Genomic DNA, 448124 nt, shown 5'->3' on the forward strand with positions numbered 1-448124 from the left:
TCGTCGGTACTGACTGGGGTAAACACCTATGCGTCGCGCTAGGGACAAAAAAAAGGCGCATGCCCGAGGCATGCGCCGTTTTCTGCGTGAAACGCTGGGGTCGCGTCAGACCACGATGGTCTGGGCCTCGCCCTCGGCACGTTCGCGGATCTCACCGATCTGCCACACGGCTTCGCCGGCGGCCTGCAGGTGGCGGATGGCGCGTTCGGCGTCTTCCTTGGCCACGATCACGACCATGCCAATACCGCAGTTGAACACGCGATGCATTTCGTCGTCCGCCACGCGGCCCTGCGCCTGCAGCCACTGGAACAGCGGCGGCAGCGTCCAGGCATCGCGCTGCAGCACGGCGGTCACGTTCTGCGCCAGCACGCGCGGCACGTTCTCGGTCAGGCCGCCGCCGGTGATGTGGGCCATGCCCTTGACTGGCAGGGTCTCGATCAGCGACAGCAGCGGCTTCACGTAGATGCGCGTCGGCGCCATGATCGCGTCCTGCAGGCGCTGGCCGTGGAAGTCGGCATTGAGGTCCGGCCTGGCCACCTCGATAATCTTGCGCACCAGCGAGTAGCCGTTGGAATGCGCACCCGACGAAGCCAGGCCCAGCACCACGTCGCCCGGGGTGATCGTGCTGCCGTCGATGATCTTCTTCTTCTCGACCGCGCCGACGGCAAAGCCGGCCAGGTCGTATTCGCCGTCCGGGTACATGCTCGGCATTTCGGCGGTCTCGCCGCCGATCAGCGCGCAGCCAGCCAGTTCGCAGCCGCGGGCGATGCCCTGGATCACGGTGGCGGCGGTGTCGACGTCCAGCTTGCCGCAGGCGAAGTAGTCCAGGAAGAACAGCGGCTCGGCGCCCTGCACCAGGATGTCGTTGACGCTCATCGCGACCAGGTCCTGGCCGACGGTGTCATGCCGGTTCAGCTGGAATGCCAGCTTGAGCTTGGTGCCCACGCCGTCGGTGCCCGACACCAGCACGGGCTCCTGGTACTTTTTCGACAGTTCGAACAGTGCGCCGAACCCGCCGATGCCGGCCATCACGCCTTCGCGCATGGTGCGCTTGGCAAACGGCTTGATGCGGTCGACCAGCGCGTCGCCCGCATCGATGTCAACACCGGCGTCGCGGTAGGAAAGGCCGGCCTGGCCGTCGGTCGGGGATGCGCTCATGGGAACCTGCTTGTCCTGGAGGAATAAAGGGAGGAACTAAAGTAACGAATACGGCGCTCGCGTAGCCGGGGCTTCTGTCGCAGCTTCCGTCGCTTGGCATCGGAAGGCGGGCGCGAGTCCAGTAGAATCGCAATTTTAACGGATAGAGGCCCCCGGCTTCCAGTTTCCGGCCAACTATGCCGAAAACCCGCCACGCCGCCTCTTGCCCAGATTATTTGATGAACGCCCCGCTGCTGAACCACGAGACCAAACGCATCCTGCTCTGGATCGCCGTGGCCGCCGCGCTGTTCGCCGCGATCATCGCGCTGGCGCCCGTGCTGACGCCATTCCTGTTCGCGTTCATCTTTGCCTATATCCTGAACCCAGGTGTGGACTGGCTGCAACGGCGCCGGGTGCCGCGCGCGATCGGCGTGACGCTGATGATCCTGCTGCTGACGGTGATCTGCGTGATGCTGGTGCTGCTGCTGATCGCGGTGCTCCAGCGCGAGATCCCGCAAGTGCGCGAGCAGTTGCCGATCCTGCTCAAGAAGCTCAATGCCGTGGTGTCGCCGCGCCTGGCGGAGTTTGGCGTGCGCATCCGCTTTGACTTCCCGGGGCTGCGCAACATGCTCTCGGACCGCTTCTCGGCCAGCCCGGAAGACCTGCTGGTGGTGTTGCTGAACTACGTCAAGATGTCGGGTTCGGCGCTGATCGAGGTGGCCGGCATCATCTTTATCGTGCCCATCGTCATGTTCTACCTGATGATGGACTGGCACATGGTGATGCGCCGCATCGAGGGCGTGGTGCCGCGCCGCTGGGTGCCCAAGGTGCGCGAGCTGACCAACGAGACCGATGCCCTGCTGTCGCAATACCTGCGCGGCCAGATCCTGGTGATGGTGATCCTGGCGGCCATCTATTCAATCGGGCTGACCATTGCCGGCTTCGATATCGGCGTGCCGGTCGGGGTGTTCACCGGGCTGGCGGTCTTTATCCCGTATATCGGCTTCGGCGTCGGGCTGGTCATGGCGATCCTGGCGGCGATGCTGCAGTTCGGCAACTGGTACGGCCTGGGCGCGGTGGCGGTGGTGTACGGCTTCGGCCAGTTCATCGAGAGCTTCTACCTGACGCCGCGGCTGGTGGGCGAGCGCATCGGGCTGCACCCGCTGGTGGTGATCTTCGCGCTGCTCGCCTTCGGCCAGTTGTTCGGCTTCTTCGGCGTGCTGCTGGCGCTGCCGACCTGCGCCGTGCTGCTGGTCGGCGCGCGCCAGCTGCGCCGGGTTTACCTGGCCAGCGACCTGTACCGAAAATAACGGTTGCCAATACGGCACCATTGCCCCGACGCCACCCCGCAAGTTAGCCATACGTCATGTCTTCGCGTCCAAACAAGCAACTGTCGCTCGAACTGGGCAGCCCGCCGCCTTCGACCTTCGAGAATTTCGTGGTGGCGTCCAACCGCGAGCCGGTGCAGCGCCTGCACGAACTACCCGCCGCGGTCGCGCAGGAGCGCGCCACCGACCGGCTGGTCTACCTGTGGGGCGAGGTCGGCTGCGGCCGCACCCACCTGCTGCACGCGGTCTGCGAGGCCGCGCCGCAGCATGGCATCCGCTCGCGCTACCTGAGCCCGCACCACCCGTTGTCCGACTTCCTGTTCGACCCCTGGTGCCAGCTCTACACCGTCGACGACGTCGAACTGCTGGACGAAGCGCGCCAGATCGCGGTGTTCTCCCTGTATAACGAGGTGCGCGCCCACGTGCGCACCGCGCTGGTGGTCGCCGGCGGCCTGGCTCCGCGCGCCATGCCGGTACGCGAAGACCTGCGCACCCGCCTGGGCTGGGGCCTGGTGTACCAGGTCGCGCCACTGTCCGATGACGACAAGAAAGCCGCAGTGCTGCAAGCGGCACGCGAGCGCGGCCTGCAGCTGTCGCCCGAGATCACGCACTGGCTGGTCACGCGCCACTATCGCGACATGCCCAGCCTGATGGCGCTGCTCGACGCGCTCGATACTTACTCGCTGGAACGCAAGCGGCCGGTCACGCTGCCGCTGCTGCGCGAGATGTTCGCTGAATTCCGGGATTAGGCGCCGGCAACTTGCCGACCTGTTCCCGGTCCCCCCTCCTGCCTTAAGGTAAAATCGCGCCCCATGAATCTGGCACTCTTTGACCTCGACCACACCCTGATCCCGACCGACAGCGACCACGAATGGGGCCGCTTCCTGGTCCGCCTGGGCATCGTCGACGAGGAAATTTACCGGCAGAAGAACGACGAGTTCTACAACCACTACAAGGCGGGCACGCTGGATATCCAGGCGTTCCTGCGCTTCGCGCTGGGGCCGCTGGCGGCCAACCCGCGCGACAAGCTCGACGCCATGCGCGCGCGCTTCATGCATGAAGTGATCGACCCGGTCATCACGCCGCAGGCGCGCGCGCTGGTCTACAAGCACATCGAGGCCGGCGACCTGTGCGCGGTGGTGACCGCCACCAACAGCTTCGTCACGGCGCCGATCGCCGCCGCCTTCGGCATCAAGCACCTGATCGCGACCGAGCCCGCCACCATCGACGGCAAGCCGGAAAGCCAGTTCACCGGCGAGGTCTTCGGCGTGCCCAGCTTCCGCGAAGGCAAGATCACCCGCGTCGAAGCCTGGCTCAAGGCCCAGGGCGCGACCTGGGACAACTTCGAGACCACCACCTTCTACAGCGACTCGGCCAACGACCTGCCCCTGCTGGAAAAGGTCTCCGAACCGATCGCCACCAACCCGGACGATCGCCTGCGCCACCACGCCGCCGCAGCCGGCTGGCGCATCATGGATCTGTTCTGACGTGATCAAGAAGCTCATCACCCGGCTCCTGGGCAAACCCGGCCCCAAGCAGCGCCGCACCGGCCGCGCCCATACGCCGCGCATCGTCAACGTGGACGAACACCAGATCGACCCCACGCTGCTGTCGCGCAATGCCGTCAAGGTCACTTCCACGCTGCAGCAGGCCGGCTACCAGGCCTTTATCGTCGGTGGCGCCGTGCGCGACCTGCTGCTGGGCATCAAGCCCAAGGATTTCGACGTCGCGACCAACGCCACGCCCGAGCAGGTGCAGTCGCTGTTCCGCCGCTCGCGCATCATCGGCCGCCGCTTCCAGATCGTGCACGTGACCTTCTACGGCGGGCGCGAGCAAGAAATCATCGAGGTCTCGACCTTCCGCGCGCTGGTCGACGCCATCGCCAGCGAAACCCTGCCCGAAGGCCGCCGCCTGAAGCGCGCCGAGCTCGACAGCAAGACCCATGCGATCGACGCCTCGGGCCGCGTGCTGCGCGACAACGTGTGGGGCTCGCAGGCCGAAGACGCGGAACGCCGCGACTTCACCATCAACGCGATGTACTACGACCCGGCCGCGCAGACCGTGCATGACTACCATCACGGCATGGAAGACATCCGCGCGCGCACGCTGCGCATGATCGGCGACCCGGCCACGCGCTACCGCGAAGACCCGGTGCGGATGCTGCGCGTGGTGCGCTTCGCCGCCAAGACCGGCTTCGATATCGACGAGGCCACGCGCCACCCGGTCGCCGGCCTGGCCGAGCTGATCCACAACGTGCCGAGCGCGCGCCTGTTCGACGAGATGCTCAAGCTGCTGATGTCCGGCCACGCCTGGGCCTCGCTGCAGGAGTTGCGCAAGGCGGGCCTGCACAAGGGCCTGCTGCCGCTGCTGGACGTGGCGCTGGAGCAGCCCATGGGCCAGCGCTTCGTGCAGCTGGCGCTGGACAACACCGACCGCCGCGTGCAGGCCGGCAAGCCGGTTTCGCCCGGCTTCCTGTTCGCCGCGCTGCTGTGGCACCACGTGCTGCAGCGCTGGAACCAGCTGCGCGAGGAAGGCGAGCACGCCATCGCCGCGCTCAACAGCGCCATGGATTCGGTGCTGGAAAAGCAGACCGGCCAGCTCGCGATCCAGCGCCGCTTCGTCACCGACATGCGCGATATCTGGGGCATGCAGCCGCGCTTCGAGAAGCGTGTCGGCCGCATGCCGTTCCGCCTGCTGGAGTCGCCGCGCTTCCGCGCCGGCTACGATTTCCTGCATCTGCGCTGCCAGTCCGGCGAGCTGCCGGAAGAGCTCGCTGCCTGGTGGCAGGATTTCCAGAACGCCGAGCCGCATGAGCGCGAAGACCTGATCGACGCCGTGCGCGGTGCGCGGGGTCAGGGTGGCGGCCAGGGTAGTAGCCAGGGCAGTGGCCAGGGTGCGGAAGGCGAAGGTCCGGCGCGCAAGAAGCGCCGCCGACGCAGTCCGCGGAAATCGGATAAAGTTTCTTCCCGGAGCGACTCGGACGCGGGCCAGGCAGCACATGCCGGCCCCGGCCAGCCGGAGGAAACGTAAATGACTCTCGCCTTCATCGGCATCGGCGCAAATCTTGGCGATGCCCGCCAGGCCATCAAGGACGCCATCGTGTGCCTGGCCCAGCAGGTCGGCATCACGGTGCTGGCGCGTTCCTCGCTCTATCGCACCGCGCCGGTCGATGCCGGCGGCGACGACTACTACAACGCGGTGGTCAAGGTGCAGACCTCGTTCACCGCGCCGCAACTGCTGCGCATCTGCCACCACATCGAGGACCAGTTCGGCCGCGAGCGCCCGTTCCGCAACGCGCCGCGCACGCTCGACCTGGATCTGCTTGTGTTCGGCAACGAACAATACGACGACGAGCACCTGACCGTGCCGCACCCGCGCGTCACCGAGCGCGCCTTCACGCTGGTGCCACTGGTGGAACTGGACGCCGAGCTGTCGATCCCCGGGCGCGGCCGTGCCGCCGACTTCCTGGCCGGCGTGACGTCCCAGCGCATCGAGAAAGTCTCCACCTGCAAGTGCCTGCGCCTGCAGGCCGAGGGCGGGGCCGGCCGTACCGGCTGAGGCCACCGAGGCCATCCGCGCGAAGCGCCATGCTCGACCACCTGCGCCGCATCGTCGTCGAAGGCCCCGTCGGATCGGGCAAGACCTCGCTGGCCCAGCGCCTGGCGCGCACGCTGCAGGCGCAAGAGTTGCCTGACTGCGCGCGCCGCAGCCCCTTCCTGGAACCGTTCTACCGCGATCCCGCGCGCCACGCGCTGGCGATGCAGCTGTGGTGCCTGACCCAGCGCGCCGTGCAACTGCAGCAATGGCAGGCCGCGCTGCTGGCCGGCCAGCGCATGGTGAGCAATTTCCTGATGGCCAAGGACCGCCTGCACGCCTCGCTGACGCTCGCGCCGGACGAACTGGCGCTGTACGACGCCATTGCCGCGCGCTTCAGCCTGCCGCCACAGCGGGTCGACCTGGTCATCGTGCTGCAGGCCACGCCATCGCTGCTGCGCGAGCGCATCGTGCGCCGCGGCGAGCCGGGCGAGGCCGGTATCGACGAACACTACCTGCAGCGGCTGGCCGACGCCTACGGCGAACTGTTCCACCGCTACGACGAGGCCCCGGTGCTGGTCGTCGATACCGCCCACTTCAATCCGGTGGACAACGAGGACGATTTCCGTACACTACTGTCGCGCATTGAAAGCATGCGCGGCCGCAAGGCCTTTCTCAATCTCGCTGCGCCCTGACAGGCCCCGCCTGCCAGCCACAACACAATAACGACGGCAGCCGTTGCCCTGCGTGGTATCGCGGGTGGTCTAGCGGCACAACCCGCCGTCACCTTCGGGCACTGCCATGAGTTACCTCCTCGACCCCTCCCGCAAGACCATCACGATCCCCAAATTGCAGGCGATGCGCGACGCCGGCGAGAAAATCGCCATGCTGACCGCCTACGACTCCAGCTTCGCGGCGCTGCTCGATTACTGCGGCGTCGAGATGATCCTGGTCGGCGATTCGCTGGGCAATGTGATGCAGGGCCAGCAGACCACGCTGCCGGTCACGCTGGAACAGATGGCCTACCACACCGAATGCGTGGCGCGCGGCAACCAGACCGCCATGCTGGTGACCGACCTGCCGTTCGGCACCTACCCGACGCCGGAGACCGCATTCGCCAGCGCCGTCACGCTGATGAAGGCCGGCGCGCAGATGGTCAAGCTCGAAGGCGGCGACTGGCTCGCGCCCATCGTCAAGTTCCTGGTCGAGCGCAGCATCCCGGTGTGCGCGCATATCGGCCTGACGCCGCAGTCGGTGCATGCACTGGGCGGCTTCAAGGTGCAGGGCAAGACCGACGCGGGCGCCGCGCAGCTCAAGCGCGACGCGCTGGCGCTGCAGGAAGCGGGCGCGCAGGTGGTGCTGATGGAAGCGGTGCCGGCCAAGCTCGCCGGCGAGATCACGCAGCTGCTGAAGGTGCCGACCATCGGCATCGGCGCCGGCGTCGACTGCACCGGCCAGGTGCTGGTGCTGCAGGACATGATCAACGTCTACCCCGGCCGCAAGGCCAAGTTCGTGCGCAACTTCATGGAAGGCCAGACCTCGATCGAAGGCGCCGTGCGTGCCTACGTGGCCGCGGTCAAGGACGGCAGTTTCCCCGCTCCCGAGCACACCTTCTCCGCCTGACCCGGTGGAGATCGCTGCCGCCACCGCCGCCGCATTCCGCCTGCTCGGCAGCGGCGACGCGGGGCTGTGGTTCATCGTCTGGACCTCGCTGGCCATCGCGGTGCTGGGGCTGGCGATCGCCACCGTGCCCGCCATCGCCGCCGCCTGGCTGATCGCCACGCGGCAGTTCCCCGGGCGGCGCGCGGTGGTGGTGGTGGCGCAGGCCTTCCTCTCGTTCCCGACCGTGCTGGTCGGGCTGATCCTTTACCTCTTGCTGACGCGCCAGGGCCCGCTGGGCGGCCTGCACCTGCTGTTCACGCCGTCGGGCATGGTGCTGGGGCAGGCGGTGATCGGCTTCCCGGTGGTGCTGGCGTTTGCGCTGTCGACGCTGCAGGGTGCCGATGTGCGCCTGCGCGAAACGGCGTGGGTGCTGGGTGCCGGGCGCTGGCGCACCTTCTTCACGGTGCTGCGCGAGCTGCGCTTCGGGCTGATGGCAGCGGTGGTGGCGGGCTTCGGGCGCGTGATCGCCGAGGTCGGCTCGGCGCTGATGATCGGCGGCAATATCGAAGGCTCGACCCGCACCATCACCACCGCGATCGCGCTGGAAACCAGCAAGGGCGAATTCGCGCAGGGCATTGCGCTGGGCATCGTGCTGGTGGCGCTGGCGCTGCTGGTCAATATCGGCATGGCGTGGCTGCAGGGTGCGGGAGGGTTCCGGCGATGACAGCCTTATCCCAACCACCGGCATCCGCCTTGCTGACCGTGCGCGGGCTGGCCCGCACCATCGGCCTGCGCCGCCTGTTTGCCATCGACATGCTGGTGATCCCGCGCGCCGCCGCGATCGTGCTGACTGGCATGAATGGCGCCGGCAAGACCACGATGCTGCGCATGCTGGCCGGGCTGGAGCGCGCGCCGGGCGCCACCGTGCAATGGACCGATGCCAACGGCCAGCCCCACAGCGCGCCGCTCGATCCGCTGCCGCCAGCGGTGCGCCAGCGCATTGCCTATCTGCACCAGCACCCCTACCTGTTCCGCACCTCGGTCCGCGCGAACATCGCCTACGGCCTGCATGCGCGCCGCCTGCCGCACGACGAGATCGCACGGCGCGTTGGCGAGGCGCTGGGCTGGGCCGGTGTGTCGCACCTGCAGGACACCGCGCCCGAGCACCTGTCGGGCGGCGAGATCCAGCGCGTGGCGCTGGCACGCGCCAAGGTGCTGGAGCCTGAACTGCTGTTGCTCGACGAGCCGACCTCAAGCCTGGACGGCCATGCGCGCGAGCAGGTGATTGCGCTGGTCGGCGATTTGGCCGCGGAAGGCCGCACCGTGATCATGATCTGCCACGACCGCGAGCTGATCAACCTGCCGGGCGTGGTGCGCTGGAAGCTGGGCGACGGCGTGCTGGACACGCATCACCCGTAGTCGTCAGGCAAGCGTTGCCGGCATCGCGCCGCGCAGTGCATTGGCTACCACGACCGCGTCGGCACGCGCCAGCATGGCGCGCGTGATGACGCCCTCCTCCACCGCTTCGCCGGGCGCGCCCAGCGCTGCCCCGCCCTGTTCCAGCACCACCGCGCGCATCACGCCGGGCAGGATGTCGGCCGACAGCGGCGGCGTCAGCCAGCGGCCATCGACGCGGACGAAGACCGAGCTGCGCCCGCCTTCCAGCAGCTCGTCGCGGGTATTGAAGAACAGGCGGTCGAAGCCGCCGGCCCGCTCGGCGGCCTGCCAGCCGGCGTCGAAGACCGCGCGGGCGCTGGTCTTGTGGCGGCGCAGCGGATCGGCATCGGGCAGCGGCTGCGGCGCCAGGTCGACCGTGACCGGCCCGGGCAGCGGCACTACTGCCCCGCTGGCGAAGGCAAGCGTGCCGGCCTTGTCCAGCGCCACCCGCAGGCGCCAGGTGCCGGCGCCAAGCTGCGCGGCCCGCGCGGCCACCTCCGCCTGCGCGGCCCCGGCGTCGAAGGCAAACCCGAACGCACGGGCCGAGGCCCCAAGGCGCGCCAGGTGTCGGTCCGCGTGCAGGCATTCGCCGTCCTGCACGCGCATGGTCTCGAACAGGGTAAAGCCGGGATCGAGCCGCGTCAGGAAGCGCGCCTTCCAGCCGCATTCCGCGAATTCCCCGGCGGCCACGCTGTCGTGGACGATGCCGCCGCCGACGCCCATTTCGCCGGGACGCAGCCCGCTGGCCGCTGGCGGCGCCAGCACCAGCGTGCGGATCGCCACGGACAGTGCAAACGGCCCCATGGCGGCACCGGCTTGCGGGGCATCGATCCAGCCGATCGCGCCGGTGTACAGGCCGCGCGGCGTGCCTTCCAGCTCGGCGATGATTTCCATGGTGCGGCGCTTGGGTGCGCCGGTGATCGAGCCGCACGGGAACAGCGCCGCCATCAATGCACCGAAAGCGGTCCCGGCACGCGCCGTGGCAGTGACCGTGGAGGTCATCTGCAGCACCGCGCCGAAAGGCTGCACGGCAAAGCGCTCGGGCACCGCCACGCTGCCCGGCTGCGCGATGCGGCCCAGGTCGTTGCGCAGCAGGTCGACGATCATCACGTTCTCGGCGCGGTTCTTGGCATCGGCGGCCAGAGCCGCCGCGGCCTGCGCGTCGCGCTGCGCATCCCCCGAGCGCGGCGCGGTACCCTTCATCGGACGCGTCAGCAGGTGCCCGCCGCCGTCGTGGCGCACGAACAGCTCAGGCGACAGCGACAGCACCCAGCCATCGCCCGGCAGCCGCGCCAGCGTGCCGTAGGGCACCGGCTGGGCGGCGCGCAGCGCCGCGTACAGCGCTACCGGGTCGCCAAAGGCCTCAAAACGCAGGCGCTGGGTGTAGTTGACCTGGTAGGTGTCGCCGGCTTCGATCCACCGGTGGATGCGGGCGATGGCGTCGTCGAAGGCTTCGCGCGGGGTGTCGGAGGCGACGCCCATCAGGCCGGCCGGCGCTGGCGTAGCGTTGGCCTGAAGCCAGTCAGCCACGCCAGCGCCGTCGAGGCGGCGCAGTTGGCGGAACCAGAGCAGTCGCAACTCGCCGTCGTGGTACGGCATCGTACCGCCGGTGTGAACCGGGGCGTCGACCAGCGCGCCGCCGAACTCATAGGGGGCGAACAGCGTGGCGTGCCAGCCCTGGCGCCAGCCGTCGGCAAGCATCGCGTCGAGCCGGGCGGTATCGCTGCCGGCGGACAGCACGTCTTCGCGGAGGAAGCCGGTGTAGAGGCGCGATGCTGACTGCGCCGCCGGGGCGGTGGCGTCATCGAGAAGGACGAAGACCTCTCCTTCCGCTGAGGGCGTGCTCCCCTCTCCCGCTTGCGGGTGAGGGGCCTGGGGAGAGGGCGGGGGCTGGATGCTTGCTACCACGGGAAATCGTCAGGGAAAACGGACTGCCGGCATGGCCGGCATATAGCACTAGGATGCATTATCGCGCGCGGCGGGATGGTGGGCGATGGAGGAGCCCGCCCTTTCCCCACGGCCCCTCTCCCGCAGGCGACGCAGGCGGGAGAGGGGAGAAAACCGGCGGCTCCCTGAGGGACAGCATCGCCAAAAACAAAACCGGCCACGCTCGCACGTGGCCGGTCTCATGCCGCCAGGCCAGATCAGCTGAAGAAGCTCTTCACCTTATCCAGCCAGGATTGCTCCTGCGGGCTATGCCGCGAACCGCCCTCGTGCACGGAGCGGTCGAACTGGCGCAGCAGTTCCCTCTGCGCGTCGGTCAGCTTGACCGGCGTCTCCACGTTCACATGCACGTAGAGATCGCCCGGATAGCCCGAACGCACGCCCTTGATGCCCTTGCCGCGCAGGCGGAAGGTCTTGCCCGATTGCGTCGCCTCGGGCACCGGGAAGGTAGCCTTGCCGCTCAGCGTCGGCACTTCCAGGTCGCCGCCCAGCGCCGCGGTGGCGAAGGAGATCGGCATCTGGCAGTGCAGGTCGTCGCCGTCACGCTCGAACATCGGGTGCGGCTTGATGTGGACTTCCACGTACAGGTCGCCCGGCGGCCCGCCATTGATGCCCGGCTCGCCGTTGCCCGACGAGCGGATGCGCATGCCTTCGTCGATGCCCGCCGGGATCTTCACTTCCAGCGTCTTCTGAGACTTCAGCTTGCCCTGGCCGTGGCACTTGGTGCACGGCTTGGGAATGAACTTGCCGCTGCCGTGGCACTTCGGGCAGGTCTGCTGCATGGTGAAGAAGCCCTGCGACACGCGCACCTGGCCGGCGCCGTGGCAGGTCGGGCAGGTCTCGACGCTGGAGCCTGGCTCCGCGCCCTTGCCGTGGCAGTGGTCGCAGTCGTCCCAGTGCGGCACGCGGATCTGCGCCTCGTGGCCGTGCGCGGCCTGCTCCAGGCTGATCTCCATGCTGTAGCGCAGGTCGGCGCCACGATAGGCCTGCGGGCCGCCGCCGCTGCGGCGACCGCCCTGCTGCTGGCCGAAGATGTCGCCAAAGATGTCGCCGAAGGCCTCGGCGAAACCGCCGTAGCCCTGCGCGCCGCCGAAGCCGCCGGCCATGTTGGGGTCGACGCCGGCGTGGCCATACTGGTCATACGCCGCCTTCTTCTCCGGGTCGGAAAGCATCTCGTAGGCCTCTTTGACCTCCTTGAATTTTTCCTCGGCGACCTTGCCGTCCTTGCCCTCCGGATTGCGGTCCGGGTGGTACTTCATCGCGAGCTTGCGATAAGCCTTCTTGATCTCGTCGTCGCTCGCGTTCTTGCCTACCCCGAGCACTTCGTAATAGTCACGTTTTGCCATGGTGGCTCAAACCCTTTTGGCCGGCACGCGCATGCGGCGCGACACCGGCGAATAGCAAAAAAGCCGAGCGAGGCATCCGACGGCGGTTTCCCGCTGGGTCCGATGGCCGCGCCCGGCGTCGGGGCGGGAGCGGTGCCGGCCAGTGCCTGCACCGCCGCCCGCGTGTCCCGATTACTTCTTGTCGTTGACTTCCTTGAATTCGGCGTCCACAACGTTGTCGTCCTGCGGCTGGGCCTGCTGCTGCGCGCCGGCACCTGCCGCGCCCGCTGCACCTGCTGCGCCCTGCTCGCCGGCCTTGGCCTGCATGTCGGCGTAGACCTTTTCACCCAGCTTCTGGCTGACTTCGGACAGGGCGTTGACCTTGGCATCGATCTCGGCCTTGTCGCCGCCGCGGGCGGCGTCTTCCAGTTCCTTGATCGCGGCTTCGATCTTTTCCTTCTCGCCGGCTTCCAGCTTGTCACCGTATTCGGTGACTGCCTTCTTGGTCGAGTGGATCAGCGCGTCGGCCTGGTTGCGGGCATCAGCCAGCTCGCGGGCCTTCTTGTCTTCCTCGGCGTTAGCCTCGGCGTCCTTGACCATGCGCTGGATCTCGTCTTCCGACAGGCCCGAGTTCGCCTTGATGGTGATCCGGTTTTCCTTGCCGGTCGCCTTGTCCTTGGCGCCCACGTGCAGGATGCCGTTGGCGTCGATGTCGAACGAGACTTCGATCTGCGGCGTGCCGCGCGCTGCGGGCGGAATGCCTTCCAGGTTGAACTCGCCCAGCAGCTTGTTGCCCGAGGCCATTTCACGCTCGCCCTGGAACACCTTGATGGTCACCGCCGGCTGGTTGTCGTCGGCGGTCGAGAACACCTGCGCATGCTTGGTCGGGATGGTGGTGTTCTTGGTGATCATCTTGGTCATCACGCCACCCAGGGTCTCGATCCCCAGCGACAGCGGCGTCACGTCCAGCAGCAGCACGTCCTTGCGGTCGCCCGACAGCACCGAACCCTGGATCGCGGCACCGACGGCCACGGCTTCGTCCGGGTTCACGTCCTTGCGCGCTTCCTTGCCGAAGAACTCCTTGACCTGTTCCTGCACCTTGGGCATGCGGGTCATGCCGCCAACCAGGATCACGTCGTCGATATCGCTGACCTTGACGCCGGCGTCCTTGATCGCGGTGCGGCACGGCTCGATGGTGCGGGTGATCAGCTCTTCGACCAGCGATTCCAGCTTGGCGCGGGTGATCTTCAGGTTCAAGTGCTTCGGACCCGAGGCATCGGCCGTGATGTACGGCAGGTTGATCTCGGTCTGCTGCGAGCTCGACAGTTCGATCTTGGCCTTTTCAGCGGCTTCCTTCAGGCGCTGCAGCGCGAGCACGTCCTTGGACAGGTCGACGCCCTGGTCCTTCTTGAACTCGCCGATGATGTAGTCGATGATGCGCTGGTCGAAGTCTTCGCCGCCCAGGAAGGTATCGCCGTTGGTCGACAGCACTTCGAACTGCTTCTCGCCGTCAACGTCCGCGATCTCGATGATCGAGATGTCGAAGGTGCCGCCGCCGAGGTCATACACGGCGATCTTGCGGTCACCCTTCTCGTTCTTGTCCAGGCCGAAAGCCAGCGCGGCCGCGGTCGGCTCGTTGATGATGCGCTTGACGTCCAGGCCGGCGATGCGGCCGGCATCCTTGGTTGCCTGGCGCTGCGAGTCGTTGAAGTACGCCGGCACGGTGATCACGGCTTCGGTCACCGGCTCGCCGAGGTAGTCCTCGGCCGTCTTCTTCATCTTGCGCAGCACTTCGGCCGACACCTGCGGCGGGGCCAGCTTCTCGTCCCGCGCCGACACCCATGCGTCGCCGTTGTCGGCCTTGACGATGGAATACGGCATCAGGCCGATGTCCTTCTGGACTTCCTTCTCTTCGAACTTGCGGCCGATCAGGCGCTTGACCGCGTACAGCGTGTTACGCGGGTTGGTGACGGCCTGCCGCTTGGCCGGCGCACCGACCAGGATTTCGCCGTCTTCCATGTAGGCGATGATCGACGGGGTGGTGCGGGCGCCTTCCGAGTTTTCGATGACCTTGGGGGTGTTGCCCTCCATGATCGCGACGCAGCTATTGGTGGTACCGAGGTCGATACCGATGATCTTACCCATTATTCTCTCCTCTTGAGCCTTCGCTATCCGCGCGGCTGCAATTCAACCTGAGGCCGAAATGTGGCCGTCCGGGGTCTTTTCAAGGGCAGAAGCGGCAAATCCGAGTAATTTTCTCGGATTCTGCGTTTCCTCAAGGGCATTTGCGGCCGGGGCTTGAGCCAAAGCCCTCGGCCGACGACAAAAAATGCAGCCTGATCAACTTCCGGCGAATCAGCTTCCCTGCCGGTCGCGCTGCCACAGCACGTCAGAGCCGCCGCCAGCCCGGTTCAGCACCCGCGCCAGCACGAACATCAGGTCCGACAGCCGGTTCAGGTACTGGCGCGGCGCCTCGTTCAGCGGCTCGGCCGCGCCCAGCGCCACCAGCGCGCGCTCGGCGCGCCGGCACACGGTGCGGCACACGTGGGCCTGCGCCGCGGCGCGGCTGCCGCCGGGCAGGATGAATTCGGCCAGCCGCGGCAGGTTGGCGTTGTAGTCGGCCAGCCAGGTGTCGAGCTGCGCCACCTGCCCGGGCTTGAGCAGGGTGTAGCCGGGGATGGAAAGCTCGCCGCCCAGGTCGAACAGGTCGTGCTGGATATGCAGCAGCGCGGCGCGCACGTCGTCGGGAAGCGTCTCGGTCAGCAGCACGCCGACATGGCAGTTCAGCTCGTCGACGTCGCCGATGGCGGCGATGCGCAGGCTGTCCTTGCCGGTGCGGGTGCCGTCGCCCAGGCCGGTGGTGCCGGCGTCGCCGGTGCGGGTGGCAATCTTGGACAGGCGGTTGCCCATGCCGGTCTCCTCTTGGCTGGTATGCGTGTGGGGGGAAATGGCGCATTATCGCGCCGGAGCGCATGGATCCGCCATGCGTGCGAGGGTCCGCCGCCCCCCTACTTCGGTGCGGGTCCCGCTTGTGCGACTTCCCTGGGCGCCTTGCCTGTGCGGCTATCGGCCAGCCCGGCGCCGGCCAAGGGTGCATGAGCCGCCGCGCGGCGTAGAATGCCGTTATTCGCTCATTCGACAACCGGGTCGCGCCCCGCCTGCCTTTCCGGACCACAGGGCCGGAACGCCAACGCCGGCAACACCGCCGGCAACCTCGCCGCGCCGACCCGCCGGAGACCCGCATGAACCACCCCACGCCGCCCGCCGCGCTCGACCGCCGTCCCCTGCCGCCCGCCTTCAGCGAAGCGCTCGCGGCGCGCTTCGGCGAGCGCTTCACCACGTCGGCCGGCGTGCGCGAGCACCATGGGCGCGATGAATCGCCATTTCCGCCGGCCGCGCCGGACGCGGTCGTGTTCGCCCACAGCACCGACGAAGTCTCCGAGGTGGCGCGCCTGTGCAACCATCACGGCGTACCGCTGATCCCCTACGGCGCCGGCTCGTCCCTGGAAGGCCACCTGCTGGCCGTGGCCGGCGGCGTCAGCCTCGACCTGTCGCAGATGAACCGCGTGCTGGCGGTGCAGCCCGAGGACCTGACCGTGACCGTGCAGCCCGGCGTCACGCGCAAGCAGCTGAACCAGGAAATCAAGGACACCGGCCTGTTCTTCCCGATCGACCCGGGCGCGGATGCATCGCTGGGCGGCATGTGCGCGACGCGCGCCTCCGGGACCAACGCGGTGCGCTACGGCACCATGCGCGAGAACGTGCTGGCGCTGACCGTGGTGACCGCCGACGGCCGCGTGATCCGCACCGGCACGCACGCGCGCAAGTCATCGGCCGGCTACGACCTGACCCGCCTCTTCATCGGCAGCGAAGGCACGCTCGGCATCATCACCGAGGTCACGGTGCGGCTCTACCCGCAGCCGGAAGCGATCTCGGCCGCGGTGTGCGCCTTCCCGAGCATGGGCAGCGCGGTGCAGGCCGTGATCCAGACCATCCAGCTGGGCGTGCCGGTGGCGCGCGTAGAGTTTGTGGATGCGCTGGCGATCCGCGCCATCAACCGCCACGACAACCTGACGCTGCCGGAGACGCCGCACCTGTTCTTTGAATTCCACGGCACCGAGGCCGGCGTGCGCGAGCAGGCCGAGGCCGTGCAGCAGATCACCGCCGAGCACGGCGGCGAGGGCTTCGAGTGGGCCACGCGCCCCGAAGACCGCAGCCGGCTGTGGAACGCGCGCCATACCGCCTACTTTGCGATGCTGCAGCTCAAGCCCGGCTGCAAGTCGGTCACCACCGACGTGTGCGTGCCGATCTCGCGCCTGGCCGAGTGCGTGACCGAGACCGAGAAGGACCTGAACGCCTCGACCCTGCCCTGCCCGATCGTCGGCCACGTCGGCGACGGCAATTTCCACGTGGCGATCCTGGTCGACCCGGACAAGCCCGAGGAAATGGCCGAGGCCGAGGCCATCAACCAGCGCATCGTCGAACGCGCCCTGGCGATGGGCGGCACCTGCACCGGCGAGCACGGCGTGGGGCTGCACAAGCAGCGCTTCCTGGTGAAGGAGCACGGCGAGGATGCGCTCGACCTGATGCGCGTGATCAAGGACGCGCTCGATCCCAACCATATCCTCAACCCGGGCAAGATCTTCAGTGCCACGCGCGGCGGCGTGCACTGAACCGGCCTGGCATGGCATCCATGTTCAATCGCGTCCCGCCGCTGCACCTGCTGATCGCCTTCGAGGCTGCTGCGCGCCTGGGCAGCTTCGCGCGCGCGGCCGAGGAGCTGTCGGTCACGCCCAGCGCCGTATCGCACCGCATCAAGAACCTTGAGGAGCTGTGGGGCGAAGACCTGTTCGTGCGCACCAATGCCGCGCTGCGGCTGACCGCGGCCGGCACGCGCTACCTGCGCAACGTGCAGGACGCGCTCAAGTCGCTGAACGAGCTGGCGCGGCCCGAGTACAACAAGCTGCGCACGCGGCTGCGCGTGGCGATCCCGCCGACCTTCGGGCGCCAGCACCTGGTGCCGCGGCTGCCCGAGTTCGGCGCGCTGTACCCGCATATCGACCTGGAACTGCACCTGGCGATCCCATTCCTTGACGTCAAGGCCGAAGACACCGATGTCGAGATCCGCTACGGCACCGGCCGCTATCCTGACCTGAAGACCACCAAATTGCTGGTCGAGCCGGTGTTCCCGGCATGCGGGCGCGAATACTACGAGCGCGTCAACGGCCGCGCCATCACCAAACCCGAGCACCTGCACGGCCTGGTGCTGCTGCGCAGCCCGCTGGAGCCGTGGAAGCCGTGGTTCGAGACCGCCGGGCTGGACTGGCCCGAGCCGCAGACCGGGCCCCAGTTCAACGACATCGGCCTGATGCTGGAAGCGATCGCGTCCAACCAGGGCGTGGCGCTGGTGCGCCAGCGCATGGCGCGGCACTGGCTGTCGCTGGGGCAGATGGTGCGGCTGCTCGATATCGAATCGGTGTCGCCGCATGGCTATTACATCGTCGAGCGCGAGCAGGCGCCGCTGAAGCCCGAGGCGCGCTATTTCGTCGACTGGCTGCTGAGCCTGGACTGGTAGGAGACCGCCCGAATGCAGAACCTGGAGATCCGGCTGCTGACCCCCGCCGATGCCGAGGCCTTCCACGCGTTGCGCCTGCAAGGCCTGGCCGAGACGCCGGAAGCCTTTGCCGCCAGCCTGGAAGAAGAACAGGACCTGCCGCCCGACGCCGTGGCGCAGCGCCTTGCGCCGAGCAAAGACAAGGTGGTGTTCGGCGCCTTCGACGGCACCGCGCTCGCCGGCGTGGTTGGCGTGATGCGTGAGCCGCGGCGCAAGCACTGGCACAAGGCGTCGATCTCCGGCATGTACGTGGCGCCGGGCTGGCGCGACCGCAAGCTCGGCCGCGCGCTGATGGAGCGCGCGCTGGAGCAGGCCGCCGCCATGGAGGGCGTGCGCCAGGTGCTCCTGTGCGTCAATGCCGGCAGCGCGGGCGCGGTGCGGCTGTACGAATCGCTCGGCTTCGAGCGCTTCGGGCTGGAGCCGGACGCGTTGTATGTCGCGCCGCACTTCTACGACAAGCTCGACATGGTGCTACGGCTGCCGGCCTCGCCGCGCTGAGGCGGGGCGCCGCCTTTCCTGCACTCGCCGGCCGGTGCTACGCTGAAAGCGGGGCCGGTGCCTGCCTGGCCATGATGAGCATTTTTGATCGGCTTGCCATGCGGAATTCACGTGCCTGGTGGTGCCCGGGGCAAGAGGCCTGCGCTATAGTCAGCCGTCCGTCAGCCGTCCCCACGGCGGGCCGCCCGCCCGGCCCGACCAGAGTCCAGGAGTCGCCATGAATGCCCCGCACGAAGCCCAAACGCTAGCCCCCGCCAGCGCCGGCACGCAGGCCACCGCCGAAGGCCGCCGCAGCGCGCTGCTCGCCGGCCTGGCGCAGATCCTGCCCGATGCCGCGCTGCTGTCGAAGCCCGAGGACACCGTGCCCTACGAGTGCGACGGCCTGGCCGCGTACCGCCAGGTGCCGATGGCCGTGGCGCTGCCCGACACCGAGGAACAGGTCTGCGCCATCCTGCGCCTGTGCCACAAGCTGGGCGTACCGGTGGTGCCGCGAGGCGCCGGCACCAGCCTGTCCGGCGGCGCCATGCCGATCGCCGAGGGCCTGGTGCTGTCGCTGGCCAAGTTCAAGCGCATCCTGTCAGTCGACCCGTATTCGCGCACCGCGGTGGTCCAGCCGGGCGTGCGCAACCTGGCCATCTCCGATGCCGCCGCGCCCCACAACCTTTACTACGCGCCCGATCCCTCGTCGCAGATCGCCTGCACCATCGGCGGCAATGTCAGCGAAAACTCCGGCGGCGTGCATTGCCTGAAGTACGGCCTGACCGTGCACAACGTGCTGCGCGTGCGCGCCGTGACCATGGAAGGCGAGGTGGTGGTGTTCGGCTCGGATGCGCCCGATTCGCCCGGCCTGGACCTGCTGGCGGTACTGATCGGCTCCGAAGGCATGCTGGCCGTGGTCACCGAAGTCACCGTGCGGCTGATCCCCAAGCCGCAGCTGGCGCAGGTGATCATGGCGTGCTTCGACGACGTCGAGAAAGGCGGCAATGCGGTCGCAGACGTGATTGCCGCCGGCATCATCCCCGCCGGGCTGGAGATGATGGACAAGCCCGCCACCGCCGCGGTGGAAGAGTTCGTGCACGCCGGCTATGACCTCGATGCCGCCGCCATCCTGCTGTGCGAATCCGATGGCACGCCCGAAGAAGTGGCGGAAGAAATCGAACGCATGAGCGCGGTGCTGAAGGCGTCGGGCTGCACCCGCATCGTGGTCTCGCAGAACGAAGCCGAGCGCCTGCGCTTCTGGAGCGGCCGCAAGAACGCCTTTCCGGCCGCGGGCCGCATCTCGCCGGACTATTACTGCATGGACGGCACCATCCCGCGCAAGCATATCGGCACGCTGCTGCGGCGCATCGAAGAGATGGAGCGCAAGTACGCCCTGCGCTGCATCAACGTGTTCCATGCCGGCGACGGCAACATGCACCCGCTGATCCTGTTCGATGGCTCGGACCAGGACGAATGGCACCGTGCAGAGCTGTTCGGCTCCGACATCCTGGAAGCGTGCGTCGAGCTGGGCGGCACCGTCACCGGCGAACACGGCGTGGGCGTGGAGAAGCTCAACTCGATGTGCGTGCAGTTCTCGCCCAGCGAACGCGAGGCGTTCTTCGGCGTCAAGGCCGCCTTCGATCCGGCGCGGCTGCTGAACCCGGACAAGGCCATCCCCACGCTGGCGCGCTGCGCGGAATACGGCAAGATGCACGTCAGGAAGGGACTGCTGCCGCATCCGGACCTGCCGCGCTTCTGAAGCCCGCGCCATGGCCAACGAACGCCGACGCCAGCACCAGGAAGCGGTGGTCCGCCAGCGCCTGGGCCAGCCCGAAACCGGCTGGCGCCAGCGCTGGTACACCATCATCTTCGAGGCCGACACCCGCCAGGGGCGCATTTTCGACGTCGCGCTGCTGATCGCCATCGTCGCCAGCGTAATGGTGGTGATGCTCGACAGCCTGCCCGCCGTCCATGACCGGCTCGGCACGCTGTTCACTGTGCTGGAGTGGGGCTTCACGCTGATCTTCACGGCCGAGTACGTGATGCGCGTCCTGGTGGTGCGCCGGCCGTGGCGTTATGTCTTCAGCTTCTACGGGATCATCGACTTCATCTCGATCATGCCGACGTGGCTGGCGTTCTTCGTGCCGGAGCTGCACTTCCTGATCGACGTGCGCCTGCTGCGGCTGCTGCGCGTGTTCCGGATCCTGAAGCTGACGGTGTATTTCGAGGAAGCGGAGATCCTGTACAACGCGCTGATCAACAGCCGGCGCAAGATCTTCGTGTTCCTCGGCGCGGTGTTCATCATTACCGTGATCCTGGGCACGGTGATGTACGTGGTCGAAGGCCCCGAGCACGGTTTCCACAGCATTCCGCTCGCCATGTACTGGGCAGTGGTGACGCTGACCACCACGGGCTTCGGCGACATGGTGCCGAAGACGCCGCTGGGCCAGTTCATCACCTCGCTGACGATCCTGCTGGGCTACGGCATCATCGCCTTCCCCACCGGCATCGTCGGCGCCGAGCTGGCCGCGAGCATCCTGAAGAAGCCGCTGACCACGCGCACCTGTACCCATTGCCTGACCGAGGGCCACGAGCCCGACGCGAAGTACTGCAAGCACTGCGGCAGCTCGCTGCCGGCATACCAGAACGACAGGCCTGAAGTCCCCGGCGGCCGCGACGGCCCGACCGGAACCTGAGCCGCGCCAGAACAACATCCTCCTCACCACCCACGCATATGCAAGCCATCATCGACGCCTTCCGCGACGCCGTCAGGCAAGCCACCGAAACCCGCACGCCGCTGCGGCTGCGCGGTGGCGGCAGCAAGGACTTCTACGGCCAGGCGCCTGAAGGGCAGGTGCTGGACACGCGCGCCTACGCCGGCATCGTCGACTACGACCCGGCCGAGCTGGTGATCACCGCGCGCTGCGGCACGCCGCTGGCGGAAATCGAAGCCGCGCTGGCCGAGAAGCGCCAGGTGCTGGCGTTCGAGCCGCCCCACTTCGCGCTGCCCGGCCAGGCCAGCACCGCGACGCTGGGCGGCGCGGTGGCCGCGGGACTGTCGGGCCCGCGCCGGCAGTCGGTAGGCGCGCTGCGCGACTTCGTGCTGGGCGCGCAGCTGATGGATGGCAGCGGCGAGGTGATGAACTTCGGCGGGCAGGTGATGAAGAACGTGGCCGGCTACGATGTGTCGCGGCTGCTGGCGGGCTCGCTGGGTACGCTCGGGCTGGTGCTGGAAGTCTCGATCAAGGTGCTGCCCGCGCCGTTCGACGAGGCCACGCTGCGCTTCGAGCTGGCGCAGGCCGATGCGATCCGGCAGCTGAACCAGTGGGGCGGCCAGCCGCTGCCGCTGGCCGCATCGGCCTGGCATGACGGCGTGCTGCACGTGCGCCTGGCAGGCGCCACCGCGGCGGTGCGCGCCGCGTGCGCAAAGCTCGGAGGCGAGCGTGTCGATGCCAGCGTGGCCACCGCGCTGTGGCAGTCGCTGCGCGAACAGACCCACGCCTTCTTCGCGCCGGCGCACGCGGGCCGCGCGCTGTGGCGCCTGGCGGTGCCGCCGGTGGCCGCGCCGCTGGAACTGCCGGGCCAGCAACTGGTGGAATGGGGCGGCGGCCAGCGCTGGTGGCTGCCGGCCGATGGCGCCACCAGGACCGATGCCGAAAGCGTGCGCGCCGTGGCCCAGGCCGCCGGCGGCCACGCCACGCTGTTCCGCAACGGCGACAAGTCGGTGGGCGTCTTCACGCCGCTGGCCTCGCCGCTGGCGGCAATCCACCGGCGCCTGAAAGCGACGTTCGACCCAGCTGGCATCTTCAATCCGCAGCGCATGTATCCCGGACTCTGATCCGGTCCACCCAAGCGTTCCCACGCCCAGGCAAAGACCTCCCCACACCATGCAAACGACCCTGGCCGATTTTCTCCGCGACACGCCCGAAGGCGAGGAAGCCAAATCCATCGTCGGCAAATGCGTGCATTGCGGCTTCTGCACCGCCACGTGCCCGACGTATCAACTGCTCGGCGACGAACTCGACGGGCCGCGCGGGCGCATCTACCTGATGAAGCAGGTGCTGGAAGGCAATGCCATCAGCGAAAGCACGCGCCTGCACCTGGACCGCTGCCTGACCTGCCGCAACTGCGAATCGACCTGCCCGTCGGGCGTGCGCTATGGCCGTCTGGTCGATATCGGCCGCAAGATCGTCGACGACAAGCTCGAAGCCGAAGGCATCCAGCGCCCGGCCGGCCAGCGCATCGCACGCTGGGCGCTGCGCGAGGGGCTGACGCGCCCGAAGCTGTTCAGCACCGCGCTGCGCCTTGGCCAGATGGTGCGGCCGATCCTGCCGGGCGCGCTGCGCAACAAGGTGCCGGCGCTGTCGCAAGCCGCCGAGCCCGGCACCTGGCCCCGCAATGTCCACGCACGCAAGATGTTGTTGCTCGACGGTTGCGTGCAGCCGGCAATGTCGCCCAACATCAATGCCGCGACCGCGCGCGTGTTCGACCGTGTCGGCGTACAACTGGTGATGGCGCGCGAGGCGGGCTGTTGCGGCGCAATCCGCTTCCACACCGGCGACCATGAAGGCGGCCTCGACAATATGCGCCGCAATATCGATGCATGGTGGCCACATATCGAGGCCGGCGCCGAGGCCATCGTGATGACGGCCTCCGGCTGCGGCGCGATGGTCAAGGACTATGGGCACCTGCTGCGCAACGATCCCAAATACGCGGAACGTGCGCGCCGTGTCTCCGCGCTGACGCGCGACCTGTCCGAGATCCTGCCGGACTTCGCCGATGACCTGCGTGCGCTGGCCGGCGCCGTGCCGCGCGACAGCCGGCGCGTGGCCTACCACCCGCCCTGCACGCTGCAGCATGGCCAGCAGATCCGCGGCAAGGTGGAGGCGCTCTTGACCGGCCTCGGCGTGGAGGTCAAACTCTGCGCTGACAGCCACCTGTGCTGCGGCTCGGCGGGCACGTATTCAGTGCTGCAGCCGGAACTGGCCTACCGCCTGCGCGACGACAAGCTCGGCAAACTGCAGGCCACGCAGCCCGAAGCCATCGTGTCAGCCAATATCGGCTGCATCACGCACCTGCAAAGCGGTACCGATACGCCGGTGATGCACTGGGTCGAACTGGTCGACCGGATGCTGGGATAACATCCCCGGCCAGAGCAAGGCCGTGGTTGTCGCCTCTCTCCCGCTTGCGGGAGAGAGGAGGAAATGCGCAACCACGACCGCCCCCATGCTCCAGACCTTTGCCATCCTGCTGGTTTTCCAATCCGTCGGCGAGGTGATCAGCTACGCGCTGCGCCTGCCCGTGCCCGGCCCCGTGCTCGGCATGATCCTGCTGTTCGGCTGGCTCGTCTTTGACGACCGCCTGCTGCCCATTATCCAGGGCACCACCAGCGAACTGCTCAAGCACCTGTCGCTGCTGTTCGTCCCCGCGGGGGTCGGCATCATGGTCCACGCCAACCGCATCGAAGGCGAATGGATGCCGATCCTGGTGGCGCTGGTGATCTCCACCTGGCTCGCCATCGCCACTACCGCGGTGGTCACGCGCATGCTGATGCGCAAGCGCACCGACGCACCTGGCGCCGACGCGAAGGGAGAACAGGCATGATGACGCCACGCCTCAATGAGATCTGGGTCTACCTGGCCGCGAGCCCGCTGGTCGGGCTGACCGCCACGCTGCTCGCCTACGTCTTTGCCTTCCGCATCTACGAGAAGTCGCGCTTCTCGCCGCTGGCCAACCCGGTGATGATCGCTGTGGCGCTGCTGGTCACGGTGCTGACCGTCACCGGCACGCCGTACAAGACCTACTTCGACGGCGCGCAGTTCGTGCACTTCCTGCTCGGCCCCGCGACCGTGGCGCTGGCGGTGCCGCTGTACATGCAGCTGCCCAAGCTGCGCACCCATGTGTTCCCGCTGCTGGCCGGCCTGGTGGCAGGTTCGGTGGTGGCGGTGGTGTCGGCGGTCGGCATCGCCTGGCTGCTGGGTGCCTCGCCCGAGACCGTGCGCTCGCTGGCGCCCAAGTCCGTGACCATCCCGATCGCCATGGGCGTGGCCGAAAAGATCGGCGGCCTGCCGTCGCTGACCGCGGTGCTGGTAATGGCCACCGGCATCATCGGCGCGGTCAGCGCCACCAGCCTGCTGAACCTGCTGCGCATCCGCGACTACAGCGTGCGCGGCTTTGCCACCGGCGTTGCCGCGCATGGCATCGGCACCGCGCGCGCGTTCCAGGTGAACCAGGAAGCCGGCGCCTTCGCGGCACTCGGCATGGGCCTGAACGGCGTGCTGACCGCGATCCTGGTGCCGGTGATGGCAGCCTGGATGCCGCACTGACAGCCTCCTGACAGCACGCTGTCAGCAGCCCCCGCGCATGATGCGAGCTCCTCACTCCCCATCAACCGGAACCAAGGAGCCCGTCATGAGCAACCGTCTGATCAACTGGCTGGAGATCCCCGTCGTCGACATGGGCCGCGCCATCGGCTTTTACGAACAGGTCTTCGACACCAGGCTGCGCCGCGAGACCATGAGCCAGGTCGACATGGCCGTGTTCCCGCACCCCGATCCCGGCGGCGCGCTGGTCGCCGGCGAAGGCTACCGTCCCAGCAACTACTACGGCACGGTGCCCTACCTGCACGCGCCCGAGCTGGACACGCTGCTGGATCGCGCCGCGCGCGCCGGCGGCAAGACCGTGTTCGGCCCGCTGCGCCTGCCGGGCGAGATCGGCCGCATCGCCCATATCACCGACAGCGAAGGCAACCGCATCGGGCTGCACGAGCCTTTTGCCGGGTAAGGAAAGCCGCCACGAATGAGCCGCCGCGCCGACCGCCTCTTCCAGATCGTCCAGGTCCTGCGCGGCCGCCGCCTGACTACGGCGGCACTGCTGGCGCAGCGGCTCGGCGTATCGGAACGCACCGTCTACCGTGATATCCAGGCGCTGTCGCTGTCAGGGGTGCCGGTCGAAGGCGAGGCCGGAATCGGCTATCGGCTGCGCGCCGATTTCGATGTACCGCCGCTGATGTTCAGTGCCATGGAAGTGGAAGCGCTGGTGGCCGGCCTGCGGCTGCTGAAGGCCTGGGGCGGCGGCGCACTCGCGGCCGCGGCCGATCCGGCGCTGGAAAAGCTGGTCGCCGCGTTGCCGCCGCCACGCCGGCTTGCGGCGCAGCAAAGCCGCGTGTTCGCGCCCGAATACGTCAACCAGTCGCACGTGCGCGAGGCCTTCGACGTCGTACACGGCGCGCTGGGAGAGCAGAAGCTGCTGCTGCTCGACTACTGCGACGCGCAGCAGCGCATCACCGAACGCGTGGTGATGCCGCTGGGCCTGTTTTTCTGGGGCAATGCGTGGCTGCTGGCGGCGTGGTGCACCACGCGCTCGGACTACCGCAGCTTCCGCCTCGACCGCTGCCGCGCCATCCGCATGCTGGACGACCATTTCCACGAAACCCCGGACCGCTCGCTCAATGGCTTCCTGCGCGCGGTGCGCGCCAGCGGCGTGTAGGCTCAGGCTGCCGGATCGGACAGCAGCGTCTCGATATCCTTGCGCAGCTCTTCCGGCTTGGTGGTCGGCGCGTAGCGTTCGTACACCGTGCCGTCGCGCCGCACCAGGAACTTGGTGAAATTCCACTTGATGCCCTGCGTGCCCAGCACGCCGCGCTTCTCGGTGGTCAGCCAGCGATACAGCGGATGCGCCTCTTCGCCATTGACGTCGATCTTGCCGAACATCGGGAAGCTCACGCTGAAGCGCGACTCGCAGAACTGGCCGATCTGCTGCGCATCGCCGGGCTCCTGCTTGCCGAACTGGTTGCACGGAAAGCCCAGCACTTCCAGCCCGCGCTCCCGGTATTCGTCATAGAGCTTCTGCATGCCGGCATACTGCGGCGTGAACCCGCATTCACTGGCGGTGTTGACGATCAGCAGCACCTTGCCATGGAACCGCGACAGCGGCACCGGCTCGCCGGCCAGCGAACTGGCTTCAAACTGGTAGACATTGCTCATGGCTGGCTCCTGCGGAATCCTTGCACGTGGCCGAAGCATACGCCCATGCGCCGCCGCGTGCACGGCGTTCCGCCTCTATATGACGTTCAGGTGCTCGGTGCCTGCGCCGAGGTCGGTGTCCCTGGCGCGCGCGCTGTGCAGCTTGATCATCAGGCGCAGGTCATTGAGCGAATCTGCGTTGCGCAGCGCATCCTCATAGGTGATCTTGCCCTCCTCGTACAGGTCGAACAGCGCCTGGTCGAACGAGATCATGCCCTGCTCGCGCGATTTCTTGATGACTTCCTTCAGCTCGTGGATCTCGCCCTTGAAGATCAGGTCTGCCACCAGCGGCGTGCCGATCATGATTTCCACCGCCGGCACGCGGCCCTTGCGCCCGGCGCGCGGCAGCAGGCGCTGCGACACCATCGCCTTCAGGTTCAGCGACAGGTCGATCAGCAGCTGCTGGCGCTTTTCCTCGGGGAAGAAGTTGACCACGCGGTCGATCGCCTGGTTGGCATTGTTGGCGTGCAGCGTGGCCAGGCACAGGTGGCCGGTTTCGGCGTACTGCATCGCGTATTCCATGGTCTCGCGGTCGCGGATTTCGCCGATCAGGATCACGTCGGGCGCCTGGCGCAGCGTGTTCTTCAGCGCCACGTGCCAGGATTCCGTATCGATGCCGACCTCGCGCTGCGTGACGATGCAGTTCTGGTGCGCGTGCACGTATTCGATCGGATCCTCGATGGTGATGATGTGGCCATAGGACTGCGCATTGCGGTGGTCGAGCATGGCAGCCAGCGTGGTCGACTTGCCCGAGCCGGTCGCGCCGGTCACGATCACCAGCCCGCGCTTGGACATCACGATGTCGTGCAGCGTCGGGGGCAGGTCCAGGTCCGCCACGGACGGAATCCGCGTATTGATGGTCCGCACCACCATGCCGGCCTTGCCCTGCTGGATAAACGCCGACACGCGGAAGCGCCCGGCCTTGGGCGCGGTGATGGCGAAGTTGCATTCGCGGCTGGTATCGAAATCCTGCACCTGCCGCTCGTTCATCACCGAGCGCACCAGGCCCAGCGCCTGCGTCGGGTTCAGCGGCTGCTGCGACACCGGCGTGATCTTGCCGTCCACCTTGATCGCCGGCGGGAAGTCGGAAGTGATGAACAGGTCCGAGCCGCGGTTGCTGACCATCAGCTCCAGCAGGTCGTTGATGTACTTGGCGGCGGATTCGCGATCGAGCATGGCGGTGTCCTGCAGGAGTGCGGCCACCGCTTGCGTGCGGCGGCCTGGAGGCAAGGCGTAGGCGCGGGCGTCAGGGGCCTCGGGGGCCTCAGCCCATGAACGCGTCGGGGTTCTTCGCGATGGCGCGCGCGTCGTTGTAGCTGATGGCGCTGCGCTTGATCAGGTCCGACAGGCACTGGTCCAGCGTCTGCATGCCCAGCCCGCTGCTGGTCTGCATCATCGAGTACATCTGCGCGATCTTGTTCTCGCGGATCAGGTGCCGGATCGCCGGCGTGGCGATCATGATCTCGTGCGCGGCAGTGCGGCCGTTGCCGTCGCGGGTCTTCAGCAGTGTCTGCGAGATCACCGCTTCCAGCGATTCCGACAGCATGGTGCGCACCATGTCCTTCTCTTCCGGCGGGAACACGTCGACCACGCGGTCGATGGTCTTGGCCGCCGAGCTGGTGTGCAGCGTGCCGAAGACCAGGTGGCCGGTCTCGGCCGCGGTCAGCGCCAGGCGGATGGTCTCCAGGTCGCGCAACTCGCCCACAAGAATCACGTCCGGGTCCTCGCGCAGCGCCGAGCGCAGCGCATTGGCGAACGAATGCGTGTGCGGCCCCAGCTCGCGCTGGTTGATCAGGCTCTTCTTGGAGTTGTGGACGAATTCGATCGGGTCTTCCACCGTCAGGATGTGACCCATGTCGTTTTCATTGCGATGGTCGACCATCGCCGCCAGCGTGGTTGACTTGCCCGAGCCGGTCGGCCCGGTCACCAGCACCAGCCCGCGCGGTTTCATGCACAGGTCGGCGAACACCGCCGGCGCGCGCAGCTCTTCCAGCGTCAGGACCTTGGAGGGAATGGTACGGAACACCGCGGCGGCGCCGCGCTGGGTGTTGTAGGCATTGACCCGGAAGCGCGACAGGCCGGCGATCTCGAACGAGAAGTCGATCTCCAGCCGTTCTTCGTAGATCTTGCGCTGGGTGTCGCTCATGATGTCGTACACCATGGCGTGGACATCCTTGTGCGCCATCGCCGCGACATTGATCCGGCGCATGTCGCCGTGGATCCGGACCATCGGCGGCATGTCCGATGACAGATGAAGATCGGACGCCTTGTTCTTGACGGCGAAAGCCAATAGCTGCGCGATGTCCATCTATAATGACCCCACCCTGAAATAGTTATCAGTACTTTAAGTACTTCTTTTATATGTTCGCCGGATTATGTCTGTGATTGCCGCCAACTTGCAAGCCGTGAACCAGCGCATTGCGGCGGCGGCACAACAGGCTGGCAGGCAGCCCGGCGACATCGCCCTGCTGGCCGTTTCCAAGACCGTATCCGCCGACCGCGTACGCGCCGCCGCCGAGGCCGGACAGCTCGCCTTTGGCGAGAATTACGTCCAGGAAGGGGTAGAGAAAATCGCCGCGCTGGCCGAACTGCGCGGCCGGTTGCAGTGGCATTTCATCGGCCCGCTGCAAAGCAACAAGACCCGGTTGGTGGCGGAGCATTTCGACTGGGTGCATGCCATCGACCGGCTCAAGATCGCCGAGCGGCTGTCGGCGCAGCGCCCAGCCGGAATGGCGCCGCTGCAGGTCTGCCTGCAGGTCAATATCAGCGGCGAAGCCAGCAAGAGCGGCGTGGCGCCGGCCGAAGTGCCGGCACTGGCGCAGGCTGTGGCCGCGCTGCCCGGCCTGCGGCTACGGGGCCTGATGGCGATTCCCGAACCCGAAGACGATCCCGCCGCGCAACGTCGGCCGTTTGCCGCGATGCGCGCGCTGCTGGGCACCCTGCGCGAAAACGGGCTGGACCTCGACACGCTGTCGATGGGCATGTCGGGCGACATGGAAGCCGCCATCGCCGAGGGCGCCACCATGGTGCGCATCGGCACCGCGATCTTCGGTGCGCGCGGCTGAGCCGGCGCCAATATCAATCCAGACACTGCAGAGACACCCATGCTCGATACCCTCACCTTCGGCTTTCTCGGCGGCGGCAATATGGCCTCCGCGCTGATCGGCGGCCTGATCGCCCGCGGCGTTCCCGCTGGTTCGATTCGCGTGGTCGATCCTTTTCCTGAGGCGCAGCAGCGCCTGGCGCGAGATCTCGGCGTCCATGCCGCGGGGGCGCCGGACGCGGCGTTCGGCGCCAGTGATGTGCTGGTGCTGGCGGTCAAGCCGCAGCAGTTCCGCGAAGCCGCGGCGCAGCTGCTGCCCCACCTGACGGCCGGCGATGGCAACCTGGTGATCAGCGTGGCGGCCGGTATCCGCTTGCAGGACATGCAGCGCTGGCTGGGCGGGCGCAGCCGGGTGGTGCGGGCAATGCCGAATACGCCGGCGCTGGCGGGGATGGGGATGACTGGGCTGGCGGCGCCGGCCGGGTTGTCGTCGGGTGACCGGGATGTCGCCAGCGCGGTGGCGCAGGCGGTCGGCAAGTGTGTGTGGGTCGAGAATGATGCCCAGATCGACGGCGTCACCGCTATTTCGGGCAGCGGGCCGGCTTATGTCTTCTATTTCATCGAGGCGATGCAGCGGGCTGCGACTGAGCTGGGCTTGAGCGCCGAGCAGGGGCGCGAGCTGGCGGTTGAGACTTTCCGCGGTGCTGCGGCGCTGGCTGGGCAGTCTTCGGAGGCGGTTTCGACGCTGCGTGAACGGGTGACTTCAAAGGGCGGCACGACTTATGCCGCGCTGACGGCAATGGAGGCGGCTGGGATTGCTGATGCTTTCGTGCGCGCGATGCATGCTGCCGCGGCTCGGGGGGCGGAGATGGGGGCGGAGTTTGGTAAGGACTAGTGCTCGGGGGCTTTCGCTGCTGATGACATGCTGTCGGCCGTTGAACCGCCTGGTTCCGCCTTCCTGGGCGGGGCGCTGTTGATGACATGCTGTCGGCCGTTGGACCGCCTGGTTCCGCCCTGCTGGGCGGGGCGCTGTTGGTGACATGCTGTCGGACGTTGAACCGCCTGGTTCCGCCCTCCTGGGCGGGGGCGCTGTTGATGACATGCTGTCGGCCGTTGGAGCGCTTGGTTCCGCCCTCCTGGGCGGGTCACTTTTTGGCCGAGCGCCAAAAAGTAACCAAAAAGCGCGTCGCCTGCGGCTGGCTGAGCCAATTTGGCGCTTCCGGTCATATTGGCGATTTTGGTCTCAGTGAGGCGCGGTCGCGATTCCAACCTGCTACGCCAAGTGAGTGAGTGTGGGTGCCTGACGAATACCCACTTTTGAACAATCCCCAAGACGGACGTAGGCCGCCTGCTACCTGCGCTACGGCTGCGCTACGCGCGGCTCAGTCTCGCGGGTGAGGTGCCCGGGCAAGAACCCGCATCGCTTCGCTCGCTAGGAGTGGGGGCAATGGCCAGGGCAAGATCGGACGCGCTGCCACGTTAGGACCTGCGCGCAACGCAGCCGAAGGCGTCCCACCGATATGGCATGCAGCAGGCGGCCTACGCCCGGCATGGGGATCGTTCAATAACCGGTTAACGCCAGGCACAGGCCCTGAATCACCTGGCGTTAGCAGGTTCGAACGGGCACTCAAGCCAAACGGAAATCACCACCGCCCGAACCACCCACACCGCCAAATTGATAGCCAGCCGCTCAGGCGACGCGCTTTTTGGTTACTTTTTGGCGCTCGGCCAAAAAGTGACCCGCCCAGGAGGGCGGAACCCGGCGGTTCAACGGCCGACAGCATGTCATCAACAGCGAACCGCCCAGCAGGGCGGAACCAGGCGCCTCAACGGCCGACAGCATGTCACCAACAGCACGAGCCGTCAGCCATCCAAAGAAAATCACCCAACCACATAGGCCAAAGCCGTCCCCATAAACACACACGCCCCCAACCAATTGTTATGCCGGAAGGCAGCAAAACACCTCATCCGATCCCGCCCCCGGATAAGTGTGTAGTGATACCCCGCGCAAACACCCGCAGCAGCCAGCCCAACCCAATACGGCCATCCCAACCCCAGCAGCACCCCCGCCCAAGCCATCAGCAGCAAGAACGCCGCATAGCAGATCATGATCGCGACAACGTCAAACCGCCCAAACGTAATCGCCGAAGTCTTCATCCCGATCAGCAAATCATCATCCCGATCCACCATCGCATACGCCGTGTCATAGGCCACCGCCCAGAACACATTGGCCAGCAGCATCAGCCAGGCCACCAATGGCACCTGGCCCTGGATCGCGGCAAACGCCATCGGGATACCAAACCCAAACGCAATCCCGAGATAAGCCTGCGGAATCGCAAAGAACCGCTTGAAGAACGGATAAGTCCCCGCCACCACCGCCGCCACAACCGCTAGCCACTTGGTCAGGGCATTAAGCGGCAACACCAGCGCAAACGCCACCAGCGCCAGCACGGCAGCAACAGCCAATGCCTCCCACGCAGCAATCTTGCCTGCGGTCAGCGGCCGTTCCCTGGTCCGCTTCACATGCTTGTCAAAATCCCGATCCGCCCAGTCATTGATCGCGCATCCGGCCGACCGCATCAGGAACGTGCCCGCCACGAAAATCCAGAACAACCCCCACGACGGCGGCCCGCCGGCAGCCATCCACATTGCCCACAGCGTTGGCCACAGCAGCAGCAGCGTGCCGATCGGCTTGTCGATGCGCACCAGGCGCGCGTAGAGGGAAAGGCGTTCAAGCATGGGAGCGGGAGGCAACGGCGACAGGGACTGCACAGCGGGGATCCGGGAAGGAAGATTCAATGAAAACGCGCCGCAGCCCGGATGGCTGCAGCGCGCAATGCCGGCCGCTGCGTGGCAGCGGCCGGAAGTCGCACAGAGGCGTCAGGCGAGCATCGCGCGCAGCATCCACGCGGTCTTCTCGTGCGTTTGCATGCGCTGGGTCAGCAGGTCGGCCGACGGCTCGTCGCCGGCGGCGTCGATCACAGGGAAGAGCGAGCGCGCGGTGCGCACCACGGCTTCCTGGCCTTCGACCAGCTTGCGGATCATCTCGGTTGCCTCGGGCACGCCCTCTTCTTCGGCGATCGACGACAGGCGGGCGTATTCCTTGTACGTGCCCGGTGCCGGGTAGCCCAGCGCGCGAATGCGCTCGGCGATCGAATCCACGGCCAGCGCCAGTTCGGTGTACTGCGTCTCGAACATCAGATGCAGCGTATTGAACATGGGACCCGTCACGTTCCAGTGGAAGTTATGGGTCTTGAGGTAGAGGGTGTAGGTGTCTGCCAGCAGCTTGGACAGGCCTTCCGCGATCTTCTTGCGGTCCTTGTCGGAAATACCGATGTTCACGCTCATCTCATTCTTCTTTGCCATGGTAGGTACGCTCCGTTCTGGTAAAGCCACGAGGAGCGCCGCCGGAATTTCGGTCTTTGATGCTCCGGTCGGCGCGTTACCCGCATTATTGCATTAGCCGGCGATCCCGGCCAAACCCCGGGCTATCTCGACAAACATCACCGCAGCGCCGATCAGGATCACGGCGACGCCAACTTCCTTGCGCCACAGCTTGTGGCGCAACCGCGCGGCATCGGCGCGCTCGGGCTTGTCATGCCCGTCGTGCCACAGTTGCCGCCACTCGTCGATAAAGAACCGGATCATCGCCATGGTGATTCTCCCGGGCGCGGCAGCTATCGCGGGCCGCCGCGCCAGACTGGTTACTTCTGGTCAAGCGCGCGCTTCACGCCCTCGCCGTAGGCCGGGTCGGCCTTGGTGAAGTGCTCGATCTGCTTGCGCACGATCTCTTCCGGCACGCCCTGCATTGCCGCCGCGATATTGGCGAACAACCGCTGGCGCTGGCCTTCGTCGAACAGCCGGAACAGCGCGCCGGGCTGGCTGTAATAGTCCGTGTCGACGCGGTGGTCCCAGCGGTCGGCCGCGCCGTCGAGCGCCAGCGGCGGCTCGATCGCGCGTTCGCTGGCGCCATAGGCGCTCTCGCGGTTCGGCTCGTAGTTCAGCTTGCCGCCCTGGTTGCCGTCCACGCGCATCGCGCCGTCGCGGTGGAAGGTGTTGTGGAACGGGCATTTCGGCGCGTTCACCGGGATCTGGTGGTGGTTGATGCCCAGCCGGTAGCGCTGCGTGTCGCCGTACGAGAACAGGCGCCCCTGCAGCATCTTGTCGGGCGAGAAGCCAATGCCCGGCACGATATTGGCTGGATTCATCGCCACCTGCTCGACCTCGGCAAAATAATTGTCCGGGTTGCGGTTCAGTTCCAGCACGCCCACGTCGATCAGCGGGTAGTCCTGGTGCGGCCAGACCTTGGTCAGGTCGAACGGGTGGATGTGGTACCTGGCCGCATCCGCTTCCGGCATGACCTGCACGCGCAGGTTCCAGCGCGGGAAGTTGCCCTGCTCGATGTTCCCGAACAGGTCGCGCTGCGCGCTCTCGCGGTCGCTCGCCACCACCTTGGCCGCCTCTTCATTGGTCCAGTTGGCAATGCCCTGCTGCGACTTGAAATGGAACTTGACGTAGAAGCGTTCGTTATTGGCGTTGATGAATGAATACGTATGCGAGCCAAAGCCATGGATCTGGCGATAGTTCTGCGGCAGGCCGCGGTCGCTCATCAGGATGGTGACCTGGTGCAGCGATTCAGGATGGCGCGACCAGAAATCCCACACCGCGACCGGATCGCGCAGGTTGGTGCGCGGGTTGCGCTTCTGCGTATGGATAAAGTCAGGGAACTTGAGCGGATCGCGCACGAAGAACACTGGCGTGTTGTTGCCGACCACGTCCCAGTTGCCTTCATCGGTATAGAACTTGACAGAGAAGCCGCGCACGTCGCGCTCGGCATCGGCCGCCCCGCGCTCGCCGGCGACGGTCGAGAAGCGGATGAACAGCGGCGTTTCCTTACCGACTTCGGCAAAGATCGAGGCCTTGGTGTATTTCGTGATGTCGTGCGTGACGCGGAACGTGCCATAGGCGCCGGAGCCTTTGGCGTGCACGCGCCGCTCGGGAATGACTTCACGGTCGAAGTGGGCCAGTTTTTCGAGGAACCAGACATCCTGCAACAGCATCGGGCCGCGCGGGCCGGCGGTCTGCGAGTTCTGGTTGTCGGCAACGGGTGCGCCGGCTGCAGTGGTGAGAGTGTCCTTCTTGCTCATCTATTCCTCTTGTTGTGGGTAGGCTGGAAGAGATCGCCGCGTCAGTTCGCGGCGGCATAGGAGGCAAGGCAATCGAGCAGGAAGCGCTTCATGCGGACAGAAAAGGGGCGCGCTTTGTTATTGCTTGTCGTGGACTGGGCGCTGGTGCTCATGATCGGCTCCTTGCCTGGTTCGATGCAGTTTGCATCGACCAAACCCAGTCTACAAATAAACTATTACATTGAGAATTTAATTATTTATACCTATGTATTAGGTCAAATCTATTCGACTTTTGTCGAGCTTATGCCGGCTAGAAGTGACGAACCGAGGACAAGTTCCTGAAAGGCCGTATTGCAGCGGCGGAAAAAACAAAGGCCGCAGCGGAAATCCCGCTGCGGCCTTGTCTTTGTGTCTGGTGGTGACTCAGGCGGCTTCGGCCAGCTCCTTGGCATCGAGCTTGCGCACGCCGGGCAAGTCGCAGGCGGCCACGGCAGTGGCCAGGGCTTCCATCGCCGGCAGGCGGGTGAAGCTCTTGCGCCAGGCCAGCACCACGCGGCGGTCGGGCACCGGGTCGGCAAACGGCACGTACGAAAGCATGTCGCCCTTGGCCTTCAGGTCGGGAACCGAGGTACGCGGCAGCACGGTAATGCCAACCCCGCTGGCCACCATATGGCGAATGGTTTCCAGCGACGAGCCTTCGAAAGTCTTCTGGATCCCGTCTGCGGCCTGCGAGAAGCGCGACAGCTCCGGGCACACGCCCAGCACGTGGTCGCGGAAACAGTGGCCGCTGCCCAGCAGCAACATGGTCTGCCGCTTCAGCTCGTCCGGGTCGATCGAGCGTGCTTCGGCGAGCTGGTGGCCGCGCGGCACGGCGACCACGAAGGGCTCGTCGTAGAGCGGGCGCACGGTCAGGCCGGAATCGGGGAACGGCTCGGCCATCACCGCGCAATCGATCTCGCCCTGCTTGAGCAGTTCGATCAGCTTGTGCGTGTAGTTCTCCTGCAGCATCAGCGGCATCTGCGGCACGGTCCCGATCATCTGCTTGACCAGCGACGGCAGCAGGTACGGCCCGATGGTGTAGATCACGCCCACGCGCAGCGGCCCGGCCAGCGGGTCCTTGCCCTGCTTGGCGATCTCGCGGATGGCCATGGTCTGTTCGAGCACGCGCTGGGCCTGCGCCACGATCTGTTCGCCAATATTAGTCACCGACACCTCGGAGGTGCCGCGCTCGAAGATCTGCACGTTGAGTTCGTCTTCCAGCTTCTTGATGGCGACCGACAGCGTCGGCTGCGACACGAAGCAGGCTTCGGCGGCCCGGCCGAAATGGCGCTCGCGCGCCACGGCGACGATGTACTTGAGTTCGGTGAGCGTCATGACTTATCAATTCCGGGTAGGCGATAGATTTTACCTTCGATTGCCGGTTCTGTCAGAGCGCCCCTGCGATTCGTGCGGTATGCGTACGATGCCGCACAGGGGAACGCTGTCAGGCCTTCAGGTAGTGCTCGCGCCCGCCCAGCCAGCGCGACAGATGGGCTTCGACCGCCTCGGGGAACTGCGCCAGCATCAGCTCGGCCGCCTCCTGTGCATACTCGACCAGCCATGCGTCCGTCTCAAGATCGGCAAAACGCAACATGGCTTCGCCTGACTGGCGCGCGCCAAGGAATTCACCCGGGCCGCGGATTTCCAGGTCGCGGCGCGCGATCTCGAAACCATCGGTGGTCTCGCGCATGGTCGCCAGCCGCTCGCGCGCGGTGGGCGACAGCGGCGCCTGGTACATCAGCAGGCACACCGATTCGGCGCTGCCCCGCCCTACCCGGCCGCGCAGCTGGTGCAATTGCGCCAGGCCGAAGCGCTCGGCATGCTCGATCACCATCAGCGAGGCATTGGGCACGTCTACGCCCACCTCGATCACCGTGGTGGCGACCAGCACCTGCATGCGGTTGGCGCTGAAGTCATCCATCACCGAGGCCTTCTCGGCCGGCGGCAGGCGGCCGTGTACCAGCCCGACGCGCAGGTCGGGCAGCGCGGCGATCAGCGTCTCATAGGTCTCGACCGCGGTCTGCAGCTGCAATGCCTCGCTTTCCTCGATCAGCGGACAAACCCAGTAGACCTGACGGCCCTCGGCAGCGGCGTGATGGATGCGCGCGATCACTTCGTCGCGCCGCTCGTCGTTGACGAGGCGCGTGACGATCGGCGTGCGGCCCGGCGGCAGTTCATCGATCACGGATACGTCGAGGTCCGCGTAATACGTCATGGCAAGCGTGCGCGGGATCGGCGTGGCCGACATCATCAGCTGGTGCGGCACGGTGTCGGGCGCCGGCACATCGGACGCGCCGGCCTTGCCGCGCAATGCCAGCCGCTGGGCCACGCCAAAGCGGTGCTGTTCGTCGACCACCGACAGGCCGAGCCTGGCGAAGCGCACCGTGTCCTGGATCAGCGCGTGCGTGCCGATCACCAGTTGCGCCTCGCCCGATTCCACGCGCGCCGCGGCCTCGCGCTTCTCGCGCGCCTTCAGGCTGCCGGCCAGCCAGACCACCGGAACGCCGAGCGGCTCCAGCCACGCCGACAGCTTGCGGAAGTGCTGCTCGGCCAGGATTTCGGTCGGCGCCATCAGCGCGGCCTGGTAGCCGGCGTCGATCGCCTGGCACGCCGCCAGCGCGGCAACGATGGTCTTGCCGCTGCCCACGTCGCCCTGCAACAGCCGGTGCATCGGGTGCGGGCGTGCCATGTCGGCGGCGATCTCGGCCACCACGCGTTCCTGCGCACCGGTCAGGCGGAACGGGAGTGCCGCCAGGAAGCGCGTCAGCAGGCCACCTTCACGGGGCGGCATGGTCGGCGCGGTCTTTTCGCGCCGCGCGGCGTGCGCGCGCCGCAGCGAAATCTGCTGCGCCAGCAGTTCGTCGAACTTGATGCGCTGCCAGGCCGGGTGCGAACGGTCGGCCAGCGCTGCTTCGCTTTCTTCAGGAGGCGGCGCATGCAGCAGGCGCAGGCAGTCGGCCAGCGGGCGCAGCTGCAGGCGCGCCAGCGGGCCCTGCAGCACCGGCCGCGGCAGCGTCTCGGGCATCGGCGTGCGCGACAGCGCGCCGCCGATCGCCTTGCGCAGGTAGGCCTGCGCGATGCCGGCGGTGGACGGATACACCGGCGTCAGCCGGTCCGGCAGCGCTTCGCCCTCCACCACCGGGCGCACCGTCGGGTGGACCATCTCGGCGCCGAAGAAGCCGCCGCGGATCTCGCCGCGCACGCGCAACCGCACGCCTTCGGCCATCTGCTTGGTCTGGCTGCCGTAGAAGTTGAGGAAACGCAGCGTCAGCTCGCCGGACTCGTCGGCGATCTTGACCACCAGCTGGCGGCGCGGGCGGAACGTGACTTCGTTGGAGATGACCTCGCCTTCCACCTGCGCTGGCTGGCCGAGCCCCGCGCGGCGGACCGCGTCGGCAATCGGCGCCAGGGTGGTCTCGTCCTCGTAGCGCATCGGCAGGTGCAGCACCAGATCGACCGGGCGGCGCAGGCCGAGCTTGGCGAGGCGGGCTGCCGCGGAGGAAGTGGCGGATGACGTGGCGGAGGAGGTGGCGGATGCCGCGGGCTTGCCCTTGCCCTCCCCGGCCTTGCCGCGCGCGGGTGCGCTCGCCTCCTTGGCGGCATCGGCTGACAGGTCGGTCGTTTCGGTGGCGGTTCCGGGCATCGGCAGCGAAGACTGGTGGCAACGGACGGCTGGCACGGGGCGGGAGCGCAGGCAAATAGCCGTTATCACGCCCGGCCCGGCGGCAAGCACGCCCGTGGCCTTACAATATCGGATTCGCCGATTGTACCCATGCCGGCTGCCACCACGGGCGGCGAGTGCCGCTTTGTGCCTCGCTTTCCGACCCGTCGCAGGCCCCGCGCGCCGTTTCCACGATGTTGACGCTTTCCGATTTCGATTTTCCGCTGCCGCCAGAACTGATCGCCCAGAGCGCGCTGCCTGACCGCAGCGCCAGCCGGCTGCTGGTGGTGGAACGGGTCGCACCCGCCGATACCACCGATGCGGTGCGCCTGGTCGACCGTGCCTTCAGTGACATCGTCGACTACCTCCGCCCCGAAGACCTGCTGGTCTTCAACGACACGCGCGTGATCAAGGCACGCTTCTTCGGCCACAAGCCCAGCGGCGGCAAGGTCGAGGTGCTGGTCGAGCGCGTGCTGGACGCGCATACCGTGCTGGCCCAGGTACGCGCCTCCAAGACGCCCGCCGAGGGCAGCGCGCTGCACCTGGCCGACGACGCCTTCGCGGTGACGGTTGGGCCGCGCGTGGACCAGTTCTTCACGCTGCGCTTCCCCGAGCCGGCGCTCGACCTGATCGAGCGCTTTGGCCGCCTGCCGCTGCCGCCTTACATCACGCACGATCCCGACGCCTACGACGAAACCCGCTACCAGACTGTCTACGCGCGCAATCCGGGCGCCGTGGCGGCGCCGACCGCTGGCCTGCATTTCGACGACGCGCTATTCGCCCGCCTCGATGCCGCCGGCGTTCGCCGCGCCTTCCTGACGCTGCACGTGGGTGCCGGCACCTTCCAGCCGGTGCGCACCGAGAACCTGGCCGAGCACAAGATGCACTCGGAGTGGTACGCCGTCTCCGAGGCACTGGCCCAGGCCGTGCGCGAGACCCGCGCCCGCGGGGGCCGCGTGATCGCGGTCGGCACCACGTCGCTGCGCGCACTGGAATCGGCCGCGCAGCCTGACGGCGCGCTGGCCGCCGGCAGCGGCGACACCGATATCTTCATCACCCCGGGCTACCGTTTCCGGCTGGTCGATGCCCTGATCACCAACTTCCACCTGCCCAAGTCGACGCTGCTGATGCTGGTGTCGGCGCTGGCCGGCGTGGAAGCCATCCGCGCCACCTACCGCCATGCGGTCGAGCAGCGCTACCGCTTCTTCAGCTACGGCGACGCGATGCTGCTGACGCGCCGGAATGATGCCGATACCGCAGATACCGCAGATACCGCGGCCTGAACCCTGACACAAGCCATGCTCAACTTCGAACTCCTCACCACCGACGGCAATGCCCGCCGCGGCCGCGTCACGCTGAACCACGGCGTGGTCGAGACCCCGATCTTCATGCCGGTGGGCACGTATGGCTCGGTCAAGGCGATGTCGCCGCTGGAACTCAAAGAGATCGACGCGCATATCATCCTGGGCAATACCTTCCACCTTTGGCTGCGCCCGGGCCTGGAAGTGGTCAACGCCCATCAGGGCCTGCACAAGTTTATCGGCTGGGATAAGCCAATCCTGACCGATTCCGGCGGTTTCCAGGTATTTTCACTGGGCGATCTGCGCAAGATCACTGAAGATGGCGTCACGTTCGCGTCGCCGGTCAATGGCGACAAGCTCTTCCTGTCGCCCGAGATCTCGATGCAGATCCAGCGCACGCTGAACTCGGACATCGTGATGCAGTTCGACGAGTGCACGCCGTACGAGATCGACGGCCGCCCCGCCACGCACGAGGAAGCGGCCAAGTCGATGCGCATGAGCCTGCGCTGGGCCAAGCGCTCGCGCGACGAATTCGAGCGGCTGGCCAATCCCAATGCGCTGTTCGGCATTGTCCAGGGCGGCATGTACGAGGACCTGCGCGACGAATCGCTGGCAGGCCTGTCGGAGCTGGATTTCCACGGCTTTGCCATCGGCGGCCTGTCTGTCGGCGAGCCCAAGGAAGACATGATGCGCGTGCTCGAGCACGTGGCGCCCCGCCTGCCGGCCAACAAGCCGCACTACCTGATGGGCGTGGGCACGCCCGAGGACCTGGTCGCGGGCGTCGCCGCCGGCGTCGACATGTTCGACTGCGTGATGCCGACCCGCAACGCGCGCAACGGCTGGCTGTTTACCCGCTTCGGCGACGTCAAGATCAAGAACGCCGTGCACCGCAACGACCCGCGCCCGCTCGACGAAAGCTGCGCCTGCTACACCTGCCGCAATTTCTCGCGCGCCTACCTGCACCACCTGCACCGGGTCGGCGAGATCCTGGGCGCGCGGCTGAACACGATCCACAACCTGCACTATTACCTGCAGTTGATGCGCGAGGTGCGCGAGTCGATCGAGCAGCACCGCTTTGCCGACTTCCGCCGCCAGTTTGCGTCCGACCGCGCCCGCGGCACGCAGTGAAATCGATGCAGCGGCGCGAACTTTCGCGCCGCCGCCGGTCGAATACCGGGGTTGCCTGCGGACGGCTTGCGTTACCCGGCGCACTGCCCGCCGGCACGTGCCGCGAGTCGCCCTGAAAGCACCCCGAAGAAACCCGCATTCCGCCCTAGAATGCCAAAGGGGGCAAGATGCGAATGGTAGAATGATCGATTACTTGACTGACTTTGTGACGGAGAATCAACGTGCTGATTTCTAACGCATTTGCCCAGACCGCCGGTTCCGGCGGCGCGGCTGGCGGCCTGATGAGCTTCCTGCCCATCATCCTGATGTTTGGTGTGCTGTGGTTCATCATGATCCGCCCCCAAATGAAGCGCCAGAAAGAATCGAAGGCAATGCTCGAAGCACTGGCCAAGAACGACGAAGTCGTCACCGCCGGCGGCATCCTGGGCCGTGTGACCAAGGTCACCGACCAGTACGTCAGCCTGGAAATCGCGGAAGGCACCGAAATCACCGTCCAGAAGAACGCCGTGACCACGGTGCTGCCGAAGGGTTCGCTGAAGGCGCTCTGATCCGCCGATCGCCCCGATCGACTAAGCGACTCCCGCCTTTGTCTTTTCCGGCATGCCCGTTCGCGCATGCCCCGGCAGCCGCCTGATCCAGCCCGCCAGAGCCTCCGTGGCTCCGTTGAGTGGCTGCCAGGCGGCTGTTTGCCAAACCGGTTCGGCCCCGCCGACGTGGCGCGCCACGCCTGCGCCGGCCCCGCCAACCGCTGAATGACTGGCCCGAGATGAATCGTTATCCGCTTTGGAAATACCTCGTGATCCTGGTGGCGCTGACCATCGGCATCCTTTACACCTTGCCGAACTTCTTCGGCGAGGCACCCGCCGTGCAGGTGTCGTCGGGCAAGGCCACGGTCAAGGTCGACCTGTCCATGCAGAAGCAGGTCGAAGAGATCCTGGCGCAGAACCAGCTGCAGCCTGATGGCGTGTTCTTTGACATTTCCGGCCAGTCCGGCTCGGTCAAGGCACGCTTCCGCACCACCGACGAGCAGCTCAAGGCCAAGGACGTGCTGTCGCGCACGCTCAACCCCGACGCCGCCGACCCCGCCTACGTGGTCGCGCTGAACCTGCTGTCGGGTTCGCCGCGCTGGCTGACCTCGCTGCACGCGCTGCCGATGTACCTGGGCCTGGACCTGCGCGGCGGCGTGCACTTCCTGCTGCAGGTCGACATGAAGGACGCCGTCGACAAAAAGCTCGACAGCCTGGCCGGCGACGCGCGCACGCTGCTGCGCGACAAGAATATCCGCCATGGCGGCATCGACCGCGACGGCGAGCGCCTGACGGTGCGCTTCAACAACGCCGAAGATGCCAACCGCGCGCGGCCCATCCTGGCCGACAACCTGCGCGAAGTGGCCTTCGCCATGGACGGCAACAATATCGTCGGCACCTTCACCGAAGCCGCCCGCAAGGCGGTTCAGGACGCTGCCGTCAAGCAGAACATCACCACGCTGCACAACCGCGTCAACGAACTGGGCGTGGCCGAGCCGGTGATCCAGCAGCAAGGCGCCGACCGTATCGTGGTGCAGCTGCCGGGCGTGCAGGACACCGCCAAGGCCAAGGACATCATCGGCCGCACCGCCACGCTGGAAGCGCGCCTGGTGGACAACGACGCGCCGCGCAGCCCGCGCCCGGGCGACCCGGTCCCGTTCGGCAGCGAGCTGTTCACGCAAGGCAATGGCGCCCCGGTCGTGCTGAAGAAGCAGGTCATCTTCACCGGCGACCGCATCGAAAGCGCCTCGGCCGGCTTCGACCAGAACCAGCAGCCTTCGGTCAACATCAAGCTCGACGCCCAGGGCGGCCGGGTCCTGCGCGACGTCTCGCGCGAGAACCTGAAGAAGCCGATGGCGATCGTGCTGTTCGAGAAGGGCAAGGGCGAAGTGCTGACGGTGGCGACGATCCAGTCCGAACTGGGTTCGAGCTTCCAGATCACCGGCTCCTACTCCACCGAAGCCGCCAACGACCTGGCCCTGCTGCTGCGCGCCGGCTCGCTGGCCGCGCCGATGGAGATCATCGAAGAGCGCACCATCGGCCCGTCGCTGGGTGCCGACAACATCCAGAAGGGTTTTGACTCGGTCGCCTACGGCTTTGCCGCCATCGCCGTGTTCATGATCCTGTACTACATGCTGTTCGGCGTGTTCTCGGTGGTGGCGCTGGGCGTGAACCTGCTGCTGCTGATCGCGGTGCTGTCGATGCTGCAAGCCACGCTGACGCTGCCGGGCATCGCCGCTATCGCGCTGGTGCTGGGCATGGCCATCGACGCCAACGTGCTGATCAACGAGCGTATCCGCGAGGAGTTGCGCGCCGGGGCATCGCCGCAGATGGCAATCGCGGTCGGCTTCGAGCGCGCCTGGGCCACCATCCTGGACTCGAACGTGACCACGCTGATCGCCGGCCTGGCGCTGCTTGCCTTCGGCTCGGGCCCGGTGCGCGGCTTTGCCGTGGTGCACTGCCTGGGCATCCTGACCTCGATGTTCTCGGCGGTGTTCTTCAACCGCGGCCTGGTCAACCTCTGGTACGGCCGCAAGAAGAAGCTGCAGAGCGTGGCCATCGGCCAGATCTGGAAGCCGGGCAACGCCACTGACACGCCGGTCGCCAAGTAAGCGACCCGCACCGTCGATCAGCAACAACCAGCAGTACTGAACAGGATTCAACATGGAATTCTTCCGCATCCGGCGCGACATTCCGTTCATGAAGCACGCGTTGGTCTTCAACGTGATCTCCTTCGTGACGTTTGCCGCGGCCGTGTTCTTCCTCTGGCAAAAGGGCCTGCACCTGTCGATCGAATTCACCGGCGGCACGGTGATGGAGGTCAGCTACCAGCAGGCGGCCGACCTGGAAAAGATCCGCGGCCAGGTGGGCAAGCTGGGCTATACCGACGTGCAGGTGCAGAACTTCGGCACCTCGCGCGACGTGATGATCCGCCTGCCGCTGCAGAAGGGCCCGGACGGCAAGCCAGTCACCTCGGCCCAGCAGAGCGAGCAGGTGATGGGCGCGCTGCAGGCCGCCTCGCCCGACGTCAAGCTGCAACGGGTCGAGTTCGTCGGCCCGCAGGTGGGCAAGGAGCTGGCCACCGACGGCCTGCTGGCGCTGCTGTGCGTGGTGGCGGGTATCGTGATCTACCTGTCGTTCCGCTTTGAATGGAAGTTCGCGGTGGCGGGCATCATCGCCAACCTGCACGACATCGTCATCATCCTGGGCTTCTTCGCCTACTTCCAGTGGGAGTTCTCGCTGTCGGTGCTGGCGGCGATCCTGGCGGTGCTGGGTTACTCGGTCAACGAATCGGTCGTTATCTTCGACCGGATCCGCGAGGCCTTCCGCAAGTACCGCAAGATGACCACCCACGAGGTCATCGACCACGCGATCACCAGCACCATGTCGCGAACCATCATCACCCACGGCTCGACCGAGATGATGGTGCTGTCGATGTTCTTCTTCGGCGGCCCGACGCTGCACTACTTCGCGCTGGCGCTGACGGTGGGTATCCTGTTCGGTATCTATTCGTCGGTGTTCGTGGCCGCGGCGCTGGCCATGTGGCTGGGCGTGAAGCGCGAGGACCTGGTCAAGGGCGAAAAGAAGGGAGAGTCGACCGACCGGAACGATCCGAACTTCGGGGCGCAGGCCTGACGGTCCGCTGCTACGACAAAGAAAATGGCGCCCCGCGGGGCGCCATTTTTATTGGGGCGGATGCAACCGTATCAGGCCTGCTCCGAGAACCGCTCGATCCACGCCGCCAGCCGGTCGGCCGCGAACGTCTCCGTGCGCGGCGCTGCCCGGCACAGGATGGTGTTCCCATCGCGCGCGAACTGCAATGCGCCGCCGGCCTCGTCCAGCCACAGCAGGCTGGCCAGCCAGGCCGCGTGATGGGGCGACACCGGCGTGCCCACCGGCTGCGCCAGGAACTCGGCCAGCGCAGCCGGCGTGGTCCACACCACGGCATCGCCGTCGCGGCGCACCACGTCACTGCCCAGCGCGTCGGCAATGACCACGACCGCGTCAGCCGCGCCCTTGCCCGCGTTGGCACTGCGCAGCGCCGCCAGCCGAATGCCCACGGCATGGCCAAAGCTGCCGCTGCGCTCGGACTCGGCGCGCACCAGGTCGGCATAGTCCATGCGCTGCCAGTCCGGGTCGGCGTTTTTGGCGCCGGCCAGGTCGGCCGCCGCCAGGTAGGTTTCGACCGGCTGGAAGCGGCCCGGGCCGATCAGGCTGGCGCACAGCGCATGCAGCATGCCGATCCGGGTGGCCACGGTCTGTGTCTGCAGCACCGCCAGTTTCTCGCGCACCAGCTGGTCGCGCTCCTTGCGCAGGCCCGCCAGCTCCAGCGCCTGCTTCAGTTCCATGCGCAGCGCGGTGATGTCCCACGGCTTCTTGATATAGCGGTGGATCTGGCCCTGGTTGACCGCCTCTACGGTCTGGTCCAGCTCGGAATAGGCCGTGGTCAGTATGCGCACGATATGCGGGTAGCGTTCGCGCGCATAGCGCAGCAGTTCATTGCCGTATTCGCCGGGCATGCGCTGGTCGGACACCAGCACCGCGAGGCTGTCGGCATGGGCGTCAAGCAGCGCCTTGCCCTCCTCCACCGAGCCGCCGGTCACCACCGGAGCCAGCGCCCCGATGGCGCGCTGGAAATACTTCACGGCGGTTGCTTCGTCATCGACGAACAGAATCGCCGGGGGTGGTGCCTGGGTGGCATTCGGTTCGCTCATCGGTCACTCCTAATCATTCGATTCTTGAAACTTGGAAAGTCCAGCGTCACGGTCGTGCCGGCGCCGGACGCGGATGCGATCCGGATGCCGCCGCCAAAGGACTGCATGACGCGGTTGCAAAAAATCATGCCCAGGCCGCTGCCGCCGGCACCGGCATGGGTGGTCACGGGATCGACCAGCAGGCGCTCCATCACCTCGGGCGGGATGCCGGGGCCGTTGTCGCTGATGTGGATTTCCTGGTGCGGCTGGGCCACCACCACGAAGCGCAGCGCCGGCGACGGCGTGCCGGCGAGCGCGCGCAGCGCGTTGCTCATCACCGACGACAGCACCAGCGCCACGCAGTTGGGCAGCGTCTGCACCGGGAAATCGCCGTGCATCTCGACCTGCACCCACTGGCGCTGGCCGCCGGAGAACGGGTAGGTATCGAGCAGCGACGCCACCAGCGCACCCGCGCTGACTTCGGCGCCGGGCTCGGGCCGCGCCGGCTTGCTGCCGGCACTGTTGCGCACCGACTGCAGGAATGACGACAGCACCGCCAGGCAATATTGCGCGTTGTCGTGCATGGCGCTGGCGGCCTGGCCGATCTCGCCCTGGCGCTGCTCGCTGTATTCGCCCGCGACCCGGCTTTCGATGCCTCGCGCGAAGTTGGCGATGGCCGCCAGCGGCGTGTTCAGCTCGTGCGCCAGGAAGGCCAGGGTCTCGTCGATCGCCATCAGCCGGTGCTGGCGCAGCGCGCGTTCGCGGTGGCGCTCGCCGGCCAGGCGCAGCACTTCGCGCACGTGGGCCACGCTCAGCGGCTTTTCAAGGATGCGGAAAACCTCGCCACTGTTGACCGTCTGCAGCAGCATGTCCTTGTCGGCATACGCCGTCACCAGGATGCGCACGATCTGCGGGTAAAGCTGCGCCACTTCGCGCAGCAGTTCGCCGCCATCGCGGCCGGGCATGCGGAAGTCGGTCACCAGGACGGCGATGCGCTGGCCATCGGTGGCGAGCGTGGCGATCGCCTCGTCGGCACTGGCAGCCAGCAGTACCTCATACTCCGAGCCCACTGCGCGCGCGAAATACTTGCGCGCCATATCCTCGTCGTCGACGTAAAGCAGGGTCGGCCGCGCTTGCTGCACCTCGGTCAGGGCACTCATGACGGCTTACTCCGCGCGCGGCAGGTCGAAGCTGAACGCGGCCCACTGCCCCAGCTCGCTCTCGGCGAAGAGCTGGCCGCCATGGCGCTCGATCACGGCGTAGCTGATCGACAGTCCCAGCCCCAGGCCCTGCCCCACGTCGCGCGTGGTGAAGAAGGGCTCGAACACGCGCGCCAGGTTTTCCTCGGCGATGCCGGGGCCGTTGTCGCGCACCGTGACGTGGAGCCGGCTGTCGGCCCAGCGCACCGTGGTATGGATCGCCGGCGCGGCCGTGCCGGCCTTGCGCATGGCCAGCGCGGCGTTGGAGAAGAGGTTGATCAGCACGCCGATGACCGCGGCCTCGTCGCCCAGCACCAGGGTGTCGCCCGGCAACTCGCGCGTCACCTTGACGCCGCGCAGTTCGTGCGCGGTCAGGCGGATCGACGAATCGAGCGCCTTCTCGAACAGGAACGGCGTGCCCTCCACCTCCGCACCCGGCTTGCGGTAGGCGAAGGTCTTCAGGTCGGACACGATATGCTGGATGCGCTGCATGCCCTGCTTGGCATCGACCAGGCATTCGGTCAGCGATTCGCTCTCCTTGGCCTGCGGCTCTTCCATCGCCACCTCGATCGCCATCAGGCAGAAGTTGACGGGGTTGTTGACCTCATGCAGCAGCCCGGCCGCCAGCGTACCGATCGCGGCCATCTTTTCCTGCTGCAGCATCTGGCCCTTGATGTCGACCAGCTTGCGGTTGATCACTTCCAGCTCGGCGTTCTTCTCGGCCACTTCCGCTTTCAGGCGGAACAGGATGAAACGCGCGCGCTCGTTAAAGAAGGTATAGACCCCGCTGGCCGCCGCCGCGAACAACAGGAACAGCGAGTTGACGATGAAGGTACCCATCGGCTCGATGCCCCCGGCGTGGAACAGGCACGCCAGCACGTACAGCAGGTACGAAAGCAGGCCAAAGACCAGGTTCTGCCACAGCCCGAACGGCAGCGCGATGCCCGAGGCGAAGATCGCCAGGTTCAGGCCGACGTAGTAAGGCGACTGCACCCCTTCGGTCTGCGAGATCATCCACGCGATCATGATCTGCGGCAGCAGCAGCCAGGTCAGCGTCAGCCAGGGCGCGAACCGGCGCCCGATGGCGCTGTACAGCATCACCACCACGCCCGCGATCAGCAGCGACACCACCACGCGCGCCACCGCGAATGCCAGCTGCTGCTGCGGATACTGGCCGTAGTCGAGCCCGACGCCGAGCAGGACCAGCACGATCGCGGTATAGGCGCCGCCGCGGCTGAACGCCAGGCGGAAGTCGGCCAGCTCGGACTGGTAGCCGGCGTAAAGTTGGTTGGTGCTCATGGGGTGGTCCGTCCGGACAGCCTCATTCAATGGTGGCTTCGGCAAAGACGTTGACGCCGGTGGGGTCGACGTAGATGCGGTGCGAATGTGAGTTCTCCGGCAGCAGCTGGGCCATGCCAGCGTCGTCGCGGTAAATCAGGTACCACTCGAGCAGGTGCTCCATGCCAAATTTCTCTGGATTGTTGGCATGCACGTTGGTGACCAGTACCTGGCCGCCCGAACGCGAACGCGAAGCGAAATACGCCAGCAGCCTCGTGCAGACCTTGTCCGACAGGTAATCGAACAGCCCCGCGCAGTAGACCGAGTCAAACTCCCGCGCACTGATATCGTCAGGCGAGATGCGGCGCTTGAGCAGTTCGTGCACCGACTGGTGCACCATTTCTACCGACACCTTGCGCCCGGCACCGGCGGCCGCGCTTTCGATCGAGCTGCGGGTGTAGTCCAGCGTCTCTTCGCTGAAGTCGACCAGCTGGAACGACAGCAGCTCGGGGTTGGGATACTCGCGCACGAAACGCTGGATCTCGAAGGCCGGCCCGCAGCCTACGTTGAGCACGCGGAACGGGCGGCCGGCGGCACGCGCACGCTCCGCCTGGCGCGTCAGGAAGTCGACCAGCAGGTCGATGCGGTTGCGGTGCGCGGTCGCCACCGCCGCCTTCAGGAAGGCGGTGTTGACGATCTGGAAGTAGGTGGTCGGGCCCTGCTGCGGATCGCTCAGGATCTGGTTGACCATCTCGTAGTCGCCGGCGTAGCCCAGCGGCTTGGTGAAGGTCCGGTACACGAACGGCGCGCGCAGCAGCAGCGGGTGCAGCGCGGACTGGGCGTAGGTGCGGTGCACCGGCGCGATTTCCGGGTCCACGCGCTCGGCCTCGCCCTCGAGCCAGTCGAGGTAGGTCTTGGTCTTGACCATGATCGGCGTGGCCAGCTCGTAGAACACGTCATCGCGCAGCTTGCCGTCTTTCTTCGGCAGCGATTCGGTCAGGTCGACCTGCTCGACCCAGCGCGACACCTCGGACAGGAACGCGCGCATCTCGTTGACCACGATCTGGTAGTCGCGCCGGATATTGAAGCGCGTATCCCAGTCCTGCACGAACAGCTCGGCTTCGCGCGCGACCGACTTGGGCTCGTTGTTCAGGTCGGTCAGCTCGCGCCATTCGTCGATCAGCGTCAGCGATACCACCGCGGTCAGGCCGGTGTTCACCAGGCTCATCACCACGGCCTTGCCTTGATAGGCGTTCTTGGCGCCCATGCGGACGCTGAGCTCGCTCAGCACCTCGCTGACCTGCACGATCGAATACGGATTGTAGATTTCCATCACCAGAGACTTTCTCTGGAGATTGATGATCGTGCCCCGCACCTGCTCGCCCTGCGAGTTGCGGAAACTAACTACCGGATCGATTTGCGTTTTGGAATACACGGTATTGCGCCAGGGAAATCCGAGAAACGCTGCGGGCCATACTGCATGGGCGGGACGGCCGGGTACAGCAGGAGGGGCGAGGGGATCGCGCGGAAGGCTACCGGTATCGGGATGTGCAGCGAATGCTCATAAGGATGCGCTATAGCCTGTTTGGCGGGCGGCGGCCTCGCCCTGTGCGGGAGAGCACCGACAAGCCCGGATCGTCTGGAATTGCCGCGGCCCATTGTACTGTGGCAATTGGGCGACGTACAACAAAGTGCCTTTACCGTCCCCTCTTGAGACGGGGTCGGCTACAGGATACCTAAAACCATGAAAAAAGGCCGGCGATTGCCGGCCTTGTGTCGTTTTATGCGAGCGGCCCATCGCGGGCCAACCCACGGCGCACTTACTCCGCGCGCACGCCTTCCACCTGGATGGCAAGCTTGACCTCAGGCTTGAAGCCCATCTTCACGCCGTAGTCCAGGCCGAAATCGGCGCGGTTGAACTCACCCACGGCATCGGCGCCGCAAGCTTCGCGCTTGAGCATCGGGTGCTGGATGCACTTGAATTCGCGGATTTCCAGCTTGACCGGCTTGGACACGCCACGCAGCGTCAGCACGCCTTCCACTTCGGTCGGCACGTCGCCCTTGAACTTGCTGAACTTGCCCTTGTAGGTCGCTTCGGGGAAGGCTTCCACGTTGAACATGTCCGGGCCCTTGGCGTGCTGGTTCAGCTTCGCATTGCCGAAATCGATCGAAGCCGGATCGATCTTGACCTCGATGGTACCGGCCCTGGCGGCACGGTCCAGCGTGACGGTGCCGCTGGACTTGTCGAACTTGCCGCGCCACGTCGACAGGCCGCCCAGGTGGTCGGCCTCGAAGCTCGGGTAGGTATGGGTCGGATCGAGGTTGTACGTCACGGTATTGGCCGAAGCCACGCCGAAGGCGGCGGTTGCGGAAATGGCCGCGACGGCGGCAACGACGGAACGCAGTTTCATGGGATCTCCCGACAAAAGCAGGTTAAACAGGTTAGCGGAACGTTCTTGGTATTAACGTCCTGGTACGTCAGCGGATTGCCGGCCTTACTTCTTGGCCTGCACGATACGGAACTTGATCTGAACGTCGTCGGCCACCACCGATGTGTCCTTCCACTCGCCGTCGCCGATATTGAAGACGGTGCGCTTGATCGGCAGCGCGCCCTCGAACACCTGGCTGGCGCCTTCCTGGCGGTAGGTGGCCGGCACCACCACGTCGACGGTCTTGCCCTTGATGGTCAGCTTGCCGGCGACGTCATACTTGCCCGGCGTGCCGTTCTTGATGCTGGTGGACTGGAACACGGCCTTGGGGTACTTGGCCGCGTCGAACCACTCCTTGCCCTTCACTTCCTTGGTGGTCTCGGCGTCGCCGATCTCGAAGCTGGCGACGTCGATCTCGACCTTGGCCGACGAGGTGGCAAGCTTGGCGGGGTCGAAATCGACCTGAGCGTCGAACTTCTTGAACTTGCCTTCCATTGGCACGCCAATCTGGCGCGCCACGGCGGTCACCGAGCTCTTGGCCGCGTCGACCTGGGCCCAGGCCAGGTTGGCGGCGATGCCGGCGGCTGCCAGCACGGCTGCCACGGTGGCGTTGATGGCCAGCGAGCCGCGGCGGGAATGGCGATTCATCTTCAATGACTCCTGTCAGGTTCGAGTTTCGGCGCACGGCGCCGCGGTACGGAGAAATTCGGCGCAGTCAGCGCAGGAACGGCAGCATCCGGCCCAGCGTGCCGTCGCGGTCGACGAACTGGTGCTTCACCGCCGCCGCCGCATGGACAACGACCACGGCGGCCATCAGGTAGTTCAGCCAGACATGCGCAAACTTGAGCACTTCCTTCAGTTCGTCGCTCTTCTCGATCAGCGCCGGCATCTTCCACAGGCCCAGGTAGACCACCGGCACGCCAGCCGCCGAACTGTAGAGATAGCCGCTGATGGGAACGATCACGATCAGCAGGTACAGCAAATGGTGCGCCCCGGCGGCGGCCCTGGCCTGCCAGGCCGGCGTGCCGGGCGCAACCGGCGGCGCCTGGTGCGTGGCGCGCCACAGCACCCTCAGCAGCGCCACGGCGAAGATCGTCACGCCCAGCCACTTGTGCCACGAATAGAGCTTCAGCTTGGTCGGCGTCAGCCCCGGAATGCCGGTCATGTACAGGCCGAGCCCGAACGCGCCGAAGATCGCCAGGGCGATGACCCAGTGCAGCGCGATGGCGGTGGCACCGTAGCCGGCCGGGGCATTGGCGGTAGAACGCATCTGTTTCCTCTCGCCCGCGTCATGGGCATTCACAAATTTGGGGACTCACCCTGGGATTGGATCCGCTGGAGCGCTGAAGATTCTCGCATTATTGCGGCGGGAAGTGCGCTCATGCAGGACAGTCCTTCATTAAGTTATTCAAATGCTTTGAAGCGACATTCTGCCGCAAGCGCCACAACGCCGCAGAGCGGGTTGCCAGTTGGCGCAACCAGGTGCCACCAAAGCAAAAAAGCCATCCTGGCGGATGGCTTTTTCTGGGCTGTGCCGGCGTCTGCGGCCGGCGGATGTGACGTCAGATGCGCTCAGCGAGCGAAACTGCCTTGCCGATGTAGCTGCCCGGCGTCATGTCGAGTAGCAGCTTCTTGGCATCGTCAGGGATGGCCAGGCCGTTGATGAAGGTCTGCAGCGCCTCGCGCGAGATGCCCTTGCCGCGGGTCAGCTCCTTGAGCTGCTCGTACGGGTTGGGCACGCCAAAGCGGCGCATCACGGTCTGCACCGGCTCGGCCAGCACTTCCCAGCAGTTGTCGAGGTCTTCGTCGAGGCGCTCGGGATTGGTTTCCAGCTTGCCCAGGCCGCGCAGGCAGGCCTCGTAGGCCAGCAGGCTGTAGCCGAAGGCCACGCCGATATTGCGCAGCACGGTCGAATCGGTCAGGTCACGCTGCCAGCGCGACACCGGCAGCTTTTCCGACAGGTGACGCAGCACTGCGTTGGCCAGGCCGACATTGCCTTCCGAATTCTCGAAATCGATCGGGTTGACCTTGTGCGGCATGGTCGACGAGCCGATTTCGCCGGCCTTGGTCTTCTGCTTGAAGTAACCCAGCGAGATATAGCCCCACACATCGCGGTTCAGGTCGAGCAGGATGGTATTGGCACGGGCAACCGCATCGAACAGCTCGGCCATGTAGTCGTGCGGCTCGATCTGGATGGTGTACGGGTTGAAGGTCAGGCCCAGGCGGGTCTCGATCACTTGCTTCGAGAAGGCTTCCCAGTCAAAGGTCGGGTACGCCGACAGGTGCGCGTTGTAGTTGCCCACCGCGCCGTTCATCTTGCCCAGCAGTTCGACCTGCTCGATGCGCCGGATCGCGCGCGCCAGGCGCGCGGCCACGTTGGCCATTTCCTTGCCCAGCGTGGTCGGGCTGGCCGGCTGGCCGTGGGTGCGCGACAGCATCGGCTGCGTGGCATTGAGCTTGGCCAGTTCCACCAGGCGGGCCTGCACGCGCTTGAGCGCCGGCACGATGACGCCGTCGCGGGCGCCCTTGAGCATCATGCCGTGCGAGGTGTTGTTGATGTCTTCCGAAGTGCAGGCGAAGTGGATGAACTCGCTGGCCGCTTCCAGCTCGGCATTGCCCTTGACCTGCTCCTTGAGCCAGTACTCGACCGCCTTCACGTCATGGTTGGTGACGGCTTCGATTTCCTTGATGCGGGCGGCATCGGCTTCGGAGAACTTGTCCACCAGCGCCAGCAGCGCGGCTTCGGAGGCGGCGGAGAACTTCGGCATGTCCGGCAGGCCGGCCTGGGCCAGCGCGATCAGCCAGTGCACCTCGACCTTGACGCGGTTGCGCATGAAGGCCGCCTCGGACAGCCATTCGCGCAGCGCGTCGGCCTTGGCGGCGTAGCGGCCATCGATCGGGGAAAGAGCGGTGAGCGGCGAAAGCGAAGAGGTGGTCATGCTGGAAACCGGGGAAAGGAAGGAATTAGGGGACGTACGGTGCGCGCCGCGGGGGCTGGCGCGTGTCAGCGTCGGATCGGCGGAAGCATCCGCCGGAAACAGGGGCGAAGCGCCCGATGCGCCGCACCGGCGGGTTCGCCCGCACGCGCGGCACCGGCGTCCGGCGCTGCGCAACGCGGGATTTTACCACCCCTGCCCCGGCTCGGGGGCAGCGGTCAAGTGCGTCCGCGGGGCATCGGTGCGCGACCCCGCATTCGTCCGGCACCGCAGGTATACTCGCGCACGCCGTTCCAGTAGCCTGTTATGAAGTGCATCGGGCAGCAGCGCACCCCGGCGCCGCTGCCACGCAGCAGACGATGCACTTCATAACAAGCTCAAGGGGAGAACATGAAGCTGTATGCGTCCCATACCAGTCCCTACGCGCGCAAGGTGCGCGTGGTGATGGCGGAAAAGAAAATCGACTACCAGCTGGTTGAAGAGGACGTCTGGTCGCCGGAATCCAGGATTGGTCAGTACAACCCCCTCGGCAAGGTGCCTTGCCTGGTGATGGAAGACGGCGGCGCCATCTACGATTCGCGCGTGATCGTCGAATATGTCGACACGTTGACGCCAGTCAGCCGGATGATCCCGCAAGGCGGGCGCGAACGACTGGAAGTGCGCTGCTGGGAAGCGCTGGCCGACGGCCTGCTCGACGCAGCGCTGCTGGCGCGCCTGGAAGTGACGCAGCGCGAGCCGCAAGAGCGCAGCGAGCGCTGGGTCAAGCGCCAGCTCGGCAAGATCGATGCGGCGCTGGCCGCCATGGCCAACGGCCTGGCCGACCGCCCCTTCTGCACCGGCACGCACTATTCGCTGGCAGATGTCGCGGTGGGCTGTGCACTGTCCTACCTGGATTTCCGCTTCCCCGACATCGCCTGGCGCGAGCGCCATCCCAACCTGGCGGGCCTGGAAGAAAAACTGTCGAAGCGGCAGTCGTTTATCGATACCGCGCCGCCGCGCGGTTGAAGCCCGCCTGCCCCAATGAAAAACACCCGCACGCAGCGGGTGTTTTTCATTCGACCGACGGCAGCGCTTACTGGATGATGCCGCCACCCAGGCACACGTCGCCGTCATACAGCACCGCCGACTGCCCCGGCGTGACGGCCCACTGCGCCTCGGCAAACCCCAGCTGCAGCGTGTCGCCGTCAGCGGCCTGCACGGTGCAGGCCGCGTCGCTCTGGCGATAGCGGGTCTTGGCCGCCATCGTGGCGCCCGCAGTCGGCGCCTCGCCGGCCACCCACGACAAATCTGACGCGGTCAGCACCGGCGTCAGCAGCCACGGGTGGTCGTGGCCCTGCACCACGTACAGCGTGTTGTTCTCCATATCCTTGCGCGCCACATACCAGGCATCGCCGTTGCCGTCGCGGCTGCCGCCCAAACCGATGCCCTTGCGCTGGCCAAGCGTATAGAACGCCAGCCCGATGTGCTCGCCCACGACCTTGCCCTCGGGCGTCTTCATCGGGCCCGGCCTGGTCGGCAGGTAGCGGTTCAGGAAATCGCGGAATGGCCGCTCGCCGATAAAGCAGATGCCGGTCGAATCCTTCTTCTTCGCGTTCGGCAGGCCGATCCCCGCGGCGATCTCGCGCACGCGGGTCTTGGGCATCTCGCCCAGCGGGAACAGCGTGCGCGACAGCTGCGCCTGGTTCAGCCGGTGCAGGAAATAGCTCTGGTCCTTGGTATGGTCGAGCGCCTTGAGCAGCTCGAAGCGCCCTGCCGCGTTCTGGCGCACGCGCGCATAGTGGCCGGTGGCAATAGTCTCGGCACCCAGCGACATGGCGTGGTCGAGGAAGGCCTTGAACTTGATCTCGGCATTGCACAGCACATCCGGGTTGGGCGTGCGTCCGGCCGAGTACTCGCGCAGGAAATCGGCGAAGACGCGGTCCTTGTACTCGGCGGCGAAGTTGACCGCCTCGACGTCGACGCCGATCAGGTCGGCCACCGACACCACGTCCAGCCAGTCCTGGCGCGTGGAGCAATACTCGCTGTCGTCATCGTCTTCCCAGTTCTTCATGAACAGGCCGATGACCTCGTAGCCCTGCTGCTTGAGCAGCCATGCGGTGACCGACGAATCGACCCCGCCCGACATGCCGACCACGACGCGCTTTCCGTTCCCCTGGCTGCTCACAACTTGACTCCCACGGACAACACAGACGGGTGCGTGTACAGCGCGTCCAGCGCGAAACGCTTGCCGGCCAGGTAATCGTCGACGCACGCCATCACCAGCGGCGAGCGGTGGCGTTCCGGGCACGCGCGGATCTCGTCGGCGCCCATCCAGACCGTGCGCACGATGCCGGTGTCGAGCTGGCGGCCCGCGTCGAGCGAGCCCAGGTCGCCGGTAAAGGCAAAGCGCACGTATGTGACATCCGTACCGGTGCGCGAAGACAGCGAGCGGCCCATGTAGCAGCCCAGCAACGCGCGCGGCTCGAAGGTGTGCGCGGTTTCTTCCAGGGTTTCGCGGATGACGGCGCGGATCAGGCTCTCGCCCGGGTCCAGGTGGCCGGCGGGCTGGTTCAGCCGCAGCCCTTCCGCGGTTTCCTCTTCGACCAGCAGGAAGCGTCCGCCGCGCTCGATCACGGCGGCAACGGTCACACTGGCATTCCAATCACGTGACATGATGCTCAATTTTTAGGCAATCCCGCATTTTACCGGTTGCCGGCGCATCGCGCAGCGGCATGCGCTTGCCGGCCGCCGTAGAGCCAACTGTTCGGAACTGTCCGGAAATTCTGTTGCCGCACCGCATCAATAACCGACCGACCGGTCACACCATTGCGCGTCAGATTCCTGTAAGCTGCGAAAAAATTGTGCGCTGCGGCCAAGCCGGCACGGCGAGCAACGGACCAGACGTCGGTCCGGCCAACCAGATTACGACGCCAGCTAAAGGAGAAATCGACGATGTACATCGGCATCCCGCAGGAGACGCGGGCAGGCGAGACTCGCGTCGCCGCCACCCCCGAGACGGTCAAGAAGTACGTCGCCCAGGGCCACAAGGTGGTCGTCCAGGCCGGCGCCGGCGTTCGCGCCAGCCAGCCCGACGGCGCATACGAGGCGGTCGGCGCCACCATCGGCACTGCCGCCGAAGCGCTGGGCGCACAGGTGGTGCTCAAGGTGCGCGCCCCGGACGACGCGGAACTGGCACAGATGAAGCCGGGGTCCGTGCTGGTGGGCATGCTCAACCCCTTCGATGCCGAGAACAACGCGCGCATGGCGGCGGCCAACGTGACCGCCTTCGCGCTCGAGGCCGCACCGCGCACCACGCGCGCGCAGAGCATGGACGTGCTCTCGTCGCAGGCCAATATCGCCGGCTACAAGGCCGTGCTGGTGGCCGCGCATCACTACCAGCGCTTCATGCCGATGCTGATGACCGCCGCCGGCACCGTCAAGGCCGCGCGCGTGCTGATCCTGGGCGCCGGCGTCGCCGGCCTGCAGGCGATCGCGACCGCCAAGCGCCTGGGCGCGGTGATCGAAGCGTCCGACGTGCGCCCCGCGGTCAAGGAACAGATCGAATCGCTCGGCGGCAAATTCCTCGACGTGCCGTTCCTGACCGACGAAGAGCGCGAGATCGCGCAAGGCGTGGGCGGCTATGCGCGCCCGATGCCGCCGGACTGGATGAAGCGCCAGGCCGAGCTGGTGCACCAGCGCGCGATCCAGGCCGACATCGTCATCACCACCGCGCTGATCCCGGGCCGCAAGGCCCCGGTGCTGCTGCAGGAAGCGACCGTGCAGCAGATGAAGCCGGGCTCGGTGGTGGTCGACCTGGCCGCCGCGCAGGGCGGCAACTGCCCGCTGACGGTGGCCGACGAAGTGGTCGAGCGCCACGGGGTCATCCTCATCGGCCATACCAACCTGGCCAGCATGGTGGCGGCCGACGCCTCGGCGCTCTACGCGCGCAACGTGCTGGATTTCCTCAAGCTGGTCGTCGACAAGGATGGCCAGTTCACGCTCAACCTTGAAGACGACATCGTCGCCGCCTGCCTGATGTGCCGTGACGGCCAGGTCGTGCGCGAGGCGGCGTAATACCCGGGGCGCCCCGCGCGCCCGGTAGCTTTCGTCTCCCGCACGCGGGAGAGGGAGCACGCAATTGGTCATTCAGAGCCACTGGCCATTTGGTGCGCCGTAGTCAGCAATAAGAATCCAGTAGAAAACACGCTGCATCCCGGTTTCAAAGCAACGGAGGAGAAGTCGATGGAGATGGTGAACCACACGGTGATCAATTTGATCATCTTCGTGCTGGCGATCTACGTGGGCTACCACGTGGTCTGGACGGTCACGCCGGCCCTGCATACGCCCCTGATGGCGGTAACCAACGCGATCTCGGCCATCATCATCGTTGGCGCGATGCTCGCCGCGGGCCTGACCGAAGGCGCCACGGGCCGCATCATGGGCACGCTGGCGGTGGCATTGGCCGCGGTCAACGTGTTCGGCGGTTTCCTGGTCACCCAGCGCATGCTGGAGATGTTCAAGAAGAAAGAGCCGAAGGCCAAGGCGCCCGAAGCCAAGCAGGCACTGGCCAGGGAGGGCGCGTAATGGCAGCCGGCCTCGTCAGCATGAACCTCGTCACCCTGCTCTACCTGGTGGCTTCGGTCTGTTTCATCCAGGCGCTCAAGGGCCTGTCGCACCCGGCCTCGGCGCGCAAGGGCAATGCCTTCGGCATGATCGGCATGGCGATCGCGGTGGTCACCACGCTGGCCCTGATCATCAAGCTCAAGAATGAATTCCTGGCGGCCGGCACGGCGCAGTCGTCGGTGGGCTCCGGCCTGGCGCTGATCTTCGGCGCGCTGGTGGTGGGCGGCGGCATCGGCGCCTACGTGGCGCGCAAGGTGCAGATGACCAAGATGCCCGAACTGGTCGCGGCAATGCACTCGCTGATCGGTCTTGCGGCGGTGTTCATCGCCGTGGCCGCGGTGGCCGAGCCGGCCGCGTTCGGCATCACGCCGGCGGGCTCGCACCTGATCCCGCTGGGCAACCGGATCGAGCTGTTCATCGGCTGCTTCGTCGGTGCCATCACCTTCTCCGGTTCGGTGATCGCCTTCGGCAAGTTGGCCGGGCGCTACAAGTTCCGCCTGTTCCAGGGCGCGCCGGTGGTGTTTGCCGGCCAGCACTGGCTGAACCTGCTGCTGGCGGTGGCGATGTTGGGCTTCGGCGTGATCTTCTTCATGTCGCAGGACTGGCTGCCGTTCCTGATCATGCTGGCCATTGCCTTCGTGCTGGGCGTGCTGATCATCATCCCGATCGGCGGTGCCGACATGCCGGTTGTGGTGTCGATGCTGAACTCGTACTCGGGCTGGGCGGCGGCGGGCATCGGCTTCTCGCTGAACAACCCGATGCTGATCATCGCCGGCTCGCTGGTGGGATCGTCCGGTGCCATCCTCTCGTACATCATGTGCAAGGCGATGAACCGCTCGTTCTTCAACGTGATCCTGGGCGGTTTCGGCGGCGCGACGGCGGCGGCGGCAGCGGGCGACCAGCAGCAGCGCCCGGTCAAGTCGGGCTCCGCCGACGATGCCGCCTTCCTGATGGGCAACGCCGAGACCGTGATCATCGTGCCGGGCTACGGCCTGGCCGTGGCGCGCGCGCAGCACGCCCTGAAGGAACTGACCGAGAAGCTGGCCGAAAAGGGCGTGACCGTGAAGTACGCGATCCACCCGGTGGCTGGCCGCATGCCGGGCCACATGAACGTGCTGCTGGCCGAGGCCGAGGTGCCGTACGACCAGGTCTTCGAGATGGAAGACATCAACAGCGAGTTCGGCCAGGCCGACGTGGTGCTGGTGCTGGGCGCCAACGACGTGGTCAACCCGGCGGCCAAGACCGACCCCCAGTCGCCGATCGCCGGCATGCCGATCCTGGAGGCGTACAAGGCCAAGACCATCATCGTCAACAAGCGCTCGATGGCCGCCGGCTATGCCGGCCTGGACAACGAGCTGTTCTACATGGACAAGACCATGATGGTGTTCGGCGACGCCAAGAAGGTGGTCGAGGACATGTTCAAGGCAGTCGACTAAGACGGCCATGCCGGCAGGCGACCGGGCCTTCCCGGCCGCCTGCGGCGCCGTGCCTTGCAAGGCAGCCACGGCGCGCTATACTGGCCTGCGAATGCGCACGCCGGCTTGCCGAATGCGCCGAACCCCTGCCGGCCCCGACGCCAACGCATCATGACCTTCAACCCGCATGACCGGAACCTGTCGGTCTTCCATCACCCGGTCCTGACCGTCCTCGTCGACGACAGCAAATCGTTTATCGACAGCCTGGCGTTCCAGATGGATGCCTCGCGCGCGGTCATCACCTTCACCGACCCGCGTGAAGCGCTGCAATGGATCCGCGAGGCCTATGCCACCCGCTTCCCCGGCTTCCTGCCGGTGCGGGTCACGCATGACGACCTGACCTTCCTGACCGAGCGCCGCACCGTCCAGCTCGATATCGACCGGATCTATCGCCAGATCCACGATATCAACCGCTTCCTGCAGCCGGGCGTGATCGTGGTGGACTACTCGATGCCGCAGATGGACGGGCTGGAGTTCTGCCAGGCGCTGCAGGACCTGCCGTGCAAGACCATCCTGCTCACCGGTACCGCGGACGAAAGCATCGCCGTGCAGGGCTTCAACCACGGGCTGATCGACCGCTACGTCAAGAAGCACGACAGCAATATGGTGGAGCGGCTGGACCAGGAAATCGAAGCCATGCAGCACGCGTACTTCGCTACGCTGTCGCGCACGCTGCGCGAGTTGCTGACGCGGCATTCGTTCTCGTTCCTGTCCGACCCGGCCATGACCGAGCGGGTGCGCCAGCTCACGGCGCGCTACGGCTTTGTCGAGTACTACCTGTACCCCAACCCGGCCGGCATCCTGCTGTTGACTGCGCAAGGCCACGCCACGCTGATGGTGATCGAGACCCGCGCCGGCCTGATGAGCCAGGTGGAATCGGCCGAAGCCTACGACGCCCCCGCCGCGCTGATCGAAGGCCTGCGCGAGGGCCGCCTGATACCGTTCTTCTGGCCGGGCAACGGCATGTACACGCCGGCCTGCATCGACTGGGAACAATACTGCCTGCCGGCCGAGCGCTGTGAAGGCAACGAAGAGTTCTTCTACGCCCTGTTCGACCTGCCGCGCCACCTGCTGCAGGAGCCGGTGGTCAGCCTGCAGGGCTTCCTGGCCGATTTTTCCCGCAATTCCGAATCCTTGACCGGGCGCAAGCGCACCTGAACCCGGCCGGGCCTGCCGGGCCCAGAAAGGCGCTCAGTCCGCCTGCGGCGCCCGGTTGGTGCCGCGCACCATCTCGAACCGGAACAGCCGGCATTCGATATTGCCGTTGTAGAGTGGCGTGCGGCGCGATTCCTTCAGCCGCAGCCGGCGCGGGAAGCCCAGGTCGCCGGTAAAGACCCACGCCTGCCAGCCCGCGAAGTTCTGCTTGAGCGTCGTGGCGAAGGCATTGGCGAACTGGTTGGCGGCCGCCTCTTCCACCTCGTCGCGCGGCATTTCTTCCTCCGGCGAGCGCCGCTGCCCGCGCACCGCAATGCGCTCGCCGTACGGCGGGTTCATCAGCAGCAGGCCCGGCTCGTCGTACGGCGGCTGGATGAAACGCGCATCGACCTGCTTGGTGCGCGCCTCCCCCGGCAGGCCAGCACGCTGCCAGTTGGCCTGCGTGATCGCCAGCATGTCGGTCGAGATGTCCGATCCCACTACCTGCAGTTCATCCGCCGACGCCAGCATGCGCACGCGCTGGGCGTCGTCCTTGAGCTTCTGCCACGCCTTGCGGTCGACGCCCTTGAGCCATTCGAAGGCAAAGCTGCGGCTGCCGCCCGGGGCGATGCCCAGTGCCACCTGGGCGGCCTCGATCAGGAACGTGCCGCTGCCGCACATCGGATCGTAGAACGGCTGGAAGGTCTGCCCCGGCACCCAGCCCGCCAGGCGCAGGATGCCGGCGGCCAGGTTTTCCTTCAGTGGCGCCTCGCCCTTCTCGGTACGCCAGCCGCGCTTGAACAGGGGCTCGCCGGTGGTGTCGAGGTACAGCGTGCAGTCGCGCTCGGTCAGGTGGGCATAAATACGCACATCCGGGCTGACCGTGTCCACGCTCGGGCGCGCGCCCAGCCGATCGCGCATGGCATCGCACACGCCGTCCTTGACCCGCAGCGCGGTGAAATTGAGGCTGCGCAGCGGTGATTTGTGCGAAGTGATATCGACGCGCAGCGACTCGTCCGGCGAGAACCACTGCTCCCAGTGCACGCCGAGCGCCAGGTTGTAGATGTCGTCCTCGTGCCGGTAGCCGCGCGCAGCCACGCGCATCAGCACCCGGCTGGCGATGCGCGAATGCAGGTTGACCGCATAGGCGGCGGCCATTTCGCCGGAGAAATTGACCCCGCCCGGCACCTCCTGGTGCACCGTGAACGGAGCCAGCGCGGCCATGCCCGGCCGGGCGGCGATCTCGCGCAGTTCTTCGGCGAGGGCGCTCTCCAGGCCGCGCGGGCAAGGGGCAAAGAAGGCTTGGGTCATGGGTCAGGTTTCCTGCAAACAAAAACGTCCGCCGTAGCGGACGGGAGATATCCGATAGCTTAGTTCAAGCGGCGGCGAGCGCGCGCTCGAGGAATTCGAGCCGGTCCTGGCCCCAGAAGGGCTGGCCGTCAAACACATACCATGGCGCACCGAACACGCCGGCCGAGACCGCGTCCTGCGTGTTCTGCGCGTAGGCTGCCTGCACCGACTGGGCCTCGCTGGCCTTGACCAGGCCGGCGCCATCCAGTCCGGTCTCGTCGGCGATCTGCGCGAGCGTGGCGGCATCGGCAATGTTGCGCTGCTGCGCCCACACCGCCGCGCCGATCGCGCCGGTCAGCTGCAGCGCCCGCGCGGTGCCGTGCGCCAGTTGCGCGGCGATGATCAGCTTGCTGGCCGCATCGCCCGATACCGGGAAGAAGGTCGGCTCCGGGTTCAGCGGCAGGTCCAGGAATGCGCTCCAGCGCTTCAACTCAACCATCCGGTAGGCCTGGCGCTGCGGCGGGCGCTGCGCCAGCGGCAGTCCGCCGGAAACGGAGAACACCTTGCCCATGTCGCACGGCTTCAGGTTCACCTGCACGCCGTGGCGCTCGGCGATGGCGGTGAAGCGGGCATGGCCCATGTAGACGAACGGCGACTGCGGCGTCAGGTAGTAATCAACCAGCTTGCTCATCTCGATCTCGCAATTTGTGGAACGGCGCCCGGCTCAGAACGGCTTGACGACCACCAGGATCACCACCGCCAGCAGCACCAGCACCGGCAGTTCGTTGAACCAGCGATAAAACTTGTGCGAGCGCGCATTGCGCCCGCCTTCGAACTTGCGCAGCAGCACGCCGCAGCCATGGTGGTAGCCGATCAGTACCAGCACCAGTGCCAGCTTGGCATGCATCCAGCCCTGCCCGGTGCCGCGGCCGATGCCGTATCCCAGGTACAGCCACAGCCCGAACACCACCGCCGGCACCGCCAGCATGGTCATGAAGCGGAACAGCTTGCGCGCCATCAGCAGCAGGCGCTGGGTGCTGGTGGCGTCGGTCTCCATCGCCAGGTTGACGAAGATGCGCGGCAGGTAGAACAGGCCGGCGAACCACGAAACGACGAAGACGATATGCAGCGCTTTGACCCAGAGCATCGGCGGACAGACGTTGGCTTGCGGTTGTTATTGTTGTTGGCGGGCCGGCTTGAGGTCCGGCCTCAGGTCCGGATCTCGCCGTGGCCGAACACCACGTACTTCAGCGAGGTCAGCCCTTCCAGGCCCACCGGGCCGCGCGCGTGCAGCTTGTCGTTGGAAATGCCGATCTCCGCGCCCAGGCCGTATTCGAAACCGTCGGCGAAGCGGGTCGAGGCGTTGATCATCACGCTGGCCGAATCGACCTCGCGGATAAAGCGCATGCCCGCCGAGTAGTCCTCGGTGATGATCGAATCGGTGTGGTGCGAGCCGTATTCGTTGATATGCGCGATGGCGTCATCCAGGCCGGCGACGGTCTTGATGGCGAGGATCGGGGCCAGGTATTCCAGGCGCCAGTCTTCCTCGGCGGCATCGACCAGGCCGCTGAAGCCAGCGGCTTCCAGCGTGGCGCGGGTAGCCGGGCAGACGCGCAGTTCGACGCCCTTCTCCTGGTAGATGCGGCACAGCGGCGGTAGCGCGGTGGCGGCGATGTCGCGCGACACCAGCAGCGTTTCCATGGTGTTGCACGGCGCGTAGCGCTGGGTCTTGGCGTTGTCGCAGACGCGCACGGCCTTGTCCAGGTCGGCGGCGGCGTCGATGTAGACGTGGCAGATGCCGTCCAGGTGCTTGATCATCGGCACGCGCGCTTCTTCCATCAGGCGCGCGATCAGGCTCTTGCCGCCGCGCGGCACGATCACGTCGACAAATTCTGTCATGGTGATCAGGCGGCCGACCGCGGCGCGGTCGGTCGTCTCGATCACCTGCACGGCCTCGGGCGGCAGGCCGGCGGCGGCCAGGCCTTCGGCCACCAGCGCGGCCAGCGCGGTGTTCGATTCAATGGCTTCGGACCCACCGCGCAAGATGGTGGCGTTGCCCGACTTCAGGCACAGCGCCGCGGCATCGATGGTCACGTTCGGGCGCGACTCATAGATGATGCCGATCACGCCCAGCGGCACGCGCATCTGGCCAACCTGGATGCCGGTCGGGCGGAACTTCATGTTCGAGATCTCGCCGATCGGGTCGGCCAGCGCGCCGATCTGCTCCAGGCCGGCAGCCATGGTGGCGATGGCCTTGTCCGACAGCGTCAGGCGGTCGACGAAGGCAGCGTCCTGGCCCTTGGCGCGGGCACGCTCCACGTCGCGCGCATTGACGGCCTTGAGCTTGTCGGCATCGCGGCGGATGGCGGCGGCAATGGTCAGCAGCGCCTGGTTCTTGTCCGCCGTGGAGGCACGCGCCATCGCGCGCGACGCCGCGCGGGCCTGGCGGCCGACGCGGTCCATGTATTGGTTGAGGTCGAGCTCGTTCATGTCAGTGGCCGGGGGAAGGCCGTCAGTGTGTATGTCCGGGAGCAAACCCGGGGCGCTGCGGGATCAGCGCGCAATCATCAGCGCCAGTTGCTGCAAGCCGTCCCATGGCTCGGCCGGCAGTGGCGCGCCGCCCGGTGGCGGCAGGTCGTACAAGCCCTTGACCTGGCGGTCCAGCCGCGCGGCCAGCGCCAGCGCCGCTTCCAGCCGTGGCAGCTGCAGCCGCTGCGCGGCCTGCGGCACCAGGCGTTCGCGCGGGCCCCAGACGCGCAGTTCACGCATCAGCACACCCGCCGGCTTGCCGGCCGCAAGGCCTTGCCGGACCTTGGATAATACGCGAATTTCCTCGGTCAGCGCCCACAGCACCAGCACCGTGGCCTCGCCCTCGCCGCGCAGCCCTTCAAGCATGCGCACCAGGCGCGGCACGTCGCCCGACAGCATCGCCTCGGACAGCTTGAAGACGTCATAGCGAGCCACGTTCAGCACCGCGTCGTGGACCTGGTCGAAGCTCAGCTCGCCCGGCGGGTACAGCAGGCCCAGCTTCTGGATTTCCTGGTGCGCCGCCAGCAGGTTGCCTTCGACCTTGTCGGCGATGAACTGCAGCGCGCGCCGGCCAGCCTCGCCGCCCTCGACGCGCTGCTGCTGCAGCGCCAGCCGCTCGCCGACCCAGGCCGGCAGCCGCGTACGGTCCACCGTGTCGACCTTGATCGACACGCCGGCGCCTTCCAGCGCCTGGAACCACGCCGACTTGGAGGTGGCGAAATCGAGCCGCGGCAGCGTGACAATCAGCACCACGTCGGGCGACGGCTGCGCCGCCACCGCGCGCAGCGCCTCGCCGCCGTCCTTGCCGGGCTTGCCCGAAGGGATGCGCAGCTCGACGATCTTGCGGTCGCCGAACAGCGACATCGACTGCTGCGCCTCGACCAGCTGGCTCCAGTGGAAGCCGCGTTCGGCCACCAGCACCTCGCGCTCGGAGAACCCCGCTTCGCGCGCTGCGGCGCGCAGGCGGTCGACCGCCTCCAGCACCAGCAGGTGCTCGTCGCCATGCACCACGTACAGCGGCGCCAAACCCTTGGCCTTCGCCTGCTTCAGGTGCGCGTCGAGCCCGTCGAGCTTGAGTTGCATGCCGTAACTCTGCCCCGAGCTCAGATGGCCTTGACCGCGGCCAGCCGGCGCATCAGCTGCTGCACGATGTCGCGCTGCATGTCGCGGTACAGCTGCTGCTCTTCGTAGTCCTTGGCCAGCGTGTTGGCTTCGTTGTAGGTCAGGTCGCGCGTCAGCACCAGCTGCGACGGCGCGATCAGTTCCTTGCCGGCGGCATCGCGCAGGCGGAAGGTAAAGCGCTGCGTCAGGCGGTATTCGCGCACCACGCCCTCGGTCGTGATCGACAGGATGGACTTGGTGCGGGTGTCCTGCAGCACGTCCAGCAGCGCGTCAGCCTCTTTCTGGTCGGCCACCACCTGGGTGTCGGAGCCGCCTCGGATGGCGCGGCGCAGGTCCGCGCCCATCAGCGAATTGGGCGGAATCCCGATATAGAGCCGCTTGAACGCGAAGTCCGAATTGCCGCGCAGATGGAAGCCGCAGCCGGCCAGCAGGCCCGTTGCGGGCACCGCCAGCATCGCCGCGAGCGCCTTGCGGCGGCCCATGTTCAGTCGCTTCATTCTTGGCGATTCCTCAGTCAGGTTCCGGGCCGCTGACCCGTTACAGCACCACGTTCACCAGGCGGCCCGGCACCACCACGATCTTCTTGGGCGCCTTGCCTTCGGCAAACTTGGCCACGGTTTCGCTGCCGGCGGCAGCCGCCTCGATGGCGGCGCGGTCGGCGCTGGCCGGTACGGTGATGCTGCCGCGCACCTTGCCGTTGATCTGCAGCACCAGTTCGATCTCGCTGCGCACCAGCGCGGCTTCGTCGACCTGCGGCCACGGGGCGTCGAGCAGGTCGCCGGATTCGGCGGCGAAACCCAGTTGGTCCCAGAGGCCATGAGTGATGTGTGGCACCACCGGGTACAGCACGCGCAGCAGGATGCCGAAGCACTCGCGGCGCGCGGCCGGCGAAGCGGTCTTGGCGTCTTCCAGCGCGTTGAGCATCTTCATCGTGGCCGAGACCACGGTGTTGTACTGGATGCGCTGGTAGTCATAGTTGGCCTGCTTGAGCACGCCGTGGATCTCGCGGCGCAGCTCGGCGTCATCGGCTGTGATGGCACTGCCGGCGCCATCGCGCAGCGCGGCGGCGTTGGCGTAGCCGTAGTTCCACACGCGGCGCAGGAAGCGCGAGGCGCCCTCCACGCCCGAGCCGCTCCACTCCAGCTGCTGCTCGGGCGGCGCGGCGAACATCACGAACAGGCGCGCGGTATCGGCGCCGTACTGGTCGATCAGCGCCTGCGGGTCGATGCCGTTGTTCTTGGACTTCGACATCTTCTCGATGCCGCCGATCACCACCGGCTGGCCATCGGCCTTCAGCGTGGCGCCCACCGGGCGGCCGCGCTCGTCGGTCTGCACGTCGACGTCGGCCGGGTTGTACCAGTGCTTCTTGCCCGAGGGGTCTTCACGGTAGAAGGTCTCGTTCAGCACCATGCCCTGCGTCAGCAGGTTGGTGAACGGCTCGTCGAACCTGACCAGGCCCAGGTCGCGCATGACCTTGGTCCAGAAACGCGCGTACAGCAGGTGCAGAATCGCGTGCTCGATGCCGCCGATGTACTGGTCCATCGGCATCCAGTAGTCGTTGCGGGCATCGACCATGGTGGCCGCGTCCGGGCAGGTATAGCGCATGTAGTACCAGCACGAATCGATGAAGGTATCCATCGTGTCGGTCTCGCGGCGCGCCGGCTTGCCGCACGACGGGCAGGTGCACTGCAGGAAGCGCGGATCCTTGGCCAGCGGGTTGCCGGTGCCGTCCGGCACCAGGTCTTCGGGCAGCACCACCGGCAGGTCCTTCTCGGGGACCGGCACCACGCCGCAGCTGTCGCAGTGGATCAGCGGGATCGGCGTGCCCCAGTAGCGCTGGCGCGAAATGCCCCAGTCGCGCAGGCGCCAGGTGGTCTTCTTCTCGCCCAGGCCCATCCCGCCCAGGTCGGCGGCGATGGCTTCCACCGCGGCCTGGTAGCCCAGGCCGTCATACTTGCCGCTGTGGATGCAGGTGCCGTTTTCCTTGTCGCCGTACCATTCCTGCCAGGCTTCGGTCGAGTACGGCTGGCCCTTCACGTCGATCACTTGCTTGATCGGCAGGTTGTACTTGTTGGCGAAGGCGAAGTCGCGCTCGTCGTGCGCGGGCACGCCCATCACGGCGCCGTCGCCGTAGGTCATCAGCACGTAGTTGCCGACCCACACGTCGACCTTTTCGCCGGTCAGCGGGTGCACGACCTGCAGGCCGGTCGGCATGCCCTTCTTCTCCATGGTCGCCATGTCGGCTTCCATGACCGAGCCGTGCTTGCATTCGTCGATGAAGGCAGCCAGTTCGGGGTTGTTCAGCGCGGCGTGCGTGGCCAGCGGGTGCTCGGCGGCAACCGCGCAGAAGGTCACGCCCATGATGGTATCGGCGCGCGTGGTGAAGACGTAGAGCTTGCCGTCGTTGATCGGCTTGCCGTCCTCGCCCGGGATGCCATGGGTGAAGGCAAAGCGCACGCCCACGCTCTTGCCGATCCAGTTCTGCTGCATCACCTTGACGCGCTCGGGCCAGCCCAGGCCGTCGAGGTCGCCCAGCAGCTCCTCCGCATATTCGGTGATGCGCAGGTAGTACATCGGGATCTCGCGCTTTTCCACCACCGCGCCCGAGCGCCAGCCGCGGCCGTCGATGACCTGCTCGTTGGCCAGCACGGTCTGGTCGACCGGGTCCCAGTTGACGGTACCGGTCTTGCGGTAGGCGACGCCCTTTTCCAGCATCTTCAGGAACAGCCACTGGTTCCAGCGGTAATAGTCCGGGCTGCAGGTGGCGACCTCGCGCGACCAGTCGATCGCCAGGCCCATCGACTGCATCTGCTTCTTCATGTAAGCGATGTTGTCGTAGGTCCAGGCGGCCGGCGCCACGCCATTGTTCAGCGCCGCGTTTTCCGCCGGCATGCCGAAGGCGTCCCAGCCCATCGGCATCAGCACGTTGTTGCCGTTCATGCGCAGGTAGCGCGCCATCACGTCATTGATGGTGTAGTTGCGCACGTGGCCCATGTGCAGCTTGCCCGACGGGTACGGCAGCATCGAGCAGGCGTAGAACTTGGGCTTTTCCTTGCCGTCCGGGCCCGCTGCATGCTCCGACACGCGGTAGGCGTCGATGGCTTGCCAGTGCTGCTGGGCGGCTTGTTCTACGGCGGAAGGAAGATATTTGTCTTGCATGGTCGAGACAGCAGTCAGGTGCAACAATCAGGCAGCGTCTGCGCGGCAACTGGCCTGCCGGCATCCGGGAAGAATCGTTGGAAGGTAAGCGGCGGGCGCCTGTCTGGGCGCCCGCCCGGCGTGCAATGCTAAAGCAATCGATTATAACCGTGGCGGCACCCCTGGCCGCCCGGCGCGGCGCTTACTTCAGGCCCAGCACGTCCTGCATGTCGAACAGGCCGTTAGGCTTGTCGGCCAGGAAACGGGCCGAGCGCACGGCACCGTCGGCATACGACTGGCGGCTGGACGACTTGTGGCTGATCTCGATGCGCTCGCCGATGCCGGCGAACATCACGGTATGGTCGCCAACGATATCGCCGCCGCGGATGGTGGCGAAGCCGATCGAATTGGGGTCGCGCTCGCCGGTATGGCCTTCGCGGGCGTAGACGGCGCAGGTCTTCAGGTCGCGGCCGAGCGCATCAGCGATCACTTCGCCCATCTTCAGCGCAGTGCCCGACGGGGCGTCGACCTTGAAGCGGTGGTGGGCCTCGATCACCTCGATGTCATAGCCGGTCGACAGCAGCCTGGCGGCCACTTCCAGCAACTTGAAGGTGGCATTGACGCCAACGCTGAAGTTGGCGGCAAAGACGATGCCGATGGACTTGGCGGCTTCGGCCAGCGCGGCTTTGCCGGCATCGTCGAAGCCGGTGGTGCCGACCACCATCTTGACGCCCAGCTTCTTCGCCGCGGCCAGGTGAGCCAGCGTGCCTTCCGGACGGGTGAAATCGATCAGGCAGTCCGCGCCAGCCAGTCCGGCTTCCAGGTCCGCCGTGATCGCCACGCCGGTATTGCGGCCCAGGAACAGGCCCGCATCCTGGCCCAGCGCCGGCGAGCCCGGCAGATCCAGCGCGCCCGACAGTTTCACGCCCTCGGTGTTCAGCACTTGTTCGATCAGCATGCGGCCCATGCGGCCGGATGCGCCTGCGATGGCGATGTTCATGGTGTCTGGCTCAGTGGAATGTGCGCAATACGCGAAAAGTGAATGGGCCGGTCATGGCTGACCGGCCCGGAACAGATGGCAAGCCGCGGAAGACGGCTCAGTTCGATTTGGAGGCGTCGGCGGGCGCGGTGGCCTGGGCCGGGGCTGCGGCCGGCGGCGCTTCGGTCACGGGGGCCGCGGCGGCTGCGGGCGCGGGCGTCGCCGCGGGAGCGGCGGCCGGCTCGGTCGCCTGGCGCGGCACGAAATTTTCCACGGTGGTCTGCGGCTCGGCCTGGGCAGCGGCCGTGCTCGTGCTGCTGGTGGATACCTTGCCCGGGGTCTGGTCCTTCAGCGCCTTCTTCATGCCGTCAATCTCGGCGATCAGTTCGTATTCCGACGGCAGTTCGTCGCCGCCAAACTTGACCAGGCGGTCGCCATCGAAAACGACCGTATAGCGGCGCTGCTGCACCACGGGGGTATTGCCGCGGCGGAACGAGAACACGTAGTCCCAGCGGTTGGCGTGGAACACATCGGTCAGCAGCGGCGTGCCGAGCAGGAACTTGACCTGCTCGCGCGTCATGCCTTCGCGCAGTTGGGAAGCGGCCTCGCGGGACACGAAGTTGCCCTGCACGATATTGATCCGGTACGGCGTGATGGCGTTGGCTACCTTGCGCGAAGTGGAATCGTAGGCCGAGCAGGCGCCGGCCAGCAAAGCCGCGGCCAGCAGGGAGACAACCAGCGTCGGGCGCATGGCGGACGAACGGGTATAACGCATGTATCTCGCTTCCGGGAGGGAAAGGGAAAGTACGGAAAGTACCGCGGAAGTCCGGCGCAGCAAGCGCTGCAAGAGCCGGATAAACCACACGCGCACGGGGCGCCTGCCGCGGCAACCACACGGGGCCGACTGCAAATGCCTGAGGCGCGTTGCCCACATGGGACATGGCACCGCGAGCGACTTTTGCTGTCAAAACCCTTATGATTCAACTATCCAGACATTGTACTCTAGGGAGTCACGCCCATGCCGAGTCCGGCGGACCTCAAGAATATCGGCCTGAAGGCGACGGTGCCCAGGCTGAAGATTCTTGAAATTTTTCAGACCAGCGAACAGCGGCACCTGAGCGCGGAAGACGTCTACCGTATCCTGCTGAACGAGCATATGGATATCGGCCTTGCCACCGTCTACCGCGTGCTGACCCAGTTCGAACAGGCAGGCTTGCTGTCGCGCAACAATTTTGAATCTGGCAAGGCCATTTTCGAACTCAACGAAGGCAAGCACCACGACCACCTGGTGTGCCTCGATTGCGGCCGCGTCGAAGAATTCTTCGATTCCGAAATCGAGCAGCGCCAGCAAAGCATTGCGCGCGAGCGCGGCTTTACCTTGCAGGAACACGCACTGTCGCTCTACGGCAACTGCACTAAAACCAACTGTCCCCACAGACCCAAACGATAAGCCGGCGCACGCACCGCGTAGCGCCTCCGGCAAAACAAAAACCGGCGCCAGGCGCCGGTTTTTTTATGGGCTTGCGCCGGTCTCAGGGCTCGCGCAGCGTTTGCAGGTCTTGCTCGGCAACCACGCGCGACGGCCGCGACGGCGGCAGGCCGACGAACTCGCCCACCACCTGGCGGAACAGGTTGCGCGCCCATACCAGCATCGGATGGGTGTTGCGGCTGCGGTGCCAGAACATGTTCAGGCCGACCGTGGTGTTGAGTTCCGCCGGCAGCGGGAACGCCTTCAGGCCGTAGGTTTCGCAGGCCATGTCCTTGGTCAGCGCATTGACGGTGAAGATCATGTCGGTCTGCGCGGCCATCTCGGCCTGGGCGCGCCACGAATGCACCGTCAGCGTCGCATTGCGCTTGAGGCCGCGCTGCTGCAGCGCGTAGTCGAGCGGGATCAGCGACGGCGCCGGGCGGCCTGCGCCCCCCGAATGCGCCATGAAGATATGGCCGCAGTCCAGGTATTGCTCGAGCGTGCAGTGGTTCTTCAGCATCGGGTGGTTCTTGCGCGCGCAAACCCACAGGTTCAGCGATGTCACCATTTCCTCGACGATTTCCGGATGCCGGGTCGGGAACGGCGAGAATGCCACGTCCAGCTCATTGGCGCGCATCGACGACACGTCGGCTTCCCAGGAATGGGACTCGACCAGCTTGATATGCAGGTCCGGCGCCAGCTGCTTGATGCGCAGCACGAAGCGGTTGAACACCGTGTCGCCCAGCTCCGCGGCAAAACCGATGCTCAGCGTGCCAGTGGCCACCGCGGGATCGAAATTATCGGCGTCGCCTTCGTTGATCGACGACCACAGGTCCAGCATGTCGCGGATCTTGGGGCCCAGCTCCAGCGCGCGCGGCGTGGGCGTGAGACCGTGCGGAACGCGGATGAAGAGTGGATCGTCAAAGATCTCGCGCAACCGGCCCAGTGAATGTGACACCGCCGGCGCGGTCATATGCATCTTCTCCGCGACGTAAGTGGCGTTTCGCTTACTCAGCAGCTCGGTGAAGATCACTAGAAGCTTTGTGTCCACGTTCACCATGATCAGGCCCAGGTCAGATTTTTCTTAGCAAAGATGGCCCCACCACTTGCACTGGCTGCACATCAGATTTCAACGGCGTCTCGGTAGTGTAAGAGGAAAAAACAAGCTCGGAAAGCAAATTCGGCATTTTTGGAGCGCCGAGCCCTGTCATATTTCCGCAAAATAGTGCCATTTTTATGAATTTGGTCTCATATACGCTCATTTTCAGTCCGGCGAGACCCTCGCGCATCGGCGTATATTGGGTCGCCGTCCCATTTTTGTCATTCTTTTCCTAGGATGCGGATGCGTCCGCCATCATGCCTGACTCCCGAACCGACCATTCCCGCCTTCCTGTCGAACTGCCCAAGGCTTACCGGCTGCTCAACCACGGCCCTACCGTGCTGGTCAGCGCGGCCGCCGGCGGCAAGCGCAACATCATGGCCGCCGCATGGGCCATGCCGCTGGATTTCGCGCCGCCCAAGGTCGCGGTGGTGCTGGACAAGAGCACCTGGACGCGGCGCCTGCTGGAACAAAGCGGTGAATTCGTGCTGCAGGTGCCTACCGTCAGCCAGGTCGACCTGACCGAGGCGCTTGGCTCGAGCTCAGGGCTGGCGCTGCTGGAACAGGAAGGGACCGACAAGTTCGATGCCTACGGGCTGGGCACCTTTGCGGGGAACGTCGTCGGCGCCCCACTGCTGGAAGGCTGCGCAGCCTGGCTCGAGTGCCGGCTGTTGCCGGAACCGGCGACGCAGCAGACCTATGACCTGTTTCTCGGTGAGGTCGTAGCTGCGCATGCGGATTCGCGCGTGTTCAGCAACGGGCGTTGGCATTTCGAAGGCCACGACGCGCTGCGCACCATCCATCATGTCGCCGGCGGCCATTTCCTGGTAGACGGCGCCGCCGTCGACGCGCGGCCGCTGACATCACGCCCGGCTGGCTGAGTGGCCATCGCGCCCAAATAAAAAACGCGCCCGAAGGCGCGTTTTTTTACTGCAAGACTGCCGGATTACTTGGCCACCACGCGCGCCATTTCCAGGCACTTGTTCGAGTAGCCCCACTCGTTGTCGTACCAGCTCACGACCTTGATGAAGGTACCGTCCAGTGCGATGCCGGCTTCAGCGTCGAAGATCGAGGTGCGTGCATCGCCGCGGAAATCCGTGGCGACAACCTTGTCTTCGGTATAGCCCAGCACGCCCTTCAGCGCGCCCTGGCTCTGAGCCTTCATCTCGGCGCAGATTTCTTCGTACGATGCCGACTTTTCCAGTTCGACGGTCAGGTCGACCACGGACACGTCCGAGGTCGGCACGCGGAACGACATGCCGGTCAGCTTCTTGTTCAGCTGCGGAATCACCACGCCCACGGCCTTGGCAGCGCCGGTCGACGACGGGATGATGTTTTCCAGGATGCCGCGGCCGCCGCGCCAGTCCTTGTTGGACGGGCCGTCAACGGTCTTCTGCGTGGCGGTGGCAGCGTGCACGGTGGTCATCAGGCCGCGCTTGATGCCCCACTTGTCGTTCAGCACCTTGGCCACCGGTGCCAGGCAGTTGGTGGTGCAGCTGGCGTTCGAGACGATCGCTTCGCCCTTGTACGTTTCGTGGTTCACGCCGTACACGAACATCGGGGTGTCGTCCTTGGACGGGGCCGACATGATCACCTTCTTGGCGCCCGCGTCGATGTGCTTCTGTGCGCCTTCCTTGGTCAGGAAGATGCCGGTCGACTCGATCACCACGTCGGCGCCGACTTCGCCCCACTTCAGCTCGGCCGGATCCTTGACGGCGGTCAGGCGGATCTTCTTGCCGTTGACGACCAGGGTGTTGCCGTCGACCGACACTTCGCCGTCAAAGCGGCCGTGCACCGAGTCGTACTTCAGCATGTAAGCCAGGTAGTCGGGCTCGAGCAGGTCGTTGATGGCAACGACTTCGATGTCCTTGAAGTTGGCGGCGGCGGCGCGGAACACCATGCGTCCGATGCGGCCGAAGCCGTTGATGCCGATCTTGATGGTCATGACTGTCTCTCCTGAGGATCGATGAAAACCGGTGGGCGCCGCTGCTGCCGCGCGGCGCACCGCGCGACTCCAGCGCCCGGATGCTTAGATAAGGGTGTCTTTCACCGTACGCACGACGTTGTCGACGGTAAAGCCGAAGTGCTTGAACAGCACGCCGGCCGGCGCCGATTCGCCGAAGGTGTCGATGCCCACTACCGCTTGGACCTGGTACTTCCACCAGAAGTCCGTCACGCCCGCCTCGACCGCCACGCGCGGCACGCCGGCCGGCAGCACGCTGGCCTTGTAAGCGGTGTCCTGCTTGTCGAACACGGTGGTCGCCGGAACCGACACCACGCGCACGTGCACGCCTTCCGCAGCCAGGTGCTCGGCCGCGCCCACGGCCAGGCCTACTTCCGAGCCGGTCGCCAGGATCACGGCGTCCGGATTGCCGGTCTGCGGGTTGACGCTGTCGCGCAGCACGTAGCCGCCACGCGCGATATTGGCGCGGGTGGCGTCGTCGCGTTGCTGGAACGGCAGGTTCTGGCGGCTGAAGATCAGGCAGCTCGGGCCGTTCTCGCGGCGGATCGCCTCGGCCCAGGCCACGGCGGTCTCGGTGGTGTCGGCGGTACGCCAGACGTCCATGTTGGGGATCAGGCGCAGGCTGGCGACGTGCTCGATCGACTGGTGCGTCGGGCCGTCTTCGCCCAGGCCGATCGAATCATGGGTGAACACGAACAGCGAGCGGATCTTCATCAGCGCCGCCATGCGCAGGGCGTTGCGGCTGTAGTCCGAGAAGGTCAGGAAGGTGGCGCCGTAGGGGATGTAGCCACCATGCAGCGTGATGCCGTTCATGATGGCGCTCATGCCGAACTCGCGCACGCCGTAGTTGATGTGGTTGCCCCAGGCATCCACGCGCACGGCCTTGCTGCCGGACCAGTTGGTCAAGTTCGAGCCGGTCAGGTCGGCCGAGCCGCCGAGGAACTCGGGCAGCACCGGGCCGAAGGCCTCGATGGTGTTCTGGCTGGCCTTGCGGGTGGCGATGGTCTCGGACTTTTCCTCGCACTTGGCGATAAAGGCTTCGACGGCGGCATCGAACGAACCAGGCAGCTCGCCCTTCATGCGTCGGGTGAATTCGCCGGCTTCATACGGGTGGCGCTCGGCATAGGCGTCGAACAGTGCGGTCCAGGCCCGCTCCAGGGCCTGGCCGTTGGCCTTGGCGTCCCACGCGTCATAGACGTCGCCCGGCACTTCGAACGGGGCGTGGGCCCAGCCCAGCGCCTCGCGCGTGGCCAGCACTTCGGCGCCGCCCAGCGGGGCGCCGTGCACGTCATGGCCGCCTTCCTTGTTGGGCGCGCCCTTGCCGATCTTGGTGCGGCAGCAGATCAGGGTCGGCTTGTCGCTGGCCTTGGCCTGCGAGATCGCGAGGTCGACGGCGGTGACGTCATGGCCGTCGATGCCGCGGATCACGTTCCAGCCGTAGGCTTCGAAGCGCTTCGGGGTGTCGTCGTTGAACCAGTGCACGACGTCGCCGTCGATCGAGATGCCGTTGTCGTCCCACAGCGCAATCAGCTTGTTCAGCTTGAGCGTGCCGGCCAGCGAGCTGGCCTCGTGCGAGATGCCTTCCATCAGGCAGCCGTCGCCCAGGAAGACATAGGTGTGGTGGTTGACGATATCGAAGCCGGGGCGGTTGAATTCTTCGCCCAGCAGGCGTTCGGCCAGCGCCATGCCGACCGCGTTGGTGATGCCCTGGCCGAGCGGGCCGGTGGTGGTTTCCACGCCGGGGGTGATGCCATATTCCGGGTGGCCGGCGGTCTTGCTGTGCAGCTGGCGGAAGTTCTTCAGCTCTTCAACCGGCAGGTCGTACCCGCTCAGGTGCAGCAGCGCATAGATCAGCATCGAGCCATGGCCATTGGACAGCACGAAGCGGTCGCGGTCGGCCCAGTGCGGGTTGGCCGGGTTGTGCTTCAGGTGCCGGCCCCACAGCGCCACGGCGATATCCGCCATGCCCATCGGCGCACCGGGGTGGCCGGAGTTGGCCTGCTGGACGGCGTCCATGGCAAGCACGCGGATGGCATCGGCCATCAGCTTGGCGGGCTGGGAAGCAAAGGGACTCGTGGCGGGATGGGCTAGGGCGGACATTCGGGCGGTCTTGGACGTGAGCTTGGACGCGGCGGGCGTGAGCCTGTCGGCGGGAAAACCGCAATTTTAGCAGAAGCTAAGGGGTTTTCCGGACTCCCGGACACCGGCGGCGGGCATGCCTCGGGGATCACCCGCGGGCCGGGCGCGGGCCGCTGCACTGCACTTCGACAGCGCCGCGCCACGCGCGTAAGATGCACACTCGCACCGCGCGGCCCCGCTTAGTGACAGACAGCGACTGACCGCGCCGGGTTTCCCGCATGACAGGAGACGATCATGAGCAGACCGGCCAACACCCCCTGGCTCACCCCCTACCTGACCGTCGCCAACGGGCGCGACGCACTGGATTTCTACAGCCGCGCCTTCGGCTTTGCCGCCGGCAATGTGGTCGATGAAAACGGCGTCCCGACCCACGCCGAAATGCACTACCAGGGCGAACTGGTGGTGATGTTCGCACCCGAAGGCGCCTGGGGCAGCACCGCCCGCACGCCCCGCTCGCTGGGCGTGGAGTGCCCGCAAACCTTCTATGTCTACTGCGACGATGTCGACGCGATGCACCAGCGCGCGGTCGATGCCGGCGCTGTCAGCCTGATGGCCCCCGCCGACCAGTTCTGGGGCGACCGCTACTGCATGGTCGAAGATCCGGACGGCTACCGCTGGGGCTTCGGCAAGTCACTGGATCAGGACGGAGGCCAGGCAAGCTGATGGCCCCGCGTTTCTTTGTCGGCGGCGCGGAAGCAATCCTCGCCGCCGAAGCCGATTTCCCCCTGCCCGAACCGGTGGTACGCCACGCCCAGGTGTTGCGCCTGGCGCCCGGCGACGCCATCACGCTGTTCGACGGACGCGGCGGCAGCCACGCCGCCACCCTGCTTGAACTGGGCAAGCGCCATGCCGTGGCGCGCATCGGCGCGCACGACGCGGCCGAGGCCGAGCCGCCCTTCCGTGTCACGCTGGCGCAAGGTCTGGCCGGCGGCGACAAGATGGACTGGCTGATCGAGAAGGCAGTCGAACTCGGCGTTGCCGCGATCCAGCCGCTGCAGGCCAACCGCTCGGTGGTGCGCCTCACCGGCGAACGCGCGCAAAAGCGCCAGGCGCACTGGCAGGCGCTGGTGCAGGCCGCATGCGAACAATGCGGGCGCAATCGCTTGCCGGCAGTGGCCGCGGTCGCTAACTTTGAGACATGGCTGGCGCAGTCCGGCAGCGGCGCCGGGTCACGCCTGCTGGTGTCGCCGCGTGCGGAGCAATCGCTGCCGGTGTACGTGGCTGAGCGCCGCGAGGCATTGCTTGCCGATGGCGTCACGCTGCTGATCGGCCCGGAAGGCGGGCTGTCACCCGATGAGGAACAAGCAGCGCGGCAAGCCGGCTTTACCGGCGTGTCGCTCGGCCCGCGCATCCTGCGTACCGAGACCGCCGGGCTGGCCTGCCTGGCGACGCTCAACGCCGTGCTTGGCGGTTTCTGACGGCGGCGGCCATCCGGCCAGCGCCAACCTTGACTGAAGGAGTCGACCATGGGACTACTCGATAGCGTGCTGGGCGGCGTGCTTGGGCAACTGGGCAATACCCGCGGCGAAGACGGCAGCGCCGGCGGCGGCGGGCTCAACCCGAAGCTGATGATGGCGCTCGGGCTGCTGGCGATGCTGGCAATGCGCAACCGTGGCCAGGAAAGCGGCACCGCAGCGCCGGTCGACGATGGGCTGGGCGGCCTTGGCAGCCTCGGCGGCTTGCTGGGTGGCGTGCTCGGCGGCAATGCCAGCGCGCCCGGCGCCACCGGCGGGCTCGACCTGGGTTCCTTGCTGGGTGGTCTGCTTGGCGGCCAGGGCGGCGCCCCGGCCAACAGCCAGGCACTGGGCGCTGCCGCAGGCGGCATCGGCGCGCTGCACCAGATCCTGGCGCAAGCCGGGCTGGGCGAGCAGGTGGATTCGTGGATCGGTACCGGCGCCAACCAGCCGGTTACGCCGTCGGCGCTGAGTGACGCGCTGGGCGGAACCGGTGCGCTGGACACGCTGGCGCAATCGACCGGGATGTCGCAGGACGACGTGGCAGCGCAACTGAGCGAAGGGCTGCCCGAGCTGATCGACCGGCTGACACCGCACGGGCATGTCCCTGCACAAGAACAGCCATGAAAAGGGCCAACGGTGGGTGCACCCAACCGCCCAGCTAACCTAAGCGGGAAAGGAGAGCAAACCCGCAGTACGCAGAGCCTTCAAATGCAAAAAGCCCGCAATTGCGGGCTTTTTGCTTGATCAGGCCGGTCAGGCGAACGAGTAGAACACTCGGAACTGCACCTTGCGCTCGCCCCAGAACTCGGCAGCGTCGCGAAACACGTCGAGCAGCACCTCACGCGCCTCTTTGTCGAACTTCTGCGCGATCGGCAGGCCTTCCAGCACGATCACGAAACCCGGCTGCGGCCCGGCCTTGTAGATCAGGTCGGTCAGGCAATCCGCCAGCGCATCGAAGTTCTTGCCAAAATGCTTGGGGAAGATAAACGACGTTGCAATCGTTTCCAGGATTTCGGCCTTGCTGGCGCAATGCGCGCAGTTGGCATACAGGAAATGCTGGCCGAGATCCGCGGCCGCCTGGGCCAGCTCCGGCACGCGGAAGGCGCGGATTGACTGGACGATGTTCGGACGCACCGTCTTGAACAGGTTCATGGCCCCCTCGCTGGTGCCGTCAGCCCAGCCCTCACCGGCCGGCATGGCTACGGGCGCGTTCGCGGGCGGGAGTTTGTGCGTGAGCTCTTGGCGCTGCGGAATCATCAGCACGTTGTCGTATAGGTTCTGGGCCTGCTGCTGAGCCCGCTGCCAGCCATCTCCGGCGCCGCGCTCTTCGCGGGCGGCAAGGGCGTCGCCCAATCCGAAAATGTCAGTCATCATTTGAGTATCCGTTTGAAGCTGTTGTAGTGGTCTTCCGTGTAGTAACAATCGTTGGCAGCGCGCTGTTCCCCGCCGCATACGATCCGCCTGGCTCCCCGGTTCCGGCTTCTGGCGCTCTTTACCGTGTACTCGCGGTAGTACCCGCGATCTTTTTGCGGCAGGAGGCGTTCGTAGTTGCCGAACCTGGTTCCGTCCTTGTCATACGGGAACGGGCCGCCGGATTCGATGCGCTCCAGGGTCTGCCGTGCTTCGTTGGGCAACTGCTGCACTGCAATGGTTCCCATGCCTTCGGTCTGCGCCTGTCGCGCCAGCGCCGGCTGTGCCAGGGCCAGCACCAGCGCCGCGCCGGTCATCGACCGGGCCAGCATCCGCACTGCCTGCCGCATCAAAGGTACTTGGGAAACCACGTTGCTTGTCTTGTTGAACCGGAAATCGAGCCTGCCGCTGTTTGGGTAGACGATCTGTCCGGGCCACCCTGGCCGGCAACCTCGCGCGCCTTGTCATGCACGCGCCGGATGCCAACCGCACCGGGGCGCTCATGGCGAGCGCCTGTATCAAAGGCGTAAGGTTACGCGCATGCACGCAATTAATCAATCCCGGCCCTGTCGCCGCGGGAATTCCTCAATTGTTTCAATATGTTAGGCGTATGTGTGCGCATACTAACCATTATCGTCCAGTGACAAAAAAGCCGGGCGAACCCGGCTTTTCCGCAAGCTTGCAAGGCAGGTTGGCTTAACGCTTGGCAGCAGCGTCCACCACCACCAGCGAGGTCATGTTGACGATGCGGCGCACCGTTGCCGACGGCGTCAGGATGTGCACCGGCGCCTTCACGCCCAGCAGGATCGGGCCGATCGCCACGTTGTTGCCCGCGGCAACCTTGAGCAGGTTGTACGAGATATTGGCGGCGTCGATGTTCGGGCATACCAGCAGGTTGGCTTCGCCCTGCAGCGTGCTGTCCGGCACCAGCTGGTCGCGCAGCTTCTGGTCGAGCGCGCTGTCGCCGTGCATTTCACCGTCGACTTCAAGTTCCGGCGCGCGCTCGCGCAGGATGGCGAGCGTATCGCGCATCTTGCGGGCCGAAGGCGCCTCGGAGGAGCCGAAGTTGGAGTGCGACAGCAGGCCAACCTTGGGCTCGATACCGAAGCGCTTCAGTTCTTCGGCAGCCATCAGCGTGATCTCGGCCAGTTCCTCGGCGGTCGGGTCCACGTTGACGTGGGTGTCGACCAGGAAGATCTGGCGGCCCGGCAGCACCAGGCCGTTCATGGCCGCGTAGACCTTGCCGCTGCCGCCCAGCACCTGGTCGATGTAGCGAAGGTGCGCCGCGGTGGTGCTGACGGTGCCGCAGATCATGCCGTCCGCCTCGCCCTGCTTGACCAGCATGGCGCCGATCAGCGTGGTGCGGCGGCGCAGTTCCAGCTTGGCGTACTGGGGCGTGATGCCCTGGCGCGCCATCATGCGGTAATACGCGTCGGAGTAGTCGCGGAAACGCTCGTCGTGCTCGGGATTGACCACGGTGAAGTCCACGCCGGCGCGCAGGCGCAGGCCGAAACGCTCGATGCGGTGCTGCAGCACGGCCGGGCGGCCGATCAGGATCGGGTTGGCCAGCTTTTCATCGACGATCACCTGCACGGCGCGCAGCACGCGCTCTTCTTCGCCCTCGGCGAAGACGATGCGCTTCTTCTCCATTTCGACCTTGCGCGCAGCGGCGTAGATCGGCTTCATCAGCGTGCCCGAGTGGTACACGAACTGCTGCAGCTGCAGGCGGTAGGCGTCCATGTCCTCGATCGGACGGGCGGCCACGCCGGACTTCATCGCGGCTTCCGCCACGGCCGGCGCCACCTTGACGATCAGGCGCGGATCGAACGGCTTCGGGATCAGGTATTCCGGGCCGAACGACAGGTCCTGGATGCCATAGGCGGTGGCAACGATGTCGCTCTGCTCCTGGCGCGCCAGCTCGGCCAGCGCGTTGGCGGCGGCGATCTCCATCTCGCGCGTGATGGTGGTGGCGCCGCAATCCAGTGCACCACGGAAGATGAACGGGAAGCACAGGACGTTGTTGACCTGGTTCGGGTAGTCGGTACGGCCGGTGGCCATCACGGCGTCCGGGCGCACTTCCTTGACCAGCTCCGGCGCGATTTCCGGGTTCGGGTTGGCCAGTGCCAGCACCAGCGGCTTGTCGGCCATGCGCTGCACCATGTCCTGCTTGAGCACGCCTGCGGCGGACAGGCCCAGGAAAATGTCGGCGCCGTCGATGACTTCGCCCAGCTTGCGCTTGTCGGTCTTCTGCGAGAAACGGGCCTTTTCCGGGTCCATCAGCTCGGTACGGCCTTCATAGACCACGCCGGCCAGGTCGGTCACCCAGATGTTTTCGATCGGCAGCCCGATGTCGACCAGCAGGTCCAGGCAGGCCAGCGCGGCCGCGCCGGCGCCCGAGGCCACCAGCTTGACCTTCTTGATGTCCTTGCCGACCACCTTCAGGCCGTTGATGATGGCCGCGGCCACCACAATGGCGGTGCCGTGCTGATCATCATGGAAGACGGGGATCTTCATCTTCTCGCGCAGCTTGCGCTCGACGTAGAAGCACTCCGGTGCCTTGATGTCTTCCAGGTTGATGCCCCCGAAGGTCGGCTCCAGCGCGGCGATGATCTGGACCAGCTTCTCCGGGTCCTTCTCGTCGACTTCGATATCGAACACGTCGATACCGGCAAACTTCTTGAACAGGCCGGCCTTGCCTTCCATCACCGGCTTGGAGGCCGCGGCGCCGATGTCGCCCAGGCCCAGCACGGCGGTGCCGTTGGTAATCACGGCGACGAGGTTGCCGCGCGCGGTGTAGCGGAACGAGTTGGCCTGATCGACAACGATTTCTTCACAAGCGGCGGCCACGCCCGGCGAGTAGGCCAGGGCCAGGTCGCGCTGGTTCGACAGCGGCTTGGTCGGGGTGACGGAAATCTTGCCGGGGGTCGGAAACTCGTGATACTCGAGCGCCGCTTTGCGCAGCGCCTCACGCTGCTGCTGTTTCAGATCGTCTTGGGACGGGGACTGCTGAGGGCTGGTCATCGGCGCATTTTCCAATCGGTGGAGCCGTCATTGAACGTGGCGGGGACGATCGGCGGACCGGCTCCACGTGTCCGCCCTTCTCTTCCTTTGGAACCCAGCATTTTATATAGTGAAATACTATTTCACAATAAGCCTTTTGCTTGGGGCACCTTTGCGATTCGGTACAATATGCCCCATCCCACGGGGCAATACCAGCAAGCGTAGCGCCGCACGGCCCATGGCTGGTAACTCGCTGCGGTCACGGCTGTCATGCGCGGCAGTATCTTGCTGAAACGATGCCGGCGCCGCAACCTGATGCGCCCTTCCGAGTCCTTCCGTCCCTCCGGTGCCTGCCGGCCGGGCAAACCTCTGTCCACTGCCAGCTCGCCGCGATGTCCGACGCCCAGACCGCTCCGCCCGCCCCGCCCGCCCCGCTTTCCGAGTTCGACCTGATCCGCCGCTATTTCACGCGACCGGTGCATAAAGCCGCACTCGGCGTGGGCGACGACTGCGCCCTGATCGAAGGCCGCCCGGGCCACCACCTCGCCATCAGCACCGACATGCTGGTCAGCGGCCGCCATTTCTTCCCGGACGTTGCGCCGCGCGCGCTCGGCCACAAGGCGCTGGCGGTCAACCTGTCCGACCTTGCCGCGATGGGAGCCGAGCCGCGCGCGTTTACGCTGGCGCTGGCCCTGCCCGAGGCCGACCCCGCATGGCTGGCCGACCTGGCCGACGGCATGCTGGCGCTGGCCGACGCCCACGGCTGCGAACTGGTCGGCGGCGACACCACGCGCGGCCCGCTGACGTTGTCGCTGACGGTCTTTGGCGACGTCCCGCTTCGAACCGCGCTGCGCCGCGACGCGGCACGCCCGGGCGACGATATCTGGATTTCCGGCACGCTTGGCGACGCGCGCCTGGCGCTGGGCGACTGCCGTGGCGAATGGCTGCTGCCAGAGCCCGACTTCACCCGGGTACGCCCGCGCATGGATACGCCGACCCCGCGCGTGGCGCTGGGCATGGCGCTGCGCGGCGTGGCACATGCCGCACTCGATATCTCCGACGGCCTGATTGGCGACCTGGGCCATATCCTGGCCCGCTCGCAGGTCGGCGCGCTCGTCGATGTCGACGCCCTGCCGCGCTCGGCGGTGCTGGCCAGCCAGCCCGAAGCGATCCAGCGCGCATGCACGCTGGCTGGCGGCGACGACTACGAGCTGTGCTTCACCGCGCCGGCCGGCAACCGTGACGCCATCGCCGCGATCAGCGAGCGGCTTGCACTGCCGCTGACCCGCATCGGCGCGATCACGCCGGAGCCGGGCCTGCGCCTGGTCGACAGTGCCGGCAACCCGACCCGCTACACCGGCGCCAGCTTCGACCACTTCGCCTCCTCCTGACACGGGGGCACAGGCGTGTCATGATGCCGGCATCGGCGCGTGCCGCGCGGGAACGGGAGTCCCGCCTCCGGCAGCAGTAACAGCAGCAAGCCGGCCATAACCATAAGCAGCATCCGCATCACACGAGCCAACCTTGATGTCCACCACCCCCTCCGGAGCCGCCACGCGCGACCCCGCCATGACCCTGGAAGCCGGCCAGACCGTCAAGGTCACGCGCCCGACAGCGCGCTTCATGCTGGCCCATCCAGCCCACCTGATCGCCTTCGGCTTCGGCTCGGGCCTGTCGCCGGTCAGCCCCGGCACGGTCGGCACGCTTTACGCGTGGCTGTCGTTCGTGGTGGTGTCGCTGTGGATCGAGCCGACCACCTGGCTGTGGATCATCGGCGGCGGCTTCCTGGTGGGCCTGTGGGCCTGCGCCAGGACTGCCCGCGACATGGGCGTGCATGACCACGGCAGCATGGTGTGGGACGAAATCATCGCCTTCTGGCTGGTGCTGTCCTTTGTCACGCCGACCGGGTTCTGGGGGCAGTTCGCCGCCTTCCTGTGGTTCCGGCTGTTCGATATCGCCAAGCCGGCTCCGATCGGATACTACGACCGCACGCTCAAGGGCCCCGGCCTGCGCGGCGGGTTCGGCGTGATGTTCGACGACATCTTCGCGGCCTTCTATACCCTGCTGGTGTTCGCACTGTGGCGCTCGTTCTGAGCCCGGCCCATTCCAACAAACCCCTGAATTCATCATGTCAGTCAGCCGCCTGCTCGACCAGCTTGCCGTCCAGTCCGGCGTCGCCCTTGCCGAAAAATCCCTGATGCTGGCCACGGCCGAGTCCTGTACCGGTGGCCTGGTCGCCGCCGCCATCACGGATGTTTCGGGATCGTCCGGCTGGTTCGAGCGCGGCTTCGTCACCTATTCCAACGAAGCCAAGTCCACCATGCTGGGCGTGCCGGTCAAGCTGATCCGCGACCACGGCGCCGTCAGCGAAGAGGTCGCGCGCGCGATGGCGGAAGGCGCGCTGCTGAACAGCCGCGCGCAGGTCTCGCTGGCGATCACCGGCGTGGCCGGCCCCAATGGCGGCACGCCGGAAAAGCCGGTGGGCATGGTGTGCTTCGGCTGGAGCAACCGCATCACTACCCACACCGAGACCCAGCGCTTCCGCGGCGACCGGGGCCAGATCCGGCGCCAGGCGGCGGAGCACGCGATGCGGGGACTGGTGGAGTTGCTGCGCAACGAGGCCTGAGGGCGCTGCCGCTTCCTCTGGCGCCTCACGCGCCCAACAAAAAACCGCGCCAGCCCGGCGCGGTTTTTTTGTTGCTGCATTGTTGCCGTGATCAGCAGTTCAGCCGTGCCGATACCGGTTGATGGTCTCCCGCGTCTGCAGCGCGACATTCCGCGCCGCCGTCGCGAAATCCTTCTCGCGGCTGGCATACAGGATTGCCCGCGACGAGTTGATCATCATGCCGGTGCCATCCGCGGTCCGCCCCGCCTTCACCGTAGCCTCGATATCGCCGCCCTGTGCGCCGATGCCCGGGATCAGCAGCGGCATGTCGCCGACGATCTGGCGCACGCGCGCGATTTCGTTGGGAAAGGTGGCGCCGACCACCAGGCCCATCTGGCCGGTGGTGTTCCAGCGCTCGCGCGCGGCCTCGGCCACCAGCTGGTACAGCGGCTTGCCCTCGATTTGCAGGAACTGCACGTCGGAGCCGCCGGGGTTGGAAGTGCGACACAGCACGATCACGCCGCGGTCCGGGTAGGCTAGGTACGGCTGCATCGAATCGAAGCCCATGTACGGGCTGACCGTGACCGCGTCGGCCTGGTAGCGCTCGAATGCTTCCAGCGCATAGTGCTCGGCGGTCGAGCCGATATCGCCGCGCTTGGCGTCCAGGATCACCGGGATGCCAGGGTGGGCATCGTGGATGTAGTGGATCAACTGCTCGAGCTGGTCTTCGGCGCGCTGCGAGTGGAAATACGCGATCTGCGGCTTGAACGCGCAAACCAGGTCGGCGGTGGCATCGACGATCTCGCGGCAGAACGAGAAGATGGCGCCGCCTGCGCCGGTCAGGGACAGCGGCAGCTTCTGCGGGTCAGGATCGAGCCCGACGCAGAGAAGGGAGTCGTTGCGCTGCCAGGCGGCAGCAAGCTGCTCGATGAATGTCATGGGTACTCGAAAATATCCTGGTGGCGCCGGCGTCTCTTGGAACCCAAGGCAGGAACACAAGGCAGGAACCCAGGGCAAAGTCCCAGGCCGGCACGGTTGGCCGCAGCGGCGTGAAAACCTTTCATCCCTGCAGCATATGTCGTTTCCGGCAATTTTACCCGCTGCGTGCTATCGTTTTGCGCTTCCTCTCAAAACAAAGAGCGGCATCACGCACAGCCGCCACCCCTCCTGCATGTCTCTCGATCGCCGCGGTATTTTCCTGCTTGTCGTCCTGACCCTCGCCTGGGGCATCAACTGGCCCATCATGAAGGTCGGGGTGGCGCACTTTCCGCCCATGGGCTTCCGCCTGTTGTGCATGGCCGGCGGCGTGATCGCGCTGGGCCTGGCGCTGCGCCTGCGCGGCGATTCGCTGGCAGTGCCGCGGCGCGAATGGGGCACGGTGTTCCGGCTGGCGCTGCCCAACATGGTGGTTTGGCACCTGTTCGCGATCTGCGCCGTGAAGATGCTGTCGTCCGGGCGTGCCGCCATCCTCGGCTACACCATGCCGATCTGGGCCGTGGTGTGGGGGTTGGTCTTCTTCCGCGAGCGCATCAGCGGCTTTGCCTGGGTCGGCATCGGCTGCGCGCTGGCGGGCACCGTGCTGCTGCTTTCAGGCGAGATCGGCGCGCTGACCGGCAGTCCCGCCGGCACGCTGCTGATGCTGCTGGCCGCGGCCGGCTGGGGCTTCGGCACCCAGCTGATGAAGCGCACCCAGACCGACGTGCCGATCGGCGCGATGACCTTCTGGATGCTGCTGGCGACCCTGCCCTTCCTGCTCGCCGGCACGCTGCTGCTGGAGCACGGCTGGCGCATGCCGACCGCCGTCGAATGGGGCGCGATCGCCTACAACGCGGTGGTGGTCTTCGCCTTCTGCCACCTGGTCTGGTTCGGGCTGGCGCGCAGCCTGCCGCCGGTGGTGTCGAGCCTGTCGATCATGTTCATCCCCGTGGTCGGCGTCTTCTCGGGCATGTGGCTGCTGGGCGAGCAGCCGCACTGGCAGGACTACGCCGCCATCGTGCTGATGTTCATGGCCTTGTCTTCGGTGATGCTGGCGCCGCTGTTGTGGCGCCGGCTGCGCGGTACCCTGGGCTGAGGCCGCCGGCCCGGGGGCGGCGCGCGACGGCCGCGCCGGCTTCGCGGAGATTTCACTTAACAAGCGCCCCTTCGTTGGGCTACACTCGCGGCCATCACAATCCCGGAGAAATTACGTGGGCAGTAGCATCGGGTGTTCCAGTTGGCGCAGTCGTGCGGCCACTGCGAATGCCATGTCACTGCGGGCTGCGTAACGACGACCCGCCCGGAGCAACCCGGCTCCGCGCTTCGTCGGCCTTGCCCGCAGTCAGAACTGCGGGCGAGTGTCTTTCCGTGCCACCGGCGGCGCCTCCATGCGCGCCCTGCCGTGGCGGATCTTCCCTCTCCCGGCTAGCCAGCCAACCCAGGCAAACGCCATCGTCTTGTCCGCCCTGCCTCGCGCAGCCGCGGGACAGCGCGATCACGCTTGCCCGTGGCCCGGCCTTTCGCGGCTTGCCGCTGGGCCATGACGGGGCATGCGTAATACCTGGGATGCGGCGAGCCGCCTGCGCTTGTCTTCGCGCTTGTCATCGTTTTTCGTCGCAAATCAGCAATAAGGAATCCCGGGGATGATCAACCTGTTCGTCCTGCAGAAAGGCCGGCTTGCCCAGGAGCAAGTCGACGAGCGCAATGAGCTGCTGCAGCACAAGCCGATCTGGATCGATGTCGTCAATCCTGACGACGAAGAGCTGAACTGGATCAAGGAAGCCTACGGCGTCGCCCTTCCCGAACTGGAAGACCTGGGCGACCTGGAGGCGTCGGCGCGCTATTTCGAGGGCGAGGACGAGAATATCCATATCCGCACCGACTTCCTGCTCGACGAGGAAGAGGTCTCGCGCAACGTGCGCGTGGCCTTCGTGCTGACCAAGGACGTGCTGTTCTCCATCCACGACGAAGACCTGCCGGTGTTCCGGCTGGTGCGGCTGCGCGCGCGCATGCGTCCCGGCTCGGTGCGCAACGCCAAGGACGTGCTGATGGACCTCTACGCGACCGATGCGGAATACTCGGCCGACTCGATCGAGGAAGTCTACGAACGCCTGGAAGAAGCCAGCCGCCGCGTGCTGGCCGAGAACGTGACCGATGCCGCCGCGGCCGACGTGCTGGAAACCATCGCCCGCGAGGAAGACTTGAACGGCCGCATCCGCCGCAACGTGATGGACACGCGCCGCGCGGTGTCCTTCCTGATGCGCAGCCAGCTGCTGTCGGCCGAGCAGCAGGACGAGGCGCGCCAGATCCTGCGCGATATCGACTCGATCGAGAACCACACCGCGTTCCTGTTCGACAAGATCAACTTCCTGATGGATGCGACCGTCGGTTTCATCAACATCAACCAGAACAAGATCATCAAACTGTTCTCGGTGGTGTCGGTGGCATTGATGCCGCCCACGCTGATCGCGAGCATCTACGGCATGAACTTCAAGATCATGCCGGAACTGGACTGGGCCGCGGGCTATCCGTGGGCGATCGCGCTGATGGCGGTGTCGGCGGCGATTCCGCTGGTGTATTTCCGCCGCAAGGGCTGGCTGAGCTGAGGCACTGAGGCCCGTCGGGCCTCAGTCCGGCAACGTCGCCGCGCCCATCCGGCGCGCGATGATCCCCGCCTTGGCGCGGAAATTCACCCGCACGTTGGCGCAGTACTCTTTCTTGTCGAAACACTTGGGCGCCGGCAGCGCCGCCGCCAGCCGCGCGGACTGGCCGACGCTGAGCTTGTCGGCACTGGTGCGGAAGTAGTGCTGCGCCGCGGCCTGCGCGCCGAACACGCCCTCGCCCCACTCCACCGAGTTCAGGTAGATCTCGTAGATGCGCTGCTTGTCGAGCCAGAACTCAAGCATCCACGTGATCGCCAGCTCCTGCCCCTTGCGCAGGTAATGCTGCTCGGACGACAGGAACAGGTTCTTGGCCAGCTGCTGCGTGATGGTCGATGCGCCGCGCACGATGCGGCCGCGCTTCTTGTTGCGCTCCCAGGCATCGAGCATGGCATCGAGCTCGTAGCCGGGATGATTGACGAAGCCGGAATCCTCGCTGGCGATCACCGCGCGCTTGAGGTTGCGCGAGATGCGCTCATACGGCACCCACTCGCGTTCCAGCCCGCAGCTCCACAGGTTGAAACCGCACAGCCGCCAGCGCTCGGCACGCATGAAGGTTGTGCTGGACGGGTTGACGTATTGCCAGCTGGCAATCTGCACGAAGAAATACAACTGCATCGCCAGCACGCCCGCGACCACGCAGCCCAGCAAATAGCCGAGCCAGCGCAGCGGGTTCAGCACCGAGCCGGCGGAGGCAGCGCTGGCCGCGCGGTTGCGATTGGCCACGGCAGGCGACGCCCCGCTCAGCCCTTGCGTTCGGCCTGCAGCGCGTCGCGCAGCTCGGCCAGCACGGGAGCGGTGCGGGGACGTACGCCGCGCCAGATGTAGAAGGCTTCGGCAGCCTGCTCGACCAGCATGCCCAGGCCGTCGCTGGTGCGCGCGCCGCAGCGCGCGGCGAACTGCAGGAACACGGTCGGCTCGGCGCCGTACATCATGTCGTAGGCCAGCACGCCTTCGCCCAGCAGGAACTCGGGCAGCGGCGGCACTTCGCCGTGCAGGCTGCTCGACGAGGCGTTGATCACGATGTCGCAGGCCTCGTCCTCGGACAGGCCTTCCAGCGCATCGAGACCGCCGCCCCACAGCTCCACGCCGAACTGGTCGGCCGCTTCGACAAACTCTTCCAGCATGTCTGCGGCACGCGACGCGGTACGGTTGGCCACCACGATGCGCGACGGACGCGCTTCGATCAGCGGCAGCATCGCGCCCATGGCCGCGCCGCCCGCGCCCAGCAGCAGCACGCGCTTGCCTTCGACCAGCGTGTCGAGGTTGTCCTGGATATCGCGCACCAGGCCCACGCCGTCGGTGTTGTCGCCATGGATCAGGCCATCCTCGATCCACAGGGTGTTGACCGCGCCGGCGGCTTCGGCACGCTCGGTCAGGCGGTCGGCCAGGTCATAGGCCTCCAGCTTGAACGGCACCGTCACGTTGCAGCCGTAGCCGCCGTCGGCGAAGAACTTGCGCACGGTATCGGCAAACCCGTCCAGCGGTGCTTCAAGGCGGTCGTATTGCACGGCCTCGCCGGTCTGCTGCGCAAAGGCGGCGTGGATCGCGGGAGAGCGGCTGTGCGAGATCGGATTGCCGATCACCACATACTGGTCCGGCGTGTCCTGCTTGGTATCTGGCGTAGTGTCTGGAGTCATCATCAGCGTGCCTGCAGCCGGGTTTCCAGCCCGCTGCGCGAAAACTTGAAGGTGGAAATGACTTCCAGGATGTCCTGGCGCGCCGCCATTTCCGCGGTGAAGGCGCCGAACGGCGCAGCTGCGCGCACGATCGCCACGGCCTGGCGGTCCAGTGCGGGATCGCCCGAGCTCTTGACCACGTCGATGGCATCGATGTTGTAGCCGTCGCGGTTGTAGCCGAGCTTGCCGAGCCGGTTGACGTTGATCACCAGGATCAACTGGCCATACAGCGGCTTGCCGTTGCGTTGCGGGAAGTCAGTGGTGCCGCGCGCCTCGATCTTGCGGCGCAGCCGGTCGTAGTACTGCGCGTAGTCGACCGCCTGCGCGCTGGTGGCGGTCAGCTGGAAACGCTTGGGCCGCTTGGCGTAGTGCTCGAGGTTGCGGCCGATCTCGGCTTCGAGCTTGGCCATCTCGTCGGTTGAGGTGCGCTCGTCCTGGCCGCGCTGGGGATTGTCCTGGCGCTTCTCGCCGGGCTTGAGCGGCTGGCTGCGCACCGCCGGAGCGGGCTCGCGCGCTTGCGTCAGCAGGCGCTGCTGCTCCAGTTCGAGCTGGTCGACGCGGCGCTGCACCTGGCGCACCAGGTCGCCCTCCTGCGTCACGGTCTGCGCCGGCAGCGGCGTGGTGGCGCGCTGCAGGTCGTGGTCGCCGCCACCGTCCAGGTTGGCCTGCGCCAGCGCGGTAGGGTTGCGCGGCTTCTGCGCCGACTTGGCGTTGACCAGCACCACGTCCAGCGGCGAATCGGTGCGCTTGATCTCGAACACCTCGGGCGCTGCCACCCGCACCATCAGCAGCAGGGCATGCACGGCCACGGAAATGGCCAGCGCCTTGGCCAGCGTACTGCTGTTGTGCCACCTGGCGTGCCACCAGTGGCGGGGAGCGGCGAGTGCGGCGTTCACGATGGCGGGAATTTGGCTCGGAAGGTGCGAAGCGACAGGTGGACGAGCATTCCCGGCAAGCCGGGAATGCCGCTAGGCATTGTAAGTGAGCCCCGCCGATTTCCGAAGGCTTCAGCCGGCGGCGGTGCCGCCGGTGTCGCGCTCAGCCGACGGCTGCGCCGGCGCGTCGCCACCGGCGTCTGCGGCGGCCTCGTCCGAGACCCCTGCGGCCTGCTGGGCGGCCTGCTCTGCGGCGTCTTCCGCGGCGGCCTCGGCAGCGGCTTCGGCCGACACTTCAGCGGCTTCTTCGTCGCTTTCCAGCTCTTCTTCAGGCAACACGCCCTCGCCCGCAAAGATCTCCAGCACGCGGCAGGAGACTTCCAGCGTGATCTCGTCGGTCTCGCCGATCTCCAGCAGCACCTGGGTGCCACGCTGCGCCTGAACCAGTTCGGGCACGCGCGTGACCAGCGGGATCTCGGTAAAGCGCACCGCGCCTTCCTTGAGCACCGCGGCGACCAGGCGCTCGCGGTTCTCCTGCTTGAGCCAGCGCAGGCACCAGTAGCGCTCCATGGTCGACTGGTGGTCGGCATAGGCGGCATAAGTGCCTTCGAAGTCTGCCACGGCTGCCAGCAGGTCGGCGTCCTTGGGCTTGAACGGCGCCACCAGCTTGGCGGTCACGCCATGCTGCGCCACCGCCAGGATCTGCCACTGGTTGACCAGGTCGACGTAGCGGCGCAGCGGCGAGGTGCTCCACGCGTACTGGGCTACCCCCAAACCTTCATGCGGTGCCGGGTAGGTCTGCATGCGGGTGCGATGCATGCCCCACGCCTTCTGCGTGCGGTAGATGCCGGGCACGCCGTTGTCCGCCAGCAGCTTGCCCCACGTGCTGTTGGCCAGGATCATCAGCTCGGCCACGATCTTGTCCAGCGGCGACCCACGCTTGCGCTGCTCGATGCGCACGCGCTGGCTGCCGTCGGGCTGGTCGTCGAGGTAGAAGTTGAAGTCGGCGCGGTTGTGCGTCTCCGGGCGCAGGCCGCTGGCCAGGCGCGCCTTCTGGCGCTCGTCGTAGAGGTAGCCGGCGAAATGCCACAGCTGGGTCAGCGCCTCGCGGAACGGGTAGTCGCCGCTGCCGTCGGCGAGCGAGGCTTCGGTGATGACGTCGTCAAGCAGGTTATGGCGCAGGTTGGCGGCAATCGGCACCATCTCGGCGCGGGTCTCGCTGCCGGTGATCAGCCACACCGTCGGGTCCACCGTCACGTACAGCGACAGCGCCGGGCACACCCGGCCTTCCTGCAGCGTATAGCGCTCTACCACCGGGTCAGGCAGCATGGTGATCTTGTCGCCCGGGAAGTACACCGTTGACAGGCGCTGGCGTGCGATCACGTCGAGCGGCTCGCCGCGGCGGATGCCGAGCGCGGGCGCGGCGATATGGATGCCGATGCGCAGCTTGCCGTCGGGCAGCTTCGTCACCGACAGCGCATCGTCGATCTCGGTGGTGGTGACGTCGTCGATCGAGAACGCCTCGACCTCGGCCAGCGGCAGGTCGGCGGACGGCTCGGGCACGTCGGTATCGGGAAAGCCGGTGCCCTTGGGGAAGCACTCGGCGAGGAACTTGGCCTCGTGCAGCGCACGCGCGCTGGCGACGCCGCCGGCGGCCACCATCAGCCGCATCGGCGACATGCCGAGCGCGGTGCAGGCCGCGTCCATGGCCTTGTATTCCAGGCTGTTCTTGTCCGGCTTGAACAGCAGCTGCAGCACCTTGTTGCGGAACGATTCCGGCAGCGTCAGCGCCTTGAGCTGGTCTTCATATTCGGCCTGCACCAATGCCTGCTGGCGCTTGCGCTCGAGCGCGGCCAGCGCGGCCTTGAGCTGGTCCTCGGGCGCGCGCTGGTAGCGGCCACGCCCCTTGCGGCGGAAGTACACCGGGTTGCCGTGCAGCGCCATCGCAAGCGCCGCCTGCTGCACCGCGCCGGGCTCGGCGCCGTAGTACTCGGCGGCCAGCTCGGCGAAGCCGAACTCGGCCTCAGGGGCACATTCCCACAGGAAGTCCAGGTCGATCTCGGAAACCATGTCGCCGGTCTGGCGGACCAGCTCGATTGCCGACGGCTGCGCAAACTGCAGCAGCACGTCGCGCGACTTGACCTTGGTGCGCTTGCCGGCCGGCAGCTCCACCTGGTAAGCCTCGCCCTGCTGGTTCAGCACGGTGCCGGCGCGGATCTCGCCGCCTTCTTCGAACAGCAACTGCATCGATCGGTACTTTCAGAAATGCGCGGAACCGCATCGGGGCGCCAGGGTGGGCGCAGCGGCGGATCCTGTGGGAGAAATGGTGCGAACGGCATCGGCCCGCGGCGCGCTGCACGCCGCGCCGCGCCGTGGCCACAAGGCCAGGCCGCAGACCCGGAATGATACCGCACCGCCGCTGCGGACCCCGGCGGGCGCCCCGGCGCGGTGCACGCCGCAGGCGCCGGGGCCCGGGCCAGGAACGGCCAGAGCGACATGCCGCCGCTGGCCTCGATGGCGACGCCGTTGACGTAGCTGGCGTCGTCGCTGGCCAGGAAGGCGTAGATGCTGGCGATCTCGGCCGGCTCGGCCAGCCGGCGCAGCCAGCACGACGACTTCATGCCGTCGAGCACCTTGTCGGGCACGGTCTGCAGGATCTCGGTATTGACGAAGCCAGGACACACGGCATTGACGCGCACGCCCTTGGGGCCGAGCTCGCGCGCCCAGGTCTTGGTGAAGCCGATCACGCCGAACTTGCTGGCGGCGTAGTTGGTCTGGCCGAAGTTGCCGTACAGGCCGACCACGCTCGAAGCGTTCAGGATCACGCCCTTGCCCTGCTCCGTCATGATCGTGGCGACTGCCTGGGCGCAGTTGAAGACGCCCTTCAGGTTGACGTCGATCACGGCGTCGAACTGCGCCTCGGTCATCTTGGCCAGGCGCGCGTCCTTGGTGATGCCGGCGTTGTTGATCAGGATGTCGATGCGGCCGTGCGCGGCCAGCACCGCCGCCACCATGGCATCGACTTCCTCGCGGCGGGTCACGTCGACCCGGTACGCCGACACGCCGGTGCCGGTGCCGGCGAGCTGGCTGGCGGCTTCGCGCACGCGCTCTTCGTTGAGGTCGCACAGCACGACGATGGCGCCCTCGGCAGCGAAGCGCTGCGCGGTGGCAAAGCCAATGCCAGCGGCGGCACCGGTGATGATGGCAACCCGACCCTGCAGTTTCATCTTGTTATCTCTTTGATTTCGGTAGTGTGTGAAGCGATGGGGCCGCGGTCTGTGGTGCGCCGGAACATCGGTAGCGCAATCGCCTTGGTCCCCGGGGCTGGCCGTGCCAGCAAGTCTGGCAGGAAGACTTCTGTCACGAGCATCACGCCGTCGCCGCGCCTGAATACCGAGCGGCGCGCCGGCAGCATGGGCAGCGGCGCCATCGCCGGCAGCACGCGCTGCAGCGCCTGGCGCAATGGATGGTGCGGCAGCAGCCGCGCGAACTGGAACGGGTCGCGCGTCACAGCCGGATCGATGAACAGCCGCCCGCCCAGCGGACGCGCGCCCAGACCGCGCAGGAACGGCCAGTCGCGCCGCGCGTGGCGCAGGCGCACCACGGTGTGGGCAAAGACGGCGGGAATATCGTCGCAGATCAGCAGCACTTCGCGCGTCAGCGCCGGAACGCGGTCGTGCTGGCCCAGCACCTGCCACTCATCGGCAAGCGGCCGCAACGGGCGCTGCAGCAACTGCGCCACGCGGAAGCGCTCGGACGCGGCCACCAGCCGCGCGGTCAGCGAACCGTCGTCGCCGGTCACCCAGCGCCGCAGGTTGGGCGTGATCGCCACATCGAAAGCCAGGTGCGAACTCCAGCCGCAGCGGCGCGCGGACTGCGCGCTCATGCCGCGCCTGCGCTTGCAGGCACCTTGCCGCCCGGGCCGTAGCCGCAGAAGGCGAGCACTTCGTCGACGTAGTCGGCAAATTCGCTGATGCCGTGGTCGCTGCCCTCGATCACGCGAATATTCGCGCCGGGACAGGCGGCCACCATTTCACGGTAGTCCAGCACCTCGTCGCCGGTGGCGGCGAGCAGGCAGTAGCGCTCGGGGCGGCTGATGTTTTCCACGCGCAGGTCGAGCAGTTCCTGCAGGTGGCGGCGCTCGACCGTGATCGCGCCACCGCCGTGCCACAGCGGCTGCTCACCCAGATATTGCTCCAGGTCGGTCCACGGATGGATCGCCGGGTTCAGCAGCACAGTCTTGCAGCCATGGCGCTCGCCGAGCCAGCGGGCATAGAACCCGCCCAGCGACGAGCCGACGATGGCAACTTCCTGGTCGCCGCCAGCCTGGGCGGCGCGGATGGCAGCCTCTGCCTGGGCGATCGCCAGCGCCGGCGAGACATTGAGCTCGGGGCAGGCGTAGTAGCGGCCCACGCCCCACTGGCGCATGCGCTCCTGCACCAGCCGGGCCTTGAACGACTGCGGCGAGGAGCGGAATCCGTGCAGGTACAGCAGCATGGCGGTCCCCTGCGGCTCAGGCCGCCGCGGCCAGCGCGGCCAGCAGCTTCTGGTGCACGCCGCCGAAGCCGCCGTTGCTCATCACCAGCACGTGGTCGCCCGGCTGCGCCACGGCGCGCACGGACTGCACCAGCGCGCCCAGGTCCTGGAACGCGGCAGCCTTGTCGCCCAGCGGCGCCAGTGACTCGGCCAGGTCCCAGCCCAGCGCGTCCTTGCCAGCGGGGGCGCCGTAGCCGAACACCAGGTCGGCCTGCTCCAGGCTGGCCGGCAGCTGGGCTTTCATCACGCCCAGCTTCATGGTGTTCGAGCGCGGCTCCAGCACAGCCAGGATGCGGGCACTGCCGACACGGCGGCGCAGCCCTTCCAGGGTGGTCTGGATCGCGGTCGGGTGGTGGGCGAAGTCGTCGTAGACAGTCACGCCACCTACCTCGCCGCGCACCTCCATGCGGCGCTTGACGTTGGCGAAGCGCGACAGCGAAGCGATCGCCTGCTCCGCCGGCACGCCCACGTGACGTGCCGCGGCGATCGCCGCCAGCGCATTCATGCGGTTGTGCGTGCCCTGCAGGTCCCACACCACGGTGCCGGCCACGGCGTTGCCGAACCAGACGTCGAAGGCATCCTTGCCCGTCTGTGCGGAGTGCGCGGTGTGGGCGGCATCGCTCTCGCGCCAGTCGCCTACTCCGAACTGTTCGACCTCGCTCCAGCAGCCGCGCTCGAGCACGCGCGCCAGGCTTTCCTCGACGCCGTTGACGACCAGCCGGCCCTGCCCCGGCACGGTGCGCACCAGGTGGTGGAACTGCGTCTCGATCGCCGTGAGATCCGGGAAGATGTCGGCGTGATCGTATTCCAGGTTGTTCAGGATCGCGGTGCGCGGGCGGTAATGCACGAACTTGCTGCGCTTGTCGAAGAATGCGGTGTCGTACTCGTCGGCCTCGATCACGAAGAAATCGGATTCGGTCACTCGCGCCGAGATGCCGAAGTTCTGCGGCACGCCGCCTACCAGGAAGCCCGGGTTGTAGCCGGCATCCTCCAGGATCCAGGCCAGCATCGACGTGGTGGTGGTCTTGCCGTGCGTGCCGGCCACCGCCAGCACCCATTTGCGCGCCAGCACGTGCTCGCCCAGCCATTGCGGGCCAGACACATAAGGCAGGTTGCGGTCGAGGATGGCTTCCATCAGCGGATTGCCGCGCGAGACCACGTTGCCGATCACGAACAGATCGGGCTCCAGCGCCAGCTGGGCGGGGTCGAAGCCTTCGATCAGCTCGATGCCCTGCGCTTCCAGCTGGGTGCTCATCGGAGGATAGACATTGGCATCGCAGCCGGTGACGCGATGGCCGGCCTGCTTGGCCAGCACCGCCAGGCCGCCCATGAAGGTGCCGCAGATGCCAAGGATATGAATATGCATGGGTTCCCGGGAAGACATGAAGCCCGCAGGCTTGGGGACTCGGCACCCGGCGCTCGCGCGGCGGCAGCGTGGCCGCATGGTGATGGCAGGCCGGGCAGGAAGCCCTCGATTGTACCCGAGCGCGGGCGGCCTTCGCTGCACCGCGGCGCCCGGCTACGGTCCCGTGCAGCGCCCGGCGCGCGCTCCGGTATCATGGGGTAATGAGCCGACGTACCCCGCCCGACCCCACCCGCCTGCGCGAGGAGATCGCCCAGGCCGCCGCCCGCATGATCGCCGAGGACGGCGCCGACTACGCCACCGCCAAACGCAAGGCCGCGCGCCAGGTGCTGGGCGAGCAGCGCGTGCCCGGCGAGTGGCTGCCCGACAACGACCAGGTCGAGGCCGAAGTCCGCGCCTACCAGGCCCTGTTCCACGCCGACACCCAGCCGCGCGTGCTGGCCCTGATGCGCCGGGTGGCGCTGCTGGCCATGGAGGACCTGGCGCCGTTCCGGCCCTACCTGGTGGGTGCCGTGCTGAACGGCACCGCCACCGAGCACTCGGACATCTACCTGCAGTGCTTCTGCGACAGCGCCAAGGACGCCACGCTGCACCTGCTGAACGCCGGGGTCGACTTCGAAACCAGCGAAAGCCGTCACTTCGGCGGCCGCGCCGATGTCGAGACGCTCAGCTTCCTGTGGAAGGGCCAATGGCCTGACCGGCGCGAAGCGCGCCAGCTGGCCGGCGAGGTGCGCGCGGAACTTGGTGTGCCGGTCGGCATCCATATTGCACTGTATGATGCCATCGACGAACGCGGCGCCGTGCGCGCCGACGCCTCCGGACGGCCGGCCCGCGCGGACCTGCAGGCCGTACGCGCGCTGATCGGCGAAGATGCGGGCACCGGCCCGGCCGGAAGCCCGGCCTGAAACGCCGGCCGGCTAAGCTCGCCTACTAATACTCACCAGTCCAGCTTGCCCATGACTGACACCGTCTCCTCGCCCGTCCGCCGCTCCCGCCTCTGGCTGTGGATCGGCGTTGCCGTCGTCGCCTGCGTCGCGGGTGCCCTTGCCGGCCACTTCGTGTTCTCGCCCAAGCCGGCGAACGACCAGGCGGTGGAGGCGTTCTTCCAGGCGCGGCTGCCAGACCCTGCCGGCACCGAGCTGGACCTGGGCAAGCTGCGCGGCAAGACGCTGGTGGTGAACTTCTGGGCACCGTGGTGCGGCCCCTGCGTGGAAGAAATGCCCGAACTGACCGCGCTGCACGAGGAATACAAGAGCCGGCAAGTCGAGTTTGTCGGCATCGGTATTGATTCGGCCAGCAATATTCAGCAGTTCACCAAGAAGGTACCGGTCGCCTATCCGCTCGCGGTTGCCGGCTTCGCCGGCACGGAGCTGTCGCGCAACTTTGGCAACAGCGCCGGCGGCCTGCCCTATACCGTGGTCATCAACCCGGACGGCAGCGTAAAGTACCGCAAGATGGGCCGCGTTACCGCGGAAGAACTGCGCGCGGTGCTGCCGCGCACCTGAGTAAGTTCTTTCGGTATCTCCGGTCAATTTCGGATTTCTCTCGCGATTTGTTCCGTAATCGTAGTTAGCGACCGCGAAAGTGCTGAAAGCGTCGCCTTATGGGGCCCAGCGTCGCCAAGCCTTGTATCCCGCGCTAGACAAATCCCTCTAAGCTACGGTAATCTCCGCGCAATTTCGTTGATCTGGTCGAGCCGCCGTGACTGCAACCCGCTCCATCCGTCGCTCTGCCCGCTACCGCAAGGTGCTGGTCCTGCATGGGCCCAACCTGAACCTGCTGGGCACGCGGGAACCGGAGACCTACGGGTACACCACCCTCGCCGATATCGACGCAGCGCTGGCCGACCAAGCGGCAAAGGCCGGCATTTCCCTGGCTTCGTTCCAGTCCAACCATGAGGGGGCACTGGTCGACCGCATCCACGCCGCGCGCGAGGAAGCCGTCGATTTCATCATCATCAACCCCGCTGCCTACACGCACACCAGCGTGGCCCTGCGCGACGCGCTGGCCGGCGTGGCGATCCCTTTCGTGGAGGTCCACCTGTCCAACGTGCATCGCCGCGAGAGCTTCCGTCACCATTCCTATTTCTCCGACGTGGCTGTCGGGGTGGTCTGTGGGCTGGGATGGCAGGGATACCTGCTGGCACTCGACTATGCGCTTGCCCAGGAACAGCCGCCGCCAGGGAGCCCGGGGCGCTGACCCCTGCCACAATTTTTTGACGAACCTGCGCGCGCCGCCCGGCGGTCCGCGCCCGTTGCGCGTGCTTCGGCACGGCGGGCGCGGCTCTGTGGTGGCCGCCATAACGATTTCTTCCGCCGCAGCCCAGCGGGCAGCGGACCGGACAACCTGATTCAGGAGGATAAGAAGATGGACCTGCGCAAGCTGAAGACGCTCATCGACCTGGTGGCCGAATCCGGCATCTCCGAGCTGGAAGTCACCGAAGGCGACGGCAAGGTACGCATCGTCAAGCAACCGCCGCAAATCGTCGCCGCGCCGATGGCCATGCCCCAGCTGCAGGCACTGCCGGTCGCGCCGGCCGCTGCCCCGGTCGGCACGGCCGCCCCGGCAGCCGACCCGGTTGCGCAGCTGCCCGCCGGCCACATTGTGACCTCGCCGATGGTGGGCACGTTCTACCGTGCGCCGTCGCCGGGTGCCGCCGCGTTCGTCAATGTCGGCGATTCGGTCAAGGAAGGCCAGACCGTCTGCATCATCGAAGCCATGAAGCTGCTCAACGAGATCGAGTGCGACAAGGCCGGCGTCATCAAGGAAATCCTGGTCGAGAACGGCCAGGCGGTGGAATACGGCCAGCCCCTGTTCGTCATCGGCTAAGCCTGAAAGGCATGCCGCGCACAGCGCCGCCAACGGCCGCCCATGCGGCCGCAAGCACAGCACCGGCGCCGCCCTCCAAGGCGTTTCGTGACGCCTGGGACGTTGTGGGCATCGCGGCCCGTTCCGTGCAGTTCCATGCAGTTCCGCGCTTTAGTGCGGCCCGGCGGCCCGCCTGATGGCCGCGCGCCCGATGTGCCGTAGCGGCACGCAGCGGGACCGCTCCCGTTCTCGCAGAGAGAGACCATGTTTGAAAAAATTCTGATCGCGAACCGCGGCGAAATCGCTCTTCGCATCCAGCGCGCCTGCCGCGAACTGGGCATCAAGACGGTGGTGGTGTACTCCGAGGCCGACAAGGAGGCCAAATACGTGCGCCTGGCCGACGAAGCCGTCTGTATCGGCCCGGCCCCGTCGCCGCAGTCGTACCTGAACATGCCTGCCATCATCTCGGCCGCCGAAGTGACCGACGCGCAGGCCATCCACCCAGGCTACGGCTTCCTGTCGGAGAATTCCGACTTCGCCGAGCGCGTGGAGAAGTCCGGCTTCGTCTTCATCGGCCCGACCGCCGACAGCATCCGCCTGATGGGTGACAAGGTCTCGGCCAAGCAGGCCATGATCAAGGCCGGCGTGCCGTGCGTGCCGGGCTCGGACGGCGCCCTGCCCAGCGACCCGCAGGAGATCCTGGCGACCGCGCGTCGCGTGGGCTACCCGGTGATCATCAAGGCCGCCGGCGGCGGCGGTGGGCGCGGCATGCGCGTGGTGCACACCGAAGCCGCGCTGATCAACGCCGTCAACATGACGCGTGAAGAAGCCGGCCGTGCCTTCGGCAACCCCGAGGTCTACATGGAGAAGTTCCTGGAGAATCCGCGCCACGTGGAGATCCAGATCCTTGCCGACCAGCACAAGCAAGCCATCTGGCTGGGCGAGCGCGACTGCTCGATGCAGCGCCGCCACCAGAAGGTGATCGAGGAAGCCCCGGCGCCGCATATCCCGCGCCGCCTGATCGAGCGCATCGGCGATCGTTGCGCCGAGGCCTGCAAGAAGATGGGCTACCGCGGCGCCGGCACCTTCGAGTTCCTGTACGAGAACAACGAGTTCTACTTCATCGAGATGAACACGCGCGTGCAGGTCGAACACCCGGTCACCGAGATGATCACCGGCATCGACATCGTGCAGGAGCAGATCCGCATCGCCTTTGGCGAGAAGCTGCGTTTCCGCCAGAAGGACGTGCAGTTCCGCGGCCACTCGATCGAATGCCGCGTGAATGCCGAGGACCCGTTCAAGTTCACCCCGTCGCCGGGCCGCATCACCGCCTGGCACATGCCGGGCGGCCCCGGTGTACGCGTGGACTCGCACGCGTATGATGGCTACTTCGTGCCGCCCAACTACGACTCGATGATCGGCAAGATCATCACTTACGGCGCCACGCGCGAGCAGGCCATCGCCCGCATGCGCATCGCGCTGTCCGAAATGGTCGTGGACGGCATCCAGACCAATGTGCCGCTGCACCGAGAGCTGATGATGGACGCCAACTTCGTGGAAGGCGGCACCAGCATCCACTATCTGGAGCATCGGCTGGCGCAGCGCGAGAAGGCCGGCGGGGTCTGAGCGAACGCGCGCCGAACCAACCCGCAGTCAGCAAGGAAGCCCGTGGCATTTCAGGAATGTGTGATCGAAGTGGCGCAGGACCAGGCCGAAGCCTGGTCTGAAGCCCTGTTCGACCTCGGCGCGCTGTCGGTCTCGGTGGAAGACGCCGATGCCGATACGCCCGATGAGCAACCGCTTTTCGGCGAGCCCGGGCTCGAACCCAAGCAACTCGCGTGGAACCGCTCGCGCGTGGTGGCCCTGTTCGGCGACGATGCCGACCCCGCCGTGGTGGTGGCCGCAGCCGCCAACCAGCTTGGCATCGATCCGGTGCCGGCCTACGAACTGCGCGCGGTGGAAGACCAGGACTGGGTGCGCCTGACGCAATCGCAGTTCGAACCGATCCGCATAGGCGAGCGCATCTGGGTGGTGCCGTCGTGGCACGACGCGCCCGAGCCCGATGCGGTGGTGCTGGAACTGGATCCCGGCCTGGCCTTCGGCACCGGCAGCCATCCGACCACGCGGCTGTGCATGCAGTGGCTGGAGCAACACGTGGTGCCGGGCGAAACCGTGCTCGACTATGGCTGCGGCTCCGGCATCCTGGCGATCGTCGCACGCAAGCTCGGTGCGGGCGATACCGTCGGCATCGACATCGATCCCAACGCCGTGGAAGCGTCGCGCTACAACGCCGAGCGCAATCAGGTCGAGGCGTCGTTCGCGCTGCCTGAGTCGGTGTCTGAGGCCACTTATGACCTGGTGGTCGCCAATATCCTGTCCAATCCGCTCAAGCTGATGGCCGCGATGCTCAGCGCCCGCGTGCGCCAGGGCGGCCGGCTGGTGCTGTCCGGCGTGCTGGAGCGCCAGGCGGAAGAAGTTGCCGCCGCCTATGCGCCTTGGCTGCCGCTGACGGTATGGCGCGCCGAAGAAGGCTGGGTGTGCCTGCACGGCACCCGTCCCTGATCTGCGCCGATGGCCGCCGTCAAGCTTGTCACGCGCTGTCCGGCCTGCCGCACCGCCTTCCGGCTGGTCGCCGACCAGCTGCGCCTGCGCCAGGGCCTGGTGCGTTGCGGCCACTGCGAAACGGTGTTCGATGCGCGTGAGCACCTGATCGAGATTCCGTTGCCTGCGGGCAGCATCACGCCGCCGGCGCCCGCCGTAGCGGCGGCAACCACACCGCTTGCAGCCGCGCCAGCGTCCCCGCTGATAGCAGAGCCTTCCGGCCCAGGCGAGACCACCCCGGCACCGCAGCCGGCACCGCAGCCGGCACCGCAGCCGGCACCAACACCCTTCACTCCCACCATCGATCCCGGCTATGACGTGCCGGCGCTGGACGCGCCGACCATGCTCATGACCTCGCCCGAAGACCTGGACGTCCCTGCACCGGCAGAGATGGGCGAAGACGAGATCGAGCGTGCACTGCGCGAGGCCAACGAGGCCGTCGCCCAGCGCGATGCCCGCGAGGCGGAGCGGCAGGTCGATGTCGAGCCCGTGTCAGAGCAGGCTGCGGCAGAGGCCGGACCAGAAGCGGAAACTGAGGCGGAAACTGAGGCGGAAACTGAGGCGGAAACTGAGGCGGAAGCTGAGGAGAAAGCTGAGGAGAAAGCTGAGGAGAAAGCTGAGGCGGAAGCTGAAGCAGAGCCTGCGGGGGAACCTGCAGCGCAACTTGAAGTGCAGCCCGAGCCCGCGGCCGAACCGGAAGCGCACCGGGAGGCGCAGCCGCCGGAACATGAGCCGGAACGCGAAGCGACGCCCGCCAGTGCAACCACTACGCCTGCGCCACCGCAGCCGGCCACGCCGGAAGCCGCTGCGCCGGCATGGCCCGCGCTGAACCACAACGCACTCGATCATCCCGCGCTCGACGAGTCGGCAGCGATCGGCAAGACCACGGAAGCAGCAACGCCAGCGTCCCAGCCAGCCGCCGTGCCCGCGCCCGCGGCCATCCCGAGCGCCAGCGAATTCCTGCGCGCGGCGTCAGCGGATATCGGCCCGCCACCGCAGGCCCAGCCGCCCAAGGCAGACGCGCCCATCGCCGAGTTGTCGGACAGCGAAGCAGCCGAGCGCACCGACACCCGCGATACCGGCTCCGCCCGCGACGCCGGGCCCGCCCCCGACACCAGCCTGCCCATCAGCACGACCGGCGAAGCCGTCGCACGCGAGCAGACCACGCGCCGCTGGACCCGCACCGAAGCCCCGGCCGGCCCGGTCTTCGCTCCCGACTTCCTGCGCCACACCCGCGAACGCGAAAGCGAGCGTGCCCCAGCGCGCAGCCGCGGGCCGGCCCCGCGCACGCTCTGGTACGTCGCGGCAGCGGTGCTCGCGCTGGGCGCCGCGGTGCAAGCGGTATATCTCGCGCGCAGCCCACTCGCCGGACAGTTCCCGATGCTCCGCCCGGCACTGGAAGCCGCATGCGCGCCGTTCGGCTGCGACGTGCCGCCGTGGCGCGACATCGACGCGCTGCGCATCGAGACCTCGCAGCTGCAGCGGCTCGACGAAGGCGGCGACGCCTACCTGCTCGCCGTCACGCTGCGCAACCTGGGCCGCGCCACCACCGCGCTGCCTGCGATCGAGCTGGTGATGACAGACCTGCAGGACCAACTGCTGCTGCGACGTGTGCTGCAACCGGCGGATTACCTGGACCCTTCGCAAAAGGCCTTCGCCACGGAGGGTCTTCGCGCCGGCATGGAGCTGCCGGTTCGGGTACGATTCCGGACGCAGCAGGCGCCGTCCAACTACCGCGTGCTGATTTTTTATCCCTGAATTCCGCAGCCTGCTGCCGAACCGAATCCGAGTCCGGCGGCAAGCGGCGCCCCCCACCGGGGCATTGGCCGGCCAGGCGCCGGAAACTGAACCGGAAACCATCAGACATCAAGGAGTAGACATGAGCAACGTCACCCTCGGCGGTAACCCGATCGAAGTCGCAGGCAAGTTCCCGCAGGCTGGCGACAAGGCGCCCGCCTTCTCGCTGGTCGGCAAGGACCTGAAGGATGTCACGCTTGCCGACTTCGCCGGCAAGCGCAAGGTGCTGAACATCGTCCCGAGCCTGGACACGCCGGTGTGCCAGGCTTCGACCCGCAAGTTCAATGAAGCCGCGAGCGGCCTCGCCAACACCGTGGTGCTGACCATCTCGGCTGACCTGCCGTTCGCGATGGGCCGCTTCTGCACCACCGAAGGCCTGGCCAACGTGGTAACGCTGTCGACGATGCGCGGTGCCGACTTCAAGGGCAACTACGGCGTGGACATCAAGAGCGGCCCGCTGGCCGGCGTGACCGCGCGCGCGGTGGTGGTGCTCGACGAGAACGACACCGTCAAGTACGCCCAGCTGGTCCCGGAAATCAAGACCGAGCCGGACTACGAAGCCGCCCTGGCCGCGCTGAAGTAATCCGCGCTGCCTGAGGACAGCGGCCGCCCGCGCAACCGGGGCGGCCGTTTTCGCTTCATGCCTGACCGATCAGAATCGTCCCGCAAGGGATCCACACAACTAACGACCTACCACCTGGAGAGAGCATGGCCAGCCTGATCTGCGGCTCCGTCGCCTACGACACCATCATGACGTTCGACGGACGCTTCCGCGAACACATCCTGCCGGACCAGATCCATATGCTGAACGTCTCGTTCCTGGTGCCCGGCATGCGCCGCGAGTTCGGCGGCTGCGCCGGCAACATCGCCTACACGCTGAAGATGCTCGGCGGCGACCCGGTGGTGATGGCCACCGTCGGCACCGATGCCGAGCCCTACCTGGAATACCTGCGCAAGCTGGAGATCTCCACCAGCCACATCCGCGTGCTGCCTGAGACCTTCACGGCGCAGGCCATGATCACCACCGACCTGGACAACAACCAGATCACCGCCTTCCACCCTGGCGCAATGAGCCAGTCGCAGCTGAACAACGTCAAGGACGCACTCGGCGGTGGCAAGGCGCCGGCTCTGGGCATCGTCGCGCCGGACAGCCGCGAAGGCATGCTGCACCACGCGCGCCAGTTCGCCGAGGCCGGTGTTCCGTTCATCTTTGACCTGGGTCAGGCCATGCCGCTGTTCAACGGCGAAGACCTGCGGGAGTTCGTTGAACTCGCCAGTTACGTGACAGTCAACGACTACGAGGCGCAAGTCCTGCTGTCCCGCACCGCATGGACCAGCGCCGAGGTGGCTGCAAAGGTCCGTGCCTTCATCGTCACGCACGGCGAGCGCGGCGCCAGCATCTATGCCGATGGCCAGCAGTACGCGATCCCGGCGGTACAGGCCGAGCGCATCGTGGACCCGACCGGCTGTGGCGACGCCTTCCGAGGCGGCCTGCTCTACGGCATTGAAAACGGTTTAGACTGGGAAACGACCGGCCGCCTGGCATCGCTGATGGGGTCGATCAAGATCGCGCAGCAGGGTCCGCAGAATCACTGGTTGTCGCGCGAAGACATTGGCAACCGGTTCCAGTCTGCATTCGGGTACCGCTACGCCTGACCTGCGGCCAGCGCGTGGCATTCTTCGGGATCTGACATGAACCAAATGCTCCGTGGCGGCGCCGTTGCCGTCATTGCCATCGCCGCCCTGGTCGCAGGATGTGCGACGGAATCCAATTCCAACAGCATCTACAGCACCGGCCAGGCGCAGCGCGAGCAGACCGTGCGCTACGGCGTGGTCGAGGGCGTACGCGAAGTCGCCATCCAGCGCAGCCAGACCGGCGCGGGCACGCTCGCCGGCGGAGCCATCGGCGGTATCGCGGCCGGCAGCACCATCGGCGGCGGCAACGGTGCAGTGGCGGCGGGCATCCTCGGCGCGATACTGGGCGGCATCGCCGGCAGCGCTGCCGAGAACAAGATCAACGAGCGGCGGGGCCTGGAGATCACCGTGCGCCTCGAAAACGGTGAGATGCGCGCAATCACGCAGGAGGCCGACGAGGTCTTTCGTCCGGGCGAGCGTGTGCGCCTGCTGTCCTCGGGCGGCGTCACCCGCGTCACGCACTGAACCGCTGCGCCCGGCCGGGCGCCAGCATGCAGCGCATACAGGCGCCGCACCCGAAAGGGCCGCGGCGCCTTTTTTTTGATCAGGCACCAATGAAAAGACCCGCCGGGCCCGGGGCCATCGGCGGGTCTGCAAGACTGGCGTCTTGCTGACCAGATACGCGGTATCCGGTCATGCTGGCACGCACTGCGTGCCGTTGTGGTTCCGTACGGAACGCGTAAGGCCCACGCCGTGCGGCGCAGCTTACGGACGGTTGCCCGTCGGGAACGGCCAGGCAGCGGCCGGGTTCAACGCGGTCTTGGCAGCCGAAGCGGGAGCAACGGCAGGAGCAGCGGCAGGCTTCGCGGCAGCCTTCTTGGCAGCCGACTTCTTCGCAGCAGCCTTCTTTGCCGGAGCCTTCTTGGCAGCCGGCTTCTTGGCAGCTGCCTTCTTGGCCGGAGCCTTCTTGGCGGCGACCTTCTTGGTTGCAGCCTTCTTGGCCGGCGCGGCCTTCTTGGCGGCGACCTTCTTCACTGCGGCCTTCTTGGCCGGTGCTGCCTTCTTGGCGGCTACCTTCTTGGTTGCAACCTTCTTGGCGGCGACCTTCTTCACCGCGGCCTTCTTGGCAGGGGCCTTCTTGGCCGCAGCCTTCTTGGCCGGCGCTGCCTTCTTGGCGGCTACCTTCTTCACAGCGGCCTTCTTGGCCGGTGCCTTCTTGGCGGCCGGCGCCTTCTTGGCGGCTACCTTCTTGGCGGCTACCTTCTTGGTTGCGGCCTTCTTGGCCGGAGCGGCCTTCTTGGCGGCCGGCTTGGCGGCCTTCTTAGCCGCCGGCTTTTTCTTTGCAGCAGTTGCCATGGATAACTCCTTCACTAGAGAGTGAATATCGAATGACCTAAGTCTCAGGCGACCCGACCGACCCGAGACGCGATGCTACAGCGCAGCCCCAGTCGAGCGAGCGATTCATCGGCGCGCGGCCCGACTGCGGCTGCACGCTAATGAATTCGGTTGCAGGCGCACCGCCCATGGCGGTGACTTCGCGGCAGTTGCGGATCCGCAAGCGGGACCGGGGCACTTGCCGCGCCCTGGAATATTCGATCGGCCCGCACCGCCCGTTGGGTCGGCGCGCGGCCAGAAAAGAGGAGATATCGGACAGCAGGCCTGCGGTGCGGGCATGGCCTCGCGCACGGCAAGCGGCATTCATTCGGTGGTAGCTGGTCCAACCCGTCCATGGACCAAGGGAGACTGCACGCGTTCTAATAAGCCGGCTCGGCCAGGTCTGCGTCAAAGTTCTCGTGCTCCTCAGCTACAACCTCCATCACTGCATCGAAGCGCGCATCGCGCTCGTCGTTCCAATCTTGCTTCCTGCTTCTCTGCAATGAAGTGAGACTCTTGTCAAGGCGAATCATAATTCGTTTGCACGATGATGTTAAGAAAAAAGTGCAAAAAAACTTGCCTGCATGCAGCGCTCAAACTAGTTCTCTCGCACGTCGTCACGAAGACGTTGCCGATGGCATCGCGATGCATCGCTCGCACACTGGTTCGAAGGCGCGCTTCGCGTGTTCGCGCACGCGTCGCGACTCCCCTTCTCGACCCACACACGCGCAGCTTTTACACACCCGCACGACACCCGGTTACAACCGCGCAGCGCGCATCGCACGAGCACGCGCGCGCTGCTGCGCGCGTCATCGCGCTTTCCGATAACCCGCATGGACAAAGGCTTTCCGGGCGATGCCCCGATACGCGCGCGCCCTGCGCGTCGTTGCGCGCGCGCGTGAGCGCGCGCCTTGGCAACGCCTGGCGCGCCTCGTCGCCTGCATGCGTTACACGGTCGTCAGCGCGCACGCGTGACGCGCGTCCGGCTGACTGCGACGGCTTGCGTCACCGACGTCGCGCGAGCACGCCGGACAAACCGCCGAAGAGTGATGCGCGAACGCAACGGTTTGCATCGAAGCAACAGCGCGCGGGTCGCAAAGCGTTGCGATTGAGCAAAGCGGCGATGCGCGCGAAGCATCGAGGCAACACTCCGAGCGCATGTCGGACACAGCTGCGCCGACATCATCGCCACCGCTGCGCTCATCCATTCGGATGACATTCTTCACGCACCATCGATCGCTGCGCGCATCGCGCGATGCCGACTGTCCTGCCACGCTGCGCAGCGCTTGGCACTGGCTTGCGGAGCGCTTACCGATCGCTTGCCGATCTCGCCGCGAGAGTCCGGCAGTGTGCCGCATGCCCGCTTAGAGGAATGCTTCGGCGACGCGCCCGGCAGCCCGAATTGCTGCAACACAAAAACCCGCAAACGACGGCTGCATGCGGCTTCGCGAGCAGCACGCCAGCCGCGCGCCGGGGCTGTCAGCGAGACCGGCGCGGCATGCCGTGCGATTGCGGCGCGGCGGCTACGACAGTAGATTGGCGTGCGCGCCCGCCGCCCGGACTGCGCTGCTTCGACGCAAGCGGCAGCACCGCGCGGCGCATCGCACCGGCACCTGCCGGTGGCAACGAACCTCAAAGGAGACATCATGCGCAACTCATCCCACCTGGCCGCTGTCCGTTCGCTGGTTCATCCGGCATTGCGTGCCGCGGTGCTCGCCGCCGCCCTGCTCGGCAGCGCCGCCGCGATGGCGCAGGCCACGCCCAGCGGCATGTGGAAGACCATCGACGACAGCACCGGCAAGCCGCGCGGGCTGGTAGAGATCAGCGAGAAGAACGGCGTCTACAGCGGACGCCTGGTGAAGACCTTCGTCGAAGGCGATGGCAAGCCCAGGATCTGCGACAAGTGCACCGATGCGCGCAAGGACCAGCCCCTGATCGGCATGACCATCCTGACCGGCCTGCGCAAGACCGGCGACAACGAGTGGAGCGGCGGCGAGATTCTCGACCCGGAGAACGGCAAGGTCTACAAGAGCAAGCTGTCGCTCGCCGAGGAGGGCAACAAGCTCAACGTGCGCGGCTTCATCGGCATCAGCCTGATCGGCCGCACCCAGACCTGGGAACGCGACCACTGAGCGGCGGCGGCTCATGTGACTCAGGGTTTCTCCGCGGTCGCCGGCAACGCGCAGCGACGCGGCCGGAAAAAAAAACGGGCGGTTCTCACCGCCCGGTTTTTTTTGTCCTCGATACTGCGCTTTACATCCGGTACCGCAGCGTCGCCATCACGCTGCGCGGGGCACCGGGCATGTTCAGGTTGGGACTGGTGCCGTGCGCCGACACGATGTAGCCCTTGTCGAACAGGTTGTAGACGTTCAGCTGCGCCTCGAACGCGCCGCGGCGGTACCAGGCCATGGCGTCGGCAGTGACGTAGCCGGGCAGGGTCACGGTGTTGAGCGGATCGGCATAACGCGCGCCCACCAGGTTGACGCCGGCGCCCACGCCGAAGCCGTGGCCCAGGTCCTTGGTCACCCAAGCGTTGCCCGAGTGGCGCGGCGTAATGGTGGCACGCTTGCCTTGCAGCGCGGCGGTGGACTTGGTGATGGTGGCATCCAGGTAGGCGTAGCCTGCCAGCATGCGCCAACCACCGCCCAGTTCGGCCGCGCCGGAGAGTTCGATGCCGTCGGTGCGCTGCTCGCCGATCGGCAGCAGTGCCGTGTTGGTGGCGTTGGCCACCTTGATATTGCTGCGCTCCAGTCGGAACACCGAGATCGTGGTGCTGGCCTTGCCGTTCAGCCAGTCATACTTGGCGCCGACTTCGGTGTTGTTGGTGGTCTCCGGCGCCAGGTCGGCGTTGTTGGCCGCCAGCGCAAAGGCCTCGCCCGACGGCTGGAACGACTTGCTCCACGACACGTAGTACGACTGCGTCTTCGACGGCTGCCACACCAGGCCGGCGCGCGGGCTCCAGGCGGTATCGGTGCGCGACAGGTCGCGCTGGCCGGCGATCCGGTTCTTGGTCTCCTGCTGGAAATTGTCGTAGCGCACCCCGATCAGCGCCTTCCACTGCTCGCTGAACTTGATCATGTCCTGGGTATAGAACGCCAGGGTGTCGAAGACGCCCAGGTTCGAGGTCGTCGGGTTGCCCGGCGCCAGGCGCGGCAGAGTCGGCAGCACCGGATTGAACAGGTCGAAAGTGCCCGGGACCGGCTTGGTGTTGTTGACCTGGTCCTTGTTCTGTTGCCCGATCTCCATGCCGTACAGGATCTCGTGCTCCATGCCCAGGAAGGTGGCCTTCTGGATCAGGTCGGTCTGGTTGAACCAGCCATGTTCCTCGCGGCGGACATTGCCGTGGTTCATGGTCAGCGTGCGTGCCGCTTCGTTGACCGCAGCGGTCAGCGTGTTATTGCGGTCCAGCGAGTAGTGGTAGTAGCGCGTGGCGTTGCGGATCGACCAGTTCTCATTGAAGCGATGGTTGATCGTGGCGGTGCCGGAGAACACGCGCGATTGCGAGTAGTCGGCATCGCGCGCGTTGGCCGCGCCGTAGTAGCGCGAGGCCGGCACGTCGACCGGGCGGCCCTGGTAGGCCGGGATGCCGAAGTCGGTGACGCGACGGTCTTCCAGGTAGTCGGCCTGGAACAGCACGGTGGTCTCGGGCGCCACGCGCAGCTCGAGCGACGGCGCAATCGCCTTGCGGTCCAGGAACTGCTGCGAGCGGTAGCTGTTGGCCTTCTCCACGGCGCCGGTGATGCGGAACGCGGCGGCGCCATCGGCGAACACGCGGCCGACGTCGGCCTCGGCGCGGCGATCGGCCCACATGCCGTAGCTCAGCGCGAAATCGGTGACGTCGAGGCCAGGCTTCTTGGTCACGCGGTTGATCAGGCCACCGGCCGAGCCGCGGCCGTACAGCACCGCCGCCGGGCCCTTGACCACTTCGACGCGGTCCACATTGGACAGGTCGCGGAAGTACAGCGCGTCGTCGCGGATGCCATCGACGAACTGGTCGGCGATCGCGGTGAAGCCGCGGATCGAGACCTGGTCGCGCTGGCCGTCGCCGTGCGAGAACGACACGCCCGGCACGTTCTTCAGCGCATCCTGCATCGACGTGGCGTGCTGGTCGCGCATCACCTCCGCGGTGACCACGTTGACGGTCTGCGGAACGTCGCGCAGCGGCGCTTCGGTCTTGGTCGCGCTGACCGCGTTGGGCGGGTTATAGCCGGCGCCCAGCTCGCGGCTGACGTCGGCCTTGACGGTGACCTCGGGCAACTGCGCCGCTGCCGGCGGCGTGGCCTGGGCCCATGCCGCCATCGGTTGCAACACGAAGCTCCCTGCCACTGCGGCGCAGATCGGGTGAAGTTTTATTCTCATTTCCCTGTGATCGACTGTAATAATTTTTAAAAATGCGACGCATTATCGATTACACGGAATGGAGGGGTCAACGAGATTGCGAATTATTCCTATTCACTTCGGTCAGCGTTGTTTTGCGGTACGCGTTGACCGTGGGCAGTACGCTGGCGTTTGACTTGTGGGCTGACTCAGGCCAACTGCTCTACCAGCGCGTCGCGGGCTTCCGCAATGAACGGCGATTCGCGGCGGCGGGCGGGCAGCAGGAAGAACTCAGCTTCGGGAAGGCGCGGCAACCGGAGCCGAGCGACTGTGCCGCTGTCCAGCGGCGCGACGCCAGGCCCGATCGCCGACGCGTTCAGGCAGGACAACCCCAGTCCGGCTGCGAGCGCGAGATGCAAACCCGCCACGCCCGAGGCCGAGTGCGCGATCTCGAACGGCAGGCGCTTGCGCAGCAGCAGCTGCACCACGAACTGGTGCAGCGAGCAGGTGTCGGGCAGCAGCACCAGCGGTAGCGTGGCGGGCAAGGCGTCGGACTCGCCGGATGCCGCCACCCAGGCCAGCGGTTCGCGCCGCAACACGGTACCCCGCGTGCTCTTGCCCTGCGTGTCGCGGGCGCGCGGAAGGCGCATGCTCAGGCCGATATCGAAGGCATCCATCTCGGCGGCGGCATCAATCGCCGCGCTCTTCATCACCGTCACGTGCAGCCTCAGGTAGGGATAGCGTTCGCGCAGGCGCCGCAACATGCCGGCGATCTCGCCCGGACGGAAGTAGTCGGTGACGGCAAGCCGCAGCTCGCCCTCCAGCGCGTGCCCGCGCAGCTCCTGCAACGCCAGCTCGTTCAGCGCGAGGATGCGGCGCGCGTGCTCCAGCAGCCGCGCACCGGCCGGCGTCGGCACCGCGCCGTGCCGCCCGCGCGACAGCAGCGGCACGCCGGCGCGCTCTTCCAGCTTGCGCAACTGCTCGCTGACCGACGACTGCGACAGGAACAGCCGGGGCGCGGCGGCGGACAGGCTGCCGCTGTCGGCGACGGTGACGAAGGTGCGCAACTGGTCGGTTTCGAATCCACGCATGAGGGGGCTCCGGCAGGGATGCAAAGGCAGCGAAGGTGCCATTGTTACTTCGGAAGATCCGATGGATCACATCGGATATTCCCGCTTTTCCGATATTACTCCGACTCCTAACATGGCATCACCTGCCCACGAAACAAGGAGTCCGCCATGCCCCACATCGTCCTGCATCTCTCTGGCCAGCCCGACGCCGCCCTCACCCGCCGCAGCGCCGCTGCCATCGCCGACCTGACCGCGAGCGTGCTCGGCAAGAAGCGCGACGTGATTGCCATCACCGTCCACTACGTGCCGCACGACAGCTGGATCATCGCCGGCGTGCCGCTGTCAGAGCAGGGCCGCAATGCCTTCCATCTCGATATCAGCGTCACCGATGAGACCAACACCAAGGCCGAGAAGGCACAGTTCATCCAGGCTGTGTTCGAGACCATGGCGGGCCTGCTCGGCAACCTGCATCCCGTCTCTTATGTGCACGTGATCGATGCCCGCGCGGCGGCGTACGGCTATGGCGGCCGCACGCAGGAGTATCGACACCAGCACGGATGAAGCGCGCGTCGGCTTCAGGCCGGCGCTATCGGCGCTGAAATCGGGCTGTATTTTGTGACCGGACTGGCCTGAAGCAATCGCGCGGCCCGCGGCTTGTACATTTAGTGCGTTGTTAACTAGTGTGGTTGGGTGCCGCCGGCACCCAACCCGGCCACCCTGGAATCCGACGCATGAAACAGATCACCCTGCCCGACGGCGAGCGCATCCCCGCGCTCGGCATGGGAACGTGGAACATGGGCGAGACGCCCGCGGCGCGCGCCGAAGAGATCGCCACGCTGAGGCTGGGCCTGGACCTTGGCCTGCGGCTGGTCGATACCGCCGAGATGTACGGCGAGGGCCAGTCCGAGGAAATGATCGGCGAGGCCCTGGCCGGGCGGCGCGATGAGGCCTTCCTGGTCAGCAAGGTCTATCCGTTCAACGCCAGCCGCCGCGGCACCGTGCAGGCGTGCGAGCGCAGCCTGCGCCGGCTGCGCACCGACCGCATCGACCTGTATCTGTTGCACTGGCGCGGCGGGGTGCCGCTGGAAGAGACCGTCGCCGCCATGCAGGCCCTGCAGCGCGACGGCAAGATCCGCCACTGGGGCGTCAGCAACCTGGACCTGGCGGACCTGCAGGAGTTGTGGGACGCGCCCGGCGGCGAAGGCATGGCCACCAACCAGCTGCTATACAACCTGAGCCGGCGCGGCATCGAATGGGACCTGCTGCCGTGGCTGCGCCAGCGTGGCATCCCGGTGATGGCCTACTCGCCGATCGAGCAGTCACGGCTGCTGGGCAACCCGGGGCTGAAGCGCTTCGCGCGCGACCACGGCATGACCGCGGCGCAGGCGGCGCTGGCCTGGCTGCTGGCGCAGGACGGCGTCATCGCCATTCCCAAGACCGGCCAGCGCGAGCGCCTGCAGGAGAATATCGGCGCGCTGTCGCACCCGCTGTCGGCGGCCCAGCTGGCCGAACTCGACCGCATCTTCCCGCCGCCGGACGGGCCGGGGGCACTGGAGATGCTGTAAGCGCGCCCGCGGCGCGGCGTCAGTTCAGGCGCGACGCGTAGCGTTCGCGCTCGACGTAGCGCACCAGGTAGTTGCGCGCCTTGTCGCGAGTATCGGCAGTGACGCGCGCCGCTGCCTGGCGGGCGCTGCTCTTGCCGTGCGACGACGACATCTGACCGTCCAGGTAAGTGCGGAAAGCGTCGTGCATGGCGTTCAGGTCGGACTGGCATGCGGCCAGCGCCGCATTCGCCACGTCCTTCGACTGGCCCTTGGACGACAGGTTGTCGTCGGCCTTCTCCTTGACGCAGTCCATATATTTGGCGCGCAGCGCCTGCCAGCCGCTGCTGTCGGCGGTGGCGGCAGCGCTGGTGCTGTCGGCGGTGGGGCCGGGCGAGGGCGGGGAAGCGCACGCGGCGAGCAAGGCCAGTGGCAGGGCGGTAAGTAATTTTTTCATGCCTTGATGGTTCGATGCGGCGGTGCCGCATGGATGCGTGGTCGTTTCGGAAGCCGTCAAACTGCCACGAATGCCACGGTGAGGCTACCTCCGTCACAAATGGAAACGACTCGTCACCACGTGATCTTTTGTCCGAGTGCCTCTGGCGCCTATGCTTCAGAGACGACAACAACACCCAAGGAGAAAAGATGAAACGTCGAAACTTCCTGACCGCCGGTGCGGGCCTGGCCCTGGGCAGCCTGGCACTGGGTGCCTGCACCACCACGCCGCCCGACGCGCCGACCGACAAGGCGGCACGGCGGCGCGAACTCGACTCCGGCACCGAGGCCACGCTGTCGCGCCTGTATGGCTCGGTCAACGGCTCGCGTGAACTTGCCAGCCGCGCCCGCGGCATCCTGGTCTTCCCCAAGACGCTGTCGGCGGGCTTTATCGTCGGCGGCGAATATGGCGACGGCACGCTGCGCTCGGGCGGCGCCACGCGCGGCTATTACCGCCTGGTCTCCGGCTCGGTCGGCTGGCAGATCGGCGCGCAATCCAAGTCCGTGATCCTGATGTTCATGACGCAGGACGCGTACGACAAGTTCGTGCGCAGTGCAGGCTGGACCGCCGGCGTCGATGCCACCGTCGCGCTGGCGACAATTGGCGCCAATGGCGTGCTCGACACCAATACCGCGCAGCAGCCGATCGTCGGTTTCGTGATGACCAACGCCGGGCTGATGGCAGGCCTGAGCCTCGAAGGCAGCAAGATCACCCGGCTCGACCTGTAAGCGTCTGTCGCGGACTTGCGCCGCACGGCAGGACCGCCGTGCGGCAGCAGTTTTCGCGGCCGCGCGCCGCGAAGGGATAGAATTCGTCCCTTTGGCCGAATTCTCATGTGGTTCAAGAACCTGCAGGTCCATCGTTTCTCCGCTCCGTGGACGTCCGGCGCCGACGAGGTCGAAGCCAGCCTGGCAAAGCACGCCTTCTACTCCGGCACCAGCCTCGAAATGCAGACGCAAGGCTGGGCCTCGCCCCGTGACAACGGTCAGCTGGTCCATACCGTTGGCCGCCAGATGCTGCTGACGCTGCGCACCGAGAAAAAGCTGCTGCCGACCACCGTGGTCAACCAGGTCACGCGCGCACGCGCCGCGGAGATCGAGGAACAGCAAGGCTACAAGCCGGGCCGCAAGCAGATGAAGGAACTGAAGGAGCAGGTCACCGAGGAACTGCTGCCGCGCGCCTTCAGCATCCGCCGCGACACGCGCGTGTGGATCGACCCGGACAACGGCTGGCTGGCGATCGATGCCGCCGCCGCGGCCAAGGCCGATGAAGTGCGCGGCATGCTCTTCAAGGCACTGGACCCGCTGCCGCTGGTCAACCTGCATGTCAACCAGTCGCCCGTGGCCGCCATGACCGAATGGCTGGCCGGCGACGCCGCGCCGGGCGGTTTCACCGTCGACCAGGAAATCGAGCTGCAGTCCGGCAGCGAAAGCAAGGCCACGGTGCGCTACGTGCGCCATCCGCTCGATCCCGAAGACCTGCGCCGCCATATTGCCGCCGGCAAGCGCTGCACGCGCCTGGCGATGACCTGGAACGACCGCGTTTCGTTCGTGCTGACCGACGGGCTGGTGGTGAAGAAGGTGGCGCCGCTGGACGTGATCAAGGAACAGGCCGACGGCACCACGCATGACGAAGACGAGCGCTTCGATGCCGATTTCGCCATGATGGCCGGCGAGCTGTCCGGCCTGCTGGGCGACCTGACCGAAGCGCTGGGTGGCGAGCGCAAGAGCTAAGGCAGGCGGGGCGCACGTACTGAAGCAGTCGCGCGCCCTTCCCCGTCATTCCATCCAGTTGACCTTGGGGAAGCGGCCGGCAAACCCGTCCGGCATCGCCACCACCTGCTTGTTCACATAGTCGAAGAAGACAAAGCCCGACTTGGCCATCGCGATCAGGGCGCCGTCGGCCGGCCGCGTGATGCGGAAGATGATGTCGCCGCCGTACTTGTTGAAGTCCATCACGCCGACTTCGAACTGCAGCTGGTCGCGCGCATGCGCCTCGTTGCGGTACATGGTGGCGAGGTCGGTGACGATGATGCCTACGCCTTCCTGCCGCACGTCCTCGCTGCCGAATTCGTACAGGAAGCGCGCCCTCGCCTCGGAGATCATTGAGATCATCGAGTCATTGGCGAGATGGTTGGCCGAGTTGATGTCGGTCACGCGCACGGTGAGGTGCGTGGCGTAGCAGAACTGGTCGGCGGGCAGGTCGAGTTTGAGGCGGGCCATGGCGGAACTTGCAAGGATGGATCGGACGCCACCCGGCCGGGGCCGGCGGCGAGGCGCCCATCATAAGCCAAGCGCGGGTTCGGATTCTTGTGCCGCGGCGCTCAGGGATTGAGCGGCGGCAGCGCGTGGGCCGCGAGGCGCTGCGGATGTGGCGCGGCCGTGGTGGCATTGCGGCGCAGGGCTTCGGCCAGCGCCGAGCCGTCCCAGCGCCGCGAGGCGGCGTCCGCAGGACCGTACAGGCGACGCTCCAGCCCGGCCACGGCGCCGGCCAGCGCCGAATCCCCACTGGCTTCGGCCCATGCCGCCGGCGCCGTGCCATGTGTGGTCCGTACCCACGCTCCCAGCGCCCGGTAAGCCTCGACCGGGTCGCCGGCCTGGCAGGCCCCCAGCAACGCCTCCAGACGCGCACGGGCGCCTTCGGCGCGTGCCTGCCGGCGCGCGGCCAGCCGCTGCCGCCAGCGGTCCATGACGGGCCGCAGCCGGCGCCATGACACCGCCGCGGCCAGCATCCCGAGCAGCACTACCCCGGCCCACCCCAGCATGCGCCACGGCATGCCGCCTTCGCCCGGCAGCGCGCCGGCGGACGGACCACCCGGCGCGAGTGCGCCGCCGCCGCGCGCTGCGGCGACCACCACCCTGATCGCCGGCACCTCGGAATGCGCAGGCTGCCGCGTGGCTGCATCGAACCAGTCCACCGTCACCGGCGGCAGCGTGTAGGTGCCGCTTCGCTCAAACACATAGGTGAAGGTATCCACCCGCGTGCCGCCCGGCCCGGTGGCATCGCCGGCACCGCCGGCGTGGTCGGACAGCCGCGGATCGGCGCTGAACAGGCGCACCCCACGCAACGCCGGCACGTGCGGCGGGCGGATCATCATGGCCTGCGTCTGCGGCGCGAAAGTGGTTACGGTGCGCACCAGCGCGTCGCCCGCATGCAGGTACACGGCGCCATCCCTGGCGGCAGGGTCGAGCGCCTGCGTCACCGTCAGCCGGGCCACGGGCAGCAGCGGCCGGGCAGCCCCGGCGCCCTGCCCCGCAGTGCCAATCGCCCCACCGGCACCGGCGCGGATCCGCGTGGCGGGGAAGGTCACGCTGCCCTGGCGCGGCGCGCCATCTTCTCCGGCGTAGGTAAAACGCACGGTAGCCGCCGGCAGCTCGAAATCGCCGTCCTGCTCGGCCGTGAACGCATAGCGCTTGCGGATGCCGGCATAGGTGATGCCGTCGATGGTCTCGGTCGAGTTCTGCGCGCGCTCATCGGGCATGGTGATCACCGCGCCCGGCACCTGCAGCACCGGGAACGCCGGTGCCGACATGAAGAAATTCGGCGCCAGGATCGTCACGTCGATGGCGACCTGCTGGCCCACCAGCACCGGCTGCCTGGCGCCGACTTCAACCCGCACGCGCGGCTCCGCCGCGGCGTGCGCCAGCCACGGCAGCAGCAGAGCGCAAAGCAGCAGCCACCTCGCCAGCCGGGCCGTCATGGCTGCCCCTTCGATGCCGGCTGTGCCGACGGCGCGTGCTGCAGCGCGAACTTGCGTTGCAGCAGGTCGGTCGGCGAGGTCCGGATCGCGCGCATCCACATCTCGGCGTCCTGCGTGCGGCCGACCTGCATGGTCTGTCCGCCCTGCCGGGGCGGCCTGCCGGCGTCGTACTTGATCTCGTCCGGGGGCACGTCCGGCGGCTCCTCCTGATCGTCCGGATCCTTCTCCTTCGCCGGCTTTTGCCGGGCCAGCAGCTTCTCCATCAGCGCCAGGTTGGCGGCCGCCGCCGGCCATTGCGGCTGCCGCTTCAGCGCCTGCCGGTAGCGCGCCGCTGCCTGCGTGTACTGGCCCTGCCGCGCCAGCGCATTGCCCTGGTTGTAGTCCGACTGCGGCGAATCGACCAGCGCGAAGCTCTGCACCGCCTGTGCATACTGGCTGGCGCGGTATTGCGCGATACCGCGCCACATCGGATCGTCGAACAGCACGGCGGCCCGGGCAAAGTCGCCTTGCCCGAAGGCACGCCGGCCTTGCTGGTCATGGGTCAGCCACAGGTCGGCAAAACGCCACGGCCGCGTGCTGTCCGATGGCTGCGCTGGCTGCGCCTGCACGCCTGGCGGCGCCGCCAGCGCCACTGCCACCAGCAGGCTGGCGATCCAGCGCACCGTCCAGCCCTTGCGGAACCACAACGCGGCCAGCACGGCTATCGGCAGCGTCAGCCACCAGCCCTCGTCCTGCCAGCGGGTGCGGTCGGTGGCCTGCATCCGCTCCAGGTGGGCCTGCACATGGCGCTGCACCCAGGCAACGTCGTCGTCGCTGCCCGGCGTGAAGGTGGCGACCGGCACGCCGCTGTCGTCGCCGAAGCGCCTGAGTGCCGCCACATCCAGGCGGGCGAACATGCGTGCGCCGTCCTGCTCGACGAAACCGCCTTCGGCGTTGCGCAGCGGCCCGCCCTGCTCCGTGCCGATGGCAAGCACTACTGGCTGGCTGCGGCCGCCGGCGGCCTGCGCGCGGAAGGCGGCGGAGGCGGCAGGCTCGACCGCATCGGTGATGAACAGGATGGTGCCGGGCACCGGTTCGCGGGCCAGGTCTTTGTCGATGGTGCGCAGCGCCAGCGCCATGTCGCGGCCCGGCGCCGGCATGATGCGGGTCTGCAGCGCGTCGACAAAGGTCTGCAGCAGTTCGTTGTCGTCGGTCAGGGGCAGCACCAGGTGCGTCGACCCGGCGTACGCATAGATCGCGGTACGCCCGCCGTCGCGGCGCGCCAGCAGCGCCTTGACCTTGAGCTTCGCGCGCTCCAGCCGCGTCGGCGTGACATCGACCGCATCCATGGTGCGCGACAGGTCGATCGCGATGGCCAGCGGCGCCTTGTCGTCCAGGAACGGCGGCCGTTCCTGGCGCCAGGCCGGGCCCGCCAGCGCGATCGCGCCCAGCGCCAGCAGCAGCGCGGTCAGGTGCACGGGCCGCAGCGCCAGGTGGCGGCGCTCGCCCAGCATCAGCGCATCAAGCAGGTGCGGCGCGATGGCCTGGCGCCAGCGCCGGCGCACGTCGCCGCGGCGGCGCACCAGCCACACCAGCAGCACGGCGGGCAGCAGCACCAGCAGCCAGGCCGGCCGCAGGAAATGAAAATGGACGAGGCTGTCGGCCAGCGGCTGCATCAGCTGGCCTCCCCGGCATTGCCAGTCGGCCCGGCGGCGGCGGCATGGCGCGCGCGCGACAGCCACGCCACGCAGGCCAGCATCAGCAGCTGATACCCCAGCACGATCGCCACGGCCGCGCCCAGCGGCCACATGAACAGCTCGCGGCGGGGTCGCCACGACAAGGTCTTGTGCTGGTGCGGGGTGATCCGGTCCAGCGTCGCGTAGATGCCTTCCAGCCCCGCCTGGTCGGCGCCGAAGAAATAGCGCCCGCCGGTCTGCGCGGCAATGCGCTGCAGCACGCCCAGGTCTACCTTCTCCTCGCCGGCGGCATTGGGGTCGCCAATGCCAATGGTATGCACCTTGACACCCCGTTCCCGGGCGATGCCCGCGGCGCGCTCGGGCGGCATGCGGCTGGCGGTGTCGTTGCCGTCGGTCAGCACGATCAGCACCTTGTCGGCCGCTTCGCTGTGGTCGAACAGCTTGATGCCGAGGCCGATGGCATCGCCCAGCGCGGTGCTCGGCCCGGCCTCGCCCGGCAGCATCCCATCGATCAGCGTCTGCACCAGCCGATGGTCGAGCGTGAACGGCGCCAGCGGATACGGCGCGTCACCGAACACGATCAGGCCGATGCGGTCGCCCGGTCGCTTCGCGACGAAGCCGCTGACCACCTGCCGCACCGCCTGCACGCGCGGGATCAGCGCGCCGGAGGGGTCGCGGAAGTCGGGCGTGTCCATCGACTGCGACAGGTCCAGCGCGATCAGCAGGTCGCGCACCGGCTGCACCTTCTGCATTGGCGCTTCCAGGAACTGCGGCCTGGCCATGGCCGTCACCACCAGCGCCCAGGCCAGCGGCGCCAGCACGCGCTGCAGCCGGTTGCGGCGCGGCACCACCGCGCCCGGGGCGGGCGTCAGCCCGGCCGCGCTGGCGACCTCGCCAAAAAAGGGCAGGCGCACCGAGGCGCTTTCCTCGCGGTACGGCGGCAGCCACCACCATAGCAGCAGCGGCAATGGCAGCAGCACGAAAAGCCAGGGATATTCAAACTGGTACATGATGCCCGGTGATCCAGCGCCGGCACGCGCCGGCAACGGCCTCTACCTGCATGTCGGGCCACTGCGCCAGCGCCGCATCGCCGCGGTACTCGGCGTCCTGCACCAGCGCGGCCAGCAGTGGCGCTGTGTCCTGCGCACGGCCCGCGTGCGCCTGCAGGAAGGCGGCCCACTCGGCACCGGCGAGGCTGGCCACCTGCGTTCGCGGCCACGCGGCCAGCGCGGTGCGCTTGAGCAGCGCGGCCATCGCCTGCAGTGCCGCGGCACGGCTCGCCACGTCTTTGCCGGCGTCGGCGCGCAGGCGAGCCAGCTCGGCCAGCGCCTCGCGCCGGTAGCGGTTGGCCCGATGGCGCCGCCATGCGCGCCATCCGGCCCACGCGAGCGCCGCCAGCAGCACCGCACCGAGGATCGGCCAACCAATCGTCTGTGGTGCCCATGACGGCGGCGGCGGCATGGCCAGGTCGGCCAACTGGTGCAAGGTGGCAGCGCTGCCGGTATCACCCGGCGCAGTGCTGTGGGTCAGGCTCATGGCGCAGCCCCCGCGCGCTGGCGCACCGGCGCCTGCTGCAACGGCCGGCCCAGCAGCCGGCGCAGCTGCAGCGCCGTGTCCTCGGCCGCCGACAGCGGCAGCAGGGGCACGCCAATCGCATGGTGCCAGTCCAGCAGCTCACGGCCATGGGTATCGGCAAATTCGGCGATGCTGCGCCGCACCGCCGCCTGCCCGAACCCCAGTTCGACCTGTAGTTCGCCATCGCTGACCACCAGCTGCCCGGATGCCGGCAGCTCGCTCAGGAAGGGGTCGTGGACCAGCATGGTCAGCACGTCATTGCGCGCTGCCAGCGACAGCATCAGGTCGCGGGTGCGTGCATCGTGACCGTCGAAGTCGCTGATGACGATGACCAGGCAGTCATGGCTCCCCAGCCGCACGGCGCGGTCCAGCGCCGCGTTGAGCTGGCCGGCGGCGCGCCGCGCGGGTGCGTCGGGGCGCAACGCCTGGTTCAGGGTCGCGATGCCGCCCAGCAGCTGCTGCACCGCCTGGCGGCTGCGGCGCGGCCGGAATTCAGCGATCTGCGTGTCGCCAAACACCACGCCGCCGACGCGGTCGCCCTCGGCCAGCACGCGCCACGCCGCCAGCGCTGCGGCCTCGGCAGCACTGACGGACTTCATCGCGCGCCGGCTGCCAAAGAACATATTGATGCGCTGGTCCACCACCAGCAGCACCGGACGGTCTTTCTCCTCGCTATAGACGCGCACATGCGGCTTGCCGGTGCGCGCGGTCACGCGCCAGTCCATGCTGCGGATATCGTCGCCCGGCAGGTACAGGCGCAGCTCTTCGAAACTGAGCCCGCGCCCGCGCACGCGCGAGGCATGGCGACCGGCCAGAACGCTGTGCACCGGCTGGCGCGGCAGGAAATGGAAGTCGCGCGCGGCCACCTCCAGCGCGGCCAGCGCTGCCGCATCGACGCTGACGCCGAGCGTAGCTTGCGACGACGGCGCCTGTACTTCAGCCGGCGCGGCGCGGGCCAAGGCTCGGAATGGCAGTCGCATCGCTGTGATCGTCGCGGCGCTCAGGCCACCGCAACCTGCTGCACAAGGCGGTCGATCGCTGCGTCAGCGCCGATTCCGGCCGCATGCGCCTCATACGACAGGATCAGGCGATGGCGGAAGACATCATGCACCACCGCCTGCACGTCTTCTGGCGTAACGAAGTCACGACCGTGCAGCCACGCGTGCGCGCGCGCCACCTTGTCCAGCCCGATCGAGCCGCGCGGGCTGACGCCGATCTGGATCCACTTCGCCAGGTCATCGTCCACCGCCTTGGGTGCGCGCGTGGCCTGCACCAGCGCCACCACGTAGCGTGCCACCGCATCGCTGACATGGATGCCGTGGATTTCGGCGCGGGCGTTGAAGATCGACGCCGGTGCAAGCCGGATGGCATGGGCGGCGGCTGAGGCGCCCGCGGCACCGCCCTCTTCCTCGCGCGCCAACCGCACGATGTCGGCCTCGGCATCCGCCTCGGGGTAGCCCACGCTGACATGCATCAGGAAACGGTCCATCTGCGCCTCGGGCAGCGGATAGGTGCCCTCCTGCTCGATCGGGTTCTGCGTGGCCATCACCAGGAACAGCGGCTCGAGCTTGTGCGTGGTGCCGCTGACGGTGACCTGGCGCTCTTCCATGGCCTCCAGCAAGGCCGCCTGCACCTTGGCGGGCGAACGGTTGACCTCGTCGGCCAGCACCAGGTTGGCGAAAACCGGGCCTGGCTGGAAGCGGAACTCACCCTTGCCGCCCTCGGTGAAATACAGCTCCGAACCCGTGATATCCGCGGGCAGCAGGTCCGGCGTGAACTGGATGCGCGACAGCCGCGCGTCGAGGTTGCGCGCCAGCATCTTGATGGCGCGGGTCTTGGCCAGCCCCGGCAGCCCTTCCACCAGCAGGTGGCCATCGGCGAGCAGGCCCAGCAGCAGGCGTTCGATCATGCGCTGCTGCCCGACAATGGATTCGCCCATGCGCTGCTGCAGGGCCAGTACGTCGTCGCGGGCGCTCATGGCACGGTCCTCGGCACTGCCGGCGCGCCGCGAGTGGCGCCGCCACCGACGAACCAGGCGTAGTAGGGGTTGTCCGGGTCGGCGCGCATCACCTGCATGACATGGCTGGCCCAGCCTTCGCGGTCGCCGCGGTAGGCGTCGAGCCCGGCGCGGTAGAAGGTATGCAGGATCCGGCGCTCGCGTTGCACGTCTTGCCACAGCGCCTCGTCGGCGCCGGTCAGCGGTGGTTCGCTCTGCAGCGAGAGCAGCTTCGCCAGCGTTTCCGGGAAGGCCTCGCGCCGCACCCATCCGGCGTATTCGATGCGGGGCCGGTCGTCGGTCACGGCCGGCGCATCGGCGGCGTACCAGTCCAGTCCGGTGCGGTCTGTGACCCAGGTCGCCAGCAGCGCCGCCGGCGAGCGCACGCCCACGGCCTGCAGCGCGGCGGCCACCTCGGGCTGGGCAAAGCCGGCGCGGATGCGGGCCGCGTCCAGCGTCAGCGGCGACAGCGACCCGACCAGCATCATCTCGTGCAGCTCGGTGGTCCACAGCATCGCGTGCGGGAACACGTCGAGGAAGCTGCGCACCAGCATGCGTGTGTCCTCGTCGTTCTGCGTCGGCAGCGGCAGCCATTGCGCGACCAGCCCGCCGGGCTGCAGGCGCGCGGCCGCGAGCCGGTAGAAGTCAGTCGAGTACAGGCTGGCGACGCCCGCGGCGGACGGCGGCGGCGGCTCCAGCGTGATCAGGTCGTAGCGCTGCGGGCTCTGCAGCAGCTCGCGCCTGCCGTCGCGCAGGCGGACCTCCACGCGCCGGTCGGTCGCAACGTCGAAGTTGCCGGTGAACTTCGGCACTGCACGCGCGACCGGCGGCAGCAGCTCCGCCACCACGCGCCGCTCCAGCCCCGGCCAGGCCAGCGTCGCGCCCGCGGTGATGCCCGTGCCCAGCCCGATCACCAGCGTGGCCCTGGGCGTGCCGCCATGCACGATCAGCGGCAGCAGCGCCTGCAGCCGCATATAGCGCAGCGAAGTCATGGTATCGCCCGAATTGGAAACGCCCTGGATGTAGAGGCGCCGGAAGCGGTGGTGGGGCGAACTCTGCTCCACCACCGCCACAGTCGCGCCGCGCCCTTCCTCGTAGAACACCAGTTCGCCACCGCGCGCCCGTGCCAGCAGCGTGGCGAGCCGGTCCGCCGGCGCCAGCGCGGCGGCGATCACCGCCAGCACGCCGAGCATCGGCACGGCCCAGCGCGCCGCCGGCCGGATCCCGCTGCCGAGCGCCACGGCGATCACGCCGACCACGCCGGCGGCCACCGCCAGCAGCGCCAGCGTATGCACCAGCCCGATAAAGGGGACCAGCACAAACCCGGCCAGCGCCGAGCCGGCAATGCCGCCCAGCGTATTTAGCGCCACCACGCTGCCCACGCCAGCGCCGACATGGCGGCTGTCGACGCCCACGCGCAACACGAACGGGAAGGCGGCGCCGAGCAGCAGCGTCGGCAAGAACACCACGCATAGCGAAGCCAGCGCAAAGGTGGCGCAGGCGGCGGCGAGCGGACTGGCGGTCTGCGCCTGCACCCATGCCGACAGCACGCCCTGCGCGCGCAGCAGCCATTCGCCCAGCAGCAGCACTTCCAGCAGCGCCACCAGCCCGGCACCGGCCACCAGCAACCCGAATGCACCCCAGGGATCGCGAACCCGGTCGGCATACCGCGCGGCGAACGCGCTGCCAATGGCCAGCCCCGCCAGGTAAGTCGCCAGCACGACCGTGAAGGCGAAGCTGCGCGTGCTGATGAACTGCACGATCGCCTGCGACCACACCACTTCATAGCCGAGCGCGATGCCGCCGGCGGCTGCGTACAGCACCAGCGCCAGCCTGCCGTTGACAACGTCTCCCGCGACAGCGACGTCCCTCGGCCTGGCGGCTTGATCCGCTAGTGCAGCCGGCGTGCGCGAGGCCAGCCACCATGCCACCAGCGCAGCGGCACCGTTGAGCGCGCCCGCCACCATCGCGCTGCCCAGCATGCCAAGCAGCGGACCGAGCACGAAGCCCGCCAGCAACGTGCCGACGATGGCGCCCGCGGTATTGGCCGCATACAGGCGCCCGCCCTGCACCCCAACTCGCCCCATCACCGGCGCCAGCGCGCGAATAAGCACCGGCAGTGTCCCGCCCATGGCGGCGGCCGGCAGCATCACCAGCACTAGCGGCAGCGCCCATGCCAGCAAGCCAGCGCGCTGCTCCAGCCACGCGAACGGCGCCGCCGCATGGGCCAGCGCCACCGTCGCGCCGATGCCAAGCACCAGCACCGCCAGCTCCAGCCAGGCATACAAGCGCAGCGCATTGCCGTGGCGGTCCGCGATGCGGCCGAACAGCCAGCCGCCCAGCGCCAGCCCGGCAAAGAAAGCACTGACCGCAGTGGTGACCGCGTGTACGTCCACGCCCACCACCAGCGACAGCTGCCGGATCCAGACGATCTGGTAGATCAGCCCCACGATGCCAGAGGCAAACAGCAAAACGGCCGCCCAGAGCCAGGTCTGTTCGGCCGCGCCGGATTGCCGCGGCATCGATGCGGCAGGCGTTCCGGTACCGGCGGCATTGTTGCCATGTCGCCGGTTGCCGCCCTGTGCGGCGTGTAGTCTGTCCATGCATTGCACCGGTGGAGCCAGCGCCACGTGGCAAGGGGCGCCGGCTTATCCCAATCCCGGGCGCAAGGCGCCCGGCGCCTACTTCTTCTGTTCGCGCTGCCGGAAGGACTCGTCGATCTTCTTGTCGACCCGCTCCCGCACCTGGTCAATGCTGAAGCTGGCAGGCCGCTGGCTGGGCGGATAGTTGACGAAGGTCTCCAGAAACACCGATGCCTTCATCGTACCGATCTCGGTCAGGTACGCGTTCTTGGTCAGCCAGTCGTTGTACTGGTCAGAGACTATGTCGGCGCGCTCGTACGGATCCATGCGCAGGTTGAAGACCTTCGGCACGCGCAGGCATTTGAACGGATCCTGCCAGACCTGAAAGCCTCCCGGCGACGTCTGCTCGCAGAAGACGATCTTCCAGTCGCCATAGCGCATGGCAACCAGCGCACCGTCATCGTTGAAGTAATAGAACTCGTTGCGCGCGCTCTTGTTGGTCTGCCCGGTCAGCAACGGCAATTGGTTGAAGCCGTCCAGGTGCACCTTGAAGTTCTTGCCGCCGAGCGATGCACCCTTGAGCAGCCGGTCCTTGACGTCGCCGTCACCGGCGGCCGCCATCAGCGTCGGGAACCAGTCCATCCCGGAGAACATCTCGTTGGTCACCGTGCCCGGCCTGACCTTGCCCGGCCACCGGATCATCGCCGGCACGCGGAACGCACCTTCCCAGTTGGTGTCCTTCTCGCTGCGGAACGGCGTGGTTGCCGCGTCCGGCCAGGACCACTGGTTGGGGCCGTTGTCGGTCGTGTAGATCACGATGGTGTTGTCGGCCACCTTCAGGTCATCGAGCGTCTTGAGCAGCTTGCCGACGTCGCCGTCGTGCTCGATCATGCCGTCGGCATATTCGTTGCCGGGCATGCCGCTCTGCCCTTGCATGGAAGGCCGCACGTGCGTATAGGCGTGCATGCGCGTGGTGTTCATCCACACGAAAAAAGGCTTGCCGGCCTCGACCTGCTTGGTGATGAACTTCTGCGCGGCATCGGTGGTTTCGTCGTCGATGGTCTCCATGCGCTTGGTCGTAAGCGGACCGGTGTCCTCGATCTTGCCGTCGGCGGTGCTGTGCAACACCCCGCGCGGCGAGAAGTTCTTCACGAACGGGTCGTTCTTGTCCTTGGGCCAGTACGGGCGCTGCGGTTCCTCCTCGGCATTCAAGTGGTACAGGTTGCCGTAGAACTCGTCGAAGCCGTGCTTGGTCGGCAGGTATTCGTCGCGGTCGCCAAGGTGGTTCTTGCCGAACTGGCCGGTGGCGTAGCCCAGCGGCTTGAGCGCCTCGGCCAACGTCACGTCGCGTGCCTGCAGGCCCACGGTTGCGCCCGGCGCGCCTACCTTGGACAAGCCAGTGCGCAAGGGCGTCTGTCCCGTGATAAATGACGAGCGCCCCGCCGTGCAGCTGTTCTCCGCGTAGTAGTCGGTGAACATCATCCCTTCACGCGCGATGCGGTCGATGTTGGGCGTGCGGTAGCCCAACACGCCCATGCTGTAGGCGCTGATATTGGTCTGCCCGACATCGTCGCCGAAGATGACCAGGATATTGGGCTTCTTGTCTGAAGTGCCACCAGTCGCGGCCACCGGTGCCGAGGCGGTGCCGACGGGTGCCGACGCATCCGCAGGGGCCGGCAGGTGCGATTCGGCGGTCGGCTGTGCCGGCGTGGCGGGCGGTGCAGTTGCCGTGGCTGGCGCCTGCGGCGCTGGCTGCTGCGTGGCCGGCGCCTGCTGCGTGGGCTCGTCCGCCTTCTTGCACCCGGCGATGGCGGCGATTGCCACCGCCACCGCCGCCATGGCAAAGCGCGCGCCGCGCCTTGCCGGTGCTGAGTCTCTCATTCGCTGCATTGAAGCCTCCGATCGTCAAAACCAGTGGATTGCCGCCTTACTTCCCGGCGCCCGCCGCCGGATAGATCTGCTGCCAGTCCTGCTTCATGCTGACCACCGTCCAGCCCCTCGCCTGCGCCGCGTCGAGCGCCTTGTCCAGCTTGCCGACCTTGGACTGGCGGTCGTAGGCGAACTCGCGCTCGGCGTCGTCATGGCGCACCAGCACCGCCATGCGCGGGCCGTCGCCGCCGGTGGTGTACTCGAGCATCTGCAGGTCGCCGTCGGAATTGCCGACAGCAAGGATTGGCCGGCGGCCGATATGGCGGTAGATGCCGACCGGCTTGCCGGGGCCGTCATCGATAAAGTCGAGCTTGGGATCGCGCATCAGCACGGGCTTGCCGTCGCGCACCATGTAGCGCACCGCCTGGGACGACCCGATTACCTGCTCGGGCGGGATGCCGTAGATCTGCTGGCTCCAGGGCCGCATGAAATCGATGGTGCCGCCGGACACGATGTAGGTCTTGAAGCCGTTGGCGCGCAGGTAGGACAGCAGTTCGAGCTGCGGCTGGTAAACCAGCTCGGTATAGGGCCGGTTGAACTTGGGATGGCGTGCCTTGGCCAGCCAGTCGCGGATGGTGCGGTCGTACTCGTCCACGCTCATGCCGCTGTTGGCCGTGGCAATCAGCCCGAGCAGCTGCTTCTGGTTTGCCATCAGCGCGTCCATGTCGTTGGCCATCAGCGCCTTGAACGCGGCATTGCTGCGCCATTCCGGATGCTGAGGCGCGGCGGCCCGGACCTGGTCGAGCAGGAAGTAGAACTGGAAGTACAGCGGCTGCTCGCTCCACAGCGTGCCGTCGTTGTCGAACACGGCCACGCGCGCCTCGGGCGGCACGAAGCTGGGCGAGCCCGGGCTTGTCACGTCGGCCACGAACTTGAGCAGCGCCTGACGCGCAGCGCCATCGCGCCACGATGGCAAGGCCTGTTCGGCGGGCCGCGCCGCCTGAGTGGCAGTGGCCTGCGCCGTGGGTGCGGCCGGCGTGGCGGGCGTGGCGGGCGTGGTACACCCGGAAAGCTGCAGGCTGCCGAACGCCAGCGCGGCGCACAGTACGGCAATCGCCTTGCGCGAAGCGCCGGCGCCCGGCGCGCTATTAGCGGGCATGCTCATGATGCTTGCTCCTGTCTCGTGTCGCACCGGCCCGGCATCAGCGTGCCGCCGTCTGCGGCTGTCCGCCCATCGCCACCGGCGTCTCGCGGCGCATCTCGGTCCAGCGGCTGTCGTCCATCACCAGCCGGAAGCCAAGGTGCGACATGCTGTTGAAGGGATCCGTCCCGCGCCGGGCGCTGGGGCGGTAGCTCAAACAGAAGTCTTCGTTGCAGAGAAACGATCCCCCGCGCGTCACGCGCTTGGGGGCGTTGACAGGTACGCCAGGCTCGCTGGGATCCCACGAGGCCAGGGGGCCGACCGGGTTCTCGATCGGCTGCGCCTTGCCGGCTTCGCGCCGGAACTGGTCGGCGCGGTACCAGTCGGCGACCCATTGCCAGGCATTGCCGGTCATGTCGGACAGCCCGTAGCCGTTGGGTGGGAACGTGCCGACCGGGCTGGTGCCCAGCGCGCCGCCAGCCTTCGGGCTGACCACCTGGCTTACTACAGGGAACGGCTGGTTCTGCTGGCCCTGCCAGACGTTGGCCATCTGCTTGCCGGCGGGCGCGAACTGGTCGCCCCATGCGTAGGTGGCCTGCTCCAGCCCGCCACGCGCGGCAAATTCCCATTCCGCCTCGGTGGGCAGGCGCTTGCCCACCCATTTGGCGTAGGCCTGAGCGTCTTCGTACGACACCTGTACCACCGGATGATTGTCCTTGCCTTCGATCGAAGTACCGGGACCGCCCGGATGACGCCAGTCGGCGCCAGGCACGTAGCGCCACCAGCGCGAATAGTCCTGCAGCGGCACCGGACGCGGCGTGCCGACAAAGACCATGCCGCCGGCTACCATCGCGCTGTCGGGCGGCCGCGGCGTACCGGGAGGCAGCTGTACCCTCAGGGTTTCCCAGTCCGGCACCCGCTCCGCCGTGGTGACGTAGCGCGTGGTCTCGATGAATCTGCGGAACTCGGCATTGGTGACGTGGTGCTTGTCCATCCAGAAGGCATGCACGCGCACCTTGTGCGCCGGCTTCTCGTTGGCCTGCGCCATCTTGCTGTCGCTGCCCATCAGGAATTCGCCGCCGGGTACATGGACCATGCCAGGCGGGCCGCTCTTGCCGTCGCCTTCCACCACCCCGGGTGCCTTGCCGGAGCGCGACTGCGCGTACCACCAGCTGCCGCCCGCACCCGCCGCGATACCGGCACAGGCGAGCACGGCAACCAGGAATCTGCGGCGTCGCTGCGGCGCCGCAGCAGGGGCAGGCAGCGCTTGCGCCGGGCCGTGCGCCGGGGCCTGAGAGTGCAGCCCGTTGCGCTTGCCGGTTGCCATAGGACGTCCTCCGCCAAAGACAAAAAGGTGCAATCGTGCACCTGCGGGTATCGTCACAGAATGGGTATTGAAAAGGAATTTAGATTTCTCGCCGCGCGAGTTGAAAGATTTCACTGCGGCGATGTCATCAGTGTTTGCTCCTCGGGGTAAATACCGTCCCACTGTCTCGTCCATAGCGCCGATGTGCCGCGCCGGCAGCGGCCCGTACGCTGCCGTTTGCCATGCGCGCGAGTCGCGACAAGACAACCAGGACGTCACAACCAGGAGGAAACACCATGCAAGCTGACCGACGCAAAGCCCTGCAATGGCTGGGTGCCGGCTCCATCGCCGCCACGGCTTCGGCACTTGGCCTTGGCCATGCCCGGGCCCAGTCAGCCCAGTCCGCCATGCCGAACTATCCGTCGAAGCCGGTTCGGCTGGTCGTGCCCTACCCCCCGGGGGGCGCCACCGACGTGCTGGCACGCGCGCTCGGCGATCCGTTGAGCAAGCTGTGGCAACGTCCCGTGATCGTCGAGAACCGCCCGGGCGTCGGCGGCATGATCGGCGCCGACGTGGTGGCCAAGGCTGCGCCGGACGGCTACACCCTGCTGCTGGCGCTGCCCAGCCTGGTGCAGACGCCGTACATGGTGGCCAAGCCCCCGTTCGATCCGTTGCGCGACCTGACCGCCATCGGCCAGCTGTGCACCTCCAGCCTGGTGCTGACGGCCAACAGCGCCATGCCTCGCACGCTGCCCGAGGTGATCAGCCTGGCCAAGGCGCAGCCGAACAAGGTTTCCTACGGCACTTATGGCATCGGCACCGGCGCCCATCTCTATATGCAGGTGTTCACAACCGGGGCCGGGGCCGAGCTGCTGCACGTCCCGTACAAGAGGCCAGAAGGGGGTGTTTTCGATTATCTGAGCGTATGACAAGCGACGATCAATTACCCGGAAAGCCTTTATTTATGCGGGTTTCCGGCGATTTGTTCTCGTTGCGTGCGCTCTGGTGCGTGGCTATGCTTTTTTCAGACTCTTTTCAGACGAAGGAAAAAAGCCATGAGCCAGATCGACACCAAAGCCCGCCGCGCCGCCCTGGCGAGCCGCAGCGAACCCTACTACGACCGCCTCGCGCCGGGCCTGTTTATCGGCGTGCGCGTGCTGCCCGATGGCGTACAGACCTGGACTGCGCGCGCTCGCGACAAGGCCACCGGCAAGCAGCAATACAAGGCGCTCGGGACGCTGACCGACGCGACCGACGACAAGCGTTATGCCCGCGCCTGCGACCTCGCCCGCGAGTTTGGCAATACCGTCGCCGCTGGCCTCTCCGGCAAGCCGTTCACGATATCCGACGCCGTCACGAACTACGTCGCGAAGCTCGCGACCCGAAGCGAGGACGCCGCCGACCGCGCACGGCGCAGCCTTGCCCGTAGCGTGCTCGCCCATGCGACTCTGCCCGACATGCCGCTCGCCGAGCTCGACCGCAAGACCTGGGCCGCCTTTCGCGTCGGCTTGCTTGTCGTGCGGCCCAAGGACGGCGAGCCGCTCGACGAGGCGAAGCGCCGCGCTCGGGCGACCGCGACGCGCGACCTCACGTATGTCCGCGCCGCCCTCAATCATGCATACGACGAGGGGCACGTCGGCAGCCGGGACGCCTGGAGCCTCGGCGCGTTTGCGGACACGCACGCCCGCCGCACGCTCTTCCTGAGCCCCGAGCAGCGTCGCGCCCTGCTGGCCGCTGCCGGCGAGGAAATCCGCCCATTCGTGCGCGGCCTGTTGCTGAGCGCTTTCCGCCCCGGCGAGTTGGCCCGGCTGACCGTGGCCGACTTCGACGCGGCGGCCGGCCTCTGCAATTTGCGATGGAGCAAGACCGGCCCGCGTACCGTCGTGCTGCCGCCCGATGCCGTAAGGCTCTTTCGCGAGCAGTGCAAAGGCAAGTTGCCCGCCGCGCCGATCTTCGCGCGTGCCGACGGCTCAGGCTGGCAGGATGCCAACTTCTGGAACCCGCGCGTAAAGGCCGCAGGCAAGGCTGCCGGACTGCCTGACACGTTCTGCGCTTACGTGCTGCGACACACAGCAATCAGCGCCTTGCTCGAAGGGGGCGCCGGCGTGCTGCTCGTGGCTCGCTTGGCAGGCACGAGCCTCGATCAGATCAACAAGCACTACGGCCACCTGAGCGACCGCGTCGCGCGCGAGCAGCTCGGCAGGATCAAGATCGCGTAGCCCTCGTCGACGGTAGCGATAAGTGAGCCGGCCATCGAGCCGGCTTTTTTTGCAAAGATTTTTTCCTTTCGCCTTTTCGCCAACTTTTAGTTTTTCCGCATTATTGGGAGCGCATTTCAATATCCGGCCAAACTATATCAATAGAAAGCCAAACATGGCCACAGCGCGCCAACGATTCCGACGGCCTTCATAGGTTGCTCGTCCCTTAAAAACCCGGAAAGCCGCGCTGGTATTGGGTTTGCGGAGCAATTCTGTAAATTTGCAGAATTAATCTTTCACGCGCCAATCGAAAAATAGCTTTATGCCACGTTTGGCCTATTCGGCAGTCGTTTGTTGCGAGTGACTCGATACAACCTGGTTTGCATTGCGATAGAAGTCCGGCCTACAGTGTTTTCACGCGCATCAATAACTAACCGTGAGGGCCAATATGAAAACCCCTGTTGCCGCTATTCCCGTCAAGCGCAAGCCCGGCCGGCCCCGCAAGGCCGACACGATAGCCCAGGGCAACACCGCACTCGCGTCGCCCGTCATGATGGAAAGCCCGCCGCTGGTGCTGACCATTCGCGAAACGGCCACGATGCTCAGAATGTCGCGCTCGACGCTCGACAAGCTCGTGAGAAGCGGCAAAGGCCCGCGCGTGATCCGGCCGAGCGGCGGTATGCCGATGATTGCCCTCGACGACCTCAAATCGTGGCTGCGCCAATTGAGCGACGACGCCGAGCGCGAACGCCTCGCTACGCAACAGCGCGCCCAGGCCCAGGCCGCTCAGGCTGCTGCAACAGAGGCCGCCGCTGCTACCGCTGCCGCTCAGGTACGCCGCCCGCGTGGCCGCCCCCGCAAATACCCGCTGCCCCAACAGACCGCCGCAAGCACCGCCGCGTAACGGGTGCCGCCATGGTTCCGGCTTGGCTACAGAGCACGCATAACGCGCGTCTGCGTGGCAACGATCCGCCCGCGTCCTATCTTGCCCTCAGCCTGGGCCCGGCACTCGCGCGACGTTTCCCGACGCTTTACGTGCCCCGCACCTATTGGCCGCGCGCTGGCGATGACGTGTCGGCGCTCTTTGGCCTGGGCCTGGAGCTCGTCTTTACCGACGACGAGCCATACCGCCGACTGCGCGCTCTGGTCTGGTTGCTGCTGCAGGGCCGGCCTGCGCGCCTCGTCGCGATCAACCTCGACCGCCCCGCCTTCGTGACCCTGAAACGAGGCAGCGCGAGGGCCATGCTCAGGGACGGGGCACGTAAACCAAAAGAAAACCCAATGGGTTTTGAAGGTGAGGCCGCGCGATGAACTTCTACCGCTTCTTTATCCGCGATTTCGACGCCGACACGAAGGGATTGGACTTCACCCAGCACGGCGCCTACCGCAAGCTGCTCGATCTTTTTTTTGACACGGAATTGCCGCTAACTCGAAACCGACTGGGTTTGTATAAGTTGGTCGGCGCCACCAGGAAGGCCGAGCGCGAGGCCGTCGATTCCGTGCTGATTCAGTATTGGATCGAGACGGACGAGGGATGGGTTCAAAAGCGCGCCGCTCACGAACTCGCAAAGCTGCAAGAGCGCCGGAAAGTCGCACAGCAGAACGGTAAAGGGGGCGGGCGTCGATCAAAGGCACAAACCCAGTCGGTTATGGAAATGGCTCGGATGGAACCCGTTCCAGCAAACCCACTGGGTTTCGGCTACGGCCTCGCCGAATGGCCCGAAGAAAAACCCACTGGGTTAGAAACCGGAAACCCAATGGGTTCGCATTTTGAAACCTATCTACATAGTAAACCTAAAGACAAAACCTCACGCGCGCACGCGCACGCGCGAGAGGCCGGCGTCGATGGTTCGCCGGGCGCAGTCGAAAACCGGCTTGCAGAGAAGGGTTTGCCTGACGCCGTGCCTCGCGGCGAAAGCGCCGGGTTTGCCAGCGCCGCCCCTTTGCAAGCCTTCTCACCTACGCGTGCGCGTACCGACGAGGCCGGCGACGAAGTGACGGGCGCCGAGGGGATGAAATGAACGACCTCGACGCGGTGCGCCTCAAGCAAGGTCGCGAGTGGATTTGCCGCATGGCCGATCTTGAACGCTGGCCTGCCGATCAACGCGCGGCGGCGCTGGCCGAAGTCGACGCCGCACGCGGGCGGGCGCTCGATACCCTGGTCGAACGTCACCGCGCGCACCTGTGGCGCCTACTCAAAGCGCGCAACTTGGTGCCGCTCTATGGCGGCGTATCGAATCCGCGTTTGCATGGCGCGCTGCGTGACGAGCCGCCGCCCAGGAAACCGCGCGGCATCGCGCGTGCCTTGAAGCAACGCGACCTATTCGACGACAAGCCATGACCGACGATCCGTTCGTGCGTTGCTGCGAGACGTGCGCGAACTTCCGGCGCCGTCCTGATGGCCTGCCGCTGTGCATGGAGCCGCAGCGCAGTCATGCCGACGCCCAGGCGCAGCGCACCGCGCTCAGAGGCACCAACGCGTTATGCCGTTGCCCGCTATTCCAGCCGCAGCACGTCGCAGACAAGCCCGATGGAGAGAAACAATGATCCGCCCTGACAACCTGCCATTCCTGCCCGACGGCGCGCTCGTGCTCGTCGGGCGCTCGCCGACTGGCGGGCTGCGCATCGTGCTCGGGCCGGATGATGGCTACCCAGGCGAGCCCGTCGTCGTCAATGACAACCTCAGCGAGCTCGACATGCATGTCTGGTGCCGCTCGCTGGAAACTGTCCTTGCCGAGCACGGGACGCACCGATATCGCCTCGTGACCGTGCTCGATGCCGAAAGCACTAAGCGCCTGAATGCCGCGCTCAAACCCGAGAGACACCATGCATAGCACCATCGACGAACGTGGGCGCCGCGTGCTGCCCGACAACCTGGGCGACCTCGACGACGACGAACTGACGGCCGAGCTCGGCGAGACTTGCGGCGACGTGCAATTTTCCCTCGGCCATGTGGTGAGCGCTGTCGGTGCATTCGTGTCATCGTTTGGCGGCATAGTGCCGGCACTGCTCGCGCCCGACCAGTGCGACGACGAAGCATCGCGAGGTATTGCAATGGGCTCTGTCCTGGCCGAGTGGCAAGACGCGACGCAAGGCGACGCCGAGCGACTCTACGAATCGATGCGCTTGCTCGACCGCTTGATCGCCGAGCGCAATCGCCGCCTCGGCCTCAAGCATCGCGAGCCGAGCACGCCCGAGGAAATTGTCGCGAGTCTGTTCGGCATGCCGTCGCCGAAATCGTGAGCGTGAAGCACGACGACGGCGCGGCGCCAGTCATGGGCAGGGGGGGATATGCGCCGCGTACGCAATTTTTTGTCGACCGTGCGCCGCTCCGCAGAAAGCGAGAAGTCACACAGGCAAAAACCTCTCATAACGTGATGTTTTCGGCTACTCTCGAAACCATGTCGACCGGGTTTGATCGGCTCGGCATCGCCCTTGACCCGCACCGCACCCGGAGCCGTCATGCCCGCCATGTCACGCAAACACGCTAGGAACGCTGAGGCCAGCGCCGCCGTGCTCGAATGGGCCCCGCCCGAATGGTTGCCGCACGCTGCCGCCCAAGTCTGGCGCGAAGTGACGGCCGCCGCTGGCGCCGGGCATTTCAGCGCCTGCGATTGCGAAGTCTTGGCGGTTTTCTGCTGCCAGCAAGCCCGACTGCATGCGTTGCTCAGGGCGCAAGATCGCCTGCCGGCCCTGCCGCGCGACGTTGCGAAAGGGCAGAGCGGCGAGCGCCTCGGGGATGAGGTGCGCAAGCTCGCGCGGCAGCAAGAGGCGCTCGCCCGCTCGCTACGCCTGACGCCGATATCGCGGCGCGAACAGCGCGAGACTGACCACAGTTTGCCGCCGCCGCTCACGGCCAAGACGCGCCAGCGCGCCGCCGTCGTGGCGTTGCCGGGCGGACTGACGGAACAGGATTTGTTGCCATGAGCCTGCACGAGATTCGAGACGTGCCCGCGCCGATCCCGTGCCGGGACTGCTATATCCGGGCCCTGCAACGCGCGCGCCTGATGCCGGCCGGAGGGCGCCTGTCGGACTACTGCGAGCACATGAGCGGCGGCGTGTTGATTTCCGCGACCGTGGAACACGGCGCTATCGTTTCGTGGCAATACGCTGCGCCATGCAAGCCGCCCGAGGCCGACGCGGATATCGAGGGCGGCGTCAGTCGGGCCGCCTTTCGCAAGTTGGGTCGGCACGCGGCCTAAGATTGGCCTATGCTTCCGTCATCGGGCGCCGACGCTGTCTCGATGACATTCCCCCCAGGGCTGGCGCCGATGCTGCCGGCCCGAATCCTTGAAATCCCCCTGGCAACGGTCTGCCGGCCCAGGGCGCACTGAGGTTCATGCGCTCACGGCTTGCCCCGCTACGCCGCCGCGCTGACCCCCGATCAAAAAACCGCCGCCGCCTGTCGCGCGCCGGCCCCTTCTGTGGAGGGTTACGCCATGCAAAGCTGGCACGACTTGCCCGCGATACACCGGGCCAATCAACAATCCCTGCGAGACTGCCTGCGCCGTTGCGACGAGCTTTACGGCGCGCTGGCAGCGAATGACGACGTCGCCGCCGCCGATGCTATCGACGCCAGTTTGGCCGAGGACGAAGCGCGGGTTTGGACGAACGTCGACCACGGCGCCGCGTCGCTCGCATGCTGGCAATCGTTGGCCGCGCACTTGCGCCGGGGCGGCGAAATTTGCCACGGCGAGAGAGAGCCGAGCCTCTCCGCATCGGCAAGACTGCTGCGCTCCGCGCGCATGTCCGGTGCCGTCGATCAAGCCCGCGCCGATGGCGTGGCGACTGAGCTCGAAGCCATGGCCGATGCTGGCGCCAAACGTCTGCAAGCGATGACCGATGAGTTTCGCCGGCTGTGCCAAACACTCGACGTCGCGAGGGCCAACCAGCGCCTCGCATGGCTGCGACGTTGCGCCCTGGCAAACCCGGAGGCCAATTTCTCCGACGTGATTCGCGAAGTCGAAAAGCGCTACGCCGCTGCACGGCTCGCCTTTCAAACGTCTGGCAAGGGGGCCGCATCATGAGCTATGGGCAACCGACCTATGTGGGCGGCCTGGGCCATGCCGCCGCGCTTGACCCGTCGCGCCTCGATGCCTTGGAATCGGAAAACGAAGCGCTGCGCCGCGAGCTGTCCGACCTGTGGCAGCAAGTCTCGCAACTTCACGAACGCGAAGCGCCAGGGCCGGGCCCCATGCAAGCCGTCAATGCCATGAGGGCGGCCGTCGCCGATTTGACAAAGCGGCTCGACAAGCTCGAAGCCGATACGCCGAAATCGCTCAAGGCCGCGAGCGACGCCGCAACGACAGTCGCCGTCGACGCCGTCGCCCGCGCGTACGGCCCGCTGTTGGCCGACATGCGCGACGAGCTCGACAAGCTGCTACAGACCGCCGACGAAATCGGAAAGACGCTCGACGGACTCGGCCGCTCTCTCGACGACACCATTCGCTCGACGGCGAAACAGCACGACAGCATGGCCGCCCTGGCCTCGTGGCAAATCGACGTCGCTGCAAAGCATCTCGTCGAAGAGGCGAGGCGGCACGTCGGCGAATAGAGACACCCGCCCGCCGATGGGCGTTACCTGTCGGCGGGTTTGTAGTACCTGCGGCGCGTTGCCGCTCCTGGCTCGCGTGACACGTCCGTCTCGGGCGCCAGCACAAACCGGAGGAAATGCCTCGAATGGACTGACACCATGAAATCGATCCTGAAAGAACTCGCGGACAGCCGCGCACAACTGCAAGCCGCTCTCGACGAGGGCCGCGACGATGACGCCGACCGCTTGATGGTCGAAGTGAGGGCGCTACAGGAACGCGCCGCGCCGACCATCACGCGCCCGCCCATCGTGAAGCCAAACGGGCCGCTGCAACATTCGTTACGTAAGGCCAGCGCCGCGACGCCGCTGTACAAGGCGCTGGCCTCCATCGCACGCGGCCACATCGACAACGATTCGCCGCTGGCCGCTGCCGGCAAGCTGTACAAGGGCGAGGCGAAGGTGTTGGAGCTCGTCGACGCAATCGTGCGTGGCGTGCAGTCGCCCGCCGAGACGGGCAACGCCGCATGGGCCGGCGCGCTCACGCGCGAAATCTACGCCGGATTCTTGCGCGACCTGTCGGAGAAATCAGCCGCCGTCGCATTGCCGTTCGCGCACTACGACCTGAAAAACGGCGCGACCGTCAAGATTCCCTATCGCAAGCCCGACGTCGCGGGCGCGCTCGGCCTGCAAGGGTCATGGCATCGTGAAGGCGCCCCGATTCGCGTCGGCGCGATCACGCTCGGGCAGGCGACGCTGACGGGCTACACGCTGGCCGTGATTTCGACGTACACGAACGAGCTGCTGCGCATGTCCGCGCCGAACATCGAAACGCTTTGCCAACAGGCGATGCTCGACGATACGGCAAAGGCAATCGACGTCGCGTTTTTCGGCAGCGCTGCCGCCGTGGCGGGTTTGAATCCGGCCGGCATCACGAACGGCATTGCCGCCGGTGACACGGCCCCGAGCACGGGCGCCACGCCTGCCGCCGTGACGGCTGACCTCAAGGGCCGCATCGGCGCGCTGTTGGGCCACGGCCTCGGTGAGCGTGCTGCCTGGGTAATGTCGACAAGGAACGCCGTCAGCCTGGGCATGCTGCTCACGGCGACCGGCGTGCCGCAATTCCCCGAAATGGCAAACGGCATGTTGGCGACCTACCCGTACCTTAGCTCGCGCCATGTGCCCGACGACGTCGTGTTCTTGCTCGACCTCGACAGCATCGCACTGGCGACCGATCCGCCCGAGTTTGAAGCGAGCTCGTTTGCGACGTTGCACGAGGAAGCCGATCCTGCCGCCGTGGCGCCCATCATCGACGAGGGTGTGCCCCCAGTACCGGCCGCGCCCGTGCGCTCGTTGTACCAAACGTTCGCGAGCGCGCAGCGCATGATTTGGCCGATCACCTGGCTACGTCTGCGTGCCGGCTCCGTGCAGACGATTACGGCCGTCGCTTGGTAGTAACGTGATGACTCACGGTGGGCGCGGCGGCACTCCCGCGCCTTTTCCCTGGGGGCCCCGGCCCTCAGGGCCTTTTACCGGAGAAGAACATGGACACCGATGAATTTGACGATCTGCCGCGCGACGGCAACGTTGAGCGTGAAGTGAAATTTTTGTTGGCTCGCGTCTCCTGGGAGAGCCGGGGCCGCTACTGGCAAGCAATGGCGCCGCTCATTCGCATCGGCATTCGCAGGGGGCGCACTTGCGGTCGATGCTTGCGCGCGCTGGAGCGATTGCAAGCCGCCGCCGACCTGCCGGAGCCGCGCGAAGACTTGCGCCGCTGGTTTTTATTGAACTGCTGAAAGTGCTGGAAAATCCACTGTTCATTCGTGCAACGCCAAGTTGGTGGTAAGCCGAACAGATGTAGTTGCGCTGAAGTTCCAAAGTTGAGCCTGTGATCCTCCTGAAACTAAGAAGGTAGTAATGGGCCAGTTCAAGGCACTGACAAGTCTGCGACTGCTTCTCGCCCTTTGGGTGGTATGCAGACACTGGTTCCATATGTACGGCGTGGATGAACCATATTTTGACATTGGCTTCACCAGTACGTTTTTTGATCACGGCTATCTTGGAGTGGATGGCTTTTTTATTCTCAGCGGCTTTATCCTCACCTATAACTATGCTCCGGCATCAGGGCCGCCAAACTTGGATTGGAGAAAATTCATCGTAGCGCGGATCGCTCGGATCTATCCGGCATATATCGCCTGCCTTCTGATTTTTGCGGCTGCCGTGATTGTCCGCGACATGGTTCTGCATACTGACGCTCTGGGAAGCCCTGACTACACGCTTTCGAGCTTCGTTGTAGCGGTGTTCCTAGTGAGCGCATGGCGGTATGCTGGCCCGGCCGGATGGAACGACGTAGGCTGGTCTGTTAGCGCGGAATGGTTCGCCTATGTCATGTTTCCACTATTTCTGCTGGTGGCGCCTCGCCATAGTAAATCCCGAATTTTGCTGCTTGCTGGGTTTGCGCTAGCCGTGCTGGCGCTGGTGGAGGCAACATCGGCGGAACATCTTTCGCTCAGCGGTGGCGTTGCCCGATTGATTCCCGAATTCTTGCTGGGGGTGCTGATATGCCGTCTACGTCAGGCATTGCCTGAATACCATGGCTTTGCTCTCGGGGCGGTACTGTCCCTGATTGTCTGCGCCGTTGGTGTGGGACTTAACCTGGACACACTGTTCGTCGCCGGAGCGGCTGGACTGATTTTCTCTCTCTCATATGAGAAAGATGTGTTGACACGCGTCCTTTCTGTGGGAGTCTTGGTCTTTCTCGGCGAGGTGTCTTACTGCATTTACATTGTGCAGCGGATTCCCCAGTATCTCTTCACTTTTGCCAGAAGGAACTTGCCCGACTTGGCCGCGATGCCTGGCCCCGTGCAGGCGCTGTTGTTGTTAGTGCTGACCGTCGGCGCTGCGATCCTCCTCCACTATTTGATCGAAAAACCAATGCGGGTATGGATCAATCGCCGGTTTGGGCCGCGAAGGGGAGAGGTCGATCCGATCGCTCCCGGTCAGGTGCCGAAGTCAGTTCTTTCGATGCTCGATGCCCAAAGCCATCAACGCGGCAGCGCGCGCAGGACTCAGCAGGCATTGCTCGGCCTTCCCCGGAAATCGGCGAGCGCCGAGCCGCGAGACGGGGCTACAGGCTCATGAAAGCCCCCTGTCTCTAGGGAATCACCCGGCCCGGAAAAACCGCTCCTAGGGCCTCTATTCGCGTCGGGGCGTTCGCCCCCTTGCCCGGCATGCCGGCCGATTCTGTCGCGCGGCTACAACAGGGCCGGCAGACGTCACGAGAGCGCCGTCGACAGCCTCGAAGCCGCCCCGAGGGATTATTCAGAGTTTTCTGATGATTTTCAGATGGGGATTTTTCAGACGACCCGCAATCGCCCGCAAACCCGCGCCAGCATTGGGTTTGCGGGTTTCCGCATTTTCTGGAAAATGATCCGTACAAGGGCGAAGCACCGATCGCCACCGACCTGATCGGCGGCCAGATCTCGCTGGGCACGCTGTCGCCGATGACCGTGCGCCAGCACGCGCGCAGCGGCAAGCTGCAGCCGCTGGCCGTGACCGGCAACGCGCGCGCGCCGATGCTGCCCGACGTGCCCACCTTCCAGGAACTCGGCTACAAGGGGCTGGACGGCCCGGCCTGGCTGGGCCTGTTCACCACGGCCGGGACGCCGCAACCCATCGTCGAGAAGATTTCCGCGGATGTAGAGACGGTGATGGCTGCGGCCGATATCCGGCAACGCATGGCCGACCTCGGCTTGATCGTCAGGACTTCGCGCCCGGCCGCGTTTGCAGCGGTGGCGAAGGCCGACCAGGCTTACTGGGGGAATGTGATCAAGGAGTACAACATCCGGCTGGATTGAGCCGGTACTGCCTCAGACGCCGGAGTCGCGCCACCAGAATATGAGGGTGCCGACCTGCCATCAATCGTCTTTTTCGTCGCCCGTGGGGAAATGCACGCCGGCGCGCCGGGCCGCCAGCATGATGTGGCGTTCCATGGCGCGCTGGGCCTGTTCCGGCCGGCGCGCGGCGAGGGCTTCGATGATGGCGCTGTGCTCGGTGAAGGTGGCGTTGCGCGCGCCGCGCCGATAGTACGGCAGGCGCTGGCTCTCGCGCATTACCTCGGCGCTTTCGCGCAGGATCTCGCGAATCACCTGGTTGCCGGATACCGTCACGATCAGCGTATGGAATTCGTAATCGAGTTGCGACGCTTCGTCGTACGCATCGGCTTCGATCGCGCGCTGCATGGTGGCGGCGTTCTGGCGCAGTTCCTCGATTTCATCGGTGGAGATGGCCAACGCGGCAAGGCGAGCCGTCAGGCCTTCCAGCGCAAAGCGCAGCTGATAGATGTCAATCAGCGAATGCGTGGCCGCGAAACGCCAGGGCGGCGTCGCCTGCGCTTCCGCAGTGGGCGATACGGCGGTCACGTACACGCCCTTGCCCGGCCGCGCCATCACCACGCCCATCCCTTGCAGCGTGGAAATGGCTTCGCGCAACGATGCGCGGCTGATGCCGACCTTTGCCGCCAGCTCCCGCTGCGCGGGCAGCAGCGTGCCCACCGGGAAGATGCCGTCGCGCACCCATTGCTGGATGAGGCTGACGGCCTGGTTGGCAACGGAAGAGGAAGATCCGGTCATACGTAACGTGGTGGCAAATCGGCGGCGCGGGAGCGGTTGCCGGGAATTCTAGCCGACAAACCTGCCCCGTCCGCCGCTCGCCACGCGTGCGGCCGCGGCCTTTATTTGTTCACCAGCTTGGCCGGCACGGAATACGTCAGCAGCGCCCCGCAAAGCAGCACCCCGGCCAGCACGAACATGGCTGCGTCGGTGCTCTGCGTCGCATCCTTGATCAGGCCGATCATGAAGGGGCTGAGAAAGCCGGCCAGGTTGGCAAAGGAATTGATCAGCGCGATCCCCGCCGCAGCGCCCACGCCGGACAGGATCGACGTGGGCAGGCTCCAGAACAGCGGCGACGTCGCCAGGCTGCCGCCCGCGGCCAGCGCCAGTGCAGCCAGCGACAGCGCGGTGTTGTGGCTGAACACTGCGCTCAGCACCAGACCCGTGGCGGCGCAGCAGAACGGCACGATCAGGTGCCAGCGGCGCTCGCGCATGCGGTCGGAACTGCGGCTGACCAGGATCATCGATACCACCGCGACGCCGAACGGAATCGCGGTCAGCAGGCCCACGTCGAGCACGCTCTTCACGCCAGTTTGCTTGATCAGCGTCGGCAGCCAGAAAGTCAGGCCGTACTGGCCCATCACCGTGCAGAAGCAGATCAGCGTCATCTTCAGCACGCGCGCGTCAGTCACCAGGGTGCGCAGCGACATATGGGCGGACTTCTGCGCGTTCTCGGCGGCGATATTGCGCGCCAGCAGCGCCTTCTCGTCCTCGGTCAGCCAGCGTGCCGACTGGATGTTGTTGTCGAGATACCAGAGCACCGCCACGCCGACCAGCATCGATGGCACCGCTTCGATCAGGAACATCCACTGCCACCCTCGCAGGCCGTTGACGCCGTGCATGGCCTCCATGACCCAACCGGACAACGGCCCGCCGAAGATGCCGGAAATGGGGATCGCCGCCATGAACAACGCCACCATGCGCGCGCGCCGGTGCGACGGGAACCAGTACGTCAGGTACAGGATCATGCCCGGATAAAAGCCTGCCTCCGCCGCGCCCAGCAGGAAGCGCAGCACATAGAACTGCGTGGCGGTCTGCACGAACATCATGGCGGCGGAGATCAGGCTCCACAGGATCATGATGCGAGAGATGGTGGCCTTGGCGCCGATGCGGTGCATCAGCAGGTTGCTCGGCACCTCGAAGAAGAAGTAGCCGATGAAGAAGAGCCCCGCGCCCAGGCCATAGACGGCCTCGCTGAACTGCAGGTCGGCCAGCATGTTGAGCTTGGCAAAGCCGACATTGACGCGGTCCAGGTAGGCGACCACGTAGCACAGCATCAGGAACGGCAGCAGCCGCCAGGCCACCTTGCGGTACACCGCGTCCTCGCGGGCCTGCGCGTGGCCCTGCGGCAGGGCGAGCGCATCCGGCCCGGCCTGGGCGGTTTCGGTTGGGGTCATTGAGGGTCTCCTTGATTTTTTGGGGTCGGCGTGGGGCACAGGGCTGGTCGGCCGGGATGGCTTCCCACCTAGTCATACCGGTCTGACCAGTGATGGCGGAATGGTAGGGAGCGGAGATATGGCTGTCAAGGCAAGAACGCGTTGGGGAAATCCCTTTGGCTGATTGAAAATTCCGCAAACGCTTCTGTGATGCCTGGCTCGGCAACGACGACGCCAAAAAATTCGGGGCGAAGGGCACAGCCCTTGCGCACGCAGACGTCTTTCGCCACAATGCTTCAACTGGTCTGACCAGTCGCGACATACCGTACCGAAGAGCCGCCACGCAAGGAGACTCATGCCATCCCAAAGCCCGCCCTCGATCGACCCGCCCGCGTTGGTACGTTTGCGCCCGGAGCCCCTCAGCGCGGATGCGTTCGCGCCGTTCGGCGACGTCATCGCACCGCGCCCCGCCGGAGATCCCGCCGCATTCCCGATCAACGGCGGCATGGTCACGCGCCATCACGACCTCGCCACGGTGGAACTGGGCGGCGGCCGTGCCCTGATCAACCTGTTCGAGGCGCGCCCCTACACCTTCCCGATGGAGATCTCGATGATGGAGCGCCATCCGTGGGGTAGCCAGGCGTTCATCCCGCTGTCGGAGCGTCCTTTTGTAGTCGTGGTGGCGCCGCCCGGCGACGCGCTGGAGCCGTCGTCATTGCGGGCCTTCATCACCAACGGGCGACAAGGCGTGAACTATCGCACCGGGGTGTGGCACCACATGCTGCTGGCGCTTGGGGAGCCGTCGCTCTTTGCCGTGGTGGACCGTGGCGGTGACGGCAACAATTGCGATGAACTGCGGTTGGCGCAGCCACTGCTGCTTGAATTGCCAAGGTCAGCGCAAGACGGCTGACCGGAACTGCGCACCAGCAAGATACGAAGCGTTTCAGATAACGCCCGCTTCCCGCAGTGCGCGCAACTCGTTTGCGTCCAGTCCCAACGTTCCATAGACCAGCGCATTGTGCTCGCCCACGGCCGGACCGCAGCGCGGCGCGGCCGGTGCGTAGCCGGAGAACCGCGGCACCACGCACGGTGCCGGCACTGACCCAAGTTCGGCGTCCGGCAGGCGCACGATCGCCTCGCGCGCCTGCATCTGCGGATCTTCGACAATGTCGGCGATGCTGAACACCTTGCTGAACGGCACCTGGCAAGCCTCAAGCGCCAAAGCCGCGTCCGCGTACGGCCTGGCAGCAAACCAGGCTGCGATCTGCGCGTCGAGCGCGTCGAGATTGCGCACGCGGCCGGCGTTGGTGGCGTAGTCGGCCGCGCGCGCGAGCTGCGGCGCAGCCATCGCCTCTGCCAGGCGGCGGAAGGTGGCATCGGACGAGGCCACCACCGAGACCCAGACGTCATCCGAGGTCCGGTACATATTGGACGGTGCCGCATAGGTAGTTCGATTGCCCGCGCGCTGGCGCACGCGGCCCAGTTGCTCGTACTCCACCGCCAGCGGCTCCAGCAGCCGGAACAGTGCTTCAGTGGCCGCCAGGTCGATCTCGCGGCCGGGCAGGTCCGGCCGCGCGCGCCGCTCCGCCACTGCGGTGGCGATGGCAAAGGCGCCGAACAAGCCAGCGACCATGTCGCCTACCGGGTAGTTCATGTGCATCGGCCCGCTCTCCGGCGAGCCTGCCAGGTTGGTGAACCCGCTCATCGCTTCAAAGATCCGCGCAAACCCGGGCCGCTGCGCATACGGTCCGGTCTGGCCGAAGCCGGTCAGCCGCAATACCACCAGGCCGGGATTGGCAGCGCGCAGGGTCTCGATATCCAGCCCCCAGCGCGCCAGCGTGCCGGTGCGGAAGTTCTCGACCAGTACATCGAACTGCGGCAGCAGTTTCAGGAAGATCTCCTTGCCCCGCGGTGTGCGCACGTCCAGCGAGATGCCGCGCTTGCCGCGGTTGGTCACTTTCCAGTACAGCGCGTGCGCGTCGGTGACGGGCTCAAGCGAGCGCAGCGGATCGCTGCCATCGGGCAGTTCCAGCTTGACGACTTCGGCGCCCATGTCGCCGCACAGCGTGGCCGAGAACGGTGCCGCCACCACGGTGGCCATGTCCAGGATGCGCACGCCTGACAGCGGGCCGGCGCCGGCATCGGTGTGGGGGTTGCAAGGCGTTGCCGTCGGGGCGGCGTGGTCGGGTGATGCGTTCGGCATGGGATTTGTCTCTTCGTTTCGGGTTGGGCGCAGGTTGCTGCGATCCAAACTGACAGCCCCGCTCGCCAGGCGCAAGCACGGTTTCGCTGTGCGGAACCGTCGTGCTACAACATTGACGCACCCCCCTTACGGATCCGAGCATGAATGCCAACAGACCGCCGCCAGACATGGAACGCCCACCACTGCCCGGCCTTGCCAGCGCCGACGAACTCTCTACCGATCGCCAGTTCGCCACCAACCTGGCACGCGGACTGGATGTGCTGCGGGCGTTCACGCCGGGCAGCCCGGTCCTGGGCAATCAGGACATCGTGGCGCGGACCGGACTGCCCAAGGCGACGGTGTCACGCCTGACGTACACGCTCAGCCTGCTTGGCTTCCTGAGCCGGGTGCCGGGCAACCAGAAGTACCGGCTCGGCGCGGGCGTGCTGGCGCTGGCATATCCGATGCTTGCCGGGCTGGCCATCCGCCAGATCGCGCGGCCATATATGGAAGCCATCGCCCGCGAAACCGGGTGCACGGTGAACCTGGGAATGCGCGAGCGGCTGACGGTGGTGTACGTGGACAGCTGCCGTGTCGATCCGGGCAACGTGTACCAGCCCGACATCGGCAGTACGCGGCCCTTGCTGTCCACGTCGATCGGCCGCGCCGTGCTGCTGGCGTGCGGGGCGGAAGAACGCGCCGCGGTGCTGAACCGGCTGCGCGTGGAAGATGCCGAGCGCTTTGCGCGGGAGAAGCCGATGTGGACCGCGGAGCAGGCGCACTTTGCGGCGCATGGCTATTGCCTGAGCCGCGGCGAATGGCGGACGGACATCCATGCGATTGCCGTGCCGATCCGGCAGTCGCTGCATGAAGACCCGTTCGCGCTGAATTGCACCGTCGCCGCCGCGCGCGACCGTGACGACATGCTTGCGCGCACGGTCGCGCAGAAGTTGCGCGAAGGCGTCAGGCAGATCGAGCTGGCGTGCGCGCGTTGAGGTGACGACAAGCGGTGACGACAAGCGATGACGACAAGCGGGTATCGAACGAGACAGTAGCGTTGACGACGCCGCGGCAGTTGTAGCAAGGAGGCACCAAGCGATCCGGCGAGACCGCGGCCTTATCGGGACTATCGGGGACATCCCCCAGACCAGGAGACAAGATGCAACCCACTCAAACAGCGCGCCGGCGCCTGCTGGCCGCCATGTTCGGCTGCGCCGCGCTCGCGCCGGCCGTGGCCCTTGGCGCCGCCGACAGCGCCGACAGGTTCCCCGGCCACCCTATTCGCATCATCGTGCCGTTCTCGGCCGGCGGCGTGGTCGACACCGTCACCCGCGTCACCGCCGAGCGCATGGCCCAGGTGCTGCGCCAGCCTGTCATCGTCGAGAACCGCACCGGGGCGGGCGGCGCCATCGGCACCGACGTCGCCGCCAAGGCCGCACCGGACGGCTATACGCTGCTCGCCGTCAGTCCCAGCCACGTGGTCGGGCCGCTGCTCAACAGCGCGACCGCCTGGAAAGGCGCACGCGACTTTCGCGCGGTTGCCGGCTTTGGCGTGGTGCCCAACGTGATCGTGGTCCCGGCAGCGTCGCGCCTGCGCAGCCTGCCCGAATTGCTTGACGCCGCGCGCAGCCAGCCCGGTGTGCTGACCTATGCCAGCGCCGGCGTCGGTACCTCCAACCACCTCTCCGGCGAACTGCTCGCGCAAATGACCGAGGTCAAGCTGACCCATGTGCCATACAAGGGCCAGCCCGAGGCGCTGACGGACGTGCTGGGTGCGCGCGTGTCGATGATGGCGCTGACTGCGGCAATCGCCCGCCAGCAGGTCCAGAGCGGCAAGCTGCGTGCACTGGCCGTGACTTCCGCCAAACGGTCCGCAGCGTTGCCAGACGTTCCGACGGTTGCCGAAGTTGCGCGCCTGCCCGGCTATGAAGTAGGCGCGTGGTTCGGACTGGTCGCGCCACACGCCACGCCCGATGCCGTCGTGCGCAAGCTGGCCGACGCCGCGGCGCAGGCCGCCAACGATCCCGCCGTGGTCAGGCGCCTGGCCGACCTAGGCATGGACGTGGCCCCGCAATCCGCACCTGCCTTCGACCGCTATCTGGACAGCGAGTCGCAGAAGTGGACCCGCGTGCTGAAAACCGCCGGCATCACCGGCCAATAGCACCTGTCGCACCTGTCGTCCACAACGCAAGACACATCCCGCTCCTTCCCAGACACCTACCCACCTGACGCTCCCATGATCCGCGACGCCGCCCGCATGCAAGCCCTGCTTGCCGACCTCCGCCAGTTCGTCCTCGACACCTGCATCCCGCTCGAATCCGACATCGACCGCGACGACGTCATCCCTGAACCAGTGGTCGACGCCATGCGACAACTCGGATTGTTCGGACACAGCATCCCCGAAGCCTACGGCGGCGCGGGGCTGACGTCCGAAGAACTGACGCTCGTCAACATCGAAGTCTCGCAGGCCGCCACCGTCTTCCGAGCGCGCTTCGGTGGCAACACCGGTATCGCTTCCGAGTCGCTGGTCGTTGACGGCACCGAAGCGCAGAAGACGCGCTACCTGCCACGGCTTGCATCGGGCGAGCTGACCGGCTGCTTCGCGCTGACCGAGCCCGAGGCCGGATCCGACGCTACCGCGCTGCAGACGTCGGCCCGGCGCGACGGTGACCATTACGTGCTGAACGGCAGCAAATGCTTCATCACCAACGCACCGATCGCCGACCTGTTCACCGTGTTCGCCCGCACCGACTCCGATACCCCCGGCGCGCACGGCATCAGTGCCTTCCTGATCGAACGCGGCACGCCCGGCATCAGCACCGGCGAGCCGGAACGCAAGATGGGCCAGCACGGTTCCCCGGTGGGCGACGTCTACCTGCAGGAATGCCGCGTGCCGGCCACCGCCATCGTCGGCGGCCAGCCTGGCGTCGGCTTCAAGACGGCGATGAAGGCGCTCAACAAGCAGCGCATCAACCTGGCTGGCCTGTGCATCGGCCCTGCCATCCGCCTGGTGGACGAGATGGTGCGCTACGCCAGCCAGCGGCGCCAGTTCGGCAAGCCGATTGCCGATTACCAGCTGGTTCAGCAAATGATCGCCGACAGCAACACCGACATCCACGCCGCGCGCGCGCTGGTACTGGAAACCGCCCGTCGCCGCGATTGCGGCGAGGACGTGACCATGGAGGCATCGATGTGCAAGCTGTTCGCCTCTGAAATGTGCGGACGCGTGGCGGATCGCGCGGTGCAGATCTTTGGCGGGAGCGGCTATATGGCGCGTACCGTGGCGGAGCGGTTCTATCGCGACGTGCGGTTGTTCCGCTTGTATGAGGGAACCACGCAGATCCACCAGCTGAACATTGCCAAGCGGACGATGCAGGCGCGGGAGGGGGTGCTGGGACAGTGACTTTGCTTGCGGGCGACACGCCTGATGGCTGGGTTGGACTCGGCGCTTTAGGTCAGTACATGAAACGCACGGATCCGGCCTTCTCGCCCAAGGTGCCTGGCCACGCCAATCTTTCGGACATGATCCGTACCTATCCGGACCTGGTCCTGAACCAATTGAACGGTACGGGCTTCTGGGTCAGCCTGAGGTCGAAGCCTGATGGTCAGGAAGGCTAGACGGCAAACGAGCTGGCATGACAACTACAGGAACAATCTCGCAGGGGTCGCATGAAGACAATTTTGGTTCTGGCATTCATCGTCGCAATTCTTCTGATTGCGCTTCAAATATTGAGGGCAAGTGGCAACGACAGCTCCGCAAAGGGTTTCGCCTTTGCGCGCCGCTCGCCGTACATGCGTCAAGACGAAATCCAGCTCTACGTGCGCTTGTCCACGGCATTGAAGGACGCCCATGTCTTTCCGCAGCTGGCAATGTCGGCCTTCGTGCAGCATCGTGGCAAGGAACGGGCGGCACGGAATATGTTCGCCAAAAAGTCAAGCGATACGACTCCAAGGATGTCGATTTCACCGTGGTCTTGCGGGACTATATGTCCGTGGTTGCAACGCCCTCTTCGGTACAAGGCAAGGCACAGGGGGAGAATTCGGGTGGCGTTGCTCGAGCCGGCAAGCTTGAGGCGTGACCCGAATTACCGTTGACCGCCGAAGTCCGGCGACAGCGCGATCATGATTGCCTCGTCTGCCGAATACAGATCAGGAATCACAGCCTTCGTTACCGCGCCCAACGTCGACGCATAGATCCGTTGCGCCACATTGTCCGTCCGCGTCGTGACCATCACGCCTTTGATCCTTGCTCCGCGCTTCTCAAGCTCACGAGCGACCTGTGGCAATGACTGCCCGATAAGCGCGTGCGCAATGCCCCTGCCTCTGTTCTCGGGAAGCACCGCCATTTGTTCCAGCTCAAGGACAACTTCCTCCCGGAAGCCGCTTTTCTCAGTCCACTGGATGTAGCCGACGAGCCTCCCGTCTTCAACTGCGACAAAGTAACGGATACGTGGATAGGCGGCAGCGTTGCAGGATATCCAGAGCAGTGATTCCAGTTGACGCGGAAATGCGGCTTGATGAATCGCTGCGACATGCTCGATATCGCTGGCGACCAAAGGACGGATGGAAGGGACGTGGCTCATAAGGCTTGGGATTGCGCCCTGGATGCACCAACGGCTTTCTCGATGGCTGCATAGGTGACGGTCCGATTGGAAATCGCTGTCGGCCAGCGACATCATGCCACCGCGCATCGCCGGCGTACACCGGCCGAACGGATTCCTATGCGCAATAATGAAGGTGCCTGCCCCCTACCGAGACCGCCATGTCCGCACCATTGATCCACTCGGCACGCCTCGCGTTGATCCCCTTCTCCGGCGCCGATGCCGACGAAGCTTGGCGTTGCATCACGCCAACCCTGGCCCGCTATATGGAATGGGAACCCTCCCCATCTCCGGCAGCATTCCGCGACGTCTGGCAAGCGTGGCTGCCGGCCATGGACGACGGATCGGATTTTGTCTTTACCATCCGCCGCGCGAGTGACAGCCAATTCCTCGGACTGGCCGGGCTGCATCATGCTGATACCCCCGCGCCGGAATTCGGCATCTGGATCCGGGAAGACGCCCACGGCCACGGCTATGGAATGGAGGCCGTGCTGGCGGTGAAGGACTGGGCGATGGCTGCCCTGCAGCCGTCGCGGTTCATCTATCCGGTGGCGGAAGAGAATTGGGCAAGCCGGCGAATTCCGGAGGCGATGGGCGGCGTGGTAGTGGACAGCCAGCCTGCCCCGAAATATGTGCGGCTGATTTATGAAGTGCCAGTGCGGTAAAGCACACGCACAGCCGGATGCTGCCGAGGCCATGGAAGCCGCTTGATGGCAAACGACAATGGCCCGGTGCGAATCATTATTCGCACCGGGCCAGCCAGCACATTTAGCGCCCCTTCCAGTCCGGCTGGCGCCGGCCTACAAATGCCTCCACCCCTTCCCGGAAGTCTGCGCTCCCGTAGCACAAGCGCACGAGATCATCGGTATCGGCCACCGCCTCCACGGTCTGCCGCCGCAGTGCTTCCTTGACAACCGTTTGCGTAACAGGCGCCAGCGCGGCGAGCCGGTTGCATAGCGCAGCGACCTCGCTCTCCAGCGACTCGACAGCATAGACGCCTTCCAGGAATCCGCACGCCAACGCCGCATCGGCATCCAGGATCTGCGCCAGCAGCAGCATGCGCCGCACCGGTTGCAAGCCCCACGCCGCGCGCAGCTTGGCGAGGTTCAGCGCCGACAGCGTATTGCCGAGCGTCTTGGCAATCGGCACGCCGAACCGGGCCTTCGGCGTCGCCACGCGGAAATCACAGGCGGTCGCGATGGCCAGTCCGCCGCCCACCGCCCAGCCCTCGATGACGGCCACGGTCGGCATCGGCAGCCGTTCGACCAGGCGGATGCCTTCGTCGATGCGCGCTTCGTAGGCCACCCCGTCATCGCCACTCGAGAATTGCTGGAACTGCGCGATGTCAGTGCCCGCGACAAAGGCCTCCCCGCCTTCGCCGCGCAACACCACCACGCGCACGCCCGCGCTGCCATCCGCCGCGAGCGCGCGGCAGTGCGTGGCGAGTTGCTCGTACATCGCCCACGTCATCGCATTGCGCGCGGCCGGGCGGTCGAACGTCAGCGTCGCGACCTGCCCCTGCACCGTGAGTCGGACTTGCCCGTCACTGCCAGCGCCGTCTTCCCGCTGGCTCGACCCGGATTGACCGCCTCCCGGCGGCTGCGCGGCATTCATGCGCCGAACGCGCCGGCCGCGGCCAGCGACTGCTGTTCGTCCTTCGACAGGCCCAGCTCGGCCAGGATCTCTTCCGTATGCTGGCCCAGCAACGGCGGCGGACGGCGTACCTGCTGCGGCGTGCCGCCCATCTTCACCGCGAAGCCGATATTGGGCACCTTGCCCTCGATCGGATGATCGATCTCGATACGCATCTGGCGGTGACGGCCATGCTCGCTGTCGAAGGCCTGCGGGTAGGTCAGGATTGGACCAGCCGGGATACCGACTTCGAGCAGCTGGTCAATCCAGTAGTCTGCGGTCTGCATGGCGAAACTCTCTTCCAGCGCTGCGATCAATGGCTGCCGGTTGGCCAGCCGCAGCGCCACGGTGGCAAAGCGCTCATCCGCCAGCAGGTCTTGCCGGTCGAGCGTGTTGCACAACAGCTGCCACAGCTTCTGGTTGGTGGCGCCCATCACAAAGTAGCCGTCGGCGGCCTTCATCGCCTGGTAAGGCGCGCTCATGCGGTTGGCCGTGCCCAGCGGCTCGGGCTCGCGGCCCGTGCCCCAGTACTCGCAGGTGTCCCATACCGAGAATGCCAGCGCGGAGTCGAACAGCGACGCGTCGACATACTGCCCCTTCCCCGTCTCCTTGGCACCGATATAGGCCGACAGCATGCCGTAGGTCGCGAACAGCGCGCAGCCGATATCGGCCACCGGCACGCCAGCCTTCACCGGCGCGCCGCCGGGGTAGCCGGTGACGCTCATCACGCCCGACATCGCCTGCGCCATCAGGTCGAAGCCCGGCCGGCCGGCCCACGGCCCGCTCTGGCCGAAGCCCGAGATGCTGCAGTAGACCAGCTTCGGATTGATCTTGCTGAGCGTCTCGTAGTCGATCCCCAGGCGCTTCATCACGCCCGGGCGGTAATTCTCGACCAGGATGTCGGCCGATTCCGCCAGGCGATAGAGCACTTGCCGCCCAGACTCGGTCTTCAGGTCCAGCGTGACGCTGCGCTTGTTGCGGTTCATGTTGAGGAAGCCCATGCTGTCCGGGCCCTTCATCTTGAACCCCATCGAACCGCGCGTCTGGTCGCCGCCTTGTGGCGGTTCAATCTTGATCACGTCGGCGCCGAGGTCGGCCAGCAGCATGCAGGCGTAGGGTCCGGCCATGACCTGGCTGACGTCGAGCACGCGCACGCCGGACAGCGGCAGTTGTGTGGCAGGCGCTTGTGCGCCGGAATCGGTGAAATCAGTCATCGGGTGCTTCCAGGGAAATTCGACAAGTCGGCGTGCATGGGCGCGGCGGCTCCGCGCCATCAGCTCTCGGCCTTCACGCCGGCGTCCTTCACGACCTTGGCCCACTTGGTGGACTCGGACGCGATGAAGGCACCGAACTGCTGGTTGGTGCCGCCGGAGTCCTCGGCGCCAAAGCTCTTGAGCCGCTCGGCCACGTCGGGCATCGCCAGCACGCGGTTGACATCCGCGTTCATGCGCTGCACCAGCGCCGGCGACATGCCCTTCGGCCCCACCAGGCCGTACCACGATGCCGCGTCCAGGCCGGGAAAGCCAGATTCCGCCAGCGTCGGCACATTGGGGTGGCTGGCCGCGCGCTTGAGACGCGTCTGCGCGATCGCGATCACCTTGCCCTGCTGGATAAACGGCGTGGCAGCGGTCATCGTGTCGAACGCATAGTCGATCTGGCCGCCGATCAGGTCCGCCACCAGCGGACCCGAGCCCTTGTACGGGACATGCACCACGTCGATCTTGGCCTGCATCCGGAACATCTCCAGCGCCAGATGCTGCGCCGAGCCGATGCCGGACGAACCGAAGGAAATCTTCCCGGGCTTCTGCCGGCACAGCGCCACGATGTCCGAAACAGTCCGCACCTTCTGTTCCGGACGGCAGGTCAGCATATTGGGCGTGACGCCCACCATCGAAATCGGGGTGAAATCAGTGCGCGGGTCGTACTTGACGTCCAGCAGCGCCGGGGCGATCGCATGGCTGTTGACATGCGCCATCAGCAGCGTGGTGCCGTCAGCCGGCTGCTTGGCCACATAGGCGGCGGCGATCGCGCCGGTCGCGCCGGGCTTGTTTTCCACCAGCACGCTGGTATTCCACATGACCCCGAGCTTCTGCCCGATCACGCGCGCCAGCACGTCAGTGCCGCCACCGGGGGCAAAACCCACCACGATCCGCACCGGCCCATGCACGTCAGCGGCGGCGCGCGCCAGGCCGGGCATCGCCAGTCCGGCCGCTGCGGCCAGGATGAATTGTCTGCGCTGCATTGCGTGTCTCCGTAGTACTAATCGTTATGGAGCCATCTTCCGCAATGCGCGCGCCGCGGGCTATCGCTATTTTGGGGATTCTGGTTTCGCGTTTTGCGCAAGCACTTCCAGAACGCTGAGCGCGGCGGAGGAAAGTGCGCCATGGGGCCGGTGGCACAGGACGAATTGCCGCTGCGCCCAGTCTTCGGCGATCGGTAGCCGCACGAAGCGGCTGCCGCCTGCCACCTCGCGCGCAATGGCCTCCGGCATCACGCCGCCGCCCAGGTTCTGGGCGACCAGCGCGGCGATGCTATCGAAGCCGCCGACACGCATGCGCATATGGAGCACGCGGCCGGCTTCCTCGGCCAGACGTTCAAGGCCGATGGAAATGGCCGAGCTTTCGCCGAGGACGATCAGGTCGCAGTCGAGCACGGCTTCCGAGGTGACCTGCTTGCGCTTGGCCAACGCATGGCCGCGCGCGACCACCAGCACCAGCTTGTCGGTCCGGTAGGGCTTGGTCGGCAGGTCGACTACGCCGAGGCTGCCTTCGTAGATGCCAATATCCACGGTGCCGCGGCGCAGCGATTGCTGGACTTCCAGGCTGTTCATTTCCTGGAGGTCGATGCGGACGCCGGGGCAATCCGTGGCGCAACGCTGGATATCGAAGGGGAGGAACTGGATGACGGCGGATTTTGGGGCGGCTACGCGGACTACGCCGAGGTCGCCGCCGATGAAGGAGGCGGCGTCGTCCTGCATGCGCTGGACGGTGTGGGTGATGCCGCGGGCATGGGCTAACAGTGCGCGGCCGGCTTCGGTCAGGGCCATGCCGTGAGGGAGGCGTTCGAACAGGGAGACACCAAGTTGCGATTCCAGTTCGAGGATCCGGCGCGATGCCGCTGCCGCAGCCAGATGCAGGCGCTCCGCCCCTCGGGTAATGCTGCCCTGGTCAGCTACGGCGATGAAGAGTTGGATGGTGGTCAGGTCGAAGTGGAGGCGGGGTGTGCGCAAAGGGGCGGTGGACGTCACGATGGTCGGCGCTCAGGTGAGCGCGTTGCGGGGGCGATGCCGATTCTCCGACTATCGAATGGCGCAGACAATATAAATCTCCCACGTAGCCTCGCAAGCGTCGATGGCAATCAGATCGATGCCCCGCCTGCCCTTACAGCCATAGGGGTCCTGCGGCGCGATGAAAGCGGTTTGCGCAATCCTCGGCAGACACAGTCGCCTCGACCGCGGCGCCCAATTGCGACTTGCCGTTGCCACCATCTTCTGGAATTCGGCCATGACCAAGCTGGCAAACTGGGAGACGGCTGTCGAACTCTTCCGGCAGGAATACCGGGTGCCACTGGTACCGCCGGAACTGGCCGCCTACCTGTCAGTGTCCATCGAACTGGTGGCGCCTGTCCTGCTGGTGCTGGGCCTGGCAACCCGGCCCGTGGCGCTGATACTGCTCCGCATGACGACGGTGATCGAGATATTCGTCTATCCGCAGGCATGGCCCACGCATCTCCAGTGGGCGGCAATGCTGCTGGTCCTGCTGGCGCGCAGCGCGGGCAGGTTCTCGATTGACTGGCTGATTCGGCGGCGTGTCATGGGCTTGTCGGATCGTTGATCGGCGCGGGCCACACTCTCGGGCAACCCGGCTGCCTTTCGGCGGGGATACGCGATGCGCGACGTCAGCCTCGAATCCGTCCTGAGCTGCCCGCAGTGCTCAAAAGTCTGTCAGATGCACATCCATCCCACGGTGCCTGATCTGTGCCGCCGCTGCTGCAGGACTTGCGGCCAGCCTGACTGGCGCACCAACCCGGACAGGGCGCTTGATGCCGGGTGAACCGGCGCGGCCCAGTGCCACGCTCGCGCCGCGCCCGGACGTGCGGTACCAACGGCTTCAGAGCAGTTTGCATGCCTCGTCGAATTCCAGGCGGGGGCTGCGCGGAAACAGCTTGGCAGGATCGCCATAACCCAGATTGCACAGAAAGTTCGATTTCACATGGCTGTCCGGGAAATATTCGAGCTGGAAGGCATTCTCCTTGGGGTCCGCGGGAAAGAATTCATGATCGACTTTGGTGCTGTCGAAGCCGGACATCGGCCCGCAGTCGAGCCCCAGCGAGCGGGCCGCAATCATAAAGTACGCGCCCTGCAGGGAACTGTTCCGCCTTGCGGTGGTGAGCGCGAGTTCCGGCGTGTCGGTGAACCATGAGCGTGCGTCCGCATGCGGAAACAGCTTCGGCAGGAGTTCGTAGAACTTGATGTCATAGGCGATGATGGCGGTGACAGGCGCGGCCATGGTCTTTTCCACATTGCCCGGCGCCAGCGCAGGCAGCAGGCGCTGCTTGGCCTCGGGGGTACGCAGGAACAGAATGCGTGCGGGACAGCAGTTGGCGCTGGTCGGCCCCCATTTCATCAAGTCATAGAGCTGCCGCAGGGTCTCGTCGCTCACGGGCTTGTTCAGCCACGCGCTGTGCGTGCGAGCCTCCCGAAAGATCAGATCCATGCCTTCTTCACTCAAGCGCTTGTCCACGGTTGTCTCCTTGAAGTGGGATGGAACCACGCGGCTGCCCGACCGGATCGCCGCTTCTGTCCAGCATAGGTAACGCCTCGCGCCGCTGCGATGTCGCGGCGCCGGATGCTGCATAGACCCGAAGGACTTGCGGTAAGCGCCGGCTGGCGCAGGGCTCCGGTGTCTGAGGCGCCACTCCCGGGCAAGACCCGCCGCGATCCGCTCCAGGTGGCGATTGCCGGCCCTGATACGCAGGGCGATACTGGCGAACAGTTGGCGTCCCTGTGCCACGACAGATTGGGGGAGCAAATGGGCGAGAACGCAAAAGCACCAGCCGCCAGCCCCGCGCATGCTGGAGCGCCGTTCGCGGAACTACCGGGCCAGGTCGTGCTGGTACTGCAAGGCGGTGGCGCACTCGGCGCCTACCAGGTGGGCGTCTATCAGGCCCTGCATGAGGCGGGTCTCGAGCCGGAATGGGTGATCGGCACCTCGATCGGGGCAATCAACGGGGCCATCATCGCCGGCAATCCGCCAGAGCAGCGGCTCTCCCGCCTCAAGCAATTCTGGGACGGCGTTGCCTATCGCGGCGCTGCCGAAGGGAGCGGCGGCTTTCGACAAATCGAGGACTGGCTGCGGGTGCTGTCGGTCACAACCCGGGGCATTCCCTCGTTCTTCACCCCAAGCCCCGATGCCTGGTGGCTCGGCGTACGCGCCACTGTCGGCCTCGCCAGGGCGGCGTTCTACTCGACTTCGCCGCGCAACCTTGGCGCGGCTGGTCGACTTTGACTACCTGAATGCCAGGCAGACAAGGCTGACGGTCGGCACGGTCAGTGTCCGCAGCGGTCGCATGCGCTACTTCACCAACCGCGACACGCCGCTGAATATTGATCACGTGATGGCTTCGGCGGCATTCCCTCCCGGCTTCCCTTCCGTACAGGTCGAGGGCGAACACTACTGGGACGGCGGCATCTATTCGAACACGCCGCTGGAAGCGATTCTCGATGACCGCCCGCGCCACAGCTCGCTGATCTTCGCCGTGCAGCTTTGGCCCGCCAGCGGCCCGGAGCCCGACTCCATCTGGCAGGTGATGAGCCGGCTGCGGGATATCCAGTATTCCAGCCGGGCGGAATCCCACCTGGAGCGGCAGCGGCAGATCCACCGCCTGCGGCATGTGATCCGCGAACTGGGCAAGCACATTCCCGAAAGCGAACGCATGCAGGCCGACGTGCAGGAACTGCTCGGCTGGGGGTGTGGGACGACCATGCATGTGGTCGAGCTCGACGCGCCGCAACTCGACGGCAACGACATTCACCGCGATATCGACTTCTCCACGTGCGGGATCGAGCGCCGCTGGATGGCCGGGTACCAGGACACGCAACGCGCACTGGAGCGTGCCCCATGGCGCGGGCCGCTGGATCCGATAGAGGGGATTGCCGTGCATCGGGTCAGCACGGAGATGCCGGATGGGTGTGGTTGAACAGCATCGCGCCGGCCAGCCCGCAGACGAACGCCGCGAACATCAGGACGTAGCCGAGCGTGGCAGCGCGGCTCGCTGCTGCCGCCGTCTGCGCCGACACGGCCGCAGTGTCCGCTGCGATCAGGCGCGCGGCTTCCTCCAGCAGGCGCGCTGGCTCCCGGTCGCCTGCGGCCGGATCGAAATCTGCCACCTTGAACGCCTCGAAACCGTTTGTACCGTTCTGTATCGCGCCGCGGCGATGACACTTGACCCGACAAACCGGGCAGGCAAGCTTTACAGGCGAGATACACCAGTTTCCTTTAATGCTTTCCAAGGCCAGGCGGCGAGTTGCAACTCCGCCGGACCTCAAACCTACTCATTGCTAAAGGAAATCGATCATGACTACCAACATCACCAAGCGCTTTGTTCTCGCTATCGCCCTGGTTGCCGCTGCCGCCGGTGCACAAGCCGCAGGCCTGTCGCACATCGGCGCACGCGACCCGTTCACCGATGGCGCCCGTTCGGTCAGCGATGCACGTGACCCGTACACAGAAGGTGCCCGTTCGGTGCAGGAGCCGCGCAGCCCGTATGTCGACGGTGCGCGCAATGTGGATCCGTATTACGACGGCGCCCGCTTTGTGGCTGGCCTGGACCAGAAGTGGCCTTCGGACGCGCCTGCTCGCAACGTCGATCCCTATCTTGATGGCGCGCTGGTGTAACGCGCTGCTCATCAGTCGGATCACAATGATGCCCGCCTCCAGCAGTACGGCGGGCATCAAGGTTTTGCCGCAGGCGTGCCCCCGTCGCTACGCGCAGCACAACGTAACGCCTGCTGCGGATCGACGGGTCTCGAATCAACGCCCCTTGCTGGCCCCCCGCGATACCTCGTTCATCAAAAGCAACTCCATCCTCGCAGCATCAAAGCGCGCACACTCCGCCTTGAGCCACGTCGAGAATATGGCCGTGCGCCGATCCTCAGGATTACGAGAAAGCAGCATGTACCGCGCCGGCGCGCGTACGCGCTGGCCGAAGACATTCACCAGCCGTCCGCTCCTGATCTCGTCATAGACCAGCGCCGTACGCCCCATTGCCACCCCCTGGTGGTTCAACGCCGCGCTGATGGCAAGGCTCGACAGATTGAACTGCGGCCCCTCCAGATGCGCAATCCATGCCGGGTGAAACGCTTCAAGCCATGTGCGCCATTCCACGAACTCGGCTGCGCCGACCCATGGTGATGCGTCATGCAGCAACACGACGCCGTCGAGCGAAGCGCCATCAGATAACCCAGGATGCCGGGCGAGGTACTCGGGCGTGGCTACAGGAATCAGGTACTCATCCAGCAAGACGTCAGCGTGCAACTGGCTGTAGCGGACCGGGTCGTAACGCACTGCCACGTCAATGTCTTCCGCGTCCATTGATTGCCTGTCCAGCGACTGGAACTCGGCTTTCAGGCGCACGGACACATCCGGCTGCTCGCGGTGAAAGTCGGTCAGGCGCGGCATCAGCCATTGCAGCGCAAACGACGGCAGGCAATTGACCTGCAAAGGCGCGTTTGGCAGGCCGAGTCGCTGGATCGTCTGCTGGATCTCATGCAGCGCACGTGTCGTCGTCTCGAACAGCGCCTCGCCCTTTGGCGTCAGTTTCAGGTTGCGCGGCTGGCGCACGAAAAGAACGTAGCCGAGACGGTCTTCCAGATGGCGGATCTGCTGGCTCACCGCGCTTTGGGTGAGGCTCAGCGATTCGGCGGCCTTGGTGAAGCTCAGCAGGCGCCCCGCGGCTTCGAAACACCGCAGCGCCCCGAGAACAGAGGAATCGAGCTGCATACGTATTAGCCTGACTAATGCATGCGTTAGAAACGATCGCTATTTTTGCACGACTGCCGCGGCTACGATCACTGTCCATAGAGAAACTCCTTGGAGAAGGACGTGATGGCCTCCACGCCGTTCAACTGCGATCTATTAGCAAGACTTCAATCGAGACAGGCGCTGCTTTGGCTGAATCCGGGGTTGGGGCAACCCCTGCCGGCTTCCGCCCCATCGACGGATCTCATTGCATCGGCCGAGGCGCGTCTTGCGCGCTGTGCGCCGCTCATGGCGACGCTGTTTCCAGAACTGGCGCCAGGTGATGGCCAGGTGGAATCGCAACTGATGCCCGCCACCGCACTTCAAGACGCGATTGCCGGCAACGATGGCGCAGAGGGCGCATGGTTCATCAAGCGTGACGACGAGTTGCCGATTGCCGGCTCCATCAAGGCGCGCGGCGGCTTCCATGAAGTGCTGGCAATAGCCGAATCAATCGCGATCGAACACGGCATCCTCGAACCCGACGGTGATCGCCGTGTGCTGGCGACGGGGGCGGCGCGCGCGCTGTTCTCGCAATACTCGGTGACGGTCGGCAGCACCGGCAACCTAGGCCTGAGCATCGGCGTGATGGCGGCTGCGCTCGGGTTCGATGCGGTTGTGCATATGTCCGCGGACGCCAAGGCGTGGAAGAAGGACCGCCTGCGCAAACGCGGCGTGCGCGTGGTGGAACATGAAGGCGACTACGCGCAAGCCGTGGCAGCGGGCCGAGAGCAGGCGCTGGCGGCGCCACGCTGCCATTTTGTGGATGACGAGCGCTCCGCCATGCTCTTCTTCGGATATGCCGCCGCAGCACGCCACCTGGCGCGCCAACTTGCCGAAGCCGGCCGCCCCGTCGATGCCGCGCATCCGCTCTTCGTCTATCTGCCCTGCGGTGTCGGCGGCGCACCCGGTGGTATCACTTACGGGCTCAAGGCATTGTTCGGCGAACATGTGCACTGCTTCTTCGCCGAGCCCGTGGCCTCGCCGTGCGTACTGGTGCAGTTGGCCTCAGGTGCGCAAACACCCGTATCCGTCTACGACATCGGCCTGGATAACCGGACCGACGCCGATGGCCTCGCCGTCGGCCAGGCGTCCCATCTGGTCAGCCCGTTGATGGCCTCCCAACTCGCCGGCGTGTTCACCGTCCCCGACGATCGACTCTACGTTCAGTTGCTCGCGCTCAAGACGTCGATGGGCGTGGAAGTCGAACCTTCAGCGGCGGCCGGCATCGGAGGCCCGGGCTGGCTGCGTGGCTCACCCGAAGGCCAAGCATATGTGCGGGATCACGGATTGGACATGCGCGACGCCACGCATGTGATCTGGGCCACCGGTGGCTCGCTTGTCCCGCCCGAGGAGCTTCGCCGGTTCCAGGATTACGCCGCAGCGCTGGCCGGACATGCTTCTGGCGCAATGCAACAGGCAGCCTGACCCTCTTGTCGTCGCCCCCAACAATAAAAGGAGACACTTCCATGGACCAGCACGCCATGCTATCGCCCGATGTTCGGGGGCAGACTGAGACTTACGCATTTGAAGACGCCACCTACCGCAAGGTCGCCATGCGCTTCATCCCGTTCCTGATGCTGTGCTACGTCGTCGCGTATCTCGATCGCGTGAATATCGGCATCGCCAAGCTCAACATGCTGGCCGACCTGCAATTCAGCGAGGCAGCTTATGGGCTCGGCGCGGGGCTGTTCTTTATCGGCTACATGCTGTTCGAGGTGCCGAGCAACCTCATCATGCATCGTGTCGGGGCCCGACTCTGGATTGCCCGCATCATGATCTCCTGGGGCTTGCTCTCCGGACTCATGGCATTTGTCGCTACACCGTGGCAGTTCTACACGGTTCGCTTCCTGCTCGGCGTCGCCGAAGCCGGCTTCTACCCAGGCGTGATCCTCTATCTGACGTACTGGTTTCCGAATCGCCGCCGCGCCAAGGTCACGGCCATATTCCAGGCGGGCATTCCAATCGCCGGCTTGCTCGGCAGCCCTTTGTCGGGCTGGATCCTGGAGCGCTTTCACCTGGTCGGTGGTCACGCCGGCTGGCAATGGGTGTTTGTGCTCGAAGCCCTGCCGACGATCCCGCTGGCCATCGGCGTGCTGTGGATCCTGACGGATCGCGTCAAGGACGCCAAATGGCTGACACCCGCGCAACGGCAGTTGATCGAGAACGATATCGCGCAGGATGATCATGGCCGGGAACACATGCCACTGACCGGCATCCTGCGCGACATGCGGATCTGCAAGATCATCCTGATGACGTTTCCCGCGATGATGGCGTTGTACACACTCGGCTTCTACCTGCCCACGCTGATCAAGGATGCAGGGGCGGTCAGTGGCGTGCAGATCGGCCTGCTCAGCGCGATTCCGTATTGCGTGGCCGTGGTGGCCATGGTGCTGGTGGGGCGGAGTTCGGATCGGCATGGAGAGCGTCGCTGGCACCTTGCCGGCATCATGCTGGTGGGCGCTTTCGGGCTCGTGGCAAGCGTTTTCGCGGGGCAGAATCTCGTACTCGCCGTGATCTCGCTGTCGATCGCGGCGGCAGGGATCATCAGCTTCTCGCCGATCATGTGGACCTTGCCGACGGCATTCCTCGGCGGGGCAACGGCAGCGGCGTGCATCGGCGCGATCAACAGCCTGGCGAACCTTGGCGGCTTCGTCAGCCCGTACCTGATCGGCTGGATCCGCGACACATACCACAGCACCGCGCCGGCCATCTTTATCATCGCCGGCGCGCTTGTAGTCAGCGCCCTGATCGCCCTAAGCTTTGATCCAAAGAAGGTCAATCGCTGAGCGCACGCAAAACAATCTTTCCGGAGGCATTCCCGTGACTTCAGACCAATTGCCCGTCCGCCTGGCCGTTGCCGGACTCATCCACGAGACCAACACTTACGCCGCCGAATTCGCGGGCATGACGCCGCTGCGCGCGTTCGAGCAGTATCGGGGCGACGAAATCCTGGCGGCGTTCGACAAATCGAATCATCAGGTGGGCGGCTTTATCGAAGGCGCGCGCAGGACCGGCGCCACGCTCATTCCCACCTATGTCGGGCAGGCGACGCCCTCGGGCACGATCGAAGCCGGCGCGTATGCCGCCATAAAGCAAGACATCCTCGAAGGCATTCGCGCTGCGCTGCCGGTTGATGGCGTGCTGCTGGCCCTGCATGGCGCCGGTGTCGCCGACGGCACTGAAGACGTCGAAGGCGATCTGGCGCTTGCCGTTCGTGCGCTGGTCGGGCCGGGTGTCCCGATTGCCGCGGTCTACGATTTGCACGGCAACATGACGGACGCGATGCGCGACGCTTGCGACCTGACGTTGCCGTGCAAGCTGTATCCGCATACCGACTTCCATGACCGGGGCGTCGAAGCCGTCGAGCTGCTGCTTGAGATGATTCGGGGCGGGCTCACACCGGTCACCGCAATGCGACGCCTGCCGATGCTGCCGTACATCGTGACGACACAAGACGGGTTCATCCCGGCGGAAGTCAACGACGTTTGCCGGAAGCTGGCCGCACAGCCCGGCGTCATCGACTGCTCGTGGTTCCACGGTTTCCCCTACGCGGATATCGCGGCCCCCTGCCCGGCGGTCGTGTGCACCACAACCGGAGACGCCGCGCTTGCGCAGCGTTGCGTCGACGAAGTCGCGCAATGGATCTGGTCGCATCGCGAGGCATTCCGTCCGACGTTTCCGACCCCCGCACAGGGCGTCGCCCTTGCCTTGTCGGCGGCAGAGGGGCCCGTCGTTGTCAACGAGTACGCAGACAACCCGGGCGGCGGCACACCCGGAGACGGCACACATCTGCTGCGCGCGTTACTGGACGCCAATCCGCCCGCCGGCACGTGCTGCTTCGCGTCGATCAACGACGCTGCCGTGGTCGCACAAGCACAGCGCGCGGGTGTCGGGGCCACGATCAGGGTCTCACTGGGCGGCAAGCAAGGCCGCTTCCAGGGCGCGCCGATCGAGGCCGATGCCTATGTGAAATGCATCACGGACGGTCGGTTCGTGAATCGCGCCGGCGCGATGTTCGAAGGCCTTCGCTTCGACCTGGGCGCGATGTGTCGCCTGATCATCAATGGTGTCGATGTCATCGTGGCTTCGCGTGCGGAGCAGATCTTTGATGTCGAGCCGTTTGCACTGCATGGGGTGGATGTCACGGGGTACAAGATCGTTGCGATCAAGGGGGCCAACCACTTCCGTGCTGGATATCGGACGGTGGCTAAGCAAATCATTTCTGTCGACAGCGAGGGCTTGAGTACGGCTGCGATTGCGTCGTTTCCGCGTGAAAGGCTCGTCGGGGAATTCTGGCCTTTGTCGGACGAGGTTCAGTTCGATATCGGTGCCGATGTCGCATGAAAGAAGCAGGACGTCATCAACGAGTTGGGCGCCACCCCTGCGCAGCTGCTGCGGCTGCAGCGACGATCCGATGAGCAGGGCCACGCGCATGTGCGGCACGCGCCCGGCCTCCTCCGCCAGCCGACTGCGTAATCCTTCCGTGGATGTTTGACGTCTTGGCGTCCTAGCCGATGGAGCAGGCCATAGCGGTCGCGTATGGCGTGTCCTTATAGGTGATTGCCAGCGACAACGGTCCTGAGTAGCCTATTTCATCGTCAAGTGCTGAACACACTCTCGCAGCGGCCTTACCGCACCCGGACAGCTTGCGGTCATCCTCTCAGGAGCCGCCATGAAAATCAGATCCGCTGGCACACACGTTCGGACTATCAAGATTAGTCGGACACAATTCCCGGTTGTTCCAGGTAAAAGCAATAACTTCACTGGTCTACGGACGATCCCTTGGATTCGATTGCGAGGTGTTTGGTTGGAGCGGGCAGGATTCAGCGTCGGCCAATCCCTGAAGGTTAGAGTTCAGCGTCAGCGCATAGTTATTTGGGTGGGGTAATGTAGACAGTCAAATTGGTGGGCGCCGGCGACGGCCCCTACCCTTAGTCGCCATTTTTGAATCGCCGCGATCGACATCGCTCATACGCCGGGCCGCTACGTCCAGCAAAGAAAGTATCGTTATCGGAGAGGGGCGATGGCGGGATCTATCTTGCCGAAGCGGATCTCGACCCAATCGTCATTATCCTCCTCGTCCGTCTTGATTATCTCAATCGACTCTGGCAGGCGCCCTTCCATAAGATTGCGCAACACAACGGCCTGCAAGTGGTTCGGCTCCTGAGGCAATTTCCGCGCGGCTTCGATATGCTTGGCGCCGTTGTCCTGAAGTGACCGCAGACCCGCGAAGATCTCCGTAAATTCGCGCAGGCCGAGGCGCACTACATTTGATCCAGACATAGAATAGCCCCCGTGATGGCCTAAATCGTAACTATCTTCGCGAGCTCGACGCGCTCCGTTGACGGGCATCATCGCGGGCGTCGGGAAGTGCTTGATCATCTCCTGGAACAGACTAGTCAACTCGGGCTGGACGCCGCAGCCCTCGCGAACAAACAGGCTCGCGTCATTCTGCCGCACCGGCGGTGGGTAGGGTATAACGCCGTGCCGACTTTCATTGACGCTCAGGAGCAGCACGAAATCGACGGAAGAAAATTGCCGGAAGAACTCGGCGACGATCTGTTCGGTCGACACTCTGTCCCAGTTCGCCGATCGACTCGAGAGCGAGACGCAATCTCCGTCGCCGACGATGACTCCAGTGATACCGTCTGCGCCACGGAGCTGCACGGCCTTAGCCTTGAGCGCGCTATAGAGCGGATTCCGATCCTTGATCTTGGGCACATCATAGGTGGCAAAGCCGGCCGAGCTATAGGGCGACTTGGTCGGATCGATGGTGATGTCGAGACCGACATCGTCATCGTCGATCGAAATGCGCAGCGGATACTTCCCAGCGGTCATCTGCTCGCGAAGCTGCGGCACGATCGTCTGACTGACGAACTCCTGCAATTTCCCCCGAGGCGGAAGCAGCAGCACTGTGCGGACTCCGCGCTGCGTGCTCTCGTGCTTGGATCGAACGCGCAAATCGAGCCCCCCAATGGGCAACTTGAGTTTGTTCTTGGCGGCTTCGATCAGTTGACTTAGTTCATCATAGGGGTTGTCCTTGTCAAGACCTTCGTCCGAAGCCGCCGTCACATCGGCGATCATCCGCAGCGTGCCCCGTTTGAACAGGATGTCCGGCCGCCGTTGGGACGCCAGAGCCACCTCATTCTGGAGGTGACCGCATTTCGACAGGCCATGAAGCACTACCAACTCCCACATAGCCGCCACCCGATCCTTGCCGGCCCGGTTGAGACGCTCCGCCAGTTTATCGACCGCTTCACCATCCAGCACCCCGCGAATCTCATCGAGGCGGCGCTGAAGAGCCCGTCTCCGGTAGATCATGTCGACGGTCCCGATCCGAACGCGTAGCGATCGGCCAGTTCCCCCACGATCCGCTCCGCCTCCTGTGGATTTGCGTAGATGACCTGCTGCTCCAGCGGGCGAAGCCGTTGGTCCAGGATGACCCAACGGGATTGCTCCATGGATTGCTGCGTCAGGATCTCGGAGATGGAAGCGATGGCCGCGAGGGGCACAAGCGCGGTGACAAAAGCCCCATTCATGATGTCGCGCGTGCGGCGGTTCTGCAGGAAGTAATCGAGCGCCCATTGGAGCTTGCCGCGCTCGGGTTGCGTCGGATCATAGACGAAGGCCAGGATAGCGCGATTGCGGCGGCCGGCTTCCTCCGCAGCCGCTTCGAGCGATCCGAATGGCCTGTTCTCGCGGAAGATGTCTGCCTCAGGTGGCAGCGCATTGGGGTCGGTGAGCACTGTGCGGAGCCGCGCTGCCAGCCAAGTCAGGACCGCGTTCTGGAAATCATCACCATAGACCGGCTCGGCAAGTTCGGTACGATAGACGGTCTCCCCCGACAAGCGCAGGAGAAGCTCGTCTCCAGCGGGCACGATCTCATAGGTGACCGACAAGAGACGATCGGTGGACCCTGGGAGCGACCAGTACAGCGTGTTTTGACCGCCTTCGCCGGTGACGGCCCAGCCGGTCTGACTAATCGCCAGATTTCCGCCGACGGATTGCCGCACCTGATTGAAGACCTGCTGCACCTTACCGAGTGCGTCACTGAGCTTCGCGATCGTTGCCGTCAAGCGGCGGTTGGCGTTGGTGTCGAGCACTTCGCGGAGCGCGGCCAGGTCCTCGTCCGCTGATGAGCCGGGTGGTTGATCTTGCATCATCCTTTCCATTCGTTCGCGCATTGCTTGCACGCTGGTGAAGCGGTTCACCATGCGGGTGGCAAATGCATCATCGAAGAGAGCGAGGAGCCAAGCCAGTCGGGGTGATGCGCAGTGCTGGAGCTTTACCATCGCGCCCGTTCGCTGGTGCGGTAATCGGCCCTCGCTATCTTCAAGTACATCAGGATGGTCGCCGGTCAGCAAATAGAAGAGGATGCCCGCAGCAAAGCAGATGTCCGACCTGGGATCTTGTTTCGATACGCTGCCGGCCGACAACTCGGGAAGGCGCAGGAACCGGTTGCCGACCTCTTGCCAGTGCTCGGTCTGGAAGTCGATGTCGGCAAGATTGTGATAGCTGATCCCGAAATCGAGCAACCAGACGCGCGCCGAAGTACCGCCCTCGAGGATGATGTTGTCGGGCTTTACGTCGCGATGGACGCACCCCTGCGCATGGCAGGCCTGAAGGATATCGAGAAGGCGCGATGTGATCGTCACCGCCGTCTCGATTGATACCGACGCCTGCGACTCGCGCCACGATCGTAGCGTCGTTCCCACGATAAACTCGGTCACGATGAAAGGTGTGACGCTGTCATCTGCGTGTCGATGCGCGTTGCTCTCTATGAGCCTCGGGATGCGGTCGATGCCGAAGCTGTCATAGGCGGTCGCCTCACGGAAGAAACGAGCCCGACGCTCAGCAACATTCTTCGATTTGATGATCTTGAGAAAGCCGATTTTTCCGTCGGACCGACGTCGCGCGCGATAGGCTTCGCCTTGACCTCCGCCATCGAGCTCCTCAATCTTCTCCCAACGAGTTTTCCACGTTTGGTCATCGACCCACGATGATTGTTTCTCGATCATGCTCTGCCGCTACTTTCAGCTACGTTGGTAACTCGACCGATTCTGATGCATTTCCAAGCCAGTGACCAGTCTCTAGCGGGCTTCGTCTTGTGCTTCAACTCCAGCCTCGGTGAGATCAGATTGGACTTCGAAATTCAGAAATACAGAGCGCCGGGAGATAGCACCCATTCAGGGCAGGAGTAAGTCGCGACTGGTCGATACGCGTTGCTTACCATACCCCCAGATCGAGGGCAACCACGATGACCGTTCGTAAGCAGGTGTGGGACATTCGCCGAGTGCTGCCTTAACGTCCGCAAAGACCGACGGCCCGACGTTGGTCCCCTACGAAAGGATGACTGCTTGCTGAGTCGAACGTGCGCCTCACTGTCCGAACGAAGGGCCGGGAAAAGGTCGCTTGCTGGCCGATTGCAGCCACTTTTTATCTGGGTCGAGGCCATAAAAAATGGGAGCCATCAGCTCCCATTTTGCATCATTAGAAAAACTCAATCCCAGCTCAAAGCCCCGCCCGTCTGATACTCAATAACCCGAGTCTCAAAGAAGTTCCTCTCCTTCTTCAGATCGATCATCTCAGACATCCACGGGAACGGATTCTCCTCATTCGGGAACAGCTGATCCAGCCCAATCTGCTGGCAACGACGATTGCAGATGAACCGCAGATACGACTTGAACATCGGAGCATTCAGACCCAGCACGCCGCGCGGCATGGTGTCCTCCGCATAGCGATACTCCAGATCCACCGCCTTCTTGAACAGCTCCGTGATTTCGGCCTTGAATTCCGCCGTCCAAAGATGCGGATTCTCCAGCTTGATCTGATTAATCAAATCAATCCCAAAATTGCAGTGCAGTGACTCATCCCGCAGGATGTACTGATACTGCTCCGCAGCCCCAGTCATCTTGTTCTGCCGCCCCATCGCCAGGATCTGCGTGAAGCCCACATAGAAGAACAGCCCTTCCATGATGCAGGCAAACACGATCAGCGACTTCAGCAGCTTCTGGTCGTTTTCCGGCGTGCCGGTCTTGAACGACGGGTCGGTCAGCGTGTCGATGAACGGGATCAGGAACTCGTCCTTGTCGCGGATCGACTGCACTTCGTGGTACGCGTTGAAGATCTCGGCTTCGTTCAGGCCCAGCGATTCAACGATGTACTGGTAGGCGTGCGTGTGGATGGCCTCTTCAAAGGCCTGGCGCAGCAGGTACTGGCGGCATTCCGGCGCGGTGATCTGGCGGTAGGTGCCCAGCACGATGTTGTTGGCGGCCAGCGAGTCGGCCGTCACGAAGAAGCCCAGGTTGCGCTTGATGATGCGGCGCTCGTCTTCGGTCAGGCCGTTGGGGTCTTTCCACGTCGCAATATCGCGCGACATGTTGATTTCCTGCGGCATCCAGTGGTTGGCGCAGCCGGCCAGGTACTTTTCCCACGCCCACTTGTACTTGAACGGGACGAGCTGGTTGACGTCGGTCGAGCCGTTGATCACGCGCTTGTCGGCGGCGTTGACGCGGCGGTTGCTTTGCGCGGCGGCGGCGTTGGGATTGTTGCCCAGGATGCCGGCTTGCGTGGCGCTCGACGGCAGCACGCCTTGCTGGTCAGCGGTGGCAGCCGATGCAGCGGGTTGCAGGGCAGGCTGCGGTGCGGCCTGCGGGGTGGCTTGAACATCGTCGTCCCAGCTCAGCATGATGTGGTTCTCCGTGATTCGATTGGGGGCGCGGTGGTCAGAAATGACGGCTCACGTTGTGGTGGCGCCGGCCCTCTCCCCCGGCCCCTCTCCCGCTGGCGGGAGAGGGGTGCAAACCCCGGGGGTGGTTGGTTACTGCGTTAAGTCTCTACTGCCTGATTACTGGCAGGCTTCGCACTCTTCAAACCCAGGGTCACCCGGGCGCATCGTGCAGACCGCGCCTTCGGCTTCCGGCATGGCCGGGGCCGATGCAGCTGCGGCGTCCAGGCCGGAGCCGCTGTCGCTGCCCGACGACACCGCGTTCAGCGAACCGCGCGACACGGTGGACTTCTCCACGTGCGTGGCAGCCATGGTGCGCAGGTAGTACGTGGTCTTCAGGCCGCGCACCCATGCCAGCTTGTAGGTGTCGTCCAGCTTCTTGCCCGACGCGCCGGCCATGTAGATGTTCAGCGACTGGGCCTGGTCGATCCACTTCTGGCGGCGGCTGGCAGCTTCCACCAGCCAGGTCGGCTCGACTTCAAACGCCGTGGCGTAGATGTCGCGCAGGTCTTGCGGGATGCGGTCGATGCGCGACAGGGAGCCGTCGAAGTACTTCAGGTCGGCAACCATCACCTCGTCCCACAGGCCGCGTTCCTTCAGGTCGCGCACCAGGTAGTCGTTGACCACGGTGAACTCGCCCGACAGGTTGGATTTGACGTACAGGTTCTGGAAGGTCGGCTCGATGCAAGCGGACACGCCGATGATGTTCGAAATGGTCGCGGTCGGGGCGATCGCGATGCAGTTCGAGTTGCGCATGCCGTGCTGCTTGATGCGGGCGCGCAGGCTGTCCCAGTCCATGGTGCTGGACATGTCGACTTCCAGGTAGCCGCCGCGCTCTTCGGCCAGCAGCTTGAGCGAGTCCTGCGGCAGGATGCCGCGATCCCACAGCGAGCCGGTGTAGGTCTCGTAGCGGCCACGCTCTTCGGCCAGTTCGGTGGAGGCCTGGTAGGCGTAGTAGCACACGGCTTCCATCGAGGTGTCGGCGAACTTCACCGCGGCGTCGCTGGAGTACGGCGTGCGCAGCACGTGCAGGCAGTCCTGGAAGCCCATGATGCCCATGCCGACCGGACGGTGGCGCAGGTTGGAGTTGCGGGCCTTCTCGACAGCGTAGTAGTTGATGTCGATGACGTTGTCGAGCATGCGCATCGCGGTGCGCACGGTCTTCTGCAGCTTGGCGTGATCCAGCGCGTAGGTGCCGTCGGCCTGCCTGGCCAGGTGGGCGACCAGGTTGACCGAGCCCAGGTTGCAGACGGCGATCTCGCTCTCGTTGGTGTTGAGCGTGATTTCCGTGCACAGGTTGGAGCTGTGGACGACGCCGACGTGCTGCTGCGGGCTGCGGATGTTGCACGGATCCTTGAAGGTGATCCACGGGTGGCCGGTTTCGAACAGCATGCCCAGCATCTTGCGCCACAGTTGCAGCGCCGGAACCTTTTTGAACAGCTTCAGTTCGCCATTGGCAGCCTTGGCTTCATAGCCCAGGTAGGCGCGCTCGAATTCCTTGCCGACCTTGTCGTGCAGGTCCGGGCAGGTGGCGGGCGAGAACAGCGTCCATTCGCCGGCTTCCATCACGCGCTTCATGAACAGGTCCGGGATCCAGTTGGCCGTGTTCATGTCGTGGGTGCGGCGGCGGTCGTCGCCCGTGTTCTTGCGCAGCTCCAGGAATTCTTCGATGTCCAGGTGCCACGTTTCCAGGTAGGCGCAGACGGCGCCCTTGCGCTTGCCGCCCTGGTTCACGGCGACAGCGGTGTCGTTCACTACCTTCAGGAACGGGACCACGCCTTGCGACTTGCCGTTGGTGCCCTTGATGTGCGAGCCGAGTGCGCGCACGTTGGTCCAGTCATTGCCCAGTCCGCCCGCGAACTTGGACAGCAGCGCGTTTTCCTTCAGCGCTTCATAGATGCCTTCCAGGTCGTCCGACACGGTGGTCAGGTAGCACGACGACAGCTGCGAGCGGCGGGTGCCCGAGTTGAACAGGGTCGGCGTGGACGACATGAAGTCGAACGACGACAGCAGCTGGTAGAACTCGATGGCGCGCGCTTCGCGGTCCTTCTCGTTCAGCGCCAGGCCCATGGCCACGCGCATGAAGAAGGCCTGCGGCATTTCGATGCGGGCTTCATCGATATGCAGGAAGTAGCGGTCGTACAGGGTCTGCAGGCCCAGGTAGTTGAACTGGAAGTCGCGGCCGGCGTCCAGCGCGGCGCCCAGGCGGGCCAGGTCATAGGTGGCCAGCTTTTCGTCCAGCAGCTCGGCTTCGATGCCGCGGGCGATGAACTTCGGGAAGTACTCGGCGTAGCGGGCCGACATCTCCGTCTGGGTCACTTCGGCGCCCAGGATTTCCTTGCGGATGGTGTGCAGCAGGATACGGGCGGTGACCTGGCTGTAGGCCGGGTCCTTTTCGATCAAGGTACGCGCGGCCAGGATGGCGGAGTCGTACACCTGCGTCATCGGCACGCCTTCGTACAGGTTCTTCAGCGTTTCCTTCAGGATCGGCTCGGCGCTGACGGAATCGCCAAGGCCGGAGCAGGCGTTGTCGATCAGTGCATGCAGCGCGCCAATGTCCAGCGGCTTGGTCACGCCGGCATCGGTCACGTTGACCGAGAAGCCGCCTTCCTGCACGCGGGCCACGGCCTGGGCGCTGGCGCTGGCACGCTCCTGGGCGCGCTTCTCGCGGTACAGCACGTAGGCACGGGCCACTTCATGCTCGCCCGAGCGCATCAGGGCCAGCTCGACGTGGTCCTGCACGTCTTCGATATGGATGGCGCCACCGCTCGGGCGGCTGCGCACGAGGGCGCGCACCACGCTGTCGGTCAGCTGCTCGACGATCTCGCGCACGCGCGCGCTGGCAGCGCCCTGCCCGCCGTTGACGGCGAGGAAGGCCTTGGTCATGGCGACGTTGATCTTGGACGGCTCGAACGCCACCACGGCGCCATTACGACGGATGATCTTGTGATCCGGGTAGCTGGTGGAAGCGGCGCTGGAGGTCTGCTGTGCGTTCGATGCCTGGCTGGCAGCGCCGGCGGCGGCGCCACCCGTGGTGAGTTCGTTCTGGGCCGTTTGCATGTGAAGTCCTGTTTTTAGCCTGGATATAAGAGACAAAAGAGTCCCTGGCGAAATGCTGCGGAAAGAAGGATCCGTTTCGGTGTGACCGCGCACGGACAAACTGCCTTTGCGAGAACATTTCGCCAGGGACTCTCTGTGATTCGCCAGCCTTGCGGAGGTTTCCGGACGGGTTGCACACACTGTGCAACCGCCACCTCACACTTGGGCCAGCCCCCGGTTTGACTACTAGATATAGTGGGTGCTGCTGAAAACTGGGCTAAGTATAGTGAAACGAATCCGAATGACCAGTCTTGACAACCGCTATTTCGGGGTCGATCCGCGGTCGGGCTGGCGGGTGCGGCAGCGCCACATGCCCGGGAGCCTAGAACACACAAGGGTTTCAGAGAAACCGTTCGCAACTGCACATTTCACAAAAATTTTTTTGATTGTTGCGAGCATGCGATAGCCCCTTACCCGCTTGGGGTATGTGTGCCCAAAAAGGGGCGCACGACCACTGGGAACGACGTTACGAATTCATCACCCTGTGGTATGCCGATAGGGCAACATGCCTGGCGGCACGGCTGCACCGGCGGCGAAGCGGTCCCAGTCGAAATGCGGGCCGGGATCGGTCTTGCGTCCCGGGGCGATGTCGCTGTGGCCGGCGATCGCCCGCACCGGATAGGTTGCCATCAGAGCCGGCACCAGCGCGGCCACGGTGTCGTACTGGGCGGGGGTGAATGGCAGGTCGTCGCAGCCCTCGATCTCGATGCCGATCGAAAAGTCGTTGCAGCGCGTGCGGCCGAAGAAGTCGGACTGGCCGGCATGCCAGGCGCGCTGCGTGCACGGCACGAACTGCACCAGTTCGCCCTGCCGCGTCACCAGGAAGTGCGCGGACACCTGGACCTGGTGGATGGTGGCGAAGAACGGGTGCTTGTCCGGGTCGAGCCGGTTCTGGAAGAACGCCTCGATGTCGCCGCTGCCGAACTGGCCGGGCGGCAGGCTGATGTTGTGCAGCACCACCAGGTCCACCGGCATGCCGGGCGGGCGCTGGTCGAAATTGGGCGATGGCACGCGGCGGGCGGCGGGCACCCAGCCGTCTGCGTCGGGCAGGAAGGCTCGCGAGGGCGCGGGCGGGTTGGGCTGGCTCGGCCTGATCATGGCGTGCCCTCGCCCGCGCCGTCACCGGCGTTCTCTGCCACGCCGCGGTCGGCGGCGTCCATGGCTTCGCGGATGCCCAGCTGCTGGATGCGGTAGCGCAGCTGGCGCAGGTTCAGGCCCAGCAGCGGCGCGGCGGCGGTGCGGTTGAAATTGGTCTGCGCCAGCGCCTGCAGGATCAGTTCGCGCTCCACGGCTTCGAGCCGGGCGGTCAGGTCGATCGGGAAGACGATGCCGCGGCAGGCGCGCTCGGTGGCGTCGCCCGCGGGTTCGGGCTGGGCGGTGGACGGTGCGGCGGCCTGTGGTGCGGCAGCGGGTTCGGCCACCACTGCGGGCGTGGGCGCCGCCGCGGGCGGCATCGGCGCCCACATGCCCGGCGCGCCCCAGGGCGCGTACTGGGTCGCAGGCACCGGGGACGCCATCGTGGGCGCGGGCGCCATCAGCCCGGCGCCGGGCGCGCCGGCATCCAGCGGGCCGAGGTCGGCCACTTCGATCTGATCGCTCTCGGCAAAGGCGTAGGCGCGCTCGAGCAGGTTCTCCAGTTCGCGGACATTGCCCGGGAAGCGGTACGCGGCCAATTGCTCCAGCGCCGCGGGCGCCAGGCGCTTGGGATGCGGGTCGCCGTAGCGCACTGCCAGATGGTCCAGGATGGCGCGCGCCAGCACCGGGATGTCTTCGCCGCGCTCGCGCAGCGTGGGCATGCGCAGCGCCAGCACGTTCAGGCGGTAATACAAGTCCTGGCGGAACTGGCCGGCGGCGACCATTGCGGCCAGGTCCTTGTGGCTGGCGCACATCACGCGCACGTCGACGGCGTCTTCACGGCTGGCGCCGATCTTGCGCACGCGACGCTCCTGCAGCGCGCGCAGCAGCTTGACCTGCATCGCCAGCGGCAGGTCGGCCACCTCGTCGAGCAGCAGCGTGCCGCCGTTGGCGGCGTGAAAGAAGCCGCCGCGCTCGCCGTCGGCGCCGGTGAAGGCGCCTTTGACGTGGCCGAAGAACTCCGACTCCATCAGCGTCTCAGGGATGGCGCCGCAGTTGACCGCGATAAACGGGTGCGAGGCGCGCGCGCTGATTGCGTGGATGGCGCGCGCGGCGCGCTCCTTGCCGCTGCCGGATTCGCCGCTGATGACCACCGGCGCCATGCTGCGCGCCAGCCGCGACAGCGAGCGGCGCACCTCCTGCATGGCGGCGGAGTGGCCGGGCAGCAAGGCCGCGGCACGGTCGGCGGCGGCGTCCGCGCCGGCGCTGCCGCCGGCATCGGCTTCGGTGCTGTCGCGCTGCTGGCGGCCGAGCGCGTTGAGCACCAGGCTGCGCAGCTGCTCCAGCGAGACCGGCTTGGCGATGTAGTCGAAAGCGCCGGCCTTGAGCGCCTCGACGGCGTTGTCGGCGCTGCCGTAGGCGGTGATGACCGCCACCGGGATGCGCTCGGGCGCGGCCGACAGCTGCCGCACGATCTCGATGCCCAGGCCGTCGCCCAGCCGCATGTCGGTCAGCACCAGGCTGTAGCGGCCCTGCTCCAGCTTCTGCCGCGCCTCGGCCAGCGATCCGGCCAGCACCACGTCATGGCCCATGCGCCGGATGGAGATGTCGAGCAACTCGCGCAGGTCGGCCTCGTCGTCGATGACGAGGATGGGATCGGGCGTTCGGGATGGCATGGCGGTGGGTGTGGATGGACGGACGCCGCTCATGCGACGGCCGCGTCGGCGGTCTCGATGCGCAGCGTCAGCACGAAGGCCTTGGCCGGCAGTGTATCGCGCGCGGCCGCTGCCAGCACGCCGGTGCGCTCCACCAGCGCCGGTACCGAAACGGCGCCGTAGCGCACCTGCGCGTCGTTGGCGCCGCACAGCTCGCGCGCCATGAACAGGCCGAGGCCGGTGCCCTGCGCGTTGCTGGTGAAGAAAGGTTCGAACAGGCTGCGCTGGTGCTCGCGCGAGACCTCGGCGCCGTCGTTCCAGACGATCAGCTCGGCGTGGTGCTGGTCCAGCGCGTGCGCCAGCAGCCGGATCGAGCCGGGCAGCCGGCTGCAGTAGCGCCAGGCATTGTCGAGCAGGTTGCCCAGCACCTGTTGCAGCTGTGCGGCGTCGAACACCACTGGCTGGGCCACGTCCACGGTCAGGCGGATGGCGTTGGCATTGACGTCGGCGCGGCCGGCCGGGCGGGTCTCGCCGGCGCGCGGGCGGCGCGAACGCATTTCCAGGCGCCAGCGCTCGACGATCTCGGGCAGCGCCTGCGCCAGGTGCACGGTGCTGCGGCCGGTGCGCGGACGGCGCGACATCTGCAGCACGTCGGACACCACCTGGTCGAGCCGGCGCACGTTGTCGTTGATGATGCGCAGCAGGCGGGCGTCGATATCGACGTCGGCGCCGCCGGTGTTATCTGACCGCTCCGTGGCAACAGGCTCCTGCCGCGCGGAGTCGGCCAGCAGCTCGCTGGCCTGGCTGATGGCCGCCAGCGGGTTGCGGATCTGGTGTGCGATGCTGGCCACCAGGCGGCCCATCGCGGCCAGCTTTTCCTGCTGCACCTGTTCCGCGATGCGTTCCCAGCTTTCAATATGGACCAGCACGGTATCGCGCATCTCGCTGCGCAGCAGGGCTTCGTCTTCCTGCGACCAGGCCATGGCCTCGTTCTGCGCGATCGCCAGGCGCAGGCGGGCGGCGGCCTCGGGCGAGAGCTCGTTCCAGGCGGCGGTATCGAGTTGCGACGGCACCGTGCGCCCGTGCGCCAGCGTCGAGCGCAAACCCGCCAGCCCCGGCAGCACAAAGCGCAGCCGCAGCCGGGTGTGCTGCATGGTGCCGTCGGCCAGCGCGGCGCCGGTCGCCATCGGCAGCAGTTGCAGGATGCGCGGCACGTCGTCATTCCTGCGCAGCCAGTCGCGCAGCATTTCCATCAGCGGCTGCAGGCGCGGGATGCGGCGCAGGTCGAACAGCACGGCATCGCTGCCGCCGCCGCTGCCCTGCTCCGCCGACGCCCCAAGCCGGCGCGAATAGATCCGCTCATGCGCCTGCACGCCCAGCAGCACCACCGCCGCCGGGTTGGCCGCCACCACCGAGCCGTTGGCGCGCACCAGCATCACGCCATCCTGCATGTCATTGACCATCAGCCGGTTGACCAGCTGCTGCATGCGCAATTCCTGCTCGCGCGCCAGCGCCAGCCGCTCCTGCGCGATCTGGCGGTTGGCCAGCATATACATCAGCAGCGCCGCGATCATAAACACCAGGCCGAACAGGCCCGAGCCGAGCAGCCCGGCATCGGCCTGGCGCAGCAGGATGGTGTGCATGAAAGGGCCACCCATCACCACCAGCGCGGAGATCGACGCGGCAAAAAGCGCGAACGGCAGGCTGGTGAGCGCGCCAGCTTGGAGGGCGGGCAGCAGGAAGATCATGGCGAGCCCGTCGGCCTGGCCCTGGCTGGCGGGGTGGCCGATGGCGTGGAAGACCAGCGCCAGCAACGCCAGGTCGGCCAGCACCTGCACGCGCACCCGCAGGTGGAAATGGCGGCGCCACAGCGTGCCGGCGAGCATCGCCAGCGCAATGCCGAGGTAAGGCACGGCGACGGTCATGGCCGCCGCATGCTCGATGCCGGCCAACCCGAAGGACAGATCCGGCAGCAGCGAAGGCGGCAATGACGTGGGGGCAGGTTCGCCGCGCCGCATCAGCGCGTAGCCGAGCAGCAGCAGGCCCACGGCCACGCGGGTCCAGCAGAAATAGCGCAGCAGGCGCCAGTGGAATTCGGGCGGTTCGTCCTGGCGCCACAGGTGGGCCAGGCCGCGCCAGGCGTTCAGCCGCTGCCAGCCTGACAGCGCCGGTTCGGTCATGGACGCGCGCCGCCGTCGTCGGTGTGGCTGGCCTCGTCAGGCAGGTGGCTGCGGCGGCAGTAGTGCAAGCCGCGCCAGGCGATGGCGTCACCCATCGGCAGGTGTACGCCGCACTGGGCGCACTGGACCATCGGTTCGGCGTCGGCGGGCTGGCCGGCATTGGCATTGGCGTTGGCGCGGGCTGCGGCTTCGCTGGCTTGCTGCCGGGCCCGTTGCTGCGCCAGCCGCGCTTCGGCGCGGGCGCGCAGCCACCAGAAGACGCCCAGCACCACGGCCAGCAGGATCAGGATACGTGCCATGGGGTCTCAGAGACGGTGCAGGACCACTTCAATCACAAAGCGGCTGCCGACATAGGCCAGCAGCAGGATGCCGAACGAGGCGATGACCCAGCGCAGCGCCACCTTGCCGCGCCAGCCGCGGAAGATGCGCCCGGCCAGGATGCCGCCGAACATGGCCCACGAGATCAGCGCGAACACGGTCTTGTGGTCCATCCGGAAGGCGCGGCCGAACAGCTCTTCGGAGAACAGCAGGCCCGAGCCGATCGTCAGCGTCAGCAGCACGAAGCCGGCGCCGATCAGGCGGAACAGCAGCTTCTCCAGCGTCAGCAGCGGCGGCAGCAAATCCAGCCAGCGGCCCAGCCACTGGCTGGGTTGCGTGGCCTTGCCATCGGCCGGGCGCGCCGGCGCGTGGCGGAAACCGTGCAGCCGGCGCTCGGCCAGCAGCATCAGGAAGGCATGGAACGCCGCCAGTGTGAACAGCCCGTACGCCACGTTGGCGATGACGAAGTGCAGCTTGAACAGCGGCTGCGCCGCATAGCCCAGGATCTGCGAGCCGGGGAAGGCCAGCGGCATCAGGCTGGCGACCAGCGCGACGGGGATCACGATCAGCCCCAGCCCGGCCAGCGAGAAGAAGAAGCTCTCGATCCAGTAGATGCCCACGCCCAGCCACAGCATGGCCGACAGCGCGAAGGCAAAGCCGAACACCATGCGCTCGGCCGGGAAGATGGTTTCGTGCAGCAGCATGCCGTGGCTGGCCAGCGCCGCCAGCATCAGCACGTGCCACCACGCGGGCCGGCCCTCGCCGTGCGCGCCGCCCGCCGGTGGCAGGGCGTTGCCGGGGCCGCCGGCGACCAGCACGGCCGAGGCCGCGCCACCGGCTGGGCCGGCCTTGGCGGCAGTGGAGGCAACGCCGGCATGGCGCGTGGCCCAGCCGTGCCAGGCCAGGCCGCAATAGAGAAGTGCCGTCAGGGCATACAGTACAATGACCATTTGCGCAGTTTACCTTAGTGCCCACGGACGGTGGCGGCCGGTTGAACCGGTGCTCCAGCCCTGCAACAGGCACGGGCCTGCCCCGATTTCAGACCGAGCTCCTGCTCCGATATCTCCCCCGATTCCTGCCATGCTGGACAATCTCACTCAACGCCTGGCGCGTGTGGTCAAGACCATGCGCGGCGAGGCGCGCCTGACCGAGGCCAACACCGCCGAGATGCTGCGCGAAGTGCGCCTTGCCATGCTCGAAGCCGACGTGGCGCTGCCGGTCGTGCGCGAATTCATCGCCCGCGTCAAGGAAAAGGCGCTGGGCGAGGATGTGATCACCAGCCTGACGCCGGGCCAGGCGCTGGTCGGCGTGGTCCAGCGCGAGCTGACCTCGGTCATCGGCGGCGCCGAGGCCGCCGGCGGCAACAATAAGGAAGCCGAGCTGAACCTGGCCGTGCAGCCACCCGCCATCATCCTGATGGCCGGCCTGCAAGGTGCCGGCAAGACCACAACCGTCGGCAAGCTGGCCAAGTGGCTCAAGGAAAACAAGAAGAAGAAGGTGCTGACGGTCTCTTGCGACGTCTACCGCCCCGCCGCTATCGCCCAGCTGAAGACCGTTTCCGAGCAGGTCGGCGCTGATTTCTTCCCGTCGCAGCCGGACCAGAAGCCGGTCGATATCGCCCGCGCGGCGGTGGACTGGGCGCGCAAGCACTACCACGACGTGCTGATCGTCGATACGGCCGGCCGTCTGGGTATCGACGAGTTGATGATGCAGGAAATCGCCGCCCTGCACGCCGAGCTGAAGCCGGCCGAGACCCTGTTCGTGGTCGACGCCATGCTCGGCCAGGACGCGGTCAATACCGCCAAGGCCTTCAACGATACCCTGCCGCTGACCGGCGTGGTGCTGACCAAGCTGGACGGCGATGCGCGCGGCGGTGCCGCGCTGTCGGTGCGCCATATCACCGGCCGCCCGATCAAGTTCGTCGGCGTCGGCGAAAAGCTGGACGGGCTGGAGCCGTTCTACCCGGACCGCATGGCCCAGCGCATCCTGGGCATGGGCGACATCATGGCGCTGGTCGAGGAAGCCCAGCGCGGTGTCGACATGGAAGCGGCCGAGAAGCTGGCCAAGAAGATCAAGAAGACCGGCGATTTCGACCTGGAAGACTTCAAGGCGCAGATCGGCCAGATGAAGAAGATGGGCGGCATGGCCAGCCTGGTCGACAAGCTGCCGGCGCAGTTCGCCCAGCAGGCGCAGGGCGCCAACATGGACCAGGCCGAGAAACAGGTGGCCCGCATGGAAGGCATCATCAACAGCATGACGCCGGCCGAGCGCGCCAAGCCCGACCTGATCAAGGCCAGCCGCAAGCGCCGCATTGCCGCGGGCGCCGGCGTGCCGGTACAGGAGGTCAACCGCCTGCTGAACCAGTTCGACCAGATGCAATCCATGATGAAAAAGCTCAAGGGCGGCGGCATGATGAAGATGATGCGCCAGATGGGCGCGATGAAGGGCGGCATGAAGGGCCTCTTCAATCGTTGAGCCCGGGCTGCACTGCGATCCGCCTACCCCGCAAAGAACAGGAAAGACATCATGATGAGCGCCGTACAGGCCCGCGAACTGTGGGCCAACTCCGAAGAAATCGTCTCGGCCGAGGAAGTCCAGGCATCGCTGGACCGCATGGCCGCCGAGATCACCGCCAAGATGGGCGATGCCTTCCCGCTGGTGCTGTCCGTGATGGGCGGCGCGGTGGTGTTCACCGGCATGCTGCTGCCCAAGCTGGCGTTCCCGCTGGAGTTCGACTACATCCACCTCTCGCGCTACAACAACAAGACCGTTGGCGGCGAGATGCAGTGGCGCGTGGCCCCGCGCGAATCGGTCAAGGACCGCGTGGTGCTGGTGCTGGACGACATCCTGGATGAAGGCGAAACCATGGCCGCAATCCGGCAGCGCATCATGGACATGGGCGCCAGGGAATTCCACGCCGCGGTGCTGTGCGAGAAGACGCTGACCAAGCTCAAGCCGATGCACCCGGACTTCTGTGGTTTTACCGTGCCGGATCGCTATGTGTTCGGGTGCGGGATGGATGCCAAGGGATACTGGCGGAACCTGGGCGCGATTCGGGCGATGATCTGATCTTGCTGCACTGACGATTGCTCCCCTCTCCCGCGCGCGGGAGAGGGGTTGGGGGAGAGGACCGGCGCTTGCAAGAGCGACGGCCCTCGCTTCGTGGAGAATCCCGCCCTCTCCCCCTGCCCCTCTCCCGCAAGCGGGCCGCAAGCGGGCGAGGGGAGCAAAGCCATCGGTCAGCTTTGGTGCGACGCCAGGATCGGCCACAGGGAAGCCAGCAACAACACCGCCATCCCGATATTGAACGCCCGCAGCACCTTCGGCCGCGCCAGCCAGCGCCGCAGCGCCGAGCCACACAACGCCCACATCGCCACGCTGGGCAGGTTCACCACCCCGAAGATCCCGGCCAGCAGCAGCACGTTGAGCCACAGGTTGCCGTGCAGCACATAGGTGCTGCACGCGCCCACGGCCATCACCCACGCCTTGGGATTGACCCACTGGAACGCCGCCGCGGCCCAGAAGCCCATCGGCCGTGCCACCTGCTGGTCCTGCACGCCGCCGGCCGTGGCGAGCTTCCATGCCAGCCAGACCAGGTAGACAGTGGCCACCACGCGCAGCATCTGCCAGGTCCACGGGAAGGCGTGGAACAGCGACCCCAGCCCCAGCCCGACCAGCGCCACCATCAGCGCAAAGCCAATGCTGACGCCGAGCAGGTGCGGCACCGTGCGCAAGAACCCGAAGTTCACGCCGGAAGCCAGCAGCATCGTGTTATTCGGACCGGGGGTGATCGACGATACCAGCGCAAAGCCGGCAAAAGCGGCAAAGACACCGGTGCCGGCGGCGAGTTGGGATACTTCCATGACTGACTCCAGGGCGTTCAGGGAATCAGTCTACGGTCAGTCAGCGGTACAGTACCGGTACACTTTTTCAGCAAATTGCCAATACAGGATCGGCTGGGCATTCCACCGGCAAGGTCCCGATCGACGCGGTCATGCCTCGCTGCGATACGGCCGCTCGCGCAGCCACTTGGTCGCAATCCACTTTTCGCCTTCCGCGACCGGCAGGCCGGCGTGCAGCGTGCGCCCGTCCAGTGCGCCGTCGGGCAGCAGGTAGCTGAAGTAGACCGCGTTGCCCTTTACCGGCGCCACTTCCAGCCCGACGCGCGGGAACGCAGTGGCGCCGCCAGCCTCGGGCGTGTTCAGGTAGATCACAAGCGTGGCGATACGCTGGCCGCCTACGGTCAGCTGGCGGGCCTCGCCCGGCCGCTGCGGGTTGAAGTAGTCGAAGTGCGGCTGGTATTCGCCGCCGGGCTTGTAGTTGAGGATCTGCAGGCCTTCGCCGTGCTCGGCAGGCACGCCGGTGACCGCCGCGATGCGCGCCTCGATACGTTCGATCAGCGCATGCTCGCCCACCTGGAACATGGCGCCCATGCTGGTGCGGGCGTCGATCAGGTTCTCGTCGCCGGTGTCGGGATTGACCACCGGCGAGCGTGCCAGCCGGCCGCGCGACAGCGCCACCAGCGCGTCGCATTCGTCGGCGCTCAGCAATTGCTGGTACAGCCGGATCTGGGGCGAGGCGAGCCGGAACAGGATCGGCACCTGGCGATCGCCGCCGTCGGCCACGTAAGCCGTCGGGCGTGCAGCGGGGCCGGACGCGGCGCTTGCCACGGGCTTGGCCTGCGGGGCCGCAGCGCGTGCCGGCGCCTGCTTGTCCGGGTTGGCCGGCGCGATGTCGCCACCGAACGCCGCCGCCACGGCCCGGCGGGCAAAGGCGTCGTCATAGCCCGAACGCAGCATCGACAGCACCAGCGCATCGGCGCCGAAGCCCTGCGCGATATGCCGCGCCAGCCATTGCTCCAGCTCGGGCGAGGATTCGGTATAGCCGGTCTTGCCGGCCTTGCCGCCGGCAGCGGCTGCTTCGCGGATCATGACGGGTTGGCGACGCGGCGCGGCGAAAAAGGATTGCGCTCCGGTGGATCGGAGGGCAGCGCACGGGGGGCGCGCGCCGGCGCATTCTCCGGTTCGCCTGCGACAGTGACGGAAGCTTCGGAATACTGCCAGCGCTTCCACGCCGCCAGTACCGCATTGGGATATTCGGGGCGGCCGCGGCTGCCGTTGTAGCGGCCCAGCGCCAGATACAGATCGCCCTGCTCACGGTCCAGGTAGTGGCGCAGGATGGTGCAGCCGTAGCGCAGGTTGCTCTGCAGATGGAACAGCTTGCGCGGGTCGTTGTCGCCGATGGTGCGGACCCAGAACGGCATCACCTGCATCAGCCCGCGCGCGCCGGCCGAGCTGATCGCGTACTTGCGGAAATTGCTCTCGACCTGGACCAGGCCCAGCACCAGCGCTGGCTCCAGCCCGGCGCGCTTGGCCTCGTAGTAGGCGGTCTCGATCAATTCCACGCGCATATGCGGCTCAGGGATGCGCGAGGCCAGGCGCGAGGACATTTCGCCCAGCCATTTCAGGTAAGCCAGGCGCTCGCCGCCGGAAGCAAAGACCGGCCGCGTGGGCCGGTCGTCGGCAATCGCGGCGGCCAGCGCGCCGCGCACGGAATCGGCCAGGTCTTCTTCCTTCTGCGCGCCGGCATGCGCGGCCGCCGCGGCCAGCGCCAGCAGCAACCCGCCGGCAAGGCGGCGGGCGGCGGGCAGTGCGCGTGCGGCGCGCATCGGGCTCAGTTCGCCAGCTGGCTGCGCACGTGGCTGACCACGTCGGCCACACTGACGGGGGTGGCCTGTGCGTCACGCCGGGCCTGGTACTCGACCTTGCCTTCCTTCAGGCCGCGGTCGCCCACCACCACGCGGTGCGGCACGCCGATCAGTTCCCAGTCGGCGAACATCACGCCCGGGCGCTCGCCGCGGTTGTCGATGATGACGTCAACGCCGGCGGCCAGCAGTTCGGCGTGGATGCGGTCGGCCTCGGCCTTCACGGCTTCGGAGCGGTCGTAGCCCACCGGGCAGATCACCACCTCGAACGGCGCGATCGCGGCCGGCCAGATGATGCCGCGCTCGTCGAAATTCTGCTCGATCGCGGCGCCCAGGATGCGGGTGACGCCAATGCCGTAGCAGCCCATCTGCATCGGCTGGGTCTTGCCGTTCTCGTCCAGGAAGGTGGCGTTCATTGATTCCGAGTAACGCGTTCCCAGCATGAACACGTGGCCCACCTCGATGCCGCGGCAGATTTCCAGCTTGCCCTGGCCGTCCGGCGAGGCATCGCCCGCGACCACGTTGCGCAGGTCGGCGACGATCGGCTCGGGCAGGTCGCGGCCCCAGTTGACGCCGGTGAAGTGGTAGTCGCGGTAGTTGGCGCCGCAGACAAAGTCGCTCATGTTGGCGACGGTGCGGTCGGCCACCACCTTGACCGGCTTCTTCATGTCGATCGGACCGAGGTAGCCCGGGGGCGAGCCGAAGGCGTCGACGATCTCGTTCTCGGTGGCAAAGCGGAACTCGGCCAGCCCCGGCACCTTGGACGCCTTGACCTCGTTCAGCTCATGGTCGGCGCGGATCAGCAGCAGCCAGATCTGGGCGCCGGCTTCAGTGTCCGTGGCCAGCACGATCGACTTGACGTTGCGCTCCAGCGGAATGTTCAGGAATTCCGCCACCTGCTCGCACTTGACCTTCTCAGGCGTGAAGGTCTTGACCAGGTCTTCCTTCGGTGCGGCGCGCTCGGCCACCAGCGGCAGCGCCTCGGCGGCCTCCATGTTGGCGGCGTAGTCCGAGGTCGGGCAGTAGACGATGGCGTCTTCGCCGGTGTCGGCGATCACGTGGAATTCATGCGAGCCCGAGCCGCCGATGGCGCCGTTGTCGGCGGCCACGGCGCGGAATTCCAGCCCGAAGCGGCGGAAGATGCGCACATAGGCGTCGTACATGTTCTCGTACGACTTGCGCAGGCCGTCGGTGTCGCGGTCGAAGGAGTAGGCGTCCTTCATGGTGAACTCGCGCCCGCGCATGATGCCGAAGCGCGGCCGGCGCTCGTCGCGGAACTTGGTCTGGATCTGGTAGAAATTGAGCGGCAGCTGCTTGTAGCTGCGGATCTCGCTGCGGGCGATGTCGGTCACCACCTCTTCCGAGGTGGGCTGCACGGCGAAGTCGCGTTCGTGGCGATCCTTCAGGCGCAGCAGTTCGGGGCCCATCTTGTCCCAGCGGCCGGTCTCCTGCCACAGCTCGGCCGGCTGGATCACCGGCATGGCCAGCTCCACCGCGCCGGCGCGGTTCATTTCCTCGCGCACAATGTTCTCTACCTTGCGGATCACGCGCAGCCCGATCGGCATGTAGCTGTAGATGCCTGCGCCCAGCTTCTTGATCATGCCGGCGCGCATCATCAGTTTGTGCGACACGATTTCCGCGTCGGCGGGCGCTTCCTTGAGGGTGGAAATGAAGAATTGCGAGGCTTTCATCCGTAGCTTTCTCTCGAGGCCGCAACGCCGGCCCGGCCAATTCCGGGAGCGGCGGCACTGATTTGTCGCGCACGCGCCTGAAACTGCCCTTCTGCTCGGGGAAAACCACCATCCCCCCACAAGAGCCCAGCTGCGCGCTTCCTTTATAATCAGCGTAATTCTAAAGGATTCGAGGTGCAGTCATGCTCGATCGTGAAGGCTTTCGCCCGAACGTCGGCATCATCCTCCTCAACGCACGCAACGAGGTTTTCTGGGGCAAGCGAATCGGCGAACACTCCTGGCAGTTTCCGCAGGGTGGCATCAAGTACGGCGAGACGCCGGAACAGGCCATGTACCGCGAACTGCATGAGGAAACCGGCCTGCTTCCGGAGCACGTCAGGATCGTAGGTCGCACACGCGACTGGCTGCGTTACGAGGTGCCGGACAAGTTCATCCGCCGCGAAATCCGCGGCCATTACAGGGGCCAGAAACAAATCTGGTTCCTGCTCCGCATGGCGGGCAGGGACTGCGACATTCATCTTCGGGCAACCGACCATCCGGAGTTCGACGCCTGGCGCTGGAGCCACTACTGGGTGCCGCTGGATGCGGTGATCGAGTTCAAGCGCGATGTCTACCAGATGGCGCTGACGGAGTTGTCGCGCTTCCTGAACCGGCATCCGCGCGTGCCGCTCAGCCCCTATGGCACGCATGCGCACGGCCGCCATGGCGGCGTACATCGCGGCATTCCACCCGTGGTCGCCGGCCAGCCGGCAAATACTGCCGGTGCCGAAGTCGGCAACGCGGCAGCGCAAGAGACTGTTTCGCCGGCTGCGCCGGTTACCAACTCACGGAGTACTGATGACTAGTTGCACCGGCCCGGGCCGCCGCGGCGGCCTGACCGCTGCCGGATTGCTGCTTGCCGCCGCCACGCTGGCGCTGGCGGGCTGCAAGACCACCGGCAAGGAAATGGCGGAAGAAGAAAGTACCTGGCTCAATCCCTTCGCGCCCAAGACCTTCGAGGAAGCCAAGGCGATGCTGCCGGCGCCGCCGCAGGATGCCAACCTGGTGCCGTTCTCGGTATCCGGCACCGGAACGTTGTCGTTTGCTGTGGACAGCAAGTCGGTCTCGGTCGGCAAGGACAACGTGGTGCGCTACACCGTGGTCACCACCAGCCAGAGCGGCGCCCGCAACGTGACTTTCGAAGGCATGCGCTGCGATGCCTTCGAGCGCAAGCTCTACGCCACGCTGCCCAAGGGGGCCACCGAGTGGGTGCCCAACACCAGCGGCTACGGCGAGACCTGGCACCGCATGGAAGCCGGCGTGCGCAACGCCTATGCGGCCACGCTGGCCATCGAGTTCTTCTGCGAAGGCCGCACGGTGGCCGGCAAGCCGGAAGACATGGTGCGCGAACTGCAATCGCGGGCGCCCAGCCGGCGCTGAAGCGGGCGGCATCGGGATAAAAAAACGGCGGGACTGCCTGGCAGTTCCGCCGTTTTTCTTTGGCCGTTCCCGTAGCCGATCAGACCAGCACGAGGTTGTCGCGGTGGATCAGCTCGGGCTCGTTCAGGTGGCCGAGCACCGATTCGATCTCGGACGAAGGCTTGCGCGCGATCAGTCGCGCTTCCGCGCTGGAATAGTTGGTGATGCCGCGCGCCACTTCCTTGCCCTTCGGGTCGACGCAGGCGATCACCTCGCCGCGGGCGAATTCGCCCTGCACTTCCACCACGCCGATCGGCAGCAGCGACTTGCCGCCGCCGGTCAGCTTTTCGACCGCGCCGTTGTCGATCACCACGCGCCCGCGCAGCTGCAGGTGGTCGGCCATCCATTGCTTGCGCGCGGTCAGGCGGCCAGTCGGCGCCAGCAGCTGGGTGCCGATGCCCTCGCCCGCTGCCAGGCGCTCCAGCACGTTGGCCTCGCGCCCGGAGGCGATGGTGGTGTGCGCGCCGGACTTGGCGGCGCGCTTGGCCGCCAGGATCTTGGTCAGCATGCCGCCGCGCCCGATCGACGTGCCAGCGCCGCCGGCCATCGCTTCCAGCTCGGGCGTACCGGCCATGGCCTCGTCGACGAACTGAGCCGCCGGGTTCTTGCGCGGATCGGCGGTGTACAGGCCGCGCTGGTCGGTCAGGATCACCAGCGCGTCGCCCTCGATCAGGTTCGTCACCAGTGCGCCGAGCGTGTCGTTGTCGCCGAACTTGATTTCGTCGGTGACCACGGTGTCGTTCTCGTTGATGATCGGCACCACGCCGAGCGACAGCAGCGTCAGCAGCGTGGAACGCGCGTTCAGGTAGCGCTCGCGGTCGGCCAGGTCGGCGTGGGTCAGCAGCACTTGCGCGGTGCGGATGCCGTAGCGCGTGAACTGGCTCTCGTAGACCTGCGCCAGGCCCATCTGGCCGACGGCCGCAGCCGCCTGCAACTCGTGGATTTCCTTCGGCCGGCGCACCCAGCCCAGGCGCTGCATGCCTTCGGCGATGGCGCCGGAGCTGACCAGCACCACTTCCTTGCCCGCCACGCGCAGCCTGGCGATCTGCGATGCCCAGCGGGCGATGGCGTCGTAATCCAGTCCCTTGCCATCGTTGGTGACCAGGCTGGAGCCGACTTTGACGACGATGCGCTTTGCCTGCGCGATGACCGATTGCATGGCGGAATCCTGTCTCCGGAATTCGTTTCAGACCGTTGGTTTTGTTTATGCCTCGCGCTCGTCCTGGTCGACGTTATGCAGCCGATCGTCGAGCCGGATGTCCGGTTCGGCCAGCGCCGCGGCCTCTTCGGCCTTGATCGCCGCCAGATGGTCCTTGATCGCGTAGATCAGCTCGCGGCAACCTTCGCCGGTCAGCGCCGAGATCTGGAACACCGGACCCTTCCACTTGTAGCGCTTGAGGAAGTCCTTCACCTTCGTGGCGCGCTCTTCATCGGGCACCACGTCGAGCTTGTTCAGCACCAGCCAGCGCGGCTTGTCGTACAAGGTCTCGTCGTACTTCTTCAGCTCGTTGACGATGGCCTTGGCCTCGGCGACCGGGTCGACCGCCTCGTCGAACGGCGCCAGGTCGACAATATGCAGCAGCAGGCCGGTGCGCTGCAGGTGGCGCAGGAACTGGTGGCCCAGGCCCGCACCCTCGGCGGCGCCTTCGATCAGGCCGGGAATGTCGGCGACCACGAACGACTGCTCATGGTCCACGCGCACCACGCCCAGGTTGGGATGCAGCGTGGTGAACGGATAGTCCGCCACCTTGGGGCGCGCGTTGGAAATATGCGAAATAAACGTCGACTTGCCGGCATTGGGCATGCCCAGCAGACCGACGTCGGCCAGCACCTTCAGCTCGAGCCTGAGCATGCGGCGCTCGCCCGGCCTGCCGTCCACCTGCTGGCGCGGCGCGCGGTTGGTACTGGACTTGAAATGCAGGTTGCCCCAGCCGCCCATGCCGCCTTCGGCCAGGCACACGCGCTGGCCGTGCTCGGTCAGGTCGGCGATGACCTCGCCGCTGTCCATGTCGGTGATCAGCGTGCCGACCGGCATGCGCAGCGTGATGTCTTCGCCGGCAGCGCCGTAGCAGTCGGAGCCACGGCCGTTTTCGCCGTTCCTGGCCACGTGCTTTTTGGCGTAGCGGAAGTCGATCAGGGTATTGATATTGCGGTCCGCCTGCGCGAACACGCTGCCGCCCCGACCGCCGTCGCCACCATCCGGGCCGCCGAAGGGCACAAACTTCTCGCGCCGGAACGAGGCGCTGCCATTGCCGCCGTTGCCGGCGATGGCTTCGATTCGGGCTTCGTCGATGAACTTCATGATGGGTTTTCCGTGATGGATTGGCGGGTCCGCGGGACCGGCAGGCTCAGCGCGACGTGCGGCAAGACGCCGCATCATCCTGACTGGCCAAATGTTATTGTCGCCAGAAAAGAAAAAGCCCCGCAAGCGTTGCGGGGCCTTTCATCCTGCAAAGGCTGTTATCAGGCCGCCGGAACGACGCTGACTTGCTGCTTCTTGGCAGGGCCCTTGACGGCGAACTGCACGTGGCCGTCAACCAGGGCGAACAGCGTGTGGTCCTTGCCCACGCCGACGTTGTCGCCGGCATGCACGCGGGTACCGCGTTGGCGGATGATGATGCCGCCGGCGTTGATGGCCTGGCCACCAAACACCTTCACGCCCAGACGCTTCGATTCGGAATCACGGCCGTTCCGCGTGGAACCGCCGCCTTTTTTCTGTGCCATGTCTTACTCCTGTCGCTTTACCGGGTTACGCTCGATCGATCAGGCAACGATCGCTTCGATGCGCAGTTCGGTGTAATTCTGACGATGGCCCTGACGCTTCTGGTAGTGCTTGCGACGGCGCATCTTGAAGATCTTCACCTTGTCGTGACGACCTTGGGAGATAACGGTAGCTTTGACGGAAGCCCCGCTAACCAGCGGCGTACCAAACTTGATTTGGTCGCCGGCGCCCACTGCGAGCACCTGGTCGAGCGTGATTTCTGCGCCAATGTCTGCCGGTATCTGTTCTACTTTCAGTTTTTCGCCAGCAGCAACCTTGTATTGCTTGCCGCCGGTTTTTACGACCGCGTACATTGTCGAACCTCTCGGATGTGAATAAAACGCCGAATCCGCGCGATGCGGCCCCGGTTATCTCCCGCCGGCACTGACCCGCAAGGCGAGCGACTACCGGAGGAAACCGGGAATTGTAAACGAGATCAGGGAAAACCGCAAAGAAAACAGGCACATAGCCTGTGAGCGGCGCCACCGGCACAATCCGGCTGTCGCTGCGTCAGGTGAGATCGGCGAGGAGGAATCCCGCCAGTGCGGCAAACGCCACCCACCACGCGGTGCGGCGCAGCTGACGACGGGATACGGGCTTGTCCATGTCCGCATTATAGTGACGCCGGTCGCCGACGGGCTGCGCGCATACCCTGAGCCGCCGCCCGGCAAGAATGCGGGGCATGCGTAGAACGCCGCGTGCATCGCATATAATCGTCCGGTTTTGCGTAACGGTGATCATCTTGTCCCAGCCTTCCGCCACTGCCTTGCTTGCCCCGGTCGCTGCAGACATGCGCGCGGTTGATGCTGTCATCCGCCAGCGGCTGTCTTCAGAAGTCCCCCTGATCGAACAGATCGGTGAATACATCATCGGTGCCGGCGGCAAGCGCCTGCGCCCGGTGATCCTGCTGCTGACGGCGCGCGCGCTGGGCTATGACGGCAACCGGCACCACGAGCTGGCCGCCGTCGTGGAGTTCATCCACACCGCCACGCTGCTGCACGACGACGTCGTCGATGAATCCGAGCTGCGCCGCGGCCGCGACACCGCCAACGCGGTGTTCGGCAATGCCGCCAGCGTGCTGGTCGGCGACTTCCTCTACTCGCGCGCGTTCCAGATGATGGTCGATGCCGGCAGCATGCGCATCATGGAAATCCTGTCCAACGCGACCAACGTGATCGCCGAGGGCGAGGTGCTTCAGCTGCTGAACATGCACGACCCCGAGGTCACCGTCGAGCGCTACCTGCAGGTGATCCGCTACAAGACCGCCAAGCTGTTCGAGGCCGCCGCCCAGTTGGGCGCGGTGCTGGCCGGCGCCGACGCACAGATGGAAGAAGCCGCCGCCGAATACGGCCGCCGCATCGGCACCGCCTTCCAGCTGATCGACGACATGCTGGACTACACCGCCAGCGCGGAGCAGATGGGCAAGAACGCCGGCGACGACCTGCGCGAAGGCAAACCCACGCTGCCGCTGCTGCACCTGCTGGAGCACGGCACCGCGGAGCAGCGCCAGCTGGCGCGCGACGCCATCGTGCAGGGCGGCACCGAGCACTTCGACGCGGTCTTCGCGGCGATCCACGCCAGCGGCGCGCTCGAGGTCACCTTCGAGGCCGCGCGCCAGGAAGCGGAAGCCGCCGAGCGGGCCGCACAGCAGTTCCCGGATTCCTCACTGAAGGAAACGCTGATCCAGCTCTGCGCGTTCTCGCTGCAACGGCAGTCTTAAGGGATTCTCCGCCCCTCTTCCATTTCAGCAAAAACGCTGTTATAGTTATCTTCTTTGCTGCTGACGCCCAGCGCCGGTAGGCAAAAACAAATCGGGGTGTAGCTTAGCCTGGTAGAGCGCTACGTTCGGGACGTAGAGGCCGGAGGTTCGAATCCTCTCACCCCGACCAGATTTAAAAAGCCGAATCAACGAAAGTTGATTCGGCTTTTTATCTTTCAGATCAGCAATTCCTCACGGCTATCCTGCCCCCGCGCAAGTAGGGTTGCGCCCGTGTCGCGCAAACGCCAACACGTCCCGCCGTCGCCTTTACAAAAAGTGACCCCAGCGGCAAACTGGCCCGATCCCAAGACGTGGAACCGTCTCGTCCATCCCTGGCGGGCGGCCACTGCCCAACCACTGCGCACCTGTCATGACACTCGGTCTTGCCCTGACCCAGAGCCGGCGTATCGCGCCCGCCCTGCTTGCTCAGCTGGAGCAGGCCGCCCGTGAAAAGCAGTCCCAGTTGATCGACGAGATCGTCGGTAGCGGCACCATGAGCGCGCACGACCTCGCGCTGTTCGCGGCGGACAAATACCAGCTGCCGCTGCTGGACCTGAACCAGTACAACCTGACCAAGGTGCCGCCGGGCTTGGCGGGCAACCGGGAATTCCATGCGCACCGCCTGCTGCCGCTGGGCCGGCGCGAGAACCGGCTGGTGCTGGCAATGTCCGATCCGTCCAACCAGGCCGGGCTGGACGCGATCAAGGAAAAGTACAAGCTGCCGGTCGAAGCGGTGGTGGTCGAGCACGACAAGCTGATGAAGCACGTGCGCTCCGCCGGCGAGGCGCTGGGCACACTGAAGAACATCTCGCCGGTGCAGACCGAGCGCAAGATGATCGAGTACGACCCGGTGGCGGCCGCCAGCGCGCAGCGCAACCGCACTGCCGCCGATGCCATCGATGACGCCCCCGTGGTGCGCTTCCTGCAGAAGCTGCTGACCGAAGCCTTCCACCGCGGCGCGTCCGACCTGCATTTCGAGCCGTTCGAGACCTTCTACCGGATCCGCTTCCGCGTGGACGGCGTGCTGCAGGAGGTGGCAAGGCCGCCGCTGGATATCCGCGACAAGATCGCCACGCGCATCAAGGTGCTGTCCCGGCTGGATATTTCTGAAAAGCGCGTGCCGCAGGACGGGCGCATGAAGCTGCTGATCGCGCTGCCGAAGGACAACAAGGACAACAAGGACAACAAGGACAGCAAGGACGCGAAGGATCCCAAGGACAAGGACGTCAAGGAAACGGTCGAGAAGGCCGTCGATTTCCGCGTCTCGACGCTGCCGACGCTGTTCGGCGAGAAGATCGTGATGCGGATCCTGGAATCGTCGAGCGACAAGCTCGACATCGACCAGCTCGGCTACGAACCGCAGCAGAAGGCGCTGCTGCTGGACGTGATCAAGCGCCCGTACGGCATGGTACTGGTGACAGGCCCCACCGGCAGCGGCAAGACGGTGTCGCTGTACACCTTCCTGAACCTGCTGAACCAGGGCGACATCAATATCTCGACCGCCGAGGATCCGGCTGAAATCCAGCTGCCCGGCATCAACCAGGTCAACGTCAACGACAAGGCCGGCCTGACCTTCGCCGCGGCGCTGCGCTCGTTCCTGCGGCAGGATCCGGACATCATCATGGTCGGCGAAATCCGTGACCTGGAAACCGCCGATATCTCGATCAAGGCCGCGCAGACCGGCCACCTGGTGCTCTCGACGCTGCACACCAACGACGCGCCCACCACGCTGACGCGGCTGATGAACATGGGCGTGGCGCCGTTCAATATCGCCTCCAGCGTGCTGATGATCACCGCGCAGCGGCTGGCGCGGCGGCTGTGCACCTGCAAGCGCCCCGGCGAGCTGCCGCGCGAGACGCTGCGGGATGCGGGCTTCCGCGAACAGGACCTGGACGGCAGCTGGCAGCCCTACCACCCGGTCGGTTGCGAGCGCTGCAACGGCAGCGGCTACAAAGGCCGCTGCGGCATTTACCAGGTCATGCCGATCACCGAGGCGATGCAGCAGATCATCCTGTCGCACGGCACCGCCCTGCAGATCGCCGAGCAGGCGCGCAAGGACGGCGTGCTATCGTTGCGCGAGGCTGGGCTGCTGAAGGTCAGGCAGGGCGTAACATCACTCGAAGAGGTGCTGGCGACCACGAATACGTAGCAAGGCAGTCCAGTCACGACGCAAAAACGACGCAAAAACAACGTAAATACAAGACGTACCAGAAACGTCATTTACACCGGGGGTCAACAACATGGCGACGCGCGCACCAGCGGCGGGCGCCCGGACGGCAACACCGTCGCGGGCGAAATCAGGTAAGGGGCGCAAGGCCCCCACCCAGTACATCTTCGAATGGGAAGGCAAGGACCGCAAAGGCAAGACCTTCACCGGCGAACTGCGCGCGGAGAACCAGGCCGAGGTCACCGCCACGCTGCGCAAGCAGGGCCTGACCATCGTCAAGCTCAAGAAGCGCAAGGCCGCGCGCGGGCGCAAGATCACCGAGAAGGACATCGCCTATTTCACCCGGCAGCTGTCGACCATGCTGAAGGCGGGGATTCCGCTGCTGCAGTCGATCGACATCATCGCGCGCGGGCACGCCAATCCCAACTTCACGCAGTTGCTCTCCGAGATCCGCTTCGATATCGAATCGGGCAGCAGCATGGCGGCGGCGTTCCGGCGGCAGCCCAAGTACTTCGACACGCTCTACTGCAACCTGATCGATGCCGGCGAACAGGGCGGTATCCTGGATGCGCTGCTGGAGCGCCTGTCGCTCTACATGGAAAAGACCATCGCGCTGAAGGGCCAGATCAAGTCGGCGATGATCTACCCGATCGCGGTGCTGACCGTGGCCTTCGCCGTCACCGTGATCCTGATGCTGTTCGTGATCCCGGCGTTCAAGGGCGTGTTCTCCAGCTTCGGCGCCAACCTGCCCGCGCCGACGCTGCTGGTAATCGCCATCTCGGACTTTTTCGTGCAGTACTGGTACCTGGTCATCGGTGCGCCGGTGGCCGGCATCACGTTCTACCTGCGGGCGCGCAAGAAGTCAGAGAAAGTGCAGCGCTGGTCCGACCGCGCACTGCTGAAGCTGCCGATTTTCGGCAGCCTGTTCCGCAAGGCGGTGATCGCGCGCTGGACGCGTACGCTGGCGACCATGTTCGCCGCCGGTACGCCGCTGGTGGAATCGATGGAGTCGGTGGCGGGCGCCGCCGGCAACTGGGTCTACTACGACGCCACGCGCGAGATCGAACAATCGGTGCGCATCGGTACCAGCCTGACCAACGCCATGCAGGCCACCCACGTGTTCGACAACATGGTGCTGCAGATGACGCAGATCGGTGAAGAGTCCGGCGCGCTCGACAACATGCTGCTGAAGGTGGCCGAATTCTACGAGCGCGAGGTCGACGACGCCGTGGCCGCCATCTCCAGCCTGATCGAGCCGATCATCATCGTGGTGCTGGGCGTGCTGATCGGCGGCATGGTGGTGGCGATGTACCTGCCGATCTTCAAGCTGGGACAGGTGGTGTAAGCGATGGCGCTGGCGTATTCCGTTTCGCCGTTTCCCGCCGGTAGCGGGCAATTGCTGCAGGCGCTGGCGGCGCTGCCGCCTGCCTTCATGGTGGCGGTGACGGCCGTGCTGGGCCTGGTGGTGGGCAGTTTCCTCAATGTGGTGATCCACCGGCTGCCGCGCATGATGGAGCGCGACGAAGCCAACTATATCGCCGAGCTGCGCGGCGACCCGCTGCCTTACCCCGCCCGCTACAACCTGATGGTGCCACGCTCGGCCTGTCCGCATTGCGGCCACGCGATCGCGCCCTGGGAAAACGTGCCGGTGCTGAGCTGGCTGGCGCTGCGCGGGCGCTGCTCGGCCTGCAAGACACGGATCAGCATGCGCTATCCGCTGGTGGAACTGGCCTGCGGCGTGCTGAGCGCGCTGGTGGCGTGGCGCTTCGGCCCTGGCGCGCAGGCGTTGGCGGCGCTGGTGCTGGTCTGGGCACTGCTGGCGCTGACCCTGATCGATGCCGACACCCAGTTGCTGCCGGACCAGATCACGCTGCCGCTGCTGTGGCTGGGACTGGTGCTGAACCTGGGCGGGTGGTTCGTGCCACTGGCCGACGCTGTCATCGGCGCCGCCGCCGGCTACCTGGTGCTGTGGACGGCGTACTGGCTGTTCCGGCTGGTGCGCGGCAAGGAAGGCATGGGTTTCGGCGATTTCAAGCTGATGGCGGCCCTTGGAGCGTGGTTCGGCTGGCAGGCACTGCCGGCGCTGGTGCTGCTGTCGTCGGTGGCCGGCGTGGCGTTCGGGCTGGCCAGCATCGCGCTGCGCCGGCAGGATCGCGACACGCCCTTCCCCTTCGGCCCCTTCATCGCGCTGGCCGGGCTGGTGGTGCTGGTGTTCGGTCCCGGCGTGCTGCCGCTGACCTTGCTGCCTTGAAGCTGGTATCGTGACGGCAACATCGACAACTGGCCTTCACGGCATCCCCACATGCTGGAAATCGGACTGACCGGCGGCATCGGCAGCGGCAAGACCCGCGTGGCCGACATGTTCGCCGCGCGCGGCGCCGCGATCGTCGACACCGACCTGCTCGCCCACCAGATCACAGCCCCGGGCGGGCGCGCCATCCCGGCGCTGGTCGAAGCCTTTGGGCCTGAATGCCTGCGCGCTGACGGCGCCATGGATCGCGACGCGATGCGCGCGCTGGTGTTCGCCGACCCGGCCGCCAAGGCGCGCCTCGAAGGCATCACCCATCCGCTGATCCGCGCGCTGACCAACGAGCATGCCCAAGCAGTCCGCGACGCCGGCGAACATCCTTACCTGATCTATGTGGTGCCGCTGCTGGTCGAGTCCGGCTCATGGCGCGAGCGCGTGGGCCGCGTGCTGGTGGTCGACTGCACCGAAGCCACCCAGGTGGCGCGAGTGATGGCGCGCAACGGCTTCAGCCGCGAACAGGTGCAGGCGATCATGGCCAGGCAGGCCACGCGGCGCGCGCGGCTGGCATGTGCCGACGACGTCATCGACAACGACGGCCCGGTGGATGCGCTGGTGGCACAGGTGGATCGGCTCGACCGCTATTACCGCGAACTGTCGGCGTCCGGACAGGTCCATCCCGAAGCTGGCGCATGATGCGCGGGCGCGGTCATTCGGCACGCGGCGAACGCGTGTCCGACATTGTCCTCGGCCCGGGTCTCGCATAGAATGCGCTGGAACATGCCGGGAAATCGCCGCATACTGCGGGCATTGGACACCGCGGATCACTCCGACACGGTCCACCCAGCCCCTTCCGGCGTTCCCCGGGCCACATTCCGCACCGGGCCTGCTCATCTCACGGGGCCCGCCCGGCGCCCTGCACGGACATAGCTCTTGATTCTGTACGAATACCCTTTCAACGAACGCATCAGGACACTCCTGCGCCTGGAGGACCTGTTCGATCGGCTGGAATACTTCCTCGGCCAGGATCATCCCCAGCAGCACCATGTCGCGCTGACTACGCTGTTCGAGATCATTGAGGTGGCCGGCCGTGCCGACCTCAAGACCGACCTGATCAAGGAACTGGAACGCCAGCGCCAGGCGCTGGCGCCGCTGCGCGCCAACCCCCAGATCGACCAGGAAGCGCTGGACAGCGTGATCGGCGAAATCGAGCAGGGCATCGCCCTGCTCAACCAGACCGTGGGCAAGGCCGGGCAGCTGCTGACCGACAACGAGTGGCTGACCAGCATCCGCAGCCGCGCCATCATTCCCGGCGGCACCTGCGAGTTCGACCTGCCGGCCTACTACGCGTGGCAGCATCGTCCCGCGGAGGAGCGCCGCGCCGATATCCTGAAGTGGGCGCGCCCGCTGGTGTCGCTGCGCATGGGCACCACCATCGTGCTGCGCCTGCTGCGCGAAGCCGGCCAGAGCGGCAAGGTGATCGCCACCGGCGGCAGCTACCAGCAGATGCTGTCGGGCCGCAGCTACCAGCTGATGCAGGTGTGGCTGGATGATTCGCTGCTGGCCTTCATCCCTGAAATGAGCGCCAACAAGTACATGCTGTGGGTGCGCTTCACCCAGCAGGATGGTGACCTACGGCCCCGTTCGGTCGACGCGGATATCCCGTTCCTGCTGAAACTCTGTAATTTCTGAAGCCTGCGTCTTAAGCCATGCCCGCTGTCGTCAAATGTCCCACCTGTGGCACCGATGTGCCTTGGGTGACCGACAACAAATTCCGCCCGTTCTGTTCCGAGCGTTGCAAGCAAATCGATCTCGGTGCCTGGGCGTCCGAAAAGTACGTGATTGGCGGCAAGCCAGGCGAGACCCCCTCGCCTGACCTGCCTGGCGATGAGGACGACTGAGCCCCGCCTCGCCGTTGTATTCAGTGCGCCGCCGCCAGCACGCGGCGGTAGAACCCCAGGCACACCAGCACGAAGACCACCAGGCCCAGCCACTGCGCCGTCGCTTCAAAACCTGCGCCCACCAACGCCAGCAACGGTGTCCACGGCAAGCACGGCGGACGTCGTGAAGATGGCCAGCGCGATGGCGGACTTGCCGCCTTCCGGCGTATCCAGCAGGCCGTCCGCGGTGCCGAGCGCCAGGATCAGCAGCGAGACCAGGATCACCGCAATGATGCCGATGCCCGAGATCGGGCTGGCCGACGAACCGACCAGTCCTGCCAGGTGCCGGCCCAGGGTCTGAGCCCTAGGCTTCCTCGCCCAGCCATTGGACCACCGGAATGGTGGCCGGCAACAGCGGCGCGACCGTCACGGGCACCGTCTGCCAGGAAAAGGCCTGGCCTTCGCGGCCGACCGGGTCACCGCGCCAGGCAGTGACCTTGCAGAAATGCAGCCGCACATAGGCGTGCGGGTAGTCGTGCTCGAGCACATGCCAGCGCTCGCACGCGGTGATATCCAGTCCCAGCTCCTCATGCAGCTCGCGGGCGAGCGCGGCTTCCACGGTCTCGCCTGGCTCGAGCTTGCCGCCGGGGAATTCCCAGTAGCCTTCGTACGGCTTGCCCGCCGGGCGCTGCGCCAGCAGGAAGCGGCCATCCGGCTGCACCAGCACGCCGACCGCGACTTCGGTGACCTTGCGCGGCGGGTTGCCGGCGGTCCCTGCAGGCTTGTCCATCGGCGCGCTCATGCCTTTTCGTTGCCCGGCACGTCAGCGATATAGGGCTGGCCATGCTTGCCGCCCCAGTCGCGCGCGAACTGCCACGCCACCCGGCCCGAGCGCGAGCCGCGCTCCAGCGCCCACACCAGCGCGTCGCCGCGCGCCGCCGCGATGTCCTCTTCCGTGCAGCCGAAGTGCCTGAGCCAGTGGCCCACGATCGCCAGGTACTCATCCTGCTTGGGCGGGTAGAACGACAGCCACAGGCCGAAGCGCTCGGACAGCGAGATCTTCTCCTCGACCACTTCACCAGGATGGATTTCGCCGTCGTCGGTGTGGCGATAGGTCTCGTTGTCCTTCATGTACTCCGGCAGCAGGTGCCGGCGGTTGGACGTGGCGTAGATCAGCACATTGTCCGACTGCGCCGCGACAGAGCCGTCCAGCGCCGACTTCAGCGACTTGTAGCCCGATTCGCCCTCCTCGAACGACAGGTCGTCGCAGAAGATGACGAAGCGCTCGGGGCGCTGCGAGACCAGTTCGACGATATCGCCGAGGTCGCCCAGGTCATCCTTGTCGACTTCCACCAACCGCAGCCCGTCCTTGACGAAGGCATTCAGGCAAGCCTTGATCAGCGACGACTTGCCGGTGCCGCGCGCTCCGGTCAGCAGCACGTTGTTGGCCGGCAGCTTGCTCACGAACTGGCGCGTATTGGCAACGATGGCGTCTTTCTGGCGCTCGATGTTCTTCAGGTCGTCCAGGTGGATCGGCGGCAGCTGGCGCACCGGCTGCAGGTAGCCGATATTGCCGAACAGGCTCTGGCGCTTGCGCCAGCGGAACGCTACCGCCTCCTGCCAGTCCGCATCGTTCAGTTGCGGCGGCAGCCATTGTTCGAGGCGGGAGAGGAAGTTGTCGAGGCGGGCGGCGAGGTCGGACATGGCGAGGGCGTGGAATGTTTCATGCGCCCTGCCCGCGGTCGCGGGCAGGAGAGTTGCAGCTCAGGAACGATAATCGGCGTTGATCGACACGTAGTCGTGCGACAGGTCGCAGGTCCACACCGTGGCTTCGGCATTGCCACGGCCCAGCGCGATGCGCACCGTGATCTCGGCCTGCTTCATCACGCGCTGGCCGTCTTCCTCGCGGTAGTCGGGGTTGCGGCCGCCGTCGCGGGCGACCCAGACATCGTCCAGCCACAGGTTGACGCGGCCGACGTCCAGGTCATTGACGCCGGCGTAGCCCACTGCGGCCAGGATACGGCCCAGGTTGGGGTCCGAGGCATAGAACGCGGTCTTGACCAGCGGCGAATGCGCGACCGCATAGGCGATCTGGCGGCATTCGGCCACGTCCTTGCCGCCTTCCACGCGGATGGTCATCAGCTTGGTCGCGCCTTCGCCGTCGCGCACGATCATCTGCGCCAGTTCCTGGGCCAGGCCCGTCACCGCGTCGCGCAGCGCTTCAAAGGCCGGGCCTTCGGCACGGTCGACCGCGGCACCGGACTTGCCCGACGCGATCAGCACGAACGAATCGTTGGTCGAGGTATCGCCATCGATGGTGATGCTGTTGAACGAGTGGTCGGCCGCGTGCGCCACCAGCCCCTGCAGCACCGGCTGCGCCACCGCGGCGTCCATGGCGATAAAGCCCAGCATGGTCGCCATGTTCGGGCGGATCATGCCGGCGCCCTTGCTGATACCCGACAGCGTCACGGTCTTGCCGTCGATCTGCACGGTGCGCGACGCGACCTTGGGCTGCGTGTCAGTGGTCATGATCGCTTCCGCCGCACCCAGCCAGTTGTCAGCCTTGGCATTGGCGATGGCGGCGGGCAGCCCGGCCAGCAGGCGGTCCATCGGCAACTGCTCGAGGATCACGCCGGTCGAGAACGGCAGCACCTGGTCGGCATCGATGCCCAGCTGCGCAGCCAGCGCATCGCAGGTGGCGCGGGCGTTGGTCAGACCCTGCTCGCCGGTACCGGCGTTGGCATTGCCGGTGTTGACCACCAGCGCGCGGATGCCCTTGCCCGGCTTGTCCACGGCAGCAAGATGCTCCCGGCAGACCTGCACCGGCGCGGCGCAGAAGCGGTTGCTGGTGAAGACGCCGGCCACGGTGCTGCCTTCGGCCACGCGCACCACCAGCACGTCCTTGCGGTTGGGCTTGCGGATGCCCGCCTCGGCCCAGCCGAGCTCCACGCCGGCGACGGATTTCAGGTTCTCTGCCTGGGGCAGCGGAAGATTGACGGGCATGTAGGACTCCTCGATGTTCCTGCTCGCGACTTGCTTGTCTCAGACGAACATGCCCGCGAAGGGCGGGCATGTTCGTTTCCTCTTGCGCCACTCCCCGTGCTGCGGAAGCGGCGTCATACCGGGTACCCGGCGCGGCTCAGCTCAGCTGAGCTTGCCGTGGCACTGCTTGAACTTCTTGCCCGAGCCGCACGGGCACGGATCGTTGCGGCCGACCTTGGGCATGCCAGCCAGCGCCAGCTCGGCGGCGGCCATCGCGGCACCGGTGCGCGGCGACGGTGCTTCCTCGACCGGCTCGCGGCCTTCGGCGAACTCGTCGTGCTTGTACTGCACGTTCTCCAGGTGCGACAGGCCTTCCTCGATCTGCTCGGAAGCCTGTTCCAGTTCTTCCGGCGACTGGATCTGCACGTTGAAGGTGACGCGGGTGACTTCGTCCTTGATCACGTCCAGCAGGCGCGCGAACAGCTCGAACGACTCGCGCTTGTACTCCTGCTTGGGATCCTTCTGCGCATAGCCGCGCAGGTGGATGCCCTGGCGCAGGTGGTCCAGCGCGGCCAGGTGCTCGCGCCAGTGCGTGTCGATGCTCTGCAGCATGACCGAACGCTCGAAGCCGGCGAACGACTCGCGGCCGACCATCGCGACCTTGCCGTCGTAGCGCTCGGTTGCCGCCTTCATGATCTGGTCGAGCAGCTCTTCATCCTCGATGCTCTGCGCGCCCTCGATGGTCTGCGCCAGCGGCACTTCCATGCCCCAGTCCTCGCGCAGGCGCGTTTCCAGGCCGGCAATGTTCCACTGCTCTTCCATGGTGTCGGCCGGCACGTGATCGCGGAACAGCTCGATCAGCACGCCCTCGCGCAGGTTGGTGACCATCTCGCCGACGTCGTTGGCCTCAAGCACGTCGTTGCGCAGCTTGTAGATTTCCTTGCGCTGGTCGTTGGCAACGTCGTCGTACTGCAGCAGCTGCTTGCGGATGTCGAAGTTGCGGCCTTCCACCTTGCGCTGCGCCGATTCGATCGAGCGCGTGACAATGCCGGCTTCGATCGGCTCGCCTTCGGGCATCTTCAGGCGCTCCATGATCGCGCGCACGCGGTCGCCGGCGAAGATGCGCAGCAGCTGGTCGTCCAGCGACAGGTAGAAGCGCGACGAACCCGGGTCGCCCTGGCGGCCGGCGCGGCCGCGCAACTGGTTGTCGATACGTCGCGACTCGTGGCGCTCGGTGCCGACGATATGCAGGCCGCCGGCAGCCTTGACCTGCTCGTGCAGCGACTGCCATTCATCCTTGAGCTGCTGGATGCGCGCGGCCTTGTCGGCGTCGGACAGGTTCGGGTCCGCGTCGATAAAGCCCGACTGCTTCTCCACGTTGCCGCCCAACACGATGTCGGTACCGCGGCCCGCCATGTTGGTGGCGATGGTGATCATCTTGGGACGACCGGCCTGCGCCACGATCTCGGCTTCACGCGCGTGCTGCTTGGCGTTAAGCACCTGGTGCGGCAACTGTTCGCGGTCGAGCAGGCCCGACAGGTATTCCGAGGTCTCGATGGAGGTAGTGCCCACCAGCACCGGCTGGCCACGCTCGTAGCAGTCGCGGATATCGCGCACCACGGCGTCGTAGCGCTCCTTGCCGGTCTTGTAGATCTGGTCCTGCTGGTCCTTGCGCTGGGCCGGGCGGTTGGTCGGGATCACCACCACTTCCAGGCCGTAGATTTCCTGGAATTCGTACGCTTCGGTGTCAGCCGTACCGGTCATGCCGGCCAGCTTGGTGTACATGCGGAAGTAATTCTGGAAGGTGATGGTCGCCAGCGTCTGGTTCTCTTGCTGGACGGTCACGCCTTCCTTGGCTTCGACGGCCTGGTGCAGGCCATCGGACCAGCGGCGGCCGGTCATCAGGCGGCCGGTGAATTCGTCGACGATCACGACTTCGTCGTTCTGCACCACGTAGTGCTGGTCACGGTGGAACAGGCTGTGCGCGCGCAGGGCGGCGTACAGGTGGTGCATCAGCGTGATGTTCTGCGGCGCGTACAGCGACTCGCCTTCACCGATCAGGCCCTGCTGCGACAGGATCTCTTCGGCCTTCTCGTGGCCGGCTTCGGTCAGGTAGACCTGGTGGCCCTTCTCGTCGACGTAGTAATCGCCCGGCTTCTCGACGCCGGTGCCGTCGGCCTTTTCCTCGCCGATCTGGCGCTCGAGCAGCTTGGGGATGCCGTTCATGCGCTGGTACAGGTCGGTCTGGTTCTCGGCTTGACCGGAGATGATCAGCGGGGTGCGAGCCTCGTCGATCAGGATCGAATCCACTTCATCGACGATGGCGTAGTTCAGCGGCCGCTGCACCCGTTGCGACGGGTCGTAGACCATGTTGTCGCGCAGGTAGTCGAAGCCGAACTCGTTGTTGGTGCCGTAGGTGATGTCGGAGTTGTACGCCGCCTGCTTCTCGTCATGCGCCATCTGCGACAGGTTCACACCCACCGACAGACCCAGGAAGTTGTACAGCCGGCCCATCCACTCGGCATCGCGCTGGGCGAGGTAGTCGTTCACCGTCACCACGTGCACGCCCTTGCCGGTGATGGCGTTCAGGTACACGGCCAGCGTCGCGGTCAGCGTCTTGCCTTCGCCGGTGCGCATTTCGGCGATCTTGTTGTCGTTCAGCACCATGCCGCCGATCAGCTGCACGTCGAAGTGGCGCATCTTCATGACGCGCTTGCTGGCCTCGCGGCACACGGCAAAGGCCTCTGGCAGCAGGGCATCAAGCGACTCGCCGCCGGCGTGGCGCTGCCGGAAGGTCTCGGTCATGCCACGCAGCTCGTCGTCCGAGAGTTGCTCGAACTTCGGCTCCAGCGCATTGATCTGCGCCACCGTGCGGCGATATTGTTTGATCAGCCGCTCATTGCGGCTGCCGAAGACTTTCTTGAGAAGGCCCGTGATCATCGATTGCTTTCACCTGCGCGGGTCCGGGCTGACGCCCCTGGTAAGCGGGCTGCACCGGCGGCCGGGCGAGGAATGGATAGATTGGCGCAAAACGCCGAGTTTATCATGTGCCGGGGTCACGGCCGGAACGCGCCGGGCCTTGCCGTGCAAGGCTGCCAATGCCAGACACAGGCCAACGCAGGCCGACCCCGGCCCTCTGCTTGCAACAGTTTGGGGCAGGAGCGCCAGCTTCAATCCGCACCCGCCCCGGGCAGCCCCGCCGCCCCTTGCTAGAATGCAGCCATGCGCCGCTTCACCCACCACGCCCTGCAGACTGCTGCCGCCAAGCCGCTCAATGACTGGCTGGCCAAGTCCGGCCCGGTTTCCGGGCTGATGCAGACCGCGCGCCAGCTGGCCGTACTGGAGGCAGAAGTGCTGGCGCTGCTCCCGCCCGGCATGCGCGCCGGCATTGCCGTGGCCGGGGTCAAGCGCGACGCCGTCGACGCGAACGGCCAGGTGCTGCTGTTGCTGGCGGCACATGGCGCGGCCGCGGCGCGGGTGCGGCAGGTAGTGCCGACGCTGCTGGGACGGCTGCAGCAGCGCGGCTCGCAGATCACCTCCATCAGGGTGCGCGTACAGCCCGAGGTGCAGCGCCATGCGGACTGGGACACCGGTCCGGTCGAGCGCAAGCGCACCTGCGGACAGATGACGCCGACCGGACTCGCCAGCCTGGACCAGCTCGCCCGTAACCTGCCCGATTCGCCGCTGCGCGACGCGCTCAAGACACTGCTCTCGCATCACCGCTGAGCGTCCGACAGCAATTCCCGGACAAACAAGAAAGCCGACCCTCGGGTCGGCTTTTCGTTGCGTGGCGGGCAGGCAGCGCAGCTCAGGCAAAGGCCGGCTGTGCCTGCGGCAGGAAGGCGGCGGGCGCTTCCTCGACGCGATCGAACGTGACCAGTTCGTAGGCCTCCTGATCCGCCAGCAGCGCGCGCAGCAGCTGGTTGTTCAGTCCATGCCCCGACTTGTGCGCCACATAGGCCCCGATCAGCGGGTGCCCGACCACATACAGGTCGCCGATGGCATCGAGGATCTTGTGGCGCACGAATTCGTCGCCGTAGCGCAGTTCCTCGTTGTTCAGCATGCGGTGCTCGTCCAGCACGATGGCATTGTCCAGGCTGCCGCCGCGCGCCAGGCCCATCTCGCGCAGCGCCTCCACCTCATGGGCAAAGCCGAAGGTGCGGGCCCGGGCGATCTCGCGCACGTAGCTGGTATCGCCAAAATCGATCGAGAAGGTCTGGCCGGTCTTGTCGACCGCCGGATGACGGAAGTCGATGGTGAACGCCAGCTTGAAGCCGAAAAACGGCTCCAGCCGCGCGAACTTGTCGCCCTCGCGCACTTCCACCGGCTTCTTGACGCGGATGAAGGTCTTCAGCGCGTTCTGCTCTTCGATGCCGGCCGATTGCAGCAGGAACACGAAGGACGCGGCGCTGCCGTCCATGATCGGGATTTCCTCTGCGTCGACATCGACATAGAGGTTGTCGATGCCCAGGCCGGCGCAGGCCGACATCAGGTGCTCGACGGTCGAAACGCGCGCGCCATCCTTCTGCAGCACCGACGCCAGGCGCGTGTCGCCGATGGCCGACGCGGCCACGGGAATCTCGACGGCCTCGGGCAGGTCGACGCGGGTAAAGACGATGCCGGTGTCGGCCGCCGCGGGACGCAGGGTCAGCGTGACCTTGCGGCCCGAGTGCAGCCCGATGCCAACCGTCTTCACCAGGGATTTGATCGTGCGCTGTTTGAGCATGACAGCCTCAACTATTATAAAAATCTATCGTGGTGCTTTTTCTGATTAAGCGATTTTACCACCGCCGGGAAAGTGGTGCAGCCGGGTTTTGTTTCCGGCTGTTAACGCCGCGCCAAGATGTTGCGAATTATCCACGTTTACCCAGGCGACTGTATCAGCCGCGCAACGCAGCCAGCACGGCCTCGGCGCTGCTGACGCGGAATTCGCCGGGCGCTTCCACATCGAGCCGGGTCACAACACCATCGTCGATCACCATGGCGTAGCGCTTGGAGCGCACACCCATGCCGCGCGCCCCCAGGTCCTGGTCCAGACCCAGCGCACGCGTCCATTCCGCGCTGCCGTCAGCCATCATGCGCACTGTGCCGGCGACCTGCTGTTCGCGGCCCCACGCGCCCATGACAAAGGCGTCGTTGACCGACACGCACCACACTTCATCGACGCCCGCGGCACGCAGGTCCGCGGCGTGCGTCACGAAGCCCGGCACATGCTTGGCCGAGCAGGTCGGCGTGAACGCGCCGGGCAGCCCGAACACCACGATCTTGCGCCCGCGCACCAGGTCGGCGACGCGGAAGGCGTTGGGGCCGAGCGCACAGCCATTGCTCTCGGTATCAAAGAATTCCTGCAGGGTGGCGTCCGGGACGCGGGAACCGACGGTAATCATGGGGCGTGGTCTTCCTGGGTTTTCTGAAGGATAGGACGGATGCGAATCGGCTGCCCTGACGATTGTTGCATCGCACAGTCAGCAGGCAATCCCAAGATCATAGGCGCGGCGCCGGCGATGCAAAAGCCGGGTCACATCCGGTCGCATTCGATACACCTTGCTACAAAGACGTCCGCGCGACGCACCTTGGGGGTGCGCCGCGCGGACGGCGAGACATCCCGACCGGGGAGGCGGGAAACCAGTCCGGGGAGGCGGCCAGCGGCACGCCCTGCCCGGCGACGGGATGCGGGTTGTGGCGAACGATACGCCGATGCGGCAGGCGGCGCGGCGCCGCCGGCTGCCTGCCGGGTCACGTCAGTCCATGCAAGGCACGCGCGGATAGGGAGCGCGCGTGCATCGCGACAAGGCGACGCGATCCGTCAGGCGGCCGGTGGAGGCACCGATGCCGCGCCGTCCGGCGCTCAGTCTGCCTGCTTGCGCAGGAAGGCCGGAATATCGTACGTGTCCACACCCTTCTCCTGCAGCGCCGCCACGTGGGCAGACGCCGACTCGCGCGAGCTGCGCCACACCGCCGGCGTGTCCAGGTTGCTGTAGTCCGGCGAGCTGTGCTGCGCGGCAGTGGCGGCCATGTTGGCCATCATCTGCACCGGCATGTTGTCCGTGCCAGTCTTCAGCAGCGTCATCGGCTGCTGCTTCTTGGCCGAGCGGCCCAGGCCGGTCGCGACCACGGTCACGCGCAGCGCATCGCTCATCGAATCGTCGTACACCGTACCGAAGATCACGGTCGCATCTTCCGCGGCATAGCTGCGGATGGTGTTCATGACTTCCTTGGTTTCCGACAGCTTCAGCGAACGGCTGGCAGTGATGTTGACCAGCACGCCGCGCGCGCCGGACAGGTCCACGCCTTCCAGCAGCGGACTGGCAACGGCCTGCTCGGCCGCCAGGCGGGCGCGGTCCACGCCCGACACGGTAGCCGTCCCCATCATGGCCTTGCCCTGCTCGCCCATCACCGTCTTCACGTCTTCGAAGTCGACGTTCACCAGGCCGTCAACGTTGATGATCTCGGCAATGCCGGCCACCGCGTTGTGCAGCACGTCGTCGGCGCACTGGAAGCATGCGTCCATCTCGGCGTCGTCGCCCATCACTTCGAACAGCTTTTCGTTGAGCACCACGATCAGCGAGTCGACACTCGATTCCAGCTCGCTGGAGCCATGTTCGGCCACCTTGGCGCGGCGCGCGCCTTCGAACTCGAACGGCTTGCTGACCACGCCCACGGTCAGGATGCCCATCTCCTTGGCCACCTGCGCCACGATCGGCGCGGCACCGGTACCGGTACCGCCGCCCATGCCGGCAGTGATGAAGACCATGTGCGCGCCGCGAAGCGAGTCGGCGATCTGATCACGGGCCTGCTCGGCGCAGTTGCGGCCGACTTCCGGCTTGGCGCCAGCGCCCAGGCCCGTATTGCCGAGTTGCAGCACGCGCGAAGCGCTGGAACGCTTGAGCGCCTGGGCGTCGGTGTTCATGCAGATGAATTCGACGCCTTGCACGCCGCGGCTGATCATGTGCTGCACGGCGTTACCGCCCGCGCCGCCCACGCCAACCACTTTGATGACGGTGCCGTCCTGCACTTCCGTTTCGATCATGTCAAAGTCCATCACTGCCTCCGAGAAGAATCAGTCCCCATACGCTGCAGCCTCCCCGCCGCAACCCATGGTTCCTGAACAAAAAACCGTTAAGAAAAGAACCAGGAAACTTCACTCAACGCGCCAGCGCATGTCCGGTAGACAAAGCCACCAGCGCGTCGTTGCAACTTCAGCCGACAATTTCCGCATTCATCAGAAATTGCCGACGAACCATTCCTTCATGCGGGTCCACACTTGCTTGACCGACCCGCTCTGCACCGCCACCTTGCGCCCGCGCATCCGTTGCACGCGGCCTTCCAGCAGCAGGCCCATCACCGTTGCGTAGCGCGGGCTCTTCACCACCTCGTGCAGGTTGCCGCGATACTCCGGCACGCCTACGCGCACGGGCTTGAGGAAGATGTCCTCGCCCAGCTCGACCATGCCCGGCATCATCGCGGTACCGCCCGTGATGACCACGCCGGACGACAACAGTTCTTCATAGCCCGACTCGCGCACCACCTGGTGCACCAGCGAGTACAGCTCTTCGATGCGCGGCTCGATCACCGCGGCCAGCGCCTGGCGGCTGAGCGTGCGGGTGCCGCGGTCGCCTACGCCTGGCACCTCGATCATGTCTTCCGGGTCGGCGATGGCCTGCTTGGCGATGCCGTACTGCATCTTGATGTCCTCGGCATCGGGCGTCGGCGTACGCAGCGCCATGGCGATGTCGTTGGTGATCTGGTCGCCGGCGATGGGAATCACGGCCGTATGGCGGATCGCGCCTTCGCTGAAGATGGCGATGTCGGTGGTGCCGCCACCGATGTCGACCAGCACCACGCCCAGTTCTTTCTCGTCCTCGGTCAGCACCGCCAGGCTTGACGCCAGCGGCTGCAGGATCAGGTCGTGCACTTCCAGGCCGCAGCGGCGCACGCACTTGACGATGTTTTGCGCGGCGCTGACGGCGCCGGTGACGATATGCACCTTCACTTCCAGGCGGATGCCGCTCATGCCGATGGGCTCGCGCACGTCTTCCTGGCCGTCGATGATGAATTCCTGCGTCAGGATGTGCAGGATCTGCTGGTCGGTCGGGATATTGACCGCCTTGGCGGTCTCGATCACGCGCGCCACGTCGGTCTGCGTGACCTCCTTGTCCTTGATCGCCACCATGCCGCTGGAGTTGAAGCTGCGGATATGGCTGCCGGCAATGCCGGTAAAGACCTCCGAGATCTTGCAGTCGGCCATCAGCTCAGCCTCTTCCAGTGCTTTCTGGATCGACTGCACGGTGGCCTCGATATTGACCACGACCCCTTTCTTCAGACCCTTGGACTCCGACTGGCCCATCCCGATCACCTCGTAGCTGCCGTCGGGGCGCAGTTCTGCAACCACCGCCGCCACCTTCGAGGTGCCGATATCGAGACCGACCAACAGGTCCTTGTATTCCTTGCTCATCGGGTTTTCTCCGCGTTCTTGCTCTTCAGTCGCGTCGGATTGTTGTTGGAAGTACCGGAAACCGCTGCGCCTGCCTGCGTAGCCCGGGCCGCCTTCGCTGCCCGCTCCGCCTTCTCGGCCCGCACCGCCGCGGCGATTTGCGCCTCGGTCAGGAAGCGGGCGTTGGCGGCGCGGATGGCAAAACCGTTGGGATAACGCAGGTCGGCGTAGTCGATCTGCTTGCCCCACTGCTCGGTGACCTGCGGCCACGCAGCGACGAAACGCCTGACCCGCTGGTCCATCGCAGCGCGGTCCTCATCGTTCTGCTCGCGGCCAAGCTCGACCACCATGCCGTTGGACAGCTTGGCTCGCCAGGCATAGCGGCCCGACAGCGTCACTGCCAGCGGCTCGGTCTGCAGCGGCTTGAACCACTGGCGCATGACTTCGAGCTTCTCGATCACGTCGCCCTCGCTGTCCGGCGGCCCGTCCAGCGCCAGCAGCTGTGCGTCTTCTTCCGCCTCGGCGGTGTTGGCCACGAAGATCTCGCCGTAGGTATTGAGCAGGCGCCCGCTCTCCGCCGAACCCCAGGTCCCGAGCGCTTCGTGTTCTTCGACCTCCACGGCCAGGCCGTTAGGCCACTCGCGCCGGACGCTGGCGCGCCGCACCCACGGCACCGACTCGAACGCCTGCCGTGCCGCGTTCAGGTCCAGCGTGAAGAAGTTGCCCGACAGCTTGCCCAACGCGCTGGAGCGCACGCTGGGGGCGTTCACGTGGCGCAGCGCGCCGCCGTCCATCGGCGCGATCTCGACATGGGTGATGGCAAACACCGGCCGCTGCGCCAGCCATAGCAGGCCGGCCGCGAGCGCCATCAGCGCCACCACGGCGTACAGCGTGGTGGCGATCAGGTTGAGCAGGCGTGCGTTATGCCACATGGTTCAGGCGGGTTCCGGTCAGTTGCTGTGCTTGATTGCAGCGTTAATTCGTTATTCAGGCTTCCAGTGCTCGTTCGGGTGCAGGTCCAGCGTCGCGGCGGCCACCACCTGCAGCACGAAATCCTCGTAGCTGATGCCGACCGCGCGCGCCGCCATCGGCACCAGCGAATGGCCGGTCATGCCGGGCGAGGTATTCATCTCGAGCAGGAAAGGCTTGCCGTCGGCGCGCAGCATCACGTCGGCACGCGCCCACCCACGGCAGCCCAGTACGCGGTAAGACTGCACCGCCAGCGCCTGGACTTCTTTCTCGACTTCGGGGTCCAGCCCTGACGGACACAAGTATTGGGTATCGTCAGTAAAGTACTTATTTTGATAGTCGTAGTTGGCTTCGGGCGCGACGATGCGGATCACCGGCAGCGCTTCGGCGGTGTCGCCCTCGCCCACGATCGGGCAGGTCAGCTCGGCGCCGTCGACGAAAGTCTCGGCAATGACGTCGTTGTCCAGCGCCTCGGCCTTCTCGAACGCCTCCCGCATCTGGTCGGCCGCCGTCACCTTGGTCAGGCCGATCGACGAGCCTTCGCGCGCCGGCTTGACGATCAGCGGCAGGCCCAGCTCGGCAACCACGGCGTCGAAATCCGTATCGGCATGCAGCATGGCGAAGCGCGGCGTGGGCAGGTCATGCGTGGTCCACAGGCGCTTGGTGGCCTGCTTGTCCATCGCCAGCGCCGAGGCCAGCACGCCGCTGCCGGTGTAGGGCACGCCCAGTTGTTCCAGCAGGCCCTGGATGGTGCCGTCTTCGCCGTAGCGGCCGTGCAGCGCGATAAAGACGCGGTCGAATTTGGCCGCGGCCAGCTCGGCCACGCCTTGCAGGCCGGGGTCGAAGCCGTGCGCGTCGACGCCGCGCGACTTCAGCGCGGCCAGCACGCCGTTGCCGGACATCAGCGAGACCTCGCGCTCGGCCGAGCGGCCGCCGAACAGCACGCCGACCTTGCCCAGCGACCTGGGATCGATATTGGGATGGGCGACGAAGCTCATTGCTGGCCTCCCGCCTGTTGCGTCTGCTGGTGCGACACCAGTTGCCCCGGCACGCCGCCGATCGAACCGGCGCCCATTGTCACGACCACATCGCCGGGCCGGACAGCATTCAGGATGGCCTGCGGCATCTCTTCCATCTGCTCCACGAAAACAGGTTCTACCTTGCCGGCCACGCGCAACGCGCGGGTCAGCGCACGGCCGTCGGCGGCCACGATCGGGGTCTCGCCGGCGGCATAGACCTCGGACAGCAGCAGGGCATCGACAGTGCCCAGCACTTTGACGAAGTCTTCAAAACAATCCCGCGTGCGGGTGAAACGGTGCGGCTGGAACGCCAGCACCAGGCGGCGGCCGGGGAACGCGCCGCGCGCGGCAGCCAGCGTGGCGGCCATTTCCACCGGGTGGTGGCCGTAGTCGTCCACCAGCGTGAAGGTGCCGGCACCGTCGGTGGTCGCCACTTCGCCATAGCGCTGGAAGCGGCGGCCCACGCCGTGGAACTCGCGCAACGCCTTCACGATGGCGGCGTCGGGCACTTCCAGCTCGGTGGCGATGGCGATCGCGGCCAGCGCGTTCTGCACGTTGTGCATGCCGGGCAGGTTCAGCACGATTTCCAGCGGCGGCTCGGTATGGCCGTTGAGCTGGCGCAGCACGGTGAAGTGCATCTGGCCGTCGACGGCGCGCGCATCCACCGCGCGGATCTGCGCGTCTTCGGCAAACCCGTAGCGCACCACCGGCTTGGACACCAGCGGCAGGATCTCGCGCACATTGGGGTCGTCCACGCACAGCACGGCGATGCCGTAGAACGGCAGGCGCTGCGTGAATTCGATGAACGCCTGCTTGAGCCGGGCAAAGTCGTGCCCGTAGGTGTCCATGTGGTCGGCATCGATATTGGTGATGACCTCGATGACCGGGAACAGGTTCAGGAACGACGCGTCGGACTCATCCGCCTCGGCCACGATAAAGTCGCCGGTGCCCAGGCGCGCGTTGGCGCCGGCGGAGTTGAGCCGGCCGCCGATGACGAAGGTGGGATCCAGCCCGCCTTCGGCCAGCACCGATGCCACCAGGCTGGTGGTGGTGGTCTTGCCATGCGTGCCGGCGATGGCCACGCCCTGCTTCAGGCGCATCAGCTCGGCCAGCATCACCGCGCGCGGCACCACCGGGATGCGCTTGCTGCGGGCGGCCAGCACCTCGGGGTTGTCGCCGCTGACTGCGGTCGACACCACCACGGCGTTGGCGCCGGTCACGTTGGCCGCATCATGCCCGTGCATGACCGTGGCGCCCAGCGAGGCCAGGCGCCGCGTGGCGGCATTGCTGCCCACGTCGGAACCCGAGACCTTGTAGCCCAGGTTCAGCAGGACCTCGGCGATGCCGCTCATGCCGGCCCCGCCGATGCCCACGAAGTGGATGTTTTTGACGATATGCTTCATTAGATTGCTGCTTCGCTCACTTCAGTCCCTGGCCAGCTGGCTGCACACCTCGGCGACGCGCCGGGTTGCCTCAGGCTTGGCCAGTCCGCGCGCCAGGCGCGCCATGTCTTTCAGCTGCGGCCGGGTCAGGCTGGCGATGGTTTGCGCCAGGCCCTCGGCCGTCAGGTCTTGTTGCTGCACCAGCAGGGCCGCACCCTGGCTGGACAAAAACTTTGCGTTGGTGGTCTGGTGGTCGTCCACCGCGTGCGGGAACGGCACGAACAGCGCCGCCACGCCCGCCGCGGCTACTTCCGAGACCGTCATCGCGCCGGCGCGGCAGATCACGAGATCCGCATCGGCATAGGCGCGCGCCATGTCATCGATGAACGGCAGCGTCTGCGCCGGCACCTGCGCGGCCGTGTAGTTGGCGCGCAGGGTATCGATCTGTTTGGCGCCGGCCTGGTGCGTGACCACCGGGCGTTCACCTTCCGGCAGCAGCGCGATGGCCTTCGGCACCACCTCGTTCAGCGCGGCTGCGCCCAGGCTGCCGCCCACCACCAGGATGCGAAGCGGGCCGGTGCGCTGGTCGTAGCGCGACTCGGGCGCATCCAGGTGGGCCAGTTCCTCGCGCACCGGGTTGCCGGTCCATTCACCGCCGGGCAGCGTGTCCGGGAACGCGCACAGCACGCGGTCGGCCACCTTGGCCAGCACCTTGTTGGCCAGCCCGGCGATCGAGTTCTGCTCGTGCAGCACCAGCGGCCGTCCCAGCAGCGAGGCCATCATGCCGGCCGGGAAGGTGATATACCCGCCCATGCCCAGCACCACGTTCGGCCGCACCCGGCGCAGCGCGACGATGCTCTGCCAGAATGCGCGCAGCAGGTTCAGCGGCAGCAGGAACTTGGTCACGAGCCCCTTGCCACGCAGCCCGCCGAACTGGATGAATTCCATCGGGATGTCGTGCTTGGGCACCAGCGTGGCTTCCATTCCGCTGCGGTTGCCCAGCCAGACGATGTTCCAGCCCTGCTCGCGCAACGCATGCGCGACCGCCAGCCCCGGGAACACGTGTCCCCCGGTGCCGCCGGCCATCACGAGCAGGGTGCGCGGTGCGGTCATGCCTTGCCTCCGCGCGCCAGCACGCGATTGTGGCCGCGCTCGCCGCGCGTGGCTTCACCCACTTGCGGCATATTGTTTGTGAATCGCTGCGCGATGGTCATACCTTCCCTCCACGCATCAGCACGCGATTTTGGCTTCGGCCGCTGCGCTTAACTTCCTGCTGACGCAGGAAGTTAGCCTTCGCCGAAACCGTGTATTGCTGCGCTCCGGTCATACCTTCCCTCCGCGCATCAATACACGGTTTTCATAATCAATGCGCAGCAGGATCGCCAACGCCACGCAGTTCATCAAAATCCCCGAGCCGCCATAGCTCACCAGCGGCAGCGTCAGCCCCTTGGTCGGCAACAGGCCCAGGTTCACGCCCATGTTGATAAAGGTCTGCCAGCCGACCCACACGCCGATGCCCTTGGCCACCAGCCCGGCAAAGGTGCGGTCGAGTTGCAGCGCGGTGCGGCCGATATTGAAGGCACGGCGCACCAGCCAGTAGAACAGCACGATCACTACCAGCACACCGATAAAGCCGAATTCCTCGCCGATCACGGCGAGGATGAAGTCGGTATGCGCTTCGGGCAGGTAGTGCAGCTTCTCGATGCTGCCGCCCAGCCCCACCCCGGTCCACTCGCCGCGGCCGAAGGCAATCAGCGAGTGCGTCAGCTGGTAAGCCTTGCCCAGCGCATTGCTCTCTTCCCAGGGGTTCAGGTAGGCGAAGATCCGCTCTCGCCGCCACGGCGACGCCGTGATCAGCAGCGCGAACGCGCCCACCGCCACGCCGACCAGCCCGGCAAACAGCTTGCCGTTGATGCCGCCCAGGAACAGGATGCCCATCGCCACCGCCGCGATCACCAGGAAAGCGCCCATGTCGGGCTCCAGCAGCAGCAGCATGCCCACCACCACCACCGCCACGCCCATCGGCAGGAAGCCCTTGGCCACGGTCTGCATCCACTCCTGCTTGCGCACCGTATAGTTGGCCGCGTACAGCACCACCGCCAGCTTCATCAGCTCGGACGGCTGGAAATTCATCACGCCCAGCGGGATCCATCGGCGCGCGCCATTCACGCCCTTGCCGACAAAAGGCACCAGCACGATCACCAGCAGGATCAGCGCGACGATAAAAAGCTTGGGCGCATAGCGGTCCCACACCTTGACTGGAATCTGGAACGCCGCCAGCCCGACCGACAAGCCGATAAACAGCGCAAACGCATGCCGCATGAGGAAGTGGCTTTCGCGGTAATTGGCGTAGCGCGGCGAGTCCGGCAGCGCGATCGAGGCCGAAAAGACCATCACCAGGCCGAGCGCGAGCAGTACGATCGACACCCACAGCAGGGGCTGGTCGTACTCCATCATGCGCGAGCGCGTGGGCTTGACGCCCGATACCGCGTCACGCAGGCCACCCCAGGCATTGCCGATGGTGGCGCCGATAAAACCGCTGCGCTTGACCTGTGCGTCGCTCATGGCAGGATCCCCCGGGACAGGGCCAGTTCTTCCACCGCGGCGCGGAATACTTCGGCGCGGTGCACGTAGTTGCGGAACATATCCAGGCTGGCGCACGCGGGCGAGAGCAGCACCACGTCGCCGGATTCAGCCAGTTCAGCGGCCTTCGTTACCGCCTCTTCCAGCGTGGCGGCATCGACCAGGCTGGCGCCGCTGCCCTGCAGCGCATCGCGCAGCTCGGCGGCGGCGCGGCCGATCAGCACGACCGCGCGCGCGTACTGCGCCACCGGCGCGGCCAGCGGCGAGAAATCCTGGCCCTTGCCTTCACCGCCGGCGATCAGCACCACGCGCTTGTCCAGCCCCGACAGCGCGGCCACGGTCGCGCCGACGTTGGTGCCCTTGCTGTCGTCGAAGTACTCGACGTCGTCGATGGTGGCGACCCACTCCACCCGGTGCGGCTCGCCGCGGTACTCGCGCAGGCCGTGCAGCAATGCGTTCAGCGGCAGCTCGATGGCACGGCACAGCGCCAGCGCCGCCATGGCGTTGGTGGCGTTGTGCATGCCGCGGATATGCAGCGCGTCGGCCGGCATCAGGCGCTTGTGGCGCACGGGCACGGCTTCGTCGGTCGCTTCGACGGCCTTGCGGCGGCGCGGCTTGCCCTCCCCTTCCGCTTCCGAATCGGGCTCTGCCAGCACCAGCCAGGGCATGCCGCCCTCGCGCAGGATGCCGAAGCTGCCCGGCACTTCCGGCAGGTCGACGCCGAAGGTCACCGGCTTGCGGCCCGGGCGCGCCATGTCCAGCGTCAGGCGGTCATTGCGGTTCAGCACCTGCACGCACTGGCTGTCGGCCGGCCCGAAGATGCGCGCCTTGGACGCGGCGTAGGCTTCCATCGAACCGTGCCAGTCCAGGTGGTCCTGGGTCACGTTGAGTACGGTGGCCGCATGCGGCGCCAGGGTATGCGTGGTTTCCAGCTGGAAGCTCGACAGCTCCAGCACCCAGACGTCCGGCAGCGTGGCCGAGGCGATGCACGCCGACAGCTTGTCCAGCGCCGACGGGCTGATATTTCCCGCCACCGCCACGGTCTTGCCCGCGCGTTCGATCAGCCGGCCGGTCAGCGCGGTCGTGGTGGTCTTGCCATTGGTGCCGGTGATCGCCAGGAGCTTCGGGGCGTAGCCCGACCCGGCTTCCAGGTGCTTCAGCGCGCGCGCAAACAGCTCGATCTCGCCCCACACCGGGATGCCGCGCGCCTGCGCGGCGGCCAGCAATGCGCCGTTTCCGGCCTCCAGCGGCGACAGGCCCGGGCTGATCGCCACCAGTCCGATATCGTCGAGCAGCCCTTCGGTGAACGGGCCGCCCACGAACTCGGCCGAAGTCAGCTCGGCCTGCAGGAAGACAAGGTTGGCGGGCGCCTCGCGTGTGTCGGCCACGCGCACCGCGCAGCCGTTCAGGCCACACCAGCGCGCCATGGCCAGCCCCGACTCGCCGAGGCCCAGTACCAGCACATGAGGTTTTTGCAGCTCGCCAAACACTTCGATTCCTGCCTTTGAATTCCTGTATCTATATAGAGAGCGCCGCGGCCATCGCCATCGGCGCAACCATTAGCGCAACTTCAGCGTCGACAACCCGATCAGCACCAGCAGCATGGTGATGATCCAGAAGCGCACCGTGACCTGCGTTTCCTTCCAGCCGCTCAGCTCGAAATGGTGGTGCAGCGGCGCCATCCGGAACAGCCGCCTGCCCTCGCCGTAACGGCGCTTGGTGATCTTGAACCACGTCACCTGCGCCATCACCGACAGCGTTTCCACCACGAAGATGCCGCCCATCACGAACAGCACGATCTCCTGGCGCACGATCACCGCCACCGTGCCCAGCGCGCCGCCCAGTGCCAGCGCGCCCACGTCGCCCATGAACACCTGCGCCGGGTGCGCGTTGAACCAGAGGAAGGCCAGCCCCGCGCCGGCCAGCGCCGAGCAGAAGATCAGCAGTTCGCCCGCGCCCGGGATGTGCGGGAACAGCAGGTACTTGCTGTAGACCGAGCTGCCCATCACGTAGGCAAACACGCCCAGGCCGCCGCCGACCAGCACCACCGGCATGATCACCAGCCCGTCCAGCCCGTCGGTCAGGTTCACGGCGTTGCTCGAGCCCACGATCACCAGGTAGGTCAGCACGATGAAACCGGCCACGCCCAGCGGGTAGCTGATCTCCTTGAAGAAAGGCACGATCAGGTTGGACTTGTACGGCATGTCCAGCGACAGCCCGCCCTCGACCCAGTTCAGGAACAGCTCCCACACCCGCACGTTGCTGCTTTCCGACACCGAGAACGCCAGGTAGACGGCGGCCACCAGGCCGATCAGCGTCTGCCAGAAAAACTTTTCGCGGCTCGACATGCCGCGCGGGTCGCGATAGACCACCTTGCGGTAGTCGTCGACCCAGCCGATGGCGCCGTAGCCGAAGGTGACCAGCATCACCACCCAGATAAAGCGGTTGCCCCAGTCGCACCACAGCAGCGTCGAGACGGCGATCGATACGAGCACCAGCACGCCACCCATGGTCGGCGTGCCGGACTTGACCAGGTGCGTCTGCGGACCGATGGTGCGCACCGCCTGGCCGACCTTGAGTTCGGTCAGCTTGCGGATCACCCACGGGCCGAACGCGAGGCCGATCAGCAGCGCGGTGAGGTTGGCCATCACCGCGCGGAAAGTCAGGTAGTTGACGACCCGGAGGAAGCTGTAGTCGTTTTGCAGCCACTGGGCCAGAGCCAATAACATCGTGTTGTCTTCGTTAATGTGCGGAAGTGTCTGCGACCAGCGCGGCGACCATCCGTTCCATGCGCATGAAGCGCGATCCCTTCACCAGCACGGCGCCGGCTTGCGCCACCATGCCCCCGCTGTCTTCCTCCAAGGCCTTTGCCAGGTCTTCCGCGCTGCCGAAATGGCGTCCGTTGGCGCCGAACGCCCGCACCGCGTGCACGGCCAGTTCGCCGGTGGCCCACAGCGTGTCGATGCCGCGTGCCTGCGCGTAGGCGCCGATCTCTTCGTGGAAAGCCGGCCCCTGGTCGCCGACCTCGCCCATGTCGCCCAGCACCAGCACGCGCGGCGCGGCAAAGCCGGCCAGCACGTCGATGGCGGCGCGCATGGAATCTGGGTTGGCGTTGTAGGTGTCATCGATGACCACCGTGCCGCCCGGCGTGTACTTCACCTGCAGCCGGCCCTTGACCGCCTGGAAGCCGGCCAGGCCCGCCTGGATCGCCGGCACGCGTACGCCAGCGGCCAGCGCGCAGGCGATCGCCGCGAGCGCATTGCGCACGTTGTGCTCGCCCAGCAGTGCAAGCCTGACTTCAAACGCATGACCGGGCGCACGCACCTGCATCACCTGCGCGCCGTCGACCAGTGCCATGGTGGCGTGCACATCCGCGCGCTGCGAGGTGCCGAACGACAGCGCACGGCGCGCACCGGCGGCCTCGCGCCACACCGGCGCATAGGCACCGCCGCTTTCCTCGTCGAGCGGGAACACCGCCACGCCGTCCGCCGGCAAAGCAGCGATCGCGGCCGCGTGCTCTTGCGCCACGGCTTCCACGCTGACCATGAATTCCTGGTGCTCGCGCTGCGCGTTGGTGATGACCGCCACGGTGGGCTGGGCGATGCCGGCCAGGTAGACGGTCTCGCCCGGATGGTTCATGCCGAGCTCCAGCACCGCCAGCTTGTGGGTGGCGCGCAGGCGCAGAACCGTCAGCGGCAGGCCGATGTCGTTGTTCAGGTTGCCGCCGGTGGCCAGGCGATGGCCCTCGCCCACCGCCGCGGCGAAGATCGCCGCGATCATTTCCTTGACCGTGGTCTTGCCGTTGCTGCCGGTCACCGCCACCGCGGGCAGCGTGAACCGGCGGCGCCAGCCGGCGCCCAGTTCACCCAGCGCGATGCGGGTGTCGGGGGCGATGATGGCCGGAACGTGGGCGTAGTTGCCGGCATCCGCTTCGCGGCTGACCAGCACGGCGGCGGCGCCCCTGGCCACCACGTCGGCGATGAAATCATGCGCGTCGAAGCGCTCACCCCTGAGCGCGACGAACAGGTCGCCGGGCTCGACGGTACGGCTGTCGGTCTGCACGCGCGAGAACGCAACGGCGCCGTCGCCGGAAACGCGCGCGCCGGCGATCCAGCCGGCGGCGTCCTGCAAGGTGGTCATGGTGGTCTGGCTCATGCCGATACTCCACGGGTGGCAAGGGCCAGGCGGACATGCTCGCGGTCGGAGAACGGGCGCTTGCGCCCCTGGATTTCCTGGGTGGCCTCGTGGCCCTTGCCCGCCACCAGCACCACGTCGGCCGGAGCCGCGTGCCGGATGGCGTAAAGGATGGCAGCGGCGCGATCCTCGATCTGGCGGCCGCGCGCGCGGTCGGCCATGCCGTCGGCGATGGCGTCCAGGATCTCCTGCGGATCCTCGCCGCGCGGGTTGTCGCTGGTCAGGATGACGTCGTCGGCCAGGCGCTCGGCCACCGCGCCCATCAGCGGGCGCTTGATCGGGTCGCGGTCGCCGCCGCAGCCGAACACGCACCACAGGCGGCCATGGCGCGCCTGCGCCACCGGGCGCAGCGCGGCCAGCGTCTGTTCCAGCGCGTCGGGGGTGTGGGCGTAGTCGACCACGGCAAGCGGAGCCAGCGCGGCATCGCCACCATTGGCACCGAACAGTTCCATGCGGCCCTCGACCGGCGTCAGCGCGCGCAGCGCGGCCAGCGCCGCATCCCACGCCACGCCGTTGGCGAGCGCCGCGCCCAGCACCGCCAGCAGGTTGCTGACGTTGAAGGCGCCGATCATGGGCGTGGCCATCTCGGCGCTGCCGAAGCTGCCATCGATATGGAAAGCGGTGCCGTTGGGCGTGGCGCGCACGTTGGTGGCCCGCAGCCATTCGCCGCGCGGGCGGCGCACCGTGGCGGCGCCGGGGCCGTCGATGCCGTATTCGATCACGTGCGGCGCGGCGATCGCGGCCGCATTCGCCGCCAGCAGGCGCTGGCCCATGCCGTCGTCGCGGTTGACCACCGCGGTGCGCAGGCCGTCCCACTGGAACAGGCGCTGCTTTGCCGCCTCGTACTCGGCCATCGAGCCGTGGTAGTCGAGGTGGTCCTGCGTCAGGTTGGTCAGCACCGTTACCGAGAAATGCGTGCCGGCCACGCGCTCCTGCTCCAGGCCGTGCGAGGACACTTCCATCGCCACGGCACGGGCGCCGGCATCGTGCAGCCCCGCCAGGCTGGCCTGCAGCTGCACCGCGTCGGGCGTGGTAAAGCCGGTCGCCTGCAGTGCGCCGGGGAAGCCGGTACCGAGCGTGCCGACGGTCGCGCAAGGCGTGCCCGCGGCTTGCAGCACACGCGCCAGCCACTGGCTGCACGAGGTCTTGCCGTTGGTGCCGGTGATGCCGGTCACGGCCAGGCCGCGCACCGGGTTGCCGTGCCAGCCGGCGGCGATCGGGCCGGCGAGCTGGTGCAGGTTGCTGACCGCCAGGTGCGGCACGGTGTCGCCAAACGGCCAGTCGAAGCCGTCGGCCTCATAGACGATGGCGCCGGCACCGGCGGCGATGGCTTGCTGGATGTAGGGCCGGCCATCAGTAGCCAGGCGCTCGTTGCCGAGTACGTAGGCGAAGAACACATCGCCACGCGCCAGCCGCCGGGTATCGCCGGTCAGCTGCGCCGAAGCGGCCACATTGGTACGCAGCCAGGCCAGCGCGTTGCTGGCCTGGGTTGTTACCTCGAGCGGGAGCAAAGGCTTGGCCGTCATTGGGTCGCGCTCCACGGTTCGCTTTCCGGCACCTTGTCGCTGACCACCAGCTGGCGGATCGGCGAATCGGGCTGGACATTCAGTGCGCGCAGCGTGCCGCCGGTGATGGCGGCGAACGCCGGGCCGGCCACCAGGCCGCCGTAGTGGCTGCCGGCGGTGGGCTCGTCGACGCTGACGGCGACGATGATGCGCGGGTTGGACATCGGCGCCAGGCCGATGAACGAGGCGCGGTACTTGCTGCGGTTGTAGCCGCGGCCTTCATGCTTGTAGGCGGTGCCGGTCTTGCCACCGACGCGGTAGCCCATCACCTGGGCCTCGGGCGCGGTGCCGCCGGGCGCGGTCACGGTCTCCATCATGGCGCGCACATCGCGCGCCACCTGCGGCGTCAGGATGCGCTCGCCGGTGGCCGGTCCGTTGGTGCGGAACATGGTGACCGGGATCAGCTCGCCGTCATGCGCGAAGATGGTGTATGCATGCGCCATCTGGAACAACGACACCGACAGGCCGTAGCCGTACGACATGGTGGCCTGCTCGATCGGACGCCAGCTCTTGTACGGGCGCACGCGCCCCGCCACCGCTCCGGGAAAGCCGATCTTGGGCGCCTGGCCTAGGCCGATGCTGGTGTACATGTCCCACATCTCCTGCGGCTTCATCATCATCGCGATCTTGGTCGTGCCGATGTTGGACGACTTCTGGATCACGCCGCTGACGGTGAGGGCACCATAGTTGTGGGTATCGCTGATGGTGGCGCCTTCGAACTGGTACTTGCCGGTGGTGGTGATCACCGTAGACGGCGTCACGCGCTTGAGCTGCAGCGCCAGCCCTACCGTGATCGGCTTCATCATCGAGCCGGGCTCGAAGGTGTCGGTCAGCACGCGGTTGCGCAGCTGCTCGCCCGACAGCCGGGTGCGGTCGTTGGGGTTGTAGGTGGGCCAGTTGGCCAGCGCCAGCACCTCGCCGGTCTGGGCATCAAGCACCACCGCGCTGGCGGCCTTGGCCTTGTGCTTGTCGACCACGGCCTTGAGTTCGTTGTAGGCCAGGTACTGGATCTTGGCGTCGATCGACAGCTGGATATCCTCGCCGTCGCGCGGGGTCTTCAGGATGCCGATGTCCTCGACCACGCGGCCCAGGCGGTCCTTGATCACCTGGCGCGCGCCGGGGCGGCCGGCCAGGCCGGTCTCGCGCGCCAGTTCCACGCCTTCCTGGCCGCGGTCCTCGACGTTGGTGAAGCCGACGATATGCGCCATCGCCTCCCCTTCCGGGTAGAAGCGCTTGTACTCGCGGGTCTGGTGGATGCCCTCGATCTTGAGCGCGGCGATCTTGTCGGCGACATCGGGCAGCACCTGGCGCTTCAGGTAGACAAAGCCCTTGTCCTCCGACAGCTTCTTGCCGAGGTCCTTCTCGGACATCCCGAGCAGCTTGGCCAACTGGCGGATCTTGGCCAGCTCGACCTGGTTGGGAACGTCCTCGGGCACCGCCCAGATCGCCTTGACCGGCAGGCTGGTGGCCAGCACCAGGCCGTTGCGGTCGAGGATCTTGCCGCGCGTCGCCGGCAGCTCCAGCGTGCGCTGGAAGCGCTTCTTGCCCTCGGCCTCGTAGAACTGGTTGCCCGGACCCTGGATCCATGCGGCGCGCACCGCCAGCGCGGCAAAGGCCGCGAACATCAGGAACACCACCAGCTTGGAGCGCCACATCGGCAGGCGCAGCCCCAGCACCGGGCTGGCCGAGAACTGGCCGCTGCGCGGGCGCGACGGGGTGCCGTTGCCATTGCGGTTGCGGCCGGGCGGGTTGGGGCGGGCCATGCTCATCGGCGCGCCTCCGCGTCACTGGCCGCGGCCGGGGATTGCGCCGTGGCCGGTGGCAGCACGATGCCGGACAGGTACTGGGTCTTGCCGGGGTTGACCGGCGCCATCTTCAGTTGCGCGCGGGCCGCGTCGGCAATGCGCGCGCTCTTGCCCAGCGCGCTCTGCTGGTACTGCAGGCGCGACCAGTCGACGTCGAGCTGGCGCTCCTCGGACTGCGCCCGCTCCAGCGCCACGAACAGCGTGCGCGCCTGGTGCTGCGCGCTGACCAGCGACAGCGCGCACAGGATCAGCGCGGCCAGCAGGAAGAAGGTCAGGCGGTTCATGCAGCCCCGCCCTTGCCGGCGGCGGGCGCCAGCTTCTCTGCCACGCGCATCACGGCCGAGCGCGCGCGCGGGTTGGCGGCAACTTCCTCGGTGCCGGGCTTGAAACGGCCAAGCAGGCGCAGCGTGGGTTGCGGCAGGTCGGCCGCGCGCAGCGGCGCGCGGCGCAGGGCCGGGTCGGCATCCTGCTGGGGACGGGCGTGCGCCGCCATGAACCGCTTGACGATGCGGTCCTCCAGCGAATGGAAGCTGATCACCACCAGGCGTCCCCCTACCTGCAACAGGTCATAAGCCGCCTTCAGCCCTCTTTCGAGGTCCTCAAGCTCTTGATTGACGTGAATCCGTAGAGCCTGAAAGGTGCGGGTCGCAGGGTCCTGGCCCTTCTCGCGTGTTTTGACGGCTTTCGCCACGAGCGCGGCAAGGTCGGCAGTAGTGGCGATAGGTCCGCCATCGCCGGGTTCGCGCCGGCGAGCAACAATCGCCTTTGCAATCTGTACAGCAAACCGTTCTTCCCCATAGTCTCGTATCACCCTGGCAATGTCCTGCTCATCCGCCTGCGCCAGCCACTGCGCGGCGGTGATGCCGCGCGTGGTGTCCATGCGCATGTCCAGCGGGCCCTCGAAACGAAAGGAAAACCCCCTCGCCGCCTCATCGATCTGGGGCGAGCTGATCCCCAGGTCGAGCAGCACGCCAGCCACGTGGCCGCGCCCGGCAAGGCGCTCTGCCATGTCCGCAAAGCTGGCGTGCTCAATGGAGAAGCGGGCATCCCCGATGGTGCCCGCTTCTGCGATTGCTGCTGGGTCCTTGTCGAACGCGACCAGGGCCCCTTCTGGCCCCAGCCGGGCCAGTACCGCCCGGCTGTGCCCTCCCCTGCCGAAGGTGCCGTCCACGTAGACGCCGTCCGGGCGCCAGACCAGGGCGTCGACGGCCTCGTCCAGCAGCACGGTGCGATGGCGCAAGGCGGGGGTTGCCGGCGTTCCGGTAGGACTCATGACCTCTTCAGAAAGAGAAATTTTTCAATGCTTCGGGCATGCCTTGCGCCATCGCCTGCTGTTCCTTGGCGGCGTATGTCGCGGCATCCCATACTTCGAAATGGCTGCCCATGCCGAGCAGCATGACTTCTTTGTCGAGCATGGCGGCACTGCGCAGCTCCGGTGCGATCAGCACCCGGCCTGCGCCGTCCATTTCCACGTCGGCGGCGTTGCCCAGGAAGATGCGCTTCCACCAGTGCGCATCCATCGGCAGCGCTGCAATGCGCGTGCGGAAGGTTTCCCACTCGGGCCTCGGAAACAGCAGCAGGCAGCCATCCGGGTGCTTGGTCAGCGTCACCCGGCCCTCGGCCTGCTGTTGCAGCGCCTCGCGGTGCCTGGACGGAATGGACATCCGCCCCTTGGCATCCAGCGACAGCGCCGATGCTCCCTGAAACACGCTCGCTCCCGGTCCCTGCCCCCCGCCGATGACCCCTGGCAGATGGCAATCGCGTGAATCCCTCTGTTTCCGACTGTGACGAAATGATCCCACGGTCGGTTCGCAATTTCACACAAAAATACACTTCCTCACACTATTTCCCACTTTAGAGGAAGCGATTTGGGCGGTCAAGGCTGGTTGCAGGGCAGCAAAAGAGATTTTTTGAATCAGAACAATGACTTAGCGCGCACAGCTCACGCACCGTGCAAGTGAATCCTTAATGAAATGAAGATCTTAGGGAGGAAAGCAGAGAAACCACCTGAGAACTGCGGGAGGAGGACTGCCGGCGGGGGCGGGAAAGACTATCCCGCCGCCCGAGGGAAGGATACAACAATCGCCCGCCAGCGCCGGAAAATCAAGGGGCGGCAGGCAACCGCGAGCGCGGGGCGATGAGGCCGGGCGCGCAGACGCCGCGCTTCAGATGCGGTAGGCCGCGGTGGTCATCACGCGCGAGGCGCCGCGCATCAGCGCGCGCACCGGTGCGGGCAGCGGGATGCCGCCGGCATCGCGGGCGGCATCCCCATGGCGGATCTCGTCGTCGCGCATCTGCTGGAGGATGGCGCGCGAGCGGCCGTCCGTTGCAGGTAATCGATCCAGGTGGCCGCCGAGATGGTGCTCGACCTGGCGCTCGGTCTCGGCGACAAAGCCGAGGCTGACCTTGTCGCCGGCGCGGCCAGCGACCCAGCCGATCGCGAACGCTCCGGCATACCACAGCGGGTTGAGCAGGCTCGGGCGCGAGCCCAGTTCGCGCAGCCGCTCGGCGCACCACGCCAGATGGTCTTCTTCCTCGCGCGCGGCGGCGTCCATCTGCGCGCGCACGGTCGCGTTGCGCGCGGTCAGTTTCTGCGCCTGGTACAGGGCCTGGGCGCAAACCTCGCCGACATGGTTGATGCGCATCAGTCCGGCCACGTGGCGGCGCTCGTCGGCGCTCATCTGCTCGGTGTCCGGCACCAGTTGGTCGGCCGGGTTGGCGCGCGCGGAGCGGGTTGCCCCGGCAATGGCGCGCAGTGCCACGTCGAATTCTTTGATCAGGGTGTCCATGTCGCGGATGCGGATTGATCTTCTGGCTCCCGAGGCCCTGCCATGGCGGGGTACGCGCTGGCGGCGCGGCCCGCTACGACCGCCATCGGGATTACCCGCATTGTAGCTTGCCTCTAATTCGCGCCATCCCGCGCCACGCCTTGCATTGATGCGGCCCGCTAGTCAGAAACCCTGAGTTGTTAAAACCAGACAAGGGGGTTGCGCCCGAATGGTGAACGAAAAGTTGTTTGTTACAGTACTTCGCAACTTCTAAGGAAGTTTGACGCATGGGGGATGGAGACCAACAGGAGGTTCCCCCGGCCCGTCACCAATAATTCTTACAGTGGAGAACAACGAGCATGAAGAAATCGCTTCTGGCGCTGGCAGCGCTTGGCGCATTTACCGGGGCGGCGCAGGCCCAATCGAGCGTCACGCTCTACGGTGTGGTGGATGCCAACATCGAGTACGTGAGCAATATGTCGAGCGTCATCCCGTCGTCCGCCAACGGCTTTGCCACCGGCCCGGCTGAGAACCTCTTCCGCATGTCGTCGGGCGGCCTGTCCGGTTCGCGTTGGGGCCTGCGCGGCGTGGAAGACCTCGGTAGCGGCCTGAAGGCGCTGTTCGTGCTGGAAAGCGGTTTCGGCCTCGACAATGGCGGTCTGCAGCAAGGCGGCCGCCTCTTCGGCCGTCAGGCGTATGTCGGCCTGGAAAGCGACCAGGTCGGCCGCTTCACCTTCGGTCGCCAGTACACCTCGCTGTTCGACATGATGGCCAATTTCTCGCCGGCCGGCTATGCCACCCAGTACGAACCGGTGGTCGCGCAGCTGGGCCTGAACTTCCGGTCGGACAACACCGCCAAGTACACCGGCAAGTTCGGCCCGGTGACCGCGGTCGCGCATTGGTCGTTCGGCAATGGCATCACCGCAGCGAACACTGGCGAAGTCCCCGGCCAGTTCCGCCGCGACACCGGCTACGGTGCCGGCGTGGCGTGGGCAGCCGGCCCGTTCGGCATCAGCGGCGCCTATGACCAGTACAACCCGACCCTGAACGCCGCCGGCGGCACCGGCGAAGTCAAGAAGGCCGCGGTCGCTGCCAGCTATTCCTTTGGCCCGGCCAAGCTGATGGCCGGCTATCGCTGGGGCATGAGCAAGGCGCCGAACGACAATACGATTCTGAAGGACAACTACTACTGGGTCGGCGGCAACTACCAGGTCACCCCGGCACTGGGCCTGACGCTCGCGTACTACTACGACGACGTCAAGAACTTCAACCCGGCCGCCACCGGTGCCACCAACAACATCAAGAACCCCTGGCAGATCTCGTTCATCGCCGACTACAACCTGTCCAAGCGCACCGACGTGTACCTGACCACGGCCTTCTCGAAAAACGCCGGCCTGAACTTCGACACCTCGGCGATCAGCTTCGCCAACGGTTACTTCCTGGGTACCGGCGAAGACAAGATGATTGGCGCCGCCGTAGGTATCCGCCACAAGTTCTAAGCAAATCCCGCTTGAACTGGGAAGGCACCTCCGGGTGCCTTTTTTCATTGGCGGCCCCGCACCCACCCCATAGGGCATCACCTCATCGGCACCGCCGCGGGTGCCGACTAGAATGCACTGACCCACGCCGGCGCAAGGCGCGGCGCACAACACCAGGAGACCACGCATGCAACCCAATCGCCGGCGCGCCGTCGCGCTGCTGCTGTCTGCCAGCCTCGGCGCCATCGCCGCGCCGGCGGCGCTGGCCGCGGATCCGTATCCGTCCAAGCCGATCCGCCTGGTCGTGCCATTCGCCGCCGGCGGCACCACCGACATCCTGGCTCGCGCCGTCGCCGCGGAGCTGGCCAAGCTGCCGGGCTGGAACGTGGTGGTGGACAACAAGCCCGGCGCGGGCGGCAATATCGGTGCCGATATCGTCGCCAAGGCGGCGCCGGACGGCTATACGCTGCTGATGGGCACGGTCGGTACCCACGGCATCAACCAGTCGCTGTACGGCAAGCTGCCATTCGACCCCATCAAGGACTTTGCGCCCATCACCGAAGTGGCGGCAGTGCCAAACGTGCTGGTGGTCAACCCGGCGTTCGCGCAGCAGAACAAGATCGACAGCGTCAAGGACCTGATCGCCTACGCGCGTGCCAACCCCGGCAAGCTGAACATGGCCTCCAGCGGCAACGGCACGTCGATCCACCTGGCAGGCGAGCTGTTCAAGACGCAGACCAAGACCTTCATGGTCCATTTCCCGTACAAGGGCAGCGGGCCGGCGCTGACCGACCTGACCGGCGGCACCATGCAGGTGATGTTCGACAACCTGCCCTCGTCGATGGCGCTGATCAAGGCCGGCAAGCTCAAGGCGCTGGCCGTGACCAGCGCCAGGCCCTCGCCGGCGCTGCCGGGCGTGCCGACCATCGCGCAGGCTGCGGGCCTGCCGCAGTACGAGGCCAGCTCCTGGTTCGGCATGCTGGCGCCCGCCGGCACGCCGCCGGAGATCGTGCACCGCATCCAGCAGGAAGTGGCCAAGGCGCTCGGCGCGCCCGCGGTGCGCGAACGCCTGCAGGCACAGGGTGCCGAACCGGTCGGCAACACACCGGAGCAGTTCGCCGCGCTGATCCGCGCCGAGACCACCAAATGGGCCAAGGTGGTCAAGGATTCGGGCGCCAAGGTGGATTGACGCCGATTTGATTGCCGGCAGGGCGACCGTCCGCATCGCGCATATACTTGAGGCATCAAATGTTGGTTGCCGGCCCGATCCGGCAACCGCTGGCGGCGTTCGCCGCACACCTGCGCACCGTTGCACTGAAGATGCCAAACCTGTCTCCTGCCACCGGCGCCGAGAGCGCGCCGGTAGACCTTGAAACCCGTGCCGACCAGACCGAGCACGAAGACCTGCGCCTGTGGCTGCGGCTGCTGACCTGCACCAACCTGATCGAGGGCGACATCCGCTCGCGGCTGCGGCAGGAATTCGCCTGCACGCTGCCGCGCTTCGACCTGATGGCCCAGCTCGACCGCCACCCCGAAGGGCTGAAGATGGGTGAGCTGTCGCGCCGCATGATGGTCACGGGCGGCAACGTCACAGGCATTACCGACCAGCTGCAGCAGGAGGGGCTGGTTTCCCGCGAGGCGCTGCCCACCGACCGCCGCGCCTACCTGATCCGCCTGACGCCGGCCGGACGCGCGGCGTTCTCGCGCATGGCGCGCGCGCACGAGGCATGGATCGGGCAATTGTTCTCGGGGCTGGCCGAAACCGACCGGCGCGCGCTGTTCCGACTACTCGGCAGGCTCAAGAACGGCCTGATCTCGCCATGAAGACGCTACGCTACCTCACGCTGTGTGGCCTGCTGCCGCTCCTGGCTGCATGCAGCAGCACGCCGCAATCGCCGCAGGTGACCCCGGTGAATGCCACCATCAAGCTCGGCCGCGTGACCGAGCGGACCTTCCTGACACGGATGGACGTCGCGCAGGCGCCTGCCTACTATGGCAGCGGCACCAGTGTCGGCGTGGGTGCCGCGGGCGGTGGCGGTGGCGGCGGAGTGGGCGTGGGCTTTGCCTTCGACCTGAGCCGGCTGTTCAACCGCCCGGCGCCGGTGCAGCAGATCGACCTGTTCCAGTACAAGGTGCGGACCATGGATGGCGCGATGGTGTCGGCCAATGCGCCGGCGGCTCCGGGACTGGAGCCCGGCGCGTGCGTGCGGGTGATCTACCTGGACGGCAGTACGGATCCAAGGCTGGCGCCGTCGAACGAGTGCTGAGGCGCTGAAGCGGCAAAACAAACGGCCTCCGTTGCGGAGGCCGTTGTTGTTTGCGCAGGGACTGGCGCTCAGGCCGCCTTGCGGCTGTCGCGCAGTTCGCGGCGCAGGATCTTGCCGACGTTGGTCTTGGGCAGCTCGGTGCGGAACTCCACGTACTTCGGCCGCTTGTAGCCGGTCAGCCGCTCCTTGCAGAACTCGATCACGTCGGCTTCGGTCAGCGCCGGATCCTGCTTCACCACGAACAGCTTGACCACCTCGCCCGAGTGCGTGTCGGGCACGCCCACCGCGGCCACTTCCAGCACGCCCGGGCATTCGGCCACCACGCCTTCGACTTCGTTCGGATACACGTTGAAGCCCGACACCAGGATCATGTCCTTCTTGCGGTCGACGATCTTGGTGTAGCCGCGCTCGTCCATCACGCCGATATCGCCGGTCTTGAAGAAGCCGTCCTGGGCCATGACCTTGGCGGTCTCGTCCGGACGGTTCCAGTAGCCTGCCATCACTTGCGGGCCGCGGATGCAGATCTCGCCCGGCTGGCCCAGCGGCAGGTCCTTGCCGTCGTCGTCGCGGATCACCACTTCGGTGGAAGGCAGCGGCATACCGATGGTGCCGGAGAAGGCGTTGCTGTCGGTCGGGTTGCAGGTAGCCGACGGCGAGGTCTCGGACAGGCCGTAGCCCTCGATGATCGGGCAGCCGGTCTTGTCCAGCCACTTCTTTGCCACCGCTTCCTGCACCGCCATGCCGCCGCCGTTGGCCACGCGCAGGCCGGAGAAGTCAACCTTGGCGATCTCCGGGTTGTTGATCAGCGCGTTGTACAGCGTGTTCACCGCCGGGAACATGTGGAACTTGTACTTCTGCAGTTCCTTGATAAAGCCGGGGATATCGCGCGGATTGGGGATCAGCACGCTCATGCCGCCGCTGCGCATGCCCAGCAGGCAGCAGACCGTCAGCGCAAAGATGTGGTACAGCGGCAGCGCGGTAATGGTGACGACCTGGTCGATATGGCCGCCCTTGGCCAGCGCCGGCTGCATCCAGGCTTCGGACTGCAGCACGTTGGCGACCACGTTACGGTGCAGCAGCACGGCGCCCTTGCTCACGCCGGTGGTGCCGCCGGTGTATTGCAGGAAGGCGACATCGTCAGGTCCGGTGGTCGCCGGCTGCAACGTCAGCTTGCTGCCTTCGGCCAGCACGCTGTTGAAGCGCACGCAGTTGGGCAGCTCCCACTCCGGCACCATCTTCTTGACGTTGCGCACGACAAAATTGACGATCGCGCCTTTCAGCCCGCCCAGCATTTCGCCCATGCTCGCGACCACGACGTGCTTGACCGGCGTGCGGCCCAGCACCTGCTGCAGCGTGGCGGCGAAGTTCTCCAGGATGACGATGGCCTCGGCGCCGCTGTCCTTGAGCTGGTGCTCCAGCTCGCGCGGGGTGTACAGCGGGTTGACGTTGACCACGACAAAGCCGGCACGCAGCACCGCGGCCAGCACCACCGGGTATTGCAGCACATTGGGCATCATGATCGCCACGCGCGCGCCGGGGCGCAGCCCGCGCGACTGCAGCCACGCGGCAAAGCGCGACGACATCTGGTCGAGCTCGCCGTAGGTGATGGCCTTGTCCATGCAGACGAAGGCCTTGCGGTCGGCGTAGGTGCGGAAAGACGCTTCGAGCAGCTGGGCAAGCGTGCGGAACTGGCTGACATCGATCTCGGCAGGGACGCCGGCCGGGTAGTGTTTCAGCCAAATTCTTTCCATAGCACCGTCTCCTGATTTTCTGAATGGTCGTTCGATTTTTCCGAGATGCTAAACGGGCGCCCCGGTTAAAACAACAACTTAGACGAAGTCCTCGGGGCCATCGCACGACGCAATGCGCCCCTGACGGGCATTATGCGCCACCGGTGTCCCGGCGGCAGCGGGATAACCCCTAGGCCCGTGGGCTCATCTGCCTCAGGGCAAGACCAGTTTCATCATGTTGGTGGCGAGCTCATGCGCAAGCGCCTCGTCATCCATGCGGCCTGGCTGGTGCCACGTGTACATGAAGCCGACCACGCTGCCGATCGCATGCGCCGTCACGCGCGCATCGCCAAAGGCAAAGACGCCTTCGCGCTTGCCTTCTTCCAGCAGCGCGTAAAGGTCGCGGTAGAAGCCGCGCGCCATGCTGTCGAGCCAGGCCACGGTATCCGGGCGCAAATACTGGTTGTCGCGGAAGCTGAGCGTCGCGGGCACGTGGCAGGCAACGCAACGGCGCGCCATTTCCAGCAGGCAGGCAGGCAGCCGCTCCCGCACCGGCAGCGCCGGGTTGGCGGTCTCGCGGATCACGGGCAGGCAAGTCTGCGCCGACTCGCGGCACAGGATATCGAAGATCTCGTACTTGTCGGTGAAGTAGTAGTAGACCGCCGGCTTGGTCACGCCCAACGCGCGGCACAGGTCGTTCATGGTCATGCCGGGATAGCCCTTCGTATAGAAGAGCTGCGCGGCGGTATCGAGGATCTGGCGGCGGCGTGCCTCCTGGCGTTCGGCGATTTGCATGCGCGCCGGCACGGGCTCGGGCGTATCTTCAGGTGGGGCGGGGCTCTGTACGGTCGACATGATCGCAATTCTCGCATGGCGCAATGGACCGGAATGGGCCAGCTATCCGGCGCATTGGCGCCAGCGTGGGTCGCCATAGCATCATACCCATCGGTATATAAAGCAACGGGTACATACCCGGGCGGCAGCCGGGCGCGCGCCGGTACCGATCACTGCAAGAAGATCCTCACGCATGGACCGGGCCGGACCGCAACGCATGCCGCTGCCCGCGGGCGTGCGCCTACCGCGCCGACCTCCCAGGCTGACGATCTTGCAAGCAGGATCTGGGTGGCTCAGTTGGTCTCGGCCGCCTTGCCGCCCGCGGTCAGCGTATCGACGCGGGTCGCGGGCGGCGCCAGCCGGCGCAGCGCGGCCTCGCGCTCGGCGGCGGGCAGCGCGCCGATGCGGCCGGCTTCGGCATAGAAGCGGCGCCAGTCGCCATCGCACTGCACCAGCAGCGCGGTAAAGGCCGGCACCCATTGCTGGTAGGTCGCCACCGCCGCCAGGTGGGCATTGGTCAGCGACTGGTCGAACCAGCGGTCATAGCCGCTGTAGTTGCCCCACTCCACCTTGAGCCGCGCGTATTGGTCACGCATGTCGGCAAAGATCCTGGCCTTGCCCTCGCGCTTGGCTTCGTCGTCCAGCGGCGTCTGGTACAGCGCCGCCAGCCGGTCGCGCGTGCCGAGCAGCAGCGCGCGGAACTGCTGGCGGCGTGCGTCGTACTGGCGATAGCTGGCGCGCGCGTCCTCCGAGGCATCCTCGGCCAGCCAGCGCTCCACGCCGGCGGCTTCGACCGCGGTGGCAAAGGACTCGTTGAAGGCGGTGTCGTTGCGCACGTAGACCACCTGGTGCGCCAGCTCGTGGAAGATCAGCCGCGCCAGTTCGCCCTCCGGAAGGTAAACGAAGGTATTGAGCAGCGGGTCGTCGAAATAGCCCAGCGTCGAATAGGCGGGAATGCCCGCCACGTAGGCTTCCAGGCCGTCGCGGCGCAGGGCCTGCGCGTACTGCTCGGCATCGGCCTGCGCGTAGTAGCCCCGGTAGCTGATGCAGCCGACGATCGGGAAGCACCACTTGCGCAGCTCCATCGACAACTCGGGCGTGGCAAACACGCTCCACACCACGTAGGGCCGATGCAGGTTGGCGTAGCGGCGGTAGCTGCCGTTGTCGGGCAGCTGCAACTCGCGCGACGCATAGTCGCGGATGCGGCCGGCCAGCGCCAGCCGTTGCGCCAGGCGCGCGTCGTTGGCGTCGCGCGCGCTGGCAATGGCATCGTTGAGCGGCTGCGCCTGCGCCATCACGCCGAGGTGGCCACCGATCGACTGCGCGTAATATCCGACCGTGTCGCACCCGGCCGTCAGCAGGGCCAGTGCCGCCAGGCCCGTCGCCGCCAGGATTGCCGCCCCGCGCCGGCGGCCGGGCCGCTGCTTCATGCGGGAGCGACCGCCCCTTCGGCGCAGGCTTCCACCTGCACCAGGCAGTCGTAGAACACCGGCGCGCGGCCCAGGTCGGTCAGGCGCTGGCTGGTCAGCTCGTTGGCGTTCTTGCCGTCCGAGGCCAGCTTCTTCCACCAGATCGACAGTCCCACCACCAGTCCGCGCCGCGCGCGCTCGGTGACGCGGGCGCGCGCCACCATGCTGCCGCGGTCATTGAAGACGCGCACCATCGTGCCGTGCACGATGCCGCGCTCGGCGGCGTCGGCCGGATGGATGTCGAGGTGCGGCTCGCCTTCGGTGGCGCGCAGGCTGTCGACGTTGACGAAAGAGCTGTTGAGGAAATTGCGCGCCGGCGGCGAGATCATCGCCAGCGGATAGCGCGCCGCCAGTTCCGGCGCGGTCGACGGCGACTCGTACTGCGGCACGTAGGCAGGCAGCGGGTCGAAACCGTCGCGCGCCATCGGCTCGGAATAGAACTGGCATTTGCCGGATGCAGTCGGGAAGCCGCCGTCGGCAAACGGCGCCGGAGCCAGTGGCAGCTTCTGCCAGCCCTGCTCCTTCAGCGTGGCCCAGCTGATGCCGGCGGCGCGCGCATCGCCCGGCAGGATCGCCTGCGCGGCGATGTCCTCGTCGCTGTCCGTAAAGCACGGCTCGGTGAAGCCCATGCGCTGCGCCAGGCGGCGGAAGATCTCGGTATTGGGCAGCGCCTCGCCCATCGGGGCGATCGCGGCGTTGTTGGCGAGGAAATAGGTGTGGCCGTAGGCCTTGTGCACATCGGTGTGCTCAAGCTGCGTGGTGGCTGGCAGCAGGATGTCGGCATAGTCGGCGGTGTCGGTGCGGAAGTGCTCCAGCACGACGGTGAACAGGTCCTCGCGCGCAAAACCGGCCGCGACCCTGGACGACTCCGGCGCCACCGCGACCGGGTTGCTGTTGTAGACCATGACCGCCTCGATGCGCGGCGCGCCGGGCGCGGGGTCGGCCAACAGGGCATCGCCGATGGTGCTCATGTTGACCATGCGAGGCAACGTTTCCGGCCAGCCCGGCAGCAGGTCTGGCCGCTGCAGCGCAGCGTCGTCGATCGGGAAAAAGCCCGAGGTCGACAACTGCAGCCCGCCGGCCGCATGGCGCCACGCGCCCACCAGCGACGGCAGGCACGCCACCGCTCGCACCGCCTGGCCGCCGCCGTGCACGCGCTGCATGCCGTAGTTGAGGCGGATCGCCACCGGCTGGCGCTCGCGCACCGCCAGCTGGCCGTAGAGGCCTGCCAGCCACTCGACATCTTCCATCGGGATGCCGCAGATCTCGGCCACGCGCGCCGGCGGATAGGCCTGGGCGCGCTCGCGCAGCGCCTCGAAGCCCACCGTGTGGCGTTCGATGTAGTCATGGTCGAGCAGCCCATCGCGGACCAGAATATGGATCATCCCCAGTGCCAGCGCGCCGTCGGTACCGGGCATCGGCGCGATATGGCGATGGCATTTCTCGGCACTCAGCGATCGGTAGGGATCAATCGCCACCAGGGTCGCGCCGCGCCGCTTGGCTTCCTGCGCACGCGTCCAGAAATGCAGGTTGGAAGCAATCGGGTTGCCGCCCCAGATGATCACCAGCTTCGCATCGACCACGTGCTCCATGTCCATGCCGACGCTGGCGCCATAGGTGTAGCGCAACGCGGTGGCACCGGCGCTGGCGCAGATGGTGCGGTCCAGCCGCGACGCGCCCAGCTTGTGGAAGAAGCGCGCCGCCATGCTCTCGCCCTGCACCAGACCCATGGTGCCGGCATAGCTGTACGGGACGATGGCCTGCGGATCGCGCGCGGCGATGGCCTGCAGGCGCGTGGCGATGGTGTCGAGCGCTTCGTCCCAGGAGATCGGCGCGAACTTGCCCTCGCCCTTCCCGCCGATGCGCTTCATCGGCGTCAGCAGCCGGTCGGGGTGGTAGGTGCGTTCGGTGTAGCGCGATACCTTGGTGCACAGCACGCCCTGCGTGCCGGGGTGGTCCGGGTCGCCGGCCACCTTGATGGCGCGGCCGTCCTCGACGGTGACGAGCAAGGCACAGGTGTCGGGGCAGTCATGCGGGCAGGCGGCGCGGACGATGCGGGAAGCCATGGGATCTCCGGGGGCTGGCGGTCTGTCGTTATCTTTCGTTCGTTCGGAACGTGAGGTTTATGGCGCAGGCGCCCGGGTCGCGGGCCGGCGCCGCGCCGGCGCTGCGGCGCGTCCCCTCCGTGCGGGCGTGCGGGGCCAGGGCGGGGAGTATCTCGATCGGATTGTATTCGATATGATGTGCCGGCGCGCGGCCGGCACCACGCTGGCGGCGCGCTTGCCGCCCAATGCCGGCGCAGACCGGCCCATGGCGGCGAACGGGTAACCGAACCACTTTTTGCGGGGGTTTATGTTTTTCCGATCCGGGGTCAATGGCCGGCTTGCCGGCCTGCTGGTGGCGTGCGCCATCGGCACGGGCGGCGCATCCGGCGCTGCCATCGCCAACACCGCGGCAAGCGCCGCCACATCCGAGCACGGCGTCACCGCCGACTCCATCCTGCTGGGGCAGTCGGCCGCGCTGACCGGCCCCGCCGCGTCGCTTGGCAAGCAGATGAACGCGGGTGCACGGCTGTATTTCGACCACATCAACCAGCAGGGCGGCATTTATGGCCGCAAGATCCGGCTCGAGGCGCTCGACGACTACTACGAGCCCGAGCCGGCCGCCAAGAATACCCGGAAGCTGATCGAGGAAGACCGCGTCTTCGCGCTGTTCGGCTATGTCGGCACGCCCACCAGCCAGGCCGCGCTGCCGCTGGCGATCCAGGCCAGGGTGCCGTTCTTCGGCCCGTACACCGGCGCGCGCTCGGTGCGCGAGCCGCGCAGCCGCTACGTCTTCCACGTTCGCGCCGGCTACGGCGACGAAGCCATGGCGATCCTGCGCCAGATCCAGACCACCGGCCTGAAGCGCGTGGCCGTGGTCTACAACGACGATGCCTACGGCAAGGCCGAGCTGGAGGAGCTGGAACGCGCACTGAAGAGCGCCGCCGACAGCGGCGTGCAGCTGGTCGCGCGCGAAGCCGTGGTCCGCAATACGATGGAAATCGGTGACGCCATGCAGGGCGTGCTCAAGGCCAGCCCTGACACCGTGGTGATGATCAGCGCGTATCGCACCGCCGGCGCCTTCGTCAAGGAAGCGCTGCGCCGCGGCTACAACGGGCAGTTCTATAACGTCTCGTTCGTCGGCACGCAGGCGCTGGCCAACGAGGTCGGCGCGAAAGGCAGCGGTGTGATCATCTCGCAGGTGATGCCGCATCCGGGCAACGCGACGCTGCCGGTGGTGCGCGAATACCTGCGCCTGCTGCAGGCCGCGGGCAAGCCGAATGAGTTCGACTACGCCAGCATCGAGGGCTACATCGCCGCCAAGGCCTTTACCGACGGGCTGCGCCGCGCGGGCAAGGACCTGACGCGCGAGAAGCTGGTGACGGCGCTGGAATCGATGCGCAGCGTTGACCTGGGCGGGTTCGTCGTCAACTTCACGCCGGAGAACCATGTGGGATCGCGGTTCGTGGAGATGACGGTGATTAATTCGAAGGGGCAGGTGATCCGGTGAGGTGAGTTGTCCGGGCGCCTTGGTGTTCTCCCCTCTCCAGCAAGAGTAGCAAGAGGGAGAGGGGAGAAAAGCAACGGGATCGCACGTTCCCTCGCCCTACTTCATGTCATTCAAATGACAAGCCGAAAACCGCAGCGGCGCAATCTCCTTCAATACCGGCTGCTCCTCCTTGCAACGTGGCATCGCATACGGACAGCGCGGATGAAAGTGGCACCCCGGCGGCGGATTCAACGGTGATGGAATCTCGCCCTTGATCGCCACATAAGTCTTCTTGCCGACCTCCAGCTTCGGCGCTTCCGCCAGCAGTGCCTGCGTGTACGGATGGTTCGGCGCGGCGAACACATCCTCGGTCGGGGCCGACTCCACCACCCGTCCCAGGTACATGATCACCACGCGGTCGCTGATGTGCTTGACCACGCCAAGGTCGTGGCTGATGAACAGGTAGGTCAGGTTCAGCTCTTCGCGCAGCCGCATGAACAGGTTCAGCACCTGCGCCTGGATCGATACATCGAGCGCAGCCACCGATTCATCGCAGACCAGGAACTCCGGCTTCACCGCCAGCGCGCGCGCAATGCCGATGCGCGCGCGCTGCCCGCCCGAGAACTGGTGCGGGAAGCGGCGCAGCACGGTCGGGTCCATACCCACGCGCACCAGCATGTCCTCGACATAGCCTTTCTGCCTGCCACGGTCGACCATGCCGTGGACCACCGGCGCCTCGCCGACGATATCCAGCACGCGCAGCCGCGGATTGAGCGAGGCGTACGGGTCCTGGAAGATCATCTGGATCGCCAGCTGCTTCTCGCGGCGCTTGTCCGGCGGCAGGTGGTCGAGGTTGGTGCCGCGCCACAGCCGCTCGCCCTCGGTCAGCGTATGCAGCCCCACGGCCATGCGGCCCAGCGTGGACTTGCCGCAGCCGGATTCGCCGACCAGGCCCACGACTTCACCGGTGCGGATGCTCAGGTCAACCCGGTCGACCGCATGCACCACCTCTTCGCGGGCATGAGCGCCGAACAGGTTGGCGATGCGCGCCGCGGTGTCGAGCGACTTGACGAAGCGCTTGGACACGCCGCGCAACTCCAGCAGCGGAGCCGCCGGCGTCGGGTCGGCCGCGGCGTTCGCCATCGGTCGGGATTGCAGTTCAGTCGTGGTCATGCCGCCTCCTGGTTGGCCAGCACCGGATGGAAGCAGCGCAAGCGGCGGCCGTCGGCGGCAGTCTCCAGCGGCGGCTCGGTCTTGCACGCGGCGGTCGCGTACGGGCAGCGCTCGCGGAACGCGCAGCCGCCCGGCAGGTTCAGCAGCGATGGCGTCATCCCCGGGATCTGCCGCAGCGGCGCGCCGCGCGGGTTGCGCGACGGCGCCGAACCGATCAGGCCATGCGTGTACGGATGCTCGGGATTCTCCAGCACCTGGCGCACATCGCCGGCCTCCACGATCCTGCCGGCGTACATCACGCACACGGTGTCGGCCAGCCCGGCAACCACCGACAGGTCGTGCGTGATCCAGATCAGCGCCGTGCCGGATTCGCGGCACAGGGTCTGCATCTCGTACAGGATCTGGCCCTGGATGGTGACGTCGAGCGCCGTGGTCGGTTCGTCGGCAATGATCAGGTCGGGCTTGTTCAGCAGCGCGATCGCGATCGCCACGCGCTGGCGCATGCCGCCCGAGAACTGGTGCGGATAAGCCAGCAGGCGTTCGTCCGGCGAAGGGATGCCGACCCGCGCCAGCGCATTGCGCGCGCGCTCGCGCGCCACCGCCTTGCCGACGTTTTCGTGCGCCAGCACCGCCTCGATCATCTGCGTGTCGATGCGCAAGACCGGGTTGAGCGTCATCATCGGATCCTGGAAGATCATCGCGATGCGGTTGCCGCGCACGTCGCGCTGCTGCGCCGGCGTGAGCGCGCGCAGGTCGCGCGTGATGCCGTCGCGGCTCGTCAGTGCGATGCGTCCGTCGACGACCTTCCCGGGCGGGTCGATCAGGCCCATGATCGAGTAGCCGGTCATCGACTTGCCCGAACCGGACTCGCCCACCAGCCCCATGATCTCGCCGCGGCCCACGGAAAAGGACACGTCGTCGACGGCCTTGGCAATGCCGCCGCGCGTGTAGAAATGCGTCTTCAGGTTCTCTACGACCAGCGTAGGTTGTGCCATGTCGGTCTCCCGCGAGTTATTGCGTCTGCAGGCGCGGGTTGAGCACGTCGCGCAACTGGTCGGCGACCAGGTTCATCGCCACGATGGTGACCACCAGCGCGATGCCCGGGAAGAAGCTGATCCAGTACTTGCCCGACAGCATGTACTGCTGGCCGTTGGAGATCAGCGAGCCCAGCGACGGCTCGGTGACCGGCACGCCCAGTCCGAGGAATGACAGCGTCGCCTCCAGCGTGATCGCCGACGCCACCTGCAGCGCCGCGATCACGATCAGCGGCGGCAGGCAGTTGGGCAGCAGGTGGCGGAACATGATGCGGCGCGGCGGCAGGCCCAGGCAGGTGGCCGCCTCGATATACTCCTTGCGGCGCTCCACCAGCGCGGCGCTGCGCGTGGTGCGCGCGTAGTAGGCCCACTGCACGGCCACCAGCGCGATCACGATATTGCCGAGGCCCGGGCGCAGGAACGCCAGCAGGATCAGTGCCAGCAGGATCGGCGGGAACGACAGCTGCAGGTCGGCCACGCGCATGATGAAGGCCTCGGTGCGCCCGCCCAGGAAGCCTGCCAGCAGCCCCAGCGTGGCGCCCAGCAACAGCGCGATCACGGTGCTGACCACGCCCACGCCAATGCTGATGCGCAGCCCGTACATCACCGCGGACAGGATGTCGCGCCCCTGCTCGTCGGAGCCGAGCAGGAAGGTCATGCCGGTGCCGGCCTTCTCGCCCGGCGCCAGGCGCGCATCGAGCACGTCGAGCGTGGCCAGGTCATACGGGTTTTGCGGCGCCAGCCACGGCGCGAGGATCGCGATCAGGATGATGATGACCAGCGTGGCCAGCCCCGCCACCGCGATCTTGCTGGAGAAGAACTCCGCGGCAAAGCGGCGCCACGGCGACTGTTCGCGCGCAGCCGGCGGCGTGCCCGGCGGCGTCTTGTCTTGGGGTTCGGCGGTTACGGCACTCATGGCTCAGCCCTTGTTGTCGGCAATACGCACGCGCGGATCGAGCATGCTGTAGACGATGTCCACCAACAGGTTGATCAGGATGAACAGCGTCACGATCACCATCAGGTAGGCCACGATCACCGGCCGGTCCAGCAGCTGGATCGAGTCGATGATCAGCTTGCCCATGCCGGGCCAGGCAAAGATCGATTCAGTCACGATCGCGAACGCGATGATCGAGCCGAACTGCAGCGCGATCACCGTGACGATCGGGATGAGGATGTTCTTCAGCACATGCACGCCGACGATGCGCGTGTTGGACAGGCCCTTGGCGCGCGCGAACTTGACGTAGTCCTGCAGCATCGCCTCCTGCGTCCCGGCGCGCGTGAGCCGGATCACCATGGCGATATTCAGCAGCGACAGCGTCACCGCGGGCAGCACCAGGTGGCGGATGCCGTCGACGGTCAGGAAGCTGAGCGGGATGCCGAGCACGCGCACGGTCTCGCCGCGCCCGTTGGAAGGCAGCCAGCCGAGCTGCACCGCGAACACCATGATCAGCATCAGGCCGACCCAGAAGGTGGGCAGCGAGAAGCCCAGGATCGACACCGTCATGATCGACTTGCCCGCCACGCCGTTGGGCCGCAACCCGGCCCACAGCCCCAGCGGAATGCCCAGCACGATCGCCAGCAGGATCGCGCACACGGCCAGCTCCATGGTGGCCGGCATGCGCTCGAAGATCAGCTTGAGCGCCGGCGTGCCATGCGCGAACGAGGTACCCAGGTTGCCTTGCAACGCGTTCTGCAGGAACACCCAGTATTGCTCCCACAGCGGCTTGTCCAGGCCAAGCGCCGCGATGGTGCGCTTGATGTCCTCCTGGTCGGCCTGCGGGTTGATCAGGATGTCGACGGGATTGCCGATGGCAAAGACGCCGAGGAAAACCAGCAGCGACATGACGAAGAGCACCACTACGCTCTGCATCAGGCGCCGGATGATGAAGACCAGCATATTCAGACCACTATCCTTTCGCGCGTGAATGCGCACGCCGCCCGGGAGCGCCATGCGCTTCCAGGCGGCGCGGCAGCCATGCGCGGCACCGCGAACTCAGCAGCAGGCAGCCTGCTTGCCGGGGCTTGACTTACTGGGGCTTGAAGTTATGCGCGTAGGTGCGCTCGTCGGTACGCGGCACGTAGACGATGCCCTTCTGCGTGGCCCAGGTGGTCACCTGCTGGTGGATCGGGATGATACCGCCATCGTTGATCGCGATCGCGGTCGCCTCCTGCAGCATCTTGGAACGTTCGCCGTCATTGACGGTGGACAGGGCCTCCTCCAGCACTACGTCCATCTTCGGATTGCAGTACTCGCCCCAGTTGGTGGTGCCGAAGCCCTTCTTGCTGTCCTCGCACGCCAGCAGCGCACGCAACGGCGAGCTGACCTCGCCGGTCTGCGCACCCCAGCCGAGCAGGCCGAACGACCACTCATGCTTGATGCCCTTGGACGAATACGTCGCCATCGGCATGCCTTCGACCTTGGTGGCGATGCCGATGCGGGTCAGGTTCTGGGCGATGGTCTGCGCGATCTTCTCGTCGTTGACGTAGCGGTTGTTGGGCGTGTGCAGCGTCACGCCGAAGCCGTTCGGGTAGCCCGCCTGGGCCAGCAGCTTCTTGGCGCCCTCGGGGTCGTACTTGACCGTCTTCAGGTTGGGGTTGTAGCCGAACAGTGTGGGCGGCACCAGGTTGTTGGTCGGCTCGGACAGGCCTTCCATCAGCCGGTCCTTGATGCCCTGCCGGTTGATCGCCATGCTGATGGCGTTGCGCACGCGCGCATCCTTCAGCGGGTTCTTGTCCAGCGGCGCGCCTTCCTTGGTGGTGACGTAAGGCGACTTGTCGCGCTTGGTATCGAAGTACAGGTAGATCACGCGGTGCGAGATCTTGGAGAAGAACGACAGCTTGGGATCCTGCCGCACCTTGGGCAGGTCAGGCGTGGGCACGTTCTCGATCGCCTGCACGTCGCCCGACAGCAGCGCGGCCAGGCGCGTGGCCGGGTTGGGGATGAAGCGCAGCGTGGCCTTGTCCCATGCCGGCTTGGCGCCCCAGTAGCTGTCATTGCGCACCAGTTCGACCCGGTCGTCGCGCGCATAGCTGACGAACTTGAACGGGCCGGTGCCGATCATGCCCTTGCCCTGCGCGAAGTCATCCGAACCGAGCCCCTGCGTCGCCTTCTTCTGCACGATGAAGATCGACGTCAGGTCGTTCAGCATCAGCGGGTACGGCTTGTTCGTGGTCAGCTGGATCGTGTACTTGTCGATCACCTTCTTGTTGATGATCGCCTTGGTGTAGACGTCGAACTTGCCCGGGCTGTTCTGGATCGTCGCCGGGCGGTCCAGCGACCAGACGATGTCGTCCGTGGTCAGTTCGCTGCCATCATGGAACTTCACGCCCTTGCGGATGTTGAATTCCCAGGTCAGGTTGTTGACCAGCTTCCATGACTCGGCCAGGCCCGGGATGATGCGGCTGTCCGGGTCCATCTTCACCAGCGAGTCGAAGATGTGCTCCGATACGTTGATATTCGAGAACAGGTTGTAGAAGTGCGGATCCATCGAGGTCGGCGGCGAACTCATGGCCAGTTTGAGGTCCGCGGCCTGGGCGCTGCCGGACCATGCCAGGCCAAGGGCCCCGGCTACGGCGACAACACCGATTGCCTTCTTGAAAGTGCGAAGGGACATCGCGCAATTCTCCCTGTAGGAAGTGAAGCAGACGTTTAGGATCGGCAATGCGCGCGCGCCGCGGGTCACGCGGTCAGTCGCGCGCCGGCGCTGCTTTTTGGTGCGCTTGTTGGTCAGGTTACGCAGCGGAAAGCGGCAAATTGCCGGCCGGGCACTTCAAGCATGAACTGTTCCAGCAGTCGACATACGTCGGCAATGCGGGGAAACCCACAGCGTTTGGCATATTGCACCGCGCCATTCGCTCGATGGGGCACGAACCGGCGCATTTTGGCGCTTTTCCGATAGGCATCGTATGATCGGGGGTATCCGACGCCTACCCGGCTCGCCACGCCCAGACTCCGGCACCATGAAGCTCATCCCCGAAATCCTGCAGGCACAAGCCGAAATCCGCGAGATCCGCCGCGATATCCATGCCCATCCGGAACTCTGCTTCGAAGAACAGCGCACCGCCGATGTGGTTGCGCGCAACCTGGAATCGTGGGGCATCGAAGTGCATCGCGGCCTTGGCACCACCGGCCTGGTCGGCGTGATCCGCAACGGCAGCAGTGCGCGCACCATCGGCCTGCGCGCCGACATGGACGCCCTGCCGCTGCAAGAGGCCAACACCTTCGGCCACCGTTCGCAGCATGCCGGCAAGATGCATGCGTGCGGCCACGATGGCCATACCGCGATGCTGTTGGGTGCGGCACGTTACCTGGCGCAGCACAAGCCCTTCGATGGCACCGTGCATCTGATCTTCCAGCCGGCAGAGGAAGGCGGCGGCGGTGCGCGCGAGATGATCAAGGACGGATTGTTCTCGCGTTTCCCGTGCGATGCGGTATTCGGCGTGCACAACTGGCCGGGCATGCCAGTCGGCGCTTTCGGCACGCGCGCAGGCCCGCTGATGGCATCCAGCAATGAATTCCGCATCGTCGTGCGCGGCAAGGGCGCGCATGCGGCCATGCCGCACAATGGCAACGACCCGGTCTTCACCGCCGCGCAGATCGTCTCGGCGCTGCAAGGGATCATCACCCGCAACAAGCGCCCCATCGATACCGCTGTGATCTCGGTCACGCAGTTCCATGCCGGCGATGCGACCAATATCGTGCCGAACGAAGCCTGGATCGGCGGCACGGTGCGCACGTTCACCGTGCCGGTGCTCGACCTGATCGAGCGCCGCATGGAGGAAGTCTCCCGCGCCGTCGCGAGCGCGTTCGACTGCACCATCGACTACGAGTTCCACCGCAATTATCCGCCCACGATCAACACCGAAGCCGAAACCGGCTTCGCCATCACGGTGGCCGCCGAACTGGTGGGTGAGGCAAATGTCGACAGCAACGTCGAGCCGACCATGGGCGCCGAGGATTTTTCCTTCATGCTGCAGGAAAAGCCGGGCTGCTACCTGTTCCTCGGCAACGGCGACGGCGCGCACCGCGAAAGCGGGCATGGCATGGGGCCGTGCATGCTGCATAACCCCAGCTACGATTTCAACGACGAACTGCTGCCGGTCGGCTCGACCTTCTTCGTACGGCTGGTGGAGAAGTGGCTGGCACCTGCGTAAGAACAAGATCTCAAGGCGCAGCCTGCAGGCAGAATCGGTAACAGCGCATTCGCGCAAGACAGGGGGAGCATCTGCAATGGGCCGCTCGGCGCTCGATCGGGGGACGGCGCGCAGCTTTGCGCGCGTGGCGCTGGACAATATCCTGCGCCGCTATCCGTACAAGGTGGATCACATGATGTCCGCCGCCGGTGACGTGGCCGAGCCGGCGACCTGGCACCCGGCCTTCTGCGGCAGCTACGACTGGCATTCGAGCGTGCACATGCACTGGCTGCTGGTGCGGCTGCTGGCGCTGTACCCGGACCTGGAGGATGCAGCCGAGGTCTGCGATACGCTCGACGCACAACTGCGGCCGCAGCATATCGCGGTCGAACTGGACTATTTCCATCGGCCCGGTTCCCGGACCTTCGAACGCCCATATGGCTGGGGCTGGGTGCTGAAGCTGCAGGCCGAATTGCTGGCGCTGGCGCAGCAGGATCCGCGCGCCGCAGCATGGGCCGAGGCCTGCGCCCCGCTCGCCGCGCACCTGTCACGGCAACTGGCCGAGTTTCTCGACGCAGCCGATTTCCCGGTGCGTACCGGCACACACTTCAACAGCGCCTTTGCCTGCGTGATGGCGCTGGCCTACGCTCGCGCGGCGCAGGACACAACCTTGCGCCGCGCCATCGTGCGGCGCGCGCACCGCTGGTTCGGCCATGACCGCAGCTATCCGGCGCGCTATGAACCCGGAGGCGACGAATTCCTGTCTGGCGGGATGACCGAAGCCGTGCTGATGCATGCCGTCATGGACGACGGCGCGTTTGGGCAGTGGTGGGAGATGTTCGTACCAGGTCCGGCCGAACTGGCCAACTGGTTGACGCCGGTGGAAGTCGGCAACCGCAGCGACCCCAAGACATCACACCTGGACGGGCTCAACCTGTCGCGCGCATGGTGCTGGCGCTTGCTTGAGCCAGTATTGCCGGCCCCGCTGCGGCCGCAGGCCGTACGGGCGTGGTCAGACCATATCGAGGCGTCGTTGCCATATGCCATTGGCGGTGAGTACGTTTCTACGCACTGGCTGGCCTCGTTCGCGGTGCTGGCGATGGCCGAGCCGGTCGGCGGCTGACGCCGCCGGCGTTGGCGTCAGTCCAGCGCGATATCCCCGTACCAGGATTCCGCCTTGCTCTTGGTGTTGTCGGTATCAGTCATGATACCGACCGCGACCACCCGCCCGGGGTCGGTGCCGAATGCCTTGCGATAGTCGGCACGCAGGTCGCGCTCATGGCATCGCCACTCATTAGCGTGCTTAGTGCCGCTATCTACCACGATCATGCGCACACGGTCGGTATGCGGATTGGCCACCACCGAGCCCTCCGGACGCTTGCCGCCCCAGATGTACATCAGCGTGGCGTATGGCATTTCGCGGCCTGTGGTGAGCCGCGCCATCTCGTACATCAGCTGGTCTTTCAGCGGCAGGCTGCCCTTGTCGCCATCGAAGGCGACGAACAAGCGCAGCGGAGCGTCCTCCCTCGGACCGTGGCTGTTGTCAGCATTGCGGATGATGCCGCTGGTCTTCCAGCTCCACCGCACCATGCCGGGATCGCGGTCGTGCAGCGGCACATAGAGGCCAGACGCCGAACTCTCGGCCTGCGCATGGACAACGACGCGCTGGTCGATTTCGGCCATCGCATAGCGGGTGGGAATCTTGTTGCGGTTGATGGTCCACGGCTGCCAGCCGACTGGCAGCTGGCCCGCGCGTTGCGCCGCCGAGAATAGCGGCAGCGTGGCGAGGGTCGGCGGCACGGCGTCGGTCTCTTCGCCGTCTTCGCCTGCATCTGCTTCGGCGGCTCGGGCCTTGGCCGCTGCAAGGGGATCTGCCGGCGTGGCCGCAGCCAGCGCGCGCTGCTCGGTAGCGCGCTGCGCCTCGGCGTACGACGCCATGCGCTTGGCAAAAGCCTGGCAATCGACCGCCGAGATGCCGGCAGCCCGGGCCGAATCAGTTTCGGCAGTGGCCAAGCCTGTGGAACCAGGGGGATTGGATGCGCATCCTGCCAGCATCAGCGCGCTGGCGGCGCCAGTAAAAACCAGCCGAAACACCTTGGCCGTCATGTAACCCCTCGAATCCCGGAACCGGCCCTGCTTCCTGGGCAAGGACCTGTCAATTGCTCACTGCTTGCTGCTTGCTGCAAACGACTTCATGCCGTATGTGGGCACTTGGGAATCGAACATAGCAGAAGGCGTGTGGAGCAGGAATGCTGGGGTACCCGCGATGAAGCGGGAAAACAACGGGTATTTTTGCGCGGGTGCTGCTGCAGACATGTTGTCACCGGCAGCACTCGTAGCAAAACTCAAAACCCCAAAGCAAAAACCCCTCGCAGCACACGCTGTCGAGGGGTTTTGCACAATAAGAGCCTGGCGATGACCTACTTTCACACGGGTAATCCGCACTATCATCGGCGCGGAGCTGTTTCACGGTCCTGTTCGGGATGGGAAGGGGTGGTTCCAGCTCGCTATGGTCACCAGGCATAAGGGGGTGCAGCGCTGAGGTTGAGGTCAACGCTGCGAATCGGGATGTAGTCTTGGGTTGTGCGTATTGTGCCAACCGAGGGCACCGACACGATCACACACACCAGGTGAAACACACTGGTTATAGGATCAAGCCTTACGGGCAATTAGTACTGGTTAGCTTAACGCATTACTGCGCTTCCACACCCAGCCTATCAACGTCCTGGTCTCGAACGACCCTTCAAGGAGGTCAAGCCTCCAGGGAATCCTCATCTTCAGGCGAGTTTCCCGCTTAGATGCTTTCAGCGGTTATCTCTTCCGTACATAGCTACCCTGCGATGCCTCTGGCGAGACAACAGGTACACCAGCGGTACGTCCACTCCGGTCCTCTCGTACTAGGAGCAGCCCCCGTCAAGATTCCAACGCCCACGGCAGATAGGGACCAAACTGTCTCACGACGTTTTAAACCCAGCTCACGTACCTCTTTAAATGGCGAACAGCCATACCCTTGGGACCGGCTACAGCCCCAGGATGAGATGAGCCGACATCGAGGTGCCAAACACCGCCGTCGATATGAACTCTTGGGCGGTATCAGCCTGTTATCCCCAGAGTACCTTTTATCCGTTGAGCGATGGCCCTTCCATTCAGAACCACCGGATCACTATGTCCTGCTTTCGCACCTGCTCGACTTGTCGGTCTCGCAGTTAAGCACGCTTTTGCCATTGCACTTTAGGTACGATGTCCGACCGTACCAAGCGTACCTTCGAACTCCTCCGTTACACTTTGGGAGGAGACCGCCCCAGTCAAACTGCCTACCATGCACTGTCCCCGACCCGGATTCACGGGCCAAGGTTAGAACCTCAAACAAACCAGGGTGGTATTTCAAGGACGGCTCCACGTGAACTAGCGTCCACGCTTCAAAGCCTCCCACCTATCCTACACAGATCGGTTCAAAGTCCAATGCAAAGCTACAGTAAAGGTTCATGGGGTCTTTCCGTCTAGCCGCGGGGAGATTGCATCATCACAAACACTTCAACTTCGCTGAGTCTCGGGAGGAGACAGTGTGGCCATCGTTACGCCATTCGTGCAGGTCGGAACTTACCCGACAAGGAATTTCGCTACCTTAGGACCGTTATAGTTACGGCCGCCGTTTACCGGGACTTCAATCAAGAGCTTGCACCCCATCATTTAATCTTCCGGCACCGGGCAGGCGTCACACCCTATACGTCCACTTTCGTGTTTGCAGAGTGCTGTGTTTTTATTAAACAGTCGCAGCCACCATTTTATTGCAACCCCTTCACCCTTCTGGCGCAGGCCAGTCAAGCTACCAGGGCGTACCTTATCCCGAAGTTACGGTACCAATTTGCCGAGTTCCTTCTCCCGAGTTCTCTCAAGCGCCTTAGAATACTCATCTCGCCCACCTGTGTCGGTTTGCGGTACGGTCTCGTATGACTGAAGCTTAGAGGCTTTTCTTGGAACCACTTCCAATTGCTTCGCAGCACTAGGCCGCTCGCCCCACATCCTTGAATTCCGCGCCCGGATTTGCCTAAGCGCCTTCTCCAATGCAGGGACCGGGACTTCCAACACCCGGACAACCTTCCGCGATCCGTCCCCCCATCGCATCATACGACGGTGCAGGAATATTAACCTGCTTCCCATCAGCTACGCATCTCTGCCTCGCCTTAGGGGCCGACTCACCCTACGCCGATGAACGTTGCGTAGGAAACCTTGGGCTTACGGCGAGGGGGCCTTTCACCCCCTTTATCGCTACTCATGTCAGCATTCGCACTTCTGATACCTCCAGCATCCTTTACAAGACACCTTCACAGGCTTACAGAACGCTCTCCTACCACGCACATTGCTGTGCGTCCGCAGCTTCGGTATATAGCTTAGCCCCGTTACATCTTCCGCGCAGGACGACTCGATCAGTGAGCTATTACGCTTTCTTTAAAGGGTGGCTGCTTCTAAGCCAACCTCCTGACTGTTTTAGCCTTCCCACTTCGTTTCCCACTTAGCTATATTTGGGGACCTTAGCTGGCGGTCTGGGTTGTTTCCCTCTTGACACCGGACGTTAGCACCCGATGTCTGTCTCCCGTGATTGCACTCTTCGGTATTCGGAGTTTGCTATGGCGGGGTAATCAGCAATAGACCCCCCAACCATGACAGTGCTCTACCCCCGAAGGTGAGACACGAGGCACTACCTAAATAGTTTTCGGAGAGAACCAGCTATTTCCAGATTTGTTTAGCCTTTCACCCCTATCCACAGCTCATCCCCTAACTTTTCAACGTTAGTGGGTTCGGTCCTCCAGTACGTGTTACCGCACCTTCAACCTGGCCATGGATAGATCATCTGGTTTCGGGTCTACACCCAGCGACTCAACGCCCTGTTCGGACTCGCTTTCGCTACGCCTGCCCTAATCGGTTAAGCTTGCCACTGAATGTAAGTCGCTGACCCATTATACAAAAGGTACGCCGTCACCCGTTGCCAGGCTCCGACTGTTTGTATGCATGCGGTTTCAGGATCTATTTCACTCCCCTCCCGGGGTTCTTTTCGCCTTTCCCTCACGGTACTGGTTCACTATCGGTCGATCACGAGTATTTAGCCTTGGAGGATGGTCCCCCCATCTTCAGACAGGATTTCACGTGTCCCGCCCTACTTGTCGTACACCTAGTTCCACAACGCTGTTTTCGCATACAGGGCTATCACCTGCTACGGCCGGGCTTTCCATCCCGTTCTGCTAACAATGCTGCTAAAGAGTACAAGGCTGTTCCCATTTCGTTCGCCACTACTCTGGGAATCTCGGTTGATTTCTGTTCCTGCAGCTACTTAGATGTTTCAGTTCGCCGCGTTCGCTTCCCACACCTATGAATTCAGTGTGGGATGACCCATTCGGGCCGGGTTTCCCCATTCGGACATCTCCGGATCAAAGCTTGTTTGCCAGCTCCCCGAAGCTTTTCGCAGGCTACCGCGTCCTTCATCGCCTGTGATCGCCAAGGCATCCACCACATGCACTTGTTCGCTTGACCCTATAACAAGTGTGTCTCAAGCTTGCGCTCTATGACACCGCTCACTACAGGTTGAGTTCTCGCATTTGTGCCGTATTCCAAGTCATCTTTCGATCACTTAAATACATTTTGGTTGATACAATCACAACCCGGTATCGCGTTGGTACTGCAGCGTCTCATCAACGCTCGCGCGACACCTTTACTACATCCCATATTGTTAAAGAACAGCCGATCGTTCCGATCGCTTGGCAATGCCAAATGCAAACGCTCAATCCTAAGCGCTTGCATTTGACCACCAATCCAAGGTAACCAGGCCCATCGAAGCGATGGTGGAGGATGACGGGATCGAACCGACGACCCCCTGCTTGCAAAGCAGGTGCTCTCCCAGCTGAGCTAATCCCCCGCATGGATAACTTGGTGGGTCTGGTAGGACTTGAACCTACGACCCCCGCCTTATCAAGACGGTGCTCTAACCACCTGAGCTACAGACCCTTGGCTGTAACAGCAAACAAACCGATAAGTGTGAACGCTAGGCTTGAGACACAAGCCTCTAGAAAGGAGGTGATCCAGCCGCACCTTCCGATACGGCTACCTTGTTACGACTTCACCCCAGTCATGAACCCTGCCGTGGTAATCGCCCTCCTTGCGGTTAGGCTAACTACTTCTGGCAAAACCCACTCCCATGGTGTGACGGGCGGTGTGTACAAGACCCGGGAACGTATTCACCGCGGCATGCTGATCCGCGATTACTAGCGATTCCAGCTTCACGTAGTCGAGTTGCAGACTACGATCCGGACTACGATGCGTTTTCTGGGATTAGCTCCCCCTCGCGGGTTGGCAACCCTCTGTACGCACCATTGTATGACGTGTGAAGCCCTACCCATAAGGGCCATGAGGACTTGACGTCATCCCCACCTTCCTCCGGTTTGTCACCGGCAGTCTCTCTAGAGTGCTCTTGCGTAGCAACTAGAGACAAGGGTTGCGCTCGTTGCGGGACTTAACCCAACATCTCACGACACGAGCTGACGACAGCCATGCAGCACCTGTGTCCACTTTCCCTTTCGGGCACCTGATGCATCTCTGCTTCGTTAGTGGCATGTCAAGGGTAGGTAAGGTTTTTCGCGTTGCATCGAATTAATCCACATCATCCACCGCTTGTGCGGGTCCCCGTCAATTCCTTTGAGTTTTAATCTTGCGACCGTACTCCCCAGGCGGTCAACTTCACGCGTTAGCTACGTTACTGAAGAAATGAATCCCCAACAACTAGTTGACATCGTTTAGGGCGTGGACTACCAGGGTATCTAATCCTGTTTGCTCCCCACGCTTTCGTGCATGAGCGTCAGTGACGTCCCAGGGGGCTGCCTTCGCCATCGGTATTCCTCCACATCTCTACGCATTTCACTGCTACACGTGGAATTCTACCCCCCTCTGACATACTCTAGCCTGACAGTCACAAGCGCCATTCCCAAGTTAAGCTCGGGGATTTCACGCCTGTCTTATCAAACCGCCTGCGCACGCTTTACGCCCAGTAATTCCGATTAACGCTCGCACCCTACGTATTACCGCGGCTGCTGGCACGTAGTTAGCCGGTGCTTATTCTTCCGGTACCGTCATCGACCCCGGGTATTAACCAGAGCCATTTCTTTCCGGACAAAAGTGCTTTACAACCCGAAGGCCTTCTTCACACACGCGGCATTGCTGGATCAGGGTTGCCCCCATTGTCCAAAATTCCCCACTGCTGCCTCCCGTAGGAGTCTGGGCCGTGTCTCAGTCCCAGTGTGGCTGATCGTCCTCTCAGACCAGCTACTGATCGTCGCCTTGGTAGGCTCTTACCCCACCAACTAGCTAATCAGACATCGGCCGCTCCTGTCGCGCGAGGCCGTTACCGGTCCCCCGCTTTCACCCTCAGGTCGTATGCGGTATTAGCTAATCTTTCGACTAGTTATCCCCCACGACAGGGCACGTTCCGATGTATTACTCACCCGTTCGCCACTCGCCACCAGGCCGAAGCCCGTGCTGCCGTTCGACTTGCATGTGTAAGGCATGCCGCCAGCGTTCAATCTGAGCCAGGATCAAACTCTTCAGTTCAATCTCTGTGTGGAAGCCTCGCGGCTCCCTCGCTCTTTCGAGCGGTCGCTCACTCTCAGAAAACTGACTGACCAGATCCGAAGACCCAGTCACGTTTTGCTGTGCGAGCACTGTATAACTTGTGAAGCAGCACCGTCCGAAGACAGTGGCGTCCGCTACCCAGCGCCCACACTTATCGGTTGTTTGTTTGTTAAAGAACTTCGCTTCCCGGCTTTGCCGTTCAGCGCGCTGCGTTGTCTGCAGCAGAGAAACGAGATTATGCAGAACTTTCTTCGTTTCGTCAACCGTTTCAGCAAGCTTTTTTTGCTGCGGTCAGCGCTGCAAACTTCGCTGCGCCAACCTCCCGGTCGACCCCGCAACCCTTGCCAGTGCTGCCTTGCAGCGCTGCGTTGTGTGTTGCGAGGGGGCGAATATTAGGCCGGTTTCGTGGACCTTGCAACCTCTTTGTCACAGCACTCAGCTAGGGGTTCGCGTGATTATGTCGTAACCCCTTGAGCGACAAAGGAAAACCTCAAAATGGCCAGCGCGGCGGCGCTTGAATACCCCCGCGCGGCCGTCGGGTATTCCCCTATCAAGTTTTCAGCGATGCTGGAAATTGGGGGCGCGCTTCTCTACGAAAGCTGCCATGCCTTCCTTTTGGTCTTCACTGGCAAAGGTGGCATGGAACAGCCTGCGCTCGAAGTGCACGCCTTCGGCCAGCGTGGTCTCGTAGGCGGCGTTGACCGACTCCTTGATCATCATGACCACCGGCAAGGAGAACCCGGCGATGGTTTCGGCGGCGGCCAGCACTTCATCCAGCAGCTTGTCGGCCGGCACCACCCGCGACACCAGGCCCGAGCGCTCGGCTTCGGCGGCGTCCATCATGCGCGAGGTCAGGCACAGGTCCATCGCCTTGGCCTTGGACACCGCGCGCGGCAGGCGCTGGGTGCCGCCGGCGCCGGGCATGGTGCCGAGCTTCACTTCCGGCTGGCCGAACTTGGCCGAGTCCGCCGCGATGATGATGTCGCACATCATCGCCAGCTCGCAGCCGCCGCCCAGCGCGTAGCCGGCCACGCCGGCGATCACCGGCTTGCGGATCTTGCGGATGGTTTCCCAGTTGCGGGTGATGTAGTCGCCTTTGTAGACATCCATGAAGGAGTACTTGGCCATCATGCCGATATCGGCGCCGGCGGCGAAGGCGCGGTCGCTGCCGGTAATGACGATGGCGCCGATGCCCTCGTCCTGGTCGAATGCCGTCAGCGCGGCACCCAGCTCATCCATCAGCGCGTCGTTGAGCGCGTTCAGCGCCTTGGGGCGGTTCAGCGTAACCAGACCAACGCGGCCGCGCGTCTCGACCAGGATGTTTTCGTACGGCATGTCTTCTCCTATGTATTGGCAATCAAATGGCAGCGTCGCCACCGGCTGCGGGCTATTCTGCCACCTGTCGTGGCGTGGCGGCGCCAGGCCCGGCTTAAAGCATGTGCGCCAGGAATTCCCGGGTACGCGCATGGGCAGGCGCGCCGAACACCTCGGCGGGCGCGCCTTCCTCGAGGATCCTGCCCTCGTCCATGAACACGACGTGGTTGGCCACTTCGCGCGCAAACCCCATCTCATGCGTGACGACGAGCATGGTCATATGCTCTTCCGCCAGTTGCCGCATGGTGCGCAGGACTTCCCCGGTCAGTTCCGGATCGAGCGCGGAGGTCGGCTCGTCGAACAGCATGATGTCGGGCTCCATCGCCAGCGCGCGCGCAATCGCCACGCGCTGCTTCTGGCCGCCGGACAGGCGCGCCGGATAGTTGTCACGCTTGGCCAGCAGGCCGACCTTGCGCAGCAGTTCCTCGGCCTTGGGCACCGCCGCATCGCGCGACAGCCCCTTGACGGTCATGGGCGCCTCGATGATGTTCTGCAGCACCGTCATGTGCGGAAAAAGGTTGAACGACTGGAACACCATGCCCATCTTCCGGCAGATGCGGCGGACTTCCGTCTCCGGCACATATTTGGAGGCACCGTCGGGGCCAGCGGCCGCCAGCGATTCGCCTTCAATGTCGATGGTGCCGCGGTCGATCACCTCGAGATGGTTCAGGCAACGCAGCAATGTGCTCTTGCCCGAACCCGAGGGCCCGATCACCGCGGTGACATCGCCCTTGCGCAGCGTCAGCGAGACACCGCGCAGGACCTGCAGCGATCCGAACGACTTGAAGATGTCCCGCGCCGCGATCATGTTGCCGGGCGCGTGGTCAGGGATGGCGCCGTTCGGGCTAGTCATCATGTTTGGCATAGCGTTTTTCGAGATTCTGGAAGAACCAGGTCAGAATCAGCGTCATCACCAGGTAAAACAGCGCGGCGACCAGGAAAGGCGTGGTCGTGAAATCGCGCTGCACGATGCCGCGCGCGGTGCGCAGGATATCGTTGAGGGCCAGCACGTAGATCAGCGACGTGTCCTTGATCAGCGTAATGGTTTCGTTGCTGACCGGCGGCAGGACGCGGCTGACCATCTGCGGCAGCACGACCCGCCGCATGGTCTGGAAGTACGTCATGCCCAGCGCCTTGCTGGCTTCATACTGGCCACGGTCGACGGATTTGATCCCGGCGCGGAAGATTTCCGCGAAGTACGCGGCGTAGTTGAGCGCAAACGCCACCACGGCGGCGGGAAAATCGGGCAGCCTCACGCCGATGACCGGCACGAACGGCAGCGCGAAATAGATAAACAGCATCTGCAGCATCAGCGGCGTACCGCGCATCAGCCAGATGTAGCCATTGACCGCACCGCTCAGCAGCGGCCAGGACGAGATGCGCGCCAGCGCCAGCGCAAGCCCCAGCGGCACCGACAGGGCGAGCGTGATGACGAACAGGGTGAGCGTGACTTTCGCACCCTGCGCCAATGGCCCCAGTAGAGATAAGACGTAATCCATGTTCGCGCGAACAGAAGGAGGAAGGATTCCAGGCGGCGGGCCGTCGCGCGGCCAGCGCCCGAGTCCGGAAAGAAGCCGGCGCCCTGCCTGAACCGCGCGGGGCGCCGCGCAGCGCCTGGATTACTTGGTGATATCGGCGCCGAACCACTGGGTGGCGATGCGGGCGGCCGTGCCGTCCTGCTTCATCGAGGCCAGGGTCTTGTCCAGCTTGCCGAGCAGATCGGCGTCATCCTTGCGGACGCCGACGCCGTAGTCCTCGGTACCGAAGTTTTCTTCCAGCACGCGGTATTCGCCGGCACGCTTGCTGATCAGGTAGCGGCCCACCACTTCATCGACCACGATCGCGTCGAGGCGGCCGGCGGACAGGTCCATCAGCGCCGTCACGTTGTCGCCGAAGGTCTTGAGCTCCTTGAGGCTGGCGGCGATCTGGCTTTCCTTCTTGATCGCATCCACCGCGCTGCTGCCGTCCTGCGCGCCGACGATGCGGCCGGCCAGGTCCGCCTTGGCCTTCACCGGCGAATTGGTGCCGACGATGACGATCTGGTGATTGGTCATATAGGGCGCGGTGAAGCTGATGTTCTTCTTGCGCTCGTCGGTGATGGTCAGCCCGTTCCACAGCACGTCCACGCGCTTGCCGTTCAGCTCGGCTTCCTTGGCGCTCCAGTCGATGGGCTTGAATTCGACGGTCATGCCGAGACGGCGGCTGGCCTCTTTCGCCATATCGATATCGAAGCCGACCAGCTCGTTATTGGTATCGCGGAAGCCCATGGGCGGGAAATTGTCATCCAGGCCGACGATGATCTTTGTGACGGCGGCGCTGCCCGTGCCGGCGGCGGCCGGTGCGGATTCGTTCTTGCCGCACGCGGCGAACAGCGCCACGGACGAGACCAAAAGGAGTGCTGCGAACTTCTTCATAGGGAGATCCAGTGCGGAAATGAGGGAATCAGTGAAACAGTCTTGCGTGCCGGCGCGCAGACGGGCACCAGCGATGCTGCAATTGTTGTTGGCAGCGCGATTATAGAGCGACACGGGGTGCCGGCATTGCGGTCGCCATCCCGATTGCGGCCTTCGATCGCGGGTTAGTACTAATAAGGCACCCCGGTCCGCCGCCCTTACGCTGAGCGCATGGCTCACGCAGCCGGTAATTAGTGCTACCATTTGCCGACCGACTGGTCGGTTTATTTTAGCGGCGCCAGCCCCGCGCCGACCGCAAAGAACACCAGGCAGGAGACAAACATGCCCCCGATGTCCACGCCCGCTGGCCAGCCGGTCAGCCTCGATGCCGGCCCCATCCTGCTCCAGTGGCAGGGGCCCGTCGCGGTGATCACGCTGAACCGCCCCGACAAGCTCAACAGCTTTACCCGCGAGATGCACAAGGCGCTGCAGCAGGCGCTCGACCATGTCGAGGCAGGCGGCGCGCGGGCGCTGCTGCTGACCGGCGCCGGCCGTGGCTTCTGCGCCGGGCAGGACCTGGCCGACCTGGATTTCACGCCCGGACAGATGACCGACCTGGGCGAACTGATCGATACCTGGTTCAACCCGCTGATCCGCCGGCTGCAGGCGCTGCCGCTGCCGGTGGTGGCGGCGGTCAACGGCACCGCCGCCGGCGCCGGCGCCAACCTGGCGCTGGCCTGCGACATGGTGCTGGCCGCCCGTTCGGCCAACTTTATCCAGGCCTTCGTCAAGATCGGGCTGGTGCCGGATTCAGGCGGCACCTGGCTGCTGCCCAAGCGCATCGGCATGGCGCGCGCGCTGGGGCTGGCGATGACCGGCGAGCGCCTGTCCGCCGAGGAAGCCGAGAAATGGGGCCTGATCTGGGAAGCCATGGACGACCCGCTGCTGCCCGAGCAGGCGCTGGCGCTGGCCACGCACCTGGCCGCGCAGCCGACCCGGGCGCTGGCCGCGATCAAGCGCGCCATGTACGCCAGCGGCACCGCCACCCTCGATGCCCAGCTCGACCTGGAACGCGACCTGCAGCGTGACCTCGGCCAGTCCGCGGACTATGCGGAGGGCGTCAACGCCTTCCTGGAAAAGCGCGCCGCCCGCTTCACCGGCAAGTAGGCATTCCAGGCGCCCGCCGGCGCCACCCCGCCCCAAGGAGACAACGTTGCACAAGGACCCCCAGGCCCTCGCCGAAGCGGCCGCGGCCGCCATGTATGAAGCCGATACCTGCAGCCGCTGGCTCGGGATCACCGTCGAAGCGGTCCGCCCCGGCTATGCCCGGCTGACCATGCCGGTTCGCAACGAATTCCTGAACGGCCATGGCATCTGCCACGGCGGCCTGATGTTCACGCTGGCCGATTCAACCTTCGCGTTCGCCTGCAACAGCCATAACATCAATACCGTGGCAGCCGGCTGCAGCATCGAGTTCCTCAAACCCGTGCACGGCGGCGACGTGCTGACGGCCGAAGGCATCGAGCAGACCCTGTCGGGACGGCACGGCATCTACGACATCCGCGTGACCAATGCCGCGGGCGAGGTGGTAGCGATGTTCCGCGGCAAGTCGGCGCAGATCAAGGGACATGTCGTGCCGCCGGATGCCGTAGCCTGAACGCCGCCGCCCCCCAAGATAAAACGCCCCCCCGCGCAGGAGACGACATGAGCACGCGCCTGACCGATCTGCCCCTGGATCCGATCGAGACCGCCAGCCGCGCCGAGCTGCAGGCCCTGCAGCTGGAGCGGCTGAAGTGGTCGCTCCACCATGCCTACGCCAACTCGCCGGTGTACCGCCGCAAATTCGACGAGGCCGGCGTCCATCCCGACCAGCTGCAATCGCTGGCCGACCTGGCACGCTTTCCGTTCACCAGCAAGCAGGACCTGCGCGACAACTACCCGTTCGGCATGTTCGCCGTGCCGCAGGACCGGGTGGCGCGGGTGCATGCCTCGTCCGGTACCACCGGCAAGCCCACGGTGGTCGGCTACACGCTCCAGGACATTGATAACTGGGCGACGGTGATGGCGCGCTCGATCCGCGCCTCGGGCGCGCGCCGGGGCGACAAGGTACATATCAGCTATGGCTACGGCCTGTTCACCGGCGGGCTGGGCGCGCACTACGGCGTCGAGAAAGCTGGCCTGACGGCGATCCCGTTCGGCGGCGGCCAGACCGAGCGCCAGGTCCAGCTGATCCTGGACTTCAAGCCCGAGATCATCATGGTCACGCCCAGCTACATGCTGGCGATCGCCGATGAGTTCGAGCGCCAGGGCATCGACCCGGCCAGCAGCTCGCTGCGCGTGGGCATCTTCGGCGCCGAGCCCTGGACGCCGGAAATGCGGCTGGCGATCGAGAAGCGCATGGGCATCTCGGCAGTCGATATCTATGGACTGTCCGAGGTGATGGGCCCGGGCGTGGCCAACGAATGCGCCGAGACCAAGGACGGCCCGACCATCTGGGAAGACCACTTCTACCCGGAAATCATCGACCCGAATACCGGCGCGGTGCTGCCCGACGGCGAATTCGGCGAGCTGGTCTTTACCTCGCTGACCAAGGAAGCGATGCCGGTAGTGCGCTACCGGACCCGCGACCTGACCCGCTTGCTGCCAGGCACGGCGCGGCCCGCCTTCCGCCGCATGGAGAAGGTCACCGGCCGGACCGACGACATGATGATCGTGCGCGGCGTCAACGTGTTCCCGTCACAGATCGAGGAACTCATCCTGAAGCAGGCCGAACTGGCCCCGCACTACCAGTGCGTGCTGGGCAAGGACGGCCATATGGATACGCTGACGGTCCGTGTGGAATGCGCCCATGGCAGCGAGCCGGCGCGCGCGCAGGCCGCGCGAGAGCGGCTGGCGCACGAGATCAAGTCGTATATCGGGGTCACCGCCACGATCGAGGTGCTGCAGGAGGGCGGGATCGAGCGTTCGGTGGGGAAGGCGAAGCGGATCGTGGACCAGCGGCCACGGTGATTGCCACGGGATCAAAAAGGGACGCCGAGGCGTCCCTTTTGTTTGCCTGGGCGGCCAGTGACCTCAGCTGCGCGGCATCAGCACCCACATCCTGCCGCCCTGCTTCATCCGCCCCGCGGTCTCGCCCGCCGCATCGCCAGCGCCCCAGAAGAAGTCGGCGCGCACGCCGCCCTTGATGGCGCTGCCCGTGTCCTGCGCGAACATCAGCCGCTGGATCGGCTCGGTCGACAGCGGGCGCGTGGTCGACAGGAACACCGGCACCCCCAGCGGAATGGTGGCGGGATCGACCGCGATCGAGCGCTCGGCCGTCAGCGGCACGCCCAGCGCGCCCACCGGGCCGTCGTTGTTCGGCGGTAGTTCGCGGAAGAACACAAAGCGCGGGTTGACGTTCAGCATCTCGTCGACACGCCCGGGGTTGGCCCGCGCCCACGCCTTGATGCCTTGCATGGTGGCCTGCGCCGGCGTGATCTCGCCGCGGTCCAGCAGCCATTTGCCGAACGAGCGGAACGGCTGGTCGTTGGTGCCGCCGAAGCCGACCCGCATCAGGCTCCCGTCAGGCAGCCGGACCCGGCCCGAGCCCTGGATCTGCAGGAAGGCCGCCTCGACCGCGTCATCCACCCACACCAGCTCGTTGCCGCGCATGGCGGGGTTCTGCAGCAGTTCGGCGCGGGCCGGCATCGGGCGGTTGCCGAATTGCGCCGGCTTGCGGTACAGCGGCACCTGGAAGCGCCCCTGGCGCGTGCGCGAGCCGTGCAGGATGGGCTCGTAGTAGCCGGTGATCAGGCCGCTGTCGGTGCCGTCACCGTTAACCACCCGGAAGGGCTGGAAGTTGGTTTCGAAATAGGTGCGCATGGCGTTGAGGTCGCCCGCGTCGACCATCATGCCGGCGGCGCAGGCGCGGCTCCATTCGGCGCGCTTCTTCAGCGCCTGGCAGCTGGCCTGCAGCGCGGGCCAGGCGGCGCGCACGTCGTCCTGGCTCCAGCCGCCGATCTCGTTCCAGCTGGCGGCCTGCAGCTGGCCCTTCTGGGTCGACGAAGTGGGCGGCGTGGTGCCGGACGGGCCGGTCTCGATGCGCGGCGGGGGGCCGCTCATGCAGCCTGCCAGCAGCACGCCGGCGCCGGCCAGCGCCATCCAGGCGCGGGCACGGGCGCCGACGCGCGAGGTGAAACCAGGGAGAGAAATCGAAAGGGAATCCGCGTATGCCATCTTGCTTGTTGTTCAGTGTCCCGCGACCGGTGCCGGCCCGGCAGGGATCGCACCGGGCACTTGCTGCAGTTGCCCTACAATCCCACCGTCATCTGTCATTGCCACTGCCGCATCCGCCATGAGCAAGTTCTTCGAAGCCCATCCCATGCTGCTGTTCGCCCTGGAGGCCGGCGTGGCGCTGTTCCTGCTGATCTTTATCGTGGTCTGGACCATGGGCACAGCCAGAAAGAACCCACGCCCGACCCGCGCGCCCGACGACCACCCTTCGCGCCAGCCGGAGCCGTCGACGCAAGGCCAGCAAACGCCGTCGCAGGAACAGGACAGCGCGAAGCGCCCGTAGGTTCCCGGCTTCCCGGGCTGGACGCGCGCGCTCAGTGCAGCATGCGCGGCAGCACCAGCGCAAATTCGGGGATCGGCACCTCGAAGCGGTGACCGTCCTCGGCCACGCAGAAATATTCGCCCTTCATCGACCCGACCGGCGTCGAGATGGTGGCCCAGCTGGTGTACTCGAAATGCTCGCCCGGCTTCAGCAGCGGCTGGTGGCCCACCACGCCCAGGCCGGCGACTTCCTGCGTGCCGTTGTCGCTGTCGGTGATGATCCAGTGGCGCGAGATCAGCTGCGCCGCCACCTCGCCGGTGTTGTGGATGGTGATGGTGTAGGCGAAGGCATGGCGCCCGCGCTCGGGGTCGGACTGGTCCGGCAGGTACTGGGTGCGCACCGACACGGAGAAGGCGTACTCGCTCATCTTGGGCAGGGCCGGCGGCGGGAGCGGCCGGCAGGGAAATGGGTAGCCGCATTGTGCGGGATGGGCGCGGGACGGGCAAGAGCGCAGGCCGGGCGCCGGCCCGACGCGATCCCGTCCGGGCGGGCGTAGAATAGCGGTCTTTCAACGCCGTGCCGCCCGCCGTGCGCCCCGGCCGCCCCTAGCGGCGCCCCCGGCTCCGGCCCGCCGCAGCGGCGATAACAGCATTCCCTGCCTTCACCGCGCGCCATCCGCAGCTACCATGACCCAGCCCACCTTCCGCATCGCCCCGTCCATCCTGTCCGCCGACTTCGCCCGCCTGGGCGAGGAAGTCCGCCGCGTGACCGAGGCCGGCGCCGACTGGATCCACTTCGACGTGATGGACAACCATTACGTGCCCAACCTGACCGTGGGCCCGCTGGTGTGCGAGGCGATCCGTCCCCATGTGACCGCCCCCATCGACGTGCACCTGATGGTGCGCCCGGTGGACCGGATCATCCCGGACTTTGCCAAGGCCGGCGCCAATATCATCACCTTCCACCCGGAAGCCAGCGAACACGTCGACCGCTCGCTCGCGCTGATCCGCGATCACGGCTGCCAGGCCGGCCTGGTGTTCAACCCGGCCACGCCGCTGCACCACCTGGATCACGTGATGGACCGCCTGGACGTGATCCTGCTGATGTCGGTCAACCCGGGCTTCGGCGGCCAGTCGTTCATCCCCGAGACGCTGAACAAGCTGCGCGCCGTGCGCCAGCGCATCGACGAATACACGGCCCGCACCGGCCGCACCATCCTGCTGGAAGTGGACGGCGGCGTGAAGGTCGACAATATCGCCGAGATCGCCGCGGCCGGTGCCGACACTTTCGTGGCCGGTTCCGCCGTGTTCGGCAAGCCGGATGCGGACGGCGGCTACCGCGGCATCATCTCGGCACTGCGCGGCGAACTGGCCAAGGCCGGGCAATGACCGAAGGCCTGGCACTGCGCCGCACCGACTGGAGCGGCATCGAAGGGGTGATCGTCGACCTCGACGGCACCATGGTCGATACGGCGGGCGATTTCCACGCCTCGATCAACGCCATGCTGCTGTCGCTGGGCCGCCAGCACCCCAACCTGGGGCCGGTGGCGCCGATGTCCGGGCAGGAGATCGTCAGCTACGTCGGCAAGGGCTCGGAAAACCTGATCCGGCGCGTGCTGGACGCGCGCTTCTCGCCGCTGCACGCCAACAGCCTCTTTGCCGATGCCTACGCGCTGTATGACCGCGAGTACATCCGCATCAACGGGCAGTTCTCGCAGGTCTATCCCGGCGTGCGCGAAGGCCTGGCGGCGATGAAGGCGGCCGGGCTGCGGCTGGCCTGCGTGACCAACAAGCCCTACAGCTTCACCGAGCCGCTGCTGGCCAAGACCGGGCTGGCGCCGTATTTCGAGCTGGTCTACGGCGGCGACGCGTTCCAGCTGCGCAAGCCCGACCCGTTCCCGCTGCTCAAGGTGGCGGAGGTGTTCAGGCTGGATCCGTCGGCAATGGCGGCCCTTGGCGACTCGGAAAACGACGCCCAGGCAGCCCGCGCGGCGGGCATGGGCGTGCTGCTGGTGCCCTATGGCTACAACCATGGCAATCCTGTACAAGCCGTCGAAGCCGATGGTATAGTCGACACCATTGCCCACGCCGCAGCGCTGTTTGCGGCACACCGGGCAGGTCATCGCTGAGATCGGTCCAATACGGTCGATCTCAATACGGTCGGTCTCAAGATCGATCGCGACTGAAATCCCTGAACATTCAATGTTTCTCAACCGCAAACGCATCTCTTCTGGCAGTGATCGGCAGGCTTGGCCCTGGCGTCGCTGGCGCGCCTCCCAACAGGCGTAAAGTGCGTTCGCGAGTCTGCTGACGCGCCCTCTACCCGAGGGCGTCGTTACAACCGGCTGAGGGTTCAACCCCGTGCCGGGCATCCCACCCAAACCCGCCAAAAGCCAGCGCAGCGGAAATTCTCTGCTACGTTTAGCTCAAGAACGCGCCGCACGCCCTTCCCCGGCCGTGTGCAGTCTTGTCCGCAACTTGCCTGCACCACGGCCCGCCAAACGGGGCGGGTATCCATTCGCTCCAGCCTGATTGCCGAAATGCGGCGCCGCGCCCAACCTCACCCGCGCAGCGACGCCGCACAAAAGGACCGCAAGAGGACCGACATGACCGAACTGGAATTCAAATCGCTGGCCGACCAGGGCTACAACCGCATCCCGCTGATCGCCGAGGCCTTTGCCGACCTGGAAACGCCGCTGTCGCTGTACCTGAAGCTGGCCCAGTCGCAGACGCGCGGCGTCAACACCTTCCTGCTGGAATCGGTGGTCGGCGGCGAGCGCTTCGGGCGCTATTCCTTCATCGGCCTGCATGCCCGCACGCTGCTGCGCGCCTTTGGCGAGCGCACCGAGGTGGTGACCGACGGCAAGGTGGTGGAAACGCACGAAGGCAATCCGCTGGACTTCATCGCCGAGTTCGAAAGCCGCTTCAAGGTGGCGCTGCGCCCGGGCCTGCCCCGCTTTTGCGGCGGCCTGGCGGGCTACTTCGGCTATGACGCGGTGCGCTATATCGAGAAGAAGCTCGCGGGCACGCAGAAGCCCGACGACCTGAACCTGCCCGATATCCAGTTGCTGCTGTGCGAAGAACTGGCGGTAATCGACAACCTGTCGGGCAAGCTCTACCTGATCGTCTACGCCGACTCGACCACGCCCGAAGCGTATTCCCGTGCCCGCCAGCGCCTGCGCGAGCTGCGCATGAAGCTGCGCCAGCCGGTGGACGTGCCGGTGACCAGCCCGTCGGTGCAGACCGAGGTCTACCGAGAATTCGCCAAGGCGGACTACCTGAACGCCGTGCACAAGGCCAAGGAATACATCATGGCCGGCGACATGATGCAGGTGCAGGTCGGCCAGCGGCTGATGAAGCCCTACCGCGACTCGCCGCTGTCGCTGTACCGCGCGCTGCGTTCGCTGAACCCGTCGCCGTACATGTATTTCTATAACTTCGGCGATTTCCAGGTGGTGGGCGCCTCGCCGGAAATCCTGGTGCGCCAGGAAGAACGCAAGGTCGGCACCAATGGCGACACCCGCAGCGAACACATCGTCACCATCCGCCCGCTGGCCGGCACCCGCCCGCGCGGCAATACACCGGAGAAGGACGCCCAGCTCGCCACCGAGCTGCTGAACGATCCCAAGGAGATCGCCGAGCACGTGATGCTGATCGACCTGGCGCGCAACGATATCGGCCGCATCGCCGAGACCGGCTCGGTCAAGGTCACCGACAAGATGGTGATCGAGAAGTACTCGCACGTGCAGCACATCGTTAGCTCGGTCGAAGGCACCCTGCGTGAAGGCATGAGCAACCTGGACGTGCTGCGCGCGACCTTCCCGGCCGGCACGCTGTCGGGCGCGCCCAAGGTCCATGCGATGGAGATCATCGACGAACTGGAGCCGCGCAAGCGCGGCATCTACGGCGGCGCGGTGGGCTACCTGTCGTTCGGCGGCGAGATGGACCTCGCCATTGCCATCCGCACCGGCATCATCAAGGACGGCAACCTCTACGTGCAGGCCGCCGCCGGCATCGTTGCAGATTCGGATCCCGAAGCCGAATGGAGGGAAACCGAAGCCAAGGCGCGCGCCGTGATCCGCGCCGCCGAGCAGGTCCAGGATGGCCTGGACTCCGACATCTGAGAGAACAGGAGACAGACGCCATGCTGCTGATGATCGACAACTACGATTCGTTTACCTACAACCTGGTCCAATACTTTGGCGAACTGGGCGTGGACGTGCGCACCTACCGCAACGACGAGATCACCATTGAAGAGATCGAGTCGATGAAGCCCGACCATATCTGTGTCTCGCCCGGCCCGTGCAGCCCGAAGGAAGCCGGCATCTCGGTGGCGGCGCTGCAGCACTTTGCCGGCAAGGTGCCGATGCTGGGCGTGTGCCTGGGCCACCAGGCCATCGGCGAAGCCTTTGGCGGCAAGGTGATCCGCGCCAAGCAGGTCATGCACGGCAAGGTCAGCACCATCGAAACCACGCAGCAAGGCGTGTTCAGCGGGCTGCCCAAGCACTTCGACGTGACGCGCTATCATTCCCTCGCGATCGAGCGCGAGACCCTGCCCGATTGCCTGGAGATCACCGCCTGGACCCCGGACGGCGAAATCATGGGCGTGCGCCACAAGACGCTCGCCATCGAAGGCGTGCAGTTCCATCCCGAGTCGATCCTGTCCGAGCATGGCCATGCGATGCTGGCCAACTTCGTCAAGGCGCCGCGATGAGACTGCTAGATTCCGCGCCTGCCACCAGTCACCACGACCCGCACCACGCCATCCAGACCGTCAACGAGAACGCCATGATCACGCCGCAAGAAGCCCTGACGCGCTGCATCGAGCACCGCGAAATCTTCCATGACGAGATGCTGCACCTGATGCGGCAGATCATGCAGGGGCAGATCTCGCCGGTGATGGCCGCCGCGATCCTGACCGGCCTGCGCGTCAAGAAGGAAACCATCGGCGAGATCTCGGCCGCCGCGCAGGTGATGCGCGAGTTCGCCAACAAGGTCGTGGTGAAGGACCGCGAGAACTTCGTCGACATCGTCGGCACCGGCGGCGACGGCTCGCATACCTTCAATATCTCGACCGCTTCGATGTTCGTCGCGGCGGCGGCCGGCGCAAAGATCGCCAAGCACGGCAACCGTGGCGTCAGCTCCAAGTCGGGTAGCGCCGACGTGCTGGAAGCGCTGGGCGTCAACATCATGCTGACGCCCGGGCAGGTCGGCCAGTGCATCGAGCAGACCGGCATCGGCTTCATGTTTGCGCCCACGCACCACCCGGCGATGAAGAATGTCGCGCCGATCCGCAAGGAAATGGGCGTGCGCACCATCTTCAATATCCTGGGCCCGCTGACCAACCCGGCCGATGCGCCCAATATCCTGATGGGCGTGTTCCACCCTGACCTGGTCGGCATCCAGGTGCGCGTGATGCAGCGCCTGGGCGCCAAACACGCCATCGTCGTCTACGGCAAGGACGGCATGGACGAGGTCTCGCTGGGTGCCGCCACGCTGGTCGGCGAACTGAAGGACGGCGAGGTGCGCGAGTACGAGATCCACCCCGAGGACTTCGGCCTGTCGATGATCTCCAACCGCGGCCTGAAGGTGGCCGATGCGGGGGAATCGAAGGAGATGTTGCTCGAAGCACTGTCCAACGTGCCTGGCACGCCGCGCGAGATCGTGTCCCTGAACGCCGGCACCGCGCTGTACGCCGCCAATGTGGCCGATTCGGTCGAGGACGGCATCCGCCGCGCGCGCGAGGCCATCGCCAGCGGCGCGGCGCGCGAGAAGCTCGACCAGTTCGTCCACGCCACGCAGCAGTTCAAATAAGAGGCGCTGATATGTCCGATATCCTGGAAAAAATCCTGGCCGTGAAGGCCGACGAAGTGGCCGCCGCGCGCAAGAAGCGCGACCTGCCAAGCCTGCGCGCCGAGGCCGAGAGCCTGCGCAACGAAGCGGGTCTGGCGCCGCGCGGTTTCGAGCGCGCGCTGCGCGACAAGATCGCGGCCGGCCATGCCGGCGTGATCGCGGAGGTAAAGAAGGCCTCGCCGTCGAAGGGCGTGCTGCGCGAGAACTTCGTGCCCGAAGCCATCGCCGAGAGCTACGCCACGCACGGCGCGGCGTGCCTGTCGGTGCTGACTGACGTGAACTTCTTCCAGGGCCATGCCGATTACCTGAAACGCGCCCGCGGCGCCTGCCCGCTGCCTGCGCTGCGCAAGGACTTCATGGTCGACCTGTACCAGGTCTACGAGGCCCGCACCTGGGGCGCCGACTGCATCCTGCTGATCGTCGCCGCGCTGGATCCGGGCCTGATGGCCGAGCTGGAAGCCTGCGCGCTGGAACTCGGCATGGACGTGCTGGTGGAAGTGCATGGCGACGATGAGCTCGATGCCGCGCTGCGGCTGAAGACGCCGCTGCTGGGCGTGAACAACCGCAACCTGCGCACGTTCGAGGTGTCGCTGGACAACACGCTGGACCTGCTGCCGCATATGCAGGATGGCAAGCTGGTGGTGACCGAATCGGGCATCCTCGGGCCGGCCGACGTGAAGCGCATGCGCGATGCCAATGTGCATGCGTTCCTGGTGGGCGAGGCGTTCATGCGCGCACCGGATCCGGGCGTGGAGCTGGCGCGGTTGTTTGCCTGAGGGCCATTTTCCGGCGGTGCATTTAGCGCCGCCGCAGGTTTGCTCCCCTCTCCCGCGTGCGGGAGAGGGGACCGGCTGGTGGTGATTGAACAGACATCGCGCCAGCCACTCCAAACATTCCCCCCATGCCCCAGGAAATCGAACTCAAGCTCGCCGTCCCCGACGACGCCCTCGCCCCACTGGCCGCATGGCTCGACGCCAACGGCCAGCCACAGGGTGAAGCCACCCTGCTCAACGTCTACCTCGACACACCGGCGCGCGACCTGGCCCAGGCCCGCGCCGCGCTGCGACTGCGCCGCAAGGGCGCGCAATGGCTGCAGACGCTGAAGACCGCCGGCAGCAGCCAGGGCGGACTGGCCACGCGCCATGAATGGGAAACCGGGATCGCCGGCGAGGCCATCGAGCTGCAGACCTTTCCCGCTGAAGCGCAAACCGTGCTCGCGCCACTGGTCGGCAAGCTGGCACCGGTGTTCCGCACCGACTTCGTCCGCCGCACCTGGATAGTCACGCAGGACGACGCGCGTATCGAAGCGGCGCTGGACACCGGCACCATCACCGCCCCGGCCAGCGCCGTGCAGGAACGCATCCAGGAACTCGAACTGGAATGGCTCGACGGCGACGCCGCGCACGCGGCCGATGCCCTGCGCGCCTTCGCCGCTCGGCTTGCCGCCGTGGCCGCGCTGGTGCCTTCCGACCTCAGCAAAGCCGCGCGCGGCTACCGCCTGGCCGGAATCGCCGAAGGCGGGGCGTCATAATCGCGGCTTTGCCGCCAAGCATTCCTCACGCATGCAAGCTGATCTCTTCGCCGCCGAAGCGCCCCGCGCGTCCGGCGAGCCATCCCCCGCTGCCGGCCTGCAGGCCCAGGCCGATGCCCTCCCCGCCCCCTGGCGAGCGCTGCTGGCGCCCTGCACCACCGTGCCGGCCTGGCAGGAGCTGGCTGCCTTTGTCGACGGCGAACGCGCCGCCGGCAAGCCGGTGTTCCCGCACCACGTCTTCCATGCGCTGCACCTGACTCCGCCCGACGCGGTCAAGGTGGTGATCCTGGGCCAGGACCCGTATCACGGCACCGGCACGGTCGGCGGCATGGAGTTGCCGCAGGCGCATGGGCTGGCTTTCTCGGTGCCGGAAGGCATCAAGGTGCCGCCGAGCCTGCGCAACATCTTCAAGGAAATCGCCGCCGAGTTCGGCACGGATGGCACCTCTTCGCCCACCCCGCCGCGCACCTCGGGCAACCTGGAAGGCTGGGCGCGCCAGGGCGTGCTGCTGCTCAACACCGTGCTGACGGTCGAGCAGGGCCAGGCCGCAAGCCACGCGCGCCGCGGCTGGGAAGCGGTCACCGACTGCCTGATCCACGCGCTGGCGGCGAGCCGCCCGAACCTGGTGTTCATGCTGTGGGGCAGCCACGCCCAGGCCAAGAAGCCGCTGCTGGGCGACGGCCACCGCGTGCTGGAAGCGCCGCATCCCTCGCCGCTGTCGGCGCATCGCGGCTTCCTGGGCTGCGGCCACTTTCGCGAGGCCAACCACTGGCTGGAAGCGCACGGCCGCACCCCGGTCGACTGGACCGCCGCCTGATCCACTAGACCGTCGGCCGGAACTCGAAGCCGGCAAACTCCCCTTCCCCGGGCCCGACGTCGACAAACGTCACTTGCGCCGCCGGCGGGCCCGTTTCCATCCACGCCTGCAGCGCTTCCAGCTGCTTGACCGTGCCGTGCGCCATCACCTCGACGGTGCCGTCGACCCGGTTGCGCACCCAGCCGCCCAGCCCGAGTTCGTCCGCCGCGTCGGCGCAGGCGGCGCGATAGCCCACGCCCTGCACGCGCCCATGCGCGACCAGGCGCCAGGTTGCTTTCTTCATGGCCGTTTCCCCGTGAGCGCACGCGAGGGGTGCGCGATGTGTCATCGACACCAAGTAAACTAGACCGCCATGCCGGGCGTTACAAAGGGATGCGCGCCGCCCGGCGTGATCAGCGTGAAGCCGGCGGCATGCGGGTATTGCCGTTGTCCGCCGGGACCGCGAACCAGGGGCAGGCCACAAGCCTGTGCCTCCAAGCTCGATACAGCCCGAGAAGCGCCATGATGCCACCCGCCAACCGCCGCGCGGACCCGCCCGCGCCTGGCTTCGACAGCCAGCTGCTGCGCGCGCCGCCCAACCGCTTCGACCTGGCACTGCTGCCGATCATCCTGGCCGTGATCGTGATGGTCGCGTTCGCCGCGCAGCAGATGAATGCCCCGTTCCACCCCGACCGGCAACTGGCGGTGCACCTGGACGTGGCCTACCTGCCGTACTACCTGATGCGCACCAGCATCCGCATGCTGGCGGCGCTGGCGGCGTCGCTGCTGTTCTCGCTGGCGTTCGCCGCGCTGGCGTCGAAGAGCCGCACCGCCGAGAAGGTACTGGTGCCGGCGCTGGATATCCTGCAGTCGATCCCGGTGCTGGGCTTCCTGTCGATCACGGTGACGGGCTTTATCGCACTGTTCCCCGGCAATATCGCCGGCGTGGAATGCGCGGCGATCTTCGCCATCTTCACCTCGCAGGCGTGGAACATGGCGTTCAGCCTGTACCAGTCGTTCCGCACCATCCCGGGCGACCTGCTGGAGGCCGCTGCCATGTTCCGGCTCTCGCCATGGCAGCGTTTCTGGCGGCTGGAAGTGCCGTTCGCGATGCCGGGCCTGCTGTGGAACATGATGATGTCGATGTCGGGCGGCTGGTTCTTCGTGGTCGCGGCCGAGGCGATCTCGGTGTCGGGCCACGATATCCGCCTGCCCGGTATCGGCTCCTATATCGCGCTGGCGATCCAGCAGCAGGACCTGGCCGCGATCGGCTGGGCGATCCTGGCCATGCTGGTCGGCATCCTGCTGTACGACCAGCTGCTGTTCCGCCCGCTGGTCGCGTGGGCCGACCGCTTCCGCTTCGAAACGCTGGCGCAGGACAAGCTGCCGCAGTCATGGCTGCTGGACCTGCTGCGGCGCTCGGCGTGGGTCGGCGCACTGCTGGCGCAGGCCGCGGCGCTGGCCTCGCGCACGCTGGCGTGGGGCGCGCGCGGGCGCTCACATGCCCCCGCACAGCCTGCCGATCCGCGCCGCGCGCAGTGGTGGGGACGCGCGCGTGACGCGCTGATCGTGCTGGTGGCGCTGGCGGCGCTGGTGCGCATCGGCTATTTCGTCCACAGCGAAGTCGGCTGGGCCGAAGTGGCGCACGTGCTGTGGCTGGGCACCATCACCATGGTGCGCGTGGTGGTGCTGATCGCGCTGGCGGCGCTGGTGTGGGTGCCGATCGGCATCCGCATCGGCCTGAACCCCGACCTCGCGCGAGTCGCGCAGCCTGTGGCGCAGTTCCTGGCCGCGTTTCCGGCCAACCTGATGTTCCCGCTGGCGGTGATGCTGATTGCGCGCTTCGGGCTGAACCCCGAGATCTGGCTGAGCCCGCTGCTGATCTTCGGCACGCAGTGGTACATCCTGTTCAACGTGGTGGCTGGCGCCTCAGGCATCCCCATCGAGCTGAAGCTGGCGGCACGCAACTTCGGGCTGCGCGGCTGGCTGTTGTGGAAGCGCTTCCTGATCCCGGCGGTATTCCCCAGCCTGCTGACCGGGCTGGTCACTGCCGCCGGCGGCTCGTGGAATGCCAGCATCGTGTCCGAGTACGTGACCTGGGGCGACCGCACCATCGTCGCCACCGGGCTCGGCAGCTATATCGCCGAGACCACCGCGCGCGGCGACTTCCCGCGCATCGCGCTGGGCATCGGCGTGATGGCGTTGTTCGTGGTCGGCTTCAACCGGCTGCTGTGGAACCGCCTGTACCAACTCGCGCAAGAGCGCACCCGCTTGTAAGGCAACGATGGCAGAGAACACCCAACCCACCACCGCGGCTGCCGTGATCGAGTTGCGCGGCGTCGGCAAGATCTTCCGCACCGCCAGCCAGAGCGACCGCGCCGTGCTCGAAGGCGTCGACCTGACGCTGCGCGAGGGCGAGATCGTCGCCATGCTGGGCAAGTCGGGCTCGGGCAAGTCGACGCTGCTGCGCATCATGGCCGGGCTGGTCGGCGCCGACCGGGGCGAGGTGCGCTTCCGCGGCGAACGCCTTGCAGGCACCGCCGAGGGCATCGCCATGGTGTTCCAGTCGTTCGCGCTGTTCCCGTGGCTGACGGTGCAGCAGAACGTCGAGCTGGGCCTGGAAGCGCAAGGCGTGCCCAGGGCCGAGCGTGAGCGCCGCGCCGAGGCCGCGATCGACATGATCGGGCTGGCCGGCTTCAACAGCGCGCTGCCGCGCGAGCTGTCGGGCGGCATGCGCCAACGCGTGGGCATTGCGCGCGCGCTCGTGACCGAGCCCGACCTGCTGCTGATGGACGAAGCCTTCTCCGCGCTGGACGTGCTGACCGGCGAGACACTGCGCGACGAGATGCTGGCGCTGTGGGAAAGCGGCCGCGCCAATATCCGCAGCATCCTGATCGTGTCGCACAACATCGAAGAGGCGGTGATGATGGCCGACCGCATCGTGATCCTGTCGAGCGATCCCGGCCGGATCCGCGCCGAGGTCCCGGTCACGCTGCCGCGCCCGCGCAACCGCGACAGCGTGCAGGTGCGCGCGCTGGTCGACGAGATCTACGCGCTGATGACCGCGCCCGCCGCCGAGGCGCGCCTGCCGGCGCAGGCACCCGCGCGCCAGATCGGCTACCGGCTGCCGGACGCCGATATCAGCCAGATGGAAGCCATCCTCGACCTGCTGTGCGAGGCGCCCTTCCACTGCCGCGCCGACCTGCCGCACCTGGCCGACGAAGCCGGCCTGACCGACGACGACCTGCTGCCCGCGTGCGAGGCATTGCAGCTGGTCCGGCTGGTGTCGATCGAGGCCGGCGATATCGCCGCCACCGAGGCAGGCCGCGCTTACTATGCGGCCGAACCGCAGCAGCGCAAGGCGATCTTTGGCCGGCAGTTGCTCGCCAACGTCGCGCTGGCCGCGCATATCCGGCGCGAGCTGGTGGCGAGCGAAGCGGGCGAGATCGGCGAGGAACAGGTGCTCAATGAGCTGGAGCAGTTCCTGAAGCCGGCCGAGGCCGAGCGCGTGCTGAGCGTGGCGATTGGGTGGGGGCGGTACGGGGAGATCTTTGAGTACAGTTATAACAGCGGGATGCTGACCTTACCTGAGGACGAGATGCCGGCAGAAGGCGCCGCCGGCTGAACCCGGTTCAGTCGCGCGCCCGCATCGCGCGGCCGATCGCCCCCGTACGCAGCGCGATCTTGGCCGCATCCTCGCGCAGCGCGCGCAGCCGGCGCTCCAGCACCGCGTTGGCGGGACGGCCCGTGGAACTGGAAGTCGGTCCGGCATGCTCGCTCGACTCACCCGCAGCGGCAGCCTGCACCAGCGTGTCGGTGCGGCGCTTGTCCGCCGAGTCCGCCAGGCGCGCGCGCCGCTCGGCCGCCGCATCCTCCGCGGCTTCGGTGGCATCGGTGGCATCGGTGGCATCGGTGGCATCGGTGGCATCGGCCAGCACCGGCCCTGCCGCTACCGCCAGCGGTGCCTGCGCTTCGGCCACGACCGGGGCGCGCTCGCGGCGGACAAAGCCCGCTCCGCGCCCGCCGCCCCGCTCATCGGCATGCAGCTGCTCGCTGGCGAGCTGGAGGCTGTTGCGAGCCGCTTCGGTTGCCTGCTCGATGGCCGCCTCGGCGGCGGGGATATCCAGCTCATCGTAGTGCTGCCGCACCTGGATCCGCGCCGCCGCCACGTGCGCTGCCACCAGGTAGTTCTGCACGATAAAGCGGTTCAGGTTGTCCACCGCGCGATGCCGGCTCTTGGGCTCGTCCAGCATGCGCTGGAACGACCCGATCAGCGCGGACAGGGCATCCATGAATTGCTTGCGCTGCACGCGGTAGGCAAAGTCGTCCTTGGCCCGGCGCAGCAGCAGGTCGCGCGTGGCGGCGATATAGCGGCGGTTGGCCTGCAGCACGTTCTCCACCAGCTTGGGGATGGCGCGGTATTCCCAGCTCGGCAGCACAAAGCTGAACAGCGAGGCGATGATGCCGCCGATCACCGTATCGACCAGCCGCTCGCCCGCCACCGTCGGGCTGCCCGGCATCAGCAGGTTGATCTGGATGAGCACCTGGATGCAGGCCGCAATCGCGGTGTAGCGGTACTTGATGGTCACGAACGCGGCGCTCGCCACCAGCGACAGGAACAGCACGCCCAGCAGCACCAGCGGTTCGTCTACCACTTTCAGGATTCCCACCGCCACCACGCAGCCGATCAGCGTGCCGATCACGCGGTCGTTGTAGCGCTGCTTGGTCATGCTGAAGTTGGGCTTCAGGATGACGATGATGGTCAGCAGGATCCAGTAGCTGTGCGACACATACGGCAGGTGGTTGGTGATCCACAGCCCCAGCGCCACCGCCATCGACATGCGCAGGGCAAAGCGGAACGCCGGCGAGCGCCAGTGCAGGTTGTCGCGCAGCACGCCAAACTCATACTTCTGGCGCGTCAGGAACGGCGTCATGTCGCTGCCCGGCAGCACCTTGGCCGGCTCCACCGGCGTGCGCGAAGCCTCATGCAGCTGGCCGATCAGCGTGATCGCGCCGCGGATCATGTCGAGCGTCTCGGCCAGCGCGGTCATTGCGGCCGGATTGATGTGGTGGTGGCGCAGCTGCGCGATCTCGGCCTCGACCGCGCGCAGGCCTTCGCGGTATTCCACCGTCGCGTAGGAGCCGCGCCCGCGCGTGACCTCGTAGGCGATCTCTTCCACGTCCTTGCACATCAGCACCACCAGCCCGCGCAGGTGGTCCAGCACCGGCGTGCCGCCGAAGGTCTGGCGCAGCAGCGGGTAGTCGGTGTTGGTGGACAGCACGTACTCGTACAGGTCGAGCATGCGCAGGTGCACCTGCACCAGCAGCCCGTCATGCGGCGTGCGGTTGCCGCGCAGCACCAGGTCGCGCGCCGCCTGCTGGCGCTCGGCCACCACGATCTGCTGGCGCACCAGCTGGTTGAACCGGGCTTCGTAGTCGTTGCCGGCATCGTAGAAGCCGGCCTTGATCTCGAGGTAGCCGGCCAGCTCGTACAGCGACTCGGCCAGCACCTGCTGCCTGGTGCGGCGCTCGGTCAGCCAGCTCACCAGCATCGCGTAGCCGAGATAGGCCACCGCGCCGGCACTGAACTGCGCCGCATGCACCATCGCGCGCTCGACCACGAAGTCCTCGTTGATCGTGAGCGTCATCACGAACAGCGCGGCGAACTGCAGCGGCAAGGTCTTGTTGCCATACACCGTCATCATGGCGGCGAGGAACGTCACCAGCACCAGCACGAACGGCATCACCCGCGGGAACGGCGTGGTCAGCGCCACCACCAGCGTCACCGCGCTGCACAGCAGCACGCTCGCCAGCATCTCGTTGAACTTGTGACTCAGCGGGCTGGGCAGGTCCATCAGGCTGGTGCACAGCGCGCCCATCGACACCACCATCGCGGTGGGCAGGTCGGAGAAATGCAGCGCGATCAGCGTCGCGCCGATCACCCCGGTGGCCGAGCGCAGCCCCCGGTACACGTAGTGCGAATACAGGAAGGTGCGGGGGTCGTGCGCGTATTGCATGCGGCGGAGCGGCCGGGGCTGTGGCCAGGCTGTGGCTTAGGTTATGGGGATGGCTGCGCTACGTCACTGGCCCAGCCAGCGCGAACGCGCCGCATGCCGCCCGTCCGCCAGCTTGACCTTGAACTGCGCCGCGGGCTCGCGCGCCAGCGTGACCGGCAGCACCTGCAGCTCGTCGCGGCGGAAGGCGTGCAGGTCGATGCGGTCGCCGGTGCGGTAGCGTCCCAGCAGCTTGTCGACCTGGCCGGGCGCCACGCGCAGGCCGTCGATGGCTACCAGCAGGTCGCCGGCCGACAGGCCCGCGGCCTGCGCCGCGCCGCCGTCCAGCACCTGCGTGACGCGTACCCAGCCGTCGTCGGTCTTGACCTTGATGCCCAGCGCCGCGGTGCGCGACGGCTTCTGCGCCTCGGCCTTGACGCCGAAGTCCCTGAACAGCGCCGCCAGCGGCAGTTCGCCCGTGCCCTCGGTCAGCGAGCGCAGCAGGCCGCCCAGCTTCAGGCCGGTCACTTCGTCGAACAGCGCATAGACCTCGGGCTCGGTCACGCCGCGCTGCATCGCCCCGGGCGCATAGAAGCCGCGCCCGTAGCGGCGCCACAGCGCGCGCATGACATCGTCGAGCGAGCGGCGTCCGCGCGACTTGGCGCGGATGGTCAGGTCCAGCGCCAGCGCCACCAGCGAGCCCTTGGTGTAGTAGCTGACGATGGCGTTGGGCGCGTTCTCGTCCTGGCGGTAGTACTTGGTCCAGGCGTCGAACGAGCTTTCGGCCACGCTCTGCTTGGTGCGGCCGTTGCCGCGCAGCACGCCGTTCCAGGTCTTGCCCAGCATCTCCACGTACTGCGCCTCGGTCACGCAGCCCGAGCGCACCAGCACCAGGTCGTCGTAGTAGCTGGTGAAGCCCTCGAACAGCCACAGCAGCGGCGTGTAGGTTTCCTCGGCCAGCCGGTATGGCACGAACGCGGCGGGCTTGATGCGCTTGACGTTCCAGGTGTGGAAATATTCGTGGCTGCACAGGCCCAGGAAGGTGCGGTAACCCTCGCTGGTGTCGCTGTCGCCGCGCGCCGGCAGGTCGTTGCGCCCGCACATCAGCGCGGTGCTGGCGCGGTGCTCGAGGCCGCCATAGCCGTCGGTGGTCACCATCGTCATGAAGACGTAGCGGCGGTTGCTGTCCAGGAACGGCGCCTCGGCGCCGCGGGGTTCGAACAGGCGGATCTGGGTTTCGCAGATGCGCTTGAGGTCGCGGCACACGCGCTCGATATCGAGGTTGGGCACGCGGCCAGTGAAGACCACGTCGTGCTGCGCGCCGCAGGCGCGGAAGCTGGCGAGCTGGAAATTGCCCATTTCCACCGGGTGGTCGACCAGCTCGTCGTAGTCGGAAACCTGGTAGCGGCCAAAGCCGTAGCGCTTCGCGCCGTCGCGGCCCGGCGCTTCCGGCATTGCGGTGGCAACGCGCCAGCCGCGGTAAGCCTCGCCTTCCGGGGCGTGGATATCGACGGTGCAAGGCCGCTCGGCCTGGCCTTCGACGCACAGGAACACCGAACTGCCGTTGAAGAAGCCATGGGTGGCGTCCAGGTGCGCGGCGCGCACCGACAGGTCCCAGGCATAGACTTCGTAGCTCAGTGTCAGCGGGCCATCCGACAGGCTCACCGGCGCGGCCTGCCAGCCCTGCTTGTCGAGTTTGGTCAGCGGGACTTCGCGGCCGCCGGCATCGGCGCGGATGCGCACGATATGGCGGGCGAAGTCGCGGATCATGTAGCTGCCCGGGATCCACGCGGGCAGCGTAAAGCGCTGCCCGGCGGGATCGGGCTCGCTCACCGTGACGGTGACGGCAAACAGGTGCGCCTCAGGCGCAAGCGGGGCGATGGCGTAGCGGATCGGCGTCATGGGCAGGATTGTAACGTCGGCGCCCGCTGGCAACGCCGGCGCCCGGGACAGCAATACCGCTGCAAGGCGCCGGTCAGGCGCGATTGACGTCGACCACCACGCGACCGCGCATGCCGCCTTCCACGATCCTGCGGCCCGCTTCGATCGCCTCGGCCAGGCCGATCTCGCGCGTGATCGCGTTCAGGCGATCCGGCTCCAGGTCGCTCGCCAGCCGCTGCCAGGCGCGCTCGCGCAGCGGCATCGCCGCCATCACGCTGTCGATGCCGTGCAGCGTCACGCCGCGCAGGATGAACGGCGCCACCGAGGCCGGGAAGTCCATCCCCTGCGCCAGCCCGCATGCCGTCACCACGCCGCCGTAGCGCACCTGCGCACACGCATTGACCAGGGTATGCGAGCCGACCGAATCCACCACCGCGGCCCAGCGTTCCTTCTGCAGCGGCTTGCCGGGCACGCCCAGCTCGGCGCGATCGATGACCTCGGCGGCGCCCAGTGCCTTCAGGAAATCCGCCTCGCTGGTCTTGCCGGTCGACGCCACCACCTTGTAGCCCAGCTTGCTCAGCACCGAGATCGCGACCGAGCCCACCCCGCCGGAGGCGCCGGTCACCAGCACCTCGCCATCGCCCGGCCGCACCGGGCCGTTGACGCCGCCGCGCTCCAGCGCCAGCACCGACAGCATCGCGGTATAGCCGGCGGTGCCGATTGCCATGGCCTGGCGCGTGGTAAAGGCATCGGGCAGGCGCACCAGCCAGTCGCCCTTCAGCCGCGCGCGCTGCGCCAGGCAGCCCCAGTGGGTCTCGCCCACGCCGTAGCCGTTCAGCACCACCTTGTCGCCGGCGTGCCAGCGCGGGTTGGTCGATTCCAGCACCGTACCGGCGCCGTCGATGCCCGCCACCATCGGCCACTTGCGCACCACCGGCGAGCGGCCCGTGATCGCCAGGCCGTCCTTGAAGTTGATGGTGGAATAGTCCACCGCCACCAGCACATCGCCCCCGGCGGGCAGCTGCGCTTCGTCAAGCGTGGCCAGATTGGCCTGGGTGGCGCCGTCGGCCTGGGTCAGCAGCAATGCCTGGAACGTCATGGTGTCTCCTTGTCGCCTGGCGGCGATCGCCTGGAAATGATGGAAAGCGAAAAGCAGGACGGCCGGACAAGTCCGGCCGTCGATCGAGCCGGGTCAGGTCCGGCGCGCGCTTATTTCTTGATGCTGGCGAGCTTCTTCTCCAGCGTGGCGACGTCGGCCGCGCCCGGGATGCGGGTGCCGTCCATGAAGAACACCGCCGGCGTGCCGGTGACATTCATGCTCTGGCCCAGCGCCAGGTTCTCCTGCAGCGGCGTCTGGCAGCTGCCGTTGCCGGTCAACGCCACATGCTTGAGCATCCAGTCGCGCCACGCCTTGGTACGGTCGGCCGCGCACCAGACCTGCTTGGCCTTGGTCTCTGAGTCCGGCGACAGCACCGGGTACAGGAAGGTGTACACGGTGATGTTGTCCATCTGCTGGAAGGTCTGCTCGATGCGCTTGCAGTAGCCGCAGTTGGGATCGGAGAACACCGCGATCTGGCGGCTGCCGTCGCCCTTGCTCCACTTGATCGCGCGCGCCAGCGGCAGGTCCGACCACTTGATGCGGTTGATCTCGGCCATCCGCTCCTCGGTCAGGTTAGTGCCGGTGCGGGTGTCGATCATCTCGCCGTTGAGGATGTAGCGGCCGGTGCTGTCGGTATAGACCACCTGCCCGCCGATATTGGCCTCGAACAGGCCCGGCACCGGGGTCTTGGTGATGCTCTTTACCTCGGCACGGCCGCCCAGCACCTTCTGCAGCGACTCCTTGATGCGGTCGGTACCGGGTTCGCCAGCCGCCATGGCATGCAGGGCAAAGCCGGCCGCGGCCAGTCCGCCAACGACAGCGGTGACGGCGGCGCTGCGGACAGGGTGGCGGCGCAGAAATGGAAACATGTGGACTCCAGGGGGTATTCGATGTTCGTTCGGGGCGCGGCGGCGTCAGCCGAGCGCGCGCCCGATCAGGAAACGTTTGAGCAGCGGCTGGCCACCCACCGCGCGCATGCCGGTGTTGCGCACCACGCGGGCCACGCCGCCGGGCAGCGAGAACAGCCGGTGCAGCCCGTCGGTGGCCGCGGTCAGCGACAGCAGGTCGGTAGCGCGCGCGCGCTCGTAGCGGCGCAGCAGGCGCAGGTCGCCCTCGCTGCGGAAAGGTTCTTTGTCGGCCATCACGCGGCCAAGTTCCGCGACATCGCGCAGGCCCAGGTTCATGCCCTGCCCCGCCAGCGGGTGCACCACGTGCGCGGCGTCGCCGACCAGCGCCACGTGCGGCTGCACGAACTGGTCGGCGCGCTGCAGCACCAGCGGGAAGCCCTGCGCCGGTGTCACGCAGCGCAGCGTGCCGAACTGGCTGCCGACCGCGCCGGCGGCGCCCTGCATCACGGTGGCGGCGAGCGCCTCGGGCGACAGCCCCAGCAGGTCGCGCGCGTGCGCTTCGTCGGCCGACCAGACCATCGACACATGGTTGCCAGGAAGCGGCAGCAGCGCCAGCACCTCGCCATTGGCGGGCTCCTCGTCGGCCATCAGCTTTTCCGGCGCACCCAGGAACCACTGCCAGGCGGTCTCGTGGTGCGGACGCTCGCAGGCAAAGTTGGCGACCACGCCAAGCTGGCGGTACTTGCGCGTGCTGACGCCGATATGGCACTGCTGGCGCAGCCACGAGCGCGCGCCGTCGGCGCCGATCGCCAGCGCCGTGCGCAGCTTGCTGCCGTTGTCCAGCGTTAGCGTGATGCCTTCGGGATCGCGCTCGCATACGCTGGCGGTGCCGTCGTGCCAGGTCACCTGGTGCTGGAAGCCGAGCGCGGTGTCGAGCGCACGCTCGACATGGCTGGATTCGATGATCCATGCCAGTTGCGGCACCGCGGCGGCGTAGGCGGAGAAATGGAGGTCGCCGTCCACGCTGGGCGTGGTCTCGGCGGCGCTGACGTCGCCAAAGACACGCATGTCGCGCACCGGCTGGATACGCGACGGATCCAGCGCCTCCCACACGCGCATCTGTTCCAGCAGCGCGTGCGAGCTGGCGGAAAACGCATAGATACGGCTGTCCCAGTCCTGCGGCCCGGCGGCCGGCACGCGGCCGACGCCGCGGGGCGGCTTCGGCGCCACCAGCGCCACGTCCATGCCCTGCTGGGCCAGCAACAAGGCGCAGGACTTGCCGACGATGCCGCCACCGACGACGGCAACCTGGAAAGCGGAGGAATTGCGCGCAGAGCTGCGCGCGGACGCGTGGGATCGGGTCATGGCTGGATTATAGCCACGTCACTCCGGGGGCCTCCGGGCGGGACGGACGGGCGTTCATTATTTCTTCAGGTCATTAGGCTTATGACAAATCAATCGGTGCATAGAACCGAGTTCGGAAACACACAGCCTATATTGAAACGAAATGTTTCTGACCCGGGGACGAACCACCTGAAGGGAGGTGGAACAATGAAGAAGGCGCTTTGGATTGCCGCGGTGGGTTTCGCGGTTGCAGGGGGATCGGCTTTTGGAGGCACGACTGGCCCGCGGGACGTTTATTCCGATGGCGCCAAGATCTCCAAGTTCGATGTGTATTCGGATGGAGCACGCGTAACTGACCGGCGGGACGTGTTCCTGGATGGCGACAGGGTAATCGACAGGCGCGACATGTTTACGGACGGCGCCAAGGCCACGGATAAGCGGGATCAGTTCACGGACGGCGCATGAACGTCGTGAATCTCGATTGAGCGCAAGCGGCGCTCACGCAACGGCCAGGATGACTTCCTGGCCGTCTTGTTTTTGCATACGGTGCAAATCGCCCGCAAATCGCCCACCCCGCCAGCAACCCGCAGTCCCGATAGGGTTACAATTGCCGTTTTTCGTGGCAGACCCCGTACAGCCGTCGAGCGGCGCTCGATGTGACGTGTTTGTCTCGTCCGATGCAGTCCCGCGACTGGCGCGCCCAGTGCCCGTCGCCAGCCCGACCGGCTCCGGACCGCATCCTGCAAACCCTTGATTTTCCTAAGACAAGACCATGAGCCTCAAATGCGGCATCGTCGGCCTGCCCAACGTCGGCAAGTCCACGCTGTTCAATGCCCTGACCAAGGCCGGCATCGCCGCCGAAAACTATCCGTTCTGCACGATCGAGCCCAATGTCGGCGTGGTCGAAGTGCCGGATTCGAGGCTCGGCAAGCTGGCCGAGATCGTCAAGCCTGAGCGCATCCTGCCGGCCACCGTCGAGTTCGTCGACATCGCCGGCCTGGTGGCGGGCGCCTCCAAGGGCGAAGGCCTGGGCAACCAGTTCCTGGCCAACATCCGTGAAACCGACGCCATCACCCACGTGGTGCGCTGCTTCGAAGACGACAACGTGATCCACGTGGCCGGCAAGGTCGACCCGCTGTCGGACATCGAGGTCATCAACACCGAACTCGCGCTGGCCGACCTGGCCACCGTGGAAAAGGCCCTGGCCCGCTACATCAAGCCGGCCCGCGCTGGCGACAAGGAAGCGCTGCGGCTGGTTGGCGTGCTGGAAAAGGCGCAAGCCGTGCTCGACCAGGCCAAGGCCGTGCGCACGCTCGACCTGGCCCCGGAAGAATGGGATGCCATCCGCCCGTTCTGCCTGATCACGGCCAAGCCGACCATGTACGTCGCCAACGTGCGTGAAGACGGCTTCGAGAACAACCCGCACCTGGACGCGGTGCGCGAGTACGCCAAGCAGACCAATTCGCCGGTGGTGGCCGTGTGCGCCGCCATCGAAGCCGAGATTGCCGACCTGGACGACGCCGACAAGGCCGAATTCCTGGCCGACCTGGGCATGGAAGAACCGGGCCTGGACCGCGTGATCCGCGCCGGCTTCAAGCTGCTGGGCCTGCAGACCTACTTCACCGCGGGCGTGAAGGAAGTGCGCGCCTGGACCATCCACGTCGGCGACACCGCGCCCAAGGCGGCCGGCGTGATCCACACCGACTTCGAGCGCGGCTTTATCCGTGCGCAGACCATCGCCTTCGACGACTACATCACGTTCAAGGGCGAGACCGGCGCCAAGGAAGCCGGCAAGATGCGCGCGGAAGGCAAGGAATACGTGGTGAAAGATGGGGATGTGCTGAACTTCCTGTTCAACGTCTGAGCCTGCCCCCGACGACAAGAAACCCGGCGGTCTCGCGGGTTTCTTGTTTTCTGGCGTGCGCTGGGAAACAATCGCCGCCTCACAGCTTCTCCATCTCCTTCCCCCGCAGCCCCACCAGCAGCGCCTGGCCATCCGCCCCCACGCGGAACTCTCCAAACATGGCCCGGGCGAAGCGCTCGCCCTGCCCTTCCTGGAAGAAATACGCATCGGTCGACACCTGCACCTGCGCCCCGCCCCAGCGCGATCGCGCCGCCTGGAAGCGCAGCAACTGCTCGCCCACGCCCAGCTGGCCGCCGTCATGCAGCCGCACGAAGCTGGCCACGCCCTGTGCGTCGCGCCGGATCACGGCCACGCCGTCGCGCGGCGGGCGCTCCGCCGGCCCCTGTGCCGTGCGGATCTGGTTGCCGATGTCGAAATTCAGCGCCATGTAGTCGCCCTGCATCAGAGAGCGCGGATCGACCGGCGCGAGCCGCAGCAAGACGGTGTCGCCGCGTGCCAGCAGCGTTTCCTTGCCGGCGATGCCAACGGCGGCCAGCGTCAGGGTCAGTGCCCACGCGATCAGGATCCAGCGTTTCATGCGAACTCCTTGCCAGTGCGGCCGTGCAGCAGCCAGTATCGCCCGGCCAGCAACAGCACCCCCGCCGCGGCCAGCGTGACCGACTTGGCCAGCAGCGTCCAGTGAAGCGCGCTGTAGTACCAGATAAAGCCGATGGCAATGGCGGCGACGCCCAGGCCCATCCAGGCCAGGGAGGCCCGGCGCAGGGCCAGCCCCAGCGCGAGCGCACCGGCCACGACGGCGGGCGCCGCGGCCATCAGCGCGCCAAAGGCGAGCGTGCCGGCCAGCACGGCCGCCTGCATGGCGGGACCGACCGCGAGCCGGCGGCCTTCCGCCAGGGCAAAGCCGGCCAGCACCAGCGTCAGCAGCGCGCCCCCGACCCAGTGCGCGACCGACAGGTGGCCCGCCTCCGGATCGAACAGCCAGGCCATCGGATGGCTCATCCCGGTCACTACCAGCGCCATGGCGAGCGCGGCCAGCAGCGTGGCATCGGCGAGCGGCTCCAGCAGTGCATGCCGCCCTGCCGCGCACACGCGCGCTTCGGCCAGCGTGAAGCCGGTCACCAACGCGCAGCCCAGCGGCGCCAGCCAGCCGAACGACCACGTCAGCGCCAGCCAGTCATTGGCGGCCTCGTGCGGCAGTCCGAGATGCACGGCGCCCGCCAGCCCGATCCAGATGCCAAGCCCTGACAGCAGCCGGTGCAGCCGGTTGGGCACCAGCAAGACCAGCGCGCCTTCGAACAGCGCGATGCCGGCCCAGAATCCGGCAGTCTCGGTCACGCGCGTAAAGCCGAGCGCCTCGACCAATCCATACACCGCCATCCCCTGCCCGCACAAGCTGACCGCCAGCGCGAACTGGCTCGTTGCGATGCCGCCGCCACGCCAGAACAGCAAGGCGGCCAGCGCGATCATGGCAAGGCCGGTCACGGCCATGGCGACACCGTTCTCGCGCGCGGCCACGAACACCGTGCCGACCAGGAACATCTGGAAAAACAAGGCGCCAAGCCAGCCGGCCGCGCCCATCAGGCAGCGCACCGCCCACGGCGCATGGCTGTGTTCCGGGCATTCGCCCTGCACCGCTCCGCGCGCGGCCAGTTCCCGCCAGAGCCGTTGTTCGGTCTGCAAGGTGGTGCTCATGCCTGCTCCAGTTGGGAACGATAGGCGCGCATCAGCCACGCCGCCGCGCCAGCGGCAAGCCCGATGGTGACCAGCCCGAGCAGCAGGAATGCGCCGAAGTCGCCCTTGCCCTCGAACAGCAGCTTGCCGAGTCCGGCCACCACCAGCACGATACCCGTCAGGCAGGTCAGGCTCAGCACGACGATGTCGAAGGCGCGTTGCCGGTACCACCACGCCAGCCCGGCCAGCACGGCCACCGCAAGCACGAACGACGCGCCATCGAAGCGTTTGTCCAGCAAGCTGGTCAGACCCAGCGAGCCGGCCTGCACGCACGCCAGCGCCGCCAGCAAGCGGCTGCCGGTCTGTCCCCGGAAGCCCAGCCCGGGCGCGCGGGCCACCAGCAAGTGCCACAACGCCAGTTGCAGCAGCACCGCCCCCAGCAAGGCCAGCGTGGCGGTACGCAGGTAGCGGCTGTCGAACAGCAGCGCGAACAGGCCATCCATGCCGAAGCGGATGCTGAAGTAGCGCAGCAGCGCCACGTTGCCGACCACCAGCACCAGCCACCAGTGCGGCGCCGCGCGCGCCGCCAGTGCCCACGGCACCGCCAGCAGCGCCCACAGCGCGAACAGCTGCCAGGCGTCGGCGCCGGTCTGATAGGTCTGGCCGATCACTGCCAGCAGCACGCCGGACAGGGCCTGCGCGCCGCCCAGCGCGGCGCGGCCGGCCATGTCGCCGGGCGCGCGAAACCAGGCAAAGGCCGCCAGCAGCGTCACCGCGGCGGCCAGCAGGCCGAATTTGCTGAACTTGTGCAGCTCTTGCCAGTTGAAGGCAAAGAACACGACCACGCCCGCACACAGCAGCACGGTGCCGAGTGCGAGCAAGGCGCGGTCGAGCCAGCGCAGCCAGTCGGCCGGATGAGGCTCGGTAGCGCGCCAGGCCGGCGCTGCCGCGCCGGCGTCTAGCCGGCATTGGTCGCGCCACGCCGCCAGCGCCTGGCGCTGCGCGCGGCGTTCCGGCAGCGCGCCGGCGATCGGGGAGGGTTGCATGCGGTCGGGTCGCCACGCAGCCGGCGACGGAGTTGCGATCCGCTCACTCTAGCAAAGGCGCTGCGCCATTGCATCGGGGCGCATGCCGCAAGCGCCGCATCAGCGTGCGGGTTCCGAGCCGGCGCCGTGCGGCAGCGCACGCCGCTGCGACAGCCATCCCGAAAGCCACGCCGCCAGCATCGTGCCAGCGAGGAAGCCTGCCATGTCGATGCCGACATCGAGCCAGCGCGGATGACGGTTGATGGCAAACACCTGCAGCCCTTCGGTCAACAACGCCAGCCCCAGCAATACAGCACCGATGCGCCGCGCCGGCCACGCGATCAGGCGCGATGCCAGCAGCCATGCCATCGCTGTGAACAGCAGAAAATGCGCCAGCGACGACAGCGGGAACGGCGCGTGCAGGCTGCGCTCCAGCGTGTCGCGCATGCGGCCGGGGATCTGGGTGCCGACCAGCAGCACCGCCGCCAGCAAGCAGGTGGCGCACCACGCCAGCCGATGTCTCATGGACGCCCTCCTCCCAGCGCCGCGACCCGCGGGCGCTTTTTCATGTTGTGTTGCATGCCGCCGTGCATGCGCGCCTTGCTGTCTTTCGTGCTGTCTTTGTCCTGCGGGCTCTCTTGCCACGCGGGCAGCGCGGGCAAGGGCACGCGGCCCGCGCTGCCGCGCAGCAAGGCGCGCGTATCGGCCACGCGCGCCTTGTCATGGCGCGGCGACACGCCGTTGACGACGCCACCGACCACCACCGCGCCGCAGCGCCCGAGCTGGCTCAGCGCCTGCGCGGCGACCGACTGCGGGGTTTCCAGCGCGCGCATCAGCAGCAGCGTCGCGCCGGCGAGGTGGCAGACCAGCATGGCGTCGGCCACGGCCAGCACCGGCGGCGTGTCGACCAGCACCAGGTCGAAGCGCGACTCGGCCTCGGCCAGGATCCCGCGCAGGCGCGGCTGGCTGAGCAGCTCAGACGGGTTGGCGGGCAGCGTGCCGGCGCCGAGCAGCCACAGGCCGGATACCGCGGTGCGACATGTCGCCTCGCGCAGGGTGGCGTTGCCGGCCAGCACATCGGCAAGGCCCACACCGCAATCTGCGCCATCCATGCCGAACCAGCTGGCCAAAGAACCACGCCGCAGGTCGGCGTCGATGAGCAGCACGCGCAGCCCCGCGTCGGCGGCCAGTACGGCCAGGTTCGCCGCGGTGAAGGTCTTGCCTTCGCCGGCGCGGGCGCTGGTCAGCGCGACCACGCGCCGGCCATGGGGCGCCAGGCCCAGCTGCAGGGCCCCGCGCAGCATGCGCAGCCCTTCCACCGCCAGCACGTCCGGATGCTGGCAGGCCAGCAGGAACCGGTCGTGGCCGGCATGGCCGGCTTCGGCGCCGCCGCGCAGCGGCGCCACGACCGTGACCTCGCCGGCGGGCCTTGCCCCCGCTGCCGCCGTCCCACCCGTGCCCTCCGCTGAGCGCGCGCGCTGCCCGAGCCGGCGCTGCTCGTCGCTGAACATCACCTCGCAGATCACCGGCAGCGCCAGCCCGGCCTCGATGGTGCCGGCGGACGCCAGCTGCGCGGCGCGGCGCTGGCGCAGCATGGCCACGGCCAGTGCCAGCAACAGGCCCGCCGCGCCCGCCGCCGCGGCGACCAGCGCACGCGGCGGGCCAGCGGGAGCCACCGACGGTGTCGCCGCATCGAGCAGCAGCGCTTCGCTGCCGCCGTCGGCACGCGCCAGCGCCAGGCGCTGCGCCTGCCCGCGCAGCGACATGTAGGCGTCCTCGGCGACCTTGACATCGCGCGTCAGCGAGACCTGGTCGCGCTCGGCTTCGGACAGCCCTTGCAGGCGGCCGTCGAGGCTGCGGCGGTCGTTGCGCAACTGCTCGATCTGGTCGTCGATGGCACGCACCTCCTGGTTCTCCGGCGTGTAGTTCCGCAACAGCCGCGCGCGCTGGAGCCGCAATGCCGAGATCTGCCGCTGGTATTCGATGCTGCCGTGCAGGTAGGACTGCGCATCCTGGCTGGGCAGCAGTGTGCCGGCGCGCGCGCGGTGGCGCGCCAGCGCGCCTTCGGCCTGCTCCAGCTCGGCCCGCACGCGCGGCAGTTCTGTGGTGATGAAATCCAGCATGCGCCCTGCCTGTTCCTGGCGCTGATGCGCGAGCACGTGGGCGTACGAAGCGGCGATCGCATTCACTACTGCGCTGGCGCGCTGCGGATCGGTGTCGCGCCATGCGATCCGGACGGCTTCGCCGGATGGCTCGATGCGCAATGCCTCGGCCAGCGCGGCAGCCGCCGCGGCGCCATCGCGCCGCACCAGCGTGAACTGCGTGCCGGCGCGCGCCACCAGCACGGACAACTGCAGCGAGACCGCGCCGCGATGCGCCGGCGTACCCGACTGGCCTTCCAGCAACGTCTGCCCGTCGGGCGCCTCAAGGCGATAACGCTGTCCGCCCAGCGCAACCAGGCGCAAGGGCCGGTCGACCAGCGCCTCAGGCACCGTCAGCGCGGCCACCGACACGCGTTCGCCACCCCAGCCGTATGACGCCAATGCCGGCAGTGGCGCCGGCAACATTCCGTCGCCGGCGGGCTGCGCCAGCCACGACCACAGCGTGGCCAGCAGCGGAAGGCGCCGCGGCGCCGCTTCGATGTCGAGCCCGTGATCGTGCACCACCGGCGCCAGCACCGTGCGGCTGGCCAGCATGCCGGTGTCGAGCCCCGCACCGTTCTGCGCGCCAGGCCGCTGCGCCTGCCAGGGCATGGCCTCGCCGCGCGGCGCGCCGATGAGTACGTCGGCCCGGTAGCGCGGTGGCAACGACGCTGCATAGAGCGCACCCGCCAGCACGGCCGCCACCGTGGCGGCCGTGATCCAGCCAGCCTGCGCGCGCAGCGGCATCGCGCCGCGTACCGCCGCCATGCCGGCATGCGCCTCATGGACATGGGCATTCATACGCAGCTCCCCAGCGTGACAGCGTGGTCGGCATGGACTGACTGGTGGCCGTGCGCCGCCTCGATGGCAGCGGTATGCCCCGCCGGCGGCGGCAGCAAGCGGGCGTACTCCTGCCGGATCACGCGGTAGCATTCGCATCCCATCGCTTCCAGCCGGGCGCGGTCGAGCACGACAATGCGGCCCCGGCTGGTGGCAAGCAGGCCAAGCTCCTGCATGCGGCCGACCGCGGCGGCCACGCCTTCGCGGCGCACGCCAAGCCGGTCGGCGATACCCTGCTGGGTACTCAGCAACTCGCGCGAATGCATGCGCTCCAGCGTGAGCAGCAGCCAGCGGCACACCTGGTCGCTCAGCGGATGGTGGCGATTGCAGACCGCGACCTGCGCCACCTGCGTCAGCAGCGCCTGCACGTAAAGCAGGCTGGCACGGCGCATGGCGGCCGATTGCATGAAGGCATGCCGCATCAGCGCGGCCGGGATACGGTAGGCCAGCCCGGTGCAGCGTACTTCCACCCGATACGGCATCGAGTCGCCACCGGTCAGGATCGGCATGCCCACCAGCCCTTCCTTGCCGACCACCGCCACTTCAATCCCCGCGCCCGACTCGGACACGGCCAGCATCGACACCACCGCGGTCGTCGGGAAATGCACGTGGTGGATGCGCTGCCCCGCCTCGCTCAGCATCTGGCCGGCGCGCAGCTTGACCAGCTCCAGTTGTGCCGCCAGCGGATGGCAGTCCTCCTGCAACAGCGCGGCCAGCACATAGTTGCACTCCGGCCGTGAAAATTGGCTCTCCATGTCAACTCCCCGTTCTGCCTTGACGATGATTTCCTCGGTCCGCGGTGCTGCGCGCCGTTGGCGCGCGCCCGCGGTATGTTTTGCAATGCTGCGCATGGGCTCAGCGCGACAGCTCCTTGGTGAAGAACAGCGTCTGGATCGTCGGCGTGATCTGCTCAAGCACGCGGTTGAAGCGCACCGCATCCGAGGTCCCGACGTAGACCACATCGAGCGGTTCGAGCCGGAACTGCGTCGACAGCAGCAGCGCATCGACCTGGCTCATGTCGAGGCGGAACACCTCGGGCGTGGTGGGGCTGTCGCGCATGCCGCGGATGATGAAGATCTGGCGCGGGTCGGCGTAGCGCACGTCGATGCTGTTGACGCCGGCCAGCGCATCGGCCAGCGTCAGGCGGCCGCGGTTCATCAGCATCGAGGTGGGCTTGGCCACTTCGCCGAGGATGAAGATGCGGCTGCCCAGCCGGTCGGGAACGTTGACGATGTCGCCCGCCTGCAGCAGGAAGTCGCTGAAGCCGTTGCGGCGGTCGATCAGCGCTTCCAGGTCCAGTTCATAGACCTCGCTGCCTCGCGTCAGGCGCACCTTCTGCACGTCAGCCTCGGGCATGGTGCCGCCGGTGCGCGCCACCGCGTTGATCATCGTCAGTGGCACATCGGTAACCGGGATCGAGCCCGGATTGCGCACCAGGCCGGTCACGTCGACACGGCCGTGGCGATAGGCGATCACGCGTACGTCGACACGGGGATCGCGCAGGTCGCGCTCCAGCCCGCGCGTGATCATCCTGCGCACTTCCTCGATGGTGCGCCCGCCGACCCTGAGCACGCCCACCGGCGGATAGAACAGCTCGCCGCTGCGCGAGACGCGGAACCCGTTCTGGTCCAGCGGCAGCTGCGGCTGCGCTGCCTCGGTCGGCATCATCTGGGCGGCAGCGGGCGCGGCCGGCGCGGTCGAGCTGAGCTGCGGGTTGAACAGCACGGTCACGCCCAGCACGTCCTGCGGGCCAACCAGGTACTCGTAGCGTTCGATGCTGGTGCGCAGGTCCGTGCCGCGCGCCGGCGATACCTGGCTGTTCGACGCGAGCACGGCGTCGATCTGCGCGCGGATCACGTCGGCAGTGATCAATTGCACCGGGTAGGTCTGCGTGCCGGTCTTGGCGCGCAGGTTGTCATCCAGCCGGCTCCCGTCCAGCGCCGGTCCGGGCGCCCACGAGCACGCCGCCAGCGCACTCGCAAACAGGCCTGCGATCACGATCCGATAGCTCATGAGGGTTCTCCTTCCAGTGCGTCCGGTGCCGCCAGCGCATGCGCTTCACCCTGGGCCGGCGTGCCGGCCGCCGGCGCCACGCCGGCGGCGCGCGCCGTGTCGCCGAGGGTGCGCGCCAGGTGTTCGCTCAGCCGCAGCGCCAGCGCCGCGATAGTGATGGTGGGAAAGTTGGCGCCCACGGTCGGGAACACGGAACTGCCGGCCACATACAGGTTGCCGATGCCGTGCACGCGGCAGTTGCGGTCGACCACGCCCTGCCTGGGCGAGTCATGCATGCGGGTGGTGCCCATGTGGTGCCAGGTCCCTTCCAGCGACGCCGGCCACGGCTGGCCCTCGGTGGGCGGATCGAGCGTGACGCGGGCCACGCCGGTGCGCTCCAGCTCGTCCGCCAGCAGCCCGAAGGTGCGGTCGAAGGTGCGCTGCACCAGGCTGCCGACGCGCCAGTTCACGCGTACGCGCGGCATGCCCAGCCGATCACGCTGCTGCGACAGCGTCACGCGGCTCTCGGGATCGGGCGCAGCCTCGACGATGGCCTGCATGCGCACACCCGAGATCAGCGCACGCGGCTGCAGCAGCCGCGTCAGGCCAAAACCAACGGTATCCAACGGGTGCCTGGCCATGGTGAGCAGGTCGCGGCCGACGCGGTAGCCAGGCTGGTCCTTGCGCAGCAGCGCCTGCTTGGCGCGGATCAGCGCCTCGGCGCCGGCGCTGCCCTCGCCATAGAACATCGAGAAGAACCAGACCCGCGCATTGAGCAGCCGCTCGCGCGCGAGCACCTCCGGGCGCAGCGCGAACTGCGACGAGATCCGGGTGCCGTGCGCGCTGACGGCCGGATTCTGGTAGTGGTACTTGATGTCGTAGAGCTTGTTGCGCGACCATGCCTTGCTGAAATGCACCCAGCCCGACATCAGCCGCGGATGGTCCATGAAGTAGCGTCCGACCAGGTCGTTGCCATTGCCCAGGCCCGCCGGGCTGGCGCGGTTCGAGGCCAGCATCAGGCGCGCGTTCTCGATGCCGCCGGCGGCCAGCACGAAGCGCTGCGCCACCACGCGGAAGCGCTTGCCGCTGAGCGTGGCGACCGACAGGTGCGTGACCGCGCCGGCGTTCGCATCGGTCTCGACCGCGGTCACGTTGGCGTAGAGGAACACCTTGACGCGGCCGGCTGCGGCAAGCGTGTCGCGGTACAACTTGCCCAGGCGCGCCGGCGGGCTGAACTGCGAGATAGTGTCGCGGATGCTCGCGCCGCTCAGCGGCAGCCGCCGCACGTCGGCGCGGCCGATGGCCTGTTCCCACCACGCGGGCTCGAAGTTGTCAGGCCCCAGCCGCAGCAGCTCATGGGTGCGCGCGTAGTAGGGCCTGAGTTCATCGAGCCCGAACGGCCAGCCGCTGTGCGGCACCCACTCGCGGCGCTCCAGGTCCCACGGGTCCAGCGGCCTGCACCAGCCACCCCAGCAGTTGCTGCTGCCCCCGAGGTAGCGGCTGCGACTGCCGTCCGCGAAGGTGTAGGGCAGCCCGGCGTTTTCACCCCGGTACAAATCCCGGGTGTCTTCGTCCGGCTTGTAGCCGCCGCTTTCCAGCACGCAGGCATCGATACCCATGCGCTGCATCTGCAGCGCCAGCGTGATGCCCGCGACTCCCGCGCCCACGATGCACACGGTAGTGCGTATTGTCGTGTTCTGTTCGATTTGCCTTGCATCGACAAACATAGCGTCGCTCCCCTTTTTGCCCTTGCCTTGCACACCCGAAGCGGACGTGCGCGAGCCCCCGTCAAGACCATCACTTGCTGCGCCTGCCCTCCTTATCTTTTTTCTTCAACGCCTGTCGCCTGCACCACCCGAAGCAGGTCCGCCGCCATCGCTTCCACGGTGAAATGCCGCGCAAATACCGCGTGCGCGCGGGCCCGCATACGCGCATGCTGGGCCGGTGCCAGGGCGAACCAGGCTCGCAGCATCCCCGCCGTGCCATCCACGGTGTCTGGCGCTCCCATGCCCGCGCCGCCCTGTGCCACCTCGCGCCAGATGTTCACCTGCGTCGACAGCAGCGCCGGCAGGCCGCAACCGAGCGCCTCGGCGACAGCGATGCCAAAGTTCTCCTGGTGCGACGGCAGTACGAACACCTCGCTGGCGCGGAAGGCGCCCCACTTCATCTCGTCACGCAACATGCCCGGCCAGGTGATGCGGTCCGCGATGCCGCGCGCGGCGGCCTGTTCGCGCAGTGCGGCGGCCCAGCCCGCGCTGTCGGGACCGGCCATCACCAGGTGCGCGGCCGGCACTTGCGCGGCCTCGCGTGCGAACGCGTCGATCAGCAGGTCGCAGCCCTTCTTCGGGTGCAGGCGGCCCAGGAAGAGAATCAGGCGCTTGCCGCGCAGCGACGGGTACGCCGTGAGGAAGCGCTCGTCCAGGCTGCCGCCGTCGGCCGCATGCGCCGGCGGCGGCTCGCTGGTGCCGAAGCTGACCACGCGTTCGTTGGCGCGATACAGCCAGAAGGATTCGCGCGCGCGCCGGCGCTCTTCCTCCGCGGTGAACAGCACCGCGCGCGCGTCGCGCAGGACGCGGTATTCTGCCCACGGCCAGTACAGCCACTTCTTCAGGTGCTTGAGCGGATACGCGCGGCGAAACCACGGATCTAGCATCCCGTGCGGAAAGACGAAGTACGGCACCCCGCTGTCGCGCAGCGCCTGCCATGTCGCTAATCCGTGGTGCTGCCAGAGCCCATTGACGATGACCGCGGCGAAGCCCCGCGCATGCGCACGCAGCCACGGCACCAGCGCCGGGCAATAGCGGTAGCCGCCACGCGCCGGCCCCAACGCATGGACGGCGAGGCCGGTTTGTATCAGCCACGGCGCATCGGGCGCATCGAGCGTCAGGATCTCGACGCGATGGCCCTGCGCGGCCAGCGCGGCGGCGCTCTGGCGCACGCACTCGGCAGGCCCGCCCTGGCGCGGATCGAGCGATGGCAGCAGTTGCAGGATCTTCATGGACGGGGTCCTTGCAGGGTGAGGCGCGGCGCCGACGGGGCGGCCGCGCGGGCAGGTGGCAAGACCGGCAGCGAGACCGGCAGCCGGGGCGGCCGGGGTGGCTGCGGCGTGGCCGGCTGCATCGCCGGTGCGCGGGCAGCCGCCGGCGTCCCGCGGCGCACCCCCAGGCGCTGCAGCCGCATGCACGAGCCCACCAGCAGGCCCAGCGCCACGCCGTACACCAGGCCGGAGTAGCGCGGGCCCAGCGGGTTGCCGCCGATCGAGGTGGCCGGCAATGCCGCCAGTACCATCAGCGCGCGCCCCAGCACCGGCAGGTAGGGCGCATCCGGGGCATGTCGGCGCCAGCGCCGGTAGATCACCGCCCCGCGCCACAGTGCGAACAGCACCGCGAACGGCAGCGCCAGCCCGAACACCACGCCGCCGGCGAAGAGCTGGTAGACCCAGAAGTTGTGGCCGGCGGCCCATTCGTTGATGGCGTAGAACTCCTTCTCGCTCATCTGGCCCGACAGGGCCGTCAGGTAGTCGGGCGAGTAGCGGTAGTTGTGGCCGAAGCCCTTGCCAAGCAGCAGCGAGACCGTGCTGGCGGTGACCTGGTCCATCTGGTCCTTGATCTCTGCCAGCCGCGTCGCGGTGGTGGGATCGATGCCCGAGGCCGTTGCCTTGGCGGCCGAGATGCGCTGCTCCCAGTGCGCGGCCACGCTCGGGAACAATGCCGAGCCGATCACCACGGTGCCGCCGATCAGCGCGACCGTGATCACCATCGCGCGCGCCACCGACTTGAGCAACTGGCGCAGCGACGGCGCCCCCAGCCACGTCGCCAGGCAGAACAGCATGGCGGTGCCGACCAGCAGGCTGCGCGTCACGCTGAGCAGCTCGATCGCCACCGACAGCAGGAACAGCAGTAGCGTCAGCTTCGAAAAGCGCCGCGCGATCACGAACTCGTGCAGCAGCAGGCCCTGCAGCGCCAGGAACACCACCGACACGATGCGGAAGCGCACCGTTTCCAGCCCGCCGCCGATGGCCATGCCATAGCCGAAGCTGAACAGCAGCGAGATCACCATGCCGGTGAACATGGCCTTCTCGACCTGCACCAGCCGGTCCGTCTGCCACGGCCGGCAGGCGGCCAGGTAGCCGAACAGCATCAGCATGAACGGCAGCAGCACGCGCAAATAGTTGCCGAAATCATTGCCCTGCAGCAGCTGCGGCACCAGGCTGCCGGGCACCGTCAGCATCAGCGCGATGGTGACGGCGCTGCGCAACTGGCTGCCGCCGGCAAAGCGGGGCGCGGTCATCACCAGCACGATGGTGGCGGCAATGGCCGGCAGCGTCAGCAGGATCTGCGTGATGCGGCTGCCGTTCTCGTCGACGCTCTTGAAATCGACCGCCAGCGGGCACAGTGCCAGCCAGATCCAGAGGGTGATGAAGCGGTTGCGCATGCCCGCCTCCTAGCCCCGTACCGCGCTGGCCGGCAGCGCCCCACCGGCAGGCTCCGACAAAACGGGCGCCAGGCGCCGGCGCAGCCAGCGGCGCATCGGTTCCTCGTACCAGAGGAAGACCAGCACGCTCAGCGCCACCACGGCCGCCAGCACCAGCCACCCGTACGCCCGCGGCCAGCCGGCCAGCCACGCCAGCCGGCCCAGCGGCACATGAAGCAGGTACAGCGAGAAGCTGGCTTCGCCCAGCCGCACCAGCCAGCGCCGGTGCAGCAGGCCGAGCACGGGCCGCTGCAGCAGCGCCAGACCCAGGATCAGCGCACCGAATGCCGGCGCCTGCAGGTAGAAGGCCGGCCAGCGCCCCGGCGGCGAGAGCGCCTGCACCGCCAGCACCGCGACCAGTGCCAGCGCGGCGGCCGTCAGCAAGATGCCGAGGCGGTGGCGGGTATCCGCCGCGCGCGGCATCCGTGCATGCCATTGCGCGGCGCAGACGCCCAGCACGAATTCGAACAGATGCGTCAGCGGGAACTGCGCGACCAGGAAGCCCGAGCGCGATGGCGGCATGGCGGCCTCGGCCAGCGCGATCCACGCGCCTTGCAGCAGCCAAAGCAGCATGCACCAGCGCAGCAGCGCACGGCTGCCGCGCGCGCCGGCCCAGGCCAGCAGCGCCGGGAACAGGGCATAGAAGAAGGCCTCGCACGAAATGCTCCACGCGGGACCGTTCCACGGCTGGTTCAGTCCGGCGAACGGCAGCCACGCGGTCAGTGCCAGCACCTGGCACAGCAGGCTCGCCGCCAGCAGGGGCAGGTCCGGCCGCGCCAGCCCGTACCATTCGCGCAGCAGCATGGCGTCGCCACTGCGCAGCAGCCATGCGGTGACGGCCAGTGCCGGCACCAGCGACAGCAGCAGCACCGGCCAGATGCGCGCGACGCGGGCCGCATAGAAGGCGCGTGCGCCGCGGCCGTCCAGGCTGTCGCGATAGTTGTAGGCGAGCACGAAGCCCGACAGCACGAAGAACAGCGATACCGCCGGACGCCCGCCGTCGGCAGCCGCCACGAACCACGCCGGCACCGCGAGCAGGCCGATCTGGCCGAAATGGCACAGCACCACCGTCAGCGCCGCCAGGAAACGGATGCTGGTCAGTGCCGGCAGGTTGCCGGCCGGCACCGTGGCCGCGGGAACGGCGCGGGGCGGGTACCCGTCGGCTGGCGTCAGGGCACGCGCACACGGCGCGGCCGGCTCGATGGCTGGCATGAGCGCTCTCCTCCCGACGAAAACAGGCAGCCGGCCGGCGCGCGGCGCTGGCAGCGGGGCCATGGCATGTATGGCTCGCAGCCACCCGGGCAGCGGTGGCGGCGGCGTTCGGCGCGCGGACGTAGCTTGGACATGGCTTACTCCGCTTCCTCGGCGCGCAGCGCCGGCTGCGGCAACTCGGCGCCGGTCGCCGGCGCGGCCTCTCCAGCCGTACCGCCCGCGACCAGCGTGCGCAGCCGCGCCTCCAGCCGGCCCAGCACCACCGGCGCGGCCAGCGTGCTGGCCGCGTAGGCGCGTGCCGCGGCGCCCAGTTCGGCGCGTAGCGCGGCGTCGTTCGCCAGCCGGCGGATGGCGTGCGCCAGCGCGTCGGCATCCTCGGGCGGCACGGTCAGGCCACGGCCACTGAGCGCGGCGAACAGTTCGGTCCCGCCCTCGGCCATGGCGACGATGGCGCGCCCGCTGGCCAGCATGCCGGTCAGCTTGGACGGCATCACCAGGTCGGCGGCGCCGCCGCGCTGCGGCAGCACGTGGATGTCCGCCAGGTTCAGCAGTTCATTGAGGCGTTCGGCCGGCTGCAGCGGCAGGAAGCGGCAGTGCTCCAGGCCGGCGCAGTGCAGCTCCAGCTCGGCGCGGGCCGGGCCGTTGCCGCAGAACACGAAGACAATGTCGGGCTGGCCGGCCAGGGCCGCGGCCGCGCACATCAGCACGTCCAGGCCCTGCTTGGCGCCCATATTGCCCGCGTACAGCACCACCTTCTGGTTCGGCGCGATGCCAATCGCCTCGCGATACGCGCTGGGCCGGTCCAGCGGATGGATCGCATTGGCATCGACCCAGTTGGGCAGCAGCACCACGCGCGCCGCCGGTACGCCCTTGCGCACCGCCGCCTGGGTCATTTTTTCCGAGATGGTCGAGACCACGTCGAAGCCGCGCAGCAGCGCGCGCTCCACCGCCAGCGCCGCGCGGCGCGCGCGCGCACCGCGCAGCAGGCCAAGCTCGAACGCGGCATCCACTTCGTAGTCCTGCAGGTGCAGCCAGCCGATGGCACCGGTAAGCCGGGCCAGCAGCCAGCCGCCGGGTGCGCTCATCAGCCCCGGCGCGATCACCATCACCACATCCGGGCGCCACCAGCATTGCCCCAGAAGCGCCGGCAGCGCGGCCAGCGCGAAGCTGCCGAGGTGCAGCAGTCGATTGAGCCCGCCCGGGCGCCGCGGCACCCACAGCGGCACGCGCTGCACGCGCACGCCGGCGCGCTGCTCGCGCTGGTAGCGCCAGGCCGTGTAGCCCTCTTCGACCCGCCACGCCGGGTAGTACGGCGGGCCGCACACCACCCGCACCTCGTGGCCGGCCGCGGCGAGCGACTCGGCCATCTCGGCGGTGTACTTGCCGGTGCCGGTCAGCTCGGGCGCGTAGTTCTGCCCGCAGATGAGGATTTTCATTGGCTGCTCCGGTGGGCTTCGGCCTCGGCGACGGGGTGCGGCGCCGCGCGCGTCGTGCCACGCAGCAGGCTGACGCAGCCGCGGTCGATATGGGTGGCCGCCGCCGCCGGGTCGAAGCGGTGGATCAGTTCGATGCAGTGCAGCGCGGTGGCGCGGGTATCGGCGAACAGGCGCACCGCCTGGTCCAGCGCGGCCGCCAGCGCGGGCACGTCGCGCGGCGGCACCACCAGGCCGGTCTCGCCCTCGTGCACCAGCTCGGGCACGCAGCCGCAGTTGTCGCTGACCACCACCGGGCAGCCATGCGCCAGCGCTTCGTTCACCACCAGGCCCCAGGGCTCGCTGTAGCTGGGCAGCACCAGGCAGGTGGCGCGGTCATACTCGGCCTCGAGCGCGGCACCGTTGACGCTGCCCAGCAGCATCACGGCGCCATCGAGCCGCAGCGCGCCGATGCGCTCGCGCAGGCGCTCGTCCATCGGGCCGCTGCCGGCCACCCGCAGCGTGGCGGACGGCATCGACGGCAACAGGCTGGCGAAGGCCTCGAGCAGGGTATCCAGCCCCTTCTCCTCCGACAGCCGCCCCACATAGAGGAACACCGGCGCCTGCGGTTCAGGTGGCGGGGCGTCCGGGGCGTCCGCGGCATCCGGCGCTGCGGCCTTCGGCGTACGCGCCAGCAAGCGCCGCGCCAGCGCCTGTTCGGGTGTGTAGCCGGCCGGCAGCGCCGCGGCCTGGCACGGGATGAAGATGCGATCGCGCCGCGCCCCGAGCGACTCGAGGTATTCGCGGCTGCGCTCGCCGAAGCCGAAATAGCCCTGGCACAGCGCGAAGAACAGCCGCTTGGGCAGCGACGTCAGCAGGCGCCGCGGGCGATCGCGTCCGGTGGAATCGCAGAACACCGCGCGCCGCTTGCCGGTGACGATGCAGGCCAGCAGCATCGCCCAGAATTCCGGCAGGTGGTAGCCGGGAAGCACCACCACGCGGCTGTCCGAGCGCAGCACCTCGCCCACCAGCCGCAACGTCATCTTCCAGCGCGGCACGTCCTCGTAGCAGCCCTCGAAGAGCTGGCGCATCGGGTACTGGTGCACGCTGTAGTCGACCTCGGAAAAGCCCAGCCGCATGTGCTCGGTCTCCGCGATCTGCACGACGGTGTAGCGGATCGACCCCTGCCCGTGCAGCCGGTGCAGTGCCGAGAAAACCTGGCCCTTGTGGCGCGACCAGACAACGTTGTGGAAGATGGTGACTGAGCCCGACATGACGACTACCCCCTTGGTTTCGTACTGCCCGTTGCTTGCCCCGCCGCCCGTGGTGGGACGCCTCTGGGCCTTCCCGGCCCTTTCGAAAGTGTCTTGCTCCCTCCTCACGCCGCCGCGCTGTCCTGCCCCGCCTGCGCCGCCTGCGCCGCGGCGAATTCGCGCCAGGTACGGGCGATGCCCGCCTCCAGTCCGATCGATGCCTGCCACCCCAGGCCGGCCAGCCGCGACACGTCGAGCAGCTTGCGCGGCGTGCCGTCCGGCTTGCTGGTGTCGAACACCAGTTCGCCGCGGAACCCGGCGATGCGGCACACCATCGCGGCAAGCTCGCCGATCGGGACGTCCTTGCCCGTGCCGACGTTGAACACGCCGCCATCCGGGTCTTGCCGCAGCAGGAACAGCGTCGCCGCGGCCAGGTCGTCGACATGCAGGAACTCGCGCCGCGGCGTGCCGGTGCCCCATACCGACAGCGTGGCGGCGCCCTCGCTGACGGCGGCATGCGCCTTGCGGATCAGTGCCGGCAGCACGTGGCTGTTGGTCAGGTCGTAGTTGTCGTTGGGCCCGTACAGGTTGGTCGGCATCACCGACAGGTAGCGGGTGCCGTATTGCCGGTTGTAGGCCTCGCACAGCTTCAGCCCCGCGATCTTGGCGATGGCATAGGCTTCGTTGGTCGGCTCCAGCGGGCCGCTGAGCAGGTAGTCCTCGCGGATCGGCTGCGCGCAGTCACGCGGATAGATGCAGGACGAGCCGAAGAACACCAGCCGCCGCACGCCGGCCTCGAACGCGGCTTGGATCACGTTGATCTCGATCGCCAGGTTCTCGTACAGGAATGACGCCGGCCGCGAGGCATTGGCGACGATGCCGCCGACGCGCGCCGCCGCCAGCAGCACCACATCGACGGGCTGGCGCGCGAAGAAGCGGCGCACCGCGCCCTGGTCGGTCAGGTCCAGCTCGGCGCGCGCCGGCGTCAGCAACTGCGCGTAGCCCGCGGCGCGCAGCTGGCGTACCAGCGCCGAACCCACCATGCCGCGATGGCCGGCGACGTAGATCCTTGTCTGCTTGTCCATGGTCAGCGCCGCCCCCTCATTCGTGGTGTTCCAGCGTCTTGAAGCCGGCCAGCGTCACCAGCGCGTCGCGCCGCGCGATCTGGAAGTCCGCGCGCACCATTTCCTTGACCAGCGAGGAGAACGGTGTAGTCGGCTTCCAGCCCAGCTGCTCGCGCGCGCGGGTGGGATCGCCGAGCAGTGTCTCGACCTCGGTAGGCCGGAAATAGGCCGGGTCGACGCGCACGATCACCTTGCCGGGGGCCAGCTTCGTTTCCTTGCCTTGCACCCGTTCGACAATCCCCACCTCGTCGGCGCCCGTGCCCTCGAAGCGGATCGTCACACCCAGCTCGGCGGAGGCGTACTGCACGAACTCGCGCACGCTGTACTGCTCGCCGGTGGCGATGACGAAGTCCTCGGGCTGCTCCTGCTGCAGCATCAGCCACTGCATCTCCACGTAGTCACGCGCGTGGCCCCAGTCGCGCAGCGACGACAGGTTGCCGAGATAGAGCTCGTCCTGCAGCCCCACCGCGATACGCGCGATGGCGCGGGTGATCTTGCGCGTGACGAAGGTCTCGCCGCGCACCGGCGACTCGTGGTTGAACAGGATGCCGTTGCAGGCGTAGATGCCGTACGCCTCGCGGTAGTTGACCGTGATCCAGTATGCATAGAGCTTGGCGACCGCGTACGGGCTGCGCGGATAGAACGGCGTGGTCTCTTTCTGCGGCACCTCCTGCACCAGCCCGTACAGCTCGGAAGTGGAGGCCTGGTAGAAGCGCGTCTTGCGTTCCAGGCCGAGGATGCGGATCGCCTCCAGGATGCGCAGGGCGCCCAGGCCATCGGCATTGGCGGTGTACTCCGGCTCCTCGAACGACACCGCGACGTGGCTCTGCGCGGCCAGGTTGTAGATCTCGTCCGGCTCCACGCGCTGGATCACGCGCAGCACACTGGTGGCGTCGGTCAGGTCGCCGTAGTGCAGGAAAAAGCGCAGGTCCTGCTCATGCCGCTCGCGATACAGGTGGTCGATGCGGTCCGTGTTGAACAGCGACGTGCGGCGCTTGATGCCGTGCACCTCATAGCCCTTGTCGAGCAGCAACTCGGCCAGGTAGGAGCCATCCTGTCCGGTGATGCCAGTGATCAGTGCGACCTTGCGTTTCATTCCCGTTCTCCCTGCCGTGTTGAACTGCCGTGGATGCGTGAAGCCTGATGGTCGGCATGCGCGCCGCGCGTCATTGCGTCATTTGATGCCCCCGGCGCCGCCGTCGTTGCTGTAGTAGCCGGCATAGCCCGTTCCGAGCCGCAGCGGCGGCTTGGGCACGTCGGTCAGCAGCACGCCGCGCAGCGCTACGCCGCCGCTGGCCAGGCGCCGCACGGTCTCGCCGATCTCGCCGGCCGGATGCCGGCCGTGGCGCACCACCAGCAGCGTGGTGCCGGCGTAGCGGCCCAGCAGCGCGGCATCGGTGACTTCGAGCACCGGCGGGGTGTCGATGATCACCATGTCGTAACGGTGCGAAAAATGGTCGAGCAGCATGCCGAAGCGCTCGCTCATCAGCAGCTCGGCCGGATCCGGCGGCACGGTGCCGCGCGGCATCACGTCGAGCCCGGGAAGCACGTCGCGCGCCACCACGGCATCGAAGTCCTCGCCCATCAGCGCGTCGGCCAGGCCCGGCTGGTGGCGCAGCCCGAAGTGCGCATGCACGGCGCCGCGGCGCATGTCGCCGTCGATCATCAGCACGCGCCGCTGCCCCGCCGCCACCAGCGCGGCCAGGTTGACCGACAGGAACGACTTGCCGGCATCCTGGCGCGAGCCGGTCAGCATCACTACGTTGTTGCTGGCGTCGCGCAGCGCGTACTGCAGCGTGGTGCGCAGGCTGCGCACGCCTTCCACGGCGATGTCGTCGGGCGCGCGCGCCGCCAGCAGGCGCGGGCCGCGGCCGGCGCGGCCGTGGCTCAGTTCGCGCTGCAGGCGCAGCTGCATGCGGCTGCGCGGCACCACCGCGCACACCGGCACGCCGATGAGGCGCTCGATATCCTCGGGATGCTCCACGCCGCCGTACAGGGCCTTCTTCAGCAGCGCCAGCACGATCGCCGCGAGCATGCCCAGCCCGGCGCTGATCAGCACCAGCATGGCGCGCTGCGGGCGTACCGGCTCGTCGGCGGGCGCGGCGAAGTCGACCACGCGCACGCTGCCGACCTGGCCCGCCTTGACGACGCGCAGCTGCTGCGCGTTGTTGAGCAGGCTGGTGTAGAGCTCGGTATCGACGCGCACATCGCGCATCAGCCGCAGCGCGGTCTGCTCGGTGTCGGGCAGCAGCGACACGCTGCGCCGCAGCGCGTTCTGCTGCGCCGTCAGCGTGGCAATCTGCGCCTTGAGCGACACCACCGCCGGGTTGTTCTCGGTGTAGCGCGTGTTGTACTCGGCAAGCTGCGCCTCCATGGTGAGCAGCCGGCTCTTGTTGTCGACGATCTGCTGCAGCAGCAGGCGGCTTTCCTCGCCCAGGTTGACGGTGCCGAGCTTGTTGCGGAACGAGTTGTAGCGCTCTTCCGCCTGGTCCAGCTCCTTCCGCAGCACCGGCAGCTGCTGCTCCAGGAAGGCCAGCGTGTGCTCGGCTTCGGCCGAACGCCGACCGATGTCCTGCTGCACGAACTGGCGCGCAATGGTGTTGACGATCTCGGCGGTCAGCTTGGCGTCGGGCCCCTCCAGGCTGGCGCGGATGATGCCGGACTGCAGCGTGGTCTCGCCCACCGCCAGCGCGCGCTGGACCGACTCCACCGTGGCCAGCGTGGACGCGCGCGTCAGTTCGAACTGCGTGCCCGGGCGCCCGACCAGGTGGTCGATGCGCACGCGCACCGGCCCCAGGGTGCTGGCGCCGCCAGTCTCTTCGCCGACGCGGCCGTTGAGCACGAGCGCGCCGTCGGGATCGCGCAGGCTGTAGGTGCGCTCGGCCTCCACGGTCAGCACGAACGGCTTCCTGTAGTACTTGGCCGGGGTCTCGAACAGCGACATCTTGATCGACTCGCCGCCCCAGGCGTACTGCGGCATCCCGAAGCGCGCCGGCGCGGGGGTCTTGCCGGTATGGCGGCCTGCCAGCCAGCCGCCGATCACGGGCAGGTAGCGCGGCCGCGCCCCGATATCCAGGTGCAGCGTACGCACCGCGTCTTCCACCACCAGGCGCGAGCGGATCAGTTCGATCTCGGCGGCCGTGGACGACTTGGAATCGAAGATCGACGACAGCGACTGCAGCGCGTTCTGGTTGTTGGCATTGGCGTCGCCCTTGCTGTCCTCCACCTGGATCAGCGCGTCGGCACGATAGACCGGTTTGGCGATCATCGCGTAGACCGCGCCGCCGGCCAGCGCCAGCAGCGTGATCGCGGCGATCATGCGCCAGTTTTCCAGCAGCGTGACCAGGTAGTCGGACAGCCGCAGCTCGGGCGCCGGCGGCGCCTCGACGTATTGGGTCTCTAGCAGGTTTGGCATGGTGTCACGCATCCCCTTCCGCCGGCGGCGGGCGCCGGCGAATCCCCTCGGTTCAGTACGCGTTGCTGTGGAACAGGCCCTTGAAGATGGTGGCCGCGATGATCCGCATGTCCAGCCCGAAGGACCAGTTGACGAGGTAGTACAGGTCGTAGGCGATGCGCCCTTCCATCTTCTCGATGCGATCGGTCTCGCCGCGGTAGCCGTTCACCTGCGCCCAGCCGGTGATGCCCGGCTTGATGCGGTAGCGCTGGATATAGCCCGAGACCAGCTTGCCGTAGTGGTCGTCATGCTCCAGCGCGTGCGGGCGCGGGCCGACCACCGACATGTCGCCGCGCAGCACGTTGAAGAACTGCGGCAGCTCGTCCAGGCTGGTGCGGCGCAGGAAGGCGCCGACGCGGGTAATGCGCGGATCGCCGCGCGTGGCCTGTGTCAGTTGCCCGGCATGCTCGGCATGCACGCGCATCGAGCGGAACTTGTAGATGCGGAACACGCGCCCGTCCGCGCCCTTGCGCAGCTGCGAGAACAGCACCGGCCCGCGCGAAGACAGCTTGACCGCAACGGCGATCGCAGCCAGCAGCGGCGCCAGGCCCAGCAGCGCCAGCGCGGCGAAGAGCCGGTCGAAGACCTCCTTCTGCGCCAGCGCGGCGGGCGACATCGGCGACGCCGCCAGGTTGATCGCATGCATGCCGATCAGGTCGATCATGCCGCCATCGAACAACGCCACCGTGCGCAGGTCTGGCACGAAGCGGATATTGATCAGCTCGTCGCGAAAGGCCGCGACGAACTCCAGGATCTCGCGCTCCTGCGACAGCGGCAGCGCCAGCCACAGCTCATGGATCTTCTGGGTGCGCACGTAGCGGGCAAACGCGGCGCGGTCCTCGAATACCGGTACGCGCGCGCTCAGGCCGCCGGCGCCTGGCATCACGTTGAATGCCGCCGCCACGCGGAAGCCCGACGCCGGCGACGCCGCCACGCGCCGCATCACGGCGTTGCAATGCGCGCCGCTGCCGACCACCGCCACCTGGTGCAGGTTCATGCCGGCGCTGCGCATATGGCCCAGCACCATGTGAGCAAGGAGCCGCGACACGATCATCATGGCGCCGGTGCTGGCGGTCCAGTAAGCGAACCATAGCCGCGACACCAGGTCGAGCCGATGCACCGAGAACATCACCATCACGCCAAACAGCTGCACCAGCAGCCACGCCAGCGCGACCTGTCCGGCCAGCCCCAGCTTGGAGCGCCCGCGCCAGGACTCATAGATGCCAAAGGTGGGGAACAACGCGAGCGTGAACGCCGCGGACAGCGCGATGAACAGTTCGAACAGCGCACCCGGCTCGATCGCGTCAAAGCGAAACTGCGCGGCCATCAGCGCGCCCGCCAGTACCAGCGCCACGTCGAGCATGCGCGCCAGCAATCCTTCCAGCTTGACCATTTCCCGTCCTCCTGCCCGTCTGCCTGAACACCTGCCCTGCCTGCTGCCCGGCGGGCCCGCTCCCCGCTGCCCGCCGCTGCGTTGCTGCCACCTTGCCAACGCCTATCCGCAACGCCCGTAGTTGTCCTCGATGCGCACGATGTCGTCTTCGCCCAGGTAGCCGCCGGACTGGATCTCGATGATTTCCAGCGGCAGCTTCCCGGGGTTCTCCAGACGGTGCGCCACGCCGAGCGGGATATAGGTCGACTGGTTCTCCGCCAGCAGGAAGCTCTCGTCGCCGCGCGTGACACGCGCGGTGCCACTGACCACGACCCAGTGCTCGGCGCGGTGGTGATGCAGCTGCAGCGACAGCTGCGCGCCGGGCGCCACCACGATGCGCTTGACCTGGAAGCGCTCGCCGTGGTCGATCGAGTCATAGAAGCCCCACGGGCGGCGCACCTTGCGGTGGTCCGCGGCCTCGGGCGCGCGCTGTGCCTTGATCCGCTCGACCAGGCTCTTGACGTCCTGCACATGCGAGCGATCGGCCACCAGGACCGCATCCGCGGTCTCGACCACGACGATGTTGCTGGTGCCCACGCAGGCCACCAGGCGCCCGTCGGAGTAGGCATAGCTGGCGCTGGCACCCTCGAACACCACGCGGCCGCGGGCGGCGTTGCCGTCGACATCCTTCTCGGTGGCGTCCCACACGGCTTCCCACGATCCCAGGTCCGACCAGCCCGCGGCGAGCGGCACCACTACGCCGCGGCAAGGCGCGTCAGGCTGGTCGAGGCGCTCCATCACCGCATAGTCGATCGAGTCCGACGGGCACTGCATGAAGGACTGGCCCTCGGGCCTGAAGTACGGCGCCTGCAGCTTGCCGCCGATCACCGCGGTCATGCAGGCTTCGTAGATCGCCGGCTGCAGCGCCTGCAGCGCCCGCAGCCAGACCGTGGCGCGGACCACGAAGATGCCGCTGTTCCACCAGTACTGGCCGCTCTGCACATACTGCGCCGCCAGCTCCTGCGCGGGCTTCTCGACGAAGCGCGCGATGCCATGGGCACCGTCGCCGAGCGCCTCGCCCAGCCGGATGTAGCCGTAGCCGGTCTCGGGCCGCGTCGGCGGCACGCCCAGCGTCACCATCGCACCGCGCTCGGCGTGCTCGGCGGCGACGGCGATGGCGTGATGGAAAGCGGCGCCGTCGAGAATGGCGTGGTCGGCAGGCATCACCACCAGGATCACGTCTTCGCCCTTGCCCTGTGCCAGCCACGCGGCCACGGTCAGCGCGGGTGCCGTATTGCGCCGCGCGGGCTCGACCACCAGGCGCGCCTCGACGCCGGCTTTGGCCAGTTGCTCGGCAGTGGTGAAGCGGTGCTCCTCGCCGCAGGCGATGATGGCTTCGCGCACCACCTCGCGCTGCGCGCCGAAGCCGGACAGCCGGCGCAAGGTCGCCTGCAGCAGCGAGTCGGTGCCGACCAGGTCGATCAGTTGCTTGGGATAGTGCTCGCGCGACAGCGGCCACAGCCGCGTGCCGGCGCCGCCGGCCAGCACCACCGGCGCCAGGCGCAGCCGCTGCGCGCGTGGATGCGCGCCGCCGTCATCATCCTGGCCTTCGGGCTGCGCGGCCGCCACCGTGCCCGTCTCCACTTGCGTCGTCTTCAGCATGGTCAAGCCCTCCAATCTTCGACAAACTGGCGCGGCGCCGCGGGCGAGCTGCGCCCGCCGCGATGCTTCGCGGAACGTTTCACTGCCATGGGGTCAGGGTGCTGCGTGTGGCGGCGTGCGGCCTCAGCTGTCGGTGGCGGCCTTGTGCGCCTTGTTTACCTTGTCTGCCTTGCTGTCTGCCTTGTTGTCTGCCTTGTTGTCTGCCTTGTTGTCTGCCTTGTTGTCAGCCTTGTGGCGCTGGCGGAATTCGGTCGGTGACAGCGACAGGCGCTTGCGGAAGATCTTGGCCAGGCGGTCGCCGTTGCCCATGCCGGAGCGGCGCGCCACCTTGTCCACCGGCAACTCGGTCTCGGCCAGCAGCCCGCACGCGGTCTCGAGGCGGGCCTGCAGCAGGAAGTCGGAAGGGGTGGCCCCCATCTCCAGCTTGAAGCGGCGCAGGAAGTTGCGCTCGCTCATGGTCGCCACCTCGGCGGCGTCGGCGATCGAGACATCGTGTTCGCAGTTCTGCTGCAGCCAGCGCGCGGCCGCGCGGATCTTGTCGGCGGCGCTGGTCAGGCCGGCATCGGCCAGGCGCGGCAGGAGCTGGTCGGTCCAGGCCGGCAGCACGCGCTCGACCACCGCGCGGGCCACGTCCACGCCCAGGTCGCGCCGGATCACGGCGAGCGCGCCTTTCATCGATTCCAGGCGCATTTCGGTGTCATCGTTCGACGCCATCAGCGGCAGGTGCGGGCGCCGCGGCGCTGCGGCAGGATCGATCACGCCGGCGGCAACGAGCACCGCCCTGCCTTCGGCAATCGGGCGCACGCTGTCGGTGGTGGCGCAGGCGGCGCGCAGCCAGCACAGCAGGCGCGTGTCGCTGGCCGCGGCGCGGGCGCCCTCGCCGCCGGCAATGAAGAGCATGTCGAGGCCCGCGGGGCGGCGCGGGTCCAGACTGTCGGTCCAGACGCGCACCGCCGCGGAGCATGTCACGCTGCCACCCTCGACCGACAGGAAGCGCACGTCGTAGGTAATGCGGCGGCTGCCGCCGGCGGGTGCACCAATTTCGTTGGCGGTCTGGAACAGCTCCGCAACCAGTCCCGCACCAAGGAGCGAAAACCCCTCATAAAGCAGGATGCCGATGTGCCGCGCGTTGCCGCGGGTTGGGTTCAGAAAGGGTGTCGTGGAATAAACACTGGCTGCGGGCGGCTCGACGTGGGCGTACGGCATGATTTCCCCCAAATACCTCGTTGGTTTCTTTCTGGCGCGAAGCCCTTTGTATTGCACCGCATCATAGACATCAACGTTTCGGTTATTCCCGGACTGTCCGATTTCCGCGATGTCTTGGCGGAAGGCCTTGAACGCCTTCGCGCATTTTGCGCAACCCACTGTTGTTGCAGGGGTTTTTTCATGCAATACGCGACTCCCTCATTCGCATTCTCAGCGTGGTCGCGCCTTAGAAATCAATATAGTCGCTTCGTTGCAACGCAACATAAACGCACCAATTCGAACGTGAATAAAATCACACTAATACGTGATCTGGTGCATACTTAATTCACCAAGTGAGGCAAGGCGCTCATGGCTTTGGCGGGAAAGCAACGCTGCTCCGCACATGCCCCAAATCAAGGAAGCCGATTGAATCTGGTGCATCCGTGCCGGTTGTACCACTTGGCCGCGCTCACACCACGCCCAGCACTTCGTGTGCAATCGCCTGGTAGCGCCGCGCCGTATCCTGCAGCGTCAGTCCATCCAGGGGCCGCACGGCCCGCGGCTGCGCCAGTGCGCGCGCCAGCGCCTGCGCGTAAGCCCCGGCATCCGCGCAATCGACCAGTTGCACCGCATCGTGTCCGCGCGCGAACACAAACGCGGGAATCGCGCTGGCGACAACCGGGATGCCACTGGCCAGCGCCTCAAGAAAGGCGATGCTGTGCGCTTCCGATGCCGAGGGCATCGCGAATACCGATGCCTGCGCCAGCAGCCCGGGCACGTTGTCAGACGGACCGTTGATGCTGACCTTGCTGGCCAGGCCGAGCTGCGCGACCAGCGTCCGCACCTTGCCGTAGTACGCGGCGTCTTCGAACACCCCGTACAGCGCCAGCCGCGCCTGCGGCACCTGCTGCAGCAGCGCATGGAAGGCGCGCACGGTATGGAGCTGGTTCTTGACCGCGTCGTAGCGGCCTACCTGCAGCAGCAGGGGCGCGCCTTCCGGCGGCGCGATCGCCGGCAACCCGAAGCGGCTGATATCGACGCCATTGGGAATCACCGTCAGGCGCGGATGCGGGCCGACCTCGGCCAGGTAGTCGTGCACGTTGCTCTGGGCCACGCCCACCACCGCGCGGGCGCGCCGCGACAGCAGGCGCTCGGTCCAGCGGAACAGGTCGCGCTGGAAGTCATTGACCGCGGAGTGCATCACGTACACGACCGGCACGCGCGTGGGCAAGGCGCGCGCATAGAAAGCCGGGATGGTGGCGTGGGCAAAGACGATGTCCGGCCGCCAGCGGCGCATCACGCCGTGCAGGTTCCACAGCCGCGCCAGCGGGCGCTGCGCGCGCGGCGGGAAGCTGCACGCCACGCCGGCCGCGGCGAGCTGCGCCCGCAGCGGCGCGAAGTCAGCGTGGGCAGGCATCAGCGCCGCCACGGCCACGGTCTCGCCGCCGCGCTGCTGGTAAAGCGCGAGGTCACGCACCAGGATCTCCGCGCCCGACATGCGCGGCGACAGCACCAGATGAAGTATGCGCATTACTTGCTCCTCAAAGCGGCGGCCAGCATCCATGCCATGGCGCTGGCCAGTCCCAGGGTCATGGACCACGCGATCCCGGTGGCGCCCCACCAGTGCGTGGCCGGCGGCACGCAGACCAGCAGCACGCCCACCTGCACCACCGAGGCATGCGTGGCCACGCGTGGCGCGCCAATGGCGCGCAGGTATGCCACCAGCAGCGCGATCAGCGCGCCGATGGCCATGTTCAGCGTGAACACCCGGAACAGCGGCACTGCCTCCAGCCAGCCGGGGCCGAGCAGCAGAAGGAACAGCGGTGCCGCCACCAGGTTGAGCGCCACCACCGCCAGGGCCAGCGCAAGCGCGCCCAGGCCCAGCAGCCGGCGCAGCAGGCGCGGCGCGCTGCCGTCCTGCTGGCGGTGGCGCGCGGCAAAGGTGGGAAACAGGTATTGCGACATGGCGATGCCGGCGTCGGCCAGCAGCATCTGCGCCAGCTTGGATGACATCTGGTACGCGCCCAGCTGCGCCGGCCCCAGCAGCTTGCCGACCATCACCTTGTCGAACTGGTTGAGCAGCAGGTTGACCACGCTGGCTGCCCAGATCCAGCGGCTGAAGCCCAGGTAATGGCCGATGCCGGTCCAGCGCAGCCGCAGTGGCGGGCGCGGGCGCATGGTGGCCCAGGTCAGCACGCTCTTCAGCGTCTCGGCCGCAAGCAGGCCGATCACCACGCTGTAGGCACCGGCGCCGCCGAGCGCACAGCCGACGCTGATGGCGCAATCGGCCACCGCCACCGTGATCTCCAGCGCAGCGACCTGCCGGAAATTGCGCTCGCGGGTCACCACGTAATAGGCAGGCGAGGCCATGCCCCGCAGCAAGGGCAGCGCGGCGGCGAGCTGCAGCAACAGCAGCGCGCCGGCCAGGTGGAACTGCGCTTCCAGCAGCGGCGCCAGTCCGAGCAGCAGCAAGGCCACCAGCGCACCGCGGCAAACCAGCGCCGACCACACCGCGCCCAGCTCGGCCGGCGCCGGCGCGCGCTGGGCCTGGATGACCGCCTGCGGCAGGCCGGTGTCGCTGAGCGCCTCGGCAATCGCCACCGCCAGCAGCGCCACGCCGGCCACCCCCAGCGTCTCTGGCCCCAGCAACCGTCCCACTGCCAGGAACTTGACCGCGACCATGCCGCGCACCAGTGCCTGCTGCGCCAGCACCCATACGGCCGAACTGGCGCCGGGCCGCCGGCGCGGCAGCGCCGCCACGAATTTCAGCGTCTTGATCATGGAGCCTCGTCCCTGCCATGTACCGGACTCCACTAGAACGCGTCGCGGCCGCGGGCTTCCGCCATCGTCTAGCGCCTATCGGCCAGCCGCGCGTTGCAGGCTTGGGTCCGCCGGCGGGCGCTCTGCAGAATGGCGCTTGCCGACGCCAGCGCGCTGCTACGGTTGCCTCCATGGATAGCGATTCACAGCGATTCATAGCCATTCACAGCGATCCGCGCACGCCGACATCCACGAACGGCATCGGGCAACGCAGCGCCCGCAGCCGGCCACCAGGGAATGACCATGCCCGATGCCAGCCTCTTCATCATCGAACCTGACTTCTCCGGCCACCGCTGGCGCTACGTGGAGTGGGCGCTGCAGGCCTATGCCGAGGCGGGCCGGCATTGCGTGATGGTGACCGACGCCGCCAACCTCGGGCATCCGCTGGCACAGGCGCTGCAGTCCGGCCGCCATCCCGGCTGCACGCTGCTGGCACTGCCGCTGCCGCCCGACGCCGGACGCGGCGCCGGGCGCATCGCCTACGTCAGCTACTGGCGCATCTTCCGGCACCTGTACCGGCAGGCCTGCGCCGCGCACCGCGCAGGGCTGGTGCTGGTTCCCTATGCGGACTATTTCCTGTGGGCGCTGCCGCTGCTGGGGTCGCCGTTCGGCGCCACGCCGTGGCTCGGCATCACCATGCGCGCCGGCTTCCACCATCATCGCGTGGGCGTGCGCGCGCCGCGCCAGCCGCTGGTCAATGCGGTCAAGACCCTGCTCTTTCGCCGCGCGCTGCGCACGCCGGGGCTGAAGACGCTGCTGTCGATCGATCCCACCCTGCCCGCCTGGCATGGCGACCGCAGCGGCGCGGCGCTGACCTACCTCGCCGACCCGAGTCCCGACATGACGCCGGCCACGCGGGCGGCGGGACGAGCCCGGCTCGGGCTGACCCCGGACAGCGGCCCGGTGCTGCTGGTCTACGGTGCCATCACCGCGCGCAAGGGCATACGCGAACTGGTCTGCGCCCTTGCCACCCACCGCGCCGCGCCGCGGCTGGTGGTGGCCGGTGCCCAGGACGACGAGATCCGGGCGTGGCTGCCTGCCGCGGCCGCAGGCCTGTCGCCGCCGCCGCTGGTGCTGGACCGCTTCATCCCGGAGCCAGAGGAAGCGGACCTGTTCTCCGCCTGCGACGCGGTGTGGCTCGGCTACCAGGGCCACTACGGCATGAGCGGCGTGCTGGTACAGGCCTACCGCTTCGGCAAGCCAGTGCTGGCCACGGCGGACGGCCTGATCGGCTGGTTCTGCGGCGGCCGCGACCTGGGCCCGGTGATGGACGACCTGTCGCCCGTGGCCATCCATCGCGCGCTGGACCAGCTCATGCAACCGCCCTCGCCTTTACCCTCTCCCCGGCCGGCAGGCACCGGCTCGCATGCGCACCTGCTGGCGCGCCACACCGTCACCGAATTCAAACTGACGCTGCGCCGCGCGGCGGCATAGCCGCGGCGGCCCCGCGCGGGCCGCCCAGACCCGAGGAGCTGACCATGCCACTTCCACCTGCGGCGGGAACACCCGAGCCCGCACGCCTGCGCGAACTCGATTTCATTCGCGGCCTGGCCATCATTGCCGTGATGGGCATCCACTTCCATACGGTCAACACCGGCAGCACGCTGGTGTGGCTGCTGGAATATCCGCTGAAGAACTTCGGCCGCGAAGGCGTCACGCTGTTCTTCACGCTCAGCGGCTTCCTGGTCGGCGGCCTGCTGATGCGCGAGCTGTCCGAGCGCGGCACCATCGACGCGCGCCGCTTCATCATCCGCCGCATGTTCAAGATCTGGCCCGCCTACTACGCGCTGATCCTGTTCCACGCCATCGTCGGCCGTCACCCGCGCGACAGCTTCCTGCTGCAGAACGTGGTGCACCTGCAGAACTACATGGGCTCAAGCATTGCGCAGACCTGGAGCCTGGCGGTGGAGGAGCACTTTTACCTGCTGCTGCCGCCGGCCCTGCTGCTGGCGGCGCGCCTGCGCCTGGGACCGCGCACGCTGCTGTGCCTGCTCGGCGCCGCCTGCGTGGCGGTGCTGGCCGGACGCACCGTGGCGGTCGGCGCCGGCGAGATCCAGGCGGCCTACGTCTACACGCACTACCGCGTCGACAGCCTGCTGTTCGGCGTGATGCTGGCGATCCTGTACTGGCTCCTTCCCGGCCACTACCGCAAGCTGGCCACGCGGCGCGCCTGGCTGATGCTCGCGGTGGCCACGCTGCTGGTATGGCTGGTGTTCCTGCAGGACGAGATCACGGTCGAAGAAAGCATCGGCTTCACCATCCAGTCGATCGGCTTCAGCGCGCTGATCGTGCTGGTGCTGGAACATTCGGGCCGGCTGCGCGACACGTTCCCTTACCGCTGGGTGGCGTGGGTGGGGCTGTATTCCTACGGCATCTACCTGTGGCATACCGTCGCGCGCGCGCCCGGCAAGATCTTCATCGACACCGCGCTCGCGCACGGCGTGCCGCCGGTGGCAACGTGGGCGCTGGCCGTGGTGCTGCAGTTCGCCATCGCCATCTGCGCCGGCTACCTGACCACGCGCGCGGTGGAATTCCCGTTCCTGCGGCTGCGCGATGCGATCTTCCCCGACCGTCGCGCGGGCACCGAGCCAACGCCGCCGCGCGGCATGCAGCATCCGCTGCCCTAGTGAACATCGCGAACGTAGCAGCCGTGCATCGCCCGCCGGCATGGCACTAGTGCGCTGCCGCCAAAAGCTACGCCACGCGTGCCAATCACGCCGCGAGGCGCGTTGCGCCGCGAATGCCGGTCAATAATTTTCTGACGGGAACACAAGACTCGGCACCGAGACAGCCGCACGCCGGACAGCTCGATCCGGCGGCATATGAACGGGAGATCGAACATGGAAGGCGATGCAATCGCGCACCGGCCGGACGGCGCCACCCTGGCGCCTCCGGGCGGCAGCCGCATCATTGCGCTGGACCAGGCCGGCAAGGGCAACTACGAGCGCCGGCGCGGCCGGCTGGTCGAGGCACTGTGGTTCGTGCTGGAGGCAGCGGTCATCAACAACAAGCTGGTGCCCTTCTCCGCTGTGCGCGCGGGGCTGTTGCGCCTGTTCGGCGCGCGCATCGGCCGCGGCTGCCGTCTGATGCATCCGATCCGCGTCAAATATCCCTGGAACCTGGAAGTCGGCGATGCCTGCTGGTTCGGCGTCGATGTCTGGCTGTACAACCAGGACCGCATCCGCATCGGCTCGCACGTCTGCATCTCGCAAGGCAGCTTCCTCACCACCGGCTCGCACGCGGTCGACGGCAACATGGACCTGCAGGTCGCGCCGATCGTGATCGAGGACGGCGCGTGGATCACCTCGCGCTGCATCGTGCAGAAAGGCGTCACCATCGGGCGCTCGGCGGTGGTCACGCCGATGTCCGTGGTGCACCGCTCGCTCGCGCCCGCGGGCATCTACGGCGGCAATCCCTGCCGCTTCATCCGCAACCGCTTCGACGGCACCGGCCCCGAACGCAACGCACCCGACGCAGGCAACGCGTCCTGAGGAGACTGTCATGCGCGACCTGGCACATACGATCAGCGCCGAGCGCGGCCGCTCGATCGAGCTCGATTTCGTGCGCGGCGTGGCGATCATCATGGTGATGGGCATGCATTTCCACACCGTCACTACCGGCTACCCGCTGCTGGCCATGATCGAGTTCCCGCTCAAGCAGTACGGCCGCGAAGGCGTGAACCTGTTCTTCACGCTGAGCGGCTTCCTGGTCGGTGGCCTGCTGCTGCGGCAGTATGCGCAAGGCGGGCAGGTTGACGCGGGCCGCTTCATCATCCGCCGCATCTTCAAGATCTGGCCGGCGTATTACGCGCTGATCCTGTTCCACGTGCTGGTGGGCCGCCATCCGCCCGGCACCTTCCTCTACCAGAACCTGACGCACCTGCAGAACTACCTGGGCTCGTCGATCGCGCAGACCTGGAGCCTGGCGGTGGAGGAGCATTTCTACCTGCTGCTGCCCGCGCTGCTGTTGTTGCTCGGCCGCTGGCACGCCAGCGCCCGCGCCATCCTTTGGACGCTGGGCACGCTGTGCGCGGCGGTGCTGCTGGCGCGCTGCGCGGTAGCGGCAGGCAACCCGCATGCGGCCGCGTTCTACACGCAATACCGCATCGACAGCCTGCTGATGGGCGTGATGCTGGCCACGGTCTACTGGATGCTGCCCGACGCCTACCAGCGCCTGGCGCGCAACAAGGCGCTGCTGCTGGCGCTGGTGCTGGGGCTGGTGGCGTGGCTGGGCTGGTTGCAAAAGGCGCTGGCTGCCGAGGAAAGCGTCGGCTATACGATCCAGGCGATCGGCTTTGTCGCGCTGATCGTGCTGGTGCTGGAATACTCGGCGTCGCTGCGCAATGCGCGCCTCTATCGCGTGGTGGCATGGACCGGCGTCTACTCGTATGGCATCTACCTGTGGCATTCGCTGGCGCTTGCGCCCGGTGACTTCTTTATCCGCAAGGCGCTGGCCTTCGGCGCGCCGGTGCCGCTGGTGTGGGCCGCGGCGCTGGTGCTGCAGTTCGGGCTGGCCATCGGCATCGGCTTCGTGACCACGCGGGCGATCGAGTTTCCGTTCCTGCGGTTGCGCGATGCGCTGTTCCCGCCGCGGCAGCGCCGCGCGCCGGAAGCGGATGGCGGGACGGTGGAAGGGGCGGCTGCGATGCCGGGCAAGCGGCCGGCTGCCTGAGCAAATCGATCGAGCCAGCCGGTACGAGGGAAATGACGGGATGGAGGTGGCGCCGGCCGGGCAGCGATTCGTGCGAGCCGGCGTCGAAGGTGGGCTACTGCGGCACGTAGCCTTCCGGAGCGGTGGTGCGAGACTGGATCACGGAAGCGTTGGCTGACACCACGTAGAGTGGTGTTCCGGTCAGCTGCAGGTTGACCGTGCCATCGGTGTAGGGCACCGAGATTGCGTTGCCCATCATGTCGAGCACCGACACCTGGCCACTGGTGCCGGGCGCATCGACCCGCAGGCTGTACGGGATGCCGTAGGTGGTGCTGAAGCCCGCCGTCGCGTTCCAGTCCGCATTGTTGTGCGCCCACAGCGCGGTCACGACCTTGCCGCCACCCAGGCGCTGGAAGGCATAGCCGTAGGCGCCGGCAGGCAGGTCGGTCAGCGGGCCCAGCGTATTGGTGCCGTCGATCAGGCGCGTCATGGCCGCGACTGCCATGGCCGCCGGCTTGGGGCTGATCTGCGCCGGGCCGTAGCCGCCGTGCGCGTTCTCCAGGTCGAAGAACACGCCATAGCCGGCCTGGCCGCCGGCCTCGGGCGTGTCGCTGGCGTAGAAAACAAAGGTCACGTCGGCGCCCTCGCCCAGCAGGATCAGGTGCGTGCGCGCCACCACCGCGCCATGCCCGTACAGCACGTTGGGCGTGGGATAGGCCGGCCCGTAACGGGTGCCGATGTCATAGCTGATGCCAGTCTCGGTGACAAACAGGCGCGCGCCGCGCTTGAGCTGGCTGGCGACCGCGTGGCGCAGCTCGCGCATCGACGCTGGCAGCGCATTGGCGGCAGCGGCAGCGTCGCTGTCGCCCACCAGCCGTTCCGGCGGGTGCGATGGCGAAGTGCCGATGTCGTAGTAGCCGTGCACGCTGACGCCGTCCAGGTAGGACGCCAGCCCCTGCGGCACCAGCCGGTTCAGCCACTTGCTGTTCTCGCGCACCATCGCATTGGTGACACCCATCACGACAGCCGACGGGTCGGTCCCGTGGATGCCCTGCCAGGTGGCCCGGTACATCGCCACCAGGTTGGCATCGGTATCCAGCCACGGCAGGCCGCCGGCGTAGTCAGGCTCCCAGGTCACCTGGTAGTAGTTGGCCGACTGCGCCGGGAAGTACTGCCTGCGGATCCGGTCCGACTCCTGGCCCACGCGGCCCATGTAGTTCTGGTAATCCGCCAGCGACCTGGGCGCATAGCTGTGGGTCGCGGCGCCGGTCGGGCTGGCCCAGCCCGGGATGCCATCGAGCTGGATCAGCCGCATCAGGTCGCCGGGCTTGAAGAACCCGGCGAGCTGGTCCGCCTGCGCGGAAAACGTGTTGGGCCCGTTCGGCTCCATCTTGTACCAGTTGCGGTTGTCATTGACCCAACTCAGCCCCAGCGTGGTGTAGAGCGGCCGGTAGCCGTCGCCGGTGCAGCAGGCCTGTCCCGGCAGCAGGTAGGCCGCGCCTTGCCCGCCGAACCGGTGCAGGTCCTGGCGTGCGAACGTGGCGGCGGGCAGCACCGGCGACAGGTCGGGCAGCACGCCGAAGGTGGCGATGCCGTCGGGCCGCGTGCCGCGCGCGCGCAACCCGGTTTGTCCCGACCCCAGCGTGGCCGAGATGGCGAAATAGCCGGCCAGCGCCGACACGCATTCCAGCGTGGTGGTGCGCGCCCCGGCCGCTGCCGGGAAGCTGCCTTGCGCGCGCACGGTGCCCCAGGTGTCGGCGACCTGCCAGTTCACCACGTCGTCAGCGCCGGTGCGGGTAGTGATGTGCAGCTGGAAGGCTGCGCCCGCCGCCGCCATGCGGGTGCCGTCGCCGCCGGCGAAGTCGGCCTCGATGGCGTCGCCCGTGCCGCCCGCCGCCACGCTCGCGCCGGGCTTGTTGCAGCTGAGCACGGCGCGCGTGGGGCTGCCTGCGCTTGGCGTCGGCGCGGCGGGTTCGACGGTGTTGTTCGCATACCAGCAGCCCTTGGCGGCGCCGGGCGCGGGGTCGCCAAACACGCCGTTGTTGCAGCCCACGCCATCGGAGAAAGTCTTGGTCACGTACTGGGTGGTAGTGCCGTACTTGACCACGCGCGTGCCGGCGAAGCTGCAGAAACTGTTCTCGTTGCCGCAGGAGATCCAGCTGTTGTCCGTTGCCGCCGACGCCGCGGCCGCGTCATACCAGCAACTCTTGGCAGCGCCCGGTGCGGGGTCGCCGAAGACACCGTTGTCGCAGGGCGTGCCGCCGGTGAAGGACTTGATCACGTACTGGGTCTCGGTACCGTACTTGACCTGGTGGGTGCCGCTGAAGACGCAGGTCTTGTTCTCGGTCGCGCACAACGTCCACGCGTCTGTGGCTTCCACGGCCAGGCGCGCGCCGCCGCCCCCCTCGCCACCACCGCTGCCGCACCCGGACGGCACAAGCAGCAGCGAACACCACAGGAACAGGCTGGCGAACAGTGTGCGCAGGCGCGGCACAACTGCCGCGCTTGCGTTGGGGCTGGAACAGATCGTCATGGCTTCTCCATCGTTGGTCCCTGAGGTGATCGCTGAGCCGGTGCGTGGCGGGTGCGGTGGCAGCGCCGGCGCGTGCCAGCGGCGATGGATGCCGGGATGGTCGGGATGCCGCCGTGGCACCGGCAAGGTGTGCCGGGGTCCGGCCGGACAGGGGAAGGTCGCGCGGGCGCGGATCGGCGGCGTGCACGGTCGCCGCTCCGGCACTGTCCGGCCGGTCTCCGAAGCTTAGGCAGGGGCTGCCGGATCGATCGGCCAAAACCCTACCTCCAGCCGACGCACCGGCCAATGCGCTCCCGGTGGCCGAAATTGGCGAACAGTTGGCAGAACGCCACCCACCGCGCGCCATACGCTGCAATGACCGGCGCGTTGTTCACCCCGCGGGGGCGCCGGTGCCCAGCGTTCCAATCAAGAACAGGACAACGTCATGCACAAGGTCAAGAAAGCCGTGTTCCCGGTTGCCGGTCTCGGCACGCGATTCCTGCCGGCCACCAAGGCCAGCCCGAAAGAAATGCTGACAGTGGTGGACAAGCCGCTGATCCAGTACGCCGTGGAAGAGGCGATCGCCGCAGGCATCACCGAGCTGATTTTTGTCACCGGACGCAGCAAGCGCGCCATCGAAGACCATTTCGACAAGTCGTGCGAGATCGAGGCCGAACTGATGGCGCGCGGCAAGCAGCAGCTGCTGGACGTCGTGCGCAATATCAAGCCGTCGCATGTCGACTGCTTCTATGTGCGCCAGGCCGAGCCGCTCGGGCTGGGCCATGCCGTGCGCTGCGCCAGCAAGCTGGTGGGCGACGAACCGTTCGCGGTGATCCTGGCCGACGACCTGCTCGATGCGCCCACGCCGGTGCTCAGCCAGATGATCCGGGTGTTCGACCACTACCACAGCTCGGTCGTTGGCGTGGAGGAGATCGCGCCGGAAGACTCGCGCGCCTATGGCGTGGTCGCGGGCAAGCCCTGGGACGAGCGCGTGGTGAAGATGTCCGGCATCGTCGAGAAGCCCGCGCCGGAGCAGGCACCGTCGCGCCTCGGGGTGGTCGGCCGCTATGTGTTCACGCCGCGCATCCTTGAATACCTGCAGACGCTGACGCCGGGTGCCGGCGGCGAACTGCAGTTGACAGATGCGATCCAGGCATTGCTGGCCGAAGAACAGGTACTGGCTTACCGCTACCACGGCCGCCGTTTCGATTGCGGCAGCAAGCTGGGCTACCTGATGGCGACGGTGGAGTTCGCGCTGCGCCACGCCGAGGTGGCCGAGCCGTTCCGGCAATACCTGCATGACGAACACGCGCTGGCCTTGCCGGCCCACCTGGCCGCGCTGCCAGTTGCCGAAGGCGCCGCCATGGCGCAACCCGAGCCCGAATCCGCACGTGCCGGGGCGTCAAAGGCGGCGATCGCCGATGCCGCGCTTGCCGCCGCGGATGCCTAGTGTGCCGTGCGGCCGGACCCCCGCCGGCTGCCGCGGCGTGCAGGGCACTTGAGCCCGCCTTTGCGCGGGCGTCTTTTTTTGGCTGGCTTCGCGCGTTGCGTGGTGCTGATCTACTAGCGAAAATACGCGCGCGCGTTGTCGTGGACCGCTTCGTCCGCGAGGATCTGCGCCGGCGTCATCCAGCGGTATTCGCTGTGCTGGTCCGGCGGTGCGGCCAGCGCCATGCCGGGCACCTGCAAGGCATACGCCAGCACCACGTAATGCGTGCCGATGCCGGGCGCCCCGGCAAAGTTGTCGGGGTAGAAATGCTCGAAAGCGCCAAGCAGGCGCGCCGCGGCGCGCGGCATGTCGAGCCCCAGTTCATCCACCGCCACGCGCCGGAAGGCGTCGTCCAGGCGCTCGTCCTTGCGGATGCGGCCGCCCGGCACGAACCACGTGTCTTGCGCCGGCCGGTTCCTGCGGCGGCCCAGCAGGATGCGGCCGGCCGGCTCGGCCACCACCAGGTCGATGGCGACCAGCGGCGCGGTCCGCACTACGGAAAGGAAGTCGTCCTGGTTCAGCATGGCAGTGCAATCGCGGGGTGGTCACCACGGCAGTGTAAGTGGCAGTGCGCCCGCCGGGTGCGGTGGCAGGCGCCAGGATCCGGTCCGCGTCCGACAAAATTTGCGCAGGGCGGACGCCGCATGGCGCTAAGCTATCGGCTTTGCCACCGCCCCGCTGCAACCATGACCCTGGGAATCCTTGCCGCCATCCACGATGAAGTCGACGGCCTGGTGGCCGCCATGCGCCACGACGACAGCCGCGCCACGGTGCACACCATCGGCATGCGCGACTACTACGTCGGCAACCTGTACGGCCAGCCGTGCGTGCTGGTGCTGGCGCGCATGGGCAAGGTGGCGGCCTCGGCAACCACGGTCACGCTGATCCGGGAGTTCGGCGCCACCCAGGTGGTCTTCACCGGGCTGGCCGGCGGCGTCGGCGCCGATACCAGCGTGGGCGACATCGTCATCGCCGACCGCACCATCCAGCACGACCTCGACGCACGCCCGTTCTTCGGCCGCCATGAAGTGCCGCTGCTGGACCGCGCTGAATTCCCGGCCGACCCGGCGCTGACCGCGGAACTGGAAGGCGCGGCGGCGGATTTCCTGCGGCTCGACCTGGCCGCCGAGGTGCCGCCCGAGGTGCTGGCGCGCTTCGGCGTGGCCTCTCCGGCGCTGCACAAGGGCATGATCGCCAGCGGCGACCAGTTTATCGGCGCCCCGGCTGCGGTGGCGGAACTGCGCGGGCGCCTGCCCGGGCTGCTGGCGGTGGAGATGGAAGGCGCCGCGGTGGCGCAGGTTTGCCATGAATACGGCGTGCCGTACGCGGTCATGCGCACGGTTTCGGACCGGGCCGACGATACCGCCCATGTGGATTTCGCGGCATTCCTGAAGGAAGTGGCCAGCCACTATTCGAACGGCGTGCTGCGCCGGCTGCTGGCCGCGCGGGCCGAAGCGGATCCCGTGCGGACCTGACCTGGATCAAGCGGCGCGCAGATTCCCGACCGTCGCGTCAGTTCTGTTTTTACCGTCCGCGCGGCCGGACGGCACCCCAGACGCCCACCACGATCGCTGCGCCGGCGATCACAGCCAGCCAGCTGCCGAGCTGCCCGTCGATGAACAAGTGCAGTGCGCGGCCGCCGTAGAAAGCGGCTGCCGCACCCGCCGCGCCCAGCACCAGCGCGGCCGGCAGGGTCACGACGGGCCCTGCCGGATGCAGCCGGCGCGCCGCCAGTCCCACCAGCAAACCCACGATCAAGGTGCCCAGCATCCGCTTCTCCTGTGTAGCCTGAATCACAGCGGCGACCGGCCGCGCCGTAACAATACTTCAAACCTGCGCGCCTGCGACGCATACTGGGTATGCGCCTGCAATCTGTGGTGCCGGCGGTATAATGGCAACCGGTCCGGCCACGCCCCGGATCGTACCTGTCCCCAACAAATGCAACTGCTCGCGATCGGCATCAACCACACGACGGCACCTGTCTCGCTGCGCGAGCGGGTGGCGTTTCCGCTCGAGCAGATCAAGCCGGCTCTGGGCGCGTTGCGCGAGCACCTGTCCGGCCGCAGCGGCACCGAAGCCGCCATCCTCTCCACCTGCAACCGCACCGAGATCTACTGCGCCACCGACGTCCTGAAACCGGGCCAGGAAGGTTTCGAGCACACCCTGCGGTGGCTGTCGCAGCACCACAACGTGCCGGCCGGCGACCTGGCCCCGCACCTGTACGCGCTGCCGCAGTCCGAAGCGGTGCGCCATGCCTTCCGCGTGGCCAGCGGGCTGGATTCGATGGTGCTGGGCGAAACCCAGATCCTGGGCCAGCTCAAGGATGCCGTGCGCACCGCCGGCGAGGCGGGCTCGCTGGGGACGTACCTGAACCAGCTGTTCCAGCGCACCTTCGCGGTGGCCAAGGAAGTGCGCGGCCAGACCGAGATCGGCGCGCATTCCGTATCGATGGCCGCGGCCGCGGTGCGGCTGGCACAGCGGATTTTTGAAAGCGTCTCGACCCAGCGCGTGCTGTTTATCGGCGCGGGCGAGATGATCGAACTGTGCGCGACGCACTTTGCCGCGCAACAGCCGCGCCAGATCGTGGTGGCCAACCGCACCGTCGAGCGCGGCGAGAAGCTGGCCGAGCAACTGTCCGGCCAGGGCCTGACCGCGCAGGCGATCCGCCTGACCGACCTGGGCGAACGGCTGCATGAGTTCGACATCGTGGTGTCCTGCACCGCCAGCTCGCTGCCGATCATCGGCCTGGGCGCGGTGGAGCGCGCGGTCAAGCGCCGCAAGCACCGCCCGATCATGATGGTCGACCTGGCCGTGCCGCGCGACGTGGAACCGGAAGTCGCGCGCCTGGACGACGTCTTCCTGTACACCGTCGATGACCTCGGCGCGATCGTGCGCGAGGGCAACGCACTGCGCCAGGCCGCTGTCGCACAAGCCGAAGCCATCATAGAAAGCCGCGTGCAGAACTTCATGCACTGGCTGGAAACGCGCAGCGTGGTGCCAGTCATCCGCGAGCTGCAGACCAGCGGCGAGGCCATCCGCCAGGCCGAGCTGGAGCGCGCGCGCCGCATGCTGGCACGCGGCGACGACCCCGAGGCGGTGCTTGAAGCGCTGTCCGGCGCGCTGACCCGCAAGTTCCTGCACGGCCCGACCCACGCGCTGAACCACACCCAGGGCGAGGACCGCGAGGCGCTGCTGCGCCTGGTGCCGGGCCTGTTCCGCCACAGCAGCCACTCCGAGCGCTAGCCGCGCTCCCGTTGTGCCGCGCGCCGACCACGCCGGCACGCAGCCGCCGCCGGCATCCCGTCATCCGGCAGCCCCGGCCCTCCGTCCTACCCCAATTCCCCCGCATCCCGATGAAAGCCAGCATGCTTGCCAAGCTCGACCAACTGGCCGAGCGACTCGATGAAGTCAACGCCCTGCTCGCGCGCGAAGACGCGACCGCCAACATCGACCAGTACCGCAAGCTCAGCCGCGAGCATGCCGAGCTGTCGCCGGTGGCCGAGCAGTACGGGCAATATCGCCAGGCACAGGACGACCTGGGCACCGCGCAGGCGCTGCTGGACGATCCGGAGATGAAGGACTTCGCCGCCGACGAGATCGCCAGCGCGCGCGAGCGGCTGGAAGCGCTGGAACAGAGCCTGCAGCGCCTGCTGCTGCCCAAGGATCCCAACGACGACCGCAACCTGCTGCTCGAAATCCGCGCCGGCACCGGCGGCGAGGAAAGTGCGCTGTTCGCCGCCGACCTGCTGCGGATGTACACGCGTTATGCCGAGCGCCAGCGCTGGCAGGTCGAGATCATGAGCGAGTCCGAGTCTGACCTGGGCGGCTTCAGGGAAGTCATTGTGCGGATCGCCGGCGATGCCGCCTTTTCGAAGCTGAAGTTCGAATCCGGCGGCCATCGCGTGCAACGCGTGCCCGCCACCGAGGCGCAGGGGCGCATCCACACTTCCGCCTGCACGGTGGCGGTAATGCCGGAAGCCGACGAGGTCGGCGAGGTCGAGATCAACCCGGCCGACCTGCGCATCGACACCTTCCGCGCCTCGGGCGCCGGCGGCCAGCACGTGAACAAGACCGATTCGGCCGTGCGCCTGACCCACCTGCCCACCGGCATCGTGGTCGAGTGCCAGGACGACCGGTCGCAGCACCGCAACAAGGACAAGGCCATGAAGGTGCTGGCCGCGCGCATCAAGGACATGCAGACCCGCGCCGCCCAGGCAAAGGAAGCCAGCACGCGGCGCAACCTGATCGGCTCGGGCGACCGCAGCGACCGCATCCGCACCTACAACTTCCCGCAAGGCCGCGTGACCGACCACCGCATCAACCTGACGCTCTACAAGATCGACATGATCATGGACGGCGACATGAACGAACTGCTGTCGTCGCTGGCCGCGGAACACCAGGCAGACCAGCTGGCAGCGCTCGGCGAAGAGACCTGAGCGGCGCCCCGGCCGCTTCCTGCACGAACAGCGCGTAACGTCACACAAGACTTTGTATTTCTTGTAAATGCTTGAAACAGCACTGGTAGGGGTAAACGCGCTGTCTATAATCGATTTCGACCGGCAAACGGAGAATGGTGCCGGGTAAGTCTCTCCCAAAACACTTCCTAGGACGAAATCATGAAAAAACTGCTCGCGCTGTTGATGATCACCGCGGCCATGGCCGCTTGCAGCAAGAAGGAAGAAGCCCCCGCAGCTTCCAGCGCCGACAGCGCCATGCAAAGCGCCGCTGAATCGGCCAAGGCCGCCGCCAGCGACGCCGCGGCAGCAGCCAGCAGCGCTGCCGACGCCGCCAAGGCTGCCGCCAGCGATGCCGCTTCGAGCGCGCAGGTTGCCGCCGAGAAGGCCAAGGAAGAAGCCGGTAACGCCATGGCCAATGCCAAGCAGGCAGCCAAGGATGCCGTCAATGCCGGCGCCGACAAGGCCAAGGACAGCGTCAATAAGTAATCGTCCCGGCGGGGGCTTTATGCCGCCCGCCTCCGATGGGCGGTACACTTGGCGAAACGCCGGAAGTCCCGCCTCAAAGCCCCGCCAGGCCCTGCGCCGGTGGGGTTTTTTGTGGCCGGCAACAGAACCGTCCCTACCCGATGTCTTCCCCCGATACTGCCGCGCTACCGGCCACGCCAACGCTGCGCGAAGCCCAGACCCTCGCCGCCATGGTGGGCCTGCCCACGCTGGAAGCGCGCATGCTGCTGACGCACGTGACCGGGCTCAGCCGCACGCAACTGATCACGCGCGATACCGATACGCTCACGCTGGCCCAGCGCGATGCCTTTGCCACGCTGCTGGCGCGGCGGCTGGCGGGCGAGCCGATGGCCTACCTGATCGGCGAGCGCGAATTCTTCGGCCGCAAGTTCCGCGTCACGCCCGATGTACTGATCCCGCGCCCGGACACCGAGATCGCCGCCGAAGCCTCGCTGGCCCGGCTGGCCGACGTGCCCCGCCCGCTGGTGCTGGACCTGGGCACCGGCTCGGGCATACTGGCGGTGACGCTGGCGCGCGAACGCACCGATGCGCAGGTGTGGGCCACCGATATCTCGGCCGGCGCGCTGATGGTGGCGCAGGACAACGCCAGCGCGCTTGGCGCCGACCGCATCCACTTCCTGGTATCCGACTGGTACGCGGCGCTGCCGCCGGCGCTGCGCTTCCACCTGATCGTCAGCAACCCGCCCTATATCGCCGCGGGCGACCCGCACCTGGCCGAGGGCGACCTGCGCTTCGAGCCCATCGACGCGCTGACCGACCACCAGGATGGCCTGTCCGACCTGCGCAAGATTGTCGACGGTGCGGCGGAACGCTTGCTGCCGGGCGGCTGGCTGCTGATGGAGCACGGCTTCGACCAGGCGCAGGCCACGCGCGCGCTGCTGCAGGATGCCGGCTTCACCGACGTCTTCACCGCGCGCGACCTGGCTGGCCAGGAACGCTGCACCGGCGGACGCCGGTCCGGAGCGCAACCCTGAAGCCCGCCGGCGATTCCGGTAAAATCGCTGGCAGATTCCCGCCGTGCGCCTGGCCGCGCGGCATCCCTTCTCCCAGGCGGCGCCAGTTCGGCGGCGCCACCCAACCGAAAAGCAGACCATGAGCGACGTGCAGCAAAAGATCGACCAGATCGTCAAGGGCAACCCGGTAGTCCTGTTCATGAAGGGCACCGCGCAGTTCCCGATGTGCGGCTTCTCGGGCCGCGCCATCCAGATCCTGAAGGCCTGCGGCGTCGACGCGCCGACCACGGTCAATGTGCTGGACGACGACGGCATCCGCCAGGGCATCAAGGAATACGCCAACTGGCCGACCATCCCGCAGCTCTACGTGAACGGCGAGTTCGTCGGCGGCTCGGACATCATGATGGAGATGTACCAGAACGGCGAACTGCAAACCCTGCTGAAGGGCTGAGCCCGCCATGCCCGTGAGCGCCGCCCCGCCGGCAACGGCGGGGACCGTACCGCCGCGGCGGCTGATTGTCGCGATCACGGGCGCCACCGGCGCCATCTACGGCGTACGCCTGCTGCAGGTGCTGCGCGCGGCGCCCGGTGTGGAAACCCACCTGCTGATCTCGCCGGCCGGCGTGATGAACCTGCAGCACGAGCTGGACATCGGCCGTGCCGAGGTGGAAGCGCTGGCGCACGTCGTCCACAACGTGCGCGACATCGGCGCCACCATTGCCAGCGGCTCGTTCCGCGCGCACGCGATGGTGGTGGCGCCCTGCTCCATGCGCACGCTCGCAGCGATTGCGCATGGCCTGTCCGATAACCTGATCACGCGCGCCGCCGACGTCACGCTGAAAGAGCGGCGCAAGCTGGTCTTGATGGTGCGGGAAACGCCGCTGAACCTTGCGCACCTGCGCAATATGACGGCGGTGACGGAAATGGGCGGGATCGTGTTCCCGCCGGTGCCGGGCTTCTACCAGAAGCCGCAAAGCATTGCCGAGCTGGTGGACCATACGGTCGGCCGGGTGCTGGACCTGGTCGACCTGCCTGAGATCGGCCAGACGCTCACGCCCAGCTGGGGCGGGCTCAACGCCCGGCCCGGTGACGCGGCGAGCGGCAACTGAACGCTGCTGCCGGGCTCCCCGCCGTTGCTTCAATCCTGTCTACTTTGCCGCAACCTCCGGCAATCGCGGCCTTACCGTTGTCATTACCAGCGACGATAGCCACGGCCGTAGTAGCCGTAGCCGCCGTAGTAGTACGGCCGCGGCGCGACCACGACCGGCGCGGGGGCTACATAGACCGGCGCGGGTCCCAGGGCGGGGCCAGCGGGGGTGGGATAGACGGCGCAGCCGCCCAGCAGGGTGACCGAGGCCGCCGCGGCAGCCATTCCAATCGTCAGCAGTTTCATGGTGTGTTCCTAGGGGACCTCGCGGCCGGAAGCGGGCATGTGCCTGCCCTGCTGACGTTATACGGGCAGCTTGCGTAATACGGCGTCAAAGGCGTGTAAGGCTTGTTACCGTTCCCTACGGCGCCGGTGCCATCCCCCTCTCAGATCTCGAACTTTATCCCCTGCGCCAGCGGCAACGAGTCGCCGTAGTTGATGGTGTTGGTCGCCCGGCGCATATACCCCTTCCACGCATCCGATCCCGACTCGCGCCCGCCGCCGGTCGCCTTCTCGCCGCCAAAGGCGCCGCCGATCTCGGCGCCGCTGGTGCCGATATTGACGTTGGCGATGCCGCAGTCGCTGCCCGCCGATGACAGGAAGCGCTCGGCCTCGCGCATCGACTCGGTGAAGATGCACGACGACAGCCCGTGCGCGGCGGCATTGTTCAGCGCGATCGCTTCGTCGAAGCTGGTGTACGGCATCAGGTACAGGATCGGCGCGAAGGTCTCGGTCAGCATGGTGTCGTGCTGCACGTCGGTCATCACCAGCGCCGGCCGCACGTAGCAGGCGTGCGGGAAGCGCTCGGCCAGCAGCCGTTCGCCGCCGGTGACGATATTGCCTTGCGCGCGGCACGCGGCGAGCGCGTTGGCCATGGCATCGCCCGCGGCGTTGTCGATCAGCGGTCCGATCAGCGTGCCATCGTCAAGCGGGTCGCCGACCGGCAACCGGTCGAACACCGTGACCAGCCGGCTGGCCATGGTATCCATCAGGTCGGCATGGACGAAGCAGCGGCGCAGCGTGGTGCAGCGCTGGCCCGCCGTGCCCGCCGCGGCGAAGGTAATGGCCCGCACCGCCAGCTCGATATCGGCCGAAGGCGCGACGATGGCCGCGTTGTTGCCGCCCAGCTCCAGGATGCTGCGCTTGAACTGCCCGGCGCAGGCGATGCCGACCTCGCGGCCCATGCGGGTCGAGCCGGTCGCGCTGACCAGCCGCACCGCCGGGTGTTGCACCAGGTGGTTGCCGAGCATGCGCCCGCCCGGCATGACCGCGGTGATGCCGGCATGCTGCGGCGCGGCCGCGGCCAGCACGCGCTCAAGCAGCCCGTGCGCGGCGAGCGCGCACAGCGACGCCTTCTCCGACGGCTTCCACAGCACGCCGTTGCCGCACACCAGCGCCAGCGCCGCGTTCCACGCCCACACCGCCACCGGGAAATTGAAGGCCGAGATCACGCCGCACAGGCCGTACGGGTGCCAGGTCTCGCGCATCGCGTGTTGCGGGCGCTCGGAGGCGATGGTCAGCCCGTGCAGCTGGCGCGACAGGCCCACGGCGAAGTCGCAGATATCGATCATCTCCTGCACCTCGCCCAGCCCTTCCTGCAGGATCTTGCCGGTTTCCAGCGACACCAGCCGGCCGAGCGCGGGCTTGTGCTCGCGCAGCACTTCGCCGTAGCGCCGCACGATCTCGCCGCGCGCCGGTGCCGGCTGCAGCGCCCAGGTGCTCTGCGCCGCGTGCGCGCGTGCAACCAGCGCGTCGGCCTGCGCCGGCGTGCAGGCAGGCACATGGCCGATGGCCTCGCCGTCGACCGGCGAGCGCACCGTCACCGTGCCGGCCGGCGTGCCGTCCTGCCAGGGACGCGGCAGCCCCAGCGAATCCCAGCAGGCAGCAAACTCTTGCGCTTTCATACGAGGGTCTCCTGCAGCGGATGCTGCGTGTAGTGGCGGCCGAAGCGGTTGTTGAGGAAGGCGTCGAGCGGCATCGCCTCCTGGCGCACGAAGCCAGCCTGCGGCAGCGCGCCGGTGGCCACCATGTCCAGCGCGGTGCAGATGCCCGCCGCGGTGGTCAGCTGGATCGCGTTGACATGCCCGCCCTTGCCATCGACCCCGCCGATGCGCGTCGAGAACGATGCCTGCGTCAGCGGCCCGCGCCCGCGCTCGCCGCCGGCGGGGTAGCCGGTGGCCGTGGCGAACACGATCACCACGTCCTGCTCGGTCACCGGGATGGCGCGGTCGAAGATATCGCGCAGCCAGTCGCGCCGCTCGCGCAGGCGCAGGTCGTTGAGCAGCAGTTTCATCAGCGCGCAATGGCCGGGATAGCGGATGGACTTGTAGTCGACGTGGCGCGCACGCCCGGCCAGCGTCTCGGGCAGCGTGCCGAGGCCGCCAGATGTATTAAAGGCTTCGTACTCGATACCGTCCAGCGCGAAGCTCTCCAGCCCTTCCAGCGCCGGCAGTTCGACGCGGCGGCCGTCGACGATGGCTTCGCACGGGTTGCAGTACTCGTTGATCAGTCCCTCGGTGCTCCAGGTCAGGTTGTACTTGAGCGCGTTGCTGGGATAGCGCGGCAGCGCGCCGACCCGCATCTGCAGGTCCAGCAGCTCGCCTCCGCCACGCAGGAAGCGCCGCGCCAGGTCATGCCCGACCACGCCGATAAAGCCCGGCGCCAGCCCGCACTGCGGCATCAGTACCGAGCGCGCGTTCTGCGCCAGCTGGCGGATGGCGTGGGTAGCGGCCACGTCCTCGGTCAGGTCGAAGTAATGCACGCCCAGGCGGGCCGCGACCGAAGCCACGGCGATGGCGGCGTGGAACGGCAGCGCATTGAGCACCGCGTCGGCGCCGGCCAGCAGCGCGGCGCAGGTGCCCGGCTCGGTGGGATCGCCGGCGCGCGCCAGCACGCCGCGCGGCAGGCCGTCGAGGCGGCGCGCGTCGTGGTCGACCACGCTGACGCGGTAGTCGCCGCTGTCATGCAGCATCGCGGCAATGGTGCGCCCGATCTTGCCTGCGCCCAGCACCGCCACATGCAGCGGGCGGTTTGCCTTGGGCAGGTCTGGCGGGGCCTGCCGGCCCAGGTTCGAGGGTTGCATGGTGTCTCCGTCCACAAGAAAGGTTGTCCCGTGACTGGAGTATGGATATCGGCCGCGACGGAATGAAGGCACAAGAACGACGAAAACCCGCCATAATCGAACGAAACGACGAACCTGCCTGACGTTATGACCGAACTCGACGTGACCGACCGCCACCTGCTGTCGTTGCTGCAGGCCAACGCGCGCGAAAGTGCCGCCAACCTCGCCCGGCAGCTCGGGATCGCCCGCACCACCGTGGTCGCCCGTATTGCCCGGCTGGAGCGCAGCGGCGTGATCGCCGGCTATGGCGTGCGCCTGGGGCAGAAGATGGAAGACAACGTGATCCTGGCCTACTGCGGCCTGTCAGTGCAGCCCAAGGCCGCGCCGGCGATCCTGCGCGCGCTGCAGCGGCTGCCGGAGATCGAAGAGGTCAACTCGGTCAGCGGGCCGGTCGATTACCTGGTAGCGATCCGCTGCGACACGCACGACCGGCTCGACCGGTTGCTGGACGAGATCGGCATGCTCGACGGCGTCAACCACACCACCACCTCGATCGTGCTGGCGCGCAAGCTCGACCGCCGGCGCGCTGCCGGCTGACGCGGTATGCTCGCAGACCGAACAAGCCAAAGCGGAGATATCCAATGAGCAATACGATCCGTGTCGCCGTGGGCGGCGTGACCGGCTGGGCCGGCGGTGAACTGGCGCGCGGCGTGGCGCATGCCCCCGACATGGCACTGGTGGCAGGCCTGTCGCGCGGCGCCGCCGGCCAGCCGCTGGCGCAACTGACCGGCCATGCCGATACGCCGGGCGTGGCCGCCGCCAGCATCGACGCGCTGGGGCAGACACCCTATGACGTCTATGTCGAGTACACCAAGCCAGCCGTCGCCAAGCACAACATCCTTCAGGCGCTGGCGCATGGCGCGCACGTGGTGGTGGGCACCTCGGGGCTGACCGACGAGGACTACGCCGAGATCGACGCGGCCGCGCGCAAGGCCGAGCGCGGCGTGCTGGCTTGCGGCAATTTCGCCATCACCGTGGTGCTGCTGCAGAAGTTCGCCGAGATGGCGGCGCGCCACCTGGAACATTGGGAGATCATCGACTACGCCAAGGCCGGCAAGGTTGATGTGCCGTCCGGCACGGTCCGCGAGCTGGCATACCGGCTCGGCCAGGTCAAGACCGCCGCGCAGGCGGTGCCGGTGGACCAGGTCAACGGCCCGAAGGAAACCCGCGGCGCCACCATGTCGGGCACGCAAGTGCATGCGGTGCGGCTGCCGGGCTACCAGCTCGGCGTGGAGGTGATCTTCGGCGCCGACGGCCAGCGCCTGCACCTCAAGCACGAGGCCGGCGACGGCTCCAAGCCCTATGTCGCCGGCGCGCTGCTGGCGATCCGCAAGGTCCACACCGTGCGCGGCGTGGTGCGGGGGCTGGACAAGGTGATGGAAGGGCTGTGACGGCCAGAGACGGTCACAGCCTCGCCTGGCTTACCAGCTGCCGGGATTGACCGGCTTGGCAGGCGGCTTGGCGGCCGCCTTTTCGGTCTTTTCAGGCTTTTCAGACTTATCAGCCTTGCCCTTCGCCGCCGGCGCCGACGCGGGGTTCAGCTTGCCGGCCACCTCGGCATCCTTTTCGGCCATCAGCTCGCGCGCCTGCGGCAGCAGCATCTCGATGGTGCCGGTGGCGGGGTCTTCCGGCATCGCGTACAGCTCAACGGTCAGCGGCCGCTTCATCCAGCCGGCATGGATCGTCTTGACGGTCTTGCCGGCCTTGTCGCGCATCTCTTCCTGTTCCTGGCGGAACGGCTTGCCAAACAGCACGTTGAGGCTGTCGACGGCGGCCTGCTGCGAATTGGCGCCGGCGGTCGGCACTACCAGGCCGACCAGCGCATTGCGGTCGACAAAGGCCAGCACGTGCTGGCCGTCCATGAAGCCGGGGCGCTTGTCGCGCGGCACGCCCACCTGGCGCATCAGGCCGTCGCCCTTCAACTCCACGCAGAAGGCGGTCACGTCGCGGCCGTCGGGCGAGCGCTTGTCGGCGCAATCGGGCAGCGCGGGCAGCGGGTTGCCGATCTCGAGCATGCCCAGCAGCGGCGACAGTGCGCTGTTCTCGGTGCTGTTGGCTGCCTTGGCGGCCTTGGGTTCTGCAGGTGCGGCAGCGGGCTTGGCGGCGGGAGCGGCAATGGCGCCGGCGGCGCCCAGCAGGCCGGCAAGCGCCAGCCCGGCAACGGAAAATTTCAAATCAGACTCCTGGAAAACGGCTCCGGGTTGGAGCGCGCCCCGGCCGGGATGTTCCTCGGGTGCGGGTGCGGCGCCAGTCACGCATGACAACGGGGCCGGTGGCATGGGTGCCGCGCAAGCCACCCGTAAGCCACCGGATGCCTGCGGATCGGGGCGAGCGCTAGCTTAACCGATCGCCCCGGCGGCTCCTGCACATGCGGCGATAATGCGGCGACAGGCTGCGGCGCCAGGATGCCGCCCCGTCAAGCCGGCGCCTTGCGCACCAGTGCCAGCGCTTCGCGCCGGAACGCGTGGCCGGCCTGATGGTAGAACGGATGCGGCGAGAACTGCCGCGAGATAAACGAGGCCAGCAGCGATGCCGCAAGCAGGTACACGGTCAGGTCCTGCGTGCGCGTCATCTCCATCACGATCACGCTGGCGGTGATCGGCGCCTGCGTGGCCGCGGCCAGGAACGCCGCCATCGACACCAGCGCCAGCACGCGCGGTTCGGCCATGCCGGTGACGAACTGCGCCACGTTCTGGCCGATGCCCGCGCCGATGGCCAGCGCCGGGGTGAAGATCCCGCCCGGGATGCCAGCAAAGTACGACGCCACCGTCGCCACCAGCTTGGCGATGCCAAACCACAGCGTGGCATGCGATTCGCCGTTGATCAGCGCCGCGGCCTGCTCGTAGCCGGTGCCGAAGGTGGCGCCAGCGGTCGCCACGCCGAGGACGGCCACCACCAGTCCGCAGCCGAACGCGACCCACACCGGATGCTGCGTCGCCCAGTCACCCCAGCGTGCGGGCAGCAGCCCGGGCACGCCGCCCGCCAGCGCCTTGGCAAAGAAGCCGCCCAGCACGCCATTGAGCAGCGCGCACACCAGCACCGGGCCCCACGCGTTGCTCAACACCAGCATCGGCACCTTGACCACGAAATACGGGTTGTTGCCCAGTACCGCCAGCGACAGGAAGCCCGCGGTCAGCACGCCCGACAGCACCAGCCGGTCCCAGCGCACCGCGGTGCCGCGCCCCAGTTCCTCGATGGCGAAGACCACGCCGGCCAGCGGCGTATTGAATGCGGCCGCCAGCCCGCCGGCCGCGCCCGCGGCGATCAGCGCATTGGGATGGAAGCCAATGTGAAAGCGCAGCTTCTCCTGGCACCAGCGGCCCCACGCCAGCATGCCGGCGGCGCCGATCTGCACCGATGGCCCTTCGCGGCCCACCGAGGCGCCGGCCAGCAACGCCAGCGTGGTCAGCAACACCTTCCACATCGATTGCCGCAATGACACCAGCAGCGTCTGCGCCGGGCCATTCGGGGGCAGCGTGACCGCCGCGATCACCTGCGGGATGCCGCTGCCGCGCGCCTGCGGCGCGAAGCGGATGGTCAGCCAGCGCAGCGCGGCCAGGCCGAACGGCAGCATCACGAAAGCCAGCCACGGCGTGGCCTGGGTCAGATGGTGGTTCCAGCGCAGCGCCACCTCGGCGATCCACGCGAACACCAGCGAGAACAAGCCGACGCAGCCGGCACCGAACATGAACACCGTGTAGCGCAGCGTGGTGCGCGATATGCGGCCGGCCTGGCGCGACTTGCGCCGCGCGGCGACGCGGGCGCGGCGGCTGAGTTCATTGATGAGGCGGGGATCGGGGGGCCGCGCGGCAGGGTCAGGCTGGGCCGGGGCGCCCGGCCGCTGCGCCGGCTCCGTGGACGACGGATCGGCGGAATCGGGATCTTTGGGATCGGTGGGCTCGCGCTCGGTCATGACACTGGGGCGTTGCTGGGCCATCCGGCGCGGGCGTTGCTGGCGCGGCCGGCATCAGCGATGAACTATACGCCCAACGTTGCGGCGTGGGCCAAGGGTGGGCGGTGGCATGAGCGCTCCCCTCTCCCGCGAAGTGGGAGAGGGGTTGGGGGAGAGGGCCAGCGTGTCAACGAAGTGGAGCGGCATCGTGCTTGCCATGCGCCCTCCCTCTCCCCCGGGCCCTCTCCCGCAAGCGGGAGAGGGGAGCAAACCTTCTGAAAGCCAGCGTATTCAATCCAGCGAAATATTATTCGCCCGGATCACCTTCCCCCAATGCTCACGGTCCGCCTCGATATAGCGGTCGATCTCTGCCTGCGTGCGCGGCGGCTGCACGATCAGCCCGAGCGCGCTGAAGGTCGCGCGGAACTGCGGGTCCTTCAGCACGTGCGAAGCGGCTGCCTGCAGCTTGGCGACAGCATCAGGCGGGGTCTGCGCCGGCACCGCCAGCCCGAACCAGGTAGCGGCCTGGAAATCGGGATAGCCGCTCTCGGCCACGGTCGGCACATTGGGCAGCACCTCCAGCCGGGTGCGACCGGTGACCGCAAGCGCCTTGAGCTTGCCGGCCTTGATATGCGGCAGCGACGTGCTGACCACGTCGACCATCAACTGCACGTCGTTGGCAAGCAGCGCAGCCAGCGCCGGCGCGCTGCCGTTGTAGGGGACGTGGGTAACGTTGATGCCCAGTTCGCTCTTGAGCATCTCGGTGGCCAGCTGCAGGGCGTTGCCGAGCCCCACCGACGCATAGTTGAGCTTGCCGCCCGCCGACTTCGCGTAGGCCGCGAACTCCTTGATGTTGTTGGCCGGCACCTGCGTGTTGGTCACCACCACCAGCGGCGCCTCGGCACCGATCGTGAAGATCCTGAAGTCCTTGGGCGGATCGTAGGTGATCTTCTTGTACAGCATCGGGTTCAGCACCATGCTGCCGTTGGTGGCCAGCACCATGGTGTAGCCGTCGGCGGGCGCACGGGCCACGCTGTTGGTGCCGATCATGGTGGCGGCGCCGGGGCGGTTTTCCACCACCACGGTCTGGCCAAGCTGGCGCGACATGCCGTCGGCCAGCGCGCGCCCGAACTGGTCGGTCGAGCCGCCCGGCGTGTACGGCACCACCAGCTTGAGCGGCCGGTCCGGATAGGCGGCCAGCGCGGCGCCGCCCCACAATGCCAGCGCGCATCCGGCGCCGGCTGCCATCGCGGCGAGCCAGGCCCGCCGTCCTCTTCTGTCCTTGTGCATCGCGTCTCCTCGTGTGGTTATCTCTGTATTGCCGCGCTGCCCGGTGGACTCAGACGCGCCGCTGGCGGCCTTCCCAGTATCGGTCACGCAGCCGGCGCTTGGCGAGCTTGCCGGTCTCGTCGCGCGGCAGCTGCGGCTCGATCACGATGCTGCGCGGCACCTTGAAGCCCGACAGCCGCTGGCGCAGCCATTCGATCACCTCGGCTTCGCGGATTTCCACGCCGGGCATCGGCTGCACCATGCCGAGCAGGCGCTCGCCGTACTCGTCGTCGGGCACGCCGAACACCACGCAGTCGGCCACGCCGGGATAGCGCACCAGTTCGTGCTCGATCTCGGCCGGGTAGATGTTGACACCGCCGGAGATCACCATGTCCGAGGCGCGGTCGCAGATAAACAGGTAGCCGTCGGCATCGACGTAGCCCATGTCGCCCAGCGTTACCAGTCCGCCGCGGTCGATCGCGCGGCGCGCGGCGTCGTTGTTGCGGTAGCTGAAGTCGGGATAAGCGGGCTGGCGCACGTAGACCAGGCCGATCTCGCCCGGCGCGCACTCGCGGCCGTCTTCATCCAGGATGCGCAGTTGCGCGTCATCGACCGGGCGGCCGGCGGTGCCGGGGCGCGCGGCGGCGTCTGCCGGCGTGGCCACGGTGATCATGCCGGCCTCGCTGGAGGCATAGGTCTCGTGGATGATCGGGCCGAACCAGTCGAGCATGGCGCGCTTGACCTCCGGCGCGCACGGCGAGCCGGTCGAGGCCACGAAGCGCAGCGACGACAGGTCGTACTTTGCGCGCACCTCGGGCGGCAGCTTGAGCAGGCGCACGTACATGATCGGCACCAGGTAGATCACGTCGATGCGATGCTTTTCGACCAGCGCCAGCACCTGCTCGGCATCGAAGCGCGGTGTGATCACCAGGCGCTCGGCCATCTGCAGCGCGTTCTGGATAAACGAGCTTGGCGCGCTGTGGTACAGCGGCGCCGACATCAGCGCGCGGCAGCCCGGCTCGAGGCCGTAGGTCTGCCGCACCAGCGAGCGCGCGCGCTCCTGCTGCGCTTCCAGCTGGTCCAGCGGGACCGGAGCGCGTATCACGCCCTTGGGCCGGCCGGTGGTGCCTGAGGTGTAGGCCATATGGCCGCGCGGTGCCACGCGCGGACCATCGTAGGCGGGCTGCTGCGCCAGCCAGCCTTCATATTCGATCGCGCCCTCGGCGCTGCCGCCGACCGACAGTACGGTCATGCCCGCGGGCACCGCGTCACGCACCGCGGGCAGCAGGTCGGACTGGACCAGCAGCACCTTGGCGCCGCTGTCGGCCAGCAGGAAGCGCACTTCCTCGGCGGTGAAGTGCCAGTTGATCGGGCAGTAGTAGCAGCCGGCGGTGCGGCACGCGTTGACCACGTCGGCGTAGGCGGGATCATTGCGCAGCAGCACCGCGACCACGTCGCCCTGCTGAACGCCCAGCCGGCGCAGGCCGCCGGCGAGTTGCGCGCCGCGCGCCACCAGTTCGTCGGCGGTGCGGTGCATGTCTTCAAACCAGAGGTCCGTGGCCATCCGTTGTCTCCCTTTCTCGCTGAGCTGACTGACAGCTTGCCACTGTATCGGCGCGGCCCTGCATCGACAATCACGCGCAGCGGAATCACAATGTTGCGCCAGATTCGACAATCCCACAGGCAATCCCGGATGGACCTCAACCTGATCCAGGCCTTCGTCGACATCGTCGATGCCGGCAATCTTGCCGAAGCGGGCCGGCGGCGCGGCGTCACGCGTTCGCAGGTCAGCCGCCAGTTGCGCGAGCTGGAGCACCAGGCCGGCGCCCAGTTGCTGCGCCGGACCACACGTCGGCTGGAGCTGACCGAGCCCGGCCATGCGCTGTACCAGCACGGCGTACGCATCCTGCAGGAGGTGACTTCGGCGCAGGCGGAGATCGACAGCCTGGGCAAGACCTTGCGCGGCCATGTGCGCGTGAGCGTGCCGACCGGGCTGGGTGACGCCTATATCGCGCCATTGCTGCTGCGGTTCGCCAAGCTGCATCCCGGAATCACGCTGCGGGTGTTCTTTGCCAACCGGGTCAACGACCTGATCGCGGCCGAGATCGATGTGGCGCTGAAGGTCACTTCAACCCCGCCGCTGGACCACGTGGCACGGGAAATCTGCGACATACGCTGGCAACTGTACGCATCGCCAGAGTACCTCGCGACCATCCCGCCGGTCCGGGTGCCGCCGGACCTGGCCGGTTGCAGCTTCCTTTGCCCGCCCTATACGCCGCGCCAGTTCGCACTGTCGCTGTACCGCGAAGGCCAGCGCGTCGACGTGGCGCTGACGCCGACGCTGCAATCCGAGCACTTCCTGTTCCTGGCACGCGCGGTGCGGGAGGGGCATGGCATCGGCCTGCTGCCGGCCTATATCGGGTGGGAAGAAGTGCGCGCTGGCGAACTGGTGCCGGTACTGCCGGACTGGCGCCCTGAGGGCCTGGGCAACCGGCTCTTCATCATCACCACGCCCAACCTCCATCCGTCGATGGCAACGCGGGCGCTGATCGAATTCATGCGCGACGAACTGGGCAAGCTCGAAGTCTTCGCCGCCCCCTGAAGGCCGACCTAGACGTGCAGCCGGCCCCACGCCGGGAGCGGAATGGCCGATGATCGAACGAAATTGCGCGAGGTCCCGGCTAACTGGTGAACGAACTTTCATTCTGCAAGCTATGCTTCAGAACACTTGCAAATTGAAAGTAAGGCCGAACCCGCCATGCCCACCCCAACCGATTTCACTTCGATGCCCTGCCCGGTCGCCCGCTCCATGGCGGTGCTGGGCGAGCGCTGGGCCATCCTGGTGCTGCGCGAGGCCTTCTACGGCAGCACGCGCTTCGACGAGTTCGAACGCAACCTGGGCATCGCCCCCAACATCCTCAGCGCCCGGCTCAAGACGCTCGTGTCGCATGGCCTGCTGGCCCGCGTCACGCCAGACGGTGGTGGCCGCCACGTCTACCAGCTGACCGACAAGGGCCGTGACTTCTTCCCCGCCTATGTAGCGCTCAAGGCCTGGGCCGACCGCTGGATGACCGATGAAAAAGGTCCGCTGACGCTGCTGCAGGACCGTCGCACCGGCGAGGAAATCGCCGAGCCGGAGCTGGCACGCGCGGACGGTACGCCGATCACGCTGGACGACGTGCGCGTGCTGCCCGGCCCGGGCGCCGGCCGCTTCCTGCGGCGCCGCTTCGGCGAACCCGAGACCATCGGCCACGACGCGGAGCACGGCCATGAGTGAAACCCGTGCCTTGCCTGCCGGCACTGTCCCCACCGAGACCGTCCCCGCCACCGAACTCGCCCGGCGCATCGGCCGCCTGGCTGGCCCGACCGCGCTGATCGCGGTGCTGCAGGCCGTGGGCCAGCTGATCGAAACCTGGCTGGCCGCGCGCCAGGGCACCGCTGCGCTGGCCGGCTGGGCGGTGGTGCTGCCGTTTGCGCTGCTGCTGCAACAGATGTCGACCGGCGCCATGGGCGGCGGCGTGGTCGCGGCGATCGCGCGGGCGCTGGGCGCCAACAAGCGCGACGAAGCTTCGGAGCTGGTGATGCATGCGCTGCTGATTGCGGTCACGGCGGGGCTGGCCTTTGCCGTAGTGCTGGCCGGCTTTCCGCGCGGCGTGCTCGGTGCCGTGGCCGGCGCCACCGCCGCCGAAGCCGCTGCCACCTATGCGATCTGGCTGTTCGGCGCGGGGGCGATCCCGGCATGGCTGGCCAATACGCTGGCCTCGGTGCTGCGCGGCGGCGGCCGCCATGCGCTGGCGGCGCGTGTGCTGGCGCTGATGTGGGTGGCCTTCCCGGTGCTGGCGTGGCTGCTGGCCGAACCCGCCGGGATGGGGCTGGCCGGCATCGGCGCGGCGCTGGCGGCGGTCTCGTGGGCAGCGGCGCTGGCGATGGCGATCGTGGTCGCGCGCGGCGGCGCGGGTTTCGTGCCGGTGTTGCGGGTGCGGCCATCGTGGGCGCTGTTCTCGCGCATCCTGTCGGTGGGGCTGGTGGCGTGCGCGCTGGCTTCGGTGGCCAACCTGACCACCATCCTCGTCACCGCGCAACTGCGCCACCATGGCACCGCGGCGGTGGCCGCCTACGGGATCTCGGCGCGGCTGGAATTCCTGATGATTCCGCTCGCGTTCGGCGTGGGCTCGGCGCTGACGGCACTGGTCGGGCGTGCGGTCGGTGCCGGCGACTGGCATACGGCGCGCCGCACCGCCTGGGTGGGTGCCTTCCTCGCGTTGCTGATCGCGGGGACGGCGGGCGCAGCGGTGGGGCTTGCGCCAATGCAATTTGCCAGCCTGTTCAGCAGCGATGCCGAGGTGATCGCCATTGCCGCGCGCGCGCTGTCATGGGTGGGGCCGGCGTTTGGCGGCTTCGGGCTGGGCATGGCACTGTACTTTGCCTCGATGGGTGCCGGGCGCATGCGCTGGCCGGTTGCGGCGGGGCTGTGCCGGATCGCGCTGGCCGCCGGCGGAGGCTGGGTGCTGGCCAATGTGTTCGGGATGGGGCTGGACGGGCATTTCCTGGGGGTCGCGCTGGGCATTACCGCCTATGGCGTGGTGACGGCACTGGGCGTCAGGCAGGGGGAGTGGTCGGCGCGGTAGCGATGCCTTGCGCATACCACCGCTTTGCTCCCCTCTCCCGCCTGCGAGAGGGGCCGGGGGAGAGGGCGGGACTGTCAAAAGCTGACGTCCCGTGGGTTAAAACCGAAGGCCTTGCCTGGGGTGGTGCCTGGCTAGACCACCCCTCTCCCCAACCCTCTCCCCTGAGGGGCCTGAGGGGAGAGGGAGAACACCTTGCCTGGGCTAGCTCGGGCGGCTTGGGAGCACCCAAAACCGTCGGCTTCGGCTCTGGTTTTCACCTCGCCAACACCTTCGCATCCCCCTGCATCCCCGCCTCGCGCACGGCCTGCGGCACCGACGGCCAGCCGCCGCCCAGCGACTTGTACAGCGCCGCCGTGCTGGTAAGCACCTCGACCTGGCCCTGGATCGCCGCCAGTTGCGCATCGAACAGCTTCTCGCGCGCATTGGTGACCTCCAGGTAGCTCGAATACCCGCCCTCATACCGGGCAAATGCCTGGTCGGCATAGATAAACAGGCTCTGCTCCTGCCGGCGCAGGCTGCCCAGCCGCGTGCGGGTCTCGACGCCATTGGCCAGCGCGCTGTTCACATCCGCCAGCGCTGCGAGCACCGTGCCCTGGTAAGCAAACATGGCTTGGCTGCGCTGCGCGGACGCGGTCTGCACCTGCCCGCGGATGGCGCCGCCCTGGAAGATCGGCTGGGTCAGCCCCGCGCCGATCGCCCATACCCGCGACGCGCTGTCCCACAACGCGCCCGGCGACGCCGCCACGGCGCCGAACAGGCCGCTCAGGTTGACCGCTGGCAGGTAAAGCGCCTGCGCCGCGCCCAGCTGCGCATTGGCGGCGATGGCGATCTGCTCGGCCTGCAGCACATCGGGCCGGCGCGAAAGCAAGGCGGCCGGCAGGTCGGCCCCGACCGGCGGCGCCTGCAGCTCGTTGATCGGCTTGCCACGCTCGATCGGGCCCGGCGGCCGGCCCAGCAGCACCGACAGCGCGTTCTCGGTCTGCGCAATGCTGGCACGCAGCGGCGGGATCGAGCCCTCGGCCACGTAGTAGTCATTCTCGGCCTGCGCCAGTTCAAGCTGCGAAATCACGCCGCCTTCGTAGCGCTGGCGGAAGATATCCAGGCCACTCGCGCGCGACGCCAGCGTCTGCTGCGCGACGTCGAGCTGCGCATCGAGCCCGCGCAGCGTGGCATACCCCTGCACCACGGAAGCCGCCAGCGCCAGCACCACGCCGCGGCGCGCGTACTCGGCATTCCACAGGCTGGCCTCGGCCGCCTCGGCCTGCCGGCGGATGCGGCCCCACAGGTCGATTTCCCAGTTGGCGTTGGCCAGCAGCTGGTAGGTGTTGCCGGTGCCACTGCCGAACTGCGTGCTGTTCAGGCTGCCGATGCTCTGGCGCGCGGCCAACGCGGAAAGATTGAGCTGCGGGAAAAAGCCGGCGCGCGCCACCATCAGCTGGCCACGGAATTCGTCGATGCGCGCGGCAGCGATGCGGATATCGTAGTTGCCGGCCAGCGCCGCATCCACCAGCGCATTCAGCACCGGATCGTTGAACTGGTTCCACCAGTCGCTGTCGGCGGCGATCGCCAGCGCGCCGGTGTCGAGGCGGTACTGCGCCACCTCCGGGGTTTCCGGGCGCTGATAGTTGGGGCCGATGGCACAGCCGCCCAGCGCTGCCGCCGCGCTGGCCGCCAGCATCCACGCGCGCGGTCTCATAGCGTTTCTCCGGCAGACGGCGCGGTGGGTGGAGTGGTAGGTGGCTGCGGCGCATCGCCGGCCTTGGCGGCCTTTTTGGGCTTGCCTTCGGACATGCGCTCCAGGCCCCAGAAGAACATCGGGATAAAGAACAGCGCGATCACCGTCGCCCCGAGCATGCCGCCGATCACGCCCGTGCCGAGCGATTGCCGGCTGGCCGCCGAGGCGCCGCTGGCGATGGCCAGCGGCACGCAGCCCAGGATAAAGGCCAGCGAGGTCATGATGATCGGCCGCAGCCGCAGCTTGGACGCGTGGATGGCAGCATCGTAGGCGCTGAGCCCTTCCTTCTCGCGCATTTCCACCGCGAACTCGAAGATCAGGATCGCGTTCTTCGCCGCCAGCGCAATCAGCACGGTCAGGCCGATCTGGAAGTAGACGTCGTTCTCCATGCCGCGCATCAGGATGCCGAGCAGCGCGCCGAACAGCGCGAACGGCACGGCCAGCAGCACGCCGAGCGGCAGCGACCACTTCTCGTACTGCGCCGCCAGGATCAGGAACACCATCAGCAAGGCAAAGGCGAAGACGTAGACCGCGGTGGAGCCGGCGGTCTTTTCTTCATAAGCCTGGCCGCTCCAGGCATAGGCGTAGCCCGCCCCCAGCACCTCTTGCGCCACCTCCTCCATGGCCGAGATGGCCTGCCCCGAGCTGTAGCCCGGCGCGGCGTCGCCCATGACCTTGGCGGCCGGGAAGTTGTTGAAGCGTGTGACGATGTCCGCCCCCGGCACATACTTGGTGGAGGTCACCGCCTTGATCGGCACCATGTCGCCGTTATGGTTGCGCACGTAGACCTTGTCGAGGTCTTCCGGGCGCGAGCGGAACTCGGGCTCGGCCTGCAGGATCACCTGGAACAAGCGGCTGTTCTTCGGGAACTGGCTCACGTAGAGCGAGCCGAACATAGTCTGCAGCGCCGAATAGACGTTCTCGACCGGCACGCCCTGGGTCTCGGAGCGCTCCCGGTCGACTTCGACCAGGAACTGGCGCGAGCGCGAATTGATGGTGGAGTTCACGCCGGTCAGCTCCGGCCGCTGGCGGGCCTTGGCGATGAACTCGTGGACCTTCTGCTCCAGCTGCTGGTAAGTCCCGTCCGCGGTGCTCTGCAGCCAGAACTCGAAGCCGCCGGTGGTGCCCAGGCCCGGGATCGAAGGTGGATTCAGCGGGATCACGACGCCGTCCTGGTAGCGCGAGAATTCCCGCATCGACTTCTGGATCAGGTCGGCGGCGGACTCGCCCGCGCCACGTTCATGGAAGCCCTTGAGCGTGATGAACAGCGTGCCGGCATTGGCCTTGTTCTGCGAGTCGATCAGGCTGTAGCCATCGACCGTGGCCACCGATGACACGCCGGGCTGCTTGGACAGCCAGGATTCGGCCCGGCTCGACAGCGTCTGGGTGCGATCCAGGCTGGCCGCGTCCGGCATGACCACCGCGCCGAACAGATAGCCCTGGTCCTCCACTGGCAGGAACGAGGTCGGGATGCGCATGAACATGACCACGCTGACCGCCACCATCGCCAGGATGATGGCGATCGACATCACCGTGCGCCGGATCACGATCTGCAGCGACCTGTCATAGCCGGCAATGAGCCGGTCGAAGGAATTGTTGAACCAGGTGAAGAAGCGGTTCTTCTTGTGCTGGCCGGGCTTGAGCAGGATCGCCGCCATCGCTGGCGACAGCGTCAGTGCCACCACGCCGGACAGCACCACCGACACCGCGATGGTGATGGCGAACTGCTTGTACAACTGTCCGGTGATGCCCGACAGGAACGCCACCGGGATGAACACCGCCAGCAGCACCAGCACGATCGCGACCACCGGGCCGCTGACCTCGTCCATCGCCTTCTTGGCCGCCTCCTTGGGCGGCAGGTTGAACTCCGTCATGTTCCGCTCGACGTTTTCGATCACCACGATCGCGTCGTCGACCACGATGCCGATGGCCAGCACCATGCCGAACAAGGTCAGCATGTTGACCGAGAAGCCAAATGCGCTCATGCCAACGAAGGCGCCGATGATCGACACGGGCACGGCCAGGATCGGCACCAGCGTGGCGCGCAGGCTCTGCAGGAACAGGAACACCACCAGGATCACCAGGATCACCGCGTCGCGCAGCGTGTGCACCACCTCGTCGATCGACTCCTGCACGAACTCGGTGGTGTCGAGCGCGACCTCGTACTCCAGCCCCGGCGGAAAGCTCTTCTTCAGCTCCACCAGCGTGGACCGCACCTGCTTGGCCACATCCAGCGCATTGGCCCCCGGCTGCTGGTACACCGCCAGCAGCGTGGCGGTCTTGCCGTTGTAGCGGCTGCGCAGCGAGTAGTCCTTGGACCCGAGCTCGGCGCGGCCGATGTCCTTCAGACGCACCAGCGCGGCGTCGCCGGACTGCGCGCGCAGGATCATGTTGTCGAATTCGGCCGGCTCGGTCATGCGGCCCTTGGTGGCGATCGGGAAGGTCTGCTGCACCGGCCCGGTGGTCGGCGACTGGCCAATGCGTCCCGCGGAGAACTGCTGGTTCTGGTTGGCGACCGCGTTCTTGACGTCCTCGGTGGTGATGCCCAGCGACGCCATGCGGTCCGGCCGCAGCCAGATGCGCATGGCGTAGTCCGGGCTGCCGAAGATGGACGACTGGTTGGCGCCCGGAATGCGCTTGAGCGCATCCAGCACGTAGATATTGGCGTAGTTGCCGACGAAGGTCTGGTTGTAGCTGTTGTCGGGCGAATAGATGGCAATCACCATCATGAACGCCGACGACCGCTTCTGCACGGAGACGCCCTGTGCCGTCACGGCATCGGGCAGCGTGGGCAGCGCCAGGTTGACGCGGTTCTGCACATCCACCTGCGCGAGCTCGGGGTCGGTGCCGATCTCGAAATAGGTGGTCAGCGTCAGGTCGCCGGTCGAGGAACTCGTCGAGTTCATGTACATCATGCGATCCGCGCCGTTCACCTGCTGTTCGATCGGCGCGGCCACGTTCTGCGCCACCACCTCGGCGCTGGCCCCCGGGTACCGGGTCGTGACCGTGATGGACGGGGGCGTGATATCCGGGAACTGGGCGATCGGCAGCTTTGTCAGGGCCACCAGGCCGCCCACCGTGATGATGATGGACAGCACCGATGCGAAGATCGGCCGGTCGATAAAGAAATGGGCAAGCTTCATGGCTTGCTCCCGGTGGAGCCCGCTGCCTGCTGCGCGCCTGCTCCTGATGCAGCCGATGCAGCCGATGCGGCCGATGCAGCGGCAGGAGGCTCGCCAGCCGCGGGGTGGACACCGCTGGCCGCGCCGTGCGCGGCCAGCTCGGTCGCCGGCACGGCCTTGACCGGCGCGCCCGGCATCAGGCGCAGCAGACCGCTCACCGCCACGCGTTCACCGGCCTTCAGGCCCGAGCGCACCACCCAGTTGGAGCCGGTCCATTCGCCCACGTCGACCACGCGCTGCTGCGCCTTGTTGTCCGGGCCGATCACCCAGACCGTCTGCCCGCGCGGGCCTTGCACGATGGCTTCCTGCGGCACGGCAATGGCCTGCGTGCGCATCGCGCCATGCACCTTGACCCGCACAAACTGGCCCGGCCTCAGCGTGCCCTGCGGATTGGCGACCTCGGCGCGGACCAGGTAGGTGCCGGTTTCCTGGCTGAACGAGGCGTCGGCGAAAGCGATCTTGCCGTGGTGCGGAAACTCGGTCCCATCGGCCAGCACGATGACGATGTCGAAGGCTTCCTGCGCCGGGTACCGGATGGCCCCCGACTTCTCCGACGAACGGATCGACAGCACCTCGTTCTCGGACAGGCTGAAGTTGACCCACATCGGACTCAGCTTGGCGACATAGGTCAACAGGCTGTTGGTGGTATCGATATAGGAACCCACCTGCCGCTTGGCAAAGCTCGACAGGCCCGCCACCGGCGACTTGATCGTCGTGTAGCTCAGGTTCAGTTTGGCATTGATCACATTGGCGCGCGCCTGCTCCACCGCGGCTGCGGCCTCCTGCTCCTTGCCGGTGGCGTCATCCAGGTCGCGCTGGCTGAGGGCATTGCGCGCCGCCAGCGGGCGCACGCGGTTCAGGTCGGCGCGCGCGGTGTTCAGCCGCGCCTGCTGCTGCGCAAGTTCGGCCTCGGCCGCCTTCAGCGTGGCCTCGAAGGGCTTGGGATCCATCAGGAACAGGGTCTCGCCCGCCTTGACCAAAGCGCCTTCCGTATAGACCCGCTTCTCCAGGAAGCCATTGACCCGCGAGCGTATCTCCACCTGCTGCGAACTCTGGGTCTGGCCGACGAAGTCAAATATGAGCGGCACGTCTCGCAGCGCCACGGTGATGACGCCCACCTCGGCTGCCGGCGGCGCCACCGCTTCCTGTTTTTCCTTGCCGCATCCCGCCACCAGCAGCAGGGCCAGCAGGCCCGCCACGCCGCGCCCGTTGAGCATTGTCCTCACAAAACCTCCTCCGCTAGCAACCATGGCCGCCCCCGATGCCGGACGCAGCGGCGCGCGCCGCCGATCCTGTGCCTGTTCAGGCAGGTTAAGGCGCGCTCATGGACGCGCCAATTCAATCTTTCTTGTGCCCGTGTTTACTCATTTCGACAGCCGGGACGGGGCTGGTGGCTATGGTCCGAGCACCCGCCTCAGCGTCGGAATCCGCCATGGAAGCCACCCCCGCCCCGGAAGCCACCGCCCCCGCCACCGCCAAAGCGCCCCGCGCCCTGCCAATGCTGCGCCATGCCCTGCCAGCGCTGCTGGCCGACCTCGCGTGCCTGGCGCTGCGACTCCAGCCGGCTGGTGGCGTCGCTGTTCGGCTGCACCGGTTCCCAGCCGCCGGCGGTGTGCTTCTGCCAGCCGTCGTCGGTGTGCTGGTACACGGAGCCGTCGTGGCCGGCATAAACGTTGCCGTTGTTCCACACTACGGCGTTGTCCTTGCCCGGGTTGGCAACAAAGCCTCGGCTGGCGGCGCTGTGCTCGCCGGTCTGGGTGTTGCCGGCAATGCCGGCCTCGCCCGCGCCGATGCGGCCGGTCTGCGCGTTGTAGCCCGCCGCCTGGCGTCCGGCCGCGTAGTTGCCGGTATAGGTGTTGCCGGCCACGCCGCCACGCGCGGCCCCTTCGCTGCCGGTCGACGGATTGGCGAACGAGCCCTGGCGGCCGGCCGCGTAGTTGCCGGAATACGGGTTGAACGCCGCGCCGCGGCTGCCCTGGTAGCGCGCACCGGTCGCCGGGTTGAAGCCCGAGGCCGCGCTGCCGCGCCATTCGGTGCCGGTCCACGCGTTCCAGCCCTGCGCATGCGTCACCGTGCCCTGGCCCCAGCGGCCATAGAAGTTGGCCTGGTTCACGTTGACGTAGTTCCAGTTATACGGGGCGCCCCACCAGTACGGCCCCCAGTACGGCGACGCCGCGCCCCAGAACGCGCCCGCGGCGAAGCCGAAGGCAAACCCTTCGGCCATGCCGACGCCGAAGCCGGCGCCGTAGCCGTAGGTGACCGGGTAGCCGTAATAGACCGCGCCGACATAGGGCGGATACACATAGCCGGTGCCGTACACCACCGTGCCGTCGGGGCTGACCACCACGCCCATGTAGCCCGGCGTGTAGCCGACCACGACGGTTTCCGGCGTGACCGAGTAGATCCGCACATAGGTCACGTAGTAGAGCGGCGAGGTCGGCGGGATGGTGTAGATCGCCGACGGCACCTCTGTGGCGACGCGCCACGGTCCCGACGGTGCGGGCGCCGTGAACCAGACGCCATTGGCAACCGCGTAATAGTGGCTGGCATCGACCTCGATCACCGGCGTGCCGGTGTTGGCGGCATAGCTGAGCGAGGTGCCGGTGATCGGCGTGAAACGCGGCGTGCCGTCGTAGGCCACGGTCAGGCTGGCCTTGCTGCGCGAGACCGTGGCGGTCTGCGGGATGGTGGCGGCGATCTCGGCTTCGCGCGCCTGCGGCGTGCCCGGCACCGACACCAGCACGTTGGCCTTGGGATCGGTGGGCGGGATCCTGGCAAAGTCGGCCGGCAGCTCGCGGCCGGGCACGTATTCCCACGGCCCGGTCAGCATCGGCGCGCGGAACCAGCGGCCCGACAGCAGCACGTAATACTGGTTGGTGGCCGGGTCGACGAAGATGGCGTGATCGGCATTGGAGACCGTCAGCAGGCCCACGCCACTGACCGGCATCATCTGCGGCGCGCCGCTGGTGATGACCAGCTCGGTGGGCCGGGTGGCGAAAACGATAGCCGGCGCCCGCGCCGGACGCTTGCCGTCGGCGGGCAGCATCGCGTCCGGCTTCATGCCGGCGGCGGCCTTGGCGGCGGCATTCTCCAGCGCCTTCGGCACGGCGGTGATGGCCTCCCATGTGCCGCCTGCGGATTCGGAGCGGTACCAGTAGCCGGCGGCCTTCAGGTACAGCTCGCCGCCCGACTCGCGCAGCAACAGCGCACGGCTGTTGAGCGCGCGTTCATATTGCGTGCCGGGAACGGCGCGCCAGACCGGGTCGCCGTCGACCAGCACCAGCAGCGTCGGCGTGGTTGCAAACAGGATCTGCGGCCCATCGTTGCGGACCGGCACGCGGCCGGCTCGGGCGAGTTGCTGCGACACGGCATAGCTGGCCTGCAACTGGTCCAGCGGCACGGTCAGGCCGTTGGCCGGCAGCCGGGACACCAGCGCCTGGCGCACGCGGTCGACGGCGTCGGGCCTGGTCGGGACTTCCACGCTGTCGATGCGCAGCGCACTCAGCTGCACCAGCCCGGATGGCTTGTCGATATCGGCGGCGGCCGAAAAATGCACCACGCCATAGGTGGGCGAGCCGCCCTTCTCCCCTACGGCCACGGCGGCACGGCCCGACAGGCGGTTGCCATCCCAGGTCTCGACCTGCGGCTGGTACAGCTCGACATGGTCGTTGGCGGCGTCGAAATTGCGAGGCCAGGCCAGCGCTGCGGCCGAAGCCTGCGGCGGCGTAGCGGCCTGCGGCCCGAGTGGCGCAAGCGCGAGCCATGCCGCCACGATCAGGGCGCTGGTCTGCTTGAGGCGAAAAGGCATGGATCTCTCCGACGTGGAGGGCACGATGCTGCACAGCAATCGGCCCATGCTGCGAATCTAAATTAGGCCGGACAGGCGAACAATTGCATTTGAAAACATTCAGGGCGCTTGCAAAAAAGGACAGATCAGACCGTCACCGGGGCCGCCTGCATGCCTGATCCACCACGCCCTGCGGCGCCTGTTGGTTAGAAGACACTGAGCCCGCAGTGACGCGGCGCCTCAAGACGCAATGCGTCGTTGCGTCCGCCGGCAGCGGCCCGGTGTGCATCTTGCTTGGCTTGCCGGACGCCTTACACAGGCCACCGCCCTTGAAGCGACCGCGTCACGGCCTCATCTCCAATGTCTCCCTGGCTACCGCCGCGCCCCCATGCCCCCTCGCACCACGATCCTGACCGCCGCGCTGATCACGGCCCTGCTGCACGCCTACATCGGGCTGCGGCTGTTGCCGGCGATGCCCGTGCCGATGCTGGTCAAGACGTTTGCTGTCATCTGGCTCGCCCTGTCTTGCGCACTGCTGCCCGCCGGGCTGCTGGCGCGGCGCTTCAGCCAGCCGTGGGGGGACCGCATCTCCTGGATCGGCATGCTGGCAATGGGATTCTTCTCATCCCTGCTGGTGCTGACGCTGGCGCGTGACATCGCGCTGGCCGCCGCCTGGCTGGCCGGCAAGCTGCTCGGCTGGCAGGCCCCCGGACTGGTATCGGGCAGCGCGCTCGCCGTGCCGCTGCTGGCGCTGCTGGTCACGCTGGCCGGCTATATCAACGCCCGCCGCGTGGCGCGCGTGGTCGAGGTCGACGTGCCGGTGGCCGGCCTGCCCGAGGCACTGCACGGTTTCACCATCGCCCAGATCAGCGACATCCACGTCGGCCCCACCATCAAGCGGCCCTACCTCGACCGCATCGTCGACCGCGTCAACAGCCTGCAGCCCGACGCCGTGGCCATCACCGGCGACCTGGTCGACGGCACCGTGCGCGAACTGTCCGCGCACACCGCGCCGCTGGCGCGGCTGCAGGCGCGGCACGGCAGCTACTTCGTCACCGGCAACCATGAGTATTACGCCGGCGCACAGCCGTGGATCGACGAACTGCGCCGGCTCGGCCTGCGCGTGCTGATGAACGAGCACGTGGTGCTGCAGCACGGCGGTCACCCGCTGGTGCTGGCGGGCGTGACCGATTACTCCGCCGGCCGCTTCCATGAAAGCCACCGCAGCGACCCGCACCGTGCCATCGCCGGCGCTCCCGCGCAGGCTGGCGTGCGCGTGCTTTTAGCGCATCAGCCGCGCACGGCAGTGGCCGCGGCCGAGGCAGGGTTCGACCTGCAACTCTCCGGGCATACCCACGGCGGGCAGTTCTGGCCCTGGAACCTGTTCGTGCCAATGCAACAGCCGTACACCGCGGGGCTGGTGCGGCATGGGGCGATGTGGATTTATGTGAGCCGGGGGACGGGGTACTGGGGGCCGCCAAAGCGGTTCGGGGCGCCGTCGGAGATTACGCGGTTGCGGTTGGTGCGGGCGCAGGACTAACCCGCGCGAGCGGTTTGCACCCCTCTCTCACTGCGCTGGGGAGGGGAGAGTTCACGCGTGGCGGCAGCGTGCCGGTGCGCTCGCGAGCGTTACGGCCATAAAAAAACCAGGCCCGCAGACCTGGTTTCCTTTCACACTCAGCAGAACCTCACCGCGCGATCGGCTTATACCGGATCCGCTTCGGCTTGGCTCCTTCCTCGCCCAGCCGCTTCTTCTTGTCTGCTTCATACTCCTGGTAGTTGCCCGGGAAGAACTCCACATGCGAGTCGCCCTCGAACGCCAGGATGTGCGTCGCGATCCGATCCAGGAACCAGCGATCGTGCGAGATCACCATCACGCAGCCGGCGAACTCCAGCAGCGCGTCTTCCAGCGCGCGCAGCGTTTCCACGTCGAGGTCGTTCGACGGCTCATCCAGCAGCAGCACGTTGCCGCCGGCGATCAGCGTCTTGGCCATGTGCAGGCGGCCGCGTTCACCGCCCGACAGCGTGCCGACCTGCTTCTGCTGGTCGCCGCCCTTGAAGTTGAAGCGGCCGATATAGGCGCGCGACGGGGTTTCGTAACGGCCAACCGTCAGCACGTCGGCGCCGCCCGAGATCTCTTCGAACACGGTCTTGGTGCCGTCCAGCGCATCGCGGCTCTGGTCGACAAAGGCCATCTTCACGGTCGGCCCGATCTTGATCTCGCCGCTGTCCGGCTGTTCCTTGCCCGTGAGCATTTTGAAGAACGTCGACTTGCCGGCGCCGTTCGGGCCGATGATGCCGACGATGGCGCCCGGCGGCACCTTGAAGCTCAGGTTTTCGATCAGCATGCGGTCGCCGAAACCCTTGCTGACGTTGTCGAACTCGATCACTTCATTACCCAGGCGCTCGCCCACCGGGATGAAGATTTCCTGGGTTTCGTTGCGCTTCTGGTAGTCCTGGCTGTTCAGCTCGTCAAAGCGGGCCAGGCGCGCCTTGGACTTGGCCTGGCGGCCCTTGGGATTCTGGCGCACCCACTCCAGTTCCTTGTGCAGTGCCTTCTGGCGCGCCGATTCGCTGGCCTCTTCCTGCTTCAGGCGCGCTTCCTTCTGGTCCAGCCACGAGCTGTAGTTGCCCTTCCAGGGGATGCCCTGGCCGCGGTCCAGTTCAAGGATCCACTCGGCGGCGTTGTCGAGGAAGTAGCGGTCGTGGGTCACGGCCACCACGGTGCCCGGGAAGCGCGTCAGGAACTGCTCCAGCCAGTCCACCGATTCGGCATCCAGGTGGTTGGTCGGTTCGTCGAGCAGCAGCATGTCGGGGCGCGACAGCAGCAGGCGGCACAGCGCCACGCGGCGCTTTTCACCACCGGAGAGATGTTCGATCTTCGCGTCCCATGCCGGCAGGCGCAGCGCGTCGGCGGCGATCTCCAGCTGCAGCTCGGCGTTGTTGCCGTCGCTCGCGGCCAGGATAGCTTCGTACTTGGCCTGGTCGGCCGCCAGCGCGTCGAAGTCGGCGTCCGGCTCGGCATAGGCCGCATAGATCTCGTCGAGCTTCTTGCGCGCCTCGAACACGCCGCCCAGGGCTTCTTCCACCGACTCGCGCACGGTCTGCTCGGGGTTGAGCTGCGGTTCCTGCGGCAGGTAGCCGATGTTCAGGTTGGGCATCGGCGTGGCTTCGCCCTCGATCTCCTTGTCGAGGCCAGCCATGATCTTGAGCAGCGTGGACTTGCCCGAGCCGTTCAGGCCCAGCACGCCGATCTTGGCGCCGGGGAAGAACGACAGCGAGATGTCCTTCAGGATGTGACGCTTGGGCGGAACGATCTTGCCCACGCGATTCATGGTGAAAACGTACTGTGCCATGGGTGCGTGTTGGTGTTGGTGCGGGAATGGCGGGAGTGTATCAGGCACGCCGGGGCACGCAGCCGGCCCCAGCCAGCTTTGGCCCCCGCCGGTACAATGGCAGGTTCGATTTCCTGCTGACTTTCCAAGCCATCGCCATGAGCAAACCCGCCTTGACCCTGAAGTTCAAGTGCAAAAAGTGCACGAAACCCGTCACGCTGTACCTGCAGAAGACGTCGGCGTGCTCGCACATCACCCCGTACCAGGGCTTCTGCAAGTGCGGCGAGATGATGCGCCATGCCACCGGCGACAAGGACGCGGTCGAGTCCTTCGTCAATTCGCTGGACAACAGCTGGATGCATCACCATCACCACCACCACTAAGCAGTGGCTGCAGTGACCGAAACCTGGCGCCCCGCCGGCAAGGACCCGATGCGCTTCCTGGGCGGCTATCCGCCCGAAGTGCTCGACCAGGTGCGCGAGCTCGCCGCCGCTGGCCGCCTGGGCGACCATCTGTCGCGTCGCTATTCGCAGCGCCACGCCGTGCAGACCGATCGCGCGCTGTACGACTACGCCACCGAACTGAAGCAGGAATATCTGCGCAGCGCGCCGCCGCTGCACAAGGTCGGCTTCGATGCCACGCTCGACTCGGCCCACAAGGCCTTGGGCCTGCACACTGCCATCTCGCGCGTACAGGGCGGCAAGCTGAAGGCCAAGAAGGAAATCCGCGTGGCCTCGCTGTTCAAGGAAGCGCCGCCGGAATTCTTGCGCATGATCGTCGTGCACGAACTCTCGCACCTGAAAGAGAGCGACCACAACAAGGCCTTCTACCGGCTCTGCGAACACATGGAGCCGCGCTACCACCAGCTGGAGTTCGACACGCGCCTCTGGCTGGCGTGGCGCGAACTGGAGCGCGCGCAGAAGTTGTAGCGGCACGCGCTTCGTGCAGCGCAGCACACAAGATTCTTGACGACCCCGCGCGCGCCTATGTATAACGAGCGCGTGGGTAGAAGCGGTCGATTGGACAGCAGCGGTGCAATGCCGTGAGGTCCAACTGGAGATTGCTCACTGACGGAGTGTTTTCGTCGGTGGCGCAGTGGTCCAACGCTCCCCTGACAAAGACTCCCGAAAGCAGCATGCGATAACGATCCGGCCCGGAAGCCGCATGGTGTTGCGCGCGCCTTTCCGCCCCGATCCCCGCATGCGTGTCCAACCTAGTCATTGTTAGGGGATCTCCCATGATCATCGACACCAGCTGTTATCCGACGAACCTCGTCGACCTGGCCTGGCGCCACGACGGCGACCCGTTCACCGGCGAGCGCCTGATCCAGATGATGGACGGCCCGTTCACCATCAACGGCAAGCCGCGCCGCATCGACAAAGCCTTTATCCAGCCCCCGCAGGGCAACACCATCTACACCTACACCGACGGCGTGAAGTCCGGCAGCGAATCGATCGATGCCTACATGGCCTACACGGTCGAAATGGTGCAGAAGTACCCCGACCGCTTTATCGGCTGCTTCGTCTACAACCCGCGCTGCGGCGTGGAGCACGGCGTCAATGCGATCGAGCATTACGTGAAGAGGCTGGGCTTCAAGATGGTCCAGTTCCAGGCCAACATGCACGCCTACCGCCCGGACCGCGCGCTCGACTGGCTGCGCCCGGCGCTGCAGAAATGCGCCGAGCTGGGCGTGATGGTCAAGCTGCATACCGGCGACGGCCCCTACAGCATCCCGACCGAATGGGTGCCGATGATCAAGGAGTTCCCGACGGTGAACTTCATCATGGCCCACTTCGGCGTGCAGACCGGCGGCGTGTATTGCTTCGAGCCGTTCCAGATGGCGATGGACATGCCCAACGTGTACTGCGAATCAGGCTGGTGCCTGCAGTCGCGCATCGTCGAGTTTGCCAAGGTGCTGCCGAAACACAAGATCCTGTTCGGTTCCGACACGCCGCCCAACGAGCCCGGCATGTGGCTGCGCCTGCTGGAAGTGCTGTGCTTCGAGCCGCCGCAGGGCCTGAACCTGGATGAAGACACGCTGGAGGACTACCTGGGCAACAACGTCGCCCGGATGATCGGCCTGGAGCCGACGCCGGTCCCGCGCACGCTGGAAGAAGCGAAAGCGCGCCTGGCCGCCTGACCACGTCAGCGCCAACGACAACGGACTCCGGAGACAAGACATGATCATCGACACCCACCTGCATCCCACCAACCTCGTCGACGAAGCCTGGCGCCACACCGGCGAGCCCTTCACCGGCGAGCGCCTGCTCAAGATGATGGACGGCCCCTACATGATCAACGGCAAGCCGCGCCGCATCGACATGGGCTTTATCCAGCCGCCGCCGGGCAACACCGGCTACCGCGACGGCAACCGGCGCGGCCGCGAAGGCATCCGCGACTACATGGCCTACGTGGCCAGCCTGTGCCAGAAGTACCCCGACCGCTTTATCGGCAACTTCACCTTCAACCCGCGCTGGGGCCCGGAAGAAGGCGCGCAGGAGCTGGAATTCCATATCAGGGAATACGGCTTCAAGATGCTCAAGCTGCATGCCAACATGCACGGCTACCGCCCCGACCGCGCGCTCGACTGGCTGCGCCCGGCGATGAAGGTCTGCGCCAAATACAACATCGTGGTGCTGATCCATACCGGCGACGGCCCGTACACGATCCCGACGATGTTCTACCCGGTGATCCGTGAATTCCCGATGGTCAATTTCATCATCGGACACTTCGGCATCCAGACCGGCGGCAACTATTCGTTCGAGGCGTTCTGGATGGCGATGGATACGCCCAACGTGTATTGCGAATCGGGCTGGTGCTTCCAGTCGCGCATCGTCGAGTTCGCGCGCCAGCTGCCGCGCGACAAGATCGTGTTCGGCACCGACACGCCGCCGAACGAGCCCGGCATGTGGCTGCGCGAGCTGGAAATGCTGTGCGGCCCGGCGCCGCAGGGCATGGACCTGGACGAAGACGGGCTGGAAGACTACATGGGCAACAACATCGCCCGGCTGGTCGGCATCGAGCCTACCGCACCGCCCAGGACGCAGGCAGAGGCGCAGGCGCGGCTGAAGGATACCTACGCCAGCACGCGTTAAGACCTAGCTGTTCCGCAGGCAGGCATGGCACGGCGGCCGGGGAAATCCCAACTTCCCGGCCGCCGGGGCAGCCTTCGCCCTGGCCGACCCTGACCACAGGAGCCATTCATGAACTCGCCTTCAGCGCCCTTCGTTCCCACGTCGGGGCGCAAGCCTCTCCACGACACCTCTCAGGATTTCCACCAGTTCCTGGCCGCCTACCGCGAGGCCTTTCCCGAAGACGTATTGCATATCCGCGAACCGGTGGGCTCCGACCAGGACGCCACCGCGCTGGTGTGGGCGCTGGCCGCGCAAGGCCGCCATCCCGCGCTGGTGCTCGACCATGTCGACGGACTCGGCGTCCCGCTCGTCACCAACCTGTTCGCCTCGCGCGAGCGCGTGGGCCGCATGCTCGGCGGCGTGCCGCCCGCCGGCATCCATGCCGAATACCAGGCACGCAGCCGCCGCATGGTGGCGCCGCGCGTGCAGGACAGCGGCGCGGTGACCGGTCATGTCGAGACTCGCCATATCGATCTCCACACCATTCCCGCGATCAGGCACTTCGCCAGCGACCGCGGGCCCTACATCACCAATGCGATCCTGATCGCCGAGGATCCCGATACCGGCATCGGCAACGCCAGCTTCCATCGCTCGATGCTGCATTCGCCAACCGAGATCGCCACCAGCCTGCATTCGCGCGGTCACCTGTGGCGCATGCAGCAGCGCGCGGCGCAGCTGGGCAAGCCGCTGCCGGTGGCGATGGTGATCGGCGCGCATCCGCTGTTCATGCTGGCGGGCGCGGCACGGCTGCCGTTTGGCGTGGATGAGCGCCACGTTGCCGGCGGATTGTTCGGTGCGCCGCTGGAGGTGGTGCGCACGCCGCGCTATGGCATCCTGGTGCCGGCGCATGCCGAGATCGTGCTGGAAGGCGTGATCGACCCCGAGGCGCGCGTCGATGAAGGCCCGTTCGGCGAATTCACCGGCTATTCGTCGGACCGATCCACCAACAACCTGCTGCACGTGGAAAGCGTGATGCGCCGTACCGACGCGTGGCTGGTCGACGTGGTCGGCGGCAACTCGGCCGAGCACCTGAACCTGGGCCGCATTCCGCGCGAATCAGAGATGGTGGAGAAGCTGAAGGAGCGCTTTCCCAGCGTCACCGCCGTGCATTACCCGAGTTCGGGCACGCACTTCCACGCCTACGTCGCGCTACGCCAGAGCCGGCCCGGCGAAGCGCGGCAGGTCATGCTCGGGCTGCTCGGCTGGGACCCGTACCTGAAGACGGTGGTCGCGGTGGACGAGGACGTCGATATCACCCGTGACGAGGAAGTGTTGTGGGCGATGGCGACGCACTTGCAGCCGCATCTCGATGTGGTGGTGGTCGACGGGCTGCCGGGCAGCGCGCTCGATCCTTCCGCTTCCGGCGCGGGCACCACATCGCGCATGGGGCTGGATGCGACCCGCGGCCCCAACTTCGACGGCGTGCGCGCGCGCATCGACGCCGCCGCGATGGAACGTGCCGACGCGCTGCTGGCCCGCCTCGGCGTGCCGTAGGAGATAACCGAGGGGATAACCCCGGGATAACCCCATTGAAAAGGCGGATTCATCGTTAAACCCGATCGATAAATCCGCCTCATCAGTTGTACCCTCGCGCCGCGGCTGCCATGCTGGACACATATCCAGGACAGGCGCGGGCATCGCACGAGAAGGATGGCAACTGACCATCCCGCACAGGAAACTGCCGGCGACCTTGGCAACACGTAAGTGTCTCGGGCGCGACCGGCGTGCTACCGACCAAAGGAGACAGCATGACCCCCACCCTGCCTGCGCATGGGGCTGCCCCCGTGCATCCCGTCGACGAAGTCCTGCCCGCGCCCCGCTTGCTAGCCCTGGGCCTGCAACACGTGCTGGTGATGTATGCCGGCGCCATCGCCGTGCCGATGATCATCGGCGGCGCGCTCAAGCTGCCCAAGGACCAGGTCGCCTTCCTGATCGCCGCTGACCTGTTCTGCTGCGGCCTGGTGACGATGATCCAGAGCATCGGCATCTGGAAGGTCGGCATCCGCCTGCCGGTGATGATGGGCGTGACCTTCACCGCGATCGCACCGATCATCGCCACCGGCTCCAACCCGTCGCTGGGCCTGCCCGCCGTGTTCGGCGCGGTGATGGTGGCGGGCGTCTTCACCTGCTTTGCCGCGCCCTATGTCGGCAAGATGGTGCGCTGGTTTCCGCCGGTGGTGACCGGTACCGTGGTGCTGGTGATCGGCATCTCGCTGATGCGCGTGGGCATCAACTGGGCGGCGGGTGGCAATCCGACCATCAACACGGCAGCCGGTCCGGTGCCCAATCCCAACTTCGGCGTGCCGGTCAACATCGCTATCGCCACCGCGGTGTTGTGCACGGTGCTGGCGCTGGTCGCCTTTGCGCGCGGCTTCCTGTGCAATGTGGCGGTGCTGATCGGCATCGCGGTCGGCTTCCTGATCGCGCTGGCGATGGGCAAGGTCAGCTTCGACGGCCTGCACAACGCGCATTGGGTCGAGTTCATCACGCCCTTCCACTTCGGCTGGCCAACCTTCGACGCGATGACCGCGATCACGCTGTGCGTGGTGATGATGGTGATCATGATCGAGGGCGTGGGCCAGTTCCTGGCGCTGGGCGAGATCGTCGGCCGGCCGGTCGGGTCAGAGGACATCGCGCGCGGCCTGCGTGCCGATGGCGTCGGCGCGCTGGTGGGCGCGGTGTTCAACACCTTCACCTACACCTCCTACGCGCAGAACGTGGGGCTGGTGCAGGTGACGGGCGTGCGCAGCCGCTGGGTCTGCGCCACCGCGGGCGGCATCCTGATCGTGCTGGGCTGCCTGCCCAAGCTGTCGTTCTTTGCCGCGTCGATCCCGCAGTACGTGCTGGGCGGTGCGGCGCTGGTGATGTTCGGCATGGTCGCCGCGACCGGCGTGCGCATCCTCGGCCATGTGGATTTTGTCGAGAACAAGAAGAACGCCTATATCGTCGCGGTCAGCGTGGCGCTGGGGATGATCCCGCTGGTGTCGGACAAGTTCTTCTCGCAGATGCCGGAGTTGCTGGCCAAGTTCTGCCAGAACGGCATCCTGCTCGGCACGCTGACGGCGGTGCTGCTGAACCTGCTGTTCAACGCGCGCTCGCCGGCCCCCAGGCCCACGGGCTGGCGAAGGAACCGGCGTGAACATGTAGGCCGGCCTAGCCCAGCTTGCCGCGCTGCCGCATCAGCAGGTCGCGGAAGGCCTGCGCCGGCGGCGACAACGACCGGTCCGCGTGCACCAGCAGCGATATCTCGCGGTGGATCACCGGATCGGTCGGCATTACGGTGGCAAGGCCAAGCGCCGAAGTCAGGCGCGTGACTGCCGCACTCATTACCGCGATCCCCAATCCGGCATCGACCATTCCCACCATCGTCAGCGGCAGCAGGACTTCGTGCAGCCGTTGCAGCGCGATGCCGCGCGCAGCCAGCGCGGTGTCCAGGCAATCGCGGATCGGGTTGCCCTTGTGCGGCCCGATCACCGGGATGCTGGCCACGTCTTCCCAGCGCAGCGTCTTGCGCCGCCGCAGCGGATGGTCGGCCTGCATCACGATCACGAACGGGTCTTCCATCAGCCGGTGCGCACTCAGGTCTGGCTGGCCCTCGGGAATGGTGCCGATGCCGAAATCGACCTCGCCCGAGCTGACCATCTTGGGCACCTCATGCTCCGACACATCGTGCAGTTCCACCTTCACGCCCGGATGTCCGACGCAGAACTCGCGGATAAAGCGCGGCAGCATCAGCGCCGCCTGGATCGACGACGCCGCGATCGACACGCGCCCGCGTCCGAGCGTGCGCAGCTCGCTGGAGTTCTCGATCACGCTGTCGATATCCGCCACCGCCTTCTTGACCAGCGGCAGCAGCTCGGCGCCGGCCTGCGTGATGTGGAGCTGGCGTGTATGGCGGTCAAACAGTTTCAGGCCGAGATTGCCTTCCAGTTCATGGATCAGCGCGCTGACCGACGACTGCGACAGGTCCAGCTTCTCCGCGGCGCGCGTGAAATGGCGCTCCTGCGCCACGGCAATGAACGCGCGCAGCTGGCGCAGCGACACGTTCATGTTGCTGATGTTGGGCACGTTGTCTACCTCCGGGTTCCTGGCGTGCGCGCTCTTGTCGTTGAAACGGCGGCGCATCGAATTCAGAGGGTAACACGATCAATTAATCCATTTCGCTACCTTTACCGATGGAGCCCGTCCGCCCATCATGACCGCAACGGTTCGCGCCGCGTGCTGCATGCGGACGCCACCGGTGGCAAAGACCAGGAGGAGCGATGAGAGCGTTTGAATACTTCGAACCGGCCACGCTGGCGGAAGCCTCGGCCCTGCTGCACCGCTGCGGGGGCAAGGCCAGCGTGCTGGCCGGCGGCACGGACCTGCTCGTGCAGATCAAGGAGTCGGTGCGCAAGCCCGAGCAGGTCATCAACATCAAGAAGATCCCGGGCATGGACGTGCTGACGTTCGACCCGGTCAACGGCCTGCGCATCGGCGCGCTGGTGACGACGCGCGCGGTGGAAACTTCCAGCTTCGTGCAGCGCCACTACGCCAGCCTGGCCAAGGCGGTGACGGACTTCGCCTCGATCCAGGTGCGGCATCGCGCTACCGTGGTCGGCAATGTGTGCCGCGCGTCGCCGTCGGCGGATTCGATCGCGCCGCTGGTGGCGGATCGCGCTTCAGTGCACCTGTACGGCATGTCCGGTTCGCGCGAAGTGCGCGTGGAAGACTTCATCACCGGCGTCGGCAAGACCGCGATCGCACCCGACGAGATCGTCACGCGCATCACCGTGCCGGCGCCGCGTAGCAACACTGCCAAGGTCTACCTTAAGCATGGTCGCCGCGTGCAAATGGAACTGGCCACGGTGGGTGTGGCGGTGTCGCTGACGGTCGAAGGCGGCCGCTGCACCGACGTCGGCATCGTGCTCGCCGCCGTGGGACCGACGCCGGTACGCGCGGTACACGCCGAGAACCTGCTGCGCGAGCACCGCATCACCGACGCGCTGATCCTGCAGGCCGCCCATGCCGCCATGCGCGACGCGCGCCCGATCAGCGACGTGCGCGCCAGCGAAGCCTACCGCCGCCAGATGGTCTGCGTGCTCACGCGCCGCGCCCTGGAACAAGCCCTGCAGCAAGCCCTGGAGGCCGCAACATGCGAAAAATAATCGAACTCGTCATCAACGGCGAGCCGCGCGAACTGGCGGTGGAACCGCACGGCACGCTGCTCGACGCGCTGCGCAACGACGCCGGCCTGACCGGCACCAAGAAGGGCTGCGACGTCGGCGAATGCGGCTCCTGCACCGTCATCATCGATGGGCAGCCGATGAACGCGTGCCTGCTGCTGGCGCCCGAAGCGCACGGCTGCAGCATCACCACCATCGAAGGCGTCCAGCCTTCCCCTGACGTCGTGCATCCGATCCAGGAGCAGTTCATGCAGTGCGGCGCCGCGCAGTGCGGCTTCTGCACGCCGGGCTTCGTGGTGATGGCCAAGGCGCTGCTCGACGCGAACCCGCACCCCACGCGCGACGAGATCCGCTTTGCCATCGCCGGCAATATCTGCCGCTGCACCGGCTACACCAAGATCATCGAGGCCATCGAAAAGACTGCCGAGGCCATGGACCCGGACCACAACGCCTGCTGCAAGGCACGCGCCAGCGAGGAGGCATGATGACCCACGCCGTGATCGGACACAGCGTCAAGCGCACCGACCTGCTCGACAAGGTGACCGGCAATGCGAAGTACGTTGCCGACATGCCGTTCGCCGGGTTGCTGTTCGGAAAGCTAAAGCGTTGCGATGTCGCCCACGCCAGGATCCGCCGCATCGACACCACGCGCGCGCTGGCGCTGCCGGGCGTGAAGGCGGTGCTGACGCACGAGAACGTGCCGCGCGTGCTGCATGCCGGCTCGCCCCACCCGCGCTCCGCGTCGGTGACGTGCGACCAGTACATCCTCGACGATAAAGTGCGCTACTGGGGCGAAGGCGTCGCCGCGGTGGCCGCGACCAGCGAAGAGATCGCCGCGCGCGCGGTGGAATTGATCGAGGTGGAGTACGAGACGCTGCCAGCAGTCTTCACCACCGAGGATGCGCAACGCTCCGACGCGCCGCGTATTCACGACCGTGAGCCCGGCGGCAACCTGGTGCTGCCACCGGTGATCATCAAGCGCGGTGATGTGGAAGCGGGCTTTGCCGACGCCGACTTCATCATCGAAGGCATCTACGAAGGCGGCCGCCCCACCCCCGCCTACATGGAGCCGAACGTCTGCACCTGCAGTTGGGACGGCAACGGCAACCTGACGGTGTGGATCTCGACGCAGACCGCCTTCATGGTGCGCGGCATCATGGCCGAGGTGCTGGGCCTGCCGCTGCACAAGGTACGCGTGCTGGTCGACCATATGGGCGGCGGCTTCGGCGCCAAGCAGGACCTGTTCCAGCATGAGTTCCTGTGCGCACTGCTGGCACGCGAGACGCGTCGGCCGGTGCGGATGGAATACACGCGCGAGGAAACCTTCCTTGGTGGCCGCACGCGGCATCCCGCGAAGATCTGGCTGAAGCAGGGTTTCCGCAACGATGGCTCGATCACCGCGCGCCAGGCAAAGGTGGTGTTCAACTCCGGTGCGTATGGCTCGCATGGCCCGGGCGTGACCAATGTCGGCACCGCGGCAATGGTGTCCCTGTACCGCTGCGACAACGTGCTGCTCGAAGGCCGCTGCGTCTACACCAACAGCCCGATCGCCGGCGCCTTCCGCGGCTATGGCGTGGTGCAGACCTACTACGCGCTCGACGTGCAGATGGACGAAGCGGCCGAGCACCTCGGCCTCGACCCCGCCGAGCTGAAGCTGAAGAATGCCGTGCGCGAAGGCGATATCGCGCCGTCGAACCATCCGCTGATCGGGCACGGGCTGGAAGCCTGCATCGAGAAAGGAATGGAGATCGTCGACTGGCCGGCACTGCGGAACCGCGCACGCGATACCAGCGGGCCGATCTGCACCGGCTGGGGCGTGGGTTGCGAAATGCACGGCAGCAGCGCTTATCCCGGCATCAAGGAACAGGGCAACGCCATCATCAAGATGAACGAGGACGGCACGGTGGTACTGCTGACCGGCGCCGCTGGCCTGGGCACCGGCGCGCACACGGCGCTCGCGCAGATCGTTGCGGAGGAACTGACGGTGCCGTTCGAAGCGGTAGCAGTCGTGCACGGCGATACCGACGTGGTGCCGTGGGACATCGGCGCGTTTGCCAGCCACACCACCTACATGGTCGGCAAGGCGGCACAGATGGCGGCGGGCGAGATCAAGCGACAGTTGTTCGAGCGCGCGGCAAGGCTGCTCGAATGCGAGCCCGACGCGCTGACGCTGACCGCCGGCGTGATCGCCGTGCGCGACCGCGACGGCCCCACGCTGACGGTGCGAGAGGCCGTGATGCCGCGCAAGGGCATCCCCGCCGCGCAGCTGGTCGGCACCGCGACCTACCACCCGACCAAGTCGTACTCGTTCGCCGCGCACTTTGTTGAAGTCGCGGTCGACACCGAGACCGGCTTCATCACCGTGCAGCAGGTGGTGCCGGTGCATGACGTCGGCAAGGTGATCCATCCGGTGGCGGCAGCTGGACAGATCGAAGGCGGTATCCAGCAGGGCATCGGCCATACGCTGTACGAGGACTACCAGATCGACATGCGCACGGGCCGCTCGCTCAACGCCAACTTCGTCGACTACAAGATGCCGCTGGCGATGGACATGCCGGAGATCCGCACGGTGATCCTGGAAGCCGCGCCCGACCCCGGCGGCCCGTTCGGCGCCAAGGGCGTCGGCGAAGACCCGATCGTCGCGATCGGGCCCGCCATCGCCAATGCGGTGTTCGATGCCATCGGCGTGCGCTTCCGCCACTATCCGATCAAGCCCGAGCAAGTCTTGCAGGCACTGGCGGAGAAAGCCGCGAAGGAAGGCGTCACGCCATGACCCGCACGCAACGGCTGGTGGTCGCGATCACCGGCGCCAGCGGCGCGGTCTATGGCGTGCGCCTGCTCCAGGCTTTGAAGGCGCTGGACGCCTGGGAGACCCACCTGGTCTGCTCGCCGTCCGGCCTGCTCACCGCGCACCATGAACTGGGCCTGCAGCGCCCGCAGATCGAAGCCATGGCCGACGTCGCGCACAACGTGCGCGATATCGGCGCCACCATCGCCAGCGGCTCGTTCCGCTGCGATGGCATGGTGGTTGCGCCGTGCTCGATGCGCACGCTCGCCGCGATCGCCACCGGCCTTGCCGACAACCTCGTCACCCGCGCCGCCGACGTGATGCTCAAGGAGCGCCGCCGGCTGGTGCTGCTGGCGCGCGAGACGCCCTTCCACCTCGTGCACCTGCGCAACATGACCACGGTGACCGAGATGGGCGCCATCGTGCTGCCGCCGGTGCCGGCGTTCTATGCGCATCCGCAGTCGGTCGACGACATCGTCAACCACACCGTGGGGCGCGTGCTGGATCTGTTCGATGTGCCGCATGACGGACTGGTGGAACGGTGGGAGGGCATGCGCCCCAACGTCGCCACCGGCTGAGCACAAGATTCGCCCCGCCGCTCGCGGGGAACGCAGTACCCGACCCGGATTCAACCAGGAGACAACATGAACGCACCTGCCGTCGCACCACAGCCCCCCGTCCCGGTGACGATCCTGACCGGCTTCCTCGGCTCGGGCAAGACGACGCTGCTCAACCACATCCTGACGCAGAAGCACGGCCACCGCATCGCCGTGATCGAGAACGAGTTCGGCGAGGTCGACGTCGATTCGGACCTGGTGATGACGTCGGACGAGGAGATCTACCAGATGACCAATGGCTGCATCTGCTGCGTGGTCGATGTGCGCACGGACCTCGTGCGCATCCTGCAGAAGCTGCTGGAACGGCCCGAGCGCTTTGATCACATCCTGGTGGAGACCAGCGGGCTGGCGGACCCGACGCCGGTCGCCGCGACGTTTTTCATGGACAACGAAGTTGCGAAGCAAGTCACGCTGGACGGCATCCTGACGCTGGTCGATGCCGTGCATATCGAAGACCATCTCGACGACCCGCAACTGACCGGCTTCGACAACCAGGCCGTCGACCAGATCGTGGCGGCGGACCGCGTGATCCTCAACAAGACCGATCTCGTCAACGCGGCGCGGCTCGATGCACTGGAATCACGCATCCACAAGCTGAACGAAGGCGCGCAGATCCTGCGCTCCAACTTTGCGCAGGTGGATCTGACCAGGATCCTCGGCATCGGTGGCTTCACGCCGGGCACGGCGCAAATGGAGACGCACGATGACCATCACGATCATCATGACCATGTTTGCGACGCGCATTGCGACCATGCGCACGATGACGGCGCACCGCATGGCCACCGCCATGACCCGTCGGTGACTTCCGTGTCGCTGGTGTTCGACCAGCCCTTCGATCGCCAGCGGCTGGAACACGGGTTAAAGGCACTGCTGGCCGCGCAGGGCGACGATGTGTTCCGGATGAAGGGGATCGTCGCGGTCGATGGCGACGAGCGCCGCTATGTACTGCAGGCCGTGCACCGGCTGATGGATTTCCATCCGTCGGAGCCGTGGGACAACGAAGCGCCGCAGAGCAAGTTCGTCTTCATCGGCCGCCACCTCGACAAGCTGCGGCTGCAAACCCTGCTCGAGGTCTGCCTGCCCGTCGCGCAGGCGGCCTGACGCACCTCCGGACGCACCTCAGGCGCGCTGCGGGTCCTGCGATGCAGCCCGCAGCGTCTGCGACGGCAACTCGCCGAACTGGCGCCGGTACTCGCGCGAGAACAGGCTCAGGTGCGTGAAGCCGTGCCGTAGCGCGATCGCGCTGACCGTCCCCTTCCCTTGCCTTGCCTGCTGCAGGTCCGCGCGCGCGCCGTGCAGGCGCAATAGCCGCAGGTATTCCATTGGCGTGGTGTTCTTGCTCTTGCGGAAACCCAGCTGCAACGTGCGCGCCGACACCCCGCAATGCGCCGCGATCTGCTCCAGCGTCAGCGGCTGGTCGAGGTGCGAGCGCAGGTACGCGATCGCGCAGCGCACATAGTCCGGCAGCACCGCCTCGAAGCGGCGCGGCAGCATGTTGCCGTCCGCGGCAAAGCGGTCGAGCAGCAGCGTCGACAGCACGATGCGCTCGATGCTGCCGTCCACCGCCGGCACCGCCCCGCCCTCGCGCCGCACCCGCGTTTCCGCACGCAGGTAGCTGACCAGCGCCTGCCAGCGTTCGGCACGGCCATCGTTGGCTACCGGCTGCATGTCGAATTCGATCGGCGCGGGCGGATCGAAGCTGAACTGCTGGCGGAACGCCTCTTCGATCAGCTGGCGGCGCATCACCACACTGAAGCGCTCGCAGCCGGGGTCGAGCGACAGCGTGGTCGGCACGGTGGGCGAGAACACGAAGGTCGCGCCAGGCGGCATCTCGGTCGCACCGCGCGGCGTTTCCACGCGGCACGTGCCGGCCAGCACGGTCTGGATCACGAATTCGTCCTTGTTGGGCTGGGGCTCGATCTGGACGGCCTGGTTGTAGGCGATCGTGACCAGCGTCAGGCGGCCAATGGTGCAGGTGTCGATGCGGGCATCGAGTGCGGCATCGTTCTCTGCGGCACGCAGGCGCGTGGGGCCGAACACGCGGCCGGAGAGCGACTGGATGCGATCGAGATCGCCGCTAGGTGACATGTGATGGAAGACCGGGACATTAGGGGTTCTTGCCTGCGGCCGCGGCGGGCTCACGCCACAAGACATGCCAATCCTATTTCCCGCACTCGCAACAAGCAACCGGGAAACCCCTGATGCCTTACCCGCGCCTTTTGCGCACCCCATTGCGGCCGGATGCCACCGTCTTCGCAATAACGCTATAACCGCATGCCGCGCCCCGCTACTGTGCAACCATGCGCTGGCCAATGCGTCGCGCATGGCACCGTGACGGATCGAGCCCGGCGACAAGAGACCGGGCCAGCCGCCGCCGGCATGGCGCAACTCCCACACGCGGCAGGAGACACCCATCATGCAACCTGCGGTTCACCCAGTCGACCAGGTCCTGCCCGCGCGCGCCATGGCCTCGCTCGGCTTCCAGCACATGCTGGTCAGTTATCTCGGCGCCATCGCCGTGCCGATGATTGTGGCTGGCGCGCTCAAGATGACGCCGGCGCAAACCACCATGCTGATCAGCACCGCGCTGTTCACGTCAGGCATCGCCACGCTGCTGCAGACCGTCGGCTTCTGGAAGTTCGGCGTGCGGCTGCCGCTGATGCAGGGCGTGGCGTTCAGTTCGGTCGGGCCCGTGATCGCCATCGGCACCGATCCGTCGCTGGGCTTCAACGGCGTGTGCGGCGCGATCATCGCCGCGGGCGTGATCGCGATGTTCCTCGCACCGATCATCGGCAAGCTCAAGCGCTTTTTCCCGCCCGTGGTCAGCGGCTGCACCATCACCGCGGTGGGACTGTCCTTGTTCCCGGTTTCGTTTCACTGGTTTGGAGGCGGAAGGGGAGCGCCGGAATTCGGTGCTCCCGTCTTTTTCCTGGTCGCCTTCGGCGTGGTGGCACTGATCCTGTTCATCAATCGCCATGGCGGCGAGCTGGTGCGCAACCTGTCCGTGGTGATCGGCCTGCTGGTCGGCGGCGCGGTGGCCTGGATGCTGGGCATGGGCAACTTTGACGAAGTCGCGCGCGCGCCATGGTTCACCATGGTGACGCCGTTTGCCTTCGGCATGCCGGTCTTCGACATTGGCGCCATCGTCACCATGGTGATCGTGATGGTGGTGCAGATGGTGGAGTCGATGGGCCTGTTCGTCGCCGTGGGCGATATCGTCAAGCGCCCGCTGACCGAGCGCGATGCGACCAAGGGCCTGCGCGCCAACGGCCTGGCCAGTGCCATCGGCGGCATGTTCGCGGCGTTCCCGTACATCGCCTTCATGGAGAACGTGGGCCTGGTCATCGTCACCGGCGTGCGCAGCCGCTGGGTGGTGGCCACCTGCGGCGTGATGCTGTGCGCGGTCGCGCTGGTGCCCAAGATCGGCGCGCTGTTCGCGTCGATCCCGTCGGCGGCGCTGGGCGGTGCGACCATGGTGATGTTCGGGGTGGTGGTCGCGGCCGGCATCAAGACGCTGGGCGAGGTGGAGTACGAGCGCAAGCCCAACAACCTTTCCATCGTCGCCATCACGCTCGGCTGCGCGATGATGCCGGTAATGCTGCCTAATATGCTGGAGAAGCTGCCAGGCTTCCTGCAGCCGTTCGTCCACAGCAGTGTGATCATCGCCTGCGTGGTGTCCGTGCTGCTCAACCTGATTCTCAACGGCGTGCCCGCCCGTGAAGCCGACGAGCTGCCCGCCAATGCCGACAACGCCCAGGGGGTCTGAAAACATGGTGCAGAACACCACTTCCGTCTCGCCAGCCGGCGCGCTGCTGATCCGCAATGCCGCCGCCGTGATGACCGGCCGCGCGGGCGACGCCGCCCGCGCCGGCGCCGCCGACATCCGCATCCGCGACGGACGCATCGCCGAAATCGGCGCCGCGCTGCCGCGCCACGACTGCGAGGATGTGATCGACGCGACCGGCTGCGTGGTCTATCCGGGCTGGGTCAACACGCACCACCACCTGTTCCAGAACCTGCTGAAGGCCGTGCCGAGCGGGATGAACGCGGGACTGGAGCAATGGCTGGCATCGGTCGCCTATCCGCGGCTGGCGCGGTTCACGCCCGAGATCTTCCGCACCGCGGTGCGCCTCGGCATGGCCGAGCTGCTGCTGTCCGGCACCACCACCTGCGCCGACCACCACTACCTGTACCACCACGGCCACGGCGCGGAGACCGGCGAGGTGCTGTTCGAGGTCGCGGAGGAACTCGGCATGCGCCTGGTGCTGTGCCGCGGCGGCGCGATCCAGTCCGCCTCCGACCATCCCGGCATGCGCGCCACCGCGCTGGTGCCGGAGACGCTGGACGAGATGCTCACCGATATCGAGCGGCTGAAGGCGCGCTATCACGATGCCTCGGCCGATGGCCTGCGCCGCGTGGTGGTCGCACCGACCACGCCGACCTTCTCGCTGCCGCCGGTATTGCTGCGCGAGCTGGCGTCGTTCGCACGCGGGCTGGACCTGCGGCTGCATTCGCACCTGTCGGAAACGGACAACTATGTGCGTTTCTGCCGCGAGAAGTATCAATGCACGCCGGTGCAGTTTGTCGCCGACCATGACTGGCTCGGGCCCGACGTGTGGTTCGCGCACCTGGTCACGGTGAATCCGGAAGAGATCCGCATGCTGGCGGTGACCAATACCGGCATGGCGCACTGCCCGGTGAGCAATGCGCGGCTGGGCAGCGGCATCGCGCCGGTGCGGGCGATGGCGGATGCGGGGGTGCCGATCTCGCTGGGCGTGGATGGGGTGGCGTCGAATGAATCCGGCAGCATGGTGCACGAAGCCAACTTTGCGTGGCTGGTGCACCGGGCGCTGGGTGGGGCGGCGCAAACCCGCGTGGAGGAGGTCATCCACTGGGGCACCGCCGGCGGTGCGCGGGTGCTGGGATTGCCCGGGATCGGCACGCTGGCGCCAGGGCAATCGGCCGACCTGGCGATCTATGACGTCAGCGGGCTGCGCTTCCATGGCTTCCATGACATCGGCACGGCGCCGGTGGCGGCAGGCGAGCCGACGCCGGTGCGCGACGTGCTGGTGCGGGGGCGGCAGGTGGTGCGCGATGGTGCGGTCGTCGGGCTGGACCTGGAGAAGCTGCGGCGGGAGGCGCGGGAAGCGCTGGCGACGCTGGTGGATTAGGCGTCCGGCTATTTCCTGATGGGCGGCGTTGCTGCACCATGCGCCGTCCACATGGGAATGCGAACTGTCCTATCGAAATGCGAACGGCAACACGCGAGACTGACACGGTCATCGAACAACGGTGGCCGGGCGTGGAAGCCCGATTGCATTTCTACTCGGCGGCGTCATCGGCGCCGCCGATTCGCGTACGCGCTTGCTCCATGGCGGGCCGACACGAGGCAGCCGCAAGGCTGGCCGGCTTGGGAATGCACCGGTTCTTCCACCCTCGTCGTCAGGCCCGCCGCCCTCCCCTCGCATCGTGCGGCAGGCCTTCATCCAACGATCGGAGGTCATATGTCGGGAAACACGTTATCCACAGCGGCACGGCTGAATCTTGAATCATTGGCGGCGGGCATTGAAGGCGTGCTTGGCATGCTCGACCAGCTATGCGACACATCGGAAGGCTGCTTCAGTGCGCTTTGCCTGCTTCGTCTTCTGAGGGCGCAACTGGAAGACATATTGGCGGAAGTGCTTGCCGCCTGACGCCAGCGGCTGCCGAAGGTTTGCCAGCCCCACTGGCAAGCCCCTGCCCCCGCAAACTTACAGGAATCCGATCGAGAACCACGGCACCAGCGTCAGCAGCAACAGCGCAATGCACAACGCCGCCATATGCGGCCACACGCGCGGCATGGCAACGTCCGGCGACACGCGGCCGATGGCGCAGGCGGCATAGAAGCCCACGCCGAACGGCGGCGCGAACAGGCCCAGCCCCATGGCGAAGATCACCACCATGGCGTAGTGCACCTCATGCACGCCGACCAGCCTGGCAATCGGGAACAGCAACGGCCCGAACAGCACGATGGCCGGGATGCCTTCCAGCAAGCTTCCCAGGATCACAAAAGCCAGCGCCGACACCAGCAGGAAGCCGGTCTTTCCGCCCGGCACACCGGACATGACGCGGACCAGGTCCTGCGCAAAGCCCGACTGTGTCAGCGCCCACGCCATGGTGGTGGCGCAACCCACGATCAGCAGGATCGCGCCGGACAATGCCGCCGTATCGATCAGGATCGGATAGATGCGCCGGAAGTCGAACTGCCGGTACATCAGCACGCCGGCCAGCACCGCATAGAAGATGCCGATGGTCGACACCTCGGTGGCGGTGGCCACGCCCTCCACCACGGCGGTGCGGATGATGACCGGCAGCGCCAGCGCCGGCAGTGCCACCACCAGCAGCCTCAGCAACGCGCGGCCCGATGGCCGCACCATGCCACGCATGTCCTCCTTGCGCGTCTGCCACCAGACCACCAGCGCCATCATCGCCAGGCCGACCAGTGCCGGCATCAGCCCGCCGATGAACAGCGAGGTGATCGACACGCCCGTGACCGACCCGACCGTGATCAGCACGATGCTGGGCGGGATCGTCTCCGACATCGCGCCGGAGGCCGACAACAGGCCGATCAGGTCGCCATCCTTTGCGCCACGCTGCTTCATCTCAGGGAACAGCGCCGGCGCGACCGCCGCCATATCGGCAGTCTTCGAACCGGAAATCCCCGAGACGATATACATCGCGCCAAGCAGCACGTACTGCAGGCCACCGCGCAGATGGCCGAGCAGCCCCGCCAGGAACTGGATCATCGCGCGCGCCAGGCCCGTCATTTCGATCAGCCCGCCCAGGAAGATGAACAGCGGCACCGCCAGCAGGATCAGGTGCGACATGCCCTCCTGCATGCGGTTCGGGATGATAGACAGCGGGGTGGCCGTGGACAACGCCAGATAGCAGAGCGTGGAGAGCCCGAAGGCAAAGGCGATGGGCACGCCCAGGGCGACGCAGCCAACCAGCATCAGCAGGAAGAAGATCACCAGGTTGGCATTGCCCAGCCCCATCAGCACCGGCGAGAGCAACCACAACACGCCGGCACCGAGCCCGACCAGCAAGCCGCTGACGGCTGCCTGCCTGCGGCTGGCGCGCTCCAGCAGGCGGATCACGGCGGTCACGAGCATCAGCACGGTGCCGGCAAGCACCGCCCCCGCGCGCCAGGCTTCGCTGACCTCCAGGGTCGGCGTCAGCACGTCCACGTGTTCGATGAGGTGTTCCCACGCGGGCTGCACCAGCAGCAACAGGAACGCCACCACCATCCACATGCCACAGGCATCCACCCAGGCGCCGGTGCGGCGGCAGCTTGCTGATGAAGGTGGTGAGCTGCATATGCGCGCTGCGCTGCAAGGCAATGATGGCGCCGAGCATCGCCAGCCACAGGAACAGGATGCCGGCCAGTTCCTCCGTCCACGGCAGCGGCGCATGCAGGGCGTAGCGTGCAAAGGCGCCGCCCCCGAGGATCAGGGTCTCGGCCACGACGATCAGCGCGGCCGGCAGTTCAACCAGGCAGGCCAGGATGCGGCCCCAGCGCGCGCCGGCGGGCGGTGGTGCATGGGCGGCGTGGGCAGGCGGTGCCAGGGTCTCGGTAGCGTGCTCCATCATGAGCTCCTCTTTCTCTTTCATGTCGGCTTGATGGCGCCCGCATCAGACCAGCGGCCCGGTGTATTTTTCCAGCGTCTCCCAGGCCTCATCGCCAAACTTCTTGCGCCACTCGGCGTAGAAGCCCGCGTCCCGCAGCAGCTTGCGGAACGGCGCCGGATCCGGCCGGTTGAACGTGATGCCAAGCCGGGTCATCTCCGCCTGCGCTGCGACGTCGAGCCGCGCGATATCCTCGCGCTGCTTCAGCGCCGCGGTGGCGAAGCGCGTCGTCAGCGAAGCCTGCACCTCGCGCGGCAGTGCCTGGAATTTCCTGGCATTGCCGAAGATAAAGTGGCCGTCCCAGGTATGCGCGGTCATCGAGCAGAACTTCTGCACTTCATACAGCTTGCCGCTGCGGATCAGCGACAGCGGCGTCTCCTGGCCGTCCACCACGCGTGTCTGCAGCGCCGAATAGAGATCGGCGAACGGTATGACCGTCGGCGCCGCGCCCAGCATCCTGAACATCGAGACCCACAGAGGGATCGCCGGGACGCGTATCTTGAACCCCTTCAGGTCCGCTGGCGTATTCACCGGCCGGGTGGCGGAAGTGATATTGCGATAGCCGTTGTCGAGGCACTTCTCGAACACGTGCAGGTTCACCTTGCCCAGCGCGCTCCGGACATAGGCGCCCAGTCCGCCGTCCATCGCGGCCCACACCATGGCGTAGTCCTTGAAGGCAAAGGCCACGCCATTGATGCTCGCGGCTGGCACACGCGTCTGCAAGTTGGTGCTGGCCGTCGACATGAAGTCAATGGCGCCGGCGAGGATCTGGGAGACCATGTCTGGCTCGCTGCCCAGTTGGCTATTGGGATAGACCTGCAGGTCGACCTTGCCGCCGGTGTCCTGGCGAATGGCGTCGGCGGCCTCCTTGATGCGCAGCGTGCCCGGATGGTCGGCCGGGAAGGCCGTGCCGTACTTCAGCCTGATGGTGGCGCTCTGCGCGAACGCGTTGCGTCCGGGCAATGCCAGCGCCAGTCCGCCGGCGGCGAGTGCGCCGAACTGCCGGCGAGTGAACCGATGGGTCATGATGTGGATGTCTCCTGTTTTTCAAGTTGTGGCCGGGAAGGACAGCAGTGCTGCCGCGCCGCGCTCGCGCAATACCGTCAGGTGTGCGGCAAGCCGGCGCCGGAACGGCTTCGGCCACGGGACGTCGCCAAATACGGCACCGTGCGCCAGGGCACGACGCACGGCGTCCGTATCGCTGTCAGCGCCGCGCAGCGCTGCGGCAAGTGGCGGCGCACCGGGATCGCTCGCGACAAGCGGCTCGCCGTGCTCATTGGCGTCACAGCGCAAATAGTGGAGCCACACCGCCAGCGCACGCTCCAGGCATGGCCGCTCGATGTCCGCGGCCAGGTTTTCGCGCAACGCCGGCAGCCAGCGCACCGGGACCTTCTGCGTGCCATCCATCGCGATCTGCGCGGTGTGATGCGCGATCGCGGCGTTGCGCAGCCGACTCAGCAGCGCGTTGCCGTAGCGGCCGACGTCGTACCCTGCCGGCGCAGCGAGGGTGGCATGAAGGTCCTCCATCACCCCGCGTGCGAAGGCACCGAGGACCGGATCGGCCATCGCCCCGGCCACAGTCCCGATGCCGCACAACTGCGCGGCATAGGCGATCGCCGAATGCGTGCCGTTCAGCATCCGCAGCTTCATGGCCTGGAACGGCCGGACATCGCCCGTCATCAGCGCGCCGCTCGCCTCCCACGCGGGCCGCGGCCCGGCGAAGCGGTCTTCAATCACCCATTGCGTGAACCGCTCACAGACAATGGCAGCCTCATCGCGTAGTCCGAGGCGCTGCTGCGCCCAGTTCAGCGACGTAGGCGTCGCGGCGGGCACAATGCGGTCGACCATGGTGTTCGGCAGCGCCACCTCATCGTGGATACGCCGGGCCAGCGCCGGATCGACCTGCGACGCGTACTGCGTCAGCAGCTTGCGCAGCGTGTCGCCGTTGTCGGCCATGTTGTCGCAGCAGACAATGCTCAGCGGCGCGCCGGACGGCCGCCGGCGTATCCCCGCCGCCAGCACGCCGAGCGTGCTGCGCGGCGCCTCGGGATGGGCCAGGTCGTGGCGGATATCCGGGTCGCTGGTGTCGAGGTCGGATGTCGACGGATGCCTGTTGTAGCCCTTTTCCGTGACGGTACAGGTCACGACAGAAGCGGCGGGATCGGCGATGGCGCCAATCACCTGATCCAGTGCATGCGGTGCATACAAGGCCTGCACCAGGGCGCCCACGATGCGCGCCGTGGCCGCGGCACCGTCTCGCTCGATGACCGCGTACAGGCAATCCTGCGCAGTCAGCGCGCGTGCCATGCGCGGCTCCCGCAAGCTGACGCCGACGATGCCCCAGCGCGTGTCGCCATCATCGATTGCTGCCTCCGTGTACAGCGCCTGGTGCGCGCGGTGGAAAGCGCCAAGGCCGATATGCACCACGCCGCGCGACAAGCGGCTGCGGTCGTAGCCGGGCCCTTGCACGGCGGCGTCGGCGCTGCAGACGGTACGCTGCGCCAGCCTCATGCCCTACCCCTCGATCGTTTGTATTGCGGCATCGTGCGTGACATCCGTGCTGTGGACGATGGCAAAACGTACCATTGGTAAATGCTGCAGACGTGCAGCCGTTTCGCAAGATTTGTGCAGCGCATGCGCTTTCCCGCTGCAGAATCCGCTCGTATCCGTCCCTGTTTTCGCAAGGTAACCTGCTTCGCATCCCCTTCCATGCCGTCAGAGCCATGGCACCCCGCATGGAAGCACGCAACCGCCGGAGCACGTCTTGAAGATCGAACGGATACAAACCATCGTCACCTGTCCGGGCCGCAACTTCGTCACGGTCAAGGTGATGACGGACCAGGGCGTCTACGGACTTGGCGATGCCACGCTCAACGGCCGCGAGCTTGCGGTCAGCGCTTACCTCGACGCGCATGTCATTCCCTGCCTCATCGGTCGCGACCCGCGTTGCATCGAAGACATCTGGCAGTACCTGTATCGCGGCGCCTACTGGCGGCGCGGGCCCGTCACGATGACAGCGATCGCCGCGATCGACATGGCGCTATGGGATATCCTCGGCAAGCTGGCGAACATGCCGGTGTACCAGCTTCTGGGCGGCAAGAGCCGGCAACGGCTGCTGGTCTACGGGCACGCCAACGGCCGCGACCACGAAGAAGCCGTCGATGCCGTCCACCGGCACATCGCGGAGGGCTTCAAGGCAATCCGTGTGCAGTCCGGCGTACCGGGACTCTCAAAGGTGTATGGCGTCGGCAAGCAGCCCGGCCACTATGAACCCGCGGAGAAGGGGCTCCCGACGGAAGAGCCGTGGGACACCGCCCTCTACCTGCATCACACGCCGGAACTGTTCCGCAAGGTGCGCGATGCCGTCGGCTTCGGGCCACACCTGCTGCATGATGCGCACCACCGGCTGACGCCGATCGAAGCGGCCCGTCTTGGCAAGGCACTCGAACCGTTCAGCCTGTTCTGGCTGGAAGACGCCACGCCGGCCGAGAACCAGGACACCTTCCGCCTGATCCGCCAGCACACCACCACGCCGCTGGCGGTGGGAGAAGTCTTCAATTCGATCTGGGATTGCAAGGACCTCATCGGCAACCAGCTGATCGACTTCATCCGCACCACCATCGTCCATGCCGGCGGCATCACCCATGTGCGGCGCATTGCGGACTTCGCCGCGATGCACCAGGTGCGCACGGGTTTCCACGGCGCCACCGACCTGCCGCCGGTGTGCATGGCGGCGGCGGTCAACTTCGGGCTGTGGGCGCCGAACTTCGGCATCCAGGAACTGATGCCGCACAACGCGCTGACCGACGAGGTGTTTCCGCACAACTATCGCTTTGAGGACGGCTATCTGGCCATGGACGAGGTGCCTGGGCTTGGCGTCGACATCGACGAAGCACTGGCCGGCAGGTACCCCTATGAGCGTGCCTACCTGCCGGTGGCAAGGCTGCGCGACGGAGGGATGTGGAACTGGTAGCCCGGCACGCGACAGATCGCGCTCACTTCCTCCACACATGGCGCCCTTCATGCCACCAGAACCCAACATGTTGAGCATCGTCGTCGACCAACCGCACAGCCTGGCCTTGTGCACGAGGCCCATCCCCACCCCTGCTCCCGGAGAAGTGCGCCTGCGCGTGCGCTATGCCGGCATCTGCGGCTCCGACCTGCATATCTTCCACGGCAAGAATCCGTTTGCCGCGTACCCTCGCGTGATCGGCCATGAATTCATGGGTCATATCGACGCCGTCGGCGCAGGCGTCAGCGCTCAGCGCATCGGCGAGCGCGTGGTGGTGGACCCGGTCATCAGCTGCGGCCAATGCCACGCCTGCCGCATTGGCCGGCGCAACGTCTGCAGCCGCATGCAGGTAATCGGCGTGCACCGCGATGGAGGCTTCAGCGAATACGCCTGCGTGCCGGCGTGCAATGCCTACGCGGTGCCCGCTGGCATGGCGGCGACTAGCGCGGCAGTGATCGAGCCCTTCGCCGTCGCGGCAAATATTACCCACCGCACTGGCGTGCTGTGCGAAGACATCGCGTTGATCTATGGCGCTGGTCCTATCGGGCTGAATCTGCTGCAGGTACTTAAACGCGTCTACGGTGTACGAGTGCTTATCGCCGACCACCTCGACGAACGCCTGGCCTTGGCCCGCCATTGCGGCGCCGAGGCGGAAGAGGTCGTCAACACCTCGGATGAAGCCATCGAACAGGCCCTTGCAAAGCGCGGCGTGGCTGAGGGCCCGACACTGATCTACGACGCGGTCTGCCACCCATCGATCCTGGAAGAAGCCGTGCGCATTGCCGCCCCGGCAGGACGCATCGGCGTACTGGGCTTTTCCGCGACACCATCGGCCGTTCCGCAGATGGAACTGACCCGGAAGGAACTCACGCTCTATGCCTCGCGCCTGAACTGCGACATGTTCCCCACGGTGGTCGACTGGATCTCCCAGGGGCTGGTCGACCCCGGCTGCATCGTCACGCACCAGATCGATTTCCACGAAGTCACCCATGCCCTGGACCTTGCCGAACACAACCCGCGCGAGAGCTGCAAGATACTGCTCGACTTTGGCGCGCCTGCCTGACATGTCGCCAATCTTCGATCGCCGGCCTTACCCACATAATGTGCGCGATGACATTCGCGCCAGGACGTCAGCCATTTGCGAACGATATCCGTCGATTCAGCCCATGGCACTGGTACTGCCCTTTCCGGTCGCATATACCTTACGCATGACAACGACCCCATGCCGAGGTATCCCATGCGCCACGAGATGCACCAACCCTACCCGCCCAACGACCCGAACGCCATGGCCTACTGGCGTGCCCGCCGGATGGTCCGTGCCTTGCGCGGCTGGTACATCCACCTGCTGGTCTATGTCGTGGTCAATGCGTGGCTGTGGTTCCGCTTCTTCTACTTTGGCAGCCCGTCGTGGTCGCACTACGCCACGACCGGCTGGCCGTGGCCGCTGACCACCACGCTCGCCTGGGGCCTCGGGCTGGGCGTGCACGGATTGCTGGTCTGGATGCGGCTGTCGCGCCGCGGGCGGGACTGGGAGCAGCGCAAGATCCAGGAATTCATGGATCGTCAGTGAAGCGACCAGCTGGCGGCAGCACGCTGCGCTGCCGCCGCATTACATCTGCCGGAACTTGTGCATATAGGCGCGCGATACCGCCAACTCCGTGTCGCTATTCCGCATCCGCACAAACAGCCGCCCGGATTCATCGCGGCGCGTGCCGGCCACGTATTCCATGTTGACGATCGACGAGCGGTGGATCTGCCAGAACACCTCGGGATCCAGGCCGGCGATCAACTCCGCCAGCGGCGTGCGGATCAGGTGCTCGCCCTCGCGGGTATGTACGACCACGTATTTGTCGTCGCTCTGGAAATACATCACGTCCTGGATCGGCACATGGCTGGTGGTATTGCCGCGACTGGCACGGACCCAGCGCAGCAGGCCGGCGTTCTCGGGGCGCGGCTGCTGCCCCCGCGTCAGCTGGCTCAGCAGTTGCGCCAGTTCAGGCAACGGCGCCGCGTCCTGCAGTGCCTTGCGCAAGCGCTCGATGGTCCGGCCGAGCCGCTCGTCGCTGACTGGCTTGACCAGGTAATCCACCGCGGCGCGTTCAAAGGCATCCAGCGCGAATTCGTCATAGGCGGTGACGAACACCAGCCGCGTATCGGCTTCAATGCCCTGCGCCACTTCCAGCCCTGACAGCCCTGGCATCTTGATATCGAGGAAGGCAACGCTGGGCGACAGCCGCGCGATGGCTTCGGCCGCTTCAATACCGTTGGTGGCCTCGGCGACGATCTGCAGTTCCGGCCACAAGCGTTCCAGTTTTGCGCGCAGATGGGCGCGCAGGTGCTCTTCGTCGTCGGCGATCAATGCGGTCAGCGTCATGGAGCATCTCCGGTTCGAACGGACTGCGCAATGGGAATATCGATCAGCACCGCAGTGCCGGGCGAGCGCTCTTCGATGCGCACGTGCGCGTCGCCGTCATACAGCACGGCCAGCCGCTCGCGCAGGTTGGCAAGGCCCACGCCCGAGCCCGCCGTCGGACGAAAGCCCATGCCATCGTCCTCGATGGTGGCGAGCATGCGAGCGCCCTGCCGCTCCAACCGGACCAGCAGCCGCCCGCCTTCGATCTTCGGCTCCAGGCCATGCTTGATCGCGTTCTCGACCACCGGCTGCAACAGCATCGGTGCCAGCGGCACCGGCTCAAGTTCGGGGTCGACATGGATCGAGTAATGCAGCCGGTCTCCCATCCGGATGCGTATCAGGGCCAGATAATCGCGCAGCAGTTTCGCCTCCTGCGCCACCGTGCCCTGCGTGGCGCGGCTCGCCGCCAGCGAGGCACGCAGGTAGGCAATGAAATGCTCCAGCATCAGCGTGGCCTTGTGCGGCGCCGGTTCGATCAGGCTGACCACGTTGGCGAGCGTATTGAACAGGAAGTGCGGCTCGATCTGGGCCTGCAGCAACTTCATCCGCGCTTCGACCAGCTGCTTCTCGGTCGACAGCGTGCGCACCTGCTCGCGCGCCATGTATTCAGCGATCTTGCGCTCTTCCCAGTCGCGGCCAAGCAGCCCGACCCGGGCCCAGGTCATGACACCATGCATCGCCAGGCCGACGCCCCAACCAATCAGCATCCCGCCAGACCAGGGGCGATGCGGCGATCCAAACAGATGGAAGGCGATCATCAATCCGTTGACCACCACATAGACCATGGCGTGCATATAGAAGAAGCGCAGCGCACGGACGCGGCGGCGGGCGTCTTCATAGGCGCGCTGCTCGGGGGCGGATCGCCAGATGCGGGAGTCGGAGGGGTGCACGGGCGGAGCGGCTGGGGCTGAGACCTGGCAAGGTTACCACCGCCCTCCGGGCACTCATATCGCCTTGGCGGGATCAGCCAGAATGACGGCGCGAGTTGCACAAGGAATGGCGCCAACTACATGGGCTCGAAATGGGCTCGAAACGCGCTGCGAAAGCGATCCTGCTAAGATCCCACGCTCGGCACGCGCCCAAGCGGCGCTCTGTCCATGTCTCCATGACGGCCGCTCACGCGCGTCGTCTCGCTGTCTCATGCATTCGATACGCAAGCGTCCAGCCATCGACGGCGACCTCGGCTGGTATGAAACTTCGCCGTCCCGTCATTTGCCACTCGGTACTCGCCTGAAAGGGGACCATCGTTTCGACGTCGCCATCGTCGGCGCGGGTTTCACCGGGGTCTCGCTGGCTCGACGCCTGGCTGAGCTTCGCCCCGAGGCAAGGATCGCACTGATCGATGCGCTCGAGGTGGGCCAGGGCGCGTCCGGACGCAACGCGGGCTTCATCATCGATATTCCGCACAACGTCGATGGCGGTGCAGCCGATATCGATCACGATCTCCAACTCTTCGCCCTGAACAACTTCGCGATCGCGCAATTGCGAAGCCTGAAGGATCGCTACCGAATCGATTGCGCGTGGGACGACGCAGGCAAATACATGTCCGCGCGCGAAGACGGCAATCTGGCGGCTCTCGAACACTTCGAGGCATCCCTGAAGGCGGCAGGCTTTCCATGCGAACAACTGCAAGGCCAGGCGCTTGCGCGGCGGCTGGGCACCGACTACTACCAGGCGGCGGTGTACACGCCGGGCAATGTGCTGGTCAATCCGGCGTCGCTGGTGCGAGGCCTGGCCGCGGCGCTACCGAAGTCCGTCACGCTGTTCGAAGCGAGCCCGGTCCTCGCCAGGGAAGACGGCCCGGTTCATACGCTGAGGTTTCTGGGCGGTACCGTGCGCGCCGATGCCCTGGCCCTGACGGTGGGCAGCTTCTCCGAGGGCTTTGGCGGTGCGAGGAATCGGATTGCGCCGGTATTCACCTACGCGAGCCTTACCGCGCCCCTGTCCGAGAAGGAGGTTGCTACCTGCTTCAACGGCGTACGGCCATGGGGCACCACTTCAGCGCATCCGGGCGGCACTACCGTGCGCTACACGCCTGACCGACGCATCTTCGTCCGCAACACCTTCGCGCTGCGGCCTGCCCTGCGCAGCAGCGACGCGGACCTGCATGCGGCCTGGATACAGCACCGACGGTCGTTTGCAGCCCGTTTTCCCTTTCTGGCTGAAAAGGTTCTCGAATACACCTGGGGCGGCATGATCACCGTGACATCCAACCACCAATCGGTGTTTCGCCGGGAGGCGGACAATCTCTACTGCGTCGTCGGATGCAACGGTGTCGGCGTGGCCAAGGGCACCTACCTTGGCCACTTCATGGCGGAATACATGACCGGCATGCGCAGCCCGGAGCTGGACTTCATCCTGGCGAACAGCAATCCTGGCTGGATACCGGGGGAACCGTTCAAGCGGATCGGCGCGGCCTATCGGCTCAGGCAGGCGCTTGCGGGCGCCGGCGGGGACATCTAGTCCAAAACCGGGTGCGGTGCAAAACAAAACGGGCTACGCGTATCGCGTAGCCCGTTCTTCTATCTGGTGCCGGCTGCAGGACTCGAACCCGCCACCTGATGATTACAAATCAACTGCTCTACCTGATGAGCTAAGCCGGCATGTCTGGTGCAGACCGCGATTCTACTGCATCGCAGCCAACTTTGGGATGGCTTACTTCACCACCTTCAACGCTGGCTTCTTGCCGCCGATGCGAGGCACCGGGGGCGGTGTTTCGTCGTCGCCCGGGCCGGAGTCGACAGTAGCTGCCGGGGTTTCGGCTTCTACCGGCGCCAGCTTGGGCGGCGGGTTGTTTTCGCGTTCGGTGGCGGCCTGCGTTTCCGGCAGGCTGCGCTCGACCGGGAAGGCCATGCCCTGCCCGTTCTCGCGGGCATAGATGGCCAGCACGTTCTCGACAGGGACGTCGATCTTGCGCGAGACACCGCCGAAGCGCGCGCTGAAGGTGATCCACTCGTTGCCCATGTCCAGGCCGCTGGTGGCGTCGAAGCTCACGTTGAGCACGATCTCGTTGTTCTTCACGAACTCGCGCGGCACGTTGGTGTTGGCGTCGACGAACACGGCGACGTACGGCGTGAAGCCGTTGTCCGTGCACCACTCATAAATGGCGCGGATCAGGTAGGGCTTGGTGGAGGTTTCAGGCATTGTGCTTCCAGTGGCGCCGTGGTGGCCCGAGGGCGGTTGCCTTCGGGCCGGTGCCGGTTAGCGGCGCATCACCTTCTCGGACGGGGTGAGCGCTTCGATGTATGCGGGACGGCTGAAAATGCGTTCAGCATACTTCAGCAGCGGCGCGGCGTTCTTCGACAGCTCGATGCCGTAGTGGTCCAGGCGCCACAGCAGCGGCGCGATGGCGACGTCGAGCATCGAGAACTCTTCGCCCAGCATGTACTTGTTCTTGACGAAGATCGGCGCGAGCTGCGTCAAACGGTCGCGGATCGCGGCACGGGCGCGCTCGTGGTTCTTCTCCGCAGCCTTGCCCTTTTCGTTCTCGAGCGTGTACACGTGCGTGAACAGTTCCTTTTCAAAGTTGAACAGGAACAGGCGGGCGCGGGCGCGCTGGACCGGGTCGGCCGGCATCAGCTGCGGGTGCGGGAAGCGCTCGTCGATGTATTCGTTGATGATATTCGACTCATACAGGATGAGGTCGCGCTCGACCAGGATGGGTACCTGGCCGTACGGGTTCATCACCGAAATATCTTCGGGCTTGTTGAACAGGTCGACGTCGCGGATTTCAAAATCCATGCCCTTTTCAAACAGGACAAGGCGGCAACGTTGGGAAAACGGGCAAGTCGTACCCGAATACAACACCATCATGGTTGGATTCCTTGGGCTTAGCCGAAGCAGGGTCGGACGGTAAGGTCTGACATTCTGCCAAAATCGGGCACCGAAAAGCAAATAAGTGGCATTTGATGCACTTACCGCGAGGCCGGATCCAATGAAAAAGGCCAGAGCGATGCTGCTTTCGCAACCTCCGCATCTGGCCTTCGGGCAGTGGCGACCCGCCGGGCCGCCGACGACTTACTTCACATCCTTCCAGTAAGCCGCGTTCAGGCGCCACGCGAAGACGGTGAACATGCCCAGGAACAGCAGCACCCATACGCCCAGGCGCTTGCGGTGGTTCTGCGCGGGCTCGGCCATCCAGTCCAGGAAACTGACCAGATCGGCAGTGGCCTGGTCATACTCGACCTTGCTCATCTTGCCCGGGCTCAGTTGCTCGAAGCCGGCGAACTTGTGCACCTTCTCGCCATGCTCTTCCACTTCCGTGAACTTGGCGGCGCGCTGGCCCTGCAGTTCCCAAAGCACGTGCGGCATGCCGACGCTCGGGAACACCAGGTTGTTCCAGCCGGTGGCGCGGCTGTCGTCACGGTAGAAGGTGCGCAGGTAGGTATAGAGCCAGTCGTCGCCGCGGGCACGCGCAATCACCGACAGGTCCGGCGGCTGCGCGCCGAAGAAGGCCTTGGCTTCCTTCGGCTGCATGGCGATGGTCATGGTCTCGCCGACCTTGTCCGCGCTGAACAGCAGGTTCTGGCGGATCTGGTCGTCGGTGAGGCCGATGTCCTTCAGCCGGTTGTAGCGCATCATCGATGCGCCGTGGCAGTTCAGGCAGTAGTTGACGAACAGCTTGGCGCCGCGCTGCAGCGACGACAGGTCGGCAGTATTCACCGGTGCCGGCTCCAGCGGGAAGCCTCCCTCTGATGCCATGGCGGGCGCGCCGGCAAAGCAGGCGCCGGCCAGCGCGATGATCGAAAGCAGCTTTTTCATCTTGTGTCCTTGTGCTCTTGTCGGGGTTCGCGTCGCTCAGTGCGGATGGAACGTGACACGCTCCGGCACCGGCTTGAACTCGCCGGCACGGCTCCACAGCGGCATGGTCAGGAAGAAGGCGAAGTACAGCAGCGTACCGAGCTGCGACACCTTCTCACCAACCGGCGACGGCGGTTGCACGCCGAGATAGCCAAGCACCAGGAACACCACCACAAAGACGATCAGGATGGTCTTGTGGAAAGCAGGACGATAGCGGATGGACTTGACCGGCGAGCAGTCCAGCCACGGCAGGAAGAACAGGATCACGACCGAGCCGCCCATCACCAGCACGCCCCAGAACTTGGCGTCGATGAAGTAGAAGCCCACGGCCAGAATCACGGCGATGGCAACCGCACCGACCTTGACGCGTGCGTCCTTGCTGCGCAGGAACACCATGCCGAGCAGCAGCGCGAAGAACACCCACAGGATCGGCAGGAAGTTCGACGTGGTGGCGCGCAGCATCGAGTAGAACGGCGTGAAGTACCAGACCGGCGCGATATGCGGCGGGGTCTTCAGCGGATCAGCCGGGAAGAAGTTGTTGTGTTCCAGGAAATAGCCGCCCACTTCCGGGAAGAAGAAGATCACCGCCGAGAAGATGAGCAGGAAGCCGGCAACGCCCAGCGTATCGTGCACCGAGTAGTACGGGTGGAACGGGATGCCATCCAGCGGGATACCATTCTCGTCCTTCCTGGCCTTGATCTCGACGCCGTCCGGGTTGTTCGAGCCCACTTCGTGCAGCGCGATGATGTGCGCGATCACCAGGCCCAGCAGCACCAGCGGCACCGCGATGACGTGGAACGAGAAGAAGCGGTTCAGCGTGGCATCGCTCACCACGTAGTCGCCGCGGATGAACAGCGACAGGTCCTGGCCGATCACCGGAATCGCGGAGAACAGGTTCACGATCACCTGCGCGCCCCAGTAGGACATCTGGCCCCACGGCAGCAGGTAGCCCATGAAGGCTTCCGCCATCAGGCACAGGAAGATCAGGCAGCCGAAGATCCAGACCAGCTCACGCGGCTTGCGGTACGAACCGTACAGCAGCCCGCGGAACATATGCAGGTAGACCACGACAAAGAAGGCCGAGGCACCGGTCGAATGCATGTAGCGCACCAGCCAGCCCCACGGGACTTCGCGCATGATGTATTCCACGCTGGCGAAGGCCACGGGAATGCCGGCGGCGTTGAGCGTGCCGTCCGGCTTGTAGTTCATCACCAGGAAAATGCCCGTGACGATCTGGATCACCAGCACCAGCAGCGCGAGCGAACCGAAGAAGTACCAGAAGTTGAAGTTCTTCGGCGCGTAGTACTTGGAAAGGTGGTCTTCCCACAGTTGCGTTGCCGGGAAGCGGGCGTCGATCCAGCCCATCAGGCCGGTCGTCTTGACTTGTTTTTCGGCCGCCATGATCAGGCTTCTCCTTTCTCATCCTTGCCGATCACGATCTTGGTGTCAGTCAGGAATTGGTAGGGGGGAACATCGAGATTTTGCGGAGCCGGCTTGTTCTTGAAGACGCGCCCGGCCAGGTCGAACGTGGAGCCGTGGCAAGGGCAAAGGAAACCGGGATCGGCGCCGAGCTGGGGGTTCGCACCGGAAGCAAAGGGGCCGGAAGGCGAGCAGCCGAGGTGGGAGCAGATGCCGACCACGACCAGGACGTCCTTGTGTTCTGCGCGCGAACGGGTTTCGTTCCTGCAGTAGTCCGGCGTCTGCATGGTGAAAGGAATCTCGGAATTCGGATCGGCCACCTCGCCGTCCGTCTTCTTCAGCGAGGCCAGCTGTTCGTCGGTCCGCTTCATGATCCAGACCGGCTTGCCGCGCCATTCGACAGTCATCATCTCGCCCGGCTTCAGCGCACCGATATCTGCTTCGACTGGCGCACCCGCGGCCTTGGCTTTCTCCGATGGTGCAAAGGTACTGACGAAAGGAACCGCTACCGCCACGCCTCCGACGCCGCCAGCGACGGATGTCGCGATCAACCAATTGCGGCGACCTTTATCCACGCTCTTCACGTCTTGCTGGTCACTCATTCCAAACCCCAGGGGAAGTCAATTTAGATTTTGCGTCAACCATAAAGTGTACCTTAGACATCTGCGCACTAGATAGGCGCAAATTGCCTTATCCATGCGCGATAATCGGACATGCATGCCGGAAATCCGCCTCCAGACTTGCTTTCCGGGCAGTGATGCGGCAGGCTGATAGCTTGATACCGTTCATCGCTAGCAACAAGAAGGAGAACCCCCCATGGGCATGATCTCGGAATTCAAGACCTTTGCAATGCGCGGCAACGTCATCGACCTCGCGGTCGGTGTGATCATCGGCGCTGCATTCGGGAAAATTGTGGATTCTGTGGTCAATGACCTGATCATGCCGGTAGTGGGCCGTATAGTCGGCAAGCTGGACTTCTCTAATATGTTTGTCACGCTGGCCGATCCGCCGCCTGGAACGCCAATGACATTGGATGCGCTGAAGAAGGCTGGCGTGCCCGTATTTGCCTATGGCAATTTCCTGACTATCGTTGTCAACTTTCTTATCCTGGCCTTCATCATCTTCATGATGGTGCGCGCGTTCAACAAGATGCGCGAGAAGGAACCGCCCCCTCCGCCAGCCGCACCGCCTGAGGAAGTTGCGCTGCTGCGCGAGATCCGCGACGCCCTCAAGACGCGCTGAGTCCAGAACGATAAAACGGCCCCGATGGGGCCGTATTGTTTTGCGTCAGACAGGATTGGGAATATCGATGAATGTGTGCCGCAATCCGAAGCGTTGCGCCACATGCTCGCCCAGTGAGCGGATGCCGTAGCGCTCGGTTGCGTGATGGCCGGCGGCGAGATACGCCACGCCGCTCTCACGCGCGAGGTGCGTGGTCTGCTCCGAGACCTCGCCACTCAGGTAGGCATCGACGCCCGCCGCCACCGCCGCATCGAAGTAGCCTTGCGCCCCGCCTGTGCACCAGCCAATCGTGCGGATCATCTGCTCCGGCTCGCCAATGGCCAGCGGCTCTCGCCCGAGCACGCCACCAACGTGCGCCGCCAGCGCGGACAGCGGCATCGGCGCGGGCAAGGTGCCGGTCCAGCCGAGCTGGTCATCGCTGAAACGCCCGGTCGGCGTGAAGCCGAGCTGCAGCCCGAGCTGCGCGTTGTTGCCGAATTCCGGATGGTTGTCCAGCGGCAGGTGGAAGGCAAACAGGTTGATGTCTGCGCCCAGCAGCCGCTTCAGGCGTGCGTGCTTCTGCCCGACCACACGCGCATCCTCGTTTTTCCAGAAATAGCCGTGATGGACGAGGATGGCATCGGCGCCGGCTTCGGCCGCGGCCTCGACCAGTGCCAGGCTCGCCGTGACGCCAGTGACGATGTGAGTGACTTCCGGGCAACCTTGCACTTGCAGCCCGTTGGGACAATAGTCCTTGTAACGGGAAACTTCCAACAGGTCGTTCAAGTACAATTCAAGCTCTTTTGTTTTCATTTTCTGCTCAAAACTCCAATATGTTGCGGCGCTTTTGGCTGTTCTTTGCCCAGGCTGTCACCGTCGTGCTGGCGGTCTGGTTCGTCGTGGCAACGCTCAAGCCTGATTGGCTGCAGAGGGGGCGCGTCGCGGTCCAGTCGGGCTCGCCTATCGTCGCGCTCAAGGAAGTGGTGCCCAACGTTTCCGGCCCCGCCGCCGAGGGGTCCTACAGCGAAGCCGCGCAGCAGGCCATGCCGGCCGTGGTCAATATCTTTACCAGCAAGAACGGCAACAAGCGCTCGCCCAACCCGCAAGCCGAGGACCCGTGGTTCCGCTTCTTCTTCGGCGACCGCCTGCCTGAGCGGCAGGAGCCGGTGTCGAGCCTGGGATCGGGTGTGATTGTCAGTGCCGAGGGTTACATTCTAACCAACCACCACGTGGTGGATGGCGCTGACGAGATCGAGATTGCGCTGACCGACGGCCGCAAGGCCAACGCCAAGGTGGTCGGCTCCGACCCGGAGACCGACCTGGCCGTGCTGAAGGTGACGCTGAAGGACCTGCCCGCGATCACGCTGGGCCGGCTGGAGAACGTGAAGGTCGGCGATGTGGTGCTGGCGATCGGCAACCCGTTCGGCGTCGGCCAGACGGTGACGATGGGCATCGTGTCCGCGCTGGGGCGTAGCCACCTGGGTATCAACACCTTCGAGAACTTCATCCAGACCGACGCGGCGATCAACCCGGGCAATTCAGGCGGGGCGCTGGTTGACGCACAGGGCAACCTGCTGGGCATCAATACAGCGATCTACTCGCGTTCGGGCGGCTCGCTCGGGATTGGCTTTGCGATCCCGGTTTCCACGGCCAAGCAAGTGATGGAGTCGATCATTTCCACTGGCAGCGTCACACGCGGCTGGATCGGCGTCGAGCCGCAGGATATGACGCCGGAGATTGCCGAGTCCTTCGGGCTGGATGCGAAGGAAGGGGCACTGATCGCCGCGGTGGTCCAGGGCGGTCCGGCGGACAAAGCGGGAGTAAAGCCGGGGGATGTGCTGACGAAGGTGGATGGCCTTTCAATCACTGACACGACGGCCCTTCTCAATGCCATTGCACAGCTCAAGCCCGGCGTGGACATCAAGATGACCGTGATCCGCCGGGGCAAGCCGACGGACCTGACGGTGACGATCGGCAAGCGGCCACCGCCGCCGCGTCGCGCGTTGCCGTTTGATGAGGAAGAGTGAGGCTGGTCCCATTACAACCAGAGGACCAGAAACCCGCCAGACCATGGCGGGTTTTTTTGTGCCCTGCCCGCGGCAAGTCCGGTCGGCTCGGCGTGCATGACGGATAGCGACAACCCGGCTCGGGTAGAAAGAACCGCGCAACCGCGCGGGCAACGCTCACAGGGTGCGCGGCACGCCAGACACCGGCCTGCCGGCGCCGAGGGCGCAAGCCAAGAGCCTTCGTCCGCGCGTTGCGAGCCCCAAAAGCCTAGTCAACGCGCACACGATCGAGTGCCCTCAACGCCGCCGCACAGCGTTGCGGCTAAACCGTCAATGTCGAGCCAGAAAGCACAGCTTTAGAAAAGACAAAAGGCCGGCATCCGTAAGGATGCCGGCCTTCTGCAAGCCAATCTCAAGCGGGCTAACGCCCGCATCAGATTAGAACTTGTGGCGCAGACCAACCACAGCACCGAACTGATCCTTGTTCGGCTGAACGTTGGTGGTCGTGGCGGTGTTGAAGCCGTTCACGCCCAGGGCCGAGCCCTTGTCGTTCAGAGCGTACGACAGCGAGGTGTACACGTCGGTACGCTTCGACAGCGCGTAGTCGGCCGTGATCACGAACTGCCACGGATCTGCGTCGCTCTTGCGGAAGTCCTGGTAGTAAGCAGCGCCCGACAGCGAGAACGCCGGGGTCAGTTGGTAGCCCAGACCCAGCCAGTACAGGTTCGAAGCCGTAGCCGTGGTGAGAACACCGTTGTCAATCGTCGAACCGCCCGGCAGCGTGGCGCCGTCGAAAGCCTTAGCCCAGCGATAGCCGGCGTAGACCTTGGCCGGACCGAAGGCGTAATTGGCACCAACGGTAGCACGACGGACCTTCTGGCCACTTTGGTCAACCAGTGCAGTGCCGGTGCCAGTCGAGGTGCCGTGGATTTCGTCGTAGGCAGCACCAACCGAGAACGGGCCGGCTGCGTAGTTCAGCAGCGCGCCGTACTGTTGGCCGCGACGGAACGCGCCGGCGACTTCCTGGCCGTTGTTGTTGAAGCTGTAGAAGGCCGATGCGGTCAGGCCACCGAAGGTGCCTACGTACTTGACGGTGTTGTCAGCGCGCGAAGCGAATGCGCTGTCCTGCGACAGGATACCGTAGCGCGACGAGATGGCCATCGGGTCATAAATCAGACCGAAGTCATAGAACGAGGTCTGTTGACGGCCCAGCAGCAGCGAGCCAAACTGGCTTTGCAGACCGACGTAGGCTTGACGACCGAACAGACGACCGCCTTGGGAGCCTGGGCCCGCGGTACCATTATCGAGGTCGAAGCCGCTTTCCAGGACGAACACGCCCTTCAGACCGCCGCCCAGGTCTTCGACGCCACGCAGGCCCCAGCGCGAACCGGACTGGTTGCCCGACGCCATACGGAACAGGTCGTCGCCAGCGGCGTTAGCATTGGTGTTGTACTCGAGGCCGACGTCAGCCACGCCGTACAGGGTCACGCTCGATTGGGCATACGCGCCACCAGCGGCCAGAGCGGCGACGGCAGCAGCAAACAGTTTCATCTTCATATCGACACTTTCCTTGTCAACTGATTGGGAAATCTTGGTTGCCCAAGTGCTTGGGCGACGTATTTACATTCACGTCTGCTGCGTATTATGTGCCAGCCCCCCCGGCCCTCAGAAGGCTTTTTCGGCGTAAACCTCGCTTAGCGGCGGTTTTTGTTGTGATCGAACAACACGATCGGACAAAAAAATCCCCGTTTTGGTGCAAAAACAGAGCCGGTGGCTCGCTACCTACCTCAGCGGTATTAGTCCGGCTGCGTTTCCCCTGAAGCCTCGGCCTGCGCGGCAGGAGGACGGCCGACGAAGCGGGCCAGCAGCAGCCCGAGTTCATAGAGCAGCACGAGTGGCACGGCCAGAAGAAGCTGTGACAGCACGTCCGGCGGCGTCACGATGGCGGCAATGATGAACGCCCCGACGATCACATAGGGACGGATCTGCTTCAGTTTTTCCAGCTCGACCACGCCGAACCGGACCAGCACGATCACCACCACCGGCACCTCGAAAGTGATGCCGAAGGCCAGGAAGGTTGTCATGGCGAAGCTGAGGTACTTGTCGATATCCGTCGACATGTCCGCACCCAGCGGCGCGTTGTAGTGCGCCATAAAGTGGAACACGGTCGGGAATACCAGGAAGTAGGCAAACGCGACACCGCACAGGAACAGGATGTAGCTGCTCGATACCAACGGCAGGATCAGGCGCTTCTCATGCTGGTACAGCCCGGGCGCGACGAACTGCCAGACCTGGTAGAGCACCCACGGTAGCGCGATCAGGAAGGCCACCAGCAGCGTGACCTTCATCGGCACGAAGAACGAGCCGGTGACGTCGGTCACGATCATCTTGCCGCCCTTGGGCAGCGACTCCATCAGCGGCGCCGCGAACAGGTTGAAGATAACCGGCGCCCAGTACACCAGGCAGACAAAGACCAGGATGATCCCGGCCACCGCCTTGACCAGGCGCTGGCGCAGCTCGATCAGGTGGGAAATAAAGGTTTCCTGCTGCGACTCGTCTTGCGGGTCTTGGGGATCTGGGGACCGGGTGTCGCTCATGGCGTGAACCGCTCAGCCGCGCAGGCTGGCAAGTTGGGATCGATGTGCCGCTCGGCGCGGCGCGGTTGGACGGGCATGGCGGCGGCAGCGGCGGCCCTGGCATGGGCCGGCAACCAGTCGCCGCGCAACGTGATCACTCGAAGAAGGAACGGGACGGCCGGCTGGCCGGGCGGTGGCGCTTCACGCGCGCGGCGCCCGACTGCGCCCAGACCCGGACGTTGTGCTGGCGCTTGAACCACAACGGCCGCGCGCCCTGCTTCACGCGCCAGCTCTTGCGGCCATTGTGCGCCTTGTGCGCCGCGTCCCAGCTGGGCACGAAGCTGTCGCCGCCGGCGCTGACACCTTCGGTGCTCGCCCCGGCGCCGCCGAGGGCTTCGTTCAGCGCCTGGGACTGCTCGCTGACTTCCTTGTGGATGGTGCGCTCGACGTCGCGCGCCGCGTCCTCGAATTCAGTGCGCATCTTGCGCAATTCTTCCAACTCGACTTCGCGGCTGACCTCGGCCTTGACGTCATTGATATAGCGTTGCGCCCGGCCCACCAGGGCGCCCACGGTACGGGCGACCTTGGGCAGCCGCTCGGGACCGATCACGATCAGTGCCACGGCACCGATCAGCGCCAGCTTGGAAATGCCGAGATCAATCATGCGGACATCATGCGGAAGACAGCGGAGACGCGGGGCTGCGCGCAGGCAGCCACGATCAAGGGAAGAGGATGGCGCACCGTTGGCTTACTGCTGCTGACGGGACTTTTCCTTGGCTTCGACGTCGATGGTGGTGGAATCGCGCAGTTCCTTGGATTGGGCAGCCTGGGCCGACTTGTCTTCGCCGTCCTTCATGCCATCCTTGAAACCCTTGACCGCGCCGCCCAGATCCTGGCCCATATTGCGCAGCTTCTTGGTGCCGAATACAAGCATGACGATCACCAGCACGATCAGCCAATGCCAAATGCTAAACGAACCCATCTCTTGCTCCTGATGAAGCCTCGGGCGCAGTCATAGTTGCCCGGACCCGTTGTTCCGTCCCGTTATTGCCGCGCCGGGCGACGGTTGCCGGCGCAGCATCTGCCCTGGCGTTGCCGCCGCGGGCGCTCCCATGCCAAGGCTGCCCGTTCAGGGCAGCGGTCCCTTCCACTCGTGGCGCGGCCCACCCAGCACATGGAGGTGCAGATGGTGGATCTCCTGGCCGCCGTCCGGTCCGGTATTGATGACCGTCCGGAAACCGTTGGCACAGCCTGCCGCGCGCGCCAGTTCAGGCACCTTCAGCATCATTCTAGCAAGCACCTCCCCTTCGCCGGCGCCGCAATCGGCCAGCGAGTCGACATGCGACTTGGGGATGACCAGCAAGTGTACCGGGGCCTTGGGATGGATATCGTGGAAGGCCACCATGTCGTCGTCCTCATACACCTTGCGCGACGGTACCTGGCCAGCCACGATCTTGCAGAAGATGCAATTATCCTGAACGTTCATGAAATTTTCATTGCGACGAACCCTGCACCCCGAAGGTACAGGATCCACCCGGCATCAGAACTGCTGATCCGGGTACATCGGCTTGCTGTCGTTGAGGTACAGCCAGCCCTTGACGATACGATACAGCATCCACAGGGAGAGCACGGCCCAGACCGCAAACGCCAACGGCATCAGCACCACCGTGGCGAACAGCACGCCACCGAGCACCGCCCACACCACCGACCACCAGAACGAGCGGATCTGCCATGCGAAGTGGGATGCATAAAGCGAACCGCGCGCATCGTCGCGCTTGACGTAGTCGATGACGATGGCGATCAGCGCGGTAATGCCGCCGGTGAGCCAGAAGATCGCGTACAGCGCGTACAGGATATGCAGCAGCTTGCGCAGGCTGCCCTGCTGTTCGCCGCTGGGACCGGTAATCTGCGCGGTGTAGTCGTTCGCCATGGTTGCCCTTGTTCTGCGATGGCCTGCCTCGCGGCAGGCGGGAGACTGGCCAGCACAGCGACTGGTCAGCCGGTCAGCCCTCTTCCTTGCGCCGGGCCTTTTCTTCCAGGCCGGAGAGACCTTCGCGCCGTGCCAGTTCGTTGACGACATCGTCGGGGCCCAACCCGAAGTTTGCCAGCAACACCAGGGTGTGGAACCACAGGTCCGCCACTTCATAGACCAGCTTCCCGGCCTCGCTGCCGCTCTGGCCTGCGGCGCGCGCATCCTTGGCCGCCATCACGGTCTCGGTGGCTTCCTCGCCGATCTTCTTCAGGATGGCGTCGTCGCCCTTGCTGTAGAGCTTGGCAACATAGGATTTGGCGGGGTCGCCGCCATTGGCGGGCTTGCGCGATTCGAGCACTTCGGCCACGCGCGCCAGCACGTCGGTGCTGGTCAGTCGGGAGTCGCTCATGGCTTGGCGTAGATCTGGGCAGGGTCCTTCAACACAGGCTCGACGGTATGCCAGTCGCCGGCTTCCGCATCGCCCTCGAATTTCTGGAAGAAGCAGGAATGGCGCCCGGTATGGCAGGCGATGCTGTCGACCTGCGTGACCTTGAGCAGCACCACGTCCTCGTCGCAGTCCAGGCGGATCTCATGCACCTTCTGCACGTGGCCGGATTCTTCGCCCTTGTGCCACAGGCGCTTGCGCGAACGCGACCAGAACACGGCCTCGCCGAGTTCCACCGTGCGCTGCAGCGCGTCGCGGTTCATGAACGCGAACATCAGCACGTCGTTCGAACCCATTTCCTGCACGATCACCGGCACCAGGCCGTTATCGTCCCACTTGACCTTGTTGAGCCACTTCTTTGCCATGATCAGATCCGCACGGGAATGCCCTCGCGGGCCATGAATGCCTTGGCTTCGCCCACGGTATGCTGGCCGTAGTGGAAGATGCTGGCGGCCAGCACCGCGTCGGCGCGGCCCTTGGTGATGCCGTCGGCGAGGTCCTGCAGCCCGCCGACGCCGCCCGAGGCGATCACCGGCACCGGCACCGCGTCGCTGACGGCGCGGGTCAGTTCCAGGTCGAAGCCGCTCTTGGTGCCATCGCGGTCCATGCTGGTCAGCAGGATCTCGCCGGCGCCGCGTGCGGCCATCTCCCGGGCCCACTCGACCGCGTCCAGGCCAGTCGCCTTGCGCCCGCCGTGGGTGAAGACTTCCCAGCGCGACGGCTCGCCCGGCGCCGAGCTGCGCTTGGCGTCGATCGCCACCACGATGCACTGCGAACCATATTTGGCCGTGGCGTCGGATACCAGCTGCGGATTGGCGATGGCCGACGAATTGACGCTGATCTTGTCCGCCCCGGCATTGAGCAGGCGTCGCACGTCTTCGACCGTGCGCACACCGCCGCCGACTGTCAGCGGAATAAAGACCTGCGACGCCACATCCTCGATGATGTGCAGCATCAGGTCGCGCCCGTCGCTGGTGGCCGTGATGTCGAGGAATGTGATTTCATCGGCGCCCTGCTCGTCATAGCGGCGCGCGATTTCCACGGGATCGCCCGCATCGCGCAGTTCGACGAAATTGACGCCCTTGACCACCCGCCCGTTGGTGACGTCCAGGCAGGGGATGATACGTTTGGCTAGCATGAGAATCCTTGTCCGCCGCCGCGCCGGCAAGGCACCGGTGCGACAGCGGCTGCGCACGCGGCGCGTTGGCTTGCGTTAGGCTTACTGGCCGTCGCGCAGCTTGTCGGCACGGGCCTGCGCATCGGCAAAGTTGAGATCACCGGAGTAGATCGCGCGGCCGCAGATGACGCCTTCCACACCTTCGCCCTCGACCGCGCACAGGTTGTCGATATCCGCCAGGTTGGACAGGCCGCCGCTGGCGATCACCGGGATCGACATCGATTTCGCCAGCTTGACGGTGGCATCGATATTGATCCCCTGCAGCATGCCGTCGCGGCCGATGTCGGTGTAGATGATGGCTTCGACACCGTAGTCTTCGTACTTGCGCGCCAGGTCCGCCACTTCATGGCCGGTCAGCTTGCTCCAGCCGTCGGTGGCGACCTTGCCATCCTTGGCATCGAGGCCGACGATGATGTGGCCGCCGAAGGCCGAGCAGGCGTCCTTCAGGAAGCCGGGGTTCTTCACCGCCGCGGTGCCGATGATGACGAACGACAAACCGTCGTCTAGCCAGCGTTCGATGGTGTTCAGGTCGCGGATGCCGCCCCCCAGTTGCACCGGGATCTCATCGCCGACTTCGGCGATGATGGCCTTGATGGCCGCCTCGTTGCGGGGCTTGCCCACGAACGCGCCGTTCAGGTCCACCAGGTGCAGGCGCCGAGCGCCCTGCTCCACCCAGTGGCGTGCCATGGCGGCGGGATCTTCGGAAAAGACGGTGGCCTGGTCCATGTCGCCTTGTTTGAGGCGTACACACTGACCGTCCTTCAGGTCGATGGCCGGAATGAGCAACATATGCGTGACGAGCGTGGTTGAGTAAGTGAGGTTGAGCGAGACCGGCGGAGCCGGTCAGGTCGGGGTCGATGTTCGATCGGAAACTGGTCGCTTTACGGGTTGCGTGAAGGGTCCGGTGACGGGTCTGTCTGGTTCTCGGTCGAACAATCGTCAAACAAGCGATTCGGGGTGTCCGGTGCGCCTTAGGGATTCCAGTGGACGAAGTTCCGGTACAGCTGCAGGCCCAGGGCCGCGCTCTTCTCGGGGTGGAACTGCGTCGCGAAAATATTATCGCGGGCTACCGCGCTGGTAAACACGACTCCATACTCCGTTTCACCGGCGATATGGGCCGGATCCTGCGCCTGCACATAGTAGCTGTGGACGAAATAGAACCAGCTGTCGTCCGGAATCCCGGCCCACAGCGGGTGCGGCTTCGCCTGGCGCACCCGGTTCCAACCCATCTGCGGCACCTTGAAACGCGAGCCGTCGGGCTGCGTCATGCCGTCCAGCGCAAAACGCACCACCTGGCCGGGCATCAGGCCCAGCGCCGGTGTGCGGTCCGCGCCAGCACGACTTTCGGTGCTGAACTCGAACAGCATCTGTTCGCCGACGCACACACCCAGCATCGGCTTGCTGCCGGCGGCCTCGACCACCGCTTCCTGCAGGCCCGAGGCGCCCAGTGCCGTCATGCAGTCCGGCATCGCGCCCTGGCCGGGCAGCACCACGCGATCCGCGTTGCGGATGCCTTCGGGCGCATCCACCACCCGCACGTCCGCTTCCGGTGCCGCGGCACGCAGCGCCTGCGCCACCGAGCGCAGGTTGCCCATGCCGTAATCCACAATTGCTATGGTAGTCATGATTTCAAAACAGGCAACAATGTCTTCAGCCCGTCAACAATGAATTCAACGGCCAGCGCCGACAGGATCAGCCCCATCAGGCGCGTGCCGATATTGATGCCAGTGCGGCCGATCACCCGGGCGATCGGGTCGGCCGCGCGGAACACCAGGTACACCACCGAGCCCAGCAGCACGCCGATGCCCACCAGGATCAGCAACTGGTACCAGTGCTGGGTCTTGCCGGCATAGACGATCACCGTGCTGATCGAGCCCGGCCCGGTCAGCAGCGGCAGCGCCAGCGGCACCACCGCGATGCTGGACTTTACCTCGGCCTCATCCTCTTCTTCCGGCGTAGCCTTGGTGCGGCTGGTCTGCGCGTTCAGCATGTTCATGGCCATCATGATCATGATGAGACCGCCACCCACCTGCAGCGAAGCCACCGAGATATTGAAGAACTCGATGATCTGCTGCCCCAGCAGCGCCGACACCGCCACCACGATCGCCACCGAGATGGACGCGATCTTGATGGTACGCAGCTTTTCCGCTTCAGTCTGCTGGCTCGTCAGGCTGATGAAGAACGGGATCGCCCCGATCGGGTTGATCAGCGCCAGCAGCGAGATAAACGACTTGAGCGTATCCATCGGTTGCGGGTCGCCAGCATCGCTGGCCGGAATTCAGGCAGGAAAAAAGTGGGCGGGCGCCGCAACCAGCCGGCACGCCTACGGGTTCAGGAAGCTCAGAGCGTACCCTTGGTCGACGGGATCGTGTTGGCCGCGCGCGAATCCAGCTCAACCGCCATGCGCAGTGCCCGGCCAAAGGCCTTGAACACGGTTTCGCACTGATGGTGGGCATTGATGCCGCGCAGGTTGTCGATATGCAGGGTTACGCCCGCATGGTTGACGAAGCCGCGGAAGAACTCGATGGTCAGGTCGACGTCGAAGCTGCCCACGCGCGCACGCGTGAACGGCACGTGGAACTCCAGGCCGGGCCGGCCGGAGAAGTCGATCACCACGCGCGACAGGCATTCGTCCAGCGGCACGTAGCTGTGGCCGTAGCGGGTGATGCCTTTCTTGTCGCCGATGGCCCTGGCGACCGCCTGGCCGAGCGTGATGCCCACATCTTCCACCGTATGGTGGTCGTCGATATGCGTGTCGCCGGTGGCTACGACCTCCAGGTCGAACATGCCATGCCGGGCGATCTGGTCAAGCATGTGGTCGAGGAACGGCACGCCCGACGCCAGCTTCTGGCGGCCGGTGCCGTCGAGATTCAGGGAAACGCGAATTTGCGTTTCCGAAGTATTGCGGGTGACCTCTGCAACACGCATGGTGTTAATCCTGCAGCGACGCTGCGAATGCCTCAAGGAACTGCGCGTTTTCTTCGGGCGTGCTGACCGTGACGCGCAGACAATTGGCCAGCAACGGGTGCATTTTACTCACGTTCTTGATCAATACCTTCCGCGCCAGCAGGCGGTCGAAGGTCTGTGTCGCATCCGGCACGCGCGCCAGCAGGAAGTTGGCGGCGCTGGGGAACACCGTGACGACGGCGTGCACGGCCATGCCGTCGGCCACGCGGGTGCGCTCGGCGCGCAGTTGCGCGGCCTGTTCGTCCAGCACCGACACATGCTCCAGCGCGAACAGCGCGGCGGCCTCGGTCAGCACGTTGACGTTGTAGGGCGGTCGCACCTTGTCGATCTGCGCCAGCCACTCCGGCGCACCGGCCAGGTAGCCCAGGCGGATGCCGGCCAGGCCAAGCTTGGACACGGTGCGCATCACCAGCAGGTTGCCGAAGTCCGTCAGGCGCGGCATCCAGCTTTGCTGCGCGAACGGCTGGTAGGCCTCGTCGACCACAACCACGCTGTTGCAGACCTCGCCTTGCGCGGCACGGAGGATGGCCTCCATGTCGGCCGCGTCGAACAGGTTGCCGGTGGGGTTGTTCGGATACGCCAGGTAGATGATGGCGGGCTGGTGCTCGGCCATCGCCGCCAGCATGGCGTCGCGGTCGAGCGTGAAATCCGCGCGCAGCGGCACGCCGACGAACTCGAGGCCGGCAAACTGCGCCGACATCGCGTACATGACGAAGCCCGGCACCGGCGCCATCACCTTGGCGCCCGGCTTGGCCGCGGCCAGCGCCAGCATGCTGATGATCTCGTCCGAGCCATTGCCCAGCAGCACGTCCATGCCCGCGGGCACGGCCATCACGTCCTTCAGTCTGGTGCGCAGCGCTTCGCTGCTGGGCACCGGGTAGCGGTTCAGCGCCACCTCGCCCAGCCGCGCGGCCAACTGCTGGCGCAGCTCGGGCGGCAGGCGGTAGGGATTCTCCATGGCGTCGAGCTTGACCAGACCGTGCGAATCCGGCACGTGGTAGGCGCCCATGGCGCGCACGTCGTCACGGATGATGCGTTCGATCAGGGAGGGCTCTACGGCTGACATGGAAACTCCAGGTTTGACTGCGTTGGTTCAGTAGATCAACTGCGCTTGAAACGGTATTCCGCGCTGCGGGCGTGGGCCTGCAGACCTTCGCCGTACGCCAGTTCGGCGGCGATCTGGCCAAGCATCTGCGCCCCGCCCTCGCTCACCTCGATCAGGCTCGAGCGCTTCAGGAAGTCATAGACGCCCAGCGGCGACGAGAAGCGCGCGGTACGCGAGGTCGGCAGCACGTGGTTGGGGCCGGCGCAGTAGTCGCCCAGCGACTCGCTGGTATAGCGGCCGAGGAAGATGGCGCCGGCGTGGCGGATCTTCTCGCTCCACTGGCGCGGGTTCTCTGCGGAGATTTCCAGGTGCTCCGGCGCGATCGCGTTGGCAATCTCGCAGGCTTCTTCCATGTCGCGCACCTTGACCAGCGCGCCACGGCCGGAGATCGACGCGGCGATCACGTCGCGGCGCGGCATGGTCGGCAGCTGGCGCTGGATGCTGGCTTCGACGCGGGCGATGTAGTCGGCGTCCGGGCACAGCAGGATCGACTGCGCCAGTTCATCGTGCTCGGCCTGCGAGAACAGGTCCATCGCGACCCAGTCGGGGTCGGTGGTGCCGTCGCAGATCACCAGGATCTCGGACGGACCGGCGATCATGTCGATGCCGACGGTGCCGAATACGCGGCGCTTGGCCGCGGCCACGTAGGCATTGCCCGGGCCGACGATCTTGTCGACCTGCGGCAGCGTGGCGGTGCCATAGGCCAGCGCGCCCACGGCCTGCGCGCCGCCGATGGTGAAGACGCGGTCGACGCCGGCGATCTGCGCGGCGGCCAGCACCAGCTCGTTGCGCACGCCCCCTGGCGTGGGCACGACCATGATGATTTCCTTCACGCCGGCCACGCGCGCCGGGATCGCGTTCATCAGCACCGACGACGGGTAGGCGGCCTTGCCGCCCGGCACGTAGATGCCGACGCGGTCCAGCGGCGTCACCTTCTGGCCCAGCATGGTGCCGTCGGCCTCGGTGTACTCCCAGCTATGGCTGCCGCACTCGATCTTCTGCTTCTCGTGGTAGGCACGCACACGCGCGGCGGCGGCTTCCAGCGCGGCGCGGCGCTTGGGCTCGAGGTCTTCGAGCGCGGCTTCGAGCTCGGCCTGCGACAGTTCCAGCGCCGCGATCGACGGCGCTTCCATGCGATCGAAGCGTTTGGTGTATTCCAGCACCGCGGCGTCGCCGCGCGCCTTCACGTCGGCCAGGATCTGCGCCGCGGCGCGGTCGATGGCCTCGTCCTCGCCGGCCTCGAAGGCCAGCACCTGGCGCAGCGCCTCGGCAAAGCGCGGCTCGCTGGAATCAAGCCGGCGGATCGGCAGGTTTTCCATTTCGGATGCGGTTGCGTTCATGACTTCTTTTCCTTCTCGGTCGGCATCGGGCTGGTGTGGCGCGATGTGGCCTTACACCAGTGCCGCCGAAGCGCGTTCGAAAGCGTCGAGGATCGGCGCCAGCCGCTCGCGCTTGAGTTTGAGCGCGGCCTGGTTCACCACCAGCCGCGACGAAATTTGCACGATCTCTTCCACTTCGACCAGGTTGTTGGCGCGCAGCGTGCTGCCGGTGCTGACCAGGTCGACGATGGCATCGGACAGGCCCACCAGCGGGCCCAGCTCCATGGAACCGTACAGCTTGATCAGGTCGACGTGAACGCCCTTTTTCGCAAAATGCTCGCGCGCGGTCTGCACGTACTTGGTTGCCACCGCCAGGCGCGCACCCTGGCGCACCGCGTTGGCGTAGTCAAACCCGGCCGGCACCGCCACCGACATGCGGCAGCGGGCGATATTGAGGTCGATCGGTGCGTACAGGCCGGCCATGCCGTGCTCCATCAGCACGTCCTTGCCGGCCACGCCGAAATCGGCGGCGCCGTACTGCACGTAGGTCGGCACATCCGAGGCGCGCACGATCACCACGCGCACGGCGGGGTCCGAGGTCGGCAGGATCAGCTTGCGCGAGGTCTCGGGATCCTCGGTCACCCGGATGCCGGCGGCGTCGAGCAGCGGCAGCGTTTCGGTAAAGATGCGGCCCTTGGACAGCGCCAGCGTCAGCTGGTTGGGGGAAGCATTGAAAGTGGGGCTCATCGGCTCAGTCCTCGTGCTCAGGCAATGCGGCGGATCTTGGCGCCCACTGCAGACAGCTTGTCTTCCATGCGGTCGTAGCCGCGGTCCAGGTGGTAGATACGGTCGATCACGGTGTCGCCCTCGGCGACCAGGCCGGCGATGACCAGGCTGGCGGAGGCGCGCAGGTCGGTCGCCATCACGCTGGCGCCGGACAGGCGCGCCACGCCGTTGACCACCGCGGTGTTGCCTTCGACGACGATGTCGGCGCCGAGGCGGTTCAGTTCCTGCACGTGCATGAACCGGTTCTCGAAGATGGTCTCGGTCACGCGCGCGGTGCCTTCGGCCACGGCGTTCAGCGCCATGAACTGGGCCTGCATGTCGGTCGGGAAGGCGGGGTATTCGGAGGTGCGGAAGCTCACCGCCTTCGCGCGGCGCGGCATCGCCAGGCGGATCCAGTCGGCGCCGGTCTCGATGCGTGCGCCGGCTTCGCGCAGCTTGTCGAGCACGGCGTCGAGCAGGTCCGGGCGCACGTCGCGCAGCACCAGTTCGCCCAGCGTCGCGGCCGCGGCGCACAGGAAGGTGCCGGCCTCGATGCGGTCGGCGATCACGCTGTGGCGGGCGCCGTGCAGCTTGTCGACGCCCTGCACCACCAGCCGGTCAGTGCCGATGCCATCGATCTTCGCACCCATCTTGACCAGCAAGTGGGCCAGGTCGCTGACTTCGGGCTCGCGCGCGGCGTTTTCCAGCACGGTCTCGCCTTCGGCCAGCGTGGCGGCCATCAGCAGGTTCTCGGTGCCGGTCACGGTGATCATGTCGGTGACCACGCGCGCGCCCTTCAGGCGCCGGGCGCGGGCATGGATAAAGCCATGCTCGATGCTGATCTCCGCGCCCATCGCCTGCAGGCCCTTGATGTGCTGGTCGACCGGCCGCGCACCGATGCCGCAGCCGCCGGGCAGCGAGACCCGGGCCTCGCCGAAGCGCGCCACCAGCGGCCCCAGCACCAGGATCGACGCGCGCATGGTCTTGACCAGCTCGTACGGCGCCTCGAGCGAGTTGACGTCGGCGCCGTTGAGCGCGACGGCAGCGCCATCCTGCTCGGCGCGCATGCCCATCAGGCGCAACAGCTTGAGCGTGGTGCGCACGTCCTGCAGGTTGGGCACGTTATCCAGCGAGACGGTATCCGCCGTGAGCAAGCCCGCGCACAGGATCGGCAGCGCGGCATTCTTGGCGCCCGAAACGCGGACTTCGCCCCGCAGCGGACCGTTGCCCTGGATCTGGAATTTGTCCATGTTGTGTCGGTTCTGGCCGGGCTTGCGCCCGGCGTCATTGTTCTCGGACCGCGCATGCGGCGCGGTGCGGCACGGCCGGCTTACTTGCCCTCGCCTGCCTGCCACTCGGCGGGCGTCAGCGTCTTCATCGACAGTGCATGGATCTCGGCGCGCATGCGATCGCCCAGCGCGGCATAGACACGCTGGTGGCGCTGGATCAGCCGCTTGCCTTCGAACTCGGGGCTGACGATGGTGGCAAAGAAGTGCTGGCCGTCGCCCTCGACTTCCAGATGTTCGCAGGGCAATCCTTGGGCAATGTATTCCCTGACTTGTTCCGGTGTAGGCAGCATGGGGTTCTCTTCAGCGTATTCAGTAAGTGCGAAGTGTCAGTGCGGTCGCGCTCAGTGGCGCAGCTTGTAGCCGGACTTCAGCAGCCGCAGCGCCAGCGCCGCCAGCACCACGAAGGCCGATCCCACCACCGCCAGGCTGAACAGCGGCGACACGTCCGAGACGCCGAAGAAGCCATAGCGGAAGCCGTCGATCATGTAGAAGAACGGATTGGCATGGGACACCGCCTGCCAGAAGGCCGGCAGCGAATGGATCGAATAGAACACGCCGGACAGGAAGGTGGCCGGCATGATCAGGAAGTTCTGGAACGCGGCGAGCTGGTCGAATTTCTCGGCCCAGATGCCGGCGATCAGGCCGAGCGTGCCGAGGATGCCCGCGCCCAGCAGCGCAAACACCACGATCCAGCCGATGTTGGCGAAATGCAGGTTGGCAAACCATGCCGTCACCAGCAGCACGCCCAGGCCCACGGTCAGCCCGCGGATCACCGAGGCCAGCACATAGGCACCAAACATCTCCCAGTGCGATAGCGGCGGCAGCATCACGAACACCAGGTTGCCGGTGATCTTGGACTGGATCAGCGACGACGAACTGTTGGCAAAGGCATTCTGCAGCACGCTCATCATCACCAGGCCAGGCACCAGGAAGGCGGTATAGCTGATCTGGTCATAGATCTTGACCCGGTCTTCGAGCACATGGCCGAAGATCAGCAGGTATAGCACCGCAGTCAGCACCGGCGCGGCCACGGTCTGGAAGCTGACCTTCCAGAAGCGCAGCACTTCCTTGTACAGCAGGGTCCGGAAGCCGACCAGGCTGCCCACGGCCATCGGGCCCAGGCGCGCGTCATCCACCATTTCGATTTCGCCAGGCTGCTTCATGCCGCGGCCTCCATGGAGGGGTCGGGCAGCGCGCCCGGCATGTGCCCCTCGCGGCGCATGATCTGGACAAATACGTCTTCGAGGTCGGCCTTGTTGATTTCCATGTCTTCGATGTCACAGCCCGCTTCGCGGCAGGCGGCCAGGATCGGCTCTACCGCCTGGTAGCCCGACAGCCGCAGCCGCACCGCGCGCTCGCCCGGGTTGGCCGGCATGCGCAGCGGTTCCAGCGCCGGCGGCAGGCTGCCGCGCGCGAAAGTCAGCACCAGTTGCAGGCCGGCGAACTGCGTCAGCAGGCTGCTGGTGCGGTCCAGCGCCACCACTTCGCCGAACTTGAGCATGGCGATGCGGTCACAGAGCGCCTCGGCCTCTTCCAGGTAGTGCGTGGTCAGGATGATGGTGTGGCCTTCCCGGTTCAGGCGCGAGATGAACTTCCACAGAGTCTGGCGCAGTTCGACGTCGACGCCGGCGGTGGGTTCGTCCAGTACGATCACCGGCGGACGGTGCACCAGTGCCTGCGCCACCAGCACGCGGCGCTTCATCCCCCCGGACAACTGGCGCATATTGGAATCGGCCTTGCTGGTCAGGTCCAGGTTGGCCATGATCTCGTCGATCCAGTCGTCGTTGCGGGTCAGCCCGAAATAGCCGGACTGCAGCCGCAGCGTCTCGCGCACCGTGAAGAACGGGTCGAACACCAGTTCCTGCGGCACCACGCCAAGCATACGCCGCGCCATCCGGTAGTCGGAAACGACATCGTGACCCAGCACACGGACGTGGCCGGAGTCGGCGCGGTTCAGGCCGGCGAGGATCGAGATCAGCGTGGTCTTGCCGGCGCCGTTCGGCCCGAGCAGGCCGAAGAATTCGCCGCGTTCGACGGTGAAGCTGACGCCCTTGAGCGCCTGCAGGTTGCGGTAGCGCTTGCGAACGTCGTGGATTTCAATGGCTTTCATGGCCGATTGTTTGTGGCGTGTCCGGCTTTTTTTGGGCCGTCCGCCTGAAAAGGGGAGCTACTGCGTGCCCGGATATCCTGGGCCGGTCTGGCATGCACCGGAATCAGGCGGGGGATGGGCGAACAACCCGGAATTATAGGGGATGCGGGGTGGGTCCCGCTTGATCCCCACCGGATCGTCCGCTGGGCGCGGCGACAGCACCAGGCCGTCGCCGGGGCATCGCGGTCGGGCGCCAAGGTTGCGCCCGGCGATGCCGGATCAATGTCGGTGGTGGTGGCCCGGGTGGGGAAGCGCCTCGGCGCCGGTCGCCAGGCCCAGCAGGCCGTCGACACCATAGAGGTTGGCCAGCTGCGACAGTTGCGCCGGCACCGCGCGCAATGACAGCGCCAGGTTGCGCGCGGCTGCGGCACGATGCCACGCCAGCAGCACGGCAACAGCGGCGGAATCCACCTGCGCCAGGCCGGTGCAGTCGACCTGCACCTTGCCCTGCACTCCGCCCTGCGCCACGCGTGCCAGCCCGTCGCGCAGCACGGCGGCGGCGTTCTGGTTGGTCAGCGAGGTGCCCAGCGAAAGCATGGTGGCGTCAGGAAACGAATTTGGCGTGGATGGATGGCAATGCGGCGCAAACAAAAGCTCCCGCGCTGAGGCGGGAGCCAGTGCCGCGAACGGCCATTGTAGTGCAGATCGACGCGCCGTGCTGCATTGCAGCGGCGCGCGCTCGCCGCGGCTTAGCTCTTGGCGTTGGCCAGCTGGCGGTTGCGGTCCTGCAGCGTCTTGATCACGCCCTCGACGCCCTGCTGGCCGACGATGGTGTTGAAGCTGCCCTTGTAAGCCTCGGTCAGCCACGCGCCCAGCACGTTGATGTCGTAGACCTTCCAGCCATTCGCGGTCTTCTCCAGGCGGTAATCCATCTGGATCGGCTCGCCCTTGTTGATGACCTGGGTACGGATGGTGGCATCGGTGTCCTCAGGCGTGCCGCGGTACGGGCGGTACTGCACGGCCTGGTCGCGGATCTGGGCGATGGCGCCGGCGTAGGTGCGGATCAGCAGGGTCTTGAACTCCTCGGTGATCTGCTTCTGCTGCTCGGGCGTCGCCTTCGACCAGTTACGGCCCATCGCGATCTGCGTGGTCTTCTGGAAGTTGGCGTTCGGGATGATCTTCTGCTCGACCAGCGCGGTGATCTTGGCGATATTGCCGGCCTGCATGTCCTTGTCTGCCTTGACGGTCGTCATCACGTCGTTGACCACGGCCTTGACCAGCCCGTCCGGCGTCGCAGCGTCCTGGGCCGGCGTCTGTGCGTGGGCAGCGCCGGCGAAGGCAACTACCGTAAGGAAGGGGACCAACAGTCGCTTAATCATGGATTTTTCCTTCTTTCTCAATGACGTTTTCCGGCGGGGGCCACCGGCCGGGCGCCGCCTGCCGGCAGCGGCCTTGCGGTGATTGGAACATAAGCAAGGCCCGCAGGTTGCACGGACCAGGCCTTCCCCGCCACTTCCAAACAAATTGTTTCAGCCCTCACAGGGCATTCACAGCCTGGCGCCCGCCCGTTGGGATTGGCGCCACAACGTGGTCAACGGATCCGGATCACACCTGGGACGAGACGCTGCATCGGCTCCACCGCCGGCACCGGCAGGCTCTGGCTTTCCGGCTGGATGTCGCCCTTTGGCGGCGTGGCGGCGGGTGCGGAGGCATCGGCCGGCGGCGTGGCCGCGGGCGCGGACGCGTCCGCCGGTTGTGTGCCGGGTGCCGGTGCCGCAGGCGTGGTGGCGCCGGCAGGCTTGTCATCCTCGGTGCCCGCCGGAGCGGCCGGCGCTGCGGGTGCGGCGCCCTCGCTGTCCACGTCTTCGTCGGCGGCTTCCGGCGGATTGCCGTCGTAAACCAGGTACTGGCGCCGCTGCAGGTAGGAGTCGCGCAGGAACGAGTATTTGTCCAGCGCTGCCTGTTCCAGCAGGTTGCTCGCGCCCAGCAACTGCGCACGGCCCGCGACGATGCGCACGCCGGTCAGCGAGTTGCGCAGCGATACCGGGTAGAGATAGGCCGACGGGTCGAACTGGCGGTCCACCAGCATGCCGCCGGTGTCGCGCACCGAGCTCGGGCCGAACAGCGGCAGCACCAGGTACGGGCCCGGGGGCACGCCCCACACACCCAGCGTCTGGCCAAAGTCTTCCTTGTACTTGGGCAGGCCGGCCGGCGTGGCGATGTCGATCAGGCCGCCCAGGCCAAGCACGCTGTTCATCGCCACGCGCATGGAGTCTTCCGCCGCGCGCGTAGGCTTGCCCTGCAGCAGATTGTTCGCCGCCGAATAGACATCGCTGATGTTGGAGAAGAAGTTCTCCACCGCGCGCTGCACCGGCGTCGGCGTGTAGTCGGCGTAGAACTCGGCCACCGGGCGCAGGATGCCCTTGTCGAAGTCCTCGTTGATCTTCGAGACTTCGCGGTTAAAGGGCTCCAGCGGATCCTTAGGGTTGGCCGTGGGGCCGGTGGCACAGCCGGCGAGCAGCGCCGCGGCTGCCGCCGCGGCCATCAGGCCAGCCACCGGACGGCGCGCGGCGCGGCCCGGTTTGACGGGGGGAACAACGCTCATTTGGCATCCCCACCCAGCGCCGGTGCGCTCGCGCCGGCCGCGGGCGAGCCGCTGGCCCCGCCGGCATCCGCCGCCTTGTTGTACAGGAACTGGCCAATCAGGTTTTCCAGCACCACCGCGGACTGCGTCATGGTGATGCGGGCGCCATCGGCCAGCATGGCGGTGTCGCCACCGGCTTCCAGGCCGAGGTACTGCTCGCCCAGCAGGCCCGAGGTCAGGATCTTGGCCGAGGTGTCCTTGGGAAACTGGTAGCGCTTCTCCAGGTTCATCTCGACGGTGGCCTGGTAAGTCTTGTCGTCGAAGCGGATCGCCGCGACGCGGCCAACCACCACCCCGGCGCTCTTGACCGGCGCGCGCGGCTTGAGCCCGCCGATGTTGTCGAAGCGGGCCTGCACGCTGTAAGTGTCCTGGAAGGTGAAGGCGCTCATGTTGCCCGCCTTAAGGGCCAGGAACAGCAGGGCCACAAACCCCGCCGCCACGAACAGCCCCACCCAGAAATCGAGTGTGATCTTTTTCATCGGATTCTCTTCTTCAACCCCGTAGTGTCTTGTCGCTGTCTTTTTTCGTCTGTATCGCCCGCGCCGCTGGTCCAGCCTCAATTGCTGAACATCAGCGCGGTCAGCAGGAAATCCAGCCCCAGCACCGCCAGCGACGCGATCACCACGGTGCGGGTGGTCGCGCGCGAGACGCCCTCGGGCGTCGGCTTGGCCTCGAAGCCCTGGTACAGGGCAATGAACGTCACGGCGATGCCAAAAATAAAGCTCTTGATGACGCCGTTGAGTACATCGGCGCGCACGTCCACGCCGCCCTGCATCTGCGACCAGAAGGCACCGGCGTCGACGCCGATCAGCTGCACGCCGACCACATAGCCGCCGAGGATGCCCACTGCGCTGAAGATCGTCGCCAGCACCGGCATGGCAATCACGCCCGCCCAGAAGCGCGGCGCGACCACGCGCTGCAGCGGGTTCACCGCCATCATTTCCATCGCGGTCAGCTGCTCGCCCGCCTTCATCAGGCCGATCTCGGCGGTCAGCGAGGTGCCGGCGCGGCCCGCGAACAGCAGCGCGGTCACCACCGGCCCGAGTTCGCGCACCAGCGACAGCGCCACCAGCAGGCCCAGCGCCTGCTCCGAGCCGTAGCGGTTCAACGTGTAGTAGCCCTGCAAGCCCAGCACGAAGCCGACGAACAGGCCCGACACGGCGATGATCACCAGCGACAGGTTGCCGACAAAGAAAACCTGGTCGGTCACCAGCCGGAAGCGGCGCAGCAGCGCCGGCGACAGCCCCAGCACGGTAAGAAACATGCGGGTGGCATGGCCCAGGCCCGTCACGTTGCGGCGCACGGCCGCACCGATGGTGGTAAAGAAACCGATCACCGCGCGCCTCCGGCAAAGTCCTCGGCCAGTGACGGTCCCGGATAGTGGAACGGCACCGGACCGTCGGCCTCGGCGTGGACGAACTGGTGCACGAACGGGTCGGAGGAGGCGCGCAGCGCCTCGGGCTCGCCCTGCGCGGCGATGCGCCCGTCGGCAATGAAATACACGTAGTCGGCGATCTGGAAGGTCTCGTGCACGTCGTGCGAGACGATGATCGTGGTCGCGCCGAGCGCGTCGTTCAGGCTGCGGATCAGGCGAGCGGTCAGGCCGAGCGAGATCGGGTCGAGGCCGGCGAAGGGCTCGTCATACATCAGCAACGCGGGATCGAGCGCGATCGCGCGCGCCAGCGCCACGCGCCGCGCCATGCCGCCGGAGATCTGCGACGGCATCAGGTCGCGCGCGCCGCGCAGGCCGACCGCGTTCAGCTTCATCAGCACCAGGTCGCGGATCATCGAATCCGGCAGGTCGGTATGCTCGCGCAGCGGGAAGGCCACATTGTCGAATACCGACAAGTCGGTAAACAGCGCGCCGAACTGGAACAGCATGCCCATCTGGCGCCGCACGGCATACAGGCCGCGGGTGTCGAGCTGGTGGATATCGGTGCCGTCGAAGCACACCGTGCCCGCCTGCGGGCGCACCTGGCCCCCGATCAGCCGCAGCACCGTGGTCTTGCCGCACCCCGAACCGCCCATGACCGCGATCACCTTGCCACGCGGGAATTGCATGGTGAGGCCGGACAGGATCGGCTTGCCGTGGTCCGCATAAGCGAAATCCACCGCATTCAGTTCGACGAGGTTTTGAGCAGAATCGGTCACGTTGGCACCGGTCGGGACAGGGGCGCATTATAAGGTGTACTACCTAGGCGCGCTGTATCCTATGGCACACGCTATGTTGACCGGATTGGAACAATCGCCGCGCTACCGGCTTCGCTGACGTATGTGTCAGCACCCTTTCGTCAGGGTTCGCGTGTATGTGAGACGTCCTTGAGAATGACCTGCCACTGGATCGATTCGGAGCGGATTGCAGTGGCAAATGCTTCCGGCGAGTCGCGCAAGGGTGTCAGTCCGGCCGCCATCAGGCGCGAACGGACCTCGCGCTCGGCCATCACGCCGTCAAGCTCGAGCGCCAGCCGCGCAATGATGGCACGCGGCGTCTTGGCCGGAGCCATCACGCCGAACCAGGCGGCCGCCCCGTAGCCCTCCAGCCCCGATTCCTGCAGCGTCGGCACCAGCGGCGCCAGCGTCGAGCGCGCTACGCCGGTGACACCGAGCAGCCGGAGCGCGCCGCTGCGGACCTGTCCCTGCACAGCGGCAAACGAACAGAAGCAGGCGCTGATACGGCCCGCCAGCATCTCCTGGACGACGGCGGCCTCGCCCTTGGCGGTGACCAGCGGCACGCCGTTGCCGATGCCGCGCACGGCATATTCCGCATACAAGTGGGACGGACTGCCGGACTGGCCGTAGCCATAGCTGTAGGAGCCCGGGTTGGATTTCACCGCGGTCATCCATTGCTCAGGCGTTCGCATTGGCAGCCGGGCGTCGATCACCAGGAACAGGGGCGTAGTGGCCACGCGGGCCACGGGCGTGAAATCTCGCACCACGTCGTACGGGACCGGCTCCAGCCCGGGCTGGATCAGGATATTGGCCTGGTGGAACAGCAGCGTGTGCCCGTCTGAACTGGCCTTTGCAACGACATCGCCGGCGGTGGTGCCGGCCGCGCCGGGGCGGTTGTCGACCTCCATCGGCACGCCCAGCCGGTCCGATAAACGCTCGGCCAACATGCGGGCGACGGCGTCTGCCACCCCGCCCGCCGGGAACGGCACGATCAGGCGCATCGGCCGGTTCGGGAACGACATGCTGCGTTCCAGCTGCGGCCCGGCTACAGCCGTCACCGGCACGGCGAACGCGAGCGTGGCACAGCCCAGGACGTACAGGCACAGGAAAGGCCGGAGCCAGCGCCGGAGTACCGCCAATGCGGACGGCCACGACACCAGCTTCGCCTTACCTCGCCAAAGCTGCAGCATATTGCGCACTTCGGTCATCAATTTCCTCCCACCCATCCCCTGAGGGGACGGCGAGCTGGTTCTGGGGAAAAAGGATTCGCGAGGCGGTTTCCGTTAGTTGTTTTTAGAAAATTGTAAGTACATTGCCCGGACGCCCACAGGCACGTAAACCATAGCCGGGAGAACCCTGAAGGCCTTGTCCAGCCTTGCCAAACCCGCCATGGCCACGTCCGGCCGCCGCCCCGCCTCCGCCGCGAACCGCATGGCCCGCCGGCTATAATCGCGCGATGAAGATGTTTCCCCTGCGGCCCATGGAGGCCGCCGACCTGCCTGCCGTGCTGGCCGTGCAGGCCGCCTGCTATACCGGGGTGCTGCTGGAAAGCCGCGACGCGCTGGCCAGCCGGCTGGCGCTCTCTCCCACCACCTGCTGGGTCGCCGACGATCCGCGCCAACCCGGCACCCTGGCCGCCTACCTGTTCACCCATGCCTGGCCCGAAACCAGCCTGCCGCCGCTCGATGGCGTGCTCAACGACGTCTGGCGCCTTGCGCCGGCGCCGCTGACCTGGTTCGTCCACGACATGGCCGTGGCGCCCGCCGGCCGCGGCGGCGGGCTGGCGGCACGCCTGTACGCGGCGGCGCAGGCTGCTGCGGTGGCGGCCGGACTGAAGCACTCACGGCTGATTGCCGTACAGTCGGCGGCGCCGTGGTGGCGCAGGCTCGGGTACGCGCCGGTGGCGGCGGTGACCGCTTCGCGGCACGCTGACAAGCTGGCAGGCTATGGTGCCGCCGCGGTCCTGATGGAAAGGACGCTGGCCGGCTGAGGCCCACCGCGGCGCGGCATCCGCAACGAAAAAAGCCCGCCGGCTTGCGCCAGGCGGGCTTTTCGTTGCGGCACTGACCTGCGGATCAGCGCGGCAGGTCGGTGTGCCCCATCAGGAAGGCATCGACCGAACGCGCGGCCTGGCGGCCTTCGCGGATGGCCCACACCACCAGCGACTGGCCACGGCGCACGTCGCCGGCGGCGAACACCTTGGGTACGTTGGTGTGGTAAGCACGCTCGCCTTCGGTGGCGGCCTTGGCGTTCTTGCGTGCATCGGTGTCGACGCCGAAGGCTTCCAGCATCGAGCCCACCGGGTTGGTGAAGCCCATTGCCAGCAGCACCAGGTCGGCCGGCAGGATGAACTCGCTGCCTTCCACTTCCTGCATGCGGCCGTCCTTCCATTCGACGCGGCAGGCCTTCAGCGCGGTGACCTTGCCGTTCTCGCCGATGAATTCCTTGGTGGCGACCGACCAGTCGCGCTCGCAGCCTTCGTCGTGCGACGACGAGGTGCGCAGCTTGATCGGCCAGTACGGCCACACCAGCGGCTTGTTCTCTTCTTCCGGCGGCTGCGGCAGCAGTTCGAACTGAGTCACCGAGGTGGCGCCGTGGCGGTTGGACGTGCCCACGCAGTCGGAGCCGGTATCGCCGCCGCCGATCACGATCACGTTCTTGCCTTCGGCGCGGATGTCGTTGGCGCCATCGCCAGCCACTTCCTTGTTCTGCGGAATCAGGAATTCGAGCGCGTAGTGGATGCCGGCCAGGTCGCGGCCCGGCACCGGCAGGTCACGCGGCACTTCCGAGCCGCCCGCCAGCACCACGGCGTCGAACTGGTCCATCAGGGCCTGGGCCGAGATGGTCTCGCGAGCGTAGTTCTTGATGCCGGCCGGCAGTTCACCGTCGGTCACCATCACGCCGGCGCGGAAAGTCACGCCTTCTGCCTGCATCTGTTCGATGCGGCGGTCGATCAGCGACTTCTCCATCTTGAAGTCGGGGATGCCGTAGCGCAGCAGGCCGCCAACGCGGTCGTTCTTCTCGAACACGGTCACGTCATGGCCGGCGCGTGCCAGTTGCTGCGCGGCGGCCATGCCGGCGGGGCCGGAGCCGACCACGGCGACGGTCTTGCCGGTCTTGTGGCGCGGCAGTTGCGGCGCAACCCAGCCTTCTTCCCAGGCCTTGTCGATGATGGCGTGCTCGATCGACTTGATGCCCACCGGCAGTTCATTGATGCCGAGCGTGCAGGCAGCCTCGCACGGTGCCGGGCAGATGCGGCCGGTGAACTCGGGGAAGTTGTTGGTCTGGTGCAGCACCTCGATCGCCGACTTCCAGTCCTGGCGGTACACCAGGTCGTTGAAGTCGGGAATGATGTTGTTGACCGGGCAGCCGTTGTTGCAGAACGGGATGCCGCAGTCCATGCAGCGCGCACCCTGGAGCTTCGCTTCGCTGTCGGACAGCGCGAACACGAATTCCTTGTAGTGCTTCACGCGCTTGACTACCGGTTCGTAGCCTTCATTCTGGCGCGGAAATTCGAGAAAGCCAGTCGCCTTACCCATGTTGCGTCCTTGGTCATGCTGCGCGGGACCGGCGGCTTCGCCGGCCCCGCTGTGGGGTCAGAATCTTGTCGGGGCCGCGGCGGCTGCCGCGCCCCGTCGCTACGTTGGTCCGCTGCCGATCAGGCCGCGATGGCTTCGCGGTCGCTGTCGCGGGCTGCCTGTTCCTTGGCATACATCTCGCCCAGCGCGCGCTTGTACTCGGTCGGGAAGACCTTGACGAACTTGCGGCGTGCCGTGGTCCAGTCAGCCAGCAGCGCTTTGGCGCGCTCGGAACCGGTGTAGCGGAAGTGCTGCTCGATCAGGTTGCGCAGGATGACTTCATCCAGCACGCGCTTGCCGTCGACCTTGTGCCACGAAGCCTGCGGCTGGCCCTTTTCCTGGTCGGCCGAGGCCAGCACCGCTTCCAGCGCCACCATCGAGGTGTTGCAGCGCTTGTCGAACAGGCCGTCCTCGTCATAGACGTAGGCCACGCCGCCCGACATGCCGGCCGCGAAGTTGCGGCCGGTGCCGCCCAGCACCACCACCGTGCCGCCCGTCATGTACTCGCAACCGTGGTCGCCGGTGCCTTCCACCACGGCAACCGCGCCGGAGTTACGCACCGCGAAGCGCTCGCCGGCCACGCCGTTGAAGAACGCTTCACCGGCGATGGCACCGTACAGCACGGTGTTGCCGACGATGATGTTGCGGGTCGGGTCGCCGCGGAACTCATGCGGAGCGCGCACGATCACGCGGCCGCCCGACAGGCCCTTGCCGACGTAGTCGTTACCGTCGCCCACCAGGTCCAGCGTGACGCCGTGTGCCAGGAACGCGCCGAACGACTGGCCGGCGGTGCCTTGCAGCTGGATGTGGATGGTGTCGTCGGGCAGGCCTTCGTGGCCATATTGCTTGGCGACCACGCCGGACAGCATCGCGCCCACCGTACGGTTCACGTTCTTGACCGGCTGGATGAACGAGACGCGCTCGCCCTTCTCGATCGCCGGACGGGCCTTGGCGATCAGCACGTGGTCCAGCGCCTTGCCGGCTTCCGCCGACAGGCCGTGATCCTGCACGTCGGTGTGGTACAGCGGCACGTCCGCGCCCAGCGACACCTGGTGGAAGATGCGGCCGAAGTCCAGGCCGCGCGCCTTCCAGTGCTCGATGCCAGCCTTGGTGTCGAGCAGGTCGGCGCGGCCGATCAGCTCGTCGAAGGTGCGGATGCCCAGCTGGGCCATGATCTCGCGGGCTTCTTCGGCAACGAAGAAGAAGAAGTTGACCACATGCTCCGGCTTGCCCTGGAACTTCTTGCGCAGCTGCGGATCCTGCGTGGCCACGCCCACCGGGCAGGTGTTCAGGTGGCACTTGCGCATCATGATGCAGCCTTCGGCAACCAGCGGTGCCGTGGCGAAGCCGAACTCGTCGGCGCCCAGCAGCGCGCCGATGACGACGTCGCGGCCAGTCTTCATCTGGCCGTCGGCCTGCACGCGGATGCGGTTGCGCAGGCCGTTGAGCAGCAGCGTCTGCTGCGTTTCGGCCAGGCCCAGCTCCCACGGCGAGCCGGCGTGCTTGATCGACGACCACGGCGAGGCGCCGGTGCCGCCGTCATGGCCGGCGATCACGACGTGATCGGCCTTGGCCTTGGACACGCCCGCGGCCACGGTGCCGACGCCCACTTCGGACACCAGCTTGACCGAGATATCCGACGACGGGTTGACGTTCTTCAGGTCGTGGATCAGCTGTGCCAGATCCTCGATCGAGTAGATGTCGTGGTGCGGGGGCGGCGAGATCAGGCCGACGCCCGGTACCGAGTAACGCAGCTTGCCGATGTAATCCGAGACCTTGTGGCCCGGCAGCTGGCCGCCTTCGCCTGGCTTGGCGCCCTGCGCCATCTTGATCTGGATCTGGTCGGCCGAAGCCAGGTACTCGGCGGTCACGCCGAAACGGCCCGACGCCACCTGCTTGATCTTCGAGCGCAGCGAATCGCCGTCGCGCAGCTCCAGGTCCTTTTCGATCACGCCCTCGCCCAGCAGGCCCTTGAGGGTATCGCCCTGCTTGATGGGGATGCCGCGCAGCTCGTTCCGGTAGCGCTTCTCGTCCTCGCCGCCTTCACCGGTGTTGGACTTGCCGCCGATGCGGTTCATCGCCACGGCCAGCGTGGCATGGGCTTCGGTCGAGATCGAGCCGAGCGACATCGCGCCGGTGGCGAAGCGCCGCACGATTTCCTTGGCTGGCTCGACTTCTTCCAGCGGAATCGCCTTGGCCGGATCGACCTTGAACTCGAACAGACCACGCAGCGTCATGTGGCGCTTGCTCTGGTCGTTGATGATGTTGGCGTATTCCTTGTACGTCTGGTAGGCGCCCTTGCCGTCGTCAGCGCGCACCGAGTGCTGCAGCTTGGCGATCGAGTCCGGGGTCCACATGTGCTCTTCGCCGCGGATGCGGAAGGCGTACTCGCCGCCGGCGTCCAGCATGTTTTCCAGCACCGGGTTGTTGCCGAAGGCGTCCGTGTGCAGGCGCAGCGCTTCCTCGGCCACCTCGAAGATGCCGATGCCCTCGACGTTCGACGGCGTGCCGTGGAAGTACTTCTGCACCAGCTCGCGCGACAGGCCGATGGCTTCGAAGATCTGCGCGCCGGTGTACGACATGTAGGTGGAGATGCCCATCTTGGACATCACCTTGAACAGGCCCTTGCCGACCGCCTTGACGAAGTTCTTGACCGCCTTCTCGGGCGACAGGTCGCCCGACAGGCCGCTGGCCATGTCGGCCAGGGTTTCCATCGCCAGGTACGGGTGCACGGCTTCGGCGCCGTAGCCGGCCAGCAGCGCGAAGTGGTGCACTTCACGCGCGGTGCCGGTCTCGACCACCAGGCCGGTCGACGTGCGCAGGCCCTTCTCCACCAGGTGGTGGTGAATGGCGGACGTGGCCAGCAGCGCGGGGATGGCGACATGGTCGGCATCCACCGGGCGGTCGGTCACGATCAGGATGTTGTAGCCCGAACGCACCGCATCCACGGCTTCGGCGCACAGCGAGGCCAGGCGCGCTTCAATGCCTTCCTTGCCCCAGGCGGTCGGGTAGCAGATGTTCAGTTCGTACGAACGGAACTTGCCGCCGGTGTAGTGCTCGATGTTGCGGATCTTGGCGATGTCCTTGAAATCCAGCACCGGCTGGGACACTTCGAGGCGCATCGGCGGGTTGATGTTGTTCAACTCCAGCAGGTTCGGCTTCGGGCCGATGAACGACACCAGCGACATCACCATGTTCTCGCGGATCGGGTCGATCGGCGGGTTGGTGACCTGGGCGAACAGCTGCCTGAAATAGTGGTACAGCGTCTTGTTCTTGGACGACAGGATCGCCAGCGGCGAGTCATTGCCCATCGAGCCGGTCGCTTCTTCGCCGGCCAGCGCCATCGGCGCCATCAGGAACTTGACGTCTTCCTGGGTGTAGCCGAAGGCCTGCTGGCGGTCCAGCAGCTTGGCCACCGGCTTCTTCTCGGCGGCAACGTCTTCCGGCTTGGCGTCGATCTCGTCCAGCTTGATGCGGACCGCGTCGATCCAGCTCTTGTATGGCTTGGCGTTGGCCAGGTTGTCCTTCAGTTCCTTGTCGTCGATGATGCGGCCCTGCTCCATGTCGATCAGGAACATCTTGCCCGGCTGCAGGCGCCACTTCTCAACGATGCGCGACTCGGGGAACGGCAGCACGCCGGCTTCCGAGGCCAGCACCACGACGTCGTCCTCGGTCACGTAGAAACGTGCCGGGCGCAGGCCGTTGCGGTCCAGCGTGGCGCCGATCTGGCGGCCATCGGTGAAGCAGATCGCGGCGGGGCCGTCCCACGGCTCCATCATGGCGGCGTGGTATTCGTAGAAGGCGCGACGGTTGTCGTCCATCAGCGTGTGCTGTTCCCAGGCTTCCGGGATCATCATCATCATCGCGTGGACGAGCGGGTAGCCAGCCATCGTCAGCAGTTCGAGACAGTTGTCGAACGATGCCGTATCGGACTGGCCCGGGTAGATCAGCGGCCACAGCTTGGGCAGGTCGTCGCCCAGCACCGGCGACGAGATCGCGCCGGTACGTGCGTTGATCCAGTTGACGTTGCCCTTGACCGTATTGATTTCGCCGTTGTGGGCGACCATGCGGTACGGGTGGGCCAGTTCCCAGGCCGGGAAGGTGTTGGTCGAGAAGCGCTGGTGCACCAGGGCCAGGGCCGACACGGCGCGCTGGTCCTGCAGGTCCAGGTAGTACTCGCCGACCTGGTTGGCCAGCAGCAGGCCCTTGTACACCACGGTACGGGCCGACATCGACGGCACGAAGTATTCCTTGCCGTGCTTGAGCTTGAGCGCCTGGATGGCATGGCTGGCGGTCTTGCGGATGACGTAGAGCTTACGTTCCAGCGCATCCGTGGTCATGATGTCGCGGCCACGACCGATGAAGATCTGGCGGATCACCGGCTCGGTCTTGCGCACCGTGGGCGACATCGGCATGTTGGCGTCGACCGGCACGTCGCGCCAGCCCAGCACGACCTGGCCTTCCAGGCGGACCGTGCGCTCAAGTTCCTGTTCGCAGGCCAGGCGCGAGGCGTGTTCCTTGGGCAGGAAGATCATGCCCACGCCGTATTCGCCGTTGGGCGGCAGGCTCACGCCCTGCGCGGCCATCTCTTCGCGGTAGAACTGGTCCGGAATCTGGATCAGGATACCGGCACCGTCGCCCATCAGCGCGTCAGCGCCGACCGCACCCCGGTGGTCCAGGTTCTCCAGGATCTTCAGGCCCTGGGAAACGATCTCGTGGGACTTCTTGCCCTTGATGTGCGCGACCATGCCGACGCCGCAGGCATCGTGCTCGTTGGCCGGGTCGTACATGCCTTGCGCCTGCGGACGCAGGTCGAGGGCGGAGGAAGACTCGCTGATTTGCTCGCTGGTCTGCGCTTGGGCCGAAGGGTTCTTCATTTGGTCCACGGGCTGAATTCCGGTGATGGCTGCGCGAACTGCTGGACTACCGGAACGGGACCGCGCGCTTTCTTTAAATCCACCCAAACCGGTGGACCGGCGGGAAGGGAAATGGGGACGAAGCTGTCTGCGGGCCGCAGCGGCGTACACGAGCGTGACGCGCCGCACAATGACTGTGGGTGGAGCAACTATATGGGAATCCTGAAAGCCTCGCAAAAATTTTAAATGGGGTCAGAACACATTTAATATCGCACCGTTTCGGTGATGGATTTAAATGGGGACACATTATTTTTGCGTGGATGGCGTCACGTCGCGCGATGACTTTTGCACCTTTTTGGGGCGCCCCTTTGGGAGCGGTTGGACGCGCCGCGTTGCGCCCCTCTCAAGTTGCGCCAGGAATGCCTCGTCGCCGAGTGGCCAGCCACTATGCGCATGGCTTCGAAGGGCTTGCAGCGTGCGACCAGAAAGTCCCTCGGCGGTCAGCATGCGATAGTTCGACTGGCGTTCAAACGGGGTATTACCCAGCTCCCAATATGCGGAGTGGTCACTCACAAATGGGCTCGCCTCGATGCCGGCGTGGTGGTGGTAGCTACTCCAGCGGTCCGCCTCGGGGGTCGATACCTCTCCTGCGCGCAGCGCGTTGCCTTCGACATACAGCATGGCCGGCAGCATCCACGGCGCTGGTTCGAAGACCGCCGAGCGGAAGCGTCCCTCCCACAGCGTGCCGGTGCGGTTGGCGACGCGATTGAAGTAACGCGCATAGCGGCGGCCGACCGCCTGCATGGTCAGGCTCAGCGAGTCCGGGCCCTTCGGCGTGGCCACGAGGTGGACATGATTGGGCCGCAGCGCATAGGCGTGGACCGCGAGGTCATGCTCGCGCGCGGCCATGCGCAGGCAGTCGAGGTAGTGCAGGTAGTCGTCGGGACCGAGGAACACGTCCTGGCGGTTGTTGCCACGCTGCAACACCAGGGCGGGAAGTCCGGCGGGGGAGAAACGGGGAAGGCGGGCCATGGCAGGTCATGCAAGCATCGATGCCCCCATGATAGCCTGATCCGTCCCCAATTTATCGGAAGGGCCGGCGCCCTTCCGTGCGCGTCAGTTGCCCTCGCTGACCGCGAAGATGCGCCGGTGCTCGCGGATCGCATAGCGGTCCGTCATGCCGGCGATGTAATGCGCGATCAGCCGAGGCTGGTCGGCACCGTGTCCGGCCTGGTACTGCGGCGGCAGCAGGCGCGGATCGGACATGAAGGCCCCGAACAGGTCACCGACGATGCGCTGGGCCTTGGCCGACATGCGCATCACCAGGTAATGCCGGTACAGGTGCCGGAACAGGAAGCGCTTCAATGCCGCCGCTTCCTCATGGAGTTGGGGACTGAAGCCCACCAGGGGGCCGGCGGCCCGCACCGCGTCGATGTTGCGCGGGTTGGCGGCGGCGATATTGCGGCTGGTGGTCTCGATCAGGTCGACGATCAGCGTGTTGATCATGCGCCGGACGGTCTCGTTGATGGCACGCCGGCCGTTCACGCCCGGGAAGGCATCGGCCACCTCGGCGCGGTGGCGGGCCCACATCGGGACCTCATCCAGCTGCTCCAGCGTCAGCAGGCCGGAGCGCAGGCCGTCGTCGATATCGTGGTTGTTGTAGGCGATCTCGTCGGCCAGGTTGGCCAGTTGCGCCTCCAGCGACGGCTGCGTGCCCTCCAGGAAGCGCCGGCCCAGTTCGCCCAGCGCCGCGGCATTGACGCGCGAGCAATGCTTCAGGATGCCCTCGCGGGTCTCGAAGGTCAGGTTCAGGCCATTGAAGCCGCCGTAGCGCTCCTCCAGCTCGTCCACCACCAGCAGGCTCTGCAGGTTGTGCTCGAAGCCGCCGTGGTTCTTCATGCAGGCGTTCAGGGCGTCCTGCCCGGCATGGCCGAAGGGCGTGTGGCCAAGGTCGTGCGCCAGCGAGATGGCCTCGACCAGGTCTTCGTTGAGGCGCAGGTTGCGCGCGATCGAGCGGGCGATCTGCGCCACCTCCAGGCTATGGGTCAGCCGGGTGCGGAACAGGTCCCCTTCATGGTTGACGAAGACCTGGGTCTTGTATTCGAGCCGCCGGAACGCGGTGCTGTGGATGACCCGGTCCCGGTCGCGCTGGAATTCGCTGCGCGACTGCGACGCGGGTTCGGCGTGCACCCGCCCGCGCGTCTGCGCGGAGCGGGCGGCGTACGGGGCGAGGTGGCTTTCAAAGTCGGTCATGCGGCAATCCGTTGGCTGGAGGTTTGGGGGCCTGGGTTGCGAGGCATAACCGGTCAATCAAGCGACCGTGGCCTCGGTGGGAGGTTTAAGCACTGCATGCTGCAGCGTGGCACGCAGGTCGGCGTCCGGCACCGTGGTGATGAACGCCTCGCCGAGTTTCTTCAGCAGGATGAACTTGATGCTGCCTGCCTCGGCCTTCTTGTCGACCTTCATCATTTCGATATAGCGGTCGGTGCCCAGTTCCGGCGCCACCACCGGCAGGTTCGCTGCCAGCGTCAGTTCACGGATGCGGGCACGGGTCTCGGTGTCGATAAAGCCCAGCCGATGCGACAGGTCCGCGGCCATCACCATGCCGCAGCCAACTGCCTCGCCGTGCAGCCAGGCGCCGTAGCCCATGCCGGCCTCGATCGCGTGGCCAAAGGTGTGGCCAAAGTTGAGGATGGCGCGCAGTCCACCCTCGCGCTCGTCCTGCGCCACCACGCCGGCCTTGATTTCACACGAACGTTGCACCGCCACCGCCATCAACTCGGGGTCGCAGTCGTTCAGCGCCTTGATGTTGCGCTCGATCCAGGCAAAGTACCCGGCGTCGGCAATGGCGCCGTGCTTGATCACCTCGGCCATGCCCGCGGCCAGTTCGCGCGGGGGCAGCGTGCGCAGCGTGTCGATATCGGCGATCACCGCGTTGGGCTGGTGGAACGCGCCGATCATGTTCTTGCCGAGCGGATGGTTGATGCCGGTCTTGCCGCCCACCGACGAATCCACCTGCGACAGCAGCGTGGTCGGCACCTGGATAAACGGCACGCCGCGCATATAGCAGGCGGCGGCAAACCCGGTCATATCCCCCACCACTCCGCCGCCCAGCGCGACCAGCGTGGTCTTGCGATCGGCGCCGGCCTGCAGCAGCGCGTCGAAGATCAGGTTCAGCGTTTCCCACTGCTTGAAGGCCTCGCCGTCGGGCAGCGTGACCGTGCGCACGGTCTTGCCGAGCGACTTCAGGCCGGCCTCGACGCGCGCCGCGTACAGCGGCCCCACGGTTTCATTGGTGACGATGACGGCGTGCTGGCCGCGCACGTGCGGACGCAGCAGTTCGGCGTTGTCGAGCAGGCCGGTACCGATATGGATGGGGTAGCTGCGCGCTCCCAGGTCGACTTCAAGCGTGATCATGGATGAGTGGGATCCTGCGGCGCCGGTTGCGCGGGATCGATCGCAAAGCCGGCCATTTCAAGTTGCATCAACACCATATTAGCAAGCTGCGCCACCGAAGGCTTGCCGGTTTCAATGATGAAATCCGCCACCTCGCGGTAGAGCGGATCGCGCTGGGCGTAAAGCGCCTCGAGCTTGCCCTTCGGGTCTTCGGTCTGCAGCAGCGGGCGGTTGCGGTCGTGGCGGGTGCGCAGCCACAGGTCGTGGGGACTCGCGCGCAGGTAGACCACGGTGCCGCGGGATTTCAGCACCTCGCGGTTTTCGGCGCGCAGCACCGCGCCACCGCCGGTAGCCAGCACGATGCCCTGGCGCGCGGCCAGTTCGCGGATCATCGCGGCCTCGCGGTCGCGGAAGCCCGCTTCGCCCTCGACCTCAAAGATGACCGGGATGCGTACGCCGCAGTGTGCCTCGATTTCGTGATCGGAATCGAAAAACGGATAGTGCAGACGCCGCGCCACCGTACGGCCCACGGTGGTCTTGCCGGCGCCCATCAGGCCGACGAAAAAGAGATTGGGTCGATCGGATTCCGGTCGGTCGGAGTCCTGTCGATCGGGGTACGGGCGCGGTGCCGACCCTGTCGCAGAGGCTGTCACGGGACTGTCGCTCGGGAGCGCGGCGCCTGGGCCACCCTCCCCGGTTAGGAACTGCATCATCTTCTTATGTTGTGGTGCGCACGGCAAGTGCCAGATGCAGCATCAGCCACATCTCCGCGTGGCCTGCCGCGCATGCCGGCCTCCTCCTGGCCTGGCTGTCACCGGTCTACTCCGGCGGCAACAAAAAAGGCCGCATCGGTCGATGCGGCCTGCCAGTCTACTGTATCCGGCGTCGAACACCCGACGCGATCACCGCAGCGACACGCTTTCGTTCAGGATCCGCGGCGTCAGGAACACCAGCAGCTCGGTCCGGTTGCGCACCTTGGCGTTGTTCTTGAACAGGTAGCCCAGCACCGGGATATCGCCCAGCAGTGGCACCTTGTCGGTGTCATTGGACTCGGTCTGGGTATAGATGCCGCCGATCACCACGGTGCCGCCGTTTTCCACCAGCACCTGGGTCTGCACGTGCTTGGTGTCGATGGCAAAGCCCGACGTGGTCTGGATGCCGACGCTGTCCTTGTTCACGTCCACGTCCAGCAGCACATTGCCTTCCGGCGTGATCTGCGGGGTCACTTCCAGCTTCAGGTTGGCCTTGCGGAACTGCACCGAAGTGGCGCCGCTGGAGGTGGCGGCCTGGTATGGCAGCTCGGTGCCCTGCTCGATCAGTGCCTTGATGTTGTTGGCGGTGACCACGCGCGGACTGGAGATGATCTTGCCCTTGCCATCCGCCTCCAGCGCCGACAGCTCCAGCGCCAGGAAGCGGGTGGCGGCGCTGTTGAACAGGCTGACCGCGATGTTGGCCGGGTTGGTGCCGTTGATCGAGGCGGCCGGCAGGCTCAGGAACGGGCCGTTGTCCGAGGTCGAGCCCGGCAGCACGTTGTTGTAGGTGTTGCCAACCTTCGCGTTGTTGTACTGGCCGGCGAAGCCCAGCTTCACACCCAGGTTGCGGCTGAAGGAATCGGTGGCCTCGACGATGCGCGCCTCGATGATGACCTGGCGCACCGGGATGTCGATCTTGCCGATAAAGCCCTGCACCTCCTCCAGCTTGCTGGCGATATCGGACACGAACAGTTGGTTGGTGCGGGCATCGGCCGTCAGCGAGCCGCGCTTGGACAGCATGCGCGCGCTCGCGCCCGCGCCGCCGGCCACACCGGCCGCGCCAACCGGGGTGGCGGCGCTGCCGGCGCCGCCGGCACTCATGCCCAGCAGCATCCGGCGCACGTCTTCGGCACGCTGGTAATTGAGCTGGAATACCTGGCTGCGGATCGGCTCGAGGTCATTGATCTGCTGCTGCGACTCCAGCTCGAGCTTTTCCTTGGTCTGGAGTTCTGCCTTGGGCGCCACCCACAGCACATTGCCATTGCGGCGCGAGGCCAGCCCCTTGGCATCCATCACGATCTGCAGCGCCTGGTCCCACGGCACGTCCTTCAGGCGCAGCGTGATATTGCCCTGCACGCTCTCGCTGGTGATGATGTTCAGGTTGGTGAAATCCGCGAACACCTGCAGCAGCGAACGGATATCGATGCTCTGGAAGTTCAGCGACAGGCGCTCGCCACGGTAGCCCGGACCGCTGATCAGCTTGGTCGGATCTTCCTTGACGGGCCGCACCTCGACCACGAACTGGGTGTCGGTCTGGTAGGAACTGTATTCCCAGTGGCCGCGCGGCTCGATGGTCAGGCGCGCGTTGCCGTTGGTGTCGGAGGCATGCATGGTCTGCACCGGCGAGCCGAAGTCGCTGACATCGAAGCGCCGCCGCAGGTGGTCAGGCAGCGTTGTGCCGAGGAAATCGACCACCACGTTCTTACCCTGCTGCGCGATATTGATGCCCGAGTCGCGCGAGGACAGATCCACCACCACGCGCCCGGCGCCGTCGGCACCGCGCCGGAAGTCGATATGGCGCACCGACGGCCGCCCCGCCGCGGCCACAGGCGTCATCGTCGCAGCCGGGGCAAACGTTGGCGCGGCGTTCTTGACCGCCGGCGCCACATTGTCCAGTGCCACCACGAAGACATTGCCGCGCTGGTCGGTGCGATAGGTGGCATTGCGCGTGAGGTCGAGGATCACGCGGGTACGGTTGCCGATCTGCAGCACGTTGGCGGCCTTGACCAGCTTGCCGCCGTAGTCATACTGCGCGCGCCCGTTGGCAATGCCGGTATCGGCAAAATCGATCGCGAGCCGTGCCGGATTCTGCGTGGTGAAATCCACCGGCTTCTGCGCCATCGGCCGTTCGAGTTCGACCGTAAACACCGTCTGCTCGCCGACCGTGCTGATGTCCACCGTCTTGATCCGGTTGCTTTGTGCCAGTGCCGCCGGTGCTGCAATCAGCAGCAACAGCGCCATGGCCGCGCTTGCGGCGCCCGCGAGCGCGCGATACCAGCGCGCGGGGGTCATGCCGACACCTCCAGCTTGAGGCTGGTCATTTTCTCTTTCCACTCGGATACCCCCTCCCGGACTAATTCGCGCAACACGATCTCCTGATCGGTGATGCGGACCACCCGGCCGTAACTCTGGCCGAGATACTGACCCACCTTGATGTGGTGGATCTTGTTATCGACTCGTACGATGCCGAAGGTCTCCCCCTGCTTCTTCATCATCCCGAGCATCTTGAAATTCTCGAGGGGGTAGTCCTCCAGCGGCTCGCGGCGCCGCCCGGCCTCGGGCGAATCCGACAGCGTCTTGTTCAGTTCGCCGATCTTGGCCTGGGCGAACGGCTCCGGCGCGTTGGCCGCGGCGTATTCGCGCGCCACGTAGAGCCGGGCTTCGGGCAGCGGCTCGGGCGGCTTGGCCCGGGCATTGCGCGTGGCGTCCATCCACTGGCGCAGCGCGTCTTCGTCGCTGGCACCGCAGGCGCCGAGCAGGCCGACGGCGAGCATGGCGGCGGCGAGTACGCGTGGCGATACCTGCGCGCGCGAGCAGGCCAGACCGCGGGTACGATGGGTGCGGCTCATTTGGCACCTCCTGCCTTGGCTGCAGCGGCAGCCGCAGCGGCCTTGCGTTGCGCGGCCTGCTCGTCGGGATCGAGCGCGCGGTACGCCATCGCCACCGCCTCCATCGACAGGCCGCCCTCCTTGGTATGGGCCAGCTGCAGGCTCTGCATCGATACGATCCGCGACAGCGCGGCCACGTCGGCGTTGAATTGCGCCACCTCGTGGTAGCGGCCGGTCACGCGCAGATTCACCGGGATCTCGGCGAAGTAAGGCTTGAGCACCGCCGCCTGTGGCTTGAACAGTTCGAACTGCAAGCCGCGCGCCACGCCGGCATGGTTGACGTCAGCCAGCAGCGCGTCCATCTCGGTCTTGTTCGGCAGCTGCCGCTCCAGCAGTGCCACGCGTTGCTCGACCTGCTTCTTCTGCTCGCGCAGTGCGTCGAGGTTGGCCACCTGCGCCACCTTGGACTGGTACGCCTGTTTCAGGTTTTCCTGCTCCAGCCGCTGGTGGTCGAGCTCATCGAACTTGCTGCTCCAGTAGAACTGCCAGCCCAGCAACAGCACCAGCGCCGCGGCCATCACGGCGAACAGTACGCGCGGCGCGGCTGGCCATGTTTCCGGCTCGTTGAAGTTGAGCCCGCGGAACTGGCTCGTCAGGTCGGCCAGGTTGATTTCGGTATTGAGCGCCATGGTCAGGCTGCCTTTCCGGATGCGGCTGGGGCTGCAGGAGCAGGAGCGGGTGCTGCGGCGGGACTGGCCGGCGCGTTGCCCGGCCTGCCTTTCTTGCCATCGGCGCCGGGCGGCGTTTCTGGCGCGCGGTACGCGAAGCGCATCGAGAAATCGAACAGCCGGCGCTGCTCGCGCAGGTTGTTGGTCATGGTGACCGCCTTGGACTCGATCAGCTCCGCTTTGTCCAGCCACGGCACGCCGCCAAGGTTGCGCAGCAGTTCGGAGATGCGCTCGTTGGACTGTGCCACGCCGGCGATGGTGAAGGCCTCGCCGGCCTGCTTCAGGCTGGTCAGGTAGACGCCTTCGGGCACCTGGCGCACCAGTTCCTCCAGCAGCTGGACTGGGCGGTTGCGCTCGGTCTGCAGGCTTTCCACCGCCTTCTGGCGCTGCAGCAGCGCGTCGATATCCTTCTTGAGGTTATTGACCTCGCGGATCTGGCCGTCGAGCCTGGCGTTCTCCGCGCTCAGCACCTGGTTCAGCGCGACCACGGAATCGATACGCCCGTCGATGTAGAGCCCGCCCAGCAGCACGACCGCGGCTCCCGCCGCGGCGGCGCCGACCAGCGTGGAATAGACCTTCTTGCGCCGCGCCGCCTTGCGGGCTTCGTGGTAAGGCAGCAGGTTGACCGAAGGCAGCGTGTTCGTAGACATTCGATTGCCTCCGGTGCGTTATTGCAGGCCGCGCAGAGCCAGGCCGGCACTGACGATATACGCCGGCAGGTCACGCTGCAGGTAGCGCTCGTTGACCTTGGCGTTGGTCGCCATGTTGGCGAACGGATTCGCCAGCGTGGTGGTGATCTTGGTCTGCTGCTGGATCGCCGCCTGCACGCCCAGCAGCGATGCATGGCCGCCCGACAGCAGGATCTCGTCGACACGTCCCAGGCTGGAACTGGCGATGAAGTTGCCGATCGCGGCCTGCACTTCCAGCGCCAGCGCGTCCAGCGATGGCTTGAGCAGTTGCGCGCGCCACGCTTCGGGCAGCGTGTTCTTGCGCTTCTTGATCTCGGCCTTGAGCGCGTCGAGCGTGAACATGCGCGCCGCGCTCTGCGTGAGCTGGTCGCCGTAGCTGTTCAGCGGCTGCTCGTAGAGTTCTTTCCAGCCCTGGTAGAAGATCGCCTTGGAGCGGCTGCCGCCGAGGTGGACCACCGCCACCACGGGCAGTGCGCGGGCATCGGCCTCGGACATCTCCTGGGGCACGCCCAGCATCTGCACGATCGAGCGTTGCACCGCGTACTCTTCGACGTCCATCACCTGCGGCTTGAGCCCGGCCATTTCGGCGGCGGTCACGCGCTCCTGCACGCGGTCGCTGTTGGCCGCGGTGACGCGCACGCCGATGCCGCCCTCGGTCTCGCTGGGGCCGATCACGGCGAAGTCGAAGTTGACCGCCTGCGATGGCGGATAGAGCCGGTGCGCCTCGGACTCGACCTGCGAATACAGTTCGTCCTCGGACAGGTTGTCCGGCAGGCTGACCGTCTGTGATTCGGTCAGCATGGACGGCACGCCCAGCACCACGTCTTTCGAGCGGATGCCGGCCTTGCCGAGCGCACGCCTGAGCGCGATCCCGACGGCTTCAATGTTGATGACGTTGCCATCGGCAACGGCATTGCGGTCCAGCAGTTCGCTGGCGCACTTTTCCAGTCGATAGTCGTGCTTGCCGCCACCGACGGACAATTCGACTACCTTGATACTGGACGACCCGATATCCACGCCGACCGTAGTCCGGCGCAGAAGCCCCGACAAAATGCCCCGTCGCAAGGTGACCCCCCTGACTTTGAACTCGCCCACGGCTTGTACGCTCTAATCGGGCGAGCCTTGTTTCTTGACCGAAACACTTGCTCTTATGTTGGCCGATTCTCACAAAAACCGGCATCGGTGGCAATGTGCCGGTCTGACCACGGTTCCTTTTTCAGAAGGCTCTCGCCAATCCGTTGCCAAAACCCCACGGTCGTCGGGTTCCCTTCCGCCTAAGCTTGCTGCATGCAACTTCGCCCTGCATGCCGGCTTCCGCCGTATTACATCTTGTAACAGCGCGGTAGCGACGCGCGGGCCACTGCGCGGTCGGAGCGCCCGATGCCGGAAGATATAATGCCCGGCACCCCTGACTAGGTATTTTCCTTATGGCCACAGCACAACAGAAGCCGTCCCACCCTGCGCGCCGCCCGCTTTTGGCGCGCTTCATGTTCTGGGCGGTGGGGCTGGTTGTTGCCGGTGCCGTCGTGATCGCACTGCTGCTTGGCTATGCGCTGCTGGTGGCCGCGCCTAACCTGCCCTCGCTGGACACCATCACCGACTACCGGCCCAAGATTCCGCTGCGCATCTACACCGCGGACAATGTGCTGATCGGCGAGTTCGGCGAAGAGCGCCGTAACTTCGTGCCGATCGCCGAGATCCCCGACGTGATGAAAAAGGCCGTCCTGGCGATCGAGGACGACCGCTTCTACGAACACGGCGGGGTCGACTTCGTCGGCGTGATGCGCGCGGGCCTGGCCAACCTGCGCGGGGGCCTGTCGCAAGGTGCGTCGACCATCACCATGCAGGTGGCACGCAACTTCTTCCTGTCGAGCGAGAAGACCTACACCCGCAAGATCTACGAAATGCTGCTGGCGTACAAGATCGAGGCCAACCTGAACAAGGACCAGATCCTCGAGCTGTACATGAACCAGATCTACCTGGGCCAGCGCGCATACGGCTTCGACAGCGCCGCGCGCGTGTACTTCGGCAAGTCGGTGCGCGACGTGACGCCGGCCGAGGCCGCCATGCTGGCGGGCCTGCCCAAGGCGCCGTCGGCGTACAACCCGGTGGTCAACCCGCGCCGCGCCAAGGTGCGCCAGGAATACATCCTGCAGCGCATGCGCGACCTGCGCTACCTCACCCCCGAGCAGTACGACACAGCGGTGCGCGAGGAACTGAAGGTGCGCACCGAGGGCAACGAGTTCTCGACCCACGCCGAGTACGTCGCCGAGATCGTGCGCCAGCTGATGTACGCGCAGTACCGTGAAGAAACCTATACGCGTGGCCTGACGGTCTACACCACGCTGACCAAGCCCGACCAGGATGCGGCGTACGAAGCCGTGCGCACCGGCATCATGAACTACGAGCGCAAGCACGGCTACCGCGGCCCCGAGGCCTTTATCGACCTGCCTTCCGATTCGGCCGAGCGTGAGCAGGCCATCGACGATGCGCTGGTCGAGCACCCCGGCAGTGGCGACCTGCGCTCGGCCGTGGTCACCAGCGTGTCGTCGAAGCAGGTCAGGGCCACGCTGCTGTCGGGCGAAGTGGCAACCATCGAAGGCTCGGCGCTGCGCTTCATCTCGCCGTCGATGTCGGCGAACGCGCAGCCCAAGATGAAGATGCGCCCGGGCGCGATCATCCGCGTGACGCAGGATGAGAAGGGCAACTGGTCGGTCACGCAACTGCCGGAAGTGGCCGCCGCGTTCGTGTCGCTGAACCCGCAGGACGGCGAGATCCGTTCGATGGTGGGCGGCTTCGACTTCAACCGCAACAAGTTCAACCACGTGACGCAGGCCTGGCGCCAGCCGGGTTCGAGCTTCAAGCCATTCATCTATTCGGCGGCGCTGGAGAAGGGCTTCTCGCCGGCCACGGTGATCAACGACGCGCCGCTGACGATCGGCCCCGATACCGGCGGACAGGTATGGGAGCCGAAGAACTACGACGGCCGCTTTGAAGGCCCCATGACCATGCGCCGCGCATTGGCCAAGTCCAAGAACCTGGTCTCGGTGCGGATCCTGCGCGCGATCGGCACGCAGTATGCGCAGGACTACATCACGCGCTTCGGCTTCGAGGCCGACAAGCACCCGGCCTACCTGCCAATGGCACTGGGCTCTGGCGCCGTGACGCCGCTGCAGATGGCGGGCGCGTACTCGGTATTCGCCAACGGCGGTTACCGCGTCAACCCGTACCTGATCCAGAAGGTTGTGGACGCGCGCGGCAATGTGATCTCCGAAACCCATCCGCAACGCGCCGGCAGCGACGCCGTGCGCGTGCTCGACGCTCGCACCGCGTTTATCGCCGATACCATGCTGCGCGACGTGGTCCGCTTCGGCACCGCCAACAGCGCCAAGCAGCGCCTGGGCCGCAACGACCTGGCCGGCAAGACCGGCACCACCAACGATGCGGTCGATGCCTGGTTTGCCGGCTACACGCCCAACCTGGTGGCGATCGCCTGGATGGGCTACGACCAGCCCAAGAGCCTGGGCGTGCGCGAGACCGGTGGCGGGCTGGCGCTGCCGATCTGGGTCGGCTACATGAGCAAGGCGCTCAAGGGCGTGCCCGAGTCGCCGGAGCGGCCGGCGCCCGAAGGCGTGCTGATGGTGGGCGGCGACTGGACCTTCGAGGAGAACGCGGGCGGTGCCGGCGTGGCCTCGGTCGGCCTGGGCGATCCGTGGCCGGGCAAGCCGGACGAATCCACGACGACACCGTCGCCGGATACCGAGCAGGAAAAGAAGAAGATCCTGGAAATGTTTGGCGGCGCCTGATCGCTCGCCAGCCCCCAGAAAGCAGAAAAGCCGGCCATGGGCCGGCTTTTTCCTTGCGCAACGCGTGCTGGCTTCAGCCCAGCTTGAGCGTGGTGCCGGCCTGCTCGCTCACATAGCCCGACAGCGCCGCGTACAGCTCGCCGCCGTTGCGCGTGTCGACCCAGCGCTCGCCGTCGCGGCGGAAATGGAAGCCGCCGGAGCGCGCCGCCACCCACAGTTCCTGCATCGGCGCCTGGCTGTTGATGATGATCTTGGAGCCATTCTCGAACTCCAGTTCCATCACATTGCCGGTGCGGCTGATTTCCACATCGGCATCGGCTGCGTCGGCGGCCGCTTCGACCGCGGCTTCGATGCGGTCCAGCTCCTGCGTGGCCAGGACCAGGAACTCGCTTTCGCTCAAGGGGGGCATGCTAAACTCCGAGACCGCCGTTGCCGCCGCTGCCCGAATGGGGCGTACGTGGCGCGAACGGCGTTTTTTGTTGAGATTTCATGTAGTGCAGTGCTTGGACGACCCGGCCCGCCATGCGTCATTGGCGTCAGTGCGCCGGAATCCGCCAACGCCGTGCCAACAGCCTAAAGGACGACCGATGGGACGACCGATGCTGCGTCGTGTTGCGATTGTATCGGCGTTTGCCGCCACCCTTGCGATGCCCCTGCTGGGCGGATGCGGCATCCGCGGGCCGCTGACCTACCCCAAGGTGCCGCCTGAGCCGACCCCGCCGACCGTGGCCGATCCCGGCCTGGGCCGCGCCGATGCGGTGCCGGTTCCGGCGCCCGCTCCGGCACCTGCGTCATCGCCCGCCGCCCCCACTACCCGATAACCATGACCGCATTCTTTCATCGCCAGGACGGCACGCTTGCCGTCGAGCAGGTGCCGCTGGCGCAGATCGCCGCTGAATTTGGCACGCCCACCTATGTCTATTCGCGCGCGGCGCTGACCGCCGCGTACCAGGCCTACGCCGCCGCCTGCCAGGGCCGCAAGGCGCAGGTCCAGTACGCCATGAAGGCCAACTCCAACCTGGCGGTGCTGCAAGTGTTCGCCAAGCTGGGCGCGGGCTTCGACATTGTCTCGGGCGGCGAACTCAAGCGCGTGCTGGCCGCCGGCGGCGACGCGCGCAAGGTGGTGTTCTCGGGCGTGGGCAAGAGCGCGGCGGAGATGGAACTGGCGCTGGCGCACGACGTGCGCTGCTTCAATGTCGAGTCGATCCCCGAGCTGGATCGCCTGAACGAGGTTGCCGGCCGTGTCGGCAAGCGCGCGCGCGTGTCGCTGCGCATCAACCCGGATGTCGACGCCAAGACCCATCCGTATATTTCCACCGGCCTGAAGGGCAACAAGTTCGGCATCGCCTTCGAGGACGTGCTGCCGACCTACCGTGCCGCGGCCGCGCTGCCGCACCTGGAAGTGACCGGCATTGACTGCCATATCGGCTCGCAGATCACCGAGGTCGAGCCCTACCTCGAAGCGCTGGACAAGGTGCTGGACGTGGTCGAGGCGCTCGGGCGCGAGGGCATCAACCTCGAGCACATCGACGTCGGCGGCGGCCTGGGCATCACCTATACCGACGAGACGCCGCCGGACATCACCGGCTTTGCCACCACGCTGCTGGAACGCGTGGCCGCGCGCGGCCACGGCCACCGCGAGGTGCTGTTCGAGCCAGGCCGTTCGCTGGTGGGCAATGCCGGCGTGCTGCTGACGCAGGTGGAATTCCTCAAGCCTGGCGAGGCCAAGAATTTCTGCATCGTCGATGCGGCCATGAACGACCTGGCGCGTCCGGCCATGTACGAGGCTTACCACCGCATCGAGCCGGTCGCGCTGCGCGACGGCGCGACGGTGACCTACGACATCGTCGGCCCGGTGTGCGAGTCGGGCGACTGGCTCGGCCGCGACCGCGCGCTGGCGGTGCAGCCGGGCGACCTGCTGGCCGTGATGTCGGCGGGCGCGTACGGCTTCACCATGAGCTCGAACTACAACACCCGCCCGCGCGCCGCCGAAGTGATGGTGGACGGCGCGCGCGTGCACCTGGTGCGCGAGCGCGAACTGGTCGAGGACCTGTTCCGCGACGAGCGCCTGCTGCAGGACTGATCTCCACCGCGCAGCCGGCGATGCGGCCGGCTGCGGCCGGCTGCCGTACGTCAGGCCCTGCCCTTGCGCGCCCACCACCAGGCCCGCATCCCCAGCAGCACGAACACCACCGCGGCATAGATCGAGACTTCGCCGAAGTCGTTCTTGCCCGCCTTGTGCCACCAGTAGTGCAGGATCGCCAGCACGGCCGTCGCATAGACCAGCTTGTGCAGCGCCTGCCAGCGCTTGCCGCCCAGGCGGCGCACCATGCCGTTGGTCGACGTCAGCGCCAGCGGCACCATCAGCACGAAGGCCGTGAACCCCACCGTGATAAAGGGACGCTTGTACACGTCCTTGATCATGTAGGCCAGGTCAAAGCCGCGGTCCACGCCGATCCACAGCAGGAAGTGCTGCAGTCCATAGAAGAACGCAAACAAACCCAGCATGCGGCGCAGCCTGATCAGCCAGTTCCAGCCGGTCAGCCGGCGCAGCGGCGTGATCGCCAGCGTCAGGCACAGCATCACCAGTGTCCAGGTGCCAGTGGAGCGGGTGACGAATTCCAGCGGGTTGGCGCCGTATTGTCCGGTTGCGCCCAGGTAAAGCAGCCGGATGAACGGCAACAGCGCCAGCAGCCACAACATGAGCTTGATGGCGCGCACGCGCTGCGGCGACAAGGCAGCCAGGCCGGCCGGCTTGCGCGCCACCCCGCCCGCGGCGGTCGCGGCGTTGGTTGTGGAAGCCATGCGTTCACCCTGCATCAGAAGTTCTTTTTCAGGTCCATGCCCTGGTACAACGATGCCACCTGCTGGCCGTAGCCGTTGAACGGCAGCGTCTTGCGCTTGGGCGCGAACAGCGCGCCAAAGCCGCCGCCGCGGTCTTCGCCGATACGGCGCTCGGTGGCCTGGCTCCAGCGCGGGTGGTCGACGTCGGGATTCACGTTGGAATAGAAACCGTATTCCTGTGGTGCCGCCAGGTTCCAGCTGGTGGGCGGCTGCTTGTCGACAAAGCGGATCTTCACGATCGACTTGGCGCTCTTGAAGCCGTATTTCCACGGCAGCACCATGCGCACCGGCGCGCCGTTCTGGTTCGGCAGCACCTCGCCATACAGGCCGAACGTCAGCAGCGCCAGCGGGTGCATCGCCTCGTCCATGCGCAGGCCTTCGCTGTAAGGCCAGTCGAGCACGCTGCTGCTGACGCCGGGCATCTGCTTCTTGTCGGCAAGCGTGATGAACTGCACGTATTTCGCGCCGGGTTGCGGCTCGACGCGCCTGATCAGCTCGGCCAGCGGATAGCCGATCCAGGGGATCACCATCGACCATCCTTCGACGCAGCGCAGGCGGTAGACGCGCTCCTCCATTGCCGCGACTTTCATCAGCTCATCGAGATCGTAGACCTTGGGCTTCTTCACCAGCCCTTCCACCGACACCTGCCATGGGCGTGGGCGCAGCGTGCCGGCGTTGCGGGCCGGGTCGGACTTGTCGGTGCCGAACTCGTAGAAGTTGTTGTAGGTGGTCACGTCCTCGTAGGGCGTACGCTTCTCGGTGATGACGTAGGCGTTGTTGGGCGTGGCGGCCAGCTTAGGGCCGTGCTGTCCCTGCGCCCAGGCGTTGCGGGCAAACCATGGCGCCAGCGTGGCGCCGGCGGCGCTCGCGGCTGCCACCGCGAGCATGCGGCGGCGCGACTCGAAGACATCGCGGGGGGTGATCTCGTCGGTGGCGATATCGCCACCGCGAAGCCATTTGGGTGAAGGAATCAACATGGTTTTCCTCGTTTCCTGGCGCTTGCAGGATTGGACTCAGGGCTTGGTCGTGGCGTGCGGACCAATCCTGACAAAATTTTCGGTGCGGCGCAGGCGCCATGCCGGCGGCTAGCCGCCCTGGTATTGCTGGTAGACCGCCTGCGCCAGCGTCAGCAGCCGGGCGCGCTCCAGCGGGCCGGCCAGCGCAAAGCCGAGGTCGCGGTCGACCCAATAGAACGCCATCGGCGCCGGCCCGGCCGGCCGCCGTGCACCTTCGCGCGGCATGCGCTCGACGCGGAAGCCCGTGTCGGGCGTGCCCTGCGCCATGCGCCGCAATTGCAGCGACAGGCGCGTGCCGTCGTCGGCTTCATACATCAGGATGGCGGACGGGCCACCCTCGGCCACGCCCAGCCGTCCGCCGATCAGGTGGAAGCCCTGCGCGCGCAGGTCGGGCACCTGCAGCGCCGTGCCGAGGCGCTTGGATAACCATGCGATCAGGTGCGCCTCATCGCTGGCGGCGACTTCCACGGGGTGGCGCATTTCCGGCGCATAGACCACGTGCGTGGCCAATGCCTCGCGCGCAAAGCGCTCGCCGGGGGCCATCGCCACGGTGGTGCTGCCCATGCGATCGTGGGCGAGCCAGCCGAGCGCGCCCCCGAGCGCCAGCAGTGCCACCGAGGCACAGGTCGCGGCCAGCGCCATGGTCCAGCGCGGCGCGCGCCGGCGCCCAGCCTGGCGCGGCTCGCCATGCAGGGCGGGCGGCAGCGCGGCCAGCGGCACCGGTTCGTTCAATACGGGATCCAGCATGCCGTGCAGCGCATCGGCCTGGCGGCGCCACGCGGCGACCTGCGCCGCCGCGTCCGGGTGCTGCGCCAGGTACGCCTCCACCGCGGCGCGGCGCGCGCCGGACAGCTGGCCGTCGGCGTAGGCATGGAGATCGGCTTCGTGGATCGCGGACATCATTTCACCCGCTGCAGTGAGCTGGCGGCAGCCACCGGCTGGCCGGTAGCGCCGCCATCGAGCAGCCGCCGCATTTGCTCGCGCGCACGTGCCAGCCGCGACATCACCGTGCCTTGCGGAATGTCGAGCACGCGCGCCGCCTCGGCATAGGTCAGTTGCTCCAGGCTGACCAGCAGCAGCACCGCGCGCTGGGCTTCGGGCAACTGCGCCAGCGCCTGCAGCAGGTCGCGGCGCAGGCCAGGGTCGACCGCGGGCGCGCTGACCTCGGGGAGGGTATCGGTGGCCACCACCAGGTCCTTGCGCCGCAAGCTGTTCAGGCGCAGCCGATGCATCAGGGTCAGCAGCCACGGCAGGAGGCCGTCCGCGCCGTCGCCCCACCAGGCGCCGGGGCGCAGGCGGAAGCGCCAGCGGTAGCGTAGCGCGCGCTCGAGCGTGTCCTGCACCAGGTCGTCGGCCTGTGCCGCGTCGCCGGTGAGGCCGCGCGCGTGGCGCCGCATCCGCGGCGCCAGCGCTACGAGCTGGCCTTCAAAGCCTTCCATGCCGTGGCTGGCGTCAGCGCTTCAGCGGTCAGGGCTTGGCGACGTGCCAGACATTGTTGAGGTTGTCGCCGGTCTTGTCGCCAGGCTTGGCGTCCTTGGCAAAGCGATACAGCGGCATGCCGCGGTAGGCCCACTGCTTGGCACCGTCATCGCGCGTGATGATGGAGTACTGGCCCGACGCGTTGGTGCCCGGCGCTGCCATCAGTGGCGGCCAGTTGGTTGCACAGGGACCGTTGCAGGCGCTCTTGCCGCTGTTGGCGGTGTCGCGGTCGAAGGTATACAGCGTCAGGCCCTGCGGATCGGTCAGCACGCCATCGGTCACCTTCACCGTGGGCGGCAGGGTGCCGGCGCTGCCGCCGCCCAGGCCCATGCCGGAACAGCCGGCGAGCAGGACGGCCGCGCAGCCGAGCGCCAGCGCGGCGGGACGAACGAGGGATGCTGCAGAGGTAAGACGCACACGTGCCATGATCTTTTTCTCCATGCTAACCGGTGCCGCCAGCCGGCACCGCTCCTCAAGTAAACACCGGATGTGATGCCTTTATTCCGTCACGTTGCAAAAAAGTCGAAAAAAAACCTGCCCGGAGGCAGGTTTTTTTGCATCGCACCATGGTGCGTCGTGCATAGCGGTCAGAGTTCGCCGTAGCTGTGCAGGCCCGAGAGGAACATATTGACGCCAAGGAAGGCGAAGGTCGTCACCAGCAAGCCAACCAGCGCCCACCAGGCGGCCACGGTGCCGCGCAGGCCCTTCATCAGCCGCATGTGCAGCCACGCCGCGTAGTTCAGCCACACGATCAGTGCCCAAGTCTCCTTCGGGTCCCAGCTCCAGTAACCGCCCCAGGCTTCGGCCGCCCACAGCGCGCCGAGGATCGTGGCAATGGTAAAGAAGGCAAACCCGACCGCGATGGCCTTGTACATCACGTCATCGAGCAGTTCCAGCGACGGCAGCCGCTCGGCAAGGATGCCCCGCTGCTTGAGCAGGTACGCGACTGACACCATCGCGGCCAGCGCAAAGGTGCCATAGCCGATAAAGTTGGCTGGCACGTGGATCTTCATCCACCAGCTTTGCAGCGCCGGCACCAGCGGCTGGATTTCCTGCGCATTGCGGCTGACCGTGTACCACAGCAGGAAGCCCACCGCGGCCGACACCACCAGCATCACGAACGGGCCCAGCGCGCGCGTGGCGTAGCGGCCTTCGTAGTACAGGTAGAACAGCGAAGTGATCAGCGTGAACAGCACGAACACTTCATACAGGTTCGAGATGGGGATATGGCCGATGTCGGTGCCGATCAGGTACGACTCGTACCAGCGCACCAGCATGCCGGTGAAACCCAGCACGATGGCGGCCCAGCACAGCTTGCTGCCGATGCTGTAGCCAGTGTTCGAGCGCGTTGCCAGCCCGACCCAGTAGAACAGCGTGGACAGGAACACCAGCGCGCTCATCCACAGGATGGCCGACTGGCTCGACAGGAAGTACTTGAGGAAGAAGGCCTGGTCCGCGCGCGCCAGCTGGCCCTGGTACAGCTGGATCGCAGACAGCGACAGCACCGCCAGCCCCAGCATCAGGGGCCGTACCGGCTTCCAGTTCCAGCCGAGCAGCGCAAAGGTGGGCACGGCGCCGATCAGCACGGCCTTGTCGTAGCCATCCATCCACTGGCCGTATTGCGACAGCGCAACGCCCGCGCCGACGGCCAGCGCCAGCGCGAACAGCCAGTCCACCCACGTCAGCCGACGCAGGAAAGAAGGTTCGAGATAGGCCTCATCGCCAGCGCCCCCGTGGGCGGGCGTGGCGGGCGTGGCTTGTGTGGTGCCGCGCATGGCGTGGTCGGCCGGGTTCACGTTTGAAGACATAGCGTACCTGCTCGTTTAATGGCTGCCGCCCTGGTGTGGCGCTTCAGTGGGTGTCCCGCCGGCGGCACGGCCGACGTCGTCGCGCAGTGCCGAGAACTCCTTTTCGAAGTCCATCGTGCGGCGCTGGGTCGACATCGCCATCAGTACATGGCTGCTGGACGCCGTGGTCTCGCTCTCGGCGGGGTTGTCCTTGATCCAGATCCAGACGCGGCGCTCGCGGATATAGAACATCGCGAACACGCCCAGCGTCAGCAGCAGACAACCAAGATACACGATGTTCTTGCCCGGCGCACGGGTCATCTGGAACACGCTTGCCTTGATTTCCTTGAACTCGTCGAGCTGCAGGAACACCGGTGCGCCGTAGAAGAAACTGTCCGACAACGCGTTGATCGCCTGCTGCAGGAACGCACCGCTCTGTGCGCTGTTGGGCACCACCGGCAGCTTGTCCTGGTCACGCGCGAGCTGCCACAGCTCCCACATTGAACCGTTCAGGATCTTCAGCAACACGTCGGCGGCCTTCTGCTGCTCGGCCTGCGGCACCGACTTTTCCAGGAACGCCGCGATCGCGGTAAATCCGCCCGGCGGCGAGTCCGACGTGGGGCGCGTGGCGCCGGCGAACAGGTCGAGTGCGCGCAGCGCGCTTTCGGCAAGCTGGCGGCGCAGGTCAGCCTTGTCTGCGCCCGGCATCGATGCCAGCGCAAAGCGGCGCGCGGCCTCGCCGCGCAGCGCACGGTCCTGCAGCGCGGCACGCAGGCGCATCCAGTCGGCGACGCTGCTTTGGTCGTCGGCGGGAATGCGCAGGTAGCGGAACTGTTCGCTCGGCGATTCGCGCATGCCGGCCAGGAACACAGACTGGCCGTCTATCTGCACCGGCACCATGTAGTTGTTGTACTCGCGCGCCTGGCCGGTGCGGTCGCGCAGCTTGTACTGCACCGAGGGGCCGACGTTGCGCAGCGTCTTGGCGCGGTCGGCGCTGGCTGCGGCGCCCAGGTGCTTCTCCAGCGTCTCGTTCAGCGATTTGCGCGCGACGCCGCGCGCATCGGGCTTGCCCGAGGCATCGGTGACGTTCTCGATATTCATCAGGCGGAAGTCGCTGAATTCGACCGTCACGCCCTCGCTGTCCGCGCTGGTGCCGGTGCCCTTCAGCGGCGCATTGCCGCCCACCGCGCCGTCGATGGCAAAGGGGTTGCGCGCAGCACCCTGCATCGGGTAGCCGACGAACTTCAGCCGCGAGCCGCCGTCCTCGAAACTGGACTGGTAGATGGCGATGCCGTCGACGATCAGCGGCTCGTTCACCTTGATGGTGGCCTCGGTCTGCTTGCCGGTGGCGCGGTCGGTGACGATCACGTCGGAGGCGAACAGCTTGGGCATGCCGGTCTCGTAGAAGTCGATCGAGAACTTCTTGAGCGTGAGCGCGAACGGCAGGTCCTGCACCAGCGCACCATCGGCGACGTTCAGGATCGCCGTCGACACGGTCGAACCCTCAGGCACGTAGGCATTGCCACGGAAACCGGGGTTGCTCGCCGCCAGCCGGTGCTGTGGCGGGATCTCGCTGATCACCGCGTTGCCGCGGATCGGCGTCTTGCCACCCAGCCACATCTGCGCGCGGATCAGCATGTCGCCATCGAGCAGGCCACCGATGCAGATCACCACAATAGCGGTGTGCGCCAGGATATAGCCGACCTTGTTGGCGGCCCCCGCCTTGCCCGCCAGCAGCGTGGCGCCGTCATGCTCGACGGCCTTGATGCGGTAGCCGCGGTTGCGCAGCAGCGCGGACAGCCGTCCCACCGCCTCGGTACGCGTGCGCGCGCCGTCGAACTCGCCGCGATGGTGGAAGGCGCGCAGGCTGCGCTCGCGCACCTGGTCCTTCCACGACCGCATGTCCGCGACCATTTTGGGCGCATTGCGCACCAGGCAGAGCGAGGTCGACACCACCAGGAACGCCAGGATCAGCAGGAACCACCACGAGCCGTAGACCTTCTGCAGCGACAGCGAATGGAAGACATCGGCCCAGAACGGCCCGAACTGGTTGACGTAGTTGGGATACGGCTCGTTCTGCTTGAGTACCGTGCCAACAATGCTCGCGATGGAGATCACCGTCAGCAGCGTGATCGCGAAGCGCATCGAGGACAACAATTCGACCGCGTCGCGCAACACGCGGTGAGGGGTCTTCAGGTGCAGCCCTGAAGTAGAAGCGGTCGACATGTGCAGTGGAACCCAAGACAACGTGCTGCTTTGAAATGAAAAAGGGTGGACTTGCTTCGACAAGCAGGCCACCCTTTTCGATTGTGACAGGCGCGTTCGGTTGCATGCCACACGGGCTGCATGCCGAAGCGCCGGCGCCTGGCGGCGCCAGCGTACTACGCTAACGTCGTTACCGGACGCCGGCGACGTAGTCCGCCACCGCCTTGATCTCGGCATCCGACATCTTGGCGGCGATGGTCGTCATGACCGAATTGTTCTTGCGGGTGCCCTGGCGGAACGCCACCAGTTGTGCCTCGGTGTATTCCGACCACTGTCCGCCAATACGCGGATACTGGGCCGGGATGCCGGCACCGGCAGGACCATGGCAGGCGGCGCAGGCCGGCACGCCCTTGGCGGCGATGCCGCCACGGTAGATCTTCTGGCCTTCTTCGATCGTGTCCTTGTTCTTGGCGGTGGCAGGCTTGATCGGCTGCTTGGCCAGGTAGGCGCCGATGTTGCGCATTTCGTCGTCGGTCAGCACCGATGCCATCGGCACCATGATCGCGTTATTGCGCGCCTTGGACTTGAAGTCGGCCAGTTGCTTGTGGACGTATTCCGGATGCTGGGCGGCCAGCTTGGGGTTGGCGGCGGCCGCGCTGTTGCCGGCGGCGCCGTGGCAGCTCAGGCAGGCAGGCACATTGCGATCGGGAGCGCCCTGCGTGTACAGCGTTTCACCCTTGGCCGGATCGGCCTTCGCGGCGGCCTGCTCTGCGGCAGATGCCAGTCCGGAAAGGGTGGCTGCAGGAACGGCCAGAGCCAGGACACCCAGAATCTTCGCAATGCGGTTCATTCGCACACCTTCTCTGAATTGTTTTGGATACCGTAATGCATGCCGGCCGGCACTCTGCCGGCGGTGAGGACGCGCCGGGACAAAGGCCTGACATCGTGGCGACCCGCGCGGATGACCGATCCGCTGCGGCATGCCTGGCGGCAGACCCCCGCCAGCCCCTGCTCCGCTGCCGCGGCACCTGAAGTTGACCCCAGGTGCAACGCATGGTGCGTAACAAGGCCTTGCCCACGATAGGACGACACAACGAGGCTTCCCGTCCGGACAACGGCAGCCGAGCCACGCGGCAAAGGATGTCGCGCGTCACCCGATCAGGAGACCGTAAACCGGCGTATTGTACAATAAGTTATGTGCCGGATTGATGCCTTGCGCCCTGCTGTGCCGTCTTGAAGCGGTACCGGGCTGCGCCAGATCAAACCCGGCGAGCGGCCCCGCCGCAGCCCTCCCCACCCTGGCGGTAACCCGGCCACGGCCAGCGCCCATTGCGCCGCCGCGGCACCCCGCCCTACCGCTATCGCGCATGTCCCTCCTTCACCAGGCCCGCTTCTTCATTACTGTCAACCACCTGCGCGACCTGCCCGCCACGGCAGTGCCCGAGGTAGCGTTCGCCGGCCGCTCCAACGCCGGCAAGTCCACCGCCATCAACATCCTGTGCAACCAGAAGCGGCTGGCGTTTTCCTCGCGCACGCCCGGGCGCACGCAGCACATCAACTATTTCACGGTGGCTCCGGTCAAGGCGCCGGACCCGCAGGCATTCCTGGTCGACCTCCCCGGCTACGGCTATGCCGAGGTGTCGGGCTCGGCCAAGTACCACTGGCAGGGCCTGCTCAGCGACTACGTGCAGACGCGGCCGCAACTGTCGGGCCTGATCCTGATGATGGATGCGCGCCGGCCGTTTACCGATCTCGATTGCCAGATGGTCGAGTGGTTCCTGCCCACCGGCAAGCCGATCCACGTGCTGCTGACCAAGGCCGACAAGCTCACCAACAGCGAGAACGCCAATGCGCTGCGCGAGACGCGCAAGATGCTGCAGGGCTATGCCGAGCAACTGGCAACGCCGGTGCCCCTGACGGCACAGCTGTTTTCCAGCCTCAAGCGCCGCGGCATCGAAGAAGCGCAGGGTGTGATCGCCGGCTGGCTCAACCTGCCCGAGGCGCAGAAGGACGTGGCGCAGGATGCTGCCGCGGCCCCGACGGCTGAGCCGCCTGCTCCCATGGATCCTGCGTCCCCTGCGGCATAAAGCCGCAGCGTTGCAAGGGCGCAAAAAAAGCACGCAAAAAAAAGCCCCGCTGCAAGCAACGGGGACAAACTTTCCCGCCGCTGGGGCGGGTACCCGCTCAGGGAGGAGTAGCGGGGAACACCCGCGCCACGCAAGGCGCAACGCATAGTGTCCGCGAGTATGATGGCGGGCACGCACAAAAGTTTAGTTTTTCTTCAGCCGGCATCTTTGCGCCGCGCGCGCAGTGCCTGCCGGCTGGCAAATTGGGACTTTTCTGTCCCGTCTCCAGCACAAGAAGCCTGCCATGTCGACCTTCCCCGAGTACCGCCCGCGCCGCATGCGCCGCGACGATTTCTCCCGCCGCATGATGCGCGAGCATCGCCTGTCGCCGGACAACCTGATCTACCCCGTTTTCATCCTTGACGGCCAGAACCAGCGCCAGTCCGTGGCCTCGATGCCGGGCGTCGAGCGGGTCTCCGTGGACCTGCTGATGGCGGTGGCCGAAGACTGCGTCAAGCTTGGCATCCCGGTGCTCGCGCTGTTCCCGGTGATCGACCCGTCGCTGAAAACGCCGGACGGCATCGAGGCCATCAATCCCGACGGCCTGGTGCCGCGCGCGGTGCGTGCGCTGAAGGACCGCTTCCCCGAACTCGGCGTGCTGTGCGACGTCGCGCTCGACCCCTACACCAGCCACGGCCAGGACGGCGTGCTGGATGAAAACGGCTACGTCATCAACGACACCACCGTCGACATCCTGGTGCGCCAGGCGCTGGCCCAGGCCGAAGCGGGCGTCGATATCGTGGCCCCGTCAGACATGATGGACGGCCGCATCGGCGCGGTGCGCACGGCGCTGGAAGACAACGGCCACATCCATACCCGCATCATGGCCTACTCTGCCAAGTACGCGTCGGCCTTCTACGGCCCCTTCCGCGACGCGGTGGGCTCGGCGGCCAACCTGGGCAAGGGCAACAAGATGACCTACCAGATGGACCCGGCCAACACCGACGAGGCCCTGCGCGAAGTGGCGCAGGACATCCTCGAAGGCGCCGACATGGTGATGGTCAAGCCCGGCATGCCGTACCTCGACATCGTGCGCCGCGTGAAGGACGAGTTCAGCTTCCCGACCTACGTCTACCAGGTCAGCGGCGAGTACGCGATGTTGAAGGCCGCCGCGCAGAACGGATGGCTCGACCACGACAAGGTCATGATGGAATCGCTGCTGGCCTTCCGCCGCGCCGGCGCCGACGGCATCCTGACCTATTTCGCACGCGACGCCGCACGCCTGCTGGCCGCCTGATCCATATCGCTCTATTCGGGAACTCGCGCCTATGGAACTGCTCGGCTTCTCGGCCAGCCAGGTACACCCGCTTGCCTCGCTCGCCGAGGCGGGCGGCTTCCTCAGCGGCAATGCCGCCGCGCTGTTCGTCTGGGCAGACTTTTCCACCGAGGAAGTCACCGCCGCGCCCGACACCTGGCGCGAGAATGTGCGCCAGCTTGCCGGCGCCTCGATCCTGGACCTGCACCTGGCCGACGCCACCAATGCCGCGCATCCGTCGTACTTCGACACGACCAATGCGTATGACATGGTGATCTTCCGCAAGCTGACCTTCGAGACCAGCCGCGCGATCGCCGAGGCCGAACCGCAGGAGGCAACGCCGGCCAGCGCGGCCAGGATGCCGGGTGATGGGGCCGCCCGTGCGCGGCGGTATCCGCCCGGCTTCCTCCCCGCGCTGGCCAAGATTGATACGCAGCCGGTTACGTTTTTCGTCTTCGATACACTGCTGGTCACCGTCCGCAACGGCCCGTCGCGCACAGTCGACCAGGTACGCCAGCGCCTGCTCGAGCTTTGCCAGGCGCCGCGCCCGCAAGCATCGGCCGCGCGCGGCAACGGCCAAACGCTGCTGCACGGCGTGCGTCCGCCGAACCGGCCCGAAGACCTGATGCTGCGCCTGCTCAATGCGATGGTGGACCGCTACCTGGAACTACGCGCCCCGCTCACGCGCCAGCTCGACCGCTGGCAACGCGCGCTGCTGAACTCGCGGCGCAGCTTTTCCAGCTGGGAAGGCCTGCTGGATGCACGCATCCAGCTGCGCAAGCTGGAGCACCTGAGCGAGGAACAGCGCGATGCGTTGCAGGAATTCCGCGACAGCCTGCTGGACAACCGCTACAGCAGCGACCAGCACGGCACCCCGGTGGATATCCCGGGTCGCGACGAAGTGCTGCTGGTGCGCATCAACGATGTGATGGAGCATATCCAGCGCGTGCTTGCGCATGCGCGCCGGCTGGAAGATTCGATCGAGTCGGCGGTGCAGATCCACTTCTCGGCGGTCGCGCACCGGACCAACCGCACCATGCGCATGCTGACGCTGATCACGGCCCTGTTCATGCCGCTGACGCTGATCACCGGCATTTTCGGCATGAACTTCGAGCGCATGCCGTGGCTGCAGGCGCCGGACGGATTCTGGTGGTCCATCAGCCTGATGGGGGCGGTGGTGGTAGTGCTTGGCGCGCTATGGCTCGTGGCGCGGCAGCTGGAGCGCTAGCGCAGGGGCGGGTACGCCTCAGGTGCTGGTGCGCTGGCCGAAGGCGCGCTCCAGGCTTTCCAGGAAACGGTTGGCCGACTGGTAGCCGATCACGCGCACCGGCCGCTCGCGGCCATCCGGTCCGAACAGGATGATCCCCGGCGGGCCAAACAGCCCGAAGCGCTTGAGCAGCGCCTTGTCGTCGGCATTGTTGGCGGTTACGTCCGCCTGCAGCAGCACGATCTCCGACAGCCGCGCGCGCACGCGCGCGTCAACGAAGGTCATGCGCTCCATCTCCTTGCAGCTGACGCACCAGTCTGCATAGAAATCGAGCAGTACCGGCTTGCCGGCCGCGGCGGCCTGCGCCACGCGGGCATCGAGTTCGGCCACGCTGCGCACGCGCTCGAATCGCACCGCCTGGGTCGTGCCGGCGCTTTCCGCACCGCCGCGGCCGACGCTGAGGTGCGACAGCGGCTGCAGGGGATCGCGCCCGCCCGACGCCACGCCGATCAGTACGATGGCTGCGGCGATCGCAAACAAGACCCCCAGGCCCTTGCCCACGCGCGCCAGGTTGCGCGGATCGGGACCCAGCCCGTCAAAGGCGCCGAGGAACACCGCCGCGACCAGCAACAGTACCGCCAGCAGCAGCATCGTCGCCCACGCCGGCAGCACCGGCCCAAGCATCCACAGGGCCACGCCCAGCAGCAAGAAGCCAAAGAAGCGCTTGGTCACTTCCATCCAGCGCCCGGCGCGCGGCAGCAGGTTGCCGGCGCCTACGCCCACCAGCACCAGCGGCACGCCCATGCCGATCGCCATCGCAAACAGCGCCGCCCCGCCGATGACCGCATCGCGGGTCTGCGCGATATAGGCCAGCGCCCCCGCCAGCGGCGCGGTCACGCACGGGCCGACAATCAGCGCGGAGATCGCGCCCATCGCTGCCGCACCGGCCACCTGCCCGCCCTGGCGCCGGTTGGACGATTCCGTCAGCCGCGTCTGCCAGCGCTGCGGCAGCTGCAGCTCATACAGGCCGAACATCGACAGCGCCAGCGCCACCATCAGCGCGGCGAACAGGCCCAGCACCCAGGGCGTCTGCAACGCGGCCGACAGGCCTTCGCCAAGCATCCCGGCGGCCACGCCGACCGCGGTGTACACCACCGCCATGCCCAGCACGTAGGCCAGCGACACCACCAGCGCACGGCTGCGCGTGACGTGCTCGCCGACGACGATCGAAGACAGGATCGGCACCATCGGCAGCACACACGGCGTGAAGGTCAGCAACAGGCCCAGGCCGAAGAAGAGCGCCGCGATCAGGGCCACGTTGCGGCTAGCCAGCGCGCCGGCGATGCGGTCGCTGTCATCGGCACGCAGCGTGGCCGCGGGCGCCGGCTGGGCCGGCTGGGTTAGCGCAGGGGCTGCAGCAGTGGCATCGGAGCGCCCGCGTTTGCCGAACAGGTCGGCCAGGCCGGCGCCGCCGACCTTGTAGATGCTTTCCATCGGCGGATAGCACAGGCCCTTGTCGGCGCAGCCCTGCGAGGTGACCGTCAGCGTCCACTTGCCGTCCGCTGGCGCCGCCACCACCGGCACGCGGATGGTCACGCTGTCGCGGTACGTTTCCATCTCCTTGCCAAAGGTGTCGTCGAACTTGACCTTGCCGTGCGGGAAGTCAGGCGTGCCGAGCTTCACGCCGGCAGGCTCAGTGGCAAAGGCGAATCGCTCCCGGTACATGTAGTAGCCGGGCGCGACATCGAAACGCACCTCCACGGTGTTGTCGTCGATCTGGCGCGCGGCGAAGCGGAAGGCTTGCTCCGGCGGCAGGAAATCGGCTTCCGTGGCGGCCTGCGCTGCGCCAGCCAGGCAAAGCCAGGCCAGTACCGCCAGCAGGACTGCGGCAATATGCCGCGCCTGAACCAGACCGCGTGCCCGCTGCGGAAGTGCCAAACCGATGTTCATGAAGCTGTTTCCTGTCTGTCCTGGCCACTGGGTCTCGCCGTACCCGCTGCTGCGCGGCGGCCCCCTTCGCCCGTTATCCCGCCGGCTGCGCGCCGGCATCCGTCTCGCTGCCGACCCACGCCAGGTATGGCGCAAAACCCGCCGTCACCGGCAGTGCGATGATCTCCGGCACGTCATAGGGGTGATGTTGCCGGATCACGGCCTCCAGTGCAGCGTAGCGCGCGCGCGTGGTCTTGATCAGCAGCGGCCATTCCTGCGCCTGTTCCAGCGCGCCTTGCCACCAGTACTGGGATTCCACCGGAGCCAGACGGTTCACGCAGGCGGCCGCGCGTGCTTCCAGCACGGCCCGGGACAGCCGCGCCGCAGTCTCGGCATCGGGAGTATTGGTGATCACCACGATCACTTCGGCGGAGTCGTGTGACGGGCTGGAATCTGGCATCGGAACCCTCCTGAAACGGCTGGCGGCCGCCCAAAACAAAAGAGCCAGGCGGATGCCTGGCTCGATTGTAAGCGGTGTGCCCGGAACCGTCGCACGACGGCAGCGGGCAGGAAACGCACTTATTCCGCGGCTTCTTCAGCCGGGGCTTCGGTGATTTCCGGACGATCCACCAGCTCGACCAGCGCCATCGGCGCATTGTCGCCCTGACGGAAGCCGAACTTCAGGATGCGGGTGTAGCCGCCCGGACGGGTGGCGTAGCGCGGGCCCAGTTCGGTGAACAGCTTGGTGACGATGTCGCGGTCGCGCAGGCGGGCAAAAGCCAGGCGGCGGTTGGCAACGGTGTCCTTCTTGGCCAGCGTGATCAGCGGCTCGACAACCTTGCGCAGTTCCTTGGCCTTGGGCACGGTGGTCTTGATCAGCTCGTGCTGGAACAGCGAGTTGGACATGTTGCGCAGCATCGCGAGGCGGTGCGACGAGGTGCGGTTCAGTTTCCGCAGACCATGACGGTGACGCATGATGATTCCTTTCAGTTAAGTGTTTGACCAGCTCTTCTATCGTCCGATGCGGCTGGACGCGGGCCGGTAGTGATACGAGCCCCGGCGCGAAGCCAGGGCGGTTACTGCGACGCGGGACAAAATGCCCCGCACCACAATTACTTCTCCAGACCTGCAGGCGGCCAGTTCTCGAGCTTCATGCCGAGGGTCAGGCCACGCGAGGCGAGGACTTCCTTGATCTCGTTGAGCGACTTGCGACCCAGGTTCGGGGTCTTGAGCAGTTCGTTCTCGGTACGCTGGATCAGGTCGCCGATGTAGTAGATGTTCTCGGCCTTCAGGCAGTTGGCCGAACGCACCGTCAGCTCCAGGTCGTCGACCGGGCGCAGCAGGATCGGGTCGATCTGCGGCGTGCGGCTCGAAGCAGCCTCGGCGGCCGACTCGGTGCCTTCCAGCGCTGCGAACACGGACAGCTGGTCGACCAGGATGCGGGCCGACTGGCGAATCGCTTCCTCGGGCGAGATCACGCCGTCGGTTTCGATGTTCATCACCAGCTTGTCCAGGTCGGTACGCTGTTCCACGCGAGCGGACTCAACGGCGTACGACACGCGGCGCACCGGCGAGAACGAGGCGTCCAGCACGATACGGCCGATGACCTTGCCCGACTCGTCGCCAAACTTGCGCACGTTGCCCGGCACGTAGCCGCGGCCTTGCTCGACCTTGATCTGCATGTCCAGCTTGCCGCCGGCCGACAGATGGGCGATCACGTGGTTCGGATTGATGATCTCGACGTCGTGCGGCAGCTCGATATCGGCAGCCGTGACAACACCTTCGCCATCCTTGCGCAGCGACACCGTGACTTCATCACGGTTGTGCAGCTTGAACACCACGCCCTTGAGGTTGAGCAGCAGGTTGACGACGTCTTCCTGCACGCCGTCGATGGTGGAATACTCGTGGACCACCCCAGCGATCGTGACTTCGGTCGGGGCATAGCCGACCATCGACGACAGCAGCACGCGACGCAGGGCGTTACCGAGCGTATGGCCGTAGCCGCGCTCGAACGGCTCCATCACGACTTTGGCGTGATGGTCGCCCAGAGGCTCGACGGCAATGATTTTTGGCTTGAGGAGTGCTGTTTGCATTAGGTTGTCCTTTTCAATACCCTCGGCTCGTTACACCGATAAGGCTGACGTTTGGAACCTGAAAATTCCCATCGCAACGATGGGCGAAGCCCGACCGCGCGTAGCGCGCGTCGGGCTGGAAGAGAAGCTTTGCGGAGAACGCAAGCGCTGGGCCGTCTGCTCGCGGATTAACGCGAGTAGAGTTCGACGATCAGGCTTTCGTTGATGTCGCCCGAGATGTCGGTGCGATCCGGAACTTGCTTGAAGGTACCTTCGAACTTCTTCGCATCCACGGCAACCCAGGTCGGGAAGCCCGACTGCTCGGCCAGCGACAGCGATTCGGCGATACGGACTTGCTTCTTCGACTGCTCGCGGATGGCGATGATGTCGCCCGACTTGATCTGGGCCGACGGCACGTTCAGGGTCTGACCGTTCACCAGGATCGCCTTGTGCGAAACCAGCTGGCGCGCTTCAGCGCGGGTCGAGCCAAAGCCCATGCGGTACACCACGTTGTCCAGGCGCGATTCCAGCAGTTGCAGCAGGTTTTCGCCGGTGTTGCCCTTGCGACGGTCGGCTTCGGCGAAGTAACGGCGGAACTGGCGCTCGAGCACGCCGTAGATGCGCTTGACCTTCTGCTTTTCGCGCAGTTGGTTGCCGTAGTCCGAGGTGCGGGCACCCGAGGTGCGGCCATGCTGGCCCGGCTTGCTGTCCAGCTTGCACTTGTCGGCCAGCGAGCGGCGCGAGCTCTTCAGGAACAGGTCGGTGCCTTCACGGCGGGAAAGTTTGGCCTTCGGGCCGGTATAACGTGCCACGTTGTCTTCCTTTGATCGATCACGGCGCCTTCTTGACGCGCCGCGAGTCCGTCAACGCAGTTACTTCCCGCAATGCTTAACGCTGCGGGGAGACCGTGACGGACGGTGGGCTTATGAAGCGTGCCCTGGCCGCATGGCCGGGTACGACGCTGAAAGCATTTACAGTGCATCGATATCGGAATGCGCTTTATGCGACACCCCGTCGATGCAAAACGAAAACCTGCCGCATCAAATGCAGCAGGTCAACGCGCGATACTATCATATCCGGCTCCGGCAGGTAAACCCACCGGGGCTGGACAAGGCCAGCGCTTAGATGCGGCGGCGCTTCGGCGGACGGCAGCCGTTGTGCGGAATCGGCGTGACGTCTTCGATGATCGCGATCTTGATGCCCAGCGCGTTCAGCGCGCGGACAGCCGATTCACGGCCAGGGCCGGGGCCCTTGATGCGCACTTCCAGGTTCTTGATACCCTGGTCTTGCGCCACGCGGCCGGCGTTCTCGGCAGCAACCTGGGCAGCGAACGGGGTCGACTTACGCGAACCCTTGAAGCCCTGGCCACCGGCGGTCGCCCACGACAGGGCGTTGCCCTGACGGTCGGTGATCGTGATGATGGTGTTGTTGAACGAGGCGTGGACGTGCGCAATGCCGTCGGCAACGTTCTTCTTGACCTTTTTACGCGCGCGAGCGGCGTTATTCGGACCTTTTGCCATTAGTTTCTTCCTCTGCCTTCGGCTTTACTTCTTCAGAGCCACGCCGGCCTTGCGCGGACCCTTGCGGGTACGTGCGTTGGTACGGGTACGCTGACCGCGCATGGGCAGGCCCTTGCGGTGACGCATGCCACGATAGCAACCAAGGTCCATCAGACGCTTGATGTTCATCGTGGTTTCACGACGCAGGTCACCCTCGACCGTGACCTTGCCCACTTCGTCACGAAGCTTTTCCAGGTCGGCGTCGGTCAGATCCTTGACCTTCTTGTCAAACGGTACACCGGTGGCCTCGCAAATCTTGCGAGCGCGCGAGCGGCCGACACCATAAATGGCCGTCAGGCCGATTTCGGTGTGCTTGTGGTTCGGGATGTTAACCCCTGCGATACGTGCCATTCGTCAATCCTCTTTCCGATTAGCCTTGGCGTTGCTTGTGGCGGGGATCCGACGAGCAGATCACGCGCACGACACCGTTGCGCTTGATGATTTTGCAGTTGCGGCAAATGCGCTTCACAGAAGCCAGCACTTTCATAATTTTCCTCTTCCTTCAATTCCTGTTCGCTCACTTCGTCCGGAAGACGATTCGTGCGCGCGACAGATCATATGGAGTCAGCTCGACCGTCACCTTGTCACCCGGAAGAATCCGGATGTAGTTCATTCTCATCTTGCCGGAGATGTGGCCCAGCACTACATGGCCATTCTCCAGCTTGACTCGGAACGTCGCATTGGGCAGGTTCTCCAGGACCTGGCCCTGCATCTGGATGACGTCGTCTTTTGCCATACCTAGCCTGTACCGATCCGAAGTCAGCGCAAGGTCAGATTACCCTTGAAATTCGCCTTCTTCAGCAGCGACTCATACTGCTGCGACATGACGTAGGACTGAACCTGGGCCATGAAGTCCATCGTGACGACCACGATGATCAGCAGCGAGGTTCCGCCAAAATAGAACGGAACGTTCCAGCGCAGCACCAGGAATTCCGGCAACAGGCAAACCAGCGTGATGTAGATCGCGCCAGCCAGCGTCAGTCGCACCAGAATCTTGTCGATATAGCGCGTCGTCTGCTCGCCCGGACGAATGCCCGGAATGAAGGCACCGCTTTTCTTCAGGTTGTCTGCCACTTCACGGCTGTTGTACACCAGGGCCGTGTAGAAGAAGCAGAAAAATACAATCGCAGCAGCGTACAGCAGGATGTAGACCGGCTGGCCCGGCGACAGCGTGGCAGCCAGGTCCTTGATGAACCGGCCAACCGTGCCCGTCGAGTCAGACGTGAACCAGCCCGCGATCGTCGCCGGGAACAGGATGATCGACGATGCGAAGATCGGCGGAATCACCCCTGCCATGTTCAGCTTCAGCGGCAGGTGCGACGACTGGCCGCCGTACACCTTGTTGCCGACCTGACGCTTGGCATAGTTCACCAGGATCTTGCGCTGGCCACGCTCGACAAACACCACGGCGAAGGTCACACCGATCACGATCGCCACGATGAAGATCGCCGCGATGATGCTCATGGAACCCGTGCGGACCAGTTCGAACAGTCCGCCGATCGCGTTGGGCAGGCCCGCCGCGATACCGCCGAAGATGATGATCGAGATGCCGTTGCCCAGACCACGCTCGGTGATCTGCTCACCCAGCCACATCAGGAACATCGTGCCGGTCACCAGCGTGATTACCGCCGTGGCCCGGAACATCAGGCCAGGATCCAGCACCAGCCCGGGCTGCGACTCCAGCGCCACCGCAATCGACAGCGCCTGGAACGTGGCCAGGACCACGGTGCCGTAACGCGTGTACTGCGTGATCTTGCGCTGCCCTGCCTGCCCTTCCTTCTTCAGCGTTTCCAGCTGCGGCAGCACGATCGTCAGCAACTGCATGATGATCGACGCCGAGATGTACGGCATGATGCCGAGCGCGAAGACGGTAAAGCGCGACAGCGCCCCGCCCGAGAACAGGTTGAACATCCCGAGGATGCCACCCGACTGACTCTGGAAAAGCTTCGCAAGCTGCTCCGGATCGATACCGGGCACCGGAATATGAGCGCCGATGCGGTACACGATCAGGGCCAGCACCAAGAACATCAGCCGGCGCTTGAGGTCGCCGTACTTCGCCGTGTTCCTGGCTTGCGCGCTTGCATTGGGTTTCGCCGTGGCCAAACGATGCTCCGACTATGACTGCCTATGCTGCGATAAATGCCGTATCAGGCTGCGATCTGGCCGCCGGCGGCTTCGATCGCGGCCTTGGCGCCAGCGGTGGCGCCCAGACCCTTGATCGACACCTTGCGGGTCAGTTCGCCAGCCTTGATGACCTTGGCGCTCTTGA

The 448124-nt window shown here is 66.5% G+C and carries 408 protein-coding genes, 4 tRNA genes, 3 rRNA genes and 5 pseudogenes (1 of these 420 only partly in view); 169 read left to right on the top strand and 251 right to left on the bottom strand.

Features of this window, described 5'->3' with window-relative positions; translation table 11 throughout:
- Nucleotides 1–105: 105 nt before the first annotated feature.
- Nucleotides 106–1158, bottom strand: a complete 1053-nt coding sequence (gene purM / locus LPA45_RS14260) for a phosphoribosylformylglycinamidine cyclo-ligase (protein ID WP_317920433.1) — start codon at nt 1156–1158, stop codon at nt 106–108.
- 218 nt (nt 1159–1376) lie between these two features.
- On the opposite strand from purM, the gene LPA45_RS14265 reads away from it, so the two are divergent.
- The 9 genes from LPA45_RS14265 (at nt 1377) to LPA45_RS14305 (ending at nt 9020) form a co-directional block, all read left to right on the top strand.
- Nucleotides 1377–2447, top strand: coding sequence for an AI-2E family transporter (locus tag LPA45_RS14265; protein WP_116318062.1), 1071 nt, complete (start codon nt 1377–1379; stop codon nt 2445–2447).
- A gap of 56 nt (nt 2448–2503) precedes the next feature.
- Nucleotides 2504–3214 carry a DnaA regulatory inactivator Hda gene (gene hda, locus LPA45_RS14270; RefSeq protein WP_116318063.1) on the top strand — a complete coding sequence of 237 codons (711 nt, stop codon included), beginning with the start codon at nt 2504–2506 and terminating at the stop codon, nt 3212–3214.
- A 63-nt stretch (nt 3215–3277) separates the two neighbouring features.
- Entirely contained in the window at nt 3278–3952 is a 675-nt protein-coding gene (locus LPA45_RS14275) for an HAD family phosphatase (protein WP_116318064.1), read from the top strand.
- Nucleotide 3953: 1 nt separating this feature from the next.
- Nucleotides 3954–5495 carry a polynucleotide adenylyltransferase PcnB gene (pcnB, locus tag LPA45_RS14280; RefSeq protein ID WP_317920431.1) on the top strand — a complete coding sequence of 514 codons (1542 nt, stop codon included), beginning with the start codon at nt 3954–3956 and terminating at the stop codon, nt 5493–5495.
- Complete coding sequence (gene folK / locus LPA45_RS14285; RefSeq protein WP_317920430.1) at nt 5496–6023, top strand: 2-amino-4-hydroxy-6-hydroxymethyldihydropteridine diphosphokinase; 528 nt, start codon at nt 5496–5498, stop codon at nt 6021–6023.
- 29 nt (nt 6024–6052) lie between these two features.
- Nucleotides 6053–6694, top strand: a complete 642-nt coding sequence (locus LPA45_RS14290; protein ID WP_116318067.1) for a deoxynucleoside kinase — start codon at nt 6053–6055, stop codon at nt 6692–6694.
- Between the two features lie 106 nt (nt 6695–6800).
- Nucleotides 6801–7622, top strand: coding sequence for a 3-methyl-2-oxobutanoate hydroxymethyltransferase (panB, locus tag LPA45_RS14295; RefSeq protein ID WP_116318068.1), 822 nt, complete (start codon nt 6801–6803; stop codon nt 7620–7622).
- A gap of 4 nt (nt 7623–7626) precedes the next feature.
- Nucleotides 7627–8325: an ABC transporter permease gene (locus tag LPA45_RS14300; protein ID WP_116318069.1), complete on the top strand. Its 699-nt coding sequence runs from the start codon at nt 7627–7629 to the stop codon at nt 8323–8325.
- Nucleotides 8322–9020 (top strand): energy-coupling factor ABC transporter ATP-binding protein, encoded by a 699-nt coding sequence (locus LPA45_RS14305; protein ID WP_116318070.1) that lies wholly within the window; start codon nt 8322–8324, stop codon nt 9018–9020. The genes LPA45_RS14300 and LPA45_RS14305 overlap by 4 nt, the downstream gene beginning before the upstream one ends.
- Before the next feature lie 3 nt (nt 9021–9023).
- Here the strand turns inward: LPA45_RS14305 and LPA45_RS14310 are convergent, their stop codons facing one another.
- The 4 genes from LPA45_RS14310 to LPA45_RS14325 form a co-directional block, all read right to left on the bottom strand.
- Complete coding sequence (locus tag LPA45_RS14310) at nt 9024–10946, bottom strand: bifunctional anthranilate synthase component I family protein/class IV aminotransferase (protein WP_317920427.1); 1923 nt, start codon at nt 10944–10946, stop codon at nt 9024–9026.
- Between the two features lie 236 nt (nt 10947–11182).
- Entirely contained in the window at nt 11183–12328 is a 1146-nt protein-coding gene (dnaJ, locus tag LPA45_RS14315) for a molecular chaperone DnaJ (protein WP_116318072.1), read from the bottom strand.
- Between the two features lie 171 nt (nt 12329–12499).
- On the bottom strand, nt 12500–14452 hold the full coding sequence (dnaK, locus tag LPA45_RS14320; protein WP_317920425.1) for a molecular chaperone DnaK: 1953 nt from the start codon (nt 14450–14452) through the stop codon (nt 12500–12502).
- A gap of 210 nt (nt 14453–14662) precedes the next feature.
- Nucleotides 14663–15217 carry a cob(I)yrinic acid a,c-diamide adenosyltransferase gene (locus tag LPA45_RS14325; RefSeq protein WP_116318074.1) on the bottom strand — a complete coding sequence of 185 codons (555 nt, stop codon included), beginning with the start codon at nt 15215–15217 and terminating at the stop codon, nt 14663–14665.
- Nucleotides 15218–15549: 332 nt separating this feature from the next.
- On the opposite strand from LPA45_RS14325, the gene LPA45_RS14330 reads away from it, so the two are divergent.
- The 11 genes from LPA45_RS14330 to LPA45_RS14380 all read left to right on the top strand — a co-directional run bounded on the left by LPA45_RS14330 (nt 15550) and on the right by LPA45_RS14380 (nt 25886).
- Nucleotides 15550–16980, top strand: a complete 1431-nt coding sequence (locus tag LPA45_RS14330) for an FAD-binding oxidoreductase (protein ID WP_317920423.1) — start codon at nt 15550–15552, stop codon at nt 16978–16980.
- 11 nt (nt 16981–16991) lie between these two features.
- Nucleotides 16992–17882, top strand: a complete 891-nt coding sequence (locus LPA45_RS14335) for a LysR substrate-binding domain-containing protein (protein WP_317920421.1) — start codon at nt 16992–16994, stop codon at nt 17880–17882.
- Nucleotides 17883–17903: 21 nt separating this feature from the next.
- Nucleotides 17904–18419, top strand: coding sequence for a GNAT family N-acetyltransferase (locus LPA45_RS14340; RefSeq protein ID WP_116318271.1), 516 nt, complete (start codon nt 17904–17906; stop codon nt 18417–18419).
- 217 nt (nt 18420–18636) lie between these two features.
- Nucleotides 18637–20157 carry an FAD-linked oxidase C-terminal domain-containing protein gene (locus tag LPA45_RS14345; RefSeq protein ID WP_317920419.1) on the top strand — a complete coding sequence of 507 codons (1521 nt, stop codon included), beginning with the start codon at nt 18637–18639 and terminating at the stop codon, nt 20155–20157.
- 10 nt (nt 20158–20167) lie between these two features.
- Nucleotides 20168–21094 carry an ion transporter gene (locus tag LPA45_RS14350; protein ID WP_116318077.1) on the top strand — a complete coding sequence of 309 codons (927 nt, stop codon included), beginning with the start codon at nt 20168–20170 and terminating at the stop codon, nt 21092–21094.
- Between the two features lie 38 nt (nt 21095–21132).
- A complete protein-coding gene (gene glcE / locus LPA45_RS14355) occupies nt 21133–22236 on the top strand; it encodes a glycolate oxidase subunit GlcE (RefSeq protein WP_116318078.1) in 1104 nt (367 codons plus the stop codon).
- A gap of 49 nt (nt 22237–22285) precedes the next feature.
- Nucleotides 22286–23539, top strand: coding sequence for a glycolate oxidase subunit GlcF (gene glcF / locus LPA45_RS14360; RefSeq protein WP_116318079.1), 1254 nt, complete (start codon nt 22286–22288; stop codon nt 23537–23539).
- 85 nt (nt 23540–23624) lie between these two features.
- Nucleotides 23625–24002, top strand: a complete 378-nt coding sequence (locus tag LPA45_RS14365; protein ID WP_116318080.1) for a CidA/LrgA family protein — start codon at nt 23625–23627, stop codon at nt 24000–24002.
- Entirely contained in the window at nt 23999–24724 is a 726-nt protein-coding gene (locus LPA45_RS14370; RefSeq protein WP_116318081.1) for an LrgB family protein, read from the top strand. Before LPA45_RS14365 ends, LPA45_RS14370 begins: the two co-directional genes overlap by 4 nt.
- Before the next feature lie 85 nt (nt 24725–24809).
- Nucleotides 24810–25181 (top strand): VOC family protein, encoded by a 372-nt coding sequence (locus LPA45_RS14375; protein ID WP_199414524.1) that lies wholly within the window; start codon nt 24810–24812, stop codon nt 25179–25181.
- 15 nt (nt 25182–25196) lie between these two features.
- Nucleotides 25197–25886, top strand: a complete 690-nt coding sequence (locus LPA45_RS14380) for a YafY family protein (RefSeq protein ID WP_116318083.1) — start codon at nt 25197–25199, stop codon at nt 25884–25886.
- A gap of 2 nt (nt 25887–25888) precedes the next feature.
- On the opposite strand, the gene LPA45_RS14385 is transcribed toward LPA45_RS14380, so the two are convergent.
- The 3 genes from LPA45_RS14385 to LPA45_RS14395 form a co-directional block, all read right to left on the bottom strand.
- Nucleotides 25889–26383, bottom strand: coding sequence for a glutathione peroxidase (locus LPA45_RS14385; protein WP_317920414.1), 495 nt, complete (start codon nt 26381–26383; stop codon nt 25889–25891).
- A gap of 75 nt (nt 26384–26458) precedes the next feature.
- Nucleotides 26459–27598 carry a PilT/PilU family type 4a pilus ATPase gene (locus tag LPA45_RS14390; protein ID WP_116318085.1) on the bottom strand — a complete coding sequence of 380 codons (1140 nt, stop codon included), beginning with the start codon at nt 27596–27598 and terminating at the stop codon, nt 26459–26461.
- Between the two features lie 88 nt (nt 27599–27686).
- Nucleotides 27687–28730, bottom strand: coding sequence for a type IV pilus twitching motility protein PilT (locus LPA45_RS14395; RefSeq protein ID WP_116318086.1), 1044 nt, complete (start codon nt 28728–28730; stop codon nt 27687–27689).
- Between the two features lie 67 nt (nt 28731–28797).
- Between LPA45_RS14395 and LPA45_RS14400 the strand changes: the two genes are divergently transcribed.
- Together LPA45_RS14400 and proC are read left to right on the top strand one after the other, a co-directional pair.
- A complete protein-coding gene (locus tag LPA45_RS14400; protein WP_317920412.1) occupies nt 28798–29487 on the top strand; it encodes a YggS family pyridoxal phosphate-dependent enzyme in 690 nt (229 codons plus the stop codon).
- 39 nt (nt 29488–29526) lie between these two features.
- Nucleotides 29527–30360, top strand: a complete 834-nt coding sequence (gene proC / locus LPA45_RS14405; RefSeq protein WP_116318088.1) for a pyrroline-5-carboxylate reductase — start codon at nt 29527–29529, stop codon at nt 30358–30360.
- 986 nt (nt 30361–31346) lie between these two features.
- Here the strand turns inward: proC and ubiA are convergent.
- The 6 genes from ubiA to recG all read right to left on the bottom strand — a co-directional run bounded on the left by ubiA (nt 31347) and on the right by recG (nt 38273).
- On the bottom strand, nt 31347–32204 hold the full coding sequence (ubiA, locus tag LPA45_RS14410; protein WP_317922947.1) for a 4-hydroxybenzoate octaprenyltransferase: 858 nt from the start codon (nt 32202–32204) through the stop codon (nt 31347–31349).
- 141 nt (nt 32205–32345) lie between these two features.
- Nucleotides 32346–32831, bottom strand: a complete 486-nt coding sequence (locus LPA45_RS14415; RefSeq protein ID WP_010815054.1) for a Dps family protein — start codon at nt 32829–32831, stop codon at nt 32346–32348.
- 93 nt (nt 32832–32924) lie between these two features.
- Nucleotides 32925–33119 carry a hypothetical protein gene (locus LPA45_RS14420; RefSeq protein ID WP_116318090.1) on the bottom strand — a complete coding sequence of 65 codons (195 nt, stop codon included), beginning with the start codon at nt 33117–33119 and terminating at the stop codon, nt 32925–32927.
- 50 nt (nt 33120–33169) lie between these two features.
- Nucleotides 33170–34612 carry a catalase gene (locus LPA45_RS14425; RefSeq protein ID WP_317922948.1) on the bottom strand — a complete coding sequence of 481 codons (1443 nt, stop codon included), beginning with the start codon at nt 34610–34612 and terminating at the stop codon, nt 33170–33172.
- Nucleotides 34613–35014: 402 nt separating this feature from the next.
- Complete coding sequence (locus LPA45_RS14430; RefSeq protein ID WP_116318092.1) at nt 35015–35965, bottom strand: LysR substrate-binding domain-containing protein; 951 nt, start codon at nt 35963–35965, stop codon at nt 35015–35017.
- 109 nt (nt 35966–36074) lie between these two features.
- Nucleotides 36075–38273, bottom strand: a complete 2199-nt coding sequence (gene recG, locus LPA45_RS14435; protein WP_317922949.1) for an ATP-dependent DNA helicase RecG — start codon at nt 38271–38273, stop codon at nt 36075–36077.
- 212 nt (nt 38274–38485) lie between these two features.
- Here recG and queA point away from each other — a divergent pair, with 212 nt between their 5' ends.
- From queA to secF, 5 genes are all read left to right on the top strand, one after another.
- Nucleotides 38486–39574, top strand: coding sequence for a tRNA preQ1(34) S-adenosylmethionine ribosyltransferase-isomerase QueA (gene queA / locus LPA45_RS14440; protein ID WP_317922950.1), 1089 nt, complete (start codon nt 38486–38488; stop codon nt 39572–39574).
- A gap of 15 nt (nt 39575–39589) precedes the next feature.
- Nucleotides 39590–40720: a tRNA guanosine(34) transglycosylase Tgt gene (gene tgt / locus LPA45_RS14445; protein ID WP_116318095.1), complete on the top strand. Its 1131-nt coding sequence runs from the start codon at nt 39590–39592 to the stop codon at nt 40718–40720.
- Nucleotides 40721–40941: 221 nt separating this feature from the next.
- Nucleotides 40942–41268 carry a preprotein translocase subunit YajC gene (gene yajC / locus LPA45_RS14450; RefSeq protein ID WP_116318096.1) on the top strand — a complete coding sequence of 109 codons (327 nt, stop codon included), beginning with the start codon at nt 40942–40944 and terminating at the stop codon, nt 41266–41268.
- 218 nt (nt 41269–41486) lie between these two features.
- A complete protein-coding gene (secD, locus tag LPA45_RS14455; protein WP_317922951.1) occupies nt 41487–43358 on the top strand; it encodes a protein translocase subunit SecD in 1872 nt (623 codons plus the stop codon).
- Nucleotides 43359–43410: 52 nt separating this feature from the next.
- A complete protein-coding gene (gene secF / locus LPA45_RS14460; protein ID WP_116318098.1) occupies nt 43411–44382 on the top strand; it encodes a protein translocase subunit SecF in 972 nt (323 codons plus the stop codon).
- Nucleotides 44383–44453: 71 nt separating this feature from the next.
- Here secF and LPA45_RS14465 read toward each other — a convergent pair whose 3' ends face one another.
- From LPA45_RS14465 to purB, 8 genes are all read right to left on the bottom strand, one after another.
- On the bottom strand, nt 44454–45461 hold the full coding sequence (locus LPA45_RS14465) for a response regulator (RefSeq protein ID WP_116318099.1): 1008 nt from the start codon (nt 45459–45461) through the stop codon (nt 44454–44456).
- Nucleotides 45458–46591, bottom strand: coding sequence for a hybrid sensor histidine kinase/response regulator (locus tag LPA45_RS14470; RefSeq protein ID WP_199414535.1), 1134 nt, complete (start codon nt 46589–46591; stop codon nt 45458–45460). The genes LPA45_RS14465 and LPA45_RS14470 overlap by 4 nt, the downstream gene beginning before the upstream one ends.
- A gap of 15 nt (nt 46592–46606) precedes the next feature.
- A complete protein-coding gene (locus LPA45_RS14475) occupies nt 46607–47938 on the bottom strand; it encodes a sensor histidine kinase (RefSeq protein ID WP_116318101.1) in 1332 nt (443 codons plus the stop codon).
- A 22-nt stretch (nt 47939–47960) separates the two neighbouring features.
- On the bottom strand, nt 47961–49352 hold the full coding sequence (locus LPA45_RS14480; protein ID WP_116318102.1) for a class I SAM-dependent methyltransferase: 1392 nt from the start codon (nt 49350–49352) through the stop codon (nt 47961–47963).
- A gap of 385 nt (nt 49353–49737) precedes the next feature.
- Nucleotides 49738–50328 carry a YceI family protein gene (locus tag LPA45_RS14485; protein ID WP_116318103.1) on the bottom strand — a complete coding sequence of 197 codons (591 nt, stop codon included), beginning with the start codon at nt 50326–50328 and terminating at the stop codon, nt 49738–49740.
- A gap of 84 nt (nt 50329–50412) precedes the next feature.
- Entirely contained in the window at nt 50413–50994 is a 582-nt protein-coding gene (locus LPA45_RS14490; RefSeq protein ID WP_317922952.1) for a YceI family protein, read from the bottom strand.
- A 67-nt stretch (nt 50995–51061) separates the two neighbouring features.
- Nucleotides 51062–51616, bottom strand: coding sequence for a cytochrome b (locus LPA45_RS14495; RefSeq protein ID WP_317922953.1), 555 nt, complete (start codon nt 51614–51616; stop codon nt 51062–51064).
- Between the two features lie 292 nt (nt 51617–51908).
- Nucleotides 51909–53285: an adenylosuccinate lyase gene (purB, locus tag LPA45_RS14500; protein ID WP_317922954.1), complete on the bottom strand. Its 1377-nt coding sequence runs from the start codon at nt 53283–53285 to the stop codon at nt 51909–51911.
- 387 nt (nt 53286–53672) lie between these two features.
- Between purB and LPA45_RS14505 the strand changes: the two genes are divergently transcribed.
- Nucleotides 53673–54287 carry a glutathione S-transferase N-terminal domain-containing protein gene (locus tag LPA45_RS14505; RefSeq protein ID WP_317922955.1) on the top strand — a complete coding sequence of 205 codons (615 nt, stop codon included), beginning with the start codon at nt 53673–53675 and terminating at the stop codon, nt 54285–54287.
- A gap of 67 nt (nt 54288–54354) precedes the next feature.
- Here the strand turns inward: LPA45_RS14505 and mnmA are convergent, their stop codons facing one another.
- Together mnmA and LPA45_RS14515 are read right to left on the bottom strand one after the other, a co-directional pair.
- The gene (gene mnmA / locus LPA45_RS14510) at nt 54355–55407 is read right to left on the bottom strand and encodes a tRNA 2-thiouridine(34) synthase MnmA (protein WP_116318272.1); all 1053 of its coding nucleotides are present in this window, start codon (nt 55405–55407) and stop codon (nt 54355–54357) included.
- Nucleotides 55408–55442: 35 nt separating this feature from the next.
- Nucleotides 55443–55934 (bottom strand): NUDIX hydrolase, encoded by a 492-nt coding sequence (locus tag LPA45_RS14515; RefSeq protein WP_317922956.1) that lies wholly within the window; start codon nt 55932–55934, stop codon nt 55443–55445.
- Between the two features lie 279 nt (nt 55935–56213).
- Here LPA45_RS14515 and LPA45_RS14520 point away from each other — a divergent pair, with 279 nt between their 5' ends.
- From LPA45_RS14520 to LPA45_RS14535, 4 genes are all read left to right on the top strand, one after another.
- The gene (locus LPA45_RS14520) at nt 56214–57335 is read left to right on the top strand and encodes a Re/Si-specific NAD(P)(+) transhydrogenase subunit alpha (protein WP_367394618.1); all 1122 of its coding nucleotides are present in this window, start codon (nt 56214–56216) and stop codon (nt 57333–57335) included.
- Between the two features lie 168 nt (nt 57336–57503).
- Nucleotides 57504–57845: an NAD(P) transhydrogenase subunit alpha gene (locus LPA45_RS14525; RefSeq protein ID WP_116318109.1), complete on the top strand. Its 342-nt coding sequence runs from the start codon at nt 57504–57506 to the stop codon at nt 57843–57845.
- Entirely contained in the window at nt 57845–59320 is a 1476-nt protein-coding gene (locus LPA45_RS14530) for an NAD(P)(+) transhydrogenase (Re/Si-specific) subunit beta (protein WP_116318110.1), read from the top strand. Before LPA45_RS14525 ends, LPA45_RS14530 begins: the two co-directional genes overlap by 1 nt.
- A gap of 150 nt (nt 59321–59470) precedes the next feature.
- Complete coding sequence (locus LPA45_RS14535; protein ID WP_116318111.1) at nt 59471–60517, top strand: two-component system response regulator; 1047 nt, start codon at nt 59471–59473, stop codon at nt 60515–60517.
- Between the two features lie 33 nt (nt 60518–60550).
- On the opposite strand, the gene LPA45_RS14540 is transcribed toward LPA45_RS14535, so the two are convergent.
- The 9 genes from LPA45_RS14540 to LPA45_RS14580 form a co-directional block, all read right to left on the bottom strand.
- Nucleotides 60551–61804, bottom strand: coding sequence for a class I SAM-dependent RNA methyltransferase (locus tag LPA45_RS14540; RefSeq protein WP_317920802.1), 1254 nt, complete (start codon nt 61802–61804; stop codon nt 60551–60553).
- A gap of 64 nt (nt 61805–61868) precedes the next feature.
- Nucleotides 61869–62474 (bottom strand): 2-hydroxychromene-2-carboxylate isomerase, encoded by a 606-nt coding sequence (locus tag LPA45_RS14545; protein ID WP_317920804.1) that lies wholly within the window; start codon nt 62472–62474, stop codon nt 61869–61871.
- Between the two features lie 33 nt (nt 62475–62507).
- Entirely contained in the window at nt 62508–62930 is a 423-nt protein-coding gene (locus LPA45_RS14550; RefSeq protein WP_116318114.1) for a CopD family protein, read from the bottom strand.
- A 62-nt stretch (nt 62931–62992) separates the two neighbouring features.
- Nucleotides 62993–64273 carry a glutamate-5-semialdehyde dehydrogenase gene (locus tag LPA45_RS14555; RefSeq protein ID WP_317920807.1) on the bottom strand — a complete coding sequence of 427 codons (1281 nt, stop codon included), beginning with the start codon at nt 64271–64273 and terminating at the stop codon, nt 62993–62995.
- A gap of 63 nt (nt 64274–64336) precedes the next feature.
- Nucleotides 64337–65395: a DNA polymerase III subunit delta gene (gene holA / locus LPA45_RS14560; protein ID WP_317920809.1), complete on the bottom strand. Its 1059-nt coding sequence runs from the start codon at nt 65393–65395 to the stop codon at nt 64337–64339.
- Nucleotides 65396–65415: 20 nt separating this feature from the next.
- Nucleotides 65416–65931 carry an LPS assembly lipoprotein LptE gene (lptE, locus tag LPA45_RS14565; protein ID WP_063241675.1) on the bottom strand — a complete coding sequence of 172 codons (516 nt, stop codon included), beginning with the start codon at nt 65929–65931 and terminating at the stop codon, nt 65416–65418.
- 40 nt (nt 65932–65971) lie between these two features.
- Nucleotides 65972–68593 carry a leucine--tRNA ligase gene (leuS, locus tag LPA45_RS14570; protein WP_317920811.1) on the bottom strand — a complete coding sequence of 874 codons (2622 nt, stop codon included), beginning with the start codon at nt 68591–68593 and terminating at the stop codon, nt 65972–65974.
- 181 nt (nt 68594–68774) lie between these two features.
- On the bottom strand, nt 68775–69572 hold the full coding sequence (dapB, locus tag LPA45_RS14575; protein ID WP_116318119.1) for a 4-hydroxy-tetrahydrodipicolinate reductase: 798 nt from the start codon (nt 69570–69572) through the stop codon (nt 68775–68777).
- A gap of 97 nt (nt 69573–69669) precedes the next feature.
- Nucleotides 69670–70326, bottom strand: a complete 657-nt coding sequence (locus LPA45_RS14580) for an outer membrane protein assembly factor BamE (RefSeq protein WP_116318120.1) — start codon at nt 70324–70326, stop codon at nt 69670–69672.
- Nucleotides 70327–70569: 243 nt separating this feature from the next.
- Between LPA45_RS14580 and fur the strand changes: the two genes are divergently transcribed.
- The gene (fur, locus tag LPA45_RS14585; RefSeq protein WP_012353845.1) at nt 70570–71001 is read left to right on the top strand and encodes a ferric iron uptake transcriptional regulator; all 432 of its coding nucleotides are present in this window, start codon (nt 70570–70572) and stop codon (nt 70999–71001) included.
- A gap of 82 nt (nt 71002–71083) precedes the next feature.
- On the opposite strand, the gene LPA45_RS14590 is transcribed toward fur, so the two are convergent.
- Entirely contained in the window at nt 71084–72079 is a 996-nt protein-coding gene (locus LPA45_RS14590) for a LysR family transcriptional regulator (protein WP_317920816.1), read from the bottom strand.
- Between the two features lie 296 nt (nt 72080–72375).
- Between LPA45_RS14590 and LPA45_RS14595 the strand changes: the two genes are divergently transcribed.
- Nucleotides 72376–72999, top strand: a complete 624-nt coding sequence (locus LPA45_RS14595) for a flavin reductase family protein (protein ID WP_116318122.1) — start codon at nt 72376–72378, stop codon at nt 72997–72999.
- Between the two features lie 65 nt (nt 73000–73064).
- On the opposite strand, the gene gap is transcribed toward LPA45_RS14595, so the two are convergent.
- Nucleotides 73065–74063, bottom strand: coding sequence for a type I glyceraldehyde-3-phosphate dehydrogenase (gene gap / locus LPA45_RS14600; protein WP_116318123.1), 999 nt, complete (start codon nt 74061–74063; stop codon nt 73065–73067).
- An 84-nt stretch (nt 74064–74147) separates the two neighbouring features.
- Nucleotides 74148–76181, bottom strand: a complete 2034-nt coding sequence (gene tkt / locus LPA45_RS14605; protein ID WP_317920818.1) for a transketolase — start codon at nt 76179–76181, stop codon at nt 74148–74150.
- A 273-nt stretch (nt 76182–76454) separates the two neighbouring features.
- Between tkt and LPA45_RS14610 the strand changes: the two genes are divergently transcribed.
- From LPA45_RS14610 to LPA45_RS14620, 3 genes are read left to right on the top strand one after another with little or no spacing between them, the layout of a single operon-like run.
- Nucleotides 76455–76883 (top strand): glyoxalase/bleomycin resistance/extradiol dioxygenase family protein, encoded by a 429-nt coding sequence (locus LPA45_RS14610; protein WP_116318125.1) that lies wholly within the window; start codon nt 76455–76457, stop codon nt 76881–76883.
- Nucleotides 76883–77638: a 16S rRNA (uracil(1498)-N(3))-methyltransferase gene (locus LPA45_RS14615; protein ID WP_317920820.1), complete on the top strand. Its 756-nt coding sequence runs from the start codon at nt 76883–76885 to the stop codon at nt 77636–77638. The genes LPA45_RS14610 and LPA45_RS14615 overlap by 1 nt, the downstream gene beginning before the upstream one ends.
- Before the next feature lie 48 nt (nt 77639–77686).
- Nucleotides 77687–78301 carry a YidB family protein gene (locus LPA45_RS14620; RefSeq protein ID WP_116318127.1) on the top strand — a complete coding sequence of 205 codons (615 nt, stop codon included), beginning with the start codon at nt 77687–77689 and terminating at the stop codon, nt 78299–78301.
- A gap of 129 nt (nt 78302–78430) precedes the next feature.
- Here LPA45_RS14620 and LPA45_RS14625 read toward each other — a convergent pair whose 3' ends face one another.
- The 3 genes from LPA45_RS14625 to LPA45_RS14635 all read right to left on the bottom strand — a co-directional run bounded on the left by LPA45_RS14625 (nt 78431) and on the right by LPA45_RS14635 (nt 82108).
- Nucleotides 78431–79051, bottom strand: coding sequence for a barstar family protein (locus LPA45_RS14625; protein ID WP_116318128.1), 621 nt, complete (start codon nt 79049–79051; stop codon nt 78431–78433).
- On the bottom strand, nt 79048–79419 hold the full coding sequence (locus LPA45_RS14630) for a ribonuclease domain-containing protein (RefSeq protein WP_116318129.1): 372 nt from the start codon (nt 79417–79419) through the stop codon (nt 79048–79050). The genes LPA45_RS14625 and LPA45_RS14630 overlap by 4 nt, the downstream gene beginning before the upstream one ends.
- Before the next feature lie 364 nt (nt 79420–79783).
- A complete protein-coding gene (locus LPA45_RS14635; RefSeq protein ID WP_116318130.1) occupies nt 79784–82108 on the bottom strand; it encodes an NADP-dependent malic enzyme in 2325 nt (774 codons plus the stop codon).
- 371 nt (nt 82109–82479) lie between these two features.
- On the opposite strand from LPA45_RS14635, the gene thiL reads away from it, so the two are divergent.
- The 3 genes from thiL to LPA45_RS14650 all read left to right on the top strand — a co-directional run bounded on the left by thiL (nt 82480) and on the right by LPA45_RS14650 (nt 84713).
- Nucleotides 82480–83478 (top strand): thiamine-phosphate kinase, encoded by a 999-nt coding sequence (gene thiL / locus LPA45_RS14640; protein WP_116318131.1) that lies wholly within the window; start codon nt 82480–82482, stop codon nt 83476–83478.
- 136 nt (nt 83479–83614) lie between these two features.
- On the top strand, nt 83615–84181 hold the full coding sequence (locus LPA45_RS14645; RefSeq protein WP_317920823.1) for a phosphatidylglycerophosphatase A: 567 nt from the start codon (nt 83615–83617) through the stop codon (nt 84179–84181).
- 34 nt (nt 84182–84215) lie between these two features.
- On the top strand, nt 84216–84713 hold the full coding sequence (locus tag LPA45_RS14650) for a CinA family protein (RefSeq protein ID WP_116318133.1): 498 nt from the start codon (nt 84216–84218) through the stop codon (nt 84711–84713).
- 99 nt (nt 84714–84812) lie between these two features.
- Here LPA45_RS14650 and pyrF read toward each other — a convergent pair whose 3' ends face one another.
- A complete protein-coding gene (pyrF, locus tag LPA45_RS14655) occupies nt 84813–85631 on the bottom strand; it encodes an orotidine-5'-phosphate decarboxylase (protein ID WP_116318134.1) in 819 nt (272 codons plus the stop codon).
- Between the two features lie 232 nt (nt 85632–85863).
- Between pyrF and LPA45_RS14660 the strand changes: the two genes are divergently transcribed.
- Both LPA45_RS14660 and corA read left to right on the top strand, forming a co-directional pair.
- Entirely contained in the window at nt 85864–86763 is a 900-nt protein-coding gene (locus LPA45_RS14660; RefSeq protein WP_116318135.1) for a DMT family transporter, read from the top strand.
- 547 nt (nt 86764–87310) lie between these two features.
- Entirely contained in the window at nt 87311–88273 is a 963-nt protein-coding gene (corA, locus tag LPA45_RS14665) for a magnesium/cobalt transporter CorA (RefSeq protein ID WP_116318136.1), read from the top strand.
- Nucleotides 88274–88294: 21 nt separating this feature from the next.
- Here corA and mtgA read toward each other — a convergent pair whose 3' ends face one another.
- From mtgA to mpl, 8 genes and pseudogenes are all read right to left on the bottom strand, one after another.
- Entirely contained in the window at nt 88295–88996 is a 702-nt protein-coding gene (gene mtgA / locus LPA45_RS14670; protein WP_317920890.1) for a monofunctional biosynthetic peptidoglycan transglycosylase, read from the bottom strand.
- A 74-nt stretch (nt 88997–89070) separates the two neighbouring features.
- A complete protein-coding gene (gene aroE / locus LPA45_RS14675; RefSeq protein ID WP_376790610.1) occupies nt 89071–89970 on the bottom strand; it encodes a shikimate dehydrogenase in 900 nt (299 codons plus the stop codon).
- On the bottom strand, nt 89970–90902 hold the full coding sequence (locus LPA45_RS14680; RefSeq protein WP_116318137.1) for an energy transducer TonB: 933 nt from the start codon (nt 90900–90902) through the stop codon (nt 89970–89972). The genes aroE and LPA45_RS14680 overlap by 1 nt, the downstream gene beginning before the upstream one ends.
- 111 nt (nt 90903–91013) lie before the next feature.
- A complete protein-coding gene (locus LPA45_RS14685; protein ID WP_116318138.1) occupies nt 91014–93128 on the bottom strand; it encodes a ribonuclease catalytic domain-containing protein in 2115 nt (704 codons plus the stop codon).
- A 242-nt stretch (nt 93129–93370) separates the two neighbouring features.
- Nucleotides 93371–94108: pseudogene (gene fabG / locus LPA45_RS14690) on the bottom strand (3-oxoacyl-ACP reductase FabG); the annotation flags it as partial.
- Nucleotides 94105–94767, bottom strand: coding sequence for a chorismate lyase (locus tag LPA45_RS14695; RefSeq protein ID WP_317920825.1), 663 nt, complete (start codon nt 94765–94767; stop codon nt 94105–94107). The gene LPA45_RS14695 and the pseudogene fabG, both read right to left, overlap by 4 nt.
- Complete coding sequence (locus tag LPA45_RS14700; RefSeq protein WP_116318141.1) at nt 94764–95378, bottom strand: YqiA/YcfP family alpha/beta fold hydrolase; 615 nt, start codon at nt 95376–95378, stop codon at nt 94764–94766. The genes LPA45_RS14695 and LPA45_RS14700 overlap by 4 nt, the downstream gene beginning before the upstream one ends.
- Before the next feature lie 16 nt (nt 95379–95394).
- The gene (mpl, locus tag LPA45_RS14705) at nt 95395–96783 is read right to left on the bottom strand and encodes a UDP-N-acetylmuramate:L-alanyl-gamma-D-glutamyl-meso-diaminopimelate ligase (RefSeq protein ID WP_317920827.1); all 1389 of its coding nucleotides are present in this window, start codon (nt 96781–96783) and stop codon (nt 95395–95397) included.
- 200 nt (nt 96784–96983) lie between these two features.
- Between mpl and LPA45_RS14710 the strand changes: the two genes are divergently transcribed.
- The 10 genes from LPA45_RS14710 to LPA45_RS14755 all read left to right on the top strand — a co-directional run bounded on the left by LPA45_RS14710 (nt 96984) and on the right by LPA45_RS14755 (nt 106146).
- Nucleotides 96984–97685 carry a UDP-N-acetylmuramate--alanine ligase gene (locus LPA45_RS14710; RefSeq protein ID WP_116318143.1) on the top strand — a complete coding sequence of 234 codons (702 nt, stop codon included), beginning with the start codon at nt 96984–96986 and terminating at the stop codon, nt 97683–97685.
- A gap of 51 nt (nt 97686–97736) precedes the next feature.
- Nucleotides 97737–98285, top strand: coding sequence for a TlpA disulfide reductase family protein (locus tag LPA45_RS14715; protein ID WP_116318144.1), 549 nt, complete (start codon nt 97737–97739; stop codon nt 98283–98285).
- 196 nt (nt 98286–98481) lie between these two features.
- Nucleotides 98482–98979, top strand: coding sequence for a type II 3-dehydroquinate dehydratase (gene aroQ, locus LPA45_RS14720; protein ID WP_116318145.1), 498 nt, complete (start codon nt 98482–98484; stop codon nt 98977–98979).
- Nucleotides 98980–99147: 168 nt separating this feature from the next.
- Nucleotides 99148–99609, top strand: coding sequence for an acetyl-CoA carboxylase biotin carboxyl carrier protein (gene accB / locus LPA45_RS14725; protein WP_116318146.1), 462 nt, complete (start codon nt 99148–99150; stop codon nt 99607–99609).
- Nucleotides 99610–99852: 243 nt separating this feature from the next.
- A complete protein-coding gene (accC, locus tag LPA45_RS14730) occupies nt 99853–101214 on the top strand; it encodes an acetyl-CoA carboxylase biotin carboxylase subunit (RefSeq protein WP_116318147.1) in 1362 nt (453 codons plus the stop codon).
- Between the two features lie 42 nt (nt 101215–101256).
- Complete coding sequence (prmA, locus tag LPA45_RS14735; RefSeq protein WP_116318148.1) at nt 101257–102150, top strand: 50S ribosomal protein L11 methyltransferase; 894 nt, start codon at nt 101257–101259, stop codon at nt 102148–102150.
- 9 nt (nt 102151–102159) lie between these two features.
- Entirely contained in the window at nt 102160–103947 is a 1788-nt protein-coding gene (locus LPA45_RS14740; protein WP_367394619.1) for a zinc-ribbon and DUF3426 domain-containing protein, read from the top strand.
- Between the two features lie 121 nt (nt 103948–104068).
- Nucleotides 104069–104569 (top strand): thiol peroxidase, encoded by a 501-nt coding sequence (gene tpx, locus LPA45_RS14745; RefSeq protein WP_116318150.1) that lies wholly within the window; start codon nt 104069–104071, stop codon nt 104567–104569.
- Between the two features lie 125 nt (nt 104570–104694).
- The gene (locus LPA45_RS14750) at nt 104695–105642 is read left to right on the top strand and encodes a carbohydrate kinase family protein (RefSeq protein WP_317920829.1); all 948 of its coding nucleotides are present in this window, start codon (nt 104695–104697) and stop codon (nt 105640–105642) included.
- Nucleotides 105643–105678: 36 nt separating this feature from the next.
- A complete protein-coding gene (locus LPA45_RS14755; RefSeq protein ID WP_317920830.1) occupies nt 105679–106146 on the top strand; it encodes a hypothetical protein in 468 nt (155 codons plus the stop codon).
- Nucleotides 106147–106386: 240 nt separating this feature from the next.
- Here the strand turns inward: LPA45_RS14755 and LPA45_RS14760 are convergent, their stop codons facing one another.
- Complete coding sequence (locus tag LPA45_RS14760) at nt 106387–106977, bottom strand: histone H1-like DNA-binding protein (RefSeq protein WP_116318153.1); 591 nt, start codon at nt 106975–106977, stop codon at nt 106387–106389.
- Nucleotides 106978–108641: 1664 nt separating this feature from the next.
- Here LPA45_RS14760 and LPA45_RS14765 point away from each other — a divergent pair.
- The gene (locus tag LPA45_RS14765; RefSeq protein WP_317920831.1) at nt 108642–109127 is read left to right on the top strand and encodes a DUF2147 domain-containing protein; all 486 of its coding nucleotides are present in this window, start codon (nt 108642–108644) and stop codon (nt 109125–109127) included.
- Nucleotides 109128–109248: 121 nt separating this feature from the next.
- Here the strand turns inward: LPA45_RS14765 and LPA45_RS14770 are convergent, their stop codons facing one another.
- Both LPA45_RS14770 and LPA45_RS14775 read right to left on the bottom strand, forming a co-directional pair.
- Nucleotides 109249–111354 (bottom strand): TonB-dependent siderophore receptor, encoded by a 2106-nt coding sequence (locus LPA45_RS14770; protein ID WP_116318157.1) that lies wholly within the window; start codon nt 111352–111354, stop codon nt 109249–109251.
- Between the two features lie 167 nt (nt 111355–111521).
- A complete protein-coding gene (locus LPA45_RS14775; protein ID WP_317920833.1) occupies nt 111522–112403 on the bottom strand; it encodes a LysR family transcriptional regulator in 882 nt (293 codons plus the stop codon).
- Between the two features lie 147 nt (nt 112404–112550).
- Between LPA45_RS14775 and LPA45_RS14780 the strand changes: the two genes are divergently transcribed.
- Complete coding sequence (locus tag LPA45_RS14780; RefSeq protein ID WP_317920834.1) at nt 112551–112943, top strand: 4-oxalocrotonate tautomerase family protein; 393 nt, start codon at nt 112551–112553, stop codon at nt 112941–112943.
- A gap of 170 nt (nt 112944–113113) precedes the next feature.
- A complete protein-coding gene (locus LPA45_RS14785) occupies nt 113114–113947 on the top strand; it encodes an aldo/keto reductase (RefSeq protein ID WP_317920835.1) in 834 nt (277 codons plus the stop codon).
- Nucleotides 113948–113966: 19 nt separating this feature from the next.
- On the opposite strand, the gene LPA45_RS14790 is transcribed toward LPA45_RS14785, so the two are convergent.
- On the bottom strand, nt 113967–114380 hold the full coding sequence (locus tag LPA45_RS14790) for a hypothetical protein (RefSeq protein WP_116318276.1): 414 nt from the start codon (nt 114378–114380) through the stop codon (nt 113967–113969).
- Nucleotides 114381–114568: 188 nt separating this feature from the next.
- Between LPA45_RS14790 and LPA45_RS14795 the strand changes: the two genes are divergently transcribed.
- Nucleotides 114569–115147: a YSC84-related protein gene (locus tag LPA45_RS14795; protein WP_116318161.1), complete on the top strand. Its 579-nt coding sequence runs from the start codon at nt 114569–114571 to the stop codon at nt 115145–115147.
- Nucleotides 115148–115252: 105 nt separating this feature from the next.
- Nucleotides 115253–116152, top strand: a complete 900-nt coding sequence (locus tag LPA45_RS14800; protein WP_317920837.1) for a recombination-associated protein RdgC — start codon at nt 115253–115255, stop codon at nt 116150–116152.
- Between the two features lie 45 nt (nt 116153–116197).
- Here the strand turns inward: LPA45_RS14800 and LPA45_RS14805 are convergent, their stop codons facing one another.
- The 11 genes from LPA45_RS14805 to LPA45_RS14855 all read right to left on the bottom strand — a co-directional run bounded on the left by LPA45_RS14805 (nt 116198) and on the right by LPA45_RS14855 (nt 130285).
- Nucleotides 116198–116641 carry a thioesterase family protein gene (locus LPA45_RS14805; RefSeq protein ID WP_116318163.1) on the bottom strand — a complete coding sequence of 148 codons (444 nt, stop codon included), beginning with the start codon at nt 116639–116641 and terminating at the stop codon, nt 116198–116200.
- 101 nt (nt 116642–116742) lie between these two features.
- A complete protein-coding gene (locus tag LPA45_RS14810) occupies nt 116743–118119 on the bottom strand; it encodes a BatD family protein (protein ID WP_317920838.1) in 1377 nt (458 codons plus the stop codon).
- On the bottom strand, nt 118116–119774 hold the full coding sequence (locus LPA45_RS14815) for a VWA domain-containing protein (RefSeq protein WP_317920839.1): 1659 nt from the start codon (nt 119772–119774) through the stop codon (nt 118116–118118). Before LPA45_RS14815 ends, LPA45_RS14810 begins: the two co-directional genes overlap by 4 nt.
- Complete coding sequence (locus tag LPA45_RS14820) at nt 119774–120805, bottom strand: VWA domain-containing protein (RefSeq protein WP_317920840.1); 1032 nt, start codon at nt 120803–120805, stop codon at nt 119774–119776. The genes LPA45_RS14815 and LPA45_RS14820 overlap by 1 nt, the downstream gene beginning before the upstream one ends.
- A complete protein-coding gene (locus LPA45_RS14825) occupies nt 120792–121331 on the bottom strand; it encodes a DUF4381 domain-containing protein (protein WP_317920841.1) in 540 nt (179 codons plus the stop codon). Before LPA45_RS14825 ends, LPA45_RS14820 begins: the two co-directional genes overlap by 14 nt.
- The gene (locus LPA45_RS14830) at nt 121328–122350 is read right to left on the bottom strand and encodes a DUF58 domain-containing protein (RefSeq protein ID WP_317920842.1); all 1023 of its coding nucleotides are present in this window, start codon (nt 122348–122350) and stop codon (nt 121328–121330) included. Before LPA45_RS14830 ends, LPA45_RS14825 begins: the two co-directional genes overlap by 4 nt.
- A gap of 20 nt (nt 122351–122370) precedes the next feature.
- Complete coding sequence (locus LPA45_RS14835) at nt 122371–123348, bottom strand: MoxR family ATPase (protein WP_317920843.1); 978 nt, start codon at nt 123346–123348, stop codon at nt 122371–122373.
- On the bottom strand, nt 123345–125969 hold the full coding sequence (locus LPA45_RS14840; protein WP_317920845.1) for a fused MFS/spermidine synthase: 2625 nt from the start codon (nt 125967–125969) through the stop codon (nt 123345–123347). Before LPA45_RS14840 ends, LPA45_RS14835 begins: the two co-directional genes overlap by 4 nt.
- A gap of 78 nt (nt 125970–126047) precedes the next feature.
- Nucleotides 126048–127838 (bottom strand): arylsulfatase, encoded by a 1791-nt coding sequence (locus LPA45_RS14845; RefSeq protein WP_199414526.1) that lies wholly within the window; start codon nt 127836–127838, stop codon nt 126048–126050.
- A 37-nt stretch (nt 127839–127875) separates the two neighbouring features.
- A complete protein-coding gene (locus LPA45_RS14850) occupies nt 127876–128976 on the bottom strand; it encodes an HAD family hydrolase (protein ID WP_376790648.1) in 1101 nt (366 codons plus the stop codon).
- A gap of 43 nt (nt 128977–129019) precedes the next feature.
- Nucleotides 129020–130285, bottom strand: coding sequence for a formylglycine-generating enzyme family protein (locus LPA45_RS14855; protein ID WP_317920849.1), 1266 nt, complete (start codon nt 130283–130285; stop codon nt 129020–129022).
- A 275-nt stretch (nt 130286–130560) separates the two neighbouring features.
- On the opposite strand from LPA45_RS14855, the gene LPA45_RS14860 reads away from it, so the two are divergent.
- The 17 genes from LPA45_RS14860 (at nt 130561) to LPA45_RS14940 (ending at nt 141849) form a co-directional block, all read left to right on the top strand.
- A complete protein-coding gene (locus LPA45_RS14860; protein ID WP_367394620.1) occupies nt 130561–131193 on the top strand; it encodes a Bug family tripartite tricarboxylate transporter substrate binding protein in 633 nt (210 codons plus the stop codon).
- Between the two features lie 126 nt (nt 131194–131319).
- On the top strand, nt 131320–132483 hold the full coding sequence (locus LPA45_RS14865; protein WP_317920962.1) for a tyrosine-type recombinase/integrase: 1164 nt from the start codon (nt 131320–131322) through the stop codon (nt 132481–132483).
- 427 nt (nt 132484–132910) lie between these two features.
- The gene (locus LPA45_RS14870; protein WP_317920963.1) at nt 132911–133366 is read left to right on the top strand and encodes an AlpA family transcriptional regulator; all 456 of its coding nucleotides are present in this window, start codon (nt 132911–132913) and stop codon (nt 133364–133366) included.
- Nucleotides 133367–133377: 11 nt separating this feature from the next.
- Entirely contained in the window at nt 133378–133773 is a 396-nt protein-coding gene (locus tag LPA45_RS14875; protein WP_317920964.1) for a hypothetical protein, read from the top strand.
- Complete coding sequence (locus tag LPA45_RS14880; protein WP_317920966.1) at nt 133770–134483, top strand: YdaU family protein; 714 nt, start codon at nt 133770–133772, stop codon at nt 134481–134483. The genes LPA45_RS14875 and LPA45_RS14880 overlap by 4 nt, the downstream gene beginning before the upstream one ends.
- Nucleotides 134480–134803, top strand: a complete 324-nt coding sequence (locus LPA45_RS14885) for a hypothetical protein (RefSeq protein WP_317920968.1) — start codon at nt 134480–134482, stop codon at nt 134801–134803. Before LPA45_RS14880 ends, LPA45_RS14885 begins: the two co-directional genes overlap by 4 nt.
- Nucleotides 134800–135009: a hypothetical protein gene (locus LPA45_RS14890; protein ID WP_317920970.1), complete on the top strand. Its 210-nt coding sequence runs from the start codon at nt 134800–134802 to the stop codon at nt 135007–135009. The genes LPA45_RS14885 and LPA45_RS14890 overlap by 4 nt, the downstream gene beginning before the upstream one ends.
- Nucleotides 135006–135296 (top strand): hypothetical protein, encoded by a 291-nt coding sequence (locus tag LPA45_RS14895; protein ID WP_317920972.1) that lies wholly within the window; start codon nt 135006–135008, stop codon nt 135294–135296. Before LPA45_RS14890 ends, LPA45_RS14895 begins: the two co-directional genes overlap by 4 nt.
- Nucleotides 135289–135705, top strand: a complete 417-nt coding sequence (locus LPA45_RS14900) for a hypothetical protein (protein ID WP_317920973.1) — start codon at nt 135289–135291, stop codon at nt 135703–135705. Before LPA45_RS14895 ends, LPA45_RS14900 begins: the two co-directional genes overlap by 8 nt.
- Nucleotides 135706–135924: 219 nt before the next feature.
- Nucleotides 135925–136389, top strand: coding sequence for a hypothetical protein (locus tag LPA45_RS14905; protein WP_317920975.1), 465 nt, complete (start codon nt 135925–135927; stop codon nt 136387–136389).
- Nucleotides 136386–136664 (top strand): hypothetical protein, encoded by a 279-nt coding sequence (locus LPA45_RS14910; protein WP_317920977.1) that lies wholly within the window; start codon nt 136386–136388, stop codon nt 136662–136664. The genes LPA45_RS14905 and LPA45_RS14910 overlap by 4 nt, the downstream gene beginning before the upstream one ends.
- Nucleotides 136665–136814: 150 nt before the next feature.
- Nucleotides 136815–137489, top strand: coding sequence for a hypothetical protein (locus LPA45_RS14915; RefSeq protein WP_367394621.1), 675 nt, complete (start codon nt 136815–136817; stop codon nt 137487–137489).
- Nucleotides 137486–138016, top strand: coding sequence for a hypothetical protein (locus LPA45_RS14920; RefSeq protein ID WP_317920981.1), 531 nt, complete (start codon nt 137486–137488; stop codon nt 138014–138016). The genes LPA45_RS14915 and LPA45_RS14920 overlap by 4 nt, the downstream gene beginning before the upstream one ends.
- 138 nt (nt 138017–138154) lie before the next feature.
- Nucleotides 138155–139447, top strand: a complete 1293-nt coding sequence (locus LPA45_RS14925) for a phage major capsid protein (RefSeq protein ID WP_317920982.1) — start codon at nt 138155–138157, stop codon at nt 139445–139447.
- 89 nt (nt 139448–139536) lie between these two features.
- The gene (locus tag LPA45_RS14930; protein ID WP_317920983.1) at nt 139537–139788 is read left to right on the top strand and encodes a hypothetical protein; all 252 of its coding nucleotides are present in this window, start codon (nt 139537–139539) and stop codon (nt 139786–139788) included.
- Nucleotides 139789–139909: 121 nt separating this feature from the next.
- Nucleotides 139910–141133 (top strand): acyltransferase, encoded by a 1224-nt coding sequence (locus LPA45_RS14935; RefSeq protein ID WP_317920984.1) that lies wholly within the window; start codon nt 139910–139912, stop codon nt 141131–141133.
- Between the two features lie 344 nt (nt 141134–141477).
- Nucleotides 141478–141849 (top strand): Bug family tripartite tricarboxylate transporter substrate binding protein, encoded by a 372-nt coding sequence (locus tag LPA45_RS14940; protein WP_367395024.1) that lies wholly within the window; start codon nt 141478–141480, stop codon nt 141847–141849.
- A 60-nt stretch (nt 141850–141909) separates the two neighbouring features.
- Here LPA45_RS14940 and LPA45_RS14945 read toward each other — a convergent pair whose 3' ends face one another.
- Together LPA45_RS14945 and LPA45_RS14950 are read right to left on the bottom strand one after the other, a co-directional pair.
- Nucleotides 141910–142623 carry a FadR/GntR family transcriptional regulator gene (locus LPA45_RS14945; protein WP_116318174.1) on the bottom strand — a complete coding sequence of 238 codons (714 nt, stop codon included), beginning with the start codon at nt 142621–142623 and terminating at the stop codon, nt 141910–141912.
- Nucleotides 142624–142724: 101 nt separating this feature from the next.
- A complete protein-coding gene (locus LPA45_RS14950) occupies nt 142725–144059 on the bottom strand; it encodes an MFS transporter (protein ID WP_116318175.1) in 1335 nt (444 codons plus the stop codon).
- Nucleotides 144060–144393: 334 nt separating this feature from the next.
- Between LPA45_RS14950 and LPA45_RS14955 the strand changes: the two genes are divergently transcribed.
- Nucleotides 144394–144948, top strand: coding sequence for an ureidoglycolate lyase (locus LPA45_RS14955; protein WP_317920852.1), 555 nt, complete (start codon nt 144394–144396; stop codon nt 144946–144948).
- A gap of 33 nt (nt 144949–144981) precedes the next feature.
- On the opposite strand, the gene LPA45_RS14960 is transcribed toward LPA45_RS14955, so the two are convergent.
- Entirely contained in the window at nt 144982–146139 is a 1158-nt protein-coding gene (locus tag LPA45_RS14960; RefSeq protein WP_233527991.1) for a CaiB/BaiF CoA-transferase family protein, read from the bottom strand.
- 242 nt (nt 146140–146381) lie between these two features.
- Between LPA45_RS14960 and LPA45_RS14965 the strand changes: the two genes are divergently transcribed.
- The 5 genes from LPA45_RS14965 (at nt 146382) to LPA45_RS14985 (ending at nt 150299) form a co-directional block, all read left to right on the top strand.
- Nucleotides 146382–147215 (top strand): IclR family transcriptional regulator, encoded by an 834-nt coding sequence (locus tag LPA45_RS14965; protein ID WP_199414527.1) that lies wholly within the window; start codon nt 146382–146384, stop codon nt 147213–147215.
- A 164-nt stretch (nt 147216–147379) separates the two neighbouring features.
- Complete coding sequence (locus LPA45_RS14970) at nt 147380–148381, top strand: tripartite tricarboxylate transporter substrate binding protein (protein ID WP_317920854.1); 1002 nt, start codon at nt 147380–147382, stop codon at nt 148379–148381.
- Between the two features lie 75 nt (nt 148382–148456).
- Nucleotides 148457–149623 (top strand): acyl-CoA dehydrogenase family protein, encoded by a 1167-nt coding sequence (locus LPA45_RS14975; protein ID WP_317920856.1) that lies wholly within the window; start codon nt 148457–148459, stop codon nt 149621–149623.
- Nucleotides 149624–149682: 59 nt separating this feature from the next.
- Entirely contained in the window at nt 149683–149838 is a 156-nt protein-coding gene (locus LPA45_RS14980; RefSeq protein ID WP_233527985.1) for a hypothetical protein, read from the top strand.
- A 17-nt stretch (nt 149839–149855) separates the two neighbouring features.
- Nucleotides 149856–150299, top strand: coding sequence for a hypothetical protein (locus LPA45_RS14985; protein WP_317920859.1), 444 nt, complete (start codon nt 149856–149858; stop codon nt 150297–150299).
- A gap of 6 nt (nt 150300–150305) precedes the next feature.
- Here the strand turns inward: LPA45_RS14985 and LPA45_RS14990 are convergent, their stop codons facing one another.
- Nucleotides 150306–150899: a GNAT family N-acetyltransferase gene (locus tag LPA45_RS14990; protein WP_317920861.1), complete on the bottom strand. Its 594-nt coding sequence runs from the start codon at nt 150897–150899 to the stop codon at nt 150306–150308.
- Nucleotides 150900–150982: 83 nt separating this feature from the next.
- On the opposite strand from LPA45_RS14990, the gene LPA45_RS14995 reads away from it, so the two are divergent.
- The gene (locus tag LPA45_RS14995) at nt 150983–151486 is read left to right on the top strand and encodes a GNAT family N-acetyltransferase (protein WP_116318182.1); all 504 of its coding nucleotides are present in this window, start codon (nt 150983–150985) and stop codon (nt 151484–151486) included.
- Nucleotides 151487–151589: 103 nt separating this feature from the next.
- On the opposite strand, the gene LPA45_RS15000 is transcribed toward LPA45_RS14995, so the two are convergent.
- The 4 genes from LPA45_RS15000 to LPA45_RS15015 all read right to left on the bottom strand — a co-directional run bounded on the left by LPA45_RS15000 (nt 151590) and on the right by LPA45_RS15015 (nt 155700).
- On the bottom strand, nt 151590–152435 hold the full coding sequence (locus LPA45_RS15000; RefSeq protein WP_317920863.1) for an enoyl-CoA hydratase/isomerase family protein: 846 nt from the start codon (nt 152433–152435) through the stop codon (nt 151590–151592).
- Entirely contained in the window at nt 152432–153667 is a 1236-nt protein-coding gene (locus tag LPA45_RS15005; protein WP_317920864.1) for a CaiB/BaiF CoA-transferase family protein, read from the bottom strand. The genes LPA45_RS15000 and LPA45_RS15005 overlap by 4 nt, the downstream gene beginning before the upstream one ends.
- A gap of 59 nt (nt 153668–153726) precedes the next feature.
- The gene (locus LPA45_RS15010; protein ID WP_317920865.1) at nt 153727–154695 is read right to left on the bottom strand and encodes a tripartite tricarboxylate transporter substrate binding protein; all 969 of its coding nucleotides are present in this window, start codon (nt 154693–154695) and stop codon (nt 153727–153729) included.
- 66 nt (nt 154696–154761) lie between these two features.
- The gene (locus LPA45_RS15015; protein ID WP_317920866.1) at nt 154762–155700 is read right to left on the bottom strand and encodes a LysR family transcriptional regulator; all 939 of its coding nucleotides are present in this window, start codon (nt 155698–155700) and stop codon (nt 154762–154764) included.
- Between the two features lie 160 nt (nt 155701–155860).
- Here LPA45_RS15015 and LPA45_RS15020 point away from each other — a divergent pair, with 160 nt between their 5' ends.
- A complete protein-coding gene (locus tag LPA45_RS15020) occupies nt 155861–156286 on the top strand; it encodes a DoxX family protein (RefSeq protein WP_317920867.1) in 426 nt (141 codons plus the stop codon).
- Between the two features lie 276 nt (nt 156287–156562).
- Here LPA45_RS15020 and LPA45_RS15025 read toward each other — a convergent pair whose 3' ends face one another.
- On the bottom strand, nt 156563–157195 hold the full coding sequence (locus tag LPA45_RS15025; RefSeq protein WP_116318188.1) for a malonic semialdehyde reductase: 633 nt from the start codon (nt 157193–157195) through the stop codon (nt 156563–156565).
- Nucleotides 157196–157483: 288 nt separating this feature from the next.
- Here LPA45_RS15025 and LPA45_RS15030 point away from each other — a divergent pair.
- Nucleotides 157484–158651: pseudogene (locus tag LPA45_RS15030) on the top strand (patatin-like phospholipase family protein).
- Here the strand turns inward: LPA45_RS15030 and LPA45_RS15035 are convergent.
- On the bottom strand, nt 158620–158964 hold the full coding sequence (locus LPA45_RS15035) for a hypothetical protein (protein ID WP_367394622.1): 345 nt from the start codon (nt 158962–158964) through the stop codon (nt 158620–158622). The pseudogene LPA45_RS15030 and the gene LPA45_RS15035 sit on opposite strands and share 32 nt — an antisense overlap.
- A gap of 64 nt (nt 158965–159028) precedes the next feature.
- On the opposite strand from LPA45_RS15035, the gene LPA45_RS15040 reads away from it, so the two are divergent.
- Nucleotides 159029–159349, top strand: a complete 321-nt coding sequence (locus LPA45_RS15040; protein WP_116318190.1) for a hydroxyquinol 1,2-dioxygenase — start codon at nt 159029–159031, stop codon at nt 159347–159349.
- A gap of 135 nt (nt 159350–159484) precedes the next feature.
- Here the strand turns inward: LPA45_RS15040 and LPA45_RS15045 are convergent, their stop codons facing one another.
- Nucleotides 159485–160453: a LysR substrate-binding domain-containing protein gene (locus tag LPA45_RS15045; RefSeq protein WP_116318191.1), complete on the bottom strand. Its 969-nt coding sequence runs from the start codon at nt 160451–160453 to the stop codon at nt 159485–159487.
- Nucleotides 160454–160558: 105 nt separating this feature from the next.
- On the opposite strand from LPA45_RS15045, the gene LPA45_RS15050 reads away from it, so the two are divergent.
- The 4 genes from LPA45_RS15050 to LPA45_RS15065 all read left to right on the top strand — a co-directional run bounded on the left by LPA45_RS15050 (nt 160559) and on the right by LPA45_RS15065 (nt 165362).
- A complete protein-coding gene (locus LPA45_RS15050; RefSeq protein ID WP_116318192.1) occupies nt 160559–161899 on the top strand; it encodes a D-serine ammonia-lyase in 1341 nt (446 codons plus the stop codon).
- Nucleotides 161900–161940: 41 nt separating this feature from the next.
- A complete protein-coding gene (locus LPA45_RS15055) occupies nt 161941–163260 on the top strand; it encodes an MFS transporter (protein WP_233527986.1) in 1320 nt (439 codons plus the stop codon).
- Nucleotides 163261–163294: 34 nt separating this feature from the next.
- Nucleotides 163295–164818, top strand: a complete 1524-nt coding sequence (locus LPA45_RS15060) for a M81 family metallopeptidase (RefSeq protein ID WP_317920869.1) — start codon at nt 163295–163297, stop codon at nt 164816–164818.
- A gap of 328 nt (nt 164819–165146) precedes the next feature.
- On the top strand, nt 165147–165362 hold the full coding sequence (locus LPA45_RS15065) for a SymE family type I addiction module toxin (protein WP_233527987.1): 216 nt from the start codon (nt 165147–165149) through the stop codon (nt 165360–165362).
- A 119-nt stretch (nt 165363–165481) separates the two neighbouring features.
- Here the strand turns inward: LPA45_RS15065 and LPA45_RS15070 are convergent, their stop codons facing one another.
- The 9 genes from LPA45_RS15070 to LPA45_RS15110 form a co-directional block, all read right to left on the bottom strand.
- Nucleotides 165482–166795: a hypothetical protein gene (locus tag LPA45_RS15070; protein ID WP_317920870.1), complete on the bottom strand. Its 1314-nt coding sequence runs from the start codon at nt 166793–166795 to the stop codon at nt 165482–165484.
- Nucleotides 166792–168492, bottom strand: a complete 1701-nt coding sequence (locus LPA45_RS15075; RefSeq protein WP_317920871.1) for a protein kinase — start codon at nt 168490–168492, stop codon at nt 166792–166794. Before LPA45_RS15075 ends, LPA45_RS15070 begins: the two co-directional genes overlap by 4 nt.
- A 482-nt stretch (nt 168493–168974) precedes the next feature.
- Nucleotides 168975–170162, bottom strand: a complete 1188-nt coding sequence (locus LPA45_RS15080; RefSeq protein WP_116318196.1) for a ribonucleotide-diphosphate reductase subunit beta — start codon at nt 170160–170162, stop codon at nt 168975–168977.
- A gap of 159 nt (nt 170163–170321) precedes the next feature.
- The gene (locus LPA45_RS15085) at nt 170322–173261 is read right to left on the bottom strand and encodes a ribonucleoside-diphosphate reductase subunit alpha (protein ID WP_116318197.1); all 2940 of its coding nucleotides are present in this window, start codon (nt 173259–173261) and stop codon (nt 170322–170324) included.
- A gap of 516 nt (nt 173262–173777) precedes the next feature.
- Nucleotides 173778–174398, bottom strand: coding sequence for a 1,6-anhydro-N-acetylmuramyl-L-alanine amidase AmpD (gene ampD / locus LPA45_RS15090; protein WP_116318198.1), 621 nt, complete (start codon nt 174396–174398; stop codon nt 173778–173780).
- Nucleotides 174395–176050: a sigma-54 dependent transcriptional regulator gene (locus LPA45_RS15095; protein ID WP_116318199.1), complete on the bottom strand. Its 1656-nt coding sequence runs from the start codon at nt 176048–176050 to the stop codon at nt 174395–174397. Before LPA45_RS15095 ends, ampD begins: the two co-directional genes overlap by 4 nt.
- Nucleotides 176051–176079: 29 nt before the next feature.
- A complete protein-coding gene (locus tag LPA45_RS15100) occupies nt 176080–178209 on the bottom strand; it encodes a sensor histidine kinase (RefSeq protein WP_116318200.1) in 2130 nt (709 codons plus the stop codon).
- Complete coding sequence (locus LPA45_RS15105; RefSeq protein WP_116318201.1) at nt 178206–178508, bottom strand: PP0621 family protein; 303 nt, start codon at nt 178506–178508, stop codon at nt 178206–178208. Before LPA45_RS15105 ends, LPA45_RS15100 begins: the two co-directional genes overlap by 4 nt.
- A 6-nt stretch (nt 178509–178514) precedes the next feature.
- Nucleotides 178515–179477, bottom strand: a complete 963-nt coding sequence (locus tag LPA45_RS15110) for an inner membrane protein YpjD (RefSeq protein ID WP_116318202.1) — start codon at nt 179475–179477, stop codon at nt 178515–178517.
- A 130-nt stretch (nt 179478–179607) separates the two neighbouring features.
- On the opposite strand from LPA45_RS15110, the gene ffh reads away from it, so the two are divergent.
- Nucleotides 179608–181002 carry a signal recognition particle protein gene (gene ffh, locus LPA45_RS15115; protein ID WP_116318203.1) on the top strand — a complete coding sequence of 465 codons (1395 nt, stop codon included), beginning with the start codon at nt 179608–179610 and terminating at the stop codon, nt 181000–181002.
- A 51-nt stretch (nt 181003–181053) separates the two neighbouring features.
- On the top strand, nt 181054–181596 hold the full coding sequence (locus LPA45_RS15120; protein WP_116318204.1) for a hypoxanthine-guanine phosphoribosyltransferase: 543 nt from the start codon (nt 181054–181056) through the stop codon (nt 181594–181596).
- 170 nt (nt 181597–181766) lie between these two features.
- Here LPA45_RS15120 and LPA45_RS15125 read toward each other — a convergent pair whose 3' ends face one another.
- From LPA45_RS15125 to LPA45_RS15140, 4 genes are all read right to left on the bottom strand, one after another.
- The gene (locus tag LPA45_RS15125; RefSeq protein WP_116318205.1) at nt 181767–182390 is read right to left on the bottom strand and encodes a LysE family translocator; all 624 of its coding nucleotides are present in this window, start codon (nt 182388–182390) and stop codon (nt 181767–181769) included.
- 129 nt (nt 182391–182519) lie between these two features.
- On the bottom strand, nt 182520–183458 hold the full coding sequence (locus tag LPA45_RS15130; RefSeq protein ID WP_116318206.1) for a 2OG-Fe(II) oxygenase: 939 nt from the start codon (nt 183456–183458) through the stop codon (nt 182520–182522).
- The gene (locus LPA45_RS15135) at nt 183455–184195 is read right to left on the bottom strand and encodes a lytic transglycosylase domain-containing protein (protein ID WP_116318207.1); all 741 of its coding nucleotides are present in this window, start codon (nt 184193–184195) and stop codon (nt 183455–183457) included. Before LPA45_RS15135 ends, LPA45_RS15130 begins: the two co-directional genes overlap by 4 nt.
- A 5-nt stretch (nt 184196–184200) precedes the next feature.
- Nucleotides 184201–185922 carry a proline--tRNA ligase gene (locus LPA45_RS15140; RefSeq protein ID WP_116318208.1) on the bottom strand — a complete coding sequence of 574 codons (1722 nt, stop codon included), beginning with the start codon at nt 185920–185922 and terminating at the stop codon, nt 184201–184203.
- A 182-nt stretch (nt 185923–186104) separates the two neighbouring features.
- On the opposite strand from LPA45_RS15140, the gene LPA45_RS15145 reads away from it, so the two are divergent.
- Nucleotides 186105–186767, top strand: coding sequence for an RNA pyrophosphohydrolase (locus LPA45_RS15145; protein WP_116318209.1), 663 nt, complete (start codon nt 186105–186107; stop codon nt 186765–186767).
- Complete coding sequence (locus tag LPA45_RS15150) at nt 186760–187341, top strand: CNP1-like family protein (RefSeq protein ID WP_116318210.1); 582 nt, start codon at nt 186760–186762, stop codon at nt 187339–187341. The genes LPA45_RS15145 and LPA45_RS15150 overlap by 8 nt, the downstream gene beginning before the upstream one ends.
- 79 nt (nt 187342–187420) lie before the next feature.
- Here the strand turns inward: LPA45_RS15150 and proB are convergent, their stop codons facing one another.
- The 5 genes from proB to LPA45_RS15175 all read right to left on the bottom strand — a co-directional run bounded on the left by proB (nt 187421) and on the right by LPA45_RS15175 (nt 190933).
- Complete coding sequence (proB, locus tag LPA45_RS15155) at nt 187421–188539, bottom strand: glutamate 5-kinase (protein WP_116318211.1); 1119 nt, start codon at nt 188537–188539, stop codon at nt 187421–187423.
- A gap of 45 nt (nt 188540–188584) precedes the next feature.
- Nucleotides 188585–189682, bottom strand: coding sequence for a GTPase ObgE (gene obgE, locus LPA45_RS15160; protein WP_116318212.1), 1098 nt, complete (start codon nt 189680–189682; stop codon nt 188585–188587).
- Nucleotides 189683–189843: 161 nt separating this feature from the next.
- On the bottom strand, nt 189844–190104 hold the full coding sequence (gene rpmA, locus LPA45_RS15165; protein ID WP_010814747.1) for a 50S ribosomal protein L27: 261 nt from the start codon (nt 190102–190104) through the stop codon (nt 189844–189846).
- 39 nt (nt 190105–190143) lie between these two features.
- Nucleotides 190144–190455 carry a 50S ribosomal protein L21 gene (rplU, locus tag LPA45_RS15170; protein ID WP_006576525.1) on the bottom strand — a complete coding sequence of 104 codons (312 nt, stop codon included), beginning with the start codon at nt 190453–190455 and terminating at the stop codon, nt 190144–190146.
- A 196-nt stretch (nt 190456–190651) separates the two neighbouring features.
- A complete protein-coding gene (locus tag LPA45_RS15175) occupies nt 190652–190933 on the bottom strand; it encodes a hypothetical protein (protein WP_116318213.1) in 282 nt (93 codons plus the stop codon).
- Here LPA45_RS15175 and ispB point away from each other — a divergent pair.
- From ispB to LPA45_RS15215, 8 genes are all read left to right on the top strand, one after another.
- On the top strand, nt 190932–191861 hold the full coding sequence (gene ispB, locus LPA45_RS15180; RefSeq protein ID WP_367394623.1) for an octaprenyl diphosphate synthase: 930 nt from the start codon (nt 190932–190934) through the stop codon (nt 191859–191861). The two genes, LPA45_RS15175 and ispB, sit on opposite strands and share 2 nt — an antisense overlap.
- Nucleotides 191862–191953: 92 nt before the next feature.
- Nucleotides 191954–192030, top strand: a tRNA-Pro gene (locus LPA45_RS15185).
- A 240-nt stretch (nt 192031–192270) separates the two neighbouring features.
- Entirely contained in the window at nt 192271–194049 is a 1779-nt protein-coding gene (locus LPA45_RS15190; RefSeq protein ID WP_367394624.1) for an ATPase, T2SS/T4P/T4SS family, read from the top strand.
- A gap of 91 nt (nt 194050–194140) precedes the next feature.
- Entirely contained in the window at nt 194141–195412 is a 1272-nt protein-coding gene (locus LPA45_RS15195) for a type II secretion system F family protein (RefSeq protein ID WP_367394625.1), read from the top strand.
- Between the two features lie 3 nt (nt 195413–195415).
- On the top strand, nt 195416–196318 hold the full coding sequence (locus tag LPA45_RS15200) for an A24 family peptidase (protein ID WP_367394626.1): 903 nt from the start codon (nt 195416–195418) through the stop codon (nt 196316–196318).
- A 51-nt stretch (nt 196319–196369) separates the two neighbouring features.
- Nucleotides 196370–197008 (top strand): dephospho-CoA kinase, encoded by a 639-nt coding sequence (coaE, locus tag LPA45_RS15205; protein ID WP_367394627.1) that lies wholly within the window; start codon nt 196370–196372, stop codon nt 197006–197008.
- 237 nt (nt 197009–197245) lie between these two features.
- The gene (gene zapD, locus LPA45_RS15210; RefSeq protein ID WP_116318219.1) at nt 197246–198004 is read left to right on the top strand and encodes a cell division protein ZapD; all 759 of its coding nucleotides are present in this window, start codon (nt 197246–197248) and stop codon (nt 198002–198004) included.
- A 17-nt stretch (nt 198005–198021) separates the two neighbouring features.
- Nucleotides 198022–198213, top strand: a complete 192-nt coding sequence (locus LPA45_RS15215; RefSeq protein WP_116318220.1) for a DNA gyrase inhibitor YacG — start codon at nt 198022–198024, stop codon at nt 198211–198213.
- 129 nt (nt 198214–198342) lie between these two features.
- Here the strand turns inward: LPA45_RS15215 and LPA45_RS15220 are convergent.
- The 5 genes and pseudogenes from LPA45_RS15220 to secA form a co-directional block, all read right to left on the bottom strand.
- Nucleotides 198343–198537, bottom strand: a pseudogene (locus LPA45_RS15220) (hypothetical protein); the annotation flags it as partial.
- 19 nt (nt 198538–198556) lie between these two features.
- Nucleotides 198557–198994, bottom strand: coding sequence for an NUDIX domain-containing protein (locus LPA45_RS15225; protein WP_116318221.1), 438 nt, complete (start codon nt 198992–198994; stop codon nt 198557–198559).
- A complete protein-coding gene (locus tag LPA45_RS15230) occupies nt 198991–199896 on the bottom strand; it encodes an ATP-binding protein (RefSeq protein WP_116318222.1) in 906 nt (301 codons plus the stop codon). The genes LPA45_RS15225 and LPA45_RS15230 overlap by 4 nt, the downstream gene beginning before the upstream one ends.
- Before the next feature lie 60 nt (nt 199897–199956).
- Nucleotides 199957–201195 (bottom strand): bifunctional glutamate N-acetyltransferase/amino-acid acetyltransferase ArgJ, encoded by a 1239-nt coding sequence (argJ, locus tag LPA45_RS15235; protein ID WP_367394628.1) that lies wholly within the window; start codon nt 201193–201195, stop codon nt 199957–199959.
- A gap of 141 nt (nt 201196–201336) precedes the next feature.
- Nucleotides 201337–204114, bottom strand: a complete 2778-nt coding sequence (gene secA, locus LPA45_RS15240) for a preprotein translocase subunit SecA (protein ID WP_116318224.1) — start codon at nt 204112–204114, stop codon at nt 201337–201339.
- A gap of 282 nt (nt 204115–204396) precedes the next feature.
- Between secA and LPA45_RS15245 the strand changes: the two genes are divergently transcribed.
- Nucleotides 204397–204900 carry a DciA family protein gene (locus LPA45_RS15245; RefSeq protein WP_367394629.1) on the top strand — a complete coding sequence of 168 codons (504 nt, stop codon included), beginning with the start codon at nt 204397–204399 and terminating at the stop codon, nt 204898–204900.
- 82 nt (nt 204901–204982) lie between these two features.
- Here the strand turns inward: LPA45_RS15245 and lpxC are convergent, their stop codons facing one another.
- The 18 genes from lpxC to coq7 form a co-directional block, all read right to left on the bottom strand.
- Nucleotides 204983–205900: a UDP-3-O-acyl-N-acetylglucosamine deacetylase gene (gene lpxC, locus LPA45_RS15250; RefSeq protein WP_116318226.1), complete on the bottom strand. Its 918-nt coding sequence runs from the start codon at nt 205898–205900 to the stop codon at nt 204983–204985.
- Nucleotides 205901–206054: 154 nt separating this feature from the next.
- Nucleotides 206055–206561 carry a peroxiredoxin gene (locus tag LPA45_RS15255; RefSeq protein WP_116318227.1) on the bottom strand — a complete coding sequence of 169 codons (507 nt, stop codon included), beginning with the start codon at nt 206559–206561 and terminating at the stop codon, nt 206055–206057.
- Between the two features lie 461 nt (nt 206562–207022).
- Complete coding sequence (gene ftsZ, locus LPA45_RS15260; protein WP_116318228.1) at nt 207023–208216, bottom strand: cell division protein FtsZ; 1194 nt, start codon at nt 208214–208216, stop codon at nt 207023–207025.
- A gap of 180 nt (nt 208217–208396) precedes the next feature.
- Nucleotides 208397–209629, bottom strand: coding sequence for a cell division protein FtsA (gene ftsA, locus LPA45_RS15265; RefSeq protein ID WP_078197976.1), 1233 nt, complete (start codon nt 209627–209629; stop codon nt 208397–208399).
- Nucleotides 209626–210540 (bottom strand): cell division protein FtsQ/DivIB, encoded by a 915-nt coding sequence (locus LPA45_RS15270; protein ID WP_116318229.1) that lies wholly within the window; start codon nt 210538–210540, stop codon nt 209626–209628. The genes ftsA and LPA45_RS15270 overlap by 4 nt, the downstream gene beginning before the upstream one ends.
- A 51-nt stretch (nt 210541–210591) precedes the next feature.
- On the bottom strand, nt 210592–211575 hold the full coding sequence (locus LPA45_RS15275) for a D-alanine--D-alanine ligase (RefSeq protein ID WP_116318230.1): 984 nt from the start codon (nt 211573–211575) through the stop codon (nt 210592–210594).
- The gene (gene murC / locus LPA45_RS15280; RefSeq protein WP_116318231.1) at nt 211572–212999 is read right to left on the bottom strand and encodes a UDP-N-acetylmuramate--L-alanine ligase; all 1428 of its coding nucleotides are present in this window, start codon (nt 212997–212999) and stop codon (nt 211572–211574) included. Before murC ends, LPA45_RS15275 begins: the two co-directional genes overlap by 4 nt.
- A 21-nt stretch (nt 213000–213020) precedes the next feature.
- Complete coding sequence (gene murG / locus LPA45_RS15285) at nt 213021–214091, bottom strand: undecaprenyldiphospho-muramoylpentapeptide beta-N-acetylglucosaminyltransferase (RefSeq protein WP_367394630.1); 1071 nt, start codon at nt 214089–214091, stop codon at nt 213021–213023.
- 210 nt (nt 214092–214301) lie between these two features.
- Complete coding sequence (gene ftsW / locus LPA45_RS15290; protein WP_116318233.1) at nt 214302–215543, bottom strand: putative lipid II flippase FtsW; 1242 nt, start codon at nt 215541–215543, stop codon at nt 214302–214304.
- On the bottom strand, nt 215540–217051 hold the full coding sequence (gene murD / locus LPA45_RS15295; protein ID WP_116318234.1) for a UDP-N-acetylmuramoyl-L-alanine--D-glutamate ligase: 1512 nt from the start codon (nt 217049–217051) through the stop codon (nt 215540–215542). Before murD ends, ftsW begins: the two co-directional genes overlap by 4 nt.
- 69 nt (nt 217052–217120) lie before the next feature.
- Complete coding sequence (gene mraY / locus LPA45_RS15300) at nt 217121–218290, bottom strand: phospho-N-acetylmuramoyl-pentapeptide-transferase (RefSeq protein WP_116318235.1); 1170 nt, start codon at nt 218288–218290, stop codon at nt 217121–217123.
- Between the two features lie 13 nt (nt 218291–218303).
- A complete protein-coding gene (gene murF / locus LPA45_RS15305; RefSeq protein ID WP_116318236.1) occupies nt 218304–219716 on the bottom strand; it encodes a UDP-N-acetylmuramoyl-tripeptide--D-alanyl-D-alanine ligase in 1413 nt (470 codons plus the stop codon).
- Nucleotides 219713–221281, bottom strand: coding sequence for a UDP-N-acetylmuramoyl-L-alanyl-D-glutamate--2,6-diaminopimelate ligase (locus tag LPA45_RS15310; RefSeq protein ID WP_116318237.1), 1569 nt, complete (start codon nt 221279–221281; stop codon nt 219713–219715). The genes murF and LPA45_RS15310 overlap by 4 nt, the downstream gene beginning before the upstream one ends.
- Entirely contained in the window at nt 221278–223089 is a 1812-nt protein-coding gene (locus tag LPA45_RS15315) for a penicillin-binding protein 2 (RefSeq protein WP_116318238.1), read from the bottom strand. Before LPA45_RS15315 ends, LPA45_RS15310 begins: the two co-directional genes overlap by 4 nt.
- On the bottom strand, nt 223086–223409 hold the full coding sequence (gene ftsL / locus LPA45_RS15320; protein WP_116318239.1) for a cell division protein FtsL: 324 nt from the start codon (nt 223407–223409) through the stop codon (nt 223086–223088). Before ftsL ends, LPA45_RS15315 begins: the two co-directional genes overlap by 4 nt.
- Nucleotides 223406–224398, bottom strand: a complete 993-nt coding sequence (gene rsmH, locus LPA45_RS15325) for a 16S rRNA (cytosine(1402)-N(4))-methyltransferase RsmH (RefSeq protein WP_116318240.1) — start codon at nt 224396–224398, stop codon at nt 223406–223408. Before rsmH ends, ftsL begins: the two co-directional genes overlap by 4 nt.
- Before the next feature lie 7 nt (nt 224399–224405).
- Nucleotides 224406–224834, bottom strand: a complete 429-nt coding sequence (mraZ, locus tag LPA45_RS15330; RefSeq protein ID WP_010814778.1) for a division/cell wall cluster transcriptional repressor MraZ — start codon at nt 224832–224834, stop codon at nt 224406–224408.
- Between the two features lie 456 nt (nt 224835–225290).
- Nucleotides 225291–225914, bottom strand: a complete 624-nt coding sequence (gene coq7 / locus LPA45_RS15335; protein WP_116318241.1) for a 2-polyprenyl-3-methyl-6-methoxy-1,4-benzoquinone monooxygenase — start codon at nt 225912–225914, stop codon at nt 225291–225293.
- A gap of 338 nt (nt 225915–226252) precedes the next feature.
- Here coq7 and LPA45_RS15340 point away from each other — a divergent pair, with 338 nt between their 5' ends.
- The 4 genes from LPA45_RS15340 (at nt 226253) to LPA45_RS15355 (ending at nt 229638) form a co-directional block, all read left to right on the top strand.
- Nucleotides 226253–227392 (top strand): porin, encoded by a 1140-nt coding sequence (locus LPA45_RS15340; RefSeq protein WP_116318242.1) that lies wholly within the window; start codon nt 226253–226255, stop codon nt 227390–227392.
- Nucleotides 227393–227558: 166 nt separating this feature from the next.
- Nucleotides 227559–228560, top strand: a complete 1002-nt coding sequence (locus LPA45_RS15345; RefSeq protein ID WP_317925974.1) for a tripartite tricarboxylate transporter substrate binding protein — start codon at nt 227559–227561, stop codon at nt 228558–228560.
- 131 nt (nt 228561–228691) lie between these two features.
- Nucleotides 228692–229195 carry a MarR family winged helix-turn-helix transcriptional regulator gene (locus LPA45_RS15350; RefSeq protein ID WP_116318279.1) on the top strand — a complete coding sequence of 168 codons (504 nt, stop codon included), beginning with the start codon at nt 228692–228694 and terminating at the stop codon, nt 229193–229195.
- Nucleotides 229192–229638 carry a hypothetical protein gene (locus LPA45_RS15355; protein WP_116318244.1) on the top strand — a complete coding sequence of 149 codons (447 nt, stop codon included), beginning with the start codon at nt 229192–229194 and terminating at the stop codon, nt 229636–229638. The genes LPA45_RS15350 and LPA45_RS15355 overlap by 4 nt, the downstream gene beginning before the upstream one ends.
- Nucleotides 229639–229706: 68 nt before the next feature.
- Here LPA45_RS15355 and LPA45_RS15360 read toward each other — a convergent pair whose 3' ends face one another.
- The 4 genes from LPA45_RS15360 to LPA45_RS15375 all read right to left on the bottom strand — a co-directional run bounded on the left by LPA45_RS15360 (nt 229707) and on the right by LPA45_RS15375 (nt 235737).
- Nucleotides 229707–231389 carry a long-chain fatty acid--CoA ligase gene (locus LPA45_RS15360; protein WP_367394631.1) on the bottom strand — a complete coding sequence of 561 codons (1683 nt, stop codon included), beginning with the start codon at nt 231387–231389 and terminating at the stop codon, nt 229707–229709.
- Nucleotides 231390–231581: 192 nt separating this feature from the next.
- On the bottom strand, nt 231582–232223 hold the full coding sequence (locus LPA45_RS15365) for a TetR/AcrR family transcriptional regulator (RefSeq protein ID WP_376790611.1): 642 nt from the start codon (nt 232221–232223) through the stop codon (nt 231582–231584).
- A gap of 272 nt (nt 232224–232495) precedes the next feature.
- Nucleotides 232496–233632, bottom strand: a complete 1137-nt coding sequence (locus LPA45_RS15370; RefSeq protein ID WP_367394632.1) for an aminopeptidase — start codon at nt 233630–233632, stop codon at nt 232496–232498.
- Complete coding sequence (locus LPA45_RS15375) at nt 233629–235737, bottom strand: molybdopterin-dependent oxidoreductase (protein ID WP_367394633.1); 2109 nt, start codon at nt 235735–235737, stop codon at nt 233629–233631. The genes LPA45_RS15370 and LPA45_RS15375 overlap by 4 nt, the downstream gene beginning before the upstream one ends.
- A 286-nt stretch (nt 235738–236023) precedes the next feature.
- Here LPA45_RS15375 and LPA45_RS15380 point away from each other — a divergent pair, with 286 nt between their 5' ends.
- The gene (locus LPA45_RS15380) at nt 236024–237223 is read left to right on the top strand and encodes an ABC transporter substrate-binding protein (RefSeq protein ID WP_116318249.1); all 1200 of its coding nucleotides are present in this window, start codon (nt 236024–236026) and stop codon (nt 237221–237223) included.
- A gap of 96 nt (nt 237224–237319) precedes the next feature.
- On the opposite strand, the gene LPA45_RS15385 is transcribed toward LPA45_RS15380, so the two are convergent.
- The 5 genes from LPA45_RS15385 to LPA45_RS15405 form a co-directional block, all read right to left on the bottom strand.
- Nucleotides 237320–238375: an ABC transporter ATP-binding protein gene (locus tag LPA45_RS15385; RefSeq protein ID WP_116318250.1), complete on the bottom strand. Its 1056-nt coding sequence runs from the start codon at nt 238373–238375 to the stop codon at nt 237320–237322.
- The gene (locus LPA45_RS15390) at nt 238372–239370 is read right to left on the bottom strand and encodes an ABC transporter ATP-binding protein (protein ID WP_367394634.1); all 999 of its coding nucleotides are present in this window, start codon (nt 239368–239370) and stop codon (nt 238372–238374) included. Before LPA45_RS15390 ends, LPA45_RS15385 begins: the two co-directional genes overlap by 4 nt.
- A 16-nt stretch (nt 239371–239386) precedes the next feature.
- Nucleotides 239387–240325: an ABC transporter permease gene (locus LPA45_RS15395; RefSeq protein WP_116318252.1), complete on the bottom strand. Its 939-nt coding sequence runs from the start codon at nt 240323–240325 to the stop codon at nt 239387–239389.
- A gap of 3 nt (nt 240326–240328) precedes the next feature.
- Nucleotides 240329–241306 carry an ABC transporter permease gene (locus LPA45_RS15400; RefSeq protein ID WP_116318253.1) on the bottom strand — a complete coding sequence of 326 codons (978 nt, stop codon included), beginning with the start codon at nt 241304–241306 and terminating at the stop codon, nt 240329–240331.
- 130 nt (nt 241307–241436) lie between these two features.
- Nucleotides 241437–243023 carry an ABC transporter substrate-binding protein gene (locus LPA45_RS15405; protein ID WP_317925926.1) on the bottom strand — a complete coding sequence of 529 codons (1587 nt, stop codon included), beginning with the start codon at nt 243021–243023 and terminating at the stop codon, nt 241437–241439.
- A 346-nt stretch (nt 243024–243369) separates the two neighbouring features.
- Here LPA45_RS15405 and LPA45_RS15410 point away from each other — a divergent pair, with 346 nt between their 5' ends.
- Complete coding sequence (locus LPA45_RS15410) at nt 243370–244563, top strand: M20 aminoacylase family protein (protein ID WP_367394635.1); 1194 nt, start codon at nt 243370–243372, stop codon at nt 244561–244563.
- Between the two features lie 76 nt (nt 244564–244639).
- Complete coding sequence (locus tag LPA45_RS15415) at nt 244640–245665, top strand: DUF2891 domain-containing protein (RefSeq protein ID WP_317925929.1); 1026 nt, start codon at nt 244640–244642, stop codon at nt 245663–245665.
- Between the two features lie 17 nt (nt 245666–245682).
- Here the strand turns inward: LPA45_RS15415 and LPA45_RS15420 are convergent, their stop codons facing one another.
- From LPA45_RS15420 to LPA45_RS15470, 11 genes are all read right to left on the bottom strand, one after another.
- Nucleotides 245683–246648 (bottom strand): DUF3047 domain-containing protein, encoded by a 966-nt coding sequence (locus LPA45_RS15420; protein WP_317925930.1) that lies wholly within the window; start codon nt 246646–246648, stop codon nt 245683–245685.
- A 57-nt stretch (nt 246649–246705) separates the two neighbouring features.
- Nucleotides 246706–246858 carry a hypothetical protein gene (locus LPA45_RS15425; RefSeq protein ID WP_158577638.1) on the bottom strand — a complete coding sequence of 51 codons (153 nt, stop codon included), beginning with the start codon at nt 246856–246858 and terminating at the stop codon, nt 246706–246708.
- A 91-nt stretch (nt 246859–246949) separates the two neighbouring features.
- Nucleotides 246950–247063 (bottom strand): 5S ribosomal RNA (gene rrf, locus LPA45_RS15430).
- 127 nt (nt 247064–247190) lie between these two features.
- Nucleotides 247191–250071 (bottom strand): 23S ribosomal RNA (locus tag LPA45_RS15435).
- A gap of 306 nt (nt 250072–250377) precedes the next feature.
- Nucleotides 250378–250453, bottom strand: a tRNA-Ala gene (locus LPA45_RS15440).
- A 12-nt stretch (nt 250454–250465) separates the two neighbouring features.
- A tRNA-Ile gene (locus LPA45_RS15445) sits at nt 250466–250542 on the bottom strand.
- Between the two features lie 62 nt (nt 250543–250604).
- Nucleotides 250605–252138, bottom strand: a 16S ribosomal RNA gene (locus tag LPA45_RS15450).
- The 16S, 23S and 5S rRNA genes sit together here with 2 tRNA genes alongside, the layout of an rRNA operon.
- Nucleotides 252139–252717: 579 nt before the next feature.
- Nucleotides 252718–253494, bottom strand: a complete 777-nt coding sequence (locus LPA45_RS15455) for an enoyl-CoA hydratase (RefSeq protein WP_116320166.1) — start codon at nt 253492–253494, stop codon at nt 252718–252720.
- A gap of 94 nt (nt 253495–253588) precedes the next feature.
- Nucleotides 253589–254341 carry an amino acid ABC transporter ATP-binding protein gene (locus tag LPA45_RS15460; RefSeq protein ID WP_317925762.1) on the bottom strand — a complete coding sequence of 251 codons (753 nt, stop codon included), beginning with the start codon at nt 254339–254341 and terminating at the stop codon, nt 253589–253591.
- Nucleotides 254342–254378: 37 nt separating this feature from the next.
- The gene (locus tag LPA45_RS15465) at nt 254379–255032 is read right to left on the bottom strand and encodes an amino acid ABC transporter permease (RefSeq protein ID WP_029048313.1); all 654 of its coding nucleotides are present in this window, start codon (nt 255030–255032) and stop codon (nt 254379–254381) included.
- A 120-nt stretch (nt 255033–255152) separates the two neighbouring features.
- Nucleotides 255153–255947: an amino acid ABC transporter substrate-binding protein gene (locus LPA45_RS15470; RefSeq protein WP_367394636.1), complete on the bottom strand. Its 795-nt coding sequence runs from the start codon at nt 255945–255947 to the stop codon at nt 255153–255155.
- A 321-nt stretch (nt 255948–256268) separates the two neighbouring features.
- Between LPA45_RS15470 and paaG the strand changes: the two genes are divergently transcribed.
- From paaG to paaK, 3 genes are read left to right on the top strand one after another with little or no spacing between them, the layout of a single operon-like run.
- The gene (gene paaG, locus LPA45_RS15475; protein ID WP_116320169.1) at nt 256269–257093 is read left to right on the top strand and encodes a 2-(1,2-epoxy-1,2-dihydrophenyl)acetyl-CoA isomerase PaaG; all 825 of its coding nucleotides are present in this window, start codon (nt 256269–256271) and stop codon (nt 257091–257093) included.
- Nucleotides 257094–257139: 46 nt separating this feature from the next.
- A complete protein-coding gene (gene paaI, locus LPA45_RS15480; protein ID WP_116320171.1) occupies nt 257140–257583 on the top strand; it encodes a hydroxyphenylacetyl-CoA thioesterase PaaI in 444 nt (147 codons plus the stop codon).
- A 47-nt stretch (nt 257584–257630) separates the two neighbouring features.
- Nucleotides 257631–258935, top strand: a complete 1305-nt coding sequence (gene paaK, locus LPA45_RS15485; protein ID WP_116320172.1) for a phenylacetate--CoA ligase PaaK — start codon at nt 257631–257633, stop codon at nt 258933–258935.
- 63 nt (nt 258936–258998) lie between these two features.
- Here the strand turns inward: paaK and LPA45_RS15490 are convergent, their stop codons facing one another.
- Complete coding sequence (locus tag LPA45_RS15490) at nt 258999–260141, bottom strand: murein transglycosylase A (RefSeq protein WP_116320174.1); 1143 nt, start codon at nt 260139–260141, stop codon at nt 258999–259001.
- A 118-nt stretch (nt 260142–260259) separates the two neighbouring features.
- Between LPA45_RS15490 and LPA45_RS15495 the strand changes: the two genes are divergently transcribed.
- Nucleotides 260260–260481 (top strand): hypothetical protein, encoded by a 222-nt coding sequence (locus LPA45_RS15495; RefSeq protein WP_116320176.1) that lies wholly within the window; start codon nt 260260–260262, stop codon nt 260479–260481.
- 31 nt (nt 260482–260512) lie between these two features.
- Here LPA45_RS15495 and apaG read toward each other — a convergent pair whose 3' ends face one another.
- Nucleotides 260513–260887 carry a Co2+/Mg2+ efflux protein ApaG gene (gene apaG, locus LPA45_RS15500; protein WP_012353991.1) on the bottom strand — a complete coding sequence of 125 codons (375 nt, stop codon included), beginning with the start codon at nt 260885–260887 and terminating at the stop codon, nt 260513–260515.
- 259 nt (nt 260888–261146) lie between these two features.
- Here apaG and rpe point away from each other — a divergent pair, with 259 nt between their 5' ends.
- From rpe to LPA45_RS15540, 8 genes are all read left to right on the top strand, one after another.
- A complete protein-coding gene (rpe, locus tag LPA45_RS15505; RefSeq protein ID WP_116320179.1) occupies nt 261147–261848 on the top strand; it encodes a ribulose-phosphate 3-epimerase in 702 nt (233 codons plus the stop codon).
- A complete protein-coding gene (gph, locus tag LPA45_RS15510) occupies nt 261845–262588 on the top strand; it encodes a phosphoglycolate phosphatase (RefSeq protein ID WP_317925743.1) in 744 nt (247 codons plus the stop codon). Before rpe ends, gph begins: the two co-directional genes overlap by 4 nt.
- A gap of 477 nt (nt 262589–263065) precedes the next feature.
- Nucleotides 263066–264583 carry an anthranilate synthase component I gene (trpE, locus tag LPA45_RS15515; protein ID WP_317925741.1) on the top strand — a complete coding sequence of 506 codons (1518 nt, stop codon included), beginning with the start codon at nt 263066–263068 and terminating at the stop codon, nt 264581–264583.
- 20 nt (nt 264584–264603) lie between these two features.
- Nucleotides 264604–265173 (top strand): aminodeoxychorismate/anthranilate synthase component II, encoded by a 570-nt coding sequence (locus tag LPA45_RS15520; protein ID WP_116320183.1) that lies wholly within the window; start codon nt 264604–264606, stop codon nt 265171–265173.
- A gap of 74 nt (nt 265174–265247) precedes the next feature.
- A complete protein-coding gene (trpD, locus tag LPA45_RS15525; protein ID WP_116320359.1) occupies nt 265248–266273 on the top strand; it encodes an anthranilate phosphoribosyltransferase in 1026 nt (341 codons plus the stop codon).
- Nucleotides 266274–266284: 11 nt separating this feature from the next.
- The gene (gene trpC / locus LPA45_RS15530; protein WP_116320184.1) at nt 266285–267088 is read left to right on the top strand and encodes an indole-3-glycerol phosphate synthase TrpC; all 804 of its coding nucleotides are present in this window, start codon (nt 266285–266287) and stop codon (nt 267086–267088) included.
- A gap of 125 nt (nt 267089–267213) precedes the next feature.
- Nucleotides 267214–267843 carry a CYTH domain-containing protein gene (locus LPA45_RS15535; RefSeq protein WP_317925740.1) on the top strand — a complete coding sequence of 210 codons (630 nt, stop codon included), beginning with the start codon at nt 267214–267216 and terminating at the stop codon, nt 267841–267843.
- A gap of 31 nt (nt 267844–267874) precedes the next feature.
- Nucleotides 267875–268660: a uracil-DNA glycosylase gene (locus LPA45_RS15540; protein WP_317925739.1), complete on the top strand. Its 786-nt coding sequence runs from the start codon at nt 267875–267877 to the stop codon at nt 268658–268660.
- A gap of 4 nt (nt 268661–268664) precedes the next feature.
- Here the strand turns inward: LPA45_RS15540 and LPA45_RS15545 are convergent, their stop codons facing one another.
- Nucleotides 268665–268943: an acylphosphatase gene (locus LPA45_RS15545; RefSeq protein ID WP_116320189.1), complete on the bottom strand. Its 279-nt coding sequence runs from the start codon at nt 268941–268943 to the stop codon at nt 268665–268667.
- A 218-nt stretch (nt 268944–269161) separates the two neighbouring features.
- On the opposite strand from LPA45_RS15545, the gene LPA45_RS15550 reads away from it, so the two are divergent.
- The gene (locus LPA45_RS15550) at nt 269162–270916 is read left to right on the top strand and encodes an ABC transporter permease subunit (RefSeq protein WP_317925737.1); all 1755 of its coding nucleotides are present in this window, start codon (nt 269162–269164) and stop codon (nt 270914–270916) included.
- Between the two features lie 7 nt (nt 270917–270923).
- Complete coding sequence (locus tag LPA45_RS15555; protein WP_116320190.1) at nt 270924–272264, top strand: nitrate/sulfonate/bicarbonate ABC transporter ATP-binding protein; 1341 nt, start codon at nt 270924–270926, stop codon at nt 272262–272264.
- Between the two features lie 7 nt (nt 272265–272271).
- On the opposite strand, the gene LPA45_RS15560 is transcribed toward LPA45_RS15555, so the two are convergent.
- The 5 genes from LPA45_RS15560 to LPA45_RS15580 all read right to left on the bottom strand — a co-directional run bounded on the left by LPA45_RS15560 (nt 272272) and on the right by LPA45_RS15580 (nt 279825).
- Nucleotides 272272–274656: an FUSC family protein gene (locus LPA45_RS15560; RefSeq protein ID WP_116320192.1), complete on the bottom strand. Its 2385-nt coding sequence runs from the start codon at nt 274654–274656 to the stop codon at nt 272272–272274.
- Nucleotides 274657–274719: 63 nt separating this feature from the next.
- A complete protein-coding gene (locus LPA45_RS15565) occupies nt 274720–276534 on the bottom strand; it encodes a M61 family metallopeptidase (RefSeq protein WP_116320194.1) in 1815 nt (604 codons plus the stop codon).
- A 73-nt stretch (nt 276535–276607) separates the two neighbouring features.
- A complete protein-coding gene (locus LPA45_RS15570; protein WP_317925735.1) occupies nt 276608–277612 on the bottom strand; it encodes an MDR family oxidoreductase in 1005 nt (334 codons plus the stop codon).
- A gap of 110 nt (nt 277613–277722) precedes the next feature.
- Nucleotides 277723–278481: a DsbC family protein gene (locus LPA45_RS15575; RefSeq protein WP_116320197.1), complete on the bottom strand. Its 759-nt coding sequence runs from the start codon at nt 278479–278481 to the stop codon at nt 277723–277725.
- A gap of 45 nt (nt 278482–278526) precedes the next feature.
- The gene (locus LPA45_RS15580; protein WP_116320199.1) at nt 278527–279825 is read right to left on the bottom strand and encodes a UbiH/UbiF family hydroxylase; all 1299 of its coding nucleotides are present in this window, start codon (nt 279823–279825) and stop codon (nt 278527–278529) included.
- Between the two features lie 186 nt (nt 279826–280011).
- Here LPA45_RS15580 and LPA45_RS15585 point away from each other — a divergent pair, with 186 nt between their 5' ends.
- Nucleotides 280012–280269, top strand: a complete 258-nt coding sequence (locus LPA45_RS15585) for a hypothetical protein (RefSeq protein WP_116320200.1) — start codon at nt 280012–280014, stop codon at nt 280267–280269.
- Between the two features lie 307 nt (nt 280270–280576).
- On the top strand, nt 280577–281668 hold the full coding sequence (ychF, locus tag LPA45_RS15590; protein WP_317925732.1) for a redox-regulated ATPase YchF: 1092 nt from the start codon (nt 280577–280579) through the stop codon (nt 281666–281668).
- 79 nt (nt 281669–281747) lie between these two features.
- On the opposite strand, the gene LPA45_RS15595 is transcribed toward ychF, so the two are convergent.
- From LPA45_RS15595 to LPA45_RS15695, 21 genes are all read right to left on the bottom strand, one after another.
- Nucleotides 281748–282245, bottom strand: coding sequence for a GDYXXLXY domain-containing protein (locus LPA45_RS15595; protein WP_116320204.1), 498 nt, complete (start codon nt 282243–282245; stop codon nt 281748–281750).
- Nucleotides 282242–283360 (bottom strand): DUF4401 domain-containing protein, encoded by a 1119-nt coding sequence (locus tag LPA45_RS15600; protein ID WP_116320206.1) that lies wholly within the window; start codon nt 283358–283360, stop codon nt 282242–282244. The genes LPA45_RS15595 and LPA45_RS15600 overlap by 4 nt, the downstream gene beginning before the upstream one ends.
- Nucleotides 283357–284385 (bottom strand): DUF2157 domain-containing protein, encoded by a 1029-nt coding sequence (locus LPA45_RS15605; RefSeq protein WP_317922444.1) that lies wholly within the window; start codon nt 284383–284385, stop codon nt 283357–283359. The genes LPA45_RS15600 and LPA45_RS15605 overlap by 4 nt, the downstream gene beginning before the upstream one ends.
- A gap of 99 nt (nt 284386–284484) precedes the next feature.
- On the bottom strand, nt 284485–284889 hold the full coding sequence (locus LPA45_RS15610) for a VanZ family protein (protein ID WP_147316214.1): 405 nt from the start codon (nt 284887–284889) through the stop codon (nt 284485–284487).
- Nucleotides 284886–287306: a polysaccharide biosynthesis tyrosine autokinase gene (locus LPA45_RS15615; RefSeq protein WP_317922442.1), complete on the bottom strand. Its 2421-nt coding sequence runs from the start codon at nt 287304–287306 to the stop codon at nt 284886–284888. Before LPA45_RS15615 ends, LPA45_RS15610 begins: the two co-directional genes overlap by 4 nt.
- On the bottom strand, nt 287303–288100 hold the full coding sequence (locus tag LPA45_RS15620) for a Crp/Fnr family transcriptional regulator (protein WP_317922441.1): 798 nt from the start codon (nt 288098–288100) through the stop codon (nt 287303–287305). The genes LPA45_RS15615 and LPA45_RS15620 overlap by 4 nt, the downstream gene beginning before the upstream one ends.
- A 100-nt stretch (nt 288101–288200) precedes the next feature.
- On the bottom strand, nt 288201–289358 hold the full coding sequence (locus tag LPA45_RS15625) for a polysaccharide biosynthesis/export family protein (RefSeq protein WP_116320213.1): 1158 nt from the start codon (nt 289356–289358) through the stop codon (nt 288201–288203).
- A complete protein-coding gene (locus LPA45_RS15630; RefSeq protein WP_317922440.1) occupies nt 289355–291064 on the bottom strand; it encodes an FAD-dependent oxidoreductase in 1710 nt (569 codons plus the stop codon). Before LPA45_RS15630 ends, LPA45_RS15625 begins: the two co-directional genes overlap by 4 nt.
- 92 nt (nt 291065–291156) lie before the next feature.
- The gene (locus LPA45_RS15635; RefSeq protein ID WP_317922439.1) at nt 291157–292335 is read right to left on the bottom strand and encodes a glycosyltransferase; all 1179 of its coding nucleotides are present in this window, start codon (nt 292333–292335) and stop codon (nt 291157–291159) included.
- Nucleotides 292332–293771, bottom strand: a complete 1440-nt coding sequence (locus LPA45_RS15640; RefSeq protein ID WP_317922438.1) for a hypothetical protein — start codon at nt 293769–293771, stop codon at nt 292332–292334. The genes LPA45_RS15635 and LPA45_RS15640 overlap by 4 nt, the downstream gene beginning before the upstream one ends.
- Nucleotides 293772–293780: 9 nt before the next feature.
- A complete protein-coding gene (locus LPA45_RS15645; protein ID WP_317922436.1) occupies nt 293781–295022 on the bottom strand; it encodes an acyltransferase in 1242 nt (413 codons plus the stop codon).
- Nucleotides 295023–295159: 137 nt separating this feature from the next.
- Nucleotides 295160–296458, bottom strand: coding sequence for a glycosyltransferase WbuB (locus LPA45_RS15650; RefSeq protein ID WP_317922434.1), 1299 nt, complete (start codon nt 296456–296458; stop codon nt 295160–295162).
- Nucleotides 296455–297708 (bottom strand): glycosyltransferase, encoded by a 1254-nt coding sequence (locus LPA45_RS15655; RefSeq protein WP_317922433.1) that lies wholly within the window; start codon nt 297706–297708, stop codon nt 296455–296457. The genes LPA45_RS15650 and LPA45_RS15655 overlap by 4 nt, the downstream gene beginning before the upstream one ends.
- Before the next feature lie 104 nt (nt 297709–297812).
- Nucleotides 297813–298772 (bottom strand): GDP-L-fucose synthase, encoded by a 960-nt coding sequence (locus LPA45_RS15660; protein ID WP_317922431.1) that lies wholly within the window; start codon nt 298770–298772, stop codon nt 297813–297815.
- A gap of 16 nt (nt 298773–298788) precedes the next feature.
- A complete protein-coding gene (gene gmd / locus LPA45_RS15665; RefSeq protein ID WP_317922430.1) occupies nt 298789–299907 on the bottom strand; it encodes a GDP-mannose 4,6-dehydratase in 1119 nt (372 codons plus the stop codon).
- Nucleotides 299908–299985: 78 nt separating this feature from the next.
- Nucleotides 299986–302226 carry a polysaccharide biosynthesis tyrosine autokinase gene (locus LPA45_RS15670; RefSeq protein WP_317922429.1) on the bottom strand — a complete coding sequence of 747 codons (2241 nt, stop codon included), beginning with the start codon at nt 302224–302226 and terminating at the stop codon, nt 299986–299988.
- 52 nt (nt 302227–302278) lie between these two features.
- Complete coding sequence (locus LPA45_RS15675) at nt 302279–303658, bottom strand: undecaprenyl-phosphate glucose phosphotransferase (protein WP_116320228.1); 1380 nt, start codon at nt 303656–303658, stop codon at nt 302279–302281.
- Between the two features lie 102 nt (nt 303659–303760).
- On the bottom strand, nt 303761–305299 hold the full coding sequence (locus tag LPA45_RS15680) for a mannose-1-phosphate guanylyltransferase/mannose-6-phosphate isomerase (protein WP_317922278.1): 1539 nt from the start codon (nt 305297–305299) through the stop codon (nt 303761–303763).
- A 123-nt stretch (nt 305300–305422) separates the two neighbouring features.
- On the bottom strand, nt 305423–306505 hold the full coding sequence (locus LPA45_RS15685) for a helix-turn-helix domain-containing protein (RefSeq protein ID WP_317922277.1): 1083 nt from the start codon (nt 306503–306505) through the stop codon (nt 305423–305425).
- A gap of 448 nt (nt 306506–306953) precedes the next feature.
- Nucleotides 306954–308015 carry a glycosyltransferase family 4 protein gene (locus tag LPA45_RS15690; RefSeq protein WP_317922275.1) on the bottom strand — a complete coding sequence of 354 codons (1062 nt, stop codon included), beginning with the start codon at nt 308013–308015 and terminating at the stop codon, nt 306954–306956.
- A complete protein-coding gene (locus LPA45_RS15695; RefSeq protein ID WP_317922273.1) occupies nt 308015–309265 on the bottom strand; it encodes an oligosaccharide flippase family protein in 1251 nt (416 codons plus the stop codon). The genes LPA45_RS15690 and LPA45_RS15695 overlap by 1 nt, the downstream gene beginning before the upstream one ends.
- 282 nt (nt 309266–309547) lie before the next feature.
- Between LPA45_RS15695 and LPA45_RS15700 the strand changes: the two genes are divergently transcribed.
- The 4 genes from LPA45_RS15700 (at nt 309548) to LPA45_RS15715 (ending at nt 313975) form a co-directional block, all read left to right on the top strand.
- Entirely contained in the window at nt 309548–310738 is a 1191-nt protein-coding gene (locus tag LPA45_RS15700) for a glycosyltransferase (RefSeq protein WP_317922272.1), read from the top strand.
- Between the two features lie 44 nt (nt 310739–310782).
- Entirely contained in the window at nt 310783–311931 is a 1149-nt protein-coding gene (locus LPA45_RS15705) for an acyltransferase (RefSeq protein ID WP_317922270.1), read from the top strand.
- A 213-nt stretch (nt 311932–312144) separates the two neighbouring features.
- Nucleotides 312145–312795 carry a putative colanic acid biosynthesis acetyltransferase gene (locus LPA45_RS15710; protein ID WP_317922268.1) on the top strand — a complete coding sequence of 217 codons (651 nt, stop codon included), beginning with the start codon at nt 312145–312147 and terminating at the stop codon, nt 312793–312795.
- Between the two features lie 10 nt (nt 312796–312805).
- Complete coding sequence (locus tag LPA45_RS15715; RefSeq protein ID WP_317922266.1) at nt 312806–313975, top strand: acyltransferase; 1170 nt, start codon at nt 312806–312808, stop codon at nt 313973–313975.
- A gap of 94 nt (nt 313976–314069) precedes the next feature.
- Here the strand turns inward: LPA45_RS15715 and LPA45_RS15720 are convergent, their stop codons facing one another.
- On the bottom strand, nt 314070–316487 hold the full coding sequence (locus LPA45_RS15720) for a hypothetical protein (protein WP_317922264.1): 2418 nt from the start codon (nt 316485–316487) through the stop codon (nt 314070–314072).
- Nucleotides 316488–316911: 424 nt separating this feature from the next.
- On the opposite strand from LPA45_RS15720, the gene galU reads away from it, so the two are divergent.
- Nucleotides 316912–317916, top strand: coding sequence for a UTP--glucose-1-phosphate uridylyltransferase GalU (galU, locus tag LPA45_RS15725; RefSeq protein WP_317922262.1), 1005 nt, complete (start codon nt 316912–316914; stop codon nt 317914–317916).
- A 113-nt stretch (nt 317917–318029) separates the two neighbouring features.
- Here galU and LPA45_RS15730 read toward each other — a convergent pair whose 3' ends face one another.
- On the bottom strand, nt 318030–318479 hold the full coding sequence (locus LPA45_RS15730; RefSeq protein WP_317922260.1) for a GDP-mannose mannosyl hydrolase: 450 nt from the start codon (nt 318477–318479) through the stop codon (nt 318030–318032).
- Between the two features lie 162 nt (nt 318480–318641).
- On the opposite strand from LPA45_RS15730, the gene LPA45_RS15735 reads away from it, so the two are divergent.
- Entirely contained in the window at nt 318642–319430 is a 789-nt protein-coding gene (locus LPA45_RS15735) for a 5'-methylthioadenosine/adenosylhomocysteine nucleosidase (RefSeq protein ID WP_116320239.1), read from the top strand.
- 49 nt (nt 319431–319479) lie between these two features.
- On the opposite strand, the gene LPA45_RS15740 is transcribed toward LPA45_RS15735, so the two are convergent.
- The gene (locus LPA45_RS15740) at nt 319480–319725 is read right to left on the bottom strand and encodes a hypothetical protein (RefSeq protein ID WP_116320240.1); all 246 of its coding nucleotides are present in this window, start codon (nt 319723–319725) and stop codon (nt 319480–319482) included.
- Nucleotides 319726–319893: 168 nt separating this feature from the next.
- On the opposite strand from LPA45_RS15740, the gene hemA reads away from it, so the two are divergent.
- From hemA to LPA45_RS15770, 6 genes are all read left to right on the top strand, one after another.
- Nucleotides 319894–321198, top strand: a complete 1305-nt coding sequence (gene hemA / locus LPA45_RS15745) for a glutamyl-tRNA reductase (protein ID WP_116320241.1) — start codon at nt 319894–319896, stop codon at nt 321196–321198.
- 110 nt (nt 321199–321308) lie between these two features.
- Nucleotides 321309–322391 carry a peptide chain release factor 1 gene (gene prfA / locus LPA45_RS15750; protein ID WP_116320242.1) on the top strand — a complete coding sequence of 361 codons (1083 nt, stop codon included), beginning with the start codon at nt 321309–321311 and terminating at the stop codon, nt 322389–322391.
- Between the two features lie 180 nt (nt 322392–322571).
- Entirely contained in the window at nt 322572–322898 is a 327-nt protein-coding gene (locus LPA45_RS15755) for a hypothetical protein (RefSeq protein WP_116320243.1), read from the top strand.
- 140 nt (nt 322899–323038) lie between these two features.
- Nucleotides 323039–323911 (top strand): peptide chain release factor N(5)-glutamine methyltransferase, encoded by an 873-nt coding sequence (gene prmC / locus LPA45_RS15760; RefSeq protein ID WP_233528168.1) that lies wholly within the window; start codon nt 323039–323041, stop codon nt 323909–323911.
- 118 nt (nt 323912–324029) lie between these two features.
- Nucleotides 324030–324341, top strand: a complete 312-nt coding sequence (gene grxD, locus LPA45_RS15765) for a Grx4 family monothiol glutaredoxin (protein ID WP_116320245.1) — start codon at nt 324030–324032, stop codon at nt 324339–324341.
- A 7-nt stretch (nt 324342–324348) separates the two neighbouring features.
- Nucleotides 324349–324999 (top strand): UbiX family flavin prenyltransferase, encoded by a 651-nt coding sequence (locus LPA45_RS15770; RefSeq protein ID WP_116320246.1) that lies wholly within the window; start codon nt 324349–324351, stop codon nt 324997–324999.
- Nucleotides 325000–325082: 83 nt separating this feature from the next.
- On the opposite strand, the gene LPA45_RS15775 is transcribed toward LPA45_RS15770, so the two are convergent.
- From LPA45_RS15775 to LPA45_RS15785, 3 genes are all read right to left on the bottom strand, one after another.
- On the bottom strand, nt 325083–325277 hold the full coding sequence (locus LPA45_RS15775) for a hypothetical protein (protein ID WP_116320363.1): 195 nt from the start codon (nt 325275–325277) through the stop codon (nt 325083–325085).
- Between the two features lie 146 nt (nt 325278–325423).
- Nucleotides 325424–326941 (bottom strand): aldehyde dehydrogenase family protein, encoded by a 1518-nt coding sequence (locus LPA45_RS15780; protein ID WP_116320247.1) that lies wholly within the window; start codon nt 326939–326941, stop codon nt 325424–325426.
- Nucleotides 326938–328119 (bottom strand): saccharopine dehydrogenase C-terminal domain-containing protein, encoded by a 1182-nt coding sequence (locus LPA45_RS15785; RefSeq protein WP_116320248.1) that lies wholly within the window; start codon nt 328117–328119, stop codon nt 326938–326940. The genes LPA45_RS15780 and LPA45_RS15785 overlap by 4 nt, the downstream gene beginning before the upstream one ends.
- Nucleotides 328120–328245: 126 nt before the next feature.
- Between LPA45_RS15785 and LPA45_RS15790 the strand changes: the two genes are divergently transcribed.
- On the top strand, nt 328246–328695 hold the full coding sequence (locus tag LPA45_RS15790) for an Lrp/AsnC family transcriptional regulator (protein ID WP_029048352.1): 450 nt from the start codon (nt 328246–328248) through the stop codon (nt 328693–328695).
- Between the two features lie 44 nt (nt 328696–328739).
- A complete protein-coding gene (gene dapB / locus LPA45_RS15795; RefSeq protein ID WP_317922253.1) occupies nt 328740–329549 on the top strand; it encodes a 4-hydroxy-tetrahydrodipicolinate reductase in 810 nt (269 codons plus the stop codon).
- A 30-nt stretch (nt 329550–329579) separates the two neighbouring features.
- Here dapB (LPA45_RS15795) and LPA45_RS15800 read toward each other — a convergent pair whose 3' ends face one another.
- From LPA45_RS15800 to LPA45_RS15815, 4 genes are all read right to left on the bottom strand, one after another.
- A complete protein-coding gene (locus tag LPA45_RS15800) occupies nt 329580–330332 on the bottom strand; it encodes a hypothetical protein (RefSeq protein ID WP_317922252.1) in 753 nt (250 codons plus the stop codon).
- 242 nt (nt 330333–330574) lie between these two features.
- Nucleotides 330575–332071 carry a chloride channel protein gene (locus LPA45_RS15805; RefSeq protein WP_317922288.1) on the bottom strand — a complete coding sequence of 499 codons (1497 nt, stop codon included), beginning with the start codon at nt 332069–332071 and terminating at the stop codon, nt 330575–330577.
- A gap of 270 nt (nt 332072–332341) precedes the next feature.
- The gene (locus LPA45_RS15810; RefSeq protein ID WP_376790612.1) at nt 332342–333340 is read right to left on the bottom strand and encodes a Bug family tripartite tricarboxylate transporter substrate binding protein; all 999 of its coding nucleotides are present in this window, start codon (nt 333338–333340) and stop codon (nt 332342–332344) included.
- Nucleotides 333341–333389: 49 nt separating this feature from the next.
- Nucleotides 333390–334883 (bottom strand): acyl-CoA synthetase, encoded by a 1494-nt coding sequence (locus LPA45_RS15815; RefSeq protein ID WP_116320252.1) that lies wholly within the window; start codon nt 334881–334883, stop codon nt 333390–333392.
- Nucleotides 334884–335012: 129 nt separating this feature from the next.
- Between LPA45_RS15815 and LPA45_RS15820 the strand changes: the two genes are divergently transcribed.
- The 3 genes from LPA45_RS15820 (at nt 335013) to LPA45_RS15830 (ending at nt 337947) form a co-directional block, all read left to right on the top strand.
- Nucleotides 335013–335921, top strand: a complete 909-nt coding sequence (locus tag LPA45_RS15820) for a LysR family transcriptional regulator (protein WP_317922251.1) — start codon at nt 335013–335015, stop codon at nt 335919–335921.
- A 156-nt stretch (nt 335922–336077) separates the two neighbouring features.
- The gene (locus tag LPA45_RS15825) at nt 336078–336596 is read left to right on the top strand and encodes a helix-turn-helix domain-containing protein (RefSeq protein ID WP_116320254.1); all 519 of its coding nucleotides are present in this window, start codon (nt 336078–336080) and stop codon (nt 336594–336596) included.
- Nucleotides 336589–337947, top strand: coding sequence for an MATE family efflux transporter (locus LPA45_RS15830; RefSeq protein WP_116320255.1), 1359 nt, complete (start codon nt 336589–336591; stop codon nt 337945–337947). Before LPA45_RS15825 ends, LPA45_RS15830 begins: the two co-directional genes overlap by 8 nt.
- 253 nt (nt 337948–338200) lie before the next feature.
- Here LPA45_RS15830 and LPA45_RS15835 read toward each other — a convergent pair whose 3' ends face one another.
- From LPA45_RS15835 to LPA45_RS15850, 4 genes are all read right to left on the bottom strand, one after another.
- Nucleotides 338201–339643, bottom strand: a complete 1443-nt coding sequence (locus tag LPA45_RS15835) for an efflux transporter outer membrane subunit (protein ID WP_116320256.1) — start codon at nt 339641–339643, stop codon at nt 338201–338203.
- A complete protein-coding gene (locus LPA45_RS15840) occupies nt 339640–342825 on the bottom strand; it encodes an efflux RND transporter permease subunit (RefSeq protein WP_116320257.1) in 3186 nt (1061 codons plus the stop codon). The genes LPA45_RS15835 and LPA45_RS15840 overlap by 4 nt, the downstream gene beginning before the upstream one ends.
- Entirely contained in the window at nt 342822–344081 is a 1260-nt protein-coding gene (locus tag LPA45_RS15845; protein ID WP_116320258.1) for an efflux RND transporter periplasmic adaptor subunit, read from the bottom strand. Before LPA45_RS15845 ends, LPA45_RS15840 begins: the two co-directional genes overlap by 4 nt.
- Nucleotides 344082–344278: 197 nt before the next feature.
- Nucleotides 344279–346672 (bottom strand): carbohydrate-binding family V/XII, encoded by a 2394-nt coding sequence (locus tag LPA45_RS15850; protein ID WP_116320259.1) that lies wholly within the window; start codon nt 346670–346672, stop codon nt 344279–344281.
- A 367-nt stretch (nt 346673–347039) separates the two neighbouring features.
- Between LPA45_RS15850 and LPA45_RS15855 the strand changes: the two genes are divergently transcribed.
- A complete protein-coding gene (locus tag LPA45_RS15855) occupies nt 347040–348191 on the top strand; it encodes a metallophosphoesterase (RefSeq protein WP_116320260.1) in 1152 nt (383 codons plus the stop codon).
- Between the two features lie 148 nt (nt 348192–348339).
- On the opposite strand, the gene ettA is transcribed toward LPA45_RS15855, so the two are convergent.
- Nucleotides 348340–350007 (bottom strand): energy-dependent translational throttle protein EttA, encoded by a 1668-nt coding sequence (gene ettA, locus LPA45_RS15860; protein WP_116320261.1) that lies wholly within the window; start codon nt 350005–350007, stop codon nt 348340–348342.
- 137 nt (nt 350008–350144) lie between these two features.
- Here ettA and LPA45_RS15865 point away from each other — a divergent pair, with 137 nt between their 5' ends.
- The 6 genes from LPA45_RS15865 to LPA45_RS15890 all read left to right on the top strand — a co-directional run bounded on the left by LPA45_RS15865 (nt 350145) and on the right by LPA45_RS15890 (nt 356434).
- Complete coding sequence (locus LPA45_RS15865; RefSeq protein ID WP_010812270.1) at nt 350145–350369, top strand: hypothetical protein; 225 nt, start codon at nt 350145–350147, stop codon at nt 350367–350369.
- 48 nt (nt 350370–350417) lie between these two features.
- Nucleotides 350418–350915 carry a M48 family metallopeptidase gene (locus LPA45_RS15870; protein ID WP_116320365.1) on the top strand — a complete coding sequence of 166 codons (498 nt, stop codon included), beginning with the start codon at nt 350418–350420 and terminating at the stop codon, nt 350913–350915.
- 308 nt (nt 350916–351223) lie between these two features.
- Nucleotides 351224–352126, top strand: coding sequence for an amidohydrolase family protein (locus tag LPA45_RS15875; RefSeq protein WP_116320262.1), 903 nt, complete (start codon nt 351224–351226; stop codon nt 352124–352126).
- A 40-nt stretch (nt 352127–352166) separates the two neighbouring features.
- The gene (locus LPA45_RS15880; RefSeq protein ID WP_367394637.1) at nt 352167–353081 is read left to right on the top strand and encodes an amidohydrolase family protein; all 915 of its coding nucleotides are present in this window, start codon (nt 352167–352169) and stop codon (nt 353079–353081) included.
- A 108-nt stretch (nt 353082–353189) separates the two neighbouring features.
- Complete coding sequence (locus LPA45_RS15885; RefSeq protein WP_367394638.1) at nt 353190–354614, top strand: UbiD family decarboxylase; 1425 nt, start codon at nt 353190–353192, stop codon at nt 354612–354614.
- Nucleotides 354615–354868: 254 nt separating this feature from the next.
- The gene (locus LPA45_RS15890) at nt 354869–356434 is read left to right on the top strand and encodes a nucleobase:cation symporter-2 family protein (RefSeq protein WP_376790613.1); all 1566 of its coding nucleotides are present in this window, start codon (nt 354869–354871) and stop codon (nt 356432–356434) included.
- Here LPA45_RS15890 and LPA45_RS15895 read toward each other — a convergent pair.
- A pseudogene (locus LPA45_RS15895) lies at nt 356355–357245 on the bottom strand (LysR family transcriptional regulator); the annotation flags it as partial. The gene LPA45_RS15890 and the pseudogene LPA45_RS15895 sit on opposite strands and share 80 nt — an antisense overlap.
- Nucleotides 357246–357382: 137 nt before the next feature.
- Here LPA45_RS15895 and LPA45_RS15900 point away from each other — a divergent pair.
- From LPA45_RS15900 to LPA45_RS15920, 5 genes are all read left to right on the top strand, one after another.
- A complete protein-coding gene (locus LPA45_RS15900; RefSeq protein ID WP_116320266.1) occupies nt 357383–358267 on the top strand; it encodes a xanthine dehydrogenase family protein subunit M in 885 nt (294 codons plus the stop codon).
- Nucleotides 358255–358770, top strand: a complete 516-nt coding sequence (locus LPA45_RS15905) for a (2Fe-2S)-binding protein (RefSeq protein ID WP_116320267.1) — start codon at nt 358255–358257, stop codon at nt 358768–358770. Before LPA45_RS15900 ends, LPA45_RS15905 begins: the two co-directional genes overlap by 13 nt.
- Nucleotides 358770–361058 carry a xanthine dehydrogenase family protein molybdopterin-binding subunit gene (locus LPA45_RS15910; protein ID WP_367395026.1) on the top strand — a complete coding sequence of 763 codons (2289 nt, stop codon included), beginning with the start codon at nt 358770–358772 and terminating at the stop codon, nt 361056–361058. Before LPA45_RS15905 ends, LPA45_RS15910 begins: the two co-directional genes overlap by 1 nt.
- Nucleotides 361055–361651, top strand: coding sequence for a UbiX family flavin prenyltransferase (locus tag LPA45_RS15915; RefSeq protein WP_317922234.1), 597 nt, complete (start codon nt 361055–361057; stop codon nt 361649–361651). Before LPA45_RS15910 ends, LPA45_RS15915 begins: the two co-directional genes overlap by 4 nt.
- 66 nt (nt 361652–361717) lie before the next feature.
- Complete coding sequence (locus tag LPA45_RS15920) at nt 361718–362791, top strand: GTP-binding protein (RefSeq protein WP_317922232.1); 1074 nt, start codon at nt 361718–361720, stop codon at nt 362789–362791.
- Between the two features lie 18 nt (nt 362792–362809).
- On the opposite strand, the gene LPA45_RS15925 is transcribed toward LPA45_RS15920, so the two are convergent.
- Entirely contained in the window at nt 362810–363778 is a 969-nt protein-coding gene (locus LPA45_RS15925) for an AraC family transcriptional regulator (protein ID WP_116320271.1), read from the bottom strand.
- A 328-nt stretch (nt 363779–364106) separates the two neighbouring features.
- Here LPA45_RS15925 and LPA45_RS15930 point away from each other — a divergent pair, with 328 nt between their 5' ends.
- The 3 genes from LPA45_RS15930 (at nt 364107) to LPA45_RS15940 (ending at nt 367383) form a co-directional block, all read left to right on the top strand.
- A complete protein-coding gene (locus tag LPA45_RS15930) occupies nt 364107–365456 on the top strand; it encodes a nucleobase:cation symporter-2 family protein (protein ID WP_367394639.1) in 1350 nt (449 codons plus the stop codon).
- A 4-nt stretch (nt 365457–365460) separates the two neighbouring features.
- Nucleotides 365461–366861: an amidohydrolase family protein gene (locus LPA45_RS15935; protein WP_317922229.1), complete on the top strand. Its 1401-nt coding sequence runs from the start codon at nt 365461–365463 to the stop codon at nt 366859–366861.
- A gap of 333 nt (nt 366862–367194) precedes the next feature.
- On the top strand, nt 367195–367383 hold the full coding sequence (locus tag LPA45_RS15940; protein WP_317922228.1) for a hypothetical protein: 189 nt from the start codon (nt 367195–367197) through the stop codon (nt 367381–367383).
- 57 nt (nt 367384–367440) lie between these two features.
- On the opposite strand, the pseudogene LPA45_RS15945 reads toward LPA45_RS15940, so the two are convergent.
- From LPA45_RS15945 to LPA45_RS15955, 3 genes and pseudogenes are all read right to left on the bottom strand, one after another.
- Nucleotides 367441–369316, bottom strand: a pseudogene (locus tag LPA45_RS15945) (TRAP transporter large permease subunit).
- 45 nt (nt 369317–369361) lie between these two features.
- A complete protein-coding gene (locus LPA45_RS15950; RefSeq protein WP_116320276.1) occupies nt 369362–370381 on the bottom strand; it encodes a TRAP transporter substrate-binding protein in 1020 nt (339 codons plus the stop codon).
- A gap of 21 nt (nt 370382–370402) precedes the next feature.
- Nucleotides 370403–371866: a mannitol dehydrogenase family protein gene (locus tag LPA45_RS15955; protein WP_317922227.1), complete on the bottom strand. Its 1464-nt coding sequence runs from the start codon at nt 371864–371866 to the stop codon at nt 370403–370405.
- Between the two features lie 253 nt (nt 371867–372119).
- Between LPA45_RS15955 and manD the strand changes: the two genes are divergently transcribed.
- The 3 genes from manD (at nt 372120) to LPA45_RS15970 (ending at nt 374937) form a co-directional block, all read left to right on the top strand.
- Nucleotides 372120–373328: a D-mannonate dehydratase ManD gene (gene manD / locus LPA45_RS15960; RefSeq protein ID WP_317922225.1), complete on the top strand. Its 1209-nt coding sequence runs from the start codon at nt 372120–372122 to the stop codon at nt 373326–373328.
- A 67-nt stretch (nt 373329–373395) separates the two neighbouring features.
- A complete protein-coding gene (locus tag LPA45_RS15965; protein ID WP_317922223.1) occupies nt 373396–374430 on the top strand; it encodes a Zn-dependent oxidoreductase in 1035 nt (344 codons plus the stop codon).
- A gap of 186 nt (nt 374431–374616) precedes the next feature.
- A complete protein-coding gene (locus LPA45_RS15970) occupies nt 374617–374937 on the top strand; it encodes a 2TM domain-containing protein (RefSeq protein ID WP_029048376.1) in 321 nt (106 codons plus the stop codon).
- Nucleotides 374938–374976: 39 nt separating this feature from the next.
- Here LPA45_RS15970 and LPA45_RS15975 read toward each other — a convergent pair whose 3' ends face one another.
- Together LPA45_RS15975 and LPA45_RS15980 are read right to left on the bottom strand one after the other, a co-directional pair.
- Nucleotides 374977–375741: a LytTR family DNA-binding domain-containing protein gene (locus LPA45_RS15975; RefSeq protein ID WP_317922222.1), complete on the bottom strand. Its 765-nt coding sequence runs from the start codon at nt 375739–375741 to the stop codon at nt 374977–374979.
- Entirely contained in the window at nt 375738–376670 is a 933-nt protein-coding gene (locus LPA45_RS15980) for a sensor histidine kinase (RefSeq protein ID WP_317922221.1), read from the bottom strand. The genes LPA45_RS15975 and LPA45_RS15980 overlap by 4 nt, the downstream gene beginning before the upstream one ends.
- Before the next feature lie 250 nt (nt 376671–376920).
- Between LPA45_RS15980 and LPA45_RS15985 the strand changes: the two genes are divergently transcribed.
- Complete coding sequence (locus tag LPA45_RS15985) at nt 376921–378243, top strand: FAD-binding oxidoreductase (RefSeq protein WP_317922220.1); 1323 nt, start codon at nt 376921–376923, stop codon at nt 378241–378243.
- 64 nt (nt 378244–378307) lie between these two features.
- Here LPA45_RS15985 and LPA45_RS15990 read toward each other — a convergent pair.
- The 6 genes from LPA45_RS15990 to petA form a co-directional block, all read right to left on the bottom strand.
- Nucleotides 378308–378383: transfer RNA gene (locus LPA45_RS15990), tRNA-Thr, on the bottom strand.
- Between the two features lie 52 nt (nt 378384–378435).
- Nucleotides 378436–378924: a ClpXP protease specificity-enhancing factor gene (locus LPA45_RS15995; protein ID WP_116320282.1), complete on the bottom strand. Its 489-nt coding sequence runs from the start codon at nt 378922–378924 to the stop codon at nt 378436–378438.
- 57 nt (nt 378925–378981) lie between these two features.
- Nucleotides 378982–379593 (bottom strand): glutathione S-transferase N-terminal domain-containing protein, encoded by a 612-nt coding sequence (locus tag LPA45_RS16000; protein WP_010812311.1) that lies wholly within the window; start codon nt 379591–379593, stop codon nt 378982–378984.
- Between the two features lie 204 nt (nt 379594–379797).
- Complete coding sequence (locus tag LPA45_RS16005) at nt 379798–380541, bottom strand: cytochrome c1 (RefSeq protein ID WP_317922218.1); 744 nt, start codon at nt 380539–380541, stop codon at nt 379798–379800.
- A 36-nt stretch (nt 380542–380577) separates the two neighbouring features.
- Entirely contained in the window at nt 380578–381981 is a 1404-nt protein-coding gene (locus tag LPA45_RS16010) for a cytochrome bc complex cytochrome b subunit (protein ID WP_116320284.1), read from the bottom strand.
- 2 nt (nt 381982–381983) lie between these two features.
- Nucleotides 381984–382601 (bottom strand): ubiquinol-cytochrome c reductase iron-sulfur subunit, encoded by a 618-nt coding sequence (gene petA / locus LPA45_RS16015; protein WP_116320285.1) that lies wholly within the window; start codon nt 382599–382601, stop codon nt 381984–381986.
- Nucleotides 382602–382815: 214 nt separating this feature from the next.
- Between petA and mscL the strand changes: the two genes are divergently transcribed.
- Complete coding sequence (mscL, locus tag LPA45_RS16020; RefSeq protein ID WP_116320286.1) at nt 382816–383241, top strand: large conductance mechanosensitive channel protein MscL; 426 nt, start codon at nt 382816–382818, stop codon at nt 383239–383241.
- A gap of 45 nt (nt 383242–383286) precedes the next feature.
- Here mscL and LPA45_RS16025 read toward each other — a convergent pair whose 3' ends face one another.
- A complete protein-coding gene (locus LPA45_RS16025) occupies nt 383287–384033 on the bottom strand; it encodes a Nif3-like dinuclear metal center hexameric protein (RefSeq protein ID WP_116320287.1) in 747 nt (248 codons plus the stop codon).
- Nucleotides 384034–384053: 20 nt separating this feature from the next.
- Between LPA45_RS16025 and LPA45_RS16030 the strand changes: the two genes are divergently transcribed.
- The gene (locus LPA45_RS16030) at nt 384054–385247 is read left to right on the top strand and encodes a Do family serine endopeptidase (protein ID WP_116320288.1); all 1194 of its coding nucleotides are present in this window, start codon (nt 384054–384056) and stop codon (nt 385245–385247) included.
- A 417-nt stretch (nt 385248–385664) separates the two neighbouring features.
- Here the strand turns inward: LPA45_RS16030 and LPA45_RS16035 are convergent, their stop codons facing one another.
- The 27 genes from LPA45_RS16035 to LPA45_RS16165 all read right to left on the bottom strand — a co-directional run bounded on the left by LPA45_RS16035 (nt 385665) and on the right by LPA45_RS16165 (nt 406951).
- The gene (locus tag LPA45_RS16035; protein WP_317922216.1) at nt 385665–386783 is read right to left on the bottom strand and encodes a porin; all 1119 of its coding nucleotides are present in this window, start codon (nt 386781–386783) and stop codon (nt 385665–385667) included.
- Nucleotides 386784–387022: 239 nt separating this feature from the next.
- Nucleotides 387023–387823, bottom strand: coding sequence for a twin-arginine translocase subunit TatC (gene tatC / locus LPA45_RS16040; RefSeq protein WP_317922214.1), 801 nt, complete (start codon nt 387821–387823; stop codon nt 387023–387025).
- A gap of 133 nt (nt 387824–387956) precedes the next feature.
- A complete protein-coding gene (gene tatB, locus LPA45_RS16045; protein WP_116320291.1) occupies nt 387957–388466 on the bottom strand; it encodes a Sec-independent protein translocase protein TatB in 510 nt (169 codons plus the stop codon).
- Between the two features lie 84 nt (nt 388467–388550).
- Nucleotides 388551–388784 (bottom strand): Sec-independent protein translocase subunit TatA, encoded by a 234-nt coding sequence (gene tatA, locus LPA45_RS16050; RefSeq protein ID WP_116320292.1) that lies wholly within the window; start codon nt 388782–388784, stop codon nt 388551–388553.
- A 147-nt stretch (nt 388785–388931) separates the two neighbouring features.
- Nucleotides 388932–389288 carry a histidine triad nucleotide-binding protein gene (locus LPA45_RS16055; RefSeq protein ID WP_116320293.1) on the bottom strand — a complete coding sequence of 119 codons (357 nt, stop codon included), beginning with the start codon at nt 389286–389288 and terminating at the stop codon, nt 388932–388934.
- Between the two features lie 54 nt (nt 389289–389342).
- On the bottom strand, nt 389343–389732 hold the full coding sequence (locus LPA45_RS16060; protein ID WP_317922210.1) for a hypothetical protein: 390 nt from the start codon (nt 389730–389732) through the stop codon (nt 389343–389345).
- Between the two features lie 73 nt (nt 389733–389805).
- The gene (locus LPA45_RS16065; RefSeq protein WP_116320295.1) at nt 389806–390183 is read right to left on the bottom strand and encodes a phosphoribosyl-ATP diphosphatase; all 378 of its coding nucleotides are present in this window, start codon (nt 390181–390183) and stop codon (nt 389806–389808) included.
- Nucleotides 390180–390584 (bottom strand): phosphoribosyl-AMP cyclohydrolase, encoded by a 405-nt coding sequence (gene hisI / locus LPA45_RS16070; protein WP_116320296.1) that lies wholly within the window; start codon nt 390582–390584, stop codon nt 390180–390182. Before hisI ends, LPA45_RS16065 begins: the two co-directional genes overlap by 4 nt.
- 2 nt (nt 390585–390586) lie before the next feature.
- Entirely contained in the window at nt 390587–391357 is a 771-nt protein-coding gene (hisF, locus tag LPA45_RS16075) for an imidazole glycerol phosphate synthase subunit HisF (protein WP_063241228.1), read from the bottom strand.
- An 81-nt stretch (nt 391358–391438) separates the two neighbouring features.
- Nucleotides 391439–392185 carry a 1-(5-phosphoribosyl)-5-[(5-phosphoribosylamino)methylideneamino]imidazole-4-carboxamide isomerase gene (gene hisA, locus LPA45_RS16080; RefSeq protein ID WP_116320298.1) on the bottom strand — a complete coding sequence of 249 codons (747 nt, stop codon included), beginning with the start codon at nt 392183–392185 and terminating at the stop codon, nt 391439–391441.
- 182 nt (nt 392186–392367) lie between these two features.
- Nucleotides 392368–393021, bottom strand: a complete 654-nt coding sequence (hisH, locus tag LPA45_RS16085; RefSeq protein WP_317922205.1) for an imidazole glycerol phosphate synthase subunit HisH — start codon at nt 393019–393021, stop codon at nt 392368–392370.
- Nucleotides 393018–393641 carry a YchE family NAAT transporter gene (locus LPA45_RS16090; RefSeq protein WP_111521347.1) on the bottom strand — a complete coding sequence of 208 codons (624 nt, stop codon included), beginning with the start codon at nt 393639–393641 and terminating at the stop codon, nt 393018–393020. Before LPA45_RS16090 ends, hisH begins: the two co-directional genes overlap by 4 nt.
- Before the next feature lie 95 nt (nt 393642–393736).
- Nucleotides 393737–394324: an imidazoleglycerol-phosphate dehydratase HisB gene (hisB, locus tag LPA45_RS16095; RefSeq protein WP_116320300.1), complete on the bottom strand. Its 588-nt coding sequence runs from the start codon at nt 394322–394324 to the stop codon at nt 393737–393739.
- A 4-nt stretch (nt 394325–394328) separates the two neighbouring features.
- Nucleotides 394329–395429 carry a histidinol-phosphate transaminase gene (gene hisC / locus LPA45_RS16100; protein WP_317922201.1) on the bottom strand — a complete coding sequence of 367 codons (1101 nt, stop codon included), beginning with the start codon at nt 395427–395429 and terminating at the stop codon, nt 394329–394331.
- Between the two features lie 35 nt (nt 395430–395464).
- Complete coding sequence (hisD, locus tag LPA45_RS16105; RefSeq protein WP_116320302.1) at nt 395465–396808, bottom strand: histidinol dehydrogenase; 1344 nt, start codon at nt 396806–396808, stop codon at nt 395465–395467.
- Between the two features lie 51 nt (nt 396809–396859).
- Complete coding sequence (gene hisG / locus LPA45_RS16110; RefSeq protein ID WP_317922200.1) at nt 396860–397534, bottom strand: ATP phosphoribosyltransferase; 675 nt, start codon at nt 397532–397534, stop codon at nt 396860–396862.
- 17 nt (nt 397535–397551) lie between these two features.
- Complete coding sequence (gene murA / locus LPA45_RS16115) at nt 397552–398802, bottom strand: UDP-N-acetylglucosamine 1-carboxyvinyltransferase (RefSeq protein WP_116320304.1); 1251 nt, start codon at nt 398800–398802, stop codon at nt 397552–397554.
- An 80-nt stretch (nt 398803–398882) separates the two neighbouring features.
- A complete protein-coding gene (locus LPA45_RS16120) occupies nt 398883–399131 on the bottom strand; it encodes a BolA family protein (RefSeq protein WP_317922199.1) in 249 nt (82 codons plus the stop codon).
- 51 nt (nt 399132–399182) lie between these two features.
- On the bottom strand, nt 399183–400004 hold the full coding sequence (locus LPA45_RS16125; protein WP_116320306.1) for an ABC transporter permease: 822 nt from the start codon (nt 400002–400004) through the stop codon (nt 399183–399185).
- Complete coding sequence (locus LPA45_RS16130; RefSeq protein WP_116320307.1) at nt 400001–400951, bottom strand: ABC transporter ATP-binding protein; 951 nt, start codon at nt 400949–400951, stop codon at nt 400001–400003. The genes LPA45_RS16125 and LPA45_RS16130 overlap by 4 nt, the downstream gene beginning before the upstream one ends.
- A 258-nt stretch (nt 400952–401209) precedes the next feature.
- Nucleotides 401210–401527, bottom strand: a complete 318-nt coding sequence (locus LPA45_RS16135; protein ID WP_317922196.1) for a lipid asymmetry maintenance protein MlaB — start codon at nt 401525–401527, stop codon at nt 401210–401212.
- A gap of 152 nt (nt 401528–401679) precedes the next feature.
- Nucleotides 401680–402309, bottom strand: coding sequence for a phospholipid-binding protein MlaC (locus tag LPA45_RS16140; RefSeq protein ID WP_116320309.1), 630 nt, complete (start codon nt 402307–402309; stop codon nt 401680–401682).
- Between the two features lie 212 nt (nt 402310–402521).
- Complete coding sequence (locus LPA45_RS16145; RefSeq protein WP_376790614.1) at nt 402522–403535, bottom strand: VacJ family lipoprotein; 1014 nt, start codon at nt 403533–403535, stop codon at nt 402522–402524.
- On the bottom strand, nt 403532–404053 hold the full coding sequence (mlaD, locus tag LPA45_RS16150; RefSeq protein WP_116320310.1) for an outer membrane lipid asymmetry maintenance protein MlaD: 522 nt from the start codon (nt 404051–404053) through the stop codon (nt 403532–403534). The genes LPA45_RS16145 and mlaD overlap by 4 nt, the downstream gene beginning before the upstream one ends.
- Nucleotides 404054–404130: 77 nt before the next feature.
- On the bottom strand, nt 404131–404910 hold the full coding sequence (gene mlaE, locus LPA45_RS16155; protein WP_116320311.1) for a lipid asymmetry maintenance ABC transporter permease subunit MlaE: 780 nt from the start codon (nt 404908–404910) through the stop codon (nt 404131–404133).
- Nucleotides 404907–405725, bottom strand: coding sequence for an ABC transporter ATP-binding protein (locus LPA45_RS16160; protein ID WP_317922193.1), 819 nt, complete (start codon nt 405723–405725; stop codon nt 404907–404909). The genes mlaE and LPA45_RS16160 overlap by 4 nt, the downstream gene beginning before the upstream one ends.
- A 140-nt stretch (nt 405726–405865) precedes the next feature.
- Entirely contained in the window at nt 405866–406951 is a 1086-nt protein-coding gene (locus tag LPA45_RS16165) for a tripartite tricarboxylate transporter substrate binding protein (protein WP_317922191.1), read from the bottom strand.
- A 248-nt stretch (nt 406952–407199) separates the two neighbouring features.
- Here LPA45_RS16165 and LPA45_RS16170 point away from each other — a divergent pair, with 248 nt between their 5' ends.
- Entirely contained in the window at nt 407200–407733 is a 534-nt protein-coding gene (locus LPA45_RS16170) for a GNAT family N-acetyltransferase (protein ID WP_317922189.1), read from the top strand.
- Nucleotides 407734–407818: 85 nt separating this feature from the next.
- Here LPA45_RS16170 and LPA45_RS16175 read toward each other — a convergent pair whose 3' ends face one another.
- From LPA45_RS16175 to pilM, 11 genes are all read right to left on the bottom strand, one after another.
- Nucleotides 407819–409282 carry a glutamate synthase subunit beta gene (locus tag LPA45_RS16175; protein ID WP_116320315.1) on the bottom strand — a complete coding sequence of 488 codons (1464 nt, stop codon included), beginning with the start codon at nt 409280–409282 and terminating at the stop codon, nt 407819–407821.
- Nucleotides 409283–409401: 119 nt separating this feature from the next.
- Nucleotides 409402–414207 carry a glutamate synthase-related protein gene (locus tag LPA45_RS16180; protein ID WP_376790615.1) on the bottom strand — a complete coding sequence of 1602 codons (4806 nt, stop codon included), beginning with the start codon at nt 414205–414207 and terminating at the stop codon, nt 409402–409404.
- A 276-nt stretch (nt 414208–414483) separates the two neighbouring features.
- Complete coding sequence (locus LPA45_RS16185; RefSeq protein WP_317922187.1) at nt 414484–415209, bottom strand: transposase; 726 nt, start codon at nt 415207–415209, stop codon at nt 414484–414486.
- A gap of 84 nt (nt 415210–415293) precedes the next feature.
- Nucleotides 415294–416430, bottom strand: a complete 1137-nt coding sequence (locus LPA45_RS16190; protein ID WP_063241249.1) for a deoxyguanosinetriphosphate triphosphohydrolase — start codon at nt 416428–416430, stop codon at nt 415294–415296.
- A gap of 57 nt (nt 416431–416487) precedes the next feature.
- Entirely contained in the window at nt 416488–417594 is a 1107-nt protein-coding gene (aroB, locus tag LPA45_RS16195) for a 3-dehydroquinate synthase (RefSeq protein ID WP_116320318.1), read from the bottom strand.
- Nucleotides 417591–418124 carry a shikimate kinase gene (locus LPA45_RS16200; RefSeq protein ID WP_116320319.1) on the bottom strand — a complete coding sequence of 178 codons (534 nt, stop codon included), beginning with the start codon at nt 418122–418124 and terminating at the stop codon, nt 417591–417593. Before LPA45_RS16200 ends, aroB begins: the two co-directional genes overlap by 4 nt.
- Nucleotides 418125–418475: 351 nt before the next feature.
- Nucleotides 418476–420617, bottom strand: a complete 2142-nt coding sequence (pilQ, locus tag LPA45_RS16205; RefSeq protein ID WP_116320320.1) for a type IV pilus secretin PilQ — start codon at nt 420615–420617, stop codon at nt 418476–418478.
- Nucleotides 420614–421174: a pilus assembly protein PilP gene (locus LPA45_RS16210; protein ID WP_116320321.1), complete on the bottom strand. Its 561-nt coding sequence runs from the start codon at nt 421172–421174 to the stop codon at nt 420614–420616. Before LPA45_RS16210 ends, pilQ begins: the two co-directional genes overlap by 4 nt.
- The gene (locus LPA45_RS16215) at nt 421171–421842 is read right to left on the bottom strand and encodes a type 4a pilus biogenesis protein PilO (protein ID WP_116320322.1); all 672 of its coding nucleotides are present in this window, start codon (nt 421840–421842) and stop codon (nt 421171–421173) included. The genes LPA45_RS16210 and LPA45_RS16215 overlap by 4 nt, the downstream gene beginning before the upstream one ends.
- Before the next feature lie 2 nt (nt 421843–421844).
- Nucleotides 421845–422531: a PilN domain-containing protein gene (locus LPA45_RS16220; protein ID WP_116320323.1), complete on the bottom strand. Its 687-nt coding sequence runs from the start codon at nt 422529–422531 to the stop codon at nt 421845–421847.
- 18 nt (nt 422532–422549) lie between these two features.
- Complete coding sequence (gene pilM, locus LPA45_RS16225) at nt 422550–423620, bottom strand: type IV pilus assembly protein PilM (protein WP_195431139.1); 1071 nt, start codon at nt 423618–423620, stop codon at nt 422550–422552.
- Between the two features lie 377 nt (nt 423621–423997).
- Here pilM and LPA45_RS16230 point away from each other — a divergent pair, with 377 nt between their 5' ends.
- Nucleotides 423998–426376, top strand: a complete 2379-nt coding sequence (locus LPA45_RS16230) for a penicillin-binding protein 1A (RefSeq protein ID WP_116320325.1) — start codon at nt 423998–424000, stop codon at nt 426374–426376.
- A gap of 73 nt (nt 426377–426449) precedes the next feature.
- On the opposite strand, the gene cyaY is transcribed toward LPA45_RS16230, so the two are convergent.
- A complete protein-coding gene (gene cyaY / locus LPA45_RS16235; protein ID WP_116320326.1) occupies nt 426450–426785 on the bottom strand; it encodes an iron donor protein CyaY in 336 nt (111 codons plus the stop codon).
- Nucleotides 426786–426975: 190 nt separating this feature from the next.
- Between cyaY and LPA45_RS16240 the strand changes: the two genes are divergently transcribed.
- Nucleotides 426976–427197: a hypothetical protein gene (locus LPA45_RS16240; RefSeq protein WP_116320327.1), complete on the top strand. Its 222-nt coding sequence runs from the start codon at nt 426976–426978 to the stop codon at nt 427195–427197.
- 2 nt (nt 427198–427199) lie between these two features.
- Nucleotides 427200–428459, top strand: coding sequence for a diaminopimelate decarboxylase (gene lysA / locus LPA45_RS16245; protein WP_116320328.1), 1260 nt, complete (start codon nt 427200–427202; stop codon nt 428457–428459).
- A 50-nt stretch (nt 428460–428509) separates the two neighbouring features.
- Here lysA and msrQ read toward each other — a convergent pair whose 3' ends face one another.
- The 8 genes from msrQ to LPA45_RS16285 all read right to left on the bottom strand — a co-directional run bounded on the left by msrQ (nt 428510) and on the right by LPA45_RS16285 (nt 436557).
- A complete protein-coding gene (gene msrQ / locus LPA45_RS16250; RefSeq protein WP_376790616.1) occupies nt 428510–429181 on the bottom strand; it encodes a protein-methionine-sulfoxide reductase heme-binding subunit MsrQ in 672 nt (223 codons plus the stop codon).
- Nucleotides 429182–429195: 14 nt separating this feature from the next.
- Nucleotides 429196–430197, bottom strand: a complete 1002-nt coding sequence (gene msrP, locus LPA45_RS16255) for a protein-methionine-sulfoxide reductase catalytic subunit MsrP (protein ID WP_116320330.1) — start codon at nt 430195–430197, stop codon at nt 429196–429198.
- A gap of 108 nt (nt 430198–430305) precedes the next feature.
- Nucleotides 430306–431139, bottom strand: a complete 834-nt coding sequence (locus tag LPA45_RS16260; protein ID WP_116320331.1) for an anti-sigma factor — start codon at nt 431137–431139, stop codon at nt 430306–430308.
- Nucleotides 431136–431675 carry an RNA polymerase sigma factor gene (locus LPA45_RS16265; protein WP_116320332.1) on the bottom strand — a complete coding sequence of 180 codons (540 nt, stop codon included), beginning with the start codon at nt 431673–431675 and terminating at the stop codon, nt 431136–431138. The genes LPA45_RS16260 and LPA45_RS16265 overlap by 4 nt, the downstream gene beginning before the upstream one ends.
- Before the next feature lie 28 nt (nt 431676–431703).
- Nucleotides 431704–432141 (bottom strand): hypothetical protein, encoded by a 438-nt coding sequence (locus tag LPA45_RS16270; protein WP_116320370.1) that lies wholly within the window; start codon nt 432139–432141, stop codon nt 431704–431706.
- A 161-nt stretch (nt 432142–432302) separates the two neighbouring features.
- Complete coding sequence (gene ccsB, locus LPA45_RS16275; RefSeq protein WP_116320333.1) at nt 432303–433523, bottom strand: c-type cytochrome biogenesis protein CcsB; 1221 nt, start codon at nt 433521–433523, stop codon at nt 432303–432305.
- Between the two features lie 15 nt (nt 433524–433538).
- On the bottom strand, nt 433539–435728 hold the full coding sequence (locus LPA45_RS16280) for a cytochrome c biogenesis protein ResB (RefSeq protein WP_116320334.1): 2190 nt from the start codon (nt 435726–435728) through the stop codon (nt 433539–433541).
- A gap of 169 nt (nt 435729–435897) precedes the next feature.
- A complete protein-coding gene (locus tag LPA45_RS16285; protein ID WP_116320335.1) occupies nt 435898–436557 on the bottom strand; it encodes a c-type cytochrome in 660 nt (219 codons plus the stop codon).
- Nucleotides 436558–437074: 517 nt separating this feature from the next.
- Between LPA45_RS16285 and yihA the strand changes: the two genes are divergently transcribed.
- From yihA to LPA45_RS16300, 3 genes are all read left to right on the top strand, one after another.
- Nucleotides 437075–437794: a ribosome biogenesis GTP-binding protein YihA/YsxC gene (gene yihA / locus LPA45_RS16290; protein ID WP_116320336.1), complete on the top strand. Its 720-nt coding sequence runs from the start codon at nt 437075–437077 to the stop codon at nt 437792–437794.
- Between the two features lie 283 nt (nt 437795–438077).
- Nucleotides 438078–439070 (top strand): porphobilinogen synthase, encoded by a 993-nt coding sequence (hemB, locus tag LPA45_RS16295; RefSeq protein WP_116320337.1) that lies wholly within the window; start codon nt 438078–438080, stop codon nt 439068–439070.
- Nucleotides 439071–439101: 31 nt separating this feature from the next.
- Nucleotides 439102–440316, top strand: coding sequence for a magnesium transporter CorA family protein (locus LPA45_RS16300; protein WP_116320338.1), 1215 nt, complete (start codon nt 439102–439104; stop codon nt 440314–440316).
- An 18-nt stretch (nt 440317–440334) separates the two neighbouring features.
- Here the strand turns inward: LPA45_RS16300 and dsbD are convergent, their stop codons facing one another.
- The 11 genes from dsbD to rplO all read right to left on the bottom strand — a co-directional run.
- The gene (dsbD, locus tag LPA45_RS16305; protein WP_317925539.1) at nt 440335–442245 is read right to left on the bottom strand and encodes a protein-disulfide reductase DsbD; all 1911 of its coding nucleotides are present in this window, start codon (nt 442243–442245) and stop codon (nt 440335–440337) included.
- A gap of 73 nt (nt 442246–442318) precedes the next feature.
- Nucleotides 442319–442684, bottom strand: coding sequence for a divalent-cation tolerance protein CutA (gene cutA, locus LPA45_RS16310; protein WP_116320340.1), 366 nt, complete (start codon nt 442682–442684; stop codon nt 442319–442321).
- Between the two features lie 119 nt (nt 442685–442803).
- A complete protein-coding gene (gene rplQ, locus LPA45_RS16315; protein WP_116320341.1) occupies nt 442804–443199 on the bottom strand; it encodes a 50S ribosomal protein L17 in 396 nt (131 codons plus the stop codon).
- Between the two features lie 137 nt (nt 443200–443336).
- Complete coding sequence (locus LPA45_RS16320) at nt 443337–444317, bottom strand: DNA-directed RNA polymerase subunit alpha (RefSeq protein WP_010812374.1); 981 nt, start codon at nt 444315–444317, stop codon at nt 443337–443339.
- 167 nt (nt 444318–444484) lie between these two features.
- A complete protein-coding gene (rpsD, locus tag LPA45_RS16325) occupies nt 444485–445108 on the bottom strand; it encodes a 30S ribosomal protein S4 (RefSeq protein ID WP_116320342.1) in 624 nt (207 codons plus the stop codon).
- 309 nt (nt 445109–445417) lie between these two features.
- The gene (gene rpsK, locus LPA45_RS16330; protein WP_010812376.1) at nt 445418–445816 is read right to left on the bottom strand and encodes a 30S ribosomal protein S11; all 399 of its coding nucleotides are present in this window, start codon (nt 445814–445816) and stop codon (nt 445418–445420) included.
- A 24-nt stretch (nt 445817–445840) separates the two neighbouring features.
- A complete protein-coding gene (gene rpsM, locus LPA45_RS16335; protein ID WP_010812377.1) occupies nt 445841–446206 on the bottom strand; it encodes a 30S ribosomal protein S13 in 366 nt (121 codons plus the stop codon).
- A gap of 19 nt (nt 446207–446225) precedes the next feature.
- A complete protein-coding gene (rpmJ, locus tag LPA45_RS16340) occupies nt 446226–446342 on the bottom strand; it encodes a 50S ribosomal protein L36 (RefSeq protein WP_008642959.1) in 117 nt (38 codons plus the stop codon).
- 30 nt (nt 446343–446372) lie between these two features.
- Nucleotides 446373–446591, bottom strand: a complete 219-nt coding sequence (infA, locus tag LPA45_RS16345) for a translation initiation factor IF-1 (protein ID WP_116320343.1) — start codon at nt 446589–446591, stop codon at nt 446373–446375.
- 23 nt (nt 446592–446614) lie between these two features.
- Entirely contained in the window at nt 446615–447958 is a 1344-nt protein-coding gene (secY, locus tag LPA45_RS16350; protein WP_116320344.1) for a preprotein translocase subunit SecY, read from the bottom strand.
- Between the two features lie 44 nt (nt 447959–448002).
- Nucleotides 448003–448124, bottom strand: the final stretch of a protein-coding gene (gene rplO / locus LPA45_RS16355) for a 50S ribosomal protein L15 (RefSeq protein WP_116320345.1). Its footprint extends 313 nt past the window's final position; only the last 122 of its 435 coding nucleotides appear in the window; the start codon falls outside the window, past its right edge — the gene reads right to left on this strand; the stop codon is at nt 448003–448005.

Origin of the sequence: Cupriavidus sp. Agwp_2 (assembly GCF_040784895.1) — a bacterium.
GTDB lineage: Bacteria > Pseudomonadota > Gammaproteobacteria > Burkholderiales > Burkholderiaceae > Cupriavidus.

What these genes read in the sequence shown, in the direction of transcription:
- panB (WP_116318068.1), top strand. Translation starts at nt 6,801, where the DNA reads ATGAGTTACCTCCTCGACCCCTCCCGCAAGACCATCACGATCCCCAAA.
- rsmH (WP_116318240.1), bottom strand. Translation starts at nt 224,398, where the DNA reads ATGAGTCCTACCGGAACGCCGGCAACCCCCGCCTTGCGCCATCGCACC.
- obgE (WP_116318212.1), bottom strand. Translation starts at nt 189,682, where the DNA reads ATGAAGTTCATCGACGAAGCCCGAATCGAAGCCATCGCCGGCAACGGC.
- hisI (WP_116320296.1), bottom strand. Translation starts at nt 390,584, where the DNA reads ATGGCAAAGAAGTGGCTCAACAAGGTCAAGTGGGACGATAACGGCCTG.
- LPA45_RS15190 (WP_367394624.1), top strand. Translation starts at nt 192,271, where the DNA reads ATGACACTCGGTCTTGCCCTGACCCAGAGCCGGCGTATCGCGCCCGCC.
- LPA45_RS16165 (WP_317922191.1), bottom strand. Translation starts at nt 406,951, where the DNA reads ATGACCGAAGTGCGCAATATGCTGCAGCTTTGGCGAGGTAAGGCGAAG.
- LPA45_RS14990 (WP_317920861.1), bottom strand. Translation starts at nt 150,899, where the DNA reads ATGATGTCGCTGGCCGACAGCGATTTCCAATCGGACCGTCACCTATGC.
- LPA45_RS14770 (WP_116318157.1), bottom strand. Translation starts at nt 111,354, where the DNA reads ATGAGAATAAAACTTCACCCGATCTGCGCCGCAGTGGCAGGGAGCTTC.
- LPA45_RS14740 (WP_367394619.1), top strand. Translation starts at nt 102,160, where the DNA reads ATGGCCGCCGTCAAGCTTGTCACGCGCTGTCCGGCCTGCCGCACCGCC.
- LPA45_RS16005 (WP_317922218.1), bottom strand. Translation starts at nt 380,541, where the DNA reads ATGAAAAAGCTGCTTTCGATCATCGCGCTGGCCGGCGCCTGCTTTGCC.
- LPA45_RS16210 (WP_116320321.1), bottom strand. Translation starts at nt 421,174, where the DNA reads ATGAGCCGCACCCATCGTACCCGCGGTCTGGCCTGCTCGCGCGCGCAG.
- LPA45_RS16145 (WP_376790614.1), bottom strand. Translation starts at nt 403,535, where the DNA reads ATGAGCGTTGTTCCCCCCGTCAAACCGGGCCGCGCCGCGCGCCGTCCG.
- LPA45_RS14415 (WP_010815054.1), bottom strand. Translation starts at nt 32,831, where the DNA reads ATGGCAAAGAAGAATGAGATGAGCGTGAACATCGGTATTTCCGACAAG.
- pyrF (WP_116318134.1), bottom strand. Translation starts at nt 85,631, where the DNA reads ATGACATTCATCGAGCAGCTTGCTGCCGCCTGGCAGCGCAACGACTCC.
- murA (WP_116320304.1), bottom strand. Translation starts at nt 398,802, where the DNA reads ATGGACAAATTCCAGATCCAGGGCAACGGTCCGCTGCGGGGCGAAGTC.
- glcF (WP_116318079.1), top strand. Translation starts at nt 22,286, where the DNA reads ATGCAAACGACCCTGGCCGATTTTCTCCGCGACACGCCCGAAGGCGAG.
- LPA45_RS15075 (WP_317920871.1), bottom strand. Translation starts at nt 168,492, where the DNA reads ATGATCGAGAAACAATCATCGTGGGTCGATGACCAAACGTGGAAAACT.
- LPA45_RS14750 (WP_317920829.1), top strand. Translation starts at nt 104,695, where the DNA reads ATGGCCAGCCTGATCTGCGGCTCCGTCGCCTACGACACCATCATGACG.
- LPA45_RS14805 (WP_116318163.1), bottom strand. Translation starts at nt 116,641, where the DNA reads ATGGCCCGCCTCAAACTCGACCTGCCCGCCGACCAGTTCTGCTACGCC.
- LPA45_RS15050 (WP_116318192.1), top strand. Translation starts at nt 160,559, where the DNA reads ATGGCCTCCACGCCGTTCAACTGCGATCTATTAGCAAGACTTCAATCG.
- LPA45_RS14830 (WP_317920842.1), bottom strand. Translation starts at nt 122,350, where the DNA reads ATGCGACTGCCATTCCGAGCCTTGGCCCGCGCCGCGCCGGCTGAAGTA.
- LPA45_RS14615 (WP_317920820.1), top strand. Translation starts at nt 76,883, where the DNA reads ATGGCCCCGCGTTTCTTTGTCGGCGGCGCGGAAGCAATCCTCGCCGCC.
- LPA45_RS14525 (WP_116318109.1), top strand. Translation starts at nt 57,504, where the DNA reads ATGGAGATGGTGAACCACACGGTGATCAATTTGATCATCTTCGTGCTG.
- LPA45_RS14695 (WP_317920825.1), bottom strand. Translation starts at nt 94,767, where the DNA reads ATGAGCGCGCAGTCCGCGCGCCGCTGCGGCTGGAGTTCGCACCTGGCT.
- LPA45_RS15600 (WP_116320206.1), bottom strand. Translation starts at nt 283,360, where the DNA reads ATGAGCACCACCTTGCAGACCGAACAACGGCTCTGGCGGGAACTGGCC.
- LPA45_RS15815 (WP_116320252.1), bottom strand. Translation starts at nt 334,883, where the DNA reads ATGGCCACGGACCTCTGGTTTGAAGACATGCACCGCACCGCCGACGAA.
- LPA45_RS14755 (WP_317920830.1), top strand. Translation starts at nt 105,679, where the DNA reads ATGAACCAAATGCTCCGTGGCGGCGCCGTTGCCGTCATTGCCATCGCC.
- LPA45_RS14935 (WP_317920984.1), top strand. Translation starts at nt 139,910, where the DNA reads ATGGGCCAGTTCAAGGCACTGACAAGTCTGCGACTGCTTCTCGCCCTT.
- ftsL (WP_116318239.1), bottom strand. Translation starts at nt 223,409, where the DNA reads ATGAACCGCCTGACCTTCTTCCTGCTGGCCGCGCTGATCCTGTGCGCG.
- lptE (WP_063241675.1), bottom strand. Translation starts at nt 65,931, where the DNA reads ATGAAGCGACTGAACATGGGCCGCCGCAAGGCGCTCGCGGCGATGCTG.
- LPA45_RS15690 (WP_317922275.1), bottom strand. Translation starts at nt 308,015, where the DNA reads ATGCGCATACTTCATCTGGTGCTGTCGCCGCGCATGTCGGGCGCGGAG.
- LPA45_RS15540 (WP_317925739.1), top strand. Translation starts at nt 267,875, where the DNA reads ATGCAAGCTGATCTCTTCGCCGCCGAAGCGCCCCGCGCGTCCGGCGAG.
- LPA45_RS14475 (WP_116318101.1), bottom strand. Translation starts at nt 47,938, where the DNA reads ATGAGCACCAACCAACTTTACGCCGGCTACCAGTCCGAGCTGGCCGAC.
- LPA45_RS15005 (WP_317920864.1), bottom strand. Translation starts at nt 153,667, where the DNA reads ATGACTGATTTCACCGATTCCGGCGCACAAGCGCCTGCCACACAACTG.
- secD (WP_317922951.1), top strand. Translation starts at nt 41,487, where the DNA reads ATGAATCGTTATCCGCTTTGGAAATACCTCGTGATCCTGGTGGCGCTG.
- LPA45_RS14275 (WP_116318064.1), top strand. Translation starts at nt 3,278, where the DNA reads ATGAATCTGGCACTCTTTGACCTCGACCACACCCTGATCCCGACCGAC.
- LPA45_RS15000 (WP_317920863.1), bottom strand. Translation starts at nt 152,435, where the DNA reads ATGAATGCCGCGCAGCCGCCGGGAGGCGGTCAATCCGGGTCGAGCCAG.
- coaE (WP_367394627.1), top strand. Translation starts at nt 196,370, where the DNA reads ATGCTGGAAATCGGACTGACCGGCGGCATCGGCAGCGGCAAGACCCGC.
- grxD (WP_116320245.1), top strand. Translation starts at nt 324,030, where the DNA reads ATGAGCGACGTGCAGCAAAAGATCGACCAGATCGTCAAGGGCAACCCG.
- LPA45_RS15855 (WP_116320260.1), top strand. Translation starts at nt 347,040, where the DNA reads ATGCCCCCTCGCACCACGATCCTGACCGCCGCGCTGATCACGGCCCTG.
- LPA45_RS15080 (WP_116318196.1), bottom strand. Translation starts at nt 170,162, where the DNA reads ATGCTGAGCTGGGACGACGATGTTCAAGCCACCCCGCAGGCCGCACCG.
- LPA45_RS15270 (WP_116318229.1), bottom strand. Translation starts at nt 210,540, where the DNA reads ATGTGGCATAACGCACGCCTGCTCAACCTGATCGCCACCACGCTGTAC.
- LPA45_RS16030 (WP_116320288.1), top strand. Translation starts at nt 384,054, where the DNA reads ATGTTGCGGCGCTTTTGGCTGTTCTTTGCCCAGGCTGTCACCGTCGTG.
- LPA45_RS15255 (WP_116318227.1), bottom strand. Translation starts at nt 206,561, where the DNA reads ATGATTACCGTCGGTTCCCGCGTCCCGGACGCCACCCTGCAGGAATTC.
- LPA45_RS14890 (WP_317920970.1), top strand. Translation starts at nt 134,800, where the DNA reads ATGACCGACGATCCGTTCGTGCGTTGCTGCGAGACGTGCGCGAACTTC.
- LPA45_RS14345 (WP_317920419.1), top strand. Translation starts at nt 18,637, where the DNA reads ATGAATGCCCCGCACGAAGCCCAAACGCTAGCCCCCGCCAGCGCCGGC.
- hisD (WP_116320302.1), bottom strand. Translation starts at nt 396,808, where the DNA reads ATGAACGCAACCGCATCCGAAATGGAAAACCTGCCGATCCGCCGGCTT.
- rpmJ (WP_008642959.1), bottom strand. Translation starts at nt 446,342, where the DNA reads ATGAAAGTGCTGGCTTCTGTGAAGCGCATTTGCCGCAACTGCAAAATC.
- LPA45_RS14790 (WP_116318276.1), bottom strand. Translation starts at nt 114,380, where the DNA reads ATGAAAAAATTACTTACCGCCCTGCCACTGGCCTTGCTCGCCGCGTGC.
- LPA45_RS15840 (WP_116320257.1), bottom strand. Translation starts at nt 342,825, where the DNA reads ATGAAGCTTGCCCATTTCTTTATCGACCGGCCGATCTTCGCATCGGTG.
- LPA45_RS16035 (WP_317922216.1), bottom strand. Translation starts at nt 386,783, where the DNA reads ATGAAGATGAAACTGTTTGCTGCTGCCGTCGCCGCTCTGGCCGCTGGT.
- LPA45_RS15410 (WP_367394635.1), top strand. Translation starts at nt 243,370, where the DNA reads ATGAAGCTCATCCCCGAAATCCTGCAGGCACAAGCCGAAATCCGCGAG.
- LPA45_RS15890 (WP_376790613.1), top strand. Translation starts at nt 354,869, where the DNA reads ATGACCCCCACCCTGCCTGCGCATGGGGCTGCCCCCGTGCATCCCGTC.
- LPA45_RS15805 (WP_317922288.1), bottom strand. Translation starts at nt 332,071, where the DNA reads ATGACCGAGCGCGAGCCCACCGATCCCAAAGATCCCGATTCCGCCGAT.
- LPA45_RS14290 (WP_116318067.1), top strand. Translation starts at nt 6,053, where the DNA reads ATGCTCGACCACCTGCGCCGCATCGTCGTCGAAGGCCCCGTCGGATCG.
- LPA45_RS14390 (WP_116318085.1), bottom strand. Translation starts at nt 27,598, where the DNA reads ATGCTCGATCGCGAATCCGCCGCCAAGTACATCAACGACCTGCTGGAG.
- LPA45_RS14425 (WP_317922948.1), bottom strand. Translation starts at nt 34,612, where the DNA reads ATGAGCAAGAAGGACACTCTCACCACTGCAGCCGGCGCACCCGTTGCC.
- ubiA (WP_317922947.1), bottom strand. Translation starts at nt 32,204, where the DNA reads ATGCTTGAACGCCTTTCCCTCTACGCGCGCCTGGTGCGCATCGACAAG.
- LPA45_RS15390 (WP_367394634.1), bottom strand. Translation starts at nt 239,370, where the DNA reads ATGGCACAACCTACGCTGGTCGTAGAGAACCTGAAGACGCATTTCTAC.
- hisA (WP_116320298.1), bottom strand. Translation starts at nt 392,185, where the DNA reads ATGTTGCTCATTCCGGCCATCGACCTGAAGGACGGTCAGTGTGTACGC.
- dnaJ (WP_116318072.1), bottom strand. Translation starts at nt 12,328, where the DNA reads ATGGCAAAACGTGACTATTACGAAGTGCTCGGGGTAGGCAAGAACGCG.
- rpmA (WP_010814747.1), bottom strand. Translation starts at nt 190,104, where the DNA reads ATGGCACAGAAAAAAGGCGGCGGTTCCACGCGGAACGGCCGTGATTCC.
- LPA45_RS15360 (WP_367394631.1), bottom strand. Translation starts at nt 231,389, where the DNA reads ATGGAAAGAATTTGGCTGAAACACTACCCGGCCGGCGTCCCTGCCGAG.
- ychF (WP_317925732.1), top strand. Translation starts at nt 280,577, where the DNA reads ATGAGCCTCAAATGCGGCATCGTCGGCCTGCCCAACGTCGGCAAGTCC.
- LPA45_RS15675 (WP_116320228.1), bottom strand. Translation starts at nt 303,658, where the DNA reads ATGGTCAAGCTGGAAGGATTGCTGGCGCGCATGCTCGACGTGGCGCTG.
- gmd (WP_317922430.1), bottom strand. Translation starts at nt 299,907, where the DNA reads ATGAAACGCAAGGTCGCACTGATCACTGGCATCACCGGACAGGATGGC.
- LPA45_RS14550 (WP_116318114.1), bottom strand. Translation starts at nt 62,930, where the DNA reads ATGCTCTGGGTCAAAGCGCTGCATATCGTCTTCGTCGTTTCGTGGTTC.
- LPA45_RS14870 (WP_317920963.1), top strand. Translation starts at nt 132,911, where the DNA reads ATGAAAACCCCTGTTGCCGCTATTCCCGTCAAGCGCAAGCCCGGCCGG.
- hisG (WP_317922200.1), bottom strand. Translation starts at nt 397,534, where the DNA reads ATGAGCCCCACTTTCAATGCTTCCCCCAACCAGCTGACGCTGGCGCTG.
- dapB (WP_116318119.1), bottom strand. Translation starts at nt 69,572, where the DNA reads ATGAACATCGCCATCGCAGGCGCATCCGGCCGCATGGGCCGCATGCTG.
- LPA45_RS14540 (WP_317920802.1), bottom strand. Translation starts at nt 61,804, where the DNA reads ATGACCCAAGCCTTCTTTGCCCCTTGCCCGCGCGGCCTGGAGAGCGCC.
- LPA45_RS15645 (WP_317922436.1), bottom strand. Translation starts at nt 295,022, where the DNA reads ATGCCAGCCATCGAGCCGGCCGCGCCGTGTGCGCGTGCCCTGACGCCA.
- LPA45_RS14430 (WP_116318092.1), bottom strand. Translation starts at nt 35,965, where the DNA reads ATGACGCTCACCGAACTCAAGTACATCGTCGCCGTGGCGCGCGAGCGC.
- tkt (WP_317920818.1), bottom strand. Translation starts at nt 76,181, where the DNA reads ATGTCCGCCCTAGCCCATCCCGCCACGAGTCCCTTTGCTTCCCAGCCC.
- LPA45_RS16220 (WP_116320323.1), bottom strand. Translation starts at nt 422,531, where the DNA reads ATGTCTACGAACACGCTGCCTTCGGTCAACCTGCTGCCTTACCACGAA.
- LPA45_RS15570 (WP_317925735.1), bottom strand. Translation starts at nt 277,612, where the DNA reads ATGACGTTCCAGGCATTGCTGCTGACCCAGGCCGACGGCGCCACCCAG.
- LPA45_RS16230 (WP_116320325.1), top strand. Translation starts at nt 423,998, where the DNA reads ATGGCCACAGCACAACAGAAGCCGTCCCACCCTGCGCGCCGCCCGCTT.
- LPA45_RS15405 (WP_317925926.1), bottom strand. Translation starts at nt 243,023, where the DNA reads ATGTCCCTTCGCACTTTCAAGAAGGCAATCGGTGTTGTCGCCGTAGCC.
- LPA45_RS15830 (WP_116320255.1), top strand. Translation starts at nt 336,589, where the DNA reads ATGAGTGAAACCCGTGCCTTGCCTGCCGGCACTGTCCCCACCGAGACC.
- LPA45_RS14960 (WP_233527991.1), bottom strand. Translation starts at nt 146,139, where the DNA reads ATGGCCACCGTGGTGGCGGCACCGTTCTCGGCCACGCTGTGCGGCGAC.
- LPA45_RS14840 (WP_317920845.1), bottom strand. Translation starts at nt 125,969, where the DNA reads ATGGACAGACTACACGCCGCACAGGGCGGCAACCGGCGACATGGCAAC.
- LPA45_RS15380 (WP_116318249.1), top strand. Translation starts at nt 236,024, where the DNA reads ATGTTTTTCCGATCCGGGGTCAATGGCCGGCTTGCCGGCCTGCTGGTG.
- LPA45_RS14820 (WP_317920840.1), bottom strand. Translation starts at nt 120,805, where the DNA reads ATGTACCAGTTTGAATATCCCTGGCTTTTCGTGCTGCTGCCATTGCCG.
- LPA45_RS15575 (WP_116320197.1), bottom strand. Translation starts at nt 278,481, where the DNA reads ATGTTTCCATTTCTGCGCCGCCACCCTGTCCGCAGCGCCGCCGTCACC.
- prfA (WP_116320242.1), top strand. Translation starts at nt 321,309, where the DNA reads ATGAAAGCCAGCATGCTTGCCAAGCTCGACCAACTGGCCGAGCGACTC.
- secF (WP_116318098.1), top strand. Translation starts at nt 43,411, where the DNA reads ATGGAATTCTTCCGCATCCGGCGCGACATTCCGTTCATGAAGCACGCG.
- LPA45_RS15770 (WP_116320246.1), top strand. Translation starts at nt 324,349, where the DNA reads ATGCCCGTGAGCGCCGCCCCGCCGGCAACGGCGGGGACCGTACCGCCG.
- LPA45_RS15105 (WP_116318201.1), bottom strand. Translation starts at nt 178,508, where the DNA reads ATGGCACGTATCCTGATCCTGCTGGCCGTGGTGCTGGGCGTCTTCTGG.
- LPA45_RS15615 (WP_317922442.1), bottom strand. Translation starts at nt 287,306, where the DNA reads ATGAATGCCCATGTCCATGAGGCGCATGCCGGCATGGCGGCGGTACGC.
- LPA45_RS15790 (WP_029048352.1), top strand. Translation starts at nt 328,246, where the DNA reads ATGACCGAACTCGACGTGACCGACCGCCACCTGCTGTCGTTGCTGCAG.
- LPA45_RS15565 (WP_116320194.1), bottom strand. Translation starts at nt 276,534, where the DNA reads ATGACGCCGATCCGCTACGCCATCGCCCCGCTTGCGCCTGAGGCGCAC.
- LPA45_RS15635 (WP_317922439.1), bottom strand. Translation starts at nt 292,335, where the DNA reads ATGAAGATCCTGCAACTGCTGCCATCGCTCGATCCGCGCCAGGGCGGG.
- LPA45_RS16320 (WP_010812374.1), bottom strand. Translation starts at nt 444,317, where the DNA reads ATGCAAACAGCACTCCTCAAGCCAAAAATCATTGCCGTCGAGCCTCTG.
- LPA45_RS14920 (WP_317920981.1), top strand. Translation starts at nt 137,486, where the DNA reads ATGAGCTATGGGCAACCGACCTATGTGGGCGGCCTGGGCCATGCCGCC.
- LPA45_RS15700 (WP_317922272.1), top strand. Translation starts at nt 309,548, where the DNA reads ATGCCCGATGCCAGCCTCTTCATCATCGAACCTGACTTCTCCGGCCAC.
- LPA45_RS14335 (WP_317920421.1), top strand. Translation starts at nt 16,992, where the DNA reads ATGGCATCCATGTTCAATCGCGTCCCGCCGCTGCACCTGCTGATCGCC.
- LPA45_RS15310 (WP_116318237.1), bottom strand. Translation starts at nt 221,281, where the DNA reads ATGACGGCCAAGCCTTTGCTCCCGCTCGAGGTAACAACCCAGGCCAGC.
- dnaK (WP_317920425.1), bottom strand. Translation starts at nt 14,452, where the DNA reads ATGGGTAAGATCATCGGTATCGACCTCGGTACCACCAATAGCTGCGTC.
- LPA45_RS15455 (WP_116320166.1), bottom strand. Translation starts at nt 253,494, where the DNA reads ATGCCGTACGAAAACATCCTGGTCGAGACGCGCGGCCGCGTTGGTCTG.
- LPA45_RS16120 (WP_317922199.1), bottom strand. Translation starts at nt 399,131, where the DNA reads ATGCTGCCTACACCGGAACAAGTCAGGGAATACATTGCCCAAGGATTG.
- LPA45_RS14815 (WP_317920839.1), bottom strand. Translation starts at nt 119,774, where the DNA reads ATGCAGCCGCTGGCCGACAGCCTCGTCCATTTTCATTTCCTGCGGCCG.
- LPA45_RS15200 (WP_367394626.1), top strand. Translation starts at nt 195,416, where the DNA reads ATGGCGCTGGCGTATTCCGTTTCGCCGTTTCCCGCCGGTAGCGGGCAA.
- LPA45_RS15785 (WP_116320248.1), bottom strand. Translation starts at nt 328,119, where the DNA reads ATGCAACCCTCGAACCTGGGCCGGCAGGCCCCGCCAGACCTGCCCAAG.
- LPA45_RS15910 (WP_367395026.1), top strand. Translation starts at nt 358,770, where the DNA reads ATGACCCACGCCGTGATCGGACACAGCGTCAAGCGCACCGACCTGCTC.
- LPA45_RS15940 (WP_317922228.1), top strand. Translation starts at nt 367,195, where the DNA reads ATGTCGGGAAACACGTTATCCACAGCGGCACGGCTGAATCTTGAATCA.
- LPA45_RS15495 (WP_116320176.1), top strand. Translation starts at nt 260,260, where the DNA reads ATGAGCAAGTTCTTCGAAGCCCATCCCATGCTGCTGTTCGCCCTGGAG.
- LPA45_RS14535 (WP_116318111.1), top strand. Translation starts at nt 59,471, where the DNA reads ATGACCTTCAACCCGCATGACCGGAACCTGTCGGTCTTCCATCACCCG.
- LPA45_RS15680 (WP_317922278.1), bottom strand. Translation starts at nt 305,299, where the DNA reads ATGCTGAAGACGACGCAAGTGGAGACGGGCACGGTGGCGGCCGCGCAG.
- LPA45_RS15715 (WP_317922266.1), top strand. Translation starts at nt 312,806, where the DNA reads ATGCGCGACCTGGCACATACGATCAGCGCCGAGCGCGGCCGCTCGATC.
- secA (WP_116318224.1), bottom strand. Translation starts at nt 204,114, where the DNA reads ATGATCACGGGCCTTCTCAAGAAAGTCTTCGGCAGCCGCAATGAGCGG.
- paaG (WP_116320169.1), top strand. Translation starts at nt 256,269, where the DNA reads ATGCCCCCGATGTCCACGCCCGCTGGCCAGCCGGTCAGCCTCGATGCC.
- LPA45_RS14775 (WP_317920833.1), bottom strand. Translation starts at nt 112,403, where the DNA reads ATGCGTGGATTCGAAACCGACCAGTTGCGCACCTTCGTCACCGTCGCC.
- pilQ (WP_116320320.1), bottom strand. Translation starts at nt 420,617, where the DNA reads ATGACCCCCGCGCGCTGGTATCGCGCGCTCGCGGGCGCCGCAAGCGCG.
- LPA45_RS14800 (WP_317920837.1), top strand. Translation starts at nt 115,253, where the DNA reads ATGTGGTTCAAGAACCTGCAGGTCCATCGTTTCTCCGCTCCGTGGACG.
- hemB (WP_116320337.1), top strand. Translation starts at nt 438,078, where the DNA reads ATGTCGACCTTCCCCGAGTACCGCCCGCGCCGCATGCGCCGCGACGAT.
- tatB (WP_116320291.1), bottom strand. Translation starts at nt 388,466, where the DNA reads ATGATTGATCTCGGCATTTCCAAGCTGGCGCTGATCGGTGCCGTGGCA.
- LPA45_RS14860 (WP_367394620.1), top strand. Translation starts at nt 130,561, where the DNA reads ATGCAAGCTGACCGACGCAAAGCCCTGCAATGGCTGGGTGCCGGCTCC.
- LPA45_RS16240 (WP_116320327.1), top strand. Translation starts at nt 426,976, where the DNA reads ATGCTGCGTCGTGTTGCGATTGTATCGGCGTTTGCCGCCACCCTTGCG.
- LPA45_RS15315 (WP_116318238.1), bottom strand. Translation starts at nt 223,089, where the DNA reads ATGAGCATGGCCCGCCCCAACCCGCCCGGCCGCAACCGCAATGGCAAC.
- LPA45_RS15425 (WP_158577638.1), bottom strand. Translation starts at nt 246,858, where the DNA reads ATGTCTGCAGCAGCACCCGCGCAAAAATACCCGTTGTTTTCCCGCTTC.
- LPA45_RS15740 (WP_116320240.1), bottom strand. Translation starts at nt 319,725, where the DNA reads ATGCTGGGCACCTTGATCGTGGGTTTGCTGGTGGGACTGGCGGCGCGC.
- LPA45_RS14350 (WP_116318077.1), top strand. Translation starts at nt 20,168, where the DNA reads ATGGCCAACGAACGCCGACGCCAGCACCAGGAAGCGGTGGTCCGCCAG.
- ftsA (WP_078197976.1), bottom strand. Translation starts at nt 209,629, where the DNA reads ATGAGCAAGGAATACAAGGACCTGTTGGTCGGTCTCGATATCGGCACC.
- hemA (WP_116320241.1), top strand. Translation starts at nt 319,894, where the DNA reads ATGCAACTGCTCGCGATCGGCATCAACCACACGACGGCACCTGTCTCG.
- LPA45_RS14910 (WP_317920977.1), top strand. Translation starts at nt 136,386, where the DNA reads ATGAGCCTGCACGAGATTCGAGACGTGCCCGCGCCGATCCCGTGCCGG.
- LPA45_RS15845 (WP_116320258.1), bottom strand. Translation starts at nt 344,081, where the DNA reads ATGCTCAACGGGCGCGGCGTGGCGGGCCTGCTGGCCCTGCTGCTGGTG.
- apaG (WP_012353991.1), bottom strand. Translation starts at nt 260,887, where the DNA reads ATGAGCGAGTACGCCTTCTCCGTGTCGGTGCGCACCCAGTACCTGCCG.
- LPA45_RS14325 (WP_116318074.1), bottom strand. Translation starts at nt 15,217, where the DNA reads ATGGGCAACCGCCTGTCCAAGATTGCCACCCGCACCGGCGACGCCGGC.
- LPA45_RS15350 (WP_116318279.1), top strand. Translation starts at nt 228,692, where the DNA reads ATGCCAAACCTGTCTCCTGCCACCGGCGCCGAGAGCGCGCCGGTAGAC.
- LPA45_RS15415 (WP_317925929.1), top strand. Translation starts at nt 244,640, where the DNA reads ATGGGCCGCTCGGCGCTCGATCGGGGGACGGCGCGCAGCTTTGCGCGC.
- LPA45_RS14625 (WP_116318128.1), bottom strand. Translation starts at nt 79,051, where the DNA reads ATGATGACTGACATTTTCGGATTGGGCGACGCCCTTGCCGCCCGCGAA.
- LPA45_RS14995 (WP_116318182.1), top strand. Translation starts at nt 150,983, where the DNA reads ATGTCCGCACCATTGATCCACTCGGCACGCCTCGCGTTGATCCCCTTC.
- LPA45_RS14505 (WP_317922955.1), top strand. Translation starts at nt 53,673, where the DNA reads ATGAAGCTGTATGCGTCCCATACCAGTCCCTACGCGCGCAAGGTGCGC.
- fur (WP_012353845.1), top strand. Translation starts at nt 70,570, where the DNA reads ATGCCGAGTCCGGCGGACCTCAAGAATATCGGCCTGAAGGCGACGGTG.
- msrP (WP_116320330.1), bottom strand. Translation starts at nt 430,197, where the DNA reads ATGTTGATTCCTTCACCCAAATGGCTTCGCGGTGGCGATATCGCCACC.
- LPA45_RS14765 (WP_317920831.1), top strand. Translation starts at nt 108,642, where the DNA reads ATGCGCAACTCATCCCACCTGGCCGCTGTCCGTTCGCTGGTTCATCCG.
- lpxC (WP_116318226.1), bottom strand. Translation starts at nt 205,900, where the DNA reads ATGCTCAAACAGCGCACGATCAAATCCCTGGTGAAGACGGTTGGCATC.
- LPA45_RS14580 (WP_116318120.1), bottom strand. Translation starts at nt 70,326, where the DNA reads ATGCGTTATACCCGTTCGTCCGCCATGCGCCCGACGCTGGTTGTCTCC.
- LPA45_RS14685 (WP_116318138.1), bottom strand. Translation starts at nt 93,128, where the DNA reads ATGCAGTTGCTGTTCGAAGAAGGCGGCGAGATCCGCGCCGGCACCGTG.
- queA (WP_317922950.1), top strand. Translation starts at nt 38,486, where the DNA reads ATGTTGACGCTTTCCGATTTCGATTTTCCGCTGCCGCCAGAACTGATC.
- leuS (WP_317920811.1), bottom strand. Translation starts at nt 68,593, where the DNA reads ATGCAAGACAAATATCTTCCTTCCGCCGTAGAACAAGCCGCCCAGCAG.
- rpsK (WP_010812376.1), bottom strand. Translation starts at nt 445,816, where the DNA reads ATGGCAAAAGGTCCGAATAACGCCGCTCGCGCGCGTAAAAAGGTCAAG.
- LPA45_RS15490 (WP_116320174.1), bottom strand. Translation starts at nt 260,141, where the DNA reads ATGGCATACGCGGATTCCCTTTCGATTTCTCTCCCTGGTTTCACCTCG.
- LPA45_RS15370 (WP_367394632.1), bottom strand. Translation starts at nt 233,632, where the DNA reads ATGAAGCAGCGGCCCGGCCGCCGGCGCGGGGCGGCAATCCTGGCGGCG.
- murC (WP_116318231.1), bottom strand. Translation starts at nt 212,999, where the DNA reads ATGAAGCATATCGTCAAAAACATCCACTTCGTGGGCATCGGCGGGGCC.
- LPA45_RS14950 (WP_116318175.1), bottom strand. Translation starts at nt 144,059, where the DNA reads ATGACCCCAACCGAAACCGCCCAGGCCGGGCCGGATGCGCTCGCCCTG.
- LPA45_RS14370 (WP_116318081.1), top strand. Translation starts at nt 23,999, where the DNA reads ATGATGACGCCACGCCTCAATGAGATCTGGGTCTACCTGGCCGCGAGC.
- ccsB (WP_116320333.1), bottom strand. Translation starts at nt 433,523, where the DNA reads ATGTCTTCAAACGTGAACCCGGCCGACCACGCCATGCGCGGCACCACA.
- LPA45_RS15640 (WP_317922438.1), bottom strand. Translation starts at nt 293,771, where the DNA reads ATGCGCAACCGCTTCATCACCCTCTGGATCTGGCTGGCACTGTGCCCG.
- LPA45_RS15900 (WP_116320266.1), top strand. Translation starts at nt 357,383, where the DNA reads ATGAGAGCGTTTGAATACTTCGAACCGGCCACGCTGGCGGAAGCCTCG.
- LPA45_RS15935 (WP_317922229.1), top strand. Translation starts at nt 365,461, where the DNA reads ATGGTGCAGAACACCACTTCCGTCTCGCCAGCCGGCGCGCTGCTGATC.
- LPA45_RS14635 (WP_116318130.1), bottom strand. Translation starts at nt 82,108, where the DNA reads ATGACCAGCCCTCAGCAGTCCCCGTCCCAAGACGATCTGAAACAGCAG.
- LPA45_RS15835 (WP_116320256.1), bottom strand. Translation starts at nt 339,643, where the DNA reads ATGAGACCGCGCGCGTGGATGCTGGCGGCCAGCGCGGCGGCAGCGCTG.
- LPA45_RS15085 (WP_116318197.1), bottom strand. Translation starts at nt 173,261, where the DNA reads ATGCAAACGGCCCAGAACGAACTCACCACGGGTGGCGCCGCCGCCGGC.
- LPA45_RS15720 (WP_317922264.1), bottom strand. Translation starts at nt 316,487, where the DNA reads ATGACGATCTGTTCCAGCCCCAACGCAAGCGCGGCAGTTGTGCCGCGC.
- glcE (WP_116318078.1), top strand. Translation starts at nt 21,133, where the DNA reads ATGCAAGCCATCATCGACGCCTTCCGCGACGCCGTCAGGCAAGCCACC.
- LPA45_RS15585 (WP_116320200.1), top strand. Translation starts at nt 280,012, where the DNA reads ATGAAGAAGGCGCTTTGGATTGCCGCGGTGGGTTTCGCGGTTGCAGGG.
- accC (WP_116318147.1), top strand. Translation starts at nt 99,853, where the DNA reads ATGTTTGAAAAAATTCTGATCGCGAACCGCGGCGAAATCGCTCTTCGC.
- LPA45_RS15755 (WP_116320243.1), top strand. Translation starts at nt 322,572, where the DNA reads ATGAAAAAACTGCTCGCGCTGTTGATGATCACCGCGGCCATGGCCGCT.
- hda (WP_116318063.1), top strand. Translation starts at nt 2,504, where the DNA reads ATGTCTTCGCGTCCAAACAAGCAACTGTCGCTCGAACTGGGCAGCCCG.
- LPA45_RS15470 (WP_367394636.1), bottom strand. Translation starts at nt 255,947, where the DNA reads ATGAAGAAGTTCGCAGCACTCCTTTTGGTCTCGTCCGTGGCGCTGTTC.
- LPA45_RS14375 (WP_199414524.1), top strand. Translation starts at nt 24,810, where the DNA reads ATGAGCAACCGTCTGATCAACTGGCTGGAGATCCCCGTCGTCGACATG.
- LPA45_RS15970 (WP_029048376.1), top strand. Translation starts at nt 374,617, where the DNA reads ATGCACCAACCCTACCCGCCCAACGACCCGAACGCCATGGCCTACTGG.
- LPA45_RS15610 (WP_147316214.1), bottom strand. Translation starts at nt 284,889, where the DNA reads ATGAGACATCGGCTGGCGTGGTGCGCCACCTGCTTGCTGGCGGCGGTG.
- LPA45_RS16000 (WP_010812311.1), bottom strand. Translation starts at nt 379,593, where the DNA reads ATGATGGTGTTGTATTCGGGTACGACTTGCCCGTTTTCCCAACGTTGC.
- LPA45_RS16055 (WP_116320293.1), bottom strand. Translation starts at nt 389,288, where the DNA reads ATGAACGTTCAGGATAATTGCATCTTCTGCAAGATCGTGGCTGGCCAG.
- LPA45_RS14780 (WP_317920834.1), top strand. Translation starts at nt 112,551, where the DNA reads ATGCCCCACATCGTCCTGCATCTCTCTGGCCAGCCCGACGCCGCCCTC.
- LPA45_RS16175 (WP_116320315.1), bottom strand. Translation starts at nt 409,282, where the DNA reads ATGGGTAAGGCGACTGGCTTTCTCGAATTTCCGCGCCAGAATGAAGGC.
- petA (WP_116320285.1), bottom strand. Translation starts at nt 382,601, where the DNA reads ATGAGTGACCAGCAAGACGTGAAGAGCGTGGATAAAGGTCGCCGCAAT.
- LPA45_RS15905 (WP_116320267.1), top strand. Translation starts at nt 358,255, where the DNA reads ATGCGAAAAATAATCGAACTCGTCATCAACGGCGAGCCGCGCGAACTG.
- dsbD (WP_317925539.1), bottom strand. Translation starts at nt 442,245, where the DNA reads ATGAACATCGGTTTGGCACTTCCGCAGCGGGCACGCGGTCTGGTTCAG.
- LPA45_RS15870 (WP_116320365.1), top strand. Translation starts at nt 350,418, where the DNA reads ATGCGCTTCCTGGGCGGCTATCCGCCCGAAGTGCTCGACCAGGTGCGC.
- LPA45_RS14650 (WP_116318133.1), top strand. Translation starts at nt 84,216, where the DNA reads ATGTCAGTCAGCCGCCTGCTCGACCAGCTTGCCGTCCAGTCCGGCGTC.
- LPA45_RS14825 (WP_317920841.1), bottom strand. Translation starts at nt 121,331, where the DNA reads ATGAGCCTGACCCACAGCACTGCGCCGGGTGATACCGGCAGCGCTGCC.
- LPA45_RS15120 (WP_116318204.1), top strand. Translation starts at nt 181,054, where the DNA reads ATGATGAGCGCCGTACAGGCCCGCGAACTGTGGGCCAACTCCGAAGAA.
- LPA45_RS15730 (WP_317922260.1), bottom strand. Translation starts at nt 318,479, where the DNA reads ATGCTGAACCAGGACGACTTCCTTTCCGTAGTGCGGACCGCGCCGCTG.
- LPA45_RS15555 (WP_116320190.1), top strand. Translation starts at nt 270,924, where the DNA reads ATGGCAGAGAACACCCAACCCACCACCGCGGCTGCCGTGATCGAGTTG.
- LPA45_RS15175 (WP_116318213.1), bottom strand. Translation starts at nt 190,933, where the DNA reads ATGTCTGCAGCGACCGGGGCAAGCAAGGCAGTGGCGGAAGGCTGGGAC.
- LPA45_RS15605 (WP_317922444.1), bottom strand. Translation starts at nt 284,385, where the DNA reads ATGCAACCCTCCCCGATCGCCGGCGCGCTGCCGGAACGCCGCGCGCAG.
- LPA45_RS14590 (WP_317920816.1), bottom strand. Translation starts at nt 72,079, where the DNA reads ATGGTGAACGTGGACACAAAGCTTCTAGTGATCTTCACCGAGCTGCTG.
- LPA45_RS14905 (WP_317920975.1), top strand. Translation starts at nt 135,925, where the DNA reads ATGCCCGCCATGTCACGCAAACACGCTAGGAACGCTGAGGCCAGCGCC.
- LPA45_RS15820 (WP_317922251.1), top strand. Translation starts at nt 335,013, where the DNA reads ATGGACCTCAACCTGATCCAGGCCTTCGTCGACATCGTCGATGCCGGC.
- LPA45_RS15150 (WP_116318210.1), top strand. Translation starts at nt 186,760, where the DNA reads ATGACTAGTTGCACCGGCCCGGGCCGCCGCGGCGGCCTGACCGCTGCC.
- purM (WP_317920433.1), bottom strand. Translation starts at nt 1,158, where the DNA reads ATGAGCGCATCCCCGACCGACGGCCAGGCCGGCCTTTCCTACCGCGAC.
- LPA45_RS15865 (WP_010812270.1), top strand. Translation starts at nt 350,145, where the DNA reads ATGAGCAAACCCGCCTTGACCCTGAAGTTCAAGTGCAAAAAGTGCACG.
- LPA45_RS14545 (WP_317920804.1), bottom strand. Translation starts at nt 62,474, where the DNA reads ATGAGCAAGCTGGTTGATTACTACCTGACGCCGCAGTCGCCGTTCGTC.
- LPA45_RS14985 (WP_317920859.1), top strand. Translation starts at nt 149,856, where the DNA reads ATGACAACTACAGGAACAATCTCGCAGGGGTCGCATGAAGACAATTTT.
- LPA45_RS16065 (WP_116320295.1), bottom strand. Translation starts at nt 390,183, where the DNA reads ATGAGCGACTCCCGACTGACCAGCACCGACGTGCTGGCGCGCGTGGCC.
- LPA45_RS15020 (WP_317920867.1), top strand. Translation starts at nt 155,861, where the DNA reads ATGAAAGCGGTTTGCGCAATCCTCGGCAGACACAGTCGCCTCGACCGC.
- LPA45_RS16185 (WP_317922187.1), bottom strand. Translation starts at nt 415,209, where the DNA reads ATGGCCCGCCTTCCCCGTTTCTCCCCCGCCGGACTTCCCGCCCTGGTG.
- LPA45_RS15885 (WP_367394638.1), top strand. Translation starts at nt 353,190, where the DNA reads ATGAACTCGCCTTCAGCGCCCTTCGTTCCCACGTCGGGGCGCAAGCCT.
- cyaY (WP_116320326.1), bottom strand. Translation starts at nt 426,785, where the DNA reads ATGCCCCCCTTGAGCGAAAGCGAGTTCCTGGTCCTGGCCACGCAGGAG.
- LPA45_RS14385 (WP_317920414.1), bottom strand. Translation starts at nt 26,383, where the DNA reads ATGAGCAATGTCTACCAGTTTGAAGCCAGTTCGCTGGCCGGCGAGCCG.
- LPA45_RS15995 (WP_116320282.1), bottom strand. Translation starts at nt 378,924, where the DNA reads ATGCCTGAAACCTCCACCAAGCCCTACCTGATCCGCGCCATTTATGAG.
- LPA45_RS15065 (WP_233527987.1), top strand. Translation starts at nt 165,147, where the DNA reads ATGAAAATCAGATCCGCTGGCACACACGTTCGGACTATCAAGATTAGT.
- LPA45_RS16265 (WP_116320332.1), bottom strand. Translation starts at nt 431,675, where the DNA reads ATGGAAGGCTTTGAAGGCCAGCTCGTAGCGCTGGCGCCGCGGATGCGG.
- LPA45_RS14700 (WP_116318141.1), bottom strand. Translation starts at nt 95,378, where the DNA reads ATGCTGCTGTACCTGCACGGATTCCGCTCCTCGCCGCAGTCGTTCAAG.
- LPA45_RS16090 (WP_111521347.1), bottom strand. Translation starts at nt 393,641, where the DNA reads ATGGATACGCTCAAGTCGTTTATCTCGCTGCTGGCGCTGATCAACCCG.
- LPA45_RS15735 (WP_116320239.1), top strand. Translation starts at nt 318,642, where the DNA reads ATGACCCTGGGAATCCTTGCCGCCATCCACGATGAAGTCGACGGCCTG.
- LPA45_RS15545 (WP_116320189.1), bottom strand. Translation starts at nt 268,943, where the DNA reads ATGAAGAAAGCAACCTGGCGCCTGGTCGCGCATGGGCGCGTGCAGGGC.
- infA (WP_116320343.1), bottom strand. Translation starts at nt 446,591, where the DNA reads ATGGCAAAAGACGACGTCATCCAGATGCAGGGCCAGGTCCTGGAGAAC.
- LPA45_RS15195 (WP_367394625.1), top strand. Translation starts at nt 194,141, where the DNA reads ATGGCGACGCGCGCACCAGCGGCGGGCGCCCGGACGGCAACACCGTCG.
- LPA45_RS15965 (WP_317922223.1), top strand. Translation starts at nt 373,396, where the DNA reads ATGTTGAGCATCGTCGTCGACCAACCGCACAGCCTGGCCTTGTGCACG.
- LPA45_RS15215 (WP_116318220.1), top strand. Translation starts at nt 198,022, where the DNA reads ATGCCCGCTGTCGTCAAATGTCCCACCTGTGGCACCGATGTGCCTTGG.
- LPA45_RS15920 (WP_317922232.1), top strand. Translation starts at nt 361,718, where the DNA reads ATGAACGCACCTGCCGTCGCACCACAGCCCCCCGTCCCGGTGACGATC.
- hisB (WP_116320300.1), bottom strand. Translation starts at nt 394,324, where the DNA reads ATGCGTGTTGCAGAGGTCACCCGCAATACTTCGGAAACGCAAATTCGC.
- LPA45_RS14660 (WP_116318135.1), top strand. Translation starts at nt 85,864, where the DNA reads ATGTCTCTCGATCGCCGCGGTATTTTCCTGCTTGTCGTCCTGACCCTC.
- rpsM (WP_010812377.1), bottom strand. Translation starts at nt 446,206, where the DNA reads ATGGCACGTATCGCAGGGGTTAACATCCCGAACCACAAGCACACCGAA.
- LPA45_RS14610 (WP_116318125.1), top strand. Translation starts at nt 76,455, where the DNA reads ATGAGCAGACCGGCCAACACCCCCTGGCTCACCCCCTACCTGACCGTC.
- LPA45_RS15580 (WP_116320199.1), bottom strand. Translation starts at nt 279,825, where the DNA reads ATGACCCGATCCCACGCGTCCGCGCGCAGCTCTGCGCGCAATTCCTCC.
- LPA45_RS16135 (WP_317922196.1), bottom strand. Translation starts at nt 401,527, where the DNA reads ATGCTTTCGCTGGGCACCTCGCTGACCAACCAGAACGCCGCCGCCGTG.
- LPA45_RS15375 (WP_367394633.1), bottom strand. Translation starts at nt 235,737, where the DNA reads ATGGCTTCCCGCATCGTCCGCGCCGCCTGCCCGCATGACTGCCCCGAC.
- LPA45_RS15520 (WP_116320183.1), top strand. Translation starts at nt 264,604, where the DNA reads ATGCTGCTGATGATCGACAACTACGATTCGTTTACCTACAACCTGGTC.
- coq7 (WP_116318241.1), bottom strand. Translation starts at nt 225,914, where the DNA reads ATGGACACCCTGATCAAAGAATTCGACGTGGCACTGCGCGCCATTGCC.
- LPA45_RS14630 (WP_116318129.1), bottom strand. Translation starts at nt 79,419, where the DNA reads ATGCTGGCCCGGTCGATGACCGGCGCGGCGCTGGTGCTGGCCCTGGCA.
- LPA45_RS15925 (WP_116320271.1), bottom strand. Translation starts at nt 363,778, where the DNA reads ATGTCACCTAGCGGCGATCTCGATCGCATCCAGTCGCTCTCCGGCCGC.
- LPA45_RS14620 (WP_116318127.1), top strand. Translation starts at nt 77,687, where the DNA reads ATGGGACTACTCGATAGCGTGCTGGGCGGCGTGCTTGGGCAACTGGGC.
- LPA45_RS14930 (WP_317920983.1), top strand. Translation starts at nt 139,537, where the DNA reads ATGGACACCGATGAATTTGACGATCTGCCGCGCGACGGCAACGTTGAG.
- LPA45_RS15140 (WP_116318208.1), bottom strand. Translation starts at nt 185,922, where the DNA reads ATGAAAGCCTCGCAATTCTTCATTTCCACCCTCAAGGAAGCGCCCGCC.
- hisF (WP_063241228.1), bottom strand. Translation starts at nt 391,357, where the DNA reads ATGCTAGCCAAACGTATCATCCCCTGCCTGGACGTCACCAACGGGCGG.
- LPA45_RS15850 (WP_116320259.1), bottom strand. Translation starts at nt 346,672, where the DNA reads ATGCCTTTTCGCCTCAAGCAGACCAGCGCCCTGATCGTGGCGGCATGG.
- LPA45_RS15975 (WP_317922222.1), bottom strand. Translation starts at nt 375,741, where the DNA reads ATGACGCTGACCGCATTGATCGCCGACGACGAAGAGCACCTGCGCGCC.
- LPA45_RS15345 (WP_317925974.1), top strand. Translation starts at nt 227,559, where the DNA reads ATGCAACCCAATCGCCGGCGCGCCGTCGCGCTGCTGCTGTCTGCCAGC.
- folK (WP_317920430.1), top strand. Translation starts at nt 5,496, where the DNA reads ATGACTCTCGCCTTCATCGGCATCGGCGCAAATCTTGGCGATGCCCGC.
- LPA45_RS15825 (WP_116320254.1), top strand. Translation starts at nt 336,078, where the DNA reads ATGCCCACCCCAACCGATTTCACTTCGATGCCCTGCCCGGTCGCCCGC.
- LPA45_RS14400 (WP_317920412.1), top strand. Translation starts at nt 28,798, where the DNA reads ATGTCTGTGATTGCCGCCAACTTGCAAGCCGTGAACCAGCGCATTGCG.
- LPA45_RS15880 (WP_367394637.1), top strand. Translation starts at nt 352,167, where the DNA reads ATGATCATCGACACCCACCTGCATCCCACCAACCTCGTCGACGAAGCC.
- LPA45_RS15100 (WP_116318200.1), bottom strand. Translation starts at nt 178,209, where the DNA reads ATGACCGAACCGGCGCTGTCAGGCTGGCAGCGGCTGAACGCCTGGCGC.
- LPA45_RS15950 (WP_116320276.1), bottom strand. Translation starts at nt 370,381, where the DNA reads ATGACCCATCGGTTCACTCGCCGGCAGTTCGGCGCACTCGCCGCCGGC.
- proC (WP_116318088.1), top strand. Translation starts at nt 29,527, where the DNA reads ATGCTCGATACCCTCACCTTCGGCTTTCTCGGCGGCGGCAATATGGCC.
- LPA45_RS14880 (WP_317920966.1), top strand. Translation starts at nt 133,770, where the DNA reads ATGAACTTCTACCGCTTCTTTATCCGCGATTTCGACGCCGACACGAAG.
- rpe (WP_116320179.1), top strand. Translation starts at nt 261,147, where the DNA reads ATGACCCAGCCCACCTTCCGCATCGCCCCGTCCATCCTGTCCGCCGAC.
- LPA45_RS14485 (WP_116318103.1), bottom strand. Translation starts at nt 50,328, where the DNA reads ATGAAACTGCGTTCCGTCGTTGCCGCCGTCGCGGCCATTTCCGCAACC.
- LPA45_RS15710 (WP_317922268.1), top strand. Translation starts at nt 312,145, where the DNA reads ATGGAAGGCGATGCAATCGCGCACCGGCCGGACGGCGCCACCCTGGCG.
- LPA45_RS15070 (WP_317920870.1), bottom strand. Translation starts at nt 166,795, where the DNA reads ATGATCTACCGGAGACGGGCTCTTCAGCGCCGCCTCGATGAGATTCGC.
- mraY (WP_116318235.1), bottom strand. Translation starts at nt 218,290, where the DNA reads ATGTTATTGGCTCTGGCCCAGTGGCTGCAAAACGACTACAGCTTCCTC.
- LPA45_RS14420 (WP_116318090.1), bottom strand. Translation starts at nt 33,119, where the DNA reads ATGGCGATGATCCGGTTCTTTATCGACGAGTGGCGGCAACTGTGGCAC.
- LPA45_RS15125 (WP_116318205.1), bottom strand. Translation starts at nt 182,390, where the DNA reads ATGGAAGTATCCCAACTCGCCGCCGGCACCGGTGTCTTTGCCGCTTTT.
- LPA45_RS15045 (WP_116318191.1), bottom strand. Translation starts at nt 160,453, where the DNA reads ATGCAGCTCGATTCCTCTGTTCTCGGGGCGCTGCGGTGTTTCGAAGCC.
- corA (WP_116318136.1), top strand. Translation starts at nt 87,311, where the DNA reads ATGATCAACCTGTTCGTCCTGCAGAAAGGCCGGCTTGCCCAGGAGCAA.
- LPA45_RS14900 (WP_317920973.1), top strand. Translation starts at nt 135,289, where the DNA reads ATGCATAGCACCATCGACGAACGTGGGCGCCGCGTGCTGCCCGACAAC.
- LPA45_RS16270 (WP_116320370.1), bottom strand. Translation starts at nt 432,141, where the DNA reads ATGGCACGTGTGCGTCTTACCTCTGCAGCATCCCTCGTTCGTCCCGCC.
- LPA45_RS15040 (WP_116318190.1), top strand. Translation starts at nt 159,029, where the DNA reads ATGACTACCAACATCACCAAGCGCTTTGTTCTCGCTATCGCCCTGGTT.
- cutA (WP_116320340.1), bottom strand. Translation starts at nt 442,684, where the DNA reads ATGCCAGATTCCAGCCCGTCACACGACTCCGCCGAAGTGATCGTGGTG.
- trpE (WP_317925741.1), top strand. Translation starts at nt 263,066, where the DNA reads ATGACCGAACTGGAATTCAAATCGCTGGCCGACCAGGGCTACAACCGC.
- LPA45_RS15875 (WP_116320262.1), top strand. Translation starts at nt 351,224, where the DNA reads ATGATCATCGACACCAGCTGTTATCCGACGAACCTCGTCGACCTGGCC.
- LPA45_RS14945 (WP_116318174.1), bottom strand. Translation starts at nt 142,623, where the DNA reads ATGACCGGATCTTCCTCTTCCGTTGCCAACCAGGCCGTCAGCCTCATC.
- tatA (WP_116320292.1), bottom strand. Translation starts at nt 388,784, where the DNA reads ATGGGTTCGTTTAGCATTTGGCATTGGCTGATCGTGCTGGTGATCGTC.
- LPA45_RS14925 (WP_317920982.1), top strand. Translation starts at nt 138,155, where the DNA reads ATGAAATCGATCCTGAAAGAACTCGCGGACAGCCGCGCACAACTGCAA.
- gap (WP_116318123.1), bottom strand. Translation starts at nt 74,063, where the DNA reads ATGACCATCAAGATCGGCATCAACGGCTTCGGCCGCATCGGACGCATG.
- LPA45_RS15010 (WP_317920865.1), bottom strand. Translation starts at nt 154,695, where the DNA reads ATGCAGCGCAGACAATTCATCCTGGCCGCAGCGGCCGGACTGGCGATG.
- LPA45_RS15130 (WP_116318206.1), bottom strand. Translation starts at nt 183,458, where the DNA reads ATGATCCGCGAAGCAGCCGCTGCCGGCGGCAAGGCCGGCAAGACCGGC.
- LPA45_RS15625 (WP_116320213.1), bottom strand. Translation starts at nt 289,358, where the DNA reads ATGAGCTATCGGATCGTGATCGCAGGCCTGTTTGCGAGTGCGCTGGCG.
- LPA45_RS16060 (WP_317922210.1), bottom strand. Translation starts at nt 389,732, where the DNA reads ATGGCGAACGACTACACCGCGCAGATTACCGGTCCCAGCGGCGAACAG.
- LPA45_RS14515 (WP_317922956.1), bottom strand. Translation starts at nt 55,934, where the DNA reads ATGTCACGTGATTGGAATGCCAGTGTGACCGTTGCCGCCGTGATCGAG.
- LPA45_RS15670 (WP_317922429.1), bottom strand. Translation starts at nt 302,226, where the DNA reads ATGCCAAACCTGCTAGAGACCCAATACGTCGAGGCGCCGCCGGCGCCC.
- LPA45_RS15620 (WP_317922441.1), bottom strand. Translation starts at nt 288,100, where the DNA reads ATGGAGAGCCAATTTTCACGGCCGGAGTGCAACTATGTGCTGGCCGCG.
- ffh (WP_116318203.1), top strand. Translation starts at nt 179,608, where the DNA reads ATGCTGGACAATCTCACTCAACGCCTGGCGCGTGTGGTCAAGACCATG.
- LPA45_RS14395 (WP_116318086.1), bottom strand. Translation starts at nt 28,730, where the DNA reads ATGGACATCGCGCAGCTATTGGCTTTCGCCGTCAAGAACAAGGCGTCC.
- LPA45_RS14965 (WP_199414527.1), top strand. Translation starts at nt 146,382, where the DNA reads ATGAATGCCAACAGACCGCCGCCAGACATGGAACGCCCACCACTGCCC.
- hisH (WP_317922205.1), bottom strand. Translation starts at nt 393,021, where the DNA reads ATGACTACCATAGCAATTGTGGATTACGGCATGGGCAACCTGCGCTCG.
- LPA45_RS15630 (WP_317922440.1), bottom strand. Translation starts at nt 291,064, where the DNA reads ATGTTTGTCGATGCAAGGCAAATCGAACAGAACACGACAATACGCACT.
- LPA45_RS15095 (WP_116318199.1), bottom strand. Translation starts at nt 176,050, where the DNA reads ATGCCATCCCGAACGCCCGATCCCATCCTCGTCATCGACGACGAGGCC.
- LPA45_RS16285 (WP_116320335.1), bottom strand. Translation starts at nt 436,557, where the DNA reads ATGAACCGCATTGCGAAGATTCTGGGTGTCCTGGCTCTGGCCGTTCCT.
- LPA45_RS14715 (WP_116318144.1), top strand. Translation starts at nt 97,737, where the DNA reads ATGACTGACACCGTCTCCTCGCCCGTCCGCCGCTCCCGCCTCTGGCTG.
- LPA45_RS15685 (WP_317922277.1), bottom strand. Translation starts at nt 306,505, where the DNA reads ATGCCGTACGCCCACGTCGAGCCGCCCGCAGCCAGTGTTTATTCCACG.
- LPA45_RS14380 (WP_116318083.1), top strand. Translation starts at nt 25,197, where the DNA reads ATGAGCCGCCGCGCCGACCGCCTCTTCCAGATCGTCCAGGTCCTGCGC.
- LPA45_RS14970 (WP_317920854.1), top strand. Translation starts at nt 147,380, where the DNA reads ATGCAACCCACTCAAACAGCGCGCCGGCGCCTGCTGGCCGCCATGTTC.
- yihA (WP_116320336.1), top strand. Translation starts at nt 437,075, where the DNA reads ATGTCCCTCCTTCACCAGGCCCGCTTCTTCATTACTGTCAACCACCTG.
- LPA45_RS14760 (WP_116318153.1), bottom strand. Translation starts at nt 106,977, where the DNA reads ATGGCAACTGCTGCAAAGAAAAAGCCGGCGGCTAAGAAGGCCGCCAAG.
- LPA45_RS15930 (WP_367394639.1), top strand. Translation starts at nt 364,107, where the DNA reads ATGCAACCTGCGGTTCACCCAGTCGACCAGGTCCTGCCCGCGCGCGCC.
- LPA45_RS15135 (WP_116318207.1), bottom strand. Translation starts at nt 184,195, where the DNA reads ATGCGCGCCGCACGCGCACTGCCCGCCGCCCGCCGCCTTGCCGGCGGG.
- LPA45_RS16025 (WP_116320287.1), bottom strand. Translation starts at nt 384,033, where the DNA reads ATGAAAACAAAAGAGCTTGAATTGTACTTGAACGACCTGTTGGAAGTT.
- tgt (WP_116318095.1), top strand. Translation starts at nt 39,590, where the DNA reads ATGCTCAACTTCGAACTCCTCACCACCGACGGCAATGCCCGCCGCGGC.
- proB (WP_116318211.1), bottom strand. Translation starts at nt 188,539, where the DNA reads ATGCAATCGGTCATCGCGCAGGCAAAGCGCATCGTCGTCAAAGTCGGC.
- LPA45_RS16260 (WP_116320331.1), bottom strand. Translation starts at nt 431,139, where the DNA reads ATGATGTCCGCGATCCACGAAGCCGATCTCCATGCCTACGCCGACGGC.
- ettA (WP_116320261.1), bottom strand. Translation starts at nt 350,007, where the DNA reads ATGGCACAGTACGTTTTCACCATGAATCGCGTGGGCAAGATCGTTCCG.
- LPA45_RS14465 (WP_116318099.1), bottom strand. Translation starts at nt 45,461, where the DNA reads ATGAGCGAACCGAATGCCACCCAGGCACCACCCCCGGCGATTCTGTTC.
- LPA45_RS15355 (WP_116318244.1), top strand. Translation starts at nt 229,192, where the DNA reads ATGAAGACGCTACGCTACCTCACGCTGTGTGGCCTGCTGCCGCTCCTG.
- LPA45_RS15340 (WP_116318242.1), top strand. Translation starts at nt 226,253, where the DNA reads ATGAAGAAATCGCTTCTGGCGCTGGCAGCGCTTGGCGCATTTACCGGG.
- LPA45_RS14490 (WP_317922952.1), bottom strand. Translation starts at nt 50,994, where the DNA reads ATGAATCGCCATTCCCGCCGCGGCTCGCTGGCCATCAACGCCACCGTG.
- trpC (WP_116320184.1), top strand. Translation starts at nt 266,285, where the DNA reads ATGTCCGATATCCTGGAAAAAATCCTGGCCGTGAAGGCCGACGAAGTG.
- LPA45_RS15985 (WP_317922220.1), top strand. Translation starts at nt 376,921, where the DNA reads ATGCATTCGATACGCAAGCGTCCAGCCATCGACGGCGACCTCGGCTGG.
- LPA45_RS14850 (WP_376790648.1), bottom strand. Translation starts at nt 128,976, where the DNA reads ATGCCCGCTAATAGCGCGCCGGGCGCCGGCGCTTCGCGCAAGGCGATT.
- LPA45_RS15695 (WP_317922273.1), bottom strand. Translation starts at nt 309,265, where the DNA reads ATGATCAAGACGCTGAAATTCGTGGCGGCGCTGCCGCGCCGGCGGCCC.
- aroB (WP_116320318.1), bottom strand. Translation starts at nt 417,594, where the DNA reads ATGATCACGCTTGAAGTCGACCTGGGAGCGCGCAGCTACCCCATCCAT.
- LPA45_RS15055 (WP_233527986.1), top strand. Translation starts at nt 161,941, where the DNA reads ATGGACCAGCACGCCATGCTATCGCCCGATGTTCGGGGGCAGACTGAG.
- mnmA (WP_116318272.1), bottom strand. Translation starts at nt 55,407, where the DNA reads ATGTCGGGCGGGGTCGATTCGTCGGTCACCGCATGGCTGCTCAAGCAG.
- LPA45_RS14795 (WP_116318161.1), top strand. Translation starts at nt 114,569, where the DNA reads ATGAAACGTCGAAACTTCCTGACCGCCGGTGCGGGCCTGGCCCTGGGC.
- LPA45_RS16170 (WP_317922189.1), top strand. Translation starts at nt 407,200, where the DNA reads ATGAAGATGTTTCCCCTGCGGCCCATGGAGGCCGCCGACCTGCCTGCC.
- LPA45_RS14855 (WP_317920849.1), bottom strand. Translation starts at nt 130,285, where the DNA reads ATGGCAACCGGCAAGCGCAACGGGCTGCACTCTCAGGCCCCGGCGCAC.
- LPA45_RS14555 (WP_317920807.1), bottom strand. Translation starts at nt 64,273, where the DNA reads ATGAACGAGCTCGACCTCAACCAATACATGGACCGCGTCGGCCGCCAG.
- LPA45_RS15810 (WP_376790612.1), bottom strand. Translation starts at nt 333,340, where the DNA reads ATGCACAAGGACAGAAGAGGACGGCGGGCCTGGCTCGCCGCGATGGCA.
- LPA45_RS14645 (WP_317920823.1), top strand. Translation starts at nt 83,615, where the DNA reads ATGTCCACCACCCCCTCCGGAGCCGCCACGCGCGACCCCGCCATGACC.
- LPA45_RS16130 (WP_116320307.1), bottom strand. Translation starts at nt 400,951, where the DNA reads ATGAAAGCCATTGAAATCCACGACGTTCGCAAGCGCTACCGCAACCTG.
- gph (WP_317925743.1), top strand. Translation starts at nt 261,845, where the DNA reads ATGACCGAAGGCCTGGCACTGCGCCGCACCGACTGGAGCGGCATCGAA.
- thiL (WP_116318131.1), top strand. Translation starts at nt 82,480, where the DNA reads ATGTCCGACGCCCAGACCGCTCCGCCCGCCCCGCCCGCCCCGCTTTCC.
- mscL (WP_116320286.1), top strand. Translation starts at nt 382,816, where the DNA reads ATGGGCATGATCTCGGAATTCAAGACCTTTGCAATGCGCGGCAACGTC.
- LPA45_RS15650 (WP_317922434.1), bottom strand. Translation starts at nt 296,458, where the DNA reads ATGAAAATCCTCATCTGCGGGCAGAACTACGCGCCCGAGCTGACCGGC.
- LPA45_RS14265 (WP_116318062.1), top strand. Translation starts at nt 1,377, where the DNA reads ATGAACGCCCCGCTGCTGAACCACGAGACCAAACGCATCCTGCTCTGG.
- LPA45_RS15145 (WP_116318209.1), top strand. Translation starts at nt 186,105, where the DNA reads ATGCTCGATCGTGAAGGCTTTCGCCCGAACGTCGGCATCATCCTCCTC.
- mpl (WP_317920827.1), bottom strand. Translation starts at nt 96,783, where the DNA reads ATGCATATTCATATCCTTGGCATCTGCGGCACCTTCATGGGCGGCCTG.
- LPA45_RS15915 (WP_317922234.1), top strand. Translation starts at nt 361,055, where the DNA reads ATGACCCGCACGCAACGGCTGGTGGTCGCGATCACCGGCGCCAGCGGC.
- LPA45_RS14835 (WP_317920843.1), bottom strand. Translation starts at nt 123,348, where the DNA reads ATGAGCGCCCGCGACGACGTACTGGCCCTGCAGCAGCGCATGGGCGAA.
- LPA45_RS15655 (WP_317922433.1), bottom strand. Translation starts at nt 297,708, where the DNA reads ATGTCGGGCTCAGTCACCATCTTCCACAACGTTGTCTGGTCGCGCCAC.
- LPA45_RS14530 (WP_116318110.1), top strand. Translation starts at nt 57,845, where the DNA reads ATGGCAGCCGGCCTCGTCAGCATGAACCTCGTCACCCTGCTCTACCTG.
- argJ (WP_367394628.1), bottom strand. Translation starts at nt 201,195, where the DNA reads ATGCCCGTCAATCTTCCGCTGCCCCAGGCAGAGAACCTGAAATCCGTC.
- LPA45_RS15400 (WP_116318253.1), bottom strand. Translation starts at nt 241,306, where the DNA reads ATGCTGGTCTTCATCATCCGGCGCCTGATGCAGAGCGTAGTGGTGCTC.
- rplQ (WP_116320341.1), bottom strand. Translation starts at nt 443,199, where the DNA reads ATGCGTCACCGTCATGGTCTGCGGAAACTGAACCGCACCTCGTCGCAC.
- LPA45_RS15560 (WP_116320192.1), bottom strand. Translation starts at nt 274,656, where the DNA reads ATGCAATACGCGCACGACCCCCGCACCTTCCTGTATTCGCACTACGTG.
- accB (WP_116318146.1), top strand. Translation starts at nt 99,148, where the DNA reads ATGGACCTGCGCAAGCTGAAGACGCTCATCGACCTGGTGGCCGAATCC.
- LPA45_RS14955 (WP_317920852.1), top strand. Translation starts at nt 144,394, where the DNA reads ATGCCATCCCAAAGCCCGCCCTCGATCGACCCGCCCGCGTTGGTACGT.
- LPA45_RS14875 (WP_317920964.1), top strand. Translation starts at nt 133,378, where the DNA reads ATGGTTCCGGCTTGGCTACAGAGCACGCATAACGCGCGTCTGCGTGGC.
- hisC (WP_317922201.1), bottom strand. Translation starts at nt 395,429, where the DNA reads ATGTCAGCCGTAGAGCCCTCCCTGATCGAACGCATCATCCGTGACGAC.
- LPA45_RS15420 (WP_317925930.1), bottom strand. Translation starts at nt 246,648, where the DNA reads ATGACGGCCAAGGTGTTTCGGCTGGTTTTTACTGGCGCCGCCAGCGCG.
- LPA45_RS14365 (WP_116318080.1), top strand. Translation starts at nt 23,625, where the DNA reads ATGCTCCAGACCTTTGCCATCCTGCTGGTTTTCCAATCCGTCGGCGAG.
- dapB (WP_317922253.1), top strand. Translation starts at nt 328,740, where the DNA reads ATGAGCAATACGATCCGTGTCGCCGTGGGCGGCGTGACCGGCTGGGCC.
- LPA45_RS14845 (WP_199414526.1), bottom strand. Translation starts at nt 127,838, where the DNA reads ATGCAGCGAATGAGAGACTCAGCACCGGCAAGGCGCGGCGCGCGCTTT.
- recG (WP_317922949.1), bottom strand. Translation starts at nt 38,273, where the DNA reads ATGCCCGGAACCGCCACCGAAACGACCGACCTGTCAGCCGATGCCGCC.
- LPA45_RS15225 (WP_116318221.1), bottom strand. Translation starts at nt 198,994, where the DNA reads ATGAGCGCGCCGATGGACAAGCCTGCAGGGACCGCCGGCAACCCGCCG.
- LPA45_RS14865 (WP_317920962.1), top strand. Translation starts at nt 131,320, where the DNA reads ATGAGCCAGATCGACACCAAAGCCCGCCGCGCCGCCCTGGCGAGCCGC.
- tatC (WP_317922214.1), bottom strand. Translation starts at nt 387,823, where the DNA reads ATGAGCGACACCCGGTCCCCAGATCCCCAAGACCCGCAAGACGAGTCG.
- LPA45_RS15535 (WP_317925740.1), top strand. Translation starts at nt 267,214, where the DNA reads ATGCCCCAGGAAATCGAACTCAAGCTCGCCGTCCCCGACGACGCCCTC.
- LPA45_RS15245 (WP_367394629.1), top strand. Translation starts at nt 204,397, where the DNA reads ATGCGCCGCTTCACCCACCACGCCCTGCAGACTGCTGCCGCCAAGCCG.
- rplU (WP_006576525.1), bottom strand. Translation starts at nt 190,455, where the DNA reads ATGTACGCGGTCGTAAAAACCGGCGGCAAGCAATACAAGGTTGCTGCT.
- galU (WP_317922262.1), top strand. Translation starts at nt 316,912, where the DNA reads ATGCACAAGGTCAAGAAAGCCGTGTTCCCGGTTGCCGGTCTCGGCACG.
- LPA45_RS14330 (WP_317920423.1), top strand. Translation starts at nt 15,550, where the DNA reads ATGAACCACCCCACGCCGCCCGCCGCGCTCGACCGCCGTCCCCTGCCG.
- murF (WP_116318236.1), bottom strand. Translation starts at nt 219,716, where the DNA reads ATGAGCCAGACCACCATGACCACCTTGCAGGACGCCGCCGGCTGGATC.
- LPA45_RS14710 (WP_116318143.1), top strand. Translation starts at nt 96,984, where the DNA reads ATGAGCCGACGTACCCCGCCCGACCCCACCCGCCTGCGCGAGGAGATC.
- lysA (WP_116320328.1), top strand. Translation starts at nt 427,200, where the DNA reads ATGACCGCATTCTTTCATCGCCAGGACGGCACGCTTGCCGTCGAGCAG.
- LPA45_RS15230 (WP_116318222.1), bottom strand. Translation starts at nt 199,896, where the DNA reads ATGTCCGACCTCGCCGCCCGCCTCGACAACTTCCTCTCCCGCCTCGAA.
- LPA45_RS15550 (WP_317925737.1), top strand. Translation starts at nt 269,162, where the DNA reads ATGATGCCACCCGCCAACCGCCGCGCGGACCCGCCCGCGCCTGGCTTC.
- LPA45_RS14305 (WP_116318070.1), top strand. Translation starts at nt 8,322, where the DNA reads ATGACAGCCTTATCCCAACCACCGGCATCCGCCTTGCTGACCGTGCGC.
- LPA45_RS14495 (WP_317922953.1), bottom strand. Translation starts at nt 51,616, where the DNA reads ATGCGTTCTACCGCCAATGCCCCGGCCGGCTACGGTGCCACCGCCATC.
- LPA45_RS14895 (WP_317920972.1), top strand. Translation starts at nt 135,006, where the DNA reads ATGATCCGCCCTGACAACCTGCCATTCCTGCCCGACGGCGCGCTCGTG.
- LPA45_RS15460 (WP_317925762.1), bottom strand. Translation starts at nt 254,341, where the DNA reads ATGATCGCGGCGCGGGACATCTTCAAGTCGTTCGGATCGCTGCAGGTC.
- LPA45_RS16215 (WP_116320322.1), bottom strand. Translation starts at nt 421,842, where the DNA reads ATGGCGCTCAATACCGAAATCAACCTGGCCGACCTGACGAGCCAGTTC.
- LPA45_RS15365 (WP_376790611.1), bottom strand. Translation starts at nt 232,223, where the DNA reads ATGTCGACCGTACAGAGCCCCGCCCCACCTGAAGATACGCCCGAGCCC.
- LPA45_RS16280 (WP_116320334.1), bottom strand. Translation starts at nt 435,728, where the DNA reads ATGTCGACCGCTTCTACTTCAGGGCTGCACCTGAAGACCCCTCACCGC.
- trpD (WP_116320359.1), top strand. Translation starts at nt 265,248, where the DNA reads ATGATCACGCCGCAAGAAGCCCTGACGCGCTGCATCGAGCACCGCGAA.
- ftsZ (WP_116318228.1), bottom strand. Translation starts at nt 208,216, where the DNA reads ATGGACTTTGACATGATCGAAACGGAAGTGCAGGACGGCACCGTCATC.
- LPA45_RS14810 (WP_317920838.1), bottom strand. Translation starts at nt 118,119, where the DNA reads ATGACGGCCCGGCTGGCGAGGTGGCTGCTGCTTTGCGCTCTGCTGCTG.
- LPA45_RS14520 (WP_367394618.1), top strand. Translation starts at nt 56,214, where the DNA reads ATGTACATCGGCATCCCGCAGGAGACGCGGGCAGGCGAGACTCGCGTC.
- LPA45_RS14980 (WP_233527985.1), top strand. Translation starts at nt 149,683, where the DNA reads ATGAAACGCACGGATCCGGCCTTCTCGCCCAAGGTGCCTGGCCACGCC.
- holA (WP_317920809.1), bottom strand. Translation starts at nt 65,395, where the DNA reads ATGCAACTCAAGCTCGACGGGCTCGACGCGCACCTGAAGCAGGCGAAG.
- LPA45_RS15955 (WP_317922227.1), bottom strand. Translation starts at nt 371,866, where the DNA reads ATGAGGCTGGCGCAGCGTACCGTCTGCAGCGCCGACGCCGCCGTGCAA.
- LPA45_RS16190 (WP_063241249.1), bottom strand. Translation starts at nt 416,430, where the DNA reads ATGACCGACTTTGAAAGCCACCTCGCCCCGTACGCCGCCCGCTCCGCG.
- purB (WP_317922954.1), bottom strand. Translation starts at nt 53,285, where the DNA reads ATGACCACCTCTTCGCTTTCGCCGCTCACCGCTCTTTCCCCGATCGAT.
- prmC (WP_233528168.1), top strand. Translation starts at nt 323,039, where the DNA reads ATGTCTTCCCCCGATACTGCCGCGCTACCGGCCACGCCAACGCTGCGC.
- LPA45_RS15110 (WP_116318202.1), bottom strand. Translation starts at nt 179,477, where the DNA reads ATGGTCATTGTACTGTATGCCCTGACGGCACTTCTCTATTGCGGCCTG.
- LPA45_RS16300 (WP_116320338.1), top strand. Translation starts at nt 439,102, where the DNA reads ATGGAACTGCTCGGCTTCTCGGCCAGCCAGGTACACCCGCTTGCCTCG.
- paaK (WP_116320172.1), top strand. Translation starts at nt 257,631, where the DNA reads ATGAGCACGCGCCTGACCGATCTGCCCCTGGATCCGATCGAGACCGCC.
- ftsW (WP_116318233.1), bottom strand. Translation starts at nt 215,543, where the DNA reads ATGAGCGACGCACAGGTCAAGCGCAGCGGTTTTATCGGCGCCACCATC.
- tpx (WP_116318150.1), top strand. Translation starts at nt 104,069, where the DNA reads ATGAGCAACGTCACCCTCGGCGGTAACCCGATCGAAGTCGCAGGCAAG.
- LPA45_RS14785 (WP_317920835.1), top strand. Translation starts at nt 113,114, where the DNA reads ATGAAACAGATCACCCTGCCCGACGGCGAGCGCATCCCCGCGCTCGGC.
- LPA45_RS15275 (WP_116318230.1), bottom strand. Translation starts at nt 211,575, where the DNA reads ATGAGCTTCGTCGCCCATCCCAATATCGATCCCAGGTCGCTGGGCAAG.
- LPA45_RS16010 (WP_116320284.1), bottom strand. Translation starts at nt 381,981, where the DNA reads ATGGCGGCCGAAAAACAAGTCAAGACGACCGGCCTGATGGGCTGGATC.
- LPA45_RS15595 (WP_116320204.1), bottom strand. Translation starts at nt 282,245, where the DNA reads ATGAAACGCTGGATCCTGATCGCGTGGGCACTGACCCTGACGCTGGCC.
- LPA45_RS14595 (WP_116318122.1), top strand. Translation starts at nt 72,376, where the DNA reads ATGCCTGACTCCCGAACCGACCATTCCCGCCTTCCTGTCGAACTGCCC.
- msrQ (WP_376790616.1), bottom strand. Translation starts at nt 429,181, where the DNA reads ATGGCTTCCACAACCAACGCCGCGACCGCCGCGGGCGGGGTGGCGCGC.
- ampD (WP_116318198.1), bottom strand. Translation starts at nt 174,398, where the DNA reads ATGATCAGGCCGAGCCAGCCCAACCCGCCCGCGCCCTCGCGAGCCTTC.
- LPA45_RS15465 (WP_029048313.1), bottom strand. Translation starts at nt 255,032, where the DNA reads ATGGATTACGTCTTATCTCTACTGGGGCCATTGGCGCAGGGTGCGAAA.
- ispB (WP_367394623.1), top strand. Translation starts at nt 190,932, where the DNA reads ATGCGCGCGGTTGATGCTGTCATCCGCCAGCGGCTGTCTTCAGAAGTC.
- mlaD (WP_116320310.1), bottom strand. Translation starts at nt 404,053, where the DNA reads ATGAAAAAGATCACACTCGATTTCTGGGTGGGGCTGTTCGTGGCGGCG.
- murG (WP_367394630.1), bottom strand. Translation starts at nt 214,091, where the DNA reads ATGACCGCACCGCGCACCCTGCTCGTGATGGCCGGCGGCACCGGGGGA.
- aroE (WP_376790610.1), bottom strand. Translation starts at nt 89,970, where the DNA reads ATGATGACTCCAGACACTACGCCAGATACCAAGCAGGACACGCCGGAC.
- LPA45_RS15705 (WP_317922270.1), top strand. Translation starts at nt 310,783, where the DNA reads ATGCCACTTCCACCTGCGGCGGGAACACCCGAGCCCGCACGCCTGCGC.
- LPA45_RS15660 (WP_317922431.1), bottom strand. Translation starts at nt 298,772, where the DNA reads ATGGACAAGCAGACAAGGATCTACGTCGCCGGCCATCGCGGCATGGTG.
- LPA45_RS14885 (WP_317920968.1), top strand. Translation starts at nt 134,480, where the DNA reads ATGAACGACCTCGACGCGGTGCGCCTCAAGCAAGGTCGCGAGTGGATT.
- LPA45_RS16125 (WP_116320306.1), bottom strand. Translation starts at nt 400,004, where the DNA reads ATGAAGCAGCCTGGCGAAATCGAAATGGTGGATGACGCGCGCCTGGGC.
- LPA45_RS15395 (WP_116318252.1), bottom strand. Translation starts at nt 240,325, where the DNA reads ATGAGTGCCGTAACCGCCGAACCCCAAGACAAGACGCCGCCGGGCACG.
- LPA45_RS15780 (WP_116320247.1), bottom strand. Translation starts at nt 326,941, where the DNA reads ATGAAAGCGCAAGAGTTTGCTGCCTGCTGGGATTCGCTGGGGCTGCCG.
- LPA45_RS16200 (WP_116320319.1), bottom strand. Translation starts at nt 418,124, where the DNA reads ATGGGCGCCGGCAAGACCACCGTGGGCCGTACGGTGGCGCGGCGTCTG.
- LPA45_RS16140 (WP_116320309.1), bottom strand. Translation starts at nt 402,309, where the DNA reads ATGATTAAGCGACTGTTGGTCCCCTTCCTTACGGTAGTTGCCTTCGCC.
- LPA45_RS14975 (WP_317920856.1), top strand. Translation starts at nt 148,457, where the DNA reads ATGATCCGCGACGCCGCCCGCATGCAAGCCCTGCTTGCCGACCTCCGC.
- LPA45_RS15385 (WP_116318250.1), bottom strand. Translation starts at nt 238,375, where the DNA reads ATGACCACGACTGAACTGCAATCCCGACCGATGGCGAACGCCGCGGCC.